This is a genomic window from Iamia sp. SCSIO 61187 (genome assembly GCF_019443745.1).
Taxonomy (GTDB): domain Bacteria; phylum Actinomycetota; class Acidimicrobiia; order Acidimicrobiales; family Iamiaceae; genus Iamia.
Map to the genome: position 1 here is coordinate 1072455 of NZ_CP050948.1, position 457164 is coordinate 1529618.

General features: G+C 75.0%; 431 protein-coding genes, 3 tRNA genes, 5 pseudogenes and 1 riboswitch (2 of these 440 running past the window's edge). Of the genes and pseudogenes, 258 read left to right on the forward strand and 181 right to left on the reverse strand.

What is annotated here, in order from left to right; genetic code table 11:
- On the forward strand, nucleotides 1-252 hold the 3' end of the coding sequence (locus HC251_RS05270) for a hemerythrin domain-containing protein (protein ID WP_255566605.1). It extends 732 nt beyond the left edge of the window; only the last 252 of its 984 coding nucleotides appear in the window; its start codon lies beyond the left edge, outside the window; the stop codon is at nucleotides 250-252.
- 106 nt (nucleotides 253-358) lie between these two features.
- Here the strand turns inward: HC251_RS05270 and HC251_RS05275 are convergent, their stop codons facing one another.
- On the reverse strand, nucleotides 359-2698 hold the full coding sequence (locus HC251_RS05275; protein WP_219944260.1) for an MMPL family transporter: 2340 nt from the start codon (nucleotides 2696-2698) through the stop codon (nucleotides 359-361).
- Nucleotides 2699-2910: 212 nt separating this feature from the next.
- Between HC251_RS05275 and HC251_RS05280 the strand changes: the two genes are divergently transcribed.
- Nucleotides 2911-3531, forward strand: coding sequence for a hypothetical protein (locus tag HC251_RS05280; RefSeq protein ID WP_219944261.1), 621 nt, complete (start codon nucleotides 2911-2913; stop codon nucleotides 3529-3531).
- A 61-nt stretch (nucleotides 3532-3592) separates the two neighbouring features.
- Here HC251_RS05280 and HC251_RS05285 read toward each other — a convergent pair whose 3' ends face one another.
- Complete coding sequence (locus HC251_RS05285; RefSeq protein ID WP_219944262.1) at nucleotides 3593-5200, reverse strand: MFS transporter; 1608 nt, start codon at nucleotides 5198-5200, stop codon at nucleotides 3593-3595.
- A 145-nt stretch (nucleotides 5201-5345) separates the two neighbouring features.
- Between HC251_RS05285 and HC251_RS05290 the strand changes: the two genes are divergently transcribed.
- From HC251_RS05290 to HC251_RS05310, 5 genes are all read left to right on the forward strand, one after another.
- Entirely contained in the window at nucleotides 5346-5924 is a 579-nt protein-coding gene (locus HC251_RS05290; RefSeq protein ID WP_219944263.1) for a TetR/AcrR family transcriptional regulator, read from the forward strand.
- Nucleotides 5921-6952 (forward strand): alpha/beta hydrolase, encoded by a 1032-nt coding sequence (locus HC251_RS05295; protein ID WP_219944264.1) that lies wholly within the window; start codon nucleotides 5921-5923, stop codon nucleotides 6950-6952. The genes HC251_RS05290 and HC251_RS05295 overlap by 4 nt, the downstream gene beginning before the upstream one ends.
- 111 nt (nucleotides 6953-7063) lie before the next feature.
- On the forward strand, nucleotides 7064-7894 hold the full coding sequence (locus tag HC251_RS05300) for an acyl-CoA thioesterase II (protein ID WP_219944265.1): 831 nt from the start codon (nucleotides 7064-7066) through the stop codon (nucleotides 7892-7894).
- Between the two features lie 87 nt (nucleotides 7895-7981).
- Complete coding sequence (locus tag HC251_RS05305) at nucleotides 7982-8782, forward strand: metalloregulator ArsR/SmtB family transcription factor (protein ID WP_219944266.1); 801 nt, start codon at nucleotides 7982-7984, stop codon at nucleotides 8780-8782.
- Nucleotides 8763-9497, forward strand: a complete 735-nt coding sequence (locus HC251_RS05310) for a phosphotransferase (RefSeq protein ID WP_219944267.1) — start codon at nucleotides 8763-8765, stop codon at nucleotides 9495-9497. Before HC251_RS05305 ends, HC251_RS05310 begins: the two co-directional genes overlap by 20 nt.
- A gap of 93 nt (nucleotides 9498-9590) precedes the next feature.
- Here the strand turns inward: HC251_RS05310 and HC251_RS05315 are convergent, their stop codons facing one another.
- Complete coding sequence (locus HC251_RS05315; protein ID WP_219944268.1) at nucleotides 9591-10097, reverse strand: MarR family winged helix-turn-helix transcriptional regulator; 507 nt, start codon at nucleotides 10095-10097, stop codon at nucleotides 9591-9593.
- A gap of 57 nt (nucleotides 10098-10154) precedes the next feature.
- Here HC251_RS05315 and HC251_RS05320 point away from each other — a divergent pair, with 57 nt between their 5' ends.
- Nucleotides 10155-11123 (forward strand): EamA family transporter, encoded by a 969-nt coding sequence (locus tag HC251_RS05320; protein ID WP_219944269.1) that lies wholly within the window; start codon nucleotides 10155-10157, stop codon nucleotides 11121-11123.
- A 44-nt stretch (nucleotides 11124-11167) separates the two neighbouring features.
- On the opposite strand, the gene HC251_RS05325 is transcribed toward HC251_RS05320, so the two are convergent.
- Both HC251_RS05325 and HC251_RS05330 read right to left on the reverse strand, forming a co-directional pair.
- The gene (locus HC251_RS05325) at nucleotides 11168-11659 is read right to left on the reverse strand and encodes a DUF3253 domain-containing protein (RefSeq protein ID WP_219944270.1); all 492 of its coding nucleotides are present in this window, start codon (nucleotides 11657-11659) and stop codon (nucleotides 11168-11170) included.
- A 4-nt stretch (nucleotides 11660-11663) separates the two neighbouring features.
- Nucleotides 11664-12038, reverse strand: a complete 375-nt coding sequence (locus HC251_RS05330) for a nuclear transport factor 2 family protein (protein ID WP_219944271.1) — start codon at nucleotides 12036-12038, stop codon at nucleotides 11664-11666.
- A 158-nt stretch (nucleotides 12039-12196) separates the two neighbouring features.
- On the opposite strand from HC251_RS05330, the gene HC251_RS05335 reads away from it, so the two are divergent.
- The 3 genes from HC251_RS05335 to HC251_RS05345 are packed head-to-tail and all read left to right on the forward strand — an operon-like array spanning nucleotide 12197 to nucleotide 14288.
- Nucleotides 12197-12952, forward strand: coding sequence for an SRPBCC domain-containing protein (locus tag HC251_RS05335; RefSeq protein WP_219944272.1), 756 nt, complete (start codon nucleotides 12197-12199; stop codon nucleotides 12950-12952).
- Nucleotides 12952-13323, forward strand: coding sequence for a YciI family protein (locus tag HC251_RS25925; protein WP_219944273.1), 372 nt, complete (start codon nucleotides 12952-12954; stop codon nucleotides 13321-13323). The genes HC251_RS05335 and HC251_RS25925 overlap by 1 nt, the downstream gene beginning before the upstream one ends.
- Nucleotides 13324-13373: 50 nt before the next feature.
- Nucleotides 13374-14288 (forward strand): RNA polymerase sigma factor, encoded by a 915-nt coding sequence (locus tag HC251_RS05345; protein WP_255566606.1) that lies wholly within the window; start codon nucleotides 13374-13376, stop codon nucleotides 14286-14288.
- 10 nt (nucleotides 14289-14298) lie between these two features.
- On the opposite strand, the gene HC251_RS05350 is transcribed toward HC251_RS05345, so the two are convergent.
- Both HC251_RS05350 and HC251_RS05355 read right to left on the reverse strand, forming a co-directional pair.
- A complete protein-coding gene (locus HC251_RS05350; RefSeq protein ID WP_219944275.1) occupies nucleotides 14299-14970 on the reverse strand; it encodes a hemerythrin domain-containing protein in 672 nt (223 codons plus the stop codon).
- A gap of 173 nt (nucleotides 14971-15143) precedes the next feature.
- A complete protein-coding gene (locus tag HC251_RS05355; RefSeq protein WP_219944276.1) occupies nucleotides 15144-15503 on the reverse strand; it encodes a hypothetical protein in 360 nt (119 codons plus the stop codon).
- Nucleotides 15504-15796: 293 nt separating this feature from the next.
- Here HC251_RS05355 and HC251_RS05360 point away from each other — a divergent pair, with 293 nt between their 5' ends.
- The 4 genes from HC251_RS05360 to HC251_RS05375 all read left to right on the forward strand — a co-directional run bounded on the left by HC251_RS05360 (nucleotide 15797) and on the right by HC251_RS05375 (nucleotide 18742).
- Nucleotides 15797-16087, forward strand: coding sequence for a hypothetical protein (locus HC251_RS05360; RefSeq protein ID WP_219944277.1), 291 nt, complete (start codon nucleotides 15797-15799; stop codon nucleotides 16085-16087).
- A 116-nt stretch (nucleotides 16088-16203) separates the two neighbouring features.
- Nucleotides 16204-17133 carry a metal-dependent hydrolase gene (locus tag HC251_RS05365; RefSeq protein ID WP_219944278.1) on the forward strand — a complete coding sequence of 310 codons (930 nt, stop codon included), beginning with the start codon at nucleotides 16204-16206 and terminating at the stop codon, nucleotides 17131-17133.
- Nucleotides 17134-17181: 48 nt separating this feature from the next.
- Entirely contained in the window at nucleotides 17182-17811 is a 630-nt protein-coding gene (locus tag HC251_RS05370) for a class I SAM-dependent methyltransferase (RefSeq protein WP_219944279.1), read from the forward strand.
- Between the two features lie 94 nt (nucleotides 17812-17905).
- On the forward strand, nucleotides 17906-18742 hold the full coding sequence (locus HC251_RS05375) for a peptide deformylase (RefSeq protein ID WP_219944280.1): 837 nt from the start codon (nucleotides 17906-17908) through the stop codon (nucleotides 18740-18742).
- On the opposite strand, the gene HC251_RS05380 is transcribed toward HC251_RS05375, so the two are convergent.
- Complete coding sequence (locus tag HC251_RS05380; protein WP_219944281.1) at nucleotides 18714-19628, reverse strand: NAD(P)-dependent oxidoreductase; 915 nt, start codon at nucleotides 19626-19628, stop codon at nucleotides 18714-18716. The two genes, HC251_RS05375 and HC251_RS05380, sit on opposite strands and share 29 nt — an antisense overlap.
- A gap of 56 nt (nucleotides 19629-19684) precedes the next feature.
- Between HC251_RS05380 and HC251_RS05385 the strand changes: the two genes are divergently transcribed.
- The 4 genes from HC251_RS05385 to HC251_RS05400 all read left to right on the forward strand — a co-directional run bounded on the left by HC251_RS05385 (nucleotide 19685) and on the right by HC251_RS05400 (nucleotide 24320).
- Complete coding sequence (locus tag HC251_RS05385; protein ID WP_219944282.1) at nucleotides 19685-20089, forward strand: MerR family transcriptional regulator; 405 nt, start codon at nucleotides 19685-19687, stop codon at nucleotides 20087-20089.
- Nucleotides 20090-20267: 178 nt separating this feature from the next.
- Nucleotides 20268-21683 (forward strand): multicopper oxidase domain-containing protein, encoded by a 1416-nt coding sequence (locus HC251_RS05390; RefSeq protein WP_219944283.1) that lies wholly within the window; start codon nucleotides 20268-20270, stop codon nucleotides 21681-21683.
- A gap of 86 nt (nucleotides 21684-21769) precedes the next feature.
- On the forward strand, nucleotides 21770-23506 hold the full coding sequence (locus HC251_RS05395; protein ID WP_219944284.1) for an amidohydrolase family protein: 1737 nt from the start codon (nucleotides 21770-21772) through the stop codon (nucleotides 23504-23506).
- A gap of 127 nt (nucleotides 23507-23633) precedes the next feature.
- Complete coding sequence (locus HC251_RS05400) at nucleotides 23634-24320, forward strand: hypothetical protein (RefSeq protein ID WP_219944285.1); 687 nt, start codon at nucleotides 23634-23636, stop codon at nucleotides 24318-24320.
- 21 nt (nucleotides 24321-24341) lie between these two features.
- On the opposite strand, the gene HC251_RS05405 is transcribed toward HC251_RS05400, so the two are convergent.
- A complete protein-coding gene (locus tag HC251_RS05405; RefSeq protein ID WP_219944286.1) occupies nucleotides 24342-25244 on the reverse strand; it encodes a ribokinase in 903 nt (300 codons plus the stop codon).
- A gap of 127 nt (nucleotides 25245-25371) precedes the next feature.
- On the opposite strand from HC251_RS05405, the gene HC251_RS05410 reads away from it, so the two are divergent.
- From HC251_RS05410 to HC251_RS05420, 3 genes are read left to right on the forward strand one after another with little or no spacing between them, the layout of a single operon-like run.
- Nucleotides 25372-26490, forward strand: coding sequence for a ferritin-like domain-containing protein (locus tag HC251_RS05410; RefSeq protein ID WP_219944287.1), 1119 nt, complete (start codon nucleotides 25372-25374; stop codon nucleotides 26488-26490).
- A gap of 8 nt (nucleotides 26491-26498) precedes the next feature.
- Nucleotides 26499-28082 (forward strand): AMP-binding protein, encoded by a 1584-nt coding sequence (locus tag HC251_RS05415; protein ID WP_219944288.1) that lies wholly within the window; start codon nucleotides 26499-26501, stop codon nucleotides 28080-28082.
- Between the two features lie 12 nt (nucleotides 28083-28094).
- Nucleotides 28095-28697: a nitroreductase family protein gene (locus tag HC251_RS05420; RefSeq protein ID WP_219944289.1), complete on the forward strand. Its 603-nt coding sequence runs from the start codon at nucleotides 28095-28097 to the stop codon at nucleotides 28695-28697.
- Here HC251_RS05420 and HC251_RS05425 read toward each other — a convergent pair whose 3' ends face one another.
- Nucleotides 28698-30470, reverse strand: a complete 1773-nt coding sequence (locus HC251_RS05425) for a hypothetical protein (RefSeq protein ID WP_219944290.1) — start codon at nucleotides 30468-30470, stop codon at nucleotides 28698-28700.
- Here HC251_RS05425 and HC251_RS05430 point away from each other — a divergent pair.
- A complete protein-coding gene (locus HC251_RS05430; RefSeq protein WP_219944291.1) occupies nucleotides 30454-31326 on the forward strand; it encodes an MBL fold metallo-hydrolase in 873 nt (290 codons plus the stop codon). The two genes, HC251_RS05425 and HC251_RS05430, sit on opposite strands and share 17 nt — an antisense overlap.
- Entirely contained in the window at nucleotides 31323-32102 is a 780-nt protein-coding gene (locus tag HC251_RS05435) for a PIG-L deacetylase family protein (protein ID WP_219944292.1), read from the forward strand. Before HC251_RS05430 ends, HC251_RS05435 begins: the two co-directional genes overlap by 4 nt.
- Here the strand turns inward: HC251_RS05435 and HC251_RS05440 are convergent.
- Nucleotides 32068-32709, reverse strand: a complete 642-nt coding sequence (locus tag HC251_RS05440; RefSeq protein ID WP_219944293.1) for a TetR/AcrR family transcriptional regulator — start codon at nucleotides 32707-32709, stop codon at nucleotides 32068-32070. The genes HC251_RS05435 and HC251_RS05440 overlap by 35 nt on opposite strands.
- A gap of 48 nt (nucleotides 32710-32757) precedes the next feature.
- Here HC251_RS05440 and HC251_RS05445 point away from each other — a divergent pair, with 48 nt between their 5' ends.
- Complete coding sequence (locus HC251_RS05445; protein ID WP_219944294.1) at nucleotides 32758-33279, forward strand: pyridoxamine 5'-phosphate oxidase family protein; 522 nt, start codon at nucleotides 32758-32760, stop codon at nucleotides 33277-33279.
- Between the two features lies 1 nt (nucleotide 33280).
- On the opposite strand, the gene HC251_RS05450 is transcribed toward HC251_RS05445, so the two are convergent.
- Both HC251_RS05450 and HC251_RS05455 read right to left on the reverse strand, forming a co-directional pair.
- The gene (locus HC251_RS05450) at nucleotides 33281-34327 is read right to left on the reverse strand and encodes a diadenylate cyclase (protein WP_219944295.1); all 1047 of its coding nucleotides are present in this window, start codon (nucleotides 34325-34327) and stop codon (nucleotides 33281-33283) included.
- Nucleotides 34328-34336: 9 nt separating this feature from the next.
- The gene (locus tag HC251_RS05455; protein WP_255566793.1) at nucleotides 34337-35143 is read right to left on the reverse strand and encodes a DUF1353 domain-containing protein; all 807 of its coding nucleotides are present in this window, start codon (nucleotides 35141-35143) and stop codon (nucleotides 34337-34339) included.
- Between the two features lie 84 nt (nucleotides 35144-35227).
- On the opposite strand from HC251_RS05455, the gene HC251_RS05460 reads away from it, so the two are divergent.
- Nucleotides 35228-36496 (forward strand): acetyl-CoA hydrolase/transferase family protein, encoded by a 1269-nt coding sequence (locus tag HC251_RS05460; RefSeq protein ID WP_219945621.1) that lies wholly within the window; start codon nucleotides 35228-35230, stop codon nucleotides 36494-36496.
- Between the two features lie 61 nt (nucleotides 36497-36557).
- Here the strand turns inward: HC251_RS05460 and HC251_RS05465 are convergent, their stop codons facing one another.
- The 3 genes from HC251_RS05465 to HC251_RS05475 are packed head-to-tail and all read right to left on the reverse strand — an operon-like array spanning nucleotide 36558 to nucleotide 38560.
- On the reverse strand, nucleotides 36558-37382 hold the full coding sequence (locus tag HC251_RS05465; RefSeq protein WP_219944297.1) for a maleylpyruvate isomerase family mycothiol-dependent enzyme: 825 nt from the start codon (nucleotides 37380-37382) through the stop codon (nucleotides 36558-36560).
- A 9-nt stretch (nucleotides 37383-37391) separates the two neighbouring features.
- Nucleotides 37392-38066, reverse strand: coding sequence for a DsbA family protein (locus HC251_RS05470; protein ID WP_219944298.1), 675 nt, complete (start codon nucleotides 38064-38066; stop codon nucleotides 37392-37394).
- A 17-nt stretch (nucleotides 38067-38083) separates the two neighbouring features.
- Complete coding sequence (locus tag HC251_RS05475; RefSeq protein WP_219944299.1) at nucleotides 38084-38560, reverse strand: DUF456 domain-containing protein; 477 nt, start codon at nucleotides 38558-38560, stop codon at nucleotides 38084-38086.
- Between the two features lie 162 nt (nucleotides 38561-38722).
- Here HC251_RS05475 and HC251_RS05480 point away from each other — a divergent pair, with 162 nt between their 5' ends.
- On the forward strand, nucleotides 38723-39190 hold the full coding sequence (locus HC251_RS05480; RefSeq protein WP_219944300.1) for a hypothetical protein: 468 nt from the start codon (nucleotides 38723-38725) through the stop codon (nucleotides 39188-39190).
- 30 nt (nucleotides 39191-39220) lie between these two features.
- Here the strand turns inward: HC251_RS05480 and HC251_RS05485 are convergent, their stop codons facing one another.
- On the reverse strand, nucleotides 39221-40492 hold the full coding sequence (locus HC251_RS05485; protein ID WP_219944301.1) for a cytochrome P450: 1272 nt from the start codon (nucleotides 40490-40492) through the stop codon (nucleotides 39221-39223).
- A gap of 56 nt (nucleotides 40493-40548) precedes the next feature.
- Here HC251_RS05485 and HC251_RS05490 point away from each other — a divergent pair, with 56 nt between their 5' ends.
- Nucleotides 40549-42147 (forward strand): NAD(P)/FAD-dependent oxidoreductase, encoded by a 1599-nt coding sequence (locus HC251_RS05490; protein ID WP_219944302.1) that lies wholly within the window; start codon nucleotides 40549-40551, stop codon nucleotides 42145-42147.
- Between the two features lie 90 nt (nucleotides 42148-42237).
- Nucleotides 42238-43002, forward strand: coding sequence for a hypothetical protein (locus tag HC251_RS05495; protein ID WP_219944303.1), 765 nt, complete (start codon nucleotides 42238-42240; stop codon nucleotides 43000-43002).
- A gap of 15 nt (nucleotides 43003-43017) precedes the next feature.
- Here the strand turns inward: HC251_RS05495 and HC251_RS05500 are convergent, their stop codons facing one another.
- Genes HC251_RS05500 through HC251_RS05510 form a run of 3 tightly spaced genes read right to left on the reverse strand, consistent with a single transcriptional unit; the run spans nucleotide 43018 to nucleotide 45095 of the window.
- Nucleotides 43018-43722 carry an FAD-binding oxidoreductase gene (locus HC251_RS05500; protein ID WP_219944304.1) on the reverse strand — a complete coding sequence of 235 codons (705 nt, stop codon included), beginning with the start codon at nucleotides 43720-43722 and terminating at the stop codon, nucleotides 43018-43020.
- Nucleotide 43723: 1 nt separating this feature from the next.
- Nucleotides 43724-44335 carry a molybdopterin-dependent oxidoreductase gene (locus HC251_RS05505; protein ID WP_219944305.1) on the reverse strand — a complete coding sequence of 204 codons (612 nt, stop codon included), beginning with the start codon at nucleotides 44333-44335 and terminating at the stop codon, nucleotides 43724-43726.
- A 22-nt stretch (nucleotides 44336-44357) separates the two neighbouring features.
- Nucleotides 44358-45095: a hypothetical protein gene (locus HC251_RS05510; protein ID WP_219944306.1), complete on the reverse strand. Its 738-nt coding sequence runs from the start codon at nucleotides 45093-45095 to the stop codon at nucleotides 44358-44360.
- 179 nt (nucleotides 45096-45274) lie between these two features.
- Here HC251_RS05510 and HC251_RS05515 point away from each other — a divergent pair, with 179 nt between their 5' ends.
- Both HC251_RS05515 and HC251_RS05520 read left to right on the forward strand, forming a co-directional pair.
- Nucleotides 45275-45853, forward strand: coding sequence for a methylated-DNA--[protein]-cysteine S-methyltransferase (locus HC251_RS05515; RefSeq protein WP_219944307.1), 579 nt, complete (start codon nucleotides 45275-45277; stop codon nucleotides 45851-45853).
- A 7-nt stretch (nucleotides 45854-45860) separates the two neighbouring features.
- Nucleotides 45861-47003: an FAD-dependent oxidoreductase gene (locus HC251_RS05520; protein WP_219944308.1), complete on the forward strand. Its 1143-nt coding sequence runs from the start codon at nucleotides 45861-45863 to the stop codon at nucleotides 47001-47003.
- A 223-nt stretch (nucleotides 47004-47226) separates the two neighbouring features.
- Here the strand turns inward: HC251_RS05520 and HC251_RS05525 are convergent, their stop codons facing one another.
- The gene (locus HC251_RS05525; RefSeq protein ID WP_219944309.1) at nucleotides 47227-48207 is read right to left on the reverse strand and encodes an aldo/keto reductase; all 981 of its coding nucleotides are present in this window, start codon (nucleotides 48205-48207) and stop codon (nucleotides 47227-47229) included.
- Nucleotides 48208-48269: 62 nt separating this feature from the next.
- Nucleotides 48270-49079: an aldo/keto reductase gene (locus HC251_RS05530; RefSeq protein ID WP_219944310.1), complete on the reverse strand. Its 810-nt coding sequence runs from the start codon at nucleotides 49077-49079 to the stop codon at nucleotides 48270-48272.
- Nucleotides 49080-49170: 91 nt separating this feature from the next.
- On the opposite strand from HC251_RS05530, the gene HC251_RS05535 reads away from it, so the two are divergent.
- Nucleotides 49171-49791: a YdeI family protein gene (locus HC251_RS05535; RefSeq protein ID WP_219944311.1), complete on the forward strand. Its 621-nt coding sequence runs from the start codon at nucleotides 49171-49173 to the stop codon at nucleotides 49789-49791.
- A gap of 76 nt (nucleotides 49792-49867) precedes the next feature.
- Here HC251_RS05535 and HC251_RS25930 read toward each other — a convergent pair whose 3' ends face one another.
- The gene (locus HC251_RS25930) at nucleotides 49868-53422 is read right to left on the reverse strand and encodes an AfsR/SARP family transcriptional regulator (protein WP_219944312.1); all 3555 of its coding nucleotides are present in this window, start codon (nucleotides 53420-53422) and stop codon (nucleotides 49868-49870) included.
- An 89-nt stretch (nucleotides 53423-53511) separates the two neighbouring features.
- The gene (locus HC251_RS05545; protein WP_219944313.1) at nucleotides 53512-54282 is read right to left on the reverse strand and encodes an MBL fold metallo-hydrolase; all 771 of its coding nucleotides are present in this window, start codon (nucleotides 54280-54282) and stop codon (nucleotides 53512-53514) included.
- A 211-nt stretch (nucleotides 54283-54493) separates the two neighbouring features.
- On the opposite strand from HC251_RS05545, the gene HC251_RS05550 reads away from it, so the two are divergent.
- Genes HC251_RS05550 through HC251_RS05565 form a run of 4 tightly spaced genes read left to right on the forward strand, consistent with a single transcriptional unit; the run spans nucleotide 54494 to nucleotide 58278 of the window.
- A complete protein-coding gene (locus HC251_RS05550) occupies nucleotides 54494-55546 on the forward strand; it encodes a sulfate ABC transporter substrate-binding protein (RefSeq protein ID WP_219944314.1) in 1053 nt (350 codons plus the stop codon).
- A gap of 33 nt (nucleotides 55547-55579) precedes the next feature.
- Nucleotides 55580-56428 (forward strand): sulfate ABC transporter permease subunit CysT, encoded by an 849-nt coding sequence (cysT, locus tag HC251_RS05555; RefSeq protein ID WP_219944315.1) that lies wholly within the window; start codon nucleotides 55580-55582, stop codon nucleotides 56426-56428.
- Nucleotides 56421-57263: a sulfate ABC transporter permease subunit gene (locus HC251_RS05560; protein WP_219944316.1), complete on the forward strand. Its 843-nt coding sequence runs from the start codon at nucleotides 56421-56423 to the stop codon at nucleotides 57261-57263. The genes cysT and HC251_RS05560 overlap by 8 nt, the downstream gene beginning before the upstream one ends.
- 4 nt (nucleotides 57264-57267) lie before the next feature.
- The gene (locus HC251_RS05565) at nucleotides 57268-58278 is read left to right on the forward strand and encodes a sulfate/molybdate ABC transporter ATP-binding protein (protein WP_219944317.1); all 1011 of its coding nucleotides are present in this window, start codon (nucleotides 57268-57270) and stop codon (nucleotides 58276-58278) included.
- A 118-nt stretch (nucleotides 58279-58396) separates the two neighbouring features.
- Here the strand turns inward: HC251_RS05565 and HC251_RS05570 are convergent, their stop codons facing one another.
- From HC251_RS05570 to HC251_RS05585, 4 genes are all read right to left on the reverse strand, one after another.
- Nucleotides 58397-59410, reverse strand: coding sequence for a putative zinc-binding metallopeptidase (locus tag HC251_RS05570; RefSeq protein WP_219944318.1), 1014 nt, complete (start codon nucleotides 59408-59410; stop codon nucleotides 58397-58399).
- A 30-nt stretch (nucleotides 59411-59440) separates the two neighbouring features.
- Nucleotides 59441-60319 (reverse strand): transglutaminase family protein, encoded by an 879-nt coding sequence (locus HC251_RS05575; protein WP_219944319.1) that lies wholly within the window; start codon nucleotides 60317-60319, stop codon nucleotides 59441-59443.
- Nucleotides 60320-60355: 36 nt separating this feature from the next.
- On the reverse strand, nucleotides 60356-62974 hold the full coding sequence (locus tag HC251_RS05580) for a circularly permuted type 2 ATP-grasp protein (protein ID WP_219944320.1): 2619 nt from the start codon (nucleotides 62972-62974) through the stop codon (nucleotides 60356-60358).
- 95 nt (nucleotides 62975-63069) lie between these two features.
- The gene (locus tag HC251_RS05585; protein ID WP_219944321.1) at nucleotides 63070-63735 is read right to left on the reverse strand and encodes a metal-dependent transcriptional regulator; all 666 of its coding nucleotides are present in this window, start codon (nucleotides 63733-63735) and stop codon (nucleotides 63070-63072) included.
- Nucleotides 63736-63851: 116 nt separating this feature from the next.
- Here HC251_RS05585 and HC251_RS05590 point away from each other — a divergent pair, with 116 nt between their 5' ends.
- The 7 genes from HC251_RS05590 (at nucleotide 63852) to HC251_RS05620 (ending at nucleotide 71975) form a co-directional block, all read left to right on the forward strand.
- Complete coding sequence (locus HC251_RS05590) at nucleotides 63852-64247, forward strand: plastocyanin/azurin family copper-binding protein (protein WP_219944322.1); 396 nt, start codon at nucleotides 63852-63854, stop codon at nucleotides 64245-64247.
- Nucleotides 64248-64530: 283 nt separating this feature from the next.
- A complete protein-coding gene (locus HC251_RS05595; protein WP_219944323.1) occupies nucleotides 64531-65553 on the forward strand; it encodes a LacI family DNA-binding transcriptional regulator in 1023 nt (340 codons plus the stop codon).
- Nucleotides 65554-65574: 21 nt separating this feature from the next.
- A complete protein-coding gene (locus tag HC251_RS05600) occupies nucleotides 65575-66882 on the forward strand; it encodes an ABC transporter substrate-binding protein (protein WP_219944324.1) in 1308 nt (435 codons plus the stop codon).
- Between the two features lie 72 nt (nucleotides 66883-66954).
- A complete protein-coding gene (locus HC251_RS05605) occupies nucleotides 66955-68298 on the forward strand; it encodes a carbohydrate ABC transporter permease (RefSeq protein WP_219944325.1) in 1344 nt (447 codons plus the stop codon).
- 5 nt (nucleotides 68299-68303) lie between these two features.
- Nucleotides 68304-69299 (forward strand): carbohydrate ABC transporter permease, encoded by a 996-nt coding sequence (locus HC251_RS05610; protein ID WP_370651335.1) that lies wholly within the window; start codon nucleotides 68304-68306, stop codon nucleotides 69297-69299.
- 34 nt (nucleotides 69300-69333) lie between these two features.
- A complete protein-coding gene (locus HC251_RS25935) occupies nucleotides 69334-70617 on the forward strand; it encodes an ABC transporter ATP-binding protein (protein WP_219944326.1) in 1284 nt (427 codons plus the stop codon).
- Complete coding sequence (locus tag HC251_RS05620) at nucleotides 70614-71975, forward strand: GH1 family beta-glucosidase (protein WP_219944327.1); 1362 nt, start codon at nucleotides 70614-70616, stop codon at nucleotides 71973-71975. The genes HC251_RS25935 and HC251_RS05620 overlap by 4 nt, the downstream gene beginning before the upstream one ends.
- Nucleotides 71976-72087: 112 nt before the next feature.
- Here HC251_RS05620 and HC251_RS05625 read toward each other — a convergent pair whose 3' ends face one another.
- Nucleotides 72088-73299, reverse strand: coding sequence for a cytochrome P450 (locus HC251_RS05625; protein ID WP_219944328.1), 1212 nt, complete (start codon nucleotides 73297-73299; stop codon nucleotides 72088-72090).
- A gap of 159 nt (nucleotides 73300-73458) precedes the next feature.
- On the opposite strand from HC251_RS05625, the gene HC251_RS25460 reads away from it, so the two are divergent.
- Entirely contained in the window at nucleotides 73459-78519 is a 5061-nt protein-coding gene (locus HC251_RS25460) for a DEAD/DEAH box helicase (protein ID WP_255566609.1), read from the forward strand.
- Nucleotides 78520-78522: 3 nt separating this feature from the next.
- Here HC251_RS25460 and HC251_RS05635 read toward each other — a convergent pair whose 3' ends face one another.
- Nucleotides 78523-78723: a hypothetical protein gene (locus HC251_RS05635; RefSeq protein ID WP_219944329.1), complete on the reverse strand. Its 201-nt coding sequence runs from the start codon at nucleotides 78721-78723 to the stop codon at nucleotides 78523-78525.
- 80 nt (nucleotides 78724-78803) lie between these two features.
- Here HC251_RS05635 and HC251_RS05640 point away from each other — a divergent pair, with 80 nt between their 5' ends.
- The 4 genes from HC251_RS05640 (at nucleotide 78804) to HC251_RS05655 (ending at nucleotide 82350) form a co-directional block, all read left to right on the forward strand.
- Nucleotides 78804-79430, forward strand: coding sequence for a rhomboid family intramembrane serine protease (locus HC251_RS05640; protein WP_219944330.1), 627 nt, complete (start codon nucleotides 78804-78806; stop codon nucleotides 79428-79430).
- A 48-nt stretch (nucleotides 79431-79478) separates the two neighbouring features.
- Nucleotides 79479-80906: an amidase gene (locus tag HC251_RS05645; protein WP_219944331.1), complete on the forward strand. Its 1428-nt coding sequence runs from the start codon at nucleotides 79479-79481 to the stop codon at nucleotides 80904-80906.
- A 71-nt stretch (nucleotides 80907-80977) separates the two neighbouring features.
- Nucleotides 80978-81508, forward strand: coding sequence for a nuclear transport factor 2 family protein (locus tag HC251_RS05650; protein ID WP_219944332.1), 531 nt, complete (start codon nucleotides 80978-80980; stop codon nucleotides 81506-81508).
- Between the two features lie 269 nt (nucleotides 81509-81777).
- A complete protein-coding gene (locus tag HC251_RS05655; protein WP_219944333.1) occupies nucleotides 81778-82350 on the forward strand; it encodes a hypothetical protein in 573 nt (190 codons plus the stop codon).
- 90 nt (nucleotides 82351-82440) lie between these two features.
- Here HC251_RS05655 and HC251_RS05660 read toward each other — a convergent pair whose 3' ends face one another.
- Together HC251_RS05660 and HC251_RS05665 are read right to left on the reverse strand one after the other, a co-directional pair.
- Nucleotides 82441-83619, reverse strand: coding sequence for an HNH endonuclease signature motif containing protein (locus HC251_RS05660; RefSeq protein ID WP_219944334.1), 1179 nt, complete (start codon nucleotides 83617-83619; stop codon nucleotides 82441-82443).
- 321 nt (nucleotides 83620-83940) lie between these two features.
- A complete protein-coding gene (locus HC251_RS05665) occupies nucleotides 83941-84921 on the reverse strand; it encodes a DMT family transporter (RefSeq protein ID WP_219944335.1) in 981 nt (326 codons plus the stop codon).
- A 75-nt stretch (nucleotides 84922-84996) separates the two neighbouring features.
- Here HC251_RS05665 and HC251_RS05670 point away from each other — a divergent pair, with 75 nt between their 5' ends.
- The 3 genes from HC251_RS05670 to HC251_RS05680 all read left to right on the forward strand — a co-directional run bounded on the left by HC251_RS05670 (nucleotide 84997) and on the right by HC251_RS05680 (nucleotide 87212).
- Complete coding sequence (locus tag HC251_RS05670; protein WP_219944336.1) at nucleotides 84997-85812, forward strand: MerR family transcriptional regulator; 816 nt, start codon at nucleotides 84997-84999, stop codon at nucleotides 85810-85812.
- Between the two features lie 18 nt (nucleotides 85813-85830).
- Nucleotides 85831-86190, forward strand: coding sequence for a VOC family protein (locus HC251_RS05675; RefSeq protein WP_219944337.1), 360 nt, complete (start codon nucleotides 85831-85833; stop codon nucleotides 86188-86190).
- A gap of 233 nt (nucleotides 86191-86423) precedes the next feature.
- Nucleotides 86424-87212 carry an alpha/beta hydrolase family protein gene (locus tag HC251_RS05680; protein ID WP_219944338.1) on the forward strand — a complete coding sequence of 263 codons (789 nt, stop codon included), beginning with the start codon at nucleotides 86424-86426 and terminating at the stop codon, nucleotides 87210-87212.
- A gap of 37 nt (nucleotides 87213-87249) precedes the next feature.
- On the opposite strand, the gene HC251_RS05685 is transcribed toward HC251_RS05680, so the two are convergent.
- On the reverse strand, nucleotides 87250-87825 hold the full coding sequence (locus tag HC251_RS05685) for a hypothetical protein (RefSeq protein WP_219944339.1): 576 nt from the start codon (nucleotides 87823-87825) through the stop codon (nucleotides 87250-87252).
- Nucleotides 87826-87905: 80 nt separating this feature from the next.
- Here HC251_RS05685 and HC251_RS05690 point away from each other — a divergent pair, with 80 nt between their 5' ends.
- A complete protein-coding gene (locus HC251_RS05690) occupies nucleotides 87906-88649 on the forward strand; it encodes an alpha/beta fold hydrolase (RefSeq protein WP_219944340.1) in 744 nt (247 codons plus the stop codon).
- On the opposite strand, the gene HC251_RS05695 is transcribed toward HC251_RS05690, so the two are convergent.
- Entirely contained in the window at nucleotides 88646-89482 is an 837-nt protein-coding gene (locus HC251_RS05695) for an alpha/beta fold hydrolase (RefSeq protein ID WP_219944341.1), read from the reverse strand. The genes HC251_RS05690 and HC251_RS05695 overlap by 4 nt on opposite strands.
- Nucleotides 89483-89602: 120 nt before the next feature.
- Here HC251_RS05695 and HC251_RS05700 point away from each other — a divergent pair, with 120 nt between their 5' ends.
- The 8 genes from HC251_RS05700 to HC251_RS05735 all read left to right on the forward strand — a co-directional run bounded on the left by HC251_RS05700 (nucleotide 89603) and on the right by HC251_RS05735 (nucleotide 96393).
- On the forward strand, nucleotides 89603-89761 hold the full coding sequence (locus tag HC251_RS05700) for a hypothetical protein (RefSeq protein ID WP_219944342.1): 159 nt from the start codon (nucleotides 89603-89605) through the stop codon (nucleotides 89759-89761).
- Nucleotides 89762-89827: 66 nt separating this feature from the next.
- Nucleotides 89828-90442, forward strand: a complete 615-nt coding sequence (gene thrH, locus HC251_RS05705; RefSeq protein ID WP_219944343.1) for a bifunctional phosphoserine phosphatase/homoserine phosphotransferase ThrH — start codon at nucleotides 89828-89830, stop codon at nucleotides 90440-90442.
- 128 nt (nucleotides 90443-90570) lie between these two features.
- On the forward strand, nucleotides 90571-91236 hold the full coding sequence (locus HC251_RS05710; RefSeq protein WP_219944344.1) for a response regulator transcription factor: 666 nt from the start codon (nucleotides 90571-90573) through the stop codon (nucleotides 91234-91236).
- A gap of 36 nt (nucleotides 91237-91272) precedes the next feature.
- Complete coding sequence (locus tag HC251_RS05715) at nucleotides 91273-92496, forward strand: dienelactone hydrolase family protein (RefSeq protein WP_219944345.1); 1224 nt, start codon at nucleotides 91273-91275, stop codon at nucleotides 92494-92496.
- Nucleotides 92497-92817: 321 nt separating this feature from the next.
- Complete coding sequence (locus HC251_RS05720; RefSeq protein WP_219944346.1) at nucleotides 92818-93084, forward strand: hypothetical protein; 267 nt, start codon at nucleotides 92818-92820, stop codon at nucleotides 93082-93084.
- Complete coding sequence (locus HC251_RS05725) at nucleotides 93077-94195, forward strand: hypothetical protein (RefSeq protein WP_219944347.1); 1119 nt, start codon at nucleotides 93077-93079, stop codon at nucleotides 94193-94195. The genes HC251_RS05720 and HC251_RS05725 overlap by 8 nt, the downstream gene beginning before the upstream one ends.
- A gap of 39 nt (nucleotides 94196-94234) precedes the next feature.
- Entirely contained in the window at nucleotides 94235-95044 is an 810-nt protein-coding gene (locus HC251_RS05730) for a DNA-formamidopyrimidine glycosylase family protein (protein ID WP_219944348.1), read from the forward strand.
- 41 nt (nucleotides 95045-95085) lie between these two features.
- The gene (locus tag HC251_RS05735) at nucleotides 95086-96393 is read left to right on the forward strand and encodes an NAD(P)/FAD-dependent oxidoreductase (protein WP_219944349.1); all 1308 of its coding nucleotides are present in this window, start codon (nucleotides 95086-95088) and stop codon (nucleotides 96391-96393) included.
- On the opposite strand, the gene HC251_RS05740 is transcribed toward HC251_RS05735, so the two are convergent.
- Genes HC251_RS05740 through HC251_RS05755 form a run of 4 tightly spaced genes read right to left on the reverse strand, consistent with a single transcriptional unit; the run spans nucleotide 96376 to nucleotide 100622 of the window.
- Complete coding sequence (locus HC251_RS05740) at nucleotides 96376-96897, reverse strand: hypothetical protein (protein ID WP_219944350.1); 522 nt, start codon at nucleotides 96895-96897, stop codon at nucleotides 96376-96378. The two genes, HC251_RS05735 and HC251_RS05740, sit on opposite strands and share 18 nt — an antisense overlap.
- 7 nt (nucleotides 96898-96904) lie before the next feature.
- A complete protein-coding gene (locus tag HC251_RS05745; RefSeq protein WP_219944351.1) occupies nucleotides 96905-97297 on the reverse strand; it encodes a pyridoxamine 5'-phosphate oxidase family protein in 393 nt (130 codons plus the stop codon).
- Nucleotides 97294-99861 carry an ABC transporter permease gene (locus HC251_RS05750; protein WP_219944352.1) on the reverse strand — a complete coding sequence of 856 codons (2568 nt, stop codon included), beginning with the start codon at nucleotides 99859-99861 and terminating at the stop codon, nucleotides 97294-97296. The genes HC251_RS05745 and HC251_RS05750 overlap by 4 nt, the downstream gene beginning before the upstream one ends.
- Nucleotides 99862-99869: 8 nt before the next feature.
- The gene (locus HC251_RS05755; RefSeq protein WP_219944353.1) at nucleotides 99870-100622 is read right to left on the reverse strand and encodes an ABC transporter ATP-binding protein; all 753 of its coding nucleotides are present in this window, start codon (nucleotides 100620-100622) and stop codon (nucleotides 99870-99872) included.
- A 161-nt stretch (nucleotides 100623-100783) separates the two neighbouring features.
- Here HC251_RS05755 and HC251_RS05760 point away from each other — a divergent pair, with 161 nt between their 5' ends.
- Entirely contained in the window at nucleotides 100784-104332 is a 3549-nt protein-coding gene (locus HC251_RS05760) for an adenylate/guanylate cyclase domain-containing protein (RefSeq protein ID WP_255566610.1), read from the forward strand.
- A gap of 21 nt (nucleotides 104333-104353) precedes the next feature.
- On the opposite strand, the gene HC251_RS05765 is transcribed toward HC251_RS05760, so the two are convergent.
- The 5 genes from HC251_RS05765 to HC251_RS05785 form a co-directional block, all read right to left on the reverse strand.
- On the reverse strand, nucleotides 104354-104983 hold the full coding sequence (locus tag HC251_RS05765) for a peroxiredoxin (RefSeq protein WP_219944355.1): 630 nt from the start codon (nucleotides 104981-104983) through the stop codon (nucleotides 104354-104356).
- 80 nt (nucleotides 104984-105063) lie between these two features.
- Nucleotides 105064-106122: a cation diffusion facilitator family transporter gene (locus HC251_RS05770; RefSeq protein ID WP_219944356.1), complete on the reverse strand. Its 1059-nt coding sequence runs from the start codon at nucleotides 106120-106122 to the stop codon at nucleotides 105064-105066.
- A 20-nt stretch (nucleotides 106123-106142) separates the two neighbouring features.
- Nucleotides 106143-107588 carry a M20/M25/M40 family metallo-hydrolase gene (locus tag HC251_RS05775; protein ID WP_219944357.1) on the reverse strand — a complete coding sequence of 482 codons (1446 nt, stop codon included), beginning with the start codon at nucleotides 107586-107588 and terminating at the stop codon, nucleotides 106143-106145.
- Nucleotides 107588-108451 (reverse strand): aldo/keto reductase, encoded by an 864-nt coding sequence (locus HC251_RS05780; protein ID WP_219944358.1) that lies wholly within the window; start codon nucleotides 108449-108451, stop codon nucleotides 107588-107590. Before HC251_RS05780 ends, HC251_RS05775 begins: the two co-directional genes overlap by 1 nt.
- 40 nt (nucleotides 108452-108491) lie before the next feature.
- On the reverse strand, nucleotides 108492-109346 hold the full coding sequence (locus HC251_RS05785; protein WP_219944359.1) for an aldo/keto reductase: 855 nt from the start codon (nucleotides 109344-109346) through the stop codon (nucleotides 108492-108494).
- Between the two features lie 36 nt (nucleotides 109347-109382).
- On the opposite strand from HC251_RS05785, the gene HC251_RS05790 reads away from it, so the two are divergent.
- Nucleotides 109383-110396, forward strand: a complete 1014-nt coding sequence (locus HC251_RS05790; protein ID WP_219944360.1) for a Gfo/Idh/MocA family protein — start codon at nucleotides 109383-109385, stop codon at nucleotides 110394-110396.
- A gap of 7 nt (nucleotides 110397-110403) precedes the next feature.
- Here HC251_RS05790 and HC251_RS05795 read toward each other — a convergent pair whose 3' ends face one another.
- Both HC251_RS05795 and HC251_RS05800 read right to left on the reverse strand, forming a co-directional pair.
- Nucleotides 110404-111753: an MFS transporter gene (locus HC251_RS05795; RefSeq protein ID WP_219944361.1), complete on the reverse strand. Its 1350-nt coding sequence runs from the start codon at nucleotides 111751-111753 to the stop codon at nucleotides 110404-110406.
- Entirely contained in the window at nucleotides 111746-112330 is a 585-nt protein-coding gene (locus HC251_RS05800) for a transcriptional regulator (RefSeq protein WP_219944362.1), read from the reverse strand. Before HC251_RS05800 ends, HC251_RS05795 begins: the two co-directional genes overlap by 8 nt.
- 50 nt (nucleotides 112331-112380) lie before the next feature.
- On the opposite strand from HC251_RS05800, the gene HC251_RS05805 reads away from it, so the two are divergent.
- From HC251_RS05805 to HC251_RS05815, 3 genes are all read left to right on the forward strand, one after another.
- The gene (locus HC251_RS05805) at nucleotides 112381-113241 is read left to right on the forward strand and encodes a 50S ribosomal protein L11 methyltransferase (RefSeq protein ID WP_219944363.1); all 861 of its coding nucleotides are present in this window, start codon (nucleotides 112381-112383) and stop codon (nucleotides 113239-113241) included.
- Between the two features lie 101 nt (nucleotides 113242-113342).
- On the forward strand, nucleotides 113343-115058 hold the full coding sequence (locus HC251_RS05810) for an ABC-F family ATP-binding cassette domain-containing protein (RefSeq protein WP_219944364.1): 1716 nt from the start codon (nucleotides 113343-113345) through the stop codon (nucleotides 115056-115058).
- Complete coding sequence (locus HC251_RS05815; protein WP_219944365.1) at nucleotides 115055-115726, forward strand: DNA-3-methyladenine glycosylase; 672 nt, start codon at nucleotides 115055-115057, stop codon at nucleotides 115724-115726. Before HC251_RS05810 ends, HC251_RS05815 begins: the two co-directional genes overlap by 4 nt.
- Here the strand turns inward: HC251_RS05815 and HC251_RS05820 are convergent.
- The gene (locus tag HC251_RS05820) at nucleotides 115723-115953 is read right to left on the reverse strand and encodes a hypothetical protein (RefSeq protein ID WP_219944366.1); all 231 of its coding nucleotides are present in this window, start codon (nucleotides 115951-115953) and stop codon (nucleotides 115723-115725) included. The genes HC251_RS05815 and HC251_RS05820 overlap by 4 nt on opposite strands.
- Before the next feature lie 159 nt (nucleotides 115954-116112).
- Here HC251_RS05820 and HC251_RS05825 point away from each other — a divergent pair, with 159 nt between their 5' ends.
- Nucleotides 116113-116427 carry an HU family DNA-binding protein gene (locus tag HC251_RS05825; RefSeq protein WP_219944367.1) on the forward strand — a complete coding sequence of 105 codons (315 nt, stop codon included), beginning with the start codon at nucleotides 116113-116115 and terminating at the stop codon, nucleotides 116425-116427.
- An 81-nt stretch (nucleotides 116428-116508) separates the two neighbouring features.
- Here HC251_RS05825 and HC251_RS05830 read toward each other — a convergent pair whose 3' ends face one another.
- Nucleotides 116509-117147, reverse strand: a complete 639-nt coding sequence (locus tag HC251_RS05830) for a TetR/AcrR family transcriptional regulator (RefSeq protein ID WP_219944368.1) — start codon at nucleotides 117145-117147, stop codon at nucleotides 116509-116511.
- Between the two features lie 78 nt (nucleotides 117148-117225).
- Here HC251_RS05830 and HC251_RS05835 point away from each other — a divergent pair, with 78 nt between their 5' ends.
- Nucleotides 117226-118605 carry a carotenoid oxygenase family protein gene (locus HC251_RS05835; protein WP_255566611.1) on the forward strand — a complete coding sequence of 460 codons (1380 nt, stop codon included), beginning with the start codon at nucleotides 117226-117228 and terminating at the stop codon, nucleotides 118603-118605.
- Nucleotides 118606-118620: 15 nt separating this feature from the next.
- On the opposite strand, the gene HC251_RS05840 is transcribed toward HC251_RS05835, so the two are convergent.
- The 7 genes from HC251_RS05840 to HC251_RS05870 all read right to left on the reverse strand — a co-directional run bounded on the left by HC251_RS05840 (nucleotide 118621) and on the right by HC251_RS05870 (nucleotide 126631).
- Nucleotides 118621-119859, reverse strand: a complete 1239-nt coding sequence (locus HC251_RS05840) for a DUF2510 domain-containing protein (protein WP_219944369.1) — start codon at nucleotides 119857-119859, stop codon at nucleotides 118621-118623.
- 88 nt (nucleotides 119860-119947) lie between these two features.
- The gene (locus tag HC251_RS05845) at nucleotides 119948-121597 is read right to left on the reverse strand and encodes a CocE/NonD family hydrolase (RefSeq protein WP_219944370.1); all 1650 of its coding nucleotides are present in this window, start codon (nucleotides 121595-121597) and stop codon (nucleotides 119948-119950) included.
- A 19-nt stretch (nucleotides 121598-121616) separates the two neighbouring features.
- Complete coding sequence (locus tag HC251_RS05850) at nucleotides 121617-122357, reverse strand: PIG-L deacetylase family protein (protein WP_255566614.1); 741 nt, start codon at nucleotides 122355-122357, stop codon at nucleotides 121617-121619.
- Nucleotides 122354-122965: a 2-phospho-L-lactate guanylyltransferase gene (gene cofC / locus HC251_RS05855; protein ID WP_219944371.1), complete on the reverse strand. Its 612-nt coding sequence runs from the start codon at nucleotides 122963-122965 to the stop codon at nucleotides 122354-122356. Before cofC ends, HC251_RS05850 begins: the two co-directional genes overlap by 4 nt.
- Nucleotides 122966-122988: 23 nt before the next feature.
- A complete protein-coding gene (locus tag HC251_RS05860) occupies nucleotides 122989-123918 on the reverse strand; it encodes a hypothetical protein (protein ID WP_219944372.1) in 930 nt (309 codons plus the stop codon).
- A gap of 23 nt (nucleotides 123919-123941) precedes the next feature.
- Nucleotides 123942-125609, reverse strand: coding sequence for an iron ABC transporter permease (locus tag HC251_RS05865; protein WP_219944373.1), 1668 nt, complete (start codon nucleotides 125607-125609; stop codon nucleotides 123942-123944).
- A complete protein-coding gene (locus tag HC251_RS05870) occupies nucleotides 125600-126631 on the reverse strand; it encodes an extracellular solute-binding protein (RefSeq protein WP_219944374.1) in 1032 nt (343 codons plus the stop codon). The genes HC251_RS05865 and HC251_RS05870 overlap by 10 nt, the downstream gene beginning before the upstream one ends.
- A 123-nt stretch (nucleotides 126632-126754) precedes the next feature.
- Between HC251_RS05870 and HC251_RS05875 the strand changes: the two genes are divergently transcribed.
- The 5 genes from HC251_RS05875 to HC251_RS05895 are packed head-to-tail and all read left to right on the forward strand — an operon-like array spanning nucleotide 126755 to nucleotide 132620.
- Entirely contained in the window at nucleotides 126755-127780 is a 1026-nt protein-coding gene (locus HC251_RS05875; protein ID WP_219944375.1) for an ABC transporter ATP-binding protein, read from the forward strand.
- On the forward strand, nucleotides 127777-129141 hold the full coding sequence (locus HC251_RS05880) for a hypothetical protein (RefSeq protein ID WP_219944376.1): 1365 nt from the start codon (nucleotides 127777-127779) through the stop codon (nucleotides 129139-129141). Before HC251_RS05875 ends, HC251_RS05880 begins: the two co-directional genes overlap by 4 nt.
- A 26-nt stretch (nucleotides 129142-129167) precedes the next feature.
- Entirely contained in the window at nucleotides 129168-130130 is a 963-nt protein-coding gene (locus HC251_RS05885) for a glycosyltransferase family 2 protein (protein WP_219944377.1), read from the forward strand.
- The gene (locus tag HC251_RS05890; RefSeq protein ID WP_219944378.1) at nucleotides 130127-131071 is read left to right on the forward strand and encodes a Gfo/Idh/MocA family protein; all 945 of its coding nucleotides are present in this window, start codon (nucleotides 130127-130129) and stop codon (nucleotides 131069-131071) included. Before HC251_RS05885 ends, HC251_RS05890 begins: the two co-directional genes overlap by 4 nt.
- A 22-nt stretch (nucleotides 131072-131093) precedes the next feature.
- Complete coding sequence (locus HC251_RS05895; RefSeq protein ID WP_219944379.1) at nucleotides 131094-132620, forward strand: alkaline phosphatase family protein; 1527 nt, start codon at nucleotides 131094-131096, stop codon at nucleotides 132618-132620.
- On the opposite strand, the gene HC251_RS05900 is transcribed toward HC251_RS05895, so the two are convergent.
- Nucleotides 132617-133444 (reverse strand): glycosyltransferase family 2 protein, encoded by an 828-nt coding sequence (locus HC251_RS05900; protein WP_219944380.1) that lies wholly within the window; start codon nucleotides 133442-133444, stop codon nucleotides 132617-132619. The genes HC251_RS05895 and HC251_RS05900 overlap by 4 nt on opposite strands.
- Nucleotides 133441-134763 (reverse strand): hypothetical protein, encoded by a 1323-nt coding sequence (locus HC251_RS05905; protein WP_219944381.1) that lies wholly within the window; start codon nucleotides 134761-134763, stop codon nucleotides 133441-133443. Before HC251_RS05905 ends, HC251_RS05900 begins: the two co-directional genes overlap by 4 nt.
- Before the next feature lie 22 nt (nucleotides 134764-134785).
- Here HC251_RS05905 and HC251_RS05910 point away from each other — a divergent pair, with 22 nt between their 5' ends.
- From HC251_RS05910 to HC251_RS05925, 4 genes are all read left to right on the forward strand, one after another.
- Nucleotides 134786-135799: an NAD(P)H-dependent glycerol-3-phosphate dehydrogenase gene (locus tag HC251_RS05910; RefSeq protein WP_219944382.1), complete on the forward strand. Its 1014-nt coding sequence runs from the start codon at nucleotides 134786-134788 to the stop codon at nucleotides 135797-135799.
- A gap of 69 nt (nucleotides 135800-135868) precedes the next feature.
- Nucleotides 135869-137893, forward strand: coding sequence for a hypothetical protein (locus tag HC251_RS05915; RefSeq protein ID WP_219944383.1), 2025 nt, complete (start codon nucleotides 135869-135871; stop codon nucleotides 137891-137893).
- A gap of 47 nt (nucleotides 137894-137940) precedes the next feature.
- Nucleotides 137941-139155, forward strand: a complete 1215-nt coding sequence (locus HC251_RS05920; RefSeq protein ID WP_219944384.1) for an adenylate/guanylate cyclase domain-containing protein — start codon at nucleotides 137941-137943, stop codon at nucleotides 139153-139155.
- A 9-nt stretch (nucleotides 139156-139164) separates the two neighbouring features.
- Nucleotides 139165-139953 carry a L,D-transpeptidase gene (locus tag HC251_RS05925; RefSeq protein ID WP_219944385.1) on the forward strand — a complete coding sequence of 263 codons (789 nt, stop codon included), beginning with the start codon at nucleotides 139165-139167 and terminating at the stop codon, nucleotides 139951-139953.
- 49 nt (nucleotides 139954-140002) lie between these two features.
- Here the strand turns inward: HC251_RS05925 and HC251_RS05930 are convergent, their stop codons facing one another.
- Nucleotides 140003-142660, reverse strand: coding sequence for a hypothetical protein (locus HC251_RS05930; RefSeq protein ID WP_219944386.1), 2658 nt, complete (start codon nucleotides 142658-142660; stop codon nucleotides 140003-140005).
- Between the two features lie 45 nt (nucleotides 142661-142705).
- Between HC251_RS05930 and HC251_RS05935 the strand changes: the two genes are divergently transcribed.
- Genes HC251_RS05935 through HC251_RS05945 form a run of 3 tightly spaced genes read left to right on the forward strand, consistent with a single transcriptional unit; the run spans nucleotide 142706 to nucleotide 144458 of the window.
- Nucleotides 142706-143731 carry a C69 family dipeptidase gene (locus HC251_RS05935; RefSeq protein WP_219944387.1) on the forward strand — a complete coding sequence of 342 codons (1026 nt, stop codon included), beginning with the start codon at nucleotides 142706-142708 and terminating at the stop codon, nucleotides 143729-143731.
- A 1-nt stretch (nucleotide 143732) separates the two neighbouring features.
- A complete protein-coding gene (locus tag HC251_RS05940) occupies nucleotides 143733-144146 on the forward strand; it encodes an RpiB/LacA/LacB family sugar-phosphate isomerase (RefSeq protein ID WP_219944388.1) in 414 nt (137 codons plus the stop codon).
- 9 nt (nucleotides 144147-144155) lie between these two features.
- Nucleotides 144156-144458 (forward strand): GYD domain-containing protein, encoded by a 303-nt coding sequence (locus HC251_RS05945; protein WP_219944389.1) that lies wholly within the window; start codon nucleotides 144156-144158, stop codon nucleotides 144456-144458.
- A 4-nt stretch (nucleotides 144459-144462) separates the two neighbouring features.
- Here the strand turns inward: HC251_RS05945 and HC251_RS05950 are convergent, their stop codons facing one another.
- A complete protein-coding gene (locus tag HC251_RS05950) occupies nucleotides 144463-144687 on the reverse strand; it encodes a hypothetical protein (protein ID WP_219944390.1) in 225 nt (74 codons plus the stop codon).
- A gap of 66 nt (nucleotides 144688-144753) precedes the next feature.
- Between HC251_RS05950 and HC251_RS05955 the strand changes: the two genes are divergently transcribed.
- On the forward strand, nucleotides 144754-145515 hold the full coding sequence (locus tag HC251_RS05955; protein WP_255566615.1) for a ribonuclease HII: 762 nt from the start codon (nucleotides 144754-144756) through the stop codon (nucleotides 145513-145515).
- A gap of 7 nt (nucleotides 145516-145522) precedes the next feature.
- On the opposite strand, the gene HC251_RS05960 is transcribed toward HC251_RS05955, so the two are convergent.
- A complete protein-coding gene (locus HC251_RS05960) occupies nucleotides 145523-146317 on the reverse strand; it encodes a hypothetical protein (protein WP_219944391.1) in 795 nt (264 codons plus the stop codon).
- Between the two features lie 117 nt (nucleotides 146318-146434).
- On the opposite strand from HC251_RS05960, the gene HC251_RS05965 reads away from it, so the two are divergent.
- On the forward strand, nucleotides 146435-146845 hold the full coding sequence (locus HC251_RS05965) for a hypothetical protein (protein ID WP_219944392.1): 411 nt from the start codon (nucleotides 146435-146437) through the stop codon (nucleotides 146843-146845).
- Between the two features lie 4 nt (nucleotides 146846-146849).
- On the opposite strand, the gene HC251_RS05970 is transcribed toward HC251_RS05965, so the two are convergent.
- Complete coding sequence (locus HC251_RS05970) at nucleotides 146850-147707, reverse strand: dimethylarginine dimethylaminohydrolase family protein (RefSeq protein WP_219944393.1); 858 nt, start codon at nucleotides 147705-147707, stop codon at nucleotides 146850-146852.
- Nucleotides 147704-148915 carry a TIGR00300 family protein gene (locus tag HC251_RS05975; protein ID WP_219944394.1) on the reverse strand — a complete coding sequence of 404 codons (1212 nt, stop codon included), beginning with the start codon at nucleotides 148913-148915 and terminating at the stop codon, nucleotides 147704-147706. The genes HC251_RS05970 and HC251_RS05975 overlap by 4 nt, the downstream gene beginning before the upstream one ends.
- A 63-nt stretch (nucleotides 148916-148978) precedes the next feature.
- Between HC251_RS05975 and HC251_RS05980 the strand changes: the two genes are divergently transcribed.
- From HC251_RS05980 to HC251_RS25940, 3 genes are read left to right on the forward strand one after another with little or no spacing between them, the layout of a single operon-like run.
- The gene (locus HC251_RS05980) at nucleotides 148979-149440 is read left to right on the forward strand and encodes a hypothetical protein (protein ID WP_219944395.1); all 462 of its coding nucleotides are present in this window, start codon (nucleotides 148979-148981) and stop codon (nucleotides 149438-149440) included.
- A gap of 49 nt (nucleotides 149441-149489) precedes the next feature.
- Nucleotides 149490-150245 (forward strand): hypothetical protein, encoded by a 756-nt coding sequence (locus tag HC251_RS05985; protein ID WP_219944396.1) that lies wholly within the window; start codon nucleotides 149490-149492, stop codon nucleotides 150243-150245.
- Nucleotides 150235-151902, forward strand: coding sequence for a hypothetical protein (locus tag HC251_RS25940; RefSeq protein WP_219944397.1), 1668 nt, complete (start codon nucleotides 150235-150237; stop codon nucleotides 151900-151902). Before HC251_RS05985 ends, HC251_RS25940 begins: the two co-directional genes overlap by 11 nt.
- A 46-nt stretch (nucleotides 151903-151948) precedes the next feature.
- Here HC251_RS25940 and HC251_RS05995 read toward each other — a convergent pair whose 3' ends face one another.
- A complete protein-coding gene (locus HC251_RS05995; RefSeq protein ID WP_304608305.1) occupies nucleotides 151949-154345 on the reverse strand; it encodes a CocE/NonD family hydrolase in 2397 nt (798 codons plus the stop codon).
- A gap of 59 nt (nucleotides 154346-154404) precedes the next feature.
- On the opposite strand from HC251_RS05995, the gene HC251_RS06000 reads away from it, so the two are divergent.
- On the forward strand, nucleotides 154405-155601 hold the full coding sequence (locus tag HC251_RS06000; protein ID WP_219944398.1) for a hypothetical protein: 1197 nt from the start codon (nucleotides 154405-154407) through the stop codon (nucleotides 155599-155601).
- On the opposite strand, the gene HC251_RS06005 is transcribed toward HC251_RS06000, so the two are convergent.
- Nucleotides 155598-156251 carry a hypothetical protein gene (locus HC251_RS06005; RefSeq protein ID WP_219944399.1) on the reverse strand — a complete coding sequence of 218 codons (654 nt, stop codon included), beginning with the start codon at nucleotides 156249-156251 and terminating at the stop codon, nucleotides 155598-155600. The two genes, HC251_RS06000 and HC251_RS06005, sit on opposite strands and share 4 nt — an antisense overlap.
- A 32-nt stretch (nucleotides 156252-156283) precedes the next feature.
- On the opposite strand from HC251_RS06005, the gene HC251_RS06010 reads away from it, so the two are divergent.
- The 5 genes and pseudogenes from HC251_RS06010 (at nucleotide 156284) to HC251_RS06030 (ending at nucleotide 163867) form a co-directional block, all read left to right on the forward strand.
- Entirely contained in the window at nucleotides 156284-157378 is a 1095-nt protein-coding gene (locus HC251_RS06010; protein ID WP_219944400.1) for a Gfo/Idh/MocA family protein, read from the forward strand.
- Nucleotides 157375-158262, forward strand: coding sequence for a DUF6807 family protein (locus HC251_RS06015; RefSeq protein ID WP_219944401.1), 888 nt, complete (start codon nucleotides 157375-157377; stop codon nucleotides 158260-158262). Before HC251_RS06010 ends, HC251_RS06015 begins: the two co-directional genes overlap by 4 nt.
- 228 nt (nucleotides 158263-158490) lie before the next feature.
- Complete coding sequence (locus HC251_RS06020) at nucleotides 158491-159072, forward strand: hypothetical protein (RefSeq protein ID WP_219944402.1); 582 nt, start codon at nucleotides 158491-158493, stop codon at nucleotides 159070-159072.
- Nucleotides 159073-159399: 327 nt separating this feature from the next.
- Nucleotides 159400-163110 (forward strand): annotated as a pseudogene (locus HC251_RS06025) (error-prone DNA polymerase); the annotation flags it as partial.
- A 22-nt stretch (nucleotides 163111-163132) separates the two neighbouring features.
- Nucleotides 163133-163867, forward strand: a complete 735-nt coding sequence (locus tag HC251_RS06030; RefSeq protein WP_219944404.1) for a hypothetical protein — start codon at nucleotides 163133-163135, stop codon at nucleotides 163865-163867.
- Nucleotides 163868-163888: 21 nt separating this feature from the next.
- Here the strand turns inward: HC251_RS06030 and HC251_RS06035 are convergent, their stop codons facing one another.
- Nucleotides 163889-164482 (reverse strand): hypothetical protein, encoded by a 594-nt coding sequence (locus HC251_RS06035; RefSeq protein ID WP_219944405.1) that lies wholly within the window; start codon nucleotides 164480-164482, stop codon nucleotides 163889-163891.
- Between the two features lie 70 nt (nucleotides 164483-164552).
- On the opposite strand from HC251_RS06035, the gene HC251_RS06040 reads away from it, so the two are divergent.
- The gene (locus HC251_RS06040; RefSeq protein WP_219944406.1) at nucleotides 164553-165380 is read left to right on the forward strand and encodes a hypothetical protein; all 828 of its coding nucleotides are present in this window, start codon (nucleotides 164553-164555) and stop codon (nucleotides 165378-165380) included.
- A gap of 390 nt (nucleotides 165381-165770) precedes the next feature.
- Nucleotides 165771-166628 (forward strand): mycothiol conjugate amidase Mca, encoded by an 858-nt coding sequence (mca, locus tag HC251_RS06045; protein WP_219944407.1) that lies wholly within the window; start codon nucleotides 165771-165773, stop codon nucleotides 166626-166628.
- Here the strand turns inward: mca and HC251_RS06050 are convergent.
- From HC251_RS06050 to HC251_RS06085, 8 genes are all read right to left on the reverse strand, one after another.
- Complete coding sequence (locus HC251_RS06050; RefSeq protein WP_219944408.1) at nucleotides 166625-167467, reverse strand: polysaccharide deacetylase family protein; 843 nt, start codon at nucleotides 167465-167467, stop codon at nucleotides 166625-166627. The genes mca and HC251_RS06050 overlap by 4 nt on opposite strands.
- Before the next feature lie 11 nt (nucleotides 167468-167478).
- On the reverse strand, nucleotides 167479-168066 hold the full coding sequence (locus HC251_RS06055) for a thermonuclease family protein (RefSeq protein ID WP_219944409.1): 588 nt from the start codon (nucleotides 168064-168066) through the stop codon (nucleotides 167479-167481).
- A gap of 166 nt (nucleotides 168067-168232) precedes the next feature.
- The gene (locus HC251_RS06060; protein WP_219944410.1) at nucleotides 168233-169414 is read right to left on the reverse strand and encodes a steroid 3-ketoacyl-CoA thiolase; all 1182 of its coding nucleotides are present in this window, start codon (nucleotides 169412-169414) and stop codon (nucleotides 168233-168235) included.
- Nucleotides 169415-169429: 15 nt separating this feature from the next.
- On the reverse strand, nucleotides 169430-170038 hold the full coding sequence (locus HC251_RS06065; RefSeq protein ID WP_219944411.1) for a nitroreductase: 609 nt from the start codon (nucleotides 170036-170038) through the stop codon (nucleotides 169430-169432).
- A gap of 45 nt (nucleotides 170039-170083) precedes the next feature.
- Complete coding sequence (locus tag HC251_RS06070) at nucleotides 170084-170254, reverse strand: hypothetical protein (RefSeq protein ID WP_219944412.1); 171 nt, start codon at nucleotides 170252-170254, stop codon at nucleotides 170084-170086.
- A gap of 116 nt (nucleotides 170255-170370) precedes the next feature.
- Entirely contained in the window at nucleotides 170371-171762 is a 1392-nt protein-coding gene (locus tag HC251_RS06075) for an amidase (RefSeq protein ID WP_219944413.1), read from the reverse strand.
- An 11-nt stretch (nucleotides 171763-171773) separates the two neighbouring features.
- Nucleotides 171774-172100 carry a Dabb family protein gene (locus HC251_RS06080; protein ID WP_219944414.1) on the reverse strand — a complete coding sequence of 109 codons (327 nt, stop codon included), beginning with the start codon at nucleotides 172098-172100 and terminating at the stop codon, nucleotides 171774-171776.
- 26 nt (nucleotides 172101-172126) lie between these two features.
- Complete coding sequence (locus HC251_RS06085; protein WP_219944415.1) at nucleotides 172127-172882, reverse strand: SDR family oxidoreductase; 756 nt, start codon at nucleotides 172880-172882, stop codon at nucleotides 172127-172129.
- Nucleotides 172883-172942: 60 nt separating this feature from the next.
- Between HC251_RS06085 and HC251_RS06090 the strand changes: the two genes are divergently transcribed.
- A complete protein-coding gene (locus HC251_RS06090; RefSeq protein ID WP_219944416.1) occupies nucleotides 172943-173743 on the forward strand; it encodes an acyl-CoA thioesterase II in 801 nt (266 codons plus the stop codon).
- An 86-nt stretch (nucleotides 173744-173829) separates the two neighbouring features.
- Complete coding sequence (locus HC251_RS06095) at nucleotides 173830-174792, forward strand: LLM class F420-dependent oxidoreductase (RefSeq protein ID WP_219944417.1); 963 nt, start codon at nucleotides 173830-173832, stop codon at nucleotides 174790-174792.
- Nucleotides 174793-174799: 7 nt separating this feature from the next.
- On the opposite strand, the gene HC251_RS06100 is transcribed toward HC251_RS06095, so the two are convergent.
- Nucleotides 174800-175537 carry a hypothetical protein gene (locus tag HC251_RS06100; protein WP_219944418.1) on the reverse strand — a complete coding sequence of 246 codons (738 nt, stop codon included), beginning with the start codon at nucleotides 175535-175537 and terminating at the stop codon, nucleotides 174800-174802.
- 65 nt (nucleotides 175538-175602) lie between these two features.
- Here HC251_RS06100 and HC251_RS06105 point away from each other — a divergent pair, with 65 nt between their 5' ends.
- Nucleotides 175603-176286 (forward strand): HAD hydrolase-like protein, encoded by a 684-nt coding sequence (locus HC251_RS06105; protein ID WP_219944419.1) that lies wholly within the window; start codon nucleotides 175603-175605, stop codon nucleotides 176284-176286.
- Between the two features lie 39 nt (nucleotides 176287-176325).
- Here the strand turns inward: HC251_RS06105 and fabI are convergent, their stop codons facing one another.
- The 8 genes from fabI to HC251_RS06145 form a co-directional block, all read right to left on the reverse strand.
- Nucleotides 176326-177096: an enoyl-ACP reductase FabI gene (gene fabI, locus HC251_RS06110; protein ID WP_219944420.1), complete on the reverse strand. Its 771-nt coding sequence runs from the start codon at nucleotides 177094-177096 to the stop codon at nucleotides 176326-176328.
- An 18-nt stretch (nucleotides 177097-177114) separates the two neighbouring features.
- Nucleotides 177115-178671, reverse strand: a complete 1557-nt coding sequence (locus HC251_RS06115) for an acyl-CoA carboxylase subunit beta (RefSeq protein WP_219944421.1) — start codon at nucleotides 178669-178671, stop codon at nucleotides 177115-177117.
- Nucleotide 178672: 1 nt separating this feature from the next.
- Nucleotides 178673-179920, reverse strand: coding sequence for a beta-ketoacyl synthase (locus HC251_RS06120; RefSeq protein WP_255566616.1), 1248 nt, complete (start codon nucleotides 179918-179920; stop codon nucleotides 178673-178675).
- Nucleotides 179917-180174 (reverse strand): acyl carrier protein, encoded by a 258-nt coding sequence (locus HC251_RS06125; RefSeq protein WP_219944422.1) that lies wholly within the window; start codon nucleotides 180172-180174, stop codon nucleotides 179917-179919. Before HC251_RS06125 ends, HC251_RS06120 begins: the two co-directional genes overlap by 4 nt.
- Nucleotides 180175-180266: 92 nt before the next feature.
- Complete coding sequence (fabG, locus tag HC251_RS06130; RefSeq protein ID WP_219944423.1) at nucleotides 180267-181040, reverse strand: 3-oxoacyl-ACP reductase FabG; 774 nt, start codon at nucleotides 181038-181040, stop codon at nucleotides 180267-180269.
- On the reverse strand, nucleotides 181037-182107 hold the full coding sequence (locus tag HC251_RS06135; protein WP_219944424.1) for a beta-ketoacyl-ACP synthase III: 1071 nt from the start codon (nucleotides 182105-182107) through the stop codon (nucleotides 181037-181039). The genes fabG and HC251_RS06135 overlap by 4 nt, the downstream gene beginning before the upstream one ends.
- Entirely contained in the window at nucleotides 182104-182388 is a 285-nt protein-coding gene (locus tag HC251_RS06140) for a hypothetical protein (RefSeq protein WP_219944425.1), read from the reverse strand. The genes HC251_RS06135 and HC251_RS06140 overlap by 4 nt, the downstream gene beginning before the upstream one ends.
- The gene (locus tag HC251_RS06145; protein WP_219944426.1) at nucleotides 182385-183377 is read right to left on the reverse strand and encodes an ACP S-malonyltransferase; all 993 of its coding nucleotides are present in this window, start codon (nucleotides 183375-183377) and stop codon (nucleotides 182385-182387) included. Before HC251_RS06145 ends, HC251_RS06140 begins: the two co-directional genes overlap by 4 nt.
- A gap of 219 nt (nucleotides 183378-183596) precedes the next feature.
- On the opposite strand from HC251_RS06145, the gene HC251_RS06150 reads away from it, so the two are divergent.
- On the forward strand, nucleotides 183597-184598 hold the full coding sequence (locus tag HC251_RS06150) for a hypothetical protein (protein WP_219944427.1): 1002 nt from the start codon (nucleotides 183597-183599) through the stop codon (nucleotides 184596-184598).
- 83 nt (nucleotides 184599-184681) lie between these two features.
- Here the strand turns inward: HC251_RS06150 and pyk are convergent, their stop codons facing one another.
- Entirely contained in the window at nucleotides 184682-186112 is a 1431-nt protein-coding gene (pyk, locus tag HC251_RS06155) for a pyruvate kinase (protein ID WP_219944428.1), read from the reverse strand.
- Nucleotides 186113-186186: 74 nt separating this feature from the next.
- On the opposite strand from pyk, the gene HC251_RS06160 reads away from it, so the two are divergent.
- Nucleotides 186187-187320: an HPP family protein gene (locus tag HC251_RS06160; protein ID WP_219944429.1), complete on the forward strand. Its 1134-nt coding sequence runs from the start codon at nucleotides 186187-186189 to the stop codon at nucleotides 187318-187320.
- Here the strand turns inward: HC251_RS06160 and HC251_RS06165 are convergent.
- From HC251_RS06165 to HC251_RS06175, 3 genes and pseudogenes are all read right to left on the reverse strand, one after another.
- Nucleotides 187304-188287 carry a VWA domain-containing protein gene (locus HC251_RS06165; RefSeq protein ID WP_219944430.1) on the reverse strand — a complete coding sequence of 328 codons (984 nt, stop codon included), beginning with the start codon at nucleotides 188285-188287 and terminating at the stop codon, nucleotides 187304-187306. The genes HC251_RS06160 and HC251_RS06165 overlap by 17 nt on opposite strands.
- Nucleotides 188284-189222, reverse strand: a complete 939-nt coding sequence (locus HC251_RS06170) for a DUF58 domain-containing protein (protein ID WP_219944431.1) — start codon at nucleotides 189220-189222, stop codon at nucleotides 188284-188286. The genes HC251_RS06165 and HC251_RS06170 overlap by 4 nt, the downstream gene beginning before the upstream one ends.
- Nucleotides 189223-189607: 385 nt before the next feature.
- A pseudogene (locus HC251_RS06175) lies at nucleotides 189608-190603 on the reverse strand (AAA family ATPase); the annotation flags it as partial.
- A gap of 160 nt (nucleotides 190604-190763) precedes the next feature.
- Here HC251_RS06175 and HC251_RS06180 point away from each other — a divergent pair.
- The 5 genes from HC251_RS06180 to HC251_RS06200 all read left to right on the forward strand — a co-directional run bounded on the left by HC251_RS06180 (nucleotide 190764) and on the right by HC251_RS06200 (nucleotide 195122).
- Nucleotides 190764-191507 carry a response regulator transcription factor gene (locus tag HC251_RS06180; RefSeq protein WP_219944433.1) on the forward strand — a complete coding sequence of 248 codons (744 nt, stop codon included), beginning with the start codon at nucleotides 190764-190766 and terminating at the stop codon, nucleotides 191505-191507.
- Between the two features lie 41 nt (nucleotides 191508-191548).
- Entirely contained in the window at nucleotides 191549-192895 is a 1347-nt protein-coding gene (locus tag HC251_RS06185; RefSeq protein ID WP_219944434.1) for a cell wall metabolism sensor histidine kinase WalK, read from the forward strand.
- Nucleotides 192896-193010: 115 nt separating this feature from the next.
- The gene (locus HC251_RS06190) at nucleotides 193011-193346 is read left to right on the forward strand and encodes an antibiotic biosynthesis monooxygenase (RefSeq protein ID WP_219944435.1); all 336 of its coding nucleotides are present in this window, start codon (nucleotides 193011-193013) and stop codon (nucleotides 193344-193346) included.
- Between the two features lie 14 nt (nucleotides 193347-193360).
- Nucleotides 193361-193735 (forward strand): hypothetical protein, encoded by a 375-nt coding sequence (locus HC251_RS06195; protein WP_219944436.1) that lies wholly within the window; start codon nucleotides 193361-193363, stop codon nucleotides 193733-193735.
- A 49-nt stretch (nucleotides 193736-193784) separates the two neighbouring features.
- Nucleotides 193785-195122: a serine hydrolase gene (locus HC251_RS06200; protein ID WP_219944437.1), complete on the forward strand. Its 1338-nt coding sequence runs from the start codon at nucleotides 193785-193787 to the stop codon at nucleotides 195120-195122.
- A gap of 159 nt (nucleotides 195123-195281) precedes the next feature.
- Here HC251_RS06200 and HC251_RS06205 read toward each other — a convergent pair whose 3' ends face one another.
- Together HC251_RS06205 and HC251_RS06210 are read right to left on the reverse strand one after the other, a co-directional pair.
- The gene (locus tag HC251_RS06205) at nucleotides 195282-195752 is read right to left on the reverse strand and encodes a C40 family peptidase (RefSeq protein ID WP_219944438.1); all 471 of its coding nucleotides are present in this window, start codon (nucleotides 195750-195752) and stop codon (nucleotides 195282-195284) included.
- A 72-nt stretch (nucleotides 195753-195824) separates the two neighbouring features.
- A complete protein-coding gene (locus tag HC251_RS06210; protein ID WP_219944439.1) occupies nucleotides 195825-196061 on the reverse strand; it encodes an Lrp/AsnC ligand binding domain-containing protein in 237 nt (78 codons plus the stop codon).
- A gap of 149 nt (nucleotides 196062-196210) precedes the next feature.
- Here HC251_RS06210 and HC251_RS06215 point away from each other — a divergent pair, with 149 nt between their 5' ends.
- Nucleotides 196211-196483, forward strand: a complete 273-nt coding sequence (locus HC251_RS06215) for a hypothetical protein (RefSeq protein WP_219944440.1) — start codon at nucleotides 196211-196213, stop codon at nucleotides 196481-196483.
- Nucleotides 196484-196528: 45 nt separating this feature from the next.
- On the opposite strand, the gene HC251_RS06220 is transcribed toward HC251_RS06215, so the two are convergent.
- From HC251_RS06220 to rpmB, 3 genes are all read right to left on the reverse strand, one after another.
- Nucleotides 196529-198334, reverse strand: a complete 1806-nt coding sequence (locus HC251_RS06220) for a phosphoenolpyruvate carboxykinase (GTP) (protein WP_219944441.1) — start codon at nucleotides 198332-198334, stop codon at nucleotides 196529-196531.
- A gap of 30 nt (nucleotides 198335-198364) precedes the next feature.
- Nucleotides 198365-198709, reverse strand: a complete 345-nt coding sequence (locus tag HC251_RS06225) for a hypothetical protein (RefSeq protein ID WP_219944442.1) — start codon at nucleotides 198707-198709, stop codon at nucleotides 198365-198367.
- 102 nt (nucleotides 198710-198811) lie between these two features.
- Entirely contained in the window at nucleotides 198812-199027 is a 216-nt protein-coding gene (rpmB, locus tag HC251_RS06230; RefSeq protein WP_219944443.1) for a 50S ribosomal protein L28, read from the reverse strand.
- 133 nt (nucleotides 199028-199160) lie between these two features.
- Between rpmB and HC251_RS06235 the strand changes: the two genes are divergently transcribed.
- The 4 genes from HC251_RS06235 to recG all read left to right on the forward strand — a co-directional run bounded on the left by HC251_RS06235 (nucleotide 199161) and on the right by recG (nucleotide 205315).
- Nucleotides 199161-200831: a DAK2 domain-containing protein gene (locus HC251_RS06235; protein WP_219944444.1), complete on the forward strand. Its 1671-nt coding sequence runs from the start codon at nucleotides 199161-199163 to the stop codon at nucleotides 200829-200831.
- 4 nt (nucleotides 200832-200835) lie between these two features.
- Nucleotides 200836-201954 carry a DUF2332 domain-containing protein gene (locus HC251_RS06240; RefSeq protein ID WP_219944445.1) on the forward strand — a complete coding sequence of 373 codons (1119 nt, stop codon included), beginning with the start codon at nucleotides 200836-200838 and terminating at the stop codon, nucleotides 201952-201954.
- 129 nt (nucleotides 201955-202083) lie between these two features.
- Complete coding sequence (locus HC251_RS06245) at nucleotides 202084-202995, forward strand: type IV toxin-antitoxin system AbiEi family antitoxin domain-containing protein (RefSeq protein WP_219944446.1); 912 nt, start codon at nucleotides 202084-202086, stop codon at nucleotides 202993-202995.
- Nucleotides 202996-203110: 115 nt separating this feature from the next.
- On the forward strand, nucleotides 203111-205315 hold the full coding sequence (gene recG / locus HC251_RS06250) for an ATP-dependent DNA helicase RecG (protein ID WP_219944447.1): 2205 nt from the start codon (nucleotides 203111-203113) through the stop codon (nucleotides 205313-205315).
- A gap of 40 nt (nucleotides 205316-205355) precedes the next feature.
- Here recG and HC251_RS06255 read toward each other — a convergent pair whose 3' ends face one another.
- From HC251_RS06255 to HC251_RS06280, 6 genes are all read right to left on the reverse strand, one after another.
- Nucleotides 205356-206666 (reverse strand): GGDEF domain-containing protein, encoded by a 1311-nt coding sequence (locus HC251_RS06255; protein ID WP_219944448.1) that lies wholly within the window; start codon nucleotides 206664-206666, stop codon nucleotides 205356-205358.
- Nucleotides 206667-206816: 150 nt separating this feature from the next.
- Nucleotides 206817-207209, reverse strand: a complete 393-nt coding sequence (locus HC251_RS06260; RefSeq protein ID WP_219944449.1) for a PPOX class F420-dependent oxidoreductase — start codon at nucleotides 207207-207209, stop codon at nucleotides 206817-206819.
- A gap of 33 nt (nucleotides 207210-207242) precedes the next feature.
- Nucleotides 207243-207467, reverse strand: coding sequence for a hypothetical protein (locus tag HC251_RS06265; protein ID WP_219944450.1), 225 nt, complete (start codon nucleotides 207465-207467; stop codon nucleotides 207243-207245).
- A complete protein-coding gene (locus HC251_RS06270) occupies nucleotides 207464-208213 on the reverse strand; it encodes a crotonase/enoyl-CoA hydratase family protein (RefSeq protein ID WP_219944451.1) in 750 nt (249 codons plus the stop codon). Before HC251_RS06270 ends, HC251_RS06265 begins: the two co-directional genes overlap by 4 nt.
- 10 nt (nucleotides 208214-208223) lie before the next feature.
- On the reverse strand, nucleotides 208224-209054 hold the full coding sequence (locus HC251_RS06275) for an RNA methyltransferase (RefSeq protein ID WP_219944452.1): 831 nt from the start codon (nucleotides 209052-209054) through the stop codon (nucleotides 208224-208226).
- A 38-nt stretch (nucleotides 209055-209092) separates the two neighbouring features.
- Entirely contained in the window at nucleotides 209093-209968 is an 876-nt protein-coding gene (locus HC251_RS06280; protein WP_219944453.1) for an LLM class F420-dependent oxidoreductase, read from the reverse strand.
- Nucleotides 209969-210079: 111 nt separating this feature from the next.
- Between HC251_RS06280 and HC251_RS06285 the strand changes: the two genes are divergently transcribed.
- Entirely contained in the window at nucleotides 210080-210997 is a 918-nt protein-coding gene (locus tag HC251_RS06285; RefSeq protein ID WP_219944454.1) for an SDR family oxidoreductase, read from the forward strand.
- A gap of 17 nt (nucleotides 210998-211014) precedes the next feature.
- Nucleotides 211015-211800: an SDR family NAD(P)-dependent oxidoreductase gene (locus HC251_RS06290; protein WP_219945628.1), complete on the forward strand. Its 786-nt coding sequence runs from the start codon at nucleotides 211015-211017 to the stop codon at nucleotides 211798-211800.
- Here the strand turns inward: HC251_RS06290 and HC251_RS06295 are convergent.
- Together HC251_RS06295 and HC251_RS06300 are read right to left on the reverse strand one after the other, a co-directional pair.
- Entirely contained in the window at nucleotides 211797-211946 is a 150-nt protein-coding gene (locus tag HC251_RS06295; RefSeq protein WP_219944455.1) for a hypothetical protein, read from the reverse strand. The two genes, HC251_RS06290 and HC251_RS06295, sit on opposite strands and share 4 nt — an antisense overlap.
- An 83-nt stretch (nucleotides 211947-212029) precedes the next feature.
- Nucleotides 212030-213583, reverse strand: a complete 1554-nt coding sequence (locus HC251_RS06300) for a sialidase family protein (protein WP_219944456.1) — start codon at nucleotides 213581-213583, stop codon at nucleotides 212030-212032.
- A 200-nt stretch (nucleotides 213584-213783) separates the two neighbouring features.
- Here HC251_RS06300 and HC251_RS06305 point away from each other — a divergent pair, with 200 nt between their 5' ends.
- From HC251_RS06305 to HC251_RS06320, 4 genes are read left to right on the forward strand one after another with little or no spacing between them, the layout of a single operon-like run.
- Nucleotides 213784-215331 carry a circularly permuted type 2 ATP-grasp protein gene (locus HC251_RS06305; protein ID WP_370651336.1) on the forward strand — a complete coding sequence of 516 codons (1548 nt, stop codon included), beginning with the start codon at nucleotides 213784-213786 and terminating at the stop codon, nucleotides 215329-215331.
- Nucleotides 215325-216251 carry an alpha-E domain-containing protein gene (locus HC251_RS06310; protein WP_219944458.1) on the forward strand — a complete coding sequence of 309 codons (927 nt, stop codon included), beginning with the start codon at nucleotides 215325-215327 and terminating at the stop codon, nucleotides 216249-216251. Before HC251_RS06305 ends, HC251_RS06310 begins: the two co-directional genes overlap by 7 nt.
- A gap of 2 nt (nucleotides 216252-216253) precedes the next feature.
- Nucleotides 216254-217102, forward strand: coding sequence for a transglutaminase family protein (locus HC251_RS06315; protein ID WP_219944459.1), 849 nt, complete (start codon nucleotides 216254-216256; stop codon nucleotides 217100-217102).
- Between the two features lie 25 nt (nucleotides 217103-217127).
- Nucleotides 217128-218297 (forward strand): L-lactate dehydrogenase, encoded by a 1170-nt coding sequence (locus HC251_RS06320; RefSeq protein ID WP_219944460.1) that lies wholly within the window; start codon nucleotides 217128-217130, stop codon nucleotides 218295-218297.
- A gap of 67 nt (nucleotides 218298-218364) precedes the next feature.
- Here the strand turns inward: HC251_RS06320 and HC251_RS06325 are convergent, their stop codons facing one another.
- The 9 genes from HC251_RS06325 to HC251_RS06365 all read right to left on the reverse strand — a co-directional run bounded on the left by HC251_RS06325 (nucleotide 218365) and on the right by HC251_RS06365 (nucleotide 227713).
- Nucleotides 218365-219585 (reverse strand): acetyl-CoA C-acetyltransferase, encoded by a 1221-nt coding sequence (locus tag HC251_RS06325; protein WP_219944461.1) that lies wholly within the window; start codon nucleotides 219583-219585, stop codon nucleotides 218365-218367.
- A 181-nt stretch (nucleotides 219586-219766) separates the two neighbouring features.
- On the reverse strand, nucleotides 219767-220978 hold the full coding sequence (locus HC251_RS06330) for a cysteine desulfurase-like protein (protein WP_219944462.1): 1212 nt from the start codon (nucleotides 220976-220978) through the stop codon (nucleotides 219767-219769).
- A gap of 16 nt (nucleotides 220979-220994) precedes the next feature.
- Entirely contained in the window at nucleotides 220995-221828 is an 834-nt protein-coding gene (locus HC251_RS06335; RefSeq protein ID WP_219944463.1) for an enoyl-CoA hydratase-related protein, read from the reverse strand.
- A 55-nt stretch (nucleotides 221829-221883) separates the two neighbouring features.
- Nucleotides 221884-223086, reverse strand: a complete 1203-nt coding sequence (locus HC251_RS06340) for a glycosyltransferase (protein ID WP_219944464.1) — start codon at nucleotides 223084-223086, stop codon at nucleotides 221884-221886.
- Nucleotides 223083-224342: a glycosyltransferase gene (locus HC251_RS06345; protein ID WP_219944465.1), complete on the reverse strand. Its 1260-nt coding sequence runs from the start codon at nucleotides 224340-224342 to the stop codon at nucleotides 223083-223085. The genes HC251_RS06340 and HC251_RS06345 overlap by 4 nt, the downstream gene beginning before the upstream one ends.
- 49 nt (nucleotides 224343-224391) lie before the next feature.
- A complete protein-coding gene (locus HC251_RS06350; protein WP_219944466.1) occupies nucleotides 224392-225507 on the reverse strand; it encodes a uracil-DNA glycosylase family protein in 1116 nt (371 codons plus the stop codon).
- Nucleotides 225504-225827, reverse strand: a complete 324-nt coding sequence (locus tag HC251_RS06355) for a hypothetical protein (protein ID WP_219944467.1) — start codon at nucleotides 225825-225827, stop codon at nucleotides 225504-225506. The genes HC251_RS06350 and HC251_RS06355 overlap by 4 nt, the downstream gene beginning before the upstream one ends.
- Before the next feature lie 8 nt (nucleotides 225828-225835).
- Nucleotides 225836-226645 (reverse strand): SDR family oxidoreductase, encoded by an 810-nt coding sequence (locus tag HC251_RS06360; protein ID WP_219944468.1) that lies wholly within the window; start codon nucleotides 226643-226645, stop codon nucleotides 225836-225838.
- 60 nt (nucleotides 226646-226705) lie between these two features.
- Nucleotides 226706-227713 (reverse strand): LLM class F420-dependent oxidoreductase, encoded by a 1008-nt coding sequence (locus tag HC251_RS06365; RefSeq protein ID WP_219944469.1) that lies wholly within the window; start codon nucleotides 227711-227713, stop codon nucleotides 226706-226708.
- Between the two features lie 98 nt (nucleotides 227714-227811).
- Here HC251_RS06365 and HC251_RS06370 point away from each other — a divergent pair, with 98 nt between their 5' ends.
- Nucleotides 227812-229092, forward strand: coding sequence for an FAD-binding oxidoreductase (locus HC251_RS06370; protein ID WP_219944470.1), 1281 nt, complete (start codon nucleotides 227812-227814; stop codon nucleotides 229090-229092).
- Nucleotides 229093-229149: 57 nt separating this feature from the next.
- Here the strand turns inward: HC251_RS06370 and HC251_RS06375 are convergent, their stop codons facing one another.
- Both HC251_RS06375 and HC251_RS06380 read right to left on the reverse strand, forming a co-directional pair.
- Entirely contained in the window at nucleotides 229150-229605 is a 456-nt protein-coding gene (locus tag HC251_RS06375) for a flavodoxin family protein (protein WP_219944471.1), read from the reverse strand.
- Nucleotides 229606-229916: 311 nt separating this feature from the next.
- Nucleotides 229917-230018: a 30S ribosomal protein bS22 gene (locus HC251_RS06380; protein WP_216997946.1), complete on the reverse strand. Its 102-nt coding sequence runs from the start codon at nucleotides 230016-230018 to the stop codon at nucleotides 229917-229919.
- Nucleotides 230019-230103: 85 nt separating this feature from the next.
- Between HC251_RS06380 and HC251_RS06385 the strand changes: the two genes are divergently transcribed.
- From HC251_RS06385 to HC251_RS06395, 3 genes are all read left to right on the forward strand, one after another.
- A tRNA-Gln gene (locus HC251_RS06385) sits at nucleotides 230104-230176 on the forward strand.
- Between the two features lie 86 nt (nucleotides 230177-230262).
- The gene (glmU, locus tag HC251_RS06390; protein WP_219944472.1) at nucleotides 230263-231363 is read left to right on the forward strand and encodes a bifunctional UDP-N-acetylglucosamine diphosphorylase/glucosamine-1-phosphate N-acetyltransferase GlmU; all 1101 of its coding nucleotides are present in this window, start codon (nucleotides 230263-230265) and stop codon (nucleotides 231361-231363) included.
- A 34-nt stretch (nucleotides 231364-231397) separates the two neighbouring features.
- Nucleotides 231398-232384, forward strand: coding sequence for a ribose-phosphate diphosphokinase (locus tag HC251_RS06395; protein ID WP_219944473.1), 987 nt, complete (start codon nucleotides 231398-231400; stop codon nucleotides 232382-232384).
- A 64-nt stretch (nucleotides 232385-232448) separates the two neighbouring features.
- Here HC251_RS06395 and HC251_RS06400 read toward each other — a convergent pair whose 3' ends face one another.
- Nucleotides 232449-233357, reverse strand: a complete 909-nt coding sequence (locus tag HC251_RS06400) for a DUF4214 domain-containing protein (protein ID WP_219944474.1) — start codon at nucleotides 233355-233357, stop codon at nucleotides 232449-232451.
- 348 nt (nucleotides 233358-233705) lie between these two features.
- Here HC251_RS06400 and HC251_RS06405 point away from each other — a divergent pair, with 348 nt between their 5' ends.
- Entirely contained in the window at nucleotides 233706-234422 is a 717-nt protein-coding gene (locus HC251_RS06405; protein ID WP_219944475.1) for a 50S ribosomal protein L25, read from the forward strand.
- A 56-nt stretch (nucleotides 234423-234478) separates the two neighbouring features.
- Nucleotides 234479-235063 carry an aminoacyl-tRNA hydrolase gene (gene pth, locus HC251_RS06410; RefSeq protein WP_219944476.1) on the forward strand — a complete coding sequence of 195 codons (585 nt, stop codon included), beginning with the start codon at nucleotides 234479-234481 and terminating at the stop codon, nucleotides 235061-235063.
- A gap of 70 nt (nucleotides 235064-235133) precedes the next feature.
- Here pth and HC251_RS06415 read toward each other — a convergent pair whose 3' ends face one another.
- From HC251_RS06415 to HC251_RS06430, 4 genes are all read right to left on the reverse strand, one after another.
- On the reverse strand, nucleotides 235134-235760 hold the full coding sequence (locus HC251_RS06415) for a hypothetical protein (protein WP_219944477.1): 627 nt from the start codon (nucleotides 235758-235760) through the stop codon (nucleotides 235134-235136).
- Between the two features lie 137 nt (nucleotides 235761-235897).
- Nucleotides 235898-236902, reverse strand: a complete 1005-nt coding sequence (locus HC251_RS06420; protein WP_219944478.1) for a TIGR03617 family F420-dependent LLM class oxidoreductase — start codon at nucleotides 236900-236902, stop codon at nucleotides 235898-235900.
- A gap of 72 nt (nucleotides 236903-236974) precedes the next feature.
- Nucleotides 236975-237409: an SgcJ/EcaC family oxidoreductase gene (locus HC251_RS06425; RefSeq protein WP_219944479.1), complete on the reverse strand. Its 435-nt coding sequence runs from the start codon at nucleotides 237407-237409 to the stop codon at nucleotides 236975-236977.
- Nucleotides 237406-237843, reverse strand: coding sequence for an SgcJ/EcaC family oxidoreductase (locus HC251_RS06430; RefSeq protein ID WP_219944480.1), 438 nt, complete (start codon nucleotides 237841-237843; stop codon nucleotides 237406-237408). Before HC251_RS06430 ends, HC251_RS06425 begins: the two co-directional genes overlap by 4 nt.
- A 92-nt stretch (nucleotides 237844-237935) precedes the next feature.
- Between HC251_RS06430 and HC251_RS06435 the strand changes: the two genes are divergently transcribed.
- Nucleotides 237936-238994 (forward strand): PHB depolymerase family esterase, encoded by a 1059-nt coding sequence (locus HC251_RS06435; protein WP_219944481.1) that lies wholly within the window; start codon nucleotides 237936-237938, stop codon nucleotides 238992-238994.
- Between the two features lie 3 nt (nucleotides 238995-238997).
- On the opposite strand, the gene HC251_RS06440 is transcribed toward HC251_RS06435, so the two are convergent.
- The 3 genes from HC251_RS06440 to HC251_RS06450 all read right to left on the reverse strand — a co-directional run bounded on the left by HC251_RS06440 (nucleotide 238998) and on the right by HC251_RS06450 (nucleotide 241512).
- Nucleotides 238998-239831 carry a phytanoyl-CoA dioxygenase family protein gene (locus HC251_RS06440; RefSeq protein WP_219944482.1) on the reverse strand — a complete coding sequence of 278 codons (834 nt, stop codon included), beginning with the start codon at nucleotides 239829-239831 and terminating at the stop codon, nucleotides 238998-239000.
- Nucleotides 239832-239957: 126 nt separating this feature from the next.
- Entirely contained in the window at nucleotides 239958-240563 is a 606-nt protein-coding gene (locus HC251_RS06445; RefSeq protein WP_219944483.1) for a TetR/AcrR family transcriptional regulator, read from the reverse strand.
- Between the two features lie 13 nt (nucleotides 240564-240576).
- Nucleotides 240577-241512 carry an isopenicillin N synthase family oxygenase gene (locus HC251_RS06450; protein ID WP_219944484.1) on the reverse strand — a complete coding sequence of 312 codons (936 nt, stop codon included), beginning with the start codon at nucleotides 241510-241512 and terminating at the stop codon, nucleotides 240577-240579.
- Between the two features lie 151 nt (nucleotides 241513-241663).
- Here HC251_RS06450 and HC251_RS06455 point away from each other — a divergent pair, with 151 nt between their 5' ends.
- Nucleotides 241664-243124: an HNH endonuclease signature motif containing protein gene (locus tag HC251_RS06455; protein WP_219944485.1), complete on the forward strand. Its 1461-nt coding sequence runs from the start codon at nucleotides 241664-241666 to the stop codon at nucleotides 243122-243124.
- Nucleotides 243125-243141: 17 nt separating this feature from the next.
- On the opposite strand, the gene HC251_RS06460 is transcribed toward HC251_RS06455, so the two are convergent.
- Nucleotides 243142-243885, reverse strand: a complete 744-nt coding sequence (locus HC251_RS06460) for a class I SAM-dependent methyltransferase (protein WP_219944486.1) — start codon at nucleotides 243883-243885, stop codon at nucleotides 243142-243144.
- 203 nt (nucleotides 243886-244088) lie between these two features.
- Between HC251_RS06460 and mfd the strand changes: the two genes are divergently transcribed.
- The 5 genes from mfd to HC251_RS06485 all read left to right on the forward strand — a co-directional run bounded on the left by mfd (nucleotide 244089) and on the right by HC251_RS06485 (nucleotide 252253).
- The gene (gene mfd, locus HC251_RS06465; RefSeq protein WP_255566619.1) at nucleotides 244089-247532 is read left to right on the forward strand and encodes a transcription-repair coupling factor; all 3444 of its coding nucleotides are present in this window, start codon (nucleotides 244089-244091) and stop codon (nucleotides 247530-247532) included.
- A 79-nt stretch (nucleotides 247533-247611) separates the two neighbouring features.
- Nucleotides 247612-248724 carry a hypothetical protein gene (locus HC251_RS06470; RefSeq protein ID WP_219944487.1) on the forward strand — a complete coding sequence of 371 codons (1113 nt, stop codon included), beginning with the start codon at nucleotides 247612-247614 and terminating at the stop codon, nucleotides 248722-248724.
- A gap of 42 nt (nucleotides 248725-248766) precedes the next feature.
- Complete coding sequence (locus HC251_RS06475) at nucleotides 248767-250110, forward strand: MazG nucleotide pyrophosphohydrolase domain-containing protein (RefSeq protein ID WP_219944488.1); 1344 nt, start codon at nucleotides 248767-248769, stop codon at nucleotides 250108-250110.
- 234 nt (nucleotides 250111-250344) lie between these two features.
- The gene (gene eno, locus HC251_RS06480; protein WP_219944489.1) at nucleotides 250345-251628 is read left to right on the forward strand and encodes a phosphopyruvate hydratase; all 1284 of its coding nucleotides are present in this window, start codon (nucleotides 250345-250347) and stop codon (nucleotides 251626-251628) included.
- Between the two features lie 13 nt (nucleotides 251629-251641).
- The gene (locus tag HC251_RS06485) at nucleotides 251642-252253 is read left to right on the forward strand and encodes a septum formation initiator family protein (protein ID WP_219944490.1); all 612 of its coding nucleotides are present in this window, start codon (nucleotides 251642-251644) and stop codon (nucleotides 252251-252253) included.
- An 18-nt stretch (nucleotides 252254-252271) separates the two neighbouring features.
- On the opposite strand, the gene HC251_RS06490 is transcribed toward HC251_RS06485, so the two are convergent.
- Both HC251_RS06490 and HC251_RS06495 read right to left on the reverse strand, forming a co-directional pair.
- Nucleotides 252272-254728 (reverse strand): glycosyltransferase, encoded by a 2457-nt coding sequence (locus HC251_RS06490; protein ID WP_219944491.1) that lies wholly within the window; start codon nucleotides 254726-254728, stop codon nucleotides 252272-252274.
- A complete protein-coding gene (locus HC251_RS06495; RefSeq protein ID WP_219944492.1) occupies nucleotides 254725-256482 on the reverse strand; it encodes a hypothetical protein in 1758 nt (585 codons plus the stop codon). Before HC251_RS06495 ends, HC251_RS06490 begins: the two co-directional genes overlap by 4 nt.
- Nucleotides 256483-256558: 76 nt before the next feature.
- Here HC251_RS06495 and HC251_RS06500 point away from each other — a divergent pair, with 76 nt between their 5' ends.
- The 3 genes from HC251_RS06500 to HC251_RS06510 are packed head-to-tail and all read left to right on the forward strand — an operon-like array spanning nucleotide 256559 to nucleotide 259168.
- The gene (locus HC251_RS06500) at nucleotides 256559-257065 is read left to right on the forward strand and encodes a DUF501 domain-containing protein (RefSeq protein ID WP_219944493.1); all 507 of its coding nucleotides are present in this window, start codon (nucleotides 256559-256561) and stop codon (nucleotides 257063-257065) included.
- Nucleotides 257066-257069: 4 nt separating this feature from the next.
- On the forward strand, nucleotides 257070-258044 hold the full coding sequence (locus HC251_RS06505; protein ID WP_219944494.1) for a Ppx/GppA phosphatase family protein: 975 nt from the start codon (nucleotides 257070-257072) through the stop codon (nucleotides 258042-258044).
- Nucleotides 258044-259168, forward strand: coding sequence for a WcbI family polysaccharide biosynthesis putative acetyltransferase (locus HC251_RS06510; RefSeq protein ID WP_219944495.1), 1125 nt, complete (start codon nucleotides 258044-258046; stop codon nucleotides 259166-259168). The genes HC251_RS06505 and HC251_RS06510 overlap by 1 nt, the downstream gene beginning before the upstream one ends.
- On the opposite strand, the gene HC251_RS06515 is transcribed toward HC251_RS06510, so the two are convergent.
- On the reverse strand, nucleotides 259099-259509 hold the full coding sequence (locus tag HC251_RS06515; RefSeq protein WP_219944496.1) for a rhodanese-like domain-containing protein: 411 nt from the start codon (nucleotides 259507-259509) through the stop codon (nucleotides 259099-259101). The genes HC251_RS06510 and HC251_RS06515 overlap by 70 nt on opposite strands.
- Nucleotides 259509-260042 carry a cysteine dioxygenase family protein gene (locus HC251_RS06520; protein ID WP_219944497.1) on the reverse strand — a complete coding sequence of 178 codons (534 nt, stop codon included), beginning with the start codon at nucleotides 260040-260042 and terminating at the stop codon, nucleotides 259509-259511. Before HC251_RS06520 ends, HC251_RS06515 begins: the two co-directional genes overlap by 1 nt.
- A gap of 115 nt (nucleotides 260043-260157) precedes the next feature.
- Here HC251_RS06520 and HC251_RS06525 point away from each other — a divergent pair, with 115 nt between their 5' ends.
- Nucleotides 260158-260826 carry a GNAT family N-acetyltransferase gene (locus tag HC251_RS06525; RefSeq protein WP_219944498.1) on the forward strand — a complete coding sequence of 223 codons (669 nt, stop codon included), beginning with the start codon at nucleotides 260158-260160 and terminating at the stop codon, nucleotides 260824-260826.
- Nucleotides 260827-260878: 52 nt separating this feature from the next.
- On the opposite strand, the gene HC251_RS06530 is transcribed toward HC251_RS06525, so the two are convergent.
- Together HC251_RS06530 and HC251_RS06535 are read right to left on the reverse strand one after the other, a co-directional pair.
- On the reverse strand, nucleotides 260879-261922 hold the full coding sequence (locus HC251_RS06530; protein WP_219944499.1) for an NAD-dependent epimerase/dehydratase family protein: 1044 nt from the start codon (nucleotides 261920-261922) through the stop codon (nucleotides 260879-260881).
- Between the two features lie 40 nt (nucleotides 261923-261962).
- Entirely contained in the window at nucleotides 261963-262835 is an 873-nt protein-coding gene (locus HC251_RS06535; RefSeq protein ID WP_219944500.1) for a lysophospholipid acyltransferase family protein, read from the reverse strand.
- A 59-nt stretch (nucleotides 262836-262894) separates the two neighbouring features.
- On the opposite strand from HC251_RS06535, the gene HC251_RS06540 reads away from it, so the two are divergent.
- The 11 genes from HC251_RS06540 to HC251_RS06590 all read left to right on the forward strand — a co-directional run bounded on the left by HC251_RS06540 (nucleotide 262895) and on the right by HC251_RS06590 (nucleotide 274322).
- Entirely contained in the window at nucleotides 262895-263932 is a 1038-nt protein-coding gene (locus HC251_RS06540; protein WP_219944501.1) for a PD-(D/E)XK nuclease family protein, read from the forward strand.
- A gap of 247 nt (nucleotides 263933-264179) precedes the next feature.
- The gene (locus tag HC251_RS06545; protein WP_219944502.1) at nucleotides 264180-264497 is read left to right on the forward strand and encodes a hypothetical protein; all 318 of its coding nucleotides are present in this window, start codon (nucleotides 264180-264182) and stop codon (nucleotides 264495-264497) included.
- A gap of 97 nt (nucleotides 264498-264594) precedes the next feature.
- Nucleotides 264595-265770, forward strand: coding sequence for a class I SAM-dependent RNA methyltransferase (locus HC251_RS06550; protein WP_219944503.1), 1176 nt, complete (start codon nucleotides 264595-264597; stop codon nucleotides 265768-265770).
- Between the two features lie 118 nt (nucleotides 265771-265888).
- Nucleotides 265889-267652: an amidohydrolase family protein gene (locus HC251_RS06555; protein WP_370651275.1), complete on the forward strand. Its 1764-nt coding sequence runs from the start codon at nucleotides 265889-265891 to the stop codon at nucleotides 267650-267652.
- 81 nt (nucleotides 267653-267733) lie between these two features.
- Nucleotides 267734-268582 (forward strand): 4,5-DOPA dioxygenase extradiol, encoded by an 849-nt coding sequence (gene ygiD / locus HC251_RS06560; protein ID WP_219944505.1) that lies wholly within the window; start codon nucleotides 267734-267736, stop codon nucleotides 268580-268582.
- A gap of 23 nt (nucleotides 268583-268605) precedes the next feature.
- Entirely contained in the window at nucleotides 268606-269478 is an 873-nt protein-coding gene (locus tag HC251_RS06565) for an alpha/beta fold hydrolase (protein ID WP_255566621.1), read from the forward strand.
- Nucleotides 269479-269550: 72 nt separating this feature from the next.
- Complete coding sequence (locus HC251_RS06570; RefSeq protein WP_219944506.1) at nucleotides 269551-270429, forward strand: hypothetical protein; 879 nt, start codon at nucleotides 269551-269553, stop codon at nucleotides 270427-270429.
- Nucleotides 270430-270457: 28 nt separating this feature from the next.
- Nucleotides 270458-270544: transfer RNA gene (locus tag HC251_RS06575), tRNA-Leu, on the forward strand.
- A gap of 829 nt (nucleotides 270545-271373) precedes the next feature.
- On the forward strand, nucleotides 271374-271520 hold the full coding sequence (locus HC251_RS06580; protein ID WP_219944507.1) for a hypothetical protein: 147 nt from the start codon (nucleotides 271374-271376) through the stop codon (nucleotides 271518-271520).
- A gap of 44 nt (nucleotides 271521-271564) precedes the next feature.
- Nucleotides 271565-272461 carry a GNAT family N-acetyltransferase gene (locus HC251_RS06585; protein WP_219944508.1) on the forward strand — a complete coding sequence of 299 codons (897 nt, stop codon included), beginning with the start codon at nucleotides 271565-271567 and terminating at the stop codon, nucleotides 272459-272461.
- 112 nt (nucleotides 272462-272573) lie between these two features.
- Nucleotides 272574-274322 (forward strand): DUF4214 domain-containing protein, encoded by a 1749-nt coding sequence (locus tag HC251_RS06590; protein ID WP_219944509.1) that lies wholly within the window; start codon nucleotides 272574-272576, stop codon nucleotides 274320-274322.
- 10 nt (nucleotides 274323-274332) lie between these two features.
- Here HC251_RS06590 and HC251_RS06595 read toward each other — a convergent pair whose 3' ends face one another.
- Nucleotides 274333-274740: a GNAT family N-acetyltransferase gene (locus tag HC251_RS06595; RefSeq protein ID WP_219944510.1), complete on the reverse strand. Its 408-nt coding sequence runs from the start codon at nucleotides 274738-274740 to the stop codon at nucleotides 274333-274335.
- An 83-nt stretch (nucleotides 274741-274823) separates the two neighbouring features.
- On the opposite strand from HC251_RS06595, the gene HC251_RS06600 reads away from it, so the two are divergent.
- Together HC251_RS06600 and HC251_RS06605 are read left to right on the forward strand one after the other, a co-directional pair.
- Nucleotides 274824-275558: a class I SAM-dependent methyltransferase gene (locus HC251_RS06600; protein ID WP_219944511.1), complete on the forward strand. Its 735-nt coding sequence runs from the start codon at nucleotides 274824-274826 to the stop codon at nucleotides 275556-275558.
- A gap of 299 nt (nucleotides 275559-275857) precedes the next feature.
- Entirely contained in the window at nucleotides 275858-277036 is a 1179-nt protein-coding gene (locus HC251_RS06605; RefSeq protein WP_219944512.1) for an HNH endonuclease signature motif containing protein, read from the forward strand.
- Between the two features lie 89 nt (nucleotides 277037-277125).
- On the opposite strand, the gene HC251_RS06610 is transcribed toward HC251_RS06605, so the two are convergent.
- Nucleotides 277126-277716 carry a TIGR03086 family metal-binding protein gene (locus HC251_RS06610; RefSeq protein WP_219944513.1) on the reverse strand — a complete coding sequence of 197 codons (591 nt, stop codon included), beginning with the start codon at nucleotides 277714-277716 and terminating at the stop codon, nucleotides 277126-277128.
- Nucleotides 277717-277821: 105 nt separating this feature from the next.
- Entirely contained in the window at nucleotides 277822-279000 is a 1179-nt protein-coding gene (locus HC251_RS06615; RefSeq protein ID WP_219944514.1) for an acyl-CoA dehydrogenase family protein, read from the reverse strand.
- Nucleotides 279001-279118: 118 nt separating this feature from the next.
- Between HC251_RS06615 and HC251_RS06620 the strand changes: the two genes are divergently transcribed.
- Nucleotides 279119-281956, forward strand: a complete 2838-nt coding sequence (locus tag HC251_RS06620; RefSeq protein ID WP_219944515.1) for a BTAD domain-containing putative transcriptional regulator — start codon at nucleotides 279119-279121, stop codon at nucleotides 281954-281956.
- Nucleotides 281957-282034: 78 nt separating this feature from the next.
- On the opposite strand, the gene HC251_RS06625 is transcribed toward HC251_RS06620, so the two are convergent.
- Together HC251_RS06625 and HC251_RS06630 are read right to left on the reverse strand one after the other, a co-directional pair.
- Nucleotides 282035-283006 carry an NADPH:quinone oxidoreductase family protein gene (locus HC251_RS06625; protein ID WP_219944516.1) on the reverse strand — a complete coding sequence of 324 codons (972 nt, stop codon included), beginning with the start codon at nucleotides 283004-283006 and terminating at the stop codon, nucleotides 282035-282037.
- A gap of 34 nt (nucleotides 283007-283040) precedes the next feature.
- Nucleotides 283041-283364: a putative quinol monooxygenase gene (locus HC251_RS06630; protein ID WP_219944517.1), complete on the reverse strand. Its 324-nt coding sequence runs from the start codon at nucleotides 283362-283364 to the stop codon at nucleotides 283041-283043.
- A gap of 39 nt (nucleotides 283365-283403) precedes the next feature.
- On the opposite strand from HC251_RS06630, the gene HC251_RS06635 reads away from it, so the two are divergent.
- The 4 genes from HC251_RS06635 (at nucleotide 283404) to HC251_RS06650 (ending at nucleotide 287511) form a co-directional block, all read left to right on the forward strand.
- Entirely contained in the window at nucleotides 283404-284222 is an 819-nt protein-coding gene (locus tag HC251_RS06635; RefSeq protein ID WP_219944518.1) for an HAD family hydrolase, read from the forward strand.
- 99 nt (nucleotides 284223-284321) lie between these two features.
- Nucleotides 284322-284933 (forward strand): TetR/AcrR family transcriptional regulator, encoded by a 612-nt coding sequence (locus HC251_RS06640; RefSeq protein ID WP_219944519.1) that lies wholly within the window; start codon nucleotides 284322-284324, stop codon nucleotides 284931-284933.
- Between the two features lie 34 nt (nucleotides 284934-284967).
- Complete coding sequence (locus tag HC251_RS06645) at nucleotides 284968-286098, forward strand: nitronate monooxygenase (RefSeq protein ID WP_219944520.1); 1131 nt, start codon at nucleotides 284968-284970, stop codon at nucleotides 286096-286098.
- A 192-nt stretch (nucleotides 286099-286290) separates the two neighbouring features.
- Complete coding sequence (locus HC251_RS06650; RefSeq protein ID WP_219944521.1) at nucleotides 286291-287511, forward strand: NADH:flavin oxidoreductase; 1221 nt, start codon at nucleotides 286291-286293, stop codon at nucleotides 287509-287511.
- Here HC251_RS06650 and HC251_RS06655 read toward each other — a convergent pair.
- Nucleotides 287459-288088: a hypothetical protein gene (locus tag HC251_RS06655; protein WP_219944522.1), complete on the reverse strand. Its 630-nt coding sequence runs from the start codon at nucleotides 288086-288088 to the stop codon at nucleotides 287459-287461. The two genes, HC251_RS06650 and HC251_RS06655, sit on opposite strands and share 53 nt — an antisense overlap.
- A gap of 46 nt (nucleotides 288089-288134) precedes the next feature.
- Between HC251_RS06655 and HC251_RS06660 the strand changes: the two genes are divergently transcribed.
- Nucleotides 288135-289490 (forward strand): GH1 family beta-glucosidase, encoded by a 1356-nt coding sequence (locus HC251_RS06660; RefSeq protein WP_219944523.1) that lies wholly within the window; start codon nucleotides 288135-288137, stop codon nucleotides 289488-289490.
- Here the strand turns inward: HC251_RS06660 and HC251_RS06665 are convergent.
- From HC251_RS06665 to HC251_RS06685, 4 genes and pseudogenes are all read right to left on the reverse strand, one after another.
- Entirely contained in the window at nucleotides 289477-290343 is an 867-nt protein-coding gene (locus tag HC251_RS06665) for a TIGR03619 family F420-dependent LLM class oxidoreductase (RefSeq protein ID WP_219944524.1), read from the reverse strand. The two genes, HC251_RS06660 and HC251_RS06665, sit on opposite strands and share 14 nt — an antisense overlap.
- A 42-nt stretch (nucleotides 290344-290385) precedes the next feature.
- A complete protein-coding gene (locus HC251_RS06670; RefSeq protein WP_219944525.1) occupies nucleotides 290386-292365 on the reverse strand; it encodes a DUF1501 domain-containing protein in 1980 nt (659 codons plus the stop codon).
- A 2-nt stretch (nucleotides 292366-292367) separates the two neighbouring features.
- Nucleotides 292368-293663, reverse strand: a pseudogene (locus HC251_RS25470) (DUF1800 family protein).
- A gap of 84 nt (nucleotides 293664-293747) precedes the next feature.
- Nucleotides 293748-295856 (reverse strand): hypothetical protein, encoded by a 2109-nt coding sequence (locus tag HC251_RS06685; RefSeq protein ID WP_219944527.1) that lies wholly within the window; start codon nucleotides 295854-295856, stop codon nucleotides 293748-293750.
- A 115-nt stretch (nucleotides 295857-295971) separates the two neighbouring features.
- Here HC251_RS06685 and HC251_RS06690 point away from each other — a divergent pair, with 115 nt between their 5' ends.
- From HC251_RS06690 to HC251_RS06775, 18 genes are all read left to right on the forward strand, one after another.
- A complete protein-coding gene (locus HC251_RS06690; protein ID WP_219944528.1) occupies nucleotides 295972-296946 on the forward strand; it encodes a L,D-transpeptidase family protein in 975 nt (324 codons plus the stop codon).
- 3 nt (nucleotides 296947-296949) lie between these two features.
- A complete protein-coding gene (locus HC251_RS06695) occupies nucleotides 296950-298467 on the forward strand; it encodes a hypothetical protein (protein ID WP_219944529.1) in 1518 nt (505 codons plus the stop codon).
- Between the two features lie 71 nt (nucleotides 298468-298538).
- Complete coding sequence (locus HC251_RS06700; RefSeq protein ID WP_219944530.1) at nucleotides 298539-299327, forward strand: SDR family NAD(P)-dependent oxidoreductase; 789 nt, start codon at nucleotides 298539-298541, stop codon at nucleotides 299325-299327.
- A gap of 304 nt (nucleotides 299328-299631) precedes the next feature.
- A complete protein-coding gene (locus tag HC251_RS06705; RefSeq protein WP_219944531.1) occupies nucleotides 299632-300030 on the forward strand; it encodes a carboxymuconolactone decarboxylase family protein in 399 nt (132 codons plus the stop codon).
- The gene (locus HC251_RS06710; protein WP_219944532.1) at nucleotides 300027-300761 is read left to right on the forward strand and encodes an enoyl-CoA hydratase/isomerase family protein; all 735 of its coding nucleotides are present in this window, start codon (nucleotides 300027-300029) and stop codon (nucleotides 300759-300761) included. The genes HC251_RS06705 and HC251_RS06710 overlap by 4 nt, the downstream gene beginning before the upstream one ends.
- Before the next feature lie 28 nt (nucleotides 300762-300789).
- Complete coding sequence (locus HC251_RS06715) at nucleotides 300790-301404, forward strand: TetR/AcrR family transcriptional regulator (protein ID WP_219944533.1); 615 nt, start codon at nucleotides 300790-300792, stop codon at nucleotides 301402-301404.
- Between the two features lie 3 nt (nucleotides 301405-301407).
- A complete protein-coding gene (locus HC251_RS06720) occupies nucleotides 301408-302625 on the forward strand; it encodes a cytochrome P450 (protein ID WP_219944534.1) in 1218 nt (405 codons plus the stop codon).
- Nucleotides 302626-302713: 88 nt separating this feature from the next.
- Entirely contained in the window at nucleotides 302714-303520 is an 807-nt protein-coding gene (locus tag HC251_RS06725) for an SDR family oxidoreductase (protein WP_219944535.1), read from the forward strand.
- The gene (locus HC251_RS06730; protein WP_219944536.1) at nucleotides 303517-304923 is read left to right on the forward strand and encodes a cytochrome P450; all 1407 of its coding nucleotides are present in this window, start codon (nucleotides 303517-303519) and stop codon (nucleotides 304921-304923) included. The genes HC251_RS06725 and HC251_RS06730 overlap by 4 nt, the downstream gene beginning before the upstream one ends.
- A complete protein-coding gene (locus tag HC251_RS06735) occupies nucleotides 304923-305123 on the forward strand; it encodes a ferredoxin (RefSeq protein ID WP_219944537.1) in 201 nt (66 codons plus the stop codon). Before HC251_RS06730 ends, HC251_RS06735 begins: the two co-directional genes overlap by 1 nt.
- A 4-nt stretch (nucleotides 305124-305127) precedes the next feature.
- Complete coding sequence (locus HC251_RS06740; protein ID WP_219944538.1) at nucleotides 305128-305688, forward strand: nuclear transport factor 2 family protein; 561 nt, start codon at nucleotides 305128-305130, stop codon at nucleotides 305686-305688.
- Between the two features lie 91 nt (nucleotides 305689-305779).
- A complete protein-coding gene (locus tag HC251_RS06745) occupies nucleotides 305780-307249 on the forward strand; it encodes an aldehyde dehydrogenase (protein WP_219944539.1) in 1470 nt (489 codons plus the stop codon).
- 58 nt (nucleotides 307250-307307) lie between these two features.
- Complete coding sequence (locus HC251_RS06750) at nucleotides 307308-308063, forward strand: SDR family oxidoreductase (RefSeq protein WP_219944540.1); 756 nt, start codon at nucleotides 307308-307310, stop codon at nucleotides 308061-308063.
- Nucleotides 308060-308929: an NAD(P)-dependent oxidoreductase gene (locus tag HC251_RS06755; RefSeq protein ID WP_219944541.1), complete on the forward strand. Its 870-nt coding sequence runs from the start codon at nucleotides 308060-308062 to the stop codon at nucleotides 308927-308929. The genes HC251_RS06750 and HC251_RS06755 overlap by 4 nt, the downstream gene beginning before the upstream one ends.
- Complete coding sequence (locus tag HC251_RS06760; protein WP_219944542.1) at nucleotides 308919-310118, forward strand: cytochrome P450; 1200 nt, start codon at nucleotides 308919-308921, stop codon at nucleotides 310116-310118. The genes HC251_RS06755 and HC251_RS06760 overlap by 11 nt, the downstream gene beginning before the upstream one ends.
- A gap of 127 nt (nucleotides 310119-310245) precedes the next feature.
- Nucleotides 310246-313053 carry a bifunctional diguanylate cyclase/phosphodiesterase gene (locus HC251_RS06765; RefSeq protein WP_219944543.1) on the forward strand — a complete coding sequence of 936 codons (2808 nt, stop codon included), beginning with the start codon at nucleotides 310246-310248 and terminating at the stop codon, nucleotides 313051-313053.
- 58 nt (nucleotides 313054-313111) lie between these two features.
- Nucleotides 313112-313795, forward strand: a complete 684-nt coding sequence (locus tag HC251_RS06770; protein ID WP_219944544.1) for a response regulator transcription factor — start codon at nucleotides 313112-313114, stop codon at nucleotides 313793-313795.
- A 6-nt stretch (nucleotides 313796-313801) separates the two neighbouring features.
- Nucleotides 313802-315256 (forward strand): HAMP domain-containing sensor histidine kinase, encoded by a 1455-nt coding sequence (locus HC251_RS06775; protein WP_219944545.1) that lies wholly within the window; start codon nucleotides 313802-313804, stop codon nucleotides 315254-315256.
- Nucleotides 315257-315275: 19 nt separating this feature from the next.
- Here HC251_RS06775 and HC251_RS06780 read toward each other — a convergent pair whose 3' ends face one another.
- Nucleotides 315276-316469, reverse strand: coding sequence for an MFS transporter (locus tag HC251_RS06780; RefSeq protein ID WP_219944546.1), 1194 nt, complete (start codon nucleotides 316467-316469; stop codon nucleotides 315276-315278).
- Between the two features lie 160 nt (nucleotides 316470-316629).
- Between HC251_RS06780 and HC251_RS06785 the strand changes: the two genes are divergently transcribed.
- Nucleotides 316630-316923 carry a hypothetical protein gene (locus HC251_RS06785; protein ID WP_219945800.1) on the forward strand — a complete coding sequence of 98 codons (294 nt, stop codon included), beginning with the start codon at nucleotides 316630-316632 and terminating at the stop codon, nucleotides 316921-316923.
- 31 nt (nucleotides 316924-316954) lie between these two features.
- Nucleotides 316955-318475 (forward strand): aldehyde dehydrogenase family protein, encoded by a 1521-nt coding sequence (locus HC251_RS06790; RefSeq protein ID WP_255566623.1) that lies wholly within the window; start codon nucleotides 316955-316957, stop codon nucleotides 318473-318475.
- A 245-nt stretch (nucleotides 318476-318720) separates the two neighbouring features.
- On the opposite strand, the gene HC251_RS06795 is transcribed toward HC251_RS06790, so the two are convergent.
- From HC251_RS06795 to HC251_RS06810, 4 genes are read right to left on the reverse strand one after another with little or no spacing between them, the layout of a single operon-like run.
- Nucleotides 318721-319350 carry a hypothetical protein gene (locus HC251_RS06795; RefSeq protein WP_219944547.1) on the reverse strand — a complete coding sequence of 210 codons (630 nt, stop codon included), beginning with the start codon at nucleotides 319348-319350 and terminating at the stop codon, nucleotides 318721-318723.
- A gap of 17 nt (nucleotides 319351-319367) precedes the next feature.
- Nucleotides 319368-320462 (reverse strand): imelysin family protein, encoded by a 1095-nt coding sequence (locus HC251_RS06800; RefSeq protein WP_219944548.1) that lies wholly within the window; start codon nucleotides 320460-320462, stop codon nucleotides 319368-319370.
- Complete coding sequence (locus HC251_RS06805; protein WP_219945633.1) at nucleotides 320459-321928, reverse strand: di-heme oxidoredictase family protein; 1470 nt, start codon at nucleotides 321926-321928, stop codon at nucleotides 320459-320461. The genes HC251_RS06800 and HC251_RS06805 overlap by 4 nt, the downstream gene beginning before the upstream one ends.
- Nucleotides 321925-323160 carry an imelysin family protein gene (locus HC251_RS06810; RefSeq protein WP_219944549.1) on the reverse strand — a complete coding sequence of 412 codons (1236 nt, stop codon included), beginning with the start codon at nucleotides 323158-323160 and terminating at the stop codon, nucleotides 321925-321927. The genes HC251_RS06805 and HC251_RS06810 overlap by 4 nt, the downstream gene beginning before the upstream one ends.
- Before the next feature lie 99 nt (nucleotides 323161-323259).
- Here HC251_RS06810 and HC251_RS06815 point away from each other — a divergent pair, with 99 nt between their 5' ends.
- On the forward strand, nucleotides 323260-324654 hold the full coding sequence (locus tag HC251_RS06815; protein ID WP_219944550.1) for an HTTM domain-containing protein: 1395 nt from the start codon (nucleotides 323260-323262) through the stop codon (nucleotides 324652-324654).
- Between the two features lie 63 nt (nucleotides 324655-324717).
- Nucleotides 324718-325668, forward strand: a complete 951-nt coding sequence (locus HC251_RS06820; protein WP_219944551.1) for a 2-dehydropantoate 2-reductase — start codon at nucleotides 324718-324720, stop codon at nucleotides 325666-325668.
- Between the two features lie 13 nt (nucleotides 325669-325681).
- Here the strand turns inward: HC251_RS06820 and HC251_RS06825 are convergent, their stop codons facing one another.
- Entirely contained in the window at nucleotides 325682-326323 is a 642-nt protein-coding gene (locus tag HC251_RS06825; protein WP_219944552.1) for a TetR/AcrR family transcriptional regulator, read from the reverse strand.
- A gap of 88 nt (nucleotides 326324-326411) precedes the next feature.
- On the opposite strand from HC251_RS06825, the gene HC251_RS06830 reads away from it, so the two are divergent.
- From HC251_RS06830 to HC251_RS06845, 4 genes are read left to right on the forward strand one after another with little or no spacing between them, the layout of a single operon-like run.
- Nucleotides 326412-326798 (forward strand): ATP-binding protein, encoded by a 387-nt coding sequence (locus HC251_RS06830; RefSeq protein WP_219944553.1) that lies wholly within the window; start codon nucleotides 326412-326414, stop codon nucleotides 326796-326798.
- The gene (locus tag HC251_RS06835) at nucleotides 326795-327241 is read left to right on the forward strand and encodes a hypothetical protein (RefSeq protein WP_219944554.1); all 447 of its coding nucleotides are present in this window, start codon (nucleotides 326795-326797) and stop codon (nucleotides 327239-327241) included. Before HC251_RS06830 ends, HC251_RS06835 begins: the two co-directional genes overlap by 4 nt.
- Nucleotides 327238-327696, forward strand: coding sequence for a hypothetical protein (locus HC251_RS06840; RefSeq protein ID WP_219944555.1), 459 nt, complete (start codon nucleotides 327238-327240; stop codon nucleotides 327694-327696). The genes HC251_RS06835 and HC251_RS06840 overlap by 4 nt, the downstream gene beginning before the upstream one ends.
- A complete protein-coding gene (locus tag HC251_RS06845; protein ID WP_219944556.1) occupies nucleotides 327693-329255 on the forward strand; it encodes a sulfatase-like hydrolase/transferase in 1563 nt (520 codons plus the stop codon). The genes HC251_RS06840 and HC251_RS06845 overlap by 4 nt, the downstream gene beginning before the upstream one ends.
- Nucleotides 329256-329291: 36 nt before the next feature.
- Here the strand turns inward: HC251_RS06845 and HC251_RS06850 are convergent, their stop codons facing one another.
- From HC251_RS06850 to HC251_RS06860, 3 genes are all read right to left on the reverse strand, one after another.
- Complete coding sequence (locus tag HC251_RS06850; protein ID WP_219944557.1) at nucleotides 329292-329999, reverse strand: crotonase/enoyl-CoA hydratase family protein; 708 nt, start codon at nucleotides 329997-329999, stop codon at nucleotides 329292-329294.
- 89 nt (nucleotides 330000-330088) lie between these two features.
- The gene (locus HC251_RS06855) at nucleotides 330089-331222 is read right to left on the reverse strand and encodes a site-2 protease family protein (RefSeq protein ID WP_219944558.1); all 1134 of its coding nucleotides are present in this window, start codon (nucleotides 331220-331222) and stop codon (nucleotides 330089-330091) included.
- A 29-nt stretch (nucleotides 331223-331251) separates the two neighbouring features.
- Nucleotides 331252-332088: a DUF3097 family protein gene (locus HC251_RS06860; protein WP_219944559.1), complete on the reverse strand. Its 837-nt coding sequence runs from the start codon at nucleotides 332086-332088 to the stop codon at nucleotides 331252-331254.
- Nucleotides 332089-332173: 85 nt separating this feature from the next.
- Here HC251_RS06860 and HC251_RS06865 point away from each other — a divergent pair, with 85 nt between their 5' ends.
- Nucleotides 332174-333961, forward strand: a complete 1788-nt coding sequence (locus HC251_RS06865; RefSeq protein ID WP_219944560.1) for an ABC-F family ATP-binding cassette domain-containing protein — start codon at nucleotides 332174-332176, stop codon at nucleotides 333959-333961.
- A gap of 29 nt (nucleotides 333962-333990) precedes the next feature.
- Here HC251_RS06865 and HC251_RS06870 read toward each other — a convergent pair whose 3' ends face one another.
- Nucleotides 333991-334347: a hypothetical protein gene (locus tag HC251_RS06870; RefSeq protein ID WP_219944561.1), complete on the reverse strand. Its 357-nt coding sequence runs from the start codon at nucleotides 334345-334347 to the stop codon at nucleotides 333991-333993.
- Between the two features lie 104 nt (nucleotides 334348-334451).
- On the opposite strand from HC251_RS06870, the gene HC251_RS06875 reads away from it, so the two are divergent.
- Nucleotides 334452-335519: a DUF2804 domain-containing protein gene (locus HC251_RS06875; RefSeq protein WP_219944562.1), complete on the forward strand. Its 1068-nt coding sequence runs from the start codon at nucleotides 334452-334454 to the stop codon at nucleotides 335517-335519.
- A 50-nt stretch (nucleotides 335520-335569) separates the two neighbouring features.
- Here the strand turns inward: HC251_RS06875 and HC251_RS06880 are convergent, their stop codons facing one another.
- Entirely contained in the window at nucleotides 335570-336337 is a 768-nt protein-coding gene (locus HC251_RS06880) for a hypothetical protein (RefSeq protein ID WP_219944563.1), read from the reverse strand.
- A 123-nt stretch (nucleotides 336338-336460) separates the two neighbouring features.
- On the opposite strand from HC251_RS06880, the gene HC251_RS06885 reads away from it, so the two are divergent.
- Nucleotides 336461-337087, forward strand: a complete 627-nt coding sequence (locus HC251_RS06885) for a TetR/AcrR family transcriptional regulator (RefSeq protein ID WP_219944564.1) — start codon at nucleotides 336461-336463, stop codon at nucleotides 337085-337087.
- A 62-nt stretch (nucleotides 337088-337149) separates the two neighbouring features.
- On the opposite strand, the gene HC251_RS06890 is transcribed toward HC251_RS06885, so the two are convergent.
- Nucleotides 337150-338523, reverse strand: coding sequence for a PLP-dependent aminotransferase family protein (locus HC251_RS06890; protein WP_219944565.1), 1374 nt, complete (start codon nucleotides 338521-338523; stop codon nucleotides 337150-337152).
- A gap of 184 nt (nucleotides 338524-338707) precedes the next feature.
- Here HC251_RS06890 and HC251_RS06895 point away from each other — a divergent pair, with 184 nt between their 5' ends.
- The 11 genes from HC251_RS06895 to HC251_RS06945 all read left to right on the forward strand — a co-directional run bounded on the left by HC251_RS06895 (nucleotide 338708) and on the right by HC251_RS06945 (nucleotide 352047).
- Nucleotides 338708-339547 carry a nitrilase-related carbon-nitrogen hydrolase gene (locus HC251_RS06895; protein ID WP_219944566.1) on the forward strand — a complete coding sequence of 280 codons (840 nt, stop codon included), beginning with the start codon at nucleotides 338708-338710 and terminating at the stop codon, nucleotides 339545-339547.
- 40 nt (nucleotides 339548-339587) lie between these two features.
- On the forward strand, nucleotides 339588-341012 hold the full coding sequence (gene hydA, locus HC251_RS06900; RefSeq protein ID WP_219944567.1) for a dihydropyrimidinase: 1425 nt from the start codon (nucleotides 339588-339590) through the stop codon (nucleotides 341010-341012).
- Between the two features lie 21 nt (nucleotides 341013-341033).
- Nucleotides 341034-342518, forward strand: coding sequence for a CoA-acylating methylmalonate-semialdehyde dehydrogenase (locus tag HC251_RS06905; RefSeq protein WP_219945634.1), 1485 nt, complete (start codon nucleotides 341034-341036; stop codon nucleotides 342516-342518).
- A gap of 4 nt (nucleotides 342519-342522) precedes the next feature.
- Nucleotides 342523-343551, forward strand: coding sequence for a TIGR03842 family LLM class F420-dependent oxidoreductase (locus tag HC251_RS06910; protein ID WP_219944568.1), 1029 nt, complete (start codon nucleotides 342523-342525; stop codon nucleotides 343549-343551).
- 96 nt (nucleotides 343552-343647) lie between these two features.
- Nucleotides 343648-344505, forward strand: coding sequence for an ABC transporter permease (locus HC251_RS06915; RefSeq protein WP_219944569.1), 858 nt, complete (start codon nucleotides 343648-343650; stop codon nucleotides 344503-344505).
- Nucleotides 344506-344546: 41 nt separating this feature from the next.
- Complete coding sequence (locus tag HC251_RS06920; protein WP_370651337.1) at nucleotides 344547-345416, forward strand: ABC transporter ATP-binding protein; 870 nt, start codon at nucleotides 344547-344549, stop codon at nucleotides 345414-345416.
- 8 nt (nucleotides 345417-345424) lie between these two features.
- On the forward strand, nucleotides 345425-346204 hold the full coding sequence (locus tag HC251_RS06925; RefSeq protein WP_219944570.1) for an ABC transporter permease: 780 nt from the start codon (nucleotides 345425-345427) through the stop codon (nucleotides 346202-346204).
- A 46-nt stretch (nucleotides 346205-346250) separates the two neighbouring features.
- Nucleotides 346251-347456, forward strand: coding sequence for an ABC transporter substrate-binding protein (locus HC251_RS06930; RefSeq protein WP_219944571.1), 1206 nt, complete (start codon nucleotides 346251-346253; stop codon nucleotides 347454-347456).
- A gap of 85 nt (nucleotides 347457-347541) precedes the next feature.
- Nucleotides 347542-348882 (forward strand): aspartate aminotransferase family protein, encoded by a 1341-nt coding sequence (locus HC251_RS06935; protein ID WP_219944572.1) that lies wholly within the window; start codon nucleotides 347542-347544, stop codon nucleotides 348880-348882.
- 167 nt (nucleotides 348883-349049) lie between these two features.
- Nucleotides 349050-350372, forward strand: a complete 1323-nt coding sequence (locus HC251_RS06940; protein ID WP_255566626.1) for an inositol-3-phosphate synthase — start codon at nucleotides 349050-349052, stop codon at nucleotides 350370-350372.
- A 241-nt stretch (nucleotides 350373-350613) separates the two neighbouring features.
- Nucleotides 350614-352047 (forward strand): lipase maturation factor family protein, encoded by a 1434-nt coding sequence (locus HC251_RS06945; protein ID WP_219944573.1) that lies wholly within the window; start codon nucleotides 350614-350616, stop codon nucleotides 352045-352047.
- 90 nt (nucleotides 352048-352137) lie between these two features.
- Here HC251_RS06945 and HC251_RS06950 read toward each other — a convergent pair whose 3' ends face one another.
- Entirely contained in the window at nucleotides 352138-352944 is an 807-nt protein-coding gene (locus HC251_RS06950; RefSeq protein WP_219944574.1) for an AraC family transcriptional regulator, read from the reverse strand.
- A 48-nt stretch (nucleotides 352945-352992) separates the two neighbouring features.
- Between HC251_RS06950 and HC251_RS06955 the strand changes: the two genes are divergently transcribed.
- Together HC251_RS06955 and HC251_RS06960 are read left to right on the forward strand one after the other, a co-directional pair.
- Nucleotides 352993-353412 (forward strand): DUF2000 domain-containing protein, encoded by a 420-nt coding sequence (locus tag HC251_RS06955; protein ID WP_219944575.1) that lies wholly within the window; start codon nucleotides 352993-352995, stop codon nucleotides 353410-353412.
- Between the two features lie 63 nt (nucleotides 353413-353475).
- Nucleotides 353476-354162: a hypothetical protein gene (locus HC251_RS06960; protein ID WP_219944576.1), complete on the forward strand. Its 687-nt coding sequence runs from the start codon at nucleotides 353476-353478 to the stop codon at nucleotides 354160-354162.
- A gap of 61 nt (nucleotides 354163-354223) precedes the next feature.
- Here HC251_RS06960 and HC251_RS06965 read toward each other — a convergent pair whose 3' ends face one another.
- Nucleotides 354224-355786 carry an MFS transporter gene (locus tag HC251_RS06965; protein ID WP_219944577.1) on the reverse strand — a complete coding sequence of 521 codons (1563 nt, stop codon included), beginning with the start codon at nucleotides 355784-355786 and terminating at the stop codon, nucleotides 354224-354226.
- Nucleotides 355787-355844: 58 nt separating this feature from the next.
- The gene (locus tag HC251_RS06970; protein WP_219944578.1) at nucleotides 355845-356525 is read right to left on the reverse strand and encodes a helix-turn-helix domain-containing protein; all 681 of its coding nucleotides are present in this window, start codon (nucleotides 356523-356525) and stop codon (nucleotides 355845-355847) included.
- Between the two features lie 166 nt (nucleotides 356526-356691).
- Here HC251_RS06970 and HC251_RS06975 point away from each other — a divergent pair, with 166 nt between their 5' ends.
- Together HC251_RS06975 and HC251_RS06980 are read left to right on the forward strand one after the other, a co-directional pair.
- On the forward strand, nucleotides 356692-357876 hold the full coding sequence (locus HC251_RS06975) for an acyl-CoA dehydrogenase family protein (protein WP_219944579.1): 1185 nt from the start codon (nucleotides 356692-356694) through the stop codon (nucleotides 357874-357876).
- A 25-nt stretch (nucleotides 357877-357901) separates the two neighbouring features.
- The gene (locus HC251_RS06980) at nucleotides 357902-358552 is read left to right on the forward strand and encodes a NifU family protein (RefSeq protein WP_219944580.1); all 651 of its coding nucleotides are present in this window, start codon (nucleotides 357902-357904) and stop codon (nucleotides 358550-358552) included.
- Between the two features lie 18 nt (nucleotides 358553-358570).
- On the opposite strand, the gene HC251_RS06985 is transcribed toward HC251_RS06980, so the two are convergent.
- Nucleotides 358571-359410 (reverse strand): DMT family transporter, encoded by an 840-nt coding sequence (locus tag HC251_RS06985; protein WP_219944581.1) that lies wholly within the window; start codon nucleotides 359408-359410, stop codon nucleotides 358571-358573.
- Nucleotides 359411-359442: 32 nt separating this feature from the next.
- Here HC251_RS06985 and HC251_RS06990 point away from each other — a divergent pair, with 32 nt between their 5' ends.
- The 7 genes from HC251_RS06990 (at nucleotide 359443) to HC251_RS07020 (ending at nucleotide 365526) form a co-directional block, all read left to right on the forward strand.
- The gene (locus tag HC251_RS06990; protein WP_219944582.1) at nucleotides 359443-359976 is read left to right on the forward strand and encodes a hypothetical protein; all 534 of its coding nucleotides are present in this window, start codon (nucleotides 359443-359445) and stop codon (nucleotides 359974-359976) included.
- A gap of 14 nt (nucleotides 359977-359990) precedes the next feature.
- A riboswitch (SAM-I-IV-variant riboswitch) is annotated at nucleotides 359991-360108 on the forward strand.
- Nucleotides 360109-360164: 56 nt separating this feature from the next.
- Nucleotides 360165-361397 (forward strand): homoserine O-acetyltransferase, encoded by a 1233-nt coding sequence (locus HC251_RS06995; RefSeq protein WP_219944583.1) that lies wholly within the window; start codon nucleotides 360165-360167, stop codon nucleotides 361395-361397.
- Between the two features lie 50 nt (nucleotides 361398-361447).
- Complete coding sequence (locus HC251_RS07000) at nucleotides 361448-362644, forward strand: PLP-dependent aspartate aminotransferase family protein (RefSeq protein WP_255566627.1); 1197 nt, start codon at nucleotides 361448-361450, stop codon at nucleotides 362642-362644.
- Nucleotides 362637-363413 carry an Fpg/Nei family DNA glycosylase gene (locus HC251_RS07005; RefSeq protein ID WP_219944584.1) on the forward strand — a complete coding sequence of 259 codons (777 nt, stop codon included), beginning with the start codon at nucleotides 362637-362639 and terminating at the stop codon, nucleotides 363411-363413. The genes HC251_RS07000 and HC251_RS07005 overlap by 8 nt, the downstream gene beginning before the upstream one ends.
- A gap of 71 nt (nucleotides 363414-363484) precedes the next feature.
- Nucleotides 363485-364648, forward strand: a complete 1164-nt coding sequence (locus HC251_RS07010; RefSeq protein ID WP_219944585.1) for a hypothetical protein — start codon at nucleotides 363485-363487, stop codon at nucleotides 364646-364648.
- A 9-nt stretch (nucleotides 364649-364657) separates the two neighbouring features.
- The gene (locus HC251_RS07015; RefSeq protein WP_219944586.1) at nucleotides 364658-364879 is read left to right on the forward strand and encodes a hypothetical protein; all 222 of its coding nucleotides are present in this window, start codon (nucleotides 364658-364660) and stop codon (nucleotides 364877-364879) included.
- A gap of 5 nt (nucleotides 364880-364884) precedes the next feature.
- Nucleotides 364885-365526, forward strand: coding sequence for a DUF4202 domain-containing protein (locus tag HC251_RS07020; RefSeq protein WP_219944587.1), 642 nt, complete (start codon nucleotides 364885-364887; stop codon nucleotides 365524-365526).
- Here the strand turns inward: HC251_RS07020 and HC251_RS07025 are convergent.
- Together HC251_RS07025 and HC251_RS07030 are read right to left on the reverse strand one after the other, a co-directional pair.
- Nucleotides 365474-365962, reverse strand: coding sequence for a hypothetical protein (locus tag HC251_RS07025; RefSeq protein ID WP_219944588.1), 489 nt, complete (start codon nucleotides 365960-365962; stop codon nucleotides 365474-365476). The genes HC251_RS07020 and HC251_RS07025 overlap by 53 nt on opposite strands.
- A complete protein-coding gene (locus tag HC251_RS07030; RefSeq protein WP_219944589.1) occupies nucleotides 365959-366216 on the reverse strand; it encodes a hypothetical protein in 258 nt (85 codons plus the stop codon). The genes HC251_RS07025 and HC251_RS07030 overlap by 4 nt, the downstream gene beginning before the upstream one ends.
- A gap of 116 nt (nucleotides 366217-366332) precedes the next feature.
- On the opposite strand from HC251_RS07030, the gene HC251_RS07035 reads away from it, so the two are divergent.
- A tRNA-Gly gene (locus HC251_RS07035) sits at nucleotides 366333-366408 on the forward strand.
- A 243-nt stretch (nucleotides 366409-366651) separates the two neighbouring features.
- Here the strand turns inward: HC251_RS07035 and HC251_RS07040 are convergent.
- Complete coding sequence (locus tag HC251_RS07040) at nucleotides 366652-366993, reverse strand: DUF86 domain-containing protein (RefSeq protein ID WP_219944590.1); 342 nt, start codon at nucleotides 366991-366993, stop codon at nucleotides 366652-366654.
- Entirely contained in the window at nucleotides 366990-367298 is a 309-nt protein-coding gene (locus HC251_RS07045) for a nucleotidyltransferase family protein (RefSeq protein ID WP_219944591.1), read from the reverse strand. The genes HC251_RS07040 and HC251_RS07045 overlap by 4 nt, the downstream gene beginning before the upstream one ends.
- A gap of 717 nt (nucleotides 367299-368015) precedes the next feature.
- Here HC251_RS07045 and HC251_RS07050 point away from each other — a divergent pair.
- The 5 genes from HC251_RS07050 (at nucleotide 368016) to HC251_RS07070 (ending at nucleotide 374419) form a co-directional block, all read left to right on the forward strand.
- Nucleotides 368016-368975 carry an NAD(P)-dependent oxidoreductase gene (locus HC251_RS07050; protein ID WP_219945638.1) on the forward strand — a complete coding sequence of 320 codons (960 nt, stop codon included), beginning with the start codon at nucleotides 368016-368018 and terminating at the stop codon, nucleotides 368973-368975.
- Nucleotides 368968-370086: a D-alanine--D-alanine ligase family protein gene (locus tag HC251_RS07055; protein WP_219944592.1), complete on the forward strand. Its 1119-nt coding sequence runs from the start codon at nucleotides 368968-368970 to the stop codon at nucleotides 370084-370086. The genes HC251_RS07050 and HC251_RS07055 overlap by 8 nt, the downstream gene beginning before the upstream one ends.
- A gap of 38 nt (nucleotides 370087-370124) precedes the next feature.
- A complete protein-coding gene (locus HC251_RS07060; protein WP_219944593.1) occupies nucleotides 370125-371885 on the forward strand; it encodes an NAD(P)/FAD-dependent oxidoreductase in 1761 nt (586 codons plus the stop codon).
- 213 nt (nucleotides 371886-372098) lie between these two features.
- Nucleotides 372099-373277, forward strand: a complete 1179-nt coding sequence (locus tag HC251_RS07065; RefSeq protein ID WP_219944594.1) for an HNH endonuclease signature motif containing protein — start codon at nucleotides 372099-372101, stop codon at nucleotides 373275-373277.
- Nucleotides 373278-373462: 185 nt separating this feature from the next.
- A complete protein-coding gene (locus HC251_RS07070) occupies nucleotides 373463-374419 on the forward strand; it encodes a DUF808 domain-containing protein (protein ID WP_219944595.1) in 957 nt (318 codons plus the stop codon).
- Nucleotides 374420-374428: 9 nt separating this feature from the next.
- Here the strand turns inward: HC251_RS07070 and HC251_RS07075 are convergent, their stop codons facing one another.
- Complete coding sequence (locus HC251_RS07075; RefSeq protein ID WP_219944596.1) at nucleotides 374429-376546, reverse strand: alpha/beta hydrolase; 2118 nt, start codon at nucleotides 376544-376546, stop codon at nucleotides 374429-374431.
- Nucleotides 376527-377153 carry a TetR/AcrR family transcriptional regulator gene (locus HC251_RS07080; protein WP_219944597.1) on the reverse strand — a complete coding sequence of 209 codons (627 nt, stop codon included), beginning with the start codon at nucleotides 377151-377153 and terminating at the stop codon, nucleotides 376527-376529. The genes HC251_RS07075 and HC251_RS07080 overlap by 20 nt, the downstream gene beginning before the upstream one ends.
- A 134-nt stretch (nucleotides 377154-377287) precedes the next feature.
- On the opposite strand from HC251_RS07080, the gene HC251_RS07085 reads away from it, so the two are divergent.
- Complete coding sequence (locus HC251_RS07085; RefSeq protein ID WP_219944598.1) at nucleotides 377288-378370, forward strand: class I SAM-dependent methyltransferase; 1083 nt, start codon at nucleotides 377288-377290, stop codon at nucleotides 378368-378370.
- Between the two features lie 167 nt (nucleotides 378371-378537).
- On the forward strand, nucleotides 378538-379599 hold the full coding sequence (locus HC251_RS07090) for a YihY/virulence factor BrkB family protein (RefSeq protein WP_219944599.1): 1062 nt from the start codon (nucleotides 378538-378540) through the stop codon (nucleotides 379597-379599).
- Here HC251_RS07090 and HC251_RS07095 read toward each other — a convergent pair.
- Both HC251_RS07095 and HC251_RS07100 read right to left on the reverse strand, forming a co-directional pair.
- The gene (locus tag HC251_RS07095; protein WP_219944600.1) at nucleotides 379562-380977 is read right to left on the reverse strand and encodes an MBL fold metallo-hydrolase RNA specificity domain-containing protein; all 1416 of its coding nucleotides are present in this window, start codon (nucleotides 380975-380977) and stop codon (nucleotides 379562-379564) included. The two genes, HC251_RS07090 and HC251_RS07095, sit on opposite strands and share 38 nt — an antisense overlap.
- Nucleotides 380974-381627 carry an AAA family ATPase gene (locus tag HC251_RS07100; protein ID WP_219944601.1) on the reverse strand — a complete coding sequence of 218 codons (654 nt, stop codon included), beginning with the start codon at nucleotides 381625-381627 and terminating at the stop codon, nucleotides 380974-380976. The genes HC251_RS07095 and HC251_RS07100 overlap by 4 nt, the downstream gene beginning before the upstream one ends.
- Before the next feature lie 90 nt (nucleotides 381628-381717).
- On the opposite strand from HC251_RS07100, the gene HC251_RS07105 reads away from it, so the two are divergent.
- The 9 genes and pseudogenes from HC251_RS07105 to HC251_RS07140 all read left to right on the forward strand — a co-directional run bounded on the left by HC251_RS07105 (nucleotide 381718) and on the right by HC251_RS07140 (nucleotide 389500).
- Nucleotides 381718-382665, forward strand: coding sequence for an alpha/beta fold hydrolase (locus HC251_RS07105; protein WP_219944602.1), 948 nt, complete (start codon nucleotides 381718-381720; stop codon nucleotides 382663-382665).
- Between the two features lie 97 nt (nucleotides 382666-382762).
- Nucleotides 382763-383128: pseudogene (locus HC251_RS26185) on the forward strand (glycoside hydrolase family 36 N-terminal domain-containing protein); the annotation flags it as partial.
- A 55-nt stretch (nucleotides 383129-383183) separates the two neighbouring features.
- Nucleotides 383184-383426, forward strand: a pseudogene (locus HC251_RS25475) (glycoside hydrolase family 36 N-terminal domain-containing protein); the annotation flags it as partial.
- Between the two features lie 27 nt (nucleotides 383427-383453).
- Nucleotides 383454-384785, forward strand: a complete 1332-nt coding sequence (locus HC251_RS07115) for an alpha-galactosidase (RefSeq protein ID WP_255566705.1) — start codon at nucleotides 383454-383456, stop codon at nucleotides 384783-384785.
- A gap of 277 nt (nucleotides 384786-385062) precedes the next feature.
- Entirely contained in the window at nucleotides 385063-386085 is a 1023-nt protein-coding gene (locus HC251_RS07120; RefSeq protein ID WP_219944604.1) for a methylenetetrahydrofolate reductase C-terminal domain-containing protein, read from the forward strand.
- Entirely contained in the window at nucleotides 386082-386858 is a 777-nt protein-coding gene (locus HC251_RS07125) for a class I SAM-dependent methyltransferase (RefSeq protein ID WP_219944605.1), read from the forward strand. The genes HC251_RS07120 and HC251_RS07125 overlap by 4 nt, the downstream gene beginning before the upstream one ends.
- A gap of 120 nt (nucleotides 386859-386978) precedes the next feature.
- A complete protein-coding gene (locus HC251_RS07130) occupies nucleotides 386979-387617 on the forward strand; it encodes an MBL fold metallo-hydrolase (protein WP_370651282.1) in 639 nt (212 codons plus the stop codon).
- A 61-nt stretch (nucleotides 387618-387678) separates the two neighbouring features.
- Complete coding sequence (locus HC251_RS07135; protein WP_219944607.1) at nucleotides 387679-388629, forward strand: diadenylate cyclase; 951 nt, start codon at nucleotides 387679-387681, stop codon at nucleotides 388627-388629.
- A 130-nt stretch (nucleotides 388630-388759) separates the two neighbouring features.
- On the forward strand, nucleotides 388760-389500 hold the full coding sequence (locus HC251_RS07140) for a YceI family protein (protein ID WP_219944608.1): 741 nt from the start codon (nucleotides 388760-388762) through the stop codon (nucleotides 389498-389500).
- Nucleotides 389501-389657: 157 nt separating this feature from the next.
- On the opposite strand, the gene HC251_RS07145 is transcribed toward HC251_RS07140, so the two are convergent.
- From HC251_RS07145 to HC251_RS07170, 6 genes are all read right to left on the reverse strand, one after another.
- Entirely contained in the window at nucleotides 389658-390551 is an 894-nt protein-coding gene (locus tag HC251_RS07145) for a hypothetical protein (protein WP_219944609.1), read from the reverse strand.
- Nucleotides 390552-390556: 5 nt separating this feature from the next.
- Entirely contained in the window at nucleotides 390557-391804 is a 1248-nt protein-coding gene (locus tag HC251_RS07150) for a hypothetical protein (protein ID WP_219944610.1), read from the reverse strand.
- A 260-nt stretch (nucleotides 391805-392064) separates the two neighbouring features.
- On the reverse strand, nucleotides 392065-392409 hold the full coding sequence (locus HC251_RS07155; protein WP_219944611.1) for an STAS domain-containing protein: 345 nt from the start codon (nucleotides 392407-392409) through the stop codon (nucleotides 392065-392067).
- Nucleotides 392410-392513: 104 nt separating this feature from the next.
- The gene (locus HC251_RS07160; protein WP_219944612.1) at nucleotides 392514-395261 is read right to left on the reverse strand and encodes a DNRLRE domain-containing protein; all 2748 of its coding nucleotides are present in this window, start codon (nucleotides 395259-395261) and stop codon (nucleotides 392514-392516) included.
- 110 nt (nucleotides 395262-395371) lie between these two features.
- Nucleotides 395372-395620 carry a helix-turn-helix domain-containing protein gene (locus HC251_RS07165; protein ID WP_219944613.1) on the reverse strand — a complete coding sequence of 83 codons (249 nt, stop codon included), beginning with the start codon at nucleotides 395618-395620 and terminating at the stop codon, nucleotides 395372-395374.
- A gap of 87 nt (nucleotides 395621-395707) precedes the next feature.
- Complete coding sequence (locus HC251_RS07170) at nucleotides 395708-396301, reverse strand: response regulator transcription factor (protein WP_219944614.1); 594 nt, start codon at nucleotides 396299-396301, stop codon at nucleotides 395708-395710.
- A 218-nt stretch (nucleotides 396302-396519) separates the two neighbouring features.
- Between HC251_RS07170 and HC251_RS07175 the strand changes: the two genes are divergently transcribed.
- Nucleotides 396520-397278 carry a response regulator transcription factor gene (locus tag HC251_RS07175; protein WP_219944615.1) on the forward strand — a complete coding sequence of 253 codons (759 nt, stop codon included), beginning with the start codon at nucleotides 396520-396522 and terminating at the stop codon, nucleotides 397276-397278.
- Here HC251_RS07175 and HC251_RS07180 read toward each other — a convergent pair.
- From HC251_RS07180 to HC251_RS07200, 5 genes are all read right to left on the reverse strand, one after another.
- Complete coding sequence (locus tag HC251_RS07180) at nucleotides 397190-397789, reverse strand: HAMP domain-containing sensor histidine kinase (protein ID WP_219944616.1); 600 nt, start codon at nucleotides 397787-397789, stop codon at nucleotides 397190-397192. The two genes, HC251_RS07175 and HC251_RS07180, sit on opposite strands and share 89 nt — an antisense overlap.
- A gap of 89 nt (nucleotides 397790-397878) precedes the next feature.
- Nucleotides 397879-399849: a hypothetical protein gene (locus HC251_RS07185; RefSeq protein ID WP_219944617.1), complete on the reverse strand. Its 1971-nt coding sequence runs from the start codon at nucleotides 399847-399849 to the stop codon at nucleotides 397879-397881.
- Complete coding sequence (locus HC251_RS07190; RefSeq protein WP_219944618.1) at nucleotides 399842-400426, reverse strand: sugar transferase; 585 nt, start codon at nucleotides 400424-400426, stop codon at nucleotides 399842-399844. The genes HC251_RS07185 and HC251_RS07190 overlap by 8 nt, the downstream gene beginning before the upstream one ends.
- Nucleotides 400427-400451: 25 nt before the next feature.
- Nucleotides 400452-401132 carry a hypothetical protein gene (locus HC251_RS07195; RefSeq protein ID WP_219944619.1) on the reverse strand — a complete coding sequence of 227 codons (681 nt, stop codon included), beginning with the start codon at nucleotides 401130-401132 and terminating at the stop codon, nucleotides 400452-400454.
- Nucleotides 401129-402073, reverse strand: coding sequence for an NAD-dependent epimerase/dehydratase family protein (locus HC251_RS07200; protein WP_255566706.1), 945 nt, complete (start codon nucleotides 402071-402073; stop codon nucleotides 401129-401131). The genes HC251_RS07195 and HC251_RS07200 overlap by 4 nt, the downstream gene beginning before the upstream one ends.
- A gap of 248 nt (nucleotides 402074-402321) precedes the next feature.
- Here HC251_RS07200 and HC251_RS07205 point away from each other — a divergent pair, with 248 nt between their 5' ends.
- From HC251_RS07205 to HC251_RS07265, 13 genes are read left to right on the forward strand one after another with little or no spacing between them, the layout of a single operon-like run.
- Nucleotides 402322-403617, forward strand: a complete 1296-nt coding sequence (locus tag HC251_RS07205) for a hypothetical protein (protein ID WP_219944621.1) — start codon at nucleotides 402322-402324, stop codon at nucleotides 403615-403617.
- Entirely contained in the window at nucleotides 403614-405197 is a 1584-nt protein-coding gene (locus tag HC251_RS07210; protein ID WP_219944622.1) for an oligosaccharide flippase family protein, read from the forward strand. Before HC251_RS07205 ends, HC251_RS07210 begins: the two co-directional genes overlap by 4 nt.
- Nucleotides 405198-405204: 7 nt before the next feature.
- Entirely contained in the window at nucleotides 405205-406317 is a 1113-nt protein-coding gene (locus tag HC251_RS07215; RefSeq protein ID WP_219944623.1) for a hypothetical protein, read from the forward strand.
- Nucleotides 406314-407780: a hypothetical protein gene (locus HC251_RS07220; protein WP_219944624.1), complete on the forward strand. Its 1467-nt coding sequence runs from the start codon at nucleotides 406314-406316 to the stop codon at nucleotides 407778-407780. Before HC251_RS07215 ends, HC251_RS07220 begins: the two co-directional genes overlap by 4 nt.
- Complete coding sequence (locus HC251_RS07225) at nucleotides 407780-408982, forward strand: glycosyltransferase (RefSeq protein WP_219944625.1); 1203 nt, start codon at nucleotides 407780-407782, stop codon at nucleotides 408980-408982. Before HC251_RS07220 ends, HC251_RS07225 begins: the two co-directional genes overlap by 1 nt.
- Nucleotides 408979-409686, forward strand: a complete 708-nt coding sequence (locus HC251_RS07230; RefSeq protein ID WP_219944626.1) for a hypothetical protein — start codon at nucleotides 408979-408981, stop codon at nucleotides 409684-409686. Before HC251_RS07225 ends, HC251_RS07230 begins: the two co-directional genes overlap by 4 nt.
- A 17-nt stretch (nucleotides 409687-409703) precedes the next feature.
- Nucleotides 409704-410888 (forward strand): ATP-grasp domain-containing protein, encoded by a 1185-nt coding sequence (locus HC251_RS07235; protein WP_219944627.1) that lies wholly within the window; start codon nucleotides 409704-409706, stop codon nucleotides 410886-410888.
- Nucleotides 410888-411937, forward strand: a complete 1050-nt coding sequence (locus HC251_RS07240) for a polysaccharide deacetylase family protein (RefSeq protein WP_219944628.1) — start codon at nucleotides 410888-410890, stop codon at nucleotides 411935-411937. Before HC251_RS07235 ends, HC251_RS07240 begins: the two co-directional genes overlap by 1 nt.
- A complete protein-coding gene (locus HC251_RS07245) occupies nucleotides 411928-413370 on the forward strand; it encodes a Wzz/FepE/Etk N-terminal domain-containing protein (protein WP_219944629.1) in 1443 nt (480 codons plus the stop codon). The genes HC251_RS07240 and HC251_RS07245 overlap by 10 nt, the downstream gene beginning before the upstream one ends.
- Nucleotides 413367-414638: a glycosyltransferase gene (locus HC251_RS07250; RefSeq protein ID WP_219944630.1), complete on the forward strand. Its 1272-nt coding sequence runs from the start codon at nucleotides 413367-413369 to the stop codon at nucleotides 414636-414638. Before HC251_RS07245 ends, HC251_RS07250 begins: the two co-directional genes overlap by 4 nt.
- Nucleotides 414635-415804, forward strand: coding sequence for a glycosyltransferase (locus HC251_RS07255; RefSeq protein WP_219944631.1), 1170 nt, complete (start codon nucleotides 414635-414637; stop codon nucleotides 415802-415804). The genes HC251_RS07250 and HC251_RS07255 overlap by 4 nt, the downstream gene beginning before the upstream one ends.
- Nucleotides 415801-417342 (forward strand): O-antigen ligase, encoded by a 1542-nt coding sequence (locus HC251_RS07260; RefSeq protein ID WP_219944632.1) that lies wholly within the window; start codon nucleotides 415801-415803, stop codon nucleotides 417340-417342. The genes HC251_RS07255 and HC251_RS07260 overlap by 4 nt, the downstream gene beginning before the upstream one ends.
- Entirely contained in the window at nucleotides 417333-418784 is a 1452-nt protein-coding gene (locus tag HC251_RS07265; protein WP_219944633.1) for a phosphotransferase, read from the forward strand. The genes HC251_RS07260 and HC251_RS07265 overlap by 10 nt, the downstream gene beginning before the upstream one ends.
- Here HC251_RS07265 and HC251_RS07270 read toward each other — a convergent pair.
- Nucleotides 418766-419068 (reverse strand): hypothetical protein, encoded by a 303-nt coding sequence (locus tag HC251_RS07270; protein WP_219944634.1) that lies wholly within the window; start codon nucleotides 419066-419068, stop codon nucleotides 418766-418768. The two genes, HC251_RS07265 and HC251_RS07270, sit on opposite strands and share 19 nt — an antisense overlap.
- 183 nt (nucleotides 419069-419251) lie before the next feature.
- On the opposite strand from HC251_RS07270, the gene HC251_RS07275 reads away from it, so the two are divergent.
- The 13 genes from HC251_RS07275 to HC251_RS07335 all read left to right on the forward strand — a co-directional run bounded on the left by HC251_RS07275 (nucleotide 419252) and on the right by HC251_RS07335 (nucleotide 435078).
- Complete coding sequence (locus HC251_RS07275; RefSeq protein ID WP_219944635.1) at nucleotides 419252-421498, forward strand: DUF4214 domain-containing protein; 2247 nt, start codon at nucleotides 419252-419254, stop codon at nucleotides 421496-421498.
- Nucleotides 421495-422256, forward strand: coding sequence for a hypothetical protein (locus HC251_RS07280; RefSeq protein ID WP_219944636.1), 762 nt, complete (start codon nucleotides 421495-421497; stop codon nucleotides 422254-422256). Before HC251_RS07275 ends, HC251_RS07280 begins: the two co-directional genes overlap by 4 nt.
- Nucleotides 422257-422414: 158 nt before the next feature.
- Nucleotides 422415-423641, forward strand: a complete 1227-nt coding sequence (locus tag HC251_RS07285; protein ID WP_219944637.1) for a hypothetical protein — start codon at nucleotides 422415-422417, stop codon at nucleotides 423639-423641.
- A gap of 65 nt (nucleotides 423642-423706) precedes the next feature.
- On the forward strand, nucleotides 423707-425227 hold the full coding sequence (locus tag HC251_RS07290; protein ID WP_219944638.1) for a glycosyltransferase family 39 protein: 1521 nt from the start codon (nucleotides 423707-423709) through the stop codon (nucleotides 425225-425227).
- Nucleotides 425227-426732: a hypothetical protein gene (locus tag HC251_RS07295; protein ID WP_219944639.1), complete on the forward strand. Its 1506-nt coding sequence runs from the start codon at nucleotides 425227-425229 to the stop codon at nucleotides 426730-426732. The genes HC251_RS07290 and HC251_RS07295 overlap by 1 nt, the downstream gene beginning before the upstream one ends.
- Nucleotides 426733-426824: 92 nt before the next feature.
- On the forward strand, nucleotides 426825-427061 hold the full coding sequence (locus HC251_RS07300) for a hypothetical protein (RefSeq protein ID WP_219944640.1): 237 nt from the start codon (nucleotides 426825-426827) through the stop codon (nucleotides 427059-427061).
- 57 nt (nucleotides 427062-427118) lie between these two features.
- The gene (locus HC251_RS07305; RefSeq protein WP_219944641.1) at nucleotides 427119-428234 is read left to right on the forward strand and encodes an alginate lyase family protein; all 1116 of its coding nucleotides are present in this window, start codon (nucleotides 427119-427121) and stop codon (nucleotides 428232-428234) included.
- Nucleotides 428235-428353: 119 nt separating this feature from the next.
- Entirely contained in the window at nucleotides 428354-429457 is a 1104-nt protein-coding gene (locus HC251_RS07310) for a hypothetical protein (protein ID WP_219944642.1), read from the forward strand.
- 92 nt (nucleotides 429458-429549) lie between these two features.
- Complete coding sequence (locus tag HC251_RS07315; RefSeq protein ID WP_219944643.1) at nucleotides 429550-431445, forward strand: hypothetical protein; 1896 nt, start codon at nucleotides 429550-429552, stop codon at nucleotides 431443-431445.
- Nucleotides 431442-431654, forward strand: coding sequence for a three-helix bundle dimerization domain-containing protein (locus HC251_RS07320; protein WP_219944644.1), 213 nt, complete (start codon nucleotides 431442-431444; stop codon nucleotides 431652-431654). The genes HC251_RS07315 and HC251_RS07320 overlap by 4 nt, the downstream gene beginning before the upstream one ends.
- Before the next feature lie 90 nt (nucleotides 431655-431744).
- The gene (locus tag HC251_RS07325; RefSeq protein WP_219944645.1) at nucleotides 431745-432722 is read left to right on the forward strand and encodes an aldo/keto reductase; all 978 of its coding nucleotides are present in this window, start codon (nucleotides 431745-431747) and stop codon (nucleotides 432720-432722) included.
- 99 nt (nucleotides 432723-432821) lie between these two features.
- A complete protein-coding gene (locus HC251_RS07330) occupies nucleotides 432822-433688 on the forward strand; it encodes a phosphotransferase family protein (protein ID WP_219944646.1) in 867 nt (288 codons plus the stop codon).
- A gap of 46 nt (nucleotides 433689-433734) precedes the next feature.
- Nucleotides 433735-435078 carry a GGDEF domain-containing protein gene (locus HC251_RS07335; protein ID WP_219944647.1) on the forward strand — a complete coding sequence of 448 codons (1344 nt, stop codon included), beginning with the start codon at nucleotides 433735-433737 and terminating at the stop codon, nucleotides 435076-435078.
- Between the two features lie 30 nt (nucleotides 435079-435108).
- Here the strand turns inward: HC251_RS07335 and HC251_RS07340 are convergent, their stop codons facing one another.
- Nucleotides 435109-435675 carry a TetR/AcrR family transcriptional regulator gene (locus tag HC251_RS07340; RefSeq protein WP_219944648.1) on the reverse strand — a complete coding sequence of 189 codons (567 nt, stop codon included), beginning with the start codon at nucleotides 435673-435675 and terminating at the stop codon, nucleotides 435109-435111.
- Nucleotides 435676-435743: 68 nt separating this feature from the next.
- On the opposite strand from HC251_RS07340, the gene HC251_RS07345 reads away from it, so the two are divergent.
- Together HC251_RS07345 and HC251_RS07350 are read left to right on the forward strand one after the other, a co-directional pair.
- The gene (locus tag HC251_RS07345) at nucleotides 435744-436262 is read left to right on the forward strand and encodes a GNAT family N-acetyltransferase (protein WP_219944649.1); all 519 of its coding nucleotides are present in this window, start codon (nucleotides 435744-435746) and stop codon (nucleotides 436260-436262) included.
- A gap of 50 nt (nucleotides 436263-436312) precedes the next feature.
- A complete protein-coding gene (locus tag HC251_RS07350) occupies nucleotides 436313-437053 on the forward strand; it encodes a phosphatase PAP2 family protein (protein ID WP_219944650.1) in 741 nt (246 codons plus the stop codon).
- Here the strand turns inward: HC251_RS07350 and HC251_RS07355 are convergent.
- From HC251_RS07355 to HC251_RS07375, 5 genes are all read right to left on the reverse strand, one after another.
- Complete coding sequence (locus tag HC251_RS07355; RefSeq protein ID WP_219944651.1) at nucleotides 436979-437368, reverse strand: hypothetical protein; 390 nt, start codon at nucleotides 437366-437368, stop codon at nucleotides 436979-436981. The two genes, HC251_RS07350 and HC251_RS07355, sit on opposite strands and share 75 nt — an antisense overlap.
- Entirely contained in the window at nucleotides 437365-437892 is a 528-nt protein-coding gene (locus HC251_RS07360; protein WP_219944652.1) for a hypothetical protein, read from the reverse strand. Before HC251_RS07360 ends, HC251_RS07355 begins: the two co-directional genes overlap by 4 nt.
- Nucleotides 437889-439973 (reverse strand): PEP/pyruvate-binding domain-containing protein, encoded by a 2085-nt coding sequence (locus tag HC251_RS07365; protein WP_219944653.1) that lies wholly within the window; start codon nucleotides 439971-439973, stop codon nucleotides 437889-437891. Before HC251_RS07365 ends, HC251_RS07360 begins: the two co-directional genes overlap by 4 nt.
- 220 nt (nucleotides 439974-440193) lie before the next feature.
- Entirely contained in the window at nucleotides 440194-440877 is a 684-nt protein-coding gene (locus HC251_RS25945) for a hypothetical protein (RefSeq protein WP_219944654.1), read from the reverse strand.
- Nucleotides 440878-440964: 87 nt separating this feature from the next.
- Nucleotides 440965-441810, reverse strand: a complete 846-nt coding sequence (locus HC251_RS07375) for a universal stress protein (RefSeq protein ID WP_219944655.1) — start codon at nucleotides 441808-441810, stop codon at nucleotides 440965-440967.
- 128 nt (nucleotides 441811-441938) lie between these two features.
- On the opposite strand from HC251_RS07375, the gene HC251_RS07380 reads away from it, so the two are divergent.
- Together HC251_RS07380 and HC251_RS07385 are read left to right on the forward strand one after the other, a co-directional pair.
- Complete coding sequence (locus tag HC251_RS07380; RefSeq protein ID WP_219944656.1) at nucleotides 441939-442412, forward strand: pyridoxamine 5'-phosphate oxidase family protein; 474 nt, start codon at nucleotides 441939-441941, stop codon at nucleotides 442410-442412.
- A 70-nt stretch (nucleotides 442413-442482) separates the two neighbouring features.
- A complete protein-coding gene (locus tag HC251_RS07385; protein WP_219944657.1) occupies nucleotides 442483-442821 on the forward strand; it encodes an STAS domain-containing protein in 339 nt (112 codons plus the stop codon).
- Between the two features lie 15 nt (nucleotides 442822-442836).
- On the opposite strand, the gene HC251_RS07390 is transcribed toward HC251_RS07385, so the two are convergent.
- Nucleotides 442837-443121, reverse strand: a complete 285-nt coding sequence (locus HC251_RS07390) for a WhiB family transcriptional regulator (RefSeq protein WP_219944658.1) — start codon at nucleotides 443119-443121, stop codon at nucleotides 442837-442839.
- A gap of 141 nt (nucleotides 443122-443262) precedes the next feature.
- A complete protein-coding gene (locus HC251_RS07395) occupies nucleotides 443263-443553 on the reverse strand; it encodes an ANTAR domain-containing response regulator (RefSeq protein WP_219944659.1) in 291 nt (96 codons plus the stop codon).
- A 246-nt stretch (nucleotides 443554-443799) separates the two neighbouring features.
- On the opposite strand from HC251_RS07395, the gene HC251_RS07400 reads away from it, so the two are divergent.
- The 6 genes from HC251_RS07400 (at nucleotide 443800) to HC251_RS07425 (ending at nucleotide 449639) form a co-directional block, all read left to right on the forward strand.
- Entirely contained in the window at nucleotides 443800-444924 is a 1125-nt protein-coding gene (locus tag HC251_RS07400; RefSeq protein ID WP_219944660.1) for a glutamate--cysteine ligase, read from the forward strand.
- 102 nt (nucleotides 444925-445026) lie between these two features.
- On the forward strand, nucleotides 445027-445791 hold the full coding sequence (locus tag HC251_RS07405; RefSeq protein WP_219944661.1) for an apolipoprotein A1/A4/E family protein: 765 nt from the start codon (nucleotides 445027-445029) through the stop codon (nucleotides 445789-445791).
- Nucleotides 445791-446222 carry a phage holin family protein gene (locus HC251_RS07410; RefSeq protein WP_219944662.1) on the forward strand — a complete coding sequence of 144 codons (432 nt, stop codon included), beginning with the start codon at nucleotides 445791-445793 and terminating at the stop codon, nucleotides 446220-446222. Before HC251_RS07405 ends, HC251_RS07410 begins: the two co-directional genes overlap by 1 nt.
- Nucleotides 446198-446977 (forward strand): DUF3618 domain-containing protein, encoded by a 780-nt coding sequence (locus HC251_RS07415; protein ID WP_219944663.1) that lies wholly within the window; start codon nucleotides 446198-446200, stop codon nucleotides 446975-446977. Before HC251_RS07410 ends, HC251_RS07415 begins: the two co-directional genes overlap by 25 nt.
- A gap of 53 nt (nucleotides 446978-447030) precedes the next feature.
- A complete protein-coding gene (locus HC251_RS07420) occupies nucleotides 447031-448605 on the forward strand; it encodes a DNA polymerase ligase N-terminal domain-containing protein (protein ID WP_219944664.1) in 1575 nt (524 codons plus the stop codon).
- A 62-nt stretch (nucleotides 448606-448667) separates the two neighbouring features.
- Complete coding sequence (locus tag HC251_RS07425; protein ID WP_219944665.1) at nucleotides 448668-449639, forward strand: YihY/virulence factor BrkB family protein; 972 nt, start codon at nucleotides 448668-448670, stop codon at nucleotides 449637-449639.
- Between the two features lie 9 nt (nucleotides 449640-449648).
- Here the strand turns inward: HC251_RS07425 and HC251_RS07430 are convergent, their stop codons facing one another.
- The 3 genes from HC251_RS07430 to HC251_RS07440 all read right to left on the reverse strand — a co-directional run bounded on the left by HC251_RS07430 (nucleotide 449649) and on the right by HC251_RS07440 (nucleotide 453417).
- A complete protein-coding gene (locus HC251_RS07430; protein ID WP_219944666.1) occupies nucleotides 449649-451202 on the reverse strand; it encodes an FAD-dependent oxidoreductase in 1554 nt (517 codons plus the stop codon).
- A gap of 83 nt (nucleotides 451203-451285) precedes the next feature.
- Nucleotides 451286-452320, reverse strand: a complete 1035-nt coding sequence (locus HC251_RS07435) for a hypothetical protein (protein ID WP_219944667.1) — start codon at nucleotides 452318-452320, stop codon at nucleotides 451286-451288.
- A complete protein-coding gene (locus HC251_RS07440) occupies nucleotides 452317-453417 on the reverse strand; it encodes a glycosyltransferase (RefSeq protein WP_219944668.1) in 1101 nt (366 codons plus the stop codon). Before HC251_RS07440 ends, HC251_RS07435 begins: the two co-directional genes overlap by 4 nt.
- Before the next feature lie 118 nt (nucleotides 453418-453535).
- Here HC251_RS07440 and HC251_RS07445 point away from each other — a divergent pair, with 118 nt between their 5' ends.
- The 4 genes in view from HC251_RS07445 to HC251_RS07460 are tightly spaced (at most 33 nt apart) and all read left to right on the forward strand, a layout consistent with a single transcriptional unit that may run on beyond the window.
- Entirely contained in the window at nucleotides 453536-454354 is an 819-nt protein-coding gene (locus HC251_RS07445; protein WP_219944669.1) for a sulfotransferase, read from the forward strand.
- Nucleotides 454344-455246, forward strand: coding sequence for a glycosyltransferase family 2 protein (locus tag HC251_RS07450; protein WP_219944670.1), 903 nt, complete (start codon nucleotides 454344-454346; stop codon nucleotides 455244-455246). The genes HC251_RS07445 and HC251_RS07450 overlap by 11 nt, the downstream gene beginning before the upstream one ends.
- A gap of 33 nt (nucleotides 455247-455279) precedes the next feature.
- A complete protein-coding gene (locus tag HC251_RS07455; protein WP_219944671.1) occupies nucleotides 455280-456083 on the forward strand; it encodes an alpha/beta fold hydrolase in 804 nt (267 codons plus the stop codon).
- A gap of 1 nt (nucleotide 456084) precedes the next feature.
- Nucleotides 456085-457164: the 5' portion of a SpoIIE family protein phosphatase gene (locus HC251_RS07460; RefSeq protein ID WP_219944672.1), read on the forward strand. Its footprint extends 90 nt past the window's final position; only the first 1080 of its 1170 coding nucleotides appear in the window; its start codon is at nucleotides 456085-456087; its stop codon lies beyond the right edge, outside the window.

Sequence of the window (457164 nt, forward strand, 5' to 3'; positions counted from 1 at the left end):
GACGCCGCCCGCTCCGGGGCCAAGGGCGTCGCCACCTCCGCCGGTCGCGGGGCCAAGAGCACCGCCTCCGCCGCCGAGTCCGGGGCCAAGGGCACGGCCACCTCGGCCCGCCGCTCGGCCGGGACGACCTCCACCACGGCCAAGCGGGCCGCGACCACAACGGGTCGCACGGCCAAGGCCTCGGCCAAGAAGACCACGGCCACCGCCAAGCGGGCCGCGACCTCCACCAAGAAGGCCGCCTCCGGCAGCTGACCGCATGCGCGGCCGAGCTGCGTCCCTCTTCCCGGACCGGTGACCAGATGACCCCATCAGGCGGGGGATCTGATCACCGGTCCGTCGCGTCAGGGGCGAGGCCCGGTCAGACCGGGACGGGCTCGGCCTCGGGGTCGGGCTGGCGCACGTCGGGCTCGTCGTCGTCATCGTCGACGTGGCCCTCGACGTCGATGGTGGGCAGCAGGCGGTCGAGCCACCGCGGCAGCCACCAGTTGCGATCGCCGAGCAGCTCCATCGTCGCCGGCACGAGCAGCATCCGGACGATGGTGGCGTCGAGGAAGATCGCCGTCGCCAGGCCGGTGCCCATCAGCTTGAGGACCCGGTCGTTCTCGAGCAGGAAGCTCCCGAAGACCACGACCATGATCGCCGCGGCCGCGGTGATGACCTTCGCCGTGGCAGCCAGGCCGTCGGCCACCGACGTGCGGCTGTCGCCGGTGCGGTGCCACTCCTCCCGGACCCGGGACAGCAGGAACACCTCGTAGTCCATCGACAGGCCGAACACGATGGCGAACAGCATCATCGGCGCCCACGGCTCGATCGGGGCCGGCTGCACGCCGGTGACGTCGCTCAGCCAGCCCCACTGGAACAGGGCCACCACCAGGCCGTAGGCGGCGCCGATCGAGAGCAGGTTCATGATCACGGCCTTGAGCGGCACGAGCACGGACCGGAACACGACCATCAGCAGCAGGAACGACAGGGCGAGCACCGTGACGAAGAAGTACGGCAGGCGCGACGCCAGGTAGTCCGAGAAGTCGAGGTTCACGGCGTTGCTGCCGGTGACGTTGACCTGGAACCCGGCGGTGTCCTCGACCGGGGGCAGGACCTCGTCGCGCAGGCGGTCGACGAGCTCGGAGGTCGCCTTCTCCTGGGGGCCGCTGGTGGGGACCAGGTTCCACAGCGCCGCCGTCGGCGCGTCGCCGTTGGGCACGGCGGGGGAGACGAAGGCGACGCCGGGGTCGGCGTCGACGGCGGCGGTGATCTCCTCCAGGGCGGCCGGGTCGGCGCCCTCGGGCAGCTCGGCCACCAGCAGCATCGGCCCCGAGAAGCCGGGACCGAAGCCCTCGACCAGCAGGTCGTAGGCCTTCTTGGTGGTGGTGTCGTCGGCGAAGTTGCTCTCGTCGGAGAAGCCCAGGCGCAGCGAGAGCACCGGGACGGCCAGGATGAGCAGCACCGCGGTGGCGCCGATGGCCACGACCCACGGCCGGTGCTGGACCACCCGGCTCCACCGGTAGGCGAAGGTCTCCTGGCGGGGCTTCTGGCTGCGGAGCGGGACCTCTCGCTTCAGGGGGCCGACGAAGAACCCGGCGACCAGCACCACGACGGCGGCCAGGATGAACAGCCCGGCCACCGGCCCGACCTTGAAGCCGGCACCGACCAGGGCCAGCGCCATCAGCCCGGCGGCGAGGAGGCCCCGCCAGCGGGTGAGCTCCACCCGCTCGCCGGCGAAGCCGAGGAGGGCGGGCAGCAGCGTGAGCGAGGCGACCACGGTGATGGCGACGACCGAGGCGGCGGCGATCGCCAGGCCCTGCACGAAGGTGACGCCGACGAGCATCATGCTGAGCAGCGAGATGACGACGGTGCAGCCGGCGAAGAGCACCGATCGGCCGGCGGTGTCGATGGAGACGGCGACCGACTGCCGGACGGTGTGCCCGAGGTGCAGCTGCTCGCGATACCGGGTGACGATCAGCAGGGCGTAGTCGATGCCCACGCCGAGGCCGATCATGATGCCGAGGAAGGTGGCGAAGTCGGGGACGGCGAGGGCGTGGCTGAGGAGGGTGACGATGGCCGTGCCGATGCCGATGCCGAAGAGGGCAACCCCCACGGGCAGGCCCATGGCCAGCACCGAGCCGAAGGCGAGGATCAAGATGACGATGGCGAACGCCAGGCCCAGCGCCTCCGACGACGGCTCCTCGAACTCGGCGAAGTAGAAGCTGCCCCGCTCGACCTGGAGGCCCTCCACGGTGGGGGTGTTCTCGGCGATGAAGGTCCCGATCTCCTGGGCGTCGGGGAACGCCACGTCGTCGGGCATCTCCACGTTGGCGTAGGCGATGGTCCCGTCCTCGCCCTCGGTGGACGAGATCTGGCGGGCCCCCTCCTCGCTGTAGGGGCTGACCACCGCGACGACGTGCGGCTGCTCGGCCACCTCGGCGAACAGGGCCTCCATGGCCTCGCGCACCTCGGGGTCGTCGACGCCCTGCTCGGCGCGGAAGACGATGGTGCCGGTGGCGTTGGTGCCCTGGCCGCCGAACTCCTCGTCGAGGATGTCGAAGCCGGTCTTCGACTCGGACTCGGGGAGGTTGAACTCGTCGCGGAAGGCGCCGCCGGCGCCGCCGGAGGCCCCCATCCCGACGACGAGGGCGAGGATCCACAGCCCGAGCACGAGCTTGCGGTGGTCGTGGCACCAGGGTCCCAGTCGTGCGAACATCTGGCTCTCCTAGGGGTGATGGGGGTGCGCCCGGGGCGCGGCGGGGGATGTGCGGGGGTGAGACGGCGGGACGGTCGCGAACTCATCGCCCGGCCGCCCGGTCGTCCGTCGCTCTGACGGATGCGACCCGGCCAGCGTGACAGCGGGAACCGGCCACCTGCTGTCCGATTTTCCGGAGCCCCTGGCACGGGTGCGGCGACGAGACTGCTGCGGTGGCCGAGCGGAACCGGGTGACCCCGACCGGGGAGATCGTGGCGACTGCCCAGCGCGGGCTGTTCCTGGGGAACCGGGGGAGCATCCACCGGGGCCACGAGGTGGTGCGGCCCTGGCAGGTCCGGCGCTGGATCACCTGTGCGCTCGCCTACAAGGGCTGGCGGGCCCCGATGTGGGAGCCCGGGCGGTGGACGCCCCTCTTCTTCTGGGACGAGGCGGTGGCCCTCGCCGCCGGCCACCGGCCCTGCGCCCTGTGCCGGCACGCTGACCACGTCCGCTGGATGGACGGGTGGGAGGCGGCCACCGGGTCCCGGCCGCGGGTCGACCCCGTCGACCGGGTGCTCCACGACGAGCGGGTCGGCCCCGATCGAGGGAAGCGGCTGCACGACCTCCCGTGGGCGGGGCTGCCGGTCGGGACCTTCGCCGTGGTCGACGACCGCCCGCACCTCGTGCTCGCCGATCACCTCGTCCCGTGGCACGCCCGAGCCGACGCCTACGGGCCGCCGCGGCCCCGGCCCCGCACCGGGAGGGCCACGGTGCTCACCCCGCCGTCGACGGTCGCCGTCCTCCGCTCCGGGTACGCACCGGTGCTGCACCCGTCCCTCGCTCGGCCCCGGTGAGCGGACCGCCCCGAGCGGGGGTCCGGCCACCGGGGCCGCGACGGGGGAGGGGCCGGCGACGTCAGTCGACGAAGGCGAGCTCCAGCTCGGCGTCGTCGGCCTCGAGGACCAGGTCCTCACCCTCCTGCTTGCGCCCGGGCATCCAGGCGAAGGCGAACACGGCGATGGCGAGGGCCAGGCCGGCGCTCAGCCCCATGGCCGTCCCCCACCCGTCGATGAAGGCACCGCGGGCGGCGTCGAGGATGCCCTGGCCCTCCGGTCCCATCGGACCGGTCACGGCCACGGCTCCGCCGATGCCCTCCTCGACGGCGTGGGCCGCCTCCGGGGGGAGGCCGGCGGTGGCGTCGGCGACCGACGAGGAGTAGGTGGCCGACAGCACGCTGCCGATGAGGGCCACCCCCACGGCGGTGCCGAGCTCGCGCACGGTGTCGTTGAGCGCCGAGGCGACGCCCTGGTCCTCCACGGGCAGCGAACCGGTGATGGCGGTCGTCCCCGACGTCATGGCCAGGCCCATGCCGGCGGCCATGACGAACAGCCCCGGAGCGACCGACCAGTAGCCCCCGTCGGCGCTGGCCATGGTGCCCATCAGGGCCATGCCGACGGCGATCAGGAGGGCGCCGCCGCCGATCATCGCCCGCAGTCCCACCCTCCGGGCGATGAGCGGGGCCACGCTCGACAGCGGCATCATCACCGCGGCCACGGGGAGCAGGCTGACGGCGGCGGCGACGGCCGAGTACCCCAGCACCGCCTGCATGAGCTGGATGAGCACCAGGAACAGGGCTCCCATCAGGCCGAAGATGCCGAGCAGGCCGACCGACCCACCGGCGAGCGTGCGGTTGCGGAACAGGCGCAGCTGGAGCAGAGGGTGGTCCTGGCGCAGCTCCCACCACGCGAAGGCGGCGCCGGCGGCCGCGGCCACCGCCAGGCTCGTCACGGTGATCGGCTCGGTCCACCCCGCCTCGGGGCCCTCGTGGATGCCGAGGACGAGCGCGCCCACGGCGAGGGCGGACAGGAGCGAGCCGCCGACGTCGAAGCGCCCCTCGGTGTGCTCGCGGGAGGACGGGACGAACAGGAGCGAGAGCACCAGGCTGGCGCCGCCCAGCAGCATCGGCGTGGCGAACACCCACGGCCAGGTGAAGTTGTCGACCACGATCGAGCTGGCGACCAGCCCGAGGATGGCGCCCGACCCGGCGAACCCGGCCCACATGCCGACCGCCCGGTCGCGCTCCTCCTCGGGGAAGGTCGAGGTGATGACCGACAGCGTGACCGGCATGATCATGGCGGCGCCGACGCCGGCGACGACCCGGAGGGCGACCAGCTGGTCGACGGTGGTGGCGAGGGTCGACGCCGCCGAGGCGCCGAGGAAGAGCCCCAGACCGCCGAGGAGGACCGGCTTGCGGCCCCAGCGGTCGCCGACCGCCCCGATGGGCAGGAGCAGGGCGGCCAGGGCGATGGTGTAGCCGTTGACGACCCAGAGCAGCTCGCCCTGGCCGGCGCCGAGGTCGGCGGCGAGCTGGCCGAGGGCCACGTTGAGGCCGGCGACCGAGGCGACCACCGCGGTCAGGGCGGTCAGGACGGCGGCCAGCACGAGGCGGCGGCGGCCGGGGTCGGCCACCACCGTCTCGTCGGGCGGGGGCGGGGCGGGGCGGGGGAGGGAGGTCGCTGTCATCGTCGATCCGTTCGTCGTCGATCCTGGGGGACGCAGCGAAACGCTACTGTCTCGTATCGCTACGAAACGGTACAGTACGATTATGACGTCGATCGAGCAAGGGCTTCCTGTGCGACAGCCGTCACCGGTAGCGTCCGGGCTCGACATGGACCCCCGCATCGCCCGGACCCAGCAGGCGGTGATGGACGCCGCCACCGAGCTCCTCGTCGAGGGCGGTCCCGCCGCCCTCACCATGGACGCGGTGGTGGCCCGGTCGGGGGTGGCGAAGTCGACGCTCTACCGCCACTGGGAGACTCGCGACGCCCTGCTGGCCGCCGTGTTCACCACGTGCAAGCCGGCGATGGGCGCCCCCGCGGACGCCACCAGCTGCGAGGAGGGGCTCCGGGCGCTCGTCCGGACGGTGGCCGACGCCCTCACCGACGAGAGCTGGAGCCGGCTGGCCCCCGCCCTGATCCTGCTGTCCAAGCAGCACCCGGAGCTGGCCCAGGTCGACTCCGACATGAAGCGGACCCAGCACGAGGCCACCGAGGCGGTGCTGCGGATGGGCGTCGAGGAGGGGCTCCTCGACCCGTCGGTGCTCGACGACGTCGAGCGCGCCGTCGCCCTGGTCGCCGGGCCCGTGGTGTTCGCCGGGCTGGCCGACATGACCGAGATCGACGACGCCCTGGTCGACACCTGCGTGACCCAGTTCCTGGCCGGCCACCGGGCCGAGGCCCGGTCGTGAGCCGGCTCCGCCGCAGCGCCCTGCTGGGCGCCACCGGCGTGGCCGTGGGCGTGGCCGCCCGTCGCCTCTCGGCCCGCCGGCGGCTCGTCGCGACGGTGCCGGCCGAGCTGCGCAGCCCGCTCCTGATGGTCCCGCTGAAGGTCGGCGGCGACCGCACCGTCGCCGTGGTCAACGCCGGCCTCCGAGCGGCCGCCGACCGGGACCGCAGCACCGGCTGGGAGCGCCGCGAGGTGCCGGCCACGGCCGAGGGCCCGGCCGTCCCGGTCTACGTGTACGAGCCGCCGGATGCGCCGACGGCCTCCGGCGCCCGGCCGGCGGTCCTCTGGATCCACGGCGGCGGCCTCGTCGTCGGCCACCCGGTCGCCTACCACGACATCTGCCGGCGCCTCGCCCGCGAGCTGGGGGCGGTCGTGGTCAGCGTCGACTACCGCCTGGCGCCGAGCGACCCGTTCCCGGCCGGGCTCGACGACTGCGTGGCCGCCCTCCGGTGGGTGCACGAGCAGGCCGACGACCTGGGCATCGACCCCTCCCGGGTCGCGGTGGCGGGCGACAGCGCCGGGGGCGGGCTCACGGCGGCGCTCTGCCAGCGGGCCCACGACCGGGGTGGCCCGCCCATCGCCTTCCAGGCCATGAAGTACCCGATGCTCGACGACCGCACGGTCCTGCGCGCCGACCACGGCGGGCGGGGGGCGTTCGTGTGGACGCCGGCCTCGAACCGCTACGCCTGGGGCGCCTACCTGGGCCACCCGGTCCGCGAGGAGGAGGACCGGCCCTACGCCGTCCCGGCCCGGCGGATCGACCTCTCCGGCCTCCCACCGGCGTGGATCGGCGTCGGCGAGCTCGACCTCTTCCACGACGAGGACGTCGACTACGCCGAGCGGCTGCGGGGGTCGGGCGTCCCGTGCGAGCTCCTCGTCGTCCCCGGGATGTACCACGGCGCCGAGGGCGTGGCGGCCAAGGCCGAGCCCATGGTCGCCTTCGAGGACGCCCTCGTGGCCGCGCTCCGCCGCGGCCTCGCCCCGGACTGATCCCCGGGCGGACCACGACGGTCCTCGGGCGGGCCACGGAAGGTGCCTGGCACCTTCCGTGGCGCGGAACTCCCTTGCGGGGTGCCGGGGGTGGGAGCAGGCTCACCAGCCATGGGCGACCTGGGGGAGCAGACGGCGGTCGAGCCGGTCGGGGAGGGGCGCTTCCGGGCCACCCTCTCGGCCGACTGGGAGATCTGGGGGCCGATGGGCGGCTACGTCGCGGCCCACGCCCTGCGGGCCGCCGGGGCCACCACGCCCCACCCCCGGCCCGCCGCCTTCTCCTGCCACTACCTGGGCGTGGCCCGCTTCGAGCCCGTCGACATCGTCGTCGAGGCGCGCAAGGAGGGTCGGGCGGCCAGCTCCCACCGGGTCGCCATCACCCAGGAGGGGCGGCCCATCCTCGAGGCGCTGGTGTGGAGCGCGGCCGAGGGCGAGGGCCTCGAGCACGACGAGACGACCGCGCCCGCCGTGCCCGGGCCCGCCGAGCTCGCGTCGATCCATGAGCTGGTCGACCCCGAGGACGAGCCGCCGTTCCCGTTCTGGCTCAACTTCGACGCCAAGCCCATCAGCTTCACCCGGGAGTGGCCGCCGGACGGCCCCCTCGCCGCCGAGTGGGTCGAGTGGCTGCGGTTCCTCCCCACCGCGTCCTGGGACGATCCCTGGATCGACGCCTGCCGCAGCGTGATCCTGGTCGACCTGCCGAGCTGGCCGGCGGCCAACCGCCCCCACGCCTGGAAGCAGGAGCCGTGGATGGCCCCCACCCTCGACCTCAACGTCGCCTTCCACCGCCCCACGTCGGGCCACGAGTGGCTCCTCTGCGACGGCACCGCCCCGGTCTCGACCGGCGGCCTGTTCGGCTGGACCGGCCGGGTCTGGGGCCAGGGCGGCGAGCTGCTCTCGTCCGGCGGGGGCCAGTGCCTCTACCGCCGCATGCGCACCTGACGGGTTGACAGGCAGCCGGCTGGCTGCGCATCCTGGGCAACAGGCAGCCGGACGGCTGCCTGTCTGTCGGGTGCGGAGAGGAGCGAGGTGGACGAGGTGTTCAAGGCCCTGGCCGACCCGGTCCGGCGCGAGCTGCTCGACCGGCTCCGGTCCCGCAACGGCCAGAGCCTGGGCGAGCTGGGCGAGGGGTTGGGCATCGCGCGCCAGTCGGTCACCAAGCACCTCGCCGTGCTGGAGGCGGCCGGGCTGGTCGTCAGCGAGAAGCGCGGCCGCCAGCGCATCCACCTCCTCAACGCCGCCCCCATCGACGACATCGCCGACCGCTGGATCGGCCGGTTCCACCGTCCCCGGGCCCGAGCGCTCGGCGACCTCAAGCACGCCCTGGAGGCACCCCCCATGCCCGACACCGACACCGCCACCCGCACCGACTTCGTCTACGTCACCTACATCCGCACCGACGCCGACACCCTGTTCCGCGCCCTGACCGAGCCCGAGTTCACCCGCCGCTACTGGGGCGCCGCCATCCTCTCGGACTGGGAGGTCGGCTCGCCCATCCGCTGGGAGGAGGGCGACAGCGTGCTCGAGGGCCAGGAGGTCCTCGCCGTCGACCGTCCCCGCCGCCTGTCGTACACGTGGCACCACGCCGATGCCCTCCACCAGGACCACACCGGGTGGACCGACGAGCAGATCGCCGCCGAGCAGGCCGAGCCCCGTTCCAAGGTGACGTTCACGATCACCGACGCTGACCCGGGCGTCGTCCGGCTCGAGGTCGTCCACGACGGCTTCGTGCCCGGGAGCGTCATGCTCGATGCCATCAGCGGCGGGTGGCCCTCGGTCCTGGCCGGCCTCAAGACCCTCCTGGAGACGGGTGCACCGCTGGCGGGGTAGCTCGGCCGCAGCGGAGGTCCCGCTGGGTGGCAACGTCACCGCCGGGCTGGTCCGGGTCGGGGCCACCGTGCGGCGCCCGGCGGGGCCGTGGACGCCGGCGGTGCACGCCCTGCTCGTGCACCTGCGCGAGGTCGGGTTCGAGGGAGCCCCGCGGTCGCTCGGGCTCGACGAGCGGGGGCGCCACGTCGTCGAGTGGATCGACGGGACGGTCACCCACCCGTACCGACCCGGCCCGTCGCTGGTCGACGTCGGCCGCCTGGCCCGCCGGCTCCACGAGGCGACGGCGGGCTTCGTCCCGCCGGTCGACGCCGTCTGGGGCACGGTGATCCGGCCCGACGGGGACGACCTCGTCGTCCACCACGACCTGTCGTCGTGGAACCTGGTCCACGGCTGCGGGCGGGTCGCGTGGATCGACTGGGACACCGCCGGCCCGGGCACCCGGCTGTGGGACCTGGCCTGGGCGGCGATCTCCTTCGCCGACCTGGTGCCGGCCGGCGTGCGGGACCTCGCCGACGGCTACGGCCTCCCCGAGGGCGAGCGCCGGGACCTCGTCGATCTCATCCCGCGTCGGGCCCACGGCATGGTCGACCTGCTGCGCACCGGGGGCGAGCCCTGGTCCCGCCTGGCTGCCGAGGGCCACCTGGTGACGTGGGAGACCATCGCGGCCCGAGCCCGGGCCGCCCGTCCCGCCCTCCTCGCCGCCCTCCTGGCCTGAGACGCGCCCGACCCCCCAAACCTTGGACGGAACCCCGCAGCATGGTGCGGTTGCCGTCCAAGGTTCGCCGCCGACGGCGCCGCCGGCCCGCCGTCAGCCGGCGGGGCGGTCGCCGAGGGCGAGGAGCGTCGCTCGCAGGAGGCGGACGAGCTCGTCGCGCTGGCGCGGGGAGAGGGGGGCCAGGATCTCCTCCTCGACCTCCATGTGGGGGCCGACGACCTCGTCGACCAGCTGGCGGCCGGCCGGCGTGAGCCGGACGATGACCTTGCGGCGGTCGGCCGCCGCCACCCGCTCGACGAGCCCTCGCTGCTCGAGCTTGTCGATCCGGTTGGTGATGGCGCCGGTCGTGACCATCGCCTGGGCGACGAGCTCGCCGGCCGTCAGCTCGTAGGGCTCGCCCCCCCGGCGGAGGGTGGCGAGCACGTCGTACATCCACGCCTCCAGGTCGAAGCGGGCGAAGCTCTCGGCCAGCCGGCGGTCGACCAGCCGGGACAGGCGCGAGACCCGGCCGATGACGGCGAGGGGGGAGGAGTCGACGTCGGGGCGGACGGTCGCCCACTGCTCGCTGATGCGGTCGACGGCGTCGCGCTCTCGGGCCATGGGCGGATCCTAGAACGCCCTCTTGACGCTCATCATCTCAATATTAAGATGATGAGCATGAAGACATCAGCGGCCTCGCCCGGCCCGGCTCTGGCCACCGTGCTGGCGCCCATCTCGTGGGGCACCACCTACGTGACGATCACCGAGCTGCTCCCCGACGGCCGCCCGCTGTTCGTGGCGTGGATGCGGGTGGCGCCGGCCGGGTTGGTCCTCGTGACCCTGGGCCTCCTGGCGTCGCGGTGGCGGCCCCGCGGCGCGGAGTGGGGGCGCACGGCCGTCCTCGCCACCTGCAACTTCGGCCTCTTCTTCCCGCTGCTGTTCGTCGCCGTGTACCGCCTGCCCGGCGGGGTGGCCGCCGCCGTCGGGGGTCTGCAGCCCCTGCTGGTGCTCGCTCTGACCGGGGCCATCACCGGCCGGCGCCCGCGGCCCCGGGACCTCGGCGTCGGGGTCGTCGCCGCCGTCGGCGTCGGCCTCGTCGTCGTGCGCCCGGGCGCCGACATCGACCCGGTCGGCGTGCTCGCCGCCGTGGGGGCCAACCTCTCGTTCTCGCTGGGCGTGGTCCTGACCAAGCGGTTCCCCGCCCCGGGCAACCGCCTGGCCGCCACCGGGTGGCAGCTCCTCGCCGGCGCCGCCCTGCTGACACCGCTCGCCCTCCTCGTCGAGGGAGCGCCGCCGCCGATCACCGGCCAGAACGTCCTGGGCTTCGCCTACCTCAGCCTGATCGGCACCGCCGTGGCCTACGTCCTCTGGTTCCGGGGCATCCGCCGCCTGCCGGCCGCGGCGCCGCCCCTCCTCGGCCTGGCCGCACCCGTCACCGGGGCGGTCATGGGCTGGGTCGTGCTCGGCCAGGCCCTCTCGCCGGTCCAGCTCGTCGGGTTCGCCGTCACCGTGGGAGCCATCGCCTACGGCGCCACCCTCGGCGGGCCCGCCCCGGCCGCTGTCCCCGCCCCGGCCGCCCCGGCCGCCGTCCCCGCCGTCGTCACCCCCGTCCCGCCCGCCCCCCGCCGGGTCGCCTGCCCGGCGTGATCGGAGCACGCCGGCGGCCCCTGCGCGCGGTCGGCCTCGCCGGCTCACGGGGCCACGACGGACCGGATGCGGACGGGACCCCGCCAGGGCGCGTCGGGGTCGAGCGCCCGGCCCTTCTGGGTGATCTCCACCTCGCCGCCGCGGGCGAGGTCGCGGGCGACGTCCCGGGTCAGGTCCATGAGGTCTCGCCAACCCTCGCCGCCGACGGCCCGGGCCGCGTCCGACGGGCAGGTGGTCGACGTCGGTGCCCGGTGGCGGGCCAGGGCGACGATGGCGGCGGCGATCCGCTCGCGCCGACCGGCGTCGGTCGGCTCGTCCCACCACGGCTCGCCCCGCTCGCCCAGGGCGACCTTGGCCGCCTGCACGCGGGCCCGGGCGGCGGTGCCGTCGGCCCGGACGGAGCGCCGGGCGTCCATCAGCTCGGCGACGAGCTCGACCCGCAGGGGCTCGGGGATCGACGGGTCGGTCGCCCGCCACCGTCGACCGTCGACGACGATGTGGTGCCCGTCCGGTGTCCGCTCCGGTCCGTCGGCCACCGGGCTACCCCTCGGCCGGGACCTCCATCGGCGTCTGCTGGTGGACGGACAGCCGCCACCCGTCGGGGGTGGCCACGTAGGTGCTGTTGAACAGGGCGCAGTAGCTGTGGTCGCCCCGCTTGGCCACCGCCGAGTAGGCCACCACGGCGGCCCCGTCGCCGAGGCGCAGCACCCGCTCGCCGGTGAGGGCGAACGAGTCCCACGGCGCCCCGCTCATCGACTCGACCACCTGGGCCCGGTCGTCGATGACCATCCCCCCGGGCAGCAGCATCAGCACCTCGTCGGCCAGCACCTCCTCGTAGTACGGCCCGGCCGCCCCCTCGGTGGCCAGCGCCTGCCACCCTCGCCGCTCCAGCTCGATCAGCTCGTGGTCGTCCATCCCCCCGGCCTTCCCGGCAGGCCCCCGTCGGAACCATCGGGGCGGGGCGGGCCCGGCGGTCAGGAAGGTCCGGCGCGTTGTCGATCCGGCGCCCGCTCGGGCGTCGGGAGGGGTGAGAGGTGGCCACCCGGGCCACCGAGGCAGCACGGAGGTGCACCATGGGTCAGACGTTCGAGGTCGGGTGGGAGGCGGAGGTGCCGGGTCCGCCCGAGGAGGTGTGGGACGCGGTGACCCGCCACAGCGACGGGTGGCTGTGGCCGATCACCTACGAGCCCCGGCTCGGCGGCGCCGAGTCGGGGCTCACCGGCATTGGCGGCCGGGTGACGGCCTGGGAGCCCGGGCGCCGGTTCACCACCACCGCCACCGACGAGGTCGGGACCAACCAGCTCGACTACACCTTCGCGGCGACGGCCGGCGGCACCGCGGTGACCTACGTGCACCGCACCGCCGTGCCCGACGACGACGACCTCGCCCTCCAGCACGACGCCTGCGCCCAGCACACCGACCTCTACCGGCACTCGATGGCCGAGTACGTCGCCCACTTCGCCGGTCGGGACGCGACCTACGTCGCGGTCGACGGAGGTCCGGCGTCCGCGGCCCAGGGCAGCACGGCCGTCCTGCTCCGGGCACTCGGCCTGCCCGACGACGTGGCCGTGGGCGACGAGGTGACCCTCGCCGTGCCCGGCGCGGCGCCGATCGTCGGGGTCGTGGACTACCGGACCGAGACGTTCCTCGGGATCCGGAGCGAGTCCGGGCTCCACCGCATCTACGGTCGCGACCGTTGGGGCTGGCCTGTGAGCGTCGCCCACCACCTCTTCGACGTCGACGCCGACGGTGCCGCCGTCGAGGTGGCCTGGCGGGCGTTCCTCGACGGTCTGTTCCCCGGCGACGTCGAGATCGAGGAGACGGCCTGATGGCGCAGTACGCGGTGATCATCTACGAGGAGGAGACCCCCGGCGGGGTGGCGGACATCCCGCCCGACGTGATGGCCGCCCACGAGGCCCTGCCCGGGCGCATCGTCGAGGCCGGCGGCCGGGACGTGGCCGGGATGGCGCTGGAGCCGACGTCGACGGCGAGGTCGGTCCGGGGCGGCGTCATCACCGACGGGCCCTTCATCGAGGCCAAGGAGGCCATCGCCGGGGTGTTCATCATCGAGGCCCGCGACCTCGACCACGCCACGTCGCTGGCGGCGATGACGCCGATCATGGCCGGCGGGGTCGAGGTCAGGCCGCTGCTGGACTTCCAGGTGGCCGCGGCCGGCCCGGACACGGAGGGGGTCGCCTGAGCGAGGTGGAGGAGGCCGTGGCCGCCGCCCACCGGGGGGAGTGGGCGGCAATGCTGGCCGCGACCGTCCGGGTGACCCGGGACCTCGATGCCGCCGAGGAGGCCGTGCAGGACGCCTACATCCGGGCCCTGCGCACCTGGGGGCGCGACGGGGTCCCCGACCGCCCGGGGGCATGGCTGACGACGGCCGCCCGGCGCCAGGCCCTCGACGGCCTCCGCCGGGGCCGCACCCAGCGGGCCAAGCTGCCGCTCCTCGTCGCCCCGCCCGCCGTCGACGAGGTCGACGTCGACCCCGACGCCATCCCCGACGACCGACTGCGGCTGGTCTTCACGTGCTGCCACCCCGCCCTGGCGCCCGAGGCCCAGGTCGCCCTGACCCTCCGGCTCGTGTGCGGCGTCGCCACCCCCGACGTCGCCCGCGCCCTGCTCGTCAGCGAGACGACGATGGCGGCCCGCATCACCAGGGCCAAGCAGAAGATCGCAGCGGCGGGCATCCCCTACGCCGAGCCCGAGCCGGACGAGCGGGGGGAGCGCCTCGGTGCCGTCCTGACGGTCGTCCACCTGGTGCTCAGCCTCGGCCACACGGCGGCGTCGGGACCGGACCTCGTGCGCGACGACCTGGCCGACCGGGCCCTCGGCCTGGCCCGGATGCTGCGCCGGCTCCTGCCGACCGAGGCCGAGGTGGCCGGTGTGCTGGCCCTCGCCCTCACCCACCACGCCCGGCGCCGCACCCGGGTCGATGCCGCCGGGCGCCTCGTCCGCCTGGCCGCCCTCGCCGAGGTCGACGCCCTCGCCGCCGGGGGCCGGCTCGACCGGTACCCGTACCTCCCGGCGGTCCGGGCCGACCTGCTCGAGCGGCTCGGCCGGGACGACGAGGCGGTGGCGGCCTACACCGCCGCCCTCGCCCTCACCGACAACGCCGCCGAGCAGGAGCACCTGCGCGCCCGCATCGCGGCGCGGGGCTGACCGCCGCTGCTCAGGCGGCCACGGCGGGGCGGGTGGCACCGAGCGCCAGCTCCGCCAGGCGGGCGTGGCGGCCGCGGCCGAGCCGGAAGATGGCGCGGACCGGGAGGGGAGCGCTCCCGAGCAGGTGGGCCCGCATCGCGTCGTCGACCGACGCAGCGACGAAGGGGATGGTGAAGGCGGCCTGGGCGCCGAGGCCGATGATCTCCAGGGCCTTGGCCTCGAGCTCGGCGAACTCGTCGTGGGTGAAGTGCTGCTCGAGCAGGGGCAGGATCTCGGCGTCCTCGGCGGCGAGGTGCTGGTCCATGTGGTCGGCGAGCTGGCGGAGGAGGGCGCCGAGGGCCGCGGCGTCGGCTCCACCCGCCACCCGGGACGTCGCCGCCCCGATGTCGGCCATCAGCGCGTCGAGGTGGTGGTGGTCGGCGTCGAGCTGCTCGAGCAGGGTGGCGACCTGCGGGGCCCGGGCGACCAGGGCGGGGAACACCACGTCGTCCTCGGTGGTGTGGTGGGCCAGCACCTCGCCGGCGTAGCCCTTCCAGTAGCGCGAGAAGGCCCTCCGGCGGCGGGGGTCGGCGTCGTCGAGGCCGGGGGCGGCCGCCGCCATGGCGTGGGCGGCCTGGCGCAGGGCGACGTGGATGGCGCGGTAGCTGCGGAGGTCGGCGGGCGGGGAGGGGGTCGTGCTCATGGGTCGTCGCTTTCTGCTGGGGAGCCTCGGCACCGTCGCGCGACCCGCTGGGAAGGCCCTTGGACGCTGCTTGGGCCGCCGGGCGCCCGCTGGTCGTGGTGGAGAAGGAGGAGTCCCGCCTGGTGGACATCGCCGTGGACCTGGTGGGCCGCTGACGGCCACGGCCGGCGTCGTCAGCCGGCAGCACCCCCGTCGCGGCCGCGGCGGGACACGGCGACGATGACGGCCGGGTGGTGGCTCTCGTTGCGGACGGCCCGCAGCGGCAGGCCGACGAGCCACAGGACCGCCCCGCGGGCCAGGCGGCGGCGCTCCCCGCCGAGGCCCTCGAGCTCGACGGCCCCGTCCGCGACCACGACGAGGGCGTCGGTCCACTCGGCGGCCACGTAGGGTCGGGCCTCACCCGGTGCCAGGATCACCACCCGGTGGGCGAAGCGGCGGGGGTGGCGCTGCGCCGCGCCGAGCACGGCCCCGGTGCACGCCGGCGGGGACCGGCCGGGAGGGTGGTCGCGGCGGTGGCCCTGCTCCTCACCCATGGCGTCGTCTCCCAGCCGCCGGTCACGGCGGGGCCGGCACAGGTGAGACGACGCCCCCGGCGCCCGCTCATCGGTGGGGGCGTCACCGGGCCGGGGTGGTCGCAGCGGGCCTGGCCCCTCCTCGTGGCGGGCGGCCGTCCGGCGCCGGGCCCGGGGCCGGAGGGGTCCGGCGCGGCCCTGACCCCCTAGCCTGTCCGACACGGATCGTCTGCCCGGTCGACCCGCACCTTCGTGAGGAGCAGGGTCATGCCCAGCACCACCAGCCACCCCACCCGCCCCGTCCGGACCCGCTGATGGCCGGCAAGGGTCGGCAGTCCGCCGAGAAGCGCCGCATCGACAAGCTCCGCCAGGAGCAGCAGGCCGCCAAGCGGGAGCGCCGGCACAACAAGGCGTCCGGGGGCGAGGGCGGCGACGCCACGCCCGGGACCAGCCCCGACGAGATCATGGAGCGGTTCCGGGTGCTGAGCGAGGCCCACGCCGCCGGCCGGGTCACCGACGAGGAGTTCGGCCCCGCCCGCCACGAGCTGATGGTGGCCCTGGGCGTCGAGGAGCCCGAGGAGCCGGCCGACGACGACGAGGCCTGAGGCTGTCGGGCCGGCGGGGGCACCCGTCGGTGTGACCGGTGCCTCTGGAACGAAGATGTTACCGGCGGTAGCATCTGGGGCAGACCGAGAGCCAGCCCCCCTGAGAGGAGCTCTCCATGAGCACCGCCGTCGTCGATCCCGCCGTCACCGAGGACCAGGCCGAGGACGCCGCCCCCGGCGCCCAGGCCTCGTCGGACCGGTCCTTCCCGGTCCGCCGCATCTCCTTCTTCGACGGTGACCTGTCCGAGGTCCCCCACTTCTACATGGACGGGGACATCGTGATGAGCCACATCGTCGCCGTGCTGTCGTCGCTGTTTCCCGAGGGCGAGGACTACTTCGTCCGCTCGGTGCGGCACTACCGCGACCAGATCACCGACCCCGTGCTGAAGAAGCAGGTCGCCGGGTTCATCGGCCAGGAGGCCATCCACGGGCGCGAGCACCGGACCTTCAACGACCGGCTCGACGACATGGGCTACCCCACCAAGGCCCTGGACCGATTGACCGGGAAGCGGCTGAAGTTCAACGAGAAGGTCGCCCCGCCCAAGGTCCGGCTCGCCGTCACCGCCGCCCTCGAGCACTACACGGCCACCCTCGCCGAGGTGCTGCTGGGGGACGAGCGGGCCCAGGCCATGTTCAGCGAGGACGAGGTCCGCCACCTCCTCATGTGGCACGCCATCGAGGAGAGCGAGCACAAGGCCGTCGCCTTCGACGTGTACCAGGCCTGCGTCGGCGACCCGAAGCTGCGGGCCCGGGTCATGAACGTCATGACCGTGGGCTTCATCGGCACCGCCGCCCTGTCGGCGCTGTACTCGATCGCCCGCGATCCCGAGGCCCGGCGCGACCTGGGGGCGCTGCGCCGCTCGTTCGCCAAGCTCAAGGACTCGCCGTGGCTCACCAAGGACGTGCGCCGCCGGATCCGGGACTACAACCGCCCCGACTTCCACCCCGACGACCACGACGCCTCCGAGCTGCTCGAGACCTGGCGGACCCGCCTCTTCGGCGAGGCCGGCGCCCTGAACGACCACCTCGCCACCAAGGCGAGCTAGCGCGAGGGCCGGTCCCGGCACGGAGGTGCACCGCTACGGTGCTCTTCCGTGCCGGGATCGACGTGGGAGCGGCTACGGGAGTCGTACGACGCCGTCGCCGACGCCTACGAGGCCACCTTCGGCGACGAGCTGGCCGCCAAGCCCGCCGACCGGGCCCGGCTGGCGGCCTTCGCCGCGGCCGTGGGCGATCCCGTCGTCGACCTGGGGTGCGGGCCGGGGCAGGTGGGCGCGGCGGTGCGCGACGGGGGCCGGTCGGTCCTCGGCCTCGACTTCAGCCCGGCGATGGCCAGGCTGGCGGCGGCCCGGCTCGGCGCGGCGACGGCCGGTGACCTCCGGGCCCTGCCGGTGCGGTCGGCGTCGGTGGCCGGCGTGGTCGCGTTCTACGCCCTGATCCACCTCCGCCGGGAGGAGCTGGCCACCGGCGTGGCCGAGATCGCCCGCGTCCTGCGGCCCGGCGGCCGCGCCCTGCTCACCGCCCACGAGGGCGAGGGCACCGTCGCCACCGAGGACTTCCTCGGCGCCGGCGTCCCGTTCGTCGCCACCCTGCTGTCGCTCGACGAGCTCGTCGTCGCCGCCGAGGCGTCGGGCCTGGGCGTCGTCGCCACCGACCGTCGCCCGCCGCTGCCGCAGGAGCACCCGACGGTCCGGCTCACGGTCGAGCTCGTCCGGCCGGCCTGACCGACGGATGGGGTCTGACCCCATGTGTCGGACGGATGGGGTCTGACCCCATGCGTCGGCGCGCCGATGGGGCGCCGGTAGCGTCCACCCTCCTATGGCACGGAGGAAGGCGAAGGGGCGCAGCGACGTCGAGCACGTGGGGCGGGTGACGCTGTCGTCGTGCCCGGTGCGGGGCGACGACCGGCCGTGCGCCCCGCTCAACCGGGTCACCGTGTGGCCGGTCGAGGGCGGGCCGGTGAAGGAGTGCTGCACCTGCAGCTGCGGCCGCCGCTTCCCGACCTCCCACCCCGACGCCGCCGAGCACCTCGTGCCCCCGATCGCCCCCGGCGAGGCGGTGGCCGTGGCGCCGGGGCGCAGCGAGACCTGGACCGGTGACGACGTGTGGCCGGCCGACGACCACGACGAGCGGGCCGCCGTCGGCGTCGTCCCCGTCGAGACGCCCGTCCTGCACCGGCCCACCGAGCCGGTGGGCCGCATCACGCCCGAGATCAAGGCCTTCGCCAAGCACATGGTGAAGGTGATGCACCGGGCGCCGGGGGTCGGGCTGGCGGCCAACCAGGTGGGCGCCCCGCTGCGCATGTTCGTGCAGGTCCACAAGCGGGCCATGCCCGAGGTCGTCGTCGACCCCGAGGTCCGAGCGGCCGAGGGCACGTGGACCTACACCGAGGGCTGCCTGTCGCTCGAGGTCGACGGCACCCACGCCCCCCTCGACCGACCCAAGTTCGTCCAGATCCGCGGCCGGACGGTCCACGGCGACGCCATCGAGGTCACCGCCGACGAGATCGTCGCCCGCATCTGCCAGCACGAGATCGACCACCTCGACGGCATCGAGTACGTGCAGCGGCTGGTCGGCGACCACCACGACCGGGTCTACGAGGTCTTGGCCGCCGACGGCATCGACGTCAGCGTCCTGCCCGACCATCCGTACTGACCAGGTCGGCGTCCGACCCGATCGCCATCACCTCGGCGAGGGCTGACAGGCCGTCGTTCCCGCGCCCGGCAGCCACTGCCCGGCGGGTCAGCTCCCGAGCGGCCCCGGCAGGGCCGGGGTGCAGTCCTCGGGAGGCGGTGGCCTCGACGACGTGGTCGATCCCGGCCGCGGCCGAGGCCAGGTCCGCCTCGCTCCCGTCGTGCTCGCCGGCGTCGATGCCCGTGGCCAGCTCGGTCAGCGTCTCGCCGAGGAGGGCGGTGATGCCGGCGGCGTGAGGCTCGAGGTCCCCCGCCGAGACCCCCTCCGCCCGGGCGAGGGCGAAGGCGTGGACGGCGGCGGCGATGCTGCTCCACCACAGGTCGAGCAGGGCGACCTCGTACGACGCCGCCCGGCCGGGGTCGGCGCCGACGAACGTGGCCGGCCCGAGGGCGTCGAGGACCGCCCGATGGGTGGCGTACGCGGCCTCGTCCCCGCTGTAGAGGATGGACGCCGCGTCGGTCCCGATGGTGGGGGTGGGCGTCATGATGGCGGCGTCGAGGTGGGTGCCGCCGAGGGCGAGGACGCGCGCGGCCAGCTCACGGCTGCGATCGGGCGTGTCGGCCGTCATGTTCACGAGGACCCGGCCCTGCAGCGCCGGCCCGGCGGCGTCGACGATCGCCCGGGTGGCGGCGGCGTCGATCACGCAGACCAGGACCACCGGGCTGGCGGCGACCGCATCCGCGGCTCGCGTCGCCTCGGCGGCGCCGCGCGCCACCAGGGCGCCGGCCCGACCGGGGGTGCGGTTCCAGACGGTCGTGGGGTGGCCGGCGGTGAGCAGGGCGCGGGCCAGGGCCCGACCCATGGGGCCGAGCCCGAGGACGGTGACGGGGACGGGTGGAGGTGCCATGGGGCGACCGTAAGGTCTGACACCGGTGTGAAGGTCAAGGCCCGAGGAGGTCGATCGTGAGGATCCAGGAGCTGGCCGATCTGACCGGGGCGAGCGAGCGGTCGCTCCGCTACTACGAGCAGCGGGGCCTCCTCCGCCCGGCGCGGCAGCCCAACGGCTACCGGGACTACGCCGAGGCCGACGTCGACGAGGTGCACCGCATCCGGATGCTGCTGGCCGCCGGCCTCTCGACCGAGGTCATCGCCCAGGTGCTGCCGTGCATGGTCGACGAGGGGGGCGTGCTGGCGCCGTGCTCGGCCGACATGGTCCCCACGTTCCTGGCCGAGCGGCAGCGGATCGACGAGGCCATCGCCGAGCTGGCTGCGACCCGCGACCTCCTCGACGCCATCGTCGCCGCCACCCCTGACCTCCCTCCCGACGAGGCGTGCCCCGACGAGGCGGCGTCGGGATCGTCGGTCTGATCGTCGGTCTGGTCTCGTGGCCCGCTCTGGGGGTCACGGCGGGTCGGGACCTTCGGCCCTACAGGTCAGACCGGGGAATCTCTAGCGTCAACTAGAGAAACCAGGGGTGACGCTCGAGGTCGCCGACCGTCGGTCGGCCGCCCCCCGGCGTGGGTCCCCACGTGACGAGGAGAATGCGATGACCGACACCCTGACGCGCCCACCCGACCAGGACGAGAGGCCCCCCGAGCACGACGAGAAGGGCGGCTGGACGGTCATGGCCGTCTTCCTCGCCCTCGTCGCCATGCTCGTCGCCGTCTTCGGCGTCGGCCTGGGGCTGCGGGCCATCGACGAGTCCGGTGGCGGGGACGGGGTGGCCGCCACCGGTGAGCCCATGACCTTCGAGATCGAGCTCGGTGACCTCTACGTCGAGCCCTCGTCGATCGACGTCCCCGCCGGGACCGAGGTGCTGGTCAACGTGACCAACGTCGGCGCCATGCCCCACGACCTCCAGCTCGACGGCGTGACCGGCACCGAGATGATCGACCCGGGCGGATCGGCCAGCGCCAGCCTCGGCGTCGTCACCGAGACCACCCAGGCGTGGTGCACGGTGCCCGGCCACAAGGAGGGCGGCATGATCCTCGACATCAACGTCTCGGGGAGCACGGGCTCGGCCGCCCCGGCCGCCGCCAGCGACGACGCCGCAGCCGGCGCCGAGATCGACTTCGCCGCCGAGCCGGCCGACGACTTCACCCCGTACGACCCGACCCTGGAGCCGGCGCCGGGGGGGACCGAGCACACCATGACCCTGCGGGCCACCGAGACGGTCCTCGAGGTGGCCCCGGGCGTGACCCAGGAGATGTGGACCTTCAACGACATGTTCCCGGGACCGGTGCTGCGCGGGAAGGTCGGCGACATCTTCACCATCACCCTGGTCAACGAGGGCGAGATCGGCCACTCCATCGACTTCCACGCATCGAAGGTCGCCTGGGACGACGAGATGCGCACCATCGAGTCCGGCGAGTCGCTCGTCTACCAGTACGAGGCCAAGCACGCCGGGGTCTTCATGTACCACTGCGGTACGGCACCGGCGCTGCACCACATCGGCAACGGGATGCACGGCGCCATCATCATCGACCCGCCCGACCTCCCCGAGGTCGACCACGAGTTCGTGATGGTCCAGTCCGAGATCTACACCGGCCCCGAGGGCCAGCCCGGTGACCTGGGCAAGATGCAGGCCGAGGAGCACGACGCCGTCGTGTTCAACGGCTACGTGAACCAGTACCAGCACCGGCCGATCCGGGTGGAGCAGGGCGAGCGGATCCGGGTGTTCGTCCTCGACGCCGGGCCCAGCGAGAACTCGGCGTTCCACATCGTGGGCACGATCTTCGACACCGTCTACAAGGAGGGCACCTACCTCCTGCGTCCCGATGCCCGAGAGGGCGGGGCCCAGGCGTTGGACCTCCAGCCGTCGCAGGGCGGGTTCGTCGAGTTCACCCTCGACGAGGACGGCCTCTACCCGATGGTCACCCACAAGTTCGCCAACGTCGGCAAGGGTGCCCTCGGGATCTTCCAGGCCGGCGAGGTCGAGGACGCTGGGGCCGGAGGCCACTGAGGTCGGCCTGAGGTCCGACCGAGCTCCGGTCGACTGGGGCCCCTCCGCATCGGCGGAGGGGCCCCTGTCGTCGTAGGTTCGGGGCCATGGACCTGGTGATCAGAGGCGGGACGGTCGTCGACGGCAGCGGGGCGGCGCCCCGGACGGCGGACGTCGGCATCGAGGGCGACCGCGTGGTCGAGGTGGGGCGCATCGACGCCCGGGGCACCCGGGAGGTCGACGCCGACGGGCTCGTCGTCACGCCCGGCTTCGTGGACATCCACACCCACTTCGACGGCCAGGCCACCTGGGACCCGGTCCTGGCGCCGTCGTCGCAGCACGGCGTGACCACCGTGGCCATGGGCAACTGCGGGGTCGGGTTCGCCCCGGCCCGGCCCGACCGCCACGACTGGCTGATCGGTCTGCTGGAGGGGGTCGAGGACATCCCCGGCACCGCCCTCACCGAGGGCATGACGTGGGGCTGGGAGTCCTTCCCCGAGTACCTCGACGTGCTCGACCGCACCCCCCGCACCGTCGACGTCGGCGCCCAGGTGCCCCATGCGCCGTTGCGGACCTACGTGATGGGGGAGCGGGGCGCCGACCACCTCCAGCACCCGACCGACGACGAGATCGCCGAGATGGCCCGGCTCACCCGCGAGGCGCTCGACGCCGGCGCCATCGGGTTCGCCACGTCCCGCACCGACGTCCACCGCACCAAGGCGGGCGAGAACATCGGCACGCTCAAGTCGGGCGAGGCCGAGCTGCTGGCCATCTGCGGCGCCCTGGCCGACGCCGGCACCGGCGTGATCCAGCTCATCTCCGACGCCTACCAGTCGCCCGACGACGACTTCGCCGAGAGCGAGCTGGCGATCATCGAGGCCATGGTCCGCACGTCGGGCCGGCCCCTCAGCTTCACCGTGCAGCAGGCGTACCACGCCCCCGAGCGCTGGCGGCACCTGTTCGGCCGCATCGGCGAGTGGCGCTCGGCCGGGCTCGACGTCAAGGGCCAGGTCGCGCCACGGCCGATCGGCGTGCTCCTCGGCCTGGAGGCCACGGCCAACCCCTTCGCCTTCACCGCCGGCTTCGCCGAGGTCGCCGGGCTGCCGCTGGCCGAGCGGGTCGCCGCCCTGGCGGCGCCGGAGCGCAAGGCCCGCATCCTGGCCGAGCACGCCGAGCAGCTGGCCAGCCTGCCCGAGGGCCTGTTCAGGTCGATCGTCGGCGGCTTCGACGTCACCTTCGAGATGGCCGACCCGGTCGACTACCAGGTCGACGCCTCGTGGTCCCTCGGGGCCCAGGCCCGGCGGGACGGCCAGGACCCGGCCGCCCTGGTGTACGACATGCTGCTCCGGCGGGGCGGGACGCAGCTGCTGTACCTGCCGCTGTTCAACTTCGCCCACGGGTCGCTGGCCGACGTGCACGAGATGATCACCTCGCCGCTGTCGCTGTTCGGGCTGTCCGACGCCGGCGCCCACTGCGGGGCCATCTGCGACGCCAGCACCACCACGTCGTTCCTCACCGTGTGGGCCCGCGACCGCCGCGACGGGCCGCCGCTGCCGATCCAGCAGGTCGTCCACCACCTCACCCGGCGCACGGCCGAGCACGTGGGCTGGCGGGACCGGGGGCTGCTGGCGCCGGGCCACCTGGCCGACGTCAACCTCATCGACCTCGACGCCCTCGGCTGCGCCCCGCCCCGCATCGCCCACGACCTGCCCGCCGGCGGACGGCGCCTCGTCCAGGACGCCACCGGCTACGTGATGACGGTGAAGTCCGGCGTCCCGACCTTCGAGTCCGGCGTGGCGACCGGTGCCCGCCCCGGCCACCTCGTCCGCGGCACCCGCGCCTGACCCACCCCGGCTCCAGGACGGGACCACGGATGGTGCCTGGCACCATCCGTGGCGCACCGATCCCCGGCGGGACGGGTGGGGAGGATCACGACGGGCCGCCTGGCCACCGGCGTGCCAGGATCCCCAGGTGGGGTGGGAGGACGCCTGGGACGGGATCGGCGACCCGTGGCGGCGGGCGTTGGAGCTGGCCTGGGAGGCGTTCGTCGAGGGGTCGATCGCCGTGGGCGCCGTGGTGCTCGGCCCCGACGGGACGGTCGTGGCCGAGGGTCGGAACCGCTCCGCCGACCCCGACCCGCCCGCCGGCCAGATCGGTGGCTCGTACGTCGCCCACGCCGAGGTCAACGCCCTCGGCCGGCTGTCGCTCGGCACGCCCGAGCCCACGACCCTGCTCACCACCCTCGAGCCCTGCGTGCTGTGCCGGGCCGCGAGCCGCTACGCCCACGTGGCCGAGGTCCACCACGCCGCCGCCGACCCGATCTGGGAGGGCGCGGAGCGCATGGGCGAGCTCAACGCCTTCTTCGCCCGGCGCCTCCCGGCCTTCGTGCCCGTCGACCTCGGACCGCTGTCGCGGTGGGCCGGGGCGCTGCCGCTGGTGGCGATCGTCCACCGGGTGGCCCGCCGCCGGGCGGTTCCGGTCGCCACGGTGCTGGCCGACGACGCGGTCGTCGCTGGCAACCGGGCGGCCCAGCCCGACTACCTCGCCGTGGCCGAGCGGCTGCTGGCCGACGGGCTGGCGCCGGGGACGGACCTCACCCTGGAGCAGGCGCTGGCTCGGTGGTGGGCCGACCTCGAGGGCGGCGGGACGCCGGGGTGACGACCACGGCGGCCGCGCCCGTCAGGCGAGGACCGCGTCGACCTCGGCGGCGGTGGGCATCGACGGGGCGGCGCCGGGGCGGGTGACGCTGAGGCTGGCGGCGGCGCCCGCCCGGCGGACGGCCGCCTCCAGCGGCACACCTGCTGCCAGGCCGGCGGCCAGGGAGCCGGTGAAGCAGTCACCGGCGCCGGTGGAGTCGACGACCTCGACGGCCCGCCCGGGCACGGCGATCGCCATGTCGGGGCCGAGGACGAGCTGGCCGTCGGCGCCGAGCGTGAGGTGGACGGTGGCGCGGCAGGCGGCGCGCAGGCGCTGGCGTGCGTCTCCCCGGTCGGCGACCAGGTCGGCGGCGGCCACGCCGAGGACGAGCTCCACCTCGTGCTCGTTCACCACCAGGTGGTCGACGAGGTCCAGCAGCGCGCCCGGCACCGGCGCCGCCGGTGCCGGGTTGAGGACGGTCACCGCGCCGGCCGACCGGGCCCGGCCGAAGGCGGCGACGGTGGCCTCGGTCGGCGTCTCCAGCTGGGCGACGACCACGTCCCCCGGTGCGACGGCGACGGCCTCGACCTGGTGGGGGTCCAGCCGGGCGTTGGCCCCGGCGACGACGACGATGGTGTTCTCGCCGCCGGCCACGGTCACGATGGCCACGCCGGTCGGACCGTCGACGACCCGCACACCGGCGGTGTCGACCCCGGCGTCCCGCAACCCGGCCCGCAGGCGGTCCCCGGCCTCGTCGCGGCCCACGCCGCCGACCATCAGCGTCGGCGCCCCCGCCCGGGCCGCGGCCACGGCCTGGTTGGCGCCCTTGCCGCCCGACGAGTGGCTCACCGAGGTGCCGGCCACCGTCTCGCCCGGCCCGGGCAGCCGTCCGGCCACCACGACCAGGTCGTCGTTGATGCTGCCGACGACGACCACGCGACCCACCCCCGCAGTCTGGCGCGCCCGCCCGAGCCCGTCCGCCGCCCCCTGACCGCCGGGTCAAGGTCGTGGCGGAGGCGCTACGGTGAGGCGTGTCGCGGGTCACCCCGACCGCCCAGCCCTGCGAGGTCCCATGAGCACGACCGCACCGCCCGAGGTCCCGGACCGGGCGACCGTCGACGACACGCTGAAGGTCGTCCACGACCACGCCGACCGGATCTTCCTGTGGGACTACGACCGCAGCCGGGGCCAGCTCGTCACCCTCTACAACAAGGCCATGGGGTCGCAGTGGAACAGCGTCACCGACCTCGACTGGGACACCGACGTCGACCCCGAGCGGCTGGTCGGCACGGCCGCCGACCCCAACCCGATCGTCGAGATCGCCCGCCGGGCCGTCGACCTCCCCGGGTCGCCCATCGCCTCGTGGGGTGACGCGGAGCTGACCCAGCTCGGCATCGAGGTCCTCAAGGCCCAGCTCAGCCAGTTCATGCACGGCGAGCAGGGGGCGATGATGGTCGCGGCCAAGATCGTCGAGACCGTGCCGTGGATCGACGCCAAGTACTACGCCGCCACCCAGACCATGGACGAGGCCCGCCACACCGAGGTCTTCGCCAAGTACCTCCACACCAAGCTGGGCGAGGCCTACCCCATGAGCCCGTTCCTCGAGGAGCAGATCACGGCCCTCATCGAGGACAGCCGCTGGGACATCGCCTACCTGGGCATGCAGATCGTCATCGAGAGCCTGGCCCTGGCCGCCTTCGGCGGGATGCTGCGCGCCGCCCGCGAGCCGCTGCTGAAGAAGCTGCTCCGCTACGTGATGAGCGACGAGGCCCGCCACGTCGCCTTCGGCGTCCTGAGCCTGCAGGAGTACTACTCCGACATGTCCGAGCCCGAGCTCAAGGACCGCCAGGAGTTCCTGCTCGAGGCCACCATCCGCAACCGGGCCCGGTCGACGACCCCCGAGATCTGGAACCGGATGGGCGTCGACGTGAAGGCCATCGTCCCCACGCTGAAGGAGGCGGCGGCCTCGATGGGGGGCAGCGTCTACTCCGGCTTCGAGCACTCGTTCTACGCCAAGCTCGTCCCCAACGTCCGCAAGCTGGGCCTGCTCGACGCCAACGACGGCTACCTCCGCACCAAGTGGGGCGAGGCCGGGCTCATGCGCTTCGAGATGGCCGAGGACACCGCCAGCGAGTACGAGGCCTACGACGAGGTCGCCCGCGACCGCGCCGCCGCGCCGGCATCCGCCTGAGCGCACCGGTGAGCGACGCAGCCGAGGGGGCCGCGGGAGCGACGCGGGAGGCGATGGCCCGGCGCGGGATGCGTCTCGCCTGGTGGGCGGCGGAGACCCCGGACGCCATGGCCATCGTGACCCCCGACGGCACGGGCCTGCGGACCTTCGCCGAGCTCAACGCCGGGTCGAACCGGGTCGTGCGGTCGCTGCGGGCCCGGGGGCTCGACGTCGGCGACGCCGTGGCCCTCGCCTGTCGCAACCGGGCCGAGTTCGCCGAGGTCGTCGACGCCACCCACCGGGCCGGGTTCCGGCTGACGCCGATCAACTGGCACCTCACCGCCGACGAGGCGGCCTACATCGTGGCGGACTGCCAGGCGAAGGCGTTCGTGGCCGACGCCGCGGTCGGCCCCATGGCGGCGGGCGCTGCGGCGTCGGCCCCCGGCTGCACGGTCCGGCTGTCGGTCGGCGGCGAGATCGAGGGCTTCGAGCCGTTGGGGGCCGCCACCGCGGTCGAGTCCGGCGCCGACATCGACGACCCCACGCCCGGCACCACGATGCTCTACACCTCGGGCACGACCGGTCGGCCCAAGGGGGTCCACCGGCCCCACGACCCGACCGCCGACGCGCCCCCCGTGGCCAACATCTACGGCTACGACGAGACCGGCGGCGACGTCCACCTCTGCACCGGGCCGCTGTACCACGCCGCCCCGATGGCCTTCTCGCTCCAGATCCCCCTGGCGTTCGGGGCGACGGTCGTCCTCATGCAGGAGTGGGACGCCGCTCTCGCCCTGCGGCTGATCGAGGAGCACGGCGTCACCCACACCCACATGGTGGCGACGATGTTCCACCGGCTCTTGTCGCTGCCGGCGTCGGTGCGGGCCGCGGCCGACACCAGCACGCTGCGCCACGTCCTCCACGGGGCGGCGCCGTGCCCGGTTCCGACCAAGCAGGCGCTGATGGACTGGCTGGGGCCGATCGTCTGGGAGTACTACGCCGCCACCGAGGGGGTCGGCTGCTTCGCCTCGCCGGCGACGTGGCTGGAGCGGCCGGGCACGGTCGGACGGCCGACGCCCGCCGACCAGGTCTTCGTCGGTGCGGACGACGGGTCGCCGCTGCCCCCGAGCGAGGTCGGGCTGGTGTACATCAAGGCCCCGCCCACCGGCCGGTTCACCTACTTCGGCGACGCGGCCAAGACCGACGGCGCCTACCGGGGCGACCACTTCACCCTCGGCGACGTCGGCTACATGGACGAGGACGGCTACCTGTTCCTCACCGACCGCTCCGCCGACCTGATCATCTCCGGCGGCGTGAACATCTACCCCGCCGAGGTGGACGCCGTCCTCCTGACCCACCCCGCGGTGGGCGACGCCGCCACCATCGGCGTGCCCGACGAGGAGTGGGGCGAGCGGGTGCTGTCCGTCGTCGAGCTCCAGCCCGACGTGGACGAGTCGCCGGCGCTCGAGGCCGAGCTCATCGCCTTCTGCCGTGAGCGCCTCGCCCACTTCAAGTGCCCCCGGGCCGTCGCCTTCACCGACGCGCTGCCACGCCAGGACAACGGGAAGCTCTACAAGCGTCGCCTCCGCGAGCAGTACGCGGCACCGATCTCCTAGGAAGGAACCCCCATGGACGTTTTCGAAGCCATGTCGACCACCCGCGCCATGCGCCGGCTCGACACCAGCAAGGAGGTGAGCGACGCCGACGTGCTCACCATGGTCACCTACGCCACCAAGGCGGCGACCGGTGGCAACAGCCAGCCCGTGCGGTGGATGGTGGTGCGCGACCCCGACAAGCGGGCCGCCCTCGGCGCCGTCTACGGCGAGTGCTGGCGCATGGTCCGGCCCATGTACGCGTCGCGGGAGGACGAGCCCGCCGTCGCCCGCATGCTGGCCTCGGCCGACCACCTCGGCGACCACATGGGCGACGCACCGGTGATCATCCTCCCGTGCTCCAAGGGCCAGGAGGGCCAGGTCGAGTCGTCCATCTTCCCCGGCGTCCAGAACCTGTTCCTCGCCGGCCGGGCCCTCGGCCTGGGCACCACGCTCACCACGGTCCACCGGTTCAAGGAGGACGAGGTCCGCACCGTCCTCGACATCCCGGCCGACGTCAACACCTGGGCCATGATCCCGGTGGGGTACCCGACCGGGCGCTGGGGCGAGCCCAAGCGCCGCCCGGTCGAGGACGTGACCTACTGGGACACCTGGAAGAACCCGCCCCCGACGGCCTGATCACCGCTCGGCGGGTGACACCCTCAGCGTCGCCCGGAAACCGACACGGTGGCGTCGCATCCCTGCGCCGAGCGGCGGCTCCCCGGGCAGGGCGACCAGTGAGGGATCGGGCTCGACCTGCACCTCTCCGGTCGGCGGCTCGTCTTCGTCGGCGAGCACGGTCTCCGGTCCATCCTGTGACGAGGCGCCAGCCGAGAGGAGGCTTCGGGGGACCCCCTGTTCGACCGCCTCCTGGGCGACCTCGTCGGACACGTCCCGCGACCTCGGTGGCGAGGTCGACCATGGCTTCAGGTGCTGGGCCGTGTCCTCGTAGAAGTCGTGGAGGACCTGGAGCACCGAACCGATGAAGGAGCCTCGACCGCCGCCCCGCTTCGCCCCCATGGGAGCCGAGTGCACCAGTCGGAAGGCGCGGACGACCTTCTGGGGATCCGTCACCAGGATCGTCGGGTCCTCGCGAGCCTTGCCGAGCAGCTCGGATGCGGCGATCGAACGGCTGCCGACGACGTAGGTGTCGATGCGGAGGTTGTCGGGAGCGGACGAGAGCTGGCGCAGCAACCAGTTCACCCGGGTCTGCGGTCGACCGGTCTTCGGGCCGTCGAGGGTGAGCGAGCACGAGACTCGCTGCCCTCGGAGGTCCGCCTCGAGGGTCAACGGCGCGACACCCCCCGGGATGCGGATGTCGCGACGGAGGACGCCGGATTCGACGAGGCACCTCACCGACTCGGCGAGAGCGGACTCCGGGTCAGCGGCCTCCTTGCGCGACAGCATCGGCTGGACCTCGACTCCGAGGCGCTGCCCGTGGGAGAGGCACGCGTACCGGACCAGCTGCTCCCAGCGGGTGACCACCTGCGGGACACCCTTGTCGGTGGGGCGGATCGTCCCGTCGTCGACGGCATTGCGCACCGTGACCCAGTGGTCGCCCATGTCCGAGAGCCCCATGGCGCCGGAACGATCGTGTTCCAGGTACCGGATGAGCTCGCCGAGGATCCAGGCCTGGTCCGGGTCGGCCACCCCGCGGTGGACCTTCTGCATGACCGCCGTGGTCAGCACCTCGGTCCACGAGAGGTGATGGATCGCGACCTTGCGGAGCTTGCGCTTGTCGAGCGTCGTCGGATGGGTTCCAGGGGTCGGCGCCAGCTCGTTGGAGATCGTCAGGACGGCATCGAAGCCCTCGGACTTGGCCACGTCGAGGTACGTCTCGAGCTGCTCCTTGGCGAGCAGGTTCGCGCCGGTCTTCACCTCCACGAGGGCCGTCCAGACCTTGCTGCCGCGTCTGGCCCTGATGAGCCCATCGGGGTACACCCGCCTCCCGTCGAGCTCGAAGGGGACCTCGACGTAGGCCTCGATCGTCCCTGCGGGAGCGCCGAAGGGCTTGGTCATGGCCGCGCCGAACTCGCGGACGGCGGTCATCACCGCGAGCAGGGCAGACGTCGCCCGGCGCTCCTGCTCTGGAGTGCCGTTGATCCCCGACGTGGGGATCAGGCGGGCGGCGTGCCAGGTCTCCTCGGCCATCTTCGGTCCCCTCCGTCGCGTGACCAGGATCGACCCTACAGCCGAGTCGGACGTCAGCTGATGACTCGCCGTCCCCGGGATGGTCGTCGAGATCGACGGCCTGGCCCTCGCCTGACGCGAGGGCGCCGCCCGGCTCCGCCCTCCGGGCGGGGGCGGGACCCCGGACCCGGAACACCCGGGCCGGCCCGGACCTCCCACCCACCTGCAGCGACGACGCCGCACCACCCGAAGGAACACGACACCCATGAGCACCATCGACATCCCCACCCCCCCGCCCGTCGGCGGCCCCGCCGGACCGCCGCCCCCGCCCCGCTACGCGCCCCACGAGGTCGCGCCCGACACGTTCGTCCTCCAGGCGACCCAGGGCGAGGGGCTCGCCCCCGTGGCGGTCCACCTGAACGCCATGGTCATCCGGGGCCCGGAGCCGATCATCGTCGACACCGGGATCCCCACCCTGCGCGACCGCTACCTCGAGGACATGTGGTCGCTGGTCGACCCCGAGGACGTCCGGTGGGTGTTCGTCAGCCACGACGACGTCGACCACGTCGGCAACGTGGAGCAGGTCATGGCCGCGTGCCCCAACGCCACCCTGCTGACCTCCTGGTTCCAGTGGGAGCGGCTCGGCAACATGCCGTTCCTCCCGCCGTGGCGGATGCGCTGGCTCGACGCCGGCGACACCTTCGAGGCCAACGGCCGCACCTACGCCGCCGTCCGCCCGCCGCTGTACGACTCGCCCACGACCCGGGGCCTGCTCGACACGGGCACCGGCGTCTACTGGGCGAGCGACTGCTTCGCCTGCCCCGTCCCCCAGGGCACCGCCGACGTCGCCGACCTCGAGGCCGAGGGCTGGCGCCACGGCACGCTCCAGATGCAGCTGATGAACAGCCCCTGGGTGACCATGGTCGACGAGCGCCGCTACCACGCCGCCGTCGACGCCGTGGCCGGGCTGGGCATCACGACCATCGCCTCGTGCCACGGTCCTGCCGTCACCGGCGCCAACGTGAGCCAGGCGTTCCGCCTCCTGCACGAGGTCCCGACCGCGGTGGCCGATCCCACCCCGGGCCAGCCCGTTCTCGACGAGATCATCGCCCAGGCCCTCGCCGGAGCGCCGACGTGAGCTCGGCGGTCGCCGAGCAGGCCCTCCGGACCGGGCCCCTCGCCGCCGGCGGCGAGCACCTGGTGGTGGTCGTCGCCCACCCCGACGACGAGACGTTCGGCTGCGGGTCCCTCATCGCCCAGTCGGCGGCGGCCGGAGCGCGGGTGACCGTGCTCTGCGCCACCCGGGGCGGGGAGGGCGAGCGGGTGCCGGACCCGGTCACCGCCTGCTGGCCCCTGGGCCTGGTGCGCGAGGTCGAGCTGACCCGGGCCGCCCGGGCCCTCGGCGTCGATGAGGTCGCCCTGCTCGGGTACCGCGACTCCGGCTTCGACGGGGACGCCCACCCGCGCTCCCTGGTCGCCACCCCCGTCGACGTCGTCGCCCGGGACCTGGCGTGCCGGCTGGCGGCCCTGGAGCCGGACGTCGTGCTGACCCTCGACGGCAGCGACGGCCACCGCGACCACGTCCACCTCCGGGACGCGGTCGCCCTCGCCCTGGGCTCGGTCGCCACCGAAGGACGGCGACCCCGCCTCGTCCACTCCAGCCTGGCCAACAGCCTGATGCGCCGGTGGGCCGAGGAGAGGGCCGGTGCCGACACCGTGTACCTGGAGCTCGACCTCGACGAGCTGGGGCGGCCCGACGCCGAGCTCGTCGCCATCGACACCTCCGCGGTCCTCGCCGTGCGGGAGGAGGCCATCGCCTGCCACCGCAGCCAGGCATCGCCCTACGACGGGCTGTCCCCCGAGCTGCGGCGGGCCTTCCTCACGGTCGACCACGTCGTCGAGGTCCCCTGGTGAGCTCTCGGGGTCGGCCCGCCGGTCGGTCGCCCGGGATGCGGGTGGCGATGCCGGCGAGGACGACCTCGAGGCCGGCGGCGTAGGCGTCCGCCAGATGGCGGGCCAGGGCGGCGTCGGGCGGGTCGCCGCCAGGCCCCGGGGCGCAGGCCAGCACGGCGCCGTTGACGTGGTCGACGACCACGTCGGCGCACAGCTCGACGTCCTCGGGCGGCAGCCCGGCGGCCGCCAGAGCGCGGTGGAGCTCCTCGGTGGCGGCGGAGGTGGCGATGGCGACGGCCTCCTGGTCGACGACGATCGTCAGCACCAGGGCGGGGTGGGCGGCGACGACGTCGCGATAGGCGAGGGCCCACCCCCGCACCCGGTCGGCCCAGGGGCCGGTGGGGTCGGGCACGGGCATGTCGGCGAACACGGCCCGCACCAGCCGGTGGAACAGGGCCTGCTTGTTGGGGACGTGGTGGTAGATGGCCATGGGGTCGACCCCGAGGGCGGTGCCGAGGCGGCGCATCGACAGTGCGGCGATGCCCCCCTCGTCCACCAGTGCCAAGGCGGTGGCGTCGATGCGGGCGAGGGTCAGCGGTTCCCGGGCGCGGGGCGTGTGGGTTGCCATCTCTACGGCGTAGAGTAGCCTCCTCTACACCGTAGAGGAGGACCCCCGATGCACGAGACGACCGAGGACCTGGCCCGGCTCCAGGCGGTGCTCGACGCCAGCCACGCCGCCGCCGGCGCCCACCTGCGCGAGATCATCACCCCCGAGCGACGCCTCACCGCCGCCCAGCTCAGCGAGCAGCTCACCGGCATGACGCTGCTCGTCCTGGCCACGAGCACGGCCGACGGCCGCCCGATCGCCGGGCCGGTCGACGGGATCTTCTACCGGGGCCGGTTCCACTTCGGGTCGTCGCCCGACTCGGTCCGGTTCCGCCACATCCGCCGGAGGCCGGCCGTCAGCGCGACCCACCTCCCCGGCGAGCACCTGAACGTCACCGTGCACGGCCGGGCCGAGGCCGTCGACGCGTCCCCCTCCGGCGACGCCGGGTTCCGCCGGGCCCTGCTCGACGTGTACACGCCGACCTACGGCGACGACTGGGAGCAGTTCCTCGACTCCGGGCCGGTCTACGCCCGCATCGAGCCCGACAAGATGTTCACCTTCTCCATGCCGGAGGCCGGGGCGGGCGGTTGAGCTAGGCGCTTGCGCCCTCGGGCGTCCGGCGCCCACCGACGACGATGTCGGCCTCGCCGTCGTCCGGGGTCTCGGGCTGGAGGGCCGAGGCGCCCAGCTTCTGCCCGGCCTTGAGGACGGTGACCGGCCCCTCCTCGCTCACCACGATCACCACGGCGTGGGGGTCGTCGAAGCTGTAGCGGCGGGCCGAGGTGTGGCGCATCCCCCGGAACCCCTCGACGTCGGCCTCGGCCTCGACGCTCGGCACCAGCCGGACGCCGATCTCGACCAGCGTGCCGTGCGCGTCGAACAGGGCGGCGCCGTCGATCTGGGCCAGCACGTGGCGCAGGGGCGCCAGGTCGGCGGGGCGCTTGACCTTGAGCGGGGGCGGGTCCGGCAGGCGCTGCTCGATGCCGGCCCGCAGGGCGGGGTCGGCCTTGTAGATCAGCGTGGCGCCGATGTTGCGGGCCCCCAGGTCGTGGACGGCGAACTCGAGGAGCGTCTCGACCACCTTGCGCTCCGGGGTGCCGGCGCCGGCGCCGCGGGTGACCGCCTCCATCCACGTCGCCACGCGGGGCTCGTGGTGCCAGGTCATGTTGTCCCAGCGGTAGACGCCGAAGTCGCCGACCACCCGCACCAGCCCGGCCGGGTGGCGCTGGACCACGACCGCGCCCAGGGCCTCGGCCAGCACGACGAGGTCACGCTCCGACCCGGCGGGCCGGTCGAACACGGCCCACTCGTCGTCACCGTCGACGTGGCGGATCATCCAGCTCGAGATGCCGTCGGCGAAGCGGCGGGCGGCGTCGGTGGAGCGGTCGACGATGGGCCGGCGCTCGATGGTGAGCTCGGTCGACTCCTCCCAGGCCCACGAGGACACCGATGGAGCGATGAACGCGCCGTAGGACGGGATGCGCCGCTCGTGGATCTTGGGCCGCCGGGCGTAGTCGAGCTCGGCCAGCACCAGCTCGTGCCATGGCTGGCTACCGTCGAGGTGGAGGCCGGCCTCCCCGATCTCCTCGCGCAGCCGGCGCAGGGCCCCGGGGGTCGCCGGAGGTCGTCCGTGTCCCATCGGGGCAGGCTACGGGGTCCCCACCGGATCGCGACCGGCCTGCGGGTCGGCCCGATTGGCCGGGACCGAGGGCCCCGAGCCCTCCACCGGACCGGACACGAGCCACTCGAGGGCGGCGTAGAGGCCGTACACGGCGACCACCGCGACGGTGACGTGGAGGAGCACGGCCAACGCCACCCCGGCGATGGCGCCGACGCGCCACCGCCGGCCCCAGAGCACCGAGATCGCCAGGGGGACGATCACGGCCCCGGCCCCGCCCAGCGGGAGCTCGACCCACCACGGCCGCTCGCCCATCCACGGGAGGAGACCGCCGTCGCCGGCGTCGAACAGGTCGGCGGTGGCGACGGCGCCGAGGACGGCGATGCCCCCCAGCCCGACGGCGACGAGGGGACGCCACCGCCACCGGGGACGCAGGTCGGACCAGGCGGTGGCCAGCATCACGCCCGCCCACATCAGCCAGCGCCGCACCACCGGCGTGCCCAGGTCGGCCATCGAGTCGCGCAGGATGCGGTCCGCCTCCTCCCGATCGACGTCGGGCCCGATGTGGCACCGCGGCTCGCCGGGCGCCAGCACCAGGGCGTCGTGCACGAGCACCGCCGGCAGGTGCGAGCCCAGGCCGGGGACGAGCCAGGCGAAGAACCACGGGATCGAGGCCAGGTCGGTCCGGAACGCCTCCAGGTCGGCGGGGACGATGAAGGGCTCGTCGTGGTGGGGGTCGTCGTAGCGGATCCGCCGGATGATGCGGAAGACCGTGCCGTCCCGGCGCAGCTCGACGCGCACCGGTCCGCCCGTCTCCGGGTCGGAGAACCGCTCCATCTGGGCCACGTGTGCACCTCCGGCCCCATGGTGCCAGCGTGGGGCGACCGGCGCCCCCGGCTGCCTAACCTCGGCCCGGTGCTGATGCCTGCGCCTGTCCCACCCGAGGCCGTGCTCGACCTCCTGACCCCGGGGGCGGATGTGATCGTGCCCCTTGCCAACGGCGAGCCCACCGCCGTCATGGACGCCATCGAGGCGGGGGCGGACGGGCTGAAGGGGGTGCGGGTGCACCAGATGCACGCCCTCCACGACCGGCCGTACCTCCACGGCGCCCACGGTGACCGCCTCACCCACGTGTCGTACTTCCTGTCCCACGTCACCCGGCCGGCCTACTGGGACGGGACGATCGACCTCGTCCCCAACAACTTCTCCGAGGTGCCGCTCCTGCTCCAGCGGTGCACCGACTGCACCGTCGTGGTGGCCGCCGCCTCGCCGCCGGACCGCCACGGGTACTTCAGCCTGGGCACCAACGCCGACTACGTGACGAGCCTCATCGGGCGCGTCCCGTTCTTCCTCGAGGCCACCCCCCACATGCCCCGCACCCACGGGGCCAACACGCTCCACCACTCCCAGGTCGTGGGCTGGTGCGAGTCCGACCGCCCGCTGCTCGAGGTGCCCCGGGCCGAGGCCCGCACCGCCGACCGGGCGATCGGCGAGCTGGTGGCCGAGCGCATCCCCGACGGGGCCACGATCCAGATCGGCATCGGCTCGATCGCCGCCGCCGTGCTCGACGCCCTGCGCGGGCACCGGGACCTCGGCGTCCACACCGAGCTGCTCCACGACGGCGTCGTCGACCTGGTCGAGGCCGGGGTCGTCACCGGCGTGGAGAAGGAGGTGCGCCGCAACCGCATCGCCGCCACCTTCTGCCTCGGTACCAAGCGGCTCTACGACTGGCTCGACGGCAACGCTGTCGTCGAGATGCTCGGCGTCGACTTCGTCAACGACCCCCGCGTCATCGCCCGGATGAAGCGGTTCGCCTCGGTCAACGCCACGACCGAGGTCGACCTCATCGGCCAGTGCGCCTCCGAGACGGTGGCCGGGCGCTACTGGTCGTCGTCGGGCGGCCAGGCCGACTTCGCCCGGGGGGCGATGTACGCCGAGGAGGGCCAGGCGTTCATCGTCACCCCGTCGCTGACCCGCGACGGCCGGTCCCGCATCGTGCCCACCCTGACCGAGGGGTCGGTGGTCACGACGCTGAAGAACACCGTCGACCACGTGGTCACCGAGCACGGCGTGGCCGAGCTCCGGGGGCGATCCCTCGCCGAGCGGGCCCGGGCCCTCATCGCCATCGCCGACCCCAGCGTCCGCGACGACCTCACCCGCGGCGCCGTCGAGAAGGGCTTCCTCCGCTGACACGGAAGGTGCCTGGCACCATCCGTGGCGCCACGGAAGGTGCCTGGCACCATCCGTGGCGTCAGATGGTGTAGGCGAGGTTGGTCAGGATCTGCTGGCCGAGGGCCTGGTCGCCCTCGATCGTCACCAGGTCCGGGTCGACGGCGTCCCAGCGGGTGCGGCCGCCGGCCAGGCGGGTGAAGGTGTGCACGTCGGTGGTGATGACGACCGACGCCGGGCCGTCGAGCTCGTCGACGACCGCGGCGCGGCCGTCGACGGCGACGTGGATGTCGCGGGCTGCCCCGCCGGTCAGGGCGATCGTGACCCGGGCGCCGTCGGGCGCGCAGGCCCGCTTGCCGACGACGAACCCCATCGCCGTCGCCATCTCGTCGAGGACCAGCTCCACCGGGCCGCCGTCGTGGTGGCCGGGCCGGTCGACCGCGTCCCGGATGTCCTGCTCGTGCATCCAGCAGTCGAACACCCGGATGCGCATGAAGCGGCCGTAGGTGTCCATGCCCGCCGGCGTGAACCCCTCGGCGTCCCACTCCTCCTGGCTCATGGCCAGCAGGGCCGCGGACCGCTGGGCGACGATGGCTCGCAGCTGCTCCCGGACCTGGTCGGGGGTGAGCGGGGCAAGCGCGACGACCCACGGCTCGTTGACCTTGGCGATGTCGTTGCGGACGTGGGGCAGGGCGGCGACGTCGACGTCGGCCGGTGGCGTCGGCATGCCGGCGAGCATGCTCTCGGTGCCGATGACGTGGGCCACGTTGGCCTGGACGTCCCACCCCGGCAGGGCCGTCGGCGTCCTCCACTCCTCGTCGTCGAGGGTCGCCAGCAGACCGTCGATGGCCGCCAGCTCCTCGAGCAGGGCGGCAACGGTCTCGTCCTTGGGCAGGTGCGTCGCCATCCCCCGAACCTACGGGGTCGGGTTGGCGACCGACTGCCAGTCCCGGGCGTCGAGGTAGGGGCGGAAGGTCTCGGCGATGAGGGCGATGTCCTCGCGCCGCTTGGGTCGCTGGAGCTCGTAGAGGTGGGGGAACTCGCGCCAGCCGAGGACGAGGTCCCACAGCCGCTCGGCCGCCTCCCCGGTCGGCGGGTCGACGATGACGGGGCCGAAGAGGGCCTGGCCGTCGGCGAAGATCAAGGTGGGCACGCCCCAGCCGCCGACGGCGAGGACCGCATCGTGCTCGGCGTGGACCTCGTCGTGGGTGGTCTCGTCGGCGATGGCCTCGTCGACCAGCCCGGGGTCGAGGTCGAGCTCGGCCAGCAGCTCCCGGGCGACGCTCGGGTCGTGGGGCTTGCGGCCGTCGACGTGGAGGGCGGACCCGGCGGCCTCGTACCAGGCGTCGAGCAGGGCGGGGTCGTCGCGGCGGAGACGGGCCCCGACCCGCATCATCGACCAGCCGTAGGCCCAGTCCCGCTCCCACGGGTGCTTCTTGCCCTCGACCCGGTTGACCTCCTCCAGCGAGAAGAACCGCCACCGCACCTCCAGCCCGGTGCGGTCCCGGACCTCCCGCATCCAGAGCGACGTCTGGAACGCGTACGGGCACATGATGTCGAAGTGGAAGTCCACCGAGGTCGGGCGATCCATGGTGCCCAGTCTGCTCCTCAGGTCGCGACCACGCCCACGGCCCAGACGACGCCGGCGAGGGTCGTGGCCGTGAGCTCGATGAGCATGCTCGTGCCGACGGCCCGGAGGGCCGACCGGGTGGAGGGCCAGGCCTGCTCGGACCCGACCCGTCGCTGCTCGGCGAGGTAGACGGCGAGGACGAACCCGGCGATGGTTCCGACCACGGGGATGACGAACGTCCCGGCGATGGCGCCCGCCGCGCCCCACCACAGGGTGAGGTTGGGGATGCCCTCGGCCTTCATGCGCTTGCCCGGGACGGCGTACTTCACGACCGTGCCGGCGACGAGCAGGGCCAGCACCACGCCGAGCACGACCCACCCGGCGGCCTCGCCGAGGGCGATGGCCCAGACCAGCACGGCCACACCGACGAGGAGCGAGCCCGGCAGCCCCGGGATCACCACCCCGGCGATCCCGACCACGACTGCGATGGCCACGCCGATCTCGATCCCGGTCACGCCGCCAGCCTGCCACCCGGCGGCGCCAACGTTGTCCGGAACCCTGCCGTGGAGGGGGACTTCCGGACAAGGTTCGCGCCGGGCCCGCCAACGTTGTCCGGAACCCTGCCGAGGAGGGGGACTTCCGGACAAAGGTCGCAGTGGGCGCGGCATGCTCACGGGGTGGAGCTGTTCGAGGAGGTCGCCGACGCCCTGCGGGGGATGGTGCCGGCCGGGCTGGGCGAGCCCCGCTGCTCGTGGCACCGGTACGGCGTGAAGGTCTGGTTCGGGACCGAGAAGGCGACGCGCCTGCACTACGAGGCCCAGGTGGTCGGGACCCGGCACGTGCCCGAGGCCGAGACCCTCGCCCTCGAGGTCGGCTTCCACGCCGAGGAGCCCAAGCCCGACGTGAACGACGCCGTGCTCGCCCGCCTCCTCGCCGCCGAGGGGCGATGGCGGAGGGATCTGGGCCCGGCGCCCGTCGCCGGCGAGTTCCTCGGCCGCGACACGTGGGCGCGGGTCTCGGAGGTCTGGCTCGACCCCGACCTCTCCGACGACGAGCTCGGCGGCGAGGTCGCCGCCCGCCTCACCGACTACATCGAGGCCCTGGAACCCATCCTCCGAGAGCGCGACGGATCACCTCCGAGGTGAACCGTCGGTGGTGATCCGTGCACCGGGGTGTCAGGGGCGGGCGCGCTTCGTCGGGGTGAAGCGGACCGGGAGGCGCTTGACCCCACCGACCAGCGGGGCGCCCTGGGCCTCGAGGTAGGTCGGCTCGCCGGCCGTCTCGATGTCGGGCAGCCGGGTGAACAGGTGGGTGAACATGATGGCCAGCTCCCGCCGGGCCAGGTGGGCGCCCAGGCAGAAGTGGGGGCCGGGCCCGCCGAAGCCCACGTGGTTGTTCGGGTTGCGGCGGACGTCGAAGGTCTCGGGGTCGGGGAACACCTTGGGGTCGCGGTTGGCCGCCCCGTAGAAGAGGACCAGCTTGTCGTCGGCGACGAAGTCGTGGCCGGCGACGGTGGTCGGCTCGGTGACGGTGCGACGCATGTAGGTGACCGGCGAGGCCATCCGCACGATCTCCTCGACCGCGGTCGGGGTCACGCCCTCGAGGTCGTCGGTCCAGATCTTCCGCTGCTCGGGGTTCTTGGCCAGCAGGTCCATGCCCAGGCTGGTGGCGGTGCGGGTGGTGTCGTTCCCGGCCACCGCCAGCAGGATGAAGAACGACCCCAGCTCGTCGGGCGCCAGCATGTCGTTCTCGGCGTCGGCGTGGACGAGCGCCGAGGTCAGGTCGTCGGTCGGGTTCTTCCGCCGCTCCTCGGCCAGCTCCGCCATCAGCTGGGTGAGGGTCTGGCCGGCGCCGAAGAGCGTCATCAGCGGGTCGCCGTCACCCATGAACTCGGGGTCGCCGCCGCCCAGGATGATGTTGGTGGCGTCGAGCACCGTCTGGAACTCGCTCCGGGGGATGCCCATCATGTCGCAGATCACGAGGAGCGGGAACGGGGCCGAGATGGTCTCGACCAGGTCGACCTCGCCCTTCTCGCACATCTCGTCGATGACCTCCTCGCAGATGGTCTCGACCGAGTCGATCACCTGCGCCAGGCGGCGGGGCGTGAAGGAGCGCGCCACGATGCCGCGCTGGCGGGCGTGGCGGGGGTCGTCCATGTTGATGAACCCGCCGAAGTACTCGAGCGCCTCGATCGGCAGGTCGGGGATGGTCGTCGCCCCCTTGCCCGAGCAGAACAGCTTCGGGTTCTTGCTGATCTCGATGATGTCGTCGAAGTGGATGACGGCGTGGAAGCGCTCCCGGGTGCCGCTGAGCATGTTGTCGAACTCGTAGACGGGGAACCGCTCGGTCTCCCGGATCACGGCGAAGTCGGCCATGCGCTCGGCCAGGGGGCGCCGCCAGAACTCCGCCGAGGCGACGTCGAGGGGGGCGCTTGCGAGATCCGTCATGGAGGGGCTCCTGGGTTGCTTGACCGATCGGTCAAGCGATCTTAGGTTCGCGTGGGATGGCTCGCGCACGCACGCTCGACATGGTGGTGGTGGGGGCCGGGTTCGCCGGGCTGTACATGGTCCACCGGGCGCGGGGCCTGGGCCTCGACGTCCAGGGCATCGAGGCCGCCGACGGCGTCGGGGGCACGTGGTGGTGGAACCGCTACCCGGGCGCCCGCTGCGACGTCGAGAGCCTCGAGTACTCCTTCTCGTTCGACGACGACCTCCAGCAGGAGTGGGAGTGGACCGAGCGCTACGCCACCCAGCCCGAGATCCTCCGCTACCTCGAGCACGTCGCCGACCGCTTCGACCTCCGACGGTCGTTCCGGTTCGGGACCCGGGTCACGGCGGCGGAGTGGTCCGACGCCACCCAGCGGTGGACGGTGACGACCGATGCCGGCGACGCCTACGAGGCCCGCTTCGTCGTGATGGCGACCGGGTGCCTGTCGGTCCCGATCGAGCCGGACCTGCCCGGCCTGGACTCGTTCGAGGGACGGACCCTCTACACGAGCCGTTGGCCGCACGAGGAGCCGGACCTCACCGGGGCGCGGGTCGGGGTCGTCGGCACCGGGTCGTCGGCCGTCCAGTCGATCCCGCTCATCGCCGAGCGGGCCGCCGCCGTCACCGTCTTCCAGCGCACGCCGTCCTACGCGGTGCCCGCCCACAACCGGCCCCTCGACCCCGAGGAGCAGGCGGCGATCAAGGCCCGCTACGCCGAGCTGCGGGCCGCCAACCGGGAGATGTCGATCGGCGCCGGCTCCCGGGTGCCCCGCGTCGACGCCTCGGCGCTCGAGGTCGACGAGCAGGTGCGCCAGCAGCGGTACGAGGAGGCGTGGGAGTGGGGCGGGCTGCCGTTCCTCGGCGCGTTCAACGACCTGCTGCTCGACCCGGCGGCCAACGAGACCGCGGCCGAGTTCGTCCGGGCCAAGATCCGCGAGCAGGTGGCCGACCCGGAGGTCGCCGAGCGGCTGACGCCGCGCCAGGTGATCGGGTGCAAGCGGCTGTGCGTCGACTCCGGCTACTACGCCACCTTCGACCAGCCCCACGTCCGCCTGGTCGACGTGGGCGCCACCCCCATCGAGGAGATCACGCCCTCCGGCGTGCGCGTCGACGGCGAGGAGATCGAGCTCGACGTGCTCGTGCTGGCCACCGGCTTCGACGCCATGACCGGGGCCCTCGACCGCATCGACGTCCGGGGCCGCGACGGCGCCCGCCTGCGCGACGCCTGGGCCGAGGGGCCGCGGACCTACCTCGGCCTCGCCGTGCACGGGTTCCCCAACCTGTTCACCGTGACCGGGCCGGGCAGCCCGTCGGTCCTCACCAACATGGTCGTGTCGATCGAGCACCACGTGGACTGGATCGCCGACGCGGTGGCGCACCTCGACGCGACGGGGTGCCGCACCATCGAGGCCGAGGCCCACGCCCAAGACGAGTGGGTCACCTACGTCAACGACGTCGCCTCGTTCACCCTGTTCCCGACGTGCGGGTCGTGGTACCTGGGTGCCAACGTCCCCGGCAAGCCCCGGGTGTTCATGCCCCTGCCTGGGTTCCCGGGCTACGCCCAGCAGGTCGAGGACATCACCCGTAGCGGCTACCGGGGCTTCGCCCTCGCCTGATCGATCCCCGCCGACCCACCCGGGAACGGGGTCGGATCCCACCCGTCTGGGCGTGACCTCAGGCCCGGAGCCGTCGTACCGTCGCCCGCCGTGACGACGATCGTGGTGGGTGAGCAGGCGACGACCGAGGTGGGGCAGCCGTTCCGCGCTCGCCTGCGCACCGAGGGCGAGCGCGTGGTGCGCGTCGCCGGCGGCGGGCTGGTGGGGGGTCTCGTGTCCGGCCTGCTGGTGGCCGGGGTCGGGGGGCGCATCGCCATGCGCATCGTCGCCCTCCAGACGCCCGCCGGCTACCAGGGCCTCACCACCGACGACGGCGCCACCACGGGCGAGATCACCCTGCTCGGCAGCCTCGGGCTCATCGTCTTCCTGGCCCTCGTCGGCGGCATGGGTGGTCTGGTGTACGCCGCGGTGCGGACGGCGCTCCCCGAGCGGCGGCGACCGCTGGCGTGGGGCCTGCTGACCGGCCTGGTCGTCGGCTCGATGGTGGTCCACGCCGACGGCGTCGACTACGCCGTGCTGGGGTCGCGGTGGGTCAGCGTGGGCATGTTCGCCGGCGTCTCGGCCGGGTACGGCGCCCTCGCCGCCCACCTCTCCGAGCGACTGCTGCGACCCGAGGGCTGGGCCCGCCGCACCACGCCCGTCCGGGCCGGGCTGCCCTTCGCCGCCATGCTGCCCGGGCTGGTGGTGGTGCCGATCGCCGGCGGTCTGGTCGCGCTGGCGGTCGCCCGGACCGTCCGACCGCTGCGCCGCCTCGCCGCCGCCCCGATCGTCCTCGTGGCGGTCCGCCTCGGGCTCGTGGTCGGGGCCGGGTTCGCCCTGGTGGACCTCGCCCGCACCGTCTCCGACCTGGCCTGACCGACGGAAGGCGTCTCAGGTCGTGGGGCCGAAGCGCTCGACGGTGATCGTGTGGGCGTCGACGCCGAGGCCGACGAGGAGACGGCCGGCGGCCTCGCAGAAGCCGCTGCTCCCGCAGATGAAGGTGCGCTGTCCGGGCGCCACCGAGGGGGCCAGGTCGTCGGCCGCGAGCCGACCGGCGGGGCGACCGTCGGGTCCGGCGGCCCGGCTGTAGGCGATGGTGACCTCGGGCCCCGGGAGCTCGGCGGCGTAGAGCAGGTCGGCGGGCGTGCGGGCGGCGGCGACGAGGCGCACGAGGTCGGTGCGCCGCTCGGCCCGGGCCAGCCGCAGCATGCTCATCACCGGCACGACGCCGGACCCGCCCCCGACGAGGAGGGCGGGACCGTCCGACGGGTCCCACGCGAACCGGGTCCCGATCGGACCCCGCAGCTCGAGCTCGTCACCGGGCTCGGCGACGTCGTGGAGGAACGTCGAGACCTCGCCCTCCTCGAGCCGCTCGACGGTGAGGTCGATGGTGGGCTCACCGGTCGGCGGCGAGGCGACCGAGTAGGAGCGGGCCGCCGAGTACCCGTCGGGCGCCGTCAGCCGGAGGACGACGTGCTGGCCGGCCCGGTGCCCCAACGGTTCGGGCAGCCGGAGGGTGAACGTCTTGGCCCGGGCCGTCTCGACGTGGACCGCCTCCACGGTGCCGGTGAACCAGGGCGACCGGTCCGGCGCCACGTCAGTCGCCGTGGTAGCGCTGCTCGCGCCAGGGGTCGCCCCGATCGTGGTAGCCGCCGTCCTCCCAGTAGCCCCGCTGGTCGTGGTCGAGGACCTCGATCCGCGACACCCACTTGGCGCTCTTCCAGAAGTAGAGGTGGGGGACGAGCAGCCGGGCGGGGCCGCCGTGGATGGGCTCGAGCGGCGCACCGTCGACCTCGAACGCCAGCCACGCCTGGCCGTCGGTGACGTCGGCGAGGGGCAGGTTGGTCGTGTAGCCGGTGTGGCTGTGGACCAGGACGTGGGTGGCGCCCGGCCGCACGCCGCCGGCCTGCTCGAGCAGGAGGTCGACCGAGACGCCGACCCAGGTCATGTCGAGCTTGGACCAGGTGGTCACGCAGTGGATGGCGCCCGAGTACGTCGAGCGGGGGAGGGCCTGGGCCTCGTCCCACGTCCAGGTGCGGGGGGTGGCGACCAGCCCGTCGACGGCGAAGCTCCACGCCTCCGGGGGCAGGTCGGGCACCAGCTCGACGTGCAGGACCGGCCAGTCGTCGCCGGCGTCGTACTGCCCGGGGGGGAGGCGGGGGTCGCGCTCGGGTCGAGGGCGACCGGTGAAGCCACGGGTGACGGCCATCGGCCCAGCCTCCCACGCCACCTCATGCGGCGGCGTCGGCGGTCCTGCTGACGACCATGCCGATGCTCACGGCGAGGAGCCAGATCGGCATCGTCAGCCCGACGAAGCCGGGCAGCGACGTCGCCAGCGCCATGAGGACCGGTGGGAGCAGGAGCAGCACGCTCACCACGCCCATCCACCGGGGGAGCAGGCGCGGCGAGCGGAAGGCCAGGGCGGCCACGGCGATGGCCGACGCCGCCGCCCCCCACCAGCCGAGGAGCGACCCGAAGTCGAGGATGATGTGGTTGACGTAGAGGCCCTGGTCGTTGGGACCGGTGGCGGCTTCGGCTCCCCCCTCGAGGTACAGGCCCATCGAGCCGGCGATGCAGGAGAAGATCACGTTGACCGTGGCGGTCACGGCGAGACCCTGGCCGACCAGGCGGGCGGCGAGGGACCGGGGGGCCCGGGCCTCGGCCCAGCGCCGCCACCCGGCCGCGGCGACGAGGAGGCACCCGACCGAGATCAGGCCCAGGACGAAGGCGATCCTGTAGTTGGTGGCCTCCAGCTGCTGGATGACCTCCGGGCCGGCTGAGTAGTCCTCCTCGTCGAGCTGCGGGATCGACAAGATCGACGCCGCCAAGCCCGTCACGGCGCCGACCACGCCGAAGAGCGGCCAGCGCCTGCCGCCCGTCGGGGCCGGGCCGGCGGCGGGCGCGGCGTGCGGGACGGTCCGGGCGTCGACGCCGGGTCGGGGCGGGGGGCTCGAGAACGTGATGCTCATGGCGGGGCTCCTCTTGGGTCTGGCGAACGGGACGAGCATCCGACGGCGGCCATGGGGGCGGCTTGGACCGGGCATGAGCCGGGACGGGGGCCGGGTCCAGGCCCTGGTCAGAGGGCGCGTGGCGTCACCCGGGGGACGGAGCGGTGTGGCCCCCGGCGCGGGCTGCGAGGATCCCCGGCGTGGACCGTCCCGGCTTCACCCTCCTGCCCACCGCCATCGGGACCTGCGGGATCGCCTGGCGGGACCGGGTCATCGTCGCCGTGGCCCTCCCCGAGGCGGACGACGACGCCACCGAGCGTCGGATCCGACGCTCGGTCCCCGGCGTCGAGAGGGCCACCCCGCCCGCCGCCGTGCGGGACGTGCTCGACCGGGTCGGGGCGCTGCTCGAGGGCCGGCCGGTCGACCTGGCCGACGTCGCCGTCGAGGTGCACCACGAGACGGACTTCGGCCGGCGCGTGCACGAGGTCGTCCGGGCCATCCCGCCGGGCCAGACCCTGACCTACGGCGAGGTCGCCGCCCGGGTCGGCGAGCCCGGCGCCGCCCAGGCCGTCGGTCGGGCCATGGGGTCCAACCCGGTGCCGATCATCGTCCCCTGCCACCGGGTGGTCGGGGCGGGCGGTCGGCCCGTCGGGTTCTCGGCGCCGGGTGGGGTGGCGACCAAGCAGCGCATCCTGCGCATCGAGGGGGCGGCGGCCGGCGGCCAGCCCAGCCTGTTCGAGCCCGCGCCCGGCGAGCCCACGACGGGACTCGGGCGGTGACGATCCGATGAGCGTCGACGTCGTCGTCGTGGGCGGCGGGGTCATGGGCGCGGCCACCGCCTGGGAGGTCGCCCGGCGCGGGACCTCCGTGCTGCTCGTCGAGCAGCACGCCCCCGGGCACCAGCGCGGCAGCTCGCACGGGGCGTCGCGCATCTTCCGCCACGCCTACGCCCAGGTCGGCTACGTCGAGCTGGCCCGCCGGGCCCTCGCCGGGTGGCGCGAGCTGGAGGCCGAGACGGGGCGGGAGCTGCTGACCCTCACCGGCGCCGTCGACCACGGCGACCCGGTCGCGGTCACCGCCCTGCAGACCGCCCTGGGCGAGGCCGCGGTGCCGTGCGAGGTGCTGACCCCGTCGGAGGCGTCGGCCCGCTGGCCCGGCCTTCGCTTCGACACGACGGTGCTGTTCCACCCCGCCGCCGGCCGGCTCCACGCCGATGCCGCCGTCCGGGCCCTGCACGGGGCGGCCGGGCGGCGCGGGGCCGAGGTGCGCCTCGGCACGGCCGTCACCTCCGTCACCGAGGTCGGCGGCGACGGCGGCGGCGTGCGGGTGCGGCTGGCGTCGGGCGAGGAGGTCACCGCCGGCGCGGCGGTCGTCGCCGCCGGCCCGTGGGCGTCCCGGCTGCTGGGCGGGGTCGGCGGGCTGCCCGCCCTGCGGGTCACGGTCGAGCAGCCGGCCCACTTCCAGCCGACGGACGACGCGGCGGCGTGGCCCAGCTTCATCCACCACCCCGGAGCCCTGCTGACGATGGCGCGGGCCGCCCACGGGGTGTACGGGCTGGCCGACGCCGAGGGGGTGAAGGTGGGCTTCCACGGCGTCGGCCCCGAGATCGACCCGGACCGCGCCGAGCGCCCCATCGACGCCGCCGCCCTCGACGACCTCCGGCGCTACGCCGAGACGTGGCTGCCGGGCGTGATGTCGACCCGCGCCGTCCCCCTGACCTGCCTCTACACGACGACCCCCGACCACGATCCCGTCATCGACCGGTCGGGCGCCGTCACCGTGCTGGCCGGGTTCAGCGGCCACGGCTTCAAGTTCGGTCCCGCCGTCGCCGCCCTGGCCGCAGACCTCATCCTCGACGGCGTCGCCCCCGACCCCACCTTCGCCCTCGGCCCCCGCACCCCGAGATCCGAGGAGGGCATGCCGCGGTAGGGCGACGGGGAGGCTGATGGCGTCGGATCCGCTCGCCACCCGCCGTACGTGACCGCAGCACCGTTCTGACACCGCTGCCGGACACCTCTGTCGCCTGGCGCGAACAGAACGGCGTCCGAGGCGGCCATCGCCGTTCTGACACCGCTACCGGCCAGGCGTGTCGCCAGGCGCGAACAGAACGGCGGTCGAGGGACCCCCAGCCCGCCCGAGCGTGGCAGACCTCTCAGCCGTGCTGCCAGATGCGCTGCTTGAGGCTGCGGGTGCCGTCGAGGGCGACGGCGTCGAGGCGGGCGACCTCGTCAGCGGTGAGCGACCAGCCCAGGGCGCCGGCGTTCTGGGTGGCCTGGTCGGCGTTCTTGGCGCCCGGGATGGGGATGGTGCCCTTCTCGACCAGCCAGCGCAGGGCGACCTGGGCCGGCGTCCGGTCGTGGGGCTCGCCGATGGCGCGGAGCACGGCCACCACCTCGTCGACCTGCTCCATGGGGTGGGTCGAGAAGGTCCGTCGACCCGGGGGAGGGGAGGCGGCGGAGTACTTGCCCGTGAGCCGGCCCTGGCCGATCGGTGAGTAGGCGAGGATCCGGACCCCCAGACGGTCGCACGTGCCGAGGAGGCCGCCGGTCTCGGGGCGGCGACGCAGGAGCGACATCTCGACCTGGTTCGACGCCAGCGGCACCCCGTGCGAGGCCAGGGCGGCGTGGACCTTCTCGACCTCGCCGGCGGAGTAGTTCGACATCCCCACGGCCCGGGTCAGGCCCTCGTCGACCACGGCGGCCAGGGCCTCGGCGATGGCGCCCTTGGAGCGGAGGCTGACCGGGCCGTGGATCTGGTAGAGGTCGACCCGCTCCACGCCGAGCCGCTCGATCGAGGCCAGCAGGGCCGACCGCAGCGCCGAGCGGACGTTCAGCTTCTGCGGCAGCGGCATGAACTTGGTGGCCAGCACCACCCGGTCGCGGTCGGTCGGGCGGGCGGCGAGGAGCCGCCCGATGATGCGCTCGCTCTCGCCCCCGCCGTAGACCTCGGCGGTGTCGATCAGGGCCACGCCGGCGGCGAGGGTGGCGTCCCAGGCCTCGACGATGCGGTCCTCGGTGAGGTCGGCGTCGTAGCCGCCCATGCCCCACACGGCGCGGTCGCCCCACGCCCAGGTGCCCAGGCCCAGCGGCGCGAGCGGCTCGTCGATCCCCGCCAGCGTCGTCTCGTCGGCCATGGCCGCACAGTACGGCCCGCCGACCGCGCCGGACCGAGCCCGGCGCGGCGCGAGGGCGCCGATCAGCGGGTGACCAGCGAGGCGATCCGGGCTCGGACGTCGGGGTCGAGCGGGGGGAGGGCACCGGCGGCGGCGTTCTCCTCGGCCCGGTCGGGCTTGGACGTGGCCGGGATGGCGGCGGCGACGGCCGGGTGCGACAGGCCCCAGGCCAGCAGGGCCTGGCTCCAGGTCGCGATGCCGGTCGCGGCCAGGGCGGCGAGCTCGGGGGCCGGGGGCGGGTCGCGCAGCAGGGCGGCGTTGGCGAAGGGCCGCATCACCAGCACGCCGAGGCCCATCTCTGCGGCCCGGGGCAGGATCCGCTCCTCCACGTCGCGCTCGACGGGGTTGTACGGCACCTGGACGACGTCGACGCGCCCGGTCGCCATGCACTCCTCCAGGTCCGCGAACCCGGAGACCTGCCAGTGGGTCGCCCCCACGAAGGCGACCTCACCCCGCTCCCGCCGGGCCTCGACCTGGTCGAGCCGGGTCCGCCAGGCGACCATGTTGTGGACCTGCATGAGGTCGACCCGGCCCCCGTAGAAGCGGGCCGAGGCGTCCATCTGGGCCTCGGCGTCGCCGTCGTCGGGCGTCCAGACCTTGGTGGCGACCACCGCCTGGTCCCGGCGACCCTCCAGGGCCCGCCCCAACGTCGCCTCGGAGCGGCCGTACATGGGTGAGGAGTCGAACAGGGTCGTGCCGTGGGCCATGGCCCGGGCGACCACGGCGTCGACCAGGTCCTGGTCGTCGGTGTCGAACGTCTGCGACGTGCCCATGCCCACGACGGGGACCAGCGGGCTGGCGGGGTCGCGGGGGACGAGGCGGCGCTGCTCCACCCACCGATCCTGCCCGACGCGGCCGACGGTCGCGCCCGGGCGGACGGCCCGACGCGTGCGCACCCCCGTGCCGATGGGGCATCGTGCCGCCGTGGACCCGACCGAGCTTCCACCCGACCAGGTCACGGTGCTGTCCGAGACGATCGACGGGCTCCCCGCCATCGTGGCCCCCACCGCGGCGGCGTGGCGGGCCTGGCTCGATGCCCACGCCGCGACCGAGCCGGGGGTGTGGCTGGTGATGGGCCGGGCCGACAGCGCCACGCCCCTCGTCTCCTACGACGACGCGGTGTGCCAGGCACTCTGCGTCGGCTGGATCGACAGCGTCGTGCGCCGGCGCGACGACGAGACCCGGTACCAGAGGTACACCCCGCGCAACCCCCGCAGCGCCTGGGCCCGCTCCAACCGGGAGCGGGTGGCCCGGCTCACCGCCGCCGGGCTCATGGCCCCCGCCGGCCAGGCCCTCGTCGACCAGGCCAAGGCGAGCGGCACCTGGGACCTCCTGGCCGAGGTCGAGGACGGGATCGTCCCGGCCGACGTCCAGGCCGCGCTCGATGAGCTGCCGGCGGCGGCGGAGCACTTCGCCGCCTTCCCCCCGAGCGCCCGGCTGCAGATCCTGACCTGGATCCTCACCGCCAAGCGGCCCGAGACCCGCGCGCGGCGCATCGTCACCACCGTGGCCAAGGCGGCGAAGGGCGAGCGCGCCGTGGGGTGAGGCGCGCAGCCGGCGCGGTGATCGGGCCGGTCGCTCGACGGCGCACGGCCGCGACGTGCCAGGCACGTCGCGGCCTCTAGCCGTCGTCCGGCTCCTGGGTCGGGTCGAGGGCCAGGCGGATCCCCAGGTCGGCCCGCACCCGGCGGGCCCGGCCGAGGTCGGCTGCGGCCTGCTCGGCGTCGCCGGGGCCGTCGCGCCGTCGGAGCAGGCGGGCCCGATCGGCGCGGGCGCGCCCCTCCCACGGGGTGAACCCGGCGGCGGTCGCCCGGTCCACGGCCGAGGTCAGGGCGGACACGGCCCCGTCGACGTCGCCCACGACCTCCCGCACCAGACCCCGAACCCGGTCGAGGGGGCCGAGGGCGCCGGAGCCCATCCCGGTGATGGCCATGCGCCCCTCGAGCGGACCGAGGGCTTCGGCGAGGGCGGCGCACGCCACCGCATCGGCCCCGCCGGCGGCGGACTCGGCCACGAGGTAGGTGGTCACGTACCAGAGCGACGTGTCGCCCCGCGACGCCCACGCACCGGCGGTGAAGAGCGGCCCGTAGGCCTCGGCCGCACCGGCGTGGTCGCCCTGGGCGGCGCGGGCCGCGCTCAGGGCGGCGCGCCAGGCCTGGATGCGGGGGAACTCGGCCACCCGCTCGACCGCGATCGGGGCCAGGTCGGCGAGCGTGCCCCGCTCGCGGGCCAGGTTCACCTGCTGGGCCGACCACATCAGCACGGCGTTGGTGCCGTGGGCGTCGGCCCCCACGCCGAGCGCCTCGTTCGACAGCGCCTCGCCGGCGTCCAGGTCGCCGCGCAGGAGGGCGAAGGTGGCGTCGAGGAAGAGGAGGTAGGCGCGGTAGCCGGGGCGGTCGTGGTCGGCGACGAGGGCGCGGAGCCGCTCCAGCGCCGCCCTCGCCTCGGGCACCCGGTCCGCCTCGACCAGGCCGGTCACGTCGAGCACGAGCGACATGACCTCCATCTCCCGCCACCCCCGGGCGGCCTCGTCCATCTGCGGACCCAGGCGCAGCCGCTCGTCGAGCCCGTCGGGGCCGGCGACGGCGATGCGGCGGGCGAGCAGGGCGAGGGCGCGGAGGTGGTCCTGGCCGGGCTGGGCCTCGGCCCGGGCCAGGGCCTCGGCGGCCATGTCCGCCTGCCGCTCGGGGTCGGTGCCGTCCCGGGCGATCGACAGCCACCCCAGGAGGGCGGCCCGGTCCTGCTCGTGGCCCGGGGGGAGGGCGGCGAGGGCCTCCTCGAGCAGGGCGATGAGGTCCTCGTCGACGGCCCCGTAGGCGAGGCCCACGCCGCCCTCCATCAGGGCCTGCTCCTGGGCGGCCCGGGCGAGGAGGACGGGGTCGCCGGCCCGGCGGGCGACCGCGACGGCCTCCCGGATGGCCTCCTCCCCCCGCTCGCGCCGGGCCAGGTGGCGGGCGACGCGGGCGGCGAGGGTGAGGGCCTCGGCCCGCAGGCGGGTCTCCGCCGCCGGCTCGACGTCGAGGGCGGCCAGGGCCCGGCCGACCCAGCGGTCGGCCTCGTTGTCGGCGAGGACGGCGACGGCCTCCTCGGCGGCGTCGAGGGCGGCGCGGGCCCGCCGGGCCAGCGGGACGAGGCGGCCGGCGGCCAGCAGGTGCTCGGCCACGGCCCCGGCGGGTGCGGTGCCGGCCGCCTCGAGGACGTCGGCGACCCGCCGGTGCAGGTGCGCCTCCCGGTTGCGGGTCGTGCGGGCCACCAACGCCTGGCGCACGAGGGCGTGGGGGAACGTCACCCAGCCGAGGTCCTCGTCCTCGGCCAGGAGCCCACCGGCCACGGCGGCGTCGACGACGTCGAGGAGGGCGTCGGGATCGGTGCGGGTCACGGTCCCGAGGAGGGCCAGGTCGATGCGTTGGCCGATGATCGCGGCCGCCGTCAGCACCGCCGCCGCCTCCGGCTCGAGGTCGGCGAGGCGCCCGTCGAGGACGTCGCGCACGCTGGTGGGCAGGGCGCGGGCGTCGCTGCCGGTCAGGTCGCCGCCGTGGTCGGCCAGGGCCTCCAGGAAGAACGGGTTGCCCCCGGTGCGGTCGCGCAGGGCGGCGGCGGTGGCGGGATCGACGGTGACGCCCCGGCCGCCGAGCAGCTCGCCGACCTCGGAGGGGGCCAGGCCCGGGAGGACGACCTCGGTGAGGCGGTCGGCCCGCCGTTGGCCGGCGACGAAGGCGTCGAGCTCGGGGGTGGCGCGGCCCGCGGGGCGGCGCACCGTGGCCAGGACCAGCAGCCGGCCGCCGCGCCCGTCGGCGAGCAGGTGGTCGAGGAGGGACAAGGTGGCGGTGTCGGCCCACTGGGCGTCGTCGACGACGAGCAGGATGGCGGCGCCGGCCGAGACCTCGGTCCCCAGCTCGGACAGGGCGTCGTAGAGGGCGAGCAGGTCGCTGCGGCGGGCCTCGTCGGCCGCCTCCGGGGAGGCCTCGGGCAGCAGGCGCCCGAGGGCGGGACGGGCCGCGACCATCGCCTGCGTGGCCTCGCGGCCCATTGCCTCGGTGGCCGTGCGCAGGGCCTCGACCACGGGCTGGTAGGGCGCCAGCGACTCGGGGGTGCAGCGGCCCCAGAGCACCTGGCCGCCCTCGGCGTGCACCCGGAGGGCCATCTCCTGGGCCAGCCGGGTCTTCCCCGCGCCGGGCTCGGCGGCCACGAGGGCGAGGTGGCGGCTCCCCTCGACCGCCGCCGACCAGGCCCCGCCCAGCCGGGCCAGCTCCTCGTGGCGGCCGACGAACCGGCTCAGGGCCCGGCGGCCCTCGACCGCCGGGGGGAGCGGAAGCAGGCCCTCGGGCACCGAGACCGGAGCGTCGCCCCCGCCGGGCCGGACGCTGACGGGGGTGGGCCCGTCGGCGACCGGGACGTGGTCGAGCTCCGGGGCCTGGTCGAGCACCTGGCCGGCCAGGCGGGCCAGGTCGGGGCTCGGGTCCAGCCCCAGCTCGTCGGCCAGGTGGGCCCGGGCCCGGTCGTAGGCCCGGAGGGCCTCGGCCTGGCGGCCGCTGCGGTACAGGGCCAGGACGAGCTGGGCGGTGAGCCGCTCGCGCAGGGGGTGGGCGGTGGCCTCGGCCTCGAGGTCGCCCACGATCACGGCGTGGCGACCGGCCTGGAGCTGGAGGTCGAAGCGGGCCTCGGTGGCGGCCAGGCGCAGCTCCTCGAGCCGCACCGCCGGCCCCCGGGCCCACGGCTCGTCGGCCAGGTCGCCCAGGGCCGGGCCCCGCCACAGGCCCAGGGCGGCGTCGAGGGCGGCGAGGCGGGAGGCCGGCGGCCCCGACGCCGAGCCCTCGGCCACGAGGCGCTCGAAGCGGACGGCGGTGAGCTCGGCCCCGGCCGGGTCGATGCGGTAGCCGTCGCCCACCCGCTCCACCACCACCGAGGCGTCGTGGTCGAGGGTCCGGCGCAGGTTGGACACGTAGCTCTGCAGGGTGTTGGTTGCGCTGCGGGGCGGTTCGCCGTCCCACAGGTCGTCGATCACCCGCTCGGCGCCGACCACCTCGCCGCCGGCGATCGCCAGCCGGGCCAGCACGCTGCGCTGGCGCCGGCCGCCGACGGCGTGCTCGCCGTCGTCCGACCAGGCGCGCAGCGGCCCCAGGACCGAGATCTCCAGGTTCGGGGTGCGGTCGGACGCGATGGTGTGGCCTCGCACGGTGTCGGCACGAGCGGCTCGGGAGGCTACTGGCGGTCGCGCCGGAGATCGGGCACCGGGCGGGGGAGGACCGGCGCCGTCGCAGGGGCTCAGACCCCTCCCGGCCGGTCGGGGGCGGGCTCGGGCAGCCCGGCCAGGTCGATGAGCATGTCGAGGGCCCGGCCCACGTCGCCCCGCCGGATCAGCGGACCCCGGGCCGAGGCGATGGTCCGGGGGCCGTGGACGGCGACGCGGCTGACGGCCGCCCGCCACCGCGCCGGGTCGACGTCGGCGATCCACGGGCTCAGGCGGAGGTGGTACCGGGCCAGGCCGTCCTCCCACACGTCGCGGTCGAGCACCGACACCTCCTCGACGTCGTGGGGGACGGGGGTGCCGAAGCACACCGACGACCAGAAGACCCCGGTGGCGGCGTCGAGCAGACCGAGCGTCGCCGGGGAGTCGTAGGCCGGCGGGCGCAGGACGCACAGCTCCCGCCCGCCGCCCGGGACGACGTCGCCCTCGGCCACCCACCGCACCCGGGTCCGGGCCACCCCCGGGGCCCGGGCGGCCAGCCGCTCGGCCATGGCCCACGAGGCGACCACCGTCGCGTCCGGGCAGCGGGCGAGGACGTCGGGCAGGGCGCCGCAGTGGGCGGGGTCGTCGTGGCTCAGGACCACCCAGCGGACCTCGCGGGGGTCGACGACGGCCTCCACCTGCGCCCACCAGGCGTCCCGGTCCCGACCGTCGCCGGTGTCGACGAGGACGGGGTCGGCCCCCGTCACCACCAGGGAGCTCAGGGGGAGGGCCGCCGCCTCGGCGTCGACCGAGGACCGGACGAGCCAGACGTCGGGGGCGACCGGCAGCGTGCGGGGGTGGGTCATGCGGGCTCCGATGGGTGCGACGCCCGGGCTCTCCGGGGTGTTGTCACCATCCTCCGGAGCGGTTGGACGGCGGGTGGAGGGCGCTTGAGGGGCGCCGGACCGCATCCCCACCAAGTTGACCGGGATCATCTGCATGCCTAATGTGACCCGAACCGACCGGAAAGGCCTGGTTGGTTGGAGGCGCCCCCGGGCGCAGGAGGAACCGGTCCCGATGACCACCCGCACGAGGAGCCGACGCCGTGCCGCGCTGGCGATCGCCATCGCCGGCCTGATGGTCGTCACGGCCTGCGGGGGCGACGACGACGACGCCTCCGGGGGCGGGGGCGGGGGCGGCGGTCAGACCCTCAACATCGTCGGCTTCGCCGTCCCCGAGGAGGCCAACCTCGCCATCTTCGAGAAGTTCACCGAGACGCCCGAGGGCGAGGGGGCCCGGGTCGAGGGCTCCTACGGTGCGTCGGGCGACCAGAGCCGGGCCGTCGAGGGCGGTCTGGAGGCGGACTACGTCCACTTCTCGATCGAGCCCGACGTGACCCGCCTGGTCGACGCCGGGCTCGTGGCCGAGGACTGGAAGGACAACGAGACCGACGGGATCGTCTCCGACTCGGTCGTGGTCTTCGTCGTCCCCGAGGGCAACCCCGACGGCATCGAGGACTGGGACGACCTCCTGCAGGACGGCGTCGAGATCATCACCCCGAACCCCGGGTCGTCGGGGGCGGCGAAGTGGAACATCCTCGCCGCCTACGGCCAGGTGATCGCCGACGGCGGCACCGAGGCCGAGGCCGAGGAGTACCTCACCGGCTTCTTCGAGAACGTCGCCGCCCTGCCCGGGAGCGGGCGGGACGCCACCACCGCCTTCAAGGACGGCACCGGCAACGTCCTCATCTCCTACGAGAACGAGGCCATCCTCGCCCGCCAGAGCGGCGAGGCCTTCGACTACATCGTCCCCGACACGACCCTGCTCATCGAGAACCCGGGTGCCGTCCTGGAGGAGGCCGACGAGATCGCCCAGCCGTGGCTCGACTTCGTGCTCAGCGAGGAGGGCCAGCTCGAGTTCGTGGAGAAGGGCTTCCGCCCGGTGATCGACGGGCTCGAGATCCCCGAGGTCGAGGGGGCCAACGACCCGTCGAACCCGTTCCCCGAGCCCGAGACGCTGATCACCGTCGGCGAGGCCTTCGGTGGGTGGTCCGAGGCCACCGCCCGGTTCTTCGACGAGGAGGAGGGCATCGTCCCCCGCATCCAGCAGGAGACGGGGAGGACCGAGTGAGCCCGCCGGTCCCGTCGCCCCGGCGGGTCTGACGTGGCCACGACGGTCGCGGGCCTGGGCGGCCGATCGGCGCGCACGCGCCGGTCGGCCGCATCCGGCGGCATCGGCCTCGCCTCGGGCGTCGGCCTCGGCACCGCCCTGCTCTGGTTGAGCCTCCTGGTGCTCCTCCCGCTCTCGGCGGTGGTGGCCCGGGCCACCACCGGCGGGTGGGACGGGTTCCGGGAGACGTTGTCGAACCCGAACACGGCCGCCGCCCTGCGGCTGACGATCGGCATGGCTGCGCTGGTCACCGTCGTGAGCTCGGTCATGGGCACGCTCATCGCATGGGTCCTGGTGCGCGACCACTTCTGGGGCAAGCGGGTGCTCGAGGTGCTGATCGACCTGCCCTTCGCCCTGCCGACGATCGTCGCCGGGCTGGTGCTGCTCCAGCTCTACGGGCCCAAGGGGCCGACGCCGGTGGACGTCACGGGCACGCGGGCCTCGGTCTTCCTGGCCTTCCTGTTCGTGACGCTGCCGTTCGTCGTGCGCACCGTGCAGCCGGTGCTGCTGGAGATCGACCGCGAGGTCGAGGAGGCGGCCGCCTCGCTCGGGGCCAGCCGCGCCACCACCTTCCGGCGGGTGATCCTGCCCAGCCTGACCCCGGCGATCGCCTCGGGAGCCGCGCTCTCGTTCGCCCGGGCGATCAGCGAGTACGGCTCGCTGGTGCTCCTGTCGGGGAACCTGCCGCTGCGGACCGAGGTCACCTCCGTCCGGATCCTCACCTACATCGAGGGGGGCCGGAACGCCGACGCCGCCGTGGTCGCCACCGTCCTGCTGGCCGTGGCCCTCGTCGTCATCGTGCTGCTCGACGTGATCCAGAGGCGGGTGAGCCGCCGTGGCTGACGCCCCCCGCCCGAAGGTCCGCCGGCGCGGTCCGCTGACCTACATCTTCCGCGCCATCGTCATCGGCTACCTGTTCCTCCTGGTGGCGTGGCCCGTCTCGCTGGTCGCCAAGCAGACCTTCGCCGACGGCCTCGGCACCCTCTCGAGCGCCTTCGGCGACGAGGAGGTCACCGCCGCCCTCGGTCTGACCGTGCGGGTCGCGCTGGTGTCGGTCCTGATCAACCTGGTGTTCGGCCTGGGGATCTCCATCCTGCTGGTCCGCCACCGGTTCCCGGGACGCCGGCTGCTCAGCGCCCTGGTCGACGTCCCGCTGTCGGTGTCGCCGGTCGTCGTCGGGCTGTCGCTCGTGCTCGTCTACGGCGGTCGCGACGGATGGTTCGGCCCGGCGCTCGAGGACGCCGGCTTCCAGATCATCTTCGCCACCCCGGGGATCATCATGGCCACCACGTTCGTGGCCCTCCCGCTGGTGATCCGCGAGGTCGTGCCCGTGCTGGAGGAGATCGGCATCGACCAGGAGCAGGCGGCCCGGAGCCTCGGGGCCAACGCCGTCCAGACGTTCCGCCGCATCACCCTCCCCGCCATCAGGTGGGCGGTCGTCTACGGCGTCGTCCTCAGCCTGGCCCGGTCGCTGGGGGAGTTCGGCGCCGTCAAGGTCGTCGCCGGCAACGTCGGCGGCAAGACCCGCACCGCGACCCTCGCGGTGGAGCACGAGTACCAGCAGTTCGGCGCCGAGAACCTGGCCTCGGCCTACGCCATCGCCTTCCTCCTGGCGGCGGTCGCCGTGGTCTGCATCGCCGTGGTGTCGTTCCTGCGACCCGAGTCCGAGGAGAGGTGAGGCCATGAGCATCGAGGTCCGTGGCGTCGAGAAGCGGTTCGGGGACTTCGTCGCCCTCTCCGGCATCGACGTCAGCATCCCCACCGGGCAGCTGACCGCCCTGCTGGGCCCCAGCGGCGGGGGCAAGTCCACCCTGCTGCGGATCATCGCCGGGCTGGAGGACGCCGACGCCGGCACCATCGAGATCGAGGGGGTCGAGTCGACCCACCTGCCCCCGCAGAAGCGCAACGTCGGCTTCGTGTTCCAGCACTACGCCGCCTTCAAGCACCTCACCGTGGCCCGCAACGTGGCCTTCGGGCTCGAGATCCGCAAGCGGCCCAAGGCCGAGGTCAGGGCCAAGGTCCAGGAGCTGCTCGAGCTTGTGCACCTGGAGCAGTTCGCCGATCGCCTGCCCGGGCAGCTCTCCGGCGGCCAGCGACAGCGCATGGCCCTGGCCCGGGCCCTGGCCGTCGAGCCGACCGTGCTGCTCCTCGACGAGCCCTTCGGCGCCCTGGACGCCAAGGTCCGCAAGGAGCTGCGCGAGTGGCTGCGACGCCTGCACGACGAGGTCCACGTCACGACCGTCTTCGTCACCCACGACCAGGAGGAGGCGCTGGAGGTCGCCGACGAGATCGTCGTCATCAACGACGGGCGCATCGAGCAGATCGGCCCGCCCGACGCCCTCTACGACGCACCGGCCAACGACTTCGTCATGCGGTTCCTGGGCCCCGTCACCCAGCTCGGCGACCACCTCGTCCGGCCCCACGACCTGGCCCTCTCGGCGTCGGGCCCCGGCGGGTCGGCGCCGGGCGCCGTCGTCCCCGGCACCGTCCAGCGCATCACCCGGGTCGGGTTCGAGGTGCGCATCGACGTCGCCACCGACGACCAGGTCGTCCTCGTCACCATGACCCGCACCGAGCTGGCCGGCCTGGGCCTGGCCGTGGGCGACCGCGCCTGGGTCCGCATCGTCGACGGTGCCCCCACCGTCCGCGCCGTCGGCCGCCCGCCGGACGAGCCCGTCCTCGCCGCCCTCTGACCGCCGACCGGTGCCAGGCACCGGTCGGCGGTCCCGCGGCGATGACCACGGAAGGTGCCTGGCACCATCCGTGCGATGGCCACGGAAGGTGCCTGGCACCATCCGTGCGAGGCTCCGGTCAGGTCGCGCCGCGGACGAGGTCGTGGACGTAGGCCAGCTTCTCGATGACCGGGGGCGTGAGGGCGAACGGGTAGAGGTCGGCGTGGCCCATCGACCGGTTCACGGCGTTGAGGGCCGTCGCCAGGGCGGTCCAGTCCCGGGCGACGGACCAGAAGCTCTCGTCGTCGACGTCACCCGACGGCGCGACCGCCCCGACGGCGGTGCCCTCGTCGGGTCCGGCGAGCGACATCCCGAAGGCGCCGGCGGTGTCGAGCGTGTCGCGGATGTGGAGGTAGTGGGCGAAGGTCTCGGCCCAGTCCTCCCACGGGTGCATGGTGGCGTAGGCACTGACCCAGCGCTCCTGCCAGCCGACCGGGGCGCCGACGGCGTAGTGGCGGTCGAGGGCGTCCTGGTAGCTCGCCCGCTCGTCGCCGAACAGGGCCCGGAACCCCTCGTGGCGCCCGGCCCGGGCGATGAGGACCCCCCAGAAGTAGTGCCCGACCTCGTGGCGGAGGTGGCCGAGGACGGTGCGGTACGGCTCGTCGAGCTGGGCGCGGAGCATCTCCCGGTGGGCGTCGTCGCTCTCGGCCAGGTCGATGGTGATCACCCCGTCGGCGTGGCCGATCGTCACCGGCTCGAACCGGGTCGACAGGAGGTCGAAGGCGAGCCCCGCCTCCGGATCGGCGGCCCGGTCGACGATCGGGAGGCCGATCCGGCGGAGCTGGACGACGAGCCGCCGCTTCGCCTGCTCGATCACCACGAGGTGGGCGTGGTCGCGCGGGTCGTCGTCGCCGGGGACCGTGCGGGTGAGCCGGCACGACTCGCACCGGGGACCGTCGTCGGGCCGGATCACCCACGTGCAGCCGAGCGACGGGTGCTCGGCGCACCGCACCCAGCCGTCACCGTCGGGGCCGTCGAGGACGAGGACGTCGTCGAGCGGAAGGGCGAAGCCGAGCGGCGCCGCGCACCGCGGGCACACCCCGTCGCCGATGTCCAGCAGTCCCCCGCACCGGGAGCACTCGTAGGGCCTCACCTTCTCGTCACCCGCTCGCCCCCGCGCCGCTCACAGGCGCACCACGTCGACGGCGACCTCCATGGAGTGGGTCCGGCCCTCGGTGAAGATGATGCCCTCGACAGGCGGGACGTCGCCGTAGTCGCGGCCCCACGCCGTGGTGATGTGGCGGTCGCCGGCGAGGACGTCGTTGGTCGGGTCGATGCCGACCCACCCGTCGCCGGGCAGGTGCACGGCCAGCCAGGCGTGGGTGGCGTCGGCGCCCTCGAGGCGGGGACGACCCGGGGGCGGGTCGGTCTCCAGGTACCCGCTCACGTACCGGGCGGCCAGGCCCTGGGCCCGCACGCAGGCGATGGCCAGGTGGGCGAAGTCCTGGCACACGCCCCCGCGGGCGGCGAGGGCCTCGTCGACGGTCGTGCCCACGTCGGTGGCGCTGGGGTCGTAGGCGAAGTCGGTGTGGATCCGGTGCGCCAGGTCCACGACGGCGTCGAGCAGCGGACGGCCGGGCCGGAACGACGGCGCCGCGTAGTCCCGCACTGCGGGGCTGAGGCCGACCCGGGGCGAGGCCAGCGCCATCTCCCGCGCCTCGAGGCCGACGGGGTCGGTGGAGCGGCGGATCTCGTCGCGGGCCACCTCCCACGGCATGTCGGCCGTCAGCGTCGGCGCCGGCGGGCCGGTGACCTCGACGGTGCTCGTCGCCTCGACCGTGAGCCGCAGGTGCGGGGCGAGGATCGAGAAGGCGATGCACCGGTTGCCGTGGAAGTCGGTGCGGGTGCGCCGGTCGTCGGGCACGGGCCAGAACGACACCGTGGCGTCCTGCGGCTCCTGGCCGGGGGCGGCGCGGGGGAGGAGGTGGGTCTGGCCGTAGCTGGCGGTGACCTCCTCCTGGTAGCGGTACTCGGTCCGGTGGGTGACCCGGTAGACGCTCATCGCCTCATCGCCTCATCGCCTCATCGCCTCATCGCCTCATCGCCTGGCCGCCGCCGGGACGAGCGGGCGCTGGGGGAGGATCGGGGTGAAGTGGGCCGCGCTGATGGCGTCGGCCGTCTGCCGGAACCCGGTGACCTGGCCGTCGAGGAACGCGGCCAGCCCGGGCCGCAGGCGGCCGTCGGCGGCGTCGGTGGTGGCGAGGGCGCGGGTGTCGGCCACGCGCACGGCCGTCGCCGTCTGGAGGACGAGGCGGCCGGCGGGCGACAGCCGACCGTCGCCGTCGCGGTCGGGCAGCGCGTCGACGGCGGCTCCCAGCAGGTCGACCTGGTGGGCGAGCGAGCGGGGGTTGCCGGGGTCGAGGACGAGGAGGTCGAGGAGCGTCTCGAGCTGGCCGTGCGACCGGTAGCGCCGCCGGTAGGTGATGATGCTCTCGGTCGCGCTCAGCACCGACTCGAGCACGAGGCTGTCGGTCGCCGTGTCGCGGGCCGTGGTCACCGTCGCCCGCAGGAGCAGCGCCACGCCGACCCCGCGCTCGAGCCGGCGGCCGGCCTCCATGAAGTGCCACCCCGGGTCCCGCACCATGCTCTCGGCGGTCAGGCCCGAGAGGGCCATCAGCGCCTGGAGCGCCCGGCTGAGCGTGGCCCGGCCGACGCCGCGGGGGTAGGTCCGGGCCGCCGGGCCGAGCAGCTCGTGGTCGAGGGCGGTGAGGAGCGGCCAGGTGTCGCTCGAGAGCTGGTCCCGCACCGTCTGGGCGGCGTCGATGAGACGCCGGGCGGCGTAGGCCAGCGACCCGGGGCGGTCGGCGTCGACGACGAGCGACCGGAGCTCGGCCCCCGACTCGGCCGCCGACGGCAGCTCGCCGGGCGCGGGGCCGGGGTCGGCGTACCCCGGGGCGCCGCCCGTGACCGCCGAGAGGGCGTGGAGGAGCACGGCGAGCGAGGCCCTTCCGGCGGGGTTCGTCCCGTGCTCGAAGTCGTTGCGCCGGTCGCCCACGACCCGCAGCAGGCGGATGAGCGTCTCGGCCCGCTCGGCGTAGCGGCCGAGCCAGAAGAGGTTCTCCGCCGCCCGCGACGACATCGACCCCTCGGGCGCGACCGCTTCGACCGCCGGCCCGGCCTGGAGCCAGAAGCCCGTGAGCCGCTCGGGCTCGGACGCCAGCACCCACGTGTCCTTGGCCGTCAGGGCCGAGTGGGCGGTCACCCGCGCCCGCTGGGCGGGCAGCACCCGCGTCAGCCCGCCGGGCATCACCGCGTAGGAGTCACCCCGGGCGACGGTGAAGGTGCGCAGGACGCTCGCCCGGGCCTCCAGCCCGCGGTCGGTGAGCGTCGGGGTCGACCCCAGCTCGACCCGCTCGGTGCCGGTCCACCGGCGGGGCTCGGCGGCGATGCGCGTCGCCAGGGCCTCCCTCTCCGCGCTGCTCAGGAGGGCGCCCTCGATCGGGGCGGGGACGCGACCGTCGGGCTGCCGGCCGACCTGGCGGAGCACCAGCCGGTCCAGGTGGGCCAGGACGTGGGACAGCCCGGTGTCGTCGCCGCACCACCACGCCTGGGCCGACCGCAGCTCCAGGTCGTGGCCGAGGAGGGCGGCGGCCACGGAGGGGAGGAAGGGCACCAGGCCGGGGTTCTCGAGCACCCCCGAGCCGAGCGGGTTGACGACCGCCACGGTGCCCCGGCGGCAGGCGTCGACGAGGCCGGGCACGCCGAGCTGGGAGTCGGGCCGGAGCTCCACCGGGTCGCAGAACTCGGGGTCGAGGCGCCGGAGGATCACGTGCACCGGCTCGTGGCGGCCCAGCGACCGCAGCCACACCCGTCCCCGCCGGACGGTGAGGTCGGCCCCCTCGACGAGCGTGTAGCCGAGGTGGCGGGCGAGGAGGGCGTGCTCGAAGGCGGCGCCCGCCAGCGGACCGGGGGAGAGCACGACGATGCGCGGGTCGTCGACGTCGGCCGGCGCCGCGGCCACGAGCGCGGTGCGGAGCGTCCGGAAGAACGGGGCCAGCCGGTGGACCTCGCTGTCGCGGTAGAGGCTGGGGAAGACCCGCGACGTCACCTCCCGGTTCTGGAGGGCGTAACCGGCGCCCGCCGGGGCCTGGGCCCGGTGCGTGAGGACGAGGTGGCGGCCGTCGGGGTCGCGCGCCAGGTCGAACCCGGCGGTGACCAGCTGGACGGGCCCGTCGAGGGCGATGCCGTCGCAGGGGCGCAGGAAGGCGGGGTCGGAGAGCACCAGCTCGGCGGGCACCAGGCCCTGGCGCAGCAGCTGGCGCGGTCCGTACAGGTCGGCGAGGACGAGGTTCAGCAGCTCGGTGCGCTCGACGACGCCCCGCTCGATGGCGCTCCACTCGTCGCTCGTCAGCAGGGCCGGGACGGGGTCGAGGGGCCAACGCCGGGCCGGTCCGACCCGCGGTCCGTCCGAGCCCGTCGTCGGGGCTCCGTCGGTGGGTCCGGCGGCGTTGAAGGTGACGCCGTCCTCGTCGAGCAGCCGGTCGGACTCGCGGCGGCGCTCCCGCAGCTCGGGGAGGCCGAGCTCGTCGAGCGTCGCCGCCACCCGCGACCACGGGCCGCGGACCTCCCCGCTCGGGGTGCGCAGGGCGTCGTAGCCCGGCGGGCGTCCCTCGGCGGCGGGAGGGAGCACGGAGGAGGGGGTGGGCGTGGCCGTCATGGGATGGGCCTCGACCGTGACCGCCGAGGTCGAGCCCGCGGAGGGTAGCCCCGCACCGGTGTCGCCGATGTTGCCGGTCCGTGAACGGCGGCCCGTCAGGTGGTGACGAGGATGCGAGCGCTGGCGAAGGCGCCGATGCCCACGTGGGCGCCGCCGACCTCGACGGTGGTGGTGCCGTCGGGGGAGGTCGCGGTGATGACGCCGGCCCGGCCCGGGAGGATGTCGGCCGACTCCAGGAACTCGAGCATGCCGGGGGCGAACTCGAGCTCCTCGGGGATGCGGTTCACGACGAACGCCGACCCGACCTCGAGCTCACCGAGGGGTGAGGACACCGGAGCGGTGTAGTCGGCGCCGGGGATGGGGTTGCCGTGCGGGCACGTCGTCGGCGCACCGAGGAGCTTGTCCATCGCCTCCTCGACGTTCTGGGAGATGACGTGCTCCCACTTGCCCGCCTCCTTGTGGGCCTCGGCCCACGAGAGCTTGAGGACGTCGGTCAGGAACCGCTCGGCCAGGCGGTGGCGGCGCACGACCGACTCGGCCAGGCGCAGGCCGTCGCCGGTGAGGCTGATGCGCCCGTCGACCGCGACCAGCCCCTCGCCCTCGAGCTTGCGGATCATCTCCGACACCGCCGGCCGGGACACCTCGAGGCGCTCGGCGATGCGGGCCTGGATGACGTCGACGTCGTCCTCGTTGAGCTCGTAGATCGCCTCGCAGTACTCCTCGAACGCCGGGTGGTACTCGGGGGTGCGATACGGGGCCACGGCCCGAGCCTACCGGCCGACCCCTCGGCCCGGGTGGGGAGCCTCGGCCCGCCCCGGAGCGACCGGCGGTGCTCCGAGGTGCCCGGTCCCCGGCCCGGTCGGTACGGTCGGCCACCGTGCCACGTCGTCGGTCCCTCCCCGGTCTCCTGCTGGTCCTCGCCCTCGTCGGCGGTCTCGTCGGCTGCGGTGACGACGCCCCGTCGGCCGCACCCGACGACTGCACCCGGGTGGAGGACGGGGCGCACACGCTCGTCGCCGAGAACCTCCGGTGGGACACCGACTGCCTGCGGGTGCCGGTGGGCACGACGATCACCTTCACCGTCGAGAACCGCGACCGCTCGGTGGGCCACAACCTGGCCATCGAGGGCCCGTCGGGCGCGGCCAAGACCGACGTCGAGGCCGGGCCCACCACCCAGACCCTGGAGTTCGAGGCCACCGAGGTCGGCCCCCACGCCTTCGAGTGCGAGCCCCACGCCTCGACCATGAAGGGCACCCTCTGGGTCGAGTCGTAGGCGCGCCGGCGCCCCGACCAGGGTCGAAGGACCCTGGCGGCGCCGGGCGGCGGGTGCGACGGTGCCCGTGATGCGCCCCACCGCCCGCCCCGAGCCCGGGGCACCCTCCTCGCCGAGGGCCCGGGCGGGGTGCAGGTCTCGGTCACGGGTCGGTCACGGTCCGGTGAGACCGTTGACACCTCCAGGTCACCTCCGTATGGTGCACGTCACACCGTGGAACCGCTTCCACGCTGGGGCGCCCGTCCGAGGGGAGGGCGCGTCGACCCGAGAGGAGCCCGTGCCCGTGGCCACCATCGCCGATGTCGCAGCCCGGGCGGGCGTGGGAGCGGGGACGGTGTCGCGGGTGCTCAACGGCAGCCCCAAGGTCTCCGAGGCCACCCGGGCCCGGGTGCTCGACACCATCGCCGAGCTGGGGTACCGGCCCAACCCGCTGGCCCAGGGCCTGTCGCGGGGCCGGTGCCGCACCCTCGGCGTCGTCGTCCCCTACTTCACGACCCCGTCGCCGATCGAGCGCCTGCGCGGCGTCGCCGCCGCCCTCGACGGGGCCCAGCACGACCTCGTCATCTTCAACGTCGAGACCGAGGCCCACCGCGACGACTTCCTCGGCACGCTCACGCGCCGGGACCGGGCCGACGGCCTCCTCCTCATGTCGTTCCCGCCGCCCCCCGCCGACCTGGCCCGCATCGTCGCCGCCGGCGTGCCGGTCGTGCTCGTCGACGCCGTCGGCGAGGGGGTCTCGTCGGTCGTGGTCGACGACGTCGCCGGCGGTCGCCTGGCGACCCAGCACCTCCTCGACCGGGGCCACGAGCGCATCGCCTTCATCGGCGGCGACCAGGACGAGCCGCTCGGCTTCACCGCCGCCGACGACCGCGAGCTCGGGTTCCGCCAGACCATGGCCGACGCCGGCGTCCCCGTCGACGAGGCTCTGGTCCGGTACGGAACCCACGCCCGAGAGGTGGCGGTCGCCATCGCCAAGGACCTGCTCAGACTCCCCGACCCGCCCACCGCCATCTTCGCCACCGCCGACGTCCAGGCGCTCGGCGTGCTCGAGGCGGCCCGATCGCTCGGCGTCCGGGTGCCCGAGGACCTGTCGGTCATCGGCTTCGACGACATCGAGCTGGCCGGCTACGTCGGCCTCACCACCGTCCACCAACCCCTCTTCGAGAGCGGTCGGGTCGCCACCCGCCTGCTCCTCGAGGTGCTCAGCGGCGATGCCGCACCCACCGCCCACGTCCACGAGCTCCCGCTCGAGGTCGTGGTGCGTTCCACCACCGGTCCCCGTTCCGCTGGCGCGGGACCGGCCTGACCCCAACCCAGGAGAAGACACATGCAACCACGACGCCGAGGGGCCACCCGGACCCTCCTGACGATCGCACTGGCGGTCGCCCTCCTCGGGGCTGCCTGTGCCGACGACGACGACGGCGAGGAGAGCTCCGGTGGGGGCGGCGGGGGTGACGGCGACAAGGTCGTGACCATGGCCGGCCCCGAGGTCGAGGGCGAGGCCCAGGGCCTCGTCGACGCCTTCGCCGCCTTCGAGGAGGAGACCGGCATCACCATCGACTACGCCGGCGACCGCAGCTTCGAGGAGCAGATCGGTGGTCAGGTCGACGGCGGCAACGCCCCGGACATCGCCTTCTTCCCGCAGCCGGGCAAGATCCGCGACTTCCAGGACGACCTGGTGCCGATCCCCGAGGAGATCGCCAGCGGCTTCGACGGGCTCCCCGAGGGCCTGCTCGAGCTGGCCACCATCGACGGTGACCTCTACGGCGTGCCGGCCAAGGCCGACCTCAAGAGCCTGGTCTGGTACGACCCCACGGCCTTCGAGGAGAAGGGCTACACCGTGCCCGAGACCATGGAGGACCTGCTCTCGCAGGCCGACGAGATGATCGCCAACGGCGACACCCCGTTCTGCATCGGCATCGGCTCCGACGCCGCCACCGGCTGGCCCATGACGGACTGGATCGAGGACTTCATGCTGCGGCTGAAGGGCCCCGAGGTCTACGACCAGTGGGTGAACCACGAGATCCCGTTCAACGACCCGGACGTGGTCGAGGTCGTCGAGTACGTCTACGACCTGTGGGCCACCGAGGGCATGGTGTTCGGCGGTCTGCAGAACATCGCGGCCACGCCGTTCGCCGACGCCGGCCTCCCCCTCCTCGAGGGCGACTGCATGATGCACCGGCAGGGCAACTTCTACGCCGCCAACTGGCCCGAGGGCACCGAGATCGGTGAGGACGGTCAGGTCAACGCGTTCTACCTGCCCACCTTCGCCGACCAGGACTTCGGCCAGGTGACCCTGAGCGGTGGCATCTACGCCGCCGCCTTCAGCGACCGCCCCGAGGTCATGGAGGTCCTGGAGTTCATCGGCAGCAGCGAGTACGGCGACGCCCGTGCCCCGACCGGTGGCTTCCTGGCCCCGAACCAGAACACCGACACGAGCCTGTACCCGTCGGAGATCGAGCAGACCTTCGCCGAGATCCTGAGCGAGGCCGACCCCGTCCGGTTCGACGGCAGCGACCTGATGCCGGGTGAGATCGGCGCCGGTGAGTTCTGGACCGCCGCCGTGGACATCGTGTCCGGCAACAAGACGGTCGAAGAGGCCCTCACCACCGTCGAGGAGGCCTGGCCCTCCTGATCCGCTGACGGGTGGGTCCGGCGCCAGCAGGCGCCGGGCCCACCCCCTAGCGTCCCGCTGCCCCCACCTCCCATGGCCCAGCTCCTCACCACCATCCTCCAGGTCCTCGCCATCGTCGGTGTGACCCTCGGCCTGTTCCTCGCCGCCAACGCGGCCGTCGACCTGGCCCGCACCCGCTTCACCCTGTACTCGATCCTCATCGGCGCCGCCGTCGGCGTGCCCGCCGGAGCCCTCGCCAACAGCGGTGGTTGGTTCAAGGGCGGGGGCCTGTGGCCGCTGGGCGGTGCGGTGGTCGGCGCCCTCGTCGGCGCCCTCCGGGCCCGCGTGCGCCCCCCGTCGGCCGAGCGGGCCCGCCGCATCCCCGACCGCTGGCGCCCGGTCATCTTCCTCGCCCCGGCGCTGTCGTTCCTCTTCATCGGGCTGGTCGTCCCGGCCGTCCGCACGATCTACCTGAGCTTCCGCAGCCGTCGGGGCGACGAGGCCGTGGGGCTCGAGAACTACCGGTCGGTCCTGGGGAACTCCGACGTCTTCAGCTTCAACGGCATCGGCGACGTCCTCTCCAGCCGCCTGGCGCAGATCGCCCTGGTGCTGGTGGTCATCGCCGTGGTCACCGTCGTCCTGCGGGGGCCGGCCCGGGGGCGCGGCGCCGACCTGGGCGGGCCGGTGCCGGTCGTCTCGCTCAGCACCGCCGCCGCCCTCGTCGTCCTGGCGATGATGGGGGCCCTGCGCGGCGTGATCTGGAACAACCTGTTCTGGGTCGTGTTCGTCACCGGCTTCGCCACGGTGCTGGGCCTGGCCATCGCCGCCCTGGCCGACCGGGCCGCCGGCGAATCGGTGGCCAAGTCGCTGATCTTCCTGCCGATGGCGATCAGCTTCGTCGGCGCCAGCGTGATCTGGCGGTTCGTCTACGCCTTCGTCCCGGCCCGGAACGACCAGATCGGCCTGCTCAACGGCGTGTGGGTCGGGCTGGGGGGTGAGCCGCAGGCGTGGATCCAGGACCGGCCGTGGAACTCGCTGTTCCTCATCTTCATCCTCATCTGGATCCAGACCGGCTTCGCCATGGTGCTGCTCTCGGCCGCCATCAAGGGCGTGCCCCACGAGCTGATCGAGGCGGCCGAGGTCGACGGGGCGACGACCGGCCAGATCTTCTGGCGGGTCACCCTGCCGTCGATCCGTCCCACCGTCATCGTGGTCGTCACCACGCTCATCGTCACCGTCCTCAAGGTGTACGACATCGTCAAGGTCATGACCAACGGCGAGTTCGGCACCAGCGTCATCGCCAACGAGATGTTCCAGGAGGCCTTCATCGCCCGCGACCTGGGCGTGGGCTCGACCCTCGCCGTCCTCCTCTTCATGGCCGTGCTCCCCCTCATGGCCGCCAACATGTGGCGCGTCCGACGGGAGGCCACCTCGTGACGGGCGTGGAGCCGGTGACGGCGCTCACCACGACGGTCGACACCAAGCCGCTCGACGACACCGCGGACACCGAGCAGCCGCTCGGCCAGCCCGTCACCGCCCGGGCCTACCGGAGCCTGCGGGCGATCCCGACCTTCGTCCTGTGGGCGATCGTCGCCGTGTGGAGCCTCCCGACGCTCGGGATGCTGGTGTCGTCGTTCCGCCCCGAGACCGAGGTGAAGACCACCGGCTGGTGGACCGTCGTCACCGACCCGTCCCTCACCCTCGACAACTACGACGCGGTCTTCTCGACGTCCGGGACCGACGCCCCCAACATGTGGGGCCACTTCCTGAACTCGATGGCCATCACCATCCCGGCCACCCTGATCCCCCTGGCCTTCGCCGCCTTCGCGGCCTACGCCTTCGCCTGGATGGACTTCCCGTTCCGCAAGGGGCTGTTCGTGTTCGTGGTGGGGCTGCTGGTGGTGCCGCTCCAGATGTCGCTGGTGCCGCTCCTCCAGCTGTCGACCGGGGGCGCCCACCTCAGCCTCTTCGGCGAGACCCTCACCCTGTTCCCGGACCTCGACCTGGCGGGGAAGCCGGCGGCGGTGTGGCTCACCCACATCGCCTTCGGCATGCCGTTGGCCATCTTCCTGCTGCACAACTACATCTCGGGCCTGCCGGCCGACCTGATGGAGGCGGCCCGCATCGACGGCGCCGACCACCCGACGATCTTCTGGCGGCTCGTCCTGCCCCTGTCGGTCCCGGCCCTCGCCGCCTTCGCCATCTTCCAGTTCCTGTGGGTCTGGAACGACTACCTGGTCGCCTCCACCTTCCTGGGGAACTCCCAGGACGCGGCCCCGATGACCGTGCGCCTCGCCACCCTGTCGGGGTCGCGCGGCCAGGACTGGCACCTGCTCACCGCAGCCGCCTTCGTGTCCATCGCCCTGCCCGTCGCCGTCTTCTTCGCCCTGCAGCGCTACTTCGTCCGTGGCCTGCTGGCGGGGTCGGTGAAGGGATGAGGGTCGTGGACGTCTCTGAGAGGAGGGGCCGCTGATGGCCTCCGTGACCTTCGATCAGGTCAGCAAGCAGTACCCCAACGGCGCCTTCGGGATCCGCGACATCTCGCTGGAGGTCCTCGACGGCGAGCTCCTCGTGCTGGTCGGCCCCTCGGGCTGCGGCAAGTCCACCGCCCTGCGCTGCGTCGCCGGCCTGGAGGACGTCACCCACGGGAGCCTCCTCATCGGGGAGCGCTCGGTGGAGAACCTGCCGCCCAAGGACCGGGACATCGCCATGGTGTTCCAGAACTACGCCCTGTACCCGCACATGACGGTGCGCCAGAACATCGGCTTCGCCCTCAAGCTGGCCGGGCGACCCAAGGCCGAGATCGCCTCCCGCGTCGACGAGGTGTCCCGATCGCTGCAGCTCGAGCCCTGGCTCGACCGCAAGCCGGCCCAGCTCTCGGGCGGGCAGCGCCAGCGGGTCGCCATGGGCCGGGCCATCGTGCGCGACCCCGCCGTGTTCCTGATGGACGAGCCGCTGTCGAACCTCGACGCCAAGCTCCGCGTCCAGGTGCGGACCGAGATCGCGCGCCTCCAGCGCGAGCTGGGCACCACCACCATCTACGTCACCCACGACCAGACCGAGGCCATGACGATGGGCGACCGCGTCGCGGTGCTGCGCGACGGCCGCCTCCAGCAGGTCGCCCCGCCCGAGGAGCTCTACTCCGAGCCCGACAACACCTTCGTGGCCGCCTTCATCGGCTCACCGTCGATGAGCCTGGTCGAGGGGACCATCGTCTCCGGCGACGACGGCAGCGGGGCGAGCGCCGGTCGGAGCGTGGCCGGCGGAGGGGCGGTCGCCCTCGACAAGGGTGACGGCAGCGACCTGGCCGTCCGCGTCGGCACCCAGACCCTGCCGGTCCCGGCGTCGGTGGTCGCCCGCCGCCCCGGGCTCGCCGCCCGGGTCGGCGAGGACGTGATCATCGGCATCCGCCCCGAGGACGTGGAGGCCCACGACATCGGCCACCGCGAGGGCGACGTCGTGGCGCCCCTGAAGGCCCACGTCGAGCTGCGCGAGTCGTTGGGGTCCGAGCTGCTCGTGCACATGCGGATCGACGCCCGCCCCGCCGTCACCGACGACACCCGCTCGGCCGCCATCGACTCCGACAGCCAGGCGGTCGAGCTCCTCGAGCGCCAGGCCGCCGAGGGGAGGGCCGCGGTCATCGGCCGGTTCGACCCCCGCAGCAAGGTGCAGTCCGGCACCGACATCCTCGTGAACGTCCGGGTCGACGCCCTCCACTTCTTCGACGCCTCCACCGGCGAAGCCATCCGGACGTGAGCCCGGCCGCAGCGTTCCCCCCGGACTTCGTCTGGGGGGTCGCCTCGTCGTCCCACCAGGTCGAGGGGGCCATGGAGGTCGACGGCGGCGGTCGCTCGATCTGGGACACCTTCGCGTCGGTGCCGGGCGCCATCCGGGGCGGCGACACCGGCGCCGGGGGCGTCGACCACCGGCGGCGCTGGGAGGAGGACGTCGACCTCATGGCGTCGCTCGGCGTCGGCGCCTACCGGTTCTCGATCGCCTGGCCCCGGGTGCAGCCCGGCGGGCGCGGGGCGCTGAACGAGCGGGGGGTGGACTTCTACCGCTCGCTGGTCGACCGCCTGCTCGACCGGGGGATCACGCCCGTCGCCACCCTCTACCACTGGGACCTGCCCGACGAGCTGGAGTCCGACGGCGGGTGGCCGACCCGGGACGTCGCCCTCCGGTTCGCCGAGTACGCCGCCCTGGTGGGGGAGGCGCTGGGCGACCGGGTGGCCCACTGGCGGACGATCAACGAGCCGTGGTGCTCGGCCATGCTCGGCTACGCCGCCGGGATCCACGCCCCCGGGCGGCGGTCACCGGCGGCCGCGGTGGCGGCCGCCCACCACCTCCTGCTGGGCCACGGCCTGGCCGTCGCCGCCCTGCGGGGCGTGGTGAGGGCCCCCGGGGCCGAGATCGGGCTGACCGTCAACCCGTACCCGGTGGTGGCGGCGGGGTCGACGCCGGCGGACCTGGACGTGGCCCGGCGCGTCGACGGCATCGCCAACCGCGTGTGGCTCGACCCGGTGCTGCGGGGCGCGTACCCCGCCGACGTCGTCGAGGACTGGGCGGGGCTCGGCTTCGCCGACGTGGTGCACGACGGGGACCTCGACGTCATCAGCGCGCCGATCGATGCCCTCGGCCTCAACTACTACCGCCGCCACCACGTCCGCCATGCCCCGGAGGAGAGAGGCGGCCGGGACTGGGCCCAGTGGCCGGGCACGGCCCACGTCGACCTGGTCGAGCCGGACGGGCCCCACACCGACGGCGGCTGGGCCATCGAGCCCGAGGGCCTGTTCGAGACGCTGGAGATGGTCGCCGCCTACGGCGACACCCCGCTCTACGTCGAGGAGTGCGGGGCCGCCTTCGACGAGCCGTTCGACGACGTCCAGCGCATCGACTTCCTCCGGTCCCACATCACCCAGGCCCATCGGGCCCGGGAGGCCGGCGTCGACCTGCGGGGCTGGTTCGTCTGGACCTGGTTCGACAACTTCGAGTGGGCCGAGGGCTACGCCCACCGCTTCGGCCTCGTCCACGTCGACTACGCCACCTACGCGCGCACCCCCAAGGCCAGCGCCCGCTGGTACGCCGAGGTCATGCGCACCGGCGAGGTCGGGTAGCCCGATCCGGGTCGCGCGAGCGTTTCTGAGCCAGGGATCGGCCACCGGTGGCCGGCTCCCGGCTCAGAGTCCGCACGGATGGTGCCTGGCACCATCCGTGCGCCCGACCTGGTCAGCGGCGGGTGAGGCGGACGCGCAGCCAGTCGGGGGCGCCGAAGCCGCCGATGGGCCCGGCCTCCTCCACGACCGGAGGCGTGAACCGGGCGGTGAGGGCGCCGAGGGCCTCGGTCAGCTCGAGCCGGGCCAGGCCGGCCCCGACGCACAGGTGCGGCCCCCACCCGAAGGTGACGTGGGCATGGGCGTCGGGGCGGTCGATCTCGAGGTGGTCGGCCCGCTCGAAGCGGTCCGGGTCCCGGTTGGCGGTCGTGAACGACAGCAGCAGCCGGTCACCCGTCTCGAGGCTGAGGTCGTCGCTCGTGAACGGCTCCTCGGCCCGCCGGGTGAGCCCGGGGACGATGGGCCGGAACCGGAGGATCTCGTCGACCGCCGTCGGGAGGAGGCTCGGGTCGGCGGCGAGGCGCTCCCAGCTGTCCGGGTGCTCGGCGAGGACGGCGACGGACGCGGTGAGCTGACGGCGGGTCGTCTCGGCCCCGGCGAACACGAAGCCGGTGATCATGGCGATCACGTCGTCGTCGGACAGGCGCTGGCCGTCGACCTCGGCGTCCACGAGCCGGGTCACGAGGTCGTCCCCCGGAGCGGCGAGGCTGGCGGCGATGCGCTCGTGCCCGTAGGCCCGCATCTCGGCCGTCGCCGCCTCGACCACGGCGACGTCGTCGGGATCCATCTGCACCGTGAAGGCGCGGGCGATGGCCCCGGCCCAGCGGGCCATCCGGTCGCGGTCCTCCACCGGCAGGCCGAAGAGGAGGGCGAAGACCTCCGGCGGCAGCGGTTCGGCCAGGGCGGCCACGATCTCGCACGCACCGCCGCCGGCCTCGATGTCGTCGACGAGCCGCTCGGCGATGGCCCGGGCGGCGGGCCGGAGCTGCTCGACCCTGCGGGGGGTGAAGGCCGTCGACAGCACCGCCCGCAGGTGCCGGTGCTCGGCCCCGTGCCGGCCGAACAGGGGCGTGATCTGGGCGGTGGCGGTCGGCGACAGGCCGCTGGCCACCATGTCGTCGACGAAGGACCGGGGGGAGAGCCGCCGGTCCGACAGCGTCTCGCGGGTCGCCTCCCACCCGAGCACGATCGGCATCGGGGCACCGTGCTGGTCCATCCCCTGGGCCCACCAGTGCTGTGCGGCGCACCGCCGCAGCTCGGCGTCGCCGTCGGTCAGGTAGGCCACGGGGTCGAGCTCGGCCGGGCACGACGCAGCAGGTTCGGGCATCCCCGGATCATTGCCGCTCCGACCGGTCGGAGGGGTCGAGCGCGCCGATCCGAGCCCCCACCGTCTGGGGTCGAGCCGATCACGACCGGTTCGGCCTGGGCATGGCGGGCGCCGTCCGAGGGCCTCGCTGTCACACCCCTTCCGTAGGCTCCCCCTGTGGTGACGAAGGCCCCCCCTGACGATGCGCTGGAGCTGTTCAGCGCGCCGGTGCGGGAGTGGTTCCGGACGTCGTTCGGCGGGGCCACCGACGCCCAGGCCAAGGGGTGGCCCGCCATCGCGGCGGGCGACCACACCCTGATCCTGGCGCCGACGGGGTCGGGCAAGACCCTCACCGCCTTCCTGTGGGGGATCGACTCGCTGATGTCCCGGCCCCGGGAGCTCGACGCCAAGGGCAAGGCCGTGGGCGGGACCCGGATCGTCTACATCTCGCCCCTGCGGGCGCTGGCCGTCGACGTCGACAAGAACCTGCGGTCGCCGCTGAAGGGCATCCGCCTCGCCGCCGAGCGCCTGGCGGCCGGTGGGGCGGGCGGGACGGGAGAGCCGGTCCTCCAGGAGCCCACCGTCGCCCTGCGCACCGGCGACACCAGCCCCGACGAGCGGCGCCAGCTGCAGCGCAACCCGCCCGACATCCTCATCACCACCCCCGAGTCGCTCTACCTCATGCTGACGAGCGCCGTGCGGGAGACGCTGGTCGACGTCGAGGCCGTGATCATCGACGAGATCCACGCCGTCGCCGCCACCAAGCGGGGGTCGCACCTGGCCCTCACCCTGGAGCGGCTCGAGCAGGTGGCGACCCGGGCCCCGCAGCGCATCGGGCTGTCGGCCACCCAGCGCCCGCTCGACGAGATCGCCCGCTACCTCGGCGGCTACGACGACACCGGTGCGGCCCGGCCGGTCACGATCGTCGACGCCGGCAGCCGCAAGGTGCTCGACGTCGAGGTCATCGTCCCCGTCGACGACATGGCCGACCTGGGCCAGCCCATCACGCCCGGCGGGGGCGCACCCGGAGGCCCGGACGCCCCGCCGAGCGGGCCGGCCAGCGCGGCGGCGCCCCGCCGCAGCATCTGGCCGTCGATGCACCCGGAGCTGCTCGACCTGGTGCGATCGCACCGGAGCACGCTCATCTTCGTCAACGCCCGCCGCCTGGCCGAGCGGCTGGCGACCCGCCTCAACGAGCTGGCCGCCGAGCAGGACGCCATCGCCCGGGGCGACACCCCGGACGGCCCGGGCTACGTCAGCGCCGAGTCGTTCGGCGCCCCGCCCGCGCCCGGCCACCTCCCGGACGGTACGCCCATCCCCGAGCTGGTCAAGGCCCACCACGGGTCGCTCGCCCGCGAGCAGCGGCTCATCATCGAGGACGACCTCAAGGGCGGCCGGCTCCGGGGTCTGGTGTGCACCTCGAGCCTCGAGCTGGGCATCGACATGGGTGCGGTCGACCTGGTCGTGCAGGTCGAGTCGCCGGGCGCCGTCAGCCGCGGCCTCCAGCGCATCGGCCGGGCCGGGCACCAGGTCGGCGAGCCCAGCCGGGGCAAGGTGTTCCCCAAGCACCGGGCCGACCTGCTCGAGGCGGCCACCGTCGTGCCCCGCATGGAGGCCGGCCTGGTCGAGGCGACCCGGTACCCCCGCAACCCGGTCGACGTCCTGGCCCAGCAGATCGTGGCCATGTGCGCCCTCGACGAGTGGACCGTCGACGAGCTGAAGGCCGTCGTCCGCCGGTCGGCACCGTTCCACGAGATCACCGACACGATCCTCCACGAGGTCCTCGACCTGCTGGCCGGCCGCTACCCCAGCGAGGAGTTCGCCGAGCTGCGGCCCCGCATCGTCTGGGATCGGGCCCTCGGGGTCGTCCGGGGCCGCCGGGGCGCCCAGCGGCTGGCCGTCACCAGCGGCGGCACCATCCCCGACCGGGGCCTCTACGGCGTGTTCCTGCCCGACGGCAAACGGGTCGGCGAGCTCGACGAGGAGATGGTCTACGAGTCCCGCGTCGGCGAGACGTTCCTGCTCGGCGCCTCGACGTGGCGGATCGAGGACATCACCCCCGAGCGGGTCGTCGTCACCCCGGCGCCGGGCCTGCCCGGCAAGATGCCGTTCTGGCACGGCGACGGGCCCGGCCGACCGCTCGAGCTGGGGCGGGCCGTCGGCGAGACGACCCGGAGCCTGCGGGAGATGCCCCGCGACGGCGCCTACGAGCGGCTGCGCACCGTGCACCACCTCGACGACCGGGCCGCCACCAACCTCCTCGCCTACATCGACGACCAGGTGGCCGAGGGCGCCGTCCCCGACGACCGCACCATCGTCGTCGAGCGCTTCCGCGACGAGATCGGCGACTGGCGGGTCTGCATCCTCTCGCCCTTCGGCGCCCGGGTCCACGCCCCGTGGGCGATGGTGCTCCAGGCTCGGCTCACCGAGCGGTGGGGCACCCCGGTCGAGCTGATGTGGAGCGACGACGGCATCGTCCTCCGCCTGCCCGAGGCCTACGACGAGTTCCCGCTCGACGAGCTGCTGGTCGACCCCGAGGACGTCGACGACCTCATCATCGCCCACCTCCCCACGACCGCCCTGTTCGCCTCCCGGTTCCGCGAGTGCGCAGCTCGGGCCCTGCTCCTGCCCCGTCGGCGGCCCGACCGGCGGACGCCGCTGTGGCAGCAGCGCCAGAAGGCGGCCGACCTGCTGACCGTGGCCGCCCGCCACCCCCGGTTCCCGATCCTCTACGAGACGACGCGGGAGATCCTCACCGACGTCTTCGACGTCCCCGCCCTGCGCGAGCTGCTCGGCGACCTGCGCTCGCGGCGGGTGCGGGTCGTCCCCGTCGACACGCCCAAGGCGTCGCCCTTCGCCCAGTCGCTGCTGTTCGGGTGGATCTCGGTCTACATGTACGAGGGCGACGCGCCGTTGGCCGAGCGCCGGGCGGCGGCGCTGGCCCTCGACAAGGACCTGCTGGCCGAGCTGCTCGGCGCCGACGAGCTGCGCGACCTGCTCGACGCCGACGTCCTGGCCGAGGTCGAGGCATCGCTGCAGCACCTCGACGGCGAGCGGGCGGCCCGGGACACCGACGAGCTCCACGACCTCGTCCGCACCCTGGGTCCCCTGTCCCTGGACGAGCTGGCGCGGCGGGCCGACCCGGGAGGCGAGGCCGGGCGCGCCCGATCGCGGCGGCAGAGCTCGGACGAACGTCCCACCGATGCCACCGAGGGCGCGGCGGACGGGGAGTGGCCCGCCGCGCCCGCGGAGTCGGACCCGCCCGGCGTCGCGGCGTGGCCGCCGCCCGATCGGGACGAGGTCGCGGTGCGCACCGCAGTCGAGGCCTGGGTCGACGCGCTGGTCGAGGAGCGACGGGCCATCCGGGTCGGGGTGGCGGGGGAGGAGCGCATCGCCGCCGCCGAGGACGCGGCGCGCCTCCGCGACGCCCTGGGCTGCGCCGTGCCCGTCGGCCTGCCGTCCGCCTTCACCGACCCGGTCGACCGACCCCTCCTCGACCTCGTGGCCCGCTACGCCCGCACCCACGGGCCGTTCCTCACCCGGGAGGTCGCGGCCCGCTACGGCGTCGACGAACCCCGCGCCGCCGGGGCCCTGTCGGAGCTGGCCTCCGACGGCCGGGTCGTCCTGGGCGAGTTCCGTCCGGGCGGCGTCGAGCGCGAGTGGTGCGATGCCGAGGTCCTGCGGCGCATCCGCCGGCGATCGCTTGCGGCCCTGCGCCGCGAGGTGGAGCCGGTCGAGGCCGACGCCCTGGCCCGCTTCCTCCCGGCCTGGCAGGGCGTCGGGATGCCCCGTCGGGGCGTCGACGGGCTGGCCGAGGCCATCGCCGTGCTCCAGGGTGCGCCGATCCCGGCGTCGGTGCTGGAGACCGACGTCCTCCCGGCCCGCATGGACCGCTACCGGCCCGCCGACCTCGACGCCCTGGCCGCGTCGGGCGACGTGGTGTGGGTCGGGGCGGGGGCCATCGGGGCCGGCGACGGCCGGGTGCGCCTGGCGTTCCGCGACGAGCTCGGCCTCCTCGTCCCCGAGCCCGACGCCGACGGTCTGCCCGACGGCGCCGTGCACGACCTCCTCCGCACCCACCTCGCCGGGCGGGGGGCGTCGTTCTGGCCCGACCTCCAGACGGCCGTGGCCGCCGCCCAGCTCGACTACGACGACCGCTCGCTGCTGGCCGCGCTGTGGGACCTGGTCTGGTCGGGGGAGGTCACCAACGACACCCTGGCCCCGCTGCGCGCCTTCGTCGCGGGCGGGGCGGGCAAGGGCAAGCGCGGCGCGTCGGCCCCGCCGACCCGTGCCGGCCGACCCCGCCCGGGACGCCTCACCCGGCAGGGCCCGCCGGCGGCGGCCGGCCGCTGGTCGCTCGTGGCCCCGCTGCGCGAGCCGGTGCCGACCCCGAGCGAGGCTGCCCTGGCCCGGGCCCGGCAGCTCCTCGAGCGCCACGGGGTCCTGACCCGCGAGGCGGCGCTGGCCGAGGGGGTCGAGGGCGGCTTCGCCGGCGTCTACCCGGTGCTGCGGGCCATGGAGGACAAGGGCTCGGTCCGGCGGGGCTACTTCGTGGCCGGGCTCGGCGCCGCCCAGTTCGCCCTGCCCGGCGCCGTCGACCGCCTCCGCGCCGAGCGCGACCCCGCCGGCGACCGGCGCACCGCCACCGCTCGCACCCCCGATCCGGTCCCCGCCGACGACGGCGCCGGGACCGGGCCGGTGGCTGACGACCTGGACGTCGATGGGTTGCCGGCGGGCTGGACGGCCGAGCCCGAGCCGTACCCCGGCACGGGGTGGAGCGACGCCCCCTACCCGTACGACCCCTTCGACGACCTCGACCTCGACGCACCCGTCGCGCCCGTGGTCCTGGCCGCCACCGACCCGGCCCAGCCCTACGGGGCGGCCCTGCCGTGGCCGGCCTCGTCGGGCCGACCGGCCCGGGCCGCCGGGGCCCACGTCGTGCTGGTCGACGGGCGGCCGCTCGCCTACCTCGAGCGAGGCGGTCGCACCGTCAGCCTCTTCCCCGGCGCCGCCGGACGGGTGGCCGCCGAGGGCGACGACACCGCGACCGTCGACGGTCGCACGGTCGACGACGACACCCGGTGGGTGGACGCCCTCGTCGCCCTGGTGCGGGCCGGGCGCCGGCGCAGCGTCGAGATCACCAAGGTCGACGGCCTGCCGGTCCGGGAGACCGACGCCGCCGAGCTGCTCGTCGCCGCCGGCTTCCGCGACTCCTACCGCGGCCTGGTGCTGCGGGGGTGAGGGTCAGTCGTCCGAGGGGTCCTCGCCGGACCAGCGCTCGTCCTCGGCGTCCCACTCCTCGTTCCGCGCCTTGGTGCTGGACCGCCAGTCCTCGGCCGCCTGCCTCGTCGGGTAGGGGCCGAGGGCCTCGACGTCACGGGGTCGCTCGGCGTCGGTGACGGCCCGTCCGTTGGTCAGGTCCCACCACCACTTCTCGTCGGCCATCGCCGGTCTCCTGTCGTTCGGGTGCCCCGACCCTGCCACGCCGCGTGCCGTTCACCCCGCACGGGTGCGAGCATGGTCCTGTGGGCACCCCGCTGATCCCCGAACCGGCCGCCGGCGCAGCGCGCGCCGACACCGACGACGGCCCCGTCGCCGACCTGCTCCGGCCGTTCGTCGTCGTGGCCGTCGTGGCCGCGGTGATGTGGGTGCAGGAGCTGGTCGACCTGGTGCCCGGCACCCCGTTCGACTCGTGGGGCATCCGGCCCCGGTCGGTGCGGGGCGTGCTGGGCATCCCCCTGGCGCCGTTCCTCCACGACGGCTTCCGGCACCTGTTCGCCAACACCATCCCCTTCGTCGTGATGGGTGGCGCCATCGCCAGCGGCGGCATCGCCCGCTTCGTCCGGGTGGCCGCCATCGTCGGCGCCATCAGCGGCATCGGCGTGTGGGTGTTCGCCCGGTCGGGCACCGTGCACCTCGGCGCCAGCGGCCTCGTCTTCGGCTTCCTCACCTACCTGCTGGCACGGGGCGTGATCGCCCGCAAGGTGACGTGGATGCTCGGTGGGTTGGTCGTGCTGGTCGTGTACGGCGGGATCCTCTGGGGGCTCCTGCCCCGCCCCGGCGTCTCCTGGACCGGTCACGTCTTCGGCGCCATCGGTGGCGTGCTGGCGGCGTGGGTGCTGCACCGGCGCACGCCGGGAACCGCCGCCTGAGGAGCGCCGGAGGAGTCGGCACGCGCGGGTGAGCGTAGGGTCCCGGCCATGGCCGACCTCACCGACCTCGACGCCACCGCCCAGGCCGACCTCGTCCGCTCCGGCGAGGTCTCACCCTCCGAGCTCGTCCGTGCCGCGGTCGAGCGGGCGGAGGCGACCAGCGACCTCAACGCCATCATCCACCCCCGCTACCAGGAGGCGATCGACGAGGCCGGGGGCGACCTGCCCGACGGCCCGTTCCGGGGCGTCCCGTTCGTGCTCAAGGACCTCGACGGCATGGCCGCCGGGCTGCCGCTCCACATGGGCACCAAGGCGCTGCGCGACGCCGGCTACGTCGCCCCGTCCGACGACACCCTCGCGGCGCGGTTCCGGGCCGCCGGCCTGGTGGTGATCGGCAAGACCAACACGCCCGAGCTGGGCCTGGTGCCGTCGACCGAGCCCGAGTCCTACGGCCCGACCCGCAACCCGTGGGACACCACCCGGACCCCCGGCGGGTCGAGCGGTGGGTCCGCCGCCGCGGTGGCCGCCGGGGTCGTGCCCATGGGCCACGCCGGCGACGGCGGCGGGTCGATCCGCATCCCCGCCGCCTTCTGCGGCCTGGTCGGGCTCAAGCCCGGGAGGGGGCGGGTGACGCTCGGCCCCGACGTCGGCGAGTCGTGGGCCGGGCTCGTCAGCCGCCTCGCCGTCACTCGCAGCGTGCGCGACACCGCCGCCCTGCTCGACGCCGTCGCCGGCCCCGACGTGGGCGACCCCTACTGGGCGCCACCCCCCGCCCGGCCGTTCCGCGACGAGGTCGGCGCCGACCCCGGCTCGCTGCGGATCGGGTGGACGAGCCAGTCGCCCGACGAGGCGACCACCACCGACCCCGAGGTGGCCGCGGCCACCGAGGCGGTGGCCCGCCAGCTCGCCGAGCTCGGGCACAAGGTCGAGGAGGCCTCGCCGCCCGCCCTCGCCGACCCCGCCGCCAGCGACCACTTCCTCACCTGCTTCGGGGTGTGGACCGCCCGGGACCTCGACCAGATCGGTGACCTCCTCGGCACGCCCGTCACCGAGGACGGGGTCGAGCCGGGGACGTGGGCGGTGGCCGAGATGGGCCGCTCGATCACCGGTGCGCAGTACCTGGCGGGCGTCGAGGGGCTCCACACCCACGCTCGCAGGATCGTCCGCTGGTGGGACGAGTGGGACCTGCTGCTCACCCCGACGGTGCCCGAGCTGCCGCCGACCCTCGGCCAGTTCGCGGCGACGCCCGACAACCCGCTCGTCGGCCTGATCCGCTCGGCGTCGATCGTGTCGCTGACGGCCCCGTTCAACATCACCGGCCAGCCCGCCATCTCGCTCCCGTTGGGCCGGTCCGCCGACGGGCTGCCGATCGGCCAGCAGCTGGTCGCGGCGCCGGCCCGGGAGGACGTCCTGCTCCGCGTGGCGGCGCAGCTCGAGGAGGCCCACCCGTGGGCCGAGCGGCGCCCACCCGTCTGACGTCAAGGTGTGACCGAGGGCATCGTGGGGGTACAAGGCGTCCGGTGATGTCGCGTTCTCGTCCACTTCTGATGCTTCTCGGTGCCATCTGCACCGCTGCCCTGGTCGGCTGTGGCGGGGGCGACGGCGGCGACGACGGCGGGGCGGACCCCACCACCACCGCCCCCACGACGACGCAGTCACAGGAGGCCGAGGACGAAGAAGCCCTCCGCCAGCTCGCCGAGGATTGGTTTGTGAGCGTCCGCTCTGTGTACATCGACCGAGCCAATCCCGACGACCTTGCGGCGTATGCGGCTGGTCCGTACTTGGAGGGGGTCCTCGACCAGATCGCCGAGTTCGAAGCGACGGGCAATGAGGCTCAACCTGGCGATCAGACTCGCCACGAGGTTCTGTCCGTCGAAGTAGATGACGCCTCAGCGTCACTCGTGGAATGCGTTATCGACAGCGACAGGGTGCTGTCACCAGACGGCGACGTAATCAACGATGAGGTGCAGGCAAATCTCTACGAGACGGAAGCTCGAAGGCTCGATGGCGGCTGGCGTCTGACGGGCCGGAGCACGCTTGAGGAAGTAGACGGGAGTGATCAGTGCCCCGCGCAATGAAGAGTCTGGTGCCGACCCTCGTTGCAGTCACTTGGGTTCTCTTCATCGGTGGTCCAGTAAGCGCAGACTTGGGCAGTTCAGATGCCCCACCGAGCGTTGATGCCGAGGTTGCAACGCCCGGCTCGCCGGGGGGGAGGCGGGAGGTGCCGCAGGTCCCTGGTCCAGGCGGAGGCGGGCCGACGGCGGAGGACACGGGCTCCGGGGGGTCGGGGGGCTCGGGCGCGCCGGCGGGGCCGCCGCAGCACCCGGGGCTGACCTACGCCGAGTGCGTGGCGGTGCTCGACTTCACCGAGGACCGCCAGGCGTGCCAGCTGCCGGAGCCGGGTCAGCCGGTGCCGGCGCCCGGGGCACCGACGGGGCCGGGAGCGCCGCCGGTGTACATCATCGACCCGGCGGTGCTGGCCCAGGAGGCGCGGGACTCGGTGAGCCTGGCGCTGCCGCGGCCGCACACGTCGCCGCCCGAGGACGGGTTCCAGCTGGTCGGGCTGCAGACCTGGTTCTGGATCGACCCGGGTCAGTGGCGGCCGGTGACGGCGCGGGCCGAGCTGCCCGGCATCTGGGCCGAGGTCACGGCCACGCCGGTCACCACGACCTGGACGCCGGGCGACGGCGGCGCCGCCGTCGTCTGCCCCGGTCCGGGGTCGGCCCACCCGGGCACCACCGGGGCCCGGACCGAGTGCGGGCACACCTACGTCGACCTCGGCGGGTTCACCATCACGGTGGACATGACCTACGAGGTGACGTGGCGGGCCTCGAACGGCGTCAGCGGGACCCAGGCGCCCATCGTCGTCAGCGCCGACCTGCCCATCGAGGTGCAGCAGCGCCAGGCCGTCATCGACTAGCCCCGCCGCCACGGAAGGTGCCTGGCACCTTCCGTGTTCGGGCGCGGTGGTGAGCCCGCCGGGGGCGGGCTCACCTGGTGGTGTCGTGTGTCAGGCGGCGAGGGCCCGTCGGTCGACGGGCTGGGATCGTCGCTTCCGTCCGTCGGGGGTGGTGATGATGACGGTGGCGTCGGGTCGGAGCTCGATGGTCCAGCCGGGGCGGTGGACGACGCCGTGGTGGTACCGGCACAACAGCACCAGGTTCCGCAGGTTCGTCGGTCCTCGGTGGGCGATCCACTCGGCGACGTGGTGGCCGTCGGTGCGATGGGCGGGCCGGTCACAGCCGGGGAACCGGCACCCCTTGTCCCGGATGCACAACGCCTGGAACAACGGCGCCGGGATCGTCCGCGTGGAGCGCCCGTAGTCCAAGACGGTGCCATCCGCCTTGGTGATGACCCGGTGGATGTTCGCATCACAGGCCAGCCGTCGGGCGGCCTGGGCGGTGATGGGGGTCCCGTCGTCGAAGCACCCCTGCCCGCGGCCTGAGGTGAGCTCCTCGAGGCCGATGGTGATGTTCAGATGCGGGCGGTGCCGTCCGCCCTTGTGGTCCTGTTGGTGGTCGAGGAAGTTGGTGAAGATCTCGGCCAGGGCGTCGTGGCGCCGTTGGGCCGGGGTCCGCTCGTCGTCCTCGCCGCCACGGCCCATGGCCAACCGGAGGGCGGCCTGGGCGGCGTGGAAGGCCTCGGGCTCGAGGTTCGCGTCCAACCGCCCACCCGACAGGGTGGGTGAGAGGTGGGCGGAGCGGTCGGGGTCGGGCTCGCCTTCGTGGCCGTCGTCGAGGGTCTCCTTGGCGTGGGCGGCCCAGGACTTCATGGCCACCACCGCCTCGGTCACGTCGAGGCCGGCGAGCATGGGGACGAGGTCGTCCTCGCGGGCTTGGAACAGCGGGGCGGTGCGGTCGTTGAGGTTGGCCACCACCGCGGCGACGTGCCCACCGGACACCTCACCCGACAACCAGGCGGCGCGCAGCACCGGGAGGTGGCGGAGGCGGCGGGCGGTGGTGGCCATCCGTTGGGCGTCGCTGTTGGTCATCCGCCCTCGGACCCGCAACCAGGCGGTCATCGAGGCGCAGCCCTCGGCGGTGTCCCACTCGTTGGTGTCATCGAAGGCGCAGAGGGCCTCGATGAGCTTGGCCTCGAACCGGTCCCTCCAGAACAGCGCCGTCTCGAGGGCGTCGCCGTCGACCGGGATGTCCAGGTCGTCGATGGTGGTGGCGAGCGCCTCGAACATGACACCCATGATACCCGACAGACGGGAATCGAACCCCGGAAACCCAGGAAATCATGGAGTTTCTCGGCTCCTGTGTGCCGCTGTGAGCCTCGCAGATCGGTTGTGGTCACCAGTGCCCGAAACGGCAGGTCGGGCCGCAGGACGCCGCACAGCGCCGGCCCCCGAGCCGACGCCACACCACCGCCTCGCACCGCCGCCGTACCCAGCCATCGGTACGACCGACCCACGGCAGCCGCGACCGGATGGCCCGCGGGACGCCCGGGACGACGTCGATGCGGCGAGGCCACGGATGGTGCCTGGCACCTTCCGTGCCGCGGCCGCTCAGGTGACGGGCACGGGGTCGGTCGCCCGCGCTCGACGGGCCGACTGGGCCAGCACGATGCCGGCCACCACGGCGGCGCCACCGGCGAGCTGGACGAGGCCGAGGGTCTCGTCGAACCACGCCCAGCCGAGGGCGGTCACGCCGACGGGCTCGACCATGGAGACGACCACGACGACCGTGGGCGGGAGGTGGCGCATGGCGAACAGGGTGAGGGCGAACGGCGCCACGCTGCCCAGCACCACGACCCAGAGGAGGAGGGTCCACCCGGGCACCGACACGCCCTCCAGCGACCCGCCGAGGCTGGCCGCCTCGGTGGCCACGTCGGCGTCGAGCCGGGTGACCGGCCACACCACGTTGAGGAAGACGGCCGCGACGAGGAACGCCCACAGGATGACGTGGAGCGGGTCCCGGTCCGAGATGCCGTGATCCCCGACGAGGTAGTACACGGCGAAGCAGGTGGCGGCGCCGAACCCGGCGACCACCCCGAGGCCGTCGAAGGCGAGGCCGCTCCACACCCGGGCGACGACGGCCAGCCCGACGAGCGACAACCCCAGCGCCGGCCAGAGCCGGGCGCTGACGGGCTCCCGGCTCACGAAGCGGGCCCAGAGCGCCACCAGCACCGGCGCCGTGTACTCGAGGAGCAGGGCGATCCCGATGGGGAGGCGGTCGATGGCGACGAAGTAGGTCCACTGCAGCAGGGCGACGCCGACGACGCCCATGACCACCAGCCAGCCGATCATGCGACCGCGGGGCGGGTGCAGGGCGCTGCGGTCCCACAGCAGGGCCCACAGGGCGAAGATCGGGACCGACCCGGTGGCCCGGATCGTGGTCAGGGTCTGCGGGTCGACGCCGGCCCGGATGGTCGCTCGGGACACCCCGGCGTTCACGATGAACAGGGCGGCGGCGCTGAGCACGAGGACGTAGCCGACCGCCGGGCGGCCGGGCGGGCGCCCCGTCGTCGACCTCGCTCCCGCGCTCACCTCCGGAACCTAGCGACGCCCGTCCTCGGCCGACCCCCTTGACCCTCCCGCGGCAGGAGGGTGCAGGCTGGGGGTGTGCCCCCGACGGTCACCATCGGCGACTTCTCCCGGCTGACGCTGCTCAGCGTGAAGGCGCTCCGCCACTACCACGAGGTCGGCCTGCTGGCGCCGGCCGAGATCGACCCGTCGTCGGGCTACCGCCGCTACGACGTCGACCAGGTCGAGACGGCGCAGCTGATCCGACGCCTGCGGGACCTCGACATGCCGGTGCCCGACGTCCGGTCGGTCGTCCTCGCGCCCGACCCCGAGACCCGCGCCGAGCTGCTGCGCCAGCACCTCGACCGGATGGAGGCCAGCCTGACCCGGACCCGGGCGGTGGTCGCGTCGCTGCGCCTCGCCCTCGACCCGCTCCCCGACGTGGTCGTCGAGCACCGCCACCTCCCGGCCCAGCCCGTCCTGGCCACCCGCTTCACCGCCGGCGAGGACACCATCGCCGACGCGTTCGGCCGCGCCTTCCCGGCGCTGCACGCCACCCTCGAGGCGGGCGGCGCCCTCCCCGTCGGCCCGGGCGGGGCGGTCTGGTCCCACGAGTGGTTCGAGGACGACGAGGGCGAGGTCGTCGCCTTCGTGCCCATCGTTGCGACCGACGCCGTCACCCCGGCGACCGACCAGGAGGTCCTCGTCCTCGACGCCCTCGACGTGGCCGTCGGCATCCACGCCGGTGCCTTCACCGACTTCGACCGGACCTACGGCGCCCTCGGGCGCCACGTGGCCGAGCACTGCGGCTCGTCCGGCCGCCCGATCCGCGAGCTCTACGTCATCGGGCCCGAGCGCACCGACGACCCCGAGCAGTACCGCACCGAGATCTGCTGGCCCATCGGGCCGGCCTGACGATCCAGGAGGATCACCGTGTCCGTCACCTTCGCCCACATCGTGTTCGACGCGTCCGACGTCGAGGCCCTCGCCCGGTTCTGGTCCGGCGTGCTCGAGCGCCCGGTCGACGAGGGCGCCAACGGCTTCTTCGCCACCATCGGGATGGCCGACCGGGGCACGAGCCCGACCCCGACGCTGATGTTCCTCATGGTCCCCGACCCCACCCCGGGCAAGAACCGCGTCCACATCGACCTCAGCACCGACGACCTCCCGGCCGAGGTGGACCGGCTGGTCGCCCTGGGCGCGACGCACCACTCCGACCACGACGAGTACGGCACCACCTGGTGCACGCTCGCCGACCCCGAGGGCAACCTCTTCGACGTCGCCGCCGCCTGAGCGCACTCGGCGCAGTGTTCCTCCACCTGGAGGACCGGATCCCGGTCATGGCGATCGCAGGCATGCCCGTGCTCGAGGGCTCATCTCCCACCGAGGAAGAGGTGCTCGCCCTGCTCGCGTCCGAGCTCCCGCTGACTCCCCACCTCGCGAAACCCCATTGATCCGAGCGGGGACGCCGATCGACCATCCTGTCGACGCTGTTCCGTCCAGCCGCCCGATCAGAGGTGAACCCGGTGCCCCCACAGATCGACCACCACCTCATGTCCTCGTCGCACGCACCGACCGACGTCGAGGTACGGATCCTTGCGTCGACGCCGACCGAGGGCCTGCCCCTCATCCTCTTGCTGCACGGCGCCATGTCGTCGGCTCGGTCGGTCGACCTCCATGCGCCGATCGTGCGAGAGCTGTGGACCTCCGGCGCCCTGCCCCCCTGCGTCGTGGCCTGTGCGAGCACGCCGACCGAGGGCGGCTTCTACCTGGACTGGCCGGATGGCCCATCCTGGGCGGCGGTCGTGGCGGAGGACCTGCCGAGGTTCGTGTCCGAGCAGTACGACGTCGACCTCTCCCGCACTGCGCTCATGGGTGCGTCCATGGGTGGTTTCGGAGCGCTGACGATGGTGCTCGGACAGCCGGCCCGGTTCGTCGCTGGAGCGGCGCTGGCGCCGGCGGTGTTCCCCGGGACCACCCGTGACGACGTGCCGGCGCAGAACCGCGAGGGGGTGCTCGGCGAGCTGTTCGAGGTGCTCGAGGTCGCCCCCCACCAGCGAGTCGACGCTCGCCTCTCGGAGAACCTCGAGGCGGTCCACCGGCACGCTCCCGCCATCTTCCTCGGTGTCGGCGAGCAGGACGAGTTCAGGCTGCGCGACGGCGCCGAGCACCTGCACGCGCAGCTCCTGGCCGCAGAGGTGTCACACCAGTATCTCGTGATCGCCGGTGGCGGTCACATGGACGCGGGGATGGAGGAGCTCCAACGCGCCGCCCTCCAGTTCCTCGGTCGCGCTCTGGTCGGCCGATCCGGCTGAGAGGCGACGACATCGGCCGTCCGGCCGGGGGCGACCGTCAGTCGCAGGTGCCGCAGACGCCCGAGGTGAGCAGCTGCATCTGGCAGGTGGGGCACGCCGGGCGGGCGGGGATGACCTTGCTGGCCCGCAGGGCGGCACGCTGGCGGCGCTCGTGCTCGACGGGGGTGAGCTTGGGGCGGCCGCCGTCGGCGGGGAGCTCGGCGCCGTGGGCCCGGTAGCACTCGAGGCGCTCCTCGGCGGCGTGCATCTCGGGATCCTCGGGCTTGTCGCCCCGCACCGTGCCGACGGTGGTCGCGTAGCCGGGACCGACGTTGCCGTCGGCCCGGATCGCGAGCGAGGCGAGGAGGGGCTCGCCGCGGTCCTCGCAGCCCTGGCTCACGATCTGCAGCACCGGGGCGATCCAGTGGCGGACCTGCTGGGAGGTGGTGATGCCGGCCCGCTCCTGCACGGCCTCGGCCAGCTCGGTGTAGGAGATGGTGCCGCCGTAGGTCCCGGCCACGCCCTCGAGGATCGGGCGGGCGGCCTCGGCCCACTCCTGTCGCGCCACTGTCGCATCGACGGGCTCACCGTCCGATGCACGCACGACGGTGGACGGGGCGGAGGACACGGGCACCCATCCAGCCAAGCGGCCGGGCCGCCCCTTGTCGAATCCCCCGGCCCGGTCGGGCGCCGCCGGTCGCGTAGGTTGCCGCCGTGGGCGAGGCGACGACCGTGCTGGTGCACGGCGGGGGAGCGACGGGGCGGGCGTGGGATCGCCTGGTGCCGCACCTGCCGGGGCCGGTCTGCGCGGTCGATCTGCCCGGTCGGGGCGAGAGCCCCGCCGACCTGGCGACGATCGCCGTCGAGGACGAGGTCGCCGCCGTGGTCGCGGCCATCGAGGGGCAGGCCGGCGACGACGTGGTGCTGGTGGCCCACTCGTCGGGCGGGCTCGTCGTGCCGGGGGTCGTGGCCGCCTCCCCCGGCCGGGTGCGGGCCGTCGTGCTGGTCGCGGCGCTGGTGCCGCCCGAGGGCGGGTGCGGGCTCGACTGCATGAAGCCGGTGCACCGCGAGGGCCTCGTCGCCAGCGTCGAGCAGGCGGCGGCGACGGGCGGGCCGGCGATCACCCTGCCCGGTCCCCCCGCCGACCCCGAGCCGTTCCGCACCGCCTACGGGGGTGACGCCCTCACCGACGACGAGCTGGCCTTCGTCGTCGACCCCCTCCGCTGCGTGCCCGACACCGTGCACCACTACTTCCAGCCGGTGCACTGGTCGCAGGCCGCCGACGTCGCGGTGACCTACGTGCACACCGAGCGGGACCGGCCGGTCGCCCCGGCGAGGCAGCGGGAGATGATCGCCCTCCTGCCCGGCCCGGCGTCGGTGGTCACCATGCCGACGGGTCACCTCCCGATGGTCACCGACCCCGAGCGGCTGGCGGCGGCGATCGTCGCCGCGGGCTAGGGCGCGGCGAAGAAGTCGAGCAGCAGGGCGCTGACCGCGTCGGGCGCGTCGAGGGGGATCCAGTGGCCGGCTCCCTCGATGCGCTCGTAGCGGAAGCCGGCGGCGCAGAACGCGGCCGAGCCGGTCATCTGCTCCTCGAGGAGGGCCATGTCGCCGGTCGACCAGATGCCCATGGCCGGCACCGGGACCGGCGGGAGGTCGATCGGCGGGCCGACGAGGGATTCCGCCGGCATGTTGGCCCGGTACCAGGCGAGGGCGGACGTGAGCCCGCCGGTGGCCTCGAGCTCGGCGGTGACGGCGTCGGCGTCGGGGTGGTTCGACCACTCCCGGAAGCGGGCCCAGCCGTCGTCGGACAGCCACCGCTCGGCGACGTCCTCGAACTGGAACAGGAGCATGTACCAGGACTTCTCCCGCTGGGCCAGGTCGGCCCGGCTGAACGACGACGGGTGGCCCACGCTGAGGGCGACGACGCGGTCGACCCGGTCGGGGGCCATGGTCGCCACCGCCCAGGCCAGGGCGGCGCCCCAGTCGTGGCCGACGACGCAGGCCGTCGCCACGCCGGCGTCGTCGAGCACGGCGACCACGTCGGTGGCGATGACGAGCAGGTTGTAGGCGTCGACCGCCTCGGGTCGGCCCGATCGGCCGAAGCCCCGGAGGTCGGGGGTCAGGACCCGGTGCCCGGCGGCGGTGAGGGAGGCCACCTGGTGGCGCCACAGCCGGGCCGAGTCGGGGAACCCGTGCAGCAGGATCACCGGCGGACCGTCGGCCGGGCCGTGGTCGTCGTAGACGATCTCCACGCCTCCGTGGTCGACGCGGTGCTCGGTGCTGGTCATGGCCCCGATCATGGCCGAGCGGGGAGGCGGCCGGACCCGGCGGTGCACCCACTCGCCCGGTTGGCCGGATCCGGCGGGGGCAGGGGCGTGGCGTCCGTCACCCGATCCGTGAGGTCCGCCATGCCCGCCACCCGTCTCCGCCGTGCCGCCGCCCTGATGGCCGTGGCCGCCCTGCCCCTCGCCGGGCTCGCCGCCTGCGGCGAGGACGAGGGTGATGACGACGACCAGGAGGAGGAGGACGGGGGCTTCGGTGGCGGGGAGTCCGAGGACGACGACTGACGTTCGGCGGGGGAGGCCGGCGGGCCGGGTTCGGACCGCCGCCCTCGGCCCGGCCAGCATGGGCCGATGGCAGGGGAGCAGCAGTCGATCGTCACCCTCGACCTCGAGGGCGTGCTCGTCCCCGAGATCTGGATCGCCGTGGCCGAGCGGACCGGCATCGACGGGCTCCGGCGCACCACCCGCGACGAGCCCGACTACGACGTCTTGATGCGGTACCGGCTCGACCTGCTGGCCGAGCACGGGCTGACCATGTCGCTGATCGCCGAGGTCATCGCCGGGCTGGCGCCCCTCCCCGGGGCCGCCGACTTCCTCGCCGAGCTGCGGCGGCGCACCCAGGTGGTGATCCTCAGCGACACCTTCGAGCAGTTCGCCGCCCCGCTCATGGCCCAGCTGGGGTGGCCGACGATCCTGTGCCACCGCCTGGACATCGCCGACGACCGCGTCGTCGGCTACCGGCTGCGCATGCCCGACCCCAAGCAGGCTGCCGTCCACGCCCTGCAGGGCCTGCGCTACCGCGTCATCGCCGCCGGCGACAGCTACAACGACACGACCATGTTGCTCGCCGCCGACGTGGGCTTCTTGTTCCACGCCCCGGCCAACGTCGTGGCCGAGTTCCCCCAGCTGCCGGCCCTCGACGACTACGACACCCTCCTCGCCCGGATCACCGCGGCCCTGACCTGAGCCGCACCGCACCGCGCCGCACCGCGCCGCGTTGCGGCCGCGGGCCGTGGTCGCACGGTCGCTCATCCGGACGGGCGAGGGGATCGGTTGATCGGGCGCCAGGCGGAGAGTGACGAGATGTGGTCACCGTGAGCGTCATCGACGACTACGACGTCATCGTCCAGGGCGTCGCCTCCATCCTGTCCGCCCACCCGGACCTGGTGCAGGTGGTCGACGCGTCGTCCGAGGGCGGGCCCCACCAGCGGGTCGACGTCGCCCTGCTCGACTGCTTCGCCCTCCCCGACCACGGGGCCGAGATGATCAAGCTGGCCGCCGTCCACCCCAACGTGGGCAGGGTCGCCGTCTACACCTGGGCCACCGATCCCGAGCTCGTCGACGCCGCCCTCGGCTTCGGCGCCTCCGGGTACCTGAGCAAGGGGCTCACCGGGCGCCAGCTGGCCGAGGCCCTCGTCGCCGTGCACGAGGGCGAGAAGGTCGTGCTCACCGGTGACCACGGCCCGCGGAGCCACCGTGCTCGCGCCGTCGGCGGGGCGACCCGGCAGTGGCCGGGCCAGGAGGTCGGCCTGACCGAGCGCGAGAGCGAGGTCCTCGCCCTCATCACCCAGGGCAAGCGGACCGCCGACATCGCCGCCGCCCTCTACCTGAGCGTGAACTCGATCAAGACCCACACCCGCAACGTGTTCCGGAAGATCGGCGTGTCGACCCGGACCGAGGCCGCCCTCTGGGGCGTCGACCACGGCTTCCGCCCCGACCGGAGCAGCGCCGGCGCCTGGTCCGCCGACACCGACGGCTGACCCGGGCCGCGCCCGGCGGGCCGGTACGGTCCCCCCGTGCTCGCCCACCGCCCCGACCGTCGTCGCCTCGCCCTGCTCGTCGCCGCAGCCCTGCTCCTCGTGGGCGCCGGGTGCTCGTCCGACGACGGCGACGACGGGGAGCAGGGCCAGGGTGACGAGGGTCCGGTCACCAGCGCCGCGGCGCCGGCCGACGAGGGCGAGGCCGAGCCCACCGTCGCCGAGCTGGGCGAGCGGGGGCCCCACGGGGTGGGGTCGCTCACCATGGACCTGGACGGGCGTCGCGTCGTCGTCTGGTACCCGGCTGCCGACCCCGAGGCCGGTGTCGAGGAGCCGACCGACACCTTCGACATCACCTCGCTGCTCTCCCCCGACCTCCAGGCCCAGGTCCCGGCCGAGGCGCGGGTCCAGTACCCGGTGCCGGCGGCGACCGGCGCCGAGCCCGCGGTCGACGACGGCCCGTTCCCGCTGGTCCTGTTCAGCCACGGCTTCGCCGGCTTCCCCGAGCAGTCGGTCGACCTGACGACCCACCTGGCCTCGTGGGGCTACGTCGTCGCCGCCCCCGACCACGTCGAGCGCTCGCTCGGCGGGCTGCTCGGCACCGCCGCCCAGGGGGTCCCGGAGGCGACCGATCCCGAGGTCCTCGGGGCCACCCTCGACCTGGTCACCGCGACCGAGGCCGACACCGGGTCGCCGCTCGCCGGGCTCGTCGACCTCGACCGGGTCGCCGTCACCGGTCACTCGGCCGGTGCCGGCGCCACCTACCGCACGGCCGCGAGCGACGACCGCATCGACGCCTTCGTCGCCTACTCCCTCGGGTCCGGCAGCGAGGAGAACCCGCTGGGTGAGCCGCCGACCGTGCCCGGGATGGTCATGGCCGGGCTCGACGACGAGACGATCCCGGCCTCCGCCACCACCGAGGCCTACGAGACCCTGTCCGCCCCCCGCTACCTGGTCGAGGTGGCCGCCTCGGGGCACCTCGTCTTCAGCGACCTCTGCCTCATCGGCGCCGAGCAGGGAGGGCTGGTGGGGATCGTCGAGCAGATCGGCCTGGCCATCCCCGAGAACCTGCTGCGCCTGGCCGAGGACGGCTGTGGCGACGACCTCCTGCCGGTGGAGGAGGCCTTCCCCGCCATCGACGGCCTGACCGTGGCCTTCCTGCGCACCCACCTCGACGAGGAGGAGGGCTTCGCCGCCGCCCTCGAGGACGGCGCCGTCGACGCCGGCACCGACGCCGAGGTCGTCCTCACCGCCGACCCCTAGATCCCCCCGTCCCGGCCCCCCGGGCGCCGGCTGCCCGTGCCCGTCCTGTCGGGGTCCCTCAGCGGTGCTGTCGGGGCCCCTCAGCGTGGGTCACGGTCGGCGGCGCCCCGGCGGGGGCGGGAAGATCCTGCGGCCGGATGACCGGCCGCAGGGTGCTGTCTATCGGACGGGGAGGGGGGCGTGCCGGGGATTTCGCCGGGGCCCCGACCCCGATGCCGGCCACCGTGCGACCGCCGCCGGGTTTGGCCGGGGCCCGGAACGGGCACGGCGGGCCCAACTTCCCCCTTCAAGCCTGTTCGTCCCTTGAAGGGAGGCTCCCCGATGAGCCGATCACCCGCCCACCTGCGGACGGCGGCCGAGGCGGTCCGCGCCCTGGCCGACGCCCTCGCCGCCGACTTCGCCGGGCTCGACGCCCACTCCGGCCCCGCCACCTGGGAGGGCCCGGCGGCCACCGCCCACCGCGGCCGGGCCGCGGTCGTCGCCTTCGACGCCCGGGTCGCGGCCGTCGGCCTCCGGGCCCTGGCCGACCGGCTCGACGAGCGCGCCGCCGCCGTCGCCCGGGTCGAGGCGGAGGTGGCTCATGGCTGACCCGGGAGTCATCGCCCTCGACCCGGCCCGGTTGCACGGCCTGGAGGCCTACCTGCAGGGCCTGGCCGACGGGTGCCGCCGCCGGGCCGGGCGCGTCGCCGACGAGGTGGCCGGCGCCGGTGTCGCCGCCGACGCCTCGATCGGCGAGCTGCGGCGCCTCGCCGCGGTCTGCGACCACGAGCGCGCCGTCGTGGCCTGGTCGCGGGCCCTCGTCGAGGCGCTGCCGGAGGACCTGCCCCTTCCGGCCCTGTCCCTCGGGGCCGAGGCCGACCTGCGGGCGGCGGCCGAGGCCCTCGCCGATCGCATCGTCGCCGCCATGGACGAGGCGCCTCCCGACTGGGAGCGGCTGCGCGCCCTCCTCGCCCAGCTCGACCGCCGGTCCCGATCGGCCCCGTTCCTCGCCGCCGTCCTCACCGGCCTCGGTGGCCGGCGCACCCGCACCCTCCCGATCCTGCTCGACCGGGCTGCGGCCGGCGCAGGCGTCGCCCCGACCGACCTGGCCGCGGCCCAGGACGGGCTCACCGCCGCCGTGCACGCGGCGTCCACGGTCGAGGGCGACGGCGAGCTCTCGGACGGGTGGCTGCGCGGCTACACCGCGGTCCCCGCGGGGATGGTGCCCGACGGGGCGCCCGGCGCCGCCGTGGAGGTCGCCGCCGCCGACGCCGCCGAGCGGGTCGAGGAGGCGCTGCGCGTCGCCGGCTGGGGCGCCGGGGTCGCCCACCGCATCGCCGCCGCGGTCGGGCGGGGCGGGGCCGCCGTCGTGCTCAGCCGCACCGGGGCCCTCGTCGGCCTGGTGCGGGCGCCGTTCGCCCTCGACGACGGCGACGGCCTCGAGTGCGACGTCCCCCAGGCCGCCGCCGGCGCCGCCGGGTCGGTGGCCACGCTCGTCGGTGCCGGGATGGGCCCGGGCGGCCTGCCGGTCATCGCCGCCGGGGTCGCCCTCACCGGCCTGGCGGCCGTCTTCTCGGCCTGCGAGGGCCAGGAGGAGCGTCGGAACGAGACGACCCGGCGGGTCGACCCGACGACCGGCCGGGAGCACGTGCCGAGCGGCCACGCCACCAACCCCCACGTCGACGCCGCCGGCGTCCCCCTGCCGCCGGCGTACGGATGAGCCCGCCGTCGCCCCGCCGGCGACCCGTAGCCTGCGGGGGTGCCCGAGGGCGACACCATCTGGCGGGCCGCGACCCGGCTGCGCCCGGTCCTCGCCGGGGCCGAGCTGCTGCGCTTCGACGCCCCCCGCCTGGCCGGCGACCGGCCCCGCCCGGGGACGACCATCGAGGACGTCGAGGCGGTCGGCAAGCACCTGCTCGTCCACTTCGCCGGGGGCCTGTCGCTCGACACCCACATGCGGATGACCGGCTCGTGGCACCTCTACCGGACCGGCGAGCGGTGGCGGAAGGGCCGCCACCTCCTGCGGTGCCGGCTGGTGGTCCCCGGGTGGGAGGCGGTGTGCTTCAGCGCCCCCGTCGTGCGGACCTACCACCGGGCCGGGCTCGACGCCCTGGGCCGGGCCGACGACCCCGTGGCCCACCTGGGCCCCGACCTGTGCGCCGCCGACGTCGACCTCGACGAGGCCGTGGCCCGGATGGGCACCGTGCCGGAGCCGGGGACGACGGTGGCCGAGGTCCTCCTCGACCAGCGCGTCGCCGCCGGCATCGGCAACGTCTACAAGAGCGAGGCGCTGTTCGCCTGCGGGCTCGACCCCTTCACGCCGATCGAGGCGGTCGACATCGCCCTCCGGCGCCGGCTCCTCGACGTCGCGGCCCGCATGCTGCGCCGGAACCTGACCACGGCGCGCCGCACCACGGTGGCCGGGCCGCCGGGGAGCGTCGCCGTCTACGGGCGCCAGCGCCAGCCGTGCCGGCGCTGCGGGACCCCGGTGCGGATGGCCCACCACGGGGCCCAGGCCCGCTCGACCTACTGGTGCCCGCGGTGCCAGCCGGCCGCGAGGCGAGCGTGACCGGCGGGAAGGTCACGGGCCGCGCCGCGGTTGCACCACTTGTGAACGGACGCACAAACGTGGTGGTCGTCGGGGCCGGGTTCGGCGGGTTGGCCGTGGCCCGGGGCCTGGCCGACGCCCCCGTCGAGGTCACCCTCGTCGACCGCAACAACTTCCACACCTTCCAGCCGCTGCTGTACCAGGTGGCCACGTCGGGGCTGAACCCGGCCGACGTCGCCTACCCGGTCCGGGGCATCTTCCAGCGCCAGCGCAACGTGCGGTTCCGCCGGGCCACCGTCACCGGCGTCGACTGGGAGGCCGGTGAGGTCACCGTCGACTCCGGCGACCCCCTGGCCTTCGACCACCTGGTGGTGGCGGCGGGGGCGGAGGTCAACGACTTCGGCATCCCGGGCGTGGCCCAGCACGGGTTCCCGCTCTACGTCCTGCCCGACGCGGTCCACCTCCGGAACCACATCCTCGGTCGCTTCGAGGCGGCCGACGCCGACCCGGCCGCGGTCGACGACGGGGCCCTGACCTTCGTGGTGGTGGGCGGCGGGCCGACCGGCGTCGAGGTCGCCGGCGCCCTCGTCGAGCTGATCGACAAGGTCCTGCACCGCGACTTCCGCGGCAGCCGGTTCGACGTCCGCCGGGCCCACGTGGTGCTGGTCGAGATGCTCGACGACCTGCTCCCGCCGTTCCGGCCCGGCTCCCGTCGCTACGCCCGCTCGACCCTGGCGGCGCGGGGCGTCGAGGTGCGGACGGGGACCTCCGTGGCCGAGGTGACCGCCACCCGGGTGCGGCTCGGCGACGGCACCGAGATCCCGGCCCACACGCTCGTCTGGGCGGCCGGCGTGAAGGCCGGCGCCCTCGCCACCGCCCTCGACGTCCCGACCGGCCGCGGCGGGCGGATCACCGTCGCCCCCGACCTGCGCATCGCCGGCCACCCCGAGGCCTTCGCCATCGGCGACATCGCCGCCATCACCGCCGGCGACGGCTCGCTGCTCCCGGGGGTGGCCCAGGTCGCCATGCAGTCGGGGCACCACGTCGCCACCCTCATCCAGCGCGGCGTGGTGGGGGAGGGCGACGCCCACGCCCCGTTCCGCTACCGCGACAAGGGGTCCATGGCGACCATCGGGCGCCGCTCGGCCGTGACCGAGCTGGGCGGGGGCATCCGCCTGACCGGCACCCCGGCCTGGGTGGCCTGGCTCGGGCTCCACCTCGTGTACCTGATGGGCTTCCGCAACCGGGTCTCGGTGTTCGTCAACTGGGCGTGGAACTACCTGACCTGGGACCGCGGCGCCCGCCTCATCCTCGGCTCCGGCGAGGGCGAGCGGGGCACCACCTCCACGGGATCAGACCCAGAGGCCTGAGGCGCGGGCGGCGGGCGCCATCAGCTCGGGCTCCCCGGCCCGGGCCCGGGTGGCGGACACCTCGGCGTGCGCGGGGTCGACGTCGAGCACCACGACCTCGACGGCGGGCAGGCCGGCGAGCACCGGCACCGACGTGCCCGCCCGCTCGGCCAGGAGCACGGTGGGCAGGCGGGCCACGGCGGCGTCGCGGGCGGCGACCGAGCCGTACCAGGCCGGGTCGACGACCTGGGCCCACTTGTCCGCCCCCATCACCACGGCGTCGGCGCCGGCCTCGGCGACGATGTCGACCACGAGCCGCGCCGTCGTCGCCACCGCGGCCAGCCCCTCGGCCCGGAGCACGCCCAGGCGGTCGGCCACCGACGTGCGGCGGGCGACGTCCTCCTTGCCCAGCGCCACCTCCGACAGCACCAGCCGGACCTCGTCGACGTGGGCCGCCGCTGCGGCCACGATCCCGAGGTGGGCCACCGTCGGCGGGTCGAACGACCCCGGGTACACGGCCAGCACCGGGTGGTCAGGCGCGTCCGAGGATGCGGTCGACGCGGATCTCGATGGCGACCCGGTCGTCGCGCTCGCCCGGCTGGCGGTAGCGCTCGGCGTAGCGGCGGACGGCCTCGGCGACCCGCTCGGGGTCGTCGGTGACGGTGGCCGGTCCCTCGAGGGTGAGCCAGCGCCCCCCGTCGACCTGGCTGACGGCGGCCCGGGACCCGGGCGCGGCCCACAGGTTCCGCGCCTTCTTGCTGGGGGCGAAGGTGATGATCCGCACCAGGCCGGCGGCGGCGTCCCACGTGAACCCGACGGCCACGACGTGCGGGGAGCCGTCGGGTCGCAGCGTGGTCAGCGTGGCCAGGTGGCGCTCGGCGAGGAAGGCGGCGACCGGGGCGGGCACGTCGGTGGGATCGATCACTCGACCGTCACCGCCTGGAGGACGTCCATGCGCGCCGCCCGCCAGCCGGGGATGAGCGAGGCGGCCACGCCGATCACCAGGGCCAGCACCAGGACGCCGACGACGAACATGGGCGAGATGTAGATGCGCAGCGTGTCGAACTCGTCGCCCTGGGCCAGCATGATCGCCGTCCCCCCGGCGATGCCGATGACCAGGCCGAGGATCGTGCCCAGCAGGGTGATGATCACGGACTCGCCGGTGATGGAGCTGGCCAGCTGCCGCCGGGTCGCCCCCACCGCCCGCAGGAGGCCGATCTCGCGCGTCCGCTCGAAGACCGACAGCGCCAGGGTGATGGCGACGCCCAGGGCGCCGATCACGAGGGCCAGCCCGAGGAGGGCGAAGAAGATGCGCAGCGAGAACGCGAGCTGGTCGTTGTTCGCCTCCTTGATCTCGCCGACGTCGCGGACCTCGGCGGCGGCGAACTGCTCCGACTCCTCGGTCGCGGCGTCGCGCAGCTCCTCGACCGTCACCCCGTCGGCGGCGGTGATGTCGACCCGCTGGATCAGCTGCCCGAACCCCGGGAAGTGGTCGCGGATCACCTGGTCCGACACGAGGAAGTGGCCGTCGGTGTTCTGGGCGACGATGGCGCCGTCCTCGTAGATGGCGCCGACGGTGACCGTGCCCGCGGTGCCGTCGGGGTAGGTGACGGGCAGCTCGGTCCCGACCGGCCACGGGCCGGCGTCTGCGGTCTCGCGGTCGATGGCGATCTCCTCCGGCGACAGGGCTCCGATGTCGCCCTCGACCTCGCCCAGGTCGTAGACGTCGGTGACGTCGGAGAAGCGGACGCCGTAGACCGGCCGGGTGTCCCCGTCGATCTCGATGGTGCCCCGCTGCACGCCGGTGACGGCCCCGACCTCGTCGCGCTCGGCGAGGGAGTCGACGAGCTCGCGGTTGAGGCTGGGGAAGCCGAACCCGGCGGTGATGATCTCGATGTCGCCCTTGAAGTGCTCGTCGATCGACGCGTTGATCGACTTGCCGAACGACTGGGCGAACACGGCGATGAAGGTGATCAGCGTGACCGAGAGCATGAGGGCCGCCGCCGTGCCCGACGACCGCTTCGGGTTGCGGCGGGCGTTGTCGCGCCCGAGCACGCCGGCCACGCCGAGGAAGCGGAGGGGGAAGCCCAGGACCCCGGTGAGGGGCGGCACGAGGTAGGGGCCGAGCACGACGGTGCCGGCGAAGACGAGCACGGTCCCGAGGCCGGTCTGGACGATGGCACCGTTGCCGCTGCCCTGGGACCCGGTCACCAGCAGGGCGACGCCCCCGGCCACCAGGAGGCCCCCGATGACCAGGCGGATCCGGCCGCGGGAGGTGTCGTCGGTGGCCGCCTCGCGCAGGGCGGCGATCGGGGCGACGCGGGACGCCCGCAGGGCGGGCACGACGCTGCACAGCACCGACACGACCACGCCCACGACGACCGACACGATGATCGTCCGGGGGCCGACGACCGGCGCCGAGCCGGGCTCGCCGAAGCCGACCGTCGCCAGCACGGACTGGAGGACGAACGCCAGGGCGATGCCGCCGACGAGACCCATGATCGAGGCGATCAGGCCGATCACGCCCGCCTCCACCACGACCGAGGTGAGGATCTGGGTCCGGGACGAGCCGAGGGCGCGGAGCAGCGCCAGCTCGCGGACGCGCTGGCCGATGATGATGCCGAAGGTGTTGTAGATGAGGAACGACCCGGCGGCCAGGGCGATCAGGGCGAAGACGGTCAGGAACGTCCGGATGGTGTCGACGAAGCTCCCGATGGCGTCCTTGGCCTCCTGGGCGGCCTCGGTCGCGGTGATGACCTCGGTGCCCTCGGGCAGCTCGGGCCGGATGCGCTCGACGACCTCCTGCTGGGTCAGGCCCTCCTCGGCGATGACGGCGACGCCTTGGATCTTGCCGTCGAAGGCGAAGGTCTCGATGGCGGCCGGCGTGTCCATCATCACGAACGAGGCCCCGCCGAGGTTGCCCGACTCGCCGTACTTGACGATGCCGGACAGCTCGAGGTCGACCGGTCCCCTGACCGTCTGGACGCGGAAGGGGTCGCCGACCTCGAGGTCGCCGGCCTCGGCCGTCAGGGTGTCGACGACGGCCTCGGTGGGCCCCTCCGGGGCGCGGCCCTCCTCGAGGGTGAACACGTCGATCGCCGGGTTGCCCGTCCAGTTGGCCCCGAACGACGGCGCCCCGCCCTGGTTCAGGGGCTTGCCGTCGTCCTTGAGCACCGAGCCGATGCTCTGCACCACCGGCTCGGCGTCGGCGACGCCGTCGATCTCCCGGATCCGGTCGGCCAGCGCCGGGTCGACGTCGGGCCGCTGCTCGCCGCCGTCGAAGGCGTCGGCCTCGAACGCCGTCTTCCCCCGGACCTGGGCGTCGAGGCCGGCGAAGGCCTCGGTGAAGATGGTGTCGAACGACGACGACACGGTGTCGGTGAGCACGAAGGTGCCGGCCATGAAGCCGACGCCGAGGGCGACGGCCACCGCGGTGAAGAGGGTGCGGAGCTTGTGGCCCGCGAGGTTCTTGAGCGCGACCTTGAGCATCGGGTCCCTCAGCCGCCCAGCGACTTGAGCTTGTCGAGGACCGACGCCTCGGTCGGCCCGTCCATCTGGTCGACGATGCGGCCGTCGGCGAGGAACAGCACCCGGTCGGCGTAGGCGGCGGCCGAGGGCTCGTGGGTCACCATGACGATCGTCTGCCCGGTGTCGCGCACCGCGGCCTGCATGAACCCGAGGATCTCGGTGCTGGCCCGCGAGTCGAGGTTGCCGGTGGGCTCGTCGGCGAAGACGATCTCGGGCCGCTGGGCCAGGGCCCGGGCCACGGCGACGCGCTGCTGCTGGCCTCCGGAGAGCTCGCTGGGCCGGTGCGTCAGGCGGTCGCCCAGGCCGACGGTCCCGACGACCTGGTCGAACCAGCTGCTGTCGGTCTCGCGCCCGCCGAGGAGGGCGGGGAGGGTGATGTTCTCCCGCGCCGTGAGCGTCGGGATGAGGTTGAAGGCCTGGAAGATGAACCCGACCCGCTCGCGGCGGAGGAGGGTGAGCTCCTTGTCCGACAGGGTCGAGAGGTCGGTGTCGCCGATCAGGACCCGCCCGGAGGTGAGGGTGTCGAGGCCGGCCAGGCAGTGCATGAGCGTCGACTTGCCCGACCCGGAGGGCCCCATGATGGCGGTGTAGCGGCCGCCCTCGATGGCCACGTCGACCTCGGCGAGGGCGCAGACGGCGGTGTCGCCGAAGCCGTAGTACTTGGTCGCCTTCTCGGCCCGCGCCACCACCGTGGGCGCGGCGGTCACAGCGGCATCGGTCATGGGGAACCTCGTTCGTCGGGGGTGGCCGCGCGTCGGGTGGGGCCGCCGCGCTCGGGCGACCCTACCGCTGCCACCCCGGGCGTCGACGCGTTGTTCCGCCGCGCAACAAGTGTGGGGCGAACTGGACCCCTGAAGGAGGTCGGCGGCGGTAGTTTCGACCCGTGGAGTGCACGCAATGCGGATCGATGGTGCCTGCGGGCGCCCGGTTCTGCCCCGCGTGCGGCCACCCCACGACCGGACCGATCGACGAGCGCCGGGTCGTCACGGTGCTCTTCGCCGACATCGTCGGGTTCACGACGCTGTCGGAGACCATGGACCCGGAGCGGGTGAAGCGCCTCGTCGACGGCTGGTTCGAGCGCCTGGTGGCCGACATCACCGCCTTCGGCGGCCGGGTCGACAAGATCGTCGGCGACGGGATCCTGGCCCTGTTCGGCGCACCCGTCGCCCACGAGGACGACGCCGAGCGCGCCGTCCGCGCCGCCCTGCGGATGCAGGACACCCTCGCCGCCATCTCGGCCCGGACAGCGACCGGCGGCGAGGCGTCGCCGCGCGTCCAGATGCGGATCGGGGTCAACACCGGCGAGGTCCTCGTCGGTGCCCTCCGCGCCGGCGGGGCGACCACCGCCATGGGCGACGTGGTCAACACCGCCAGCCGGCTCCAGACCGCGGCCCGCCCCGGCGAGGTCCTCGTGGGGCCCACCACCCACTCGGCCACGGCGCACTGCATCGACTTCCAGCACCGCGGCCTGCTCACCGCCCGCGGCCGCGACGCGCCGGTCGAGGCGTGGGCCGCCACCCGCGCCCTGCTGCCCCCCGGGCAGCGGCCGGCGCGCCACGAGGCGCCGCTCGTCGGGCGCAACCGCGAGCTCGGGCTCGTCGACGCCGCCGTCGGCGCCGCCCTCGGGCACCAGCGGGCGCTGGTCGGCATCGTCGTGGGCGACACGGGGGTGGGCAAGACCCGCCTGGTGCGCGAGGCGGCCGAGCGCATGGCCGCCGGCCGTGACGTCCTGCTCCTCGACGGTCGGTGCGTCCCCTACGGCGAGGCCAACGTGTGGTGGCCGCTGGCCGAGGCCCTCTACGCCCACTGCGAGCTCGAGGCGTCGGCCGACCACGACGAGGTCCACGCCGCGGTGTGGGCCCGGGTGGCGGCGGCCCTGGGCGACGAGTGTCCCGACGAGGACCTCGACCGCGTCGCCGTCGGCCTGCTCACGCTGATGGGGCGGGACCCGGCCCTCGACAGCCGGGACCCGGCGCGGGCCCGGGAGGCCGCGGTCGACGCCTTCGTCGACTTCCTCGAGGGCCACGCCCGGCGGCGGCCGGTCATCCTCCTGCTGTCGGACATCCACTGGGCCGACGACGACCTGCTCGAGCTGATCGAGACGCTGCTCGTCCGGCTGGCCCGCTGCCCGGTGGTCGTGCTGGCCACGGCGCGGCAGGCCGTGCGGGACCGGTGGAACCCGCCGCCGGGGCGCCACGACACCTTCGTCCTCAACCTCGACCCGCTGGACCAGGCGGCGGCCGAGGAGCTGCTGACCTCGCTGCACGGCGACACCGTCCCCGACGCCCTGCGCGCCGACATCCTCAACCGCAGTGGCGGCAACCCGTTCTTCCTCGAGGAGCTGGTGGCGCTCGTCGACTGCGACGGCGACCACGCCCTCCGGCCCGGCCTCCCCGACACCCTGCGGGGCATCGTCGCCGCCCGCCTCGACGCCCTGGGCCCGACCGAGCGGGCCGTCCTCACCGATGCGGCCGTCATCGGGCGCCGGGGCCCCGTCGTGGCCCTCCGCGAGATGAGCCGCGCCCTCCACCGCGAGGCCGACATCGACGCCGTGCTGGCCACGCTCGTCGCCACCGAGCTGCTCGAGGTCGACACCGGCTACTGGGGCTTCCGCTCCGAGATCGCCCGCGAGGTCGCCTACGCCACCCTGCCGAAGGCCGAGCGGGCCAAGCGCCACGCCGGCATCGCCGCCTGGATCGAGGAGCGGCTGCTCGAGGACGTCTCGCTCGACCTCGACGACCCCCGGGCCGAGGAGCTGGTGGCCACCTCGCCCGACGTCGACGACGCCACGGTCAACCGCCTCGCCCACCACTGGGCCGCCGCCGCCGAGGTCGAGGTGGAGATGGGCGACCTGGCGTCGGTGCCGGCCCGGGCCCGCGACCGCGCCGTGTGCTGGCTCACCGCCTCGGCCCGCCGGGCCCAGCGCCGTGACGTGCTGGCCGCGGCGGAGCGGGGCTACGACCGCGCCATCCAGCTGGCCGGTCCCGAGCCGGTGGCGCGCCGGGTGCGCCTGCTCGTCGCCCGGGCCCGCGTCCGCTCCGACCGGTGGGACCTGGCCGGGGCCCGGGAGGACGCCGAGGCCGCCCTGTCGGGCGCGACGGCCACCGGTGACCGCAGCGTCGAGGCCGCGGCCGTGCTCCGCCTGGGCGAGATCGAGCAGCGGACCGGCGACACCGATGCCGCCGCCGCCCGGCTGCGCCACGCCGCCGACCGCTTCGCGGCCGAGAGCGACGACCGGGGCCGGGGCGAGGCGCTCCGGCTGCTCGGCCTGTCGCACATGTTCGCCGGCGAGCTCGACGCCGCCCGCAGCGCCCTGGCCGAGGCCGAGGAGGCGTTCGTCCGGGCCGGTGACCCCGCCGGTCAGGGCTGGGTCGCCCAGAACCTGGCGTGGGTCGGGATGCTCGTCGGCGACGTGGCCGCCACCGAGGCGCAGGTCGACCGGGCCCTCGCCCTCTTCGGCGAGGTCGACGAGATCGTGGGCCGGGCGTGGGCCCGGGGCCTGCTCGCCTTCGTGCGGTTCGCCCAGGGGCGGCGGGAGGAGGCCCAGCAGCTGGCCGACGAGATCCTCGACGTGACCGGCGCCCAGGAGGACAAGTGGGCCACGGCCATGATGCGGGGCCTGGTCGGGTCGCTGCGGCTGTGGGCCGGCGACGTCACCGACGCCCTCACCCACACCGCCGTCGCCACCCAGTCGTTCCGGGACCTGGGCGACCCGTGGGGCCTGGCCGTCAGCCTGGCCACCCACGGCCGGGCCCTGGCCATGAGCGGGCGGGTCGACGCCGGCTTCGCCGCCGTCCGGGAGTCCGCCACCGTGGGCCGCGGGCCGGGGCGCGGCGGCGTGGGCGACATCGCCACGGTGGCCCTGGCCGTCCAGGTCGGCGAGCCCGAGCGGGCCGCCCTGGCGCTGGCCCAGGTCCGCGGCCAGGCCGACGCGACCCTCGGCGCCATCGAGGCCGACGCCACCTTCGCCCTCGCCGCCCTCCAGGAGGGCCAGCGGCCCGAGGTCCCCGCCACCGGGGGCCGGGCCTTCGGCTACGCCGCCGCCGCCGTGGTCGCCGCCGGACGGGGCGAGCTCGACGCCGCCCTGGCCGCGGCCGACGCCGTGCCCGGCTGCGACGAGGCGACCTACCTCGACCGGGCCCTGGCCGAGGTCGCGGCCGGGCTCGCCCTCGTGCGGGCCGAGCGGGCCGACGAGGGCTGGCCCCGCCTGGCCGCCGCCCGCGAGGCGGTGGCCGCCACCGACGACCGGGTCGGCCAGGCCGTCGTCGGCCTGGCCTCGGCGGTGGCCGCCGAGGCCGCGGGCCGGCCCGACGCCGTGGCCGAGAGGTCGGCCGCGGCCATCGCGCTGGCCCGCATCGGCCTGGTGGCCGGGGGCTGGGAGACGGCCTTCCGCCAGGCCGCCGGCATCGCCGTCTCGGCCGCCACCGCCTGATGCGGTGACGGCCGGGTGGCCCTAGCCCGGCTGCTTGGTGGTGCGGAGGTAGGGCTTGACGGTCTGGTAGCCGGGGAACTGCTCGGCGGCCTCCTCGTCGGAGACGGCGCCGGTGATGATGACGTCCTCGCCGTCCTTCCAGTCCGAGGGGGTGGCCACCTTGTGCTTGGCGGTCAGCTGGAGGGAGTCGATGACGCGGAGGATCTCGTCGAAGTTGCGCCCCGTGGAGGCCGGGTAGGTCAGGGTGAGCTTGACCTTGTTGTCGGGGCCGATCACGAACACCGAGCGCACCGTGAGGGTGTCGTTGGCGTTGGGGTGGATCATGTCGTAGAGGTCGCTGACCGTGCGGTCGGTGTCGGCGATGAGCGGGAAGTTCAGCTCGTTGCCGGTGACGTCCTTGATGTCCTGGCCCCAGTCACCGTGGTTGCCCAGCTCGTCGACCGAGAGACCGATGACCTTCACGTCCCGCTTGTCGAACTCGGGCTTGAGCCCGGCGACCCGACCCAGCTCGGTCGTGCAGACCGGCGTGAAGTCCTTGGGGTGGCTGAACAGCACCGCCCACGAGTCGCCCTTCCAGTCGTAGAAGTCGAGGGTGCCCTCGGTGGTCTCGGCGGTGAAGTTCGGGGCATCGTCGCCCAGGCGTACGGCCATCGGTGTGTCCTCCATGTGGACGGGGATCGTGCGGTCTCATCTGAAACCCGATCTACCTTGTCGGGTATTCCGGGCCCGGGTCAAGACGGCTCTCGGTCGCCCTCCTCGAGGGGGATGCCGACGCCGAGCGCGCCCCGCCGGTCCTCGATCTTCTGCTTGGCCCGGATCTCCTGCGGGACCTCGTGACCGGGCTCGTGCTCGCCGATGGTCGGGCCCGCCCGCCGGGAGTCGGTCACGTCGGGCTCGATGTACATGACCCGGGCCATCGGCACCGCCCGGCGCACCGTCCGCTCGATCCGGTTCACGACCTCGCTAACCTCGGGGAAGGTGAGGGTGTGGTCGAGCTCGACCCGCATCCCGACGAAGAGCTCCTCGGGCCCCTGGTGCTGGGTGCGCAGGTGGATCAGCTGCTTGACGGTGGGATCGATCTCGACCGCGGCCCGGATGCTCTCGACGTCCTTCCTGGTGGCCGACCGGCCGATGAGCAGCGACCGCACCTGGGCCAGCAGGACGAGGGCCACGACGCCCAGCAGGGCGCCGATGGCCACGGCGCCGATGCCGTCCCACGCGGCCTCGTCGAGCAGCTCGGCGGCGGCGACGGCGCCCAGGCCGACCAGGGCGGCGGTGATCGTCGCCGTCTGCTGGACGATCACCGCCGGGAGGGACGGGACCTCGGCGTTGCGGACGAACCTCCGCCAGGTGGCCCGGCCCCGCACGGCATCGGCCTGGACGACGGCGACGCGGAGGCCGACGGCGGCGAGGACGCCACCGGCGGCGAGGGCGGCGTAGGCCCACTCGGGGTCGACGACGGGCGCGGGGTCCGAGATCGTCCGGACCCCCTCGGCGACGGCGGCCACGGCACCGAGGACGACCAGCACGGTGGTCACCGCGAAGCTCCAGTAGTAGCGCTCCCGCCCGTGGCCGAACGGGTGCTCCTCGTCGGCGGCCCGGCGGGTCCGGCGCCCGGCGACGAGCAGCAGCAGGTGCTGCACCGTGGCGGCCGCGGGCAGGATCGCCGCCGCCAGCAGCGTGGAGGACTCGGTGACGACGAAGGCGGCGACGGCGGCCGCGGCCGAGGCCACGCTCGTGACGAGCGCGACGACGACCGCTCGGGTCCCGCGGTGCCCTCGACCGGTCATCGATCGAGGGTACGCAGCCGTCAGCGGCCCGCGTGCGCGGCCAGGACCGTCGCCACCGCGGCGGTGACCCTCTTGCCGGTGGGGATGTGCAGGGACTCGTTGGGGCCGTGGGCGTTGGAGCCCGGCACGAGCACCCCGGTGATGACGAACTGGGCGTCGGGGAACCGCTCGCCCAGCATGGCCATGAACGGGATGCTGCCGCCGACCCCGACGCTGCCGGCCGGGGCGCCGAACGAGGCGGTCGACGCCCCCTCGAGGGCGTCGGCCAGCCAGCCCGCCGTCGGCGGTGCCGCCCAGCCGGTCTCGGCCGAGAGGATGGTCAGCGTGACCCGCGCTCCGGCCGGGACGGCGGTGGTGAGGGCCCGGTCGAGGGCGCCGGCCGCGGTGGCGGCGTCGACCCCCGGCGGGAGCCGCAGCGACAGGGCAGCCTCGGTGTGGGCCCGCAGCACGTTGCCGGCCTCCTCGGGCGGCGGCGCGCCGCCCAGCCCGGTGACCGCCAGCGACGGCCCCCACGTGTTCGCCAGCATCAGGGCGACGGGGTCCTCGTCGACGGGGTCGGCGACCCACGGCGGCTCGGCCCGCGGGTCGACCCCGGCGGCGACGGCCGCCTCGGCCTGGGCCCGGCGCTCGTCGGGGACGTCGCCCTGGAGCTCGGGCAGCAGGAGGGCGCCGGTGGCGCTGTCCTCGACCCGGTCGAGCAGGTGCCGGAGGATCCGGAACGACGAGGGCACGACGCCCCCGGCCATGCCGGAGTGGACGCCCTCGCGCAGGACGTCGACCCGCAGCCGGGCCTGGACCAGCCCCCGCAGCGAGGTGGTGAGCCAGAGCCGCTCCTCGTCGGGCGACCACGAGTCCAGGCACACGACGAGGCTGGGGGTGCCGATGCGGTCGGCCAGGTGCTCGACGTAGGCGGGGAGGTCGGGGCTGCCCGACTCCTCGCTCGCCTCGATCAGCACGACGCAGCGGGCGTGGCTCCCCCCGGCGGCGCGCACGGCCTCGACGGCGGTGAGGGAGGCGAAGGCGGCGTAGCCGTCGTCGGCGCCGCCCCGGCCGTAGAGGAGGTCGCCCTCGATCACCGGCTCGAACGGGGCCAGGCCCTCGCGCCAGCCCGCCATCGGCGGCTGCTTGTCCAGGTGGCCGTAGAGGAGGACGGTGTCGGTGTCGGCGTCGGCGTCGGCGTCGGCGTCGGTGCCGTGGGCGCCCGCGCTCGGCGGGATCTCGGCCAGCACCACCGGCGTCCGGCCCTCGAGCCGCACGACCTCGACGGTCATGCCCGCCACGTCGCGGTCCGCCAGCCACGCCCGCACCAGCTCCGCGGCCCGGTCCATGTGGCCGGCCTCGGCCCACCCCGGGTCGTACTCGGGGCTGATGTTGGGGATCCGGATGTAGTCCTCCAGCGCCGGGACGATCTCGTCGTCCCACGTCCGCTCGACCACGGTGGCGGCGAGCGCCGCGTCGTACGCCATCAGGCGGCGGCGTCGAGGGCGGCGCGCTCGTCGTCGGTGAGCTCGAGCCCGGCGGCGGCGATGTTCTCCTCGAGGTGGGCCACGCTGCCGGTGCCGGGGATGGGCAGGACCACGGGGGAGTGGCCCAGCAGCCAGGCCAGGGCCACCTGGCTGGGCGCGGCGCCGAGGCGCTCGGCGGCATCCACCAGCGCGCTGTGCTCCTTGGCCAGGTCGCCCATGGCCAGGGGGAACCAGGGGATGAACCCGATGCCCTCGGCGGTGCAGACGTCGAGCACGTCCTCCCACTCCCGATCGACGAGGTTGTAGCGGTTCTGCACCGTGGCGATGGGGGTGAGGGCCTGGCACTGGTGGAGCTCGTCCACGGTCACCTCGGACACGCCGATGTGGCGCACCTTGCCCTCGGCCTGGAGCTCGAGGATGGTGCCGAGGCTGTCCTCGACCGGCACCTCGGGGTCGATGCGGTGCAGCTGGTAGAGCGGGATCGCCTCGAGCCCAAGCCGGCGCAGGCTGCCCTCGCACGCCTGGCGGATGTGGTCGGGGTGGCCGTTGGGGGACCACTCGTTCGGGCCCGAGCGGGTGAGCCCGGCCTTGGTGGCGACGATGACGTCGTCGGGGTACGGGCTGAGCGCCTCGCCGATGATCTCCTCGCTCACGTCGGGGCCGTAGGAGTCGGCGGTGTCGATCAGGGTGGTGCCCAGCTCGACGGCCCGGCGGACGACGGCGACGGCCTCGGCCCGGTCGGCCGGCGGGCCCCAGATGCCCTCGCCGGTGATGCGCATGGCGCCGAAGCCGAGACGGTGGACGGGCACCTCGCCGCCGATCAGGAAGGTGCCGGAGAGGGTCGCGTCGGGGGAGTCGGACATCCCCCCACCCTGCCCTCTCGTGCGCCCGGAACCCACCTCGTCACGCGGCGTCGTCGAGCGCGGCGCGCTCCTCGGCGGTCAGCTCGAGGGCGGCGGCGGCGACGTTCTCCTCGAGGTGGGCGGCGTCGCCGGTGCCGGGGATGGGGCACACGACGGGGGACCGGCCGAGCAGCCAGGCCAGGGCGACCTGGCGGGGCGTGGCGCCGAGGCGTGCCGCCGCCGCGGCCAGGGCCCGGTCGCCGGCGGCGGTGAGGCCGTCGTGGGCGAGGGGCTGCCAGGGCAGGAAGGCGATGCCCTCGCCGGTGCACACGTCGAGCACGTCGGTCGAGGCCCGCTGGGCCAGGCTGAAGCGGTTCTGCACGCTGGCGATGGTGGCCACGGCCTGGGCCCGGCGGAGCTGGTCGACGTCGACGTTCGACAGGCCCACGTGGCGGACCTTGCCCTCGCGCTGGAGCTCGGCCAGGCCCCCGACCGACTCCTCGATCGGCACCTCCGGATCCACGTCGTGGAGCTGCGACAGCGGGATCACGTCCAGGTGGAGCCGGCGCCGGCTGCGCTCGCAGTCCTCCCGGATCTGGTCGGGCCGGCCCCGGTGCACGAAGGCGCCGCCGGCGTGCACGATGCCGACCTTGGTGGCGACGTGGACGCCGTCGGGGTAGGCCGGGAAGGCCTCGCCGATGAGGTCCTCGCTGGCGCCGTAGAGCGGGGCGGTGTCGATGAGCGTGACGCCGAGCTCGACCGCCCGGCGCAGCACGGCGTAGGCCGCCTCCCGCTCCTCGGTCGGCGGGTCCTCGGACGATCGCCGGAGCCGCATGGCGCCGAAGCCCAGGCGGTGGACGGGCAGGTCTCCGCCGATCGAGAAGGTGCCGGAGGCGGAGGCGTCGAGGCTGGTCACGCTCCCAGTGTGGCGGTGCTGTGCCAGGCTCCGGCGATGAGCGACGACATCCGCTGGGGCATCGCCGGACCGGGGCGGATCGCCACCGGGGTGGCCCTTGACCTCGCCCTCGTGCCCGGCGCCCGGCTGGTCGCCGTGGGCTCGCGGTCGCAGGAGCGGGCCGCCGCCTTCGCCGCCCAGCACGCCACCGGAGGGGACCGGGCCCGGACCCACGGGAGCTACCGAGCCCTCCTCGACGACCCCGACGTCGACGTGGTGTACGTGGCAACGCCCCACCCGCAGCACCACGCCATCGCCCTGGCCGCCATCGCCGCCGGCAAGCACGTGCTGGTGGAGAAGGCGTTCACGGCGACCCTCGCCGGGTCCCGGGAGGTGGTCGCCGCCGCCCGGGCGGCCGGTGTGTTCGCCATGGAGGCGATGTGGACGCGCTTCCACCCCGCAGTGGTGCGGGTGCGGGAGCTGCTGGCCGAGGGGGCGATCGGCGAGGTGCGCTCGGTGCAGGCCGACCTCGGCATCGCCGCGCCGGCCGACCCCACCAACCGGTTCTTCGCCCCCGAGCTGGGCGGCGGCGGCCTGCTCGACCTGGGTGTGTACGTGGTCGCCCTGGCCCACATGGTGCTCGGTCCCCCGACCGAGGTGATCGCCCGGGGCACGCTCACCGCCACCGGGGTCGACGCCGAGGCGGCGCTGCTCCTGGTCCACGAGGGCGGGGCCACGGCCACCCTGACGTGCTCGATCCTCAGCCCCTCGGTGGGGCGGGCCCGGATCGACGGCACCGCCGGGAGCATCGAGCTCAAGCCCCGGTTCCACCACCCGCACGGCTTCACCCTGCGCCGCCTCGGCGTCGAGCCCCAGCGGATCGACCTGCCGCCGACGGGCATCGGCTACTCCCACGAGCTGGTCGAGGTCACCGAGGCCGTGCGGGCCGGTCGGACCGAGAGCGCGGTCATGCCCCTGGCCCACACCCTCGAGGTGATGGCCGTGCTGGAGGAGGCCGGCCGCCAGCTGGGCGTCACCCCCTGGGCCGAGGACGCCACCGTCGCCGTCTGACCGGGGGTCAGGAGGCCACGGCCTCGGCCCCGGCGGCGGCACGGGCGGAGTCCATGCGCTCGCTCGTGAGGCGGGGCACGGCGTAGGCGCACAGGGCCAGGCCCACGGCGGCGGCGACGAACCACGGCGCTCGCAGCGCCGCCTCCCGACCCCAGAGCGGCTCGCCGGCGACGACGACGAGCCCGCCGAGGGCGGTGCCGATCGGCATCATCCCCCAGCCGAAGAAGCGGTAGACGCTGTTGACCCGGCCGAGGAGGTGGTCGGGGATGATGGCCTGGCGGAGCGAGACGGTGATGACGTTCCAGATCACCGCCACCAGGCCCTCGAAGGCGAAGGCGACGAGGACGAGCGGCCACGCCGACGTGAGGCCGATCACCGTCGGGACGAGGGCGCTGACGGCCAGGGTGAGCCACAGGCTGGGCCCGCTGCCGAGGGTGCGCTTCACCGCCGGAGCGGCGTACCCGCCCGCGACCGCGCCGACCGCCGCGCCCATGGTCAGGAACGCGAACTGGAACGGCGTGGTGTCCAGCACCTCCTGGGCGTAGAGCACGAGGATGCCGATCTGCATGGCGCCGATGGCGTTGAGGACGCCGAGGACGATGGCGAGGGTGCGCAGCAGCGGGTGGTGCCAGAGCCAGCGGACGCCCTCCCGGAGGTCGGTGGTCCACGAGGCCGGCGGCGCAGCGGCGTCGGGGTCGGCCCCGGGGGCGTGGGTCGCGGGCCGGCTCCGGAACCGGCCGGCGACCAGGGCCATGAGGGCGGCGGCGACGGCGAAGGTGGCGGCATCGAGGAGGAACGGCAGGGCGAACGAGATCCCCAGCAGGGCGCTGCCGAGCGGGGGTCCGACGAAGGTGTTGGCGACCTGCTCGGCCGACCACATGCGCCCGTTGGCCCGCTCGAGGTGCTCGGTCGGGACGATGGCCGGGATGATCGTCTGGGCCGCGTTGTCCCGCAGGACCTCGGCGCCCCCGAGCAGCAGGCTGGCCCCGACGATTACCAGGTAGAGGCCGGTGCGGGTGCCCTGGACCGACGCCAGCTCGTCGGGGGCGGGCAGGCCGTCGCCCAGCCCGAGCACGGCGCCGGCGACGCCGAGGGTCAGGGTGGCGCGGAGGACGTCCATGGCGATCATCGCCCGTCGCCGGTCGACCCGGTCCGTGATCACCCCGGCCGGCAGGGTGAAGAGCAGCCAGGGCAGCCGCTGGGCCACGACGACGGCGGCGACGAGCAGCGGGTTGCGGGTGACGGCCGAAGCCAACCACGGGTAGCCGATCTGGGCCACGCCGTCGCCCAGGTTGGAGACGGCGGCGGCGGCGTAGACCTTGCGGTACGCGCCGCCGAGGCGGACCCGCTCAGCCATCGCCGTCCGCCCGGTCGGGGAGGGCGGGCTGGTCGGTGGGCTGGAGGGCGACGAGCAGGCCGTAGACGGCGTCGCCCGTGCGCTCCAGGGCGAGGAACTCGTCGACCAGGGCGGTGAGCCGGCTCTGGAAGGCGTCGACCTGCCCGGCGCTGATCCGGGCGTACCGGAGCGTCGTGTACCCGTGCTCGCCGTCGCGGAAGGTCTCCATGGCCTCCCGGACGAACAGGGCCTTGTCGTCCCACTGCTCGCCGGGCGGGGGGTCGACGAGGATCGTCCGCCCGGTGCGGCCCCAGAAGCTCTCGGTGACGGCCCGCACCCGGCGGGTCCGTACCACCCGCACGAGACCGGCGTCCTCCAGCACCCTCAGGTGGTGGGCGACGGTGCCGTGGCTCCGGCCGACGGTGTCGGCCAGCTCGCTCGTGGTGGCGGCCCGCTCGGCGACCAGGTGGAGGATGGCGTTGCGCACCGGGTGCCCGAGCGCCTTGAGCTGGGTGGGCGTGTCCGCCCGGACCTCGGGCGCGAGCTCGTAGTCAGGGGTCGTCCGCTTCTCGTCCGATGGATCCCGTACGTCCGACATCTGTCGGACAGTAGTCGCCGGACGGGGCTCGCCGCTGCTTGACTGGGCGGGTGGCGACGGCGGCCGAGGTGCGGGTGGGGGCCGACGAGGTCGACCTGGCCTCGGGGCTGCTGTGGGGGGCCGGGGTGACGGCGCTGAGCGAGGAGGCGGGACCCGACGGTGCCGTCCTCCTGCGGGTGGACCTGCCCCCCGGGGGCGTCGCGTCCCTGGAGGCCGCCGTGGGCGGGCGGTGGCCGGTCGTCGCCGTCGAGGTCGACGACGGGGTGGCGGGGTGGCGCGCCCACGCCCGGGTGGTCCGGGCCGGACCCGTCGTGGTGCACCCGCCCTGGGTGCCGTTGGGTGAGGTGGCACCCGGCGAGGTGGTGGTGGAGATCGACCCGGGGCCGTCGTTCGGCCACGGCGCCCACCCCACGACCCGGCTGTGCCTCGCCGCCCTGGCCCGCATCCTCGCCGATCCGTCGGACGGCGAATCGCCAGCGAATCGCCCTCCGACGGGTGTCTCCGACCCGGCGGTGCTGGACGTGGGGTGTGGGAGCGGGGTGCTGGCCGTCGCTGCGGTGGTGCTGGGAGCACCGAGCGCGGTCGCCGTCGACGTCGACCCCGCTGCCGTCGCCGCCACCCGGGACAACGCCCGCCGCAACGGCGTCGACGATCGGGTCACCGTCCCGCCGGCCGGCGCGACGCCTCTGACGGGTGTCGACGGGACCTTCCCCGTGGTCGTCGCCAACATCGGGGCCGCCGCCCTGCGCGAGCTGGCGCCGGCCCTCGTCGCCCGCGTCGCCCCGGGCGGGACGCTCGTCCTCAGCGGGCTGCTCGACCCGCGGCCCGCCGACCTGGCCGCCGCCTTCGCCCCCCTCGCGGTGGCGGCCGACGACCGCCTCGACGGCTGGACCGCCCTCACCCTCCGCTGAGCGGACGAAACCGGCGGCGATCGCCGCGGACCGGCCAGTAGGGTCCTCCGCCGTGGCTTGAGCAGCGCGTCCCCCCGTCCGTCCCTCGACCGGAGGTCCCGTTGCCGTCTCCCACCCCTGCTCTGACCATCGCCGCCCGGGGCATCAGCCTCGACCGCGGCGCCACGACCGTCCTGGCCGACGTCGACCTGAGCGCCTCCTCCGGTGACCGGCTCGGCCTCGTCGGCCCCAACGGCGTGGGCAAGTCGACGCTGCTCGGCGTGCTGGCCGGCACCGTCGCGCCCGACCGCGGGACGGTCACCGTCACGCCCCCGAGCGCCATCGTGGCGCTGCTGGCCCAGGAGCCGGCGCGCACCGGCGAGTCGGGCCGCGACCGCATCGCCCGGCGGACCGGGGTGGCCGCCGCCCAGGCCGCGCTCGACGCCGCCACCGCGGCTCTGGCCGCCGGCACCCCCGGCGCCGACGACCGCTACTCCGTCGCCCTCGACCGCTGGCTCCACGTCGGTGCCGCCGACGTCGACGCCCGCCTGGGGACCATCGCCGCGGACCTCGGGCTCCCGGACCGCGTCCTCGACCAGGCGACCGACGCCCTGTCGGGGGGCCAGGCGGCCCGCATCGAGCTGGCGGCCGTGCTGCTCACGCAGGCGGACGTCCTGCTCCTCGACGAGCCCACCAACGACCTCGACTTCGACGGGCTGGCCCGACTCGAGGACAGGGTCCGCAGCCACGTCGGCGCCCTCGTCGTGGTGTCCCACGACCGGGCCTTCCTCGAGCGCACGGTCACCGGGGTCGTCGAGCTCGACGAGCACACCCGCACGGCGCGCACGTTCTCGGGGGGCTGGCTGGCCTACCTCGACGAGCGGGCCACCGCCCGTCGCCACGCCGAGGAGGCCTACGCGACCTACGACCGCACCCGGTCGGAGCTGAGGGCCCAGAGCCAGCAGATCCGCGAGTGGTCGGCCCAGGGCGTGGCCAAGGTGAAGCGCTCGGGCGAGACCGACAAGTTCATCAAGCACCACAACACCCAGACGTCGGAGAAGATGGCCGGCAAGGCGGCGCGGGCCGACCGGGCCCTCGAGCGGCTGGAGGTCGTCGACAAGCCGTTCGAGGGCTGGGAGCTCCGGCTCGAGCTGGCCACCGCCGAGCGCAGCGGCGCCGTCGTCTCCCGCCTCACCGGGGCCGTCGTCGAGCGGGGACCGTTCCGCCTGGGCCCGGTCGACGTCGAGGTCCGCAGCGGCGACCGGCTCGTCGTCAGCGGGCCCAACGGGGCCGGCAAGACGACCCTCGTCGAGGCCCTCCTCGGCCGGGCCGCCCTCGCCGCCGGGGAGGGCTGGGTCGGGCCGTCGGTGCGGGTCGGCGAGCTCGAGCAGCTCCGCACCCGCTTCACGTCCTCCGACCCCACCCGCCACCCTGGGCGAGCCGGCTCCGCCGGCACCGGTTCTCCCGATGCGGGCTCGTTGCTCGACGCCGTGCTGGCCGAGACCGGGTGGACGCTGGCCGAGGCCCGATCGCTCCTGGCCAAGTTCGGGCTGACCGCCGACCACGTGGCCCGCCCGGCGACGTCGCTGTCGCCCGGCGAGCGGACCCGGGCCTCGCTCGCCCTCCTGATGGCGGTGGGGACGAACTGGTTGGTGCTCGACGAGCCGACCAACCACCTCGACCTGCCGGCCATCGAGCAGCTCGAGCAGGCCCTGGGCACCTGGTCCGGCACGCTGCTCGTCGTGTCGCACGATCGCCGCTTCCTCGACGCCGTCACGACCGAGGGCACCCGCCACCTCCACGTCGACGGGGGGCGGGTCTCGGAGGGACGGGCGTGAGCGAGGGCGGCCCCGTCCTCGACGCCGACGCCTTCGAGCGGGTCGCCGCCGACCTGGTCACCGCCGACGCCGACCTGGCCCGGGTCGTGGCCGACCACGGGATGCCCCCGTTCTGGAGCCGGCCCCCCGGGTTCCGGGCCCTCGTCCTGCTGATCCTCGAGCAGCAGGTGTCGCTGGCGTCGGCCGCCGCCGCGTACCGCCGGCTCCGCGAGCGCGTCCGCACCGTGACCCCGGCGACGGTCCTCGCCTGCTCGCCCGAGGAGCTGCGGGCCGACGGCGTGTCCCGCCAGAAGGACCGCTACCTCCGCGCCCTGGCCGAGGCGGTCGAGTCCGGGGCGCTCGACGTCGACGGCCTCGCGACCCTCGACGACGAGGCCGTGCGGGCGGCGCTGGTCGCCCTGCCCGGCATCGGCCCGTGGACGGCGGACGTCTACCTGCTGGCCTGCCTGGGCCGGCCCGACCTGTGGCCCGTCGGCGACCGGGCCCTGCAGGTGGCCGTGGCCGAGGCCCTCGGCCTGCCCTCCGTGCCCGACCCCGCCGCCCTCGAGGGCCTGGGCGAGCGCTGGCGGCCCCACCGCTCGACCGCCGCCCGCCTGCTCTGGCACGGCTACCTCGGCCGGCGGGCCCGGGTCGAGACCCCCGGCGACCTCCTCGACGACCTGGTCTAGGGCTCCAGCCGCACCTGGGGGATGCCGTCCACCACCATCACGGTGGCGGGGATGCCGAGGAGGTCCATGGTGTCGTGCTCGCCGGCGGGGCCGCGCAGCTCGAGGACCCGCCCCTTCTCCGGTCCGGCGAGGACGGTGAGCTCGAGGGTGATCACGCCGTCGCCGACGTCGTCGGCGTCGACGACGATGGCGTCGTAGGTGCCGTCGGGCAGCGGGGACGGCTCCATGGCGGCGGCAGGCTAGTCACCGCGACCCTCGCCCGGCGCGGACCCTTGCGTCACAAGGGGTTCCGGTCCGACGGTGCTTGACCTGGCTGTGGTGCATCGGTTCAGATGCCAGGGAACGGACATCGTTCGATCCGACACCGATCTACAGGAGGTTGGCCCGTGGCCAACGTGACCAAGGCCGATTTCATCGCTCAGGTGGCCGCTCAGGCCGAGACTGACAAGACGACGGCCGCCGCTGTCATCAAGGCCTTCGAGGAGACCGTCCAGGCCACGGTCAAGAAGGGCGACACCATCGTCCTGACCGGCTTCCTCAAGTTCGAGCAGGGCCAGCGCAAGGCCGGCACCGCTCGCAACCCGCAGACCGGCGAGCCCGTGAAGACCAAGGCCAAGAAGTACCCCAAGGTCTCCGCCGGCACCTCGCTCAAGAAGATCGTCAACAACGAGAGCCCGGCGCCCAAGCTGAAGAAGGTCTGAGCGACCCGCTCGTCATCTGATCTGCGCTGAGGGAGGGCCTCCGGGCCCTCCCTCGTCGCGTCCGGAGACCCTCGGCGGGCGTCAGGTCGGGTCGGGGATGGAGGCGGCGGCCCGGGCCGGGTCGTCGCCGGCGCCGATCGCCATGCGCCGCCCCATGGAGGCGAGGGTGAGGGGGGCCTGGGCGGGGTCGGCCAGCCCCGCCCCCAGCTCGATGCAGCACAGGCCGTGGATCCCCGACCACAGCTCCAGGGCGAGCTGGTCGGCGGGGGTGGGGTCGAGCCGGCCGGCGTCGATCGCCCGCTGCACGGCGTCGACGAGCGTGAGGAAGGTGCCCAGGGCCTCGAGCTGGTCGTGGGCGTCGGTGAGGACCTCGGACACGTTGCGGCCGAACATGGCGGCGAAGAGGTGGGGGTCGTCGAGGGCCGAGCGGCGGTAGGCCCGCGACAGGGCGGCGATGTCGGCGACGGGGTCGTCGGTGGGAGGGACCTCGGCCAGGCGGGCGGCGAGGTGCCGGAACCCCTCGACGCACACGGCCCGGAGCAGCTCGGGCTTGCCGCCGAAGTGGGTGTAGACGGCCATGGTCGAGGTGCCGATCTCGCTCGCGACCCGCCGCACGCTCACGCCGTCGGGCCCGCCCTCGGCCAGCAGCCGGGCCGCGGCGGCGACCAGCCGGGTGCGGACGTCGGCGCCGTCGTCGGGGGTCCGGGCGGGGTCGGCCATCGTTGACATCCAACCACAACGCCGTTATGGTCCATGCACAACAGCGTTATGCCCCGTGCGGGCGCAGGAGGCAGTGCCATGGCCGTGCAGACCACCAACCCGTACCTCGAGGGGCCCTTCGCCCCGGTGGAGGAGGAGGTCACGGCCACGGACCTGGCCGTCGTCGGCACCCTGCCGGCCGACCTCGACGGCCGCTACCTGCGCATCGGGCCCAACCCGATGCGCCAGAACGTCCCCGACCCGGCGACCCACCACTGGTTCGTCGGCGACGGGATGGTCCACGGGCTCCGGCTCCGCGACGGGCGGGCCGAGTGGTACCGCAACCGGTGGGTCCGCTCCACCCGGGTGAGCGAGGCGTTGGGGGAGCCGCCGGCCCCCGGCGAGCGCCACGCCGGCATGGACACGGTCAACACCCACGTGATCGGCCACGCCGGCCGGACCCTCGCCCTGGTCGAGGCGGGCGCCCGCCCGGTCGAGCTCACCGACGAGCTCGAGACGGTGTGCCACACCGACCTCGACGGCACCCTCCCGAACGGGTTCACCGCCCACCCCAAGCGCGACCCCGAGACGGGCGAGCTCCACGCCATGGCCTACTTCTGGGGCCTCGACCACCTGCAGTACATCGTGGTCGGCACCGACGGGCGGGTCCGCAACGTCGAGCCCATCCCCGTCGACGACGGACCCATGGTCCACGACATGTCGCTCAGCGAGCGCTTCGCCGTGGCCTACGACCTGCCGGTCACCTTCGACATGGAGGTGGCGGCCCGCGGTGGAGGCTTCCCGTACAGCTGGAAGGACGGGCGCGCCGCCCGCATCGGCGTGCTGCCCCGGGAGGGCACGGCCGCCGACCTGCGTTGGTTCGAGGTCGACCCGTGCTACGTCTTCCACCCCCTCAACGCCTACGACGAGCCGGGCGTCGACGGGGGCGAGGGGCGGCTGGTGCTCGAGGTGATCCGCCACGACAGCACCTTCCGCGACGATCGCCAGGGCCCCGCCGACGCCCCGCCCACGCTGTGGCGCTGGACGCTCGACCTCGACCGCGGCACCGTCGCCGCCGAGCAGCTCGACGACCGCGGCCAGGAGTTCCCGCGGGTCGCCGAGAGCCACGTCGGGCGCAGGGCGCGCTACGGCTGGACGGCGGGGTTCGCCGTCGACCACCCGGGGTCCATCGGCGCCGGGTCGGAGATCATCCGCCACGACCTCGTGGCCGGGACCTCCGCCATCCACTCCGCCGGCGCCAGCCGGCAGGTGGGCGAGGCGGTGGCCGCGCCCCGCGCCGGCGCCACCGCCGAGGACGACGCCTGGCTCATGGCCCTGGCCCACGACCGCGACACCGACCGCGGCGAGCTGGTCGTGTGGGCCGCCGACGCCCCGGGCGAGGACCCGGTGGCCCGGATCCCGCTCCCGGTGCGGGTCCCGTTCGGGTTCCACGGCAGCTGGATCCCGACGCCCGCCTGATCGGCGCCCGGCGTCCTAGCCGGGGAGGCGGAACGGGATCTCCACCCGGTTGGGGCCGGTGTCGAACACCACCGCCCCGGGTTGGGTGCCGCCCACCACGAGGGTCCCCTCGGTGATGTCCGCCGGCACGGGGAAGGCGATGGCCACCCGGTCGGGCTCGGCCGCCAGGTCGACGGCGGCGACGGTCCCGGCCCCGGCCCGCAGACGCCAGACCTCGGGACCCAGGCCGGCCCGCACCAGCGGGGCGCCGGGACCGCGAGCCTCGGGCGGCCACGTGTAGGTCGTCCCGACGACGAGCCAGGCCTGCGCCGGGTCGGGGGGGACCTGGGTGCCGTCGGCCCCGTAGAAGTAGGCGAGGCGCACGACCCGCACCCCGACGGTGAGGCGGGCGGTCGGGCTCACCAGGCCGCCCTGGGCGAGCGAGAACACGAGCGGTCCCGACACGCCGACGTCGGCCTGGCGGGTGTCGCGCAGCAGGACCGATGCGGTGTCGTCGCCGCGGGCCCCGTCGACGAGCGACAGGCGCTGCACCACCTCGCCGGTCGTCACGACCAGGTCGACGGCGGCGTCCTCGGGCGCCGACAGCAGGTACCGCCCGGTGACGTCGGGGGCGTCCTCGTCGACCTCGGGGAGGGCCACGGGGTCCTCGCCCTCGACCTCGACGCGGACCACGTCGGTGGGCGGGGCGCCGGCGACCTCGCCGGGGCCCTGGGCCAGCTCGACGGCGAGGAGGCGCTCGCCCTCGGCCGGTCGGCGGGCCTCGTCGCCCCGGCCGATCGTCTCGGGCCGGGCCAGCCCGGTGACCGAGTAGCGGGCCCCGTGGGTGACGATGGAGGCGGCGCCCTCCGGGGCGGCCAGGTCGACCCCGACGAGGGCGTCGCGGCGCAGGAGCCCGGGCTCGGCCCGCCGCGGGGGCGGGACCTCGGGCCCGCCGCGGTCGTCGATCGCCCCCCGCCGGGTGGGGGCGGGGTCGTCGTCGCCCAGGACCGCGGTCGCCCCGAGGGCGAGCGCGGCGACACCGGCCAGGGCGACGGCGACCCGCCCGAGCGCCCGCGGCCGTCGGGGCCGGCGGCGCACGGGACGGGGGGTGATCTCCAGGACCGGCCACGGGTCCGGCTCCGCCGGGGCGGGCCGGTCGGTCGGGTGGGCGGCAGGGGCGGGGCGGCGCACCCGCTCGGTCCAGCCGCTGCCGTCCCACCAGCGCTGGGCCGAGGCGTCGGCGGGGTCTCGGTACCACCCGGGGGCCGGGGCCATGTCGGTGTCGCTCCCTCCGTCGCCGTCCGGGCGGTCGTGCGCCGCTGCCTACCCCGGCCGCCGGCGATCGACTCCTGCGGGGGAGCCGTCAGGTGGGGGTGAGGGCCCCGGTCGTGGGCAGCTCGAGCGACATCTCCGTCACGTCGACCGCGCCACCGAGCCGGGGCGTGGCGAAGGCCGGGGTGGTGGCCACGACCTGCAGGAGGATCTCGTCGCCGGCGGCGAGGTGGTGGGCGACGACCTCGAGGTCGATCTCCACCGTGTGCTCCTCGCCGTCGAGCTCGACCGGGACGGGCGTGATCTGGTTGCCCAGGACGAGGCCGGTCCCGGCGTCGACCAGCTGGGCGAAGAGCCGCGTCGGCTCGGGCCCCTCGGGGGTGGTGCCGGAGTAGGTGAGGGCGAGGTGGGGGGCGCCGAGGACGAGGGCGTCGCGGCGGGCGGTGACGGTCAGCTCCAGGGCCACGTCGGCCCGGGCGGGGGTGATGGGGCTGACCAGGCCGGTGAGGAGGTCGGCCGACACGGCGTCGACCAGGGGCCCCGCCGCGCTGGCCGTGGTGAGGGCGAGGGTGCCGCCGGCGGAGCCGGCGCCGATCGACCCGTCGGGCTCGCTCGGGTGGTCGTCGCCCGTCCACCGCTGGCCGTCCTGGTCGATGACGTCGACGACCGGGAGCTCGGCGGCCGTCGTGTCACCCCGCACGTGGCGGTCGAGCCAGGCGAAGGCGGCGTCGGTGACGTGGTCCGGGTCCCCGGCGTCGGTGAGGCAGGCGCCGTGGCCCCCGCAGTACCAGAGCATGGCGACCGGGACGTCGTTGGCCTGGAGGATCTCGAAGTTGGTGATCGCCTCGTGCAGGGTGAACAGCGTGTCGACCGTGCCGTGGACGAGGAGCGTCGGGGTGCGGATGGCCTCGACCAGGTCCCCCGGACCGCGATCGACGAACCACTGGCGGTCCTCGTCGCTGAGCGTGCCGGTCGCCAGCCCGGACTGCGCCGCGCTGGTGATGTGCGGGTCGAGGCTCGCCCCCGAGGCCACCGAGGTGAGCACGCCGGACCAGCCCGCCTTCACCGTCTCGTGGGGGTAGAGGCTGGTCTCGAGCGAGTGCCAGGCGATGTTCGGCACGAGGGCGTCGACCCGGCAGTCGATGGCGGCGAGGGTGAGCTGGATGCCACCGCCGTAGGACGCCCCGACCATGCCGACCCGGGGATCGCCGTCGGCGTCGGTCTCGGCCTCGGGCTGCTCGGCCACCCAGTCGAGGAGCACCTGGAGGTCGCGGCCCTCGGCCTCCGGGGCGTTGACGGTGGCGGTGCCGGTCGAGGCGCCGAAGCCCCGCGGGTCCCAGGTGAGGACGTTGTAGCCCCGCTCGTTCAACGCTCCGATCCCGAGGGCGCCGAGGATGGGGTTGCTCTCCTGCGATGTGTCGCCCGGCTGCGACCAACCCGGGCCCATGAGGATGGTCGGCACCGGTCGGACCAGGTTCCCCGGGTTGGGGAACCAGTGCGCCCGGATGGTCGTGCCGTCGAACGAGGTGACGTCGATGTCGCTGTCGACCCCGGCCACCGGCGCCGCCTCGACCTCGTCCATCGTCGCCCCCTGGTCGCAGGCCGCCTCGGTCGTGGCGGCGTCGGTCGTGGCGGCCGAGCCCACGGGGCCGGCCTCGTCGGCCGTGGCATCGCCCTCGTCCGACGAGCACCCGGAGACGATCAGGGCGGCGGTGGCGAGGAGGGCGAGGCGGCGGCGCACGGCGCCGCAACCTAGATGGTCACCGGTCGGTGGGGAGGCGGGCGAAGAGCTCGGCGGCGCCGCGGCCGACGACCCGGCCGGCGGTGGCGAGCTCGTCGCGGATGCGCCGCCGGAAGCGCTCCTGCTCGGCCCCGGCGTCGTCGGCGCTGACGAACATGGTCGACTCGTACTGGCTGCGGTGCGCCTCGAGGGCGGCGATCTTGGACTCGACGTGGCGGGCGTCGGCCGTCTCGGCGTGCCCGGCGACGTCGGCCTCGAAGAGCAGCAGGGCCCCGGGGCGGTGGTGGGGCAGACCGTGCTCGGGGAAGAAGTGGGGGTCGCGGGCGGCCACGAGGGCGTCGACCACGATCCGGCCGGCGGCGTGGTGGTCGGGGTGGAGGCGGTGACGGCGCCAGGGGTCGTGGCCGAGCAGGACGTCGGGGCGGAGCCGGCGGATCGCCCGGGCCACGTCGGAGACCGCCTCCCGGTCGGCGACCAGGTCGCCGTCGACCCGGCCCAGCAGCACCAGCTCGCCGGTGGCGCCCAGGGCCGCGGCCGCCTCGGCCTGCTCCTCCTGCCGGGTGGCCACGAGGGCGGCGATGTCGGCGTCGGCGTCCCAGGTCCCCTTGGACCCGTCGGTGCACACCAGCAGGGAGACCTCGGCCCCGGCCTCGGCCCAGCGGGCGAGGGTGGCGCCGGCGCCGAACTCGACGTCGTCGGGGTGGGCGCCGACGGCGAGCGCCCGGGCCGGCACCCCCAGGTCGCGGCTGGCGATGATCACCGGTCGCCGGCGCAGGCCGCGGCCGCGGCCAGGTCCTCGTCGGTGGGCAGCACCAGGTCGGCGGGGAGGTCGACGTCCCAGCCCAGGCGCGGGTCGTTCACCACCAGGGCGGCGAGGCCGAGCCGGGCGGCCTCGGCCCGGTGGCGGCCGAACGAACCCGGCCCGTAGGCGAAGCGGAACCCGCAGCCGGCGGGCAGGACGACGACGTTGGTGCCGTCGCCGTGGCGGTCGGGGACGAGGGTGATCGAGGTCGGTTCCCGCTCGCCGGGCTGGGCCAGCGACGCCAGCCCCCGGGCGAGGGGCAGGTCGGCGTGGGCCACGACGACACGGGTGGCGCCGGCGGCCTCCACGGTGCGGACCCCCGCCTCGACGGCGCCGTCGAGGCCGAGACCGGGCGTCCACGCCACCGCCACGCCGAGGCCGCGGGCCCAGGTGGCGACCTCGGTGTCGTCGCAGACCACGGTGACGGGCAGGGGCGCGGCGGCGTGGATCACCTGCTCGGCCATCGACCGGGCCAGCGCCGCCCGCGCCGCCGGGTCGAGCGCGGTGGCCAGCCGGCCTTTGGCGGCGTGGAACGCCTTGACCGGGATCACGACAGCAGCGCCCACACCGCGACGCTACCGGGAGCGGCTCATGCCTCGTCGATGACCTCTGCGAGCTTCTCGTCGGCGCGGGTGACGAGGTCCTCGAGGAAGCCCTCGTCGGGGTCCTCGGTCGCGAAGGTCTCCTGGTCGACCTCGCCGGTGGTGGTGATGCTGGCGAAGGTGCCGGAGCGCTCCCACAGCACGCCGAGGCTGACCGCCGAGATCTCGAACGGCTCGGTCAGCTCGACGGTGAGCTCGAGCGTCAGGCTGTCGTCGCCCACCTCGACCACGTCGTCCACGATCTCGAAGCCGATGGTCCCGACGCTCTCGCCGTCGTCGACGTCGATCTCCCCGCAGGTCTCCGCCACGTCGCGCACGAGGCCCAGGTCGGACGTCTCGCCCTGCGAGAGGGTGTGCTCGACCTGCTCGCCGGCGGGCCCGTCGAACTTGGCCTGGGCCTCGACGTCGGCGTTGCCCCCGCCGAAGAGCTCGGTCCCGGCCTCGTCGAGCTCGGTGATGAGGTCGAGGCACTCGTCGCTGGCGTCGAGCTCGTCGATGTCGAACTCGTCGTCGCTCTCCTCCGCCGTGTCCGCGGTGAAGCCGTCGCCGACGTCGCCCTCGGTGAGGAGGGCGTCCCGGAGCTGGGCCTCGGTGAGCTCGACGGTGTCGTCACCGTCGCGCGACAGGAGGATCAGCCCGCCCACGACGGCGATCAGCACCACCACGACGAGGGCGCTCATCAAGGCGATGAGCGGCCCCTTGGAGCCCTCCGACGACGATCCGCCGGAGGGGGGTGGGCCGCCGTAGCCGGGCGGGGCCCCCGGCGGCGGGCCGTAGCCACCGGGCGCGCCGGGGGGTGGGGCCCCGGGCGGCGGTCCGTAGCCGGGGGCGCCGGGGGGCGGTCCGTACCCGGGCGCACCGGGGGGTGGTCCGTAGCCGGGGGCTCCCGGGGGCGGTGGGGGCGGCGGGTAGGACATGTCGCAGACGGTACCGGCCGGGGCTAGGGCGAGGCGGCGCCGTCGGTGCGCATGGACCGGACCAGGAGGATGACGGGCACCAGCCCGGCCACGACGATGAGCAGGGCGGGCAGGGCGGCGGCGTCGAGCCGGGAGTCCTTGGTCGCCTCGTAGACGGTGATGGCCAGGGTGTCGCGCCCCAGGGGACGGAGGAGGGCGGTCGCCGGGAGCTCCTTCATCACCTCGACCAGGACCAGCAGGGCGGCGGTGAGCAGGCCGGGGCGGAGGAGGGGCAGGTGGACGTCGGCCAGGACCCGGGCCCGGTCGGCGCCCAGGGCCCGGGCGGCGTCGTCGAGGTCGGTGCTGATGCGGCCCATGCGCGCCTCGATGGAGAAGAAGGCCAGGGCGTGGAAGCGGACCGTGTAGGCGAGGACGAGGCCGAGGATGGTGCCGGTGACGAGCAGCCCGACGTCGCGCCCGGCGCTCTCGGCCAGGTCGACCACCCGCCGGTCGAACCACACCAGCGGCCCGTACACGGCGACGGCGACGACGGTGCCGGGCACGGCGTAGCCCACCGTCGCCAGGCGGGCCAGGAGCCCGCCGGCACGGGAGCGGCTGCCCCGCTTGCCGTAGGCGACGAGGGTGGCCGTCGAGACCGCCACCAGCACCGTCACCCCGCCGAGGAGGAGCGTGTGCCGGGTGGCGGCCCACATGTCCCCGGTGGTCTCGCCGGCGTCGAGCGTCTCCACCGACCACGCCGCCAGCTGCACGACGGGGAGGGCGAACACGGTGGCGAGGAGGGCGAACCCGGGCACCGCGGCCACGGCGCCGCGGACGCCGTGGAGGCGCCGGGGGACGACGGCGTCGCCCCGCCCGAGGGCCTGGTGGTAGCGGGCCCGGCCCCGCAGGGCCCGCTCGATGGTGACCATGGTGAGGGCCAGGCCGACGAGCACGGTGGCCAGCTGGAGGGCGGCGTCGCGGTCGAAGGCGCCGTTCCACACCCGGTAGATGGCGTTCGGGAGGGCCTGCACGCCGAGCAGGTCGACGGTGCCGAAGTCGGCCAGCGCCTCCATGATCGCCAGGGCGGCGCCGGCGGCGAGGGCCGGGCGGGCCAGGGGGAGGGCGACCTGGCGGACCGCCTGGCCGTAGCTGCGCCCCATCCCCCGGGCGGCCTCGAGGGCCTGGCGCGACTGGCCGAGGAAGGCGCTGCGCCCCAGCACGTAGACGTAGGGGTAGAGCACGCCGGTGAGGATGGCGATGGCCCCGCCCGAGGTGCGCAGGCCCGGGATGTCGAGGCCGTTGCCGAGCAGGTTCGACTGCAGGGCGTTGCCCCGGCCGTACTGGGCGAGGAGGACGAACGTCAGCACGTAGCCGGGCATGGCCATGGGGAGCACGAGGGCCCAGTCGAGGACGCGGCGGCCCGGGAAGTCCCAGAACGACACCAGCACCGCCAGGCCCCCGCCGACGACGAGGGTGCCGAGGCCGACCCCCAGCCCGAGGAGGATGCTGGTGCGGAGGGCGTCGGGCAGCAGCGACCGGGCGATCGGGTCGCCTCCACCCAGGAAGCTGGCCGGCAGGGCGACGAGGGGCCCGACGACGAGGAGGGCGACGAGCCCGCCGACGACTGTCCAGCCCCCGACTCGGGGCCCGTCCGGCGGGCGGCCGGGCGCCGCCGAGGACGGGACCTCGGGGAGGGTCTCGGCTAGGGCCACCCGACGTCGACCATGAGCGCCACGGCGTCGTCCAGGAGCGGACCGGCCTCGTCGGCGACGATCGGGTCGGTCTCCACGTCGGCCCAGTCGGCGATGTGCGCCGGCGGGGGCACGTCGGGGTTGGCCGGGAACTCGCTGCCCTCGACCACGTGGCCCTCGGCCGCCGCCGAGGTCATGAACTCGAGCAGCTCGACGGCCATGTCGTAGTGGTCGGTCCCGGCGACGACGCCGAGGCCGGACACGTTGGCGTGGGCGCCGGCCCCGTCCTGGTCGGGCCAGGCCGGGGCGACCGGGAAGTCGGGGTCGTCCAGCAGGATCCGCCCGAGGTAGTAGTGGTTGGACAGGCCGAGGTCGCAGTCGCCGTCGGCGATGATCTGGAGCATCTCGCCGTCGGTGGGGATGATGTCGGGGTCGTTGGCCATCCAGGACTCGAGCAGCGCCCGGGTGGCGGCCTCGCCCCGCTTGGCGATCATGTCGGCGACGAGCGACTGGTTGTACTCGTTGGTCGAGGTGCGGAGGCAGGTGCGCCCGGCGTACTGGGGGTCGCCCAGCGCCTCGTAGCCGGTGACGCTGGCCGGGTCGATGGCGTCGGTGTTGACGACCGGGACCCGGAGCCGGGTGCTGATGGCCCACCAGGTGCCGTCGGGGTCGTGCAGGTCCTCGGGGATGTTGGCCTCGAGGGTGGCGGTGGTCGAGGGCTGGAGCAGCCCGGCGTCCTCGGCCCGCCACAGGTTGGCCATGTCGGTGGTGATCAGCACGTCGGCGGGGGTGTCGTCGCCCTCGCTGCGGAGCCGCTCGAACAGCTCGGGCCCGGTGCCGCCCCGCAGCCGGACCTCGATCCCGGTGGCCTCGGTGAAGTCCTCGAAGACCTGCTCGTCGCCGTAGTGGGACCGGCCGTTGTAGACGACCAGCGTGCGACCGTCGTCGCCCGAGGTGGCCACGGCCCCCACGACCACGGCCGCCACCACCACGACCACGATCACGGGGAGGGGCCAGCGACGGCGGATGAGCGACGAGAGCATGCGGTGCGCCAGTGTAGGGAGTAGGCATCCCGAACACGTAGCGGGGGGCGGGCCGATGACGGCGGTCAGGGCTGTCTGCCGCTGGGCGTCGGGTCCCCCGAGGGCTGCGAGTACGGTCACCACGTGACCTCCGGTGCCCCGGCCATCCGCGCCCTCGGCGTGCAGAAGCGCTTCGGGACGAGCGTGGCCCTCGACGAGGTCGACCTGGTGGTCGAGAAGGGGGCCCTCGTCGCCCTCCTGGGCCCCAGCGGGTCGGGCAAGACGACGCTGCTGCGGATCATCGCCGGGTTCGAGGCCCCCGACGCCGGCACCGTGGAGGTCGGCGGGCGGGTGATGGCCGGCCCGGGCACGTGGGTCGAGCCCGACCGGCGGCGCGTCGGCATGGTGTTCCAGGACGGCGCCCTGTTCCCCCACCTCACCGTGGACGGCAACGTCGGCTTCGGCCAGCCCGACCCGGCCCGGGCGGGGGCCGCCCTCGAGCTGGTCGGGCTGGCCCACCGGGGGCGCTCCTACCCGCACGAGCTGTCGGGCGGTGAGCGCCAGCGGGTCGCCCTGGCCCGGGCCCTGGCGATGGACCCGGAGGTCGTGCTCCTCGACGAGCCCTTCGCCGCCCTCGACGCCGGGCTCCGGGCCTCGCTCCGCGAGGAGGTGGCGGCCATCCTCCGGGCCGCCGGCGCCAGCGCCCTGCTCGTCACCCACGACCAGCAGGAGGCCATGTCGATGGCCGACGAGCTGGTGGTCATGCGGGCCGGTCGGGTCGAGCAGGCCGGCCCGCCCGACGAGGTCTACGCCCACCCGGCGACCCGGTGGTCGGCCCAGTTCCTCGGCGCCGCCGACGTGCTGGCCGGGGTCGCCTCGGGGGGCGAGGTCACCTGCGAGCTGGGCCGCTTCCCGGCCGAGGCCGACCTCGACGGTCCCGTCGACGTCGTCGTCCGCCCCGAGTCGGTGGCCCTCGCCGGGGAGGGCGGTGGACCCGAGGCCGTGGTCGTGGGGCGCTCCTTCTACGGCCACGACCAGCTCGTCCGGCTCGAGCTGGCCAGCGGGCTCGTCGTGCAGAGCCGGGTCGACGGCACCGCCGCCTGGCGGCCGGGCGATGCCGTCCGCCTGCGGGTGGTCGGGCCGGTGAGCGTCCTCGCCCCCGGGGGGTGAGGACGGGGCTGGTCGTCGCCGGCGGGTGCGTGGGCCTGGCCGCCGCGTCCCTCGTCCTCCCGGCGACCAACGGCTACGACCCGTGGGCGTGGCTCGTGTGGGGCCGCGAGGCCGGGCGGTTGCACCTCGACACCACCGGCGGGCCGTCCTGGAAGCCGCTGCCCGTCCTCGTCACCACCGTGCTGTCGGTCGCCGGACGGGCCGCCCCCGCCCTGTGGCTGCTGGTGGCCCGGGCCGCCGGGCTGGCGGCCGTGGTGGGCTGCTACCGCCTGGCGGCGCGCCGGGCCGGGCCGGTGGCCGGCGTCGTGGCCGGCGGGCTCTTGGTCCTCACCCCCGACGGCGACCCCCGCTACCTGCGGCTGGTGCTCGAGGGCCACACCGCCCCGGCCACCGCCGCCCTCGCCGTGTGGGCCGTCGAGCGCCACCTCGCCGGGCGCCCCGCCCCGGCGTTGGCCCTCCTCACCGCCCTCGCCCTGGACCGGCCCGAGGCGTGGCCGTTCCTCGGCCTCTACGGCCTCTGGTGCGGGCGGCGCGGCCTCGTCCCGTGGGCGTGGGTGGCGGCCGCGGGGGCGGCGGTGCCGGTCCTGTGGTTCGGCGGGGACCTGTGGGGCTCGGGCGACCTGGTGCACGGCGCCGGGGTGGCCCAGGTGTACGCCGACGACCCCGACCGCCTGGGCGACGCCCTCCGCCGCGTCGGTGAGGTGGTGGCCGGTCCGACGTGGGTGGCGGCGCTGGTCGCGGTGGTCGTGGCCCTGCGGGCCCGCCACCGCGTCGACCTGGCCCTGGCGGCCGGCGCCGTCGCCTACGCCGCCGTGGTCGTGGCCATGAGCGCGGCCCTGGGCTACGCCGCCGTGGGCCGCTTCCTCCTGCCGGCGGCCGCCCTGCTCTGCGTGCTCGCCGGCATCGGGGTCGGGCGCCTCGTCGCCCGGGCCCCGTCGGGGGCGACGCAGGCCGGGGTCGCGGCCGTGGTCCTGCTGGTCGCCGGCCCCTTCCTCGCCCCCCGGGCGACGGCGCTCGGGGACGAGCTCCGGCGCATCGGCGATCGGGACCGCTTCGAGGAGGAGGTCGAGCGGGCCCTGGCCGCCGCCGGCGGCCCCGAGGTGGTGACGGCGTGCCGCCGGGTGGCGGTCGACGAGGACAGCCCGGCCCGGACGGCGCTGGCCTGGATGCTCGACGTCCCCCTGCACGAGACGAAGCGGGCCCTCCTCGACCGGCCCGGGGTCGTCTTCGACCGCCGGGGCACCCCGACGGCCCTGGTCCTGGAGGCGTCCACCGACCCCGACGTCGTCGTCCTGGCCCGCACGGCGGACTGGCTGGTGGTCTCGGTCGGTTGCCGGGCCGCCGCGGGGGCCGATGGGTAGGCCGGCCTAACGTCTAGGGTCCGGAGGTGGTCGCCCTGACGGTCGTCGTCCCCGCAACCGATGGTCCGGCGACCCTCACGCGCTGCCTGGCGGCGATGGCCCGGGCCGACGACGGGCCCGACCAGCTCGTCGTGGTCGACGGTCCGCCCGAGCTCACCGTGACCGAGGCCCGGAACCGGGGCGTCGATCGGGCCACGGGGGACGTCGTGGTGTTCGTCGACGCCGACGTCGAGGTCCACCCCGACGCCTTCCGCCGGGTGCGGGCCGCCTTCGCCGACCCCGGGCTCACCGCCGTCTTCGGCTCCTACGACGACCGGCCCCCGGCCCCCGGCGTGGTGTCCGCCTTCCGGAACCTCCTGCACCACCACGTGCACCAGACCAGCGCCGGTCCGGCGGCCACGTTCTGGACCGGCCTCGGCGCCGTCCGACGGTCCGCCTTCGCCGCCGTCGGCGGCTTCGACGAGGGGCGCTACCCCCGCCCGTCGGTCGAGGACATCGACCTCGGGCACCGCCTCGCCGCCGGCGGGGCCCGGATCCGCCTCGACCCCGACCTCCAGGGCACCCACCTCAAGCGGTGGACCCTCCGCTCCATGCTCTGGACCGACTTCGCCCGCCGGGGGGTCCCGTGGGTGGGCCTGCTCGTCCGATCGCCCCGGCCCGCGCTCTCGCTCAACCTGGGCTGGCGCCACCGGGTCAGCGCCGGCCTGTGCCTCGCCGCGCTGGTCGCCGTCGTGGTCGGGGAGGTGCTCCTCGCCGGGCTCGGGGTGGCCGGGCTGCTGGCCTGCAACGCCGCCTTCTACGCCCTGCTCGTCCGGCGCCAGGGCCTCCTCCGGGCCGCGGCCGGCGTCGGGCTCCACGCCCTGCACCACCTGGTCGCGGTGGCGGCCCTGCCCGTGGGGGTGGCGGCGGCGCTGGTCGACGCCGTCGGGTCGCGCGGTCGGCGGTCCGTCGTCCTGGCGGCGCCGCGGGAGGCGACGTCGATCCCGTGACCCCGGCCCGCATCGGTCTCGTCGGCTGCGGCCGCCTCGCCACCGTCGGGTACGCCCCGGCGTCGCGCGCCGCCACCGGCATCGAGCTGGTCGCCGTCGCCGACCCCGACCACCGGCGCCGGGCCGAGGTGCTCGCCGCCCACGGCGGCCTGCGGTCCGGTCGGGTCATGGCGTTCCGCTCGGCGGCCGACCTGCTCGCCGCCGTCGAGGTCGACGCCCTCGTGCTGGCCACGCCCGCCCCCCTGCACGTGGCCGATGCGGCCCGGGCGGTGACGCTCGGCGTGCCCGTCCTGGTCGAGAAGCCCCCGGCCGAGGACGTCGGCGGGGCCCGGGCCCTGGCCGCCCTCGACCCGGCGCCGTGGGTCGGCTTCAACCGCCGCTTCGACGCCGGCGCCCGGGCCGTGCGCGACGCCGTGCCGGCGGCGGGCGACCTGCACGTCACCCTCGTCCTGTCCTACCGCCGGCGGAGCTGGGGCGCCCACGTGGCCCACGACGACGCCCTGCTCGACCTGGGCCCCCACCTCGTCGACTGGGCCCGGTGGCTGACCGGCGCCGAGGTCGAGACGGTGACGGCGACCGAGGTCGGCCCCGAGCGCGCCGCCCTGGAGCTGGCCACCGACCGCGGGCCGGTGCGCATCTGGGCCCGCGCCGACGGCATCCACCGCGAGGCCATCGACGTCCGCGACGGGCACGGTCGCGCCGTCGCCCAGCACGTCGTGGGCGGCCCGCTCGGGGCCGTGCGGGGTCGCCTCCAGCGCGGCCCCCACCCCCTCGTCCGGTCGCTGACCGCCCAGCTCGAGGCGCTCGGGCGGGCCGTCGCGGGCCACGCCGAGCCCGACCTCGGCACCGCCGCCGACGGCGTGGCGGCCATGGCCGTCATCGACGCCGCCCGGGCGTCCCACGCCACCGGCGGCGAGGCTGTCGCCGTCGCGCCCTCCTGACCCCCACCTCGGAGCCCCTGCCGTGCTCGCCATCCTCCAGTTCGACGCCGCCAGCGCCTCGGTGCTGCGCCGCCTCCTCGCCGACGACCGGCTGCCGGCCCTCGCCGGGCTGCGCCAGCGCGGCATCTGGCACGAGCTCGACGCCCCGGCCACCCAGTTCGCGGCCGGGGCCCAGCACACGCTCTACAGCGGGGTCGAGCTGGGCGAGCACGGGCTCTTCTACCCGTTCCAGTGGGACCCGGAGGAGCAGCGGGTGCACTACATGGCCCACTTCCCGGCCCCGCCGCCGGTGTGGGAGGAGCTCGGTCGCCGGGGGGCCCGGACCCTCGCCGTCGACCCCTACGAGAGCCGGGCGCCCGAGGTCTCGCCGCCCGGGGCCCTGGTGTGCGGGTGGCAGCTGCACGACCGGGTCGTGCTCCAGCGGTGGGACGCGCCGGGCGGGCTCCACGATCGGCTGGCCCGGCTCTTCGGCCCGCCCGAGCCGGTCGACGAGGTCTTCGGCCGCCACTCCGTCGGCGAGATGCTCGCCCTCCGCCGGCGCCTGCTCGGGGCCCCCGGTCGGGTGGCCGAGGCGGCCCGGCTGCTGCTGCCCGAGGACGACCACGACCTGGCCTGGCTGACCTTCTGCGCCGCGCACGTCGCCGGCCACCAGTTCTGGGACCTCTCCCAGCTCGACGCCGACGACCTCGACGACGCCGCCGCCCGGGTGCTGGGCTCGACGCTCGACGACGTCTACATCGCCGTCGACACCGCCATCGGTCGGGTCGTGGCCGCCCTGCCCCCCGACGCCGACGTCATGGTCGTCTCACCGGTGGGCATGGAGGTGAACACGAGCCGCGCCGACCTGCTGCCCGAGATGCTGCGCGCCATCCTCGACCCCGCCCCCGCCGCGACGACCCCCGACGACGGCGGGTCGGATGGGGCCGGCGCCATCTGGAGGCTGCGGGCGGCGCTGCCCAGCGGGCTGCGGGCCACCGTGGCCGGCGCCCTGCCCGAGAAGGTGGCGCTCGACCTCACCGCCCGGCTGGAGATGCGCGGCATGGACTGGGGTGCGACCCGGGCCTTCGCCCACCCGGCCGAGAACCAGGGCTACGTCCGGCTCAACCTCCAGGGCCGCGAGCGCGACGGGGTGGTGCCGCCGTCGCAGGCCGACGCCCTCCTGGACGAGATCGCCGACGGGATCCGCACGTTCCGGGGCCTGGACGGCTCGGACGCGGTGCGCTCGGTCGAGCGGGTGCGCGACCTGTTCCCGTCTGGCGACCGGGCCCACCTGCTGCCCGACCTCATCGTGAAGTGGGTCGACACGCCGGCCACGCACCTCGACGGGCTGCGCTCGGAGCGGTTCGGCACCGTGCTGCGCCACGGCGTGGGCAGCGGTCGGTCGGGCAACCACACCGAGGGCGACGCCTGGGCCCTGGTCGTGCCGGGCGCCTCCCGCCACGCCCCCCTCGTCCGCCCGCCCCGGCTGGAGGACGTGGCCGCCACCGCCGCCGCCCTCGCCGGCGGCGACCCGACCACCATGGCCGGCACCCCCCTGCTCGACCCCTAGGACGATCGGCGGCGGGTCGCCTCGGCCACCAGGCCCCAGGCGGTGGCCACCTGGGCCACGACGACGAGAGCCCCGGCGCGGGGGCCGGCGGCGACGCCCGTGCGCAGGAGGGTGACGAAGAAGCGGGCGGGCTGGCGGCCCCGGCCGCCGTGGAAGCGGTGGGCGCCCCGCCCGTAGCGGGCCTGCTGGCGCCAGAAGGTGCGCAGGGTCAGGTCCTGGTGGTGGTCGACGGCGGCGTCGGGCGCCCACGCCAGGGCGACCCCGGCGGCGGCGAGGCGGGCGCACCAGTCCCGGTCCTCGCCGGCGGCGAGCGGGTACTCCTCGTCGAAGGGCACCCGCTGGTGCACCGCGGCCCGGACGGCGACGTTGCTGGTCGGCCCGAAGCCGACGGTGCCCGCCTCCCGGTCGAGCGTCGCGGCGGTGAGGTGGTTGGTGACGATCTGGGCGGCGGTGGCGACGGGGGACCGGGGGCGGCCGTTGCGCGTCGGCCCGGCCACGGCCTCGGCGCCGGCCTCGGCCCGCCGGCGCAGCGCCCCCACCCAGCCCGGGACGGGTCGGCAGTCGTCGTCGGTGAAGCACACGAGGTCCCCCGTGGCCGCCTGGGCCCCCAGGTTGCGGGCCGCCGCCGGCCCCCGTCCCTCGCCCCGCACCAGGCGGACGCCCGGGTGGCGGTCCACCACGGCGGCGACGGCGGCGGCGTCGCGCGACCCGTCGTCGACCACGACCACCTCGACGTCCTCCGCCGTCTGGGCCGCCAGGGCGGCGAGGCACGCGCCCAGGGCGGTGGGCCGGTCCCGGGTCGGCACGACCACGCTGGCCCTCACGTGGCGACCACGGCGACGGCCAGGACCAGGGCCGCGCCGCCGAGCCCGAGGCCGAGGAGGCGGACCGTGGCCGCCCCGGGGAGCAGGCGAGCCGACGCCAGCGCCCCGGCCGCGGCCCCGGCCAGGGCGGCGGCGGTCCCGCCCGCGGCCCCCCAGGCCGGGACCGCGACCGCGGCCGTGGCCGCGAAGGCCACGACCGCGGCCAGGCCGGCCCCGGCCGATGCCTCGGCCCGCACGCGCAGGGCCGAGACCTGCACGAACAGGGCGTTGAGCGGGGCCAGGGCGACCAGGGCCAGCGCCGGGGCGAAGGCCCGGGCGGCGTCGCCGTAGTCGGGGCCGAAGACGGCCGGCACCAACCGGTCGAGGAGCAGGGCGCCGACGACGAGAGCCGGCACCAACGTCGCCGTCAGGGCCCCGGCCAGGCGGCGGAGGACGACCTCGGGCTCGGCGTGGTCCGGGCCGCCCTCGGCCAGGTGGGGGAGGGTGACGGTGAACGCCTGGAGGACGGCGTAGGTCGCCCCCAGGGCGATGCCCACGGCGAGGGCGGCGTAGCCCGACTCCGTCGCCCCCGCACCGAGCACGGCGACGGCCAGCACCCCGCCCCGCTGGGAGACCTGCACCAGCGCGGCCCCCGTCGCCTGGAGGGCGCCGAAGCGGACGGCGCCCGGGGGCACCGCGACCGGGGCGCCGGCGCCCCGCAGGAGCGGCAGGCACACCGCCGCCCCGAAGGCGACGGCGGCCACGGCCGCCACGACGAGGGCGGCGATGGCGCCGGTCGGGCCGGCGGCCTCGTGCAGGACCAGGACGGCGACGATCAGCACGGCGTTCTGGAGCGGCCAGCGGGCGCTCCAGGCCCCGGTCCGACCCAGGCCGAGGGCCGTCTGGAGCAGGAGGGCGGCGGCCACGTTGAGGGCCAGGGCGACGGCCACGGCGGCGGTGGCGAGCGGGGGCAGGCGGTCCGGGGCCATCGCGACGGCCCCGGCGGCGGCGATCGCCATCACCGCCAGCTGCACGGCCCGGCCCCGCGCCAACCGGGCCCCGAGGGCGCGGGCCAGGGCGACCCGCTCGGCCGGGGGCGCGGCCGGGACGTAGCGGGCCATCAGCGTCGGACCGCCGAGGGTCAGGGCCAGGGCCCCAAGGGTGACCACCGTGAGCGGCACGGCGAAGCGGCCGTAGGCGGTCGGCCCCAGCGCCCGCGGGACGACCGTGGCCAGGAGCACCAGCGTCACCATCTCGGCCGCCTTGCCGGCGAGGCTGCCGGCCACCGCCCGCTGCAGCCGCGTCCCCCGGGCCGGGGTGATCGAGGGCGCGGCGCTCACGGCCGCAACGTACTGTCGAGCGATGGACATCCGGGTCGCCGTCATCGGGGCCGGCTCGTGGGGGACGACCGTCGCCGCCCTCGCCGCCGCCAACACCCCCACGATCATCTGGTCGCGGCGGGCCGAGCTGGCCGCCCAGATCAACGACGACCACCGCAACGGCGACTACCTCGCCGACTACGAGCTGCCGCACGCCCTCGAGGCCACCGACGACCTCGAGCTGGCCGTCAGGGGGTGCGACGTGCTGGTCATGGGCGTGCCGTCGGCCGGCTTCCGCGGCGCCCTGGAGGAGGTGGCCAAGCACCTGCGCCCGTGGGTCCCGGTCATCAGCCTCACCAAGGGCCTCGAGGTCGGCACCCGCAAGCGCATGAGCGAGATCGTCACCGAGGTCGTGCCCGGCCACCCCGTCGGCGTGCTCACCGGACCGAACCTGGCCAAGGAGGTCCTCGCCGGCCACGCCGCCGCCACCGTGATCGCCATGGACGACCACAACGTCGCCGTCGCCCTCTCGAACCTGTTCCGGGCCCCGCTGTTCCGCGTCTACACCAACGAGGACGTGGTCGGCTGTGAGCTGGGCGGCGTCCTCAAGAACGTGGTCGCCATCGCCGCCGGGATGGCCGACGGCCTCGGCGCCGGTGACAACACCCGGGCCGCCGTCATCACCCGGGGCCTCTCGGAGATCTCGCGGCTGGGCATCGCCCTCGGCGGCGAGGCCCTGACCTTCTCCGGCCTAGCCGGCATGGGCGACCTCATCGCCACGTGCATCAGCACCCAGAGCCGCAACCGCCACGTCGGCGAGCGCCTCGGCCGGGGCGAGACGATCGAGGAGATCATCGCCGCCATGAACATGGTCGCCGAGGGCGTCAAGACGTCCCTGGTGGTGTGGGAGCTGGCCCACGAGCTGGGCATCGACATGCCCATCGTCGAGGAGGTCAAGGCCGTGTGCCACGACGGCCGCTCGGCATCCGAGGCCTACCAGGGCCTCCTCAAGCGCGACTCCGGCCACGAGCAGGCCGGCATCCGCGCCGGCGTGTAGGTGCTCCGCCGACGCAGGGGCCTCGACCGGACCCCGACCGACGGACCCCAGGCGCGCACCCGGCGCCTCGTGCCCGGCCTGGTGGACGCGGGCTGGACCCTCCCGGCCAGCCTCGCCGGCGACCAGCCGCCCGTCGCCACCCGGTTGGGCGTGGCCGACTCGCCGTGGACGGTCGTGGTCGACGGCCGGGGCGCGGTGTCGCCCGCCCCGGACTGGTTCACCCTCGACTGGGCGGTCGGCGCCGACGACCGCTGGTACGTCCCCGCCCGGGAGCCGGGCGTCGAGCAGGTGCGGGTCGACCACGCCCCGGTCGTCGAGACCCGGATGCGCGTCCCCTCCGGCCACGTCGTGCACCGGGTCTGGGTCGGGCGCGGGCCGTCGTTCCCCGGTGACGACGAGTGGGTCCGGGTGGAGGTCGAGAACGACTCGACGCTCCCCATCGCCCTGGCCTGGATCGTCCGGCCCTGGACGCCTGACGGCCTGGCCGCGGTCCCGAACATCGACGTGGCACCAGTGCGGGACGGGTCGGGTCCGTGGCTGATCCGCGTCGGTGACGTGGCGGCCGTGCTGCCCCGCCGACCCTCGCGCTGGGCGGCCGGGGTCGGCGACGGCGACGGCCCCGACCCACTGGCGACCGTCCTGGCGGGCGAGGCCTCGTCCGAGTGGGACGACGGGCGCGGCCTGTCGATCTTCTCGGACGAGGGCCTGGCCTCGGTCATCTTGCTCGTCCCCGTGCCCCACACCGCGACCAGCAGCATCGCCCTCCCCCGTGGTGTCGAGTCGATCAGCTCGCCGCTCGGGTGGCCCGCCGGCGGCCCCGACGCCGCTGCTGTGGCCCGCGGCTGGTCCTCGCTGGCCGACGCCGGGCCGCGCCTCGAGCTGCCGGACCCCGTGCTGGCCGACGCCCTGGCCGCCGCCCGGCGGTCGATCACCCTCAGCCACCGGGTCGTCCGCCGCCCGGCCGAGGACATGGACCGGGCGGCGCCCGTGGACCACCGGATCACCGCTGCGGGTGGGTGGGGCAGGGCCGCGCCCACACCCGTCGGCGAGCAGATGGAGATCCTCGCCGCCCTGGCGTGGTGGGGGCAGGACGACGCCGTCGACCGGGCCCTCGTCGACTGGCCGACGGGGCAGCAGCGCGGCGGGGGCTTCGGGAGCGAGGAGGCGACGGCCGCCGCCCTGCGGGCCCTCGCCGTCCACGCCGTGGCCGCCGGGGACGCCGGCCCCGCCCGGGCCTGGCTGCCCGAGGTCGGCGGCGCCGTCGAGTGGTTGGGCCGCCGGGCCCGCCGGGCGGGCCCCGGCGTCGACCCCCACGTGCTGGCCGACGGCCTCGACGCCGGCGCCGTCCTGTTCGCCCTGCTCGACCAGCCCGAGGCGGCGGCGGCCATGGCCGCCGACGCCGCCGGCGCCCGCCGGCGGGCCGGTGCCGGTCCGGCCACCGCGCCGGTGGTCGACCTCGACGCGCCGAACGTCACGCCCCGAGCGGTCGCCGCCGCCGCCGTGGCCGCGACCCGGGCCGGCGCCGAGGCCGCCGCGGTGTGGGCCCTGCTGCGGCGGGCGTCGTCGACGTGGACGTGGTCGGACCCGGAGCGGTGGATCGGCGACGACGGCCTCGTGCCCGCCCGGATGCTCTCCGCCGTCGCCCGGCTGCTCGTCGACGACCGGCCCGACGGCATCGCCGTCACCACCTGGCTGCCGCCCGCCTGGTGGGGGCTCGGGTGGGAGGTCCACGACGCCCCGACGCGGTGGGGCCGGCTGTCCTACGCCGTGCGCTGGCACAGCGGACGGCCCGCCCTGCTCTGGGAGCTGGGCGAGGCCCTCGGAGGCATCGGCGGCGACCCCGTGCTCACCGCCCCCGGGCTCGACCCGGCGTGGTCGGCGACCGAACGGCGGGGCGAGGCCCTCCTGGCGCCCGTCGCCCCGCCCGAGGGCGCCGACGTCGGGCCGGAGGTGGCCACCGGTGGCGTCGCCGTCGCCGCCCCGCCCCGGTCGGTGTGGCGGCCCCAGGACCCGGGCCCGGACGCACCCGCCCCGTCGGCCGACCCGCCGGCGCCGGGCCCCCCGCCGCCGGAGGAGGGCGGCTCGTTCACCTGACGCACCGGGAGGTGGCGTCGGTCGCCCCGGCGCGACAGGATCGACCGGTGACCGACACCGGCGATGGCGGCTCCGCGCCGGCGACCAGGCCGGGCGGGGCGGCCATGGAGCTCCCGACCCTGCGACGCATGCTCGTCGACACCGGCGTCGAACCGGCCGCGGTCGAGGAGGCCGAGGAGGCCGGGGTGCTCGGCTTCTTCGCCATCGAGCGCTTCGCCGTCCCCGCCCCGGCACGCTACGAGCTCGAGGAGGTCGCCCGGGTCACGGGCATGCCGGCCAAGCAGATCACGCTGATCTGGCGGTCGCTGGGCCTGCCCGAGCCCCGCCCCGGGGACCGCATCTTCACCGAGGTCGACGCCGAGGTGCTCGGCACCGTCGCCGGGCTCATCGACCTGGGCCTGATCGAGCCGGACCTGGCCGCCCAGATGAGCCGGGTCATCGGCTGGTCGCTGGCCCGGGTGGCGGCGGCCATGGTCGACTCGATCGACGCCGACCCCGGCTACCGCGGCGCCGACGACCCCCAGATGGCGGTCTTCGCCAGCACCATGCTGCCGACGCTGACCCAGGTCATCGAGCACGTGTGGCGGCGCCACCTCCAGATCGCGGCCCGGCGCCGCATCGCCCGGGAGCTCGACAGCGACGAGGGCGTCAGCCCGGTGAAGGCCGTCGGGTTCGCCGACATGGTCGGCTACACCACCTTGAGCCAGCAGGTCGACGAGCACACCCTGGCCACGGTCGTCGGCCGGTTCGAGGAGATCGCCTACGACACGGTGAGCAGCTTCGACGGGCGGGTCGTGAAGATGATCGGCGACGAGGTCATGTACGTCACCGACGACCCGGCCGAGGCGGTCCGGATCGGCCTGGCGCTGGCCGACGAGTACGCCGCCGACGAGGCCCTGTCCGACGTCCGGGTCGGCATCGCCTGCGGCCCCGTCGTCGAGCGGGAGGCGGACCTCTACGGGCCGGTCGTGAACCTGGCCAGCCGCATCGTCCACATCGCCTTCCCCGGCTCGGTGATCACCACCGACGACGTCCACACCGTGGTCGGCGACGAGCCCTTCCTGGCCTGGAAGTCGCTCAAGCCCCGGCGGATCAAGGACATCGGCCGGGTCCCGCTCTGGGCCGTGCGCCTGGCCGAGGACCCCGACCGGGCGGGCCGGCCCCGCGCCGACATCCGCGAGCGCCGGACCGAGGCCCGCGAGGCCCGCCTGGCCGCCCTCGAGGAGGGTCGGGCGCGGGAGGGTCGGTCGCGGGGCCGGTAGCCTGCTCGGGTGGGTCGTGCGGCACGATGGGCCGGTCCCGTGGTCGTGTCGGTCTGCCTCGGCCTGCTGGTCGGGGTCCTGGCCGTCACCGCCCGTCCGGCGGAGGTGGTCGTCGCCCGCGCCCCCCAGCGCCCGCCGCCGGGGCCGGCGCTGGTCGAGGGCGACTGGCCCGTCACCACCCCGCCGGCGCCCGAGCACCCGACGTCGTTCCGGGTGGCCGATGCCGTGGGCCCCACGATCGAGCTGTGGCGGGCGCCGGGTGAGCCGCTCGGGACGACGCTCGACAACCCGACCTGGGAGGGCCTGGCGGTGGTGTTCGCCGTCCTCGAGGAACGGGGCTCCTGGCTGCGGGTCCGGGTCTCGACCCGCCCCAACGGGACGACGGCGTGGGTCCGGCGGGCCGACGTCGACCTCCGCACCGTGCCCAACTGGGTCCAGGTCGAGGTCGGGGCCCGGCGGGTCACGGTCTTCCACGGCGACACCCCGCTGCTGAGCACGACGGTGGCCGTGGGCCGGGCGGCCACGCCCACCCCGACGGGGTCGTACTTCGTCGACGGCATCGTGCCCCTCGACCCGCCCCACCCGGCCTACGGCGCCGGCCAGGTCAGCGTGAGCGCGTTCAGCGAGACGCTGACGTCCTTCGGCGGCGGCGTCGGCCAGATCGCCCTCCACGGCACCCAGGCCACGGCCCTGCTCGGCCAGGAGACCAGCAACGGCTGCGTCCGCCTCGACAACGACGGCATCCGCGCCGTGATGGCCCTCGCCCCGACCGGCACCCCCGTCGAGATCGTGGCGTAGCAGAGGACCCGCGACGTGCCGGACGCGACGTGCCAGGCACGTCGCGTCCTCAGGCGTCGAGGCTCAGGGTGGCGATCTGCCAGGGGCCGAGGGGGAGGGGGCCGTCGATGCGCTCCTGGGGCCGGCCCCGGAGGTCGGTGCGCCAGCCGGTGCGGTCGACGGTCACGGTGGCCTCCTCGGCCGACGGGTTCCAGACCCGGACCTCGAGCTTGCCCGCCCGGCGCCGGACGGCGGCGACCTCGGCGCCCTCGACCGCCAGCGCGGTGCGGGCGTCGGCCCGGTGCGGCCCCCGGGGGGTCGCCACCAGCAGCGGCACGAAGAGGTCGTCGGCCACCGAGCGCGGGTCGGCGGCGTCGACGGCGAGCCCGTAGCGGACCGTCGTCGTCCCGATCATCTGGGCGCCGGGGGTGGCCAGGATGGGTCCGGCCGGGACCGGGCGGGTCTCCATCGGCCCCTGCGACAGGAGCCCGGTGCACCGCAGGAGGGTGAGGGCGATCTCCCCGGCGGTGGCGTCGGCGCCCTCGCCGCTCAGGGCGACCAGCTCGTACTCGACCACGCCCTCGGTGGCCACGGTGAGGCCACCGGCGGCGACGTGGTCGCGGGCCGGGAACGTCGGCAGCGGCATCTCGGTGGGGCCACCCTCGGCGACCAGTCCCCGGGTGACGGTGGCGTAGGCGCACCCGGCCGCCGACCCGGTCGCCGGGCGGGGGAGCGGGTGGTGCACCCGCAGGCGGTGGTCGGTGCTCGCGTTGGCGATGGTCGTCTCGACCCGCACGGTGGCCTCGCCGGCGTGGAGCGACAGCCGCGCCTCGATCGAGGTGGCGATCGAGCCGGCGCGGGCCCCGTCGACGATGCCGGCGGGCAGGTCCCACGTGGTCTCGATGCGGAGGGTGGCTCGGACGGGGCCGTCCTCGATCGCCGTCACCGTGACCGAGGTGGGGGCGGTCACCAGGACGTCGCCGGCCGGGGGCGGGCACCAGTTGTAGGTGTCGCCCAGGTCGCCGCCGTCGACGATCCGGCCGTATCCCTCGACCCCGTCGATCGACCAGGTGCCGTCGGCGGGGTCGACCTCGACCGTGACGAGGCCGTTGGCCAGCGAGGTGCCCGAGGCCCGGGCCGGGGCCACGTCGTCGGGCAGCGGCGTCCAGCGGGCCCACGAGAACCCGTCGACCTCGGCCCGGGCCAGCACCCGCGCCGCCGGGGCGCCGTCGCGCACGACCCGGAAGGGCCGCCACAGGTCCCGGCGGGCCAGCACGTCGCGGACCTCGGCCCGCAGGGCCGAGCGGTCGATGGTCCCGCCCGAGCCCGACCGCACGACCAGCACGGTCTCGTCGCCCGAGTCGTCGAGCTCGGCCTCGGTGAGCGAGCGGTCGCGGTCGAGCACCCGGCCGATGACCTCGGCCACGTTGGCCAGGCTGCCCGAGTCGATCCGGCGCCGGGCCGGGACCTCCTCGACCACCTGGACGCCGGCGGGCACGTCGGCCGGGGCCACGCCGTCGAGGAGCAGGTCGACCACGCCGACCCGGCGGCGGGCGACCGGGTTGACCACGACCGCGCCGGACCCGCCGGCGGCGGCCCCGATGGCCTTGAGGGCCCGGCCGGTCAGACCGTCGGCCACGTCGATGGCCTCGTCGTAGCGGTGGATGACGGCGTCGACGACGGGGTCGACCGAGCAGGCGCAGATCGAGTCGTGGGCGCAGTTGCGCACGACCAGGCCCCACGCCTCGTCCAGCAGGGCCTGGGGCCAGTCGGCGGCGGGGCCGAACAGCGCCCACAGCGGCTCGGCCCGCCGCTCCAGGCCGACCTCGGCGCGGGCCGCCCGCTGGCGGACGTCCATGCGGTTCGAGGTCACGCCCATGAGGACGTTGGTGCGGGCGCCCGAGCGCATCTCGCCCACGACGAGGGGCAGGCCCTCGACGCCCTCGGGGGTCGCCTCCACCGCCGCACGCCGGGCGGCGACGTGCTCGGCGAGGGAGCAGACCCGCAGGTCCCACTCGTCGCTGATGTCGTTCGCCTCGGCCACCAGCCGGCCGAGGGCGGGTTGGGGCATGAGGTGGTCGGTGCCGTTCATCCAGAGCAGGGGGTCGCCGGCGCGGGGCTCGTGCTGGTCGGCCCAGTCGGCGATCCGGGCCACCAGCTCCTTGGCGTCGCCCGGGAGGACGGCGCCGTTGGAGTAGCCGTCGGTGAGGTACTCGGCCAGGACCTCGCTGCCGTCGGGGCTCCGCCACCGGAACGCCGGGGCGTCGACCGATGCCGGGATGCCCCGCCACACCACCGCCTCGGTGAACCCGAAGCCCCGGAGGATCTGGGGCATCTGGGCGACGTGGCCGAACATGTCGGGCAGGTAGCCCAGCTCCATGGCGCCCCCGAAGGCCGCGGCCCGGTCGAGGCCCATCTGCATGTCCCGGACCATGGTCTCGCCCGAGACGAGGAACTCGTCCATGAGGATGTACCAGGGGCCGAGGCTGAGGCGACCGGCGTCGGCCAGGCGGCGGATGCGGTCGGCCTCGTGGGGGCGGATGGCGAGGTAGTCGTCGATCACCGCCATCTGGCCGTCGAGCATGAAGTGGGCGTAGCCGGCGTCGTCGTCGAGCCGGTCGAGGAGGGCGTCGACCAGGTCGACCAGCCGCATGCGGAACGACTGGAACGACCGGTACCACTCCCGGTCCCAGTGGGTGTGCGGGACGATGTGGACCTGGCGCGCCATGGCATCACGCTACGAGAGCGCAGCCCCCTCGGTAGCGTCGTGGGTGTGTGCGACACGATGGTGGCGCTGGCTGCGGCCACGGCCGACGGGGTGACCCTGTTCGCCAAGAACAGCGACCGCCCGCCGCACGAGCGCCAGGTGCTCGAGCACGTCCCGTCCCGGCGGGAGGACGTCACCACGACGACCTACCTGACCATCCCGGGCCCCGACGGTCCCACCCTGGCCGTGGCCGGGAGCCGGCCGACGTGGATGTGGGGCATGGAGCACGGGGTCAACGAGGCCGGCGTCGCCGTCGGCAACGAGATGATCTTCACCACCGACGACCCGCGCCAGGCCCCCGCCGCCCTCACGGGCATGGACCTCGTCCGTCTCGCCCTCGAGCGCAGCGGCACCGCCGACGAGGGGGTCGCCACCATCACGGGCCTGATCGAGCGCCACGGCCAGGGGGGCTCGGGCCACGACCACGACGACGTCCCGTACTGGTCGTCGTTCCTGGTCGCCGACCCGACCACGGCCTGGGTGGTCGAGACCTCGGGCCGGACGTGGGAGGCCGAGGAGGTCACGGCGACGCGGGCCATCTCCAACCGCACGACCATCCCGGCCTTCGACGCCCTCCACCGCGCCGCCCGCCAGGCGACGGGACCGTTCGTCGACCCCCGCTGGGAGGCCTGCACCGGGGCCCTCGGCGAGCGTCCCGTCACCGAGGCCGGGCTGCGCCGCCACCTGCGCCGCCACGTCGGCGGCGACGAGGGCTGGACCGTGTGCATGCACGTCGACGGGCTGGAGGCCACCACCGCATCGGTCGTGGCGGCCCTGCCCCCCGACCGCCCGCCCGTCGCCCGCCTCCTCCTCGGGTCGCCGTGCCGGTCCGTCTACGTGCCGCTCCGGGTGGGCGAGGCGTTCCGATCGCCCGACCCGGAGCGGTTCGCGGCCCTGACCGACGACGACCGGCCCGCCCTCGCCGCCCTCGAGGCCGAGCTCGACGCCGCCCTCGCCGCCCACGACGGGCCGGGCTGGAACGACGAGGCCCTGCGCCGGGTCGACACCGCCCTGACGGCGATGGGGCGCTGAGGTGCGCGTCGCCTTCGGCACCGACGAGGTCACGGCGGTGACCGAGGGCGTGGTGGCCCACCTGGGCGACCTCGGCCACGAGGTGGTCGTCGTCGGCGCCGGCCAGGAGTGGCCCGAGGTCGGCCGGGCCGTCGGCGCCGCGGTGGCCCGGGGCGCGGTGGACCGGGGCGTCGTGTGCTGCTGGACCGGGACGGGGGTGGCGATGGCCGCCACCAAGGTGCCCGGCGTGCGGGCCGCGCTGTGCGGCGACGCCGAGACGGCCCGGGGCGCCCGCCGCTGGAACGACGCCAACGTGCTGGCCCTCGGCCTCCGCCTCACCTCGGCGGTGGTGGCGGTCGAGGTCGTCGACGCCTTCCTCGCCACCGACCCCGACCCCGACGAGGCCCCGGCCGTCGCCCGTCTGGAGCGGCACTAGGTTCGGGGCATGCCGAAGTACGTGATGCTGTCGACCCTCGGTCCCGACGGTGCCGCCCGCCTGCGCGACGACCCGCAGCGGCTGAAGGCGGTCAACGCCGAGCTCGAGGAGATGGGCGTCCGGGTGCTCGAGCAGTACGCCCTGCTCGGCCAGTACGACTTCCTGAACATCCTCGAGGCGCCCGACGAGATGACGATGGCCAAGGTGGCCACCGCCCTCGGCGCCCGGGGGACGCTCAAGACCCTGACCCTCACCGCCATCGACGTCGACACCTACATCGACGCCCTCGGCTCCGGCGTCGGTCGCGGCTGACCGCTCAGATCCACCACATGGAGTTGCGGCGCTCCCGGCGGACGGCCTCGCGCGGCAGGGGGCGGGGCAGCCGCGAGCCGTCCGAGGCCCGCTCGACGGTGACGGTCCCGTCCTCGCCCGTCGCCACGACCAGGTAGCCCTTGTGCCACAGGCCCTCGAACCCGTCTCGCACCTCGACCCGGGCGCCGGGCTCGAGGACCCGGTCGCCCTTCGCCTCCGGATCGGCCATCGGAGCGGGAGCCTAGGCCCGCGCCCGCGGTCGAGATGGCACCGGGGGCGGCGGTAGGTTCGGGCCGTGCCCGCTCCCACGCCCGCCACCCGGCGTCGGCCCGCGGCGCGGCCCAAGATGCGCCGCGCCCTCCAGGGCAAGGCCCCGACGCTCGCCGTCGAGCGGGAGCTCTGGGCCGCCGGCCACGAGGTGGTCGTCGGGCTGGACGAGGTGGGCAAGGGGGCGTGGGCCGGCCCGCTGACCATCGGGGCCGCCGTGCTGCCGGTCGATCGGCGGGTGAACGGCGTCCGCGACTCCAAGGCTCTGACCGAGCCCGAGCGCGAGAGGCTCTACGACAAGGTCGCCGGCTGGTGCGCCGCCTGGGCCGTGGGCCACGCCACCGCCGCCGAGTGCGACCGGATGGGGATGTCCGACGCCCAGCGGCTCGCCGCCCGCCGGGCCCTCGCCGCCCTCGGTGTCACCCCGACGGCGGTGCTGCTCGACGGCAACTGGGACTTCGTCGGCCTGGGGACCACCCGCAAGATCATCAAGGGCGACGCCACCTGCCTGTCCATCTCCGCTGCGTCGGTGCTGGCCAAGGTGACCCGGGACCGGATCATGCGGGGCGTGGCCGACGACCACCCCGGCTTCGAGTTCGCGGCCAACAAGGGCTACCCGTGCCCGCGCCACAAGCTGGCCCTGCGGGGCCACGGGCCCACCGCCATCCACCGGATGAGCTGGGCCTTCGTCGACGACCTGCCGTGGTCGACCACCGCCCGCGAGGTGGCCCGGGCCCGCCTGGCGGCCAAGGCCGGGATCGACCCGAACCAGCCGAGCCTCTTCGGCTGACGGCTGCTCAGCCCCAGCCGGGCGGGGTGTGGGCGGCGTCGGGTCGGGGTCCGCGGGGGCGGCGCCCGAGGCGGCGGGCGTCGGAGCGGGCATCGGGGGCCGGCGTCGCCGGCTCCGACCACGACGCGCCCGACGGGGGCGGGGTGGCGACCGGCGGCTTCTCCAGGCTCGGCCCGGTGGCGGCGGTGGGCGGGCTGGGGGCGGGGGCCCACCCGCCGGGCGGGGGCGTCGGGCCGGTGGGCACGCCCGGGGGCATCCACGGCTGGATGCGCGTCGGCGGTCCCGCTGCCTTGCGCCGGTTCCGCACCACGACCAGGACGATCAGGCCGACGGCGACCAGCCCGACGACCCCGGCGACCAGCGCCCCGACGACGACGTACACCGCCAGCCGGTTGAAGTCGTCCTGGAGCTCGGTGTCGTCGAGGCCGTCGGGGCGGGCGCCCAGCTCCTCCTCGAGCTCGGCGTAGGTCCACTCCCGGCGCTCGCCGTCGATGCTCACGCGGAGGCCCTCGAACCGGCGGGGGAACCGCGTCCACACGATCTCGGCCGCCTGGTCCTGGGCCTCCTCCACGTCGGTGGCGCCGGGCGCCCCGGCGGACACCACGAGCACCGAGGTGTCCGACGTGTCGACGTTGGCGCTGACGTCGGTGAACCCCTCGTCCTGGAGGTCCTCGATGAGCCCCGACAGCGAGCTGATGGTCGAGCAGGCGGCGAGGGCCACCAGGGCCACCGCCACGACCAGCAGGAGGGCTCGGGCGCGCCGGGTCGCGGCGGGGGGTCGGAGGTGGGTGGGTGCGGCCAAGGCGGGACGGGGCGCGGCTCGCAGGTGGGCGCGCCCCCGGAGCCTACGGGCCGGCACCCGTCGCCGAGGTGCCGCTCCGGTGCGGAGGGGCCGGGGGGCCGCTCGTAGGGTGGCGGGATGACGCTGACGCGCCGGTCCCGCGCCCTCGCCCTGGCCCTGTGCGGGTGGACGCTGTTCACCTGGGTGACCCGTGTCCCGCTGCTCCTCGGCGACGACGAGCTGGGGGCCGGGGGCAAGGTCCTCTCGCTGCTGCCGGTGCTGGTGTTCGTCGTGGGCGCCGTCGTCGTCGCCCTGGCGGTGGCCCGCCGCCTCGACGGCGCCGGCACCGCCGTGCTCGCCTTCGCCGGGTGGAGCATCGCCTACTGGGTCGTCCGGATGGCGTTCATCGCCACCAACGGCCACGAGGCCGCCTTCGTGGTGGTCCACGCCGTCCTCGGCGTGGTGGCCGGGACGCTGGCGGTGCTGGCCGGCCGGTCCGCCCTCGCCGACGGCGCCGGCCCCGCCGGGCTCCGCCGCACCCTCGCCTGAGGGCTCAGCCCGCCCCGGTCAGGTCGACGTCGAGGGCCAGGGTCAGGCACCGGCAGGCGCCGCCGGCCTTGAGGAACTCGCCCACGTCGACGGCCACGGGGTCGAACCCCCACGCCTCCAGCTGGCGCCCGACGCGGGGCGGGACGTGGGGCATCAGCACCGTCGTGCCCACGACGACCGAGTTGGCCGTGAACGCCAGGGCCTCGTCGTCGGTCAGCCACAGCGGCTCGGGCACCAGCGACTCGACCACGGCCGTGCCGTAGCGGTCCCACCCCAGCGGGGCGCACAGGGCGTGGCGGTCGTCGAGGGGGCAGAACGTGATGTCGATGTGGTACAGCCGCTCGTCGACCAGCTCGATCGGGCGGACCACCGCCCCGGTGAGGACGCTCAGCGGCGTGGTGGCGGCGGCGTCGGACCGGAAGCGGTACCCGCTGAGCAGGACGGGGGCGCCAGGACCGGTGTCGGCCCCGAACGGCAGGGCGTCGCCCGCCCCCTCGTGGCTGAGGTCGTCGGGGAGGCGCTCGACGGTGGCGCCCCGGTCGGCGAACCAGGTGGCGAAGCGCTCGGTCTCGGGCTGGCGCTCGGGGTGGCGGAAGTGGGCCGGCACGAAGGTCTCGCCCGAGACGATGCCGGCGTTGGCCGTGAACACGAGGTCCGGCACCTCGGCGTCCTGCTCGATGACCTCGACCTCGGCCCCGGCCTCCCGGAGGGCGGCGACCAGGCCGTCCCACTGGGTGCGGGCCCGCTCGAGGTCGACGGCCACCTCGGCGTGCATCCACGGGTTGATCTCGTACAGCACGCCGAAGTGGGTCGGCGGGCACATCAGGAACCGCCGCCCCCACGTGAGGGCGCCGGCGCTCATGCTCCCAGCTCGTCGGCCAGCTGGCCGAGGAACGGACCCACGTCGGTGACGATGCCGTGGGCCTGGTGGGAGCCCCGGTCGCTGAGCTTGGTGACGACCGACGGGTTGATGTCGATGCAGTAGGTGGCCACCGACGCCGGGAGCACGTTGCCGGTGGCGATGGCGTGCAGCGTCGAGGCCAGCATCAGGGCCACCCCGACGCCGGCGACCTCGTCACGCATGCGGTCGGCCACCTCCACCACGTCGGTCATGGTGTCGGGCAGGGGGCCGTCGTCGCGGACCGAGCCACCGAGGACGAAGGGGATGTCGTGGGTGACGCAGGCGTGCATCACCCCGGCGGGGACGTACCCGGCCTCGACGGCGGCGGCGATCGAGCCGTGGCGTCGCACCTCGTTGATCACCCGCAAGTGGTTGCTGTGGCCCCCCTCGGTCCCGGCCCCGGAGGCGACGTTGATGCCGAGCGAGGTCCCCATCACGGCCGACTCGATGTCGTGGGTGGCGAACCCGTTCCCGGCGAACAGCCGCTGGATCCAGCCCCCCTGGACCAGCCGGGCGACCGCCGGCCCGCCCCCGGTGTGGATGACGACCGGCCCGCAGACGGCGAGGACCTCGACGCCGTCGGCGCGGGCCTGGCGCAGGCGGTCGGCCAGGGCCCGGAGCTGGGTGGCCTTGGGCTTCTCGGTCGAGATGTCGGAGTCCATGAACTCGAACCCGTCCCGCCCCCGCCCCCGGTCGGGGGCGACGACCCGGACCCCGCTGCTCCCCACCACCACGGCGTCCCCCCGGCGCAGGCGGTGGAGGGGGGTGGTCACCACCCGGTCGTCCCGCACCACCAGGGTGCAGTCCATCTCGGCCCGGTCGGCGGTGATCCAGCGCCCGTCGATCCGGACCTCGGTCACCAGGTTGGTGGTGGCGGTGAAGTCGACCGGGGCGACGCCGTCGGCCGGGGCCGGCTCGGTCTCCGCCTGGCCGCTGTCGAGCGGGTTGGCCCCCTGGACCTGGAGCTGCTCGGCCAGGGTGGCGAGCACCTGGTCGTCGGGCGCCGTCACCTCGATCACGGCCCGGCTGGGATCGGTCGGGGTGCGGCCGATGGCCACGTCGAGGAGCCGGTAGTCGCTCCCCGACTCGAGGACCAGGTCGAGGACCTTGGGCAAGATGAGGGAGTCGACGATGTGGCCCTCGAGGGCGAAGGTCTCGGTGGCGGTCATCGGCGCGAGTCTGCCGCGCATCGCTTCGTGGCGCGGCCGGGCCTGGAAGTAGGTTGCCGGGCCATGGGTCAGCCGATCGTCGTCATCGAGAAGCCCTCGATCGCCAACCCCGGCATGGTGCGCTTCGAGACCAACCGGGCCATCACCGGCATGGGCCACGAGGTGTACCCGGCCGGGGTCGAGGTGCGGGGCGACCGCCCGCCCGACGAGATCGCCCGGCGGCTGTACGCCCACGGCGGGATCGAGGGGATCCACATCAACGGCAGCGTCGTGACCGTGGACCTGGCCAAGGGGGCCCGGACCGACGGCATGCGCGAGATCATCGAGTCGCTGTTCATCTACTACCCGCCGACCGCCGAGGACCCGGAGCAGGCCGTGGCCGACGCCGACGCCCCCGAGTCGGCGGGCGAGGTCGAGGAGCAGAAGGCGGCGGCGCCGGCCGAGGCGGCCCCCGACCCGCAGCACACCGAGCCGGCCCCCGCCGACGAGGCGGCGGCCGCCGACGCCGAGCCGGGCGCGCCCTAGCCCCTTCGGGCGGGTTGCGCCCGGCGAACAGGTGTTCGATGCTGAGGGGGTGACACCTCTCGAGCTGCTGGGGGAGCGGGCCCGGCCGACGACCCTGGCCGCCGAGCGGGCCCTGCCCGTGCTGCCCGCCCTGGCCCCGCTGCTGCCCGGCGGGCAGCTGGCCCGGGGGTCGACGGTCGCGGTGGCCGGGGTGGGGGCCACCTCGCTGGCCCTGGGTCTGGTGGCGGCGGCCTCGGCCGCGGGGTCGTGGACCGTCGCCGTGGGCCTCGGCGACCTGGGGCTGGTGTCGGCGGCCGAGGCCGGGGTCGAGCTGGGCCGGCTGGTCCTCGTCGCCGCCCCGCCCCCGGACCGGTGGGGGACGGTCGTGGCCACCCTGGTGGAGACGGTCGAGCTGGTGCTGGTCCGCCCGGCCGGACGGGTCGCCGACCGTGACGCCCGCCGGCTGGCGACCCACCTGCGGGGCCGGGGCGGGGTCCTGGTCCGGCTGCCGGGGCCGGGGTCGTGGCCCGAGCCGCCCGACGTGACCCTGCGGGCCACCGCCGCCGACTGGCGGGGCGCGGTGCCGCCCACCCGGCTCGACGGGGCCGGCCGGCTCCGGGCCCGGCGGGTGGTGGTCGAGGCCACCGGCCGGCGCCGGGCCGCCCGCCCCCGCCGGGTCGAGCTCTGGCTCCCCGGTGCCACCGGGGCGCCCGCCTCCCTGGCCCCCCCGACGGCCGTCGACGCACCCGTCGGCGGGCGAATCGCCAGCGAATCGCCCTCCGACACCCGCCCCGCGACCACCCCGACCTGGGCCGATGCCGTCTGAGCGGGCCGAGCGGACGGTCGTGGCCCGCATCCCGGACTGGCCCGTCGTGGCCGCCGGCCACCGGGGCGACGAGCCGGTGCTGGTCCTCCACGCCAACCGGGTCGTGGCCGCCTCGGCCGCGGCCCGGGCCGTCGGCGTCACCGAGGGGCTCCGGCGCCGGGAGGCCCAGCGCCGGTGCCCCGACGCCGTGCTGGTGCCGGCCGACCCGGCCCGCGACGCCCGGGTGTTCGAGCCCCTCGTCGGGGCCCTCGAGGCGGTCACGCCGCGGGTCGAGGTCACCCAGCCCGGCACCGTCGCCTTCGGCACCCGGGGCCCGTCCCGCTTCCACGGCGGCGACGGGCCCCTCGGCGCCCGGGTCGTCGAGGTCCTGGCCGCCACCCTCCACCCGCCCGGCCCGGTGCGGGTGGGGATCGCCGACGGGGCCTTCGCCGCCGCCTGCGCCGCCCTGTCGACCACCGACCTCGCCGGCGCCGCCGGCGAGCGTGCGAGTGGCGTGACGGAGCGTGCGAGTGGCGTGACAGAGCGTGCGAGTGGCGTGGTGAGGACGGACGAGGTCACGGTCGTGCCCCCGGGCCGGGCGGCGGCCTTCCTCGCCCCCTGGCCGGTGGCCGTCGCCGCCGACCACCTGGGCATCCCCGAGGCCGAGGTGGCGGCCGACGTCCTGCGCCGGCTCGGGCTCGGCACCCTCGGCGCCGTGGCCACCCTCGACCCGGCCGACGTCCTCGGCCGCTTCGGTGACCCCGGCACCCTGCTCCACCGGCTGGCCCGGGGCCTCGACCCCCGCCCGCTGGCCACCCGCCGCCCCGCCCCCGAGCTGGCGGTGGCCGGCGAGGTCGACCCGCCCGTCGAGCGGGTCGACCACCTGGCGTTCCGGGCCGTGGCCCTGGCCGACGGGCTCCACGCCCGCCTGGCCCGCGACGGGCTGGCCTGCCTGCGGCTGGGCATCGAGGTCGAGACCGAGCACGGCGAGGTCCGGCGCCGGTCCTGGCGCCACGAGGGCGGCCTCACCGCGGCGGCGGTGGCCGAGCGGGCCCGCTGGCAGCTCGACGGCTGGCTGACCGGCCCGGTCGCCGACCGGCCCAGCGCCGGCATCACCCGCATCCTCCTCGACCCCGAGGAGGTCGTCCCGGCCCGGGGCCGCCAGCTGGGCTTCTGGGGCGGCGAGACCCGCCTCGACGAGGGGGCGGCGCGGGCCCTGGCCCGGGTGGCCGCCCTCCTCGGCACCGACGCCGTGACCGTCCCCGAGCTGGTCGGGGGGCGGGGCCCGGGCGACCGGGTGGCGACCCTGCCGGCGGCGTCGGTCGACCTGGGGGGTGAGCGCACGGTCGTCCGCCCCGACACCACCGGGCCCTGGCCCGGCCGCCTCCCGGCGCCGTCGCCCGCCCTCGTGTTCGCCGACCCCGAGCCGGTCGACCTGCTCGACGCCGCCGACCGCCCCGTGCGGGTCGACGGCCGGGGCCTCATCAGCGCCGCCCCGGCCCGCCTCGGCCGCCACCCGGTGGTGGGCTGGGCCGGGCCGTGGCCCCTCGTCGAGCAGTGGTGGGACCCCGACCGGTCCCGCCGCCGGGCCCGGGTCCAGGTCGTCCTGGGCGACGGCACCGCCCACCTCCTCACCCTCGAGGGCGGCACCTGGCACCTCGAGGCCACCTACGACTGAGGGACGCGGATGGGGCCGGGCCCCATCCGCGCTGCGCTCGGCGGCGCTACGCGGGGGTGTTCTCGAAGCCCTCGTAGGGGCGGCAGGCCTGGCCCCGGACGCTTGGGCAGGGCACGTCGCCGGGCTCGACCGCGACCCCGTCGACCAGCGCCAGCACGACCGACGAGGCGTGCTCGCCGCCGCGGCCGACGGTGACCTCGTCCCCGTCGGCGCCGATGGTGTCGAACTGCCACGTCCCCCGGTCGCGCCCGGGCGAGGCGATGACGACCCGCAGCCGCGACCCGGCCCGGAAGGCCTGGGCGAACGACGGGATGGCGATCTGAGCCCGGGTCCACTCGCCCGGCTCGAGCGGCTCGCGGTGCGCGGCGTCGAAGGGGTGCTCGACCTCGAGGTCGTCGCCGACCTCGTCCTCGACCGCCCGGTGCGACAGCCGCAGCTGGCCGGACTGGACGAGAAGCTCGGTGCCGTCCTCCTGGACCACCGACACGGTGACCTGGACGTCGGCGTCCTCGGCGGTGGACTGGACCCACAGGTCGGCGTAGCCCGCCCCGGCCACGACGGTGTCCTCGGCGAGCGGCTCGGTGAGGTAGCTCAGGCCGGCGCCGTCGGCCGGCTGCTGCCAGTCGAACTCCCAGGTCGGGTCGAGCAGCGGGTACTCGCCGCTGTCGTCGGCGAAGAAGGTGTCCCCACCGGCCGCCACGTCGACGGTGAACACGTCGGCCTCGTCGCCGGTGGGGGCCTCCTCGACCAGGCGGCCGTCGGCGCCCAGGTACCAGGTGGCGGGGGTGGCCTCCGGCGGGGGCCACTCGTCGAAGGTGGCCTCGAACCGGGCGACGGGCGAGCCCGGGTTGGCCGAGTCGCCCGCCCCGTTCTCGAACAGGACCCGGACCTTGGGCTCGGCCTCGTAGGCGGCGAGGACCCCGGCCAGGTCGTCGTCGGCGAAGTCGGCGAAGCGGTCGGGCTCGAACCCCAGGCCGGGGGAGCCGAAGAAGTCCTCCATGAACGCCGGCGCCGCGGCCCGGATGCCGTCGGGGATGCGCGGCACCTCCTCGGCGACGTAGAGCTCCAGGAACTCGAACCACCGGGTGAGCACGAGCGGCGTGTACCCGTCGGGGTGGCGGCCGTTGAACAAGGTGAACCGCTCCTGCTCCGTGCCGGTGAAGCTGTCGAGCATGACCCCGAAGCGGGGACCGGTCTGCTCGTCCTGCCAGGCACCGGTCAGGAACACCGGCACCTCGATGTCGGCGACGAGCGTCTCCAGGTCCCGGCTGTCGGCGTCGACGGGCCGGTCCTCCAGGGAGCGGGTGAACTCCCCGAAGTCGGGGTTCTGGCTGCGGATGCGGAGGTTCTCCGCGCAGGTCTCGTCGCCCTCCTCGACCCGGGCGCTCACCCAGTCCGCCCCGCCGCCCTCGGACTGGCGGTTCCGCTCGGCCAGCCACTGCTCGGTGAAGCCGGAGTTGTAGATGCCGCCGGGCCACGCCATCTGCCACGAGTCGCCGATGACCGACAGGGGGGTGATGGCGGCCAGGCTCGGGGGTCGGGTGGCGGCCACGTAGAGCTGGGTGATGCCCGAGTACGAGAGGCCGACCATGCCGACGTGACCGCCCTTGACCCACGGCTGGGCGGCGATGGCCTCGACCACGTCGTAGCCGTCGGCCTGCTGGGCCGGGTTGAACACGTCGAAGACGCCGCCGGAGCACCCCGTGCCCCGCATGTTGACGCCCACCGTGGCGTACCCGCCGACCAGCTGGGCGATCATCGACCCCGGCTCGTCGGACGCCGGGTTGGACGGGCCGTAGCCGGAGTACTCGATGACGGTCGGGTAGGGGCCGTCCTCGACGGGGCCGGGGAGCGTGACGTTGACGCTCAGCTCGACGCCGTCGCGCATGGTGACGTAGCCGAAGCCGTCGCCGATCTCCTGCTCGTCGTAGAACGATGCGTCGGGGACGTCGTCGCGGGCGAGAACCTCGAACGGCTCGCTCACGGCGACGGGGTCGGCGCTCTCGTCGCGCACCGTGTAGGTGCCGGGGGCCAGCTGCCGGCCGGCGGCGGTCGGCAGGGTGCCGCCCTCGCCGGTCTCGTAGGTGAGGAACTCGTCGGGCACGTAGGCGAAGTGGGCCTGGCCCTCGTCGTCGGTCACCAGGCCGAGGAGCTTCTCGCCGTCGGCGTTCACGAGCGTGAGCTCGTGGCCGGGCTCGGCGCCGGTGACGGTGGCGACCTCCACGCCGGGGGCGACGGCGAACCCGGCGGCGACGGTCTCCTCGGCGTCGTCGACGACGGGTCGCTCGGCGGGCGCCTCGTCGGGCGCGGCGTCGGGGCTGTCCCCGTCGCCGGTGCAGCCGACGGCGACGAGCAGGAGGGCCGCCACGGCGCAGGCGGCGCGGCGGGCGCGGGTGGGCGGTGTCATCGTCGTGTCCCCCTGGACGTGGTGGGTCGGCCCCACCGCGGGCGACGGTAGCGGAGGGCCGCGAGCGGGGCCCGGATCTGGGACAGACTGCGCCGGTGGGCGACGCCGGCACCGACGAGGAGGTGCTGGGCGCGACCGAGCGCTGGTTCCTCCGGCGCGGGCTGCCCCACCTGATCGAGGGCTACCGCGCCTCGGAGGACGTGTTCACCCGCAGCGTCGGCGTGCTCTTCCTCGTGGCCCTGGTGGAGACGACCGACGCCGTCGAGCGGGAGTGGCGGTGGTGGCAGAACACCCTGGCCCTGCTGGCCGGCGTCGCCCTGCTCGTCGGGGCCTACGCCCTGGTGAACGTCCTCCGGGGCCGGTCCCCCCTCCGCCGGCCCGACTCCGTGGGCCCGGTCGAGCTGGGTCTGTTCGTCGTGCTGCCCGCCCTCGTCCCCCTGGTGTTCGGCGACGTGGACGGGGCTGCCGTCACCGCCGGGCTGAACCTGGTGCTGCTCCTGCTCGTGTACGTCGTGACCAGCTACGGCCTGGTCCCCATGACCCGCTGGGCCCTGACCCGGACGGTGGCCGCCCTCGGCGCCATCGCCGACCTCGTGGGTCGGGCCCTGCCGTTGCTGTTCGCCCTGACGATCCTCGTGTTCGTCAACACCGAGGCCTGGCAGGTGGCGGCGGCCCTGCCGGGCCCCCTGTTCGCCCTGACCGGTGCCATGTTCGTCGTGGTCGGGCTGTTCTTCCTGCTCACCCGGCTGCCGCGCGAGGTGCGCCGGGTCGACGACGAGCTGGGCGACGGAGGCCTGGTCGCGGCCTGCGCCGGGACGCCGGTCGAGGGGATCGCCGGGTCGGTCGACGGGACCGCCCCCGTCGACCTCGACCGGCGCCAGCGGCTCAACGTCTACATGGTCTTCCTGTTCGCCCAGGCCGTGCAGGCGGCGCTGGTGACGGCGGCCGTGTTCGCCTTCTTCACCCTGTTCGGGCTGGTGGCCATCCGGCCGGTGGTCGTCGAGGGCTGGCTGGGGGCCGACATCCCCAAGGACGTCGTCGTCGCCTTCGACCTCGTCGGTCACCGCATGGAGCTGACCACCGCCCTGTTGCACGTGTCGGGCTTCGTGTCGTTCGTCGCCGGGTTCTCCTTCACCGTGTCGCTGGTGACGGACTCCAGCTACCGCGAGGAGTTCTTCGACGACGTGGTCGGCCAGGTCCGCCAGGCCCTGGCCGTGCGCACCGTGTACCTCGCCGTGCGCCGAAGGGGAGGGGCGACGCCGGCCGAGGGGGTACCGGCGGTCGGTCCCTAGGCGGCGGCCGAGCCGGTGGCCGCCGAGCCGGTGGCGGGGGCGGCGGCGGCCAGGTCGGTGAGGACGGCGGCGGCGGCCGGCTTGCCGATGCGGCGACAGCCGAGGAGCGCCTGGCGGGCGATCACGCGCCGCTCGTCGCGCAGCTTGGCCAGGCCCTGGCGGACCAGGACCAGCGGCGGCTTGCGGCCCTCGCGGTGGTCGCGCACGAGGCGCCGCCAGAACGTGACCAGCGCCGGGCTCCTCAGCAGGAGGGCGTCGGCGAGGAGGTCCTCGGCGATCAGGCGGCTGACGACCTCGGCGGCGAAGATGCCCTCGGCCACCACGACCGGCGATCCGCCCAGCTCGATGGGTCGGGACCCGACCCGGGCGTCGTCGGCGATGCTGTAGATCGGGACCTCGGCCCGGCCGGTGCGGCACAGCTCGGCCAGGGCGGCGACGGCGGCGTCGGCGTCCCACGACGCCGGGTCCTCCCAGTCGATGTGGCCGCCGACGACGGGCATGGCCGGGTCGGTGCCGTCGCGGTAGAAGTCGTCGAGGGCGACGATCGGCACGCCCGCCCGCTCGGCCAGCCGGGTCTTGCCGCACCCGGACGGTCCGGCGAGGACGACGACCCGTGCCCTCGGGGTCTCGTCGTCCGCGCCACCTGCCACGGGCGACCATCCTCGCGCGCCAGACTCCGGATGTGGAGAACGCAGGAGCGGCGGACGGGGACCGGCGCATCGGGGTGGCGGTCGTGGGGCTCGGCATCGGCCGGCTCCACCTCATCTCCCTGGCCGAGCTGGCCGACCGGTTCCGGGTCGTCGCCGTGTGCGACCTCGACGAGGAGCGGGCGGTCGAGGTCGCCGGCTGGCTGAAGGGGGTGCGGGCGGTGACGGCGCTCGAGGAGGTGCTGGCCATGGGCGACGTCGACGTCGTCGCCCTGTGCACCCCGCCCCACCTGCACCGCCGGCAGGTCGAGACCTGCGTCCGGGCCGGCAAGGACGTCGTGTGCGAGAAGCCGCTCGTCGGCTCGGTGCGCGAGGTCGACGAGCTGGCCGCCCTCGAGGAGGAGACGGGGCGCTCGATCACCCCCGTCTTCCAGTACCGCTTCGGGCGGGGGCTCCAACGCCTCCGCGCCCTCGTCGACGCCGGGCGCACCGGCCGGCCGTTCGTGACCACGGTCGAGGTCGCCTGGACCCGGGGCCAGGGCTACTACGACGAGGCCGCCTGGCGGGGGCGGTGGGCCACCGAGCTGGGGGGCACGGTGACCGTCCACGCCCAGCACCACATCGACATGGTGCTCCACGTGCTCGGGCCGCCCGCCGCTGTCTGGGCGGCGACGTCGACGCTGGTCAACCCGGGCATCGAGACCGAGGACTGCGCCGCCGTCGTCCTCCGCTACGCCGACGGCTCCCTGGTCACCGTGGCGGCGACGACGGGCTCGGCGACCGAGATCTCCCGGCTGCGGTTCTGCTTCGAGCACCTGACGGCGGAGTCCTCGTCCGGTGCCTACACCCCCGGCGCCGAGCCGTGGACGTGGACCGCCGCCGACCCCGACGCCCAGGCCGAGCTCGACGCCTTCCTCGCCGCCCAGCCCGAGCGGGCCGAGGACTTCGTCGGCCTGTTCGACCGGTACGCCGACGCCCGCGACGCCGGTGCCCCGCCCCCCGTCACCTTGTCCGAGGCCCGGACCGTCCTGGAGGTCCTCACCGCCGTGTACGTCTCGTCCCGCACCGGTCGCGAGGTGGCCCTGCCCCTCGCCGACGACGACCCCGCCCTCGAGGGGTGGCAGCCATGAGCCCGGGGGACCCGCCCTCGGCCGGCACCACCTCGGTCGAGGAGACCGACGACGGCATCGTGGTGGCGGACCGGTGGACCTACCGCTGGGCGGCCAGCCGTCGGCCCCGCGTCCACCCGGTGCGCACGCCCGCCGGCCACGTCCTCACCCGCGACGCCCCCGACGACCACCCGTGGCACCACGCCCTGTGGTTCACCATCAAGTTCGTCGACGGGGACAACTTCTGGGAGGAGTACGACGCCTACGGGGTCCTGCGCCACGACGGCCCGCCGTCGGTCGTGACCGCGGCCGGCGGGGTCGTCGCCCTCCAGGGTCGCCTGGAGTGGATCCGCCCCGATCGCTCGACCGTCGCCCTCGTCGAGGACCGGACCCTCACCCACGTGCCGCTGGGCCCCGACGCCTACGCCATCGACCTCGACACCACCCTCGTGCCCGGTGCCGACTGCCGGTTGGAGCGGACGCCGTTCACCACCTGGGGCGGCTACGGCGGGCTCACCCTGCGGGGGGCGGGGGACTGGACCGACACCCGTCTCATGGTCGACGACGGGTCGACCCACGACCGGGTGCTGGGCGCCACCTCCCGCTGGTGCGACCTGACCGGGAGGCCGGCCGGGGCGGCCGACGGCGCCGTGGCCGGGATCGCCCTGCTCGACCACCCCGGCAACCGGCGCCACCCCGTGCCCTGGTACGCCAGCACCCGGGCCGACACCTACGGCGACGACGGGTGGTCCAACTTCCTGAACGCGGCCTTCCTCTGGCACGACGGCATGGACCTGGCCGCCGGCGAGGGGCTGCGGGTCCGCCACCGGGTCATCGTCCACGACGGGGAGTGGCCCCGCGAGCGGCTCGACACCGCCTGGGCCGACCTCCACGACTGGGGGTGAGCCGGGCCACGCCCCCTCCGCGGCGTGGTCGCCGGGGGGACGGTCCTCGGCGGGACGGTCGGGGGCGGGGTCGCCGTGGTGGGGGTCGCCGTGGCGGGCGGGGGCGTCGGTGAGGGGGTCGACGATGGCGGTGGGGTCCCCGTCGGGCGTCGGGCCGAGGGGGCCGTCGTCCGGTGGCCGGTACCGGGGGTCGAGCTCGTAGACGCCCCGGGACACGCGGCGGGCGCGGTGGCGGTCGTGCTCGTGGCCGAGGGCGTCGGCCAGGGCCTTGACCGGGTGCGCGGCGGCGATGACGTAGCCGTAGCGGTGGAGCCAGGCGTGGATGTCGATCAGCCGCTGTCGGCCGTGGCGGGCGAGGATCTGCACGCACACGTGGCGGAGGATCGCACCGGCGATGGGGATGGCGCCGGCGACGGCCGGGGCGAGGGGTGGGTGGCCGTGGTCCGGGGGGCGGCGGCCCCGGCGCCAGGGCAGGGCCGGGTACAGGGCGTCGCGCTGGAAGGCCAGCAGCTCCAGGATCTCGAGGCGCTCCTCGGCCTGGGGCACCATGGCCTGGTCGAGCTGCCACAGCCGGTGGAGGAGCTCCTCCCGGGCGACCTGGATGGTGAGGCGCTGCCGGGGCGACAGGCGAGAGGCCCGGCGGAGGGGGAGGGTGGTGGCGTTGCCGAGGCCCGGGGGGCGGCCGCGGATCATCTTCGGCTCCCAGCTGGGCCACTCGGTCTCGTGGCGGTCGGCGCTCATGTCTCCTCGCAGGGGTCGGTGGCGGTCCGCAGCGGTGGCTGCCATCCGCCGCCCCGTGGAGCGCCGTGAGTCCATCATGCCGAAGGGGTGCGACAGCGGGGCGAGCGACCCGCCACTCGCACCCGCTCGTCGGAGGGCGAATCGCCAGCGAATCGCCCTCCGACGGATCGATCCGAGTGGGCGTGGTGTCGGGCGGGGGAGCAGGGGCGCTCGGTGGTCGAACCGGTGCGAAGGGTGGGTGCGGGATCGGTGGCGTGGCCGGGACGGCGAGGCCGAGGCGAAGGGAACAGGTGTTCGTTAGAGTGGTCGTCCCCTATGGGCTTCAACAACACCCCGATGCCCTGGTCCGAGCTCGAGCGCACGCTCTCGGGCCGAGCGCGCCCCGGCGAGCACCGGGGCGTGCCCATCGACGGGGGCGACAGCCCGGCCTGGTCGACCCACCGGGGCGCCTACGAACCGCCCCCCGACCTGGCCGAGGCACGGGCCCGCCGGGAGAAGCGGCGCCGGGCCGACCCGCCCGCGGGCCGCCCCGCGGCCTACGCCGAGCTCCACTGCCGCTCGAACTTCAGCTTCCTCGAGGGGGCGTCGCACCCCGAGGAGCTGGTGGAGGAGGCCGCCCGCCTGGAGCTCGACGCCCTGGCCATCACCGACCGCGACGGCTTCTACGGGGTGGTCCGCCAGTCCGAGGCGGCGGTGGCCGTCGGCGTCCCCGCCGTGTACGGCGTCGACCTGGGCCTGGTCGACCACCCGGTCGCCGCCGGCCCCGAGGGCGAGACCGCCCCGGGCCGGCTGGTCGTCCTCGCCCGGGGCCGCACCGGCTACGCCGGCCTGGCCTCGGTCGTGAGCCAGGGCCAGATGGCGGGGGAGAAGGGTGCCCCCCGGCTGTCCCTGGCCGACCTGGCCGCCGTCGGCGGGCGGGGTGGCTCCGCGGCGGGGGGGTGGATGGTCCTCACCGGCGGCGCCGACGGCCTGGTGCCGGCCACGCTCATGGCCGACGGTCCCGCCGCCGCCCGCCGCCACCTCCAGCAGCTGGCCGCGACCTTCGGTCCCGAGAACGTGCGGGTCGAGATCTGGGACCACGGCGACCCCCTCGACGCTGCCCGCAACGAGGCCCTGGTCGAGATGGCGCTGCGCACCGACGTCGAGGTCGTCGCCACCAACGACGTCCGCTACGCCACCCCCGCCCGCCACCGCCTGGCCACCGCCGTGGCCGCCGTCCGCCAGTGCCGCAGCCTCGAGGCCCACGACCCGTGGCTCCTCGGCGGGGCGACCGCCCACCTCCGCTCCGGGGGCGAACAGGCCCGCCGCTTCGCCCGCTTCCCCGGCGTGGTCGAGGCCGCCGCCGAGCTCGGGCGCGACCTCGCCTTCGACCTCCGCCTCGTCGCCCCCACGCTGCCGCCGTTCACCGACGTCGACGGTCGCCCCGTCGACGAGATCGCCTTCCTCCGCCGGATCGTGGCCGCCGGCGCCGCCGAGCGCTACGGCGCCCGCCCCGCCCCTGGCACCAGTGCCACCACCGGGGCCCGCGCCTGGGCCCAGATCGACCACGAGCTCGACCTGATCGAGGTCCTCGGCTTCGCCGGCTACTTCCTCGTGGTCTGGGACATCGTGCGCTTCTGCCGGGAGCGGGGGATCTACTGCCAGGGCCGGGGCTCGGCTGCCAACTCCGCCGTCTGCTTCGCCCTCGGCATCACCGCCGTCGACGCCGTCAAGCACGGCCTGCTGTTCGAGCGGTTCCTGTCCCCCGAGCGCGACGGCCCGCCCGACATCGACATCGACATCGAGTCGACCCAGCGGGAGGACGTGATCCAGTACGTCTACGACCGCCACGGGCGCGAGCGGGCGGCCCAGGTCGCCAACGTCATCTGCTACCGGGGCCGTTCGGCGGTCCGGGACATGGCCCGCGCCCTCGGCTACGCCCCGGGCCAGCAGGACGCCTGGGCCAAGCAGGTCGACCGCTGGGGCGGGCTCCAGGCCACCGGCGAGGTCCGCGGCCCGGGGGGCGTGGCCGGCGGCGTGGACGTCCCGCCCGCGGTCCTGGACCTGGCCCGGGAGGTCGTCGACGCCCCCCGCCACCTCGGCATCCACTCCGGGGGGATGGTCATCTGCGACCGGCCCGTGGTCGAGGTCTGCCCCGTCGAGTGGGGCCGCATGGCCGACCGGAGCGTCCTGCAGTGGGACAAGGACGACTGCGCCGCCATCGGCCTGGTGAAGTTCGACCTCCTCGGGCTGGGGATGCTCTCGGCCCTCCACCTGACCGTCGAGGCCGCGCGCGACTGGACCGGCCACCAGCTCGACATCGCCGCCCTGCCCCCCGACGACCCCGAGGTCTACGCCATGCTCTGCCGGGCCGACTCCATCGGCGTGTTCCAGGTCGAGTCCCGGGCCCAGATGGCCACCCTGCCGCGCCTGCGCCCCCGCAAGTTCTACGACCTGGTGGTCGAGGTCGCCCTCATCCGCCCGGGACCGATCCAGGGCGGCTCGGTCCACCCCTACATCCGGCGCCGCAACGGCGACGAGGAGGTCACCTACCCCCACCCGCTCTGCGAGCCGGCCCTGCGCAAGACCCTCGGCGTGCCGCTGTTCCAGGAGCAGCTCATGCAGATGTCCATCGACGTGGCCGGCTTCACCGCCGCCGAGTCCGACCTGCTCCGCCAGGCCATGGGCTCCAAGCGCAGCCAGCGGCGCATGGAGGTCCTCCACGAGCGGTTCTGCACCGGTGCCGCCCGCCGGGGCGTCCCCCTCGCCACCGCCGAGGAGCTGTGGGAGAAGCTGGCCGCCTTCGCCAACTACGGCTTCCCCGAGAGCCACTCGGTGAGCTTCGCCCACCTCGTCTACGCCTCGTCGTGGATGAAGCGGTACCAACCCGCCGCCTTCTGCGTCGGGCTCCTCAACGCCCAGCCCATGGGCTTCTACTCCCCCCACTCGCTGGTGCGCGACGCCCGCCGGCACGGCGTCCCGGTGCGGGGGCCCGACGTCAACGCCTCGGGGGTCGACGCCGCCCTCGAGGTCGACTGCGTCGACGTGGCCGGGCCCCGGTCCTTCGTCGGGGCCCCACCCGAGCTGTGGGGCGTCGGCGGGCCCGCCGTCCGGCTGGGGATCGGCTCGGTGCGGGGCATCGGCGACGACCTGGCCCGGGTGATCGCCGACGGCCGTCCCTACGCCGACGCCGAGGACCTGGCCCGGCGGACCGGGGCGTCCCTCGCCACCCTGGAGGCGCTGGCCACCGCCGGCGCCCTCGACTGCTTCGGACCCGACCGGCGCCAGGCCCTGTGGACCGTCGGCGCCGTGGCCCAGTCCCACCCCGACCGCCTGGCCGGCGTCGTCACCGGCGCCGACGCCCCGACCCTCCCCGGCATGACCCCGGCCGAGGAGGCGTCGGCCGACCTGTGGTCGACCAGCATCAGCGCCGACGGCCACCCCACCCGGTTCGTCCGGGCCGAGCTCGACGCCCTCGGCGTCGTCACCGCCACCGGCCTGGCCCACGTCCCCGGCCCGACCGGCCCGCAGGCCGGGGCGGCCCACCCCGCCGGCCCGGCCGACCACGGCTCCCGTGACCACCCCGCCCACAGCGGCCCCGGCGGCCCGGCCGGGCGCGGGTCCCGCGGCCGCCCGACCCGCCCGGTGAGCGCCGATCCCCGGTCCCCCGACCGCGACGCCGGGCAGCGCCGCGTCGAGCCCGCCTTCTACGCCGCCGGGCCGGGCCCGGTGGCGGCGGTGGCGTCCGGGGGCTGGATCCGTCCCGCCGTCGTGACCTCGGCCTCGTGGGGGTGGCCGTCCCCGCCCGATCGGGGGGCGCCGGACCGACCCGACGGGCTGACCGGCGTCGATGCCCCCCGGGTCCTGGTCGCCGGCGTGGTGACCCACCGCCAGCGCCCGGCCACCGCCGGCGGCACCATCTTCGTCAACCTCGAGGACGAGACCGGCCTGGTGAACGTGGTCGTGTCCAAGGGGTGCTGGTCCCGGCACCGGCGGGTCGCCTCCTCGGCCCCCGCCCTCCTGGTCCGGGGTCGGCTGGAGCGGGCCGAGGGGGTCGTCAACGTGATCGCCGAGCGCCTGTGGGCCCTCGACCTCCAGGCCCCGGCCCGCAGCCGCGACTTCCGTTGACCCCCTGTGGGAAGGTGGGCCGGTGACACGCACCCGGTTCGTCGCCCTCCTCCTCGCCGCCCTGCTGCTCGCCGGTCTGGCCGCGTGCGGCGATGACGACGCGGGGGACGACGAGACGACCACGACGCAGGCCGACGGCGAGGACACCGACGCCGACGGGTCGACCACCACCGACGCCGACGACGAGGACGGCTCGACGACCGAGGCCCCGACGGACGACGACGAGACGACGACGACCGAGGCCGGCGCCACCACGACCAGCCCCAACCTGCCCCCCAACGACAGCCCGCTCCAGGACCTCCTGCTCGACCCGGGCGCCGTGGGCGAGGGCTACGCCCCCGACGACACCTTGGGGGACGGCAGCTTCGACACCGACCTCTGCGAGGAGGTCACGCTCGAGCAGACCTGGGACGACCAGGCCGCCCAGGCGCTGCTGCGGGGGACCGGGGACGACGCCGTCATCTTCCAGCAGTCCGTCCTCCGCTTCGCCGACGCCGGGGCGGCCGAGGCGTTCGCGGCCGAGGTGGTCGACGCCCTCACCGCCTGCCAGCCCGACACCGAGGTGGAGCCGGTCGACGGCACCGACGGCCAGGCCACCCTGGCCCGGGCCGGGGCGGGTGAGGCGGGGACGGCCACCGGCGCCGTCGTCCAGGTCGGCGATCTCGTGACGTGGATGTTCGGCCTGACGGGGCCCGGTGTGGAGCCCCCTGTCGACGAGGCCCTGATCACCGCCGCCTCCGCCCTCCTCGCCGGCTGAGGCCGTCCCGACCGGCGCCGCTCAGCGCCGCGCGACCCGGGCGACCGCCCGGACCAGCAACCAGAGCGCCCCGGCGGCCACCCCCGTCACCACCCCGCCGACCAGCGCCGCGCCCACCCCCACCTCGGGGCAGCGTGCCGGCTCGGCCTCCCACTCGGCGAGCGGGACGTCCCGACCCGCCACCCGGAGCCGGCCCTCCTCCAGCTCCGACGGCGTGAACCGGGGGCCGCCCCAGCGGGCCCCGTCGGGCCCCTCGACCAGCAGCCGGAGCCGCCGGTCGGGGAGACCCCCCGGCCCGCGCCGGTCGGTGACCTCGTAGCCGGCGACGGCGTCGGCCACCCGCAGCTCGCGCCGGGCCTCGTCGCCCGCGACCGCCACCGCCGACCACACCGCCTCCTCGGGCGCGGCCGGGTCCACCACGTCGGCCCGCTCGATGCCGCCGTCCCCGCACGCCTTGGCCCGGATCTCGACGGTGTCGCCCACCCGCACCACGCCGACCGACGCGTCGGGGCCGCCGCCGCAGCCGCCCGCCACCACGGCCATGACGCCGGCCACCGCGGCGGCGCCCACCCGGCCCCCGGGGCCGCTCCGGCGGCGCCGGCGGTGGGGAGCCACGCCGGACCGTTCACTAGGTTCGCGGCCGTGGAACCGCCGGCCGACCCTCGTCACCCCGGAGTGTGTAGCAGTGCCCGCTGACAAGGACGCGGCCAAGCGGCGCCGGCAGGCCCGCAACCGCCAGGAGCGGCAGAACCGCCAGGCGCGCACCGAGGGGGCCAAGCGGGCGAGCACCCGCCCGTCGCGCACCGCCACCGAGACCCCGACCAAGAGCTCGGGGAAGACCAGCCTGGCCAAGACCCCCGCCCGGTCCCAGCCGGCCTCCGGCGGCCTCCTCGGCAAGCTGTTCCCGCCCCGCCCCGAGGCGAGCAGCGGCACCGCCACCGGCGGTCGCCCGGCCCGCACCGCCCGCCCGCCGTCCCAGGTGGTCGAGGTCGACACCGACGCCGGCCCCCGGGGCACGCTGGCCCGCTACACCGCCCAGCCCGGCGGCCGCGCCGCCGTGCTCGCCCTGATCGTGGGGGCCGTGTGCGCGGTGACCCTCCTGGCCTTCCCGGTGTGGCCCTCGACCGACCTGACCGCCTACGGCGAGACCGTCGTGCGGGCCCAGGTGGAGGCCGGCGACGACGCCGGCGACGACGACGTCCTCGACGACGCCGTGCGCGACTTCCAGACCCGGCCGGTGGAGAACGTCCCCGGTCTCGCCTACCCGACGCCGCAGCTGTACCTGGCCCTGGCCATGTCGCTGCTGCCCCTGGTCATCACCGTCTTCGCCGTGCGCGGCCTGGTCCGCCCGACCCGGAGCCGGACCCTCATGTTCAGCACCGTCGCGGGCGTCCTCTTCGTGGCCACCAACCCGGTCATCGGGCTGTTCTTCTTCGTCGGCGTGGTCGCCCTCGGCGTCGCCGCCTACCAGTCCTCGAAGGCCGACAAGGCCGCCCAGGCGGCATCGTCCTAGGTCAGCCGCCGCGCGGACGTTCGGGGTTGACGGGCCGACCGCAGAGGCGCATGGTGACCGCAGTCACTGGGTCGGTGATGGTGCAGTCGCCGGCTTGACATTGACAAGCAGAAGGGTTGACGACACCGCCCGTTCCGTTCGAGGGACCCCACGGATGCGTTCGTAGCGTGGTCGCCGACGAGGAGGAGACGACCTGCCGGGACCGCCGGCCCCTCCCCGCCGACCGCCCACCTCGAGACCACCGGGCCCTTTCACACCGACGGCGGTCACGGTGCTCGATGCCCTTCGACGACAGATCCCCGGGGTCGCTCCCCGGGGGTCCGTCGCGTCCCGGGGGCCGTCCGGATCAGCGGGTCGGAACCGGGGCGCGACCCTCTAGGTTGGCCGACGATGTCGAGCCCCCGCCGTTGCCTGCTGAGCGTCCACGCCCACCCCGACGACGAGTCGTCCAAGGGGGCCGGGACCGTCCACCGCTACCACGAGGCCGGCGTCCGGACCGTGCTGGTGTGCTGCACCGGCGGTGAGGCCGGGGACATCCTCAACCCCGCCCTCGACACCCCCGAGGTCCGGGACCGGATCGACGAGGTCCGCATGGAGGAGCTCGCCGCCGCCACCGCCATCATCGGCTACGACGAGGTCGTGATGCTCGGCTACCGGGACTCGGGCATGCCCGACAGCCCCGACAACGCCGACCCCCGCTGCTTCGCCCGGGCCCCGCTCGACGAGGCCGTCGGGCGCCTGGTGGCGATCATCCGCCGCGAGCGACCCCAGGTCGTGCTCACCTACGGCGACGACCAGTCCGGCTACCCGCACCCGGACCACCTGAAGGTCCACGACGTGACCATGGCGGCGCTCCCCGCCGCCGCCGACCCCGACGCCTACCCCGAGGCGGGCGCGCCCTGGCAGGTGGCCAAGGTCTACTGGTCGGTCTGGTCGCGGCGGCGGCTGGAGGCGACCCACGAGGCCTTCCTCGCCCACGGCCTCGAGTCCCCGTACTCCGAGGAGTGGTTCGCCCGCGAGTCGCAGGACCATCGCATCACCACGAGCATCGACGTCGACGGCCTCTACGCGGTGAAGTCGGCCGCCCTGCGGGCCCACGCCACCCAGATCGACCCCACGTCGCCGTTCTGGTTCGGCCTCCCCGAGGAGGTGGCCGAGACGATCCACCCCTACGAGGACTACATCCGCGCCGTGTCCACCGTCGACGCCCCCCTCCCCGAGACCGACCTCTTCGCCGGTCTGGACTAGCCCGAGCGGCCGGCGCGCTGGAGCTCGCGCAGGGGGCGGTAGCCGATGACGTGGGCGCCCGCCTCGCGCAGCATGTCGGCCAGCTGCCCCTCACCGGACACCAGGTCGAGGTCGTCGACCCGCCCCTCCCAGTCGGGGGCGTGGGCCCGCAGCTCGGAGGTGTCGAGCGCCGGGTGGACGTACATCTCGGTGACGCCGGGCCGCAGGTCGGCCACCGCCGCCAGGACCTGGGGTCGGCTGCCCACCCCGAGGACCCGGACGAGGTGGTCGGGGGCGACCACGCCCTCCTCGTCGGCCCGGTCGCGGAACGGGAAGCCCACCGCCTGCTGGGTCGACGCCCCCGAGAGCCGCAGGGGGAGGGCGTACTCGAGGGCCAGGTCGAGGTAGACGTCGAAGAACTCGGGCTTGAGCTGGAGCGTGCCCATGTGGCTGTCGAGGTGGGTGACGTCGAAGCCCCAGAGGATCGCCCGCTCGACCTGGGCGCTGAGCTCCCGCCACACCTCGTCGAGGTCGGCGTGGTCCCAGACGTCGGTGACGGTCCGGGGGAAGCCCCCGTCGCCGTCGAGGAGCGACGGGGCCCGGGTGATGGGGCCCCAGCGGTACAGGTCCCACTCCGAGTTGAGGGTCAGGTGGACGCCGACGTCCTCGCCCCGGTACTCGGCGGCGGCGTGGCGGGCCCAGGGGGCCGGCACCATCAGCGTGGCGCTGCTGGCCACGCCGTCGCGCAGCGAGCGGTAGACCGCCTCGTTGGCGGAGTGGCACGAGCCGAGGTCGTCGCAGTTCACGATGACCACCCGGTCGTCGGCGCGGTACCCGAGGCGCTCGGCGAGGTTCGTCACAGGCCATGACGCTACCGGCCACCGCCGTCGGACCGACGCGGCGCGGGTGCGGCCTCGGCCGGGCAGGCGCCCCACAGGCCACGGCCCGCGGCCCGAGCCTCGGCGGCGGCCGCGGCGAGCTCGGCCCGGTGCGCCTCGTTGGGCGCGATGGACAGCGGGCGGGCGAACCCGTCGGCCAGCAGGGACCGGTTGACGAAGAGGTCGTCGCGGACCCGGACCAGGTAGACGAGCAGCCGGCCGTAGCGGTCGCGCGCCTCGGCGTCGCGGGCGAGCCGCACCTCGGTGCCGGTGGGGAGGAGCTCCTTGGTTCGGGCCGAGGCCTCGGGTCCGAAGCAGTCGACGGGGGCACCGGGCTCGACCGTCTCGGGCGTGTCGATGCCGAGGAGGCGGACGGTCTCGACGGCCCGACCGAGGCGGACGTCGAGGGTGTCTCCGTCGACGACCCGCACCACGGTGGCGGTGCCGGCCTCGGCCGGCCCACCCCGGCCGACGACGGCGCAGCCCGACCCGAGCAGGGCCGCCACCAGCAGGGCCGCCACGAGCAGGTCCGGGACGAGCAGGTCCGGGACGAGCAGGGGGAGCAGACGGGCACGACGCACGGGGGCACACCTCCGGCGAGGGGTCGGTGCGGCGACCGATCGGCCGCGATCCGAGCGTCAGCCCGTCTGCCCCCACGCTACGCGAGGGGTGCGACAGCGGGGCGTGGACGTCGCCCGCGCCGGTCGGTCCCCCGGTGGCCGACGCCCCGTGCGGTCGTGGGCGGGGTCAGTCCAGGCGCTCGATGAGGGTGCCGGTCCCGAGGCCGCCACCGCAGCACATCGACACCAGGCCGTAGCGGCCGCCGGTGCGCTCGAGCTCGTGGAGGGCCTTGGTGACGAGCACCGAGCCGGTGGCGCCGAGCGGGTGGCCGAGGGCGATGGCCCCGCCGTTGGGGTTGACCCGGTCGGGGTCGACGCCCAGCTCCTTCTGCCACGCCAGCACGACCGAGGCGAAGGCCTCGTTGACCTCGAACACGTCGATCTGGTCGACGCCGATGCCGGTCCGCTCGACCAGGCGCTGGGTGGCGTCGATGGGGCCGGTGAGCATCAGGACGGGGTCGACGCCGACGAGGCAGGTGTCGACCACCCGTGCCCGGGGGGTGAGCCCGAGGGCCTCGGCCCGCTCGGCGGTCATCAGCAGCAGGGCGGCGGCGCCGTCGGAGATCTGCGAGCTGGACCCGGCGGTGTGCACGCCGTCCTCGCGCGCCACCGGCTTGAGGGTGGCCAGCTTCTCGAGGGTGGTCTCGCGCAGGCCCTCGTCGCGGGCGACGTGGTGGGTGGTGTCGAGGGGCTTGCCCTCCTCGTCGACGTCGGGGGCGTCGACCTCGACGATCTGGGTGCCGAAGCGGCCCTCCTCCCACGCCTGGGCGGCCAGCTGCTGGGACCGGAAGCCGAAGGCGTCGGTGTCGTCGCGGGTGATGCCCCACTTGTCGGCGATGCGCTCGGCCCCCTCGAACTGCGAGGTGAACTCGTACTGGTCGAAGTAGGGCTTGGGGATGGGGACGCCGAGGCCCAGCTTCTTGGACGAGTTCGACCCGATCGGGATGCGGCTCATCAGCTCGACCCCGCAGGCCACGGCGACGTCGGTGACGCCCGACCCGACCAGGCTGGTGGCCAGGTTGGTGGCCTGCTGCGACGACCCGCACTGGGTGTCGACGGTGGTGGCCGCCGTCTCGAGCGGCAGGCCGGCGGCGAGCCACGCCGTGCGGGTGGTGTTGAACGACTGCTCGCCGACCTGGCTGACGCACCCGCCGACGACCTGCTCGATCGCCGCCGGGTCCACGCCGGAGCGCTCGACCAGGGCGGTCAGGGCCGACCCGAGGAGGTCGGCCGGGTGGACGGTGGAGAGGGCACCGTTGCGCCGTCCCACGGGGGTGCGCACGGCCTCGACGATCACGACTTCGGACATGGGTCCGAACCGTAATCAGTGCGGGGTCAGGGCGCCGCCTGCGGTGAGGTGGAAGGCCAGGCCGGTCAGGTCGGGCTCGGGGCGGCCGGTGACCGACGCCGGGTCGGCCGGGGTGCCGACGAGGACCCAGCCGAGGAGCTCGTCGTCGGGGCCCATGCCCAGCAGGTCCCGGAGGAGGGGGCCGGTGCGGAAGGGCACGCTCTTCCACATCGCCCCCAGGCCGAGGGCGTGGGCGGCCAGGACGATGGCGTAGCCGGTGCACGCCGCCGAGGCCACCTGCTCCCACCGCTCGACCTTGGCCGGGCGGGGGGCGGCGACCACCGCCACCAGGGTGGGGGCGACGAAGGCCTTGCTCCGGAGCTTCTCCCGGACCCCCGCCGGCAGGTCGGGGTCGCGGGCGACCCCGCCGTCCTCGAGGGCGTCGGCGAAGCGGGCCCGGGCCTCGCCGCTGACCACGACGAAGCGCCAGGGGCGGATCCGCCCGTGGTCGGGGGCGGTGGTGGCCGCCCGGAGGATGGTGTCGAGCTGCGCCGGGGTCGGGCCCGGCTCGACCAGGGCGGCGGTGCTCCGCCGGTCGAGGAGGGCGGAGAGCACGTCGGCGCGGCCGTCGGTGGGGTCGGTCATCGACGCGCCTGCCTAGCAGCGGACGGGTCCGGCCCCAACCCGGGGTCAGGCCGCGGTGCGGTGGTCGTGGTGGTGGTGGTCCCGGTCGGCTCGGGCCCGGGCCTCGGCCAGGGCGGCACGAGCCTTGGCCAGCCCACGACGACCGACCTCGCGGGTCTCGTCGTCGATGCGCCAGTCGGGGTCGACCGGGGGGAGGAGGTCGAGCTGCGTTGCCATGGTCCCAAGTATGCGGAGGGGGTGTGACAGTGAAGCATCGCCCCTGGTCAGGGGCCTGGGACGGTGCTCCCGGTCCAACCCCTCCCCGGGCCCGGTTGTTCCTACACGGGTGCGTCCTACACCGGTGCGCCCGGGGCCACCAGGGGCCAGGGGCTGGTGCGCTCGACGACGAGGGCGAGGTCGAGGAGGAGGGCGTCGGCGTGGTGGCGCCCCATGACCTGCATCCCGACCGGGAGGCCGTCGAGCGGCTCGACCGGGATCGAGATGGCCGGGTTGCCGCTGATGTTGGCGGGGATGGTGAGGGCGCCGTTGTTGCCGACCTCCACCCGCTCGCCCGCGACCCGGTTGTTCGACGAGACGTGGGCCGGGAAGGCGATGTCGGGGTTGGTGGCCGAGATGACCAGGTCGACCTGGTCGAAGACGTCGGCCATGGCCTCGTTGCCCATGGTGCGGGACGCCTCGCCGCGGGCCGAGGTCTCGAGGTCGACCATGCCCTCGGCCACCTCCAGCCCGAAGGCGATCTCCTTGGTGAGGAGGTCCTTGCAGCCCGGCCAGAGGTCGCCCAGCTCCATCTTCAGCCCCACCAGGTTGCCGAGGGCCCAGGCCAGGTCGAGCGTGGGCAGCCGCACGTCGACGTCGACGATGGTCAGCCCGGCGTCGCGGGCGAGGGCCTCGCCGGCGGCGACGACCCGCTCCTGGACGCCCGGGGCGACGACCGCGGCCCCGAGGGTCGGGGCGATGGCGACCCGCAGGCCCCTCAGGTCGTGGGTGCCGAGGTCGCGCTCCCAGCCCTCGATGCGCGGGAGCGAGTAGGGGTCCCGGGAGTCGTAGCCCGAGGTGACGTCGTACCAGCGGGCGACGTCGCGGACCGAGCGGGCCAGGCAGCCGATCACCACCGTCATGGGGTGCACCAGCATATGCGGGCCGCGGGGGATGCGCCCGGCGGTGCCCTTCATGCCCACCAGCCCGTTGAACCCGGCCGGGATGCGGATCGACCCGCCGCCGTCGCCGCCGCTGGCGATGGGCACCAGCCCGCCGGCCACGGCCGCGGCCGAGCCCCCCGACGACCCGCCGGCGGTCGCCCCGTGCTGCCACGGGTTGTGGGTGATCCCGTTCTCCTTGGTGACGGAGATGTTCATGCCGCCGAACTCGCTGGCCGTCGTCTGCCCGACGAAGGTGGCGCCGCCGGCGGCCCGGAGGCGGCTCAGCATCGTGCCGGTGTGCGGGGCGATGCGGTCGGCGAAGACGAGCGAGGCCTCGGTGTCGGGCCAGCCCTCGACCTTGTCGAGCTCCTTGATCCCGACGGGGACCCCGCCGAACGGCCGGGTGACGTCGGCCGCCCGGGCCGCCTCCCGCGCCCCGTCGGGGTCGAGGGAGGACCAGGCGTTGAGGCCCGACGCCTCGATGGCGGCCAGGCTCGCCTCCAGCTCCTCGACGGGCGAGCGCTCGCCCGCCCGGAACGCATCGACGAGGGAGCACGCGTCGCCGGACCAGGGTGCATCAGCCATGGCCGCGGACCTTACGCCCGGCCGACGGGCGACGTTCGTTCGTCAGAGCCGGCGACCTGGGCCCGGGTCACCGACGTGGCGATCGGTCGGATCAGGTCGGTGACCACCTGCTGGTGGGCCGGGTGGGCGATGTAGGCGTCCAGGTCCGAGGGCGAGGCGAAGGTCGCCTGGATGGCGATGGTGGCGTTCCCCTCGGCCAGGCCGAGGTCCCGTCCGACGTCGTAGGTTGCGATGGCCTCGATCTGCTCCGGCAGGGCCCGCAGGCCGGCGAGGACGGCCTCGACCTGCTCGTCGGTGGCGTCGTCGGAGGTGGAGATGAGGACGATGTGGGTCAGCACCGGGCCGACGGTACCGACCGCCGCCCCTACTGGAGCCCTCGGCTCGTGCCGCCGTCGACCGGCAGGGCCGCCCCGGTGACGAACCGGGCGGCCGACGAGCAGAGGAAGGCGACGACCTGGCCGAAGTCGTCGGGCCGGCCGACGCTGCGCACGGGGATGTTCTCGGCCACGGCGGCGACCGAGTCCTCGTCGTCGCCGTAGAGCTGGCGGAACCGGGCCGTGGCGTGGATGCCGGGCTGGACGGAGTTCACGGTGACACCGCGGGCCGCCACCTCCAGCGACAGCGTCTTGAGGAAGGCGGTCACCCCGGCCCGCGCCGTGTTCGACAGGATCAGCGTCGGGATGGGCTGGCGGACCGACGCCGAGGTGATGGCGACCACCCGACCCCACCCCCGCTCGGCCATGGGCGGCACCGCGACCTGGCACATGGCCACCGTCGACAGCAGGTTGAGCTGCAGGGCGGGGATGTAGGCCTCGAGGGGCGTGGTGGCGAAGGTGCCCGAGGGGGGCCCGCCGGCGTTGGGCACGAGGATGTCGACCCGGCCCAGCGCCGCGATGGCGTCCTCGACGAAGGCGCCGGCGCCGTCGGGTGTGCCCACGTCGGCCACGATCGGGACGGCCGCGGGACCGATGCTCGTCGCCGCCTCCTCGATGCGGGCCCGGTCGCGCCCGCACACGGCGACGGTGACGCCCTCGGCCGCCAGGGCCCGGGCCGACGCCAGCCCCAGCCCGGCCGACGCCCCTGCCACCGCCGCCGTCCGTCCGCTGAGACCCAGGTCCATGGGCCGGACAGTACCCCTGGCCTGGGAGCGCCGCCGCGGGTCGCCCTAGCGTCGGCCGCCATGGACCCGGTCTCGTTCCTCGGCCTCGAGGCCACCCACAACCCGCACCGCTGGTACCTGCCGGTCATCCCCCAGCTCTGCACCGGGCACCAGTTCCTCTTCGGCGGGTGCGGGCTGGGCGCGGTCATCGAGGCGATGGAGCGCACGACGGGCCGGCCCGTGGTGTGGGCCACGGCCCAGTACCTCTCCTACGCCCGACCGCCGAGCGTGATGGACATCGACGTGACCATCCCCGTCGCCGGCCGCTCGATCAGCCAGGCCCGGGCCGTGGGCCACGTCGGCGACACCGAGATCCTCACCGTCAACGCCGCCCTGGGCGACCGGTCGATCGAGGCCCGGGGGCAGATGATCGAGATGCCGGTGGTGCCGGCCCCGGAGGAGTGCGCCGAGCGACCGCACCGCTTCTCCGGCGAGGAGGACACGATCATGCGCCGCCTCGAGATGCGCCTGGCCGTCGGCCGCCAGTTCGCCGAGTTCGACGGCACGCCGCTCCCCGGCGGTCGCTCCGCCCTGTGGGCCCGGGTGAGAGACCTGCCCGAGACCACGGCGGCGAAGCTGGCCGTGCTCGGCGACTACGTCCCGTTCGGCACCAGCCAGGCCCTGGGCCGCCAGGTCGGGGGCAACAGCCTCGACAACACCCTGCGGGTCGTGCGTCTCGTCCCGACCGAGTGGGTGCTGATCGACATCGAGGTCCACGCCATCGAGCGCGGCTTCGCCCACGGCCTCGTCCACCTCTGGGCCCAGGACGGCACCCTGCTCGCCACCGCCAGCCAGTCCACCATCGCCCGCGAGTGGACCTGACCCGGCCCGCGACCCGGGGCACGGCCGGCGCCGGCTGAGGGTCGGACCGCACTCCGACCTCGACGGCGCGGCAGTACGGTCGGGCGATGCAGCGCTACGGCATGACCATCCCGTTCGACGGCCTCCCCCTCCACGCCCAGCGGGAGGCGATCGTCGAGCTGGCCGACCGGGGCTACACCGACGTGTGGTCGAGCGAGGCCGACGGGGCCGACGCCTTCACCCCGCTGGCCCTGGCCTCGGTGTGGGCGCCCACGCTCCGTCTGGGGAACGCCATCGTCCCCGCCTACACCCGCGGCCCCGCGACCCTCGCCCAGTGCGTCGCCTCCTTGGCCGACGCCGCCCCGGGCCGGGTCGCCATCGGGATCGGGTCCTCGTCGAACGTCATCGTCGAGCGCTGGAACGACATCCCCTTCGAGGAGCCCTACAAGCGGGTCCGCGACGTCGTCCGGTTCCTCCGCACCGCCCTCACCGGCGAGAAGGTCAAGCAGGCCTACGACACCTTCGAGGTGAAGGGGTTCAAGCTCGGGCGGGTGCCCGAGGAGCAGCCCAAGATCATGATCGCCGCCCTGCGCGAGGGGATGCTCCGCCTCGCCGGCCGCGAGGGCGACGGCGCCATCATCAACTGGCTGAGCGCCGACGACGTGCGCCAGGTCGCCCCCATCGTCCACGCCGAGGGCGAGGGCAAGGAGGTCGTGGCCCGCATCTTCGTGGCCCCGACCACCGACGCCGACACCGTCCGGGCCATGGGCCGCTACGCCATCGCCGCCTACCTCAACGTGCCCGTGTACGCCGCCTTCCACGAATGGGTCGGGCGGGGCGAGGTGCTGGCGCCGATGTGGGACGCCTGGAAGGCGGGCGACCGCAAGGCCGCGCTGGAGGCGATCCCCGACGAGGTGGTCGACCAGCTCATCGTCCACGGCTCGCCCGAGGAGTGCCGCGAGCACATCGGCCGCTACGTCGAGAACGGCGTGACCTGTCCGGCGCTGGCCGTGCTGCCCTTCGGCCTCGACCCGGTCCAGGCCGCCCGCGACCTCGCCCCCGACCAGTAGCCGCAGCTCAGGTCGCGCCGGCCTGGGCCGCGTCGAGGAGCTCGCGGAGCTCGACCCGCTCGCCCTCGTCGAGCGCCTCGTAGGCGGGGGCGAGGGCGCGATCGGTGGCCGTCTCGGCCTCGTTCCACGCCGTGTGGCTGTGGGCGGCCTCGGCGTCGGGGTCGGGGCCGTCCCAGCCGAAGATCGGCAGCATCCCCGGCGTGCGGATGGTCAGGGCGGCGTGGGGGCTGAGGCCGTGGGTGATGACGGCGGCGCCGTGGAGGCCGCCGCGCAGCTCCCGCAGGACCATCAACCGGTGGAGGGCGAGGGCCTTGGGCCGATCGGCCTCCGGCTCGGGCTGGACCCGCCACGCACCGAAGCAGGGGGCGCCGGCGGTGCTCGCCGCCGCGTTCATCCGCCCGAGGAGCTCGGCCAGGCGCCCGTGGTCGACGTCATCGCCCAGGTGGGCCTCGGCCCAGCGGTGGCAGGCCGCGGCCCAGCGGTCGGCCGCGGCCTGGCGGGGCATGACGTCGGCGGCGCGGGTCCAGGAGTCGTGCACGGTGCCGGGCTCGAAGAACACGAAGGCGGCGACGACCACGGCGCTGGGCACGTCCCCCAGGGCGCCGCCCCGGCCGGCCACGTAGAAGTCCATCCCCTCGAAGCCGTCCTCGGCGGCGGCGCCGTAGGTCGCCATGTCGAGCATGAACCGGCTGGGCAGGTCGCCCACCACGTTGGCGGTCGCGGTCGCGGTGGCGTCGGGGGTCATGGTCACTCCTGCGGGGGCGGGTTCGTGGTGGGACGAGGTCGGGGCGCGACCCTAGGGTCTCGCCGATGCCCGGCCGCCCCCTCCCACCGCCTCCGCCGGCCGCCGTGCTGTTCGACCTCGACGGCACCTTGTGCGACTCCGAGGCCGGCATCGTCGAGCACCTCGGCATGGCCCTGGCGACCGTCGGCCTGCCCGTGCCCGACCGGGAGGTGCTGCGGTCGTGCGTGGGACCGCCGTGGACCGACGGGTTCCCGCCCGCCGTCGGCGTCCCGGCCGAGCGGACGTGGGAGGTGATCCACGCCTACCGGGCGACCTACGACGACGCCGCCGCCTCGCTGGCGGTGCCCTTCGTCGGCATCACCGACGTGCTCGACCGCATCGAGGCCGCCGGCATCCCCATGGCCGTGGCGACCTCGAAGCCGGACCACCTCGCCCACAAGATCGTCACCGAGGGGATCCTGGGCCGCTGGATGTCGGTCGTCATCGGGGCCGACCCCGACGGCGGCCGGCACTCCAAGGCGGACGTGGTCGGCGCCGTGCTGGCCCGGCTCGAGGCGGGCGTCCCCCGGGCCGGGGTGGTGATGGTGGGCGACCGGCTCCACGACGTGCACGGCGCCGCCGCCCACGGGGTGCCGACCATCGGGGTCCGGTGGGGGTCGGCCCCGCCCGGCGAGCTGGAGGAGGCGGGGGCGGCGGTCGTCGTCGCCACCCCCCAGGAGCTCGGCGACCTCCTCCTCGGCGCCGCCTGACCGGTCGGAGTGGGTCAGACCCACTCCGACCGCGGCGACTCAGCCTCCGACTGCGTGGGCGCCGCCGTCGACGTGGACGATCTCGCCGGTGGTGGCCGGCAGCCAGTCGGACAGGAGGGCGACGACGGTGCGGGCGACGGGCTCGGGGTCGCCGATGTCCCAGCCGAGCGGGGCCTTCTCGACCCACGGGCCCGACAGCTTCTCGAACCCGGGGATGCTGCGGGCGGCGACGGTCTTGAGCGGCCCGGCGGCGACCAGGTTGACCCGGATTCCGTCGGGACCGAGGTCGCGGGCGAGGTAGCGGGAGGCCGACTCCAGCCCGGCCTTGGCCACGCCCATCCAGTCGTAGGCCGGCCACGCCACCGAGGCGTCGAAGTCGAGGCCGACGACGCTCGACCCTCGCTGCAGCAGCGGCCGCACGGCCCGGGCCAGCGAGGCGAAGGAGTAGGTCGACACGTGGAGGGCGGTGGCGACGTCGTCCCAGCCGGCGCCGAGGAGGCCGTCGTCGTGGCCGAGGCAGGCCTCGGGGGCGAACCCGACGGCGTGGACGAGCCCGTCGAGGCGGTCCCACCGGTCGCCCAGGGTGGTGGCCAGGCGGTCGAGGTGGTCGGCGTCGGTGACGTCGAGCTCCAGCACGTCGACCGGGGTGGGCAGGCGCCGGGCCGCCCGCTCGGTGACGCTGAGGGCTCGACCGAACGACGTCAGGACGACGTCCGCGCCCTGCTCCTGGGCCAGCCGGGCCACGCCGAAGGCGATCGACGACGGGGTGAGGACGCCGGTGACGAGCACGGTCCGGTCAGCGAGGAGCACGGGTGGGCCTTTCGAGGGTCAGCACGGGGAGACGGAGTGGCGGCGCTCCACCAGGCGGGGGCGCTTGGGGGCGAGGCGGGCGAAGGCGGCGACGAGGTGGGCCCGGGTGTGCTCGGGGGCGATGACCTGGTCGACGTAGCCCCGCTCGGCGGCGACGGCCGGGGTGCAGAACCGGGCCTCGTAGTCGGCGATCAGCTCGGCCCGGGTGGCCTCGGGGTCGTCGGAGGCGGCGATCTCGCGCCGGTTCAAGATGGCGACGGCGCCGGGTGCGCCCATCACCGCGATCTCGGCCGTGGGCCAGGCGAGGACCAGGTCGCTCCCGATGTCGCGGGAGTCCATGACGATGTAGGCGCCGCCGTAGGACTTCCGCAGCACCACGCACACCCGGGGCACGGTGGCGGCGCAGTAGGCGTGCACCAGCTCGGCGCCGTGGCGGATCATCCCCCGCCACTCGAGGTCCTTGCCCGGCTCGAAGCCCGGGGTGTCGACCAGGGTGAGCAGCGGGATGCCGGCGGCGTCGGCGGCCTGCACGTGGCGGGCCGCCTTCGACCCGGCGGCGATGTCGAGCGTGCCCGCCCGGACCTGGGGCTGGTTGGCGACGACGGCCACCGGCCGCCCGCCCAGGCGGGCGAAGGCGGTGACGACGTTGGGGGCGTGGCCGGCCCGGACCTCGAGGACGCTGCCCTCGTCGGCGATGTCGTCGAGGACGTCGCGGACGTCGTAGGACGCCCGGGCGCTCGTCGGGACCACCCGGGCGGCCCGGTGGCACGGGCGGTCGGGCGGGTCGGTGGAGGGGGTCGGCGGCAGCGGCGTGTCCCACGACGACGGGTGGTAGGCGAGCAGGTCGGCCAGGGCGGCGATGGCGTCGTCGCGGTCGTCGGCGACGAGCGACGCCAGCCCGGTGTCGCGGTGGTGCGCAGCGGCCCCGCCGAGGTCGTCGGGGGTGACCTCGACGGCGGTGACGGCCCGCACCGCCGCGGGACCGTTGACGTAGACGCTGGCCTCGCGGGTGAGCACGACGTGGTCGGCCAGGCCGAGGATGGTCGAGAGGCCGCCATGGCAGCCGCCGGTGACGGCGAGGAGGAGGGGCACCGCCCCGGAGGCCCGCACCGCAGCCCGGGCCACCCGCCCCCACACGGCGAGCCCGGCCAGGTCGGCGGGGTCGAGGGCGAGCGAGTGGACCACGCCCAGCACGGGCACGCCGAGGTCGGCCCCGAGGAGCAGGGCCCGCTCGACCACCTCGGCCTCGGCCACGGCGTCGCGGGTCGACCAGCGGCCACCGCCGACCTCGAAGTAGGAGACGGTCCGCCCGTCGACCTCGATGAGGCCGGCGCCGGCGATGCCGGGGCGGTCGGCGCCGATGGCGGTCGGGGGCCCGAGGCTCGGGCCGTCCAGCCCTGGCTCCGGGAGCGAGCGGGTGGGGTCGGGGGTCCGCCGGGCGGGGCGGCGGGAGGCGGTCCCGTGGCCCGCCGGCGGGGCCGCGGTGGCCTCGACGGCCGTGGCCACGCCGGGCTCGGCCTCGGCCGCCTCGAGCAGCGCGTCGGCGCCGTCGGGGGCGGCGACCGGGGCCGTCACGTCAGGCCGGGGCGAGGACGACGGCGGCGTTGTGCCCGCCGAAGGCGAACGACGTGGACACGACCGGGCCCCGCTCGATCGAGCGCGGCGCCCCGACGACCACGTCGGCGTCGATCTCGGGGTCGACCTCGGAGGTGCCGGCGACCGGGGGGACGACGCCGTCGATGGCGCTCGCCAGGGCGACGACCGCCTCGACGGCGCCGGCGGCCCCGATCAGGTGGCCCATGACCCCCTTGGTCGACGTGACCGGCACTGCGCCGGGGCCGAACACGGTGCTCATGGCGCGGGCCTCGGCGGCGTCGTTGAGCGGGGTGGAGGTGCCGTGGGCGTTGATGTGGCGCACGTCGGCGGGGGCGAGGTCGGCCGAGGCGAGGGCCAGCCGCAGGCACGCTGCGGCGCCCGCCCCGTCCTCGGAGGGGGCGGTGATGTGGCTGGCGTCGCAGGTGGTGCCGTAGCCGAGCAGCTCGCCGTGGATGCGGGCGCCCCGGCCGACGGCGTGCTCCCACGTCTCGAGCACCAGGAACCCGGCGCCCTCGCCCATGACGAACCCGTCGCGCTCGACGTCGAAGGGCCGGCTGGCGGTGCCGGGGTCGTCGGAGCGGCGGCTGAGCGCGCCCATGTTGGCGAAGGCGGACATCGCCGTCGGGGTGATGGCGCACTCGGTGGCGCCGGCGACGGCCACGTCGGCGGTGCCGTCGCGCAGGAGGCGGGAGGCCTCGCCGATGGCGTTGGCGCCGGTGGCGCAGGCGGTGGCGACGCACAACGACGGGCCCGTGAACCCGTGGGCGATGCTGACCAGGGCGGCGGGCCCGTTGGCCATCATCATCGGCACGGTCATCGGGCTGACCCGGCGGGGCCCCTTCTCCCGGCCCCGCTCGGCGTGCAGGCGCACCTGCTCCTCGAGCGTGGTGAGCCCGCCGACGCCGGAGCCGGCCACCACGGCCACCCGGCTGCGGTCGGCGTCGTCGGCGCCCAGGCCGGCGTCGGCGAGGGCGTCGGCGGCGGCGATGAGGGCGAGGTGCCCGCTGCGGTCGATGCGGCGGGCCTCGCGGGCGCCGATGCGCCCCTCGACGTCGAGCTCGGCGACCTCGCAGGCGAAGCCCACCGGCAGGTTGGTCGCGTCGAACAAGGTGATGGGGGCGGCCGTCGCCTTGGCCGCGACGACGCCGGCCATCGTCGCGGCCAGGTCGGTGCCGGCGGGCGAGACGACGCCCATGCCGGTGACGGCGACCCGGCGACGGGCGGTCACGAGGCCGAGCTCTCGCTCACCGCGGCCATGACGACGTCGGCGGCGTCGCCGACGGTCTTCACGCCCTCGAGGGACTCCTCGGGGACCTCGACCTCGAAGCGGTCCTCGAGGGCCATGACCAGCTCGGTGAGGTCGAGGCTGTCGGCCTCGAGGTCCTCGGCCCAGGTGGACGTCTCGGTGACGGTGGCCGGGTCCAGCTTCAGCAGCTCGACGGCGGTGTCGATGACGGCGGTGAGGACGGTTGCACGATCCACGGGGATCTCCTGTCGTACGGGGTTCGGTGGCGGACGGGTGGGGGGAGGACGGGACAGCAGGGCGGAGGGTAGGGGGTGGCGGCGGTCCGGGCTCAGTGGCCCATGGCGAGGCCGCCGTCGACCGGCAGCACCGCGCCGGTGACGTAGCTGGCCGCGTCGGAGGCGAGGAAGGCGATGGCGGCGGCCACCTCGTCGGGGGACGCCATGCGCCCGAGGGGGACGGTCGCGGCCAGCTCGGCGTGGCGGGCCTCGGGCAGGGCGTCGGTCATGGCCGAGGCCACCGGGCCCGGCGCCACGACGTTGGCGGTGATCGACCGGGGCGCCAGCTCGCGGGCGAGGGCCCGGGTCAGGCCGATCAGCCCGGCCTTGGACGCGGCGTAGCTGGCCTGGCCGGCGGCGCCGGCGTAGGCCCCGACCGAGGACACGGTCACGATGCGGCCGAAGCGGGCCTTCATCATCCCGGGCACCACCGCCTTCAGGGTGCGGTAGGCGCCGTCGAGGTTGGCGTCGAGGACGGCGCGCCAGCGCTCGGGCGTCAGGCGGACGAAGAGGCCGTCGTCGGTGACGCCGGCGTTGGCCACGACGATGGTCGGGGCGCCGAGGGCGTCGGTGGTGGCGGCGACGGCTGCGGCGACGGAGGCGGCGTCGGTGACGTCGAGGGCGACGGCGATGGCCCGCCCGCCGGCGGCCTCGATGGCGGCGACGACCTCCGCGGCCGCCGCCTCGCCGCCCCGGTAGCCGACGGCGACGGCCCGGCCGTCGGCGGCGAGGGCCCGGGCCGAGGCGGCGCCGATGGCGCCCGAGCCCCCGGTGACCAGGGCCACCCGGGCGTCGTCGGCGGCCGTGGGCGTCGTGGGTGTCGTCATGGCTCGGCTCCCCAGCGGATCACCATCGAGCCCCAGGTCATCCCGGCGCCCACGGCGGAGAGGAGGACGAGGTCGCCGGGTCGGAGGCGCCCGTCGTCGGCCGCCTCGGCCAGGGCGAGCGGCACCGAGGCCGCCGAGGTGTTGCCGTGGCGGTCGAGGGTCACGACGATGCGGTCGGCGGCCAGGCCCAGCCGCCCGGCCACGGCGTCGATGATCCGCCGGTTGGCCTGGTGCGGCACGAACCAGGCGACGTCGTCGATGGTGGCGCCGGCGCGGCGGAGGGCCTCGACCCCCGAGTCGGTCAGGCCCCGCGTGGCGGCCCGGAAGACCTCGGGCCCGTCCATCCGCAGCCACCGCTCGCCGGCCGGGACCTCGAGGTGGCGGACGAGGGCGGCGTCGCCGTCGAGCACCGAGCTGAGCAGCCCGGGTGTCCCCCCGCCCCTGATCTGGGGACGATCCCGGGAGCCCTGGGGTCCGGGATCGTCCCCGGTGCGGGTGGGGTCCGGGGTCTCGAGGACGAGGGCGCCGGCGCCGTCGCCGAAGAGGACGGCGGTGCTGCGATCGGTCGGGTCGACGAGGCTCGTCATGCGCTCGGCCCCGACCACCAGGGCGACCCGGCTGGTGCCGGTGGCCACCGCCGGCAGGGCGAGGTGGAGGGCGGCGACGAAGCCGGCGCAGGCGGCGTTGACGTCGCAGGCCGCGGCCCGGGTCCCGAGCAGGCCGGCGACGTCGGCCGCGGTCGAGGGGCAGGAGCGGTCGGGTGTCGTGGTCGCCACCACCAGCAGGTCGACCTCGTCGGCGGTGCGCCCGGCCCGGGCCAGGGCGGCGGCGCCGGCGCGGGCGGCCAGGGCGGCCGTGGTGTCGGTGGGGCCGGCGACGTGGCGGGCGCGGATGCCGGTCCGGGTGGCGATCCACTCGTCGCTGGTGTCGAGCACGGCGGCCAGGTCGTCGTTGGTGACCGGCGGCCCGGGGACGGTCGCGCCCCAGCCGGTGAAGGCCACGGCGAGCCGGGTGGCCGCCGACCCGACGGGCGCGACGGGGGCCTCGGCGACGGGCAGCCCGCTCATCCGGCGTCGACCACGTGGAGCCAGGCGATGGGCTGCCCGGCCCGCACCCGCTCGCCGGGGAGGGCGAGCATGCCCATCAAGAAGCCCACGAAGGCGCTGGTCACCGGGACCTTGCGCCCGAGGCTCTCGACCGTGCCGACGGAGACACCGGTGGTGACGACCTCGCCCTCGGCGGTGCACGTCTCGGGGGGGAGCGGGTGGAAGGTCCCGGCCTCGGGCGCCACGATCAGGCGCGTCGGCAGGCGGAGGTCGTCGCCCTCGAGGGGCACCGACGCGGTCATCGGCCGACCCCCCACAGGGCGGGGAGCAGGGCCTCGACGTCCTCGGGCGTGGCCGCCGACAGGGGCTGGACGTCGGCGCGGCAGCGCTTGGCCAGGGCGGTCAGCGTCGTTCCCGGGCCCAGCTCGACGAGGCGGGTGGCGCCCAGCTCGACGAGGGCGTCGACCGTCTCCCGCCAGCGCACGGGCCGCACCAGGTGGGTCGACAGGCGCTCGGCCCAGCCGGAGCGGGCGAAGTGGGCCCGGGCGTCGTGGTTGGTCACGACCGGCGCCGTGAGCGGGGCGAAGGTGACGGCCTCGACGGCCGTCCCGAAGGCCTCCGCCGCCGGGGCCATGAGCGGGGTGTGGAAGGCTCCGCCCACCGCGAGGGGCCGGACCTTGCGCACGCCGGCGCCGCGGGCGGCCGCCGTCGCCGCCGCCAAGCCGGTCTCGGTGCCGCCGATCACGATCTGCCCCGGGGCGTTGTCGTTGGCGATCCAGGCCTCGTCGACGTGGGCGACGGTGTCGCGGGCCTGCTCGGGCGTGGCGCCCAGGAGCGCGACGAGGCCGCCGGGCGCGGCGTCGGCGGCGGCCTGGGTCACCGCCGCCCGGGTGGTGGCCAGGGCGAGCCCGTCGGCGGGGTCGACGGCGCCGGCGGCGACCAGGGCGGTGATCTGGCCCAGCGAGTGGCCGGCGAAGCCGACCGGTGTGCCGATGTAGGCCCGGGCCGCCTCCCAGACGACGAGCGACGAGGCGAGCACGGCGAGCTGGGCGTCCTCGGTGCGGGACAGGTCGGCGTCGGGGTCGAGGAGGAGGGGCGCCAGGGCCCGGCCCGACGCCTCCTCGGCCTGCTCGACCACGGCCCAGGCGGGGTGGTCGCGCCAGGCCCGGCCGAACCCGGCGACCTGGCTGCCCTGGCCCGGGAAGGTCACCGCGACGCCGTCGGCCGCTCCGGCCGGCGGGTCGGACGAGGGTGACGCCGCGGGCGCGGACGGGTTCGGGGGAGTGGGCATCAGGGACTGTGACCGGCCCATGGCCCCCAGGGTTTCCTGCTACCCGTCGGTAGGTTCGGCTACTGACCGGTAACAACGGCTACCGCCCGGTAGGTCACGCGCCCGACACGCGCCCGAGACACGCCGGTGACCTCCCCCCGCCGGCGCCGGGTAAGGGCGGCGCCCGCCGCCGGTCAGGTCCGGTACGCACCGAGACCTGGGAGGTCGACCATGAGCACGATGACGACGAGGATCACCGCCGCGCTGGCGGGGCTCGTCCTCGCCCTGGCGCTGGCGGCGACGCCGGCGGCGGCGACGGGGAGCTGGGCCGCCGGCGGCGGAGGGGGTGGCGACGACGGCGGGCGGACGGGGGCCGGGACCTACGCCCCGACGCCCGTACCCGGCGGCGCCCAGGAGGGCGAGGTGGCCCTCGGGTCGTTCGTGGCCCCGGACACCGCGGCCGGGAGGCACGGCGCCGCCGACGACTACAAGGCCGGCGTCGGGTGCTCGATCCAGTGCATCACCGGCGGTGTCGCCTACGGGCGCGGCCCGGACGCCCGCCTCGTGGTCACCACGGACACGCCGGCGACGATCCGCATCGTCGTCAGCCGGGCGGGCTACTACCGCCAGATCGTCGGGGAGGCGGGCCAGACCTCGCTGAGCGCCGACTTCGACGACCTCGACGCCGACACCCACTACGACGCCTTCGTGTCGGCGGTGGACGGCGCCGGCCACATCGCCAACCGGTCGGGGTCGTTCACCACCCTCCAGCGCAACGTCCAGGTCGTGTTCAACCAGGCCGACATCCACGAGGCGCCCTACGGCGACGGTGACTACGGCGCCCAGATCTGGTTCGAGGGCCAGCCCGGCGCGCCGTACCCCGCCGGCGACGCCGACGGCGGGGTGCTCCACCTGGGCGTGCAGGACCTGCAGGACCAGGACACCGGGCGCCACCTCTCGCTCGCCGTCGAGCTGACGCAGATCGACGAGGACGTCGACATCTGCGAGGCCGAGCTCGACGCACCCGAGCCCGAGGTCGGGTACGGCAACTGCAGCTACTCGGCGTCGGCCTGGCTCGACGACGGGTCGTTCGACCTCGACGATCGTCCCAGCGGCGCCGCCGTGAACGACTACTGGATCGGCGGCACGCTCGTGCTGCCAGGGGGCGGCGCCCTGCCGGGCGGGTACGGCAGCCCGCTGCAGTTCACCGTCCCCGTGGGCGTCCACGTCACCTTCACCTGACGCCGACCCCGACCTGCGGACCGGTGATCGGAGCTCCCCCCGGCGGGGGACCTGATCACCGGTCCGCCGCGCCGGGGCGGTGCTCAGATCTGGACGAGGCGGAGCGAGTCGGTGGCGACGCCCTTGTAGTCCGGCGAGCCGGACAAGACGGCGACGAGGTCCCCGGTGCGGACGTGGCCCTCGGTGCGGGCGATCTCGATCGCCTGGGACACCTGGTGGTTGATGTCGAACGGCCCCGGGAGGGCGACCGGCGTCGCCCCCCACGAGAGGGTCAGCTGGCGCAGGGTGCGGGGGTCGGTCGAGAAGCCCAGGATCGGCGAGCGGGGCCGGTACCGGGCGATCGAGCGCACGGTGAACCCGGTGCGGGTGATGCAGATGATCGACGTGGCGCCGCTCTCCGAGGCCGCCCGCCAGGCGGCGTTGGTCATCGAGTTGGTGACGACGTCGTCGGGCGACACCCGCTGGGCGGCGTTGAGCCGCGACACCTTGGCCGCCCACAGGTCGTAGTCGAACTCCTCGTCGGCCCGCTCGGCGATGCGGGCCATGGTGGCCACGGCCAGGATCGGGTCGTGGCCGATGGCGGTCTCGCCCGAGAGCATCACCGCGCTGGACCCGTCGAAGACGGCGTTGGCGATGTCGGAGGTCTCGGCCCGGGTCGGGGTGGGCGCCGAGACCATCGACTCGAGCATCTGGGTGGCCGTGATGGCCGGCTTCCCGACGGCGATGCACTGGTGGATGATCCGCTTCTGGAGGTGGGGCAGCTCCTCCATCGGCATCTCGGCCCCGAGGTCGCCGCGGGCGACCATGACGGCGCCGGCGGCCTCGATGATGCCGTCCAGGTTCTCGACCGCGGCCCGGGTCTCCACCTTGGCGATGACGAGGGGCCCGGCGGGGTACGGCTCGGTGCCGACGCGACGGATGTCGTGGGCCGACCGCACGAAGGAGACGGCGACCATGTCGACGCCCTCGGTGACGAAGGCGTCGAGCAGGTGCAGGTCGTGGGGGGTGGGGGTCGGCACGCGGAGCCGCTCGGACGGGATGTGCACGCCGGGGCGGCCCTGCAGCCGCCCCCCGTGCAGGACCCGGACGCGCAGCGAGTCGGCCATGGCGTCGACGACCTCGACGACCACCCCGCCGTCGCCGAAGACCATGCGGTCGCCACCGTGCATGTCCTGCAGGAGGCCGGCGTAGTCGACGTGGACGCGCTCGGCGGTGCTGGGCTCGTCGCCCGGCGCCATCACCACCAGGGACTCGGTCGCCAGGTGGACCCCGCCGTCGGGGAAGGTGCCGGCCCGGACCTTGGGGCCGGGGAGGTCGGCGAGGATGCCGAGGGGCCGCCCGACCGACGCCTCGACCCGGCGGAGCCGTCGGTACCGGTCGATGGCCTCGTCGAGGGATCCGTGCGAGAGGTTGATGCGGACGACGTCGACACCCGCCTCCACCATGTCCTTCAGCACGGCCTCCGACTCGGAGGCGGGACCCATGGTGGCGATGATCTTCGTGCGACGGCTCACTGGGTCCAGTATGACGGTCCCCCGCCCGGCCCACGACGGACCTTTCGCCTGTTCGCCGCCGGGCCACGATGCCGATGCCGCCCGACCACCCGACCGCCACCCGCAGCCCGACCTGGTCGGGGTTCCTCCCGGCCCAGCCGGCGGCCCGGTCGCGCGACCTGCTGCGCAGCGGTGGCGGCGCCCTGCTCGGCATCCTCCTCACCGCGGTGATCGGCCGCCTGGCGCTGGGCGCGGACGGCGACCTCCCCTGGATCGTCGCACCCATGGGGGCCAGCGCCGTCCTGCTCTACTGCGTGCCCGGCAGCCCGCTGGCCCAGCCGTGGTCGGTGGTCGTCGGCAACGTGGCCTCGACCCTGGTCGGCCTGGCCGCCGCCGCCGTCGTCGACCCCGCCCCGGCGGCCGCCGCCGTCGGGGTCGGCGTCGCCATCGCCGTGATGATCGCCCTGCGGTGCCTCCACCCGCCCGGCGGTGCCTGCGCCCTCGTCGCCGCCCTGGCGCCGGCCGCGGTGACCGGGCACGGCGTCACCTTCGCCCTCTGGCCGGTCGGGCTCAACTCTCTGGTGATGGTGGCGGTGGCGGTGGCGTTCCACCGGGCGACCGGGCGCGCCTACCCCCACGTGGCCCCGGCCGCGCCGGTCCCGACGCCCGAGCACGCCGCCGACGCCGCTGCCACGGCCAGCCGGGTCGGGACCGACGACGTGGCCGCCGCCATGGCTCGCCTCGACCAGGGCCTCGACGTGGCCCCCGCCGACGTGGTCGCCCTGATCCGGGAGGCCGAGGCCCAGGCCCTCGACCGCCGTCTCGGCGGGCTGCGGTGCGGCGCCGTGATGCGCACCGACGTCGTCACCGTGACGCCGGGCGACAGCCTGTTCCGGGTCCGCCTGCTGATCAACGAGCACCGGGTCAAGGCCCTCCCGGTGGTCGACGACGACCGGCGGGTCGTGGGCATCGTCGCCATCGTCGACCTGTTCAACCTCGATGCCGGCGACCTCACCCCGGTCCACCGGCTGATGACGACCGACGTGGCGACCGTCCACCAGGACACGCCGGTGGCCGACCTGGTCGGGCTCATGGTCGAGCGCGGCCACCGCCACGTCCCGGTGCTCGACGACGACGACCGCCTGGTCGGTCTGGTGGCGCGGGCGGACCTGATCGGCGTCCTCCACCGCCTCCTGATCGAGGGTGGGGCGGCTACGGCAGGCGGCTGAACCAGACCAGCGACAGGCAGGACCCGAGGAACAGGAGGGTCATCCCGAGGCCGACGAACCACCGACCGACCTCGTTGAACTCGATCTCGTAGCCGATCGAGGACCCGATGTTGCGGTAGACCTCGCGCAGCTCGCCCTCGGTGGCGGCGCGGAAGGCCCGCCCCTCGGTGGCGTCGGCGATCGCCTCGAGGGCGGCGTGGTCGACGTCGACGGGGACGGGCGCCGGCTCCTCGGGGAGGATGATCACCCCGTTCTCGGTGCCGAAGGCGATGGTGTCGACGGGGACACCGGCCTCGGACGCGGCCTGGGCGCCGGCGCTGTCGGGGCGACCCACCGTGGTCTTGCCGTCGGACATGAGGACGATCCGGGCCGGGACCTCCTCGTTGTCCTCGTCGCCCTCGGCGATGGGGGCCTGCTTGATGGCCTGGAGGGAGGTGAAGATGGCCTCGCCGATGGCGGTCCGCTCGTCGAGCTCGAGGGTGGTGATGGCGGTCCGCACCCGGGCCCGGTCGGTGGTGGGCGGCACGAGGATCGCGCCCGTGCCGTTGAAGCTCACCAGGCCGACGTTGATCTGGGGCGGGATGATCGTGAGGAACTGCGTCGCCGCCGCCTGGGCGGCGACGAGGCGGTTCGGGTCGACGTCCTCGGCCATCATCGACAGCGAGGTGTCGATGGCCAGGATGATCGTGGCCCGCTCGCGGGGGACGCGCTCCTCCCGGGCCGGGCGGGCGACCGACACCACCAGGGCGGTGATGGCCATGAGCAGGAGGATGGCGGGGATGTGGCGCCGCCAGCCGGGGGAGCGGGGGGCGACGCTCTGGAGCAGGTCGAGGTTGGTGAACCGCACCGCGTAGGTGCGGCGCCGGGTCTGGAGGACGACGTAGGCGATCGCCATGGCGGCGACGACGACGAGCAGCCAGAAGCGGTCGGGGGCGAGGTAGGTCAGGGCCAGCATCGGTGCTCTCACGCGGTGGTCCGGGGGGCGATGTCACGGGTGCGCTCGCGCCGCTGGGACACGAAGCGCACGATGTCGAGCAGCCAGTCGCGATCGGTGCGCAGCTGCAGGTGGTCGGACCCGCCGGCGCGGATGGCGTCGGCGATGGCCCCCCGCTGGGCCGCCGCCGCGGCGGCGTAGCGCTCGCGGATCTTGGGGTTGGCGGTCTGGATCTCGAAGAGCTCCCCGCTGCGCGGGTCGACGAGGGACAAGACGCCGACCGACGGCAGCTCGACCTCGCGGGGGTCGACGATCTCGATGCAGAGCACCTCGTGGCGGACACCGAGCCGGGCGAGGGGCTGGCGCCACTGCTCGGGGTCCTCGAGGAAGTCGGACACGACGACGATCAGCCCGCGCCGCCGGGCGACGCCGCCGAGCTTGTCGAGGGCCCCACCGAGGTCGGTGGTGCCGGTGGGGTGGCGGGCGGCGGAGACCAGACGGTGCAGGACCGCCATCAGGTGGTCCTTGCCCCCGCGGGCGGGGACGATCTGGTGGCCGGTGGGCCCGGCCAGGATGGCGCCGAGGCGGTTGCCGGTGCGGTGGGTGAGGAACCCGACGGCGGCGGCGGCCGAGACGGCGAGGTCGCGCTTCTCGCACAGGGCCGTGCCGAAGTCGAGCGACGGCGAGTCGTCGGCCAGGACCCAGCACTCGAGCTCGCGGTCGGCGATGGTCTCCCGCACGTGGGGATCGGTCATCCGGGCGGTGACGTTCCAGTCGATGCGGCGCACGTCGTCGCCGGGGCTGTAGAGCCGGGTCTCGCCCTGCTCGGTGCCGTGGCCGGGCACCAGGCCCATGTACTCACCGTGGAGGAGGCCGTCGAGGCGGCGGCGCACGACGAGGTCGAGGCGCCGGAGCACCTCGGTGGGATCGCTGTGGCTGACCCGGGGCGGGACGTTGGCGACGGCCATGGCCGGGGGGCGCCGGTCAGCCCTCGGCCCGGTCGGCGGGCGGGGGCCACGCCTGCTCGGCCGTCGGTGGGGGCGGCGGGCCGGGGGTGCCGGCCGGCGCGTCGGCGGGGGCGGCGGACGGGGCGGGGGAGGCGGGGGACGGGGCGGCCCAGGGCGAGTCGACTCCGGGGGGTGGGTCGCCGGCGCCCACGTAGGGCGCGGGGCCCGGGCCGCCGGCTCCGGCCGCCGCCCCCGGGCCGGGTTGGCCGTAGGCGCCGTAGGTCCCCGTCGCCGCACCCTGGTCGGCGTAGGCGGCGGCCTCGGGCCGGTGGGCGGAGCGGGCGTCGTAGGAGGCGGTGCCGGCGTCGGCCCCGTAGCCGCCCCGGCTCGCCTCGTGGATCTGGCGGGGGGCGGGCACCGTCGAGAGGACCCGGGCCAGGATCTGGTCGGCGGTGACGCCCTGGGCCAGGGCCTCGTAGGACAGGACGAGCCGGTGGCGCAGCACGTCGGGGGCCACGTCGAAGACGTCCTGGGGGACGAGGTGGTCGCGGCCCCGCATCAGGGCCAGGCAGCGCCCGGCCCGCACCAGCCCTAGGCTGGCCCGGGGGGAGCCGCCGTAGGTGAGCAGCGGCTCGATGTCGGACAGGGCGTAGTTGGCCGGGTACCGGGTGGCCAGCACCACGGTGACGGCGTAGTCGACCACGGCCCGGTCGACCCGCACGGCGTCGGCCAACCCCTGCAGGGCGATGAGGTCCTCGAGGGTGACGACGGGCTCGGCCTCGGGGGGCGTCACGCCCATCCGGTACACGATGTCGACCTCCTCGCCCGCCGTCGGGTAGTCGACCACGACCTTCATGAGGAACCGGTCGCGCTGGGCCTCGGGGAGGGGGTACACGCCCTCGGACTCGATGGGGTTCTGGGTGGCCAGGACCAGGAAGGGGTCGGGCACCGGGAACGTCTTGCCGCCGATGGAGACCTGGCGCTCGGCCATGACCTCCAGCAGGGCGGACTGGACCTTGGCCGGGGCCCGGTTGATCTCGTCGGCCAGCAGGAAGTTGACGAACACCGGACCCAGCTCGATGTCGAACTCCTCCCGGCTGGCCCGGAAGATCCGGGTCCCCATGACGTCGGCGGGGAGGAGGTCGGGGGTGAACTGGATGCGGGAGAAGGTGCCCGAGACGGTGCGCGACAGGGTCTCGGCGGCGAGCGTCTTGGCCAGGCCGGGCACGCCCTCGAGCAGGACGTGGCCCTTGGCCAGGAGGGCGACCATCAGCCGCTCGATGGGCCGGTCCTGGCCCACGATCACCCGCCGGACCTCGGACTGGACCCGGTCGAGCAGCGCCGCCGCCTCGGCGGGCGTCGGCGGGCTGCTGGGCTTGGCGAGCGACGGGCTGTCGGGCATCGGTCCTCCGGGTCGGTGGTCCGAGCCAGGCTAGAGCCCCGCGGGGCCCGGCCGACCGGCGGGGCGAGGGTGCCCCGTCCCCTGCGACACGTCACGTCCTCCGACCCCGCCCGCCGCCCTGAAGGGGTCGGCCGCCGCCGACGCCGTACCCTTCGGTGTCATGCGCCTCTTGGTCGTGGAGGACGAGGTCGACCTGGCCGACGCCCTGGCCCGGGGTTTGCGCCGCGAGGGCTACGCCGTCGACGTCGCCAACGACGGCGCCGCCGCCGTCGAGCGGCTGCGGCTGACCGCCTACGACCTGATCTGCCTCGACCTCAACCTCCCCGACACCGACGGCCTCACCCTGTGCCGCCAGATCCGCACCGACCCGACCCTGCGCCCCGATGACGAGGTCGGGGCGCCGCGGATCCTGATGCTCACGGCCCGCGACGCCGTCGACGACCGGGTCACCGGGCTCGACGAGGGCGCCGACGACTACCTGGTCAAGCCGTTCTCCTTCGCCGAGGTGGCGGCGCGGGTCCGGTCGCTGCTGCGGCGGGACGCGGGGCGGACGACCTCGGAGGTCCGGGTCGGGCCGCTGCGCCTCGACGCGGCCCGGTTCGAGGCCTGGCGGGGCGACCGACGCCTCGACCTCACGGCCAAGGAGTTCGCCCTCCTCCGCTACTTCATGGCCCACCCCGGCCACGTCATGAGCCAGGAGCGGCTCCTCGAGCACGTGTGGGACGAGCACGCCGACCCGTTCACCAACACCGTGCGGGTCACGGTCGGGACGCTGCGCCGCAAGATCCAGGTCGACGGGGAGACCCCGCTGATCGAGACGGTGGTCGGCCGCGGGTACCGGCTGGTCGACCACGGCGCCGACGGGTCCGACGGCGTCACTGCCGGCCCCGGGGCCCCGCCGTGACGCGGGCCGAGGGAGCCGTCGCCGGGGGCACCTCGAGCCGCATGACCACGGCCCGGATCGAGCAGGTCGCCCTTCGCCTGCCCGACTGGATGGGCTCGATCCGGTTCCGCCTCACCGTCATGTACTCGCTCGTGCTCTTCGGCCTGGCCGCCACCCTGGTCGCCGGGCTGTACCTCGCCCTGGCCGCCCGCCTCGACGAGACCTCCATGTCGGAGACCCGGTCGGGGATCCGCGTCGTGCCCCAGCCCGACGGGAGCCAGGTGATCGAGCGGGTCGAGGTCAGCGACCTCGAGACCTTCGAGGAGCTGGTCAACCGGCGGTCCCTCCAGCTGCTCAAGGGCTACAGCTTCTCGGCCCTCGGGCTGCTGTTCGTCGCCAGCCTGGGGGTGGGCTGGCTGATCGCCGGCCGGGTGCTGGCGCCCATCGACCGGATCACCGCCGTCGCCCGCGACATCCAGGCGACCGACCTGGCCCGCCGCATCCACCTGCGGGGGCCGCCCGACGAGCTGAAGGACCTGGCCGACACCTTCGACGACATGCTCGGCCGCCTCGACGAGGCCTTCCAGCAGCAGCGCCGGTTCATCCAGGAGGCGTCGCACGAGCTGCGGAACCCGCTCGCCGTCATCCGCACCAACCTCGACGTCACCCTCGACGACCCCGACGCCACGGTGGACGACCTCCGGGCCACGGCCGAGGTGGTGAACCGCTCGGCGCTGCGCATGGGCGTGCTCGTCGACGACCTGCTCACCTACGCCCGCCAGGGGTCGCCGGTGCGCGAGGTCGGGCCCGTCGACCTCGACGAGGTGGTCGCCGACGCCGTGGCCGACTTCTCGGCCAGCGCCCAGGCCCGCCACCTCGACCTCATCGGCGCCCCGTCGGTCGCGGGGGAGCAGGTCGGCGTGGTCGGCGATCGCATCGCCCTGCGCCAGGCGGTGGCCAACCTGGTGGCCAACGCCGTGCGCCTCGCCCCCGAGGGCACCGCCGTCCGGGTCGCCGCCGGCCGGGACGGGCCGTGGGCGTGGATCGCGGTCGACGACGGCGGCCCCGGGATCCCCGTCGCCGACCACGAGCACGTCTTCGAGCGGTTCTGGCGGGGCGACCAGCAGCGGGCCCGGGCCGAGGGGCGCAGCGGGCTGGGGCTGGCCATCGTCCGCCAGATCGCCGCGACCCACGGCGGCGAGGTCCGCCTGGTCGACAACGACCGGGGCGGGTCGACCTTCACCCTGTGGCTGCCGGCGGCGGAGCCCGAGCCCGAGGTGCCGACCGACCCGGACCCGACGCCGAGCCGCTCCCCCTTGGTCGCCACGGCGAGGAGCCGTCTACGGTCCCACCGACCCGCTGATCAGTCGCCGCGTGCGACCGACCAGGAGCAACCGACGTCCTCGTGAGCGAAGCGAACCAGCAAGCACGGCATCGTTCACGCGGCGGAGCCGCCGCACCTCAGCGGCGCACCCCCAGATCACCGACCGGCCCGAGTGCCGCCAACCAACGCAAGGAGCGCCGATGAGCATCGTCATCATCAACGCCATCACCGTCCCGTCCGACAGCGGTGACGAGCTGGCGAAGCGCTTCGCGGCCCGCGCCGGTGCCGTCGACGGACAGGAGGGCTTCGAGGGCTTCGAGCTGCTCCAGCCCACCGACGGCCGCGACCAGTGGCTGGTGGTGACCCGCTGGCGGGACCAGGAGTCGTTCGAGGCGTGGATGGCCTCGCCCGCCTTCGGCCACGGCCACCGGGACAGCTCCGAGCGCGCCGGCGGCGACGCCAAGCCGCCGGTCTCGGTCAGCAGCGAGGTCTGGGCCTACAGGCCGGCCGGCGGCTCGACGCCCGCGGCGGACTGACGCCCTCGACCTCGGTGGTCCTCGCCTCGGCCCTCGCCTCGGCCCACGACGTCGGGGCCTGGGTCGTCGTGGTCGGCAACGGGCTGGCCGGGCTGTGGGCGCTCGGCGCCCACCAGCGCCCCGAGCTCCGGGGCCGGGCCCTCTGGGTCTTCACCACGGTGGTCCAGGTGGCCATCTTCGTGCAGGTCGCCCTGGGCGTCGCCTACCAGAACGTCGAGGACGTCGAGCCCACCGAGTTCCACACCCTCTACGGCTTCTCCGGGCTGTTCGGTGTGGCGATCCTCTACAGCTACCGGAACCAGATCAGGGACAAGGTGCACCTGCTCTACGGGCTGGGCGGCCTGTTCCTGATGGGCCTGGGCATCCGGGCCATGGTCCTGCACCGGTGACCGTCGGCTCCCGCCCGCCCGTCCGCGCCCGGGGGTACGGTCCGCCGCCGTGAGCATCGCCGACGACCTGGGCGAGGTGGTGGCCGCCACCGTCGCCGCCCACCGCGGACCGGGCCTGGCCGCCGCGGTCGGGGTCGAGGGCGCGACCCACGTCGTCGCCCACGGCGTCACCAGCGTCGAGACCGACGCCCCGCTCCGCCCCGACACGCTCTTCCAGGTCGGCTCGGTCTCCAAGACCCTGACCTCGGCGCTGGTGGCCCTCCTGGTGGCCGAGGACCGGGTGGCCTACGAGGACCCGGTGGCCGTCCACCTGCCCGCCCTGGCCACCGCGCTGGAGCCGGAGCTCGACCTCGAGGCCATCACGGTCGAGCACCTGCTCAGCCACCGGTCGGGCTTCGACGGCGACCACCTCCTCACCCACCCCGAGGTCGACCACCTGAGCGCCCTGGCCGGCGCTCGCCACCTCTTCGCCCCCGGCGCCGGCTACTCCTACAGCAACGCCGCCTTCAGCCTGGCCGGCGAGCTGGTGGCGACCGTCGAGGGCGCCCCCTTCGACGTCGTCGCCCGCCGCCGCCTGCTGGGCCCGCTGGGGATGACGAGCGCCTGCTTCCGCGCCGACGACGCCATCACCCGCTCCGTCGCCGTCCCCCACTGGGTGGTGGGCGAGGACGTCGTCGTGCTGCGCCGGGCCGGCTGGCAGCCGGGGTGGGAGCTGGCCCGCCACGACTGGGCGGCCGGCGGCCTGGTCGCCTCGGTCGAGGACCTCCTGCGGTGGGGGCGGTTCCAGCTCGACGGCGCGGCCGACGACGGCACCGTCCTGCTCGACGCCGCCGCCCGGGCCCGGCTCCACACCCCCGTGGTCGAGGCCGACCAGGTGGCCTCGGTCGGTCTCGACTGGTCCGTGCGCCGCACCGACGGCGTCACGACGATCGACCACGGCGGGCTCACGGTGGGCTACTCGACCGACCTCGTCGTCGTGCCCGAGCGGGGCGTCGTCGTCGCCCTCGCCTGCCACGCCACCAACGGCGGCGAGGTGGTCCAGGCGGTGCGGCGCCACGTCCTGGAGCGGGTGGCGGGCGTCGTCGAGCGCGATCCCGAGCCCGACCCCGACGCGGTGGTCGAGGGCGACCGGGTCGAGGGCCGGTACCTCCACCCCTTCGGCGTCCTCACCGTCGTCGCCGGGGACGCCCCCGGGACGATCGCCGTCACGACCGAGGCCCGCACCGACGTCACCTGGCAGCCGCCGCCGGACCCGCCCGCCACCTTCGCCCTCACCGGCCCGCGCGACGCCGTGAGCGTGGACGGCAGCGGCGTGGCCCGCCTCCTCCGGCTGGGCGAGGGCTGGCTCCAGCTCGGCGGCCGCCGCGCCCCCCGCATCGACGACTGAACGGCCCGTCACGGCGCGGCGAGGGGGCGTGGGCGCCCCGCCGTGGCCGTGTCAGGACGAGACGGGAGGTGGGCCGACGCCGGGGGCGGAGCGTCGTTGCTCGGCCCCCGGGCGCCGGCGGCCCGGGTCCCCCGGGGGGACGGGGACCCGAGGCGGTGGCTAGGGCAGGGCCGAGGCGGGGACCCGGCCGAAGCCGACGAGGTTGCTGGTCCACCAGGAGGCGAGCGACGCCTCGGTGACGGTCTGGCCGCTGCTCGGCGCGTGGATGATCCGTCCGTCGCCGGCGTAGAGGGCGACGTGGCTGACGGTCCCGCCCGGGCCGCCGGAGCTGTAGAAGACGAGGTCGCCGGGCTGGAGCTGGTCGCGACCGATCCGCTCGGCCCAGCGGTGCTGGTCCCGGGAGGTGCGGGGCATGGTGGTGACGCCGGCCTGGCGCCAGGCGTAGGAGGTCAGCCCGGAGCAGTCGAACCCGGTGCCGGGGCTCGAGCCGCCGTAGGTGTAGGGCCGGCCGATCTGCTGGCGGGCGTGGTCCACCGCGCTCTGGCCGGGGGTGCAGCCGGCGAGGGACGCGGCGGCGAGGAGGACGGCGAGGACGGCGGTGGCGGCGACGGCGCGGCTACGTGCGAGCACAGAGGGATCCCGAGGAGTAGATGACGATTCGATGACGAACCGTAACGGGATCGCAATGTGGATGCCAGTCGGCTAGAGGTGGACCACGGGACAGGTGACCGTGCGGGTGATGCCGGCCACCAGCTGCACGCGGGAGACGACCATCTTCCCGAGGTCGTCGACGGTGTCGGCCTCGGCCCGGGCGATCACGTCGTAGCTCCCCGTCACCCCCTCGGCCGAGGTGATGCCGGCGATCTCGGCGACCTCCTCGGCGACCTGGGCCGCCTTGCCGACCTCGGTCTGGATCAGGATGTAGGCGCTGACGGCCACGGGGCCTCCTGGGTCTCGGGAGCGGGGCGATCGTACAGGGACGGTGGCCGGCCGGCCCGGCGGGGTCCCGGCGGCCCGGCCTCGCCCGATCGGGCGACCGGCCCGGGACCCGGCCAGGACCACGGGCGGTCGGTGTCGAACCTCCCTGCGTGGCCGACACCTCGACGCTCCCCGCGGCTCTCGACGCCGAGCTCGACGACGTGCTCAGCATGCTGCCGCTCGTCGCCGCCGGGATGGGCGTCGGCGACAAGGTCTTCGCCCGGCTGGTCGACTGCCTGGCCGAGGCGGTGCTCCACGACGTGCGGGTGCGCCACGAGCAGGGCGAGCTGGCCCGGGCCGACTACCTGACGGAGATCTGCCAGGTCGTCGTCGCCCTCCAGGTGCGGGGGCTGCTGACGGGCGGGCTCCCGCCCTCCCGCTAGGCGCGACGAGGGCCGCCCGGCGCCGGGCGGCCCTCGGTCGGATCGTCAGTCGGCGAGGCGCTTCTCGAGCTCGCGGAGCTCGTCGGCCATCTCTCCGGGCAGCCGCTCGCCGATGAAGGCGAAGTGCTCCTCGATGAGGGGGATCTCGCCCCTCCAGGCCTCGTTGTCGACCTTGAGCAGCTCGGCCATGGTGGCGTCGTCGACGTCGAGGCCGCTGGTGTCGAGCGACCCCGGTGCCGGCACCCGCCCGATGGCGGTGTCGACGGCCTCGGCGGTGCCCTCGAGGCGCTCGAAGACCCACTTCAGGACCCGGCTGTTGTCACCGAAGCCGGGCCACAGGAACGACCCGTCCTCGCCCTTGCGGAACCAGTTGACCCAGAACAGCGCCGGCCGCTTGTCCTCGTCGGTGGCCTCGCCCATGGCGAGCCAGTGCTTCATGTAGTCGCCGGCGTTGTAGCCCATGAACGGCAGCATGGCGAAGGGGTCGAAGCGGACCTCGCCGATGGTGCCGGCGGCCGCCGCCGTCTTCTCCGAGCTCATGATCGAGCCCAGGAACGTGCCGTGCTGCCAGTCGTAGGCCTCGGTCACCAGCGGGACGTTGGTGGCCCGGCGGCCACCGAAGAGGATGGCCGAGATCGGCACGCCCTTCGGGTCCTCCCACTCGGGGGCGATCGACGGGCACTGCGCCGCCGGCGCCGTGAACCGGGCGTTGGGGTGGGCGGCCGGGGTCGAGGACTCGGGGGTCCAGTCGTTGCCCTTCCAGTCGATGGCGTGGGCCGGGGGATCCTCGGTGAGGCCCTCCCACCAGACGTCGCCGTCGTCGGTCAGGGCCACGTTGGTGTAGATGCAGTTGGCGTGGAGGGTCTCGACCGCGTTGTGGTTGGTCTTGTGCCCGGTGCCGGGGGCGACTCCGAAGAAGCCGGCCTCGGGGTTGATGGCGTAGAGGCGACCGTCGTCGCCGTGCTTCATCCAGGCGATGTCGTCACCGACGGTCTCGCAGGTCCAGCCCGGGAGGGTCGGGATCAGCATGGCCATGTTGGTCTTGCCGCAGGCCGACGGGAAGGCGGCGGCGATGTAGCGCTTCACGCCCTCGGGGTTGGTGATCCCCACGATGAGCATGTGCTCGGCCATCCAGCCCTCGTCGCGGGCCATGGTGCTGGCGATGCGCAGGGCGAAGCACTTCTTGCCCAGCAGGGCGTTGCCGCCGTAGCCCGAGCCGTAGCTCCAGATCTCGTTGGTCGCCGGGAAGTGCGAGATGTACTTGTTGTCGGCGTCGCAGGGCCAGGCCACGTCGGGGCGGGTCGAGCCGTCGGGGAGCTCGAGCGGGTAGCCGACCGAGTGCAGGCAGCGCACCCAGTCACCGTCGCCGAGGACGTCGAGGGCGCCCTGGCCCATGCGGGTCATGATCCGCATGTTCACCGCGACGTACGGCGAGTCGGTGAGCTGGACGCCGATGTGGGCGATGGGGGAGCCGAGGGGGCCCATCGAGAAGGGCACCACGTACATGGTGCGGCCCTTCATCGACCCGGTGAAGTGCTCGAGCAGCTCGGCCTTCATCTGGTCGGGCGCCCGCCAGTTGTTGGTGGGGCCGGCGTCGATCTCCTCCTCGGAGCAGATGAACGTCCGGTCCTCGACCCGGGCGACGTCGCCCGGGTCCGACAGGGCGAGGTAGCTGTTGGGCCGCTTGGCCTCGTCCAGCGAGGTGAAGGTGCCCCCGGCCACCAGCTCGGCGCAGAGGCGGTCGTACTCCTCGGCCGAGCCGTCGCACCAGTGGACGTCGGCGGCCCCGAAGACCCCCTTCCACTCCTCGACCCAGTCCTTGAGCTTCTGGTTGCCGGTGGTGGCGGTCATCGTTCTGGTCTCCAGGGGTCGGAGGTGGCTTCAGGACGAGGGGTCGTCCGCCACCTTGGTGGGAGTGGTGTCGGCGGCCTCGTCGGTGTCGACGAGGGCGCTGGGTCGGGGATCGTCGGGCAGGGCGCCGGCGGGCAGGGGCTCCACGGGGGTGCCGGCGCGGGGGAACCCCGGCGTGCCCATGTCGACCTCCGACCCGAGTCGGAGGGCGGTGGCCCTCCCCTCGCCGTCGAGGTCGAACACGACCCGCTGGCCCTGGCGCAGCATGCGGAACACGGAGCCCTCCAGGGCGCCGCGGGCGAGGTCGACCTCGCTCAGGTCGGTGTCGCGCATGACGACACCGTCGCCGCTGCCGGGATCGTAGGACTTGATCACGCCTTGCACGTGGGCCTCACCTCATGTCGGCTCGATGCCGACCGCACCCAGGCTACCGGGTTGTTAGGCCGACCTTCCATGCGGAGCAACGTGCCGTGCGGCTCAGGCCTCGACCGGGCGCTTGATCCGAGAGGCCTTGGTGATCTTGCCGGCCCGGATGCAGCTGGTGCACACGTCGATCCGCTTCGTGGTCCCGCCGACGACGGCCCGCACCCGCTGGATGTTCGGGTTCCAGCGGCGCTTGGTGCGCCGGTGCGAGTGGCTGACGCTCATGCCGAACGACGGCTTCTTGCCGCAGACCTCACACGTCGATGCCATCGTTCCAGGAACCTCTACTCGTCGTCTCGGGATGTCCGGGGACCGGGCAACGCTACGGCCTCGCGCCCAGGTTCACAAACCCGGGCCGACCGAGGGCGGGGCGATCCGGGGCGACCGCATAGGCTCCGCCGCCATGACGACGACCCGCCTCGGCGCCGAGGAGATCCGGCGCGTGGTGGCAGCCTTCCGCGACGGCCTGCGGAGCCACCAGGCGCTGGTCAACCGGCTCAACGTCTACCCCGTCCCCGACGGCGACACGGGCACCAACATGGCCCTCACCCTCGAGTCGGTGGTGGGCGAGCTCGAGGGGGCCGACGCCGACCTGGCCTCGACGTGCAAGGCGATCAGCCACGGCTCGCTCATGGGCGCCCGGGGCAACAGCGGCGTCCTCCTGTCGGGGATCCTGCGGGGGGTGGCCGTGACCGTGTCCGAGGCCGACGGGCTCGACGGGCCCACGCTGGCCCGGGCCCTGCGGGCCGCCTCCGACGGCGCCTACGCGGCCGTGCCCCGTCCCGTCGAGGGCACGATCCTCACCGTCATCCGCGAGGCGGCCGAGGCGGCCGAGGCGTGCACGGCGTCGGCGCCGGAGGCCGCGCTGGTCGACGTGGGCGAGGCCGCCCTGGCCCAGGGCCGCGACGCCCTGGCCCGCACGCCCGAGATGCTGCCGGTGCTGAAGCAGGCCGGTGTCGTCGACTCCGGCGGCACCGGCCTCCTGCTCCTGCTCGACGCCCTGCTCCACGTGGTCGACGGCCGGCCCCTGCCCGACCCGCCCGACGGCGACGAGGTGCCGGCGGCCGACCTCGACGCCCTGCGCGAGCACACCGACGCCGGCGACCACGACGGCCACGACGTCGGGGACCTCCGCTACGAGGTCATGTACTTCCTCGAGGCCCCCGACGAGGCGATCCCGGCGTTCAAGAAGGTGTGGGGTGGCATCGGCGACTCGATCGTCGTCGTCGGCGGTGACGGCCTCTGGAACTGCCACATCCACACCGACGACATCGGGGCGTCGATCGAGGCCGCCGTCGACATCGGCCGGCCCCGCAACATCCGGGTCACCGACCTCATGGAGGAGGTCGAGGAGGAGCGGTGGGTGCGCGAGGGGGCCGAGGCCGCCGCCAGCGAGCCCGACCCCCCGCTCGAGCACGTCCCCACCGCCGTGGTCGCCGTCGCCACCGGTGACGGCGTGCGCCGCCTGTTCACGTCGATGGGCGTCCAGATCGTCGTGACCGGCGGCCAGACCATGAACCCGTCGACCCAGGACCTGGTCGCCGCGGTCGAGGCGACCGCCGCCGACGAGGTGGTCCTGCTCCCCAACAACAAGAACATCGTCCCGGTGGCCGAGCAGGTCGACGCCCTGGCGTCCAAGAAGGTCGTCGTGGTCCCGACCCGCGGCGTCTCCGAGGGGGTGGCCGCCCTGGTGGCCTACGACCCAGAGGCCCCGTCGGCGGCGAACGTCGAGTCGATGGGCGCGGCGGTGGCGGCCGTGGTGGCCGGCGAGGTGACCCGGGCCGTGCGCGACTCGGACTGCTCGGTGGGGCCGATCCGCGCCGGCGACTGGCTGGGCATCGACCGCCGCGACATCCGGGTCGTGGGCCCGGACCTGGGCGAGGTCGTCTGCGGCCTGCTCGACGTCCTCCTCGGCGACGACCACGAGATCGTCACCCTCATCGAGGGCGAGGGGTCGTCGGCCGCGGTGACCCGCCACGTGACCGAGTGGTTGGGCGACGCCCACCCCGAGGTCGAGGCCGAGGTCCTCCACGGCGGCCAGCCGCTGTACCCGTACTACGTCGGCATCGAGTAGCAGGATGGGGTCGCACGACTCCGAGGGCGAGTCCCTCGACGTCGTGTCCCACCGGCTGGCCGAGTTCGCGGCGACGTACGCGAGCCTCCCGCTGTACGCGGGGATCTGCACCGGGGCGGCCGGCGACGCCGAGGTCGCCTCGCTCCTCACCGCGGCCCAGCCCGGGCAGGCCCGCCCCGTCCTGCTGCTCGCCGCCCTGCACGACCTGGTGCTGCGGGACCCGTCGGTCCCGGCGGCCCGCTGGTTCACCTCGGTCGGGGGCCGGTCGCCGGCGCCGGGCGAGGACCCGTGGCCCGAGGTGCGGGCGACGTGCCTGGAGCACGCGCCGGCGCTCCGCGCCGTCATCGCCACGCGCGCCACCCAGACCAACGAGGTCAACCGGTCCGTGTACGTGGCCGCCCTGCTGGCCGCGGCGTGCGCCGACGTCGGGCCCGTGCCGGTGGCCCTGGTCGAGCAGGGGTGCAGCGCCGGCCTCCTGCTGGGGCTCGACCGATACCGGGTCGAGGTGGGCGACGTCGTCCTCGGCGACCCGGCGTCGCCGGTCCGCTGCGTCGGCGCCCTGGCGGACGGCTCGGCGAGGCCGGCGCCGACGGGCCTGCCGCCGATCGTCGAGCGGGTCGGCCTCGACCGGGAGCCGGTGGCCCTCGACGACGACGAGGAGGTCCGGTGGCTGGAGGCGTGCCTGTGGCCCGACCAGCCCGAGCGGCTGGAGCGGTTCCGGGCCGCGGTGGCGGTGCTGCGCGCCGACCCGCCGCTGCTGGTGGCGGGGGACATGGTCGACGACCTGGGCGCCGTCGCCCACTCGGCCCGGGCGGTGGCGTCGGCCCTGGCCGGTCCGGACGTGCACCTCGTCGTGGTCGTGAGCTGGGCCCTGACCTACGTCCGGCGCGACCGCCGGCCGCTCGTCGCCGACGCCCTGGCCGAGCTGGCCGCCGACGGTCGGCCGGTCTCGTGGCTCACGGCCGAGCCCCCCGGCGCCGTCCCCGGCATCGACCCCCCGCCCGACCCCCTCCCGGGCGGCTCGACCGTCCTCGGCCTCCGCCGCTGGCGCGCCGGGGTCGAGCTGCCGCCCCGCGCCGTCGGCCACGCCCACCCCCACGCCCCCTGGCTCCACCTCACCTGACCTCCCCCCGGACCCCCGTCGCCCCGAACGTTGGACGGAACCCCGCAGCATGATGCCGTTCCCGTCCAAGGTTCGGGTGGTGGGGGGCACCCGACGGTCGCTGTCACACCCCGTCGGCATGATCCGGGGATGGAGACGTGGACCGACCTCACGCACAGGGCCGAACGCCGCTTCGGCGTCGTCACCCGCGACGAGCTGCTCGCCGCCGGGCTGGCCGACCGCACCATCGGTGCGTGGACAGCGGGCGGGCGCCTCGTCCCCCTCGCCCGGGGCGTGTACCGCCTAGCCGGGGTGCCGCCGTCGTTCGCAGCCGAGGTGATGGCGGCCATCCTCGTCTTCCCCGGCGACACCTGGGCGGCGCGCCACAGCGCGGCGCGGGTGCTGGGTGCGCCGATGTGGAGCAGCGAACGGCGGATCGAGCTGGTCCGTCCCGTCGAGCTGAGCGCCCAACGATCCATCGCCCGGGTGCACCGCAGCACCTGCCTGCCGCCCCACCACCTGACGACCGTCGACGGCATCCCGCTCACCACGGCGTCGCGCACGGCCTTCGACCTGGCGCGCACCACCGGGGCCCTGCGGCTCGGGCGGTTCGTCGACTGGGCGATCATCGAGGGCCTGGCCACCATGGGCTCGCTGTACCAGGTCCTCTACGACCTTGGCGGGCGGGGCCGGCCGGGCACGAGGCGGATGCGCGAGGTGCTCGATGCCCGGGGCCTCGACCACGTCCCGCCGGCCAGCGAGCTCGAGGCCGTCGGGATGGCCCTGCTCGACGGTCTCGGGTTCACGTGGCAGGTGGAGCTGTCCGACGAGCGGGGCTACATCCGGCGGGTCGACGGGTGCCACCGGCCGGGGCGGCTCGTGGTCGAGCTCGACGGGAAGTACCACGACGGCGAGGCGCAGAGGGCGCTCGATCGGGCCGGCGACCGGCGGATCGAGGCCATGGGCTACGACGTCGAGCGGCTGCGCTGGGTCGACGTCACCCGAGACGGCGAGGCCACCCGGGCCCGCATCGCCGCCCGTCTCCGGGCCGCGGTCGCGTAGATCCCCGTTCGTTGGACGGAACCCCGCAGCGTGATGCCGTTCCCGTCCAAGGTTCACCGGGCGGTGGGGGGTGGGCCCACCGGGCGCGAGGGTGGGGATCGGTAGGGTCGGGGGGATGGCGCGGAGGCTCTCCACACTGGCTCGGCTGCCGGTGACGGAGCTGACGGGGCTGGGCCCGAGGTCGGCCGAGGGGCTGGCCGAGGCGTTCGGCGTCGAGACCGTGCTCGACCTGCTGACGCACTACCCGCGGCGGTGGATCGACCGGACCAAGGAGGCCCGGATCCGCGACCTGCGGGTCGGCGACGAGGCCATGGTCGTGGGCGAGGTCCGCCGCATCACCGCCCGCCGCACCCGGGGCCGGCCGCCGCGGGTGCTGGTCACCGCCGACATCACCGACGGGTCGGGCCACCTCAAGGTCACCTTCTTCAACCAGGGCTGGCGGGAGCGCCAGCTGCCCCCGGGCACCCAGTGCGTCCTGTTCGGCAAGGTGGACGCGTACCGGGGCGACGTCCAGATGACCAACCCGCTGGTCGACCTGATCGGCGACCAGACGGGCAAGATCGTCCCCGTCTACCCGCAGTCCGAGAAGGTCCGGGTGACCAGCCAGGACGTGGGCCGGTGGATGACCGAGGTCCTCGACCGGGCGGGCGAGTTCGCCGAGCCCCTCCCGGGCGCGGTGCTGGCCGAGCACACGCTCGTCGACCGGACCCGCGCCTTCCGGGGGATCCACCAGCCCGAGAGCCAGGCCGACATCGCCGTGGCCCGCAAGCGGCTCGTGTTCGACGAGCTCCTGCGGGTGCAGCTGGCCCTGATCCTCCGCAAGCGGGCCCTCGAGCGCACCACCAAGGGCATCGAGCACCAGATCGGCGGCGCCCTCGTCTCGGCCTTCCACGACCGCCTCCCGTTCCCCCTCACCAAGGCCCAGCGGCGGGTGATCGACGAGATCACCGCCGACCTGGCCGGCCCCCACCCGATGCACCGCCTCCTCCAGGGCGACGTGGGCGCGGGCAAGACGGTTGTCGCCCTGAGCGCCCTGCTCGTCGGCGTCCAGGGCGGGCACCAGGGCGCCCTGATGGCGCCCACCGAGGTCCTGGCCGAGCAGCACCACCTCGGCATCCGCGGCCTGCTCGAGGGGCTCACCGTCAGCGACGACCAGAACCTGCTGGGCGAGCGGCCGATCGGCGTCGAGCTCCTCACCGCCCGCAGCACCGCCGCCGACCGCAAGCGCATCGCCGCCGGGCTCGAGCAGGGGACCGTCGACATCGTCATCGGCACCCACGCCCTGATCCAGGGCACCGTCCGGTTCCACGACCTGGGCGTGGTGGTGGTCGACGAGCAGCACCGCTTCGGCGTCGAGCAGCGGGCGGCCCTCCGCGAGCAGGGCGGCGGTGACGTCACCCCCGACGTGCTGGTGATGACGGCCACGCCGATCCCCCGGACGGCGGCCATGACGGTCTACGGCGACCTCGACGTGTCGATCCTCGACGAGCTCCCCCCGGGCCGCACCCCGATCACCACCACCTGGGTGCGGATCGACCGGGAGGTCGACGAGGCCGAGGGCGACGGCGCTGCGCCCGGCCTCGACCCCGACGAGGGGTGGGACGTCGATCCCGAGGACGCGGTGTGGGAGGCGGTCCGGGCCGAGGTGGCCGCCGGGCGCCAGGCGTACGTCGTGTGCCCGCTGATCGAGGAGTCCGACAAGCTGGAGGCAGCGAGCGCCCAGGAGACCTTCGACCGGCTCACCTTCCAGCCCGACGGCGAGCTGGCCCGGCTGCAGGTCGAGCTCCTCCACGGGCGGGTGCCGCCGGCGGAGAAGGAGGCGGTCATGGAGCGCTTCCGCACCGGCCGCACCGACGTCCTCGTCGCCACCACCGTCATCGAGGTCGGCGTCGACGTCCCCAACGCCACCGTCATGGTCGTGCTCGACGCCGACCGCTTCGGCATCGCCCAGCTCCACCAGCTGCGGGGCCGGGTCGGCCGGGGCGAGCACGCCAGCACCTGCTACCTGGTCGGCTCGGGCGCGACCGACGAGGGGCGGGCCCGGCTCGAGGCCCTGGTGCGCACGACCGACGGCTTCGAGCTGGCCGAGGTCGACCTCGACCTGCGGGGCGAGGGCACGCTCATGGGCGGGCGGCAGAAGGGGCGCAGCGACCTGAAGCTGGCGTCGCTGCGGCGCGACAGGGAGTGGGTGGCCAAGGCCCGGGAGGTCGCCATCGCCCTCGTCGACGCCGACCCCGACCTGTCCGACCAGCCCCTCCTGGCCGACGAGATCAGCCTCTTCCTCGGTGAGGAGGAGCAGGACTTCCTGCTGAAGGGATAACCGTCCGCCTCCCGGGTCCGACCCGTCGCCCCGGCTAGGCCTAGGCCTCGGCCTCGGCGGCCCAGCGGTGCTTGCCGCCCCGCTTGGCCCGGTAGAGGGCGCGGTCGGCCTGGCCGAGGATGCGGTCGACGTCGTCCTCGCCGCTGACCCGGCCGTCGACCAGGGCCAGCCCGACGCTGCACCCGATGGCGATGGCGTGACCCTCGACCACGACCGGGTGCTCGAGCACCTCGAGCAGGCGGGCAGCCACCTCCTCGGCCTCGCCGGGCCCGTCGAGGTCCGGGCACCAGACCGCGAACTCGTCGCCGCCCAGGCGGACCAGCAGGTCCTCGGGTCGGGCGGTGCCCGCCATCCGGGCGGCGATGGCCTGGAGCACGCGGTCGCCGGCGAGGTGGCCGTACTGGTCGTTGACCGCCTTGAAGTCGTCGAGGTCGCAGAACAGGAGGGCCGACAGCGTCGAGCGGGCCTCGCGCATGCACGCCGCCAGCTGCGACCGGTTGGCCACCCCGGTCAGGGGGTCGGTCGTGGCCGCCGCCTGGAGCTCGGCCCGGTTCGTCGCCCACTGGACGGCCAGCTGGGCCATCTTGGCCACCTCGCGGTAGTGGCGGACGTGGGTGGCGAGGATCCGGCCGGGCCGGGTCCGCCAGACGGCGACGACGCCCCGTGGGGCCTCGCCGTGCTCACCCTCGACGGGCAGCAGCCAGAGCGACTCGGTGCCCGACGTCCGGGCCGCGGTCGCGACCTCGGGGCACAGCACGTCGAGCGGCACCGCGACCGGAGCGGAGGCCCCGGCGCCGGGGCCCAGCAGCTCGGGTCCGACCGCCTCCGGGGAGGCCAGGGTCGGGTGCAGGCCGTCGGCCGCGACCACGACGCGCCGTCCCCCGGGATCGTGCACGACGATGGACGTGCGGGCATGCGGGGCCTGCACGTCGCTCCAGCGCACGACCTGCCGCAGCAGCGGCATCAGGTCGCCTCCCTCGAGGAGGGACCCGAGGAACTGGAGCAGCAGCCCGGGCGCCTCGTGGGACCGCCCCCACACCAGGAACACGCCGCTGCCGTCGGCGTCGCGGAGGTCGAGCCCGCCGAACTCGAGGGTGGCCCACGTGCCGTTGGCCCGGGCCAGGCGGACCACGGCCAGGATCCGGTCGTCGGCGTTGCGGGCCGCCTCCGACAGGGTGTCGGTCACGACCCCGATGTCGTCGGGGTGCACGATGGCGAGGGCGTCGGAGCCGATCATGTCCGCCGGGTCGCGACCCAGCACCGAGCGGCACGAGTCGCCCACCCACGCCACCCGACCCTGCCCGTCGATGGCGACGAAGAGGACCATGCCGTCGTCGACGAGGCGACGCATGACCGACTCGTCGAAGAACGGGTGTGGCTCATCGGGCAACGCGGGACCCCCCTGGTCGTGAGCCCGGCTGCGGCGCGCCACGCCGCTCGACCTCCGAGCCGGGATCGACCCTACTGCGGCGAGCCGGGCCGGTGGCGAGGGGGCGGGAGGTCACACGTTGTGCTTGTTGACCCGCTCGGGGGCGACCTTGAGGATGATGCGCTCGCTGGTGATCGGGGCGGGGTAGTCGGTCCCGGAGTACTTCTGGGACAGCTCGTCGATGTGGGTCCGGGCCGCGTCGCCCCGCACCTCGTCGACCACCCGGCCGCGGGCCTCGATGTACCGGTAGGGGTTGGACGCGTCCCACACGGTGACGGTCACCCGGGGGTCGCGCGCCGCGTTCTTGTACTTGGCCCGGTGGACCTCGGTGTTGATGAGGAGGTGGTCGTCGTCGGCGCCGATCCACATCACCTGGGTCTGGGGCTGCCCGTCGGGCATGAGGGTCGTGAGGGTGGCGAAGTTCTTCTCGCTCGCCAGTGCCTTGAGGTCGGGGTCGAGGGCCATGGGACCGAGCGTAGGCGGAGGCCCCGGAGGTCCCTACCAGTGGTCGCCGTGCTCGTCGGCGTCGGTGCCCCCGGGGACGACCAGGTCCCAGCGGTCCATGCAGTCCTCGCAGCGGTAGGCGACCACGTCGCCCGGCTCCCAGTCCCCCTCCTCGGGCGCGAAGCTGATCCGGAACGCCCGGCCCCCGCAGTCGATGCACGTGATCTGGTCGGGGACCAGGGGCGCGCCCTGGTCGTCGACGCCGCCGTGCTCGCTCACCGGTCGCCCGCCTCGGAGCGGGCCCGCTGGCTGGCGGTGAACCGGGCCACGCCCTCGGCGAACCCGTCGGCGAAGATCACGGCCTGGCCGTGGAGGTCCTCGTTGGCCAGGGCCTCGTCCAGCCCGAGCCCCAGGCCCTCGTAGACCGACGCCCGATCGTGGGTCACGCAGGTCCACGGCTTCTCGGCGATGTCGGCGGCGAGGTCCAGGGCGGCGGCCAGGGCGGTGCCGTCGGGGACGAGGCGGGTGACGAACCCGGCCTGCTCGGCCTCGGCGGCCGGGACCTGGCGGCCGGTGAGGATCCAGTCGAGCGCCCGGCCCAGGCCGACGATCTGGGGCAGCCGGTAGGTGCCCCCGTCGATGAGGGGCACGCCCCACCGGCGTTCGAGGCACCCGAAGACGGCCGACTCACCGGCGACGCGCAGGTCGCACCACGCCGCCAGCTCGATGCCGCCGGCCACGCACCAGCCCTCGACGGCGGCGATCACCGGCTTCGAGAGCTGGAGCCGAGTCGGGCCCAGAGGCCCCGACGGGCGGAGCCGGGGGAGGTCGACGAGGTCGGCGCCGGCGCAGAACGCGGTCTCGTCTCCCGTCAGCACCGCGACCCGCTGGTCGGGGTCGGCGTCGAAGGCGATCAGCTCGTCGTGAAGCCGCTGGGCGGTGGCGCTGTCGATGGCGTTGCGCCGCTGGGGCCGGCCGATGCGGACGACGGTGACGCCGGCCGGCGGGGCAGGGATGTCGCTCACCTCGACGACCCTACGAGAGGGTCGGGGCGCGCAGGTGGGCCAGGGCGACGGTCGCGGCCATGGCCACGTTGAGCGAGTCGACGCCGGGCGCCATGGCGATGCGGACGGGGGTCACGCCCGGCGCCGCCAGGGTGGCGGGGTCGAGGCCCGGGCCCTCGGCCCCGACGACGACCACGACCCGCTCGTCGGCGGCGGGGACCCGGACGGCGTGGAGGAGGGTGGGCGCGCTCGGGGTCAGGGCGACGACGCGCCACCCGTGCCCCGCCAGGTCGACCAGGGTGTCGGGCCACGGCGCCCGGGCGTGGGGGACCTGGAGGACGTGGCCCATCGAGACCCGCACGCACCGGCGGTACCACGGGTCGGCGCAGGACGGGTCGAGGAGCACGGCGTCGGCACCGAAGGCGGCGGCGCTGCGGAACAGCGCCCCCAGGTTCTCGTGGTCGTTGACACCCTCGACGGCGAGCACGGTGCGGGCCCGTGCGGTGAGGGCCCCGGGGTCGACGGGGGCGGGCCGGGTCACCGACGCCACCACCCCACGGTGGAGCGGGAACCCGGCGGTGGCCTCCAGCACGGCCGCCGGGGCGGTGTAGACGGCGGCGCCGTGGGCGGCGAGGGCCGCCATGGCCTCGGCCATGCGCCCGAGGCGGCGCTCACCGACGAGGACCGACCGGGTCGCGGAGGCGTGGGGCGAGGCGGCCAGGGCCTCGACGGCGAGGGCGCTCTCGACGATGAACACGCCCCGCTCGGCCTCGTAGCGCTTCCGCAGGGCGGGATCGGTGAGGGTGCGGTAGTCCTCGAGCCGGGCGTCGGCGGGATCGTCGATGCGGATGGGCTCGGCCACCGGCCGAGCCTGCCAGGTCGGTCCCCGCAGGACCCCCGTCAGGGCAGGTACGGCGCGTAGTCGTCCAGGGTGCGGAGGATCTCGTCGCGACCGGCGGAGGGCAGGCGCAGCACGCACTCGTCGATGCCGATGGCGGCGTAGTGGGCCAGCTTCTCGGGGGTGGGGAGGGTCCCGAAGGTCGTCACCCGCAGCGTCGCCGGGTCCCGCCCGGCGGCCTCGACCTCGGCCCGGAAGCGGGGCACGGCCTCGGTCAGACCGGCCCCGCCGATGGGGATCCACCCGTCGCAGTAGCGCTGCACGTGCCCGAACACGGTGGGGCTGGCCATGCCCCCGAGCAGGACCGGCACGCCGGGCCGGGTGACCTGCCCGCCGGCCCCGCCGGGCCGGGTCACCCGCTGCACCGGCTTGGGCCAGGCCCACGACGGCCCGAGGTCGACGAAGTCACCGTGGTACTCGGCGACCTCGTCGGCCCAGAGCGCCTGCATGGCCCCCATGCGCTCCTCGACGACGCGCCGGCGCTGCTTCATCGTCACGCCGTGGTGGGCCAGCTCGTCCTCGTTCCAGCCGAAGCCGATGCCGAGGTCGAGCCGGCCGCCCGAGAGGTGGTCGAGCGTCGCCGCCTCCTTGGCGGTGATGATCGGGTCCCGCTGGGCCGGCAGCAGGATGCCGGTGCCGATGCGCAGCGTCTCGGTCGCCGCCGCCGCGTAGGCGAGGGCGACGAAGGGGTCGAGGGTGCGCTTGTACATCTCGTCGAGCACGTCGTCGCCGGTCGGAGGCGGCGTGAGGCGGCTGGTGGGGATGTGGGTGTGCTCGGGGATCCACAGCGAGGCGAACCCGCGCCGCTCCAGCTCGGGGGCCAGCTCGCCGGGGTGCCAGCTGAGGTCGGTCTGGAAGACGGTGACACCGATGTCCACGGCCCGGGACGCTACCGGTAACCTGACGACCCGTCAGAAACGAACCCAGCGCGGACGGGCACCGATGCGGTGCCCGTCCGTGCCGGGTTCGGTCAACGCCGAGGAGAGCACGTGTCGGAAGGGATCTGCGAGGGCCGCGTCGCCATCGTCACCGGGGCCGGTCGGGGGCTCGGTCGGGGTCACGCCCTCGAGCTGGCCCGCCAGGGCGCCCGGGTGGTCGTCAACGACTTCGGGCTCGAGCTCGACGGCACGCCGAGCGCCGACAACCCGGCCCACGAGGTCGTGGCCGAGATCGAGGCCATGGGGGGCGACGCCGTCGTCAGCGGCGACGACGTGGCCGACTGGGACGGCGCCGGCCGCATGGTCCAGCTGGCGATCGACACGTGGGGCCGGCTCGACGCCGTGGTCAACAACGCCGGTGTCGTCCGCGACCGCATGTTCGCCAACGCCAGCGAGGACGAGTGGGACATCGTCATGCGGGTCCACCTCAAGGGCCACTTCGCCCCCGCCCGCCACGCCGCGGCCCACTGGCGCGACCGGTCCAAGGCCGGCGAGGAGGTCGACGCCCGCATCGTCAACACCACCTCCGGCGCCGGGCTCATGGGCAGCGTCGGGCAGTCGGCCTACTCGGCGGCCAAGGCCGGGATCGCCGGGCTGACGCTCGTGCAGGCGGCCGAGCTGGGGCGCTACGGCGTCACCGCCAACGCCCTCGCCCCGTCGGCCCGCACCCGCATGACCGAGGGCCCCTTCGCCGAGATGATGGCCAAGCCCGACGACCCCGACGCCTTCGACGCCATGGCGCCTGAGAACGTCTCCCCCCTCGTGGCCTGGCTCGTGTCGGCCGACAGCGCCGGCGTGACCGGGCGGGTCTTCGAGGCCGAGGGCGGCAAGGTGAGCGTGGCCGACGGCTGGCAGCACGGCACGGTGATCGACAACGGCGCCCGCTGGCACCCGGCCGACCTCGGCGCCGCGGTGCGCGAGCTCCTCGCCCACGCGCCCGACCCCGCACCCGTGTACGGGGCACCATGAGCGAGCGAAGCGAGGGAATGCGACAGGACGTGAGCGCGGCTGATCCCCTCGACCGGTTCCGCCTGGACGGTCGTGTCGCCATCATCACCGGCGGGACCCGGGGCATCGGTCGCGCCGTGGCCGAGGGCTTCGCCGCCGCCGGGGCCAAGGTCGTGGTGGCGAGCCGCAAGGCCGACGCCTGCGCCGAGGCCGAGCGCGAGATGGCGGCCCTGGGGTACGAGGTCCTCGGCGTGCCGTGCCACCTCGGTGACCTGGAGGCCGTCGCCGCCCTGGTCGCGTCGACGGTCGGCCGCTTCGGCGCCATCGACGTGGTGGTCAACAACGGGGCCAACGCCCTGGCCCAGCCGGTCGAGGGCTACACCGAGGCCGGCTTCGACAAGTCGATCGCCGTCAACGTGAAGGGCCCGCTGTTCCTCGTCCAGCACGCCCTCCCGCACCTGCGGGCCTCGGACCACGCCGCCATCGTGAACGTGGTGTCGGCGGGGGCGTTCCTGTTCGCCGGTGGGCTGTCGCTCTACACCGGGGCCAAGGCGGCCATGGTGGCCTACACTCGGGCGTGGGCCGCCGAGCTGGCCGCCGACGGCGTCCGGGTCAACGCCCTGGCCCCGGGCGGGGTCGACACCGACATGGTGCGCAACACCGGCCCCGACGGGGCGGCGTCCATCGCCCAGTCGTGCCTGATGGGCCGGCTGGCCACGCCCGAGGAGATGGTCGGACCGACCATCTTCCTCGCCTCGGACGCCTCCAGCTTCATGACCGGCTCCGTCCTGCACGTGGACGGCGGCGTGGTGGGCGGCGCCTAGGGCCGCCGGGTCCCGCCCTTGGCGCCCTGCTTCGAGGTCACCTTGTTCATCAGCTGCTTGGCCTTGGCCTGGTTCTGCGGCTTCTTGGCCTCGGAGATCAGCTTCTTGGCCATCCCGCCCTTGGCCAGCTTGCTCAGCATTCCCATGGTGCTCCTTCGATCGAGTGTACGGACCGTCCTTCCCGAGGACCGGGCCTCGAACCCAGCTCACGCCGGAGGGATCCGGTCGGTCACGCGGCGGTGACCCGGATGGCGGTGATGGGCCCGGGGTCGGGCGGACCTGCGGCGCTCGTGTCGTCCCCGTTGCTCGAGGGCCCGACGCCGGACGCCAGGGCCACGAGGGCGCCGTCGACGGCCACGGCCCGGCCGGCAGCGAGGCTGGGGTGCGGGAGGCCGAGGTCGGATGCACCATCGGGGGTCAGGTCGGCCAGCCGGGCCGTCGTCCAGCTCGCCCCACCGTCGGTCGACGAGGCGATGGAGGCCACCAACCGGTTCTCGTCGTTGCACCACGCCAGCGCAGCCACCGCGTCGCCCAGGGCGACGGGAGCGTCGACGCCGGTCTCTCCTCGGATGGAGCGGTCCCGGCACGAGTCGAAGGACAGCTCGGTGGCGTCCGCTCCCGCGGGGCCCGTCACGCCGGCGTAGGCCACCTCGCAGTCGCACGCGGTGTCGACGATCCACGTGCCGATGATCGAGCCGTCGCCCCGCCTCAGCAGGGCGGCGTCGGGCAGGATCGGGCCCGGCGCGCCCTCGTCGGCCACCCACTCGGTGGCACCAGGGGCGAGGGCGACCGAGTCGCCGGGCACGCCGAGGGTGACGGTGCCGTCGTCATCGACCGACCACTGCTGGTGGATCCTCGTCATCCAGCGCGTGCCGTCCCCGAGCCCTGCCAGGGGAACCCACCCGGTCCCGTCGGGTGAGGCCCAGGAGACCTCGTCCACCGACGGGAAGCAGCACTGCTGGGGGACGCGGCTGCTGTCGTCGCCGATGGCCACGAACCGCTCGCCGGTCCACTCCACGGCGCGCACGCCCTGCATGCCGGGCGCGCCGTCGCCCAGGCCGCGGGCCGGGGCGAAGGTGGAGCCTCCGTCGCGGCTCACCCAGGCGGCGGCGTCGTAGGCGTCGAGGTGGTCGTAGACGTTCGTCGATCCGGGGCTTCCGTACGCCCCGCCGATGCCGGAGGCGTCGTCCCGCTGGACCAGGCCGGCGACGACATCGCTCACGAGCGCCGAGGAACCGTCCGGCACCGGCAGGGCGAGCGGGGCCCACGTCTCGCCGGCGTCGTCGGACACCAGGACGTCGTGACGGATCCTCGGGCCGGTCGGTGGAGCCGAGGGTCGGACGGCCAACGTGACGCCGCCCGCGGTGTGGAGGCGGGGCGTGGTGGCGGCGACGATCCAGTCGTTGCCCTGGCCCTGGCCCTGGCCCTGGCCCTGGCCCTGGCCCTGGCCCTCGACCTCGGTGGCGAAGGCCTCGGCGGGGTCGTCCCACGTGCGGCCTCCGTCGGACGACCGCAGCAGCGTGTCCGCCCGGCCCGGGCGGGACGAGGCGAGGGCGAGGACCACCTCGCCGTCGGCGACCACGTCCTCGACGTTGCCGTCGGGGCCGACCCAGGTCCGTGCGGCGACCACCCCGTCGCCCGCGACCGTCGGACCGGCCGGGGCGGCGTCCTCCTCGACCTCCTCCGGGTCGGGGACCGCCTCGTCGTCGCTGCACCCGCTGATGGCCAGGGCGAGGGCGGCGAGCACCGAGGCGGCGGCCACCGCACCTCGCCCCTCGCGCATCCCCGACACGGTAGGGGGGTGGGGCGTCCGGGTACGGTCGGCCGTCGTGACCCCGCCGCACAGCTCCGTCGTCCGGTCGACGGTTCACACGTGGTTCACACCGGCGTGCGACTCGCGCAACACGGGCGCGGGAGCGTGAGCGGGTGACGGACCTGTTCGAGGGCTACGACTCCGGGAGCACCCGCCGGGCCCACGACGAGATGTTCGACCGCTTCGGGCGGCCGCGGGAGACCTACCGGGTCATCCACGACACCCTGCGGCCCCAGACCTCCGACGACCTCCTGGCCCGCACCGAGGCCCTCAGCCGGGCGTACCGCGATCGCGGCGTCACCTTCGCCCTCTCCGGCGAGGAGCGGCCCTTCCCGCTCGACCTCGTCCCCCGGGTGATCGGCGCCGGCGACTGGGCCCGGTTGGAGTCGGGCATCATCCAGCGGGTCAGGGCCCTGGAGATGTTCCTGGCCGACATCTACGGCGAGGGCCAGGTCCTCGACGACGGGGTGGTGCCCCGCCAGCTCGTCCACTCCTCGCCCCACTTCCACCGCCAGGTGTACGGGATCCGCCCGCCCGGCGGCGTCCACATCCACGTCGCCGGCATCGACGTGATCCGCGACGAGCACGGCGAGATGCGCGTGCTGGAGGACAACCTCCGCAGCCCGTCGGGCGTGAGCTACGTGATGGAGAACCGGCGGGTCATGGCCCGCGTGTTCCCCGACCTGTTCCGGGCCCAGGCGATCGCCGGCGTCGACGACTACCCGCGCCAGCTGCTGCGGGCCCTGCGGGCGACGGCGCCCACGGTGCGCAACCCCCGCATCGTCGTGCTGACCCCCGGCGTCCACAACTCGGCCTACTTCGAGCACGCCCTGCTGGCCCGGCTCATGGGCGTCGACCTGGTCGAGGGGCGGGACCTCATCTGCCGCGACGACGTCGCCTACGTGCGCACCACGGCGGGGGAGGAGCGGGTCGACGTCATCTTCCGGCGCATCGACGACGACTTCCTCGACCCGGTGCAGTTCCGGCCCGACACCGCCCTCGGCGTCGCCGGGCTGGTGCACGCCAACCGGGCCGGCAACGTCACCATCGCCAACGCCATCGGGAACGGCGTGGCCGACGACAAGCTCATGTACACCTACGTGCCCGACCTGATCGAGTACTACCTGGGTGAGCCGGCCATCCTCCGCAACGTCGACACGTACCGGCTCGAGGACCCCGAGGCCCGGGCCCACGTCCTCGACCGCCTCGACCAGATGGTCGTCAAGCCGGTCGACGGCTCCGGCGGGTACGGCCTGGTGTTCGGGCCGTCGTGCACCGACGAGGAGCTGGCCGCGGCCCGGGCCACGATCCTGGCCGAGCCCCGGGGCTGGATCGCCCAGCCCGTCGTCACCCTCTCGACCGCCCCCACGCTGGTCGACGGCCGCCTCCGGCCCCGGCACCTCGACCTGCGGCCCTTCGCCGTCAACGACGGCGAGAAGGTGTGGGTCCTGCCCGGCGGCCTGACCCGGGTCGCCCTCCCCGAGGGCAGCCTGGTCGTGAACTCCAGCCAGGGCGGCGGCTCCAAGGACACCTGGGTGCTCAAGGAGGCGGTGACGCCGGCGCCGGTCGCGGCGCCGCCGGCGGCCGTCGTCCCCGGCGACAAGGAGGCCCGGCGCGAGGCGGCGCCCGTGCCCCTGCAGTTCGGCCCTGCCGACGACCACGAGCGCCAGCACCAGCAGGAGCTCCAGCAGCAGCAGGGGGAGGGGGGCGCGTGCTGAGCCGGATCGCCGAGTCGCTGTACTGGATGGGGCGCTACATCGAGCGGGCCGACGACACCGCCCGGCTGCTCGACGTCCACGTGCACCGGATGCTGGCCGACGCCGCCGACGAGAACGTGGGGGCGACCCTGCTCGCAGCCATGGGCCTGGCCGGCAGCGCCGAGGTCGAGGCGGTCGACCTGTGGCGGGCCACCGAGCTGCTGGCCTACGACCCCGACAACCCCAGCTCGGTGGCCGGGTCCCTCCGCCTGGCCCGCTCCAACGCCCGGGGCCTCCGTGAGACCCTGGCCACCGAGGTGTGGGAGGCGATCAACCGCACCCACCACGACCTCGACGCCCAGATCCGGGCGGCCCGGGCCCTCGGCCCGTACATCTTCTTCCGGTGGGTGCGCGAGCGGGTCGCCCTCATCGGCGGGCTGATCGACTCCGTCGTGCTGCACGACGACGGCTGGCGCTTCCTCACCATCGGGCGGTGCCTGGAGCGGGTCGACATGACGGCCCGCCTGCTCGGCGCCGTGACCGACTCCGACGACGCGTCCCAGTGGTCGAGCGTCCTCGTCAGCTGCGGGGCCAACGACGCCTTCCTCCGGACCTACGGCGGCGAGATCACCCGCACCCGGGCCCTGACCATGCTGCTTCAGGCCGAGGACCTGCCCCGCTCGGTCGCCTACGCCCTGGACCTGGCCGAGACGTCGCTCCGGGAGATCGCCACCGCCACCGGCACCCCCGACACCGCGGTGCGGATCATCGGGCGGGTGCGGGCCGAGCTCACCTACACCGGACCCGACGACCTGGCCCGGACCACCGAGGCCACCCTCACCCGGCTCCAGGACGCCTGCCGCCGGGCCGACGAGCTGGTCAAGGCCCGCTACTTCCGCCGGGCCGACCTGATCGAGTGGCAGGCGGAGGCGGCGATCTAGCCATGGCCACCCGCCTCGCCGTCACCCACGCCACCTCGTACCGGTACGAGGCCCCCGTCACCACGTCGTACAACGAGGCCCGGCTCGAGCCGCGCAGCGATCGCCGCCAGACGGTCCTGTCGTGGAGCCTCGACGTGAGCCCCGCCGTCCGGGTGGTCAACCACGTCGACTACTGGGGGACGATGGTCCACCACTTCGACCTGCAGGTGCCCCACACCGAGCTGTCGGTCGTGGCCAAGGCGGTCGTCGAGACGGGCGTGACCCGCATGGGCCCGGGCGAGGCCACCTGGGACGACCTGGCCTCGCCCGAGGTGCGGGACCGCTTCTACGAGCTGCTGGTGCCGACGGCCATCGTCGCCCTCGACGACGAGTCCCTGGTCGCCACGGCGGCCGAGATCCGGGCCCGCGCCACCACCCCGGCCGAGGCGGCCGAGGCCGCGGTCGGCTACGTGAACGACCGGCTCGCCTACGAGCAGGGCTTCACCGGCGTCGCCACCACCGCCCCCGAGGTCCTCGCCGCCGGGCGGGGGGTGTGCCAGGACTTCGCCCACCTGTCGCTGGCGCTGCTGCGCACCATGGGGATCCCCGCCTGGTACGTGTCGGGGTACCTGCACCCGGCCGACGAGCCCGAGATCGGCGAGGCGACCGTGGGCGAGAGCCACGCCTGGGTCGCGGCCTGGACGGGGCGGGTCTGGCCCCTCGACCCGACGTCGCTGTCGCCGGTCTTCGACCGCCACGTCCGGGTCGCCGCCGGGCGCGACTACCACGACGTCCCGCCGTTCCGCGGCGTCTACGCCGGCGGCGGGGCCCAGGAGCTCGAGGTCACCGTCGAGGTCACGCGCCAGGCCTGACCTCCCTGGCGTACGGTCCGGAGCCATGAGGTTCGCATCCGATCGACCGCTGGGGCTCGTGCCCGCGACAATCGCCGACCACCGCGAGCTGGCCCGGCGTCGGCTGCCCCGCCAGCTGTTCGACTACATCGACGGCGGCGCCTACGACGAGGCGACCATGGCCGCCAACGTCGCCGACCTGGTCGATGTGCGCCTGCGCCAGCGGGTGATGCGCGACGTGGGCACCCGGACCCAGGCCACGACGGTGCTGGGCCAGGATCTGGCCACGCCCGTCATCCTCGGCCCGGTCGGGTTGGGCGGGATGTTCGCCCAGAGGGCCGAGGTCCAGGCGGCGCGGGCCGCCGAGGCCGCCGGCGTGCCCTTCGTCGAGTCGACGGTGTCGATCTGCTCGATCGAGGAGGTGGCCGAGGCGACGACCCGGCCGCCCTGGTTCCAGCTCTACGTGATGCGCGACCGCAGCTACGCCGAGGGGCTGATGGCCCGGGCGGCGAAGGTCGCCAGCCCGGTGCTCGTGCTCACCGTCGACCTGGCCGTGGTCGGCGCCCGCCATCGCGACACGCGCAACGCCATGGTCGGCGAGGTCACGGCGTGGGCCAAGGCCCGGCGGGGCCTCGACCTGGTGTCGCACCCGCAGTGGGTGCGCGACGTGGCCATCGGCGGCAAGCCCCTGACCTTCGGCAACCTCACCGACGCCGTGCCCGGGGCGAGCACGCCGGACCAGTTCCGGGACTGGGTCGATGCCCAGTTCGACCCCTCGGTGACCTGGGACGACATCGCCTGGGTCCGCCAGCACTGGGACGGCAAGCTGTTGGTGAAGGGCGTGCTCGACGCCGAGGACGCCCGCCGGGCGGTCGACGCCGGGGTCGACGGCCTCGTGGTGTCGAACCACGGCGGGCGCCAGCTCGACGCGGTGGCGTCGTCGGCCCGGGCCCTGCCCGCGGTGGTCGAGGCCGTCGGCGACCGTGTCGAGGTGCTGGCCGACGGCGGCATCCGCAGCGGCCTCGACGTGGTGAAGCTCATGGCGCTCGGGGCCCGGGCCTGCCTGATCGGCCGGGGCTGGGCGTGGGCCGTCGCCGGGCAGGGCGAGGCCGGCGTCGCCCACGTGCTCGAGGGGCTGAAGGCCGACATCGACGTGGCCCTCGGCCTCACCGGCACCACGTCGGTCGAGGACCTCGGCCCCGACAACCTGCTCTAGCGCGGAGCGGGCGCACGGACGGTGCCTGGCACCGTCCGTGCGCCCGAGCTCCGGCGGGCCCGCTCGGTCAGCTGAGGCGCTCGAAGATCATGGCCATGCCCTGGCCGCCGCCGACGCACATGGTCTCCAGGCCGAACGTCTTGTCGGCGTCCTGCAGGCCGTGGATCAGCGTGGTGGCGATGCGGGCGCCGGTCATGCCGAAGGGGTGGCCCACGGCGATGGCGCCGCCGTTGACGTTCAGCTTGTCCCAGCTGATGCCGAGCTCCTTCGCCGACGGGATCACCTGGGCGGCGAAGGCCTCGTTGATCTCGACCAGGTCGATGTCGTCGATGGTCATGCCGGCGCGGGCGAGGGCCTGCTTCGACGCCTCGATGGGGCCGAGTCCCATGATCTCGGGGTTGAGGCCGGTCACGCCGGAGGCGACGACGCGGGCCAGGGGGGTGAGCCCCAGCTCGGCGGCGCGGGTGTCGCTCATGACGACCACGGCGGCGGCGCCGTCGTTCAGGGGGCAGGCGTTGCCGGCGGTGACCCGACCGTCGGGCCGGAAGGCGGGCTTGAGGTTGGCCAGGCCCTCGGCGGTGGTGCCGGCGCGGATGCCGTCGTCGCGGGTGACGGTGACCTCGTTGCCCTCGTCGTCGGTGGTGACCACGGGGGTGATCTCGCCCTCCCAGAAGCCGTTCTCGATCGAGGCCGTGGCCCGCTGCTGCGAGAGGGCGGCGAACTCGTCCATCTCCTCGCGGGTGGTGCCGGTGAGCTCGGCCACGTTCTCGGCCGTCTCGCCCATGGCGATGTAGACGTCGGGCAGGCCCTCGGCCGGGGCCCAGTCGCCCTGGCCGCCGGCCTGGCGGGCGGCGGTGCGGGCCTCGGCGTCGGCGTAGCGGGGGTTCTTGGCCCCGCCCACGTCGGCCATGCCGTTGAGGAAGCGGCTGACGGTCTCGACGCCGGCGGCGACGAAGACGTCGCCCTCACCGGCGCGGATGGCGTGGGTGGCCATGCGGATCGCCTGGAGCGACGACGAGCAGTAGCGGTTGATGGTGACGCCGGGGACGTCGGGCATGCCGGCCTGGATGGCGGCGATGCGGGCCATGTTGAACCCCGACTCGCCGGCGGGCTGGCCGCAGCCGAGGATCAGGTCCTCGACGGTGGTGCGGTCCAGCTCGGGGACCTGGTTCAGCGCCGTGTCGACGATGAAGGCGGTGAGGTCGTCGGGCCGCTCGTTCTTGAGCGAGCCCTTCATGGCCCGCCCGATGGGGGTGCGGGCGGTGGAGACGATGACGGCTTCGGGCACGGTGCTTCCTCCGAGGATGCGGTTCCGCCGCCGGTCTAGCCGTTACCCCCGTCACGTCCCCAAAGCACCAGGTCGAGGACCCGCCGTCCCATGGCGACGAACCCGGGGTTCGACGTCCGGTGGGACGGCAGCCCCTGGATCGGCGAGCGCACCACGGGACGCTCGCAGGCTGAGCGTCGGATCAGCGCAGGGTTTCGTCCAGCGCCCCGAGCAGCCGGTCGACGTCGGCGTCGTCGGTGTAGGGGGCGACGCCGATCCGCAGCCCGCCGTCGGGGCCGAGGCCGAGGCGCTGTGCCGCCTCGTGGGCGTAGAAGGTGCCGGCCGGGGCGTTGATGCCGTGCTCGGCCAGCTGCCGGGAGACGGCGCCGGCGTCGTGGTCGGCGAAGGTGGCGAGGATCGTCGGCGTCCGGTGGCTGGCCCGGGACCACAGCGTCACCCCCGATCGCTCGGACAGGTCCGCCTCGATCCGGTCGCGGAGCCGATCCTCGTGGGTGGCGACGGCGGCCATCGACGTCTCGATGCGCTGTCGGCGGGTGGCCCCCTCGTCGTCGGGGACGAGGTCGGCGACGAGGTCCACCGCGGCGGTCGCCCCCGCCATCAGCTCGTAGGGGAGGGTGCCCAGCTCGAAGCGCTCGGGCACCGCGTCGGTGGACGGCAGCAGCTTGTCGGGGTGCAGCTGCTCGAGGATCTCGGGGCGCCCGGCGACCACGCCGGCGTGCGGCCCGAGGAGCTTGTAGGTCGAGCACCCGACCAGGTCGGCGCCGCTCGTGCGGAGCGACACGGCCTCGTGGGGGACGAGGTGCACGGCGTCGAGGTAGAGCCAGGCCCCGACGTGGTGGGTCGCGGCGGCGACGGCGGCGACGTCGGGCCGGGTCCCGATCAGGTTCGACGCCCCGGTGATCGCCACCAGCCGGGTGCGCGGCGTGATCGCCCGGTCGAGCGACCCCATCGCCAGCTCGCCGCTCGCCGGGTCGAGGTCGACCCAGCGCACCGTGGCCCCGACCGCCTCGGCGGTGAGCACCCACGGCCGGACGTTCCCGTCGTGGTCCAGTCGACTGACCACGACCTCGTCGCCGGGGCCCCACCGCTTGGCCATCGCCCGGGCGATGTCGAAGGTGATCTGGGTGAAGCTGCGGCCGAACACGACCCCCTGCGGGTCGGCCTCGAGCAGGTCGGCCAGGGCGGCGCGGGCCTCGACCACGGCCCGCTCGGCGTTGTCCTGGGCCAGCGTGAGGTCGCCCCGGTTCGACAGCGGCCCGGCGAGCGTCGCCCGCACCGCGTCGGCGACCACGTCGGGGGTCTGCGACCCACCCGGACCGTCGAAGAAGGCGAGCCCGCTGGCGAGCGCCGGGAAGCGCCGGCGGAGGCGGGCGACGTCGTAGGGCGGGGCCACGGGGCGACAGTAGGGGTCAGCCGGAGAACAGGTCGCGCCGGGGCTCGTCGGTGTAGGCGGGCGCCCGGCCGGCGCGGAAGGCGCGCATGGCCTCGGGCAGGTTCTCGGTGAAGCCGAGCATGAGCTGGTTGCGGTCCTCGAGCTCGATGGCGGCCTCGAGGCTGGAGATCTCCAGGTTCGCCCACAGGACGTCCTTGGTCATGGCCAGCCCGTAGGGCGAGTGGGCGCACATGTCGGAGGCGAGGGCGACGGCGGCGTCGGCCAGCTCGTCGTCGGGGAGCACCCGGCTGACGAGGCCGGCCCGCAGCGCCTCGGCGGCGTCGACGCGGCGCCCGGTCAGCAGGACGTCGTTGGCCCACGCCGCCCCGACCAGCCGGGGGAGCAGCCACGACGCCCCCATCTCGGTGGACGTCAGGCCGTTGACGATGCCGGTGGCGTTGAACACCGCTGACTCCGAGGCGAGCCGGAGGTCGGCTCCGAGGGCGAGGCACATCCCGCCGCCGAAGGCGGGCCCGTTCACGGCGGCGATCACCGGCTGGGGCAGCTTGCGCAGGCGGGGCACGAGGCGGCTGTAGACGCGCATGGCCCGCTGGGCGATGCGGCCCACCGTCAGCCCGTCGATGCCGGGGACCACGCCGTGGTCCTCGAGGTCGAGGCCCGAGCAGAACCCTCGACCGGCGCCGGTGAGGACGACCACCCACGTCCCGTTCTCCTCGGCCAGGGCGCCCAGGGCGTCGTCGAGGGCGAGGACGAGGTCGATCGACATGGCGTTCAGCCGGTCGGGCCGGTCGAGCGTCACCCGTCCGACGTGCGGGGCCGGGTGGTCGACGAGGACGAGGTCGCTGGTCACCTGTCCAGGTTCCCACGTCGGGGCGACGGCTCGCCCGGGCCGGGACGGAGCGGAGTCAGCCGCGGGCGAGGTGGGCGGCCACGTCGGCCCACAGCTCGGCGACGCGGGACGCGGCGGCGTGGTGACGGGTGACGTGGGCGCCCTGCTCGGCCCCGAGGCTGTGGCGGGCGTCGGGGTCCTCGAGCAGGCCGCCCACCACCCGGGCCAGGGTGTCGCCGGCGAAGAGGTCGACCAGCGACTCGTCGTGCACCGCGGGGGGCAGGATCTCGGCCAGGCCTGCCGTGCGGTGGCCGACGACGGGGACCGAGCGCCGGGACGCGCCGAGGGCGAGCAGCGGGACCGGCGCCTCCCGGGCGGTGACGACGACCAGCGCCGGCGCCGGCCAGCCCCGCCGCCACCCGTCGGCGTCGACGATGTGGACCCGGTCGCCGATCCGGCGCCGGTCCACGTCGGTGGTGATCCGCTCGAGGGCGTCGGGCCCGTCGGGCCGGCCGGCCCACACCAGGTGGACGGGGCGCCCGTCCACGGCGCGGGGGAGGCGGGTGGCCAGGTCGACGAACAGGTCGGTGCCCGCCCGCCAGCAGATCGGTCCGCCACCGCCCACGACCAGCGCGCCGGCGGGGACGGGGGGCGGGCTGACCGGGCCGCCGGTGGCCTCGTCGGGGAGGGGCGGCAGGATCCACGGCGGGCGCACGGCGATCCTCGACCGGTCGAGGCCGAGGTCGTCGACGAGGTGGTCCCGGAGGGCGGCGGACGAGACCACGACGAGGCGGGCGCGGGCCAGCCGGGCGGCGGCGTCGGGCCCGGCGGCGCGGCGCAGGCCGATGGGACCGTCGTACAGCCGGACGACGAGCGGGGCCCGACGTGCCGGCCGGGGGAGGGCGTCGGCCAGGCCCAGGGCCGCCGCCCCGTGGGACCAGACCACGTCGGGGGGGCCCAGCCCCGAGCGCGCCGGGTGGCGGGCGAGCCCCCAGGAGAGGCCGACCCGCTCTCCGGCCGGGCGGGCGCGGGGGTGGACCCGGGCGGCGACGGCCCCCACCCGGTCGGGGCCGTCGCCCACGACCCGGACGTCGGCCAGGTCGGTGTCGCCGGTGACCACGCCGGCCAGGGCCCCGCCGTCGCCGGCCACGACCCGCGTCCGCCTCGGGTCGACGGCGCCGGCCCGCCCCAGCTCCTCGAGCAGGGAGAGGAGGGTGCGGTTGGTGTCCGACGGGCTGAGGTCGGCGGTCAGGGCCAGCACGGCCCGCGGGCGGATCACCGTTCGCCCTCGTGGCGGTCGGCGTCGCCGGCCGCCGCCCCGGCGACCAGGTCCGACGCCCGGCCGTCGGACCGGATCACCAGCACCGGGGGCGCCGGATCGCCGGGGGCCGGGGCGGTGACGGCGGCGACGGCGTCCTCGATGTCGGCCCAGAGCGAGGCGGCGGCGAGGGGGGTCGTGGCGCTGGCCGCGGCCCGGGCCAGGTCGCCGGCCAGGAGACGGCCCCGGTCCGGGTGGGTGAGCAGCTCGCGGACCTGGTCGGCCAGCGCGTCCACGTCGAGGCGGTCGACCCGGCGTCCATCGTGACCGGCCTCGCCCAGCAGGGCGGTGCCGGGCGTGAACCCGGCGACGGGCGTGCCGGCGAGGGCGGCCTGGACCGCGGGCAGCGGGTACGGGTCGACCCGACCGGTGACGAGGAGGAGGTCGGCGGCGGCCAGCCGGTCGGCCCGCTCGGGCCCGTCGGGGGTGATCCGCACCCGGTGCCGCAGCCCGCGCAGGTCGAGGTCGTCGCGGACGTCGGCGGCGGTGCCGTCGACGTCGTCGTCACCGATCCACGTCCAGTGGACGGTGCGCCCGTCGACCTCGGCGCCCACCGCGCCCGCCACCGCGGCGAACAGGTCGGTGCCCGCCCGCCACCCGACGGGCCCGCAGCCGACCACCAGGGCGGCGGCGTCGGGCCCGGGGCGGGGGTGACGGGAGGGCGGGTCGACGGGGCCGGGGTGGTGGCGCACCCGGCGCGGGTCGAGGCCCAGGCCGCCGTGGGCCCGGTCGCGGGTGGCCCACCGGGCGACCGGCTCGGCCGGCACGACCGTGAGGGCCACGGACGACAGCCGCCGGGCGAGGTCGGCGGGGCGGGGACGGCCCGACCAGGTCTCGTCCAGCAGGGGGAGGTGGGCCACCACGGGCGGTCGCGGGTCGGCCATCTCGTCGAGGGCCATGAGGGCCTCGGCCGACCCGGCCACGACGACGTCGAAGGTGGGGGCGTCGGCGAGCACCCGGCGTCGCCAGATCCGGGCCGCCCGCCGGGCCAGCCCGGGGCGACCGGTGAGCTCGGCGGTGGCCCGCACGACACCGATCGTCGGGGTCGGGCGGCGCACGGTCGTGACGCCGTCGAGCGTGCGGGCCTCGTCGTCGGCGTCCAGCACCACCGCGGTGATGGTGACGTCGTGGGCCGTCGCCGCCCAGCGGGCCAGGTCGAGCAGGCTCCGGGCGCCGTCGCCCGACGAGTCCAGCACGAGGAGGAGCCGGCGGATCACCGCGCCATGGTCGCACGTCGCCGCCCGGGCTCCGCTCCCGGAGCACGGCTCAGGGCGCGGCCTGCGGGGGGCCGATCGCGGCGGCGCGGAGGTGGGCGACGAGGTCGGCCCGGCTGGTGCCGGCGTTGAGGCCGCTGGTGGAGGGCATGACGTACACGGGGCTGGCGCCGAGGTGGCGGGCCTGCCATCCCGGCGTGGCCGCCCGGTCGGCCCCGGCCCGCCACCCGGCCAGGCCGACGAGGAGCACCGCCTCGGGGGCGAGCATCGTGCACAGCCGGTCGAGGCGGGCGACGCCCGCCCGGTACTCGGCGGTGGTCAGGTCCGACGCCCGCGGCGTGGCCCGCTTCACCAGGTCGGTCATGCCGATGCCGCCGGTGGCCAGCAGCCGCCACGGGTCGCGGTCGGCGCCCGGGGGGAGGAGGCCGGCCTCGGCCAGCGCCGGCCAGAAGCGGTTGCCGGGCCCGACGTACCCGACGCCGGCGTCGGCGGCGTGGAGGCTGGGGTTGAGCCCGCTGACGAGGAGCCGCATCCCGGGGCCGACGGTGTCGGCCAGGGTGCGGCCCCGGGTGGCGGTGACGTCGAGGAACGGCCAGTCGCTGGGCTTGCCGACGCCCGCGTCGGTGCGGGCGTGGACGTCGACGAACCCGGCGCCCTCGACCAGCCCCACCAGGGCCCCGGGGTCCCACAGGGTGAACTGGCGCCCCGGGAGGTCGTCGTCGGCGTCGCTGGTGACGACGCCCGCGCCGGCGAAGAGCCGCAGCGAGATCGGCGCCCCGACGGCGAGGCCCCGGTGCAGGTCGGCGAGGGCGAGCGGGAGGTGGGCGGCGGGCAGGTGCTGGAGCGACTTCGAGGCCCACGCCCCCGCCAGCGAGCGGGGGCGGACGGGGAGCGCCCCGGCCGCGGCCCGCACCAGCGGGACCGCGGGGTGGGCGGCCCGGGCCTCGCCGAGCATGGCCGCCGACGGGTCGAGGCCGACGACGCCGGCGCCGAGCACGCCGAGGTCGTTCCCCGTCCCGCAGCCGAGGTCGAGCAGCGGGCCGTCGGGGAGGCGCCGGGCGACGAGGGCGGCGGCCCGCTCGGTGGCCGGGATCGTCCCCCGGGCGGCGTAGGTCGCGGCGCCGACGTCGTAGGCCGCCACCGTCGCGGCGTCGAGCCCGGGCCTCACCGGCGGGGGCGACGCCGGCGCGACGGCGCCGGGTCGGGTGGCGGCGGGGCGCCGTCGAGGAACAGGTCGAGCTGGACGTCGCGCTCGGCCCGCTCGGTCAGGGGCTCCCACGTGCGGGCCCCGCGGGGTCCGGCGGTGGGCACCTCCAGCCGGTCGAGGGGCAGGGCCCGGGCCGCCCCCTTGGCGTCGCGGACGCCGATCGACCCGTCCCGCTCGCGCCGCTCGACGGTCGCCTCCTGCCAGCGGGCCGAGGGGCGGGGTCGGAAGCGGACCACGTCGCCGACGTGGAGCCCGACGTCGAGCAGGGTCGGCTCGCCCACCCCGGACCTCAGCCCCCGCCGATGGCGCCGACCACCTTGGCCTGGAGCCGGCGCATGCCGGCCAGCCAGCGGTCGGGGTCGGTCGCCCGGCGCTCGTAGAACTGGGCCACCTCGGGGTGGGGGAGGACGAGGAAGCGCCCCTCGGCCATGGCCGTCACCACCGCGTCGGCGACCTGCTCGGGCTCGAGCACGCCCTGCAGGGCGACGGTCTCGACCGCGGAGCTGCCCCGGCCGCCCCGGATCATGTCGGTGTTGACGCCCTGCGGGCACAGGCAGTGGACCCGGAGGCCCTGGTCGCCGTAGGTGATGGCCAGCCACTCGGCGAAGGCCTCGGCGGCGTGCTTGGTGACCGAGTACCCGGCGTCGCCGATCTGGGCCAGCAGCCCGGCGGCCGAGGCGGTGGTGAGGAAGGTGCCGCCGCCCCGCTCCACCATGTCGGGCACGACGATGCGGGCGGCCACGACGTGGGCCATGACGTTGACCTTCCAGATCCGGTCCCACGTGGCGTCGTCGGCCATCAGCCCCTGGGCGGTGCCGATGCCGGCGTTGGCGGCGAACAGGCCGACGGGCCCGAACCGGGCCGTGGTGGCGTCGACCACCGCCTGGACCTGTGCGGCGTCGCTGACGTCGGCGCCCAGCCCGACGACCCGGTCCCCGTGGGTGTCGACCAGGCGGGTCGCGGCGGCCTCGGCGTCGGCGGTCTCGAGGTCGACCACGGCCACGCCGCCCGCCCCCTCGGCCAGGAACCGGTCGGCGAGGGCGTACCCGATGCCCCGTGCGCCGCCGGTGATGATGCACGTCGTCCCGTCCAGGCTCATGCCCCGACCCTACGCACAGGATGAGGGGCTCCGAGTGGAGCGAGGCCGCGTCCCACGGACCTACGCGTCGATGGCGGCGCGCATGGTGTCGGCCACGACCTGCTTGCGGTCGGCGCCCCACGGCAGGGGCATGAGCACCGGGTGGTCGACGCCGGCGGCGGCGTAGGCCCGCACCGTGTCCCGCACCAGGTCGGCGTCGCCGACGACGTCGATGGCGTCGACCATCTCCTCGCTCACCGCGGCGAGGGCGCCCTCGCGGTCGCCGGCGGCGTGGCGCTCGCGCACCTCGGTCACGGCGTCGCCGAACCCGGCCCGCGTGAAGCTCTCGGCGTAGGAGTCGACCACCGCGTAGGAGAAGAGGTCCTTGCGCCCGTTGGCCAGGGCGCCGTCGCGGTCGGCGACACCGGCGTGGACGTAGGCGTAGACGGTGCACGACCCGGGATCCCGGCCGGCGGCGGCCTCGCCGGCCCGCACCTGCTCGACCGACCAGGCCACGTGCGTCGCCGGGAGGTAGTTGAGGAGCACACCGTCGGCGACCTCGCCGGCCAGCCGCAGCATCTTCGGGCCGAGGGCGCCGAGCACGATCCGCGGGCGCCGCTCGCCCTGCCGCAGCCCGAGCCGGAACCCCTTCACCGCGTAGTGGTCGCCGGCGAAGGTGACCTTCTCGCCCGACAGGCACTCCCGCACCAGGGCGACGTACTCGCGGACCTGGCCCAGCGGCTGGGACCCGTAGGGGGCCCCGTGCCAGCGCGACGTCACGACCGGGGAGGAGATGCCCACGCCGAGGAGCACGTCGCGGTCGGGGTCGAGGGCGGCGAGGGTGGCGGCCGACATGGCCGCGAGCGGCGGGGTGCGGAGCTGGAGGGCGAGGACCCCGGTGCCGAGGTCGAGGCCCGGGGCGGCGACCCCCGCGGCGGCGAGGAGCGAGAACGCCTCCGGTCCCGTGGTCTCGGCCGTCCAGAACGACCGGAACCCGACCTCGGCGGCGCGCCGGGCGGTCTCCACCGCGTACTGCGGACCGAGCCCCATGAGGCTGGCGTAGGTGAACCCGACGGTCGATGCGGCCATGGCCGGCGACCGTAGCCCTGACCCCCTCCCCGCACGGACGGGCACCGCGACCGAGCATCGACCGTGTCGGGGACGGCAGTGGGTCTACCGTCCCCCCGGTGACCGCACCACTGGCGTCGGGGTACCGCGAGAGCGTCCTGTGGCACGAGGCCGCCCCGCTCGACGCCGGGACCGGCGACGGTCCCCTGCCGGCGGAGGTCGACGTGGTGGTGGTCGGCTCCGGGTACTGCGGCCTGGCGGCGGCGACCGAGCTGGCGCGCCGGGGCCGGTCGGTGGCGGTCCTCGACCGGGGCCCGCTCGGCGTCGGGGCCAGCACCCGCAACGGCGGGATGGTCCTCCCCGAGCTCAAGGCCGGCCCCCGCACCCTGGCGACCCAGCACGGCGACCTGGGCCGGCGGATGTTCGCCGCCGTCGACGAGGCCTTCGACCACCTCGAGGCGCTCGTGACCGGCCCCGACGCCATCGCCTGCGACTACGTCCGGACGGGTCGCCTCGAGCTGGCGTCGGGCGCGACCAGCGCGGCTGCGCTGCGCCGGGCCGCCGACGAGCTGGAGGAGGTCGGCCACGGCGCCCGCTACGTCACCGGCGCCGACCTGGCCGCCGAGATCGGGTCGACCACCTACCCCGCCGGTCTCGTCGTCGAGCGCAGCGGCGGCCTCCAGCCGGCCCGGTTCCACGCCGGCCTCGTCGCCCGGGCCCGGGCCGCCGGGGCGACCCTCCACCCGCACCGCGCCGTCACGGCGGTGCGCGCCGACGGGGTGGACACCGACGCCGGGACGATCCGCGCCGGGGACGTCCTGCTCGCGGTCAACGGGCACGTCGACGCCGCCGCCCCCGACCTGCGGCGCCGGACCCTGCCCATGGGCTCGTTCATCGTCGCCACCGAGCCCCTGACCGCCGAGCAGCAGGCCGCCGTCCTGCCCACCGGCCGCATGGCCTACGACACCCGCAACCTGCTGTCGTACTGGCGGCTCGACGCCGATGGGCGCATGGTCTTCGGCGGGCGCCGCAGCCTGCGGCGCACGACCGTGCGCCAGGCGCGCGAGGTGCTCCGCGACCGCATGGTCGACGTCCACCCCCAGCTGGCCGAGGCGCGGATCGAGCGGGCGTGGGGCGGCGAGGTCGCCATCACCCGGGACCGGCTGCCCCACTGCGGGCGGAGCGACGGCGCCTGGTACGCCGGCGGGTGCAACGGCTCGGGCGTGGCCCTCAACACCTGGCTCGGCCACCGCATGGCCGGGGCCATCTGCGGGGAGGAGCTGCCGCCCTTCGCCGAGCTGCCCCACCCGCGGGTGCCGCCGAACCGGGCGGTGTGGTTGCCGATCGTCTCGACCGCCCTGCGGGCCCAGGACCGTCTCGACCGGATCCGCCGCGCCTGACCGACCACGGCGACGAACCGACCCAGACCCCTTCCGTCCGGCTGGTGCCAGCGGACGTCAGGCCGGGCTGATCGTGGCGGCGACGACGGCGCCGAGCTCCCAGCACGCGTGGCGGTCCTCGGCCGTCGGCGCCCCGCGGACCTCGACCACCTCGGCGGCCCGCGCCCAGCGGAGGCCCCCGGTGATGGTGTCCAGCGCCCGGCGGGCGCCGACGACGTCGTCGTTGCCGTGCAGGTAGGCGCCGAACGGGCGTCCCTCCGTGTCCTCCAGGCACGGGTAGTAGACGACGTCGAAGAAGTGCTTCAGCGCCCCGGCGAGGTAGCCGAGGTTCGCCGGTCCGCCGACGACGTAGCCGTCGGCCTCGAGCACGTCCGAGGCCGTGGCGGCCAGGGCGGCCCGGACCACGACCTCGACCCCCTCGATCTGGGGATCGCCCGCCCCGTCGCGCACCGCCTCCAGGAGGGTGTGGAGGTGGGGGGATGGTGTGTGGTGCACGACGAGGAGGCGGGCCATCGACCCAGTCTTCCGTGTTGCCCCCCTGCCCCCGGCCCCCGGCCCCCCTGCGACCGCTAGGCGCGGCGGACGAAGTAGATGATCAGAACGACGAGCAAGATGATGACGAGCAGGCTGACGATGCCGATTTCCACGGGGACGTCCTCTCAGGTGTGACGGTGGGAACGGACGGCCCGCTGCCCCGGCCCCCACTGCGGAAACCTCACGTGGAGAACGCCCCTGACGTGTCGGCGCCGCCCGGACGCGGCGACGACCGCCCTCCCCGGGTGCTCCGGAGGTGGGCGGTCGTCAGCGACGAGGCTGGTGGTCGGCTACTTGCCGGCGGCGCGGCGCTGCCAGCGGGTGCGCTTCAGCATCTTCTTGTGCTTCTTCTTGCGCATGCGCTTGCGGCGCTTCTTGATCAGTGAACCCATGAGGTGCGCCAACCTAGCGGCGACCCCCGCCGGGCCACCAACCGGGCGTCCCGGGTCGGCGGGGGCACCTATCCTGGGCCGCCCTTCCGGGGTAGTTCAGCTGGTAGAACACCGGACTTTGAATCCGGCCGTCGCAGGTTCGAGCCCTGCCCCCGGAGCTCCGTCGCCGCCGGTGACGTGACCACGACCAGCGGCGGCACGGCCGGTGTCGGGACGGGGAGCCGGGCGCGCGAGACTCCGAGACATGGCCGAGCGACCGCTGTCCGCCGTCGTCCTCGCCGCCGGTGAGGGCACCCGGATGCGCTCCGAGCGGCCCAAGCCCCTGCACCTGCTGTGCGGCAAGGCCATGGTCCGCTACGTCCTCGGGTCGCTCGCCGAGTGCGACGTCGACCGGGTCGTCGTCGTCGTCGGCCACGGCGCCGAGCGCGTCACCAAGAAGCTCCAGGCCGAGGAGCCCGACCTGGTCCTCGACTTCGTGGAGCAGCACCGCCAGCAGGGCACCGGTGACGCCGTCGCCGTGGGCCTCACCGCCTTCCCCGACGACGACGCCGACGACGACGAGGGCCCCGACGTCCTCGTCCTCCCCGGCGACACCCCGCTGCTGCGGCCCTCGACGATCCGCGAGCTGGTCGACCACCACCGCCGGTCGGGCGCAGCGTGCACCGTGCTCACCGCCCACCTCGCCGACCCCACCGGCTACGGCCGGGTCGAGCGGGGCCGCGACGGCCGGGTCGCCCGCATCGTCGAGCACCGCGACGCCGACGAGGAGCAGCGGCTGATCAGCGAGATCAACACCTCGATCTACTGCTTCCGGCGCAGCGTCCTGGCCCCCGCCCTGCGCCGGGTCCAGCCCGTCAACGACCAGGGCGAGTACTACCTGACCGACGTTGTCGAGGTCCTCAACAAGGCCGGGTACGGCGTCACCGCGGTGGCCGCCGACGACCCCGACGAGACCCACGGCGTCAACGACCGGGCCCAGCTGGCCACGGCCGAGGCGGAGCTCCGCCGCCGCACCAACCTCGACTGGCTCAAGCGGGGCGTCACCATGGTCGACCCCGACCGCACCTACGTCGACACCACCGTCGAGCTGGAGCGGGACGTGACCCTCTTCCCGGGCACGATCCTGCAGGGCCGCACCATCGTGGGCCAGGGCTCCGAGATCGGCCCCGACAGCCGGCTGGTCGACTGCGTGGTCGGCGCCCGCAGCACCGTCGAGCAGACGACCGCCCACGACGCCGAGATCGGCGCCGACACCCACGTCGGCCCCTACGCCCACCTCGCGCCGGGCGCCTCGGTCCCCGACGGCACCCGCACCGGTCCGTTCTTCGCCCTGCCCCAGCCCTGAATCCCCCCTTCCAGCTCGACCCGCGGAGCCCGCCATGGAGACCGTCACCACCAAGCGCATGCACCTCTTCAGCGGCTCGGCGCACCCCGAGCTGGCCGAGGCCATCGCCGCGCACCTCGACATCGAGCTGGGCGAGCCGAACCTGCGGCGCTTCGCCAACGGCGAGATGCACTGCCGCTTCAACGAGTCGATCCGCGGCGCCGACGTCTTCGTGATCCAGACCCACTCGGGCGAGCCGGGGTGGTCGGTGAACGACTCGTTGATGGAGCAGCTGATCATGATCGACGCCGCCAAGCGGGCGTCGGCCAAGCGCATCTCCGCCGTGTGCCCGTTCTACGGCTACGCCCGCCAGGACCGGAAGGCCGAGGGCCGCGAGCCCATCACCGCCAAGCTGGTGGCCGACATGCTCACCGCCGCGGGAGCCGACCGGGTGATCTCGGTCGACCTCCACTCCGGACAGATCCAGGGGTTCTTCGACATGCCCGTCGACCACCTGACGGCCATGCCGATCCAGGTCGAGTACCTGCGGGCCAACACCGACCCGGGCGAGCTGGTCATCGTGTCGCCCGACTCCGGCGGCGTGAAGGCGGCCAAGCGCTTCTCCGGCGAGGTCGGCGCCGACCTGGCGTTCGTCAACAAGTTCCGGCCCAAGGGCACGATGAACCAGGCGGTCGCGGCCAACATCATCGGCGAGGTCGCCGGGCGCAGCTGCGTCCTCCTCGACGACATGATCGACTCGGCGGGGACCATCTGCGCCGCCGCCGACCTGCTGCGCGAGCAGGGGGCCACCGACGTCTGGGCCATGGCCACCCACGGCGTGCTGTCGGGTCCGGCCATCGACCGGCTGAAGAACAGCTCGCTCACCAAGGTCGTCATCACCGACACCCTGCCGCTCCCACCGGAGAAGCAGATCGACCAGATCGAGGTCCTGTCGGTCGCGCCGCTCGTGGGGCAGGCCATCGAGTCGGTGTTCGACGACGCCTCGGTCAGCGAGATCTTCGGCGGGCGCAACCAGAGCTGACCGTCGACGGGCACCGCCGGCGCCGGCCCTGCCCCCGCGCACCAGGGCAGGGCCGGCGCGAGGATCAACCGGTCACGTCCTGCTTGGCGACGCGGCCCTCGGGCGTGGCGGTCAGCTGCTCGGGGCTGGGCTGGGTCTGGGCCCGGGCGTAGCCCTCCGAGGAGGCGAGCACCGAGGTCCACATGTGGAACGTCCGCCACTTGCCGACCGGGCCGAGGAGCCAGTCCTGCCAGAAGGCGATGTCGGAGTCGCTCGGCGGGCGGTTGAGCCCGGCGAAGTACACGCCGAAGATCCACCCGATGGTCGCCTCGGGGGCCCGCTCCAGGTACCGGGTCACGCGCTGGCGGGACGCCTGGGTCGACGGGTCGCCCATGCGGCCGATCCAGAACTCCAGCGCCCCGGGGTCGACCTCGCGGTCGAGGATGAACTGGTACATCTGGTCCAGCCACTGCTCGTCCTTGGTCCGCTCCGACTCCGGGTCGACCGCGAAGGCGGCGTAGAACTCGTCCGAGGCGAGGATGTCGGCGATGAGCTGCCCGTCGGCCTGGAACCGGCGGATGTGGTCCACGCCGGCCGCCAGCTCCGCCTCGGTGGGGTCACGCTCCAGCAGGCTGCGGTACAGCTCGACCACGTTGTTGTGGACCAGGTTCTCCTGCGAGAGGTCCACGAACTTGGCGAACTGGCCCCGGCTGTACCCGGCGTCGAGGCGGCGGGTCCAGTACTCCAGGCCGGACTGCTCCGGGCACCGGAACAAGATGTTCAGGTAGATGAAGCGGACGAACCGGGCGTTGCCCTCCTCGGCCGGGCAGACGACCGGCGGCGGGTCGAGGGTCGTGACCTGCTCGGCGGGCCGGTCGACCGCGCCGGACGGGCCCGCCAGCGGGCCCACCGCCAGGGCCAGGACCAGGGCGAGGCCCAGGGCGACGACGCCGGCGGCGCGCCTCCGTGTCGGTGCTGCGTCTTCTGTGTGCAATGGGTTCCCCATCTGTGAGGGGAGCTCCCGGCCTGGGAGGGTGACGCGTCGCAGGAGGGCCCGGTGGGCCCTCGGTCGTCGGCGTCTCCCCCGCCTCGCGCACCCGGGGCGGTCGCTCCCGGTGGCTGTTCACTTGTCGCCCGGCTCCAGCCGGGTGCGGGCAGTGAAGCGCGTCGACCCTGGTGGCGCACGCCCACCGAGGGGGGAGGCCCCCCACCTCTCGGCCCCGTCGCCTGTCGCCGGCGGGCCGATCAGCCGGCCGCCTTGGGCCCGATCGCCCGCCACCGGTAGCGTGGCCCCTCCCACAACCGCATGCGCTCCGGCGCGATCTCAGACGTAGGAGTCCCGATGGCCGAGATCACCCTCACCGCCACCACCGGCCGCACCACCGGCACCCGCAGCTCTCGCCGCCTCCGGGCCGAGGCCAAGGTCCCGGCCGTCGTCTACGGCCTGGGCCGCGAGCCCGTCGCCGTCACCGTCGACTGGCGCGAGCTGCGCGCCGCCCTCATCACCGACGCCGGCGTCAACGCCCTGATCGACCTGTCGATCGAGGGCGAGGGCGAGTCCCAGCTGGCCATCGTGAAGGACATGCAGCGGCACGCCATCCGCCGCACGGTCGAGCACGTCGACTTCCTCCTGATCCGTCGCGACCAGGAGATCACCGTCGACGTCCCGCTCGTCGCCGAGGGTGAGGCCAAGGCCGTCGAGGACGAGCGGGGGATGATCGAGACCCTGATGAGCAGCCTGGCGATCAATGCCAAGCCCGGGTCGATCCCCGACCAGCTCACCTACGACGTCTCGGCCATGACCATCGGCGACACCATCACCGTGGGCGACCTGTCCCTCCCCGCCGGCGTCACCACCGACGTCGACCCGGAGGACGCCATCGCCAGCGCCCAGATCTCGCGGGCCGCGATCGAGGCCGAGGCCATCGAGGCGGCCGACGCCGAGATGGCGGCCGAGCAGGCCGAGGAGTCCTCCGACGGGGGCGCATCCGAGGACGGCGGCGAGTCCGGTGGCGATCCCGCCGCCGGCGAGGGCGAGCCCTCCGGCGACGAGGGCTGACCGTCCTCCGTCGCTGGTTCGCCCGGCGCCCCCTCCGCGCTGATCCACCCGCCGTCGTGGCCGATCTCCTCGTCGTCGGGCTCGGCAACCCGGGCCTCGAGTACGCCCACACGCGCCACAACTGCGGTGCCGACACGGTCGCCCTCCTAGCCGAGCGGCACGGCGGTCGGCTGCGCGACGGGATGCGCAACGAGCGGGCGATGTCCGACACCGTCCGCATCGGCACCGCCGTGGTGGCGCTGGCCGTGCCGCAGACGTACTACAACGAGTCGGGCCTCTCGGTCGCCGCGCTGGCCCGACGCCACGACGTCGAGGACCCGGCGCGCGTCGTCGTCGTCCACGACGAGCTCGACCTCCCGCCGGGCAAGATCAAGGTCAAGCTGGGTGGCGGGCTGGCCGGCAACAACGGGCTCAAGTCGATCAAGGCCCACCTCCACAGCGACGCCTTCGCCCGGGTGCGCATCGGCGTGGGCAAGCCCCCCGGCCGCCAGCAGGGCGCCGACCACGTGCTCCGCCGGCCGGGCAAGGCCGAGCGGGTCGAGCTCGACGTCGGCATCGCCGAGGCGGCCGACGCCGTCGAGCTGATCGCCACCGATGGCGTCGAGCGCGCCATGGAGCGGTTCAACCAGCGCACCGCCTGACCCACGCCAAGAGGCCCCCGGCGGGTGCGCCAGGGGCCTCGGGCTGCTCGGTGCGGTGAGAGGTGGGGGGTCAGGCCTGGAACGGGCCCTCGCCCACCACGGCGGTGTCGACGTAGCCGTCGCCGTCGGTGTCGACCACGGCGGTGTCGGCGTACCCGTCGCCGTCGGTGTCGGCCACCGCGGTGTCGGCGTACCCGTCGCCGTCGGTGTCGACCACGGCGGTGTCGATGTAGCCGTCGCCGTCGGTGTCACCGGCGACCGCATCCACGTACCCGTCGCCGTCGGCGTCGCCGGCCACGGCATCCACGAAGCCGTCTCCGTCGGTGTCACCGGCCACGGTGTCGACGTACCCGTCGCCGTCGGTGTCACCTGCGACGGTGTCGACGTAGCCGTCGCCGTCGGTGTCGCCGGCGACCGTGTCGGCGTACCCGTCGAAGTTCGTGTCGGCCACGCCGGTGTCGGCGTACCCGTCGCCGTCGGTGTCGGCCACGGCCGAGTCGGCCACGCCGTCGTAGTTGGCGTCGTCGACGACCGTGTCGGTGTAGCCGTCGCCGTCGGTGTCCGCCTCGACGATGTCGACGTAGCCGTCGCCGTCGGTGTCGTAGGAGACGGTGTCGATGAAGCCGTCGCCGTTGGTGTCGCTCTCGACCGTGTCGGTGAAGCCGTCGCCGTCGGTGTCGTAGCCGAAGTCGCTCATTCTCGTGTCCCTTCCTCCGGCCCCTCGGCCGTGTCTGCGGTGTCGGAGGTGAGAGCGTCCCGCCCGCTCCCTTGTTCCCGATCGGGCGCCGGGGCCCCCACCCCCGCACCGGGCGTCACCCGTGGGGGCGAGGGCGCTCAGCCGGTGCGGATGCCGGCGACGACGGCGGCCAGGGCCTCGTCGGAGATGCCCCCCGGGGCGTAGAGGCCGACACGGTCCACGTGGCCGGCGAAGCGCTGCCGCACCCGGGCGGCGACGCGGTCGGGTTCGCCCCGCAGCACCACGGCGTCGAGCAGGTCGTCGTCGACGAGGCGGGCCATCTCGTCCCACCGGCCCTCCCGCGAGAGGCGCCGGAGCTCGGGGTGGATGGCGGCCCGTCCCTCGGTGGCCAGGACCGGCTCGTAGGCGGGCGTCGAGCCGTAGAAGGCGACCAGCCAGCGGGCCCCCTCGTCGGCGGCGGCCTGCTCGGCCGCGTCGCGGCCGCAGGCGACGATGCCCTCGCCCACCAGGGTGACGTGGTCCCGGGGCCGCCCCGAGGCCGCCAGGGTCTGCTCGATGCGCGGGAGGGTGACCTCGGCGGTGTGCCGGTCGGAGGTGAAGGGGTGGACGAGCAGGCCGTCGGCGACGGTGAGGGCGACCTCGGTCATCCGGGGGCCGAGGGCGCCGATCCAGATCGGCGGCCGGTCCTTCCCCGTCGGCCCCGGGTCGAAGGCCGGCGTGGTCAGGGTGTGGCGGGTGTGCTCGCCCTGGAAGTCGAGCGGGCCCCCGTGCTCCCACGCATCCCAGAACGCCCGGATGGCCCCGATCCACTCGGCCATGCGGGCGGCCGGGTGGGACCAGGTGCTGCCGTAGCGGCGCTCGATGTGGGCCCGGACCTGGGTGCCCAGCCCCAGGGCGAAGCCGGCGTCGTTGAGCTCCATGAGGTCCCAGGCGGTGTGGGCCAGGTGGGCCGGGGAGCGGGGGAAGGCGATGGCGACGTTGGTGTAGAGGAACAGGTCCCGGTTGGCCGCCAGCACCAGCGGCAGGAACACGTCGTGGGGCCCCTCGACGGTGAACAGCCCGTCGACCCCGGTCTGGAGGAGGGCGTCAGCCGTCTCCTCGATCTCGCCGGGTCGGCCCATCAGCAGCGTGTCGATCTCCACGGCGCCGATCCTCGCGTGCGGCGGGCGCCGGGGAGCCGCCCACGGCATGGACCAGGCCCGTGCCGTCGCCGCTCACCCTCCCGGGACGAGGGTGTTCTGGCGGGCGGCGATCCACCAGCGGCCGTCCTCCCGCACGAGCACGTAGAGGGCCACCATGGCGTGGCCGACGTCGAGCTCGCGGCCGTCGGCGTCGACGGCCCAGGCCCGCTTGTGGGCCAGGGCCACGTCGGGGCGGACGAAGGTGACGTCGGTGACGAGGTAGCGGGCCCGCTCGTCGGCGAGGGGCCCGGCCAGGCCGGCCACGCTGGCCGCCATGATCTCGTCGCGGCCGCGAGCCTCGCCGCCGAGGGCGTTGACGATGGTGGCGTCGGCGGCGACGTGGCGGTTCATCAGCTCGGCGTCGTTGGCGTTGAACCCGGCCTCGACGTCGGCCACGATCGCCTCGATGGCGGCCACGTCGTCGGCCCGGTCGCCGTCGAGGCCCACCGCTTGCGCCGCCGCGCTCACGCCGCCACTCGGGTGAACTGGCGACCCGCGACCCACCACCCGTCGGCCTCCCGGACCAGCGTCCAGGTGACGACGGTGGGCGGGGCGTCGCGGTCCACCTCGACGTCGGCGGCGACGGGGTAGGCGCCGGTCGTGGCCAGGGCGACGTCGGGCCGGACGAAGAGCACGTGGAGCAGGACGAAGCGGGCGGTGGCCGGGACCTGGGCGGCGGCGAAGACGGCGACGTGGGCGGCGCGGATGGCGTCGCGACCGACGCTCCGCACGCCCGAGGCGATGACGGATCGGGCGTCGGCGGCGAAGCGGGCGACGCAGCGGTCGGGGTCCCGGGTGCTGATGCCGGCGCCGACGTCGGCGATGAGGCGCTCGATGGCGGCCACGTCGTCGGCGTGGTCGGCGGTGTCGGCGAGGGTCGGTGGTGCAGTCGTGGTGGGCATGGGGCCATCCCACGACATCAAGGTGCCTTGAGGTCAAGCGGTCGCACCCGCGTCGGTCATCGAGGTGTCCCACCGGTCGTACCATCGCCGCCATGCGCACCCGCGTCCTCGTCGTGGTCGTCGGGGTGCTGGTGGGCCTGGCGGCGTGCGGTGGCGACGCCGACGAGCCGGACCCGGCGACGTCGCCGACCACGGACGCGGACCCCTCCACCGTGACCACGACGACCACGACGACCGGGAGCGGGACGGAGCGGCCGGGCCCGGCCGTCGACCTCGGCGGGGTGGAGGCCGCGGTCGAGCCGACCGGCGAGGTCCTCCACGGCTCGCTCGTCACGCCCGACGGGCGCACCCGCACCTACCGGCTCTACCTCCCGACGCAGCGGGCCGACGACGCCCCGCTGGTGCTCGCCCTGCACGGCGGCACCGGGAACGGGGACCAGCTCGCCCAGACCAGCGGCTACGACGGGTTGGCCGAAGCCAACGGGTTCGTCGTCGCCTACCCCGAGGGGACGCCGACGGCTCTCGGCCCGCGCCAGCTCGTGTGGAACGCGGGCGGCTGCTGCGCCGCGGCGGTGCGGGACGGCGTGGACGACGTGGCCTTCCTGGGTGCGCTGATCGACCTCCTGGCCGAGGACCACGACCTCGACCCCAACCGGGTCCTCGGGGTCGGCCACTCCAACGGCGCCATGATGGCCCTGCGCCTGGCGTGCGAGGCGGCGGACCGGGTCGCGGCCGTGGCCGTCCAGGCGGGCACCGTCTTCGTCGACGGCTGCGCACCGTCCCGTCCGGTCTCGGTGCTGGACCTCCACGGCTCGGCCGACCGCAACCTGCCCGTCGACGGCGGGGTGGGCGAGGACAGCGCCGCCGGCGCCGACTTCCCGCCCGTGCGCGAGGGGTTGGCGACCTTCGCCCGGGCGGCCGGGTGCGCCGGGGCCGACGCCTCCAGCGTCCGGGAGACCGACCAGGCCGAGGTCACCGTGGAGTCGTGGGGACCGTGCCCTGGCGGCATCGACGTCGAGCTCGTGGTCGTCGACAGCGCCGGCCACGCCTGGATGGGCCACCCCGCACCCACCGGGCGGAGCGACGAGCCGTACCCCGACCTCGACGCCAGCCTCGTGACCTGGGCCTTCCTCGCCGCCCACGGCGGGTGAGGGTCAGGTCGCGACGGGGCGACCGTCCCGGGCCACCGCGAGGTGGCGGGGCTCCTCGCAGCGCCGACGAGCGGTGGGGGCGCCGGCCTGGGGGTCGCCCTCGAGCACCTCGGCCCCGACGGGGGCGTACTGGAGGATGTAGGCCTTCCGCACCTCGTCGGTGAGGTTGGGGCCGGTGAGGTGGGGGGTCAGCGAGCTGAACACGACGACGTCGCCGACCGCGGCCTCGGCCACCGCCACCTCGACCGGTGGCGCGGTGAAGCACTCGTAGCCCAGCGGCTCGACGTAGCGGTGGGCGAGCGTGCCGCCGCGGTGCAGCCCGGGGGCGACCTGGGGGCAGCCGTTGGCGAGGTGGGCGTCGGTCAGCGGCACCCAGCAGGTCAGGTACTGCTGGGGCTCGACGAAGGCGTACCCGTTGTCCTGGTGCCACGGGAAGCGGCGGGGCTTCTCGGGGTCCTTGTAGACGGCCTGGTCCCAGTAGAGGTCGACGTCCGGGCCGACGAGGTCGGCGACGATGGCGGCGAACGCCGGGTGGCGGGCGAAGGCGGCCAGCTCGGGGGCCCGGGTCACGAGGTGGGGGGCGAAGGTGATGGCCCCGGCCTCGGCGATGAACAGCCGATCGTCGTCGAGCTGGCGGAGGGCGGCCTGGGTCTCGCTCTCGAAGCGATCGATGACCGTGCGCACGGCCGCGACCTCGTCCGGGGTGAACACGTCGCGCACCACCACGAAGCCGTCGGCGTCGAAGGCCCGGACCTGCTCGGCGGTCAGGGCGCCGTGGGTCGGCTCGGTGTCGGTCCACCGGAACCCGACGTTCCACGGGTGCAGGGCGAGAGGCATTTCACTGACCATGTGGTCAGGTTTATCATCTGGGTCCCGGTTGCGTCCACGCCCGGGATGTCCGAGACCGCCGTGTCGCCCGTCGGAGGGCGATTCGCTGGCGATTCGACGTCCGACGGCTGGGGGTCAGGCGGTCATCAGCCGGAGCTGGTCGTCGAGGGCGGTGCGCAGGGTGGGGGCCAGCCCCGTCGGCGCCCCCGAGTGGAGCCACAGCAGGTGGGCGCCCTCGATGAGGGCGTGGAGCTCGGCCGCCTTGGCCGCCACGTCCAGGTCGGGGCGCAGCTCGCCGCGGTCGACGCCTCGCTGGAGGGTGCCGGCCAGCACCTCGACGACAGCCCGGTTGCGGTCGATGAAGTAGCCCCGGGCGGGGTGGTCCTCGGCGATGGTCTCGGCCAGCAGGACGGTGTGGAGGGCGGCGACGGCGGCGCGCCCCTCGTTCCAGGCGGCGACGTCGACCCAGCGGTCGAGCTCGTCGGCCACCGTCGCCGTCGGCGCCGACTCGAAGGCGGCCACGGCGTCGCGGTCCCGCTGCTGGAGGACGGCGATCAGCAGCCCCTCCTTGGACCCGAAGTGGTGGAGGACGCCGCCGGTCGTGACGCCGGCCGCCTTGGCGATGGCGCCGATCCCGGTGCCCCGGTAGCCCTCCCGGGCGAAGTGCTCGGTGGCGGCGGCGACGATGGCCCGCCGCCGTTCGACGCCGCGCGCCTGGACCTGCCCCTTGACGCCCGCCATGGTGGCCCGCGGGCTAGGCCAGCCCGATCTCGGCCAGGCGCTGGTTCAGGAAGTCGTCGGCCGTGATGGGGGCGAAGCGCCTCTCGCCGTCGCCCACCAGGGCCTCGGGGGCGTCGAGGAGGACCTCGGGGCGGGGGTGGCAGAAGAAGGGCATGGAGTAGCGGGCCACGTCGTCGGTGGAGGGGTTCACCACCCGGTGCGTGGTCGCCGGGATGATGTCGTTCACGTGCCGGCTCAGCATGTCGCCGGCGTCGACCACGATCTCGCCCTCGAGCCCGTCGACCGGGTGCCACGTGCCATCGCGGTCGAGCAGCTCCAGCCCCGTCTCGGTGGCTGCAGGCAGCAGGGTGATGAGGTTGATGTCCTCGTGGGCGGCGGCCCGCACGGCGCCCGGAGCACTCGCCTCCCGGAGCGGCGGGTAGTGGATGATCCGCAGCACGGACCGACCGTCGACGACCATGTCGGCCAGGTCGCGCTCGGGCAGGCCGAGGTAGAGGGCGATGGCCTCGAGCAGCGTCTGGGCCGCGGCCTCGAGGTCGCGGTAGAGCCGCATCATCGCCGGCTGGAAGTGGGGGACCTCGTCGGGGAAGACGTTGGCGCCGTAGGCCGGGAAGAGGGGGTGCTCGGGCGGGACGTCCTGGTGGACGTGCCAGAACTCCTTGAGGTCGATGGCCTCGCTGTCCTTGGCGTGCTCGGTGCCGAAGGGCGTGTAGCCGCCGGCGCCCTTGGGCATGACGTAGCGCTGCTTGGCCTCGAGGGGGAGGGCGAAGAAGTCCTTGGCCGCCTCGTAGGCGGCGTCGATGTCCTGGGCCGTGACCCGGTGGCCGTCGACCTTGACGAAGCCGGTGTCGACCAGGCTGCGGCCGAGCGTGTCGACGAAGGACTGGCGGGTCTCGGTGGACCCCCGGGAGAAGTCGTCCAGGTGCACGGTCGCCACGTCGAAGGCCATGCCCCCAGGATGCCACCCCCAGGTCGAGCTCGGTCCGGTCGCGGGGACGGATCGTCCGGACTTCCGTGGCCCTTGGGGTTTCCCGCCGCCGGTCAGTGGGTACGAAGCGAACACGTGTTCGTCGTGGGTCGGGACCGGAAGGAGGTCTCCCATGAGAGGTGCGCAGGACGCCACCGGTGGTGCGGGCGCCCCGGTCGACGTGCTGGCGGTGCTGGGCCGGGTCGACGGTCTGCTGGCGTCGATCGGTCCGGAGCTGGTGCCCGAGCGGGTGCCCGCGTTCCGGCTCGGTCCGGTGGTCGCGGCGCTGGGGTCGATCGAGCGGCGGGCTCGGGGGGCCCGGCTGGTGCTGCGCAAGGCGGCGGCCGACACCGGGGAGTGGAAGGCCCGGGGCGAGAAGTCGGCGGCCGAGCACGTGGCCCGCCAGGAGGGGATCACCGTCGGTCAGGCCAAGGCCGAGCTCGAGGCCTCCGAGCGGCTGGCATCGCTGCCGGCGGCTCAGGAGGCGGCGGGGCGGGGGGAGATCTCGACCGAGCAGGCCAAGGTCGTGGCCCAGGGCGCGGCGGTGGACCCGGCGGCCGAGGGCCGGCTGGTGCGGACCGCCAGGCGGGGAGACCTGCGAGCAACCCGGGACGAGGCCCGCAAGGTCATCGCCCGGGCCGACGAGCGCTCCGGTCAGGGCGCTGCTCGCATCCACCGGCGGCGAGCCCTCAAGGCGTGGGTGTCGCTCGATGGTGAGGGCCACGGCGTCTGGAACATCCCCGCCGAGTCCCACGCCCGGGTCCTCGCCGCCCTCGAGCCCTACCGGCGCCAGGCCTTCCGCAACGCCCGCGACGCCGGCGAGCGCCTCACCGACGAGGCCCTCATGGCCGACGCCCTCGACATGCTCGCCCGCGACGTCCTCCTCGACACCGACACCGACACCGCCACCGACACCGACACCGACACCGACACCGAGCCGGCCGCCGAACCGGCCACGGCGCCCGCCGCCCCGCCCGATCGACCGCCGCCCGACCCCGAGGGACCCACCCTCTTCGACACCGCCAACGACACCGACACCGACGAGCGCGGCGACACCGCGCCCCCCGAAGCGCCGGCTCGGGTGGTGCCCACCGCCGGGCGACGCCCCTCGACCCCGGCGCCGCGGAACCGGCGGGCACCGGCCCAGGTCCACGTCCTGGTCGACTTCGACGCCCTCCGCCGGGGCTACGTCACCACTGACGAGACCTGCGAGATCCACGGCCTCGGTCCCATCCCCGTCGCCCTCGCCCGGCACATCATGCAGGACTCGCTGCTCCGCCTCATCGTCACCGGCACCGACGTCACCCTCATCTCCAGCCAACGCCGCTACGTCCCCGAAGCGGTCCGCCGGGCCCTGTTCGCCCGCGACCGCGGCACCTGCGTCGTCCCCGGCTGCGGCGCCACCAAGCACCTCGAGCTCGACCACTGCTTCGTCGACCATGCCCTCGGCGGACCCACCGAGTACCGCAACCTCGCCCACGTCTGCCGCCGCGACCACCTCCTCAAGACCCTCTGCGGCTGGATCCTCCGCCACACCACCGAGCACGGCTGGACCTTCACCCCACCCACCGACACCGACCCCGACCCCCCGTGACGGTCGGGACCGGATGGTCACGAGCGGTGGGCGACGACCACCATCTCCAGGCCCGGGCGGTCGGGCGCGTCGCGCACGTCGTCGACGGTGAACCCGGCCAGGGCCAGCGAGGCCTCCAGCTCGGCGCGCGTGCGGAAGCGGATGGTCGAGTCGCTGGCGAGCAGCTCGCCGCCCGACGTGAAGCGGAACCACCATCGGAAGCTCACCAGCGGCTCGTCGACGGTGATGACCTCGCACCACGTGACGACGGTCCCGACGCCGGCGACCTCGGCGGTGCGGCAGGTCCGGTCGGGCGTCCACTGCTCCCAGACGCGCACCTCGGGCCGGCGGGTCTCGAACACCACGTGGCCGCCGGGACCGAGGGCAGCGCCGATGCCGGCCAGGGCGGCGGCCCAGGCGTCGTCGGTGGTGAACACCTGGGCCACGTTGCCGGTCATGACGGCGAGGTCGACGCGCCTCTCGGGCGGGACAGCGATGGCCAGGGTCGTGGCGTCACCCTCGATCCAGCAGACCCGGTCGGCGCCGGGCTTGCGGCGGGCCACGGCCAGGCTGGCCGCCGCCGGGTCGAGGCCGACCACCTCGACACCCCGCCCGGCCAGCAGCACCGCCAGCGCGCCCGTGCCGCAGCCGACGTCGAGCACCGACCGGGCGCCGAGCTCCTCGACGATGGCCACGTAGGCGTCGAGGTCCGACCGGTCGGGATCGAGGTCGTCGTACACGTCCGCCAGGCGGGGGTGGGCGAAGATCGGGTCCGGCGTCATCGCGGCCATCGTGACCGCCGTCTCGGTCGAGCCCCGCGACCTTTGTCCGGAAGTCCCCCTCCTCGGCAGGGTTCCGGACGAAGTTGGGCGGGGCGGGCCGGCGGGCGGCCGGGCGCCGGTAGGTTGGGCCGTCCGCACGGGACCCGGTCAGCGCCGGATCCCGGCGTTCCGTCGCGTCCCACCGAGCCCGAAGGCCCCTGCCCGTGAGCACCCGCACCGCTGCCGCCCCGAGCCCCACCGCCGCCGCCCCCCTGGGCGACCTGCCGGCGCGGCTGGCCGCCGAGCCGGGGCTGGCGGGCGTCCGGGGGCGGAACCGGGCCCACCTGGCCGTGACCGAGGCGGCTCGACCGCTGACCATCGCCCACCTGGCCGGGGGCACCCGGACGCCGATCCTCGTCGCCGTGCCCACCACCGGCGAGGCCGAGCGGCTGACCCACGACCTGGGCGCCTTCCTCGGCCGGGACAAGGTCGAGCTGTTCCCGGCGTGGGAGACGCTGCCGTTCGAGCGGGTCAGCCCCAACGTCGAGACCATGGGCCACCGCATGCGGGTGGCGTGGCGCCTGCGGAACCCCCGCCAGGCGCCCAAGGTGGTCGTGGCCCCCATCCGGGCCCTGGTGCAGCGGCTGGGCCCGCACGTCGACGAGGTCGAGCCGCTGATCATCCGTCCCGGCCAGCAGGTCGACCGGGACGAGGTCGCCGCCTGGCTGGTGGCCGCCGGCTACCGCCGCGAGCCGCAGGTCGAGGCCCGGGGCGAGGTGGCCGTGCGGGGGTCGATCGTCGACGTCTTCCCCTCGACCGAGGACCGCCCCATCCGCATCGACCTGTGGGGCGACGAGGTCGACCGCCTGACCGAGTTCTCCATCACCGACCAGCGGTCGACCGACCCGGTGCCGGCGGCGGCGATCTTCCCGTGCCGCGAGGTCATGCCCACCGCCGAGGTCCGGGCGCGGGCCGAGAAGCTGATCGCCACGCAGCCGTGGGGGCGCGAGCAGTGGGAGCGGCTGGCCGAGGGCCTGGTCTTCGACGGCATGGAGTCGTGGCTGCCGTGGCTCACCGACCGCGAGCACGTGCTGCTCGACCTGCTCCCCACCGGCGAGGACGACGGAGACGCCGGCGCCCTGGTCCTCCTGGTCGAGCCCCGGCGCATGCGGGACCGGGCCGAGGACATCATCGGCGAGGAGTCGGACCTGGCCCGGCACCTGGCCCGCAGCACCTGGGACGTCCCCGACAGCACCGACATCCCCGCCCTCCACCTCCCGTACGACCGCCTGCTCTCGCATACGACCGTCCCGGCCTGGACCGTCGTCAACGTGGCCGACTCGCCCGACACGCCCGTCGTGCAGAGCATCGGGTGGCACCCCGGCGTCGGTGACGGCGCCGGCCTGCTCGGCCAGGTCCGGGACGTGGTCCGCAGCGGCGTCCGCGTCGTCGGCGCAGCCGACACCGAGGCCAGCGCCGGCCGCATGGCCGACGTCCTCCGCGGCCAGGAGCTCGAGATCGAGGTCCGGGTGGCGCCGCTCGACCGCGGCGTCGTGCTCCCCGGCGCTGGGGTCGCGGTGCTCGCCGAGGTCGACCTCACCGGGCGCCGTCGGCCCCACCGGGCCCCGCGCAGCCGCAAGCGCGACACCGCCGGCTTCTTCGACGACCTGCGCCCCGGCTCCTACGTCGTCCACCACCAGCACGGCGTGGCCCGCTACGGCGGCATGGTCACCCGCACCATCGGCGGGGTCGAGCGCGACTACCTCCTGCTCGAGTACCGGGGGAACGACAAGCTCTACGTCCCGTCGGACCAGATCGACGCCGTCCGCCACTACACCGGCGGCGAGGACCCGAAGCCCAGCCGCCTCGGCGGGGGCGAGTGGCAGAAGGCCAAGGCCAAGGTCCGGGCCGAGGTCAGCCACATCGCCCAGGAGCTGGTGGTCCTCTACCAGAAGCGCCTCAGCACGCCCGGCTACGCCTACCCCGAGGACACCCCCTGGCAGCGGGAGATGGAGGAGAGCTTCCCGCACCGGGAGACCCCCGACCAGCTCGTCGCCATCGAGGAGGTCAAGGCCGACATGCAGGCCGAGCGGCCCATGGACCGCCTGGTGTGCGGCGACGTCGGCTTCGGCAAGACCGAGGTCGCCCTGCGGGCCGCGTTCAAGGCCGTGCAGGAGGGCAAGCAGGTGGCGATCCTGGTCCCGACGACCCTGCTCGCCCAGCAGCACTTCCAGACCTTCAGCGACCGCTTCTCGGGCTACCCGGTGCGGGTCGAGGTGCTGAGCCGCTTCCTCACCGCCGGCCAGGCCAAGGAGGTCATGGCCGGGCTCCGCACCGGCGAGGTCGACCTGGTGGTCGGCACCCACCGCCTCCTGTCCCAGGACATCGAGTTCAAGGACCTGGGGCTGCTCGTGGTCGACGAGGAGCAGCGCTTCGGGGTCAAGCACAAGGAGCAGATCAAGGCGATCAAGGCCAACCTCGACGTCCTCACCCTGTCGGCCACGCCGATCCCCCGGACGCTCGAGATGAGCCTCACCGGCATCCGCGACCTCACCCTCCTCCACACCCCGCCGGCCGAGCGCCAGCCGATCCTCACCTACGTCGGCGAGGAGGACGAGCGGGCCATCTCCGAGGCCATCCGGCGCGAGCTGCTGCGCGAGGGCCAGGTCTTCTTCGTCCACAACCGGGTCCGCGACATCGAGAAGAAGGCGGCCGAGCTGCGGGACCTGGTGCCCGAGGCCCGCATCGCCGTCGCCCACGGGCAGATGGACGAGGGCACCCTCGAGCAGGTCGTCTACGACTTCTGGGAGGGCCGCTTCGACGTCCTGGTGTGCACGACGATCATCGAGTCGGGCATCGACATGCCCACGGTGAACACCCTGGTGGTCGACCGGGCCGACCGCCTCGGCCTGGGCCAGCTGCACCAGCTGCGGGGTCGGGTCGGCCGGGCCGGGCAGCGGGCCTACGCCTACCTGTTCCACCCCCGCGACATGTCCCTGTCGGAGGAGGCCTACGAGCGGCTGAAGACGATCGGCGAGGCCACCGAGCTGGGGTCGGGTTTCCGGATCGCCATGCGCGACCTCGAGATCCGGGGCGCCGGCTCCCTCCTCGGCACCGGCCAGTCCGGCCACATCGCGGCGGTGGGCTACGACCTGTACGTCCAGATGGTGAGCGAGGCGGTGGCCGAGCTCAAGGGCGAGGAGCGGCGCGAGCCGGCCGAGGTGAAGCTGGACCTGCCCCTCGACGCCCACCTCCCCAGCACCTACGTGCCCCGCGAGGACCTGCGCCTGGAGGCCTACCGCCGGCTGGCCACGGTCACGACCCCGACCGAGGTCGACGACATCCGGGCCGAGTGGGAGGACCGCTACGGGCCCGTGCCCGAGCCCGCCGCCCAGCTGCTCGAGATCGCCCGCCTGCGCGCCGAGTGCCACCGCATCGGCGCCCGCGAGGTCAACGTGACCAAGGGCCCGGCGTTCGGCGGTCCGGCCCACACCGCCCGGGTGTCGCCCCTCGTCCTCAAGCAGAGCCAGCAGATCCGGCTGCGCCGGCTGTTCCCCAAGGCGGTCTACAAGGAGGACCAGGAGCAGGTCGTCCTGCCCATCCCCAAGACCCCGACGCTGGCCGCCACCCTCGTCGACCTCCTCCGCCAGCTCGTCCCGCCGGAGTAGCCGCGGGCGGGGACCGACGCGGCGGCGGGCGAGCACGCGACTGCGGGGCCGGTCGGCGCACCTCCTACCATCGACCGCCGTGCGTCCCCGTGCCCTGCCCCGCCCGCTCCGTGCCGTCGCCACCGGCGCCGCCGTGGTCGGCCTGGTCCTGGCGGCCTCGTCGTGCAACGCCGGGCGGCCGTCGGCGGCCCGCGTCGGGGACCGCCACATCTCGGCCGACCGGCTCGACCAGGTCGTGGGCGCCTACGTCGAGGCCGACCGCGACCGCCTCACCGACCTCATCGAGGGCGACGGCGAGGACACCTACCAGCTGGCCGCGGCGTCGGAGATCCTGACCAGCCTCGTCCTCGAGACCCTCCAGGCCGAGCTGGCCGAGCGCGAGGGGGCCCGGCCCACCGAGGAGGAGCGCCAGGAGGCCGAGGCCCAGGTGCGGGTCGGGTTCAACGAGGGGATCCAGGTGCAGCCGGGGGCCGAGCCCACCCCCGAGCAGGCCGAGGCCCAGGAGCGCAGCATCGCCGCCTTCGAGGCCCTCCCCGAGGACGTCCGGGAGTGGCTGGTCGACCTGCGGGCCTCCACCTTGGCCCTCGCCCGGGTGGCGGGGGAGGGCGTGACGGGCCAGGAGGAGCAGGCCCGCGAGATCTACGAGGCCGACCCGTCGCAGTTCGAGGCGTACTGCCTGAGCGCCATCATCGTCGAGGCCGGCGACGCCGAGGCCGTGCAGGCCCGCCTGGACGCCGGGGAGGACTTCGCCGAGGTCTCCAGCGAGGTCACCGTCGCCCCCGAGATCGCCGCCGCCGGTGGTGACCTGGGCCAGTGCCTCACCACGTCCCAGCTGCTGAGCGCCAACCTGTCGCCCGAGGTCGTCGACCTGGTGACGGGGCTCGACGAGGGCGAGGCGTCCGAGGCGGTCGACCTGGGCGACGGGGCCGCCTACTTCTTCCAGGTCCGCGAGCAGCGGCTGCTCGCCTTCGAGGAGGTGCAGGAGGAGATCGTGGCCAGCCTGCCCGACCCCGGCGAGGCGGCCCTCGCCGAGCTGGTCGACGCCGAGGGGGGCTCGATCGACGTCCGCATCGACCCCCGGTTCGGCACGTGGGACCCCGAGATCCGCCGCGTCGTCCCGCCCGAGGGCGCGACCGAGCCGCTGCTCGACGAGATCGCCGGCGACAGCACGTCGGTCCCCGCCGGCGGTTGATGCCCGGCGCGATCGCCCCACGGCCGTGACCGACCCGTCGGCATGACCGGCCGCGTCATCGTCGTCGGGCTCGGGCCCGCCGGTCCCGACCTCGTCACCCGCGAGACGACCGACCTGCTGGACGGGACCCGGCCGGCGTGGCTGCGCACGGCCCGCCACCCCGCCGCCGTCCTGGCCCCCGACGCCCCGACCTTCGACGACGTCTACGAGCGGGCCCCGACCTTCGCCGACGTCTACCGGGAGATCGCCGATCGGCTCATCGCCCTCGCCGCCGAGCACGGCGAGGTCGTCTACGCCGTGCCCGGCTCGCCCCGGGTCCTGGAGCGGACGGTCGACCTCCTGGCGGCCCGGGCCGACGCCGGCGAGGTGGACCTCGACGTGCGGCCCGCCCTGTCGTTCCTCGACCTGGCGTGGGTGCGCCTCGGCCTGGACCCGGTGGAGGAGGGGGTGCGCCTGGTCGACGGGCACCGCTTCGCCGAGGCGGCGGCGGGGGAGCGGGGTCCGCTGCTGGTGGCCCACTGCCACAACCGCCGGGTGCTCTCGGACATCAAGCTGGCGGTCGACGACCCACCGACCGAGCCGGTGCTGGTCGTCCAGCGGCTGGGCACACCGGAGGAGTCGATCACCGCCGTCCCCTGGGCCGAGCTCGACCGCAGCGTCGACCCCGACCACCTGACCTCGCTGTACGTGCCCCGCCTGGCCGCGCCGGTCGCGGCCGAGGTGGTGGCGTTCGCCGAGCTGGTGCGGACCCTCCGGGAGCGGTGCCCGTGGGACCGCGAGCAGACCCACGTCACCCTCACCCGCCACGCCCTCGAGGAGGCCTACGAGGTCGTCGAGGCCATCACCGCCTGGGCCGCCGTCGCCGACCGCGACGAGCTCGGCTCCGACGCCGGCGTCGACGCCGAGGAGCACCTGGCCGAGGAGCTGGGCGACCTGCTGTTCCAGGTCGTCTTCCACGCCACGCTCGGCGCCGAGCGGGGCGCCTTCACCCTGGCCGACGTGGCCCGGGGGATCCACGACAAGCTGGTCCGCCGCCACCCGCACGTCTTCGCCGGCAACGGCACGCTCCACCCGGCCGGCGACGCCTCGCCGGCCGAGGACCTGGCCCGGTCGTGGGAGCAGATCAAGCGGGCCGAGTCGGGGCACGAGTCGGTCATGGACGGGCTCACCGACGCCCTCCCGTCGCTGCTCTGGGCCCACAAGGTGCTGCGCAAGGCCGAGGCGGCCGGGCACCCGTGGTCGCCCGCCGCCGCCGACCCCGAGGACCTGGGGGACCAGCTCCTCGCCCTGGTGGCCGTGGCCCGGACCGGCGACGTCGACCCGGAGGCTGCCCTCCGGGCCGCCGCCGCCCGCGTCCGCGACGCGGTCCGCGCCGCCGGCCGCTGAGGCGGCGCCCTCGGTCCCGTCCGGCCGGGTGCTCGGGCCGGGCGGGGAGCGCCGCCTACCCTGGGACGGCGACCCGCGCCCCGACCCAGGAGTCGACCCCACCCCCATGAGCGAGCGAAGCGAGCGACCCAGCAAGCACGGTTGGCTGCCCGGCGGCGGAGCCGCCGTCGGTGCTCATCGGCGCCCCGTCCGGCCAGCTCGGTCGTACGATCTCGACGCTCCCATCGTGCGCCGATGAGCACCATCGAAGACGTCGTCGGACGCGAGATCCTCGACTCGCGCGGCAACCCCACCGTCGAGGTGGAGGTGCTGCTCGACTCCGGCAACGTGGGCCGGGCCGCCGTCCCGTCGGGCGCGTCGACCGGCGCGTTCGAGGCCGTCGAGCTCCGCGACGGGGGCAAGCGCTACGGCGGCAAGGGCGTGCGCAAGGCCGTCGGCCACGTCAACGGTGAGATCCGCGACGCCGTGGTGGGCCTCGACGCCATCGAGCAGCGCCTGCTGGACACCACCCTCATCGACCTCGACGGCACCGACGCCAAGGGCCGCCTGGGCGCCAACGCCATCCTCGGCGTCTCCCTGGCGGCGGCCAAGGCGGCGGCCCGCGAGCTCGGGCTGCCGCTGTACCGGCACGTCGGGGGCACCAACGCCCACGTCCTGCCCGTGCCGATGATGAACGTCCTCAACGGCGGCGCCCACGCCGACAACAACATGGACATCCAGGAGTTCATGATCATGCCGGTCGGCGCGGCCAGCTTCGGCGAGGCGCTGCGCTGGGGCACCGAGACCTACCACGTGCTCAAGGGCATCCTCGCCAAGAAGGGCCTGGCCACCGCCATCGGCGACGAGGGCGGCTTCGCCCCCAACCTCGAGTCCAACGAGGCCGCCATCGGGCTCCTCGTCGAGGCCATCCAGAGCGCCGGGTTCACCCCCGGGAGCGACATCGCCATCGCCCTCGACGCCGCCTCCACCGAGTTCTTCGCGCGGGGCAAGTACGACCTCGCCGGCGAGGGCCGCAAGCTCAAGCCGGCCGAGTTCGTCGACTACCTGACCGACCTCACCGAGCGGTACCCGATCGTGTCGATCGAGGACGGCATGGGCGAGGAGGACTGGAAGGGCTGGGCTGCCCTCACCGAGGCCATCGGCGACAAGGTCCAGCTGGTCGGCGACGACCTGTTCGTCACCAACGTCGACCGCTTCAGCCGGGGCATCGAGGCCGGCGTGGCCAACTCGATCCTGATCAAGGTCAACCAGATCGGCTCGCTCACCGAGACGCTCGACGCGGTCGCGCTGGGCGCCCGCTCGAAGTACACGGCGGTGATGTCGCACCGCTCGGGCGAGACCGAGGACGCCACCATCGCCGACCTGGCCGTGGCCACCAACTGCGGACAGATCAAGACCGGCGCCCCGGCCCGCAGCGACCGGGTGGCCAAGTACAACCAGCTCCTCCGCATCGAGGAGGACCTGGGTGAGGCGGCGTCGTACCCGGGCGCCGCCGCCCTGGCCCGGGGGTCGGCATGAGCGAGGGGCGGGCGTGAGCGACGGGCCCCGCCGCCGTCCCCGCCCGGCGGGCGCGACCGGGTCCTCCCGTCGCGCCCCCGCCCGGGGCGCGACCGGGTCCGCCCGCCGCCCGGCCGGCTCGCGGCCCGCCACCAAGCCCACCCCCGGGGCGAAGGCCACGCCTCCGACCACCCGCCGCCCGCCCTCGGCCACGTCGAAGGGCAGGGCCACGGCGACGTCGGCGTCCGGGGGGTCCCGGCGAACCCCCGCCCGGGCGTCGGCCCGGCGCCACGGTCGGCCGGCGCCCCGTCCCGGTCGGCGCATCGCCGCCGGGCTGGTCGTCTCGGTGGTGCTGGTCGGCTTCCTGCTCGTGGGCGTGTTCCCCACCCGGACGTGGCTCGCCCAGCGCGACGAGACCCGCGAGCGCCAGGCCGAGCTCGAGCGCATCCGGGCCGAGCAGGCCGTCCGGGAGGATCGGGTCGCCGAGCTCCAGGACCCCGACGTGGTCGAGCAGATCGCCCGGGAGAAGCTGGGCTACGTCCGCCCGGGGGAGGAGGCCTACCGGACCCTGCCCCCGTCGGTGCCCCCGGTCGACCTGCCCGACAGCTGGCCCTTCACCGGCGCCGAGGACTGGCTCAACCGCTGACGACGCCTTCCGAGAAGGTCAGGGGGAGGCGGCCACGCCCACGGCGACGGGCAGCGCGGACCACCAGGCGTCGGCGGCCTTGGCCGCGTCGGCGAGGGGGGCCGGCGTGAGGGCGAGGGCGGCCTCGACGTCCTCGAGGGCGGCGGCCAGGTCGTCGGGGTCGCGGACGACGAACGAGCCCGGCAGCCCGGCCAGGGTGGCCAGCCCCCCGGCCTTGGCCTCGTAGTACGGCGTGGCCGCCGCCAGAACCGACGGCACCCCGGCGGCCAGGCCGAACAGGGCGGCGTGGTACGACTGGGCCGCGACCGCCCGGGCCCCGGCCACGGCGGCGACGAGGCGGGCCGGGTCCGAACCGCAGTCGACGAGGCGCCACCGGGCCCGCAGCGGGACGGTGGCGCGCAGGGTGGCGAGGGTGGCGATCTCGGGCTCGGGGGCCTGGCTGTTGAGGGCGACCCCGAGCACGTCCCACCCGCGCGCCGCCGCCACCGCGTCGGCCGCGAGGGCCCAGCGTCGGACGGGGTCGGCACCGTCCCCGCCGGTGCCGTCGCCGACGTAGCCCGCCCGGCGCAGGGTCACGGCGAGCACCGGGCGGTCGCCGTCGGACCCCGAGTCCGCCCCGTCGACGGGCACCGGCGCCAGCCCGAGGGCGTCGTCGCCGGTGAGGGTGACCACGCCGGCATCGACGCCGGGCACCGCCGTCGCCGTCGCCGCCGAGGCCTCGTCGCGCGCCCCGACGGCCGCGGCCCCGGCCAGCAGGACCTCGAGCAGGTCCCGATCGGCGGCGTCGACCTCGTAGCTCTGGCCGGACAGGGCGACGGGCACCCCGGCTCGGCGCAGGGCGGCGGCCAGGAGGGCGCGGGGCACCATCGTCCCCGCGGCCCAGCGCGACGAGAGCCCGCACCCGAGGAACACGGCGGCGTCGTAGGCGCCGGGGTCGCACGGGCGCCAGCGGGCGGTGTCGACCCCGGCCCGCAGCGCCGCCTCGGCCAGCCGCGGCGGGAGCCCGTCGCGGACCCCGGCGTCGAGGCCGTGAACCGCCACGTGCAGGGGGACCAGCCACCGGCTCCCCCCGCCCAGGGCCGTGGCCGGCGCCCCGTCGGTGACCACGTCGATGGCCACGTCCGGGCCGAAGGCGTCCCGGGCCCGCTCGACGCCCCGCACCGTGATGGCGTCGTCGCCGAGGTTGGCGACCCCGCCCGGCCCGACCAGCAGCACCCGGGCCGTCGGTGTCGCGACCCGCACCGGCGGGGGTGGGGTGGGGGCGAGGGACGGGTCGAGGGCGATGGCCTCGGGGGTGGCCCACAAGGGGCCCGTCGCCGGGTGCAGGGCGACAGCAGCCACCCCGGCGAGGGCGTCGTCGCCCCGGTGCCGCCCGGTGGGGTCGAAGATGCGGGCGATGCGGTCCCGCCCGAGCCGGTGGTCCGGCACGCTCAGGTGGAACCCGGTGGAGAGCTGGCGGTAGACGGCGGCCAGCACGGGCACGAAGGCGACGAGCCGGCCGTCGGCCATCAGCTGCTGGAGCGAGGCCCAGTCGTCCACGTGCTCGAGGAGGGGGTCGGTGGGCCACCCGCCGATCTCGCGGTAGGCCGCCAGGTCGCTCACCGCGATCGTCCCGATGTAGTTGGACCGGAAGTACGCCGGCGACGGGGGCTCGTTGGACACCGGGCCGTGCGCCGGTCCGTCGCCGGCGGCCCGGGCGACCGTCCCGTAGGTGACGGCGGCGCCGGTGCGCAGGGCGGCGCGGTAGAGGTCGACGGCGCCGGCGGGCACGGCGAGGTCGTCGGCGTCGAGCTGGAGGGCGTGGTGGGTGCGGGCGGCGTGGAGCAGGGTCGACCGGGCGTGGCCCAGCCCCAGGTTCACCTCCGACCGGATGACCCGCACACGCGGGTCGGCGGCGGCCAGCTCCGCGGCGACCGCCGGGGTGCGGTCGGTCGAGGCGTCGTCGAGGACGAGGATCTCGCCCTGCTCGGCCGGGTCGAGCCGGTCGAGGACCGCCTGGGCGCTGCGCACGGCGTCGCCGAGGAGGGCGCCGTGGTTCCAGCACAGGGTGAAGACCGACAGGCCGGGCGCCAGCTCCGGCGCCGGGCCGAGGCGGTCCCGCAGGGCGAGGGCCGCCGCCCGTCGCCGGCCGGCCTCGACGGTGCGGCCGACGGCGGTGGCCTGGGCGGCCACGGTGTCGGCGAGGGCGGCGACGCGGCCCCCGACGGCGTCGACGTGGGCGCGCAGGCGGTGCAGCTCGTCGCCCACGGCGCCGACCCCGCCCTGGGTGTCGTGGCGGCCGGCCCAGGTGAGGGTCTCGATGCGGTCGAGGGCGGTCCGCAGCTCGGCCAGCTCGGCCGCCAGCGCCTCGCCCGAGGTGTCCACCGAGGCGGCCAGGGCGTGGACGGTCCCCGGCAGGCGTCGGGTGCGGGCGGCGAAGCCCCGGACGCGCTCGACCGGCGAGGGGCGGGCGGTGTCGGCGTCGTCGTCGCTCACCGGTAGGCCCCGGCCAGGAGGTCGTGCTCGGCCGATCCGGCGAGCAGGTGGTCGGCGGCCGGCGCCAGGAGGCGGGTCACGCCGGCGGGCGAGAGGTCGAGGGTGGCGACGGCCTCCTCGGCCACGACGAGCGGCGCCAGGCTGGGGTGGAGCTCGGCGGCCAGGTCCCGCGCCGGTCCGGCCGGCATGACCTGGAGGGGCAGGCAGCCCTGCTCGATCGCCTCGACGACCCGCAGGGGCTCGAGGTCGCCGTCGGGCCGCCACCAGAGACGGGCCCGGCTGGCCCGGAGGAGGGCCACGACGGCGTCGGGGCCGAGGACCGGGGGCTGGCGGGGCGCGGTGACGATGCCGGGCAGGTAGCAGGGGCCGTCGCCGTGGACCGTGGCGAGGCGGCGCGCCAGCGCGACCTGGTGCCCGTCGACGGCCCCGTCGCGGACGTGGTGCTCGATCACGGCCCAGGCGCACGGGCGGTCCGGGTTCGTCGCGACCAGCGTCCGCACCTCGTCGTGACGGGTGAGCGACGGCCGGAGCGGCACCGCCCCGGGCCGCCACCCCAGGGGGGCGGGGGCGGGGGCGACGGCCTGGCCGGTGGTGGCGCGGAGGGCGGTGGCGACCCGCTCGGGCACCCCCGGGCCGGCCAGGCCGGGCGGGTCGTGGTCGCCCCACCGCGGGCGGGGCTCGACGTCGTGGGCCCGGTCCCAGGCGTCGGACCAGGCCCGCCGGACGTCCTCGTACCGGGGCGGGACATCGCCGACGAGGCCCTCCATGAACGGCGCCATCACCGGCCCCAGCGGCAGGGCCCGGACGGCGTCGGCGTCGAGGGGCTGGTCGAAGCCGGCCGCCGGGTCGGGGTCGCCGGCGGTGGCCAGGTCGGTCATGGTGAGCAGGCACTTCAGGCACCGGCCGCAGTTGCCCGCCATCCGCCCCTCCCAGCAGACCTGCAACGTGCTCCGGGCGAGGGGCGAGCCGAGGATGTGGGTCACCCGCTGGCCGCGGGAGCGATCGGGGTTCCCCAATACCACGGCGCACCCCTCCCGGCCCAGCAGCCGGACGACGTCGGGGTCGGCACCGGTGCGGGAGTGGACGTCGGCGGCGCTGTCCCCGGTCAGCACGAGGGTGCGGAGGCCGGCGCCGAGGTGCAGCGCCGTCCCGACCAGCACGGGGCCGAAGAGGTCGATCCACCGGCGGTGGTGGTCGAGGTGGGCCCGGGCCGAGGTGGACAGGGTGACGAGCTCCAGGCCCAGCTCGGCCGCGACCCGGCGGTGCCCCTCGCCCAGCGCCGTCTCGATGGCGCCGTCACCGGGCTGCTGGCCGTGCTGGACCCACACGAGGTGGGTCACCCGCTCCCCCTCGGGGGCGTCGAACCGGTCGAGGAGGGTCGACCACGAGTCGACCCCCCGGCTGAAGAACAGGCCCACGCCGGTCCCCGGGGCGGCGGCGGTGATCGTCTCCTCGACCTCGACGGTCACCGGCCCGGTCCCCCACCAGGTCGAGAGGAGCCCGGCGAGGGCGGCGGCTCCGGCCGCGGCCCGGGCGTCGACCCGCCCCTCGATCACCAGGTCCTCGCCCCGAGCGGCGGCGATGGTGGCCAGCACGGCGGCCCCGGGGGTGGCGGTGGGGTCGAGGAGGTCGACCGCCGCCGCCGGGACCCGCACCTCCAGCGGCGCCAGGGCGTCGTCCCGGTCCGAGGTCAGAGCGGTGCGGATCACCACCTGACGGCCGTCGGACGCGACGGCGGGGGGAGAGGCGCGCACGGGGCCAACCTAGGCGCCCTCCGCCGATGACGGCACCGGGTGCCGCCCGGGGGGGACGCCCCCCTAGGGTCGGGGCGTGGAGCGCGCCACGGAGGCCGATCGGGCGGCGGTCGCCGCCCTGCTGGGACGGGAGCCCGACGGCGCCTTCGCGGTCGTGGTCCGCCGTCCCGACGGCGGGCCCCTGGTCATCCGGAACGCGCCCGTCCTCCCGAGCGGGCGGCCCATGCCCACCCGCTACTGGCTCGTCGGCGAGCCCGAGCGGACCTGGGTCGGGCGCCTGGAGGGCGCCGGCGGCGTCGACCGGGCCGAGGCCGAGGTCGACCCCGCGGCCCTCGCCGCCGCCCACGCTCGGGCCGCGGCCGAGCGCGACGCCGCCGTCCCGCCCGGCCACGACGGGCCCCGCCCGTCGGGCGGGGTGGCCGGGACGCGCACCGGCGTCAAGTGCCTCCACGCCCACTACGCGGCCTGGCTGGCCGGCGTCGAGGACCCCGTCGGCGATTGGGTGGCCGCCCACCTCCCCGAGGTCGGCGGGTCGGCCCCGCCCGACCGTGTCGCCGGGGCGCCGGGTGCCCCGCCAGACTGATCCCGTGAGCGAGCGACCCCGCCAGCACGAGGCCCCGTCCGGACCCGTCGCCGCCATCGACTGCGGGACGAACTCGACGCGCCTGCTCGTCGCCGAGCCCGATGGCGACGGGGGCCTGCGGACGCTGACCCGCCTCATGCGCATCACCCGCCTCGGAGCGGGCGTCGACCGGACCCGCGCCCTCGACACCGAGGCGGTGGCCCGGACCCAGGCCGTGCTGGGCGAGTACCGCACGGTGATGGACGACCACGGGGTGCCGGCGGGCAACGTCCGCATCTCGGCCACCTCGGCCGCCCGCGACGCCACGAACCGGGACGGCTGGTTCGACGCCGCCGAGGCCGTCGTCGGGGCCCGCCCCGAGGTGCTGACCGGCACCGAGGAGGCGGCCCTGTCGTTCCGGGGCGCCACCGCCGGACTCGACCCGGCCCGCGGGCCGTTCCTCGTGTTCGACCTCGGTGGTGGGTCGACCGAGCTGGCCTACGGCACCGACACCGTCACCGCGTCGCTGTCCCTGGAGATCGGCTGCGTCCGGCTCACCGAGCGCTTCATCGAGAGCGACCCGCCCCGGCCCGAGGAGCTCACCGCCGCCATCTCCTACGCCGAGTCGTGGCTCGACGACGTGCTGCGCCAGATGCCGGGGGCGGCGTCGGCGCCCACCGTCATCGGTCTCGCCGGCACCGTCAGCACCGTGGCCGCCGTCGAGATCGGCCTCGCCACCTACGACCGGTCCCGGATCCACGGGTTCACCCTCACCAAGGAGGCCGCCGAGGACGTGTTCCGCACGCTCGCCACCGAGTCCCGGGCGGACCGCGTCCACAACCCGGGCCTGGAGGAGGCCCGGGCCGACGTGATCGTCGGGGGCTGCTGCGCCCTGGTCGCGGTCTACCGGACCCTCGGTCTCGACGAGATCGTGGTCTCCGAGGCCGACATCCTCGACGGCCTGGCCCTGTCGGTCCTCGACCGGGCGGCGACGGGCTGATGGCCGGCCGCCGCATCGTCGTGTCCGGCAACTGCCACGTCGGCGCCATCGCCACCGCGGTGGCCGCCATGCTGCCCGACGACCACGTCGAGCCCATCGCCTGCTACCCCGAGGACCCGGCGACGGAGGCCGCCACCGGCGAGCGCCTGCGCCACGCCGACGCCTGGGTGACGCTCAACGACCGGTCGATCCACGCCCGGATCCTCGACGGCGGGGAGCCGCCCGCCGAGGTGGTCGCTCTGCCCAACCTGCGGTTCTTCGGGTACCACCCCGACATCGCCCACGTGGGCTTCCGCGACGGCGGCGTGCTGGTGACCGGTGCCGTCGGGCCCTACAACTCGGCCCTCGTGCTGGGCGGGTGGCGGCTGGGGTTGACCGAGGAGCAGATCGTCGGCTCCTTCGTGCCCGAGGTGTGCGACGCCCTGGGCTACACGACCTTCTGGCCGGCGGCGGTCGAGGAGCTGAAGCGCCGGGTGGACCGCAGCGACCTCGGGTGGGGCGAGGTGTACCTGCCCCTGGCCCAGGGCGAGCCGTTCATGCTCACCGACAACCACCCGCGGCTGAACGCCCTCATCCACCTGGCCCGCCTGGCCGCCGGCCGCCTCGGCGCCGACCCGGACCTGGTCGCCTTCCCGTGGGACCAGGTCCTCCCCGACGGGCTGCTGGCGACCTCGGAGGTGTGGCCGGTCTACCCGGCGGTCGCCCGCCAGATCGGCCTGCGGGGCGGCTACGTGTGGCGCTCGGCGACGCACGGCCTCATCGACCTGCCGACCTTCGTGCGGCTCTCGCTCGAGACCTACCGGGCCGTCGACCCCGAGACGCTGGTGGCCCCCGCGGTCCTCGACCCGCCCGACGCCGAGCCCCCGACCCTCGACCTCGACCCGGTCGTGGAGGTGCTCGACCGCCACCACTCGGGGCGATCCCTCGACCCGGCTCCTCGTGCCGAGCCCGCGGGTGACCGCGACGCCGCCCGTGCCGCCGATCCCGCCGGCGGCACCGGTCCCGGGGGCGGTGTCGGTCCAGCCCGCGACGCCGATCCCGCCGGTGCGGGCGGTCAGGGGCCGGGGCGGGTGCGGTCGGTGCTCGCGGCGTGGACGGGGCGCCGGGCGGCCCAGGCCCGGTAGCCGCCGTCGAGGTCGGTGGCCCGCGGGACGCCGAGCCGCCGGAGGGCCACGGCGGCCAGCGACGAGGCGTAGCCGTCGTTGCACACGAGCACCACCACGCGACCGGGGTCGCCGGCGTCGGGGTGGCGGTGGTCGCCGTCGGGGCCGAGGCGCCACTCGAGGACGTTGCGCTCGATGACGACGGCGCCCGGGAGCGCGCCCTCGGCGCGGCGGACGGCCTCGGGGCGGGTGTCGACCACGAGGGCGCCCTCGGCGACGAGCCGGTCGAGGTCGTCGGGTCCGGGCCGGGGGCCGAGCTCGGCCCGCGCCTCGTCCAGGAGGCGGTCGACCGCCGCCGCCATCAGGACGGCGAGGCCGCGGCGCGGCCGAGGAGGTCCTCGACCTCGTCGAGGGCGAGGAGCGGGGGCTCCGGGTACACCGTCTCGGTCCGCACCGGTCGCAGACCGTCGTCGTAGAAGGTCATGGTCTCCAGGGCCGGGCCGTAGACGTGGATGCTGGTGGCCGGGGAGCGCTCGGCGTTGAGCACGTCGTGGACGCGACCCGGCGGCACGGGGCGCACGGTACCGGCGCCGAGGCGGTGGCGGGCGGGGGAGGTCGGCCTCGACCGCGGGGTGGGTCGGCGGGCCACGAGCTCCACCAGGCTGCCGGCCACGACGGCGACGGCACCGGCCGAGCCGCCGTGGTCGTGGAGCTCGACGCCGTGGCCCGACGGCCAGGTGATGAGGTACGCCTCCCACCCGTCGCCGACCGTCAGCCGGGCGTGCAGCCGATGGTCGGGGTCGTGCTCGGCGTGGTCCGCCCACGCCGCCGGGCACGACGCCAGCAGCCGGACGGTGCTGGTCAGGTCGGTGGCGGAGAGACGACGAGGGCTCATACCCGAGTGTTTCTATCGGGTTTGATGGGATGGGGCAAGCGGTGCCACCGGACGGCTGCGTGGGTCGCGGCTACGGTCGATCGGCACGACCGGAGAGGGGGAGACGCTGCCCGCCATGCGCCGAGAACGCACCCGTGCTGCCGACGCCGGTCGCCCCGGCGCGCCCCCCGAGCCGCGCTCGACCGCGCTCTTCGGCCGACGGGTGATGCTGCGGCCGCTCACCCTGTCCGACTTCGCCAGCTGGCGCGAGGTCCGCCTCCGCTGCCACGAGTGGCTCACCGTGTGGGAGCCCAGCCGCCAGGCCGGAGCCCCCGACCCCACCACCGATCGGGACGCCTTCGGCGTGCGCTGCGCGGCGCGCCAGCGCGAGCGCGCCCTCGGCACCGGCCACGGGTTCGGGATCTTCCACGAGGGCCGCTTCTGCGGCGAGATCAACCTCAACACCGTGCAGCGGGGCCCGTTCCAGAACGCCTACGTCGGGTACTGGATCGACCAGGCCGTCGCCGGGCGGGGCCTGATGCCCGAGGCCGTCGTGGTCCTGGCCCGCTTCGCCTTCGAGGAGCTGGGCCTGCACCGCCTGCAGGTCTCGATCATCCCCCGCAACACCGCGAGCCGTCGGGTGCCCGAGAAGCTGGGCCTCCGCGACGAGGGCACCGCCCTGCGCTACCTGGAGATCAACGGGGTCTGGGAGGACCACGTCCGCTACGCCATCACCGCCGAGGAGTGGGACGAGCGTCGCGACGAGCTCGAGATGGCCTGGCTCGGACCCGACGGCCCGCCCTGACGTCCGGCTCTGTCGGTCCCCGTGGGCTTCACGCCGCGTCGACAGGACGAGGTCACTCGCCGACGTCGCGGACGACGGCGGGGGAGTGGCGGAAGAACTGCTCGACGTCCTCCTCGTAGCGGTACTCGTCCTCCTGGGTGCCGATCGTGCCGCGGAGCCGGACGGCCTCGATGAAGGCCTGGACGGCGCCGGCCGAGGTGTACCGGTAGGTGAACCCGGCCTCCTTGAGCCGCCGGTTGTCGATGCCCCGGCCGTAGCGGAGGAGGTCGAGGAGCTCGGGTGGGATGTCGACGCCGATGCGGCGGAGCGGCTCGGCGGCCAGGTTCGTGCCGATGAACGGCAGCGGGATGGTGGGCTTCCCGCAAATCCGGGCCACCTCGCTCCAGGGCAGGAGGCCGTCGCCGGCGACGTTGTAGATGCCCGACCGGCCCTCGCCGATGGCGAACAGGAGCGACCGCACCACGTCGTCCTCGTGGACGAGCTGGAACTGAGGGTCGAAGCCGAGCACCGACGGGACGGCCGGGAGCCGGAGGGCCTTGCTGAACGGGGTCGACAGCTGCGGGCCGAGGACGTTGGAGAACCGCAGCAGGGTGACCTCGACGTGCGGGTTGTCGATGGCGAAGTCGCGCACGTAGCCGTCGACCTCGAGCAGGCTGCGCTCGATGCTCGTGCGGGGTGTGGCCTTGCGGCTCATCGACTCGGTGAACCACCGGGGATCCCGAGCGGTCGCCCCGTACACCAGCGCCGCCGACTTCACCACGACGTTGCGCACCGTGCTGCCCGGCGTCGAGGCCGCCGCGAACAGGTTCATGGTGCCGATGACGTTGATCTCGTGGAGGCGGCGTCCGCTGGTCTGGGTGCTGTCGACGACCATGAAGGTGTGGACGATCGTGTCGACCTTCGTCGCCTGCACGATGCGGGACAGGATCGAGTAGTTCTCGTCCGAGCGGACGTACTCCGTGCGCTCCAGGCGGACCTTGGGCTCCTCGGTGTCGAGGCCGATGATCACCTCGACGTCGGGCTCGTGCTCCAGGGCCTGGGCGAGCCGGCCACCCCAGAACGTCCCGAGCCCGGTGATGAGGACGCGGCGACCCACTACGCCGCCCGTCCGGCGGTCACGACCTCGGCCCGGGCCGTCATCCGAACCAGACCGACCGGCGCCGCTGGAGCATGTCGTAGAGCGCCTCCTGGATGCTCTGACGGATCTCCTCGGACGCGTCCATGATCCGGCTGCGCGAGTACCGGGGCTGGTCCGGCGGGACGTCGAAGGTCACCGGCTCGAGGACCCGGATGGTGAACTTCGACGGGAAGTAGGCCAGGGCCCCGAGGGGACCGAAGGCGAGCATGTTGGCCGTGATCGGGAAGTACGGCAGGCCGAGCGCCTTGGCCACGGCGGGCAGGCGGGTGATGGTCGGCATCGACTCCTCGGCGCCCACGACGGCGATGGGGATGATCGGGACGCCCGCCCGCATGGCGATCTCCACGAACCCGCCGCGCCCGAACCGACGGAGCCGGTAGCGCTCGTCGTAGGTCTTGGCCGGGCCCTTGGTGCCCTCGGGGAAGACGAGGGCGAGCTGGCCCTGCTCGCGGAGCAGCCGGTAGGCGTTGTCGGGCTGGGCCACGACGCCGCCGTTGCGGGCCCACAGGGTGCCGACCACCGGGACGGACCGGAAGAAGTGGTCGGCCAGCCCGTACACGGGCCGCTGCATCTCCACCTCGATGCCGTGCATGATCGCCGGGGCGTCCGACGGCACCGCCGCGGCGTGGTTGGCGACGAGCAGGGCCCCGCCCTCGGAGGGGATGTTCTCCATGCCCTCCCACTCGACCCGGAACCACCGCTCGTAGAGCGGGGCGTAGATCTTGCGGGCCAGCTCGCGCATCTGCTCGCTGCGCCCCCACTCGTCGACGTCGCCGATGCGGGGATCGGGAAGGGTCGTCGGGTCCTCGGCCGCCGGGGGGATGCTCACGGGGACGAGGGCCGTGCTGCGCTCCTGGGTCGGGCGGGCCATGGCCGCGAGCGTAGGCCTCGGTCCCGGGGCCTGTCGCAGGGGTGCCGTAGCCTGGGGCCGTGAGCGACCCCACCGCCGCCGACGCGGTCCCGCTCCGGCTGGTGTCGGAGCCCGCCGAGGGCACCCCGGCCGCTCCCGTGCCCGACGACGGCCTCACGCCCCGCCAGCGCGACACCCTGGCCCGCCTCGGCGCCAGGCGGGCCGAGCGGCCGACGTTCCCCGCCGAGCTGGCCGCCGAGCTGCGGGCCCTGCTCGAGGACGAGGTCGCGGGCCCGGCGTCGGCCCTGCCCGACGGCGCCACCCTCTTCGTCAACAAGCACGCCCTGGCCACGATCCACGCCTGCGAGGCCCGCTGGCACGCCGAGGACCAGGACCCGGCCTTCGCCGTGTCGCCGCCCGTCGTCCGCGGCGCCGTGGCCCACAAGGCCATCGAGCTGGGCATCAACCGACGACCGGGCACGCCCCTGCCGCCCCCCGCCGACCTGGTCGACGCGGCCATGGAGAGCCTCGAGCGGTCCGAGCAGTGGATGGCCGAGTGGCTGCGGACCTGCCCCGACGACGAGCGGGCCGAGGTCCGGGGCCACGCCATCGCCCGGGTCACGGCCTACGACGAGGTCTGGCCACCGCTCGAGAGCAGGTGGCGCCCGGCGACCGAGGTGAAGGTCCGCACCGACCTGGCCGGCGGGCGCGTCACCCTGTCGGGCCGCGTCGACCTGGCCATCGGTCGGGCCGAGGGGCGCACCGCCGGCAAGGTCATCGTCGACTTCAAGACCGGCGGCCCCGCCCTGGCCCACCGCGACGACCTGCGCTTCTACGCCCTCGTCGAGACGCTGCGGCTGGGCGTCCCGCCCCGGGCGGTGGCCACCTCGTACCTCGAGTCCGGTGACCTGCACGTCGAGGAGGTGACCGTCGGCGGGCTCGAGGCCGCCGCCGCCCGCGTCGTCGACGGGGCCAGCCGGATGGTCGCCATCCGCCACCACGACCACCCGCCCGTGGCCCGCCCGTCCCCGCTGTGCCGGTGGTGCCGGGCCCGGCCCGGGTGCCCCACCGGCCAGGCCTACCTCGACGAGCGCGACGCCGCCGACGACGCCTGGTAGCCGGCCGATGCGGCCCCTCGGCGTGGTGGCGGCCACCGGCAGACCGCTTCTGAGCCAGGGAACGGCCACCGGTGGCCTCTTGGTGGCTCAGAACGGTGAGGCGGGCGGTCTGGGGTCGTTCTGAGCCAGGCGTCGGCCACCAGTGGCCAGGCTGTGGCTCAGAACCGCCGGACCGCCCCGCCCTCGGCGCCGGGTGCGCTGACCAGGGGCGGCTTCACTGTCGCGGGGGGTCCGCATACTGCGGGGCATGGAAGCCACCGCCCTGCACTTCGCAGCCGTCGCCCGGACGCTCGGCGGGGCAGCGCGAGCGCGGGGCCTGGTCGTCCCCGCCTTCCGCAGCCCACCCCGTCGGCCGGGCGCCTCCCGCACCCTCCGCCGGTGGCCCGGTGGTGGCGCCACGGTGTCGGTCGAGGTCACCGGCCGGCCCCGCGAGGCCGTGGTCGCCGACATGGTCGAGGGGGTCGTGGTCGTCAACGGGGTGACCGGGCCCGACGCCACCCGTCTGCGCACGCTGCTGTGGGAGGCCGTCCTGGCCGCCTCGACGGCGTCGGCCGAGGCGGCGTGATGGGTAGGTCGGGCGCCACGCCCGCTGTCTCGTCGGGTCATCGGCGACGGCCGGCACAGGAGGGCGCGGGGCGGGCGCCGGTAGGGTCGCTGGTCCGATGGCTCCTGATGCGGCTCCTCCCGGGCGCCGACGACGCCCCGACCGGGTGGCTGCGGTGGTCGTCTGCCTCCCGGGGCTCGAGGCGCTGGTGGCGGCCGAGCTCGAGGCGCTGGGCATCCGCAGCCGGCCCGCCGGCACCGGGGCCCTCGCCGCCCGGCTCACCGACCGACAGCTCTACGACGCCAACGTCCGGCTGGCCACGGCGACCCGGATCCTGGTCGAGGCGGGGGAGCTCACGGCCCGGACCTTCGCCTCCCTCGAGGAGCGGATCGACGCCGTCGAGCTCGCCCCCTACCTCGACCGCAGCCGTCCCGTCCGGTTCCGCATCACGAGCCACCGGTCGAAGCTCCACCACACCGGCGCCATCGAGGAGCGGCTCCGCCGGCTCCTCGCCCTCGGCCCCCCGCCCGGCGCCGCCGACGCTCGTGGGACCGACCCGGCCCAGCTGGTCGTCGTCCGCGTCGATCGCGACCGCCTCACCGTCCGGGTCGACAGCTCGGGAGCGCCGCTCCACCACCGCGGCTGGCGGGGACCGGCGGGCAAGGCCCCGCTGCGGGAGACCCTGGCCGCCGCCGCCCTGGCCGCCGTCGGGTGGACCCCCGACCAGGCCCTGGTCGACCCCTTCGCCGGCTCGGGCACGATCCCGATCGAGGCCGCCCGGCGAGCGGCGGGCATCGCCCCCGGCGCCGACCGCCCGTTCGCCCTCGAGCGGTGGCCCTCGTTCGCCCCCGGGACGTGGGCGTCGGTCCAGGCCGCCGTCCGGGACGACCGGGCCGACGAGGGCGAGGCGCCCGTCGCCCCCATCGTCGCCCGCGACCGCGACGCCGGGGCCGTCGCCGCCATGACCGAGAACGCCGCCCGGGCCGGGGTGGCGCCCCGGATCGACGTCGGCGAGGGCTCGGTGTCGGCCCTGGTGGCCCCGGACGGGCCGCCCGGGTGGATCATCTCCAACCCGCCGTGGGGCGGTCGCCTCGCCGCCGGCCGGGCCGGCGACGTGCGCGACGTCTACGCCCGGCTCGGCCACGTCGTCGCCGACCGCTTCCCCGGCTGGGGTCTCGCCCTGCTGGTGCCCGACGTCCGCCTGGCCCACGCCGCCGGGCTCCGGGGCGAGCCGGTGTGGCGGTCCCGCGCCGGCTCCACCCCCGTGCACCTGATGGCCCGCCCGCCGGGCTGACCCGGGCCCGGCGGGGCGGGGCGGTCGTGGTGGCCCCCCGGGGTGTGTCGACGGGCACCGTCGCGCTCCGAGCGATATGGTCACACCCGTTTCCACAAAGCGACGCAGGAGGTCGACGATGCTCGACGCGGTCATCCGGGGCGGTTCGATCGTCGACGGGAGCGGTGCGCCGCCCGTCCGGGGCGATGTCGGCGTGCGCGACGGGCGCATCGTCGCCGTGGGCGAGGTCGACGAGCCGGCCCGGCGCGTCATCGACGCCGAGGGGTGCATCGTGACCCCGGGCTGGGTCGACGTCCACACCCACTACGACGGTCAGGCCACGTGGGACGACGCCTTCGAGCCCTCGGCCAGCAACGGGGTCACCACGTTGGTGATGGGCAACTGCGGCGTCGGCTTCGCCCCCGTCCGCCCCACCGACCACGACGCCATCATCGACCTGATGGAGGGCGTCGAGGACATCCCCGGTGCCGCCCTCCACGTGGGCATGCCCTGGGGCAGATGGGAGACCTTCGGCGAGTACCTCGACCTGCTCGACGCCCGGCAGTACGCCCTCGACATCGGCGCCCACATCGCCCACGGCGCCCTCCGCTTCTACGTGATGGGGGAGCGGGGTGCGGCCAACGAGGACGCCACCGCCGAGGACCTGGCCGAGATGACCCGGCTCACCGAGGAGGCCCTCCGCGCCGGTGCCCTGGGCGTCTCGACGTCGCGCACCATCGGCCACCGCTCGGTGTCCGGCGAGCCCGTGCCCGGCACCTTCGCCGCCCGCGACGAGCTGCTGGCCCTGGCCGAGGCGCTCAAGCGGGCCGGCCACGGCGTGTTCGAGGCCATCGTGGCCGGCACCATCGGCTCGCTCGAGGGGCTGGGGGGCGAGCGGGCCACGCCCATCGAGGAGATCCCGCTGCTCGACGACGTGTCCCGCCACAGCGGTCGCCCCGTCACCTTCACCGTGGCCCAGCTGTTCGAGTGCCCCGACCACTGGCGGACGGTCATCGACGCCGCCGCCGAGGCCAACGCCGCCGGCTCGGACCTCCGCCCGCAGATCATCCCGCGCTCGGTCACCATCATGACCAGCCTCGACACCTACCACCTGTTCCGCGGGCGCCCGACCTACGACAAGATCGCCAGCCTGCCCCTGGCCGAGCGGGTCGCCGAGATGTGCCGACCCGAGGTGAAGGCGGCGATCCTGGCCGAGCAGCCCACGACCCCCGCCAGCCCCGACCTGTCGGACAACCTGTCGGCCCTGTTCTCGGTGGCGCTGCCCCTGACGTTCCCGCTGACCGACCCGGTCGACTACGAGCCGACGATGGACCAGTCGGTGGCGGCCACCGCCTTCGCCGTCGGGCTCAGCCCCGAGGAGCACATGTACGACCTGCTCCTCGCCGACGGGGGCCGGGCGTTCTACGCCATCCTCGGGTCGAACTTCGTCAACGGCACCCTCGACGTGTGCCGGGAGATGCTGCTCGAGGAGCACACCGTCACCGGTCTGTCCGACGCCGGGGCCCACGTGAACCTGATCTCGGACTGCTCGGCCTCGACGTTCCACCTCACCCACTGGGGGCGCGACCGCAGCCGGGGCGAGCGGCTGCCGATCGAGCTGCTGGTGAAGAAGCTGTCGCACGGCAACGCGTCGCTCTACGGGCTGGCCGACCGGGGGCTGGTGAAGGAGGGCCTGCGGGCCGACCTGAACGTCATCGACATGGAACGGCTCCGCATCAACACCCCCGAGCTGCGCCACGACCTGCCCACGGGGGCCAGCCGCATCCTCCAGTCGGCCGAGGGCTACGTCGCCACGATGGTGGCGGGGGTCGTCACGAGGGAGCACGACACCGACACCGGGGAGCGCCCCGGCCGCCTCGTGCGCGGCCCCCAGGCCGTGTAGGAGCGGACCGCCGCCGAGAGGTGTAGACCCCGGGTCGTGGACGACGGCCCGGGATCTCCCTCCGCCTCGCCGGGGACCCGCATGCCCATGGCCTTCCTGGGCCACGGGAACCCGATGAACGCCCTGGAGCGCAACCACTACACCGACGCCTGGCGCGCCTTCGGGGCGTCGGTCCCCACGCCCCGGGCGATCGTGGTGGTGTCGGCCCACTGGTACGTGGGGGCGTGCGCGGTCACGGCCATGGCCCACCCCCGCACGATCCACGACTTCTTCGGCTTCCCCGACGCCCTGTTCGCGGTGAGCTACCCGGCACCGGGCGCGCCGGACGTCGCCGCTGAGGTCGCCGAGGTGGCCCAGCCGACGTGGGTGGGGCTCGACCACGACAGCTGGGGCCTCGACCATGGCACCTGGTCGGTGCTGGTGCACGCCTTCCCCGACGCCGACGTGCCCGTCGTCCAGCTGTCGATCGACCTGCGCAAGCCCTACGACGAGCACCTGGCCCTCGGCGCCGCCCTGGCGCCGCTGCGGGACCAGGGAATCCTCCTGCTCGGGAGCGGCAACGTCGTGCACAACCTCGGCCTGGTCGACTGGCACCGCCCCGAGGGCGGCGAGGCGTGGGCCGACCGCTTCGACGAGGCCGCCATCGGCCTCATGACCTCGGACCCCGGGGCGGTCGGCCGCCTCGCCGATCACCCCGACCACGGGCTGGCGGTGCCCACCCCGGACCACTTCCTCCCGCTGCTGTACCTGGCCGGGGCGGCGGCGGCGTCGGGCGACACCGCCGAGGTGCTGGTCGAGGGCCGGGTGATGGGCTCGCTGTCGATGACCGCCTTCACCGTCGGCGCCGCGCCCGACCTGACGGCCCCGTCCGGGGGCGGGACACCCCCGACCCTGCCGACCGACACCCCGCCCGAGGACACGCAGACCTGACCCCGGTCGGTAGCGTCGCCCGGATGGCGGACGACGAGGTGACGATCGAGCGGCTGGCCCTGGAGACGGCCCCCGGGTTGACGATCGTCGTCGACGTCCAGGGCCCGGTCGCCGGTCCCACGGTGCTCCTGCTCCACGGCGGCGGTCAGACCCGGCACGCCTGGCGGGGCACGGCCGGCGTGCTGGCCCGGTCCGGGTGGCGCACCGCGAGCATGGACATGCGGGGCCACGGGGAGAGCAGCTGGGCCCCCGACGGCGCCTACGCCATCGACACCTTCGCCGCCGACGCCGCCCTCGTCGCCGACCACCTCGGCGGGCGACCGGTCCTGGTCGGGGCGTCGCTCGGGGGCATCGCCTCGCTGGTCGCGGTGGGCGAGGGCATGGTGCCGGCCGCCCGCGCCCTGGTCCTGGTGGACGTGGCACCCCGCATCTCGCAGAAGGGGGTCGACCGCATCACCGGCTTCATGCTCGCCCGCCCCGACGGCTTCGCCTCCCTCGACGAGGTGGCCGACGCCATCGCCGCCTACAACCCGCACCGGCCCCGCCCCACCGACCTCGACGGCCTGCGCCGCAACGTCCGCCAGCGGTCCGACGGCCGGTGGGTGTGGCACTGGGACCCGCGCTTCTTGACCGATCACGACGTCGCCGACGAGACGCGGGTCCTCGGCTACGAGGAGCGCTTCCGCGACGCGGCCCGGGCCCTGACCGTCCCGACCCTGCTCGTGCGGGGTGCCCGCAGCGACCTGCTGGAGGAGGAGGGCGCCGCCGACCTCCAGGAGCTGGTGCCCCACGCCCGCTACGCCCGGGTCGACGGGGCCGGGCACATGGTCGCCGGGGATCGCAACGACGCCTTCAACGACGCCATCCTCGGCTTCCTCGACGACCTCTCGGGCTGAGATCCCCGGTCGGCGCACCGGCGTCCGATCCGTCCAAGCCCGCAGCGCCCGAGACGGCGCATGATCGGGGGCATGGACATCGACCTCGTCGCCGCCGAGCGGTTCGTCGCGACCCACGGGCGGGTGCTCGACCGGCACCGCCTGGCCTGCCTGCTCCACGGGTCGGACGCCGACCACCGGCGCCTCGCCGCCGCCGTCGAGGGCTACCGCAACCCCGACGGCGGCTACGGCTGGGGGCTCGAACCGGACCTGCGGGACGGCACGAGCCAGCCCGGGCCCGCCCTCCACGCCTTCGAGGCGTGGGCCGACGCCGGGGCGCCGGTCTCGTCGCGGGCCGCGGAGCTGTGCGACTGGCTGGGGTCGGTCGCCCTCGACGGCGGGGCCCTGCCCTTCGCCCTCCCGGTCGACGACCGGGTCGGCGTCGCCCCCTTCTGGGCCGACGCCGACCCGGCTGAGCCGTCGCTCCAGATCACCGCCGTGGTGGTGGCCGAGGCCCACCGGTTGGCGGCCGTCGACCCGGCCGTGGCCGCCCACCCGTGGCTGGCCCGGGCCACCGAGTGGTGCCTCGACGCCGCCCGGTCGCTCGACGAGGAGCCCTTCGCCCTGGTGCTCGGGTTCGCCATCCGCGCCGCCGACGCCGCCGGGGCGAGCGACGTGCTCGCCCACCTGGGCCGGTGGGTCCCCGATGACGGGATCCTGCCGGTCGTCGGTGGGGCGGAGGGGGAGTGCCTCCGCCCGCTCGACCTGGCCCCCCGGCCCGACCGCCCGGCCCGGGCCCTGCTCGCACCCGAGACCATCGACGCCGACCTGGCGCGCCTCGCCGGCCAGCAGCAGGCCGATGGCGGCTGGCCGGTGGAGTGGACCACCTACTCGCCGGCCGCCGCCCTCGAGTGGCGCGGCCACCTCACCGCCAACGCCATCCGCGTGCTGCGGGCCAACGGGATGGTGTGACCTCGCCTAGCGTTCGTCGGCGCGACCCGCCCGGGTGGCGGAACCGGTAGACGCAGAGGGCTTAAACCCCTCGGGTGCATTGCGCACCGTGCGGGTTCGACCCCCGCCCCGGGCACCTCGACACCCCACAGGTCCGGGCCCGATCGTCGCGAGGTGCGAGGAGACGGCTGGCGGCGCCTCGGAGCCGGAGCGGTACCGTCTGGTCCCGGAGGGCACACGGGGATGGAAGGAGCGCAGGCGCGGCGTGGGGTGGCGGCGGCCATGGCGACCGCGTCGGCGCTCGGCCTGGCGGTCGACGGTGCGGACGTCCTCAGCGACTCCAACCGTCTCGTCGTCCGGCTGACGCCGTGCGACACCGTCGCCCGCGTCGCGTCGGTCGCCCACCACGCCGAGCATCACGCCAGTGCCGAGCGGGAGGTCGAGCTCGTGCGCCGGCTCACGCCGACGGGCAGCCCGGTCGCCGGCCTCGATCCCCGCGTCGCGCCACGCATCGTCGTGCACGACGGCTTCGCCATCACCCTGTGGGCCTCCTTCCCGCCGCGGCCGGCGCGAGCGCGGCCGCCGGCCGAGTACGCCCAGGGCCTCGAGCGGCTCCACGCCGGTCTGCGGCAGGTCGAGGTGGCGACGCCGCACGTCATGGATCGCGTGGCGGCGACCCAGCGAGACGTGGAGAGCCGGGCCGTGACCCCCGACCTCGCCGATGCGGACCGGGCGCTGCTGGCCCGCACGCTCAGCGGCGTGAGCCGATGGACCGCCGACCGGAACGCCCCGGAGCAGCTGCTGCACGGCGAACCTCACCCGTGGAACGTGCTCGACACGGACGACGGGCTGCTGTTCATCGACTTCGAGAACACCGCCCGCGGCCCGCTCGAGTACGACCTGGGGTGGGTGCCCGACGAGGTCAGCCGGCGCCACGCGGACGTCGACCAGGGCCTGGTCGGCGCGTGGCGGGGGTCGTGCTGGCGATCGTCGCCACCCACCGCTGGAGCCGCGACGACCAGCACCCGAGCGGCAGGCGATCGGGGGTGGCGTTCCTCGACGTGCTCAGGGACGGTCCACCGTGGCCGGCGATCGACGAGGTGGCCTGGTAGCGCCGTCAGGGGACACGACCGGCGCCACTCCGTAGGTTCAGGTGATGCCGTCCGTGCTCGAGGCGCATCGCACCGGTCTCCAGGCCCTCGCCGAGGTCACCGTCCTCCTCCAGCGGGTCCGCAGCGCGCACCCCACGGCTGGGCTCCACGAGGCCGCCGACATGCAGTGGTCGTGGCGGATCCCGCGCCCCACCGACGACCTCCCCCAGCTCTTCTGGGTCGATCACCTCGGGCGTCCCGACGCGGCGGTGATCGTCACCGACGTGCCCGGTCGGACCGAGCTCGCCCCGATCGTCATGCCCGACGCCGATCCCGACTGGCTCGCCCACGTCGTCGAGCGCGGGCTCGCCCACGCCCGCACCCTCGGGCGTGGTGCCCTCAGCCTCGAGGTCGACGCCGCCGACGACGCCCTCCGGGAGGTGCTGGTCGGTCACGGGTTCGCGGTCGAGGGTGAGGGGGTCGTCGAGACCTGGATGGCGACCGATGCTCGGCCGGAGGTCAGCGCGCCGCCCGAGGGCTACCGGCTGTCCCGCCGCGTCGACACGGTGGGGCGCCCACACCACATGATCAGCCCCGAGCGGAACCACCCCGACGTCGAGGACCGGCTGCGCCAGACCTCGCTGTACCGCCCGGACCTCGACCTGGTGGTGCACGACCGTCACGAGGGCGTCGCCGCCTACGGGTTGTTCTGGTACGACCCCGTGACGGCCACGGGACTGGTCGAGCCCATGCGCACCGAGGCGGACCACCGGCGCCGAGGGCTGGCCCGCCACATCCTCACCACGGGCATCGATCGGCTGGCGGCGGCCGGGGCCGAGCGCATCAAGATCTGCTTCGAACCGGGCAACCCCGCGTCGAGGGGCCTCTACCTCGACGTCGGCTTCGTCCCCCACCGGCGCACGGTGGTCGTCGCCCGCGGGACGGGCGGAGCCGGCCGGTAGGCGGTCGCCCGGCCGAGCGGACCGAGATGGGGCATCATGGACCTACAGCGGTCGGGCGGCCGCGCAGAGTGGAGACGGGCGCATGACGGGTACGCGGGCAGTGGCTCGGGTCGTGGCGGCGTTGCTGGGCGCAGCCGTGCTGATCCCGGTCGGGGCCCCGCCGGCTCCGGTCGGCGCGGTCGCGGGGACGATCACGACCGTCGCCGGCACCGGTGCGCACGCCTTCGGTGGCGACGGGGGCCTCGCCACCGCCGCCCAGATCTGGGGGGCGAAGCGGGTCGCACTGGGGCCCGACGGCGACATGTACATCGCCGACTCCTTCAACCACCGGGTGCGCCGGGTGGACAGCGCCACCGGGATCATCACGACCGTGGCCGGGACGGGGACGAGGGGCTACAACGGCGACGCTCGGCTCGCCACCACCGCCCAGCTGGCCGGTCCCGAGGCCGTCGACGTCGCCCTCGACGGCACGCTGTACATCGTCGAGTACGTCGGTCACCGCGTCCGGCGGGTGCACCCCACCACCGGCATCATCACGACCGTCGCCGGCACCGGCGATGGTGGCTACAACGGCGACGCCCGACTCGCCACGACCGCGGAGATCTACCACCCGAGCGGGGTGGCGGTCGATCGCTCGGGCAACGTCTTCATCGCCGACACCTTCGGGTACCGCATCCGCAAGGTGACGCCGGCGGGGATGATCTCCACCGCCGCGGGCGTCGGCCTCGGCGGCTCGTTCGACGACGGGCCGGCGACTGCCGTCGCCGCCCGGGTCCCCCTCGACATCGCCGTCGACCCGGCCGGCAACCTCTACTTCGTCGAGTACTCCTTCCACCGCGTGCGCCGGGTCGATGCCCGCACCGGGATCACCTCGACCATCGCCGGCACCCACGGCGTCGCCGGCAGCACGGGGGATGGGGGCCCGGCGGTGGACGCCCTGGTGAACTTCCCCGGCGGGATCGACGTCGACGGGGCCGGGAACGTCTACATCGCCGATGCCTTCAACAGCCGGATCCGGCGCATCAGCAGCCTCACCGGGGAGATCGAGACGATCGCCGGCACGGGCATCGCCGGCGACGAGGGCGACGGTGGCCCCGCCCGGTCGGCGCAGCTGCGTCAGCCCTTCGGGGTGACGGTGACCCCCCAGGGGGCTCTCCTCATCGCCGACGGGACGCGGATCCGGCGCGTCGACCCCGCCGCCGTGCCCCCGGTGCGGGACCCGCACGCCGCCCAGCAGCGGCTCGTCATCGCCGCCCACCACGACCTCCTGGAGCGGGACCCGTCGCCCCGCGACCTGTGGGACCACAGCGCCGACCTCGGGCGGGGGCGCGTCACCCGCGCCGCCTACATGGGCCGGCTGTCGACCTCCGAGGAGTGGGTCACCGCCATCGTGCAGCGCATGTACGTCGACACCCTGGGCCGACCCGGGGATCCCGGCGGCGTGGCGTTCTGGGTGGGCGAGATCCGCAGCGGCCGCCGGACGGTGGCCCAGACGGCGGCCTGGTTCTACGCATCGAACGAGTACTTCCTCGGCCGCGGGGGCGGCACGGTGGGCACGTGGGTCGACGACCTCTACCGCGCCCTCCTCGGTCGACCGGCCGACGCGTCGGGCCGGGCCTTCTGGGTGTCCCAGGCCGCGGCACGGGGCCGACCGGCGGTGGCCCTGTCGTTCCTCCAGACCGACGAGTCGGCCCGGCGACGGGTGGCGATGCTCTACGACCGGCTCCTCGGCCGGGCGGCGAGCGCGGGCGACCTCGCCTTCTGGGCGCCACGGGTGCAGGACCGGGGCGACCTCGTGCTGGCCCGCGACCTGGCGGTCAGCGCCGAGTACTTCGACCGGGCCCAGCGCCGCTTCCCCTGACGCACCCCGCTCAGGGGGTGAGGCGGATCAGCGCCCCGTTCGTGGGCGTGAAGCCACAGGCGTCGATGTAGAAGCGGGCCAGACCGGCCGGCTCGAAGTCGACGTGGAGCCATGAGCAGCCTGCCGCCCGGGAGTGCTCCACGGCATGCCGCACCACCTCCGCGCCGATGCCACGGTGCTGGGCCGGACCGCGCGTCTTGGTGTCGACGAGGAAGGCGTGGTCGCCGCCGTCCCACGCCACGTTGACGAAGCCCACGAGCACTCCCTCGCCGTCGCGGGCCGCGACCCACCCGAGGCTGTGGGGGTGGACCCGATCCCACCAGCCCGCCTCGGCCTGGCCGCCGAACGAGGTCACCAGGTCGACCATCTCGGCGTCGGTGATCGGGCCCCGCCAGGTGCAGGTGATGTCGTCGTCCACCCGATGAGCCTCGCAGGGGTGTGCCCGACGGGGACGAGGAGAATGCGAGACCTCGGCGGTCCGATCGGCGCGATGATCCGGGCGTGGGTGACGGGGAGGGGCCGAGCTGGTCGGACATCGCCGGCTGGTACGACGACCTGCTCACCGCCGGGAGCGGGCCGCACCAGACGGCCGTCGCCACGCTGCTCGCGCTGCTGCCGCCGGTCACCGGCCGGGAGATCGTCGACGTCGCCTGTGGCACCGGTCTGGCGACCCGCGCCGTCGCCGCCGCCGGTGCCGCCCGGGTCGTCGGCGTGGACTCCTCGGCGGCGATGGTGGCGCGGGCGGAGGGCCACGAGGTGCCGGCCGGCAGCGACGTCACCTACGTGGTCGACGATGCCCAGACGCTCGCGACCCTGGCCGACGCCGCGTTCGACGGGGCGACCTGCCAGCTCGGCCTGATGGACATCCCCGACCTCGACGCCACCCTCGCCGCCGTGGCCCGAGTGCTCCGGCCCGGCGGGTGGTTCGTCTTCGTGATCGGGCACCCGTGCACGCTCGTCCCCGACGCCGTCGCCACCACCACGCCCGACGGCCGTCCCGCGGTCGCCATCACCGGCTACTTCGACGAGCGCTTCTGGCGATCGGCCAACCCCGAGGGCGTGCGGCGGGCGGGGAACCACCACCGCACGTTCGCCACCTACCTCGACGCGCTGGCCGGCGCCGGCTTCGTGCTCGAGCAGGCAGCCGAGCCCCGGGCCACGGGCACGCTCTCGGCGAAGCAGCCGCTGTACTCCGAGGTGCCGATCTTCTTCGCCGCGAGGGTGCGTCGGGGCTGACCTGTTCTCGGGCCCCGGCTGGTCGTCGTCGCGGCGGGTCGGTCGTACCGACTGCTCGTACGGCGGTGGGGCTGCGGGCTGGTGGAGTGGCTGCGGTTCGGTGGGCGGTGCGGCAGGCGGGTTCTGGTGCCGTTCCCGGTGGGACGCTGTGTGGCGTTCTGAGCGCCCCGTCGGTGTTTCCGGTCCAACCGACCACAACCGACCTGCGTCGGCTCTCAGCGCCACACAGGAGCCCGGAAACACAGACATTTCTTGGGTTTCCGGGGTTTGGTTCCCGTCTGCCGGGTACCATGAGTGTCATGTTCGAGGCGCTCGCCACCACCATCGATGACCTGGACATCCCGGTCGACGGCGACGCCCTCGAAGAGGCCCTGGTCCTGCGTGATCGCCTCGACGCCAAGATCTCCCAGGCGGTCGGCCGGTTCGAGGCCACCAACGAGCACGACACCGCCGACGGCTGCCCGACCATGGCCACCTGGCTGCGGGTCAAGGGGCAGATGACCGCCCACGACGCCCAGCGGATGGCCAAGACCGCCCGCCGCCTCGAACGCCTCCCCGCCCTCCAGGGCGCGTGGCTCGACGGCTCGCTCTCGGGTGGGCACGTCGCCGCGGTGGTGGCGAACCTCAACGACCGCACCGCACCACTGTTCCAGGCCGAGGAGGACAACCTCGTCCGGGTCCTGGGTGAGCTCGACGTCACCGGGACGGTGGTGGCCATGAAGGCCTGGGCCGCCCACGCCAAGGAGACCGTCGACGACGAGCCGTCTGGTGAGCCCGACCCGGACCGCTCCGCCCACCTCTCACCGACGCTCAACGGGGGGCGGTTGGACGCGAACCTCGAACCCGAAGCGTTCCACGCCGCCCAGGCCGCCCTCCGGTTGGTGATGGGCAGGCGCGGTGAGGACGACGAGCGGACACCTGCGCAGCGGCGTCACGACGGCCTGGCCGACATCTTCAGCTTCTTCCTCGACCACCAGTCCGATCACAAGGGCGGACGGCACCGGCCCCACGTCAACATCACCATCGGGCTCGAGGAGCTGACCTCAGGCCGGGGGCAGGGGTGCTTCGACGACGGGACCCCGATCACCGCCGACGCCGCCCGCCGGCTGGCGTGTGATGCGAACATCCACCGGGTCATCACCCGGGCCGATGGCACCGTCCTCGACTACGGACGCTCGACACGCACGATCCCCGCCCCGTTGTTCCAAGCGCTGTGCATCAGAGACCGCGGATGCCGGTTCCCGGGCTGCGACCGACCCACCCACGTCACCGACGGCCACCACATTGCCGAGTGGATCGCCCACCACGGCCCCACCAACCCCCGCAACCTCGTCCTGCTGTGTCGCTACCACCACGGCGTCGTCCACCGCCCCGGATGGACCATCGAACTGCGACCCGACGCGACGGTGATCGTCACCACCCCCGACGGACGGAAGCGACGATCCCAGCCCGTCGACCGACGGGCCCTCGCCGCCTGACACTCGACACCCCCAGGTGAGCCCGCCATGTGCGGGCTCACCGACGCACCACGGAAGGTGCCAGGCACCATCCGAGGCGGGGGGAGTGGTCAGGTCGGAGACCAGGCAGGGTCGCGACCGGTCATGCCGATGACCCGGTCGAGGAGCGGGGCCCCGTCGGGCACGGGCACCTCGGGACCGAAGAGGCCCTCCCGGTCGGCCTCCTTGCCGGGGCCGGTGAACTGGGCGACGAACCCGTGGAGGAGCTCCAGCAGGTCGGGCTCGACCGCGAACGGCTGCCCGGTGGCCCGGGCCAGGTCCCACCCGTGGACCACGATCTCGTCGAGGGTGACGAGCCCGGCGACCGGGGCGGGCATCTCGATCGGTCCGGCGATCGTCATGCCGTCCCACGCTTCCGGTCGCTGCCAGGCCTCGGCGAGGCCGTGGAGCCGCGCCGGGACCGAGGTGCGCCAGTCGTCGGCGAGCTGGCTGGCGTCGGCCGACGGTCCTGCCGGCCCGCCGGGGAGCGGCTCCTTCGTGGCCGCCGCGGTGAACGCCAGGCTCAGACCGGCGATGTGGTCGACCAGGTCGCCGACGCTCATGTCGGGGCACGGGGTGGGACCGGTGAGGACGTCGTCGGGCACGGCCGCCACCAGCGTGGCGAGCCGGTCGGTGGCGGGGGTCATGTCGAAGGCGGACATGCGGGGACCGACCCTCACGCCGCCGCCGACTCATCGGCGGGACCGCGCCGGTCGGAGGCCGCCTCGCCTCCGCCGACGACCGAGGTCGTGCTGGCGTCGGCGGCCTCACCACCGCGGTCGAGGATCGACCCCGAGGATGCCCTTGCCGATCGTCTCGGCGGTGAGGAACCCGTTCATGCCGTTGAACCAACCGCACCGGACGTCGCGGAAGAGCCGCTCCAGCTCGGTGCCGGTGGCGATGGCGCTGCCGCCGGCGACCTCCTGGGCCCGGTCGACGACGCGCTTGGCCGCATCCACCGCCACCTGCTTCGCCGCCATGACCCGCGGCGGCAGGTCCGGCACCGTCGGGTCCGTGGCGCACGCGTCGGCCGTCGCCTCCAGGAGCGTGCCGGCGGCGAGGACGTCGACGTAGGCCTCGGCGACGGCGTGCTGGATCTCGGGGTTGTGGGCCATGGTGCCGCGCTCGATGGCGATCGAGGACCTGGTGGTGGCGCTCTGCACCGCCAGCTCGAGCGCCCGGTCGGCGATGCCGAGGTAGACCGCACCGATCAGCAGGAAGGCCCACGCGCTCATGGCGCCGAAGAACGGGTCGGTCGGGTCGCCGGCGGGCAGGACGCGCAGCACCTGCTCGTCGGGCACGAACACGTCGTCGAGGACGGTGTCGTAGCTCTGGCTCGCTCGCATGCCGAGCGCGTCCCACTGGTCCTGCACGTGGACTCCGGGGGCGTCCCGCGGGACGAAGGCGTGGATCACCTCGGGCTGTCCGCCGCTGGTGTCCATGGCGTGGATCCCGAGCCGCGACCACACCGGGCCCAGGGAACCGAACCGCTTGCGGCCGGTCACCCGGTACCCGCCGGGCACGGGCTCCGCCTTCGTCGTCGACAGCAGGATCGGGAGGTCGTTGCCGGTCTCGGCATGGCCGGAGGCGATGATCTCCCCGGCGGCCACGGCGTCGAGGAGCCCGTCGACGGAGCGGTCGCCGGCGGCGTGCAGGGTCGACGCCGCGCCCGTGATGTAGAGGTGCATCGTGGTCGCCAGGGCGGTGGGCGGGGCAACGGCCCCCAGCCGACGCTGGGCCCGCGCCATGTCGGCGATCGTGGCGCCCCCGCCGCCCCACGTCGGAGGGAGGGGGGCTCGGAGGTAGCCGACCTCGACCAGCTCGTCGAGGTCCTCGGTGAAGAAGCGGTTCTCGCGGTCGTAGGTGCCGGCCCGGTCCCGGAAGCGCTCGAGCGTCCGGTCGTCGAGGTCGTGCTGCGGTCGGGTGGCCGTCTCGTCGATGCTCATGGTGAGGTCCCTTCGTCGCTCGTGCGGACCACCTTCGACGGCGTCGCTTGCCGCGGGCTTGCCCGTGGCCTTCCGGTCGTCGCCCGCGGGGCTCGGCGGCCGGCGCGACAATCGTCCCGTGCGCGAGAGGCTGGAGATCTCGCTGCTGGGACCCGTGTCGGTGCGCTCCGAGGGCGGCACGTGCGCCGTGCGGAGCCGGCCGCAGCGGACGGTCCTCGCCCGTCTCGCGCTCGAGCCCAACCGGGTGGTCAGTGCCGGGACGCTCATCGACGTCCTCTGGGGCCACGATCCGCCGCCCAACGCCACCGGCAACCTCCACAGCTACGTCTCGAAGCTCAGGCGTCTCGTCGGTCCCGACCGCATCCGGCGCGAGCACGGCGGCTACCGACTCGAGGTCGACCCGGACGCCGTGGACACGGCGCGGGTCGAACGGCTCGCCGCCGGGGCCGAGGAGCTCGATGCCCCGGGGAGGGCGGCCGCCCTCGGCGAGGCGCTCGCCCTCTGGGTGGGCGAGCCCCTGGCCGACCTGGACGACGTGGAGGCGCTGGTGCCGGATCGCATGCGCCTCGCCGCGCTGCGGCACGAGCTCGACGTCCGCCGGATGGCGGCGCTGGTCGACGCGGGCGACCACGTCGCCGTGCTGCCCCGGCTCCGGGAGGCGGCCGCCCAGGACGCCTACGACGAGACGATCGTCGTCCTCCTCGCCCGCGCCCTGCACGGCGCCGGTCGCACGGCCGAGGCGCTGCGGACGCTCAGCGGGTTCCGCCGGCACCTGCGCGAGGGCACGGGCCTCGACCCCAGCTCGGAGCTGACCCGGATCGAGCAGAGCATCGTGCACGACGATCCCGCCCTCCGGGGCGTCGGGCCCCGCCTCCGCGGGCCCGCACCCGGGTCCCTGCCGGCCACCGCCGAGTGGCCTCGCTTCGCCACGCCTCTGCACGGTCGGGAGGAGGAGCTCGTCCGGCTGGACGATCTGGTGGGCACCCAGCCGGTCGTCACCGTGACGGGGACGGGCGGGATCGGCAAGAGCCGCCTCGCCTGCGCCGTCGCCGATCGCCGGAGCGGCAGCGGGCAGGCCGTCCACTTCCTGCCCCTCGCCGCCCTCGCCGCCGACGACGACCTTCCGGCCCGGTTGGCGGCCGCCCTCGGCGTGCGGGTGCCCGGCGGGCAGGACCCGGTCCACGCCGTGCACCGCCGGATCGGCAGCGGCGGCCAGCTCCTGGTGCTCGACAGCTGCGAGCACGTGCTGGATCCGGTGCGCCGCCTCGTCGAGGCGCTGCTCGCTCGGCGCTCCGACCTGACGGTGCTGACCACGTCACGGACGCCGCTCGGGCTGACAGCCGAGTGCGTCGTCCGGATCGGGCCCCTCGCCGAGGCCGGCGACGCAGGGTGCCGCGTCTTCCTGGATCGGGCGCGCCGGGTGCGGCCGGGGTTCCGGTCCGACGGCGCCGACGAGGAGGTCATCCGGTCGGTGGTGCGGGGTCTCGGCGGGCTGCCGCTCGCCATCGAGCTGGCCGCCGGGCGCATGGCGTCCATGTCGCTGCGCGACCTGGCGGCGAGGATCGACGACCTCGACCTCCTGACCGACGGACGGCCGACGGAGCGGCACCGCACCCTCCGGGCGGCGATCGACTGGTCCTACCGCCTGCTCCCCGAGCCCGCCCGCCGCCTCCTCCGGACGCTCAGCGCCTTCCCCGGCGGGGCCGACCTGGCGACCGTCGAGGAGCTGGCGCCCCACCTCCAGCTCCCGGGCGGGGGAGCATCCGAGGTCGTGGCCCTCGCCGAGGCGTCCCTCCTCGACGCCGAGCTCGAGCGCTCCGCCCGCTACGCGATGCTCGAGCCGGTGCGGGCGTTCGCCCGCGAGCGTCTCGACGAGGCCCAGGAGGCGGCGGCGGCGTGCTCGCTGCGCGCCGCGTGGGCCCGGCGCACCGCGGCGTGGATCGAGGACACGTGCCGGAGCCCGGACGAGGCCGTCGCCGATGCCCGGCTGCGCTCGGACGTGGCCAACCTCCGGGTCGCCCACCGGACGGCGCGGCTCGGGGGCGACCTCGACACCGCCATCGCGATCAGCGCCGCGCTCACCCGGCCGGCCACCGCCCGGGACCTGCCCGAGGTGTGGTCGTGGGCCCTCGACCTCGTCGCCCATCCCGCCCTGCCCGAGCACCAGCGAGGCGCGGATGGGCTCGGCGCGGCGGCGACGGCGGCGTGGCTCACGGGCGACCTGGATGGAGCCGCCCGGCTGGCGACCGACGGGCTCCGGCGCGATCCCACGTCCGTGGCGTGCCTGCAGGCGCTCGGCAGCGTGCGTCTGTTCCTCGGCCAGCCCGAGACCGCCCGGCAGCTGTGGGTGGCGGCCAGTCGACCTCACGGGGCCTACCTCCCGCAGGCCGCGCTCGCCGCGGTGTACACCGGCGACGCCGACCTCGCCCGTCGGAGCCTCGCCGCCGCCGACGCCTGGGCGGCGGACGTCGGTTCCCCGACGGAGGTGGCGCTGTGCCGCTACGCGTGGGGCGAGCTCCTCGGGCCCGACCGGGCCGCGCTGGGGGAGTACGAGGAGTCGATCGCGCTGGCGTCGGGCGTCGGCGCGACGTTCGTCGCATCGATCAGCCGGGTGGGGCTGGCGTCGACGTTGGCGGTGAACGGCCACCACCGGCGGGCCATCGACGAGCTCGTCACCGTGATCCGCTACTGGCGGACGACGGGCAACTGGACCCAACAGTGGACCACCCTCCGGAACGTCGCCGCCCTGCTCGACGCCCTCGGTCGCCCGTCGACCGCGGCGGGCATCAGGGCGGCGGCCGCGCGCGCCTCGGCCGCCGCGGCCGAGCCGGGAGCACTCGTCGAGGCCGTCGGTGGCCCCGACCCCCGTCCGGCCGCGACCCCTGAGACCCTCGTGGCCCTGGTCCTGGCTGAGCTCACCGAGGTGCGGCGCGAGGTCGGGCCGGACGCCGGCTGAGGCGGCGGGCGCTCCGGCCGGTCCCCGACCCGCACCGAGACGGCGTCCGCCCGGGTCGCTCGGGACGGACGGCGACGGTCACCGCCGGGGTTCGACCACCAGGGTGCCCGTCGCCCGGCGGGCGGCCAGCTCACCGACGGCGGCGGCCGTCTCGGCCAGCGGGTAGCTGCCGCCCACGAGGGGGTCGACGGCCCCCGAGGCCAGGTGGGGGGCGAGGCGCGCCCACTGCTCCTGGAGGTAGCCCGGGTGGGAGAAGGCGTACTCGCCCCAGGCGACGCCGACGACGCTGGTGTTGGCCAGCAGGAGCCGGTTCACCTTGACCGTCGGGATCTCGCCGCCGGCGAAGCCGACCACCAGGAGCCGGCCCTCGGTGGCCAGGGATCGGAGCGAGTCGGTGAAGCGGTCGCCGCCGACGGGGTCGAGCACGACGTCGACACCCTTCCCCCCGGTGAGCTCGCGGGCGACGTCCTTGAACCCGTCGGCCGGCACCACGTCGTCGGCGCCGAGCCGGCGGGCCACGTCGGCCTTGGCGTCGGTGGAGGTGACGGCGATGACCCGGGCGCCCATCGCCTTGGCCACCTGGATCGACGCCGTGCCGACCCCGCCGGCGGCTCCGTGGACGAGCACGGTCTCACCCGGCTGCAGGCGGCCCCTCCGCTCGAAGGCGAACTCGGCGGTCAGGTAGTTCACCGGCAGCACGGCACCGGCCGCGAACGACACCGCGTCGGGCAGCGGGAAGGTGGCGTCGGGCCCGGCGGTGGCGACCTCGGCGAAGCCGCCCAGCCCGCACAGGGCGGCCACCCGGTCGCCGGCCCGGAGACCGGACCCGTCGGGTGCCGACCGGACGACGCCCGCGACCTGCGAGCCGGGCACGAACGGCGGGGTCGGCTTCATCTGGTACTCGCCCCGGGTCATCAGCAGGTCGGGGAAGGTGACGCCGGCGGCCTCGACGTCGATCACCACCTGGCCGTCTCGGGGCGTGGGCTCGTCGACCTCGCCCACCTCCAGCCCGTCGGGACCGTCCAACCGCAGCACCTGAGCAGCTCGCATGCCGGCCAACCTAGGGGCGCCCCGGGGCGGTGGATCACATGATGCGCTCGGCCCGGGCCACCTCGTAGCGATCGAGGCGGGCGCGGCGCACGTCGAGCTCGCCGATGGCGTCCATGAACGCAGCGAGGTGCGGCGAGGCGGAGTGGGCGGCGTTGGCCTCGGCCGACTCCCACTCCTCGTAGAGGTGGAAGGTGCCGGGCTCGTCGAGGTCGGCGTGGAACCCGTAGGCCAGGCACCCCGCCTCGGCGCGCGTGGCGACGGTCAGCGGCGCCACCAGCTCGCGCGCCCGCTCCACGCGGGCCGGGTCGATGACGATCGTGCCGCTGATGACCAGGGCGGGGGTGCGCTCTTCGCTCATGGCCGGAGCCTGGCACGACGGGCCCGTCATGATGACCCGATGCCCCGCGGACCCGTCAGCCTCGTCGTCACCGACCTCGACGGGACGCTCTGGCACACCGAGGAGGAGATCGCCCCGTCGGTCGTGGCGGCCATGGCCGAGCTGGAGCGGCGGGGCGTCCCGCTGCTGATCGCCACCGGGCGACGCCTGGCGTCGACCCGGAGACCGCTGGCCCGGGTCGGTCTCCGCCCGCCGGCGGTGGTGCTGAACGGCGCCCTCGGGGTCGACCTGGCGACCGGGGATCGCTTCCACCGGGCCCCGTTCGACGCGGCCGACGCCGTCACCGTGCACGACCGCTTCGTCGAGCTCGGGCTCCAGCCGGTCGTGCACGTCGACCACCCGGAGGTCGACGCCTTCCTCGGGCCCGAGCCGTCGACCAACCCCGCCCACGCCCGAGCCCTGCTGGCGGCCCACAGCGCCACCGGCGACCTGGCCGCCGTCGTCGCCGACCTGCCCGTGCTCGGGTTCAGCCTGATCGGGGTGGAGCACCGCACCTGCGTCGCCGCCCGGGACGCCACCGCGACGACGGCCGAGACGCACCTGGACCGGTCGCTCGACTACCCCGGCCTGGCCACCTTGACCGTCGCCCCCCACGGCCAGTCGAAGTGGGACGGGGTGCGGGCCTTCTGCGCGGCCCGGGGCCTCGACCCGGCGCGGGTCCTCGCCCTCGGCGACGGCTCCAACGACCTCGAGCTGCTCGACGGCGCGGCCGTCGCCCTGGTGCCGGCGGTCGCCCACCCCGCCGCCCTCGAGCGGGCCGACCACGTCATCCCGAGCGCGGCCGACGCCGGCTGGGTGGCCGTCCTCGACCACGTCTGACCGCAACGTTGTCCGGAACCCAGCCACAGAGGGGGACTTCCGGACAAGGTTGCGGGGATCGACGTTGACGGCGTTACGTAACGGTGGCAATGTAAGTTCGTGGCGACCCAGGAGGAGCGGCGGGCCGAGACCCGGACGGCGCTGCTGGACGCGGGGGCGACGCTCTTCGCCGAGCGGGGGATCGCCGGGGCGTCGGTCGACGCCATCGCCGCCGCCGCCGGCCGCACCAGCGGGGCGCTCTACGACCACTTCGGCAGCAAGGAGGGCCTCCTGTTCGCCCTCCTCGAGACGTGGGTCGGCGACGCCACCGTCGCCATCGCCGCTGAGCAGGCCGCCGCCGCCAGCCTCGACGAGTGGGTCGCCGCCATGTGGCACGCCGTCGCCCGCCCCCCGAGCGGCGACGGTCGCTGGATCGCCCTCGAGCACGAGCTGTGGAGCTACGCCGCCCAGAGCGACGAGGCCCGGCGCTACCTGGCCAAGCGCTACCAGGCCGCGTGGGCGGGGATCGCCGACCACGCCCGGACCTGGGTCGCCGACCCGCCCGCCAGCGTGGGCGCCACCGTCATCGGCCTCCTCCTCGGTCTGGAGATGATGCGCCGGGTCGACCCGGCCGCCGTCACCGACGAGGTCGCCGTCACCGCCCTCAAGGCCGTCCTGGGGACAGATGTGGGCGCTCGGGCGCCCGGGATCGTCCCCAGCACGCCGACCTGACCCGACCACCCGCGACCCCGGAGACCCCCCCACCATGCGCACACCGATCTGCGACGAGCTCGGCATCGAGTTCCCCATCTTCGCCTTCACCCACTGCCGTGACGTCGTCGCCGCCGTGTCGAAGGCCGGCGGCTTCGGCGTCCTCGGCGCCGTCGGCTTCACGCCCGAGCAGCTCGAGGTCGAGCTCCAGTGGATCGACGAGCACGTCGGCGACCACCCCTACGGCGTCGACATCGTCATCCCCGGCAAGTACGAGGGCATGGACGACATGGACCCGGAGCACCTGGCCCAGACGCTCCGCGACATGGTGCCCCAGCAGCACCTCGACTTCGCCAAGAAGCTCCTCGCCGACCGGGGCGTGCCCGAGCTGCCCGAGGGCGAGAGCAACAGCCTCCAGCTCCTCGGCTGGACCGAGGCCACCGCCACCCCGCAGGTCCAGTGCGCCCTCGACCACCCCAAGGTGGCGCTGATCGCCAACGCCCTGGGCACCCCGCCGGTGGAGGTCATCGATCTCATCCACGACGCCGGCCGCAAGGTCGCCGCCCTGTGCGGCTCGCCCTACCAGGCCCTCAAGCACAAGGAGGCCGGCGTCGACATCGTCATCGGCCAGGGCGGCGAGGGCGGTGGCCACACCGGCGAGGTCGGCTCGGTCGTGCTCTGGCCCCAGATCGCCGAGGCCATCGCCCCCACCCCGCTGCTCGCCGCCGGCGGCATCGGGACCGGCCAGCAGATCGCCGCCGCCCTGGCCATGGGCGCCCAGGGGGTGTGGGCCGGGTCGCTGTGGCTCACCGTCGAGGAGGCCGACCTGCCGCCCGCCCAGCAGAAGCAGCTGCTCGACGCCACGTCCCGCGACACCGTCCGCAGCCGGAGCTTCACCGGCAAGCCGTGCCGGATGATCAAGACCGAGTGGACCGAGGCCTGGTCCGCGCCCGACGCCCCCGATCCGCTGCCCATGCCGCTGCAGTACATGGTCTCGGGCGACTGCGTGGCCCGCAGCCACCGCTACGCCGACAAGGCCCTGTCGGTGATGTTCAACCCCGTCGGCCAGGTGGTGGGCCAGCTCAACAAGGTCGAGAAGACCGCGGCGGTGGTCCAGCGCCTGGTCGAGGAGTACCTCGAGGCCGTCGACCGCCTGAACCGCCTCAATGCCGAAGCCAATGTGTAGGTCGGTGGTGACCGCACCGTGGTCGCCCCAGGCCCCTCCCCGCCGAAGCTCACGTCCTCCGACCCCACCCGCCGCCCTGAGCGCGTCGGCTCCGCCGACGCCGCCATCTTCGTGCTCACCGGCTCGATCCGACGCAGGCCGGGTGAAGGGGCTGCCGCCAGGCCCACCGCACACGGCTCGGCGCGTCCGGCGATGAGCGACCCGGGCGGTGCGCTGCGGGCGGCGACGCCGTTCCGGCTGGGGCCGCTGACGCTGCGGAACCGGATCACCAAGGCGGCCACGTTCGAGGGCGTCATGCCCAAGGGGCAGGTCACCGACGAGCTGGTCGAGTTCCACCGTCGCGTCGCCCGGGGCGGAGCCGCCCTGACGACGGTGGCCTACTGCGCCGTCGCCCCCGGGGGCCGCGTCCAGCGCCACACCCTGGTGATGGACGACCGCACCGTCGACCCGCTGCGGCAGCTCACCGACGCCGTCCACGACGAGGGCGCGCTGGTCTCGGCCCAGCTCGGCCACGCCGGCCTGGTCGCCAACGTCCGCTCCAACCGGCGGCCGACCCTCGCCCCCAGTCCCCGCGTCAGCGGCCCGGCCATGACCCTCGTGCGGGGGGCGACGCGGGCGCAGCTCGACGAGGTGGTCGGCCAGTTCCGGCGGGCGGCGTCGGTCGCGGTGCGGGCCGGGTTCGACGCCGTCGAGATCCACCTCGGTCACGGCTACCTGCTCAGCTCGTTCCTGAGCCCCGACCTCAACCGCCGCTGCGACGACTACGGCGGACCCATCGAGGCCCGCAGCCGCTTCCCCCGTCGGGTGGTGGCGGCCGTGCGCGACGAGGTGGGCGACGCCATCGCCGTGACCGCCAAGCTCGGGATGGTCGACGGCCCGGCCGACGGCCTGGCCATCGAGGACAGCCTCGTCGTGGCCCGGCTGCTCGAGGGCGACGGCCACCTCGACGCCCTCCAGCTGACGGCGGGCAGCTCGCTCCGGGACTCGATGTTCCTGTTCCGGGGCGACGTGCCCCTCGACGAGATGGTGGCGGCCCAGTCGCCGCTCGTCGGGGTCGGGCTGCGGCTCGTCAGCCGGAGGATGTTCCCGCACTACCCCTTCGAGGAGGCGTACCTGCTCCCGCTCGCCCGGCAGGTCCGGGACACGGTCCGCATGCCGCTGACGCTGCTCGGGGGCATCAACCGGATCGACACCATCGAGTCGGCCCTGGGCGAGGGCTTCGACCTGGTGGCCATGGGCCGGGCCCTGCTCATCGACCCCGACCTCCCCCGGAAGCTGCTCGACGGGGCCGTGGCCGAGGGGTCGTGCATCCACTGCAACCGGTGCATGCCCACGATCTACAGCGGCACCCGCTGCGTCATCACCCACCCCGAGGTGCCCGAGCGCCCCCACCCGGTGGCGGCGTCGACCTGAGGTCGCCCTCGCCCGACCTGCCGACGGACGGGGTCTGACCCCGTCCGTCGGTCCGCTGCTCGGCCAGGCCGGCCGCGAGGGTGGACAGGTACGCCGAGGTGGGTTCGGTCGCGGGGAGGGGTTGGGCGGTCGTGACGGTGAGGGCGGGGCGGCCCTCGACGTCCGACAGGCGCAGCACCGTGTCGTACCAGCCCCCGCCGAGGGCGAAGCGGCCCCCGGGCGGGATCGCTCCCAGCGCGTCGGGGTGGGGTGCCGTGGCGAGGCGGGCCTCCTGGGCGACCAGGTCCGCCACCTGGTCGAGGGCGAGGAGCCAGGCCCGGGCCGGGGTCTCGGTCCCCGGCGTGGGGTCGAGGTCGAGGAACGCCACCCCGCCGCCCCATCGTCGCGAGGTCCCGCGGAACGTCACCCGACGGTCGAGCGCGAGCCATCGGTCGGCGCGGGGAGGGGTCGGGTCGCCGCACCCGCGGTGGGCGCCGTACGGCGCGTCGGGACCGGACGCGCCGGCCAGGTAGGCCCGGAGCCGGTCGGCGGACCGGTTCGACCCGTAGGCGACGTACCAGACCAGCGGAGCGGTCACCGGTCCAGTCTGGCCGTCGACCCTCGGGGGCTGCGAGGGTTCCGCCGTGACGGAGCTGCGACGCGAGGACTTCGGGGACGACTTCACCTGGGGGGTGGCCCACGCCGCCTACCAGGTCGAGGGGGCGTGGGACGCCGACGACAAGGGCCCGTCGATCTGGGACACCTTCACCCACGGCGGCGGCCGCGTGTTCGACAAGACCAACGGCGACGTGGCGACGGACTTCTACCACCGCTACCCCGAGGACCTGGCCCTGGTGAGGGCCATGGGGTTCGACGCCCAGCGCTTCTCGATCTCGTGGCCCCGCGTCCTGCCCGACGGGGTGGGCCGGGTCAGCACCAAGGGGCTCGACTTCTACTCGCGGGTGGTCGACACGTGCCTCGAGCTCGGGATCGAGCCGTGGGTGACGCTGTACCACTGGGACCTGCCCGAGGCCCTGCACCGCCGGGGCGGGTGGGCGAACCGGGACAGCGTCGAGTGGTTCGGCGAGCTGGCTGACGCCGTCGTCGGGCGCCTCGGTGACCGGGTCACCCGGTGGATGGTGTTCAACGAGCCCGGCACGTTCCTGCCCTTCGGGTACCTCCTCGGCGGGCACGCGCCCGGCGTCCGCAGCCTGCGCCGCTTCCAGGCCGCCGTCCACCACGTCGGCCTGGCCCAGGGGCGCGGGGCGGCCGCCATCCGGGCCGCCGCCCCGGGGGCGTCGGTCGGCACCACCCACATCTTCACCCCACCCGACGTGGCCGGCGACCGTCCCCGCCACCGGCGCGCCGCCCGGGCCTTCGACGCGGCCATGAACCGGGTCTACGTCGAGCCCAGCCTCGGCCTGGGCTACCCCATGGACGACGCCCCCCTCCTGCGGGGCATCGAGCGGTACGTCCGGGGCAGCGACGAGGCGGACCTCGTCGTCGACTGGGACTTCCTGGGCGTGCAGTACTACCAGCGCTTCGCGGTGGCGGCCGCGCCCGTGCCGGGCCTCCGGTTCGTCCCGCTGTTCCGCAAGGACCACAAGCGCTTCGACATCACCGCCATGGGGTGGGAGGTCGACCCGACCGGCCTGTCCGACGTGCTGAGGACCGTCCACGGCTACGGCAAGGTGCCCGAGCTGTTCGTCACCGAGAACGGCGCCGCCTACCCCGACCACCTGGTCGACGGGCGGGTGCACGACGTCCGCCGGACCGCCTACTACCGCGACCACCTCGCCGAGGTGGCGAGGGCCCGGCGCGAGGGCGTCCCGGTGCACGGCTACTTCTGCTGGTCGTACTGCGACAACTTCGAGTGGGCTGCCGGCCTGCGCCCCCGCTTCGGGCTCGTCCACGTCGACTACGAGACCCAGCGGCGCACGGTGAAGGACTCGGGCTACTGGTTCAGCCGGCTCCTGGGCGGCACCGTCACGCCGGGCTGAGGGCCTGCACCTGCGACACCAGGTCCGGAAGGCGGCCCGGGTCGCCGCCGGCGTGGCGGAGGTTCACCACCAGGTCGGTGACGCCGGCGGCGACGAGGTCGGTGACCGACGCCAGGTCGGCGTCGACGGGAGCCCGGACCCGCAGCGCGTCCGGGTCGCGGCCGGCGGCGGAGAAGGCGGTGCGGAGCTCGGCCGCGCCGGCACGGACGTCGGCGACGGTCGCCCCCATGATCGGGATCCAGCCGTCGCCCAGCTCGACGATCCGGTGCCGGTTGCGGGCGTGGAGGGTGCCCGAGAACAGGACCGGCAGCGGGCGCTGGAGCGGTGCCGGCGCGCTGCGGAGCTCGGTGAAGGCCACCGTGGGGAGGTCGACCGTCACCGGCCCGTCGCCCTCCCACAGGGCCCGGCACGCGGTGATGCCGTCGGTGAGCCGCTGGCCCCGCTCCGCCCAGGGGATCCCGGCGGCCTCGAGCTCCTCCCGCTGCCACCCGGTGCCGACACCGAGGTCGACCCGTCCTCCCGAGAGCACGTCGAGCGTGGCCACGGTCTTGGCCAGCACGACCGGCGGGCGCGCCGGCCCGATCAGCACGCCCGTCCCGAGCCGCAGTCGCTCGGTCACGGCCGCCACCGCGGTGAGCATGGTCAGGGGGTCGAGCCAGGGCGCGTCGACCGGCAGCGGGAACGGCCCGGCGGGGTAGCGGTCGGTCCGGGGCCCGATGGCCACGTGGTCGGGCACGACGACGCCGTCCATCCCCGCGGCCTCGGCCGCCCGGGCCAGGTCGAGCACCCGTCCCCAGTCCCCGTCCGCCCACCCTCCGAACGACGGGAGGGTCAGGTGGATCCGCGCCGGCACCCCGCCATCGTGCCCCAGCCCGGCGCGCCGGCGAGCGAACGACTACGAGAACCGGCGTTGGTACTCGGCGCTGGCGAAGAACATCGAGACGAGGCGCTGGATGCTGGTGCCGCTGGTGACCTTGGCGACCCAGAAGGCCAGGCCCTCGGGCTCGGCCGCCCGGCGGAGCAGGCCGGCGTAGGTCATGGTGACGTCGACGGTCGGGCGCATGGCGGAGACGGCGGCCGGGAGGGCGGTGAGGGCGGCCATGACGTCGGCCCGGGTGGCGGTGCCGGCACCGAGGCGCCCGACCCAGGTCGACCGGAAGGCGGAGGCCGGCGCCGCCCCGGTCGCGTCGCTGTGGGCCCGGTCGACGAAGGCCCCGTCGCTCAAGGCCCCGTACCGGGCCGCGAACGCGGGTCGGGAGCACACGTCGACGGCGATCGCCGCCAGGGGCTCGCCGGCGCGGACCCGCGCCCCCCAGGCCATGAGGTCGTCGAAGGCGGGCACGGTGCCGGAGCAGATCAGGGCCAGCCGGGCCGCGGGGCTCACGGCCCGGCCGAACTCGGCGGAGTTCAGGAAGGCGTTGACAAGCCACGGGATGGAGCGGGCCCCCGACGTGAGCTGGCCCGTCCAGAAGGCGACGCCGTCGGCCTCGCCGACCCGGCCGAGCAGGTCGAGGTACTGCTGGCGGACGAGGGTCGCCGCGTCCGGGAAGGGGCGCCACGGGTTCGGGGTCGTCGGCGGCGGCGTGGACGGGCCGCCGGGCGTGGCCCGGAACAGCCTGAGGTCCTCGTAGGTGGCGCCCAGGACGGTGCTGCTCCCGCCGGCCAGCCACCCGTCGATGACCGACGCGTAGTACGAGCGCAGGTCGACGTGGACCTTGAGGTCGCCGCCGCGGGTCAGGTCGTCGAGGCGGGGCTGGGCGCCGTACAGGCCGCCCTTGACGTTGCCCCCGATCACCAGCTGGGGGGCGGCGGTGCCGTGGTCGGTCCCGCCCGAGCCGTTGGTCCGGACGGTGCGTCCGAACTCCGAGAACGTCATCAGCGTCACCTGGTCGCGGACGGCCGGGGCCAGGGCCTGGAAGAAGGCGTCGATGCTGTCGTCGAGCTGGGCGAGCAGGTTGGGGTAGCCCCAGCCCATCCCGTCGTGGAGGTCGTAGGGCCCGTGCGAGCACGACAGGACGCGCAGGCCGAGGTCGGCGTTGATGAGCCGGGCGGCCAGCGTCAGGTCGGGGCGCAGGGGGCCCGACGGCAGGGTGGGGGAGTACACCGGGGCCAGGCGGGTGGCCAGGGCCATGGCGTCGGCGCCGACGTCGGCCACCAGGTCCGCGAGCCGCCCCCGCCCGGTCGTGCCCGCCCCCATGGCGGCGATGGCGTCGTAGACGGGCTTCTGCCATGCCTCGCGCTGGTCGGCCCCGTAGATGCTGCCGCCTGTGTCCATGGCGGTGACGACCGACGTCCGGCCCCGCATGTGGAGCGGGACCGAGGGGCCGACCTGCAGGGCCCGGAGGCCGCCCGCCGACTCGGGGACGCCGTCGAGCCAGCGCCCGAGCCAGCCGGTGGCCCGCGACGATCCGGCGGTGCCGGCCATCCACGTGGCGGTCGACGAGAAGTGGCTGAAGTCGGACGTCGTCTGGCCCACGCCGCGGACGACGGCGACCTGGCCGGCGTCGTAGCGGGCCTTGAGCTTCGGCAGACGGGGGTTGAGCCCGAGGCCGTCGCCCAGCGTCAGCGGTGCCGTCACGGCCAGGTTCCCGCGGGCTGTCCGGTAGCGGCCGTGGTCGGGGTGGTCCGAGGTCGGCACGACCATGCTCATGCCGTCGTTGCCGCCGCCCAGCTGGAGGACGACGAGGACGCCGTCGGTGGCCGCGATGGGAGTCGCCGCCGCGGCCATGCGGTCCATCCACGACGGGAGCAGGGCCGTGCCGGCGGCGGCGGCGAGGGCGCCCTGGAGGAAGCGGCGGCGGGCGACCTGGCCGGGGATGGCGTCGGCCGGGAGGCTCAGCAGCTCCTGGATCTCTTCGTACTCGAGGTCGGGCATCGTCACGCCAGCTGGTGGTCGGGGGACATCATCATCAGCACGACCAGGCTGGGGACGACCGCCCAGCTGCGTCGGGCCGTCTGCTCACCGCGGACGTAGGCCTCGACGGCGGCCCGGGTGGCGGGGGAGGGGTCGGTGAGGCCGAAGCGCTCGAAGGCGCCCTGGGCGGCGGCGGCCGGGGTCATCCGGTCGTAGCCGGCGAAGACGCCCCGGTCGCGGGCCTGCCACTGGCAGTGCGACGCGAAGCTGCCGCGCGCCCAGGCGGCCGAGGTGGCCACCCACGCCTCGTTGCCCTTCCAGCCGCCGACGTTGGGCGGGCCGTAGAGCTGCTGGCCGCACCGCTCAAGGAACCACTCGGGCCGGGCCACCGAGGCCGGCAGGTCGAGGGCGCGCATGGTGGCCACCATCCACTCGACCGGGCTCCGCACCAGGCCGGCCCGGACGGTCGGGGACCGGAACTCGGCGTGCAGGAAGAGCGCCCGCAGGAGGGCCTAGATCTGCATGCCGGAGGCGGCGAAGGCCGACGCGAGCTCGTCGATGACGCCCGGTCCGGGTGGTGGGCCGGCCAGGAAGGCCCACAGGCGGGTGGCGATGTGGCGGGCGCAGGCCTGCTGCTTGGAGCCGCGCACCATCTCGGTGATCGTCTCGGGGCCGTCCCACCGCCGGGTGATCCCCCAGATCGTCTTGGGTCCGTCGTCGTGGCGGCCCGGGTACCAGATGTAGGTCTCGCCGACGCTGTCGAACCCGTGGCCGGTCCAAGCCCGGGCCATCTCGGCCACGTCGGCCTCGGTGTACTGGCCCTGGCCCAGGAGGAACAGCTCCATCAGCTCGCGGGCGAAGTTCTCGTTGGGGTTGCCCACCACGTTCGACTCGTTGTCGAGGTAGACGAGCATCGCCGGGGACGTGGCCATGGCCTGGGCCAGGTCGTGGAGGTCGCCCACGGCGTGGGTCCGGTAGGTGGCGACCTGGCGGAACACCAGCCGCATCAGCACCTTGTCCACGCTGCTGGTGAAGAGACCGTGCCAGAACAGCGTCATCTTCTCGACGATGGGCGTCGGCGTGGTCGCCATGCGGTCCGTCCAGTGCTGCACGCCGGCGACCCACGGCGGGTACCAGGGGTCGGCGCGGTCGTCGACGCGGGCCGGCACGTGGTCGGGCGGGGCGGCCGAGGTGTCGAGGACGCGGTCGACCACCGCCGCCCAGGAGGGCCGGGCCACCAGGGCGTCGATCTCGGCGGTCGTGCCCCCGAACCCCGCCCGGCGCAGCAGGTGGGCGACGTCCGCCCGGGTGAAGTCCATCCCCCACCCCGTCGGTCACGGGGAGTGATGCTGAAGCGACGCTCCGCGGTTTGGGCCGATCGGCCCACACCGCGGCCGGCGGGGTCAGGTGCTGCGGAGCGAGCGGGCGATGCGGACCAGCTGGTCGGGCGTGACGTCGCCCGACACGGTGAACGCGAGCTGGCCGTCGGCGGCCCACAGCGACGGCAGGGCCTGGGGCCCCGTCACCTGGAGGGCGGTGGTCCCCCGGAACGGCCCGCTGTCCAGCTCGACCTCGGTCGGCGTCACCTCGACCCCCTCGGCCCGGGTGAACGGGTCGTCCCACGGCTGGCCCGCCTCGACCGGCGACGGGCGGAGGGTCACCAGCACCTGCTGGGGCCCCCGGGCGTAGCGGAGGGTGGCGATCCGATCGCTCTCGTGGACCGTCACGCCGGCCGGCTCGAAGCCGTCGGGGAGGTACTCGGGGGTCAGCGGGGTCAGGTCCGTGCGCCCGGCGATCTCGGTGATGCGCACCGGGACGAAGCCCATGTCGGTCGCGTTCGGGGTGCCCGGGGGCAGCTCCTGGTCGAAGTCGTCGACGGCGTCCTGCTGGACCTCGGCGAAGCGCAGCTCCCGCACCGTCTCGTCGCCGGCGGTCCAGGTGATGCGCACCGGCAGCAGCGAGTCGGCCTCGACGGTGTAGGTCAGGTCGACCTCGTCGGTGAGCGGTCCCTGGAGGCGGAGCACGTCGCGGCTGCCGAGGGTGTCCTCGACGGGCTCGACGTCGTCGACGGCGGCCAGCGCCCGGGCGGCGATGCCGAGGTCGTCGAGGGGGGTGGCGTCGCGCGGCGGACCCCCGTCCGGCGGGCCCATGGCCACGCCGATCTCCGACCGCGGCGGGAAGCCGGGGATGGTGTCCTTGAGCACGCCGAACTGGGCGTCGTAGGTCGTGAGGCGGTTGATCGTGGTGTCCTGCAGGCGGAACGAGCCATCGGTGCTGGCGAGGATCCGCAGGCTGGCCGGCTCCTGCCCGAGGGACTCGCGCTCGACGGTGGCCGACCAGGTGCCCCCCTCGGCCAGGACCTCCATGCTGCGGGCGGTCACGTCGGCGACGGTCTGGCCCCGGACCGGGGACTCGGCCCGGGACGCGGCCAGGTACAGGACGGCGATGGCGGCGGCGAGGACGCCGAGCACGACCAGCACGGCCGCGGTCTTGATCAGCAGGCCGGCCCAGTGGCGCGGGGCCCGCTGGCGGTCGGCCTCGTCGGCCAGCTCCTCGATCAGGTCGGGGCGCCGGCGCCGGGCCCGCTTCGGGGCCCGCTTCTGCATGGCGACGGGCGGGGGCTTGGCCGTGGCCAGCGAGGGGGACGGGCCTCCAGGCGCGGGCAGCGAGGGCGGGGGTGCGGCGCGCGGGCCCTCCCGCTCGGCCCGGAGGCGGCGACCCAGCTCGCGCCAGAACTCGGGCGACGGGGGCTCGGGGGCGAGCTGGCCGGCGTCGTCCTCGTCGACCGGGGGCTCGTCGTCGTCGGCGGTCGGGGCCTCGACGGTGGAGGGCTCGGTGGCGAGGACGGCGGAGGTGTCGTCGCCCGGCTCACCCAGGTCGGGTCGGCCCTCGTCGTCGTGGCCCAGGACGTCCATGGCCCCGGTGGGCTCGTCGAGGGCCTCGTCGAGGAGGCGGGCGACCCGCGAGGCCACGGTCGTGACGACCTTGGGGTCGACGCCGAGGGCGTCGGAGACGGCCTTGATGGGGATGCCGGCCTCGTCGACCAGGCCCCAGATGGCACGCTCCTCGGGGCGGAGGGCGGCGACCGCCAGGCCGAGGGGGTCGGCGCCCAGGCGGGGGCGGCGGTCCTCGTGCACCGGGCGGCGCCCGGGGGCCGGTGCCTCCCGGCGCTGGTGGCGGCGGAGCTCGTGGCCGCAGGCGATCCACACGTGGTGGGTGAGGAAGACGACGGCGTCGGCGGGCCCCTTGCGCCGGGCCCGGTAGGCCCGGACGTAGGCCGCGAGGAGGGTCTGGTCGACGGCGTGGCCACCCAGGACGAGGTGGGCCAGGCGCCGGCACTCTGGGTCGACCCGCTCGATCAGCGCGGCCCAGGCCTTGTTGCTGCCCTCCCGGGCCGCCGCCAGCATGCGGTCGGCGGTGGGGTCCACCCCGTCGCCGGGCGGGCGCGGGGGCGCGACGGGGAGCGACGCGGGGGGCGCAGGGGTCGACGGTTGCTGGGGTGTCGCGGGCACGGTGAGAGGGTGGGCGACGGTCCGCCGTCGCCGGTCCCGAGGATCGCACATCGGGGACACGACCCCGGTGCCGTGATGGCCGATCGAGGCGCTCGTCGGCAAGACTCGCTGGTACATGCGTCACCGGACCCGCCCCCTGGTCGCCCTCTGGGCCCTTGCCGCCCTCGCCACCACGGCGGTGGCCTGCTCGGGCGACGACGGCGACACCACCGCCGCCGGCGGGTCGGCCCCGACCACCGAGGCGGTCGAGACCGCCACCGAGGGCGGGGTGACCACCGGGGCGCCCACGACCGAGGCCCCCACCACCACCGAGGCCCCGACCACCACCACCGAGGCGCCGACCACGACCACCACGACGGCTCCGCCGCCGCCGGCCGAGCCCGAGCTGCTCCAGTCCGGCGTCGAGGGGCCCCGCACCCGGGCGCTCCAGGAGGCCCTGGTGCGGCTCGGCTTCGACCCCGGTGAGCCGGACGGCCAGTTCGGGACCAAGACCACCCAGGCCGTGTGGGCCTTCCAGGCCCTGCACGGCCTGGCCAAGGACGGCGTCGTCAGCCCCCAGCTCGAGGCCCAGATCGTCGCCGCCCCGCCCCTCGCCATGCTCCGCCCCGACCTCGGGCCCACCCACACCGAGGTCGACCTCGACCGCCAGGTCCTCCTCGTGTGGGGCGACGGCCAGCTCGAGCTGGTGACCCACGTGTCGAGCGGCTCGGGCGTCGCCTACTGCGAGGAGGGCTCGGGCCCCAACGCCGAGCCCGGCCAGCAGTACTGCGGCGACGCCCAGACGCCGCTGGGGGACTACCGGTACCAGCGCCGCATCGCCGGCGAGCGCCACGCCGCCCTCGGCGTGCTCTACAGCCCGGTGTACTTCAACGGCGGCATCGCCGTGCACGGCGCCCCGTCGGTGCCGAACCACCCGGCCTCGCACGGCTGCGTGCGCATCCCGATGCACATCTCGACCTACTTCCAGGGGCTGGTCGCCGACGGCGAGCCCATCGCCGTGTTCCGGGGCGGCAGCGGCCCGGCGGCCCCGGTGCCGCCGCCCGGCGGTCCGGCCGCGCCACCGCCGGCCGGCGCCGAGAACGGGGGGTAGGGCGTGGCCGACTGGCCCAGCTCGCCGCCCGTGGCCGATCGCGCCGAGCCGTCCCCCGGCGGGGGGACCGGCCTCCAGGTCGGGGGCGCCCGCTACCCGGACCGTCCGCCCGAGCACTGGCCGGCCTACGCCCCCCCACCGGCGTCGGCGTGGGGCGTGCCCGCCGGGCCGCCCCCACCGGGTCCCGACGGCGGGGGGCCGCGGCCGTGGCCCGTCGCCGCCGCCGTCCTCGCCATCGTGGTGGTGCTGGGCCTGGTGATCGTCGGCGTCGGTGCCGTCGTGTCCTCGTCCGACGACGCCCAGGACGAGGCGACCGACACCACCATCGACCTCAGCGACCCGGAGATCACCGCGCCCCCCTCGGAGGAGCCCATCCAGCCGACGCTGCCGAACATGCCGTCGCTGCCCGAGCTGACGCCGGGCGGCCCCGACCCGGCCGAGCAGGCCCGCCCCCTCGCCGAGGTCCTCCCCGAGATCATCGACTTCGTCGAGGAGACGCGGGGCCAGGAGTTCCGGACCGACCCCGTCGTCCAGGCCGTGCCCGACGACGAGTTCGTCGGGCTCCTCGAGGACGCCCAGGCCGAGGAGGCCGACGCCCTGGTCGCCGCGGGCGTCACCGACGCCGCCCTCGGGCTGATCCCGCCGGGCACCGACCTGGCCGCCATCGCCGCCGAGGCCGGGGCCGTCAGCGTGCTCGGCTTCTACGACCCCGAGACCGACGAGCTCTACGTCAAGGGCGACGTCATCACCCCGTTCGTGCAGACGGTGATCGCCCACGAGCTGACCCACGCCCTCGACGACCAGGTCTTCGACCTGGGTCGCCTCGACGCCATGGTGGAGGCCGGCGACGAGTCCGCCTTCGGCTTCCTCGCCCTGGTCGAGGGGACGGCCAGCTTCGTGGGCGACGCCTACCGGGCCCAGCTCTCGCCCGAGGACGCCGCCGCCGCCGACGCCGAGGAGCTGGCCCTCGGGTTCGACCAGCTGCCGTCGCTGATCGACATCCCGCCCGCGTACCTCGTCGAGAGCCTGGTCCCCTACGCCTCGGGCCAGCGGTTCGTCGAGGCGCTCCTCGACGCCGGGGGCACCACCGCCGTCGACGCGGCGTACATGGACCCGCCCACCACGAGCGAGCAGGTCCTCGACCCCGCCGTCTACGAGGCGGGCGAGGAGGCGGTGGACCTGAACGACCTCGTCGCGCCGGGCGAGGTGGTCGACGAGGGGACCTTCGGGGCGGCCGACCTGCGCCTGCTCGAGGTGGTGTCGGACCCGATGTCGGCCCTGGTCGACCCGGACGTGGGCCTGCTCGAGCCCTTCGAGGGCTTCGGCGGCGGGCAGTACGTGAGCTGGACCGAGGGGGGCGAGTCGTGCGTCCTGCTCGAGGCGGTCGGCGACGACGCCGCCGGCAGCGCCGCCATCGCCGACGCCCTCGACGCCTGGGCGGCGGCCGCCCCGGGCGCGTCGGTGGGGTCCCGGGTCGGCGGCAACGGGCTCGACGTCATCACCGCCACGCGCTGCGCCTGAGCTCGGCAGCTGCCGCACCGCGTGGACGCCGCAGCCCCTCGACGTCCGGGTCGGTCCATAAGGTCGGCGCCATGAGCGACACGTCCCCGCGCCCCGACCCCCTCGCCGCGTTCCGCCTCCACGGTCGGACCGCCGTCGTCACCGGGGCGTCGGCCGGGCTCGGCGCCCACTTCGCCCGGGTGCTCCACGCTGCCGGGGCCCACGTGGTGCTGGCCGCCCGGCGCGTCGAGCGGGTCGAGGCCCTGGCCGCCGAGCTGGTCGACCGGGCGACCCCCATCGCCGTCGACGTCACCTCCGACGACGACCTGGTCGCCCTGGCCGAGCTGGGTGCGTCGGTCGGCGGCGGGGCCGTCGACGTGCTGGTGAACAACGCCGGGATCGGTGCCCCCCAACCGGCCGAGACCGAGCCCATGGAGGTGTTCCGCACCGTCGTGGACGTCAACCTCAACGCCCTGTTCCGCCTGAGCCAGCTGGTCGCCGGGCCCATGATCGCGGCGGGGCGGGGGAGCATCGTCAACGTGGCGTCGATGCTGGGCTCGGTCGCCGCCGCCCCCATCAAGCAGGCGTCCTACTGCGCCTCAAAGGGGGCGGTGGTGAACCTGAGCCGGGAGCTGGGGTGCCAGTGGGCCCGGAAGGGTGTGCGGGTCAACGCCCTGGCGCCGGGGTGGTTCCCGAGCGAGATGACCGACGAGATGTGGACCGACGACTCGTCCACCACCTTCGTCCGCCAGCACTGCCCGCTGGGACGGCGGGGCGAGCTCCACGAGCTCGACGGCGCCCTCCTGTTCCTCGCCTCCGACGCCTCGAGCTACGTCACCGGCAGCGTCCTCACCGTCGACGGCGGCTGGACGGCCCGCTGACACGGACGCAACGGGACGCAACGTGCCAGGAGCGCGAGCGGACAGGCGTGGCCACGACGCCGGCCGGTGCCGTCACGCTCATCGGAGCGACCTCCGTCGCCATCCTCGGTTCTGTTCGCGCCAGGCGACATCGGTGTCCGGCAGCGGTGTCAGAACGGCGATGGCCGCCTCGGCGGTCGTTCTGTTCGCGCCAGGCGACATCGGTGTCCGGTCGCGGTGTCAGAACGGTGCCGGCGGCCACGACAGGCACGGTCCGTCCACGGGAGCGGCCCCGCAGACAGGCGTCTGGACTACTGTCCAGGTGATGATGGAGAGCGACCCCGAGAAGCGGCGCGCCGGCCTGGAGAAGATGGCCGAGGTCTACGGGTGGGAGGTGTCCGACGGCGACGGCGACTTCTTCGGCTACACCGTCGAGCACCTCTTCGGCGAGGTCTGGCAGCGCGACGCCCTGTCGATGCGGGACCGCCGCCTGCTGCTGCTCGGCCTGCTGGTGGGCAACGCGGACCACGACGTGGTGCCGATCCAGCTGGCGGCCGCCTTCGGCAACGACGAGCTCGACGCCGACCAGCTGCGCGAGCTGGCCGTGTTCCTGGCCCACTACGCCGGCTGGCCCGCCGGCGCCCGGCTGTTCGGCCAGGTCGAGAAGGTGCTCGCCGACGCGGCCAAGGCCGCCGCCCGCGCCGCCGAGGCGGAGGGCCCGTGAGCGACGTCGTCGGCGTCGCCGACGCCGGTGCGGTCCGCACCCTGACGCTCGATCGCCCCGAGGCCCGCAACGCCTTCGACGTCGCCCTCTACACCGGCCTGGCCGCCGAGCTCGACCGGGCCCGGGCCGACGACGCCGTCCACGTGGTGGTCCTCACCGGGGCGGGCACGGTGTTCTCCGCCGGCCAGGACCTGGCCGAGATGGCCGCCCTCGCCGCCGGCACCGCCCCCGACGGCGCCGAGCACGGCTTCCGGACCCTGCTGGCCGCGGTCGAGGCCTTCGACAAGCCCCTGCTGGCCGCGGTCAACGGGGCGGGCGTGGGCATCGGCTTCACCCTCCTGCTCCACTGCGACCTGGTGTGGATGGGGGCCGCGGCCCGCCTCCGGGTGCCGTTCGCCGAGATGGGCGTCCCACCCGAGGCCGCCAGCAGCGTCCTCCTCGCCGCCCGCATGGGTCGCCAGCACGCCGCCCGGGTGCTCCTCACCGCCGACTGGGTGTCGGCCGAGGACGCCGTGGCCCACGGCCTGGCCGTCGCCGTCGTCGCCGACGACGAGCTCCAGGAGCGGGTCGCCGCCGTGGCCCGCCGCATCGCCGAGCACCCGCTGCCGGGCCTCAGGGCCATCTGCGGCCTGGTCCGGGCGGGGGAGGCCGAGGCCGTCACCGCCGCCCGGGCGCGGGAGGAGGCGGCCTTCGCCGACCTGCTCGCCACCTTCACCAACCCGTTGACCTAGACAGGCAACTGGACTACTGTCCAGATCCATGTCCAGCACGACGGGGGTCTCCCCACCGGGGGCCGGCGCGACCGGGGTCACGCGGGAGCCGGTGCGGCGGCACCTCAGCGTCCGCCAGGCCGACACCGTGGCCCGGCTCACCGACGCCGCCGTGGAGGAGGTCCGGGGCACCGGCTACGAGGGCCTCACGGTCCGCAACGTGGCCAAGCGGGCCGGTGTCGCCCCGGCCACGGCGTACACCTACTTCGCGTCCAAGGACCACCTGGTGGCCGAGGTCTTCTGGCGCCGCCTGCAGACCCAGCCCCCGACGCCACCCGACCCCACGGCGACGGCCGCCCGGCGGGTCACCACCGCCATCGGCGACATCGCCGGGCTGGTGGGCGACGAGCCCGAGCTGGCCGCGGCCTGCACCACCGGCATGCTGGCCGGCGACCCCGACGTCGAGCGCGTCCGCGAGCAGATCGGCGTCGAGGTGGCCGACCGCCTGCGCGCCGCCATGGGCGCCGACCTCGACGAGGACCGCCTCGACGCCCTCCAGCTCGCCCTCTGGGGGGCGATGCTCTCGGCTGGCATGGGCTACTTCCTTCACGCCGAGCTGGCGCAGCGGATGGCCGGCGTGACCCGCATCGTCCTCGGGGACTGAGCGGTGGGCGCGACCACCCAGGACCCGCGCACCGGCTCGCCGGTCGTCTACAACCCGTACTCCTACGAGATCCACGAGGACCCGTACCCGACCTACGCCCGGCTGCGGGCCGAGGCCCCGGTGTACCGCAACGAGGAGCACGGGTTCTGGGCCCTGTCGCGCCACGCCGACGTCATCGAGGGGTTCCGGGACTCGGCCTCGTTCTCGTCGGCCCACGGCGTGTCGCTCGACCCGGCGGCGTCGGGCCCCCACGCCCACAAGACCATGTCGTTCCTGGCCATGGACCCGCCCCGCCACGGCCGCATGCGCGGACTGGTGTCGCGGGGGTTCACCCCCCGCCGGGTCCTCGACCTCGAGCCCCGCATCCGGGAGATCGCCGCCGGCTACGTCGCCGAGGGCCTCGAGCGGGGCGGCTTCGACTTCATCGCCGACCTGGCTGGGAAGCTCCCGATGGACGTCATCTCCGAGCTGATGGGCGTGCCCGTCGCCGACCGGGCCGAGCTGCGGCGCCTGTCCGACCTGCTCGTCCACCGCGAGGACGGGGTGATGGACGTGCCCCGGGCGGGCATGGAGGCGGCCCTCGTCCTGGCCGGCTACTACGCCGACATGATCGCCGCCCGCCGGGCGAGCCGGACCGATGACCTGACGTCGGCGCTGATCGACGTCGACGTCGACGGTGAGCGCCTCACCGACGACGAGATCATCAGCTTCCTGTTCCTCATGGTCGTCGCCGGCAACGAGACCACCACCAAGCTCCTGGGCAACGCCTGGTACTGGGCCTGGCGCAACCCCGACGAGCGGGCCAAGCCCTTCGCCGACGCCGGCCGCGTGCCGGACTGGGTCGAGGAGACGCTGCGCTACGACACGTCGAGCCAGATGCTCGCCCGCGTCACCACCGGCGAGGTCGAGGTGCGGGGGACGACGATCCCGGCCGGCGACCGGGTGCTGCTGCTGGTGGGCTCGGCCAACCGCGACGAGGACGTCTTCCCCGACCCCGACCGCTACGACCTCGAGCGCGACACCAGCCAGATCGCCAGCTTCGGCTTCGGCCGCCACTTCTGCCTGGGCGCGTCGCTGGCCCGGCTCGAGGCCCGCGTCTGCCTGGAGGAGCTGGTGGCCCGGATCGCCGACTACGAGGTCGACCCGGCCGGCATCGAGCGGGTCCACTCGGTGAACGTCCGGGGCCTGGCCACCCTGCCCACCACGGTGGTGCCCCGATGACCACGGACGCGACGCACGGATGGTGCCTGGCACCTTCCGTGGCGCCACGGATGGTGCCAGGCACCTTCCGTGTCCCGGGGGGGTGCTGATGCCGCGGTTCGACCCGCACCCGGAGCGGCGCCCGGTCGCCGTCACAGGCGCCTCGTCGGGGATCGGCGCCGCCATCGCCCAGCAGCTGGCCGCGCTCGGCCACCCCGTCGTCCTCGGCGCCCGCCGCGTCGAGCGCTGCGAGGACCTGGCCGCCACGCTGCGGGCCGACGGCCACGAGGCCGCCGCCGTGGCCCTCGACCTCACCGACGACGGGTCCGTCGCCCGCTTCGCCGAGGAGGCGGCCGCCGTCCACGGGCCGCTGGAGGTCCTCGTGAGCAACGCCGGCGAGGTCTGGCCCCAGGCCGTCCACGCCACCGACCCGGCCACCTTCACCCGCCAGGTCCAGGTCAACCTGCTCGGCGCCCAGGCCCTCCTCCACGCCGTCGTCCCCGGCATGGTCGAGCGGGGTCGGGGCGACGTCGTCCTGGTGACCTCCGACGTCGTGCGGGCCCCCCGCCCTCTGATGGGCGCCTACATGACGGCCAAGCACGGGGCCGAGGGCATGGCCCGGGCCATGCAGATGGAGCTCGAGGGCACCGGCGTGCGGGCCGGCATCGTCCGCCCCGGCCCGTCGAGCACCGAGCAGGGCACCACCTGGTCCGAGGGCGAGGTCGTCGAGGTGGTCGACGAGTGGAACCGCTGGGGCCTGATCCGCCACGACGGCGCCCTCCGCCCCGGCGACGTGGCCCGGGCCGTCACGGCCATGGTCACCCAGCCCCGCGGCACCCACCTGACCCTGATCGAGGTCGAGCCCGAGGCCCCCGCGGTCCGGCGCACCCACGTCCCCCGAGGAGAGCACAGATGAGCACAGCGTCGACGGAGTCGACACCGCCGGGTCGGCGGGCGGGTCGCGACACCATCGTCCAGCCCCCGACCGTGAGCGGCGACGACGGGGGGACCGGCCACCTGGAGGAGCTGCGGCGCGACCCGCTCGGGCTGATGGCCCGGGTGCGCGAGGAGTGCCGGGACGCCGGCGTGTTCCGCCTCCACGACCAGGAGGTCGTGCTCCTCACCGGGCCCGAGGCCAACGAGGCCTTCTTCCGGGCGCCCGACGAGGTGCTCGACCAGGCCGCCGCCTACCCCTTCATGACGCCGATCTTCGGCGAGGGCGTGGTGTTCGACGCCTCGCCCGAGCGCCGGCGCGAGGCCCTCCACAACCAGGCCCTGCGGGACAGGTTCATGCGGGGCCACGCCCAGACGATCGCCGCCGAGGTCGACCGCATGGTCGCCGGGTGGGACGACGAGGGCGAGATCGACCTGCTCGACTTCTTCGCCGAGCTCACCATCTACACCTCGAGCGCCTGCCTCATCGGCGCCCGCTTCCGCGAACAGCTCGACGGCCGCTTCGCCGAGCTCTACCACGACCTGGAGAAGGGCACCGACGCCCTCGCCTACGTCGACCCCTACGCCGACATCCCGTCGTTCCGGGCCCGCGACGAGGCCCGCGTCGGGCTGGTCGCCCTGGTCCAGGCGATCATGGACACCCGCGCCGCCGAGACCGAGCCCGTGGCCAAGGACGACCGCGACCTCCTCGACGTCCTCATGTCGATCAAGGACCCCGACGGCAGCGACCGCTTCTCGGCCGACGAGGTCACCGGCATGTTCATCTCGATGATGTTCGCCGGGCACCACACCACCTCGGGCACGGCGGCGTGGACGCTGATCGAGCTCCTGCGCCACCCCGAGGAGATGGCCCTGGTCAACGCCGAGCTCGACGAGCTGTTCTCCGACGGCAACGACGTCAGCTACCAGGCCCTGCGGGAGATCCCCCGGCTCGAGTCGGCCATCAAGGAGGCCCTGCGCCTCCACCCGCCGCTGATCCTCGTGCTGCGCAAGGCCACCTCCGACATGGAGCTGGCCGGCCACGCCATCCGCGAGGGCCAGCTCGTCGGCGCCAGCCTGAGCGTGTCGAACCGGCTGCCCGAGGCCTTCCCCGACCCCGACGCCTTCGTCCCCGACCGCTACCTCGACCCCCGCAACGAGGACGTGGCCAACCCGTGGAGCTGGATCCCCTTCGGCGCCGGCCGCCACCGCTGCGTGGGTGCGGCGTTCGCCCTCATGCAGCTCAAGGCCATCTTCTGCGTCCTGCTCCAGGACTGGGAGATCGAGGCGGCCCAGCCCCCCGAGTCGTACCGCAACGACCACTCCAAGATGGTCGTGCAGCTGGCCCAGCCCTGCCGGGTCCGCTACCGCCGCCGGAGCCGTTGATGGGTTGGAAGGTCGTCGTCGACCGCGACCTGTGCCAGGGCCACGGCGTCTGCGAGGCCGAGGCCCCCGAGGTCTTCGAGGTGTCCAAGAAGGGCGACCTGACCGTCCTGGCCGAGGCCCCCGCCGACGACCAGCGCGCCGCGGTCGACCTGGCCGTCAAGTACTGCCCGACCCACGCCCTGTCCGTCCAGGAGGACTGAACCGATGACCGCCTACCCCCGTGCCGAGCTCGACGAGATGGTCGAGCGCTGGCTCCAGGCCAACCGGGACGCCGAGGCCGCCGGCGACTGGAAGTCGATGGCCGACATGTACACCGAGGACGCCACCTACGGGTGGAACTACGGCCCCGACACCGAGTTCATGGCCACCGGGCGCGAGGAGATCCGCGAGATCGCCCTCGGGCTGGAGATGGACGGCCTCGGGGGCTGGGAGTACCCCTACGAGGAGATCGTCATCGACGAGTCCAAGGGCCACGTCATCGGGTTCTGGCGCCAGGTCGCCGACGCCACGCGCGACGACGGCACCCGCTACGAGGTGGCCGGCATCGGCGGCTCGTGGTTCATCTACGGCGGCGACTTCCAGTGGCGCTGGCAGCGGGACTGGTTCGACTTCGGCAACGCCGCCCACGTGTTCCTGGAGATGATGTCCGACGGCACGCTGTCGGAGGGGATGACGGCCCGCATGAACCGGTCGATGAAGGCCGACCTGCCCGGCTACTACCCGGTCCACCAGGCCCCGACCGGCCTCTGGGAGCGCCCGTCGTGACCCCCCTCCTGGGAACTCGGTGGCAGATGTCGGACGAACATCCCACATCTGCCACCGAGCTCGGCGCCGGGATCGGGTCGGAGGGGCGGCGATGAGCCTGGAGACCGACGGGCTCGACGTGCTGCTGGTCGACGGGAAGCTCACCGCCGCGTCCGGCGGGGCCACGTTCGAGACGATCGACCCGGCCACCGAGGAGGCCCTCGGCCTGGCCGCCGACGGCACGGCCACCGACATGGACGCCGCCATCGGCGCCGCCCGCCGCGCCTTCGACGAGACCTCGTGGTCGACCGACGTCGAGCTCCGGGTGCGGTGCCTCCGCCAGCTCCACGACGCCCTGGTCGCCCACGGCGAGGAGATGCGGGCCCTCACCACCGCCGAGGTCGGCGCCCCCGCCTTCCTGACGACCGGCCCCCAGTACGACGGGCCCGTCGGCGACCTCGCCTTCGCCGCCGACACCGCCGAGGGCTACCGGTGGCGGACCGATCTGGGCACCTCGACGGTGATGGGCATCGACTCCCGTCGCTTCCTCGAGCGCGAGGCCGTCGGGGTCGTCGGTGCCGTGACCCCGTGGAACTTCCCCCACCAGATCAACCTGGCCAAGCTCGGACCGGCCCTCGCCGCCGGCAACACCGTCGTCCTCAAGCCGGCGCCCGACACGCCGTGGGCGGCCTCGGCCGTCGCCCGCATCGCCGCCACCGAGACCGACCTCCCCGCCGGCGTGCTCAACGTCGTCACCTCGTCGGACCACGCCGTCGGGGCCCAGCTCTCCACCGACCCCCGGGTCGACCTGGTGTCGTTCACCGGATCGACCGCCACCGGCAAGAAGGTCATGGCCGCCGCCTCGGGCACCCTCAAGCGGGTCTTCCTCGAGCTGGGCGGCAAGTCGGCCTTCGTCGTGCTCGACGACGCCGACGTGGCCGCCGCCTGCGGGCTGGCCGCCTTCACCGTCTGCACCCACGCCGGCCAGGGCTGCGCCATCACCACCCGGCTGCTCCTGCCCCGGGCCCGCTTCGACGAGGGCGTCGACGCCGTGGCCGCGACCATGGCCGCCCTCGCCCCCGGCGACCCGACCGACCCGGGCACGATCTGCGGGCCGCTCATCTCGTCCGCCCAGCGCGACCGGGTGCTGGGCTACCTCGACCTGGCCCGGGAGGAGGGCGGCTCGTTCGCCTGCGGCGGCGGTCGCCCCGCCGACCGGGAGGTCGGGTTCTTCGTCGAGCCGACCCTGGTCGTCGGCGTCGGCAACGAGGCCCGCGTGGCCCAGGAGGAGATCTTCGGACCCGTCCTCGTCGCCATCCCCCACGACGGCGACGACGACGCCGTCCGCATCGCCAACGACTCGATCTACGGCCTCTCGGGCGCCGTCCACGGCGGCGACCTCGACCGGGCCCGCGCCGTCGCCTCCCGCCTCCGCACCGGCACCGTCGGCATCAACGGCGGGATCTGGTACGGCGGCGACGTCCCCTTCGGCGGCTACAAGCAGTCCGGCCTGGGTCGGGAGATGGGCGTGCTCGGCTTCGAGGAGTACACCGAGGCCAAGTCCGTGGCCGAGCCGGCGTGAGCCCAGCCGTGACCCACCCCGCCCGCCGCCCGGCGCCCATCGACAGGAGCACCACCACATGACCCAGAGGTTCACCGACAAGGTCGCCATCGTGACCGGGGCCGGGCGGGGGATCGGCGAGACCTACGCTCGCCGGCTCGCGGCCGAGGGGGCGGCGGTGGTGGTCGCCGACATCGACGCCGACGGTGCGGCCAAGGTGGCGGCGTCGATCGCCGAGGACGGCGGCACCGCCCTCGGGCTGCGGGTCGACGTGTCCGACCCCGAGTCGGCGGCGGCCATGGCGGCGGCGACGGTCGAGCAGCTGGGCGGGATCGACCTGCTGGTGAACAACGCCGCCATCTACGGAGGCATGCAGATCGACCTGCTGCTGACGGTCGACTGGGAGTACTACAAGCGGTTCATGGCCGTGAACATGGACGGCGCCCTCGTGTGCATCCGGGCCTGCTGGGAGCACATGGCGGCCCGTGGGGGTGGCGCCGTCGTCAACCAGTCGTCGACCGCGGCCTGGCTCTACGCCGGCTTCTACGGCCTGGCCAAGACGGGCATCAACGGCCTCACCCAGCAGCTCGCCCACGAGCTGGGCGGGTCGAAGATCCGGATCAACGCCATCGCCCCCGGCCCGACCGACACCGAGGCCACCCGGGACACGGTGCCCGAGTCGATCGTCAGGGACCTGGTGAAGGGGCTGGCCCTCAAGCGCCAGGGCACACCCGACGACATGGCCAACATGCTCCTGTTCCTGCTGTCCGACGAGGCCAGCTGGATCACCGGCCAGATCTTCAACGTCGACGGCGGCCAGGTCGTGCGGGGATGAGCGCCGCAGGCACGGAGCGGCTCGGCTGGATCGGCCTGGGCAACATCGGCGCCCCCATGGCCCGCCGGCTGCTGGGCCACCCCGGCGGGCTGGTGGTCTGCGACGTCGTCGAGGAGGCGACCCGACCGTTCGCCGCCGAGGGGGCCGAGGTCGCCGCCGACGCCGCCGGCGTGGTCGCCGCCGGGGCGACGGTGATCTCGGTGATGGTCCGCGACGACGCCCAGGTGCGCAGCGTCGTCGGCGCCCTGCTGGGCACGGCCCCGGCAGGCACCCTGGTCGCCGTCCACTCCACCATCCGCGCCGAGACGGCCGAGGACCTGGCCCTCGTGGCGGCCCGCACCGGCGTCGTGCTCGTCGACGCCCCGGTGAGCGGGGGCGCCATGGGGGCGGCCACGGGACGGCTCGCCGTGCTCCTCGGGGGCGACGCCGCCGCCGTCGAGCGGTGCCAGGCCGCCTTCGCCGGCTTCGCCGACCAGGTCGTCCACTTCGGTCCGGCCGGGGCCGGGACCCGGGCCAAGATCGCTCGCAACCTGGTCACCTTCGCCTCCTTCGCCGCCGTCGGCGAGGCCCTGCGCCTGGCCGAGGCCACCGGGGTCGACCTGGTCGGGCTGGGCGACGTGGTCCGCCACTCCGACGCCGTGACGGGCGGCGCCGGAGCGATCATGCTGCGGGACGTGACCGCCCCCCTCGCCGCCGACGACGGGCTGCGGCCCATCTTCGAGCACACGCTCGCCCTCGGGTCCAAGGACCTCGACCTGGCCCTGGCCCTCGCCGCCGACGCCGGCCTCGACCTGCCGGTCACCGCCGCCGCCCGGCGCGGTCTGGCCACCGCCCTCGGACTGGAGGAGCCCGCCGATGCCCCGTGAGGCCACCCACCCCACCCGTGACGACATCGACCTCGTCGCCGGCGACTTCTGGGGCCGCGACCCCCACGACGAGATGGCCTGGATGCGGGCCCACGCGCCTGTCTACTGGGACGGGCAGGTGTGGGGCATCACCCGCTACGCCGACCTGAAGGCCATCGCCAAGGACCCGGGCACGTTCTCCAACGCCGGCGGCATCCGCCCCGACTCGGGGCCGATCCCGATGATGATCGACATGGACGACCCCGCCCACCTCAAGCGGCGCAAGCTGGTGAACCGGGGCTTCACGCCGCGCCGGGTCCGCGAGCAGGAGGCCGCGGTCCGGCGGGCCTGCGACCAGATCATCGACACCGTCTGCGAGCGGGGGGAGTGCGACCTCGTCACCGACGTGGCCGCCTGGCTCCCGATGATCATGATCGGCGACGCCCTCGGCGTGGCCCCCGAGGACCGGGCCCAGCTGCTGGCCTGGTCGGACGCCCTCCTGTCGGCCCTCACCGGCAAGCCCGAGGACATGGGGTCGGCGGCCGACGCCTTCACCGGCTACACGACCTTCGCCCTGGAGACCATCGCCGACCGCCGGGCCACCCCCCGCGACGACCTCATGTCGGTGCTGGTCCACGCCGAGGTCGACGGCGATCGGCTCGACGACGACGAGGTCCTGCACGAGTCGCTGCTGATCCTCATCGGCGGTGACGAGACCACCCGCCACGTGATCAGCGGGGGCATGTACCAGCTGCTCACGCACCCCGACCAGCGTGACGCCCTGGCCGCCGACCCCGACCTCCTGCCCGGGGCGGTGGAGGAGATGCTGCGCTGGGTCAGCCCCATCAAGAACATGGCCCGCACGGCGACCCGCGACGTGATGATCGGGAGCCAGACCGTCGCCGAGGGCGACAAGCTGCTGCTGCTGTACCCGTCGGCCAACCGCGACGAGGACGTCTTCGCCGACCCGTCGCGCTTCGACATCACCCGCACCCCCAACGACCACGTGGCCTTCGGCTTCGGCACCCACTTCTGCCTGGGGAGCTCGCTGGCCCGCCTGGAGCTGACCTGCATGGTCGACCACCTGCTGCGTCGCCTCCCCGACCTCGAGGTGGCCCAGGACCACGAGCCCGCCGCCCGCCCGGCCAACTTCGTGTCGGGCTACGAGCACCTGGCCGTCCGGTTCACCCCGACCGCACCCGTCGGCTGAGGGTCGGCGGACCGCCCCCACCGCCGGCCCCACGACCGCCCTGACCAGGGCCGACGACCACTCCGGGTGGCCCCGAGGTCACACCCGGGCCGCCTCATCATCGGTGCCCCCCGGCCGATGGACGCCCGTGGATCAGCGCGCCCCGAACCGCTTCGCGACGGCGATCTTGATCCTCGGCGGGATCCTGACGATCGGGTACGCCCTCGCCCCCCGGACCTCGTCGAGCGAGGCGATCTACGTGGCCGTCGGCGTCGTGGCCGTCCTGGCCACCGTGGGCGGCATCGTGGTCCACCGCCCCCACCACCTGCTGTGCTGGGTGATCCAGGCCGTCGGCCTGTCGTCGATCGTCGTCGGCGACGCGCTGTGGTGGCAGCAGCTCGTCGCCGGCGAGGACCCCACCCGGTCGATCGCCGACCCGGCCTACCTCCTCGGCGCCCTGCTCATCGCGCTGGGGTTCGTGGTGCGGGTCCGGGAGACGGTCCGCTTCCGCGACCTGTTCGCCCGGGTCGACACCGCCATCGTCACCCTCGCCGGCGGCGTGGTGGCCTGGATCGCTGTGGTGGAGCCCCTCGTCGGCGGCGACGTCGACGCCGACCTGCTCTGGGCCGTGGCCTACCCGGTCGTCGACGTGATCCTCCTGGCCGCCGTGGCCCGGCTGCTGTTCTGCAGCGAGCGGACGTCGCCGTCGACCTTCCTCCTCGCCGGCGGGATCCTCCTCTTCGCCGGCGCCGACCTGTGGTTCCAGGTCGCCGAGCGCCTCGGCACCTACGCCGAGGGCGGCCCGATCGACCTCGTCTTCCTGCTCGCCTACGCCTCCATGGGGGCCGCCGCCGTCGACCCGTCCATGGCCGAGGAGCACCAGGTGACCTCGGTCGGCGAGCAGATCGGTCGCCGTCGGATGCTGGTCCTGGGCGCCGCCGCCGTGCTCCCGCTCGGCATCTTGCTCGTCGAGGTCGTGCGGGTCGAGGAGCCCCGCCGCACGGCCCTCGTCGTGCCCGCCCTGGCCACCCTCGCCACCTTCGTCCTGGCCCTGGTGCGGATGACCACCGTGGTGCGGTCGGTCGAGAGCCACACCGCCCGGGCCGGCGAGGACCGCTTCGAGGCCCTGGTCAAGCACTCGAGCGACGTCATCGGCGTCGTCGACAGCGAGGGGATGATCCGGTACATGAGCCCGGCGTTCCGGACCGCCCTGGGGCGGTCGCCGGACGACCACGTCCACACCGCCCTGCGCAGCATCGCCCACCCCGACGACGTCTCGACCCTGACGACCCACCTGTACCAGGCCGCCACCCGGCCGGCCCACGCCACGTCCCGGTTCGAGACCCGCCTGCTGGCGACGGACGGGTCGATCCGCGAGTTCGAGGTCGTGGCGGCCAACCTCGTCGCCAACGAGGTCGTCGACGGGCTCGCCCTCACGATGCGCGACATCACCGACCGCAAGGCCCTGGCCGCCGAGCTGAGCCACCAGGCCTTCCACGACAGCCTCACCGGCCTGGCGAACCGGGCCCTCTTCGCCGACCGGGTGGACCACGCCCTCCACCGACGGCGGCGCGACCCCGACTGCGACGTCGCCGTGCTGTTCGTCGACCTCGACGACTTCAAGGCCGTCAACGACGGCCTCGGGCACGGGGCCGGCGACGCCCTCCTCCGCGCCGTGGGCGAGCGCATCGTGCGCTGCCTCCGCATCGGCGACACCGCGGCGCGCCTCGGCGGCGACGAGTTCGCCGTCCTGCTGGAGGACGACCGGGCCCCGGGCGAGGCCACCACCATCGCCAACCGCATCCTCGAGGCGCTCCACGTCCCGGTGCCGGTGGGCGACATGGACCTGGGCGTCGTCGCCAGCATCGGCGTCACCGTGGCCACGTCGGGGTCGAGCACGGTCGGCCTGCTCCGCGACGCCGACATCGCCATGTACGAGGCCAAGCGCACCGGCAAGGGCCGGGTCTGCGTGTTCGACCCGGCCATGCGGGACCTGGCCTCGGATCGGCTCTCGCTCCAGACCGACCTGTCGACCGCCGTCGAGACCGGCCAGATCCGGGTCGTGTACCAGCCGATCGTCGACCTGGAGACCGGCCTGGTGCGGGGCGCCGAGGCGCTCAGCCGCTGGGCCCACCCCGAGCGGGGCGACATCCCCCCCGACGTCTTCATCCCCATCGCCGAGCAGACCGGCCTCATCGTCCCCATGGGGGAGTGGACCCTGCGCCAGGCGTGCAACCAGGCCGCCCGCACCGGGGGCACCGTCGGCGTCAACGTCTCCGGCGTCCAGTTCGCGGCGCCGACCTTCCTCGACACCGTGGCCGACGCCCTGCGCGTCGCCCAGCTGCCTCCGTCCCGGCTCACCGTCGAGATCACCGAGACGGCGCTCATGGCCGACACCGACGCCACCGCGGTGATCCTCGACCACCTCCGCGACGTCGGGGTCCGCATCGCCATCGACGACTTCGGCACCGGCTACTGCTCGCTGGCCTACCTCCAGCGCTTCGCCGTCGACGTGGTGAAGATCGACAAGGCCTTCGTGGCCGAGCTCGACGGTGCCTCCAAGGGCGACCGCCTGGCCCGCACGATCATGCAGATGGCCGACTCGCTCGAGGTCACCACGGTGGTCGCCGAGGGCATCGAGACCGAGGCCCAGCTGGCCCGGCTGCGGGACCTCGGCTGCCGCTACGGCCAGGGCTACCTGCTCTCGCGCCCCCTCGAGCGCGACGCCTACCACGGCCTGCTCCGCACGCACCTCGACGAGGCCCGCGCCGCGGGCGTCGAGGTGCTGGCGCCCATCGTCCGCGGCGAGCCGCCGGTCGACCCGACGTCGGTGCCGACGCCCGCGCCGGCGTTCCCCGGTGGGCCCGCCGCCACCGGGCACCCGGACACGCTGGCCGAGGCGCTCGACACCTCCGCCCTCGGGCCCGGCCCGGTGTCGTCCGTCGGCAGCCGCTGAGCCCCACCTCTCGGCGGGCTCCCAGCGACCTCCCAGGTCGGGCCGCCACACTGGCCCCATGACCGGGGAACGGCTGCTGCTCGCCGACGACGACGACAATCTCCGCTCGATGCTCGAGGCCGCGCTCCGCCACCACGGCTACGACGTGACCGCGGTGGCCTCGGGGCGGGAGGCGCTCGCCGCCGCCGGCGAGACGGCGCCCGACCTCATCGTCCTCGACGTGATGATGCCGGACCTCGACGGCTTCGAGGTCTGCCGGCGGCTGCGGAGCGAGGGCAGCCGCGTGCCCGTCGTCTTCCTCACCGCCCGCGACGCCACCGAGGACAAGGTCCGGGGCCTGACCCTCGGCGGCGACGACTACGTCGTGAAGCCCTTCAGCCTCGACGAGCTCGTCGCCCGCACCGACGCCGTGCTCCGCCGCACCGGCGTCCAGCGGGACGGGTCGGTCCTGCGCTGCGCCGACCTCGAGCTCGACGACGACGCCCACCGGGTCACCCGAGGCGGGGCCGACGTCAACCTGTCGCCGACCGAGTACAACCTGCTCCGGTTCCTGCTGGCCAACCAGGGCCGGGTCCTGTCCAAGGCGCAGATCCTCGACCACGTGTGGAACTACGACTTCGGCGGCGACGGCGGCATCGTCGAGACCTACATCGGCTACCTGCGCAAGAAGCTCGACAGTGGCGAGGACCGCCTCATCCACACCATCCGGGGCGTGGGCTACGTCGTCCGCGAGCAGGGCTGATCGGGTGTGAGCCTCCGCCTCCGCCTGCTGCTCGGCCTGGGCGTCGTGGCCGTCGTCCTCGTCGTGGTGGCGGTGGTCGTGACCCGCTCGACCCGGGACGACCTCGAGGCCAACGTCGACGAGCAGCTGCGCTCCCTGTCGGACAGCGCCCTGGCGGCGGCCCCGTACATGACCGGCGAGCGCGGCTTCGGCGGCACCCGCCCCCCCTGGGCCCGGCCCGGGGCGGCCGGCGACGCCGACGGGGGCGTCGGGTTCGGCGGGCGGGCCCCGACGACGATCTGGGTCGGGCTGCGCCAGGAGGGCGACATCGTCACCGGTGTCGCCCTCCTCGACGCCGACGGCGACGAGGTGGCCCCCGACCTCACCGCCCCGGCCCTCGCCGAGCTGCGCCCGGGCCAGCTGGTGACGGTGCCGGGGGTGGGCGCCGACCGCTTCCGGGTGATCGCCCGCGGGGCGGGCGACCGGGCCTGGGTGTACGTCGGTGCCCCGCTCGACGACGTCGACGCATCCGTGCGCCAGCTGGTCCTGCTCGAGGTGGCGGCCACCGCCGTTGTCCTCGGCCTCCTGGCCCTGGTCGCCCTGTGGGTCCTGCGCCTCGGCGTCCGCCCCCTCAAGCGCATGACCGCCACCGCCACCGCCATCGGCGCCGGGGACCTCTCGCAGAGGGTGCCGGAGGCGGACCGGCGCACCGAGGCCGGCGAGCTGGGCGCGGCCCTCAACTCGATGCTCACCCACATCGAGGAGGCCTTCGCCGCCAGCGCCGCGTCCGAGGCCCGGCTGCGGCGCTTCGTGGCCGACGCCTCCCACGAGCTCCGCACCCCGATCACCACCATCCGGGGCTACGCCGAGCTGCACCGTCGGGGCGGGCTGGAGGACCCCGAGGCCCGGTCGTCGGCCATGGCCCGCACCGAGCAGGAGGCCGTCCGCATGGGCCGCCTGGTCGACGACCTCCTGCTGCTGGCCCGGCTCGACCAGGGCCGGCCCCTCGAGGCCGAGCCGGTCGACCTCGGCGCCCTGGCCGCCGACGCCCGCGACGACGCCGCCGTCGCCCACCCCGACCACCCCGTGGCCCTGGACGCGGCGGCCGGTTGCACCGTCGTCGGCGACGACCACCGCCTCCGCCAGGTCGTGGCCAACCTGGTCGGCAACGCCGTGACCCACACCCCGGCGGGGACGGCGGTCACCGTGCGCGTCGCCCGGGCGGACGACCGCCGTCACGTGCTGCTGGAGGTCGCCGACGACGGCCCCGGCATGCCCCCCGAGCTGGCGGAGCGGGCCTTCGAGCGCTTCGCCCGGGGCGACGTGGCCCGGTCCCGCGCCGCCGGCAGCACCGGGCTGGGCCTGTCGATCGTGCAGGCCATCGTCGCCGCCCACGGTGGCTCGGTCAGCCTGACCTCGACCGAGGGCGAGGGCACCGCCGTGCGCGTCCTCCTCCCGGCCGCCGAGGCCGACCCGGCCTGACCGTCTCCGGTCGCGACCCTCACGCCGGGCGGCGGCCGGCGGGGACGGGGTGCGAGCGGGGGGCGGGCCGCCCGGCCGGGACCAGGCGGGCGGTGCGGAGGAGCAGGGGGAGCCCGACGAGGGCGAGGCCGGCGGCGAGCCAGCCGACGGCGCGGGCGTCCCACGCCCCGACGGCCACCCCGACGAGGGCCGAGAGCCCGGTGCCGCCGAGGTTCATGGCCACGAGCTGGTAGCCGCCGAGGCGGCCGGCGTGCTCGGGGCCCACCCGGTCCGCCGTGGTCGCCATCAGCGTGGGGAACAGCGGGGCCAGGGCCAGGCCCACCAGGGGGAGGGTGCCGAGGGCGATGACGCCGGGCACGAGGGGCAGGGCGACGATCAGGGCGGCCGCCACCGACCCGGCGCCGACGAGGAGGGGGCGGGGGCCCAGCCGGGCCCGTCCGAGCAGCAGCCGGCCGACGGTGATGCCGCCCCAGAACCCGCTCACGGCGAACGCCGCGCTGCGGCCCGACACCCCCCGGCCGTCCTCCAGGTAGGTCGCGGCCCAGTTCCCGGTGACGATCTCGACGGTGCAGAACAGGGCGAAGGCGGCCAGGGACCACGCCGCCGCGGCCCGCACCGCCGGCCCCGCCGTCGGGTGCGCCACCGCCGGCCCGCGGTGCTCGGCCAGGGCCGCCGGCCACCGCACCGCGGGGGAGAGGGCCAGGGCGGCGGCGGCGAGGGCGGCGCCCGCTCCGGCGAGGAACCCGACCGGCCAGGACGTGATCCCCACCAGGGCGGGGAAGGCGGTGGCGCCGACGCCGTAGGCCCCGAACACGAGCCCGGCCTGGCGGACGTCGCGGACGGCGGTCTGGTAGCGGTTGCCGAGCGAGTCGAGGGTGCCCGAGGCCAGGCCCACGGCCGTCGCCGCCACCCCCAGGACCGCGAACGAGCGGGTCGTGGCCATCACCACCTGGGCCCCGGCCAGGCCCACGCAGACCGTCGCCGTCGCCGGCCCGATGGACACCCGTCGCAAGATGGCCAGGGCGGTGGCCGACGTGCTGAGCCGGCCCAGGCCGTAGCCGGTGACGAGCAGGCCCAGCGCCGCCGCCGGGCGGTCGACCCGCAGCCGGCCCTCGGGCCAGGCCGCCCCGAGCATCCCGATGGGCGCGGCGAAGGCGCCGAACACGACCGCCTGCACGACCACCGGCGACGAGAGCAGCGCGCGACGGCCCACCCGTCGACCCTACGACCCCACCAACTTTGTCCGGAACCGTGCCACAGAGGGGGAGTTCCGGACACTGTTCGACGGGGCGCCGCGAGCTTTGTCCGGAACCCTGCCGAGGAGGGGGAGTTCCGGACAAGGTTCGACGGAGTGGGGGCGTAGCGTCGGGTCCGTGGCCGGGAGGATCGAGGCGTGGCGGCACCGCCAGGAGCAGCGGGCCCGCGAGCGGGCGGCCCGGCTCCGGGTCCTCGACGGCCGGCTCCGGACCGCGGTCGAGACCCGGGAGATCCCCCGGCCGGCCCGGGCCCCGCTGCCGGCACCGGGCGAGCTCCCGGCGGAGGTGGCGGCCCTCGTGGACGACGGCCAGGTCCTGCGGGCCGTCACGCTCCTGGCCAACCTCACCGGGGCGTCCCCCGACGGGGCCCGCGCCGCCGTCGCCGCCTACGTCCACCGCGACCGGGCCTAGCCTCGACCCCACGACCGTCCTGGAGGACACCGTGACCGCGACCGACACCATCCCCCCCACCGCCGATCCCGGGGCCGACCGCCCCACCTTCGACTCGCTCGACCCCGCCACCGGCCGGGTGGTCGGCACCCACCCGGTCCACGGACCCGAGGACGTGGCCGCCGCCGTGGCCCGGGCCCGCGCCGCCGCCCCCGCCTGGGCCGACCTCGGCTTCGCCGGCCGGGCACCGCTGCTCGGCACGTGGCGGGCGCTCCTGGTGAAGCGGGCCGACGAGCTGGCCGCCCTGGTCCACGACGAGACCGGCAAGCCCGCCGGCGATGCCCTGCTCGAGATCGTCCTCGCCGTCGACCACCTGGCCTGGGCGGCCAAGCACGCCCCCAAGGTGCTCAAGCGGCGCCGGGTCTCGTCGGGCCTGCTGATGTCCAACCACGCCGCGACCCTCGAGTACCTGCCCCTCGGCGTCGTGGGTGTCATCGGGCCCTGGAACTACCCGGTGTTCACGCCCATGGGCTCGATCGCCTACGCCCTGGCCGCCGGCAACGCCGTCGTGTTCAAGCCCAGCGAGCACACCCCGGGCGTGGGGGAGTGGCTGGCCCAGAGCGCCGCGGAGGCCATGGGCGTCCCCGGGCTCCTGGAGGTCGTCACCGGCTTCGGCGACACCGGCGCCGCCCTGGTCGGGGCGGGCGTCGACAAGGTCGCCTTCACCGGCTCCACGGCCACGGCCAAGAAGATCATGGCCGCCGCAGCCGAGACCCTCACCCCCGTCCTGGTCGAGTGCGGGGGCAAGGACGCCCTGCTCGTGGACGCCGACGCCGACCTCGACGCCGCCGCCGACGCCGCCACCTGGGGCGGCATGTCGAACGCGGGCCAGACGTGCGTCGGCGTCGAGCGGGTCTACGTGCACGGCGACGTCTACGACGCCTTCGTCGACAAGGTCGTGGCCAAGGCCCGGGCGGTCGAGACCGGGGACGGGCCCGACGCCGACATCGGCCCCATCACCATGCCCTCGCAGCTCGACGTGATCCGGCGCCACATCGCCGACGCCCTCGACCGCGGCGGTCGGGCCCTCGTCGGCGGGCGCGACGCGGTCGGCGAGCGCTACGTCCAGCCCACGGTGCTGGTCGACGTGCCCGAGGACTCCCTCGCCAACACCGACGAGACCTTCGGGCCCACCCTCACCATCGCCAAGGTGGCCGACATGGACGACGCCGTCGCCCGGGCCAACGCCACCCGCTACGGGCTGGGCGCGACCGTGTTCTCCAAGTCCCAGGGTCCCGAGCTGGCCCGCCGCCTGCGCACGGGGATGACGGCGGTGAACTCGGTGATCTCCTTCGCCGGCATCCCGTCGCTCCCGTTCGGCGGCGTCGGTGACTCCGGCTTCGGCCGCATCCACGGCGCCGACGGCCTCCGCGAGTTCGCCCGCCCCAAGGCCGTCGCCCGCCAGCGCCTGGCCGCCCCCCTCGCCCTGACGACCTTCGACCGCAGCCCCAAGGTCGACACCGCCGTCAAGAAGGTCCTCACCCTCCTCCACGGCCGGGCGCCGAGGACGTAGGTCTCAGTCACTCGTTCGGCTGCGCCTCACTCCGTTCCTTCGAGCTGAAGGTGCCTCGCTGCGCTCGGCGCTGAAGGTCTCCCCAGCGGCGGACGGCTCGTCCCTCGCCGACACGCCGCTTCGTGTGGGGGTGCCCCCCACGCCCCCAGCGGCTGCGCCGGGCTGGGCCCCTCGTCTGACCCACGCCTCGTCCTCGCAGCCTGGTGTGGCGCGGCCTCGTCTCGTCGCCGTGCCTGGGTCGGGGATCAGCCTGCGGTGCGGACGGCTTCTTCGAGGCCCTCGGCGCCGAGGGCCTCGATGCGGGTGACCAGGGGGTCGGCGCCCTCGGCGCCGCGGAGGGCGTCACCGTCGACGAGGTAGCGGCCCTGGGCGTTGACGGTGACGAACGGTGCCGGCTCGGTGGCGCTCGGGTCGACGAGGAACCAGATGGCGTCGTCGCCCTCGGCCGAGGGGACGAGCCCGTCGACGATCAGCGGCGATCCGTCGAGGAGCCAGCCCTCCTCCTCGACGAGGAACTCGGGCGGCGGCTCGGGGCCCCGCAGGACCTCGGTCACCTCCAGGGCGACGAGCCGTGACTCGAGCGCAGTGTCCTGGCCGGGCTCGCCGAACACCCGCCCCCGCTCGGTGGAGGTGACCCGGGCCCGGACCACCAGGTCGCTGGCCGCCAGCAGCTCGCCGAGGGTGGCGTAGGTCGGCGAGTCAGAGCTGATCTCGACCGGCTCGGGCACCGAGGTGCTGGTCGTGGACCTCGGGTCCGGGTCCCCCCCCGACCCGCCGCCTCCCACCAGCACGACGGCCAGGATCGCCGCCACCGCCAGGGCCACGACCGGGGGCAGCCACCCCCGGCGGGACGGACGGGGGGGCGGGGACGGCACCGGGCCACCCTCGCGCGTCAGGAGTCGCCGTCGGCGTCGCTGAAGCGGACGGTGATGCCGAGCTGGCTGGCCACCTCGGTGGTCATCGAGACCTTGAGGGCGGCGACCGCCTCGGAGGCGGCCACCAGGTCGTCGTGGGCGTCGGTGAAGGCGACGTCGGCCGAGTCGGGGAGCGGGGCGAAGGCCGCCACCGCCGCCTCGGTCAGCTCCGAGAGCCGGGCGGCGGTGGCGGGCGAGCGCTCGGCCACCAGGGCGACCAGGCCGTCGTCGGCGGTCTCCCCGTCGCCCTCGACGACGGCGGCCACCGAGTCGAGCAGGGCCCGGTGCTGGGCCATCACGAACGCACCGGGCCCGTCGCGACGGGTCGACAGGGCGTCGTCGAGGGTCTCGGCCAGGACCAGGTCGCGGATGCCGTTGTCGTCGATGGCGGTCAGGCAGGCGATCACCTGGTTGGCCAGGGCGTCGACGCTGCCCAGCGGGTCGCCCTCCGGCCCGGCGGCGAAGGTGGCCCGGTAGGGCTCGTCGCCGTCGTCCCAGTCGGCCACGACGGCGGCGACGGCGTCGGTCGAGACCGGGGTGACGTTGACGAGGAAGCCGCACGTGCGGGCGCCGGCGGGGGTGGTCAGGACGGTCGACGCCGGGCCGAACAGGAGCGCCTCCATGGTGGACAGGCCGTGGAAGGTCGAGCCCCTGGCCCGCAGCGACTCGGTGTCGATGGGCTCGTCGCCGGCGAGGAGCTCGGCCACGGGGTCGGGGCGGGCCCGGAAGGCGACGTCGGCCATGAGGCGCCGGTCCATGGCCGGGCCCACGGCGCCGGCACGGGTGCCCTGCCAGGCCAGGGTGGCCTCCCGCCACGCCGTCCGGGCGGTGGCCAGGGCGTCGGGCCCGGGCTCGTCGCAGAGCGTCGCCAGGTCGTCGCCCAGCGCCCCGAGCTCGGCGTGGAGCGCCTCGTAGGAGGGGACGATGGCCTGCTCGGCGATGGCGGCCAGCACCTCGCTGGCGGGGGAGGCCTCGTGGTCGGCGGCGCGGGGGAGGTCGGAGTCGTCGGAGCAGGCGGCCACCACCAGCGCGGCTGCGACGAGGAGGGCGACGAGGCGGCGGGGGCGGGTCACAGCGACTCCAGGAAGGTGAGCAGGGCCCGGCGGTCGTCGGCCGACAGGGCGCGGAAGCGCTCCTGGGCCCCGGCGGCCTCGCCACCGTGCCACAGCACGGCCTCCTCGAGGGAGCGGGCGCGGCCGTCGTGGAGGAAGCGGGTGTGGCCGTTGACGGTCTCGGTCAGGCCGATGCCCCACAGCGGTGGCGTGCGCCACTCGGAGCCGTCGGCGGCCCCCTCGGGTCGCCCGTCGGCCAGGCCCGGCCCCATGTCGTGGAGGAGCAGGTCCGTGTAGGGCCGGATCACCTGCTCGCTCAGCGCCTCGGCCACGTCGGAGGACCCGGTCCGCATCTCGGTCAGGTGGCACGACGCGCACCCGGTGGCGGCGAAGAGCTCCTCGCCCCGGTCGGTCGCCGGCTCGCCGACGTGGCGCCGGGCCGGCACCGCCAGGGTGCGGGAGTAGAAGGTGACCCGGCCCAGCTTCTGCTCGTCGACCTCGGGCTCGCCCCCGGTGGGGGCGGCGAGGCACGCCGGCTGGGCTGCGGTGCACGGCTGCTCGGGGCGCAGGTCCGTGGTGACGCCGATGTCGGCGCGGAACGCGGCCGCCGTCTGGTCCTCGACCGTCGGCTCGAGGGCCTTCCACCCGAAGCGTCCGAGGCGGCCGTCGCGCTCGCCCGCGCGCTCGGCCTCCGACCCCGGGTCGACGTCGTCGACGAGCGCCGGCCGGCCCGAGACCCCGTCGCCGTCGGCGTCGTCGGGGTCGGCCTCGGCGATGATGTCCTCGGCCGGCACCAGCTCGAGGAGGCCCACGCCGAACATGGGGGGAGCGACGCGGGGCGAGAACAGCACGTCGTCACCGAGCGGCCGGCCCTCGGCGTCGACGAGCGTGTAGGTCGGGACGGCGAGGGTGTAGGGCGTCCCGTCGTCGTAGGTCCCCTCCTCCTCGGTGTAGGTGATGGACACCGAGCCCTCGACCGGGACGTCGGGGATGGCCCGGTCCTGGAGCTGCTCGCCGAGGACCGGGTGCGGGGCGGTGCTCTCCCCGTCGGCGACGCTCAGGCGGATCAGCAGGCCCCGCTCGGGGTCGTCGGCGTCGGCGGGGGGCTGGCCCCGCCCGTCGCGGAAGTGGCACGACGAGCACGACTGGGCGTTGAAGAGCGGGCCCAACCCGTCGCGCCCGTCGGTCGACGCCGGGGCGATCACCCAGTTGTCGTTGAAGAAGTTGTTGCCGACGGCGAAGAACCGGCGACCGTCGGTGTCGAGCCCGGGGACGGCCTGGGCGAAGGCCTGGGCCCCGGTGTTCTCGACGGTCGCGTCGCCACCGGAGGCGGCCCGCTCCTCGTCGGACGGCCCGACGGGGGCGTCAGGCCGGTCGCGGTCACCGGGGCGCGCGTCGCCGCCCTCCCCGTCGCCGCCCGAGCAGGCGACGACGAGGAGGACGGCAGCGAGCGCGAGCCCGAGGCGGCGACGGGCGGGGGTCGTCAGATCTCCAGGCTGATCTCGTAGCCGAGGGCGCCGGCCAGCTCGGCGATGAGGTCGCCCTGGCCCTGGAGGTCCTCGGCGAGGGTGCGCACGGCGGCGCGACCCTCGGCCTCGTCGTCGCCCACGATCAGCTGGTCGAAGGTCCCCAGCTCGTCGAGGGCCTCGGCGGCGGCGACGTTGGCGTCGAGGGCCTCGGTGAGCGCCGCGTCGCGCTCGGGATCGATCTCGGCCACGACGTCGGAGAGGGACGTGCCCTCGACGCCCTCGTACTCGCCGGTGTAGGCGATCTGGATGCCGCGGGCGTTGCCGACGATGTCGACCAGGGTGTTGTCGGAGAAGCAGGAGTGCTCGTCCTCCTGGTCCTGGGTGTCGTAGGCGACGAGGATGCGCTCTCCGGCCAGCTCGCCGGCCGACAGGGCGCCCATGCCCCGGAGGATGTTGGTCACGGCCTGGTGCGGGTCGGAGAGGAACTCCTCGCGGTAGGCCCCGCCCTCGGGGTCCCACTGGTCGCGGACGCTGGTGAGGTCGTCGACGAGGAGGTCGGCGAGCGCCGCCAGGTACTGGCCCCGCCGTGCCGCGCTCGGGTCGGTGGTGTAGTCGGTGACGGGGCGGGCGCCGGGGCCGTCCTCGCTGAGGTCCTGGCCCCAGAGGAGGAACTCGATGGCGTGCCACCCGGTCGAGACGTTGGTCTCGCCGCCCTCCTCGTTCACCGCCGCGATCGTCTCGCCGGTGATCTCGGGCAGGGTCTCGGCGTCGGCCACCAGGCCGGCCCCGGGGTCGTCCTCGACGTAGTCGACGTAGGCCTCGTCGAGCGGCCAGGCGTTGATCTGGCCCTCGGGGCCGGCCTCGGGCTCGTCGATCGGGCCGTCGTAGAAGCGGAAGACCTCGGTGGGGCCGTAGAGCTCGCGCCCGGCCCTCCAGGCGTCCTTGGCCGCCTGGAGGGTCGCGTCCGACGGCGCCGCGACGAAGGCGTCGATGGCGTCGCCCATCTCGGTGGCGGCGGTGACGTTGGCGGCGTAGGCGGCGAAGACCACATCGGCGTAGGTCGTCGCGGCGGCGAGGGCGTCGTCGTCGGAGAGCGTGCCCGTCGTCTCGCCGGCCTCGCCGCCACCGTCGGCGGCGGTGGTGGCCGAGGTGTCGTCGTCCCCGCCGTCGTCGTCGGAGCAGGCGGCCGCCCCGAGCAGGGCCAGGGCCAGGCCGGCAGCCAGGATCCGGTGGAGGGGGCGTCGTGTCATCGGGGTGCACCTACGGGTCGACAGCAAGAGTTAGGGGAGCCTAACCACTTCGACGAGGTCGGCTGCCAGTCCCGTGGCACGGCAGGCGAAGATGGAGTGATGGCCGCCCCGACGACGATCGCGCCGCACGGGGCCATCGCCACCACCCCGGCCCCCGGTGCCCTGCTCGCCCGGGTGCGGGCGGCGGCGATGGCCCCGGTGTCGGGGCGGTCGCTGGCCGTCGTGCGGGTCGTCGTGGGCGCGGTCGGCCTGCTGAGCGCGGTGCGGATCGTCCGCTACGCCTGGATCGACCAGCTCTACAGCGGGCCCGCCCACCGGTTCACCTACCTCGGCCTCGGCTGGGTGCCCCAGCCGTCGGCCCCGGTGATGACGGGCGTGGTGGTGGCCATGGGCGCGGCCTCGGTGGCCCTGGCCCTGGGGTGGCACACCCGCGCCGCAGGCGCGGTCCTCCTGGCCGCGTTCGCCTGGACCGAGCTGATCGACGTCACGACCTACCTGAACCACTACTGGTTCCTGACCCTCGTCCTCGTCCTCGGCCTCGTGCTGCCGTGGGACGGGCGCCCCCGGGTGGCCCGGGGGTGGGTGTGGCTCCTCCGGTTCCAGGCCGGCGTCGTCTACACCTCGGCCGGCATCGCCAAGCTCCAGTCCGACTGGCTCGTGCGGGCCCTGCCCCTGCGGCTGTGGCTCCCGCCCCGGGCCGACCTGCCCGTCGTCGGCCCCCTGCTCGACGAGGTCGCCACCGCCCACGTGCTGTCGGTGGCGGGGGCGGCGTTCGACTGCTCGATCGTCGCCCTCCTCCTGTGGCGGCGGTCCCGGCCGTGGGCGTGGGCCGCCCTGGTGGCCTTCCACCTCGCCACCTGGTCGCTCTTCCCGATCGGGGTCTTCCCGTGGCTGATGATCGGCGTCTCGACGATCTTCTTCGCCCCCGACTGGCCCGCACGCCTGCGCGCCCGCCTCGGCCCCCGGGTCCCCGCGACCCACGAGGTGGCGGTCGGGCCCGACGGGACACGGCCCGGACCCGTCGCCGGCCCCGGGTGGCGGCGGGGCGTGGTCACCGCGCTCGCCGTGGGGTGGGTGCTGGTGCAGGTCGCCCTGCCGCTGCGGCACCTGGCCTACCCCGGCGACCACCGCTGGACGGGCGAGGGCTACCGCTTCGCGTGGAACGTCCTGCTGGTCGAGAAGGCGGGGTCGGTGACGTTCCTCCTCCACGACCCGGCCACGGGTCGGACGCGGGCCACCGACGGGAGCGAGCTCTACACGCGGGCCCAGATCCGGGTCATGGCGACCGAACCCGACCTCATCCACCAGGCCGCCCAGGCCCTGGCGGCCGGCGAGCGGGATGGCGGCCACCCCGACGTCGAGGTCCGCGTCGACGCCTGGCTGTCGTTCGACGGCCGCCCCCCGGCCCGGCTGATCGACCCCGAGGTCGACCTGGCCGCCGAACCCCGCGACCCCTGGCCCGACGACTGGATCCGGCCCGCCCCGCCGCCGTGACCCCGCCGCGACCCGCCGAGGGCAACCGCCGTCCCCGCGTCGAGGGTGGGTAGCGTCCGCCGGGTGACCGGGCGGAGGTGGGCGATCGTCGGGGTCGGCGGTGTGGGCGGGCTCTACGCCGGGCGGTTGCACGCCGCCGGGTGCGAGGTCCACCTCGTCGCCCGGGGCGACGCCGATGCCCTCCGGGCCGACGGGCTGCACCTCACCTCGCCCCTCGGCGACGTCCACGTCCGGCTCCCGGTCCACACCGACCCGGCGACGGTGCCGCCGGTCGACGTCGTCGCCCTGGCGGCCAAGACCACGGCGCCGGCGGCGGCGGCGACGGCGGTGGCCATCGCGTCCCGCCACCCCGGGGCGGCCCTCCTGGTCCTCCAGAACGGCCTCGGCGTCGAGGGCGCCGTCGGCGCCCCCGACGGCGTCCCGGTCCTCGGCGGCATGGCGTTCGTGTGCAGCGAGCGGATCGGTCCCGGCCGCGTCCGCCACCTCGACTTCGGCCCGGTCAGCGTGGGCGAGCACCGGCCCGACGGCGGCGCCGCCGGGGTGACGCCGGCCGTGGCCGCGGCCGTCGCCGACCTCGACGCCGCCGGCGTCGGCGGGATCGCCGTGCCCGACCTCGTCCTCGGGCGCTGGCGGAAGCTGGTGTGGAACGTCCCGTTCAACGGGCTGGCCGTGGTGCTGCGGGCCCGGACCGACGAGATGCTGGCGGACCCGTCGGCCACCGCCCTGGTCCGGACCCTGATGGACGAGGTGCGGGCCGGGGCCGCGGCCGACGGTCGGGAGATCCCGCCGGGGTTCGTCGACGAGATGCTCAGCACCACCGCCGCCATGACCCCGTACGCCCCGAGCATGCGCCTGGACTTCGACGCCGGTCGCCCGCTCGAGCTCGACGCGATCTACGCCGCCCCGCTGGCCGCCGCCCGGGCCGCCGGCGTCGAGCTCCCGGCCACGGCCACCCTCCTCGCCCAGCTCCGGTTCCTGGCGCGGGGCCGGGACCGGCCCGGTGACGGCGGCTGAGCGACCGGTGCGCTCAGCCCGGGTCGGATGGCGGGCGGGGAGCCGGCGCGAGGGCGCCGAAGCCGTCCCAGAGCAGGTCGACGAGGTAGGTCACCAGCTGGTCGCGGGGGAGGGTCCGGGTGCGCACCCACCAGTCGCCCGAGAGGTGGACCATGCCGACGATGCCGAAGGCCCACGGCTCGGCCGCCCCGGAGTCGGCCCCCGCCCGCCGCAGCTCCTCGCCCAGCACCACGGCGACGCTGCGGGCGATCTCGGCCGCCAGGCCGGTGACGTTCGGGCCCGACGTCGTCCGGCCGATCTGCTCGGTGACGAAGCGGTAGACGTCGGTCTCGGTGTCGATCAGCTCGACGTAGGAGGCGATCGCCGTGCGCAGCATCGCCTTGGGGTCGTCGTCGGGGGCCCGGTCGAGGGCCTCGGCGATGTTGGCGTTGATGTCGGCGGCCAGACGCTCGCCGAGGGCCTGGAGCAGGCCGTCGCGGTCGCCGAACAGCCGGTAGACGATGGGCTTGGTCACCCCGGCCTCGCGGGCGATCGTCTCCATCGACACCTTGGGCCCGTCGCGCCGGATGGCGGTGACGGCGGCGTCCAGGAAGGCGTCGCGCCGCTCCGGCGAGGCGCGTCGGCCGCTGCGACGGAGGGGCGCGGAGGGGGCCATCGGGGGATTCTGGCGCGTCGGCACCGGCCCGTCGTCGTCGGCCGCCGGACCCCGTGCGGCGGGGGCGGCACGGGTAGCCTCTGACGCCGTGGGCGACACCATCCGCCTCGAGGCCGAGCCCAGGAGCGTCGGGCGGGCCCGCCGCTTCTGCGCTGCGACCCTGCACGGATGGGGCGTCCGCGGGCCGGTGGTCGAGACCTGCGTCCTGTTGGTGAGCGAGCTGGCCACCAACGCCGTGCTCCACGCCCGCACCGACTTCACCGTCTCCATCGAGCGCGAGCCGCGCCTGCGGATCGAGGTCTGCGACGGTGACCCCCGGCTGCCCCACACCCGCGACTTCGGGCCCGAGGCGGCGTCGGGGCGCGGCCTGCACCTGGTCGAGGCGCTGGCCGTCAGCTCCGGCACCGTCACCCACCCCACCGGCGGCAAGTCGGTGTGGTTCGAGCTGCCCTGGGGGGAGGAGCGGGCCGGATGACCCTGGTCCGCTACCTGCGCACGCCGGTCGCCCTGTTCCTCGAGCTCCAGGAGTCGCTCGACGGGTTCCAGCGCGAGGTCCAGCTCTCGGCCTTCGACGGCCGGGAGACCGTCGGCCGCGACGTCGTCCACGGCATGGTCGTCCAGCGCGACGCCTTCGTCGAGCTGCGCATGGCCCTGCACGACCAGGCGGCGGCCGCCCGCGCCGCCGGGCTGACCCACGCCGACCTCGAGGTCGAGTACCCCGACGGCGCCGTCGACGCCGTGCTGTCGGTCACCGCCGCCGCCCGCGGGGCCGACGGGGCGGCCCGCGACGGGCTGCTCCTCACCCCGCCGGTGCGCGACGAGGTCCGGGCCGTCCAGACCTGGATGTTCGAGCAGGTCGCGACCCAGCTCCGCGGCGGTGCCCCGTCCCCCTGGGACGGCGACGGAGGTCCCGGGTGACCGATGGCCTCACCCTGCGGCTCCACGCGTTCCCGCCCCGCCTGATGGTCGAGCTCCTGGCCACGCTGGACAGCCTCCACCGCGAGGTCCAGGTGGCCGAGCTGGACGAGGAGGGCGGCGGTCTCGTGTCCCGCGCCGCCCACGACGCCCTGGTCACCGATCGCCAGCGGGTCGAGGGCCCCCGCAACGTCATCCACGACCGGGCCGTCGCCGCCCGCGACGCCGGGGAGGCGCGGACCGACGTCGCCGTCCGCTACACCGCCGACCAGGTCACCTCGTTCCTGACCGCCCGCTCCGGGGTCCAGGAGGCCGATGCCGCCGCCCAGAGGGGCGACCTCCTGGCCGCACCGATGACGCCGGAGCAGCGCCACCTGTGGCTGTGGGTCGGGGCCGAGTTCGCGGCCCAGGCCGCCGGAGCCCTCCCCACCCCCTACGTCGGCCCGACCGAGCGATGACGCCGCGGGGGAACGTCCTCTACCTCACCGTCGACCAGTGGCGGGGCGACTGCCTGTCCGCGGCCGGGCACCCGCTGGTGCGCACGCCGACGCTCGACGCCCTGGCCGGCCGGGGCGTCCGCTTCGCCCACCACTGGGCCAACACCGCCCCGTGCGGTCCGTCGCGCACCACCCTCCACACGGGCATGTACGCCCAGAACCACCGCTCGGTGCTCAACGGCACGCCGCTCGACTCCCGGTTCACGAACGTGGCCCGGCTGGCACGCGACGCCGGCTACGGGCCGACGCTCTTCGGCTACACCGACACGTCCGCCGACCCCCGCGGCCTGGCCCCCGACGACCCGCGGCTCTTCACCTACGAGGGCGTCCTGCCCGGCTTCGACGTGGCCTTCAACGACCCGGCCGAGGTCACCGGGCCGCTCGAGTGGGGCCGGTGGCTGGCCGGGCGCGGCGTCGACGTCCCCGCCGACCCGAGCGACCTGTACCGCCCGGACCTGACGTTCCCCGGCGCCGCCGCCCACAGCGACTGGTGGGCGCCCGGCCACATCGGCCCCGACGACACCGAGACGGCGTTCCTGGTCGACACCCTGGTCGACTGGTTCCGCCGGCGCGACGACGCCGACCCGTGGTTCGTCCACGCCAGCTTCATCCGTCCCCACCCGCCGTACCGCAACCCCGTCGGCTACCACGACCTCTACGCCGCCGACGACGTGCCCGACTTCCGGGGCCGGGCCGACCGGGCCGAGGCCGCCGCCCTGCACCCGCTGGCCGCCGCCGTCATGGGGATCCCCGGCGTGGGCAGCCCCGTCGACGACCGGGACCGCCGCCAGCTGCGCGCCACCTACTACGGGATGATGGCCGAGGTCGACGCCCAGCTGGGCCGGCTGCTCGGCTGGCTGGGCGACGAGGGCCTCCTCGACGACACCCTCGTCGTCCTCACGTCGGACCACGGCGACCAGATGGGCGACCACTGGCTCATCGAGAAGCTGGGCTGGTGGGACGAGAGCTACCACGTCCCCCTGATCATCTGCGACCCCCGGCCCGAGGCCGACGACCGTCGGGGGGCGGTCGTCACCGCGCCGACCGAGCACGTCGACGTCCTGCCGACGCTGTGCGAGTGGATGGGCGTCGAGGTCCCGCTCCAGTGCGACGGGCGGGCCCTCCAGCCGTTCCTCCACGACGAGGTGGGCGCCGCCGGCCCCGAGGGCTGGCGCACCGAGGTCCACTGGGAGTGGGACTTCCGCAACCCGTGGCTCCACCTGGCCGAGGACCTCTTCGGCATCCCGATGGAGCAGTGCAGCCTCAACGTCGTCCGGGGGCCGCGCTGGAAGCACGTGCACTTCGCCACCGACCCGTCGATCCTGCCCCCGCTGCTGTTCGACCTCGACGCCGACCCCGACGGCACCGTCGACCTGGCCGCCGACCCGGCCCACGCCGGCGACCTGGCCGCCGCCACCGGCGTGCTGCTGCGGTGGCGGATGCGCCACGACGAGCGCACCCTCACCGGTCACATGATCACCCCGGAGGGGCTGGTGGTGCGGCGCGACCCGCACCGCTGAGACCCGGGGCTCTGCCCGTCCCGGGCGCCGGCCGGCTCAGCCCGGCTCGGGGCCGGTGAGGGCGGCGATGTCGTCGTCGAGGGTGGCCAGCACGTGGGCGATGGTGCGGCCGCGGAGGGCCGTCTTCGTCCGTCCCACGGCCCCGCGACGGAGCGCGGCCCGCTCGGTCGCCACGGCGACGGCGGCGTCGACCACCTCGTCGCGGGGGACGACCCGGTCCAGGTAGCCGGCGGCCACGGCGCCGGCCGGGTCGTAGACCCGGCCGAGGGTCGCCTCGGTGAGGTGGCGGGGCGAGAGGCGGTCCCGCGCCAGCTCGACGGCGAAGATCGGCAGCGGCATGCCGATGGCCACCTCGTTGAGGCCCAGCTTGGCCGGGGTGTCGGACGGGCCGATGCGGTCGTCGACGGCGAGGAGGGTCAGCGCCCCGCCGGCGAGGGCGTGGCCCGTGCACGCCGCCACCGTCGGCAGTGGCGACCCGTAGAGCCGCATGAGGAACCGGGCGCCGGCGCCGACCAGGCCGCGCATCGACGCCGTGCTCTCGGTCATCACGGCCAGGTCGTAGCCGGCCGAGAAGGCCCGGGCCCCGCCGGCGAGGACGAGGGCGGTGGCCTCGCCCTCGGCCCGCTCCAGCGCCGCGGTCAGCCCCTCCAGGGTGGGGTGGCCCATGGCGTTGGCCTTCCCGTCGTCCATGGTGACGACGGCGACGGAGCCGTCGAGACGGTAGGTGAGGGTGTCGTCGGGCATCGGCGGACGGTAGCCCGGCGCCCCCACCCCCCGGCCAGGAGCACCACGGATGGTGCCTGGCACCATGCGTGGCACGCGGGCTCCGGCCGTCAGGCGGGCTCGGGGCGGGGGCGGCGGAGGGCGTGGGTGGCGGCGTCGCGCCCGGCGGTGCCGGCGACCCGGCCGTCGGGGTAGACGACGAGGATCCGGTCGACGCCGGCCGAGTCCGCCCGCTGGAGGGCGGTGAGCACGGGCTCGTCGACGGTGGCGGTGGGGATGCGGTCGATGGGCCAGGCCACGTCGATGGCCCGCACCACGGCCCAGTCCCGGGCGTCGACGGCGAGCACCAGCTCGGCGGTGAGGAGACCGGTGATCCGTCCGTCGGCCGCCTGCACCGGGAAGGCGGTGTGGGGCTGCCACGCCTGGGCCCGGGCGACCACGTCGGAGAGCGTGGACCACTCGGGCACCACCGGCGGGTCGGGGACCATGACCGCGCCGAGACGGGTGGACCGCAGCTGCCCGATGGCGGGTGCGTCCCGCAGCCGGGAGCGGGCGCTGCTGGCGATGATCACCCCGCCCACGACCATCCAGAGCCCGAAGGGCCCGCCGTCGCGGGTGACGAGGACGCCGAGGACGAACAGGCCGCCGCCGAGGGCGATCCCGATGACCGACGCGATCGAGGCCGACCGGTTGCGGTCACGGGTGGCCATCCAGATCAGCGCCTCGAGCACGGCGCCGCCGTCGAGGGGGGCGCCGGGGAGCATGTTCACCACGGCCAGGGCCAGGTTGACCACGGCCAGCCAGCCGAAGAGGGCGCCGACGAGGAGGGCGAAGCCGTCGAGGGAGCCGTCCATGAGGGTGGCCCCGACCCAGAACACGCCGGCGAGGGCGAAGTTGGTCGACGGCCCCACGGCGCTGACCCGCAGCTCGGCCCCGGCGGTGGCCGGCTCGGTGACGAACTGGGTGTGACCGCCGAGGAGGGTGAGGGTGATGCCCCGCACACCGATGCCCTCGCGCCGTCCGACGAGGGCGTGGCCCATCTCGTGGGCCAGCAGGGAGAGGAAGAGCAGGACGGCACCGGCGATGCCGACGGTCCAGTAGGTCGACGGGGCCTGCCCGCCGACCTCGTTGGGGAGCAGGCTCTCGGCCAGGGTGAAGGCGTACAGGAACGCCATCAGCGGCACGATCCAGCTCATCGCCACCTCGACCCCGGCCAACCGGCCGAGCGGGATGGCGCTGTTCATCGACCCACCCTACGGGTGCTCGCTTCGCGCTACTCGGTCACGAAGTCGATCAGGCGCTCGACGGCGCCGATCAGGTCGGACTCGAGGTCGGTCCAGTCGCCGACCGACCCCAGCACCCGGCGCCAGAACTCGGCGGGGGACTCGTCGCGCCCGAGGGCGGCGATCACCCCCTCCTTCCACGGGGTGCCGGGTGGGACGACGGGCCAGGACCGGATGCCGACGGCGGCGGGGCGGACGGCCTGCCAGACGTCGACGTAGCGGTGGCCGGTGACGAGCACGTCGGGGTGGTCGACCCCGGCGGCCAGGCGGGACTCCTTCGACCCGTCGACGAGGTGGTCGAGGAGGATCCCCAGGCGGCGGCCGGGACCGGGCCCGAACCCGCGCACGACGGCGGCCAGGTCGTCGGCGCCGTGGAGGACCTCGACGACGACGCCCTCGCCCCGCAGGTCGTCACCCCAGACCTTCTCGACCAGCTCGGCGTCGTGGATGCCCTCGACCAGGATCCGGCTGGCCCGGGCCACGCGGGCGGGCTGGCGGGGCCCGGCCACCGAGCCCGACGCCGTGCGGCTGGTGCCGGCGGCGGCCGGCCGGGGGCGGGGCGGGACGAGGGTGACGGCCTCGCCCCGGACCGTGAACCCGCCCGGCACGGGGGTGAGCGAGTGCTGGCGGCCCTTCGGGTCCCGGGCCATCAGCACCTCGCCCCGCAGGCTGAGCACGGTCCACGGGTCGCGCTGGCCCCGCGGGGTGACGGCCAGGCCGGGCACGGCCTCGACCTTCGGGTAGGTCGGCCGGCGCCGGCGGGGGCCGTCGAGGTCGATGGGCTCGGAGAGGATGCCGTCGCCCGGTCGCCGGGGAGCAGGGGCCATCGGGCCGAGGGTATTGCCGTCCCGGCGCCGGGCCGGCGACCCACGGTCTGGGGGTGTCGCCGCGCCGCTCCCTACCCTCGGGGCGGTGATCCTGCTCGACGCCGAGGGGCTGACCGTGACCCGGCCCGAGCGGCCGCTCTTCACCGACGTCGGCCTGACCCTGGCCAGCGGGGACCGGCTGGCCGTGGTCGGCCTCAACGGCAGCGGCAAGAGCACCCTGCTCCGGGTCCTGGCCGGCGAGGTCGAGCCGGCGGCGGGCACGATCCGCCGGGGTCGGGGCAGCCGCCTGGTCGCCGTGGCCCAGGACCGCTCCCTGCCCCCCGGGTCGGTGCGGGAGGCCGTCGGGGCGACCGGCGAGCGGGCGTGGGAGGCCGAGGCCGCCGCCGACCGCCTCGGGCTCAGCGACCTGCTCGACCGGGACGTGGGCACCCTCTCGGGGGGGCAGGCCACCCGGGTCGCCCTGGCCGCCGCCCTGGCCCGGGTCGGGTCGGGCGAGGACGACGACGCCGTGCTCCTCGTCCTCGACGAGCCCACCAACCACCTCGACATCGATGCCATCGCCTGGCTGGAGGAGCGCCTCGCCGCCCACCGGGGCGGCCTGCTCCTCGTCACCCACGACCGCCACGTCCTCGACCGGGTCACGACCCGGATCCTCGAGCTCGACCGCGGCCGGGGCCACGTCCACGAGGGGGGCTACGCCTCCTACCTCGAGGCCCGGGCCGAGCGGGCCGAGCGGGCGGCGTCGGCGGAGGCCAAGCGCCGCAACCTGGCCCGCACCGAGCTGGCCTGGCTCCGGCGCGGCGCCCCGGCCCGCACCACCAAGGCCAAGCACCGGGTCGCCACCGCCACCGCCCTGGTCGAGCATCGGGCCGAGGCGCCGGCGCGGGCCAGCGACGACCTTCCGCTCCACCACGGCACGCCCCGCCTGGGCGACACGGTGGTCGAGCTCCACGGCGTCGGCCACCGGTTCGGCCCCGCCGAGCCGTGGCTGTTCCGCGGGGTCGACCTGGCCCTCGACCCACGGGAGCGGCTCGGGGTCGTGGGGCCCAACGGGGCGGGCAAGTCGACGCTGGTCGACGTGCTGGCCGGGCGCCGCCAGCCGACCGAGGGCCGGGTCGTCACCGGGGCGACGGCGCGGGTGTCGGTGTTCGACCAGACCGGGGCGACGCTGGACCCCGCCATGCGGGTGGCCGCGGCGGTGGCCGGGTCGCACCGGGACCCGGACTTCACCGACGCCCGGCTGCTCGAGGCGTTCTGGTTCGACGCCGACTCCCAGCGGGCGCCCATCGGCCTGCTCTCGGGCGGCGAGCGGCGCCGGCTCCAGCTCCTGCTCACCCTGCGGGAGAAGCCCAACGTCCTCCTGCTCGACGAGCCCACCAACGACCTCGACCTCGACACGCTCCGGGTGCTGGAGGACTTCCTCGACGACTGGCCCGGCGCCCTGGTGGTCGTCAGCCACGACCGGGCCCTCCTCGAGCGCACCGTCACCGACGTGGTGGTGATCGACGAGGACACGAGGGGACGGCGGCTCCCCGGGGGCTACGCGGCGTGGGAGGAGGCCCGCCGGGCCCGGCGGGTGACCGGTCGGGCCGACCCCGGCCGGGCGGCCCCGCGCCGCCCCCCGGCGGCCCGGCCGCCGTCGGCCCCGTCGGGGCGCCGCTCCCCGGCGCACCAGCGCAAGCTGGTGAAGGAGGCCGAGACCGCCATCAAGCGCCTGGAGCGCCGGCGCGACGAGCTGACCGCCGAGGTGGCCGCCGGCGGCGCCGACCACATCCGGATGGCGGACCTGGGCCGGGAGCTGGCGACCACCGAGGCCGAGCTGGCCGCGGCCGAGGACGCCTGGCTCGAGCTCACCACCGAGGCCGAGGGGTAGCGAGGGGCCCCTCCGGCGGGGACGCCGGGTCAGCCGCCCTCGGTCGACCCCGGGTCCTCGAGGTCGCCCAGGATGCACTCGGTGACGCCCTCGACGGCGGCCTCGGCCGCAGCCGTGTCGTCGTCGCTCAGGTCGAGGTCCGTGACGTCGTCGACGTCGGGGTTGTCGACGATCTCGCGCAGGCCCTCGTCGGAGATGTCGGAGTCGACGAACGCCTCGGCGACGCAGTCCGCCTGCTCGGAGGTGATGCCGTCGGCCGCCCCCTCCTCCTCGATCTGGTCCGACAGCTCGTCGACCGAGGGCCGGTCGCTGTCGCCACCGCAGGCGGTGAGCAGGAGGGCCAGAGCGGTCGCGCCGGCAGCGAGGGTCGAGGTGAATCGGGGCATCTGCGCTCCTTGTCGATGGTGGCCCCACCCGGGACCGCCGCCAGTGTGGCCGACGTCACGGCTGCGGGCGCGGACCGCCGCACGCCCCGTGGTTGACTCGGCCGGTGAGCCCGACACCGACGCACGAGCACGAGATCACCACCGAGGTCGACCTGTGCCGACCCGGGGGCAAGGTCCTCTCGCCGGCCGCCCGGGGCTGGAGCCGCACACCCCTCCACACCTGCACCCTCGCCGGGCGGTGGGGGAGGACCAAGCGGTGGGACTACTGGGCCGTCCTGGCCGGAGACCACGTGCTGTCGGTCGTCTACGGCGACGTCGACTACCTCGGCATGGCCGAGGTGTGGTGGGTCGACCTGACGACGGGCGCCACCGGCGGGCGGAGCGTCGCCGCGCCCCTGGGTCGGGGCCTGTCGCTGCCGGACCGGCCGGGGACGACGCCGCTGCGGTTCCGCGGCCGCCACCTCGACCTCGACATCGTCGACGAGCCCGCCGCCGCGAGCCGGGGAGCGGGCCAGGCCGGCCACGGCACGACGCGCCTCCGGGCCCGGTGGGACGAGGCCGACGGCGGTCGGCCGGCGACGGCGGACGTCACCGTGGCCCTGCCGCCCGGGCACGAGTCGCTCAACGTGGTCGTGCCGTGGTCGGACCGGCTGTTCCAGTACACGTCGAAGCACCAGGCCCGCCCGGCCACGGGGACGGTGGAGGTCGGCGACGACCGATGGGAGCTGGGCGAGGCCTGGGGCGTGCTCGACGTGGGTCGGGGCCGGTGGCCGTACCGCACCCGGTGGAACTGGGGCGGCGGGGCCGGCGTGGCCGACACCGGCTCGGTGGTCGGCATCCAGATCGGCGGCCAGTGGACCGAGGGCACCGGCTTCACCGAGAACGGGGTCATCGTCGACGGCCGGCTGACCAAGATCGGCGCCGAGCTGGAGTGGACCTACGACTGGGACGCCCCGATGGAGCCGTGGCGCGTCGTCGACCCCCACGGCCACCTCGACATCACCCTGACCCCCCGGTTCGACAAGCACACCGGCGTCAAGGCCGTCGTCGCCCAGACCGAGGTCCACCAGGTCTTCGGCACCTGGTCGGGCTGGGTCGCCACCGACGACGGCACCGTCCACCGCCTCGACGGCGCCCAGGGCTTCGCCGAGGAGTCCCGCTCCCGCTGGTAGCCCCGCCCCGAAGGTGCAGGGGACGCGACGTGCCAGGCACGTCGCGTCCGTCAGCGCAGGAGGTGGCGGCGGAAGAAGGCGACGCTGGCGCCCCGCTCGAAGGTCGGCACCTGGACGTGGCGGCCGGGGTTCACGTGCAGGGTCTTCTCGGTCGAGCCGAGGGCGTCCCAGAGGGCGAGCGAGGTCTCCCGGGTCATCAGCTCGTCGTCCCACTGCGTCAGGAAGAGCACCGGGACGTCGACGGCGGCGGCCTGCCGGGCCCACGCCTCGTCGCCCGGACGCAGGGCGTTGAGGCCGAAGACGGCCGCGGCGATGCGGTCGTCGCGGGCGGTCAGCGGCAGGCCGTGGGTCGTCCCCATCGACACGCCCCACCACCCGAACGGCCCCGCCGCCCAGCGCTCGTCCCGCTGGAGGGCGTCGAGGAGCACCTGCCACTCGCCGACGTGCACCTCGGCCCGACGGGCCATGGCGGCGCGGGCCTCGCGGCCGAAGACCCGCCGCCGCTCCTCGGGGTCGCCGCTGGACAGGGCGGCCAGCTGGCGCGAGGCCGCCTCCGGGTCGCTGACGCGGTCGCCGTGCTCGGGGGCGTCGAGGGCGACGACGCCCACGCCCAGCTCGGACACGAGCATGCGGGCCAGGGCGAGGACGTTGTCGATGCGCTTGTGCTGGAACCCGCCGTGGCCGATGCAGACCGTGGCGTGCGGAGCCGAGGCATCGGCGGGCAGCCAGTGGATGCCGGGCACCAGGGCCTCCCCGGCCGGCAGCGTGAAGCGGCGCTCGACGACGTCACCGTCGCGCTGCTCGTCGACGATGTCCATGGGTCCTCCTCGGAGCCGGGCCCGCCAGGGCCGGGGCGGTGGTGACAGATCGCAACCGGCGATCGGAGATGTCACCACAGGCGGTGACAGTATGCAACCAGCCGCTGTGGGAGCATCGTCGGCGTGGCCGCCCCGTCCTCCTCCTCGTCGCCTCCTGCCGCCCCCCGCCTGGCCGCCGGCGACCGGCGCGAGGCCCTCCTCGACGTCACCCGCGACCTCGTCCACGAGGTCGGTCCCGGCCGCATCACCATGGGCGTCGTGGCCGACCGGGCCGCGGTGACGCGGGCCCTCGTCTACAAGCACTTCGGGAACCGGGACGAGCTGCTCGTGGCGCTCTACCGCAGGGAGGCCCGGCGCCTGGATCGCGAGATGCGGGCGCGCGTCGCCGCCGCCCCGGACGGCTTCGAGCCCAAGCTCCGCGCCCTCGTCGGTGCGACCCTCGAGGCGGCGGACGAGCACGGACCGTTCTTCGCCCCGTTGCGCGACGTGCGGGCCGATCGGGAGGTGCGGCGCGACCAGCGGGCCCGGGACCGGCGCACGGTCGGGTTCTTCGCCGAGCTGGCCGAGCGGGACTTCGGGATCGACGAGCGCACGGCGCGCTCGGTGGTGTCCGTCGTGCTCTCGGGCATCCGCGCCCTGCTGCCGCAGCTGCGCTCACGACCGGGCGCCGCCGAGCAGCGCTTCCTGGTCGACACCTACGTGGAGATGACCATCGGCGGGCTGCAGCGCCTCGCCGCCCGCGACCGCTGACCCGCCCACGCGGTGCCAGGCACCGGTGGTCGGAGTGGGTCAGACCCACTCCGACCGGCTCCTCAGCGGTTGGCGGTGGAGGAAGGGGCGACCGACCCGATGGCGTCGGCGAGGGCGGCGGCGACCCGGTCGTGGTCCGTCGCCACCAGCCCGACGGTGACGCGGACGTGGTCGACGGGCTCGCGGGCCCAGACGAAGGGGGTCCCCGGCGCCACCGCGATCCCGTGGGAGGCCAGGGCGACCACGGTGGCCTGCTCGTCGGGGGTCTCGACCCACAGGTTGATCCCGTCGCCGGCCCCGCAGGCCACGCCCCGCTCGATCAGGCCGGCGGTCACGCGGGCCCGGCGCTCGGCGTAGACCTCCCGGGCCGTGGCCACGCACGCCGTGGCCGACGGGTCGTCGAGCAGCTCGACCAGCACGGCCTGCAGCAGCCGGCTCGACCACCCCGGCCCGAGGAGCCGCCGGTCGACGAGGGCGTCGACGACGGCGGCGGGGCCGGCCACCGACGCCAGCCGGAGGTCGGGGCCGTACGACTTCGAGAACGAGGTGACGTGCACCGTCGAGTCGGGGAGCCACACGCCGAGCGAGACGTCCTCGGCCCCGCTGATGGCGCCGGAGTGGTCGTCCTCGACCACCAGCACGTCGCGGCCGGCGAGGAGCCCGGCCAGCTCGCGAGCCCGCTCGACCGTCATCGAGGTCCCGGTCGGGTTGTGCGACCGGGGCTGGAGGAACACGGCGACGGGGTCGACGTCCAGCGCGCCGGCCAGGGCGGCGGGGACGATGCCCGCCTCGTCGAGGGGGAGGGCGACGATCTCGGCGCCCAAGAGGTCGAGGAGGTCGAGCAGCGGCGGGAAGGCCGGGTTCTCGACCAGGACCCGGTCGCCGAGGCGGAGGTGGAGGCTGGCCAGGCGGTCGAGGGCGTCGAGGGCCCCGTCGACGACGGTGACGGCCTCGGCCGGGAACGGCAGGCGGGCCCGCACGGCGTCCTCGAGGTCGGGCAGCACCGGCCGGTCGAGGTACGACGTCGTCAGGGCCGTGCCGTCGAGGCGGGCCAGCACCGGGGCCAGGTCGGGGAGGAGGGCGACGTCGGGGGTGCCCGTGCTCAGGTCGAGCCGGTAGCGCCCGGCCGGCGCCGTGAGCCGCCGGTACCGCCCCGGGCCGGGGCGGCGGATCGGGCCTGTGACGAACGTGCCCTGCCGGCCCCGCCCCTCGATCACCCCGAGGCGGCCCAGCTGGCCCCACGCCTCGCTGACGGTCGTGGCCCCGGCGTCGACCGCGGTGGCCAGCTGGCGCACCGTCGGCAGCCGGGCGCCCGGGGGGAGCACGCCCTGCGAGACGAGGCGGCTCACGGCGGCGGCGATGCCGCGGGCGCTGCGCTCCTCCACGGCGGCGACGATCAGGGCGGCGACGTCCGGGGGAGCGGTCGCGGCGGTCATGACCGCCGACCTTGGCACGGGGTCCGGCACCGATCCCATGGACGACCCCCGGTCCTCACCGACACGCCACTCCCCCGTAACAAAGCGAAACAATCGAGGTGTTGAGTGGACTGTACCGCAGGAGTACCGTCATGTGGCCGCCGTCACATGACCGATGTGGTGAACCGAGCCCCGAGGAGCCCCCATGACCGTGGTCCGCGCTGCGATCCTCCAGACCGACTGGACCGGCGACAAGGCGTCGATGATCGACAAGCACGAGCAGGCCGCTCGGGACGCCGCCGCCGAGGGCGCCCAGGTGATGTGCTTCCAGGAGCTGTTCTACGGCCCCTACTTCTGCCAGGTGCAGGACGCCGAGTACTACAGCTACACCGAGCCCATCCCCGACGGGCCCACCACCAAGCGCTTCCAGGCCCTGGCCAAGGAGCTGGGCATGGTGCTGGTGCTCCCGATGTACGAGATCGTCCAGGACGGCCTCTACTACAACACCGCGGCGGTGATCGACGCCGACGGCACCTACCTCGGCAAGTACCGCAAGCAGCACATCCCGCAGGTCAAGGGGTTCTGGGAGAAGTTCTACTTCACCCCCGGCACCGACGGGTACCCGGTGTTCGAGACCGCCGTGGGCAAGGTCGGCGTCTACATCTGCTACGACCGCCACTTCCCCGAGGGCTGGCGCTGCCTGGGCCTCAACGGGGCCGAGATCGTGTTCAACCCGTCGGCCACCAGCCGGGGGCTCTCGGAGTACATCTGGCGGGTCGAGCAGCCCGCCGCCGCGGTGGCGAACATGTACTACGTCGCCGCCATCAACCGCACCGGCATCGAGCCGTTGGGCGACGACGACTTCTACGGCCAGAGCTACTTCGTCGACCCCCGCGGCCAGATGGTCGGCGACGTGGGCGACCCCCACAAGCCCGAGCTGATCGTGCGCGACCTCGACCTGGCGATGATCCGCGAGGTCCGCGACGGCTGGCAGTTCTACCGGGACCGTCGGCCCGACGCCTACGACGAGATCGTCCGGCGATGAGCGAGCGGAGCGAGCGACCCGACAGCGCGAGGAGGCCGACATGGCAACGACCCTGATCAAGAACGGCACCGTCGTCAGCCCGAGCGGCCGCATCGCCAGCGACGTCCTCATCGACGGCGAGACCATCGCCGCGGTCGGCGCCCCCGGCTTCTTCGCCGCCGCCGAGGCCACCGCCGACAAGGTGATCGACGCCACCGGCAAGTACGTCATCCCGGGCGGCATCGACGTCCACACCCACATGGAGCTGCCCTTCGGCGGCACCTTCGCCAACGACACCTTCGAGACCGGCACCACCGCGGCGGCCTGGGGCGGCATCACCACCATCGTCGACTTCGCCGTCCAGACCACCGGGGCCAACGTCATCGACGGCCTGGCCGAGTGGCACGCCAAGGCCGAGGGCAACTGCGCCGTCGACTACGGCTTCCACCAGATCATCGGCGGCGTCGACGACGAGTCGCTCAAGGCCATCCGCTACCTCACCGAGAACGAGGGCGTCACCAGCTTCAAGCTGTTCATGGCCTACCCGGGCGTCTTCTACAGCGACGACGGCCAGATCCTCAAGGCCATGCAGGTCGCCGGCGACGTCGGCGCCACGATCATGATGCACGCCGAGAACGGCATCGCCATCGACGTGCTGGTGGCCCAGGCTCTGGGCCGCGGCGAGACCGACCCGGTCAACCACGCCTGGGTCCGGCCCGCTGCCCTCGAGGGCGAGGCCACCCACCGGGCCATCGTCCTGGCTGCGGTGGCCGGCAAGGCACCGCTCTACTTCGTCCACCTCAGCGCCTCGCAGGCCCTGGGCCACGTGGCCGAGGCCCGCGACGCCGGGCGCAACGTCTTCGCCGAGACGTGCCCGCAGTACCTCTACATGACCGTCGAGGACACGCTGGCCAAGCCCGACTTCGAGGGGGCCAAGTGGGTGTGCTCGCCGCCGATCCGCTCGGCCCACGACGACCACCCGCACCACGCCGACCTGTGGAAGGGGCTGCGCACCAACGACCTGGCCATCGTCTCCACCGACCACTGCCCCTTCTGCTTCAAGGACCAGAAGGAGCTGGGCCGGGGCGACTTCTCCAAGATCCCCAACGGCATGGCCGGCGTCGAGCACCGGCTCGAGCTGCTCTACCAGGGCGTCGTCAACGGCGAGATCACCCTCGAGCGCTGGGTCGAGACCTGCTGCACCACCCCGGCCCGCATGTTCGGCATGTACCCCAAGAAGGGCGTCATCGCCCCCGGCGCAGACGCCGACGTGGTGGTCTGGGACCCGTCGAGCCGGACCGAGATCGGCTTCGAGAAGAAGCACCACTCCAACATCGACCACTCGTCCTGGGAGGGCTACGTCATCGACGGCAAGGTCGACACCGTCTTGTCCCGGGGGACGGTCGTGATCACCGACGACACCTTCACCGGCCGCAAGGGCCACGGCCGGTTCGTCAAGCGTGGGCTGTCCCAGTACCTGGTCTGAGGAAGAGGCGACATGACCGAGATGAACCAGATCCACCACTGGGTCGGCGGCCAGGCCGTCCCCGGCACGTCGGGGCGCACCGGCCCCGTCTACGACCCCGCCCGGGGCGAGCAGGTGGCCGAGGTCGCCCTCGCCTCGGCCGACGAGGTCGCCACCGCGGTGGCCACGGCCAAGGCCGCCCTGCCCGAGTGGCGGGCGACGGGCCTGTCCCGCCGGGCCGAGGTCATGTTCCGCCTCCGCGACCTGGTCGACGCCAACCGCAAGGAGATCGCCTCCCGCATCTCGGCCGAGCACGGCAAGGTCCTCTCCGACGCCCTCGGAGAGGTCGCCCGGGGCCTGGAGAACATCGAGTTCGCCTGCGGCATCCCCGCCCTGCTCAAGGGCGGCTACAGCGAGCAGGCCGCCACCGGCGTCGACGTGTACCAGCTGCGCCAGCCCCTCGGCGTCGTGGCCGGGATCACGCCGTTCAACTTCCCCGGCATGGTCCCCATGTGGATGTTCGCCAACGCCCTGGCGTGCGGGAACACCTTCGTCCTCAAGCCCAGCGAGAAGGACCCCTCGGCGCCGCTGTTCGTGGCCGAGCTGCTGGCCCAGGCCGGCCTCCCGGCCGGGTGCTTCAACGTCGTCAACGGTGACAAGGTCGCCGTCGACGCCCTCCTCGAGCACCCCGACGTCGCCGCGGTGTCGTTCGTCGGCTCCACGCCGATCGCCAAGTACATCTACGAGACCGGCACGGCCAACGGGAAGCGGGTCCAGGCCCTCGGCGGGGCCAAGAACCACATGCTGGTGCTTCCCGACGCCGACCTCGACATGGCCGCCGACGCCGCCGTCAGCGCCGCCTACGGCTCGGCGGGGGAGCGGTGCATGGCCATCTCGGTGGTCCTCGCCGTCGAGTCCGTCGCCGACGAGCTGGTCGCCAAGATCACCGAGCGGATCCCGGCCATCAAGGTCGGGCCCGGCAGCGAGCCGGACAACGAGATGGGCCCGCTGATCAGCGCCGAGGCCCGGGATCGGGTGGCGGGGTACGTCAGCGGCGCGGCCGACGAGGGCGCCACGGTCGTCGTCGACGGCACGGTGGGCGCGCCGACTGACGGGTTCTTCCTCAACCCCAGCCTCCTCGACGACGTGAGGCCGGGGATGAAGGCCTACGACGACGAGATCTTCGGTCCCGTCCTCGGCGTCACACGCGTCGCCACCTACGACGAGGGCGTCGAGCTCATCAACCGCAACCCGTACGGCAACGGCACGGCGATCTTCACCCGCGACGGCGGCGCCGCCCGGCGCTTCCAGAACGAGGTCGAGGTCGGGATGGTCGGCATCAACGTCCCCATCCCGGTGCCGGTCAGCTACTACAGCTTCGGCGGCTGGAAGGCGTCGCTGTTCGGCGACACCCACATGTACGGCCCCGAGGGCGTGAGCTTCTACACCCGCTCCAAGGTCGTGACGTCGCGCTGGCCCGACCCGGCGACGAGTGCGGTCGACCTCGGCTTCCCGGAGAACCGGTAGCCCGATGGACGTCGGCGTCGTCCTCCAGACCACCCCGCCCTCGGCCCGGGTCGTCGACCTGGCCGTCCGGGCCGAGGCCTACGGCTTCTCCCACGTGTGGACCTTCGACAGCCACATCCTCTGGCAGGAGCCGTTCGTGCTCTACAGCCAGATCCTCGACCGCACCCGCAACGTCGTCGTGGGCCCCATGGTCACCAACCCGGCCACCCGCGACTGGACGGTCACGGCGTCGCTCTTCGCCACGCTCAACGAGATGTACGGGAACCGCACCGTGTGCGGCATCGGGCGGGGCGACAGCGCGGTGCGGGTCACCAACGGCAAGCCGACCACCCTGGCCACGCTGCGCGACGCCATCGGGGTGATCCGGGGCCTGAGCAACGGCGAGGCCGTCGACTACAAGGGCCAGAGCCTGCGCCTGCCGTGGGCGGGGGCCAGCGCCTGCGAGGTGTGGGTCGCGGCCTACGGGCCCAAGGCCCTGGCCCTCGCCGGCGAGGTGGGCGACGGCTTCATCCTCCAGCTGGCCGACCCGTCGATCGCCGAGTGGACCATCGGGGCGGTGCGCAAGGCCGCCGCCGACGCCGGGCGCGACCCCGAGGCGATCACCATCTGCGTCGCCGCCCCCGCCTACGTCACCGACGGCACCCCCGAGGGCCTGGCCCACGGGCGGGACCAGGTGCGCTGGTTCGGCGGCATGGTCGGCAACCACGTGGCCGACATCGTCGCCCGCTACGGCGACGACGCCCCGGTCCCCGCCGCCCTCACCGAGTACATCGCCGGGCGCACGGGCTACGACTACAACACCCACGGCCAGGCCGAGAACGACCACGTCGCCTTCGTGTCCGACGACATCGTCGACCGCTTCTGCCTCGTCGGCCCGGTCGACGAGCAGCTGCGCCGCCTGCGGGACCTCGAGGCCCTCGGCGTCGACCAGTTCGCCCTGTACCTCCAGCACGACGACAAGGACACGACCCTGCGCCACTACGGCGAGAAGGTCCTGCCCCGGCTGGCCGAGACCACCCCCGCGACCACCTAGCCCCACACGGATGGTGCCAGGCACCATCCGTGTCCACGCGGCGCCGACGACCGTGTGGGCCGCTCCGGACCGACCCCACCCACCGAGAGGAGACCCGTGACCGACCGCCTGCGCCGCCTCGGCTTCGCCCTGCTCGGCGTGCTCGCCCTGGTCGCCCTCTGGGAGGGCTACAAGGCGATCGACGGCCAGATCCTGGGTTGGCAGCTGCCGCTCAAGGCCGACGACCAGCGGATGCCCCACGTCGCCACCATGGTCGAGCGGCTCGGCGACCCCGAGCGTCGGGGCAGCGACCGCAGCATCGCCGCCGCCGTCGCCGCCGGAGCCTGGTACACGTTCCAGATCGCCCTCGTCGGGCTCCTCGGGGGCGTGGTCGTCGGGGCGCTGCTGGCGGCCCTGATGCAGCGGCTGAAGGTGGCCGAGCGGGCCGTCCTCCCGCTGATCGTCATGTCCCAGACGGTGCCGATCGTGGCCTTCGCCCCGCTGATCGCGGCGTGGGGCGGCCGGGTCAAGGTGGGGTCGGGGGAGTGGCAGCCGTGGATGTCGGTGGCGGTGATCTCGGCCTTCCTCGCCTTCGCCCCCGTCGCCGTCGGCCTCCTCCGCGGGCTGCAGGCGGCGCCCGCCGCGTCGGTCGAGCTCATGCGCTCGCTGGCCGCCCCACCCCGGGCCGTCCTGTGGAAGCTGCGGCTGCCGTCGGCCCTCCCGTACCTCGTGCCCGCCCTGCGCCTGGCCGCCGCCGGGGCCGTGGTGGGGGCGATCGTGGCCGAGATCTCGCTGGGGCGCAGCGGCGGCATCGGCCGCCTGACCCTCGAGTACTCACGGGCCGCCACCAGCGACCCGGCCAAGGTCTACACCGCCCTCATGGGGGCGGCGGCGCTGGGCATCGCCATGGCCCTCATGGTCGGCGCCCTCGACGCCCTCGCCTCCCGCAACCGACCCAAGGACGCCGTCGCGTGAACAGCCCCGACCTGGCCAAGGACGAGGCCGTCCTCCCGGAGATCCCGGCCGACGCCGTGCCCGAGGTGCCCGCCGCCGTCGCCGTCAGCGGCGTGGGCAAGGTGTTCAACGCCGGTCGCCGCAACGAGGTCACCGCCCTCACCGACATCGACCTCACCGTCGCCCCCGGTGAGCTGGTCTCGCTCATCGGCCCGTCGGGCTGCGGCAAGAGCACGCTCCTGCGGGTCGTGGCCGACCTCACCGACGCCACCACCGGCACGGTCGTGGTCAACGGCAAGCCGGCGCACCGGGCTCGGCTCGACAACGACTACGGGATGGCCTTCCAGCAGGCGGGGCTGTTCGAGTGGCGCACCGTCCTGCGCAACGTCGAGCTCCCGCTCGAGCTGCAGAAGGTCGACAAGGCCGAGCGCCGGGCGCGGGCCCGGGAGATGCTCGAGCTGGTCAAGCTGGGCGACTTCGTCGACCACCACCCGTGGGAGCTCTCGGGCGGGATGCAGCAGCGGGTGGCCATCGCCCGGGCCCTCGTCACCCGGCCCGGGCTGCTGCTCATGGACGAGCCCTTCGGCGCCCTCGACGAGATGACCCGCGAGCACATGCAGGCCGAGCTCCAGCGCATCCGGGCCGAGCTGGGCACCACCGTCGTGTTCGTCACCCACTCCATCCCCGAGGCCGTCTACCTGGCCGACCGGGTCGTGGTCATGTCCCCCCGCCCGGGGCGCATCACCGAGGTGATCCCGGTCGCCCTCGGCCCCACCCGGTCCGACGAGACCCGCGCCGAACCCGCCTTCTTCGCCGGCGTGACCGAGGTGCGCGAGGCGCTGCGGGGCATCGAGCGGGCCGAGCGCGAGGCCGGGCGCGACCCCGACGTCGAGCTCGACGGCCCGGCCGCAGCACGGGGCGACGGCTGGTGAGCGGGCCGATGCGCGGCCGTCTGGGCCAGGTGCTCCCGCCCGTGGTGCTGGGCGTCGCGCTCCTGGTGCTGTGGGAGGTGTGGGTGCAGGTCGGGCGGATCGCCACCTACCTCCTGCCCCGCCCGTCGAAGATCGGCGAGCAGCTCGACCGCCAGACCGACCTGATCGTCGACGCCGCCCGGATCAGCGGGACCAACGCCCTGCTCGGGCTGCTGCTCGGCGTCGCCTGCGGCGTGGTCATGGCCCTGGTGTCGAGCCGGTTCGCCGTCGTGCGCTCGATGATCGCCCCGGTCGCCGCTGCGGCCAACGCCCTGCCCCTGATCGCCGTCACCCCGGTCCTCAACAACGCCATCTCGTCCACCTCCGAGGTGCCCCGCCGCCTCGTGGTGGCCCTCGTCGTGTTCTTCCCGGTGTTCCTCAACCTCCTCAAGGGCCTCACCCAGACCCAGGCCACCCACCTCGAGCTGATGCGCTCCTACGGCGCCTCGGGGTCGGCCATCGCCCGCAAGCTGCGCCTGCCCGGCGCCCTGCCCTACCTCGTCACCGGGCTCAAGGTCGCCGCCCCCCTCGCCGTCATCACCGCCGTGGTCGCCGAGTACTTCGGCGGGCCCCAGGGCGGGCTCGGCTACTTCATCGCCACCAACGCGGCCCAGACCCGCACCGCCCAGGCGTGGTCCTACGTCGTCGCCGCCTGCGTCCTCGGGCTCGCCTTCTTCGTCGCCGCCATCGCCGTCGAGCGCCTGGCCATGCCGTGGCGGGCCAAGCAGCAGGCGGCGCTGGCGCCGTGACCGCGGTCGAGATCTCTACCAACCACCACCACACACGGAGAACCACATGAAGCGTCGTTGGATGCGCGGGGCCGTCGCCCTGCTCGCCGTCACCCTCGTCGCCGCCGGCTGCGGCAGCGCCGACGACGAGGAGGACACGAGCGGTGACGGGGGCGGCGGCGGGGGCGGCGGGTTCGAGCTCGCCTGCTCCGACACGCCGCCCGAGGTCGGGGACGAGCTGACCGAGGTCAGCCTGCAGCTGCAGTGGTTCACCCAGGCCCAGTTCGGTGGGTACTTCGCCGCCGTCGACCAGGGCTTCTACGAGGACCACGGGCTCGACGCGGAGATCGTCGAGGGTGGCGTCGACATCGTCCCCCAGACCCAGCTGGCCGACGGCGCCGTCGACTTCGCCGTCGCCTGGGTGCCCAAGGCGCTCCAGTCGATCGAGGGGGGCGCCGGCATCACCAACATCTCCCAGGTGTTCCAGCGCTCGGGCACGCTGCAGGTGTCGTGGGCCGACGCCGGCATCGAGACCGTCGCCGACCTGGAGGGCAAGAAGGTCGGCAACTGGGGCTTCGGCAACGAGTTCGAGCTCTTCGCCGGTCTCACCGAGGCCGGGCTCGACCCGGCCGAGGACGTCGAGCTGGTGCAGCAGCAGTTCGACATGCAGGCCCTCCTGAGCCGGGAGATCGACGCCGCCCAGGCGATGACCTACAACGAGTACGCCCAGGTGCTGGAGGCGGTGAACCCGGACACGGGCGAGCTCTACACCGAGGAGGACTTCAACGTCATCAACTGGAACGACGAGGGCACGGCGATGCTCCAGGACGCGATCTGGGCCAACACCGAGCAGCTCACCTCCGACCAGGACTACTGCGACACCGCCGTCCGGTTCGTGGCCGCCTCGCTCCAGGGCTGGGCCTACTGCCGGGACAACGTCGAGGAGTGCTCCACGATCGTCACCGAGGCCGGGTCCGAGCTGGGCGCCAGCCACCAGACGTGGATGATGAACGAGACCAACCGGCTGATCTGGCCGTCGCCCGACGCCGGCGCCGGCACCGTCGAGCAGGACGCGTGGGACCAGACGGTCGAGATCTCGCTCAACACCAACAACGCCGACGGCACCACGGTGATCACCGAGGACCCGCCGGAGAGCGCCTACACCGGTGAGATCAACGAGGCCGCCATCGCCCTGCTCGAGGAGGCCGACGTCGACGTCGTCGGCTCCGACTTCGAGCCCATCGAGGTCACCCTCGAGGAGGGCGGCGCGTAGCTGCGAGCCCGGGTGGTCGGAGTGGGTCAGACCCACTCCGACCACCCATCCGTCCGGCGGGATGCCGAGCAAGGAGAATGGCCCCATGACCGAGCGCAGCCAGGCCTACCGGGACGACCGGGCCCACGTCTTCCACTCGTGGTCGGCCCAGAAGCTCCTCGACCCGATGGTCGTGGCCGGGGCCGAGGGGTCGTGGTTCTGGGACGAGGACGGCACCCGCTACCTCGACTTCTCCTCGCAGATGGTCAACATGAACATCGGCCACCAGCACCCCCGGGTGGTCGAGGCCATCAAGCGCCAGGCCGACGAGCTGTGCATGATCGCCCCCGGCCACGCCAACGCCACCCGGGGCGAGCTGGCCCGGATGCTGGCCGAGCGGGCGCCGGGCGACCTCGACATGGTCTTCTTCACCAACGGCGGGGCCGAGGCCAACGAGAACGCCATCCGCATGGCCCGCCTCCACACCGGCCGGCACAAGGTGCTGGCCACGTACCGCAGCTACCACGGGGCCACCGCCGGGTCGATCACCCTCACCGGCGAGCCCCGGCGCTGGCCCAGCGAGCCCGGCCTGCCGGGCGTCGTCCACTTCTGGGGCCCGTACCTCTACCGCTCGGCGTTCCACGCCACGACCGAGGCCGAGGAGTGCGAGCGGGCCCTCCAGCACCTGCGCGACACGATCATGGTCGAGGGCCCGCAGACCGTGGCCGCCGTCGTGCTCGAGACCGTGGTCGGCACCAACGGCATCCTCGTCCCGCCCGACGGCTACCTCGCCGGCGTCCGGGAGATCTGCGACGAGCACGGCGTGGTGATGATCTGCGACGAGGTCATGGCCGGCTTCGGCCGCTGCGGCGAGTGGTTCGCCGTCGACCGCTGGGACGTCACCCCCGACCTCATCTGCTTCGCCAAGGGCGTGAACTCCGGCTACGTGCCCCTCGGCGGCGTGCTGATCAGCCAGCGGATCGCCGACACCTTCGCCGAGCGCCCGTTCCCCGGCGGGCTGACCTACAGCGGCCACCCGCTGGCCTGCGCCGCCGCCGTCGAGTCGATCAAGGTCTTCGAGGACGAGGGCGTGCTCGCCCACGCCCGCATGCTGGGCACCGACGTCCTCGGTCCCGGCCTGGCCGAGATCGCCGAGCGCCACCCGTCGGTCGGGGAGGTCCGCGGCGTCGGCGTCTTCTGGTGCATCGAGCTCGTGAGGGACCGGGACACGCGCGAGCCGCTGGTCCCGTTCAACGCCGCCGGCCCCGCCGCCGCCCCGATGAAGGAGGTCGTCGGCGCCTGCGTCGAGCGGGGCGTCGTCCCCTTCGCCGCCGGCAACCGCCTCAACGTCGTCCCCCCGGTCACGACCTCCGTCGCCGACGTCGAGGCCGGCCTGGCCCTCGTCGACGAGGCCCTCAAGATCGCCGACCAGCACGTCGCGACCTGACCCCCTCCAACCTTGTCCGGAAGTCCCCCTCCTCGGCAGGGTTCCGGACAAAGCTCGATCCTGCGGCCCGGGGGCAGCCGACGGCCTAGCGTGGCCCGGCTGCTGCGCCGCGCCCGGATGACCGGACGCCGACGGCGCGCAGGACCCCCTCACCCCAGGAGAGCCACGTGCCCCTCGAGTCCAACGTCGACATCGCCCCCGCCAGCGGGAAGCTGGGCATCCTGCTCCCCGGCATGGGCGCCGTCGGCACCACCTTCATCGCCGGCTGCCTGGCCATCCGCAAGGGCCTGTCGAAGCCGATCGGGTCGCTGACCCAGATGGGGACCATCCGCATCGGCCCCCGCCCCGACGACAACGTGCCCCTGATCAACGGCTACGTGCCCCTGGCCCAGCTCGACGACCTCGTCTTCGGCGGGTGGGACGTGTTCGAGGACGACGCCTACGTCGCCGCCAGCCGGGCCGGCGTGCTCGACGGCCACCTGCTCGAGCAGCTGGGCGACGAGCTGCGGGCCATCAAGCCCATGCCCGCCGTGTTCGAGCAGGCCTACGTCCGCAACCTCCACGGCGACCACATCAAGGAGGGCCTCACCAAGCGCCAGCAGGCCGACGCCCTCGAGGACGACATCCAGCGCTTCAGCGAGGAGAACGGCTGCGACCGCCTCGTCGCCGTCTGGTGCGGGTCGACCGAGGTCTACCGCGAGCCCGGCGCCGTCCACGAGACGCTCGAGGCCTTCGAGAAGGGCCTCGACGAGTCCCACCCCGACATCGCCCCCAGCCAGATCTACGCCTACGCCATGCTCAAGCTCGGCATCCCGATGGCCAACGGCGCCCCCAACCTCAACCTCGACACGCCCGCCCTGCTGGAGCTGGCCAGGGCGAACAAGGTCCCCGTCACCGGCAAGGACTTCAAGACGGGCCAGACCCTGATGAAGACCATCCTGGCCCCCGGCTTCAAGGCCCGGATGCTCGGGGTCGAGGGGTGGTACTCGACCAACATCCTCGGCAACCGCGACGGCGAGATCCTCGACGACCCGGAGTCGTTCAAGGCCAAGGAGGTGTCGAAGCTCGGGGTGCTCGACACCATCTTCGAGCCCGAGCGGAACCCGGACCTCTACGGCGACATCCACCACGTCGTGCGGATCAACTACTACCCGCCCCGCGGTGACAACAAGGAGGGCTGGGACAACATCGACATCTTCGGATGGCTCGGCTACAAGATGCAGATCAAGGTCGACTTCCTGTGCCGGGACTCGATCCTCGCCGCCCCCCTGGTGCTCGACCTGGCCCTGTTCCTCGACCTGGCCCAGCGGGCCGGGCTCAGCGGCGTGCAGGAGTGGCTCAGCTTCTACTGGAAGTCCCCGCAGCCGGCACAGCCTGGCCTGTACCCCGAGCACGACATCTTCATCCAGCTGGCGAAGCTCAAGAACACCCTCCGCCACCTCATGGGCGACGACCCCATCACCCACCTGGGGGCGGAGTACTACGACTGAAGCCTCTCTCGTCGGACAGCTCGCTTCGCTCGCTCTCCTCCTCGAACTGGAGGTGCTCGCTGCGCTCGCGCTGAAGATCTTCCCAGAGACGGAGGCCTCGTTCCTCGGCCACACGTCTCCTCGTCTGGGGGGGACCCCCAGACCCCCAGCGGCTCCGCCGGGCGGCTGACGTCCCGCGGGAGATCTGTCCCATGGCCCCGTCAGCGTCGTCTAGCCCCCGCGGGTGGGGGAGGATCGGGGCATGGGTGATCTGGCGTGGGTGGCGTCGCCGGGGGACTGGGTGGGGCGGCTGCTGTTCCAGCGGGCGCTGGCGGCGACCTACCTGCTGGCCTTCCTGGGGACGGCGCTGCAGTTCCGGGCCCTGCTGGGGGAGCGGGGCATCCTCCCGATCGCCCGGTTCGTCGCCGCCGTGCCGTTCCGGCAGGCGCCCAGCCTGTTCCACCTGCGCGCCTCGGACCGGGTCGTGGCCTCGGTGGCGTGGACCGGGGTGGCCGTGTCGGCCGCCCTCCTGCTGGGGCTGGGCGACGTCGTCCCGCTGGCGGGGAGCATGGCCCTCTGGGCCGTCCCCTGGGTCCTGTACCTGAGCATCGTCAACGTCGGCCAGCGCTGGTACTCGTTCGGCTGGGAGGTCCTGCTCTGCGAGGCCGGCTTCCTCGCCATCTTCCTGGGCCCGGCCGACGTCGCCCCGCCGACCCTGGTGCTGTGGATGCTGCGCTGGCTGCTGCTGCGCCTCGAGCTGGGCGCCGGCCTGATCAAGCTCCGCGGCGACCCGTGCTGGCGGGACCTGACCTGCCTCCGGTACCACCACGAGACCCAGCCCCTGCCCGGCCCCTTGAGCTGGTGGTTCCACCACCTCCCCGACGGGATCCACCGCATCGAGGTGGCGGCCAACCACGTGACCCAGCTCGTCGCTCCGCTGCTGCTCCTCGCCCCGCAGCCCGTGGCCGGGTGGGCGGCGCTGGTGATGGTGGTGACCCAGCTGTGGCTCGTCGTCAGCGGCAACTTCTCGTGGCTCAACACCCTCACCATCACCATCGCCTTGCCCGCCCTGGGTGGCGGGCTCCTCGGGCCGCTGGTCCCCGTCGACCCACCGGCCGACCTGGCCGACCCGCCGGCCTGGTCCGCCGCCGTCGTGGTCGCCCTGGCCGTCGTCGTCGCCCTGCTCAGCCTCCGCCCCGTCCGCAACCTGGTCGCCCCCAAGGGTCGCCAGCGCATGAACGCCAGCTTCGACCCGCTGCGGCTGGTCAACACCTACGGCGCCTTCGGGAGCATCACCCGGGTCCGCCGGGAGGTCGTCATCGAGGGGCGTCGGTCCCCCGGCGAGGACTGGCAGGAGTACGGCTTCAAGGCCAAGCCCGGTGACCCGATGCGCCGGCCCCGCCAGGTCGCCCCGTACCACCTGCGCCTCGACTGGCTGATGTGGTTCGCGGCCCTGGCCCCGTCGCAGCACCGGCGCTGGCTCGACCCGCTCCTCGAGCGTCTCCTGCGGGCCGACCCCGACGTGCGTCGGCTGATCGGCCACGACCCCTTCGGCGACGAGCCGCCGCAGACGGTGCGCGCTCGGATGTACGAGTACCGGTTCACGACCCGGACCGAGCGTCGGGAGACGGGTGCCTGGTGGGTCCGCCAGCCCCTGGGTGTCGTCGTCGGCCCCCTCCGCCTCCGTCAGTCCTGAACTCGGTGGCAGATGTGGGACGAACATCCCACATCTGCCACCGAGCTCGCCGGAGGTGGGCTCGCCGGAGGTGGGTGCGCCGGGGTCGGGTCAGGCGGCGGGGCGGCCCGATCGGGCGTAGGCGGCGGGGGTGGTGCCGACGTGGCGGCGGAAGTGGCGGGTCAGGTGGGCCTGGTCGCAGAAGCCGCTGGCCACGGCGACGTCGGCCGGGGCGAGGCCGTCGAGCAGGAGGCGGCGGGCCACGTCGGTCCGCCGCCCGAGCCGGTAGCGGTGGGGCGGCAGGCCGAAGCGGTGGCCGAAGGCCCGGACCAGGTGCGTGACGTTGGTGCCCAGGGCCCGGGCCGTGTCGGCGAGGGCCAGCTTGGCCGTGGGGTCGGCGTCGATCAGGTCGCGGAGCCGCTCGGCCGCGACCGCCGCCCCCGGCGACGGCGCGGCGGGCACCGAGCCGAGGTGGTGGCGCAGGCGCTCGCCCACGAGCGCCAGCCGGGTCTCGAGCTCGAGCCCGTCGGCGGCGGGGGTGGCCAGCGCCCGGTGGAGCCCGTCGAGGCCGGTGCGCAGGGCCGGGTCGTCGACGGTGGGGGCGTCGACGGCGCGGCCGATGCGGTCCTCGGGCAGCACGGTCTCGTCGACGTACAGCACCCGCTTGCGGAACCCCGCCGGCGACGACGAGCGCCCGTCGTGGGCCACGTGGGGCGGGAGGACGGCGATGGTCGCGCCGGTGGCGCCCAGGTGGTGGCGGTCGAGGTCGAAGCGGATGCCCCCGTCGTCGATGACGATGACGGCCCACCGGTCGTGGGTGTGGAGGGGGTAGGCGTGGTCGACGAACCGGGCGTGGAAGACCTCCTCGATCCCCGCCACGCCTGGGCGCCAGGCCCGCACCCGCTCCGGTGAGTCCACGCGAAGAACGTACAAGACCCCTCCCCGGCCGTGGCCGAGGATGGCGGGGTGGAGGAGCAGCCCGTCACCCCCAAGATCGCCGTCGCCGTCCGCCTCGACCTGGAGGTGTGGCAGAAGCTGAACGTCACCGCCTTCACCACGAGCGGCGTGACGGCCCGCCGGCCGGACCTGGTCGGTGGCCCCTACGAGGACGCCAGCGGCCAGGGCTACCTGTCGATGCTGGGCCACCCCGTGCTCGTCTTCGGGGCCGACGCCGCCGGGCTGACCCGGGCCTTCCGGCGGGCCCTCGACCGCGGCCTCGCCGTGGCCGTCTACACCGACGACCTCTTCGCCACCGGCAACGACGTCGACAACCGCGCCGCGGTGCGGGCCGTCGCCACCGACGACCTGGTGCTGGCCGGGTTCGCCGTGGCCGGGCCGGCCAAGACCGTCGACAAGGTGGTCGACAAGCTCCGCCTCCACCCCTGAAGGGGGTGTCGGCCCCCCAGGGGGTGCTGGCACCCGGGCCCTGCGGTGGTCTAGACGGTGGCCGTGCGACGACGTGCGGGGAACCGGAGGGCGGGTCGCTGGCCCCGCCAGGCGGCGGCGGTCGCCCTCGCCGTCCTGCTCGTCGGGTGCTCCGGGTCGGGGGGCGACGACGACCCGGCCGACGCCGGTGCCCCGTCCACCGACGACGCGCCCTCGACCACCGCCACCACCGAGACGACGACCACGGAGCCGCCGACGACCACGACCCCCCCACGGCCGGAGGGGGCGGTGGAGGTACCGATCGACGAGGGGCTGGCCCGCCGGCTGCCCGAGCTGCCGGGGGTGGAGCGCACCATCGTCACCGACACCACCTTCGACGAGCGCCTCTGCGACAGCCAGCTGGCGCCGGTGGTCCCCGAGGGCCAGGCCGAGGCGCTCTACAAGGTGGGCGCCGAGGAGGTGCTCGCCATGGCGGCCTACCGGTTCGCCGGCGGCGTGGCGCCCTACTACGTCTCCTTCTACACCGACGCCCTCGAGGCCTGTGCCGAGGAGGCGGGTGAGCGGGTCGACCTGGGCCTCGTCGGCGTCCCCGCCTTCGCCCAGCAGCTGAAGATGGAGAAGGGCTCGGTCATCGTCGCCGTCGTGCTCCGCACCGACGTCTTGTGGGTGCTGTTCCAGCAGCGGACCGACGGCGACACCGAGCTCGAACGGTCCCACCTCGAGGCGTTCCTGGAGGCCGTCGAGGGCTGACGGCAGCGGGGCCGGTCGGGTCCGACCCCGCCGCTCACGACGACCGGGCAGCACCCATCAGTCAGTCGACCGGCGCCGCCGCCGGGGCGGTGGGCGCCTCCTCGGCCGCCGGCGCCGGGCTCCGCAGCAGCCAGAACACCGCGGCCGACGCCACGAGGGCCGTGAGCGACCCGACCCGGAGGGTCATGGCCATGGCGTCGACGAAGGCGTCGCGGGCGCCCTGGGCGAGGGCCGCACCCGAGGGCCCGCCGGTGCTGTCGGCCACCTGGAGGGCCTGGCCCACACCCCGCTCGACCACCTCGGCCACGGGTCCGGGGAGGCGGTCGACGAGGTCGGCCAGCCCGGCCCGGTAGCGGGTGGCGAGGATGCTGCCGAGCACGGCGATGCCGGCTGCGCCGCCGACCTCGCGGGCGGTGTCGTTGACCGCCGAGCCCATGCCGGCCCGGCTCATGGGGACGGCCGCCATGATCATCGAGGTGGTGGGGGCCATCGCCAGCCCCGACCCGGTGCCGATGACGACGAGGGCGAGCCCGCTCAGCAGGTAGGGCGTGTCCTGGGTCGAGAACGACAGGAGGAGGAAGCCGGCGGCGTGGAGGAGCAGGCCCCCGGCGACGGTCGGTCGAGGTCCGAACCGGCCGACCACCCGCTGGCTGCGCGGCGCCCAGAACAGCATGGCCAGGGCGTTGGGGATCTGCGACACGCCGGCGACCAGGGCGCTGTCGCCCCGCACGTACTGGAAGTACTGGGTCAGCACGAAGAACATCCCGAACATCGAGAAGAAGGCCAGGGTGATGGTCAGCGTGCCGGTGGCGAAGCGCCGGATGCGGAACAGGGCGAGGTCGAGCATCGGCGCCCGGCTGACGTGCTCCCACCGGACGAACCCGCCGAGCAGGCCGAGGGCGGCGGCGAAGGCGGCGATGACGAGCGGGTCGGTCCACCCGCGCTCGGGGGCCTCGATGACGGCGAACAGCAGGCCGCCGAACCCGAGCATCGACAGCGCCGACCCGACCGGGTCGAGGGGGGATCGCTCCGGGTCGCGGGAGGTGGGCACGACGAGGCCCCCGGCGACGAGGGCGATGCCGCCGATGATGACGTTGATGAGGAAGACCGAGCCCCACCAGAAGTGGGTGAGGAGGAAGCCGCCGATCAGCGGGCCCAGCGCCCCACCGGCCCCGGCGAACCCGGCCCAGATGCCGATGGCCTTGGCCCGCTCGTGGGGCGGGAACACGTTGCTCAGGATCGACAGCGTGGTCGGCATGATCAGGGCGGCGCCGATGCCGGCCACGGCCCGGGCGGTGATGAGCTGGCCGGTGCCACCCGACAGGGCGGCGGCGAGCGACGCCAAGGCGAAGATCGCCAGCCCGGCCTGGAGGGCGCCCTTGCGCCCGAAGCGGTCGCCGAGGGCCCCGGCCGGCAGCAGCAGACCGGCGAAGACCAGGGCGTAGGCGTCGACGATCCACTGGAGGCCGGTCTGGGAGGCGTTGATCGTGTCGGGGCGGGCCAGCGTCGGGAGGGCGACGTTCGCCGAGGAGACGGCGGCGACGATCAGCACCAGGTTGACGCAGAGGACGCCGAGGACGAGCCAGCGGCGGGGATCGGCCTCGTCGGTGGGGACAGCGGGCACGGGTGGTCCGAACGCTCGGGGATGGGGTCGTGTTCCACCCAACAGGCTGAAGTGCGCTTCAGGTCAAGGGCACCCCGGAGGCGGCGGCCACGGTCTCGGCCATCGGGCTCAGCTGGAGCGCGGCCGGCAGCGGCCGGGTAACGTCGGGGCGGCCGTCGATGCGGACGCGCCCGTCGCGCAGGGCGGTGGACAGCGGGACGCGTCCGAGCCACACCTGGTACAGCACGGGCAGGTCGCCCTCGACGGTGGCGTCGACACCGAAGCCGGGGTCGAACGTGCAGATCGACGGTCCCTGGGCGTCGCGGAGGACCCAGAAGCGGGCCGCGACGTCGGGGAACCGGAACTCGAGGAGCAGCTGCCGGTCGGGGAGCTGGTCGAACGCGATCCGCCCGTGGACCCACCACATGAGCAGCAGGGGGTCGAGCTCCTGGTCCCGGGGGTCCCCGAACTGCCAGCGGGCGCCCCACCCCCCGAGCCCGAACACGACCGGGCGCAGATCCTCCCCGGCCGGCGTGAGGAGGTACTGGTCGCCCACGTGGGCCACGACGCCCGCCCGCTCCAGCTGGCGGAGGCGCTTGGACAGCAGCGTGCGCGACAGGCCCGGGTTGCCCCGCGCCAGGTCGTTGAACCGGGTGCGGCCGCAGAGCATGTCCCGGACGATGAGCAGCGTCCAGCGCTCGGCCAGGACCTCCACCGCCCGGGTGACCGGGCAGTACTGCCCGTAGCCGTCCTCGCCCACGTCCGACCACCTCCGTCTCGGGGACGAGGCTACGACGCGACGCCGCCCTTGTCTGGTCCAGATCCTGTACCGGCAGGTCCACTTCCTGCACTGGGCGCCCCGCACGGCCGTCCGCACCGTCCACCTCGACGCCACCCCAGACCTCGCACCCCGTCGGAGGACGACGATGACCCTGCTCGACCACCCCACCACCACCGCGACCCCGCCCGCCCTCCCGACCTGGTCGGGAGCGCCGACCGACAGCCCGTGGGTCACCACGGCCCGGGCCCTGGTGCCCGAGCTGGCGGTCACCGCCGCCGACCACGACCGCGACGGCACCTTCGTCGACGACGGGATGACCCTGGTGCGCGAGCGCGGCCTGATGTCCATGCTCGTGCCCGCCGAGCTCGGTGGCGGCGGCGCCACCTTCGGCGAGGCCTGCGCCGTGCTCACCGCCCTCGCCCACGGCTGCCCGGCGACGTCGCTGACCCTCTCGATGCACATGCACCTGCTCGCCGCCCAGGTGTGGCGCCACCACCGCGACCTGCCGGCGCCGGTGCTCCCTCGGGTCGCGGCCGAGGGGCTCGTGCTCGTCTCGACCGGCGCGGCGGACTGGATCGACTCCAGCGGCGCGGCCCGTCGGGTCGACGGCGGCTGGCGGGTGAGCGGGCGCAAGATGCCCGCCAGCGGCGCCCCCGCCGGGTCGATCCTGGTGACGAGCGCCCGCTGGGAGGACGCGCCCGACGGGGCCCAGGTCGTCCACCTGTCGGTCCCGTTCGCCGCCGAGGGGGTGTCGGTCGAGGAGACCTGGGACGCCCTGGGCATGCGGGGGACCGGCTCCCACACCGTCGTGCTCGACGACGTCTTCGTCCCCGACGCAGCCGTGCCCCTGGTCCGGCCGGCGGGGGAGTGGCACCCGGTCTGGGCCACCGTCCTCGGCTGCGCCCTGCCCCTGATCATGGCGACCTACGTCGGCGTGGCCGAGGCCGCCGTCGCCCGCGCCCTGGCCCTCGCCACCCACCGAGCGGGCCGGCCCGAGATGGCGACCGCGGTCGGGCGGATGGTCGGCCACCTCACCACCGCCCAGGACGGGGTCGCGGCCATGGTCCGGGCCAACGACGACCTGCGCTTCGACGCCACGCTGGAGTCGGCCGCAGCCGCCCTCACCCGCAAGGGCATCGTGGCGGCGGCGGCCATCGGTGCCGTCGAGCGGGCCATGGAGGTCGGCGGGGGCCGGGCGTTCGCGGCGGGGAGCGGGGTCGAGCAGCTCCTCCGCGACGTGCACGGGGCGACCTACCACCCCCTCCCGCCCGCGGCGCAGGAGCGCTTCAGCGGCCGGGTGGCCCTGGGCCTCGACCCGGTGGGGGGCTGACGGGGGGTCGATAGCCTGGCCCGCGATGGATGCCACCGAGACCGACACCCCCGTTGACCAGCTCGTCCTGCGGCTCACCGACGAGGCGCTGACCACGGTCACCGGCATCCGCGACGCCGAGGACGACCCGTCCGCCCTCGCCCTGCGGGTCGAGGTCACCGGCGTGCGCGGCTCGGACTTCACCTACGACCTGGCCTTCGAGCCGGTCGCCGATGCCGCGCCCGACGACGCCGTGACGGTGCAGGGCGGCATGACGGTGTGGATCCCCGCCGGCAGCGTCGTGAAGCTCAAGGGCGCGACCCTCGACGTCCCCAGCCGCGACGGCCAGGGCGGGCTGGTGCTGCGCAACCCGAACCACCCGGACCCGCTGGGCATGGACGGGGCCATCGAGCTCACCGGCTCGATCGAGGACAAGGTCAAGCAGCTGCTCGACGCCCACGTGAACCCGGCGCTGGCCTCCCACGGCGGCTACGCCGAGCTGGTGAAGGTGGAGGACACGTCGGTCCACATCTCGATGGGCGGCGGCTGCCAGGGCTGCGCCGTGAGCGCCATGACCCTGCGCGACGGCATCGAGAAGGCGATCCGGGAGCAGATCCCCGAGGTCACCGAGGTGGTCGACACCACCGACCACGACGCCGGCGACAACCCCTTCTACACCGAGGACCCCTACGCCTAGGGACGCCGGCCGCCGGCCTCACCCGCCGGCGATGAGGGCCACGCCGACCAGCGTGGTGACCCCGCCGACGACCTGGACCCTGCGCAGGTGCTCGCCGTGGACCCGCCAGGCCAGCAGGGCCGTGACGCCCGGGTAGAGCGACGCCAGCACGGCGGCGATCGACAGGTCGCCCATCGTCGTGGCCAGCGAGAAGGTCGCGATGGCCCCGGTGTCGCTGAAGGCGATGAACGACGTCGTCCGCAGGTCGCGGCGCGCCGGCCGGGCCGCCGAGCGCAGGGCGATCGCCAGCACCAGCGAGCACAGGACCACCGTCCCGACGCGCATCGAGAGCACCGTCATGGTGATGCTCGCCTCGGACCCCTGGGCCACCAGCACCTGGGCCGACCCGAACGACACGGCCGCCACCAGGGCCAGCAGCAGCGGCCGCAGGTCGCGGCTGACGGCGCCGGCGGGCGAGCGCTCGGGCCCGGTGACCAGGACGACGCCGACGATGGTGACGACGATGCCCACCAGGGCCACGACGCCGGGCTCGTCGCCCTGGGCCAGGCCGACGGCGACGGGCACGACGACCCCGGCGGCGGCGATGGGGGCGACGACGCCCATCGTCCCCGACGCCAGGGCGGCGTAGAACGTGCTCAGCCCGACGGCGCCGGCGATCCCCGCCGCCACCCCCCACCCGATGGCGCCGGTGCGGCCCCACTCGCCGGTGGCGGTGACGACCACGGCGACCACGACGGCGGCGAGGGCGTGCGACGCCCGGATGATGGCCACGGGGTGGACCCGGCGGCTGAGCGTCCCGCCGAGGAAGTCGCTCGTCCCCCACAGGAGGCTGGACAGCGTGGCGAGCAGGGCACCCATGGAGCAGACCACCCTCGCATAGCCTCGCCCCGATGACCGCCCCCCGAGCCAGCCGCAGCGACTACCGGGGCTGCGGGCTCTGGGCCCTCGGGTTCGTGGTCCTGGTCATCGTGAGCTTCTCGGTCGGTGTGATCCTGCGCCCCTCGCCGCCCGAGCAGAACGACGCCATCGGGCCCGACGACATCACCCTGGCCGACGTCGGCCCCCGCTCGGTCGGCTACCGCCTGGTCGGCGGGCGCGACGAGGTCGACGACCCCTGCGTCTACCTCTTCAAGCTGCGCGACGAGGTCACCGGCCAGTGCGGCGTGGTCCTCAACGAGGAGGGGGCCGAGGAGGGCCGCTACGGCATCACGTCCTCCGAGCTCGACGACGGCACCACCCTGGTCTTCGGGCCGGTCCCCGAGGGCGCCCGCACGGTGGTGCTCGAGCTGGCCGACGGCACCGAGCCCGAGGTCGACGTCCAGTCGAACGACGACGCCGACGTCGACTTCTTCGTCTACGAGAGCGACGAGGAGGTCGCCGGCGCCGCCACGTTCCTCGGAAGCGATGGCGATCCCATCGGGTGATGCCGCTATCCTGACCCGGTCATCACGAGTGGCTCGGGGCGTGCCCGGGTCCGGCAACCTGGGACGGACACCCAAGGTGCCTCCCGCCTCGGCGGGGATGTGGCCGGTTCGCCGGCAACGAAGTGTCCGGGTCCGCCCGGCGCAGGCACCGGGCATCCGCCCCCCGTCCACCGGAGGAGGCGAGAGACATGAGCGACGACCCGACCGTCGCGGACCTGGGCACCTCCCTGGCCAAGCCGGCCTGGACGGCGGCGCACGCCAGCACCCTCCCGGCGTCGGGGGCGTGGCGGCCGAGCGACCCGACCGGTGACCGGCAGTTCCTCCGGACCTTCGTCGACCGCCGCTTCGTGCTCGAGGGCGGGGGCCAGCTCCAGGACGTCACCCTCGCCTTCGAGACGTGGGGCACCCTCGACGACGACGCCGGCAACGCCATCCTCGTGTGCCACGCCCTCACCGGCGACTCCCACGCCGCCGGCCCCCAGGGCCCGGGCCACCCGACCCCGGGGTGGTGGGACGGGCTGATCGGCCCCGGTCGTCTCTTCGACACCGACCGCTGGTTCGTCGTGTGCGTCAACGTCCTCGGCGGCTGCCAGGGCACCACCGGGCCGGCCTCGCCCCGGCCCGACCGCCTCGGGCGCTACGGGTCCGCCTTCCCGGTGGTGACCATCCGGGACATGGTGCGGACCCAGGCCCGCCTGGCCGACGCCCTCGGCATCCAGCGGTGGGCGGCGGTGGTCGGCGGGTCGATGGGCGGGATGCAGGTCCTCGAGTGGGGCGTCATGTTCCCCGACCGGGTGCGGGCCCTGGTCCCCATCGCCACCTGCGCGGCGGCGACCGCCCAGCAGATCGCCTACTGGAGCACGGGGCGGCGGGCCATCGCCCTCGACCCGGCCTGGCGCAACGGCGACTACTACGACGCCGCCCCCGGCGAGGGCCCCCACGGCGGCCTGGCCGTGGCCCGGATGATCTCCCAGATCACCTTCCGCACCGACCGGGTGTTCACCGACAAGTTCGGCCGCGACGAGGTCGAGCCGCTGTCGGGCGAGTTCGACCTCTGGCAGCGCTTCCAGGTCGAGCGCTACCTGGAGCACCACGGCGACAAGCTCATCCGCCGCTTCGACGCCAACAGCTACCTGCTGCTCACCAAGGCCATGGACCTGCACGACCTGGGCCGGGGGCGGGGCGGGATGGCCTCGGCCCTCGACCGCATCCAGGCGCCGGTCCTGTCGGTCGGGATCACCAGCGACGTCCTCTACCCGCCGTACCAGGCCGCCGACCTGGCCACCGCCCTGGCCGAGCGGGGCGGCACCGCCCGCTACGCCGAGATCGACAGCCCGCACGGCCACGATGCCTTCCTGCTCGAGGACGAGCAGGTGGCCACCATCCTCGCCCCCCTCCTCGCCGACCTGGCCAAGGCCTGACCCGCCGCCGCGTCTGCCGACCGACGCCCCCCGCCCGACCGGAGCCCCCGTTGACCACACCCCCCGACGAGCCGCACGACCTGCACCCCGACACCCGCGCCGTGCGGGGCGGGCGCGACAGCTGCGATCCGGCCCTCGCCCCGGTGATCTGGGCCAGCTCCACGTTCGTGTCGCCGTCGGTCGACGCCGCCCAGGCCGCCGCCACCTCGGTCGGCACCGAGCGCTTCTACTCCCGCTACGGCAACCCCACCGTCGCCGACTTCGAGCGGGCGGTGGCCGACCTCGAGGGGGCCGAGGCGGCCCGGGCCTACGGGTCGGGGATGGGCGCGGTGACGGGGGTGATCCTCGGGCTGTGCTCGCAGGGCGACCACATCGTGGCCACCCGGCAGATCTACGCCGCCACCCAGCTGGTGCTGCAGGTGATGTGCCCCCGGTTCGGGATCGACGTGACCTTCGTCGACGGCACCGAGCCGGGCGCCATGGCGGCCGCCGTCCGCCCCGGCAAGACGATGCTCGTCTGGGCCGAGACCCCCGCCAACCCCCGTCTCGACCTGGTCGACCTGGACGAGCTGGGCGCCATCGCCGGGCCCATGACCGTCGTCGACTCGACCTTCGCCACCCCGTTCGGCCAGCGGCCCCTCGCCCACGGCGTCGACATCGTCGTCCACTCCGCCACCAAGGCCATGGCCGGCCACAACGACGCCACCCTCGGGGTGGTGGCGACCTCGGCCGAGCTGGTGCAGTGGCTCACCGGGTTCGCCGTGCTCCACGGCGCGGTCGCCTCGCCCTACGACGCCGCCAACGGCATCCGGGGCCTGCGCACCCTGCCGATCCGCTTCGCCCGCCAGTCAGCCTCGGCCCTCGAGGTCGCCGGGTGGCTGGAGAAGGACGGGCGCGTGACCGAGGTCCGCCACCCGGGCCTGGAGTCGCACCCCCAGCACGACCTGGCCGTGCGCCAGATGCAGGCCACCGGTGGGCTGGTGTGCTTCGACCTGCCCGGTGGCATCGCGGCCGGACGTCGCTTCGTCGACGCCCTCGAGCTGGCCCAGCTGGCGACCTCGCTGGGCGGGCCCGAGACGCTCGTGACCCACCCGGCGTCCACCACCCACGTGAACCTCCTGCCCGAGGAGCTGGCCGCCGCCGGGATCGGGCCGGGGACGATCCGCCTGTCGGTCGGCCTCGAGCACCCCGACGACATCCGGGCCGACCTGGCCCGGGCCCTCGACGTGGTCGACGGGCTTGCCTGAGCTGATCGAGGTCGAGCTCTACCGGCGGGTCGTCGACCGGGCGGTGGGGCGGCGGATCGCCGGCGTCGACGCACCGGACGCCTGGTTCTGCAAGGGCGTCGACCCGGCCACGCTCGTCGCTGCCCTCACCGGGCGGACCCTGGAGGGCACCCGGCGGCGGGGCAAGCTCCTGCTGGTCGACACCGACGGGCCCGTCCTCGGCCTCCGCTTCGGCATGACCGGGCGGGTCCTCGTCGACGGCGCCGGCCCCATCGAGCGGCTCGAGTACTCCTCGGGCCGCGACGACCCGGCCTGGTGCCGCTTCGGCCTCCGGTTCACCGACGGCGGCGACCTGGCCCTCATCGACCCGCGACGGCTCGGGGGCGTCGAGCTCGACCCCGACGAGGACCGCCTCGGCCCCGATGCGGCCACGGTCGGTCGGGCGGCGCTCCGGGACCTGCTGGCCCGGTCGCAGGCCCCGCTCAAGGCCCGGTTGATGGACCAGGCCCGGCTGGCCGGCGTGGGCAACCTGATCTGCGACGAGACCCTGTGGCGCGCCCGCCTCGACCCCGCCCGCCCCGCCGGCAGCCTGACCCCGGCCGAGGTCGGACGGCTCCACCGCCACCTGCGAGCGACCATCGCCCTGCTGACCGAGCGGGGCGGGTCGCACACCGGTGACCTCCAGGCCCAGCGCTCCCGCGACGGTCGCTGCCCGACGTGCCACCGGCTGCTGCTGCGCCGCACCGTCGGGGGCCGCACCACCTACTCGTGCCCGCACCACCAGCGCTGACCGCCGGTGCCGCGCCGGCGGCGAGGGCTGGCACCTGTGCATCGGCAGGCCACAACTAGCATCGGCTGATCGTGCCCGTCCGCCTCCCGCCGACCGCCCGCCGCGCCCTGGCCGCCGGCGCCCTGGCGGTCGCGCTCGCGCTGACCGGACCCCTCCCGGGACCGGCCGGCGCCCAGGAGGACCCGGCCCCGAGCACCGAGCCGGTGCCGGCGGGGGAGGGCGACACCGCCACCTCGACCACCGTCGTCGACGACGCCGGGGCCACGACCGACGACGCGGCCGTGGCGGAGGCCCAGGACCGGGCCGATGCCGACCTCCGGTCCGTGTGGGTCGTCGTCGCCGCCCTCGGCGCCGTGGCCCTCGGCCTCCTCGTGCTGCTCGTGCTGTACGTCCGGGCGACCAACCCGGCCCGCGCCGCCGCCCGCCGGGCCGAGCTGATCGCCCGGGCCGAGGAGCGCCAGCGGGCCCGGGCCGAGCGCGCCGACGTCGGTCGGGACGAGACCGAGGCGGCTGCGGACGCCGCGGCCGAGGACGAGCGGCCGCTCGTGGCTGCGGGGACCGGTCGTCGACGGTCGGCCGACCGGGCCGTCGACGACGCGTCGCCTCCCCGTGTCGTCCCCCCGGCGGCGTCCGCGCCGGCCGACGCCGCTGCTGCGGCCGCCGCTGCTGCGGCCGCCGCCGTGCTCTCCCGGGATCCGGTCGCCGCGCCCGAGGAGGCCGTCCGCGTCCTCGGCGACGCCCCCCCGGCCCCTGCGCTGGCCAAGGGCGGTCCCGTCCTGCCCGAGTCGACCTCCGCCCCCGTCACCGAGGGGACCGGGGCCGGTCGTCGCCGCCGCAACCCAGGGGCGACCTCGCCGACGGGGAACCGGGTCGACCCCGTCGGACCCCCGCCGGGGCCGGCCGCGGGTGACGAGACCGTCCGCATCGTGCCACCGCCGTCGTCGCCTGCCGCCGGCGCCGTCGTCACCGCCCCGCCCGGCGGCGATGTCCCCGACCGGCCCCCGCCTCGGTCGCTCGTCGACTCGCCGCCGCCGCCCCGCCGGCCCCGGCGGGTCGAGGCCCCGGCCAAGAAGCTGGGCACGCCCGACGCCGAGCGGGTGCTGGTGCGGCCCGGGCAGAAGCCGGTGCGGGTGCCGCCGTCGATGCGCCCGGCGGGCGGGGGAACCGAGGAGGCGGACGCCGCCCCCTCCGAGGGCACGGGCGTCGAGGACGAGGCCGGACGCGACGGCCGGTAGGTTGGGCCCATGGCTGCTGAGCTCGACGTCGACGCCATGATCGCCCGCTTCCAGGAGCGGGCCCAGGCCGTGAAGAAGCGCAACCTGCCACCGGTCGCCGGGCCCGAGCGCACCCGCCTCGTCCAGCAGGCGCAGACGGACTTCCAGGACTTCGCCATGGTCGGCGACGCCGAGGGCTCCCTCGAGGACGGGGTGCTGACCCTCCGCATCGACCTCCGTCCCAAGGACTGACCGCGGTGCCCGGCTCGGACCTCACCGAGCGGGAGGCCCGCACCGCGGCCGCCATCGACGCCGCCAACGAGGACGACCCCGACCGCATCGACGTCGACGGTGAGAGCCGGCCCCTCCAGCAGAGCCTGGGCCGGGCCGCCGCCGAGTGGGTCGACCGCCTCGACCCCGACGCCCGCCCGGCCCAGCGCCTGGCCGCCCGGGCGCACCACCTCCGCCGGTGGGAGCGGCCCCGGTCGGACTACCCCGAGGGGCGGGCCGGCTACCTGCGCTGGCGGCGCGACGCCAAGGCCCGCCACGCCGCCGACGTGGCCGCCCTGCTGCGGGCCGACGGGTGGGACGACGCCACCGTCGAGGAGGCGCAACGGCTCGTCCGCAAGGAGGGCCTGGGCTCGGTGCCGGCCGTGCAGGTCCACGAGGACGCCGTCTGCCTAGCCTTCCTGGCCCTGCAGCTCGACTCCGCCGCCGAGGTCATGGGGGACGACAAGACCGTCGACGTCCTCCGGCGCACGGCGGCCAAGATGAGCCCCGAGGCCCTGGCCCACGCCGCCGCCCTGCCCTACTCGCCCCGGGGGCGGGCGCTGCTCGAGGTGGCGCTCAGGTCGGAGCCGGAGCCGGAGCCGGGGCCCGCCGCCGGCTCGGCACGATGACCAGGTCGAGGAAGAGCATCACGCCCATCACGGTCAGCACGCCCTCGAGGGCCCGCCGGAAGTAGTGGGCGACCGAGGCGGCGACGTCGTCGGGGGCGGCGACGCCCAGGACGTCGCGCAGGGGCCCCTCGGCGGCGCAGACCAGCACGAGCACGGCCAGGGCGGCGTAGGTCGCGGCCCGGGCCATGCCCCGGCGGGGGGCCAGGTCCCACCCCCGGTCGGTGCGGTGGAGCCCGTAGACGAGGTCGATGATCGGGGCCAGGAGGATGACGGTCGACCACGTCTCGACCTGGAGGTCGAAGAACACCGCGAGCGCCTGGCCGACGTCGTCGCCGAGGACCGTGCGCCAGGCCGTGTACGTGCCGGCCCAGCCCGACAGCGGCATGATCGCGGCGATGCCCGCCACGTAGGCCAGGCGTCGTGCCCCGAGGCTCACGCGACCGCGTCCCCGGGGTTCGCCGCCGGGAGGTCGGCGCGGGTGCGGCGGGCGAGGACGACGTCGAGGTAGATGGCCAGGGCGATGACCGAGATGGGCGCCTCCACGTTGGTGCGGATGAAGGAGTAGAGGCTGTCGCCGGTGCGGTCGCCGAGGACGGCGATGCAGGCGTCGCGGGTGAAGCCCTGGCACATCACGATGACGACGAGCAGGGTGCCGCCGTAGAACAGCACCCGAGCGACCCACGGCTTCAAGGGAGACCTCCGTCTCACGTGCTGTGGTCATCTCCGCCGCAGCCGCACGGAGAGTAGTCGACAGCCGAACCGAGGTGGGATCGTCCGGAAGGCCCGTGCTACGGTCAGCGGACCCCGCGGACGTAGCTCAGCTGGTAGAGCATCACCTTGCCAAGGTGAGGGTCGCCGGTTCGAATCCGGTCGTCCGCTCCAAGCCCCTGGTCTCCTGACCAGGGGCTTTCTCGTTCCGGGGCGTGCTGAGGGTCACTCCGGCTCCGGTGTGTCCCGCTGTCGATTGGCCGGTAGATGCGTTTCCCTGACCAGCGCCGATGCGTAGTTGGGACTGCCGCGCGTTGAGGTGACGTGTGGTCTGTGGTGATCGACCCGTCCCGGGTTCGAAGCAGTCTCGATTCCGTGCCTGGTTCCGTCCTCGCTGAGGATCGGGTCCGCAGCGGTTCAGTGCTCGTCGCTCACGGCCCGTTGTGTCAGCGTCTTCACGGCGGCGAGCAGCGTGGGGAGCTCATTGTCGACCACGTCGACGACGACGGCGTGGTCGGTGTCGAAGTCGTGATGGGCGAGGTGGTCCCGCATGCGGGCGATGGCGCTCCACGGAACCTCCGGCGCCGTCGCGAGCAGCTCAGGGCTGATCGACTTCACGGCTTCCCCGATCTCGATGAGGCGCACGCGCACAGCGTCGTAGACGAGCCCGTCGTAAAGGTCGCCCTTGGTGAGGTGGCTGTGGATTGCGTCGATCGCGCCCGTGATGTCAGCCAGGCGGTCCGCGTCGTGGCGACTCACAGGGGCACGGCCTCGGCGAGCACCTCGTCTCGGAGCCGTGGCCGCAACGACCCAGTTGTGCCGACATCGACCTTCACGCCCAGGGCCGCTTCGAGGTCGGCGCCGATGGCGAGGATCGCGAAGGGACGAGCGTCCGGGGCCAGCTCCACGAGGAAGTCGACATCGCTGTCGGGGCGCTCGTCGCCACGGGCGACTGACCCGAACAGGGCGACGGACAGGCCGTGGTGGCGCGCCACGATCGCCTTGATCTCGTCCCGGTGAGCCTCGACGAGGTCCCGAAGCGGTCGCGTGGCGACGTGCGACATGGCCCACAGCGTACGACCACGGGCCTCGCGGAGAGGAGGGGACTGCCGCGGGTGAAGGCGACGCCGGTGCCTGTCGACCCTCGCAGCCTGCGCCCGACGTCTCATGCGTCCCCGCCGAGGGAACCTCAGTTCCGACGCAGGGCTCGGCGACCGGGAGGCCGACCGTCGATGGCGGCGACGAACGCCGACACTGCGGAGCATGCGGTGGGCCAGGACAGGACGGATCTCTGAGTCGGCGCAGATTGTGCCCAGGATCGTGCCCAACGGGGCTCACAGCCCGCCTGACCTGGGCATTGACCTGAGGAGGATCGACCTTGCCAAGGTGAGGGTCGCCGGTTCGAATCCGGTCGTCCGCTCCAAGCCCCTGGTCTCCTGACCAGGCGCTTTCTCGTTCTCAGGCCCCGTGCGACGCAGCTGCGGGGAGGCCGCGGTCGACGCCCCCGGGAGGCGCCCGGCTCCCTCGTCGAGGTGGTGCTGCCGAACGGGGGAGGGCGCCACACCGACACCGCTGGCCCGGCTCCGCAGGCCCCGGCCGCCGTCGGGGGCCGGTGGGCGGCCGGCCGGGCGCAGCACGTATCGCCGGCGTATGGTGATCGCCATACGGGCCGGCAACGCGCCGAGGGGCCAGATGGCGGCGTGGTCCACGACGACGCCGTCCGCGCCCCGACCTGCGACACCAGGCGCCCGCCGGGGTCGTCGTCACCGCGGCCGCCGACGATCGGGGTCACCGCCTACGGGTGCGCCCCGGTCGAGGCCGACCTCGTCCGCGCCGTCGCCGCCCGCCTCGGGGTGCGGGCGTCGATCACCGACGCCCCGGTGTCACCCGACACCGTCGCCCTGGCGGTGGGGAACCGGTGCATCAGCGTCGACCACCGGACCCCGGTCACCGGGTCGGTGCTGGCGGCGCTGCACGCCGCCGGTGTGCGGTTCGTGTCGACGCGGAGCGTCGGGGTCGACCACGTCGACCGGCGGGCGGCGGCGCGCCTCGGCATCTCCGTCGCCAACGTGGCCTACTCGCCCGACAGCGTGGCCGACCACACGCTCATGCTGATCCTCATGGGCCTGCGGCGGGCGAGCTCCCTGCTGCGACGGGTCGAGGTCCACGACTACCGGTCGGGTGACCGGCCCGGACGTGAGCTGCGCGACCTGACCGTCGGGGTGGTCGGCACCGGCCGCATCGGCACCGCGGTCATCGATCGCCTGCGCGGCTTCGGCTGCCGCATCGCGACCTGCGACAGCCGTCGGGACGCGCCCGTCGATCGCCCGTCGCTCACCTCGCTCCTGCGTCGGAGCGACGTCGTCACCCTCCACGTCCCGCTCACCGTCGGGACCCGCCACCTCCTGGACCGGCCGGGCATCGCCCAGATGAAGCCCGGTGCCGTCCTGGTCAACACCGCTCGGGGTGGGCTCGTCGACACCGAGGCCCTGGTCGAGGCGCTGGAGGGCGGGCGGCTCGGCGGGGCCGCCCTCGACGTCGTCGAGGGCGAGGAGGGGGTCTTCTCCCAGGATCGGCGGACCACACCCGTCGAGCACCCACTGCTGCTGCGGTTGCACCGGCTGCCCGACGTGATCATCACGCCCCACACCGCCTACTACACCGACCACGCCCTCGGTGATGCCGTCGCCGGGTCCCTCCTCGGCTGCCTGCGGTTCGAGGACGAGCAGCGCCATGGGTAGGACGGCGATCGGGATCCTGTTCGGGGGGTGCTCCGAGGAGCACGACGTGTCCGTGCGGTCGGCGCAGGAGGTCGCCCGCCACCTCGACCCCGAGCGGTACGCACCGGTGTACCTCGGGATCACCCGGTCGGGTCACTGGCGGCTCTGCACCGGTCCCGAGCCCGGCTGGGAGGACGGCTGCCCGGCGGTCCTGGTCCCCGACCGGGGGGTGCGGGGGGTGCTCGTCCTCGACGCCGGGCGCCACGACGTGATCCCCCTCGACGTCGTGCTCCCCGTCCTCCACGGCCGCTTCGGCGAGGACGGGGCGATCCAGGGCCTGCTGGAGCTCTCCGGCCTCCCCTACGTCGGGTGCGACGTGCCGAGCTCGGCGCTGTGCATGGACAAGGCGCTGGCCTACACCGTGGTCCGCGCCGCCGGCATCGCCACCCCGCGGACGTGGACCCTCACCGCCGATGACGCCGGCGACGGCGGGGACGGCGGGGACGGCGCCCACGTGGACCCCGACGTCCTGCCGTACCCCGTCTTCGTCAAGCCGGCCCGGTCGGGCTCGTCGTTCGGCGTCACCAAGGTCCACCGCCCGGACGAGCTGGCCGACGCCGTCGGCGTCGCCCGGCGCTTTGACCGGAAGGTGATCGTCGAGGAGGCGGTGGCCGGGAGCGAGGTCGGGTGCGCGGTCCTCGGAGACGCCGCCGAGCTGATCACCGGCGAGCTGGACCAGATCGCTCTCTCCCACGGCTTCTTCCGGATCCACCAGGAGAGCGAGCCCGAGACCGGGTCCGAGCACGCGACCATCACCGTCCCGGCGGACATCACCGCTGCGGCGCGGGACCGAGTCCGGGAGGCCGCCACCGCCGTCTACCGCGCCCTGGGGTGCCGGGGGCTGGCCCGGGTCGACCTGTTCCTCACCCCCGACGGTCGCGTGGTGCTCAACGAGGTCAACACCTTCCCGGGGCTGACCTCGTACAGCCGGTACCCGCGGATGATGGCCGCCGCCGGGCTGTCGCTCGGACAGGTCGTCGACCGGCTGGTGGCGATGGCCGGGCGGGGGGCGACGGTGCACCCTGACCACCCCATCGGGTCCGAGGCGGAGGGTGTCGTCGAGCAGCGCTAGGATTAGAACACGTTCTAGTTTCTGGAGGCTGTGGCAGAGTGACCCCATCCGATCCGTCGGTCGAGGCGGCCAAGGCCCGCTACGAGGCCGAGCGGACCAAGCGCCTGCGCGACGACGGCCTCGCCCAGTACGAGAGCCTCGACGAGCACCACCTCGACCGCGACCCGTGGGCCGACCCGGACTTCACCCGCGACCCGGTCACCGAGGAGGTCGACGTCGTCGTCCTCGGCGGGGGGTGGGCCGGCATGCTCACCGCCATCGGCCTGGTGAAGCGGGGTGTCACCAGCTTCCGCATCGTCGAGAAGGCCGCCGACTTCGGCGGCACGTGGTACTGGAACCGCTACCCGGGCTGCATGTGCGACGTCGACGCCACGATCTACCTCCCGCTGCTGGAGGAGACCGGCTACATGCCGACCGAGAAGTACGCCAGCGCCTCGGAGATCTTCGGGTACTGCAAGCGGCTCGGGCGCCACTTCGGGCTCTACGACCACGCCCTGTTCCAGACCGAGGTGGAGTCGCTGGAGTGGGACGACGACGCCTGCCGCTGGGACCTCGGCACGCAGCGGGGCGACCGGATCCGCACCCGGTTCTTCGTCTCGGCCGGTGGCCTGATGCACAAGGCGAAGCTGCCGGGCATCGACGGGATCGACCGGTTCGCGGGCACGGCGTTCCACACGACCCGCTGGGACTACGGCTTCACCGGCGGCAGCCCGACCGAGCCGATGGACCGTCTGGCCGACAAGGTCGTGGGGATCATCGGCACCGGGGCGACCTCGGTGCAGGTCGTGCCGCAGCTGGCCCGAGCGGCCAAGGAGGTCTACGTCTTCCAGCGCACGCCGTCGGCGGTCGGGGTGCGCGGCCAGCAGCCGATCGACGAGGGCTGGTTCCGCTCGCTCCCGCCCGGGTGGCAGGCCGAGCGCACCCGCAACTTCACCGAGGTCGTCACCGGTGCCCAGCCCGACCGCGACCTCGTCGCCGACGGGTGGGGCGAGGCGCTGCGCGTCGACACCCAGCGCCAGCCCGCATCCGACGAGGAGCGAGCGGAGCTGGAGGCCATCGACCTCGCGGTCATGGAGGGCTTCCGACGCCGGGTCGACGAGATCGTCGAGGACCCCGAGACCGCCGCACGGCTCAAGCCCTGGTACGCCAAGCACTGCAAGCGCCTCTGCTTCCACGACGAGTACCTGCAGGCGTTCAACCTCCCGAACGTCCACCTGGTCGACACCGACGGGCGCGGGGTGCGGAAGATGTCCGCCGCCGGGCCCGTCGTGGACGGCACCGAGTACCCGCTCGACCTGCTCGTCTTCGCCTCCGGGTTCGAGATCACGACCGGTCTGGTGGACCGGCTCGGCTTCGACCCGGTCGGTCGGGGCGGCGTCCGGCTGAGCGATCGCTGGCACGACGGCACCCACTCGCTGCACGGCATCCTCACCGCCGATCTCCCGAACTTCCTCGTGGTCAGCTTCATCCAGGCCGGCTTCGGCCTGAACTTCGTCCACTTCCTGTCGGAGGTGACGGCCCACATCACCTGGCTGGTCGACCACTGCCTGGCCGAGGGGATCGCCTCGATCGAGGCCACCCCCGAGGCCGAGGACGAGTGGCTCCAGGTCCTCTGGGACGCGTCGGGCCCGCTCGCCCGCTACAACCGGGCCTGCACCCCGAGCTACGGCAACAGCGAGGGCTCCCGCACCATGCTCGCGGCCCGCAGCGCGGTCTTCCCCGGCTCGCTCCTCGACTACGCCGAGCACCTGCGACGCTGGCGCGACGCCGGCACCCTCGAGGGCACCCGGACCACCTGAGCCTGCGGCTCGGGCGGTGGGGTGCGAGGCGGTGGAGTGGCGTCGGCTCGGGGGGCCGGCGCTGTGCGGCCTCCTGCGACCCGACCTGCCGGTTCGGGCACTGGTGACCACAACCGATCTGCGAGGCTCACAGGCGCACACAGGAGCTGAGAAACTCCATGATTTCTTGGGTTTCCAGGGTTCGATTCCCGTCTGTCGGGTATCACTGGGGTCATGTTCGAGGCGCTCGCCACCACCGTCATAGACCTGGACATCCCGGTCGACGGCGACGCCCTCGAGACGGCGCTGTTCTGGCGGGATCGGTTCGAGGCCAAGCTGGTCGAGGCCGTCTGCCGGTTCGATGACACCAACGAGTGGGACACCGCCGAGGGCTGCGCCTCGATGACCGCCTGGTTGCGGGTCCGAGGGCGGATGACCAACAGCGACGCCCAACGGATGGCCACCACCGCCCGCCGCCTCCGCCACCTCCCGGTGCTGCGCGCTGCCTGGTTGTCGGGTGAGGTGTCCGGTGGGCACGTCGCCGCGGTGGTGGCCAACCTCAACGACCGCACCGCCCCGCTGTTCCAAGCCCGCGAGGACGACCTCGTCCCCATGCTCGCCGGCCTCGACGTGACCGAGGCGGTGGTGGCCATGAAGTCCTGGGCCGCCCACGCCAAGGAGACCCTCGACGACGGCCACGAAGGTGAGCCCGACCCGGACCGCTCCGCCCACCTCTCACCCACCCTCAAAGGCGGGCGGTTGGACGCGAACCTCGAGCCCGAGGCCTTCCACGCCGCCCAGGCCGCCCTCCGGTTGGCCATGGGCCGCCGTGGCGAGGACGACGAGCGGACCCCGGCCCAACGGCGCCACGACGCCCTGGCCGAGATCTTCACCAACTTCCTCGACCACCAACACGACCACAAGGCCGGACGGCACCGCCCGCATGTGAACATCACCATCGGCCTCGAGGAGCTCACCTCAGGTCGCGGGCAGGGGTGCTTCGACGACGGGACCCCCATCACCGCCCAGGCCGCCCGCCGGCTGGCCTGTGATGCGAACATCCACCGGGTCATCACCAAGGCGGATGGCACCGTCCTCGACTACGGACGCAGCACGCGGACGATCCCGGCCCCATTGTTCCAAGCGCTGTGCATCCGCGACCGCGGGTGCCGGTTCCCCGGCTGTGACCGGCCCGCCCATCGCACCGACGGTCACCACGTCGCTGAGTGGATCGCCCACCGAGGACCCACGAACCTGCGGAACCTGGTGCTGTTGTGCCGGTACCACCACGGCGTCGTCCACCGCCCGGGCTGGACCATCGAGCTCCAACCCGACGCCACCGTCATCATCACCACCCCCGACGGACGGAAGCGACGATCCCAGCCCGTCGACCGACGGGCCCTCGCCGCCTGACACCCGACACCCCCAGGTGAGCCCGCCCCCGGCGGGCTCACCGCCGTGCCCCGAGGGCGGGGTCTCGGCATCGTCAGCCGAGGTCGATGAAGCCGCGAGGGACAGGGGTGATCGGCCTGCGTGATGCCCGGCCCTGGCCCCCTGAGTAGGTTGCCCCCCGACGCATCGGGCAGCGAGGAAGAGGCATGGCAGGCGGACTGGTCGGGTTGCTCGATGACATCGCTGCGCTGGCCAAGCTGGCCGCCGCCTCGGTCGACGACGTCGGGGTCGCGGCCAGCCGGGCGAGCGTGAAGGCGGCCGGCGTCGTGGTCGACGACGCCGCCGTGACCCCCGCCTACGTCCGGGGCCTCGCCGCCGAGCGCGAGCTGCCCATCATCAAGCGGATCGCCATCGGGTCGCTGCGCAACAAGGTGCTCGTGATCCTCCCGATCGCGCTGATCCTCAGCGCCATCGCCCCGACGCTCGTCGAGGTGATCTTGATGTGCGGCGGCTCGTTCCTGGCCTACGAGGGGGCGCACAAGATCATCCACGCCCTCCGCCACGACGACGACGACCACGACGTCCCCGCGGTCGAGCAGGGCCCGGAGGCGGAGGAGAGGACGATCGCCGGTGCCATCCGCACCGACTTCATCCTCTCGGCCGAGATCATGGTGATCGCCCTCAAGGAGGTGCTCGACGAGCCGGTGGTGGCCCGCGGGGTGATCCTGGCGATCGTCGGCGTGCTGATCACCGTCGTCGTCTACGGCGTGGTCGCCCTGATCGTGAAGATGGACGACATCGGGCTGCGCCTGGCCGAGCGGCCCTCGCCCCGCTCCCAGCGCGCCGGTCGGCTCCTCGTCGCCGGCATGCCCAAGCTCCTGGCGTGGCTGTCGGTGATCGGCACCGCGGCGATGCTGTGGGTCGGCGGCCACATCCTCCTCGTGGGCGCCGACGAGCTCGGCTGGGAGTGGCCGTACCACCTCGTGCACGACCTCGAGCACGGCGTCGAGGACGTGGCCGGCATCGGCGGGGTGCTGGCCTGGCTGGTGAACACGGCGGCCTCGGCGGTCGTGGGGATGGCCGTGGGCACCGTGATCGCTCTGGTGGTGGCCCGCGTGCAGGCCCGGCGGGCGAAGGACGAGCCAGCCGGCGCGCACCACTGACGCAGCCGCTCAGAGGAGGGCGGCGAGCATCTCGGCGGCCCGGGCGGCGCCGTCGGTGGCGACGGGTCGGTGGTCGAGGGGTCCGGTGAGCTGGTCGAGGAGCGCCTTGGCGAGCGTGTCGGCATCGAGCTCGTCGTAGGGGAGGCAGTGCCCGGCCCGGTAGCGGTCCAGGCGGTGGCGGACGTGGAAGGTCTGCTCGAAGTGGTGGCGCAGGGGCACGTACACGAACGGCCGCCGGTTGGCCGTGAGCTCCATGCACGTGGTCAGCCCGCCCTGCACGACGGCCACGTCGCACGCGGCGAGGTGCAGGTGCAGGTCGGGGACGTAGGACCGTACCGTCACGCCCCGGCACCGCGGGAGGGCGGCGGGGTCGATCCGCGGCCCGGCGACGACGAGGAAGCGCAGGTCGGGGAGGTGGCGCCGGACGGCCGGCACGGCGCCGATGATGCGGCGCAGCAGCGGGAGCCCGACGGCGGAGCCGCCGACGGTGACGACGCAGACCTGCTCGTCGGGTCGGTACCCGAGGTCGGCCCGGAGGGCGTCGCGGTCCGCCACCGGCGAGAACCCGGTCACGTAGCCGGCGAAGTCGAACTCGTCACGGGTCCAGTCGGCGATGGTCGGCAGGCCGGGGCCGAACCGGTCGGGCACCACGTCGTCGGGGTCGCCGACGAAGATCGACCGGTCGCGCAGACGGCGGAAGCGCGCCCGCTGCTCGATCATCTCGGCGTTGTGGTCGGCCGCCAGACCGGCCTCGTGGTCGCCGCCGTCGGGCATGGGCAGCCACCCCACGAAGTCCGTCATCCAGGCGTAGGCGAACCGCTTGAGCTCGGGGTTCTCGTGGAGGTGGTGGTCGACCTCCCAGGCCTCGTCGGCGATCACCAGGTCGTAGGGCTGGGCCTCGACCACGTCGTGGAACACCATGAAGTTGGCGACGAGGATCTCGTCCATCCGGCGGATGGCCTGGAAGGCGTGGAGGTCGTGCTCGCCGCACTCGTCCTCGACGTGGGCCGACTCGCTGGCCAGCTCGGCCGAGGCCGGGTGGATCGTCTCGCCCGCCTCCTCCAGCACGGTGGTGACCGGGTGCTGGGCCAGCCAGTCGATCTGGAGGTCCGGGTGCAGGGCCCGCAGCTCCCGGGCGATGGCGACGTCGCGCCGGGCGTGCCCGAGGCCGATGGCCGAGGACAGGTAGAGGGCCCGGGGCTGGCGGCTCCGGGCCGGGGCCCAGGTGGTGCGGGTCGCGGGTGGGTCGCCGCGGGTGCGCTCGACCACGTCGTGGATCAGGCGGTTGAGGAACACGGGGTCGCGGGCGTGGGGCCCGTGGCCGCCGCCCTCCACGATGACGAGGGAGCCGCCGGTGAGCTCGGCCAGGCGGGCGCCGAGGGCGTGGGGCCGGATGTTGTCGTCGTCGCCGTGGACGACGACGACCGGGCACCGCACCCGGGCGCAGACGGCCTCGGCCGGCTCGCAGGTCACCCCGTCGCACCCGAGGCGGGCGGCGGTGGTGTCGACGAGCGTGGCCGGCGAGATCTCGTGGCCCCACCCGACGCAGTCCTCGATCTGCTTGGTGGAGTGGGGCTCGGAGAACATCATCCCGAAGAAGAACCGCAGGAAGGCGTCGTAGTCGCCCTCGAGCCAGTAGCGCCGGTTGTACTTGGCCCAGCCGTCGGTGGTGGCGAGCTCGCCGTCCCACGGGTACGGGTCGCGGGCGGGGTCCGGGATGGGGAAGCCGCAGGCCGGGCTGACGGCGACCAGCGCCGTGACCCGTTCCGGGTGGGTGGCGGCCAGGCGGATGCCGTAGGAGGCGCCGCACGAGAGGCCGACGGCGACGGCGCGCTCGGTGCCCGTGGCGTCCATGACGGCGGCGGCGTCGGCGGCGAACTCGTCGTCGACGTAGGCCGCCGCCCCCTCGGGCCGGTCCGACCGCCCGCACCCCCGTCCGTCGAAGGTGACCACGCGGTGGTGGCGCGCCAGGTAGGGGACCTGGGCCTTCCAGAAGCGGGACGGGATGATCGACCAGGTGGGCAACAGGAGCACCGTCGGGTCGTGGTCGGCCCCGAAGACCTCGTAGGCGAGGCGGACCCCGTCCCGTTCGGTGGTCCCGGTGGTGTCAGGGGTGCGCGCTCGCATCGCCGTCTCCGCTCTCCTGCTCCATGTCGCGGATGAGCACCCCGAGGCGCCGGAGGGCGGCGCGGACGGGGAGCTCGTCGCGCTCGAAGCCCAGCAGGATCAGGGCTTCGGACCCGAGGAAGGCGTTGCCGATGAGCACCGCCACCTCGGCTGCGGTGAAGGGGCCGAGGCTGCCGAAGCGGGCCTCGGCCTCCTCGGCCACGGACGTCAGGAGGGTGTACCAGCCCATCAGCACCTGGCGGACAGACGCCCCCACCGCCTCGTTCGTCCACCCCTCGGCGATCATCTCCTGCAGCACCCGCACGTAGCCCGACTCGAGGTCCTCGTCGAGGAAGTCGCAGGCCTGCTCGTAGCGCTGCCAGAGCGGCCGATCCGACGAGTACATGCGCTGCTGGCGGTCGAGCAGACGCTGGTTCTCGGCCTCGAGGACGGCGAGCAGCAGCCCCTGCTTGGACCCGAAGTGGTAGTGGAGCTGGCTGAGGGGGACGCCGGCGGCCGCTGCGACCTTGCGGGTGCTCACTCCGGCGTGGCCCTCGGTCCAGAGCCGGGCGCGCGCCGCCTCGATGATGGCGGTGCGGGTGTCCGGGGCGGTCGCAGGTGCGGTCATGCGGCTCGTCGGATCCTCTCGGTGTGTTCGGTCGGTCGTCCGGCCCGGACGACCGTGGCACAGATGTTCCCCCTTGACAAGGGCTCTCCCTCAGCGCAGCGTGTCGGTCGGACGACCGAACAAGGAGCACGACCATGACGACCATCGAGTCCACCACCCCCACCCCCGCCCTCGACGAGGACGCCCTCGTGGCCTTCGTCGGGCGCGCCGTCACCGACGTCGGCACCGTGCTCGGCGGCTCGATGGCCGTGCTCGGGGACCGTCTCGGGCTGTACCGGGCCATGGCCGGCGCCGGGCCGGTGACGGCCGCCGAGCTGGCCGACCGGACCGGCACCGTCGAGCGCTACGTGCGCGAGTGGCTGTCGGCCCAGGCGGCCACCGGCTACGTGACCTACGAGGGCGACGACCGCTTCTCGCTCCCGGCCGAGCACGCCGTGGTCCTCACCGACGAGCGCAGCCCGGCCTGCGTGATCGGCGCCTTCGAGACGGCGCTGGCGGCGCTGCACTCCACCGACCGCCTCGCCGCCGCCTTCCGCGACGGCAGCGGCGTGGGCTGGGGCGAGCACCACCACGACCTCTACGAGGGCTGTGAGCGGTTCTTCCGGCCCGGCTACCAGGCCAACCTGGTGAGCACGTGGCTGCCGGCGCTCTCCGGGGTGGAGGAGAAGCTGCGCGCCGGGGCCCAGGTCGCCGACATCGGCTGCGGCCACGGCGCGTCGACGGTCCTGATGGCCGCGGCCTACCCGAGCTCGACCTTCACCGGCTTCGACGCCCACGCGGGCTCGATCGACGAGGCCCGGCGCCGGGCGGCGGCGGCCGGCGTCGCCGACCGCACCGCGTTCGAGACCCGCACCGTCTCCGACGTGGAGGGCACCTTCGACCTCGTGTGCTTCTTCGACTGCCTCCACGACATGGGCGACCCCGTGGGCGCGCTCACGCGGGTGCGGGAGGTGCTCGCGGCCGACGGGACGGTCATGCTCGTCGAGCCCATGGCGGCCGACCGCCTCGAGGACAACCTCAACCCCGTCGGGGCCGCCTACTACGGGTTCTCCACCCTGCTGTGCACCCCGAGCTCGCTGTCGCAGGACGTCGGGGCCGCCCTCGGCGCCCAGGCCGGCGAGGCCCGGCTCCGGGAGGTCGCCGACGCCGCCGGGTTCACCACGCTGCGCCGGGTCGCCGAGACGCCGTTCAACATGGTGCTCGAGCTCCGGCGCTGAGCGCATCGGCGTCGGTCCGTCGATCGGCCCGTCCCGCCCATCTGGCGTACCGACGCCTCTCCGGGCGAGTGGGGGCACGAACGAGGAGAGGACGCTGATGTGAGGGCACCGCGGACACCGGCCACGACGTCACCGTCGCGCCTGGTGCCACCACGGGTCGTCCCGGCATGACGATCGTCCAGGTCCCCGAGCGCGTGGTCCGGTGGGTCGACGACCGCCAGCAGGATCGGCCGTGGGTCGCCCTCCCGATCGGCATCATCCGCAAGTACGCCGACGACCGGGGCAGCGCCTTCGCCAGCATGGTCACCTACCACGCCTTCCTCGGCCTGTTGGCGCTCCTCGTGGTCGTCCTGACCCTCTCGGCTCGGTTCCTCGACGGACAGGCCACGGGCGACGGCGGCATCCTCGACACGACCCTGGAGCAGATGCCCCTGGTGGGCGATCGCCTCCGAGACGGGCTCTCGACGCTCGACGCCGGTGGCCTGGGTCTCAGCGTGGGCATCTTCGGCCTCCTGTGGACCTCGTTCGGGGTGTACCACTCCCTGCAGCTCGCCCTGAACCAGGTGTGGAACGTCCCCGGCGTGGAGCGCCAGGGCTTCGTCGCCCGCCACGTGCGGGCGCTGCTCTTGTTCACCCTCCTCATCGGCGCGGCCGCCGGCGGGGCCGTCGTGCGCACCGCCGACTCCCTGCAGGCGATCCCGGCCGTCGTCCGGGCGCCGGTCGCGGCGGCGGTCGCCGCGATCGTCCTCCTGGCGGTCCTCCGCATCACGGTCGCGCCCGTGGTCGACACCGTCCGCCTCGTCCCGGCGGCGATCGTCGCCGGGCTGGCGTGGGAGGTGCTCCAGCGCATCGGGATCGCGCTGGTCAGCGACCGGTTGTCGCGCGCCAGCGAGCTCTACGGCTCCGTCGGGATCGTGGTGGTCGCCCTGTTCTGGATCAACCTCTTGACGCGGGCGGTCATCGTCGCCAACGAGACCGCGGTGGTGGCATGGCGCCGCCTCTGGCCCCGCCGGATCGCCCAGCCACCCCTCACCGACGCGGACCGGCAGGTCCTCGAGGGCCTCGTCCTCAACGAACGACGGCGACCCGAGCAGCACGTGTCCGTGACGTTCACGGACCAGGACGAGGATCAGGAAGGGGACGAGGACGAGGACCGGTGGTCGGACGCCTCGGGCGCCGACCTCGCGCCGGTCAGTCGAGACGGACCCGTTCGCCGTCGCGGGCGGTGACGGCCAGCCAGCCGTCGCGCTCGCCGATGACGGTCTCGAGGGCGGCGGCCGAGTCGGGCTCGCCGTGGACGAGGTAGACGGTGTCGGGCGGGCGGTCGGCGGTGTCGAGCCAGGCGACGAGCTCGCCCTGGTCGGCGTGGACGGAGAAGGCGGCCAGGTCGACGACGTCGGCCCGGACGGGCACGTAGCGGCCGAGCATCTTGACCTGGCGGGCGCCCTCGGCGAGCTGGCGGCCCCGCGTGCCCGGGGCCTGGAACCCGACCAGCAGCACGGTGGTGCGGTGGTCGGGCAGGAGCCGGGCCAGGTGGTGGACGACACGACCGCCGGTCGCCATCCCGGAGGCGGACACGATGATGCAGGGGCCGACGTGGTCGGCGAGGGCCTTGGAGCGCTCGACGTCGCGGATCTCGGTGATGTGCCCGGCACCGAAGGCGTCGGCCCGGTCCGCCAACCGGGGGTCGACGTCGGTCTCCCCCCGGGCGATGGCCTCGCGGTACACCCGGAGGGCCGACAGCGCCATCGGGGAGTCGACGAACACCGGGACCTCGGGGATGGCACCGGCGGCGAGCAGCTCGCGCAGGTGGAAGAGCACGACCTCGGTGCGGTCGACGGCGAAGGCGGGGATCACCACCGTCCCGCCGCGCGCCACCGTCGTCACGATGGCGTCGCGCAGCCGGTCGAGGGCCCCGGCGTCGTCGTGGCGGCGGTTGCCGTAGGTCGACTCCATGACGACGATGTCGGCGGCCCCGACGGGGTCCGGTGGCCGCAGGATCGGGTGCTGGGGCCGACCGAGGTCACCGCTGAACACGATGCGGCGGTCGCGGTGGTCGGCGAGGCGCACGGAGATCGTCGCCGACCCCAGGATGTGCCCGGCCGGCCGCATGGTCAGGTGCACGCCCGGGGCGACCTCGACCTCGCGGTGGAACGGCTGCGGGGCGAAGCGCTCGACGGCCACGCGGGCGTCGGCCTCGGTGTAGAGCGGCCGGGCCGGGTGGTGCTTGGAGAAGCCCTTGCGGTTGGCGTAGGCCGCCTCCTCCTCCTGGAGGTGCCCGGCGTCGGGCAGGACGATCCGGGCCAGCGCCGTCGTTCCGTGCGTGGCGTGGATCGGGCCGGCGTAGCCGTCGCGCACGAGCGCCGGGAGGTAGCCGGTGTGGTCGACGTGGGCGTGGGTGACCGCCACGGCGTCGATGGTCGAGGGATCGACCGGGAACGGCGCCCAGTTCCGCCGTCGCAGTCCCTTCAGCCCCTGGAACATCCCGGCGTCGATGAGCACCCGGGCCCCGGGCGTGTCGATGAGGAACCGGCTGCCGGTGACGGTTCCGGCGGCGCCGAGGAAGGACAGGACCGGCACCTGCGTCCGCTCCACCGACGCCGTCATGCCGCCTCGATGGGCAGGTGGCGGGCGACCACGCTCTCCAGGATCGCCAGCCCGACGGTGATCTTGCGCAGGAACGACGGGTTGTGGGGCACGAGGTGGAAGCCGGGGTGCGACGACCACACCGCCCGGAGCTGCCGGTCGACCTCGACGGCCTCGTCGCGCGACTCGATGCGGTAGCGGTTGCCGCCCTCGATCTCGCCGTCGCCGACCGCGGCCGTCTCGAAGAAGATGACGGCGTCGTAGCGGGCCAGCTCGCGGTCGCGGGTGGTCCCCATCTGCTCGAAGAAGACCTCGGGGCCGTCGGGCCAGTAGGCGGCCCCGTCCGGTGTGCCCCGGTCGCAGAGCAGGACGCGGTCGGGGTAGACGGCGGACTGGATGTCCTCCAGGCTGCGCTGCACCGCGAAGACCGCGCTCTGCACGGACCGCCGGGCGACCGGGTCGGTGACGCGGGGGAACCCGCCGGCGAACAGGGTGGTGGCCGACTCGGGGACGACGACGACCCGATCGCCGATCTCGCGGCGGAACAGGTCGGCCGCCGTCGTCTTGCCCCCGCCCGGGCCGCCGGTGAGCACGATCCGCAGCGGCCGGGTCGGTGGCCCGGACTCGACCGGCTCCGGTGCTCCGAGGGTCTCGGCGGAGGTCGGAGCCATGCGGCGATCATCACCCGCGCCTCCCGGCACCGGTAGGGGAGAAGGTCCCGGTCCCCCGGCGCCGGCGGGCGTGGTCGGTACCCTCGTCCGATGACCTGGCGCACCTCGCTCGTCGCCGTGCTCGTCCTGGTGGCCGCGTGCGGTGGCGGCGACGAGGACGGCGCCCGCACCGGATCGACCGAGGGGCCGGCGGTGACCTCGACGACCGAGGCGTCGGCGCCGTTCGAGGTCGACCTGGTCACCGAGACCTTCGTCGATCGGTCGCGGCCGACGGCGGAGGGGGCGGCCGGGGCCCCGGCCCAGCCCGACCGCACGATCGTCACCCGCATCACCCACCCCACCAGCGGTGGTCCGTACCCGCTCGTCGTCCTGGCGCACGGTGCGTCGGGCCACCCCGACGAGTTCGACGAGCAGGTCCCGGGCTGGGCCGCGGACGGCTTCGTGGTCGCCTCGCCGGCGTTCCCCCTGACGAACGGCGACGTGCCCGAGGCGCTGGGCAACCTCGGCGACGTCGTCAACCAGCCCGGCGACGTCTCGTTCGTGATCGACGAGGTGCTGGCCGCCGGCGACGACCCGGCCAGCCCGCTCCACGGCCTCGTCGACCCCGAGGCCATCGGCGTCGTCGGCCACAGCCTGGGCGGCGCCACCACCTGGGCGGTGGCGTTCAACACCGCGACCCGCGACGAGCGCATCGACTCGGCCGTGGTGTTCGCCGGCCTCACGTTCCCCATGCCCGACGGCGAGTACCGGTTCTGGTCCGGCCTGCCGCTGCTGGTCATCCACGGCGACGCCGACGACGTCCCCCTCGGCGCCGACCTGGCGGCGTACGAGCAGGCGGTGGCGCCCAAGTGGTTCGTCACCCTGCTCGGGGCCGAGCACCGCCTCGCCTTCACCGACGAACCATCGCCGTACGACGACCTCGTCACCCGCACGGTGCTCGACTTCTGGCACGGCACCCTCGACGGTGACGACGAGGCGCTCGGTCGGGTCACCGCCGACGCCACCGATCCCGAGCTGTCCCGGGTGGTGCACGAGTGAGCACGGGGGTGGAGGGGGGCGGACGGTGGGTTCGATCGCTCGCCGCCGTGGAGGACCCGTGACCGACGTCGTGATCGAGGCCGGGGCCACCCGGCTGGTGCTGGCGGCGGGCGAGGACGGGCGGCTCCACCAGCGGTCGTTCGGCCCGGCCGCGGGTGACGACGGCCCGGCCCTGCCCCTCGCCCTGTTCCCGCTGGCCTACCCCACCTTCGGCGAGGAGCCGCTGCGCGAGCCGGCGCTGCGGGTCACCCACGGCGACGGGGTCACCTCGACCCGGCTCCGCTTCGTCGAGGCCACGACGGCCCCGGCGGGCGAGGGTGACGGCGTCGACCACCGCGTCCGCCTCGTCGACCGGGTCGCCCCGCTGGCGGTGACCCTCTGCTACCGGACCTGGCCCGCCGTCGACCTGGTCGAGCAGTGGGTGGAGGTCGCCAACGAGGGCGACGGCCCCTGCCGCCTCCACCAGGCGGCCGCCGGCGCGCCCGCCCGCCGGTCCCGCCCCCCCCCACCTCACCCACTGGGGCGGCGGGTGGGCGGGGGAGTGGACCCAGACCACCGAGCCCCTGGCCCCGGGGACGAAGACGGTCGCCTCCTTCGGCGGGGTCCGCCCCTCGCTCTACCGCCCGCCGGTCGTGCTGTGGTCACCCGACGGGGCCGCCCTCGAGGACGCCGGCACCGTCCTGGCCGCCACCGTGCGCTGGGGCGGCGACGTCCGCTTCGACGCCGAGGTGTCGCCCCACGGCCACCAGCGGCTCATCGCCGGGCACCAGCACGTCGGGGCCGAGCGGATCCTCGACCCGGGTGCCACCTTCACGACGCCTGCGGTGGCGTGGACCTGGTCGGCGACCGGGATCGGCGAGACCAGCCGGCGCCTCCACCGCTTCGCCCGGCGCCACGTCGTCCGCGACGGCGACCGGACCCGGGCCACGGTGGCCAACACCTGGGAGGCGGTCTTCTTCGCCCTCGACCCCGACGGCCTGGCCGCCCAGGTCGACCGGGCCGCGGCGCTGGGGTGCGAGCTGTTCCTCCTCGACGACGGCTGGTTCGGTCGGCGCGACGACGACACGACCTCGCTCGGCGACTGGCAGGTCGACCGGCGGAAGCTGCCCGACGGCCTGCAGCCGCTGATCGACCGCACCCTCGCCGCCGGCATGCGGTTCGGCCTGTGGGTCGAGCCCGAGATGGTCAACGCCGCCTCCGCCCTCTACGGCGACCACCCGGACTGGGTCATCGGCGAGCCCGGCCGGGAGCGGCGGGAGGAGCGCAGCCAGCTCGTGCTCGACCTCTGCCGAGCCGAGGTGCGCGCCTTCGTGGTCGAGACCATCGACCGGGTGCTGGCGGACCACCCGGGCATCACCTACCTGAAGTGGGACGCCAACCGGGACGTGACCGAGCCCGGGTCGGCGACGCTCCCTGCGGAGCGCCAGAGCCACCTGCCGCTGGACCGGGTCCGGGCCACCCGGGACGTGATGGCCGAGGTCGCCCGACGCCACCCCGACGTGGAGCTGATGCTGTGCGCCTCGGGGGGCGGGCGCTCCGACCTCGACACCCTCCGGTGGTTCCACGAGGTCTGGACGTCGGACAACACCGACCCGGTCGACCGCGTCCGGATCCAGTGGGGCGCGTCGCACCTCCTCCCGGCCTCGGTCCTCGGCGCCCATGTGACCCGCTGGGGCGAGCGGCCGGTGGCCTTCGGGTGCGCGGTGGCCATGAGCGGCCGCTTCGGGCTCGACCTCGACCTCACCGCCCTGTCCGACGAGGAGGCCGCCACCGTGGCCGAGGCGATCACGGCCTCCCACCGGATCCGCGACGTCGTGCAGCACGGCGACCTCCACCGGCTGGTCTCGCCCGTCGGCTCCGACCGCGCCGCCCTGGCCTACCGGCGCGGCGACCGCACCGTCGTGTTCCTCTACGCGCTCGAGGGCGACGACGGCGCCGCTGCGGGTCGCGACGAGCCCGTCGCCATCGACCACCTTGTCCCCGCCGGCCCCGCCACCGTCACCGACCTCACCCCTGGTCGCCCCGCCGACGAGCGGCTCACGGCCCTCGCCGACGGCGGCGTCCCCTGGCCCGTCGCCCCGACCCCGGCGGCCACGATCCTGGAGATCCGTCCCGCCTGAGAGGGCATCGTCATCCAGGCCCACGTGGCCCGACGACCCGTGAGAGATGGCACACCCGGGAAGGATCCGGGCGACGCCGACGCTGACGCTGATGTGTTGTTCCTCCCGTTCCTCTCGCTGCTGCGGCTCTTCGACGAAGCCCAGACCGCGGCGTGGGAGCCCCTCCTCCACGACGACGCCTAGTCACGCTCGCGACGCTTCGGGCCCGCCCGTCGCGTCGCGCCGGCGCTCGGGCGACGGCAGGGGTTCAGGCTCGTCGCCTCGGTAAGGGGCGGGCGTGGCCACCGACGAGGAGAGGGAGCCGGGCTGCCCGAAGCGGATGGTGTACGGCCCCTGCGGAGGCGTGCGCCCGGGCGGCGCGTGCGAGGTGGCCGACGTCGCCTGCCCCTTCGCCACCCTCACCCGGCCGATCCCGTGGGACGGGCCGACCCGCACCGGCGGGGCGCCGGCGGGTGGCGGGTTCGCGGACCGGACGGCGCCCCTCGTCCTGACCGACCTCACGGTCGCCCCCTACGACCGGGAGGGGCTGGCCACGGTGGTGGGCCTGCTGGCCGGGTCGTGCGACGCCGTGCTCGTCGGTGACCACCAGTCGCGCCCGGACTTCCCTCCGACCCAGATCGCCGGGCTCGTGGACGACGCGGGCGGCGCGGCCGTGATCACCCTGTCGTGCCGGGACCGCAACCGCGTCGTGCTCGAGCAGGAGCTCGAGGGCCTGGCGGCCATCGGTGTCGCCGGGGTCATGTGCGTCACCGGCGACGCCCGGGGCCCCGGTGTCCGCCGCGACGCCACCCAGGTCTTCGACCTCGACGGCACGCGGTTGGCCGGGCTGGCGGCGGCACGGGGGCTGCCCGTGGTCGTCCCCGAGTCGCCCGACGCACCGCCCGTCGCGCTCCGGCCGCGCCGGCTGGTCGAGAAGCAGCGCGCCGGGGCGACCCTGTGCATCCTCAACCACTCGGCGACGGTCGACCACGTGCGGCGGTTCGTCGAGGCGGCCCGCCGGGCGGGGGCGACCGTCCCCATCGTCGGCGCCGTCCCCGTCTTCACCGACGCACCGTCGGCCGGCGTGCTCCAGCGGTTCCCCGGCCTCGCCCTCCGCGCCGAGCACGTCGAGACGGTGCTCGGGGCCGAGGACACCGTCGCCGCCGGCATCGCCGTCGCCGTCGCCGAGGCCCGGGCCCTGCTGGCCATCGAGGGTGTCGTCGGGGTGAACCTGTCGGGGATGGCGTCGGGCCGAGGCGTCGAGACGGGAGCCGAGATCAAGGCGGCCATCGGGGCGGCGCTGCGGGAGGAGGCGGCGTGAGCGACGAGGACGTCTCCTCCGAGCCCGAGTTCGGGACGATGGCGGCGTGGACGGTGGATGCCGTGGGGGCCCTCGGCGACGACCACGCCCTCGCCGCCGCGTGCCGCGGGAGCGGGGGACCAGCGGCCCTGGGCTGGTTCGCCGAGCACCTCCAGCTCGGCGCAGGGGTCCGCCTGCTCGACGTGGGCGCCGGCATGGGGGGTCCGGCGGCGTGGGCCCGGGCGACCGCCGGCGCCGTGCCGGTGCTCGTCGAGCCCATGGAGGCCGCCTGCCGGGCCGCCACGGACCTGTTCGCCCTGGCGCCGATCGTGGCCACCGCCGAGCACCTGCCCCTCGGTGACGCGACGGTGGGCCGGGCGTGGAGCCTCGGCGTCCTCTGCACCACGTCGGACCAGCGGGCCGCCCTCGGTGAGGTCGCCCGGGTCCTCGAGCCCGGCGGGGCGTGCGGCCTCCTCGTCTACGTGCGGACCGTCGCCGACCTCGACACCGAACCCGAGGTCAACCACTTCCCGGTCGAGGACGAGCTCCGGGCGCTGGTCGACGTCGCCGGCCTGGCCGTCACCGGCGAGGCGTCGCTGTCGGACCTGCCCGACCCCCCGGCGTCGTGGCGGGCGCAGGAGGAGGCCGTGGACGACTGGATCGAGCAGGCCCACGGCCACACCGACGCCTGGCAGGACGCCCACGACGACGAGGCCGCCGTCGGGCACCTGCTTCAGACGGGCCAGGTGGTCGGCCGCCTGCTGGTCGTCGCCCGAGAGGGCGCCCGCCGCTGACACCCGTCGGACGGGGGATGGGCCTCGACCCTTGACCTCGATCGCACTTCAGCTCGTACGGTCCACCTCGACCGACGACACGAAGGAGGCGACGTGGCCGACACCACGACGACGAGCGGGCTGACGCAGATCGGGACGGACCTGTGGGAGACGCGGGCCGACTCTCCGTTCCCCGGGCTGACGACCCACGGGTACCTGTGGGTGCGGCCCGAGGGGAACGTGCTGCTCTACTCGGTCCTCACCGACGCGGACTTCGACGCCGTGGCCGAGCTCGGTGGGGTGGCCCACCAGTACCTCAGCCACGTCGACGAGGCCGGCCCCATGCTGGGCCGGATCGCCGAGCGGTTCGGGTCCACGCTGCACGCCCCTGCGGCCGAGGCCGACGACATCGGCCGCCATGCCCGCCCCGGGGTGGTGCTCGACCGGCGCCACCGGGACGACAACGGGATCGAGGTCGTCCCCACACCGGGCCACACCCGGGGGAGCACCTCGTACCTGCTGACCGGTGCCGACGGCACCCGGTACCTCTTCGTCGGCGACACGGCCTACCGGGGCGCCGACGGGCGGTGGCGGGCCGGCTACCTCGGTGGCATCAGCGACGCCGCCCGGCTGCGGCACAGCCTCGGGGTGCTGGCCGCGCTCGACCCCGACGTGGTCGTCTCGAGCGCCTTCGCCGGCGACGGTGGCGCCCACCCGGTGACCGGGTCCCAGTGGCGGGCCATCGTGGACGAGGCCCGGAGGTCGCTGCCGGAGGGCTGAGACGGCCCACGGTCCGGGCGCGGCGGGACGGTCGCCGGAGGCCCGACGGTACGATCGCCGCGTGCCGGCTCCCCACGTCACCACGTCCCGCGCGGAGCAGCGGCTCGCCGACGAGCTGGAGGACGACGGCGTCGTCGTGCGGGGCGGACCGGCGATGGCGGCGGTCGTGGTCCAGGAGCTCGACTACGTGCGCCGCACCCCGCAGTTCGAGGGCCGGCACCCGCTGTACGGGGCGATGATCGTCTCGTCGTGGACGACCTTCGACCCGCAGGGCGGCGTGGCCGTCGAGCTCGTCGACGCCCCGCACGACCTCATGGAGGTGCGCCCCTTCGCCGACGGCCGGGCGTCGTACCTGGTGCGCACCGTGTCGGGGGAGGGGGTTGCCATCGCCTGCTTCGAGCACCCGCTCCAGTACGAGGCCGACCTCGTCGCGATGCAGGCCGACATCGGCGGGGTCATCGTGCAGCGGACCCCCGTGCTGGGTGTGACCCGCTTCTTCCAGGACGGCCAGGTCGTGTCCTGGGACGGTCGTCGGTGGAACGCCCGGAGCACGGCGGCCAGCCTCCTCCCGACGCTCCTGGACGCGGCGCCGGACCTGGCCCCGGCGGTGGCCCACGGCATGCTCGACCTCGCCGTCCACTGGCTCTCGCCCGCCCACGTCGGGGCGACGCTGGTCGTCCACGACGGTGACGACGCCTCCTTCGACACCTCGGGGGCCAGCCGGCCGCCGGCGTTGACCCTGACCAACCGCCGGCACTTCCCGCCGCTGCTGTCGTGCCTCGTCCAGCGGGACCTGGCCACGATCGTCGACGGGCGGGGCACCGTCACCGCTCTCGGGGTGGGCCTGCTGTCGGGGGCGGAGGCCGCCGCCATCAGCAACCCCCGGGGCATGCGCCACCGGTCCGCCCAACGGTGGAGCTTCGACCACCCCGATGCCGTCGTCACCGTGGTCAGCGAGGACGGTCCCATCACCGCGTACCGTGCCGGCGAGGCGGTCATCGGTCCCGGTTGAGCGGACGTCGCCCGGGCCGCGGACGCACCGGAGCGCTCGACGACCGGCGGTCGGCGGTCGGCGGGACCTCTCCGGCACGTCGCCGCTGGCTCCCAGGGTCCTCTCAGGGAGCGTTCGTACCGTCCGCGCCATGAGCCTCCCCCGCAAGATCATCGCCATCGGCGCCGTCGTCATCGTGGCCCTCGTCGGGGCCGGGGTCTGGTGGTTCCTCCGGGACGACGCGCCGGCCGAGGCGAGCCTGGCGACGGCCGTCGAGTCGGTCGAGGAGGGCACCGCCACCACCGAGGCCTCGGAGACCACCGACGACGGGGCGTCCGCCGTCGCCGGGACGTGGACGGTCGACACCGAGACGGGGGACTTCACCTACGAGAGCGCGACCGGGACCTTCGCCGGGTTCCGCATCGACGAGGAGCTGGCAGCGATCGGCTCGACCACCGCCGTGGGCCGCACCGACGCCGTCAGCGGCGAGGTCACGATCGAGGGGACGACCGTGACGGCGGCCAGCTTCGAGGTGGACCTGACGACCATCACCACCGAGACGTCGATGCGCGACCGGGTGGTCCAGGACGCGCTCGAGACCGAGGCCTTCCCGAGCGCCACCTTCGCGCTCACCGAGCCGGTGGAGCTGGGCGAGGCCGCCGCCACCGGCGAGGCCATCGAGGTGGTCGTGGCGGGCGAGCTCACCATCCACGGCGTGACCCGCCCGGCCGAGATCGCCGTCGAGGCCCAGCTGGTCGAGGGCACCGTCGTGCTGGTGGCCACCACCGAGGTCACCTTCGCCGACCACGACGTGGAGGTCCCGAGCAGCCCGGCGGTCCTCTCCGTCGACGACCACGGCGTCCTCGAGGCCCAGATCCTCCTGGTCCGCTGAGGGAGGCCGCTGCCGCTCGGGCGTCACGCCCGGATGCCGCGCCGCGGGGCCTCGTGCGCGTCGGGGACGATGCCGCGGGCCGCGGACCGCCCCTCCCCAGGCGGCCCCCGCCGACGCCGACGACCCGAGCCCCGAGCCCCGAGCCCGGGCGCCGTGGTCAGAACCGGGAGGAGAGCGAGATGGAGAAGAGCGGCGCCGTGCCGGGATCGATGCGCAGACGCACGTAGCTCACCTTGTTCTCCCCCTCGACCTGCACCCGTCGGAAGCTGGAGACGGTGGCACCGTCGGAGGTCCGCATGGGCCGGTCGTTGCGGTAGGTGTGGCCGTCGCCCTGGATCCACAGGACCTCGCCGGAGAACGCCAACGTCTCCTCGCGCAGGGCATCGGCCAGGTCACGGTACGAGCTCGAGATCGACCCGTCGGGGTTGTACGGGCTGTCCTGGGCGAGGAGCACGATCCCGGCGTGACCGGCCTCACGAGCGGCCCGGAACGCACTCCGCATCCACTCGATCGTGTGCGCTCGGCGGAGCCGGCCCTGCGAGCGGCCTTGGTCGTCGCCACCGCCCACCACGTGCAGCGTGGCGAAGGTGACCGACGGCTCGGTCCACCGGGCGTTCTCGGGGTACCCGGCGGCGGCCTGCGAGGCGAGCCCCCGGGTGGTGCGGCCCCGCGACGCCGCCCCATCGCCCCGGAAGACCGCCTCTCGGAGTCGCGCCAGCCGGACGTCCCGGCTGGAGCCGCAGTCGAGCCACTCGTTGTCGCCCGGGGTGTAGATCAGCGGGCGTGCGAGGGTGTCGAAGCGCCGGATGTTCTCGTCCATGTTGGCGTCCGTGCACTCCGACGAGCTGCTCTTGAAGTCACCGAGGTGCGTCGAGAAGCGGATGTCCGTGCCGTTGAGGGCGGCGATCATGCGGTCGTAGGCGGCCTCGAGGGACGCCGAGTAGGGCACGTCGCCGAACACGGCGACGTCGTAGGGTGCGGCCGGTTCGCAGCTGGTGAGGCCGGCGGCGCCGAGGGACACAGCCACGAGGGCGGCGGCGAGCCTCCGCATCGGCCTCACCCCTCGGCCCTCTCGTCGGTGGGCGGGGGAGGGGCGAGCGGGTCGTGGTGGGTCCAGTACCGGCGAGTGCTGTCGTTGGTCGCCACCACCACGAGCCCCGTGGCCGAGCTGACCAGCTGCTTCGTCGTCGTGGCGTTGTTGATGTCGGGGCTGTCCTCGTCCTTGAGGACCTCACGGCCGACCCCCGGTGGGAAGACCAGATCGTCCAGCGGCGCTGTCTTCTCGTAGATCGATCCGCCGGACTGGCCGCTGGTGGCGAAGACGTGGACGATGCGCTGCTCGGCGTCGACGGCGAGCACCGGCCGGGTGTGGGCGTCGGCGACCGTCCCGAAGGGGTGCGCCGACCACGACCCGGTGGCCGTGCGGTCGAGCACGACCACGAGGGCGTTCGACCCGCCCGACGCCGAGGTCTTCACGACGGCCAGCAGCCGGCCCCCGATGTCCTGGACGGCCCGCATGCTGATGTGGTCATCGGCGGCACGAGGACCGGAGAAGGCGATCTCCGTCGGGCTCCAGAGCCCCACCGGGTCGAGGGCGAGTCGAGACGTGAAGCGCACCGTCTCGCTGTTCTGGTCGCTCCACATCACACCCACGCGGGGTCCGGTGGGCGACGTGAAGGCGACCAGGGACGAGATGTCGTCGCTGTCGAGACCGGTGGCACCGGGGACGGCCGAGGGCGCGGCCCAGCCGCGATCCACGTTCGTGGTCGAGGTGACGAGGACCGTGCCGTCCTGGACCCACGTGGCCCAGAGCCGCCCCGTCGCGTCCTTGTCGATCACGAGGGTCTCGGTGGCGACGTCGTTGATCACCTCCGGGAAGCCGGGGTCGGGTCGCCACGTGTCCTGGGCGTCGTCGTAGGAGAAGCGGTGGAGCTGGCTCGGGCGGCCTGCCCGCGGCGAGCCGTCGGTGAACACGTGGGAGGCGACGTAGAGGTGCGACCCGTCCCACAGCACGTCGGCCCGGCTGTTGGGCCGCGGGTCCAGGGGAACGCCGGTGTCGTGCCACTGCCCGGCCGCCACGTCGAGCCAGAAGATGTGGTGGTCTCCGCTGGCGGTGTCGTAGAGCGACCCCCACCACCGGCCGTCGTGGAACCAGACCTTGCTCTCGGGCTTGGAGCCGCTGGGTGACCCCGACGCCCCCTCGTAGGAGGGCCCCTCCCACCCGATGTCGCACGCCGCCAGCAGGAACGCCATGGCGACAGCCACGACGAGCGATGTGCGCCTCCTCACCGTTGGCGCGTCCATCGGACCCTCCTCTCCGCCCACGGTCGGTCAGGTTGGGCCATGCGCCCGTCGGCGTCACCCGCACGACGCGGTAGAGGGTCTCGCGCCCGGGGTGTGGTGGTGGACGGACGGTGTGGTGGACACGAGGTCGCGAGCGGGGCCGATCGTCCTGAGCGTCCTCGTGTCCACGTCGTCGATCGCCCCGACCCGGTACCGGAGTCAGGGGCGTTCGACGACGCCAGCATGGACCGTGGGGGCTCTCGGGTGGTGGATCCTCGGCGTCAGAGCGTGGATCGGCGCGACGCCGCGGGGGCCGACCCCTGGGCCTCGGCCCGGCAGCCGAGGCGGCCCGCCAGCCCGGCGGCGTCGAGCCGGCGGCGCAGGGCGGGGTCGACGTGGCGCAGGCGCACCGACTCGATGCCGGGCAGCCGGTGCAGCGAGGCCAGGGCGTCGAGACCGGCCTCGTCGCAGGAGCAGAGGTCGGCGCAGTCGACGATCAGGTGGCCGGTGCTGCCGCGGACGACCCGTCGCGCCGCCCGGAGCAGCAGTGCACGGGCCTCACGGTCGAGGGTCCCGGCCAGGTGGACCAGCACGGTGCCGTCCGCGAGGGTCAGGCCGATGGTCACACCGTCGCACGTCATGGCGACGCCGGGCCACGAGGGAGGTGCCCGATCGGGGTCGCCGCCGGGCGGCGGGGCGTGGTGCGCCGAGCGCGGATGGAGCCTCCGCCTCACGGCACCACGACCAGCTGCGGGGGTCGGGTGGTCTCCCGGCTCGAGTAGACGGCGCTGTTGGTGCTCGGGGTCGTCAGGCGCAGGGCGAGGGCGCCGTCGCCGGCGACCGCAGCGGTGACATCGACCTCCACCCAGCTCCCCGCCGTCGTCGCCCCGAGGGTGGCGACGGCGCTGCTCAGGGCGGCCGGTCGGGTGTTCCAGGTCAGCGAGGCCTCGGTCCACCCCGCGCCGACGGGTGTCACGACGCCTCCGGTCGGGCTGGCGTCGGTGACCCACAGGCGCAGACGGGCCGAGGTCGGTGCCCCGCCCAGGCCCGACAGGTCGAAGCGCACGTAGGACTCGTAGGCCGGCGTGGGCGCCCGCACCTTGAGGTCGGCGGTCGTTCCGTAGCTCTTGGAGGGGCTGCCGCTCTGGACCAGTCCGTCGGCGGTGGCGGTGAAGGTCAGGGGTGTCCCTGTGGGTGGTGCGGTGGTGACGGTGACCCAGCCGGTCTGGGTGATGGTGTCGCTGCCGGCGGCGTTGGTGGCGGTGAGGCTGACGGTGTAGGTGCCGGGGGCGCTGTAGCGGTGGGTGGGGTGCTGGGCGGTGGAGGTGGCGCCGTCGCCGAAGGTCCATGCCCACGAGGTGGGCGAGCCGGTGGAGGTGTCGGTGAAGGCCACGTCGAGCGGGGCGGTCCCGGTCGCCGGTGAGCGGGTGAACGACGCCGACGGCGGCGTCGGCGGTGGCGGTGGTGGTGGGGGTGGCGGCGAGGTCCCTCCGGCGGTCACGACGAGCTGGGGCGGGTGGGCTCCCTCGCGGCTGGAGGTGATGAGGCTGTTCGTGCTCGTCGTGCGGATCGCGAAGGCGACGGGGCCGTCGCCGGCGACCCCGGCGGTGACGTCGTACTCGACCCACTGGCCGGCCGTGCTCGCGCCGGCGGAGCCGAGCGGCCCGCCGATCGCGCCCGGTCGGGTGTTCCAGGTCAGACCGCCCTCGGTCCAACCGGTCTGGACGCCCGTCGCCGTCCCCGAGACCGGGCTGGCGTCGGTCACGAAGAGGCGCAGACGGGCCGAGGTCGGTGCCCCGCCCAGGCCCGACAGGTCGAAGCGCACGTAGGACTCGTACGCCGGGTCCGGGGCGCGGACCTGGAGCTTGGCGTCACCACCGTAGGACCGGGTGGGGGAGGACGACTTCACCAGTCCGTCGGCGGTGGCGGTGAAGGTCAGGGGTGTCCCTGTGGGTGGTGCGGTGGTGACGGTGACCGAGCCGGTCTGGGTGATGGTGTCGCTGCCGGCGGCGTTGGTGGCGGTGAGGCTGACGGTGTAGGTGCCGGGGGCGCTGTAGCGGTGGGTGGGGTGCTGGGCGGTGGAGGTGGCGCCGTCGCCGAAGGTCCATGCCCACGAGGTGGGCGAGCCGGTGGAGGTGTCGGTGAAGGCCACGTCGAGCGGGGCGGTCCCGGTCGCCGGTGAGCGGGTGAACGACGCCGACGGCGTGACCGGGCCCGGCCCGGGCCCGCCCAGCGGGTCGTAGTGCGTCCAGTAGCGACGGGTGCTGTCGTTGGTGGCGAGCACGACGAGGCCGGTGGCCGACGACACCGTCTGCTTGGTCGACGTCGGGTTGTTGATGTCGGCGCTGCTCGCGTCGGTCAGCACGGGCGTGCCCGGTCCTGACGGGAAGTCGATGGCGGAGAGGGGCGCGCTCTTCTCGTAGATCGACCCTCCGGCCTGGCCGCGCGTCGCGAACATGTGGACGCGCTGGTGCTCGGAGTCGACGACGGCGATGGGGCGGGTGTGGTTGTCGCTCCCGAGGCCGTAGGTGTGGCTGCTCCACGTCCCGGTGGCCGGATCCCGGTCCAGGAGGTGGGTCAGGACCGACGACCCCGACCGGGACGTCTTCACGGCCGCGAGGACGCGGCCGCCCACGTCCTGCACGGCGGCGAAGTCGATGTGGTCGTCGGCTGCGCCCGCCCCCGAGTAGGCGATCTCGCGGGCCGACCACGTCCCGGGTGCGCTGGAGTTGAGGTGGTAGGCGAACGACATCGTCTCGTCGTCCTGGTTGCTCCACAGGATGCCGATGCGGTCGCTGCGGTGGGCCACCACGGCCGAGATGTCATCGGAGCTGGCGTTCGAGCCGGCCACGGGCAGGGCGAACGGTGCGGACCATGCCGTGTCGGCGGTCGTGGTGTGGGCCACCATCACCTGGCCCCCCTCGACCCAGGTGGCCCAGAGCCGTCCCGTCGGCTCCCGGTCGATCACCAGGGTCTCGGACCGCACGCCGTTGATCGTGACCGGGAAACCGGGGTCGGCGCTGTAGCGCTTGGTCGCGCTGTCGTAGCTGTAGCGGCGCAGCTGCGCCGGTGCGGTCCCGCCGCTCTCGGAGAACACGTGGTTGGCGATGTACAGGTGCTGGCCGGTCCAGAGCGCGTCGCTCCGGCTGTTCGGTCGGGTGTCGACGAGGGTGCCGGTGTCGACCCAGGTCTGGCGGGTCACGTCGAGGCGCCAGATGTGGAAGTCGCCGCTGGCGCTGTCGTAGAGCGTCGCCCACCAGAGCCCGTCGTTGAACCACACCTTGCTCTGCGGCTTGGAGCCGCTCGGCGATCCCGAGGCCCCCTCGTACGACGGTCCCTCCCAGCCGACGTCGCCCGGGTCGGCCGCCGAGGGTGCGCCAGGGGTCGCAGTGACCCCCAGCCCGGCGAGCCCCACGACGACGGCGAGGATGGCGACGACCCGCTGACGGGTCCATCGCGGTGCCGAGCGGGTGCTCATCGGGCAGTCTCCTGCGGGTCGGGGCCGAGGGGATCACGTTCGCAGGGGCCCGTCGACTCGGTCACCGCCGCGGGGGTGAGGGCGCCTCCCCTGAGCGGCTCGTCCCGACGTCAGCCCGTGCGGCGGCTGCTGGCGGCCACGGCTCGGCCCCCGCGCCCGGTGAGGGTGTAGGCCCACGTCTTGTCGGTCCGACCGGAGCCCGTCACCACGCACTCCCGGCGCACGAGCGACTCCTCCGCCAGCTTGGTCAGCACGGGGATGACGACCAGCGAGCTCAGGTGCGTGCGGCGGGCCACCTCCAGAGGGCCGAGGGGCCGCTCCGCGTGGCCGAGGCAGTCGAGCACGCTCCGCCGTGCCACCTCGTCGTCGGCTCCGGCGTCAGATCCATCCGGTCGCATCGGTCCTCATCTCCTGCTGCATCGTGTGGCGCACGAGCTCACCGACCCTCAGGCCGGAACCCGCACCATCCCGGCCTCCACCGCGACGGCGACGGCCGCCACCCGGCTGTGCACCCCGAGCTTGAGCAGCACGCTCTGGACGTGCGATCGAGCGGTGGCGTGCCGGACCCCGAGGCGCTCGGCCATGCGAGCGGTGGAGTCGCCGTCGCTGAGGCTCTGGAGGACCTCGACCTCTCGCTCCGTCAGGAAGTACGGGACCCGGGCCCGTTGCACGGGACGGGCGACCGTCCCCTCGGCCGTCCGTCCCTCGACGAGGGCGACGATGGCCTCGGCCGAGAGCGACTTGGAGCCGACGGCCGTCGCCCCTGCGGCCAGTGCCTGGGCGGCGTGCCCGGGAGCGCCGGACAGGACCACCACGTCGACGAACGGCGACACCTGGGCGATGGCGTCGAACACGGCAGCGGGGCCGGCGTCGTCGAACATCAGGTCGGTCACGCAGACATGGGGATGGTGCCGCAGCACCAGGTCCGCCAGCTGCTCGGGCCGGGTCGCGGTGGCCACGACATCGTGGCCGTGGCTCCGGAACATGGCGGCCATCGAGTGCATCACGATCGGATGGTCGTCGCAGAGGACGAGGTCCATGGATGTCCCTCCTCGCAGTGCCGGTCCCCCCGGCAGAGACGTCGGTGGCAGCACGATGCGTGCCGCCGTTCACACCATGTTCGCTCAGAGTGAACCAGAATGCTACCCTTCGACCGCTTTTCGGGGATGGTCACCCGTCCGGACCACGATTCTGGGGTAGGGTCCCTCACCCCCCCACGGGGGGCACCTCGGCCCGAAGGGGTGCAGGTTCTGCAGCGATGAGCCTCTCACTGCTGGTCGTCGACGACCACGAGGGCGTGGCCAACGCCCTGGCCGAGCTGATGAACGCAGCCGGCTGCGATCCGGTGTTCCTCGCCGACTCGTCCAGCACGGCGGTGAACGTGGCCCGGAGGGAGCGGATCGACGTGGCGACGATCGACCTCGACCTCGGGGGGGAGGACGGCCTCGACCTCCTCGCCCTCCTGATCGACGAGCACCCGCACCTGCCCCTGCTCATCCTCAGCGCCACGTCCACCCCCGACGTGGTCGTCACCGCGTTGCGGGCCGGGGCCGCCGGCTACGTGCCCAAGACGGCGTCGTCGGAGGATCTCCTGGCGGCCGTCCGGGCGGCCGCGGAGGGGCACATGTGGCTCCCCGTCGAGCTCATCGGGCCCGTCGTGGAGCTGATGAAGGAGCCGGCGCCGCCGTCGGACTGGGAGATCCTCGTCGACACGTTGTCGGAGAGGGAGCGCCAGGTGTTGGGGCTCATGGTCGACGGCCTGAGCCGGAGCGAGATCGGCACGGCCCTGTCCATCTCGCTGAACACGGTCCGCACGCACGTCAAGAGCATCCTGGCCAAGCTGGGCGTCCACGCCAGCCTCGAGGCGGTGAGCCTCGCCCTGCGCGCCGGCATCCGTCCGGAGGGCCCCGGGCGCGGACGAGGAGGCGTCAGGCCTGGAGCGGGACCACCACGGTCAGCTGGGCCCCCCCGAGCGGGCTCTCCCGGAGCTCCAGGTGCCCGGAGTGCCCCTCGATGACCCGAGTGACGGTGGAGAGGCCCAGCGACGCCCGGCCGGCGACGGCCTCGCCGAAGCCGGGCCCCGAGTCGCCGACGGCGATCCGGATCGACCCGTCGCTGATGGCCAGACGGACCTCGACCTTGCCGTCGGGCGAGGCGGCGCGGGTGGCGTTCTCGACCAGGTTGTAGAGGCACCGGTGCCACTCGACCGGGTCGCCGTCGATCGATGCCGGCACCACCTCGAGCGAGATCTGGCCGGAGTAGGTCAGCTGCGACCGGTCGACGACCTCCTGGACGACCCGGGCCAGGTCCACCTCGGAGACGACGGACCCGATGTCGAGCTGCCGCTCGCACACCTCGGCGATCAGCCGCACCTCGCGCTGGAGCTGGTCGAGGAGCCGCGTGGCGGAGGCGGCGACGGCATCGGTCGCCCGCAGCGTCCCGATCAAGGCCTGCATGATGGCGACGGACTGCAGGAGGTCGTGCGCGGACCGCCGAGCCTCGTCGCCGTGCCGCTCTCTCGGCGTCATCTCCGGATCCCTCCTCTGGCTGCGGCCCCACGACCCTACGTCGCGGCGCGTCACGTCGTGCCGCGAGCGTGAGGGGGACCGCTCCCCCCTCAGCGGAGGGTCACACGCACGGCGTCCACGACGACGGCGGTCCCGTCGCCCGGCGCCGGGCGTATGCACAGCTCGTCGACCGTCCCGTCCCCGGCGGTGAGCCACGGGATGTCCGCGCCCTGCGCCAGGACGGCGCCGTCGGTGGAGCTGACGGTGATGTCCGCGGTCCGGGTCGGCAGCTCGAGCCGGACCGAGATGACGAGGACGGCACCGGCAGCGACGGGGAGGCCCGTGACGCGACCCGCTGACGTCGACCAGCCGGCCAGGCCGAGACGGCTCAGGCGCACCGAGGCCACCGAGCCTCCGGTCCCCCGCACCGTGAGGAGCCGTGTGTCGGCCGTGCCGGGCGCGCCCGACGATCGCATCGAGGCCTCGACGGTGACGACCTCGGCGGGCAGCTCGGGGATCGGTCGGCACGCCGAGACGGGGTCGGGCCCACCGACGAGCTGGAGCGACCGGGACGGGAAGGAGGGGTCGTCGACGACCACCCCCACGGGGGGGTCGGCATCCTCGGGCGCCCACGAGGTCGGTCCCGGCCCCCCGACCGGGAGGCTGTCGAAGGTGTCGTCGACGAGGACCGTGACGGCGTCGGCGCCTGCCGGTGCCGGAGCCTCCGGGGCCGGCGCCACGCCATCGGCCCAGGTGGACCAGCGCGTCGCCCCCGCGCCGGAGGCGACGACCACCAGTCCGCCGCCGGGCACGACCTGGCGGGGCAGCAGCGGCCGGGCCATCGGCGCACCGTCGACGCCGCTCATCAGGCGGCGTCCCACCCCCGGGGCGAACAGCGGCTCGGCCAGCGGTGCCTGCTTCTCCACGAGCGCGGTCGGCGCCCCCTGGCCGCGCACGAACCAGGAGATCACCTCGTCCTCCGTCGGGGGGACGATGGCGAGGACGCGGGCGGCCGATCCGTCGACGAGGAGGCTGGGCTGGGTGAGGCCGTCGGCCCCGCGCGCCACGACGGCGACGGTGGGTGTCGGATCCGGCGCCTCGTCGGGCGGCACGACCGCCAGGAGCAGCGACGGGGCCTGGTCGCCGGCGGCTCCGGGGGCAGCGGTCGTGGAGACCAGGACGGCGAGGGGCCCGCCGTCGGGGGCGGAGGCGGCGTCGACCGGCCCGACGCCCATGACGCCGGCCATCTCCACCTCGGACCGCCGCCACTCCTCGCGGCCCCGGGCGACCACGATGGCGTTGGCCGACAGCCGCCGCCACGTCACGACCAGCTCGTCCCCGACGGCGAGCACGTCGTACCCGCCCACGTCGGTCGCCGCCCCCTCGACCGGGAGAGGTGTCCACCCGGCCCACCGGGGGGCACGCCCTGCGGTGCGGGCGACCTCGAGGCCCTTGCCGCGGGGGCGGACCAGCCATGCCGTCCCGTCGGTGGTCACCGCCAACCGGGCCAGCGGCTCGCCCTCGGTGGTCAGCTCGATCGGGTGGTCGGCGGCGGGCACCCACCTCCGGGCGGACGCGGACCAGCCGAACCGGTGCACCCGGAGGGCATGGCCGCGGTACGCCCGCCGCCCGGTGGATGCCACGACCAGGTCCTCTCCGTCCCACGCCACGTCGACCAGGGCGTAGGGCCTCTCGTCGACGAGGGTGCCCGTGTCGATCCACGGGCCGTCGGGCCCGGAGAGCCCCCAGATGCGGTGGACGCCGGAGACCGGGTCGGGGAGGACGGCCCACCAGGTGCCCGTCGCGAACCAGGTGCGATGGGTGCCTGCCTCCTCGGCCGGCAGCTCGAGGTCGGCCGGCCGGCCGGGTCCGTCGACCAGCGGCGGGTACGACGGCACGTCCGGTGGCCGATCGAGGGGGTCGGGCGCAGCGACGGGGAGCGCCCCGCCGCGGACCCGGCCGGGCGCCGCATCGGCGAGGGCGGCGCGCCCCGCCGATGCGGCCACGGCCAGGAGGACGGCGGCGACGCCCACCGTCCTGAGCCGCGAGCGGTCGAGCCAGATGGAGCGTCGGTCACTCACCGCCGCGCTGCACCACCGATCGCACGGTGGCCGCCAGGATCCAGAGGTCGACCGGCAGGCAGCAGTGGTCGATGTAGCGGACGTCGAGCCGCAGGCGCTCGTCGAAGCTCAGGCCGGTGCGTCCCTGCACCTGCCACAGCCCTGTCAGGCCGGGGCGGACCTCGAGGCGTCGGGTGTGCCACAACGAGTACGTCGCCGGCGCGAAGGATGTCGGCCGGGGTCCGACGAGCGACATGTGCCCGACGAGGACGTTGAGCAGCTGGGGCAGCTCGTCCAGGCTCGTGGCCCGGAGCACCCGTCCCACGCGGGTGATCCGGGGATCGTCGATGACCTTGAAGTCCGGCGCCGGCACGATGCTCAGGTGCTGGAGGGAGGCCTTGAGCTCCTCAGCGTTCTCGACCATGGTGCGGAACTTGAGCATGGGGAACCGGACGCCGTCCCGGCCGGTCCTCCGCTGCACGAAGAGGATCGGCCCGGGGGTGTCGATCGCGATGGCCAGAGCGATCAGCGCCATGAGGACGCCCGCGACCGGCAGGGCGACGATGCACACGACGAGGTCGACGCCCCGCTTCAGCATGCGGTAGCTCGTCCGGGGCCCCACGTCAGCCTCCCGCGAGGCGCGGGGCCTCGCCCATGGTGCCGTCGAGGTCAGCGGCCTCGGGCCCGGTGTCGGCGATGACCACGCCCCTCTCCGGCTCGACCGTCTCGTCCGATGGGTCGGCGAGCCGGGAGTAGAGCCCGTCGGAGGTGACCGCGTCCGTGGGGAACGACGCCCAGCGGACGTCGGTCGGGGGCACGAGGGGGGCGAGGCGGGCCGCGAACCGGGCCGCGCCGGGTCGGTCGGTCTCGACGAGGAGCACGTACAGCACTTCACCCGCACGCCAGGCCCGGTCCGTCGTGCGCAGGTGCGACACGACCTCGAGGGCGGCGTCGTCGTCGCAGCGCACCGACGCCAGCGAGAGCGGGTGGCCGTGCCGGCGGCTGCGGTCCAGCTCGGCGACTAGCACGTGGTCGGGCCGTTCACCTCGGACCACGACCGAGATGTGGTCGACGACCAGACCGAGCAGGGCGGTGGCGGCCAAGATGCCGCCGAGGATCAGGTAGACGGGGCGACTGGGGAGCATCCCGACGAAGCCCCGGGCCAGCAAGACCCCGGCGACCAGCAGGGACACGCAGCAGCCGAGGACGGTGCCGGGCCGCATGCGGGGCACGGCGCACAGCACGGCGTCGCCGCCGGACCACCGGCCGCGGCGGTCGTACCCGGACCAGGGAGACCTCCTCATGTGGTCGTCAGCTCCCGGCCGTAGACGCCGGCCGCCCAGGCCGCCATCGCCTCCAGCCCCACCCGCAGGGGGGTCGCGGGCTGGTAGCCGAGCACGGCTGCGGCCCTGCTGATGTCGGCGGCCGTGCTGCGGGCGTCACCCGCCACGGTGGGGGTGTGGTCGAGCGAGATCGGACCCACGATCTCCTGCACCAGGTCCACGGCGTCGGCCAGCGTGACCGGGTTGCCACCGCCGATGTTCAGCACGCCGTCCCAGTCGGCGAGCCCGGCTCGGTAGGTCGCCTCGACCGCGTCGTCGACGTAGGTGAAGTCGCGCGACGCCGACCCGTCTCCCCGGATGCCGAACGTCCCGCCCTCGAAGGCGGCCCGGAACAGCTTGTGGAACCCCATGTCGGGTCGCTGCCGCGGCCCGTAGACCGTGAAGTAGCGGAGGCAGGTGACCGGCAGCTGCATCTCCCGGTGGTAGGCCAGGCAGAGGTGCTCGCCGGCCAGCTTCGACACGCCGTAGGGCGAGATGGGCCGGGGCAGGGCCATCTCGTCGGTCGGCAGCATCAGGGCGTCGCCGTAGACCGACGAGCTCGAGGCGTACACGAGCCGTCGGATGTTCGATCCGATGCACGCCGCCAGCAGGTCCTGCGTGGCCGCCACGTTGTGGCGGGTGTAGTCGGCGAAGTGCGGTCCCCACGACCGGGTCACCGAGGCCTGCCCGGCGAGGTGGTACACGACCTCGACGTCGTGGAGCACGGACCGGGGGACGGTGCGGGACAGGTCGGCGGCGACGAGCTGGAAGCGGGGATGGTCGACGAGGCCCTCGAGGTTCCTCGTCTTCAGCTGCGGGTCGTAGGACTCGGTCAGGCAGTCCACCCCCACCACCTCGTGTCCGTCCTCGAGGATCCGGCGACTCAACGTCGAACCGATGAAGCCAGCTGCTCCTGTCACCATCACGATCACCGAGGGACCTCCATCCACGTCCGGTCGTCCGCACCCTGGTGCAGCCCAGGTGCGCCGACGACCGTCGGTGGGGTGATCTCGACTACCCCGTTCCTCTGGCCAGGGCCTGGTCAGGAGGTCCGCCCCCCGTCCGGCGCGCGTTCGCGGTAGGGGGTCTCACCCACACCGCGGTGCCCGGCGCAGGGGGCGCGGGCGAGCGTGGCCCTGTTCCGCCGAGGGACGAGGGAGGACGACGGGTCGTGACCGTCAAGGAGCATCAGGGAACGAGCGTCGCCGAGGTCGCCCTCGACCGCGTCCTCGCCCGTCTCGAGGAGCGTGGGCTGGCGGCCGCCGTCCTGCGCGAGCCGAGCCGGGACGGGCGAGGGGTGCTCGAGGCCGACCTGCTCGTCGACCCCGGCCAACGAGACCGGGTCGAGACGGCGCTGGTGGACGCCGGCTTCCGTCGCCGGCCGGGGTGGGGCCGCGACCCCCACCGGTTCTTCGTCCGACCCCTCGTCACCGGACCGGACACCGACTGGCTGAAGCTCGACGTCGTCACCGACCTGTGCTTCGGGCGCCGGCACGAGTGGCCGACGCGACTCGGACCCGACTGCCTCCGGGATCGCCGCCCAGGCCCCCGGCCCCGACTGCAGCCGGCCGACGAGCTGGTGGCCCACCTCCTGCACGCCCTGGTCGACCGGGGCGGCCTGCGCCCGCGCGACACCGTCGCCCTGGCGCAGCTCGCAGGCGAGGTGGACGGCGGAGGGCGGTTGGCGCTCGCCCTGGCGGAGCCGGGGATCGGCCCCGCGTCGTTCCCGGGCCTGGTCGCCGCCGCCCGGGACGGGCGGTGGGACCTGGTGCGGTCGGCGGCGCCCCGGCTGCGTCGGCGCCTGGTGCGCCGTCACCCGCTCCAGGGTGCCCGTCGGAGCCTCACCCACCACGTCCTGCGCCGCAGCGGTCGTGTCCTGCGCCCGCTGGCGGGGGCCGGTGCCGTCGTCGCCCTCGTCGGGCCCGACGGCACCGGCAAGTCGACCCTCGTCGCCGGGCTGCTCGACGACGTGGGCGTCCCCGCCCGGGCGCTCTACGGGGGCACCTACCGGAGTGGGACGACCGCCTCGGCTCCGGGGATCGCCACGGCGCGGGTCCTGGCCCGCCTGGTCGCCACCCGTGCCGCGCTGGCGTGGCACCGCCGCATGGGTCGGCTCGTCATCCTCGACCGCCACCCCGAGCAGGCGCGTCCCGTCCCGTCCGACGGCGTCGGCTGGCGGACCCGTGTCCGGAGGACCGTGCTGGCATCGACGCTCCCGTGCCCCGACCTGCTCCTCATCCTCGACGCACCCGCCGACGTGCTCCACCGCCGCCGTCCCGAGCACGACGTGCGTCGCCTCGCCGGCGACCGCGCACGGAACCTCGCCCTCCAGATGGCGGCACCGACCCACGTCGTCGACGCCACCGCCTCCCCCGAGGCGGTGCGGGCCCGGGCCGTCGACCTGATCTGGCGTCACGCCATCCCGACCGGTACCGGCGCCCCGGTGCCGGCTGCGGGGCTCTCGTGAGCGCGACCCCCGCAGCCGTCGACGAGCCCGCCGCGCCGAGGGACGAACGACCTGGGCACGGGGCCGTCGAGGGCCAGATCCGCGGGTCGAGCCTCCTCCTCGTCGGTCGGCTCGCCTCGATGGCGGCCAACATGGCGATCCAGGTCCTGGTGGTCCGGGCCCTGGCCCGCTCCGACTACGGCCTCTTCGCCTACGCCATGTCGGTGGTCACGGTCCTGGCCACCATCGTGACCTTCGGGCTGGACCGCGGCCTCGCTCGCTTCATCGTCGTGTTCGAGGAGGAGCGCGACTACCCGCGGCTCTGGGGCACCATCGTCATGCAGGTCACGACGATCCTCGGGTTGGGGGCGGCGGCGGCCGTGGTGGCGATCGGCTTCCAGGGCTGGGTCGGCGAGACCGTTGTCGCCGACCCCCGCCTCGCCCAGCTGCTGGCCGTGATGGTGCTCCTCGCCCCGCTGCAGGCCCTGGACAGTGCGGCCGCGTCGCTGTTCGCCGCCTTCGGTCGGTCGAAGGCCATCTTCTTCCGCCGCTACGTCCTCACGCCCGTCCTCCGCCTCGGCGTGGCCGGCCTGGTCCTCCTGACCGGGGGCGGAGTCGTCGCCCTCGGAGCCGGCTACGTGCTCGTGGGCCTCGTCGGCGTCGCCGTCTACGGCTCGCTGCTGGTCCGGGCCTTCCGCGACCGCGGCCTGCTCGACGATCGTCGGGCGCGATCCCGCGAGGGGATCCGGCTCCCGCTGCGGGAGATCGGGGCGTTCACCGTGCCCCTGCTCCTCAGCGACGCCATGTTCGTCGTCCTCAACACGTCGGACGTGGCCATCCTGGGACGGACGCACGGCGCCGATGCGGTCGCCGCCTACCGGTCCGTCCTGCCGCTCGCCCACCTGAACCAGGTGGTGATGAACAGCTTCGCCCTGCTGGCGGGTCCGTTGATGGCTCGGATGTGGGCGCGGCGCGACCGCACGGGCCTGGCCACCGCCTACTGGCGCACGGCGGCGTGGGTGGCGGTGCTGACCTTCCCCATCGCCGCCATCACCGTCGGGCTGGCCGATCCGGTGGTGGCCCTGCTCTTCGGAGCGCGCTACGACGGATCGGGCACCTACCTGGCCATCCTCGCCGCCGCGTTCTACGCCAACGCCGCCCTCGGCTTCAACGGCGTGACGGTGAAGATGGTCGGCCGAGTGTGGCTGATCGCGGGCACCGCCGGCGCCGCCCTCGTCATCAACCTGGTGCTGAACGCGCTCCTGATCCCGGCGCACGGCGCCCTGGGTGCGACCTGGGGCACGGCCGGTTCGGTCGTGGCCTACAACCTGCTCAAGCACCTGGCCCTGCGCCGCGCCACCGGGGTCGAGCTCCTGCCGGAGCGGTACGCCAGCGTCTACCTGACCATCGGCATCGCTTCGACCGCCATCGTCGCCAGCGCCGTCGTCGACCTGCCGCTCCCGGTGGCCCTGGTCGTCGTCGCCGCCAGCTCCGGCGCCGTCCTGTGGGTGGGCCGGCGCGAGCTCGCCGTCGACGCCATGTTCCCCGAGCTGCTCCGCATCCCGCTGCTGGGGCGGTTCGTCGCCCCGGGGAGGCGGTGAGGTGGCCATGACCCTCGACCCCCAGGTCGTCCCGCACGCGACGGCGCTCGACGCTGTCGTCGCCGGGGCGGTCCGGGTCCGCCTCGTCGACGCCACCCCCGGCGACCAGGCCGCCGTCATCGCCCAGCTGGGCCCGTTGCGTCCCGCGGACGCGGCGCCGGCGGACATCACGATCCGCTACGTCGACCGCCTGCCCGTGCCCGCGGGGATGCGGTTCATCGGCCCTCACGAGCTCGGGGTGGGGGAGGACGGCACCCTCATCGTCCTGCGCGGCCGGCACCGACGCCCGGTGCGCGTCCGCATCCCGGTGGCCGACCTCGGTGGTCCGTGCGAGCTCGTGTGCGAGCACGGCGTCGGGCGGGTGCCCCACCTGGTCGCCGCCATCAACCTCGCCCTCCTCCGCCACGACATCGTGGCCCTCCACGCGTCGGCGGTCGAGGTCGACGGGCGCGCCGTCGTCGCCACCGGCTGGAGCAAGGGCGGCAAGACCGAGGTGGTCCTCGCCCTCCTCGCCCGGGGGGCGCGCCTCGTCGGTGACGAGTGGCTCCACCTCCGTCCCGACGGCACCGTCACCGGCATCCGCGAACCGGTGCGGGTCTGGGACTGGCAGCTCGACCAGCTCGACGCGGTGCGGGGCGCCGTGGGGCGTCGCAGCCGGGCCCGGCTCGCCGCCGTGCGGGTCGCCCACCGCGCCGTGAGCAGCCGGTCCCCCCGGCTCGCCACCGTCCTCGACCGCCAGCGCGGGGTGGACGTCGACGGCGCCCGCCTCTCGTCGCAACGTCCCGCCTCCGGTCCCGTGCCGATCGGGCCGGTGCTGCTGGTGACCTCCGCCGACCGCGGGGACATCGTCGTCGTGCCGACCACGGGGCACGAGGTGGCCGAGCGGATGGTCGCGTCGCTCGCCTACGAGCGGGCCCCCCTGCGCGAGCTGGCCGATGCCCACCGGTTCGCGCACCCCGGCACAGCGCTGCCCCTCCTCGACGGCGCCGCCGATCGCGAGCGGACGCTGCTGCACGCCCGTCTCGACGATCGCCCCTCCGTCGAGGTCGTCCACCCGTACCCCGTCGACCTGGCCCACCTCGGTGCCGTGGTCGCCGACGTCGCCGAAGGATGCCGATGACCGCCATCGAGCCCCGTGTGCGCCGGGACGCCACCGGCCCGGACGCCCCTGTGCCCCCGGACTGGGCGGCCCTGCTCCCGGGCGGTCGCCTCGGGTCCGTGGCCGTCGTCGGCCCCGTCACCCGGAGCGCCCACCGGGCCCAGCAGGCGTCGTCGACGGCGCGACCGGACCAGCTGGCCGACACCGTCATCGTGACCGACGACCGGGCCTCGGCGCTGCGCACCGCCATGGCCCTGGTGCGTCCCGGCGGCGCCATCCGGGTCGAGCGCAGCCGTCGGCGTCGTCGAGCCCGCACCCGCTGGCTGCTCCGCCAGAGGGGCCTGATCGACGTGACGACGTGGTGGGCCCGGCCGGACATCGATCACCCCCGGTGCCTCATCCGGCTCGAGGACCGCGTGGCTGCGGCCACCGTGGTGCGCACCGTCGCCGACCGGCGGCGGCGCACCCCCCTCGAGGTCGCGGTGGCGTGGTCCGGCGTCGCCGACCTCCTGGCCCGCGAGGTGTCGATCATGGCGATGGCTCCCGGCCCCTGCACGGAGCGGGCGCTCGCCGGACCGGCGGACGGGCGTCGGATCGACGCCCTGGTCACACCGGGGTACCGCCGGTCACGAGCGGTCATCGGGATCGCCACCGACGGCACCGGCCGTCGCCTCCACAGCGTGGCCAAGGTCGCCCGACGGCCCGAGGACGATGGCCACGTGGCCGCCGAGGCAGCCGTCCTGGAGGACCTGGAGCGCCGAGCCGGCGGCTTCGCCGGGGCCCCGCAAGAGGCGCGGGTGGACCGACGGGCGGGGCGGTCCGTCCTGGTCGAGCGGGCCGTGCCCGGTGAGCCGCTCGACCGACGGGCGGTGCGCCGGGACCCCGTCGGCGCCCTGGTCGTGGGGCGACGCTGGATCGACGGCCTCCCGCGGCACGAGGCGACCGTCCCGGCCGAGGACGGTCGGGCCGAGGCGCTCCTGCGCGGCCCGCTCACGGCCGTCGCGGCCCGGCCGGGGATCCGGGCCGCGACGGTCGAGGTCGCATCCGAGGTCCTCGGGCGGATCGAGCGCGTCCCGCTGCCCGTCGTGTTCGAGCACGGCGACCTCGGTCACCCCAACCTCCTCGTCGAGGACGGGACCCTCGCCGCGGTCGACTGGGAGCGGGCCCGCCCCGACGGCCTGCCGCTCCACGACCTGGTGTTCCTCGTCGCCTACCTGACGGAGAGCCTCGAGCGTTCGGGCGGAGCCGAGCAGCTGGGGCGGGCCGTCGTCCGGGCCCTGCGGCCGCACGGGTGGGCCCGACCCGAGCTCGACGTCCACGTCGAACGGCTGGCGCTGGATCGCAGCCTCATCCCCGCCCTCCAGGTCGCGTGCTGGACGCGGCACCTGGCCGCCCGGCCGGTGGACATGAGCACCGACGGCGCCCCCTCCCGCGAGGAGGCCCTGTGGATGGCGGCGGTCGATGCCGCGGTGGGGAGGTGGTGATGGGCGCCCCGCGGATCACCTACGTCACGGCCGGGTTCCCGTTCCCGCTCTCGAGCGGGTACCTGCGCCACCACCACTTCATCCGGGCCCTGGCCCCGGACCACGAGATCCGGCTCCGGTCGCTGGTCGGTGCCGGGTTCGACGACGCCGCCATCGCCGGGGTGTCGGGCCTGGTCGCGGACGTCCGGGTGCACCGCGAGCCGGTCGGGTCGGGCACCGCCCGGACGCTCCGCCGCCTCCGACCGGAGCGTCGCACCGACGTTATGGCCCTTCGTGCCACCGTCGCCGCAGACCTGGCCGACGGAATCGACGTCGTGGTGCTGTCGGGGAAGGAGACGGCATCGGTCCTCGACGTCGTGGGCGGCCGCGTCCCGGTGGTCGTGGACCTGTGCGACGCGACCTCGGCCCGGGTGACCCAGGAGATGCGCACCGTCGGGCCCCGTCGGGCCGCGGGCCTGGCGCTGCGCCGGCACGCGCTCCGCCGGATCGAGCACCGCCTGGTGGTGGAGGGCGACGTCCTGCTCACCGCCTCGGCGCGAGACAAGGAGCTCCTCGAGGCGGAGGGCGCGCCGCCCGCCGTGGGCGAGGCCCTGGTGGTGCCCAACGGGATCGACCTGGACCACTGGCGGCGGCAGGCGCCGTGCCTCGGCGAGGAGGTGGTGCTCTGCGGCAACCTGGGCTACCGGCCCAACGCCGACGCCGCCGTGCACCTCGTCGAGGACGTGATGCCGCACGTCTGGGACCGCATGCCCGACGCCCGGCTGACCGTCGTGGGGTTGGGAGCCTCCGCCGCCCTGGTCCGACGCCTGGCGCGCCCCGCGGTGACCCTGACGGGAGCGGTGCCCGACGTCCGCCCCCACCTCGAGCGGGCCGCGGTGGTGGCCGCCCCCCTCCGCATCGCCACGGGCATCCAGAACAAGCTGCTGGAGGCCCTCGCCATGGAGATCCCGGTCGTGACCTCCTCGGTCGCCGCCGCGGGCCTGGGTCGGGGCGCCCCCGTGGCGATCGCCGATGACCCCCGATCCGCAGCGGCAGCCGTGGTGGCCTGCCTGCGGCGGGCCTCGGGTGGGGCGGCGACGCCCGACGCCGCGGCCCGGGCCTGGGTGGGCGAGCGGTTCGACTGGGCCGTCAGCGGGCGGCTCGTCGCCTCCGCCATCGCCACCGCGACGGCCGGCGAGCACCGATCGGGGGCGGCGGCATGACCACGGTGGCCATCATCGGCGCCGACGGTGCGGGCAAGACGACGGTCGCCCGCCGACTGCCGGCGCGCCTCGGGGTCCCGGCGCGCTACGTGTACCTCGGCGCCAACCCGGCGTCGGCCACCCACGCCCTCCCGACCACCCGCATCGTGCACCGGCTCCGCACCCGCCGGGGCACGGCGGCGGCGGGAGGCCCCCCGCCCCTGGGCCGATCGCTGGCACCGAGCCACGAGGGCTCCGTCGGCGCCCGGGCCGTCCGGTCCGGACGCGCCGCGGCGCGCACCGCGCACCAGATCACCGAGGGCGCCTACCAGCGGACCGTGATCGCCTGGCACCGACGCCGAGGACGGGTGGTCGTCGTGGATCGCTGGTACGGGGCTGACCACCACGCCCACGAGCTGGCCCCGGGACGGCACCTCGCCCTGTCCCGACGGGTCCGGGCCGCCTTCATCCGGCGGGCGTTCGGGGCCCCGGACCTCGTGCTCCTCCTCGACGCACCGGTCGAGGTGCTGCACGCCCGCAAGGGGGAGGGCACGCTCGAGGAGCTGGCCCAGCGTCGCTCCGAGTACGTGGACTACCTCGCCACGGTCCCCGTGGGGTGGCGGATCGACGCCAGCTCCCCGCTCGACGACGTGCTGGCCGAGGCGTCGGCAGCCATCGAGCGGGTCGTCGCGCCGGACTCCACCGTCACCCGGGTGGCGTCGTGACGCGGCGACGGGTCCTCGTGACGGACGCGTGCCGCGGGAGCGCGCTGGCGGTCGTCCGCGCCCTCGGCCGGGCCGGCCACACGGTCATCACCGCCGACACGGTCACCACCACGGTGGCCGGCTCCTCCCGCTACGCCAGCGCTCACGGCACCTACCCGGCACCCGAGGTGGCGGGGGTGGCGGCGACGGCCGAGGCGATCGTCGGCCTGGCCGCCCGTCACGCCGTCGACATCGTCATCCCCGTCACCGACGACACCATCGTGCCGCTCCTCGCCACCGGCGCCGAGATGCCCGATGGCTGCGTCCTGGCCACGGCCGACCCCATCGCCGTCGACCGGGCGGGCAGCAAGGTCGAGACGGTGCACCTGGCGCGCTCGCGGGGCGTCCCGGTGCCGGACCACGAGGTCGTCGAGGACCCGTCGGCGGCCCGCGGCAGCATCGCCCGCCTGGGGTCGCCCGTGGTCGTCAAGCCGGACCGGTCGCGCCTCGTCGCCGCCGACGGGCGGCTGCGACGGGGCACGGTCTCGTACGCCTGGACGGACCGGGAGGCGGTCGACGCCGTCGTCGCCGCCGGTCAGCGCGTGCTCCTGCAGCGCCACCACCCGGGGACCGGGGTGGGCATCGGCCTCGTCGCCGACCACGGCCGGCCCGTCGCCCTCGTGCAGCACCGTCGGATCCACGAGGTGCCGGTCTCCGGCGGGGCCAGCTCGCGGCGCGAGACCGACCCGCTCGACCCGGACCTGGCGGACCACGCGACCGCGCTGCTCTCGGCGCTCGGCTGGACCGGAGCCGCCATGGTCGAGTTCAAGGTGGGCCCGGGTGGGGCCTCGCTGATGGAGCTCAACGGGCGGCTGTGGGGCTCGCTGCCGCTGGCCGTCCGCTCCGGGTGCGACGTCCCCGGCCACCTGCTCGCCGTCCACCTCGGCGACGAGGCGGCCCGTCCCGCCGACACCGACTACGCCGTCGGCGTCCGGGCTCGCAACCTCGACCTCGAGCTGGTGTGGATCGGCTCCGTCCTCGCCAAGGGCCGTCGCTCGTCGGCCCTCGTCGACCTCACCCGGCGGGACGGGGTGGCGGCCGTCGTCGACCTGCTGCGCCCCGGCCAGGGCGAGGACCTCCTCGCGGCCGATGATCGCCGACCGCTCGCGGTCGGCGTCCGCCACGCGCTCGGCCACGCCGCACGGAAGGTGGTGCACCGGTGATGGCGCCGTCTGCGGGCCTGGAGAGCGGGGCTGCGGTCCTGGCTGCCGCGCTCGACCGCCTGCCGCGCCGGCGCCCGACCCTGGCCGTGCTCACCTACCACCGGGTCGCGCCGGCGGACGAGCGCCCCGAGCTGCACCCCGGGATCCGCGTCGACCCGGAGGCCTTCGCAGCCCACCTGGGCGTCCTCACCCGCCACGCCCAGCCGGTCTCGTGCGACGACCTGCTCGCCGCCTGCGCCGGCGATCGGCCTCTCCCGGCCCGGGCCGTCCACGTCACGCTCGACGACGGCTACGGGTGCACCGAGCGCCACGCCTGGCCGGCGCTGAGGGCCGCCGGCGTCCCGGCGACCCTCTTCGTCCCGACCGCGTACCCCGACACCACCCGGACGTTCTGGTGGGACCGGCTCCACCACGCCCTGCGAGGCGCGGGGCGCCCGTCCCTCGCGGCCGCCGGGCGGCGGTGGCCCACGGCGACGGCGGCCGACGTGGCCGCATCCTTCCGAGCCCTGCGGGCCGAGGTCGCCGGTCGGCCCCCTGCCGAGGGACAGGCCCTGGTCGACGAGATCAGCGCCGGGTCCGAGGCCGGTCCGCTGGAGCCCGACGTGGCCGACTGGGACGCCCTCACCCGGATGGCGACCGAGGGGCTGGCGCTGGCGCCGCACTCCCGCACCCATCCGTTCCTGCCCTCCCTGTCGTCGGCGGGCATCGAGGACGAGGTGGGAGGGTCGTGGGCCGACCTGGTCGACCGGGTCGGCCCGCGGGCGAGGCCGCTGTTCGCGGCACCGGGCGGTGCCAGCGACGGCCGGGTCCGGGCCGCGGCCGCCCGGGCCGGCCTCTCGATCAGCATGACGACCGAGCGCGGCGTGAACGACGGGGTCGCTCCCAGGTGGGACCAGCTCCGTCGGGTCAACGTCGGGCCGGGCTCGACCGAGGGGTTGGTGCGCCTGCAGCTCCACCCCACTCCGCACAGGGCGCGCGCCGGCGCCCTCGCCGCCCGCAGCCGCGTGCGCGCGTCCCTCCCGGCGCGAGGAGGTCAGACGTGGAGCTGAACGGACTTCTGCCGGTCCTGCGGCGCTGGATCCTGGTGATCGTGATCGCCACTGCGATCGCAGCACTCATCGGCTGGCGGTTCTCGTCGTCGGCCGAGGAGGGCTACGAGTCGTCGGCCGTGATGCTCGTGGGGCCCCTCAACACCGACAGCGACACCATGCGGGCGTCGGGGTCGCTGGCCCAGACCTACGCCGAGCTGGCCACCAGCGAGTCGCTGCTGGAGCGGGTGGCGGAGGAGACGGGCGTGCGCCCCTCCGACCTCGAGGAGGGGGTGAGGGCCACGGCCAACGGCACGACGCGGTTCTTGACCATCAAGGCCCGCGCCGACGAGGCCGCCACCGCCAAGGCGGTCGCCGACGCCATCACCACCGACCTGATCGACCAGAGCCGGGAAGGTGCCGTCCGTCCCGAGGGCCAGCTGCGGCTCATCGACCCGGCGTCGGCGCCCGAGCGACCGGTCACCCCCCGGGGCGACCTCGTGATCCCCCTCGCCGCAGTGGCGGGCCTCCTGGGCGCGGCCGCCATCGTCCTGCTCTACGAGTTCGTCAGCGATGCCGCCGAGACGACGGCGAGGGTGGGAGAGGCCACCGGCGTGGCCGCGCTGGCGGTGCCCCGGCGGCGGCGGTGGTCCTCGAGCCGCCGCCAGCCCGACCCGCTCAGCGTCGTCGCCACACAGGTCGAGCTGGCGCACCCCGAGATGCGCTGCGTCGTGGTCGCCGGGGCCGTGGACCGCGACGGGACGGCCGGCATCGCCGTCGCCCTGGCGCGGATCTGGAGGACCCGGCGCCCCGTCGTCACGGTGCTCGACGCCACCGGCGACGTGCTCCGCCCCTGGGGGGGCGAGCCGGAGCCCGGCGCACCCGCGAGCGACGCCATCACCGAGGACGCCGCCCGGGCCCTGGTGGAGGCGCACACGGGCGACGGGGCTCTCCTCATCGTGGTCACCTCATCGCCCCTGACGAGCACCGCCGCCCTGGTGTGGGCCCACGTGGCCGACGCCACGCTGCTCGGCGTCCGCCGCTTCACCACCCGGCTGGCGCACGTGCGCGACGCCGCCGGCAACCTCCAGGCCACGGGAGCGGACGTCCCCTTCGTCCTCCTCCACGAGGGCCGCCTTCCCGCCGAGCTCGACCCACCCCGAGCTCGGCGCCGTGCGCCCGGTCCCGACGTCCCCGCCGCGTCGGGACCGGGCGCGCCCCACGACGAGACGGCGGGAGCCCCCCAGACCCCCGCGACCGCGAGGAACCGCAGCAGCAGCGACGGTGGACGGTCGCGAGCGGGGTCGGGGAGCAAGGCCAAGGGCGGCGCACCCCGCAAGCCGGCGGCGAAGGGGACGGGTTCGCGGGCCGCGCGCTCGCGCCCGTCGTCGACCGCGACCCGCCGGGCCGGCGGTGACGACGACGTCGATGTGGCCGAGGCGGCGACGGGGTGACGGCCACGCTCGCCTCCGAACCCTCGGCCGCCGACGCGCACCGGGGCCCCCGGGTCGCCTACGTGGTCTCGCGCTTCCCGCGGTTGACCGAGACCTTCGTCGTCGACGAGGCACTGGCGGTCGTCGCCGCCGGGGCCGACGTCGTCCTCCACCCGCTCCACCGCGAGCGGGCCGACGTCGTCCAGCCTCGCGTGGCCGCTCTCGAGGGTCGGGTGGAGCACCGGCGTCTGGGCTCTCCGGGCGTGCTGGCCGGGTTCCTCCGGGGCGTCGTCCGTCGCCCCGGCCCGGTGGTGCGGGCGCTGGGGACGATCGTCTGGGAGACGCGCCGCAGCCGCCGCCTGCTGGTCGGTGGGCTGGCGGCCTTCCCGTACGCCGTCGACCTGGCTCGCCGTCTCGCCGACGACGGTGTCGACCACGTCCACTGCCACTTCGCCACCCACCCGGCGGCGGTCGGGTGGGTGGTCCACCGCCTCACCGGGCTGCCCTACAGCTTCACCGCCCACGGCTCGGACCTCCACCGCGACCGCAGCATGCTCGGCACCAAGGTCGCCGACGCCGCCTTCGTGGTGACGGTGTCGCAGGCGAACCGTGCCGTCATCCTCGCCGAGTGCGGCGACGCCGTCGCCGACAAGGTGCACGTCGTCCGGTGCGGCATCGACCCTGACCAGCTGCCCCGGCGCCCGCGCTCGACCGCCGGCCACCCCGGCCCGGTGCGCGTCTGCTGCGTCGGGACGCTGCACGAGGTGAAGGGCCAGGCCACCCTCGTCGATGCCTGTCGACTGCTGGTCGACGAGGGCCGCGACATCATGTGCACGCTCGTGGGCGACGGACCCGACCGCGACGCGCTCGAGGAGCGGGCCGAGCGCGCCGGCCTCGCCGGTCGGGTGCGCATCACGGGTCGCGTCGCCCGCCCCGAGGTCGTGGCGGTCCTCGCCGAGGCCGACGTCCTCGTGGCTCCCAGCGTCGCCTCGACCGACGGTCGCCGCGAGGGGCTGCCCGTCGTCGTGCTCGAGGCCATGGCGGTGGGCGTCCCCGTCGTCGCCAGCCGCCTGTCGGGCATCCCCGAGGCGGTCGAGGACGAGGTGACCGGGCTGCTCGTCCCCCCGGGCGACCCCGGCGCCGTCGCCGCCGCCATCGGCCGCGTCCTCGACGATCCCGTCGCCGCCGAGGCACGGGTCGAGCGGGCCGCCGAGCGCGTCGCCGCCGACTTCTCCCTCGATGCCTCGGCCCGCCGGCTGGTCGGCCTCTTCGGTGGGGCGACGTCGTGATCGCCGCCTTCTGGCTCGCCGTCGCCGTGATCGTCGAGACGTACGTCGTCTTCCCCGCGGTGGTCGCGGCCCGGGCCGTCCTCCGCCCCCTCCCGCTCCACGGCGGGCCGGTCACCCCGACGGTGAGCGTGGTCGTGGCGGCCCGTGACGAGGAGGCCGAGCTGGGCGCCAAGCTCGACAGCGTCGTCGGCTCGGACTACCCGGCTGACCGTCTCGAGGTCGTGGTCGCCTCCGACGGGTCGACCGACCGGACCGCCGACGTCGTCCGGGCCCGGGGCCCGCGCGTCCGGCTCGTCGACCTGCCTCCGGTCGGCAAGGCGGCCGCCCTCAACGCCGCCCTCGCGGAGGCGACCGGCGAGGTGGTGGTGTTCACCGACGCGAACAGCCGGTTCACCCCCACGACCCTGGCCGAGCTGGTGCGCCCGCTCGCCGACCCCACCGTCGGAGGCGTCGCCGGCGACCAGCGGTACCTCCCGCCGGACTCCGAGGCGGGCGACGCCGCCGGCACGACCACCGGCGAGCGCCGGTACTGGGACTTCGACCGCCTCCTCAAGGTGGCCGAGAGCACGGGCGGGAACGTCATCAGCGCGACAGGGGCGCTGTACGCGGTCCGCCGGGACCTGGTGGGGGAGGTCCCCGCCGGGGTCACCGACGACTTCGTCACGTCGACCGGGGTCATCGCCCAGGGGAAGCGCCTCGTGTTCGCGTCCGACGCCGTCGTGTGGGAGCCGGTCGCCGCCAGCCCCGACGCCGAGATGGCCCGCAAGGTCCGGGTCATGACCCGCGGGCTCCAGGGGGTGGTCCTGCGTCGTGCCCTCCTCGACCCGCGCCGCCACGGCTTCTACGCCGTCCAGCTCCTGCACCACAAGGTCCTCCGCCGCCTCATGGGCGTGCCCCTCTCCGTCACCGCGGTGGCCGCCGCCCTCTCCTGGCGCAGGGGATCGGCCTACCGCGCCGCGACGCTGGCCCAGACCGGCCTCTACGGGCTGGCCGTCGTGGGCCTCACCCGACCCACGAGTCGGCTCGGACGGTCGCGCCCGTGCGGCATGGCCGCCTACTTCGCCATGGTGAACGCCGCCGGACTGGTCGCGGCGACCAACGTCCTCCGGGGACGCCGCATCGAGCAGTGGAGCCCGGCCCGACGGCCCGAGGACGGTCCCGGGTGACGGCCACGACGGTCGACCACCGCCGGACCGAGCTGGCCGTGCGGGCGTGGGGGCACCGGTTCGCCCCGCCCATCGTCGCCGTCCTCGTCGCCGCGGCGACGGCGACCGTGGCCCTCGACCAGCCGATCGCCGCCCTGGCGGCCGGGGCGGCCGTGGCCGCCCTCGTCATCGGCGATCGGCCGCAGGCGGCCACTGTCGTGTGCGTCGGTCTCGTCTTCTCCAACGCGGTCGTCGTCGCCACGACCGAGCACGGCGTGCCCAAGCTGTTCGCCGCCCTGGTCCCCCTCCTCCTGCTGGTGACCATCGGCCACCGGACGTGCATCGAGCGCCAGCCCCTCGTGCTGCCCCGTGCCACCCCGTGGGTCGTCGCCTTCCTCGTGGTCCAGCTGGTGGGCGGCGCCACCAGCCGCCAACCGGCCACGTCGCTCAACGACGTCACGACCTTCGTCGTCGAGGGCATGGCCCTGTGGATCCTGCTCGCCAACGCGGCGCGAGGCGCCGACGTCATCCGAGCGTGCGCGGTCGTGCTGGTCATGTCCGCTGCGGCCCTGTCCCTCCTCTCGGTGGCGCAGGAGAGCGGGATCGTCGAGGACGGCGACGCCTACGGCTTCGCCCAGGTGAGCGATGCCGTGGTGGCCGAGGACGAGGCCGCGGGGCAGGAGGGCGAGAGCCGTCATGCCGGGCCCGTGGGTGAGCAGAACCGGTGGGCCCAGTGCCTGGCCCTGGTGATCCCCCTCGCCGTCGCCCTCGCGGCCCGAGATCGGTCCCGCACCGTCCGCCTGATCGCCCTGGCCGCGGTCCCCGCCATCGGCGCGGGGATCGTCCTGACCTACTCGAGGGGCGCAGCCGTCGGGTTGGTCCTGGCGACGCTCGTGGCGGTGATGCTCCGATGGGTGCCCCGGGCGGCGACCGTCGCCGCCCTCGCCCTCGTCGTGGTGGCGCTCGCCGTCGGCGCGCCCGTGTTCGCGTCACGGGCCTCGACCGTCGTGACGGCGCGGAGCTCGGCAACGGGCGGGGATGCCGTCGCCGAGGGCGGCGAGACCGACGGCTCCTTCTCGAACCGGGCCGTCGAGGCGTCGGCCGCCGTCGCCGTGTTCGTGCACCACCCGCTCGTCGGCGTGGGGCCGGGGCTCTTCCCCACGTACTTCCAGGACGAGGCGCGACGGCTCGGCGCCGATCGGATCGTCGGCGTCGACCGCGAGGCCCACAACCTCTACCTCGGCATCGCCGCCGACACCGGTGCGCTCGGGATCGGCGCGTTCGTCGGCATCGTCGTCACGATCCTGCGGCCGCTGGCGGCCGTGCGCCGCCGGTTCGCGGCGTCCCGGCCTGATCTCTCCGCCCTGGCCACCGGGTACGCCATGGCCATCGTGGTCTACCTCACCACCGGGCTGTTCCTGCACTTCGCCTACATCCGCTACTTCTGGCTGTTCGCCGGGCTGGCCGCGGCCATGGGCGTGGTCGACGACGCCACCGACGGGGCCCCGTCCCGGGTGGAGCCCGCCGACGCCCCGGTCCCGGAGCCGACGTGCCCGTGACCGCCGGCCTGCGGCCGTGGACCCCGGACCCGCCGGGGGACAACCGACCGCTCCTCGTGCGGTGGCCCCGGTGGCGCCTCCTCCTCGACGACCCGGCGCCGGCGTCCGTCCTCATCGTCGGCGAGGCCGACCCGGGCGTGGAGCGGTGGCTGCGCAGCGTCGCCGCCCCGACCCGGTGGGTCGGGGGCCCTCGTGGCCTCACCCGTCCTGCGGCGCTGGTGGTGGTGGGCTCCGACGCCGCAGGGGCCTTCACCGACCGGCGAGCGCTGACGTGGCTGGTCCGCAGCTGCACCGAGGACGGTGCCGTGTGGATGCCAGGGCGGCGGGCACGCCGTCGTGAGCACGCACTCACGGCCGCGGGCTTCGCCTCTCTCCGGTGGTTGGGCGACGACCGCGCGAGCCACTGGCGTCGCAGCCCGCTCGGGGACGGGGTCGTGGCCTCGCGCCGGGGCCCGCCCGACCGGCCCCCGGCATGGCTGGCCGCCATCGGGGCGCGCGTCGGGTGGGACCCGTCCTCGGCCTGGACCCTCGAGACCCCTGGGGCCTACCCGTCGCAGAAGGCCGTGGCCCTGCTGCGCCCCCGGCACGACGGCGAGGGGGGGGCGGTGGTGAAGCTGGCCCAGGACCCGCGCGCGGACGACAGGGTGCGGAACGAGGTGGCCGCGCTCCGGGCGCTGGCCGTCGCCGCGCCGGGCTTCCTCTCGTCCCGGGCGCCGGCCGTGCTCGACCAGCTCGACGTGGGCGGCACGGCGGCGGTGGTCGAGCAGGGCCTGTGGGGGCGCCCGTTCCTCGAGGCGAGCACCCTGCGACCCGACTGCCCGTTGGCAGCCGACGCCGCGGCCGCGACCGGCGAGCTGGCCGACGTTCGTCCGGCGGTGGTGCCCGGAGCCCGCCTGGCGGAGCACCTCGGCCAGCTGCGGGAGCGGTTCGTCGCCGCGTTCGACCCGTCCCCGACCGTCTCCGAGCTCCTGGCCGAGCAGGTCGCCGTCGTCGCGTCGCGGCCCGTGGTGCCCACGGTCGTCGTCCACGGGGACCTCGGCACGTGGAACCTCCTCGTCGTCGACGGTCGCGTCCGCATCCTCGACTGGGAGTCCGCCGCCGCCGGCGGCCCGCCTCTCTGGGACCTCGCCTACCTCGCCCGCTCCTACGCGGTGCGGAGCGGACGTCGTCGTGGCCTCACTCGCGCCCGGGCCATCGACCGGCACCTCGTCGAGGGATCGGCCCTCACCACGACGCTGGCTGGGTGGTTCGCGCGCTACCGAGACCACGTGGGCCTCGACCCCGAGCTCGGGGAGGCCCTCTTCCACACCTGTTGGATGCACCGGGCGGTGAAGGAGTCGGCCCGGCTCGCGCCCGGGGTGACCGGGCACTACGGGACGCTGTGCGCCCGACTCTTGGAGCAGCGCCGATCCGCCGGCCTCCGTCAGCTCCTCGGCACCTGACCGCGCGCCCGGCGGGGACGGCCGTTCACGACGCCCACGCCCGCCCCCACCACGGCGAGGACCACTGCGCCCCCCGCGGCCACGACGCCCTCTTCGGCGTCGGGCACCACGTCGACGAAGGGGACCGCCACCGCCAGCGCGGCGGCGACGCCGCAGACCAGGCCGGTGACCAGCTGGACGGTCCAGCGGCTGCCCCACGTCCGCTGGTAGCGGATCGACCAGGCGGCCGCGAGCACCACGGCCACTCCGGCGACGACCAGCACGACGACGTCTCGCAGGGTCACTGCGCAACGGTACGAGCCACACCGGGCGCACCGGATGCCCTGAAGAGGGGAGGCTGCCTCACCCCACCCGCGGAGCCTGCCTCGCCAAGGCCCTCCGACACTCCTGTGGTGCCGCACGAAGGGGCACGACCGATGAGCGGAGGTCCGATGGGACGCAGGCATGACGAGCAGCGTGGGTGGAGGGTGAGCCTCGTGGGCGCCGCTCTGGTGGCGGTGATGACGATGGCGATGGCGATCGCCCCCGGGGCCCCGACGGGTGCCGCCGAGGGCGACGTCGGGATCGAGGGACCGGCGTTCGTCGAGAGCGGCCTGCCCACGGTGACGATGGCCGAGAGCAAGATGTGGTTCCACGACGGCACGTGGTTCGCCGCCATGTTGCGCACGGGTGAGCCGAGCAGCGGCGGCAGCCCCGACGCCGACGTCGTGGTCCACAAGCGGGTGGGAACCGACTGGATCCCCACCAGCGCCGTGATCGACACGAGGGCCACCTCCAAGCAGGACGTGGTGGCGGTGGGCGACACCCTCTACGTCCTGTCGCACCGCAAGCTGGACAACTCCGATGGCCTGCTCATGACGGACCCGGACCAGTTCGCGCGCCTCGCCAAGTTCACCTACAACGCCTCGACGGACACCTACGTCCCCGTCGCCGGGTTCCCCAAGGTGGTCAACCAGTACCGGGTGGAGTCGGCGACGATGGACGTCGACTCGACCGGGGCGGTCTGGGTCGCCTGGGCCCAGAGCGGCCAGGTGCTCTGGCAGCGCTCGACCGACGGCGGCGCGACGTTCTCGGCTCCCGCCGCGCTGACGGTGGACCACGCCACACCCACCGTCGACGACATCGCCTCGCTCGTCGCCTACGGAGACCGGGTCGGGATCATGTGGGGCGACCAGTCGGTCGGGGACGACGGCTACTGGTTCACCTCGACCGCAGCCGGCAGCGGCGCGGCGACGTGGACGGCGAGCGAGGCCGCCTTCGTCGGGACCAACCGGGGCGATGACCACATCAGCCTCAAGGCCGTCGGCGGCCAGATCGTCGCTGCGGTCAAGACCCGGGTCGGCCTGAGCAACAACACGCTGGTCGCCCTGCTCACCCGCAGTGCGACGGGGACCTGGGCGGCGACGAGCGCCTGGGCTGGCATCACCGAGGCCACCCGCCCCGTCGTCACGGTGGACACGACGAACAACGTCGCCCACCTGTTCGCCACCCTGCCCAACGGGACCACCACGGCCCACCAGGGCGTGTACCACAAGTCGACGCCGCTGGCGGCGCCGTCGTTCACGCCGGCCGCCCAGGGGACGCCGGTGATGACCCGCACCGGCGGCAACATCGCCGACGTCACGTCGACCAAGCAGGGCGTCACCGCGACCAGCGAGCTCGTCGTCCTGGCCGCCGACAACACGAGCGACCGCTACTGGAGCGCTGAGGTCGCCATCGAGGAGCCGGCCGCCCAGCCCCCGACCGCGCCCGCCTCGGTCACGGCGACGGCCGGGCGTCGGTCCGCCACGGTCTCGTGGACCGCCGCCACACCCGGCAGCGGCCCCATCACCGGGTACCGGATCACCTCCACGCCGGCGCTGCCGACACCCGTGGCCGACCAGCCCGCCTCCGCCCGTGGGCCCATCACCGTGACGGTGCCCACCGGCGTGGCTCGCACCTTCCAGGTCCGGGCGCTGTCGGGAGCTCTCGTCGGCCCACCGGCGTCGAGCGCGTCGGTGACGCCGAACAACCACCAGCCCTTCGCCAGCACGGCGGCCTTCGCCGACCGGCAGGCCCAGGACTTCCTCGGCCGACCGGCCACCGACGCCGAGAAGGCGGAGGTCCAACGGATCCTCGTCACCGAGGACCAGGCCGGGTCGGCCGCCGTGCTCGCCCCGGAGTTCTTCGCCCACCCGAGCGTGGCGGGGACCAACGGGACGAGCGACGACAAGGTGACCGGGCTGAAGGGCTTGCAGGCCCAGATCACCCGCCTCTACCTGGCGTACTACCTGCGCACGCCGGACAAGGGCGGCCTCGAGTACTGGGTCCAGCAGCGCAACGCCGGGATGAGCCTCACACGGGTGTCGGAGCACTTCGCCAGCCTGAGGGAGTTCCGCGAGCGCTACGGCACCCTGACCAACCGCGAGTTCGTCGAGCTCATCTACCAGAACATCCTGGGGCGCCCGGGCGAGAAGTCCGGGGTCGACTTCTGGACCGCTCAGCTCGACTCTCGCCGCCGGTCCCGAGGCTGGGTCATGATCGGCTTCTCGGAGTCGAGCGAGTACATCACCTCCACCGTCCGGACGGTGTCGGTGGTGCTGGTCTACTGCTCGATGCTCGACCGGATCCCGACCACGGAGGAGCTCCAGGCCGAGGCGGGCAGGCCGTCGACCGCTGCGGTGGTCGACGGGATCCTGGCCGGCTCCGAGTACAGGGCACGGGTGGCGTCATGAGCGCCATCGCCCAGCGGAAGGCCTGGCCCGTGGCCGTCGGCGCTGCCACCGTGGTCGCCGCCGGGCTGCTGCTGGCGCCCTTCACGGCGGCGGCAGTGGAGCCGATCCCGGGGGGTGCGACCGTCGACGGCTCGACGGCGGAGTGGACACCGGCCGACGAGGCGTTCGCCCTCGTGGGCAACGACCCCCCTCACCTGGAGCGGGGCCGGGTGTCCCTGCGCTACGACTGCGCGGACGAGGTGCTCTACGCGCTGATCATGGCGGGACCGGGCCTGCGGTTGCAGGCGACCGATCCCGACGAGGCGTACATCCGCCTGGGGTCCGAGCCCAAGCTCGTCAGCGGCACCGACGGTGCCGACGGGGAGGCACCGGACGCCGCGTGGGTCGACCTCCAGGGTGCGACGGCGGCGGGGATCGAGATGGGGGCCCCGCTGCCCCCGGGCTCCTACGACGATCTCCGGGCCCACGCCAAGCTGCCGAACGACAGCGAGGACGGCTACGAGACGCTCGACCTGGCGCCGCGCTACCAGCAGGTCACGATCACGTGTCCCGAGGACGGGGCCACCGACGCCGCCCTCGTCGCTGACGTCGATGCTGCCTCCGGCGACGTCGCCGACCCCGCCGACGTGGCCGACCCCGCGGGCCTGGCCCGGACCGGGGCCCCGCTCCTCTCCGCCCTCACCGGTGCCGGCCTCCTCCTGGTCGCAGGAGGAGCCGCGATCCGCCTCCGTCGGTGGTCTCGACCGACGGCGCCTTGATCGACGGGTCGGCAGCCCCCCGGTTCCCCTGCCGGGCCGATGCTGCCGCACCCGTCCGGCTCGGTGGTTCGGGCGGCACCCCTCCCCGCCGCTCGGATCGCCGAGCCACGACGTCGGGTGCCGGAGGGTTCTTCCCGGTCATCCGACGCTGGGTGATCGTGATCGCCGTGGCCACCGGCATCGCCCTGCTGGTCGGGTACGGGCTGGCCCGACAGGCCACCCCGACCTACGAGGCGCGCGCGAAGCTCCTGGTGGGCCCGCTGAACGCGGACATCGCCACCGTACGGGCGGCCACCGCCGCCACCGGCACCTACGTCCAGCTGGCCGGGGCTCCGGCCACCGTCGAGGCCGTGGCGCGCGACACCGGCGTCGACCCGGACCAGCTCTACTCCGGCATGCGGGCGACGACCGACCCGGAGGCCCGGATCCTCCGGGTGCGGGCCCGGGCCCACACCGCCGCCGATGCCGCCGCGGTGGCCAACGGTGTGGCCCGACGTCTCATCCGGCTGGCCGCGGACGACTCCCCGGCCCTCGCCGGGCGGCTGACCCTCATCGACGGGGCGACGCCGCCGTCGTCGCCGATCAGCCCCCGCATCGCGGTCATCGCCCCCCTCGCCGCCGCCGGTGGGCTGCTCGGGGGGTTGGCCCTCGTCATGGTCCTGGAGCTGCTGGGCGATGCGGCCGGGTCGGTGACCGAGGTGCGACGGGCGGCGCGGGTGCCGGCCCTCACGCTGCCGGCGGTCACCCGTCGGCCCAGCGCGGTGCGGGGCGGCCAGGTGGTGGCCAGGCACCTCGACCTGGTCCGTCCCGGCGCGACGTCGGTCCTGCTCACCGGCACGTCTGCCCTCGACGGTGGCGGTCGGTTGGCCCTCGAGCTGGCGGCGGCCTGGGCCGCCGACGGCCACCGGGTCGTCGTCGTCGACGCAGGCGCGGGGGAGACCACCGCCGTCATGGGGCTCGAGGAGCGGCCCGGGGTGACCGAGGCGCTGGAGGGCCGGGAGGTCGCGCCCACGGTGCTCGGCGGGCGGGTCGAGGCTCTGGGAGGGCCGCGCGCCCCATCGCTCGGCCGGGTGGAGCCGTCCGCCGCCCGCCGGGTCGTGGAGGACCTGGTCGCGTCGGGGGCGCGGGTCGTCGTCCACGCGCCGCCGGCGACGCTCGAGCCGGCGACGCTGGCGTGGGCGCGGGTCGTGGACTCGACCGTGCTGGTGTCCCGGCGCGACACCGGACGCCGGGAGCCGCTCACCCAGGTGGCCGACGCCCTCCAGCGCGTCGGCGCCGACCTGGCCTTCACCGTCTTGCACCCAGGTGGCCGGAACCCCCTCGGCGTGACCGCGCCCCGGCTCCGGCCGGCGAGAGCCCGGGGACGAGAGGCGGTGCCGGCGTGACCGTCGTCGACCGTCCCACCACCTCGTCCACCGGTTCGGGCGGATGCGAGCCGCACCCGCCCCGCGTGGAGCGCCCGGTGCGCGCCGGCGGGTTCACCACCGTCGCCACGATCGCCGCGGTGGCCGTCGGGATCGGGCTGCGCACCTGGGCGGGGAGCAGCCTGTGGCTCGACGAGGCCATCAGCGTCGACATCGCCCAGCTGCCCCTGACCGACCTGCCCGAGGCGCTGCGTCACGACGGCCACCCGCCGCTCTACTACGTCCTGCTGCACGGGTGGACCCAGCTGTTCGGCACCGGCGACGTCGCCGTCCGGGCGCTGTCCGGCGTGATCTCCCTCGCGACCCTGCCCGTGGTCTGGTGCCTCGGTCGCCGGCTCGGCGGGAGGACGACGGCCGCAGTGGTCCTGGTCCTCATGGCGACCTCCCCGTTCGCCATCCGCTACGCCTCCGAGGCGCGCATGTACGCCCTGGCGACCCTCCTCGCCGCCACGTGCCACCTGGCCGTCCTGCGGGCGGAGGAACGTCCCACGAGCGGTCGCCTCGCCGTCGTCGCGGGGCTCGCCCCCGCTCTGCTCCTCACCCACTACTGGGGGGCGTGGTTCGTGGCGTCCCTCCTGGCCGTCCTCCTGGTGGCCGCCCGCCGGCGCCCGGCGGCGCGGCGAGCCCGGCTCGCCACGGCCGCGGCGCTGGTCGTCGGGTCCCTCCCGGCCCTGGCCTGGCTCCCCGTCGCGCTCCACCAGGCCGACCACACCGGGACGCCGTGGGCCCGGTCGGTCGAGCCCTTCGACGCCGTGTTCGACACGCTGCTGGACCTGGGCGGTGGCAAGTGGCTCGGGGGCCGGCTCGCCGCCCTGGTGCTCGTCGTGACCCTCGGCCTGGCCCTCGCCGCTCGACCGGTCGCCCGGTGGCGGGTCGAGCTCGACCTCCGGACGGTGCCCGGCGCACGGCGAGAGGCCGCCCTCGCCGCGACCACGCTCGTGCTCGGCGTCGGCGCGGCGGTGGCGACCGCCTCCGCCTTCCAGCCTCGCTACGCCGCCGTCGTCGTCCCCACCACCCTCCTCGTGGTCGCGGTGGGCGTCGGCCGCGTCCCCGACCGCCGGCTGCGGGCCGCCTCGGTCGTCCTGCTGGTGGTGCTCGGCGTCGCCGGTGCCGTGCGTGCCGCCGAGACCCCCCGCACGCAGGGCGACCAGGTCGCCGTCGCCCTCGATGCCGGCGTCGCCCTCGGTGATGTGGTGGCCTACTGCCCCGACCAGCTCCGGCCGTCCGTCGAGCGGGTGCGGCGCGAGCCGACCGGGACCTCGCTCACCTTCCCCTCGGGCAGCCCCCCCGGGAGGATCGACTGGGTCGACTACACCGAGCGGATCGCCGCCTCGTCGACAGACGAGTTCGTCGACGACGTCTTGGCGCGCGCCGGCTCTGACGGTGCCGTCTGGTTGGTCTTCGCCGAGGGGTACCGCGGCTTCGACGGTGCGTGCGAGGAGATCCGGACGGCTCTGGGTCGCGCCCGCGGCACAGGCACCGAGGTGGTGGAGGTCGACGAGTCGGCCTACGAGAAGCACCTCCTCGAGCGCTTCGATCCAGGGTGATGCGGCCCGCCTCTCGCGACGCCCCGCCCGTCGCGCCCGTCGTCGCCCTCGGGGCCGTGTCGGTGCTGGGCACGAGCTGGTTCGCCTGGTCCCTGCCCGCCGCGCCCAGCCGGCGGACGCGTGCCGGAGCGGCTCTCGCCGAGGACGTGGGTCCTTGGCGCTGGGCCTACGACCACCTCGCCCCACCGTCGTCGTCGGCGCTGGCCGCGAGCCTCGTGGCCGTGGCGGCGGTCATGTTCGTGGCGTGGGCCGGCGCCATCGCCGTGACGTGGCGGCGGTCGAGCCCGGCGCGGGTCCGCGCCATCGTCTGGTGCGTGGGCCTGGCCTGTGCCGTCAGCGTCCTGGCGCTGCCCACCCACAGCAGCGACATCTACGACTACGCCCTCTTCGGGCGGGTCGCGTCGGACAACGGTGGCGAGCCCTACCACGACCTGCCGGACGCCTACCCCGACGACCCCCTGTACCGGTACTCGAGCCACCAGTACACGGGGCACCCTGACAACAAGCTCCCGGTCTGGACCATGGCGGCGACGGGGGTGACCGCCCTCGCCGGGGACCACCCGATCGCCGTGGTCCTGGCCCTCCGCGGCCTGCTGGCGACGGCCACCCTCCTCGCGACCGTCTTGGTGGCACGGATCGCCCACCGCCTGCGCCCCGACGGGGCGGCGGCCGCAGCAGCCGTCTTCGGGCTGTGCCCGGTGACCCTCACCTACGGCGGGGCCAAGACCGATGCGCTGATGGTGCTGCTGATGCTGGTCGGCCTGGCCCTGGTCGCCGACGATCGGTCGAGGGCCGGGACGGCGCTCACCACCCTGGCGGTGATGGTGAAGGCCATCGCTGCGCCGGTGCTCGCCCTCGTCGTCCTCGCTCCGAGCGCACCCGAGCGGCACGGCCGCGCCCGACGGGCCACCGACGTGGTCGTCCGGGCGGCGCTGGCCGGCGTCGTCGTCGTCGCCGTGTACCTACCGTTCCGCGACCCCGTCGGCCTGGCACGGGCGCACCTCGCCGAGCCGGACCAGACGTCGGCGGCCTCGCTCGCCACGCCGGTGGCCCTCGTCGCCCTCGCCGTCGTCGCCGGTGGTGTGGTGGGCTGGGCGTGGCGGCAGCGGCCGGCATCGGCCCTGGAGCGGGCCGAGGTGGTGGTCACCGCCTCGGCGCCGCTGCTGGTGCTCTTCGCCGCCACCCTGACCCGCCCGGGGCTGCCGTGGTACCTCCTGACGCCGCTGGCCGTGGTCGCGCTGGCTCGGTCCGTCCCCCTGCTGATGGTCCTCGGCGCGCTGGCCGCGACGTCGTTCCTGATGGGCTGGTGGGAGTCGATCGACACGCGCGCCCACCCCCTGCCCGAGGTGCACGGCAGCCGAACGAGCCTCTACCTGCTCGTGGCCGGCGTCGCCGGGGTGTCGGCGTTGGTCGCCTGGGCGGCGAGGCGGAGGGCGGCTGCGGACCGCCCACCAGGGCGGGAGCGGAGGTCGACGGCCGCGGCCGCGGTGGGTCCGTCGGGGTGACGCCCGGCGGCGTGGCCGCCACGACAGGGCATCGAGATCCGGCGTCGAACTCATGGTCGACGCCGGGCGGCCGATCGAGGGGAGGATCGGAGGTGCCCGTGACGAAGCGGATCAGGCTGCTCTTCCCCGGTGGGCCCCCACCGGACGCGCCCCAGGCCATGTGGATCAGCGACGATGCGACGGCGGACGACGTCGCCGAGCGCGTCCCGGGTGCCGTCGGCTTCATCGACCTCGATCGGTGGGAGGCCGACGTCCAGGAGGGGACGCTCACCCGCGACGAGGTCGCGGCGGCGCTCGAGGCGGTCCGCGAGTCTCGCGCAGGTGGGTGAGGTCGCCTACCGCGGGGGAGGGCGCCGCCCCCTCCGGCGCCCCGCGACGATCTCCGTGTGACGCCGCGCCGCCGGGGTCGGTCAGGCCGACCGAGGGTCGTCGTCGCCACCTTGGCGGTGGCGATCCTGCTGCCCATGGTGGCGTGCTCGTCGTCGGGCGACGACGATCCCGCGTCCTCGAGCCCGGCGCCGCCGAGCGACGGTGAGAGCGACGGAGACGACCTCTCGCTGCCGCAGCTCGGCGGCGCCCTCGAGGGCCTGGCCCTCGACCGGGCCCCCGACGACGCTGTCGCCGAACGTCTCCGAGACGCAGCCGACGAGGCCCGTGAGGTGGAGCCGTCGGCACGCGACCCGCTGCTGATCACCGACACCGAGGACGTGTTCGTGGGCGATGCGCAGCGGGCCTGGACGCTCGCCCTCGCCTACCGGGTGTTCCGGGACGAGGCCGATGCCGACGCGGCGTCGGCGATCGTCGAGGACTGGATGACCACGACCCGGACGTTGGAGGACGCGTGCCCCGACTCGGGCGGGTGCTCGACGTCGCTGATGGTCAGCCGGGCCGCCCCGGGCTTCGTGTTCGCCGCCGAGGTGCTCCAGAGCGAGGGGATCTGGGACGACGACACGAGCGGGCAGTTCCACCGCTGGCTGCGGGACGTGATCTTGCCGGCCGCCTCCGACCGCGACGGGAACTGGGGCGATGCCGGCACCTTCATGCGGGTCGCGGTGGCGATCGAGCTCGGGGACGAGGAGGAGCTGGAGCGGGCTGCGGACCGCTGGCGCGAGCGCATCGACCTCATCGAGGCCGACGGCCGGATCCCGGAGGAGGTCCGCCGCGAGGACGCCGGTCTGATGTACAGCCAGGAGGCCCTCGGCTACAAGGTGGCGACCGCCGACATGCTGGCTCGCGCCGGGCTCGACGTCTGGGAGGAGCAGGGTGAGCGGGGCGGGTCGCTGCGCCGGGCCCTGGATCTCGTCGTGCGGTCGCTGGACGAGCCCGAGTCCTGGCCGGTGACCACCGAGGACCTGCGCATCCCCCGCCCGGCGGCGCTCTGGCCGATCGTGGCCTCGCGGTGGGACGACCCCGGCTACGAGGAGCTGGCCGACGCCGCCCGCGAGCGGGACGGCTCCGGGCACTCCGCGGTCCTCTGGTCGTCGGTCACCCATCCGGGGTGACGTGCCATCCGGGGTGACGTGACGGCCCGGCGCCCGGCGCGGTAGGGCGCCTCACCCAGACGACCCAGTTCGGCCCGGGCCGCTCACGGCGGGTGACCGGCTTTCCGATGGTCGCGGCCATGCGCCCCTCACGTCGAACGCTCTCCGTGCTGGTCATCATGGTCCTCGTCCTGATCTCGGGCGTGGCGTGCACCGTCCCCCGCCCGGCGACCTCCGCCGCCAGCGGAGGCCTGTGGATCTCGCCTGCGGAGGTGCGCGCCCTGCCGGCATCCGGGCCCGCCTGGGCCAACGTCCGCGAGGCGGCGCTCGCGGACTGGGGTGCGGTCGACCTGGCCGACAACAACAGCACCCACGACACCTCCACCCTGGCCGGCGCCCTGGTCGCGGTCCGGACCGGTGACGCCGCCCTGCGGGGGCGGGTCCGCTCCGCCCTGGCCCAGGTGGCCCGGACGACCCGCTTCGCCCGCGTCCTGGAGGTGAGCCGGAGCATCCCGTCCTACGTGATCGCCGCCGACCTGGTCGGGCTGGACCCGGCCCAGGACCGAGCGTTCCGCGCCTTCCTCTCGGGCCTGCGGACCCGACCCCTGGAAGGGCACTCCGGGGGCGTGGACCTCCTCTCGACGGCCCTGCGCTCACCGTCCAACTGGGGGACCATGGCTCGGGCCGCCATGGTGGCGATCGACCTGTACCTCGGCGATCGGGTCCAGCTGGCCCAGGTCGCCCGGGCCCACCGGGCCTTCCTGGGCGAGGCGGTGCCCGACCCCCTGGTGTACACCGACACCGCGTGGCACGCGAACCGCCGGGATCGCGCCGGGATCAACCGCCGGGGCGCCACCGTCGACGGCCGCACCGCCGACGGCGTCCTGCCCGAGGACCAGCGGCGCACGGGCGAGCCGACCGGGGGCGTCGCACCGCGGGGCTCGTACCCGTGGGAGGCGCTCCAGGGGGCCATCGTCACCGCGGTCCTCCTGGACCGGGCCGGCGTGGTCGGCTTCGCCGCCGGCGATGACGCTCTGCGCCGATCCTTCCTCTGGCTCTGGGGCCCCAACGGCAACCCTGCCGAGGGCGACGACCTGTGGCAGCCGTGGCTGATGAACAGCATCCGGGGCACCGCCTTCCCGACCCAGGCCACCAAGTCGCCGGGCAAGAACATGGCCTGGACCGATTGGACCCACGCCCCGGGATCGCCCGCCGGCGGACGACGCACCAGCGCGGCAGCGTGAGGATCTGAGGCCCGGCCACAGGGGGGTGGCCGGGTCTCACCCCAGCGGCGGATGACGGGTCGGAGCGCCACCGCTTCACTGAGGCCGTGCTCGTGGCTGACGCGCCGACCACCGCGGGGGCGCCCCGGCCGTCGAGGGCCCCCGGGCACCGCCTCGGCCGCTGGGGCGCAGCCGGGTTGGTGGCTCTCGTCCTGGCCCCGGTGCTGGTGGTGCTGGCGACCCGCACGGGCCGCCCCTACACCCCGGTGCAGGACATCGCCGTCATCGACCTCCGGGTCCGCGACGTGTGGAGCCTCGACACACCGCTGACCGGCGCCTACAGCCGGCTGGGATGGAGCCACCCCGGGCCGCTGCTCTACCAGCTCCTCGCCCCGCTGTCGCTCCTGAGCGGCGGCGCGGCGTGGGCGACGCTCGTCGGGGCCGCGGCCCTGCAAGGGGGGGCCCTGGCGTGGATCGCCGCCATCGCCTGGCGCAGGGGGCGGCTGCCGTTGATGGCCCTGTGGCTCGCCGTCGCCGCGCTGGCCTGCGCCGCCACCGGGCCGTACCTCCTCCTCGAGGCGTGGAACCCGCACGTCGCCCTGCCGGCCTTCGTCCTGGTGCTCCTCCAGGCGTGGTCGGTGGCGACGGGTGACGATGCCCGGCTCCCCGGCTTCGTCTTCGCCGGCAGCTTCGTCGTCCAAGCGCACATCGGGTACCTACCGCTGGTCGCCGCCATCGCCGCATGGGCGCTCCTGCGCCGACGGGGCGCCGTCCACCGCTCCGGCCTCCGACTGAGAGACGTCGCCCCGTGGCCGGCGGCGGCGGCGGTGGCCGCGGTCGTCTGGGCCGCCCCGATCATCGAGAACGTCGTCCACCCACCGGGCAACGGCTACGAGGTGGCCCGCGCCTTCCTCGTCGGCGGCGGCCAGGGCGAGCCCGCCGGCCCCGTCCAGGGATCGGGGTTGATGGGCGCCATGTTCCGCGTGGTCCCCCCGTGGGCCGGCGGCGTGGACCTGGTCGAGCCCCTGGAGCAGGTCGCTGACGCGGCCTCTCCGGCGTGGCTCATCATCCCCCTCGTGCTCGCCGCCGTCGCTGCGAGGGTCACGCGGCGCGACCCTCTCGGCGAGGATCGGATGCTGGTCGAGCTGGCGGTGCTCGTCCTCGTCGTCGGCACGGTGGCGCTGATGCGCGTCACGGGGAGCGCCACCCCGTACCTCTTCTACTGGCGTGTCGCCATCGGACCCTTCTGCATCCTGGCTCCGCTGTGGGTCGTGGCCCGGTCGTGGCGCCCGCAGCCGACCGGCGGCGCGCCGGCGGTCGTGACCGCGGTCCTCGTGGTCGCCACGATCGTCCCCTCGCTGTCGCTGGCCGCCGACGTGGCGGACCACCCCGACGACGTGATGGCCTTCGAGAGCGTCACCGTCGAGCTGCTCGACCAGGTGGAGGACCCGACCGGCCGCGTCCTGCTCCGCGTGGCGGGCACGCCGCTGGGGGGAGTCCACGGTGGGGTCCTCGACGAGCTCGACCGGCGCGGCGTCGACGTGCGGGTCGACGCCCGGCGTCCCTACCAGTTCGGCTACGACCGCCTGGGCTCGAGCGCCACGGTCGACGAGGTGTGGTACGTCATCGAGGAGGGCCGCTACCTCAGCCTCCTGTCCCAGCTGCCCGAGGCCTCGATCGTCGCCCAGACGGCCCCGTTGGACCCGGACGCCGAGGCCGAGCTCGTCGAGCTGCAGCGGAGCATCACCGACGACCTGCTGCGCCTCGACGAGGACCACCTCGTGGCCCAGCTCGACAGCCCGCTCGTCGCGTTCGCCCTCGCCGACCTCCCCGGGCTCAGCGTCGAGGACGCGGACCGGCTGGCGCAGCTCAACGCCGAGGTGGGGGAGCGGAGCCGCTGCCGCTGCGCCATCGTGGCGTTCCCGGCGGAGGTGGCGCCGTGCAAGCGCGCCGTCCGCCGCAACCTCCCCGAGGATCAGATCGAGGCCGCGTGCCGGGGGCAGGCGTGACCGCGCTGGCCCCCTCGGAGCGGCTCGGGGCGCTGGAGCCGGCGGCGACGCGGCTCCACCTGCGGTTCGGGGACGCCGTCGACCGAGAGACCGTGGCGCGGGTCCTGGACGAGTGCTACGACCGGCTGCAGGCCCACGCCACGGTGACGAGCTACCTCGTGATCCTGGCCGAGCGAACCGCGGCACAGCGCCTGCGGTCCATGTCCTGAGCGACACCCCGCGACCTGCGACAGCTGGTCGGGAGGACCCTCGCCGGCCACCGCCGGCGGCGGGGGGCCGTCCTCGGTACGGTCGGCGTCGTGGAGTACGTGAACCTCGGTCGGAGCGGTCTGCGGGTGTCGCGGGTGGCCCTCGGGATGATGAGCTTCGGGCCCGACCCGGACCGCCCGTGGGCGCTCGGCGAGGACGAGGCGGAACCGATCGTGCGGGCCGCCGTGGAGGGCGGCGTCACCTTCTTCGACACCGCCGACACCTACTCCAAGGGCGCCAGCGAGGTCATCACCGGGCGACTCCTGACCAAGATGCTCGGCCGGGACGAGGTCGTCATCGCCACCAAGGTCTTCATGCCGATGGCGCCGGGCCCCAACGGCGGCGGTCTCTCGCGCAAGCACATCCTCTCGGCCATCGACGCCTCGCTGGAGCGGCTCGGCCTCGACCACGTCGACCTGTACCAGATCCACCGCTGGGACCCCCACGTCCCCATCGAGGAGACCATGGAGGCCCTGCACGACGTCGTCCGCGCCGGGAAGGCCCGCTACATCGGCGCCAGCAGCATGCACGCCTGGCAGTTCGCCAAGGCCCAGCACGTCGCCGAGGTGAACGGCTGGACCCGCTTCGTGTCGATGCAGCCGCACTACAACCTGATCTACCGGGAGGAGGAGCGGGAGATGATCCCGCTGTGCCGGGACCAGGGCGTCGGCGTCATCCCGTGGAGCCCCCTGGCCCGGGGCCGCCTCACCGGCGACCGCACCCGCGACGGCGAGACCCGCACCAAGAGGAGCGAGACCGACCGCTTCACCCCGATCCTGTACACCGACGACACCGACGACGACATCATCGAACGCAACGCCGAGCTGGCGGCGCGCCGGGGGGTCCCGCCGGCCCAGACCGCGCTCGCCTGGGTCCTGGCCCGGCCCGGGGTGACGGCGCCGATCGTCGGGGCCACCTCGGTGCGCCACGTCGAGGACGCCCTCGCCGCCGAGCAGCTCTCGCTCGCCGCCGACGAGGTCTCGTGGCTCGACGAGCTGTACCGACCCCACCCCGTCGCCGGTCACTGATCGCCCTGACCAGGGGTCCGGAGCGACACTCGCACGGTGAGGCCGCTGATCCGCGCCCGCGCCGCCGAGCGGGGTCCGGGTCCGCCGTAGGGTGGCGCCGTGGACGGGCCCGTCGACGAGGACTCGGTGCGGCGGGTGGTCGCCCGGATGGTGGGGCCGGGGCGGTCGCTGTCCCTGCTCGGCCAGGGCACCGACCACGTCGCCTACGACGTCGACGGCGCCTTCGTCGCCCGTGTCGCCCTCGACCCGGACGGGGAGACCGCCGCCGCCATCGCCCGCGAGCGGGCGGTCCTCGACCTCGTCGGGCCGGTCTCGCCCGTCCCCGTCCCCGAGGTCGTCGCCGCCGACCCCGACGCGGGGGTGGTGGTCCTCCGCCGGCTCCCGGGCGCCTCCCTGCTCGACGAGCCGTGCCGCGACGTCGACGCCGTGGTCGACCAGCTCGCCGCCTTCCTCACCGCGGTGTGGTCGCTGCCGGTGGACGACGGCGACGGGCTCGTCGAGGTCGACGACGTCCCGCTGGAGGAGTACCGGGCCGAGGCCGCCGGCACCCTCGAGCGGGTGGCGGCGGCCCTCGACGAGCAGCAGGCCCGGCTCGTCGCCGCCTTCCTGGCCGCGCCGCCACCGGCGGAGCCTCCCGGCCTGGTGCTCACCCACAACGACCTCGGTGCCGAGCACCTGCTCGCCGCCCCCGACCGGGCCACCCTGACGGGCGTCATCGACTGGTCCGACGCCGCCGTCGCCGACCCGGCGCGCGACCTCGGCCGCATCCACCGCGACCTGGGACCCGACGCCGCCGCCCGGCTGATCGCCCGCCTCGACCGGGACGACCCGGCCCTGGCCGAGCGGGCCGCGTTCCACGCCCGCTGCGCCCTGCTCGAGGACCTGGAGTTCGGGCTCGACGGGGGGGACCGGCGCTACCGGGACGCGGCCCTGGGGGCCCTGGTCCGGGTCTTCGCCGGGGCCTGACCGGGCCCGCCCCTCATGGGTGGCGGTCAGTGACCGATGGCATGTCATGGACGCCGACGTGCGGCAGCGGGCCCTCCGCTCGATGTGTCGCAAGGAGGGGTCCATCACCCTCCTGCTCGACGCCGAGTTCACGATCCTCTGGCACTGCGAGTCGGTGACCCCGATCCTCGGGTGGGACGACCTGCGGGGCCGCAGCGCGGCCGACTTCGTCCACGACGACGATCTCGAGGTGGTGCTGGCCACCATGACCCAGGTCAACGCGGCCGGGGACCTGTTCGCCCGGGTCGGGCCGACGGAGTCGCCCGAGCCCGCCGACATCCGCGTCGTCGCCGCCGACGGGGTCTGGCACTCGTTCGAGGCCACGACCTACAACCACCTCGACGACCCCGAGGTCGGCGGGGTGCTGTGCACGTGCAAGGTCGTGAGCGACCGGTCCGACGTGCCCCGAGCCATCGAGCTCCTCGGCACCGGGGCGGCGGTGGAGGACGTGCTCCCCGTGGTGGCCCGGCTGGCCGACCACTCGCTCGGAGCCACGACCCGGACGGTGTTCGCCTGGCGGCCCGACGTGGGCCTGCGCACGGCGACGGCGAGCGGCGAACCGGGCCTGGCTCGGCCGCTGGTCGACGCCACCGCCCTGGTGTGGGACCTCGACCTGGACGCCCCGCTGGTCGTCGCCGACCTCGGCGACCCCCGGCTCGGGCCGGCGGGCCCGGCGGCCCGGGCCGCCGGGTACTCCGCCGCGTTCCTCGTGCCCATCGAGGCGCCCAGCGGCGACGAGGTCATCGGCGCCATGGTGGCCTGGAGCCGGTCGAGCCTCGAGTTCAAGGTCACCCGCCAGACGCCCGTCCACGTGGCCCTGCGCCTGGCCGCCCTGGCCATCGCCGACGGCCGCACCAAGCGGGACCTGCGGTGGGCGGCCGCCCACGACCCCCTGACCGGGCTGGTGAACCGGGCCGAGCTGACCCGGGACCTCGGGGTGATGGACGCCGACGAGGGCGTGGTGCTGCTCTACATCGACCTGGACGACTTCAAGCCGGTCAACGACCAGTACGGCCACGCCTTCGGCGACGAGGTGCTGGTGGAGGTCGCCCGGCGGATCGGCGGGGTCATCGGGCCGCGCGACGTCGCCGGGCGCATCGGGGGCGACGAGTTCGCCGTCGTGTGCGCCGGCAGCCGCGACCCGGTGCACGGCCGCGACGTGGCCGACCGGATCGTGGCCGCCGTCGGTCGGCCCATGGAGATCGAGGGCCGCCGCGTGCAGGTCGGGGCGTCCATCGGCGTCGCCGTCGGCGCCCACCCCCTCATCCCGGCCCAGCTGATGAAGCGGGCCGACGACGCCCTGTACCTCGCCAAGAGCGCCGGCAAGAACACCGTGCGCATCGGCGCCTGACCGGCCGACCCGCACCGGCGCCACCGCTGCTCAGGTCGCGGCGAGGAGGGCGGCGATGGCGTCGCGCGCCGTCGCCAGGGGCTCGGTCGAGCGCTGGGCCTTGGCCATGAGCAGCGCGCCCTCGAAGGTGGCGAGGAACACCGTGGCCCCGGCGTGGGCCGCTTCCGGGGTGCGCCCCTCCGCCTCGAGCGCCTCGGCCAGGATCGCGGTCCAGCGCTGGAAGGCGCCTCCCGTCGACGCCGCCAGCGCGTCGTGGGCGGCCGAGGCGTCGAGGGCCACGGTGGCCACCGGGCAGCCGTCGACGAAGCCGGAGCTCTCGAGCCGGGCGATCTCGTCGTCGAAGAAGGCCACGGCGGCGTCGGCCACGCTCCCGGCCCCGTCCAGCCCCCGACCGAGGGCCTGGCCGACCCGCTCGGCGAACCGGTCGAGGGCGGCGACGGCCAGCTCCTCCTTGCCCCCAGGGAAGTGGAAGTACATCGAGCCCTTGGGCGCCTCGGCTTCGGCCACGATCTGGTTGAGCCCGGTCGTGCCGTAGCCCTGGGTCCGGAGGAGGCGGGAGGTGGTGCGGATCAGCCGGTCGCGGGTGTCGGAGGCCACGCCGCCAAGCCTAGCGATATGACGACCGGTCTATTGACTATGACGACCGGTCTACTCATGATGGGCCCATGCCGACCCTGACCCGCCCCGCGCCGGGGGTCGTCGTGCGCCCCGCCGGACCCGCCGACCTCCCCGCCCTCCACCAGCTCCTCGACCGGTGCTCGCCCCCGACCCTCTACCGGCGGTTCCACGGGGCGGCGAGCGTGGCCGCCCGGCGTGAGCTGGCCCGCATCACCTCCCCCCACGACCGTCACCGCTCGTGGGTCGCGGTCGGACCCGACGGCACCGTCCACGGGACCAGCACCCTCGCCTGGGGGCGCAGCGGGACCGTGGAGGTGGCGTTCCTCGTCGAGGACGCCCAGCAGCGCCGGGGCATCGGCCGGTCCCTGGCCGCCGCCGTCCTCGCCGCGGCCCGGGCGTCGGGGCTGGCCACCGTCGAGGCCGTCATCCAGGCCGACAACGTCGCCGCCCGGAGCTTCCTGCGCGCCGTGGCCCCCGACGTGGCGGTGCGCCTCACCGGTGGCGAGGCGGTGGCCACCATCTCGGTGTCCGGCCCGGGCGCCCCGCTCCTCGGCGAGGTCGCCTGACGTCGCCGTCGCGCACCGGCGTCGCCGGCGCGGTCGTAGCGTGGGAGTCGATGGAGCTGCACGTCGAGCCGCCGATGACGATGGCGCGGGTGCAGGCCGCCCAACGGTGGGTCCTCCCGGTCGCGGCGGCGACGTTCGTGGCCCTCGCCCTCGGGGCCCGGGCGGGCTGGCTGGTCTGGGACGAGCCCATCACCCGGTGGGTCGTCGACTCCCGCACGCCCGCCCTGGACGCCGTCTTCCGCCGGGTGTCGTCCCTGGGGTCGACGAAGGTGGTGCTGGTGGTGTCGGCCGTGGCCGCCGCCGCGTCCTGGCGCCGCTGCCCCCGCCTGGCGGTGGCGATCGTCGTCATCGCCCTCGCCCGGCCCCTCGCCGAGACCGCCCTCAAGGAGCTGGTCGGGCGGGACCGGCCCGTGGGCCACCGGCTGGTCGACGGCCAGGGGCACTCGTTCCCGAGCGGCCACCCGCTGGCGGCGGCGGCCAGCTGGGGCGTCCTGCCGCTGGTCGCCGCCCTCTACGTGCGCCGGCGCTGGGTCTGGTGGTCCGTGGCGGTCGCCGTGTGGCTCCTGGCCCTGGGCGTGGCCGCCAGTCGGGTCTGGCTCGGCGTCCACTGGACGTCGGACGTGGTCGCCGGGCTGGTGCTGGCGGTCCTCGGCGTGGCCGGCGCCGAGCGGGCCATCACCGCGACCCACGGCGACGGGTCGTCGGGCCGGTGCACGTCAGGAGACGGGCTCGAACCCGAGGACGTCGACGCGGAGGTGGTCGATCGTCCAGTCCTCGACGCAGCCCCGTAGCTGGCGCTCGTCGGTGGCGTCGAGGGCCGGGGACAGGACGGCCCGGTAGCGCCCGTCGCCCTCGTCGACGATGGGCCCGACGACGTCGGCGGTGACCTCCAGCCGACACGTCAGGAAGAGGGCCTCCACCATCTCGGCCCGGCTCTGGCCGGGCTCGGACCGCTCCGTGTCGGCCCGGACCACCACCGCGACCCGGCTGTCGGGGTCGTCGGGGGCGTGGGTGGACAGCGTCGCCTCCCGCAGGGCCAGCACCCCCACCACCCCGACGGCCAGCCCCAGCACCCCCAGGGCGATGGGGACGGGGCGGAGCCTCACGTGCGCCCGGCCCGACGCAGCAGCTTCCGCAGCTGGGCGTCGTCGGCGCCCGGCACGTCCTGGGCCAGGACGGTCACGTCGTCGACGACGAGCCCGCCCGGTGGGTAGCGGATGGCGTGGAGCTGGGCGGCGAGGCGCTCCTCGCCGATCGGCGTCGACGTGCGGGCCGCGATGCGGTCGACGACCCAGGCCAGGACCGAGACGAGCACGCCCCCGCCGACGAGGAAGGTGATGAAGACGCTGAGCCGGCCGGTGGTCGGCTCCTTCAGCCAGGCGAAGCGGTCGGGGCCGTCGGGCCGGGTGGCCCGGAGGACGTCGAGGGCGTCGGGGTCGGGGCGCAGGGTGATCTCGAGGCGGGCGAGGCGCCGGAGCACGAGCCCGGTCGCCAGCCCGACCTCGGCGACGAGGAGGATCAGCCCGAAGAACAGGGCCCGGTTCCACTCCCACCGGTTGAGCGACACGATCATGTACGCGGCCGCCGCGACCAGCGTCCCGATCCCGGCGAGCCAGGCGATGATCTTCACGACGAGCCCTCCTCGTGCCGTCGGGTGACCTGGCCGCTGTCGCCGTCGACGGTGACCTGGGTGCCCTCCGGCAGCTCCCGGACGGCCTCGGCGTAGCCGACGACGATCGGCACCCCGGCCTCCCGGGCGAGGATCGCCAGGTGGGACAGGACCGACCCGGTCTCGGACACGATCCCGTTGAGCCGGGTCAGGAGCGGCCCGAGGCCGGGGGTGAGGGTGGTGGTGACGAGCACCGACCCCGACGGCGGGTCGTCGGTGTCGTAGGTGACGGGCCCGCTGCCGGTGCCGCCGCCGGCCCCCGTTCCGCCACCGACCTCGCCATCGACCCGGGTGCGGATGACCAGGCCCCGGTCCGACAGCTGGAACCGGGCGGGGAGGGGGTCGCCGAAGTTGTGCAGGTGGGTCTGCACCAGGGCCGGCACCACCAGGGCCCGCTTGGTGAAGACGGCCTCGACGTGCTCGAGGGTCATGTGCCGGATCATGTCCGGCTCGACGATGTCGCCCGAGGCGGTGAGGCGCACCCCCAGCTCCCACGCGGCCCGCCCGGTCAGCTCCTGGAGCCACCGGACCCGGAGCCGCAGGGCCTCGCGCAGGAGCCCGTGGTCGTTGCCGCTCTCGGCGTCGAGGCCGAGGTGCATGGGCGCCGCCTCGGCCGGGAGCTGCGGCCGGGGCGCGACCCGTGGGGGCGTCAGGGCCAGCACGACGGGGCTGCGCTCGAGGACCTCCTGGTCGCTCAGCCCCTCCTCCCGGGCCTCGGCGAGCACGCGGAGGGCGACCGACGCCCCGGTCATCCGGTTGCCCCCGGTGTCGGTGAGCATGCCGATGAGGATCTCGTGGGCGTGGAGCGCCCGCAGCACCTCGTGGCCCCGGTGGAACAGGGCGACGAGCTGGCGGTTGGTCAGGTCGGCCAGCGGGGGCACGGCCTCGAGGTCGGCGTCGGCCCGCTCGAGCAGCCGGTCGGCGAGGACCGGCAGGGCGGCCCGCAGCCGCCCGACGCGCCACGCCGAGCGCAGGCGGCGGACGGCGGGCACCGGGTTCAGCCGCCGGAGCAGGCCGCGAGGCGGCGGGACGTCACCGGCCAGGCGGAGGTCGATGGCGACGTGGCCGGCGACGGACACGATGACCTCGCTGGCCGCCACCTCGGCGGGGGTGGCCGCCCCGGCCAGCACCACCGCGGTGCGGAGGGCGTCGCGCAGCGGCGGCACCCACAGGTCGTGCTCGAGCTCGGTCAGCGGCTCGGGGAAGGTCTCGGCCAGCGGGCCCGGCCCGTACACCGGGCCCCGGGGGACGCCCCGCGCCAGGGTCGTGACCGGGCGGGACTGGAGGAGCCACAGACGGTCGTCGGTCCCGATGGCCCACTCGACGTCCTGGGGCCGGCCGAAGGTCCGGGCCACCTCGTCGGAGAGGGCCACCAGCCTCCGGAGGTCCCGGGCCCCCAGCTCGGGGCCGTCGCCCCGCCCGTGCTCGAGGACGCGGGCGTCGGTGTCGAGCAGGTAGCGGGACCCGTCGACCTCGCCGCTGACGAGGGGCTCGGGCCCGCCGTCCACGGCCGAGACGACGCGCCGGTCGCTGCGCCCCGTCACCGGGTCGATCCCGAACAGGACGCCACCGAGGCGGGGCTCGATGAGCGGCTGGACCAGGACGGCGATGGGCGAGCCCGGGGCCCCCGCCCGCTCCCGCGAGGCGAGGACGGCCTCGACGGCGGTGGCGAAGGCGGGGAAGCCGGTGATGCCGATGACCGAGTCGAACTGCCCGGCCATGGACGACCCGCTGGTGTCCTCGAGGACCGACGAGCTGCGGGCCACGAGCGGCCGTCGCTCGCCGTCGATGCGGGCGAAGGCCTCGCTGACGGCCGGGTGGTCGGCGACGCGGGCACCGGCGTCGACGGCGTGGGCCACCGCCGTCGTCAGCACGACCCCGGGGAGGGTGTCGAGCCCGGCGGCCGCGGCCCGGGCCAGGGCCGCCGCCTTGCCGCCGGTGAGGAGGGGGTCGCCGGCGCCGGGATCGGTGAGGTCCACCACGGGGCCGGCGGGGGCGCCGTGGTGCGCCGCCTGCTCTGACGCCACGCCGCGGGGCTCCACCCGAGGGAAACTACCGGCGTCGCGGCGGTGACGCGGCGGGAGATCTCGCTCCGTGGGTGGCCGTGGTGGGGCCACCCTCGCGACCGCCGCGGCCGCCGGGGGCCCGCCGGCGACACCGACGCCGGGCCGGCACCGTCTCGGTGCGTCGTGGCCGCCGGTCGGGCCCGGACGCGAGGAGGGCCCCGCCTCTCGGCGGGGCCCTCGGGTGGACAGTGGGTGGTCAGCTGGTGCGCTTGTTGCGGGCCAGGTGGACGATCCCGGCGACGACCAGGGCGGCCATCAGGGCGGCGGCGACGAAGGCGCCGATGGCGGCGTAGCCGGCGATGGCTCCGACGGTCGACCAGGCGTAGGCCGACAGCAGCAGGCCCCGCAGGGTCTCGCCCTTGAAGAGGGTGTTGCGCTGGGCGGCCAGCTGGTCAGCGGTGGCCTGCAGCTCGGCGATCTCAGCCTCGCTGGCACCGGCCTCGGTGGCCTCCTCGACGGCGGCGGCGGCGCCCCGGTCGTCGATCTGGGAGTAGGTCTGGCCGTCGGCGACCTCGTCGAGGTGGCCGTCGATGTAGCTGGCGTAGGCCTCGGCCTGCTCGCCGGTCGTGACGTCCTCCCCGGCGAACCCGAGCAGGTCGTCGCGGCCCTCGGCCTCGAGCTCCTCGGCGGACGGGAAGGTGATGTTCTGCGAGCTGAGCTCGTCCTTGACGTAGTCGGCGCTGAAGCTGGAGCCCCAGGTGAGGAGGGCGCCGGCGATCACGAAGGCGGCCGTGGCCACCAGGCCGAAGCCGAGCAGGATCCGGTCGATCGTGCGGCGGTGGAGCGTGACGACGTCACCGGAGGCGCCGGCGTCGGTCGGGGTGGTCGAGCGGGGCTCGCTGCCCTTGCGGGTCTCTGTGGGGGTGGCGGTGGCAGTCATCGTGTTTCCTTCCGTTGGTAGGTCCGACGGTACGGATGCCCGGTGGCCCGCAGCAGGGTCCTAGGTCCCGATCCCGTGGGCCCCGGGTCACCTGCGGGCCACGAGGGCATCGGGCCCGGCGGCGACGAGGTGGGGGGAGCGGTCACCGGCGACCAGCACCGGGCACGGGGCCTGGTGGGTGAGTCGGGTGACAGTGCTGCCGAGCACGATCCGACCGATGCGCCCGCGCCGGTGGGACCCGACGACGATGCAGCCGATCGGGCCCTCGATCGCCCGCAGGACGCCGGCACCGACGTCGGTCGACGCGACCAGGCTGGTGGTGATGCCCACTCCCAGCTCGGCCGCCCGGGCCTCGGCCCAGGCCAGGATGCGGTCGGCGTCGACCCACACCTCGGGCTCGTAGGGCCGGGTGATCGTGGTGGTGACGGTCAGGGGTGCGCCCGTGTCGTGGGCCCAGCCGGCCGCCGTGACCATCACGTCCTCGTCGACGTCGCTGCCGTCCAGGGCCACGACCGCCGGCGCGGTGAGGTCGGGAGGGGGCGATGACGCGCACCCGGGCCCGACCACGAGCACCTGCAGGTGGGTCTGGCTGACGACGTCGGTCGTGACGCTGCCCAGGGCGAGCGACACGAGGGCGCCCCGTCCCCGCGTCGCCAGGCAGACGAGCGTGTCGGGGTCGCGGTCGAGGTGGGCGATGACGCCGGCGACGGGCTCGGTGGTCCCCTCGACCGTGGTGCACACGGGCACCCCCGCGGGGATGCCGCCGACGAGGTCGTCGAGGCGCCGCCGGACCTGGGCGGGTGCGGATCCGTCGGTGTCCACGCTGAGGAGCTCGACGGTGGCGCCGGTCAGACGGGCGAGAGCGCCGGCCACGGGGACCGATCGCTCGCTCGTCGGGCCGTCGTCGATCGGGACGACGATGGTGGTGCACATGGGATCTCCTCGAAGGCTGCCGACCATGGTGGGGGTCCGTCGCCGACCGAGGGCAGGGGCCTCTGACGGTGGGGGGTGGGACGTTCGGCCCTAACACGGCGCCCGGGCGGCGCGAGACGATGGCCGCCATGACCCTGGACCGCAACGGCCTGGAGATCCTCGGCCCGGCCGAGTGCCTGGCCCTCCTCGGACGGAGCACCCTCGGCCGCGTGGCCATCACGGTCGGTGCCCTCCCGACGATCCTGCCGATCAACTTCCGGCTCATCGGCGACGACATCGTGTTCCGCACGGGCGTGGGGACGAAGCTCGACGCCGCCGCCCGGGGGGCGGTCATCGCCTTCGAGGTCGACGACGTCGACCCGATGGAGCACACCGGGTGGAGCGTGGTGGTGACCGGCGTGGCCCAGGACACCCCGTCCGACGAGCGCACCGGGCCGATCGACTCCACCGCCATCCCGCGGTGGGCCCCGAGCGGGGAGTCACGGCTGCTGTTCCTGCCGACCGCCATCGTCACCGGCCGCCGGATCACCCACCGGTCGCCCGTGGGAGGCTCGGCCGTGCCCGCCTCGGCGCGCGACGGCCGGGGGCCGTCGCCGGGGTAGGCCGTTTCGGACCCGTCGACCCGGGGAGCACCGGGGGCGCTGCCCGTGGGGCGGCGGCCGAGGAGGACGCGTGCACGAGGACCCGGCAGCACCCCTGATCGACGTCGACGAGCCCGCCGAGCGGGCCGGGTGGGCCGTGGTCACCCTCGCCGGCAGCTTCGGCTCGCCCATCGCCGCCCGCGCCCTCGGCGGTGCCATCGTCGAGCTGCTGGGCTCGGGGGTCGACACCGTCACCGTCGACGCCTCCCGCTCGGCCGAGCTCTCGCCGGCGGCGTGCCACGTGCTGGTCGACGCCGCGGGGGTCGCCCACCGGGCCGGCGGGTGCCTCGTCGCCTCCGGGGTGGCGCCCGACGAGCGCAGGACCCTCCGGCTCTTCGACGTCGACCAGCGGTTGGGCCTCGCCGGCTGAAGCGGGGGTCGGAGCTCAGCTGGCGGCGTGGAGCGATCGGCGGACCGGCTCCATGGCGGCCACCGTGGGCGGGTAGCCCGCCGCCCGCCTCTCGTCCTCGGTCTCCCCGCCCCACAGGCCCAGCTCGCGCTGGTCCCGGGCGTAGGCCTGGCACGGACGACGGACGGGGCACGTGGCGCAGACCCGGCGCCCCTCGGCCTCGCGCCGGGCCCGCGACGGCGGGCGTTCGGCGTGGGGGGCGTAGAAGAGGTCGAGCCGTCCCTTGCAGGCTGCGTCGTCGATCCAGGACTCGTCCGTCACGACGGTGCCGCCTCCCCGCCGGACGGCCGACCAAACGCACCGGTCGCCCTGCGTGACGAAGAGGGGCGGGGGGAGGCGCAGCGCGGGCCGCGTCGGGGGTTCAGCAGCGCAGCCCCCGTCGCGACCCGCCGGCGCCGCCGGTCAGTCCACACCGGTCCGCCGGCGACGCCCGCCCTGTCCGTCGGCGGACCGGTCGTCGCCGGCGCGACCGTCGGACCCGACCAGCAGCGCCGCGACCTCGCCGAGCTTGGTGTTGGTGGTCTGGGAGATCTGCACCAGCCGCTCGAAGGCCTCGTCGGCGGTGATCCCGTGGCGCTCCATCAAGATGCCCTTGGCCTGCCCGATCAGGTCCCTCCCGGCCAGTGCCGTGCGCAGGTTGTCGACCTCCGATCGCAGGTCGTCTTGCCGGCGGTGTCCTCGTTCGACGCCCATCGTCCTTGTCCATCGTGCGTGCTGCTGCTGCGGACCGGTGACGGCGGCGGCCGCCCACCGGTGGGGCGCGAACGCTCTACCCCGGCGGTGGTTCGCACTCACGAAGGAGCCGGTTTGGTCGATCTCGGACGGGGTGACCCCAGACGCCGTCGGCGCGGGCCGGGACGATGGAACCTCTCGTCCGTCACCGCCGGACGCGCTCCCGTCAGAGACGCATGGCGGACGGTCGACGGGGTAGCCGGGGGCGTGGCCGCGCACCCGTCCCCCGCCTCTTGCACCGCACCCACCGTCGGGGTCGAGGAGGAGCTGTTCGTGGTCGACGACGCGACCGGAGAGCTCTCGGCGGTGGCGGATGAGGTGATCGCGGTCGCGGTCCACGGCCACGACGACCAGATCGAGCCCGAGCTCAGCCAGGCGCAGGTCGAGACCGGCTCGGCCGTGTGCGCCACGCTCGTCGACCTCTCCGCCTCGCTGACGTCGCTGCGTCGGCGGCTCGACCGCGCCGCACGCAGCCGGAGCGCCCGCGTCCTCGCCACCGGGACCCACCCGTCGTCCTCCTGGGAGCGGGCCGGCGGCGTGACCGAGAAGGCGGCGTACCTGAAGCTGGCGGACGACTACGGCCACCTGACCGACGAGCAGGTCGTGTCGGGTTGCCACGTCCACGTGGGGGTGCCCGACCCCGGGCTGGCCATCCAGGTGATGAACCGGGTCCGCCTCGACGTGCCCGTGCTGCTCGCCCTCAGCGCCAACTCGCCGTTCTGGGGCGGCATCGACACCCGCTACGCCAGCTACCGGACCGAGGTCTTCCACCGCTGGCCCACCACCGGGCTGCCCGAGCCGTTCGCGTCCCGGTCCGACTACGACGAGCTGGTCGCGACGATGCGGTCCATCGACGCCATCGACGCCCCCGCCCGGCTCTACTGGGACCTCCGGCCCTCGGCCCGGTACCCGACCCTCGAGCTGAGGGTGGCCGACGTCCCGATGACGGTGGAGGAGAGCGTCACCGTCGCCGGGTTGTTCCGCGCCCTCGTCGTCGAGGCGACCGCGCAGGTGGAGGCGGGCCAGCCCACCCCGTCCGTCCGCCCCGAGATCCTCCGCGCCGCACTGTGGCGCTCGGCGCGCTACGGGCTGGAGGGCGACCTCCTCGACGTGCGGGCCCCGGCATCCCGGCCGGCCCGGGACGTGCTCGACGCCCTCGTCGACCGTCTGAGCCCGCACCTCGACGCCCTCGGCGACGTCGACGACGTGTGCGCCGGCGTCGCCCGGGTCGTGGCCGAGGGCACCGGCGCCGAGCGCCAGCGGCGGGCCTTCGCCCGACGGGGCCGGCTGACCGACGTCACCGACGCCATCGCCGCCGCGACCGTCCCGTAGGGGCCCCGGAGGCCTCGGCGTCCGTCACCCCATCGGGGGGTCTCTGCGTCGAGTCCGCCGCTGAGGAGAGAGGAGCGGCGGTCCACCCCACGAGGAGACGCGATGACCGACACGACCACCGACACGTCGAAGGCCGATGCGGCCCGCGGCGCCGCCCAGGACACGGCCCGGGAGGCGAGGGCGCAGGGGCAGCAGGTCGCCGGCACCGCGGCCGAGCAGGGCAAGCAGGTCGCCGGGACCGCCGCCGAGCAGGCCAAGGGCGTGGCCAGCGTCGCGTCCGAGCAGGCCGCCACCGTCGGCAGCCAGGCCGTCGACCAGGCTCGCACCGTCCTCGACTCCGCCACCGGCGACGTGCGCGACCAGCTCGAGCAGCGCCTGGGCACCCTGGCCGAGGCCGCCCGCACCACCGCCGACGAGCTCCAGGCCCTCGTGGAGGGTCGGCCCGAGGACGCCGGCCGCACCAAGGAGATGGCCCAGACCGCGAGCCAGCACATCGGGCGCCTGGCCGACCGGGCCGACGAGCTCGGCGTCCAGGGCGTCGTCGAGGAGGTCACCGACCTCGCCCGCCGCCGTCCCGTCCTCTTCCTGGCCGGTGCCGCCACCGCGGGCATCCTCGTCGGGCGCATGGCCAAGGCCGGCAAGGAGGCCAAGGACGGGTCGTCCTCGACGTCCGGCCGTGCGGTCGGCACGGGCACGCCGACCACGCTCGACTGGGGCGAGGCCGACCTCGTGACGCCGCCGGTCGCCCCGGTGGCCGGCGGGGCCCCGACCCTGGCCGCACCGCCGGTCGAGACCGCGCCCCTCCCGCCGCCTGCGGTGCCCGGCACCGACCCCGGCGGCTCGGCATCCGGATGGGTGGGCAGCTGATGTCGGACGCACCTCCCCGCCCGGCCTCCGCCACCGAGCCTCTGCGACCCGAGCGGTCGCTGCCGGAGCTGCTCTCGGAGCTGACCGGCGACATGACCCAGCTCTTCCGCGACGAGGTGGAGCTGGCCAAGGAGGAGCTCAAGCAGGAGGGCCGCAAGGCCGGCAAGGCCGGAGCCGCCTTCGGCGGGGCGGCCGTCGTCGGGCTGCTGTTCGGCGTCGCCCTGGTCATGACCCTCGGGTTCATGCTCGACGCCCTGCTGCCCACCGACCGGTGGCTCGGCTTCCTCGTCATCACCCTCGTGCTCGGCGCCATCGCCGCCGTGCTCGGCATGCGGGGCAAGAAGCAGGTCGACACCATCGACCCCGCCCCGGAACAGACAATCGAGACCCTCAAGGAGGATGCACAGTGGCTGAGCGAACGACGGAGCTGAGGCGCGACATCGAAGAGACCCGGGAGCGCATGACCGGGACCATGGACGCCATCGGTGACCGGGTGAGCCCCGGGCGGGTGGTCGAGCGGCGGGTCAACCGCGTCCGCCAGACCTCCAGCCGGGTCCGCCAGCAGGTCATGGGCGTCCCCCGCAGCGCCGCCAGCGGCGCCCGGTCCACCGCCGGGTCGGCCGGCTCGTCGATGGGCGACGCCGCCTCGACGGTGGGCGGCAGGGCCTCCTCCGCCGTGTCGACCGTGGGCGACCAGGTCCAGCAGGCGCCGCAGCGCATCACCGAGGGCACCCAGGGCAACCCCCTGGCCGCCGGGGCGGTCGCCTTCGGCCTCGGCGTGCTCGTCGGCTCCCTGGCGCCGACGTCCCGCGAGGAGCAGCAGGTGGCCGAGAAGGTCCTCCCCGCCGTGCAGGACGAGGCCAAGGCCATCGGCCAGTCCGTGGCCGAGTCGGCCAAGGGCAACGCCCAGCAGGCGGTCGAGGAGGTCAAGGGCCAGGCCCAGGAGGCCGTCGAGGAGGTCAGGGGCCAGGCCCAGGACGCCGCCCAGGAGGTCCAGGGCCAGGCCCAGCAGGCGAAGGACGAGGTCCAGGGCCAGGCCCAGCAGGCCAAGGACCAGGTCGCCTCCCAGGCCAAGGACGCCAGGGACCAGGTCAAGGATCCGGGTCCGGCTGCGGCCGCCCCGCCGGTCGCACCGGCCCCTCCGGTCGTCCCGGTGACCCCGGTCGACCCGGTCACCGGCGTCTAGCGGACCGACACCCCCCGGTTTCCGCCAGTCGGTCCGAGGCGAGTGGTGGCAGCGTGGCCACCACCCCCTCGGACCGACTGGCGCGCTACCGGGCCAAGCGGGACTTCGGCGTCACCGCCGAGCCGTCGGGCGACCGCCCGCCGGGGACCCCGCCACCCGAGGACGGGCACCGCTTCGTCGTGCAGCGCCACCGGGCCAGCCGGCTCCACTACGACGTCCGCCTCGAGATGGGCGGGGTGCTCGTCAGCTGGGCCGTGCCCCGCGGCCCGACCCTCGACCCCGACGTGCGCCGGCTGGCCGTCCACGTCGAGGACCACCCGCTCGACTACTTCGACTTCGAGGGGACCATCCCGGCGGGGGAGTACGGCGGTGGCGACGTCATCGTGTGGGACTGGGGGACGTGGTCGCTGGCCAAGGGCGACGACCCCCTCGCCGCGGTGGAGTCGGGCGAGCTCCACGTCGACCTGGTGGGGGAGCGCCTGGTCGGCCGCTTCGTGCTCATCCGCACCAAGCAGGACTGGCTGCTGCTCCACAAGCACGACGACCACGCCGTGCCCGGCTGGGACGCCGAGGACCACCCCACGTCGGTCAAGAGCGGGCGCACCAACGACGAGGTGAGGGCCGGCCCCGACGACGTGTGGGACCCCCACGCCCCGACCCGGCCCGTCGTCCCGTCCTGGGACCCGCCCACCGACGACGAGCTGGCCGCCCTCGACGCCCTGGGCGCCACCGGCGAGTGGGAGCTCCAGGGCCACCGGCTGAGGCTCACCAACCTCGACAAGGAGCTGTTCCCCGGTCGCGCCGGGGAGCCCCCGGTGACCAAGCGGGAGCTGGTGCGGTACCACGCCCGGGTCGCGCCCTCCCTCCTGCCGTACCTCCACGACCGGGCCGTCAACACCCTCCGCCACCCCGACGGCGCCGCCACCAAGGGGTTCTGGCACAAGGAGCGGCCGAGCCACGCCCCCGACTGGGTCATGGGCTGGACCTACCCCGACGCCGGCCCCGACGAGACCCAGACCTACGTCGTGGCCGACACGCCGGCGACGCTCGCCTGGCTGGCCAACTTCGCCGCCCTCGAGCTCAACCCGTGGACCTCGCCGACGACGGCTCACCGCTGCCCGACCTGGGCCCTGATCGACCTCGACCCGGGGACGAGCAGCACCTTCGACGACGTCATCACCCTCGCCCGCCTGCACAAGGTCGCCCTCGACCAGGTCGGGGTCGAGGCCGGGGCCAAGGTGACCGGGAAGCGCGGCATCCAGATCTGGATCCCGATCGCGCCGGGTCCGACCTTCGACGAGACCCGGGCGTGGGTCGAGACGATCTCCCGGGCGGTGGGCAAGGTCGTGCCCGACCTGGTCAGCTGGGCGTGGACGAAGCGGGACCGGGGCGGGAGGGCCCGGCTCGACTACACCCAGAACGCGGTCAACAAGACGCTGGTGGCGCCGTTCAGCACCCGCCCCGCCCCGGGGGCGCCGGTGTCGGTGCCGATCACGTGGGACGAGCTCGACGACCCCGACCTGGCCCCGGACCGGTGGACGGTCCGCACCGTCCTCGACCGGCTCGACGAGGTCGGCGACCCGCTGCGGGACCTCGTCGGGCTGCCCCAGACCCTGCCCGACCTGTAGCCGCCGGCGGTCGTCCCCCGGCCGGGTGGTTTCGGCGTCGTCGTCGGGGCGAGCGGGTGGCCATGGCTGCCACCCACCCCCACGCCCCCTCGGAGACGACCGGGAGGGGCCGCGACGCCACCGCGCCCCGGGAGATCCCCCGCAAGGGGTGGGTCGACGTCCTCAAGCGCACCAAGGACGAGGCCAAGGCCGACAACGTGCCCCTGCTCGCCGCCGGGGTCGCCTTCTACGCCCTCCTCTCGCTGGTGCCCGCCCTCGCCGCCCTGGTGTCGACCTACGGCCTCGTCGCCGACCCGGCGGACATCGACCGCCAGGTCTCCGACTCCCTCGCCGCGGCCCCCGAGGAGGTCCGGAACCTGGTGTCGGAGCAGATGACGGCGGTGACGCAGCAGTCGCAGGGCGGCCTCGGCATCACGGTGGTGGTCAGCATCCTGATCGCCCTCTGGTCCGCGTCGAGCGGCATGAAGCACCTCATGACGGCGGTCAACGTGGCCTACGACGAGGAGGAGACCCGGGGCTTCGTCGCCCTGCGCCTCCGAGCCCTCCTCCTGACCGTCGGCGCCATCGCCTTCGTGATCGTCGCCGTCGGCGTGATCACCGTCGTCCCGGCGCTGCTCGACGACACCTCGCTGGGCGGTGCCGCCCAGCTCACCATCTCGATCCTCCGCTTCCCGCTGCTCGGGCTCGGGCTGATGGCCGGGCTGGCCGTGCTCTACCGCTACGCCCCGGACCGGGACGAGCCCCGCTGGACCTGGACGGCCCCGGGGACCGTCGTCGCCACCGTGCTGTGGCTGGTCGGGTCGCTGCTGTTCTCGCTCTACACCTCGACCATGGGCTCCTACGCCGAGACCTACGGGGCCCTCGGCGCCATCGTCGTGCTCATGCTGTGGCTGATGATCTCCGCCGCCGCCGTCGTCATCGGCGCCGAGATCAACGCCGAGTCCGAGCGCCAGACGGTGCGCGACAGCACCGAGGGCCGGTCGAAGCCCCTCGGTGACCGCAACGCCTTCGCCGCCGACACCGTCGGCTCCTGACCCCCGCGCTCAGCGGGTGACGGTGGCGTCGGGAGTGGGGTCGGGCTCGCCCTCGTGGCGGTGGAGGGGGCGGACGGCGGGGCCGGCCACCACGACGCCCTCGGCGTCGAAGCGCGACCCGTGGAGCGGGCAGTCCCACGTGGCGGCGGCCTCGTCCCAGCGGACGATGCCCCCGAGGTGGGTGCACACCAGCGAGACGGCGCAGCCGTCGGCCCCCTGGTCCCCGTCGACCCGGACGGCGCCGCAGGGCACCCCCCGCCGCCGACCCACCGGCGGCCCGCCGGCAGTGGTCGAGGACGAGGGGTGGGCCCACCCCAGCGCCATCTCCCGGGCGACCTCGGCGTTGAGGCGGGCGGCCTTCTTGGCGCCGGTGAGGCCCCGGTGGCGGCGGGGGTCGAAGAGGGCGTCCCACGGACGGGGCTCCTCGCCGAGGATCCGCCCGGCGACGGTCATGGCCGCCGCCGTCCCGTTCGTCATCCCCCACTTGGCGAACCCGGTCATGATCCACGGGCTGCCGGGGAGGCGGTCGGCCCGCCCGGCGAACGGCAGCTGGTCGATCGGGCGCAGGTCGTGGGCGGACCAGCGGTGGGTCACGGCGGCGACGGCGAAGTGCTCGTGGGCCCATGCCAGCAGCTCCTCGGGCTCCTCGAGGGTGTCGACCTTCCGGCCGACGGTGTGCCCGCCGCCGCCCACCACCAGGACGGGCGTGCCGTCGGCGGTGGTCGCCGTGCGGAGCGAGCGGCTGGTGCTGTCCTCGCCGTAGGCCATGGGGAAGCCGTCGGCGACAGGCTCGTTCAAAGTGACGGCGATCCCGTGGGACATCGCCGGCTCGACCTGGGCGAAGAAGGCCCCGCGGTCGGTGATGGGCAGCAGGGTGGCGAGCACGATGTGGTCGGCGCGGACCCGGCCACCGTCGGTCGTGACGTGGCGGCCCCGGGGGTCGATGCCGGTCACCCGGCTCTGCTCGTGCACGTGGGCGCCGGGGGCCTCGTCGAGCTCGGCGGCCAGGTCGATCGTCCAGGCCCGGGAGTCGAGCTGGACCTGGTCGGCGAGGCGGACCGCCCGGCGGACCCCGAACGGCAGCTCGGGGACGGCGTCGCCCACCTCGACCGCCAGCCCCGCGGCGCGGGCCGCGTCGGCCTCGGCGTCGACCTCGTCGACGTGGGCGGCCTCGGTCGTGTAGGTGACGGCGTCGCGGATCTCGAGCCGGACGAGGGCGTCGCGCTCCTCGGCCCGGGTCACCACCCAGGCCTGGGCGGCGAGCTGGGCCTCGGTGTAGCCGGCGACGGCGGCGTCGCCGTGCGCCCGGCGGATGGCCGAGAGCCGGGTCGACTGGAGGGCGGTGACCTTGGCCGTGCTGGCCCCGGTCGTGCCCTGGCCGACGGTGCCGGCCTCCAGCACCCGGACCCGGGCCCCGCCCCGGGCGAGCAGGACGGCGGCGGTCAGCCCGGCGATGCCCCCGCCGACGACGACCACGTCGGCCTCGACGTCGCCGTCGAGCGGTGGTCGGGCGGTGTCGGGGGCGGTCCAGAGCGGGCGGGCGGCGGCAGGCAGGTCGGGCACCGGGGGCCACTCTCCCGGCCCCGCCCCGCCAACCCTCGGACGGACCCCGCAGCAGGGGGCGGGTCCCGTCCGACGTTCGGTCGTCAGGGGGTCGGAGGGTGGGCCGCCCGGTCGACGACCCTGGCGAAGCGGGCCGCGCCCCGCCGGTCGTGCAGCGGGTCCCACCGGTCCGGGTCGAGCCCGGCGACCTCGTCGAGGAGGGCCGGCCACTCGGGGGCGTCGGGCCAGCGGGGGCGGACGGCGACGGGGGCCACGCCCTCGAGGTGGGCGGCGAAGGTCCGCTGCTCGGCGAAGGGGCGGTCCTGGGGGAGGAGGACGGCGGGCCGCCGGGCGGCGGCGATGTCGGCGACCGACCCCGCGCCGCAGGCGGCGATGACGACGGACGCCTCGGCGAGGAGCGGCCACGGGTCGGGGACGGGCCCGAGCCACCGGACGAGGGACGCGGCCCCGTCGGTCCCGGGCGGCACGGCGCCGGCCGCGGTCCACGACCAGCCGGCGGCGGCCGTGGCCCGGGCGGCGGCGTCGACGGCCCGGCCGTCCACGCCGTGGGCCCCCGACGGCAGGAGGACCAGCACCCGGCGCCCGCACGGCGGCCCCGGCAGCGGGAGGTGGTCGAACCGGCTGGTCAGGCCGATGGGCTCGAGGGTGCCCGCCCACGGCGCCATCCAGTCCTCGCGGTGGCTGGCGGGCCAGGCCCCGACGAGGGCGGCGGCGGAGTCCCACGCGGCGCGGTGGGGCCGGTCGTCGCGCCGGCCGTGCATCACCACGGCGACGGTGGGCACCCCGAGAAGGGCGCCGAGCACGGTGACCTCGCACGAGACGTCGGTGACGATCGCCGCCGGCCCGGCCTCGGCGAGCCACCCGGCGATGGCCCGCATGCGCCCGGCGTAGCCGGGGTGGCCGGGCGGGACCCAGTGCCAGGCCCCGCCCCGCGTCGGGTCGGGTCCGATCGGCGGCGTGTCGTCGCGCGGCAGCGGGATCCACGGCCCCCGCCACCCCACCGGTCGGCCCCCCGACCCCAGCCCCACGAGCCGGGTGCCCAGCACGGTGGACAGGGCGCTGGCCAGCGCCCCGTGGCCGGCGCCCTCGTGGTGGACGTAGTAGCCGACCGCGGTCACGCCGCCAGCAGGCTGCGGTAGGCGTCGACGTACTGGTCGACCATCCGGTCGACCGATCCGATCTCGACGGCGCGCCGGCGCGCCGCGGTCCGGTCCAGCCCGCCGGCACCGTCGATCGCCGCGGCCAGGGCGTCGGTCCCGGCCTCGGGGACCACGACCCGGCTGCAGGTCGCGTCGAGCACCTCGACCAGCCCGCCCCGGCCGATGGCGGCCACCGGCGTCCCGCAGGCCAGCGCCTCCAGGGCGACCAGGCCGAAGGGTTCGTCCCACAACGGCGACACGACGGCCACCCGCGACGCGCCGACGAGGGCGGCCAGCTCCGGCAGGGCCAGGTGACCCACCCACTCGGCGCCGGGGCCGAGGCGGGGGGCGACCTCGGCGTCCCAGTAGGCCGGGTCGTGGCGGGGGCCGGCGATGCGGAGGTGCCGGCCGGCCCGGCGGGTGGCGTCGATGGCGAGGTGCAGGCCCTTCTCGGGGACGATCCGACCGAACCACACGGCGTCGTCCCCGCCCGGGCCCGGGCGCCACTGGTCGAGGTCGACGGCGTTGGTGACCACGTCGGCGTCGGGCACGGTCGGGCGCCAGGCGTCGGCGGTGTGGCGGGAGACGGCGCAGAACCGGACCGGCAGCGGCGTCGCGCTGGCCCGGATCGCCATCTCCATCCAGGGCGTGGGCGGGGTGTGCAGGGTCGTGACCTGGGCGATCGACAGGGCCGGGGCCATGGCCAGGGGCAGGTGGTGGGTCGAGCTGTTGTGGACCACGTCGAAGGTCCGCCCTCCGTCGGCGGCCAGCTCGAGCATGGTGGAGAGGTAGGCGTGGTGGTCGGCCATGGCCACCTCGGGGCCGGCGGAGACGTCGGCCCGGGCCCCGGCGCTGAGCTCCACCTCGCCCCCGGCGAAGGTGCGGGCGTCGAGGCGCTCGTCGGAGCCGGCGCCGGCGAAGACGGTGACGTGGTGGCCGTGGCGGCGCAGACCGGTGGCCAGCTGCCACGTGTGGGCCTCCAGGCCGCCGGCGAAGGGCTCACGGATCGGGAAGCGGCTGCTGGCGAGGAGGGCGATGCGGAGCGGCGACGGGGCCACCGTCGGTGGTTGGATCACGTGCACCTCCTCGGTGGTCGGCCGGACCGGCCCTCCCTTCCCGGCGCCGCCCGTACCGCGGGACACCCGATCGGGTGATCGGCCGTCTGCGCCGCCCGCCCCGGGCGAGTGGGCGACGATGACGGCCCCCCTCGCGCCCGTGGTCGCCGCCCGCCCGGGGGCGGCGGGCCACGCCGACGTGGTGGTGGTCGGAGCGCCCCGGAGCGGGACCTCGCTGGTCGCCCAGCTGGTGGCCGCCAGCGGCGTCGACTTCGGGGACCACCTCCTCCCGCCCGACCCCGGCAACCCGCGGGGGTTCCTGGAGGACACCCGCGTGTCGGACCTCGACGACGAGCTCCTCGCCCCCCACGTGGTCGGCCGGGGCCTCCTGCCCGTGCCCGAGGCCCGCCTGGCATGGGTCGGCGCCCCCGACCCCGGCGTGCGCATCACGGCCGCCGCCGGCCAGCGCCAGCGCATGGCCGCCCTCCTCGCCGGGGCCGGCCCCCGGGGCATCAAGGACCCCCGGCTGGTGTGGACCTTCGCCGCCTGGCGGCCCGTCCTGCGCCCCGGCACCCGGTGCGTCGCCATCGTCCGCCACCCGGCCGAGGTCGCGGTCAGCCTGCGGACGATGTGGGAGCGGGACCGGTCCTACTACGGCGCCCTCGAGGTCACCGTCGAGCGCGGCCTCGCCCTCTGGACGGCGGCCAACCGCCGGCTGGCCGCCTTGGTCGAGGGCGGAGGGTGGCTGGTGCTCGACCACGCCGCCCTGCTGGCGGGGGAGGGGGTCGACGCCCTCACCCGGTTCACCGGGCGGCCCGTCCCCGCCGGCGGGGTCGACCCCGCCCTGCACCGCAGCGCCCGCCGGGTGCCGGTGCCGGCCGCGGCCGAGCGGCTGTACGCCGACCTGAGCGCCCGGGCCCGGAGCGACGCCACCCGGTGGGCCGGCCGTGGGCGCTGACACCGGGCTGGCCGTCCTCACCCTCGTCCGGGACCGCAACGAGATGCTGGGGCGGCTCCTCGACGGCCTCGACGCCGGCGACCGCCGGCCCGCCGAGGTCGTCGTGGCCCGCTGCGGGGGCGCCGACCCGCGCCCGGTCGTCGGCGACCGCCCGTACCCCGTCCGGGTGCTCGAGGTCGACAGCCCCGACGACCGCATCCCCTACGCCCCGGCCCGCAACCGCGGCGCGGCGGCGGCCCGGGCCCCGGCCATCGCCTTCCTCGACGCCGACTGCATCCCGGCGGCGGGCTACGTCGCCGCCCTCGCCGACGCCCTCGCCGCCGGCGACGCCCTGGCCACCGGCGAGGTGCTGTACCTCCCGCCCGGCACGCCCCCCGGGGCCGACGAGGCCGAGCTCCGCCGTCTCGGGCGGCCCCACCCCCACCGCGAGCGCCCACCCGCCGAGGGTGTGGCCCTCGGGGGCCGCCACGAGCTGGTGTGGGGCCTGCACATGGCGCTGCGCCGCTCCACCTTCCACGCCCTCGGCGGCTTCGACGAGGGCTACCGGGGCTACGCCGGCGAGGACACCGACCTCGCCGTCACCGCCCGGGCCGCCGGGGTGCCCGTGGCCCTCGTCGCCGGGGCCGAGGTCTTCCACCAGCACCACGACTCGTGGGAGCCGCCCCTCCAGCAGGCGGCGGCGACGGTGGCCAACGCCCAGCACTTCCGGGACCGCTGGGGCTGGTGGCCCATGGACGGGTGGCTGGCCGACATGGCCGCCCTCGGGGTCATCCGGTGGAGCCCCACGGCCGAGGTGGCCGAGGTGCTGCGGCCCCCGACGGCGGCCGAGCTGGCCGCCGCCCACCGCTCGGAGGCCCTCCCGTTCCGCACCGACCCCGGCGGTGCGGGGTGACCGGGCGTCAGGGCCCGTCGCTACCATCGCGCCATGGCGGTCGTGACCCGGAACAACGTGGTGGCGTCGGGTGTGGCCGACGGCCAGCCGATGGTCTTCGCCCACGGCTTCGGCTGCGACCAGCACATGTGGCGCCACGTCGTCCCCGCCTTCGAGGACCGCTTCCGCACGGTGGTCTTCGACCACGTGGGCTTCGGCCGGTCGGACCTCGACGCCTTCGACCCGGAGCGCCACGGCTCCCTCCAGGGCTACGCCGACGACCTCCTCGAGGTGTGCGCCGAGCTGGGCCTCGAGCGGGTGATCCTCGTCGGGCACTCGGTCAGCGCCATGATCGCCCTGCGGGCCGCCATCACCGCCCCCGAGGTCTTCGACCGGTTGGTGCTGGTGTGCCCGTCGCCCCGCTACATCGACGACGACGGCTACGTCGGCGGGTTCAGCGAGGCCGACATCGACGACCTGCTGGCCGCCCTCGACGACAACTACCTGGGCTGGTCGAGCGCCATGGCACCGGTGATCATGGGGACGCCGGACCGGCCCGAGCTGGGTGAGGAGCTCACCAACTCGTTCTGCCGGACCGACCCCGCCATCGCCCGGGCCTTCGCCCGGGTGACGTTCCTGTCGGACTCCCGCCCCGACCTGCCCCGGGTCACCGTGCCCACCCTGGTGCTCCAGAGCCGGGAGGACGTGATCGCCCGCCCGGTCGTCGGTGCCTACGTGCACGAGAACATCCCGGACAGCGAGATGGTCGTCCTCGACGCCGTCGGCCACTGCCCCAACCTCAGCGCCCCGGACGAGACCGTCGCCGCCATCGAGGCCTTCGTGGCCGCCCCGCGCTGAGGTGGCCGACCCCGACCCCGAGCGGGCCGCCCCGCTCCCGGCCGAGGACCCCGACGCCCTCTACCACGACGCCCCCTGCGGCTACCTGACGACGTGGATGGACGGCACCATCGCCCGCGTCAACCGGCGCCTCCTCGGGTGGATCGGCGCCACCGAGGCCGACCTTGTGGGGCGGCGCCGCTTCCCCGACCTGCTGCGGGTGGGCGGGAAGATCTTCTACGAGACGCACTACGCCCCGCTCCTGGCCATGCAGGGAGCGGTCGCCGACGTGGCCCTCGACCTGCGGGTCGCCGGCGGCGGGTCCCACCCCGTGGTGGCGACGTCCCACGTCGTGGCGGCCGCCGGGGGCGTCCCGGCCCACGTCCGCACCACGCTGGTCGACGCCACCGGGCGCCACGACTACGAGCGTGAGCTGCTGGCCGCCCGGCGGGCGGCGGAGGCGTCCGAGGCCCGGGTCCGGGAGACGTCGCACGTGCTCCAGCAGAGCCTGCTGCAGGGCGGCATCGAGGGCGGCGACGGGTTCAGCGTGGAGACGCTCTACCGCCCCGCGGTCGAGAGCCTGGAGGTCGGGGGCGACTGGTACGACGCCTTCCCGCTCCCGGAGCGGGGGACGGTCTCGGCGTCGGTCGGCGACGTGGTGGGCCGCGGCCTCTCCGCCGCCGCCGCCATGGGCCAGCTCCGCAGCGCCTTCCGGGCGCTGGCCGGCGTCGGGGCCGGGCCCAGCCGGGCCCTCGACCAGCTCGACGCCTTCGTCGATCGCGTCCCCGACGCCTGGATGGCGACGGTGGCGGCCGTCGAGCTCGAACCGGCCACCGGCCACCTGCGGTACGCCTGCGCCGGGCACCTCCCGCCCCTGCTCGTGGCCCCGGACGGGACCGCCACCTACCTGTGGGAGGGGCGGTCTCCGCCGCTGGCCGCCTTCCCGCTGGCTGCGCCCCGCCCCGAGGGGGCGGCGGAGGTGGACCCGGGTGGGCGGGTCCTGGTCTTCACCGACGGTCTGGTGGAGCGCCAAGAGCGCGACATCGACGTCGGCCTCGAGGTGCTGGCGGCGGCGGCCACCCGGCTCCACGACCGCCCACCG

Coding starts and splice junctions, on each gene's coding strand:
- HC251_RS06610 (WP_219944513.1), bottom strand. CDS start 277,716: ATGTCCGCCTTCGACATGACCCCCGCCACCGACCGGCTCGCCACGCTG.
- HC251_RS05380 (WP_219944281.1), bottom strand. CDS start 19,628: ATGGCACCTCCACCCGTCCCCGTCACCGTCCTCGGGCTCGGCCCCATG.
- HC251_RS05460 (WP_219945621.1), top strand. CDS start 35,228: ATGCCTGCGCCTGTCCCACCCGAGGCCGTGCTCGACCTCCTGACCCCG.
- HC251_RS05445 (WP_219944294.1), top strand. CDS start 32,758: ATGCACGAGACGACCGAGGACCTGGCCCGGCTCCAGGCGGTGCTCGAC.
- HC251_RS07280 (WP_219944636.1), top strand. CDS start 421,495: ATGAGCGCCATCGCCCAGCGGAAGGCCTGGCCCGTGGCCGTCGGCGCT.
- HC251_RS07345 (WP_219944649.1), top strand. CDS start 435,744: ATGCCGACCCTGACCCGCCCCGCGCCGGGGGTCGTCGTGCGCCCCGCC.
- HC251_RS06360 (WP_219944468.1), bottom strand. CDS start 226,645: ATGAGCCTGGACGGGACGACGTGCATCATCACCGGCGGCGCACGGGGC.
- HC251_RS06445 (WP_219944483.1), bottom strand. CDS start 240,563: ATGGCGGGCGTCAAGGGGCAGGTCCAGGCGCGCGGCGTCGAACGGCGG.
- HC251_RS07395 (WP_219944659.1), bottom strand. CDS start 443,553: ATGGGCGTCGAACGAGGACACCGCCGGCAAGACGACCTGCGATCGGAG.
- HC251_RS06015 (WP_219944401.1), top strand. CDS start 157,375: ATGAGCCCGGGGGACCCGCCCTCGGCCGGCACCACCTCGGTCGAGGAG.
- HC251_RS05870 (WP_219944374.1), bottom strand. CDS start 126,631: ATGCTCTCGTCGCTCATCCGCCGTCGCTGGCCCCTCCCCGTGATCGTG.
- HC251_RS07375 (WP_219944655.1), bottom strand. CDS start 441,810: ATGTGCACCACCATCGTCGTCCCGATCGACGACGGCCCGACGAGCGAG.
- HC251_RS07455 (WP_219944671.1), top strand. CDS start 455,280: ATGGCGGTCGTGACCCGGAACAACGTGGTGGCGTCGGGTGTGGCCGAC.
- HC251_RS25925 (WP_219944273.1), top strand. CDS start 12,952: ATGGCGCAGTACGCGGTGATCATCTACGAGGAGGAGACCCCCGGCGGG.
- HC251_RS06745 (WP_219944539.1), top strand. CDS start 305,780: ATGAGCCTGGAGACCGACGGGCTCGACGTGCTGCTGGTCGACGGGAAG.
- HC251_RS06760 (WP_219944542.1), top strand. CDS start 308,919: ATGCCCCGTGAGGCCACCCACCCCACCCGTGACGACATCGACCTCGTC.
- HC251_RS05390 (WP_219944283.1), top strand. CDS start 20,268: ATGACCGACACCCTGACGCGCCCACCCGACCAGGACGAGAGGCCCCCC.
- HC251_RS05580 (WP_219944320.1), bottom strand. CDS start 62,974: ATGACGGCCACGCCCACCCCCTCCTCCGTGCTCCCTCCCGCCGCCGAG.
- HC251_RS06735 (WP_219944537.1), top strand. CDS start 304,923: ATGGGTTGGAAGGTCGTCGTCGACCGCGACCTGTGCCAGGGCCACGGC.
- HC251_RS07150 (WP_219944610.1), bottom strand. CDS start 391,804: ATGGACGCGCCAACGGTGAGGAGGCGCACATCGCTCGTCGTGGCTGTC.
- HC251_RS06105 (WP_219944419.1), top strand. CDS start 175,603: ATGCCCGGCCGCCCCCTCCCACCGCCTCCGCCGGCCGCCGTGCTGTTC.
- HC251_RS07145 (WP_219944609.1), bottom strand. CDS start 390,551: ATGCGGAGGCTCGCCGCCGCCCTCGTGGCTGTGTCCCTCGGCGCCGCC.
- HC251_RS07170 (WP_219944614.1), bottom strand. CDS start 396,301: ATGGACCTCGTCCTCTGCGACGACCATCCGATCGTGATGCACTCGATG.
- HC251_RS05285 (WP_219944262.1), bottom strand. CDS start 5,200: ATGACAGCGACCTCCCTCCCCCGCCCCGCCCCGCCCCCGCCCGACGAG.
- HC251_RS06090 (WP_219944416.1), top strand. CDS start 172,943: ATGGACCCGGTCTCGTTCCTCGGCCTCGAGGCCACCCACAACCCGCAC.
- HC251_RS06515 (WP_219944496.1), bottom strand. CDS start 259,509: ATGGCGGCGGCGGTCGACCGCCTCCTGGACGAGGCGCGGGCCGAGCTC.
- HC251_RS06300 (WP_219944456.1), bottom strand. CDS start 213,583: ATGCGCGAGGGGCGAGGTGCGGTGGCCGCCGCCTCGGTGCTCGCCGCC.
- HC251_RS07085 (WP_219944598.1), top strand. CDS start 377,288: ATGACGACCATCGAGTCCACCACCCCCACCCCCGCCCTCGACGAGGAC.
- HC251_RS06890 (WP_219944565.1), bottom strand. CDS start 338,523: ATGACCGCCGCGACCGCTCCCCCGGACGTCGCCGCCCTGATCGTCGCC.
- rpmB (WP_219944443.1), bottom strand. CDS start 199,027: ATGGCATCGACGTGTGAGGTCTGCGGCAAGAAGCCGTCGTTCGGCATG.
- HC251_RS06990 (WP_219944582.1), top strand. CDS start 359,443: ATGACCGCCCCCCGAGCCAGCCGCAGCGACTACCGGGGCTGCGGGCTC.
- HC251_RS07055 (WP_219944592.1), top strand. CDS start 368,968: ATGGGTAGGACGGCGATCGGGATCCTGTTCGGGGGGTGCTCCGAGGAG.
- HC251_RS06755 (WP_219944541.1), top strand. CDS start 308,060: ATGAGCGCCGCAGGCACGGAGCGGCTCGGCTGGATCGGCCTGGGCAAC.
- HC251_RS06645 (WP_219944520.1), top strand. CDS start 284,968: ATGCGCACACCGATCTGCGACGAGCTCGGCATCGAGTTCCCCATCTTC.
- HC251_RS07220 (WP_219944624.1), top strand. CDS start 406,314: ATGACCGCCATCGAGCCCCGTGTGCGCCGGGACGCCACCGGCCCGGAC.
- HC251_RS05545 (WP_219944313.1), bottom strand. CDS start 54,282: ATGACCCACCCCCGCACGCTGCCGGTCGCCCCCGACGTCTGGCTCGTC.
- HC251_RS06770 (WP_219944544.1), top strand. CDS start 313,112: ATGACCGGGGAACGGCTGCTGCTCGCCGACGACGACGACAATCTCCGC.
- HC251_RS06535 (WP_219944500.1), bottom strand. CDS start 262,835: ATGGCCCGCCCGACCCAGGAGCGCAGCACGGCCCTCGTCCCCGTGAGC.
- HC251_RS06550 (WP_219944503.1), top strand. CDS start 264,595: ATGGCTCCTGATGCGGCTCCTCCCGGGCGCCGACGACGCCCCGACCGG.
- HC251_RS05625 (WP_219944328.1), bottom strand. CDS start 73,299: ATGCCCGAACCTGCTGCGTCGTGCCCGGCCGAGCTCGACCCCGTGGCC.
- HC251_RS05430 (WP_219944291.1), top strand. CDS start 30,454: ATGAGCACCATCGACATCCCCACCCCCCCGCCCGTCGGCGGCCCCGCC.
- HC251_RS06320 (WP_219944460.1), top strand. CDS start 217,128: ATGAGGTTCGCATCCGATCGACCGCTGGGGCTCGTGCCCGCGACAATC.
- HC251_RS05755 (WP_219944353.1), bottom strand. CDS start 100,622: ATGACCGATGCCGCTGTGACCGCCGCGCCCACGGTGGTGGCGCGGGCC.
- HC251_RS06565 (WP_255566621.1), top strand. CDS start 268,606: ATGGCGGACGACGAGGTGACGATCGAGCGGCTGGCCCTGGAGACGGCC.
- HC251_RS05840 (WP_219944369.1), bottom strand. CDS start 119,859: ATGGCCCCGGCCCCCGGGTGGTACCGAGACCCCGCCGACGCCTCGGCC.
- HC251_RS05470 (WP_219944298.1), bottom strand. CDS start 38,066: ATGGATCGCCCGACCTCGGTGGACTTCCACTTCGACATCATGTGCCCG.
- HC251_RS07215 (WP_219944623.1), top strand. CDS start 405,205: ATGACCCTCGACCCCCAGGTCGTCCCGCACGCGACGGCGCTCGACGCT.
- HC251_RS05410 (WP_219944287.1), top strand. CDS start 25,372: ATGAGCACGACCGCACCGCCCGAGGTCCCGGACCGGGCGACCGTCGAC.
- HC251_RS05425 (WP_219944290.1), bottom strand. CDS start 30,470: ATGTCGATGGTGCTCATGGGTGTCGTGTTCCTTCGGGTGGTGCGGCGT.
- HC251_RS05765 (WP_219944355.1), bottom strand. CDS start 104,983: ATGGCCGTACGCCTGGGCGACGATGCCCCGAACTTCACCGCCGAGACC.
- HC251_RS06455 (WP_219944485.1), top strand. CDS start 241,664: ATGAGAGGTGCGCAGGACGCCACCGGTGGTGCGGGCGCCCCGGTCGAC.
- HC251_RS06255 (WP_219944448.1), bottom strand. CDS start 206,666: ATGCGTCGCCTCGTCGACGACGGCATGGTCCTCTTCGTCGCCATCGAC.
- HC251_RS05520 (WP_219944308.1), top strand. CDS start 45,861: ATGAGCGTCGACGTCGTCGTCGTGGGCGGCGGGGTCATGGGCGCGGCC.
- HC251_RS06905 (WP_219945634.1), top strand. CDS start 341,034: ATGAACCAGATCCACCACTGGGTCGGCGGCCAGGCCGTCCCCGGCACG.
- HC251_RS06555 (WP_370651275.1), top strand. CDS start 265,889: ATGCTCGACGCGGTCATCCGGGGCGGTTCGATCGTCGACGGGAGCGGT.
- HC251_RS06585 (WP_219944508.1), top strand. CDS start 271,565: ATGCCGTCCGTGCTCGAGGCGCATCGCACCGGTCTCCAGGCCCTCGCC.
- HC251_RS05525 (WP_219944309.1), bottom strand. CDS start 48,207: ATGGCCGACGAGACGACGCTGGCGGGGATCGACGAGCCGCTCGCGCCG.
- HC251_RS06170 (WP_219944431.1), bottom strand. CDS start 189,222: ATGGCCGTCGCCAACGTCCCGCCCCGGGTCAGCCACAGCGATCCCACC.
- HC251_RS06185 (WP_219944434.1), top strand. CDS start 191,549: ATGACCACGGCCCGGATCGAGCAGGTCGCCCTTCGCCTGCCCGACTGG.
- HC251_RS05975 (WP_219944394.1), bottom strand. CDS start 148,915: ATGACCGCCACCGAGACCTTCGCCCTCGAGGGCCACATCGTCGACTCC.
- HC251_RS05775 (WP_219944357.1), bottom strand. CDS start 107,588: ATGGCGTACGACGCGGCGCTCGCCGCCACCGTGGTCGAGCGGACGTGG.
- HC251_RS05650 (WP_219944332.1), top strand. CDS start 80,978: ATGCTTCTCGGTGCCATCTGCACCGCTGCCCTGGTCGGCTGTGGCGGG.
- HC251_RS05950 (WP_219944390.1), bottom strand. CDS start 144,687: ATGGCCGATCCGGAGGCGAAGGGCGACCGGGTCCTCGAGCCCGGCGCC.
- HC251_RS07175 (WP_219944615.1), top strand. CDS start 396,520: ATGAGCCTCTCACTGCTGGTCGTCGACGACCACGAGGGCGTGGCCAAC.
- HC251_RS05365 (WP_219944278.1), top strand. CDS start 16,204: ATGAGCACCGCCGTCGTCGATCCCGCCGTCACCGAGGACCAGGCCGAG.
- HC251_RS06220 (WP_219944441.1), bottom strand. CDS start 198,334: ATGACCGCCACCACCGGCAACCAGAAGCTCAAGGACTGGGTCGAGGAG.
- HC251_RS06725 (WP_219944535.1), top strand. CDS start 302,714: ATGCCGCGGTTCGACCCGCACCCGGAGCGGCGCCCGGTCGCCGTCACA.
- HC251_RS05790 (WP_219944360.1), top strand. CDS start 109,383: ATGAGCGACGACATCCGCTGGGGCATCGCCGGACCGGGGCGGATCGCC.
- HC251_RS05945 (WP_219944389.1), top strand. CDS start 144,156: ATGCCGAAGTACGTGATGCTGTCGACCCTCGGTCCCGACGGTGCCGCC.
- HC251_RS06100 (WP_219944418.1), bottom strand. CDS start 175,537: ATGACCCCCGACGCCACCGCGACCGCGACCGCCAACGTGGTGGGCGAC.
- HC251_RS06240 (WP_219944445.1), top strand. CDS start 200,836: ATGGGGTCGCACGACTCCGAGGGCGAGTCCCTCGACGTCGTGTCCCAC.
- HC251_RS06520 (WP_219944497.1), bottom strand. CDS start 260,042: ATGAGCCCTCGTCGTCTCTCCGCCACCGACCTGACCAGCACCGTCCGG.
- fabG (WP_219944423.1), bottom strand. CDS start 181,040: ATGACGACACCCACGACGCCCACGGCCGCCGACGACGCCCGGGTGGCC.
- HC251_RS05550 (WP_219944314.1), top strand. CDS start 54,494: ATGACCACCCGCACGAGGAGCCGACGCCGTGCCGCGCTGGCGATCGCC.
- hydA (WP_219944567.1), top strand. CDS start 339,588: ATGGCAACGACCCTGATCAAGAACGGCACCGTCGTCAGCCCGAGCGGC.
- HC251_RS06705 (WP_219944531.1), top strand. CDS start 299,632: ATGATGGAGAGCGACCCCGAGAAGCGGCGCGCCGGCCTGGAGAAGATG.
- HC251_RS05490 (WP_219944302.1), top strand. CDS start 40,549: ATGGCTCGCGCACGCACGCTCGACATGGTGGTGGTGGGGGCCGGGTTC.
- HC251_RS05910 (WP_219944382.1), top strand. CDS start 134,786: ATGGACATCCGGGTCGCCGTCATCGGGGCCGGCTCGTGGGGGACGACC.
- HC251_RS06290 (WP_219945628.1), top strand. CDS start 211,015: ATGCGACAGGACGTGAGCGCGGCTGATCCCCTCGACCGGTTCCGCCTG.
- HC251_RS07380 (WP_219944656.1), top strand. CDS start 441,939: ATGACCCTGGACCGCAACGGCCTGGAGATCCTCGGCCCGGCCGAGTGC.
- HC251_RS06935 (WP_219944572.1), top strand. CDS start 347,542: ATGACCGAGCGCAGCCAGGCCTACCGGGACGACCGGGCCCACGTCTTC.
- HC251_RS07140 (WP_219944608.1), top strand. CDS start 388,760: ATGAGCCTCCCCCGCAAGATCATCGCCATCGGCGCCGTCGTCATCGTG.
- HC251_RS07080 (WP_219944597.1), bottom strand. CDS start 377,153: ATGACCGCACCTGCGACCGCCCCGGACACCCGCACCGCCATCATCGAG.
- HC251_RS05345 (WP_255566606.1), top strand. CDS start 13,374: ATGCTGGCCGCGACCGTCCGGGTGACCCGGGACCTCGATGCCGCCGAG.
- HC251_RS07195 (WP_219944619.1), bottom strand. CDS start 401,132: ATGAGGAGGTCTCCCTGGTCCGGGTACGACCGCCGCGGCCGGTGGTCC.
- HC251_RS07090 (WP_219944599.1), top strand. CDS start 378,538: ATGACGATCGTCCAGGTCCCCGAGCGCGTGGTCCGGTGGGTCGACGAC.
- recG (WP_219944447.1), top strand. CDS start 203,111: ATGGCGCGGAGGCTCTCCACACTGGCTCGGCTGCCGGTGACGGAGCTG.
- HC251_RS06740 (WP_219944538.1), top strand. CDS start 305,128: ATGACCGCCTACCCCCGTGCCGAGCTCGACGAGATGGTCGAGCGCTGG.
- HC251_RS05395 (WP_219944284.1), top strand. CDS start 21,770: ATGGACCTGGTGATCAGAGGCGGGACGGTCGTCGACGGCAGCGGGGCG.
- thrH (WP_219944343.1), top strand. CDS start 89,828: ATGGCAGGGGAGCAGCAGTCGATCGTCACCCTCGACCTCGAGGGCGTG.
- HC251_RS06825 (WP_219944552.1), bottom strand. CDS start 326,323: ATGGCCCCCTCCGCGCCCCTCCGTCGCAGCGGCCGACGCGCCTCGCCG.
- HC251_RS06525 (WP_219944498.1), top strand. CDS start 260,158: ATGCGCCGAGAACGCACCCGTGCTGCCGACGCCGGTCGCCCCGGCGCG.
- HC251_RS06605 (WP_219944512.1), top strand. CDS start 275,858: ATGTTCGAGGCGCTCGCCACCACCATCGATGACCTGGACATCCCGGTC.
- HC251_RS07200 (WP_255566706.1), bottom strand. CDS start 402,073: ATGGTGACAGGAGCAGCTGGCTTCATCGGTTCGACGTTGAGTCGCCGG.
- HC251_RS05455 (WP_255566793.1), bottom strand. CDS start 35,143: ATGGAGCGGTTCTCCGACCCGGAGACGGGCGGACCGGTGCGCGTCGAG.
- HC251_RS06070 (WP_219944412.1), bottom strand. CDS start 170,254: ATGGCAACGCAGCTCGACCTCCTCCCCCCGGTCGACCCCGACTGGCGC.
- HC251_RS05795 (WP_219944361.1), bottom strand. CDS start 111,753: ATGGCTGAGCGGGTCCGCCTCGGCGGCGCGTACCGCAAGGTCTACGCC.
- HC251_RS05355 (WP_219944276.1), bottom strand. CDS start 15,503: ATGGGTGAGGAGCAGGGCCACCGCCGCGACCACCCTCCCGGCCGGTCC.
- HC251_RS06190 (WP_219944435.1), top strand. CDS start 193,011: ATGAGCATCGTCATCATCAACGCCATCACCGTCCCGTCCGACAGCGGT.
- HC251_RS06815 (WP_219944550.1), top strand. CDS start 323,260: ATGGCCGCCCCGACGACGATCGCGCCGCACGGGGCCATCGCCACCACC.
- HC251_RS05275 (WP_219944260.1), bottom strand. CDS start 2,698: ATGTTCGCACGACTGGGACCCTGGTGCCACGACCACCGCAAGCTCGTG.
- HC251_RS05800 (WP_219944362.1), bottom strand. CDS start 112,330: ATGTCGGACGTACGGGATCCATCGGACGAGAAGCGGACGACCCCTGAC.
- eno (WP_219944489.1), top strand. CDS start 250,345: ATGAGCACCATCGAAGACGTCGTCGGACGCGAGATCCTCGACTCGCGC.
- HC251_RS05485 (WP_219944301.1), bottom strand. CDS start 40,492: ATGACGGATCTCGCAAGCGCCCCCCTCGACGTCGCCTCGGCGGAGTTC.
- HC251_RS07240 (WP_219944628.1), top strand. CDS start 410,888: ATGGCGCCGTCTGCGGGCCTGGAGAGCGGGGCTGCGGTCCTGGCTGCC.
- HC251_RS06570 (WP_219944506.1), top strand. CDS start 269,551: ATGGACATCGACCTCGTCGCCGCCGAGCGGTTCGTCGCGACCCACGGG.
- HC251_RS05725 (WP_219944347.1), top strand. CDS start 93,077: ATGGCTGACCCGGGAGTCATCGCCCTCGACCCGGCCCGGTTGCACGGC.
- HC251_RS06615 (WP_219944514.1), bottom strand. CDS start 279,000: ATGAGCATCGACGAGACGGCCACCCGACCGCAGCACGACCTCGACGAC.
- HC251_RS06245 (WP_219944446.1), top strand. CDS start 202,084: ATGGAGACGTGGACCGACCTCACGCACAGGGCCGAACGCCGCTTCGGC.
- HC251_RS07225 (WP_219944625.1), top strand. CDS start 407,780: ATGGGCGCCCCGCGGATCACCTACGTCACGGCCGGGTTCCCGTTCCCG.
- HC251_RS05315 (WP_219944268.1), bottom strand. CDS start 10,097: ATGGCCCGAGAGCGCGACGCCGTCGACCGCATCAGCGAGCAGTGGGCG.
- HC251_RS05700 (WP_219944342.1), top strand. CDS start 89,603: ATGCCCGCCACCCGTCTCCGCCGTGCCGCCGCCCTGATGGCCGTGGCC.
- HC251_RS05930 (WP_219944386.1), bottom strand. CDS start 142,660: ATGGCGCGCCAGGTCCACATCGTCCCGCACACCCACTGGGACCGGGAG.
- HC251_RS07405 (WP_219944661.1), top strand. CDS start 445,027: ATGACCGACACGACCACCGACACGTCGAAGGCCGATGCGGCCCGCGGC.
- HC251_RS07015 (WP_219944586.1), top strand. CDS start 364,658: ATGGCTGCTGAGCTCGACGTCGACGCCATGATCGCCCGCTTCCAGGAG.
- HC251_RS06855 (WP_219944558.1), bottom strand. CDS start 331,222: ATGAACAGCGCCATCCCGCTCGGCCGGTTGGCCGGGGTCGAGGTGGCG.
- HC251_RS07295 (WP_219944639.1), top strand. CDS start 425,227: ATGCGGCCCGCCTCTCGCGACGCCCCGCCCGTCGCGCCCGTCGTCGCC.
- HC251_RS05350 (WP_219944275.1), bottom strand. CDS start 14,970: ATGAGCACGACCCCCTCCCCGCCCGCCGACCTCCGCAGCTACCGCGCC.
- HC251_RS06375 (WP_219944471.1), bottom strand. CDS start 229,605: ATGGCCCGCCTCCTCGTCGTGCACCACACACCATCCCCCCACCTCCAC.
- HC251_RS05375 (WP_219944280.1), top strand. CDS start 17,906: ATGGCACGGAGGAAGGCGAAGGGGCGCAGCGACGTCGAGCACGTGGGG.
- HC251_RS06075 (WP_219944413.1), bottom strand. CDS start 171,762: ATGGCTGATGCACCCTGGTCCGGCGACGCGTGCTCCCTCGTCGATGCG.
- HC251_RS06395 (WP_219944473.1), top strand. CDS start 231,398: ATGGAGACCGTCACCACCAAGCGCATGCACCTCTTCAGCGGCTCGGCG.
- HC251_RS05440 (WP_219944293.1), bottom strand. CDS start 32,709: ATGGCAACCCACACGCCCCGCGCCCGGGAACCGCTGACCCTCGCCCGC.
- HC251_RS07095 (WP_219944600.1), bottom strand. CDS start 380,977: ATGACGGCGTCGGTGGAGCGGACGCAGGTGCCGGTCCTGTCCTTCCTC.
- HC251_RS05335 (WP_219944272.1), top strand. CDS start 12,197: ATGGGTCAGACGTTCGAGGTCGGGTGGGAGGCGGAGGTGCCGGGTCCG.
- HC251_RS05505 (WP_219944305.1), bottom strand. CDS start 44,335: ATGGCCGTCACCCGTGGCTTCACCGGTCGCCCTCGACCCGAGCGCGAC.
- HC251_RS05465 (WP_219944297.1), bottom strand. CDS start 37,382: ATGGCGACGCACCTGCCCAAGGACGAGACCGTTGCCGCCCTGCTCGAG.
- HC251_RS05770 (WP_219944356.1), bottom strand. CDS start 106,122: ATGACCGGTCGAGGGCACCGCGGGACCCGAGCGGTCGTCGTCGCGCTC.
- HC251_RS06700 (WP_219944530.1), top strand. CDS start 298,539: ATGAGCGACACGTCCCCGCGCCCCGACCCCCTCGCCGCGTTCCGCCTC.
- HC251_RS06835 (WP_219944554.1), top strand. CDS start 326,795: ATGACCCTGGTCCGCTACCTGCGCACGCCGGTCGCCCTGTTCCTCGAG.
- HC251_RS06140 (WP_219944425.1), bottom strand. CDS start 182,388: ATGACCGCGTCGGTGCCCCTCGAGGGCGACGACCTCCGCCTGCCGACG.
- HC251_RS05450 (WP_219944295.1), bottom strand. CDS start 34,327: ATGGGACACGGACGACCTCCGGCGACCCCCGGGGCCCTGCGCCGGCTG.
- HC251_RS06060 (WP_219944410.1), bottom strand. CDS start 169,414: ATGTCCGAAGTCGTGATCGTCGAGGCCGTGCGCACCCCCGTGGGACGG.
- HC251_RS07180 (WP_219944616.1), bottom strand. CDS start 397,789: ATGACGCCGAGAGAGCGGCACGGCGACGAGGCTCGGCGGTCCGCGCAC.
- HC251_RS06895 (WP_219944566.1), top strand. CDS start 338,708: ATGACCGTGGTCCGCGCTGCGATCCTCCAGACCGACTGGACCGGCGAC.
- HC251_RS05820 (WP_219944366.1), bottom strand. CDS start 115,953: ATGGAGCCGTCCCCGCTGCCCGACGGCACCTACGACGCCATCGTCGTC.
- HC251_RS06160 (WP_219944429.1), top strand. CDS start 186,187: ATGCCGCCCGACCACCCGACCGCCACCCGCAGCCCGACCTGGTCGGGG.
- HC251_RS05860 (WP_219944372.1), bottom strand. CDS start 123,918: ATGTCCTACCCGCCGCCCCCACCGCCCCCGGGAGCCCCCGGCTACGGA.
- HC251_RS05645 (WP_219944331.1), top strand. CDS start 79,479: ATGGCCGACCTCACCGACCTCGACGCCACCGCCCAGGCCGACCTCGTC.
- HC251_RS06145 (WP_219944426.1), bottom strand. CDS start 183,377: ATGCCCACTCCCCCGAACCCGTCCGCGCCCGCGGCGTCACCCTCGTCC.
- HC251_RS06545 (WP_219944502.1), top strand. CDS start 264,180: ATGGAAGCCACCGCCCTGCACTTCGCAGCCGTCGCCCGGACGCTCGGC.
- HC251_RS06850 (WP_219944557.1), bottom strand. CDS start 329,999: ATGCCCGACGACACCCTCACCTACCGTCTCGACGGCTCCGTCGCCGTC.
- HC251_RS06625 (WP_219944516.1), bottom strand. CDS start 283,006: ATGCGAGCTGCTCAGGTGCTGCGGTTGGACGGTCCCGACGGGCTGGAG.
- HC251_RS07350 (WP_219944650.1), top strand. CDS start 436,313: ATGGAGCTGCACGTCGAGCCGCCGATGACGATGGCGCGGGTGCAGGCC.
- HC251_RS07230 (WP_219944626.1), top strand. CDS start 408,979: ATGACCACGGTGGCCATCATCGGCGCCGACGGTGCGGGCAAGACGACG.
- mca (WP_219944407.1), top strand. CDS start 165,771: ATGTCGAGCCCCCGCCGTTGCCTGCTGAGCGTCCACGCCCACCCCGAC.
- ygiD (WP_219944505.1), top strand. CDS start 267,734: ATGCCCATGGCCTTCCTGGGCCACGGGAACCCGATGAACGCCCTGGAG.
- HC251_RS06405 (WP_219944475.1), top strand. CDS start 233,706: ATGGCCGAGATCACCCTCACCGCCACCACCGGCCGCACCACCGGCACC.
- HC251_RS06415 (WP_219944477.1), bottom strand. CDS start 235,760: ATGAGCGACTTCGGCTACGACACCGACGGCGACGGCTTCACCGACACG.
- HC251_RS05330 (WP_219944271.1), bottom strand. CDS start 12,038: ATGGACGACCACGAGCTGATCGAGCTGGAGCGGCGAGGGTGGCAGGCG.
- HC251_RS07160 (WP_219944612.1), bottom strand. CDS start 395,261: ATGAGCACCCGCTCGGCACCGCGATGGACCCGTCAGCGGGTCGTCGCC.
- HC251_RS06235 (WP_219944444.1), top strand. CDS start 199,161: ATGACGACGACCCGCCTCGGCGCCGAGGAGATCCGGCGCGTGGTGGCA.
- HC251_RS06095 (WP_219944417.1), top strand. CDS start 173,830: ATGCAGCGCTACGGCATGACCATCCCGTTCGACGGCCTCCCCCTCCAC.
- HC251_RS05695 (WP_219944341.1), bottom strand. CDS start 89,482: ATGACCAGCACCGAGCACCGCGTCGACCACGGAGGCGTGGAGATCGTC.
- HC251_RS06985 (WP_219944581.1), bottom strand. CDS start 359,410: ATGGGTGCCCTGCTCGCCACGCTGTCCAGCCTCCTGTGGGGGACGAGC.
- HC251_RS06860 (WP_219944559.1), bottom strand. CDS start 332,088: ATGGCCCCTGCTCCCCGGCGACCGGGCGACGGCATCCTCTCCGAGCCC.
- HC251_RS06435 (WP_219944481.1), top strand. CDS start 237,936: ATGCGCACCCGCGTCCTCGTCGTGGTCGTCGGGGTGCTGGTGGGCCTG.
- HC251_RS07425 (WP_219944665.1), top strand. CDS start 448,668: ATGGCTGCCACCCACCCCCACGCCCCCTCGGAGACGACCGGGAGGGGC.
- HC251_RS06980 (WP_219944580.1), top strand. CDS start 357,902: ATGGATGCCACCGAGACCGACACCCCCGTTGACCAGCTCGTCCTGCGG.
- HC251_RS05290 (WP_219944263.1), top strand. CDS start 5,346: ATGGACCCCCGCATCGCCCGGACCCAGCAGGCGGTGATGGACGCCGCC.
- HC251_RS06690 (WP_219944528.1), top strand. CDS start 295,972: ATGCGTCACCGGACCCGCCCCCTGGTCGCCCTCTGGGCCCTTGCCGCC.
- HC251_RS05575 (WP_219944319.1), bottom strand. CDS start 60,319: ATGAGCGTCTACCGGGTCACCCACCGGACCGAGTACCGCTACCAGGAG.
- HC251_RS25940 (WP_219944397.1), top strand. CDS start 150,235: ATGCCGTCTGAGCGGGCCGAGCGGACGGTCGTGGCCCGCATCCCGGAC.
- HC251_RS06315 (WP_219944459.1), top strand. CDS start 216,254: ATGGCCACCCGCCTCGCCGTCACCCACGCCACCTCGTACCGGTACGAG.
- HC251_RS06995 (WP_219944583.1), top strand. CDS start 360,165: ATGAGCGACGACCCGACCGTCGCGGACCTGGGCACCTCCCTGGCCAAG.
- HC251_RS06065 (WP_219944411.1), bottom strand. CDS start 170,038: ATGACCGACCCCACCGACGGCCGCGCCGACGTGCTCTCCGCCCTCCTC.
- HC251_RS05660 (WP_219944334.1), bottom strand. CDS start 83,619: ATGTTCGAGGCGCTCGCCACCACCATCGACGACCTGGACATCCCGGTC.
- HC251_RS05300 (WP_219944265.1), top strand. CDS start 7,064: ATGGGCGACCTGGGGGAGCAGACGGCGGTCGAGCCGGTCGGGGAGGGG.
- HC251_RS06930 (WP_219944571.1), top strand. CDS start 346,251: ATGAAGCGTCGTTGGATGCGCGGGGCCGTCGCCCTGCTCGCCGTCACC.
- HC251_RS05720 (WP_219944346.1), top strand. CDS start 92,818: ATGAGCCGATCACCCGCCCACCTGCGGACGGCGGCCGAGGCGGTCCGC.
- HC251_RS06945 (WP_219944573.1), top strand. CDS start 350,614: ATGGGTGATCTGGCGTGGGTGGCGTCGCCGGGGGACTGGGTGGGGCGG.
- HC251_RS05750 (WP_219944352.1), bottom strand. CDS start 99,861: ATGCTCAAGGTCGCGCTCAAGAACCTCGCGGGCCACAAGCTCCGCACC.
- HC251_RS06925 (WP_219944570.1), top strand. CDS start 345,425: ATGCGCGGCCGTCTGGGCCAGGTGCTCCCGCCCGTGGTGCTGGGCGTC.
- HC251_RS06150 (WP_219944427.1), top strand. CDS start 183,597: ATGACGACGAGGATCACCGCCGCGCTGGCGGGGCTCGTCCTCGCCCTG.
- HC251_RS06365 (WP_219944469.1), bottom strand. CDS start 227,713: ATGGCCGCATCGACCGTCGGGTTCACCTACGCCAGCCTCATGGGGCTC.
- HC251_RS06715 (WP_219944533.1), top strand. CDS start 300,790: ATGTCCAGCACGACGGGGGTCTCCCCACCGGGGGCCGGCGCGACCGGG.
- HC251_RS05360 (WP_219944277.1), top strand. CDS start 15,797: ATGGCCGGCAAGGGTCGGCAGTCCGCCGAGAAGCGCCGCATCGACAAG.
- HC251_RS05835 (WP_255566611.1), top strand. CDS start 117,226: ATGGCCGTGCAGACCACCAACCCGTACCTCGAGGGGCCCTTCGCCCCG.
- HC251_RS05600 (WP_219944324.1), top strand. CDS start 65,575: ATGCAACCACGACGCCGAGGGGCCACCCGGACCCTCCTGACGATCGCA.
- HC251_RS05980 (WP_219944395.1), top strand. CDS start 148,979: ATGGGTCAGCCGATCGTCGTCATCGAGAAGCCCTCGATCGCCAACCCC.
- HC251_RS07070 (WP_219944595.1), top strand. CDS start 373,463: ATGGCAGGCGGACTGGTCGGGTTGCTCGATGACATCGCTGCGCTGGCC.
- HC251_RS06380 (WP_216997946.1), bottom strand. CDS start 230,018: ATGGGTTCACTGATCAAGAAGCGCCGCAAGCGCATGCGCAAGAAGAAG.
- HC251_RS05965 (WP_219944392.1), top strand. CDS start 146,435: ATGACGCTGACGCGCCGGTCCCGCGCCCTCGCCCTGGCCCTGTGCGGG.
- glmU (WP_219944472.1), top strand. CDS start 230,263: ATGGCCGAGCGACCGCTGTCCGCCGTCGTCCTCGCCGCCGGTGAGGGC.
- HC251_RS06630 (WP_219944517.1), bottom strand. CDS start 283,364: ATGAGCGAAGAGCGCACCCCCGCCCTGGTCATCAGCGGCACGATCGTC.
- HC251_RS06635 (WP_219944518.1), top strand. CDS start 283,404: ATGCCCCGCGGACCCGTCAGCCTCGTCGTCACCGACCTCGACGGGACG.
- HC251_RS06475 (WP_219944488.1), top strand. CDS start 248,767: ATGACCGGCCGCGTCATCGTCGTCGGGCTCGGGCCCGCCGGTCCCGAC.
- HC251_RS05565 (WP_219944317.1), top strand. CDS start 57,268: ATGAGCATCGAGGTCCGTGGCGTCGAGAAGCGGTTCGGGGACTTCGTC.
- HC251_RS07190 (WP_219944618.1), bottom strand. CDS start 400,426: ATGCTGAAGCGGGGCGTCGACCTCGTCGTGTGCATCGTCGCCCTGCCG.
- HC251_RS06880 (WP_219944563.1), bottom strand. CDS start 336,337: ATGGACATCGTCGACGAGCAGCGCGACGGTGACGTCGTCGAGCGCCGC.
- HC251_RS06450 (WP_219944484.1), bottom strand. CDS start 241,512: ATGGCCTTCGACGTGGCGACCGTGCACCTGGACGACTTCTCCCGGGGG.
- HC251_RS05510 (WP_219944306.1), bottom strand. CDS start 45,095: ATGAGCATCACGTTCTCGAGCCCCCCGCCCCGACCCGGCGTCGACGCC.
- HC251_RS05605 (WP_219944325.1), top strand. CDS start 66,955: ATGGCCCAGCTCCTCACCACCATCCTCCAGGTCCTCGCCATCGTCGGT.
- HC251_RS07335 (WP_219944647.1), top strand. CDS start 433,735: ATGGACGCCGACGTGCGGCAGCGGGCCCTCCGCTCGATGTGTCGCAAG.
- HC251_RS06180 (WP_219944433.1), top strand. CDS start 190,764: ATGCGCCTCTTGGTCGTGGAGGACGAGGTCGACCTGGCCGACGCCCTG.
- HC251_RS25935 (WP_219944326.1), top strand. CDS start 69,334: ATGGCCTCCGTGACCTTCGATCAGGTCAGCAAGCAGTACCCCAACGGC.
- HC251_RS06135 (WP_219944424.1), bottom strand. CDS start 182,107: ATGAGCGGGCTGCCCGTCGCCGAGGCCCCCGTCGCGCCCGTCGGGTCG.
- HC251_RS07105 (WP_219944602.1), top strand. CDS start 381,718: ATGACCTGGCGCACCTCGCTCGTCGCCGTGCTCGTCCTGGTGGCCGCG.
- HC251_RS07445 (WP_219944669.1), top strand. CDS start 453,536: ATGACGGCCCCCCTCGCGCCCGTGGTCGCCGCCCGCCCGGGGGCGGCG.
- HC251_RS06440 (WP_219944482.1), bottom strand. CDS start 239,831: ATGCCTCTCGCCCTGCACCCGTGGAACGTCGGGTTCCGGTGGACCGAC.
- HC251_RS06305 (WP_370651336.1), top strand. CDS start 213,784: ATGTTCGACCGCTTCGGGCGGCCGCGGGAGACCTACCGGGTCATCCAC.
- HC251_RS06670 (WP_219944525.1), bottom strand. CDS start 292,365: ATGCCCGACCTCGAGTACGAAGAGATCCAGGAGCTGCTGAGCCTCCCG.
- HC251_RS06810 (WP_219944549.1), bottom strand. CDS start 323,160: ATGACACGACGCCCCCTCCACCGGATCCTGGCTGCCGGCCTGGCCCTG.
- HC251_RS06430 (WP_219944480.1), bottom strand. CDS start 237,843: ATGCCCACCACGACTGCACCACCGACCCTCGCCGACACCGCCGACCAC.
- HC251_RS07045 (WP_219944591.1), bottom strand. CDS start 367,298: ATGTCGCACGTCGCCACGCGACCGCTTCGGGACCTCGTCGAGGCTCAC.
- HC251_RS06650 (WP_219944521.1), top strand. CDS start 286,291: ATGAGCGACCCGGGCGGTGCGCTGCGGGCGGCGACGCCGTTCCGGCTG.
- HC251_RS06910 (WP_219944568.1), top strand. CDS start 342,523: ATGGACGTCGGCGTCGTCCTCCAGACCACCCCGCCCTCGGCCCGGGTC.
- HC251_RS05320 (WP_219944269.1), top strand. CDS start 10,155: ATGAAGACATCAGCGGCCTCGCCCGGCCCGGCTCTGGCCACCGTGCTG.
- HC251_RS06510 (WP_219944495.1), top strand. CDS start 258,044: ATGGCCGGCCGCCGCATCGTCGTGTCCGGCAACTGCCACGTCGGCGCC.
- HC251_RS07065 (WP_219944594.1), top strand. CDS start 372,099: ATGTTCGAGGCGCTCGCCACCACCGTCATAGACCTGGACATCCCGGTC.
- HC251_RS05970 (WP_219944393.1), bottom strand. CDS start 147,707: ATGAGCGCCGGCGCCCTCACGTGGGGGCGGCGGTTCCTGATGTGCCCG.
- HC251_RS06845 (WP_219944556.1), top strand. CDS start 327,693: ATGACGCCGCGGGGGAACGTCCTCTACCTCACCGTCGACCAGTGGCGG.
- HC251_RS06085 (WP_219944415.1), bottom strand. CDS start 172,882: ATGGACCTGGGTCTCAGCGGACGGACGGCGGCGGTGGCAGGGGCGTCG.
- HC251_RS05830 (WP_219944368.1), bottom strand. CDS start 117,147: ATGGCCGACCCCGCCCGGACCCCCGACGACGGCGCCGACGTCCGCACC.
- HC251_RS05780 (WP_219944358.1), bottom strand. CDS start 108,451: ATGTCCGACTCCCCCGACGCGACCCTCTCCGGCACCTTCCTGATCGGC.
- HC251_RS06975 (WP_219944579.1), top strand. CDS start 356,692: ATGACCCTGCTCGACCACCCCACCACCACCGCGACCCCGCCCGCCCTC.
- HC251_RS06870 (WP_219944561.1), bottom strand. CDS start 334,347: ATGCCCCGATTCACCTCGACCCTCGCTGCCGGCGCGACCGCTCTGGCC.
- HC251_RS05420 (WP_219944289.1), top strand. CDS start 28,095: ATGGACGTTTTCGAAGCCATGTCGACCACCCGCGCCATGCGCCGGCTC.
- HC251_RS07410 (WP_219944662.1), top strand. CDS start 445,791: ATGTCGGACGCACCTCCCCGCCCGGCCTCCGCCACCGAGCCTCTGCGA.
- HC251_RS07100 (WP_219944601.1), bottom strand. CDS start 381,627: ATGGCTCCGACCTCCGCCGAGACCCTCGGAGCACCGGAGCCGGTCGAG.
- HC251_RS06295 (WP_219944455.1), bottom strand. CDS start 211,946: ATGGGAATGCTGAGCAAGCTGGCCAAGGGCGGGATGGCCAAGAAGCTG.
- HC251_RS07075 (WP_219944596.1), bottom strand. CDS start 376,546: ATGCGAGCGCGCACCCCTGACACCACCGGGACCACCGAACGGGACGGG.
- HC251_RS06750 (WP_219944540.1), top strand. CDS start 307,308: ATGACCCAGAGGTTCACCGACAAGGTCGCCATCGTGACCGGGGCCGGG.
- HC251_RS06260 (WP_219944449.1), bottom strand. CDS start 207,209: ATGGCCCTCGACCCCGACCTCAAGGCACTGGCGAGCGAGAAGAACTTC.
- HC251_RS07310 (WP_219944642.1), top strand. CDS start 428,354: ATGCGCCCCTCACGTCGAACGCTCTCCGTGCTGGTCATCATGGTCCTC.
- HC251_RS06730 (WP_219944536.1), top strand. CDS start 303,517: ATGAGCACAGCGTCGACGGAGTCGACACCGCCGGGTCGGCGGGCGGGT.
- HC251_RS25945 (WP_219944654.1), bottom strand. CDS start 440,877: ATGACTGCCACCGCCACCCCCACAGAGACCCGCAAGGGCAGCGAGCCC.
- HC251_RS05635 (WP_219944329.1), bottom strand. CDS start 78,723: ATGGCCGACGAGAAGTGGTGGTGGGACCTGACCAACGGACGGGCCGTC.
- HC251_RS06460 (WP_219944486.1), bottom strand. CDS start 243,885: ATGACGCCGGACCCGATCTTCGCCCACCCCCGCCTGGCGGACGTGTAC.